This window comes from Microbacterium sp. NPDC058345 (assembly GCF_042723855.1).
Classification (GTDB): Bacteria; Actinomycetota; Actinomycetes; order Actinomycetales; family Microbacteriaceae; genus Microbacterium.
Genome location: NZ_JBHXIG010000001.1, coordinates 1,183,706 through 1,594,432, shown reverse-complemented (window position 1 = coordinate 1,594,432; position 410,727 = coordinate 1,183,706). Strand labels below are relative to the sequence as shown.

Sequence of the window (410,727 nt, the reverse complement as noted above, 5' to 3'; positions counted from 1 at the left end):
TCCGCGTTCGGCGGGGCCCCGCGGGGGGCGGCGCGCGGCCGCGGGGGGGGGCGCGTCGGGGGTGGGGGAACCCTCAAACCAGGGGGGTTGGGGGGGGGGGGGGGGGGGGGCGCGCCGGCCCCCCCACCCCTCGTCATCACTGGCCGAGGACGGCCGTGATCTCGTCGTTGTCCGCGTCGACGGAGTCGCCGTCCTTGAGCACGGCGTTGCGGATGAGCGTCAGCCACGGGCTGCCCGGGGCGTTGAACGCCTGCTGGAAGTTGCGCGCGACGGGAGTGTCGCCCTGCGAAGCCACCTCGTTGATGGTCACCAGGCGCGGGTCCTTCGCTGAGTACTCGTTGTCAGCCAGGTCCGCACGCGACACCGCGTTGTCATCCTCAGCCAGCACGCCGACCTGGGCGTCCTCCGACATCATCCAGCTCAGGAAGTTCCACGCCTGCGCAGCCTTCTTCGAGTCCTTCGAGATGCCGATGCCATCACCGCCGACGAAGGTCGAGACGCCGCCGTCCACGCCCGGGATGCCGGCGACACCGGCGTCGAACTCGAGCGACGAGAGCAGGGTCGCGGGGAAGGGCATGACGCCGACCTTGCCCTCGCTGAACGCCGCGGTCCAGGTGGGGCCGGCCTCGTCGGTCGAGCTGGGCAGCACAGCACCTGCGTCCTCAAGGCCCTTCCAGGTCTCGTAGACGGCCTTGGCCGAGTCGCTCGCGAGCAGCGCCTCGGTGCCGTCATCGTTCATGACCGGATCGCCGGATGCCCAGATGGACGGGAACCAGGTGAACACGAGGCAACCGCCGCAGTTCAAACCGGTGGCGGTGCCGTAGGTGTCGGGCTTGTTCAGCGCCTGCACCTTCTCGGCGGCCTCGGCGAACTCGTCGAGGGTGGCGGGCGCCTTCTCGGGATCCAGTCCGGCCTCGGTGAACAGCTCCTTGTTCCACATCAGCATCGAGAGGTCGAGCACGAAGGGCAGCACGTACTCCTTGCCGTCGAGGCTGCCGGCGGAGAGATGGCCCTTGTTGATCTGGTCTTTGTAGTCGAGGCCCCCGATCTGCTCGCTGATGTCGGCGAAGAGACCCTGCTCGACCCAGTTCGGGACGTAGACGATGTCGGCGGCGAACAGGTCGGGCAGGCCGCCGGAGCCGGCTGCCGCGCCCACCTTGGCGACGTAGTCGTCGTTCGGCACGACGGTCAGCTCGACCTGGTTCTCGTGCGATTCGTTGTACGCCTCGACGAGCAGCTTGGCCTGACGCTCCAGCGGGGCGCGAGTCCAGAGCGTGAGCGTCGAGCCGTCGTCGCTGCCGTCGGCCGTGATCGGCTCCGCCGGCTGGTCGTCTGCCGTCGGCGCACAGGCGGCGAGGCCGCCGGCGAGCATGCCCGCCGCGACGAGCGCGGCGGCGCCGCGCAGGAGGCGACGCTTTCCGGTGGTGTGCATGTGATGTTCTCCTCTGGCTCATCTTCGAGCGGATGCTGTGGCTTGCACCGCCGAGGGTCTCTCTCGAAAGCTACGAAAACCCTTTCGTTCATATATAGCGCGAATAGATGCGGCCGGTCAAGCATGAGTCCGATAACCTTTCAGCATCGGAGAGGAGAACGACGATGACCGATGGCACGGGCCGTGCGGTGACGCTCAGCGACGTCGCCAGCGCAGCGGGCGTGTCGATCTCGACGGCGTCCAAGGCCCTGAACGACCGAAACGACGTCGCCGCCTCGACCAAGGCCCGGGTGCTCGCCATCGCCGAGCAGATGTCCTTCACCCCGAACGTGATGGCGCGCGGTCTGCTGGCCGGGCGCACCGGCACCGTCGGACTGCTCACCAGCGATCTCGAGGGCCGGTTCATGATCCCGATCCTGATGGGAGCGGAGGACGCGTTCGGCGAGGGCAGGGTCAACGTCTTCCTCTGCGATGCGCGAGGCGATGCGATCCGCGAGCAGCATCATCTGCGCGAGCTGCTCAGCCGCCGGGTCGACGGCATCATCGTGGTGGGCAGGCAGACCGACCCGCGGCGATCGCTCGGGCAGGAGCTGCCGGTACCCGTGGTGTACGCCTACGCGCCATCGGACGACCCCCGTGACGTGTCGCTCACTCCCGACAATGTCGCCGGCGGCCGGCTCGCCGTGGAGCATCTCATCGCCTGCGGCCGCACCCGCATCGCGCACGTGAGCGGCGACCCCTCCTATGCGGCGGCCCGTGATCGGCTCGCCGGCGCGCGCGCTGCTCTGTCCGATGCTGGTCTCGCGATGGTCGGCGAGCCGATGTTCTCGGAGTGGACCGAGCACTGGGGTCGGGACGCCGGCGCGATGCTGCTGCGACAGCATCCGGACATCGACGCGATCTTCTGCGGATCCGATCAGATCGCCCGCGGCGTGCTCGACATCGCGCGCGATCTCGACCGCACCGTGCCGGACGACCTCGCGGTGATCGGGTACGACAATTGGGAGCTGCTGGCGGAGAACTCGCGACCGGGGCTGACCTCGATCGACGCCAATCTGCAGCAGCTCGGCCGCAGGGCCGCTGAGCTCGTGTTCGCCGCCATCGACGGGAAAGAGCGCGCCGCGGGCGAGCAGCGCATGCCCGTGCGCCTGGTGATCCGCGGGTCGACGATCGCCCGCCGCTGAGCGCCCAGCGTCACCTCCCCGTCATGACACCGTCGCCAGCCAGCATTGCAGAAATCACCCCGACGAAAGGCCCTCGAATCATGCGCATCGCACTCACCGGCTCGTCCGGAAAGCTCGGCACCGTCGTCGCTCGCGAGCTGCGCGCGAACGGCTGGGACGTGATCGGCATGGACGTCGTGGGCGCTCGCGCCGACGACTTCGTGCAGGTCGACCTGACCGACTACGGGCAGGTCGTCGACGCGCTCACCGCCGTGGGCGATCGGCATGCCGGCATCGACGCCGTCGTGCATCTCGGCGCGGTTCCCGCCCCGGGCATCCGCAGCGATGTCGCCACCTTCCACAACAACATGCCGGCGACGTTCAACGTCTTCTGGGCGGCCGTGCGGCTCGGCATCCGGCGCATCGTCTACGCGTTGAGCGAGACGGTGCTGGGGCTGCCGTTCGACGTGCCGCCGCCCTACATTCCCGTCGACGAGGAGTATCCGGCTCGCCCCGAATCGGTGTACTCGCTGGTGAAGACGCTCGAAGAGCAGCTGGCGCGCGAACTGGTGCGCTGGCATCCCGATGTGTCGATCACCGCCCTGCGATTCTCGAACGTGATGGTGCCGGAGGACTACGCCGAGTTCCCGTCGTTCGACGGTGACGCCGCCCTTCGCAAATGGAATCTCTGGGGCTACCTCGACGCGCGCGACGGTGCGCAGGCCGTGCAGCGGGCGCTGGAGGTCGCAGAACCCGGATTCGACCGGTTCATCATCGCTGCGGCGGACACGGTCATGTCGCGGCCCAACTCCGAGCTGATCGCCGAGGTCTTCCCCGGCGTGCCTGTGAACCGCAAGGTCGGAGACAACGAGACCCTGCTCTCCATCGACCACGCCCGCGAGGTGCTCGGGTTCGACCCACAGCACTCCTGGCGCGCTCACGTTCGGCCGTAGCGAGCCGGCAGACCCCGAGCCGTGCGTGCCGGTGGCCACGGCATCGGCGGCCGAGGTGTGCGGCAGCGAGGCGAGGTTCGCGAGCGTCAGCCGGCGGCTTCCTCCGGTCGCTCCAGCACCTCGATGGCTGCGGTGTCGGGCTCGTACTCCGCGATGTGACGCTCGTCGGGTCCGTTGTAGGCCGAGAGGGGCCGGATGAGCGCGTTCGCGGCCTGCTGCTCCATGATGTGCGCCGTCCAGCCGGTGATCCTCGCCGCGATGAACAGCGGGGTGAAGGTGAGCGTGTCGTAGCCGATGAGGTTGTACGCCGGGCCCGACGGGTAGTCGAGGTTCGGGTAGATGCCCTTGCGCGCGACGAACTCGCTCTCGAGCGTCTCGTACAGCTCGGCGACATCGGGGCGGTCGTAGTGCTCGACGAGGGTGTCGAGCGCTGCCTTCATGGTCGGCACTCGCGAGTCGCCGCGCTTGTAGACACGGTGGCCGAAGCCCATGATCTTGCGCTTCTCGGCGAGAGCCTTGTCGAGCCAGGGCACGACCTGGTCGGCCGAGTCGATCTCGTCGAAGATGTGCATCACGGCCTCATTGGCGCCGCCGTGCAGCGGGCCCTTCAGCGCTCCGATCGCGCCGACGACGGCCGAGTAGAGGTCGCTGAGCGTCGACGTGATCACCCGCGCGGTGAACGTCGAGGCGTTGAACGAGTGCTCCGCGTACAGGATCATCGATCGGTTGAAGGCGTCGACGACCACGGCATCCGGTTCCTCACCGAAGGTGAGCCAGAGGAAGTCCGCCGCATAGTCGAGATCGTCGCGCGGCTCGACGGCCTCCTGCCCGCGCCGGCGACGCTGACCGTAGGAGACGATCGCGGGCAGTGCGGCGAACAGCTTCAGGCTGCGCTCGAGGTTCTGCTCGGGCGTGCCGACGGCGTCGAGCACGTTGCCCGAACCCGCCGTCTCGATCGCGCCGATGACGCTGACGGCGGTGCGCACCTCGTCCATCGGGTGCGAGTCGAGGGGCAGCCGGTCGATGGCCTCCTTCACCTCCGGGGCGAGCGCGCGATGGGCGCGCTCGGTCGCGCGAAGCTCGGCCAGCTGCTCCGGGGTCGGCAGCTCGCCGTGCCAGAGCAGGTACGCGACGGCCTCGAAGGGCTGGGTCGCCGCCAGCTCCTGCACCGGGTAGCCGCGGTAGAGCAGGCTGTTCGTCTCGGGGTTGACCTTGCTGATCGCGGTCTCGTCGGCGACGACGCCTGCCAGGCCCTTCTTGATGTCGGTGTCAGCCATTGCTCACTCCTTCGTGATGGTGAAGTTGAAGACGCCCGAGTCGAACCGGTTGTACGACTCGTAGTCGATCAGGTCGTAGAGGTCGGCGCGGTGCTGCATCTCGCCGAGCTTCGAGGTCAGATGCCCCTCGTCATTCAGCGTATCCAGCGCACGCCCCGCCGCGCCCATGGCGATGCGCAGCAGCGAGACTGGCCAGATGACGATGTTCACCCCGACGTCGCGCAGCTGATCGACCGAGAACAGGTCGCTCTTGCCGAACTCCGTCATATTCGCCAGGATCGGCACGTCGACCGCATCCCGGATCGCCGCGAACTCGTCGAGCGAGCGCATCGCCTCGGGGAAGATCGCGTCGGCACCGGCATCCACCAGCGCCTTGGCGCGGTCCTTCGCCGCCTCGAGACCGTCGACGGCGGCGATGTCGGTGCGCGCCATGATGAGAAAGCTCTCGTCGCGGCGCGCGTCGACGGCGGCGCGGATGCGCTTCAGCGCGGTCTGCTCGTCGACCACGGCCTTGCCGTCGAGGTGACCGCAGCGCTTGGGGTTGATCTGGTCCTCGATGTGGGCGCCGGCGAGCCCGGCATCCTCGAGGGTCTGGATGGTGCGGGCGACGTTCATCGGCTCGCCGAAACCGGTGTCGGCGTCGATGATCGCCGGCAGCTCGGTCATGCGCGCGATCTGCTGGCCCCGGCCGGCCACCTCGGTGAGCGTGGTCAGGCCGATGTCGGGCAGGCCGAGGTCGGCCGAGAGCACGGCGCCCGAGATGTAGACGCCCTCGAACCCCTTCTGCTCGATGAGCCGCGCGCTCAGCGGGTTGAAGGCGCCGGGAAAGCGCAGCAGCTCGCCGGAGGCCAGGCGTTCGCGGAACAGCCGCCGCTTCTCGTGCGCCGGAGTGGAGGAGTAGAGCATCAGAACAGCCCCTTCGGAGCCTCGGACGCCGAGGCGAGCACGCCGGGCCTCGCGACGATCGACAGCTCGGCCACCTCGGCCGCCGTCAGCTCGGGCAGACGCTGCACGAGTGCCAGGAAGCGCTCGATCTCGGCCGCGTCGAGCACGGGGTCCGCGAGAATGCGGAACTTGCGGATGTACTCCTCCCGACGGAACGGGCGTGCACCCAGGGGATGGGCGTCGGCGACGGCGATCTCGTCGACGATGGTCTCGCCGTTCGCGAGCGTGATCACCACGCGTCCGCCGAACGCCTTCTCGTCGGGGTCGATCGAGTGGTAGCGGCGAGTCCACTCGGCATCCTCGGCGGTGGTGATCCTGCGCCACAGCTCGACGGTGTCGGCGCGACCGGCACGTTCCGGGGCGTACGAGTCGACGTGGTGCCAGGTGCGGTCCTGCAGGGCGACGGCGAAGATGTACGGGATCGAGTGATCGAGGGTCTCGCGCGACGCCGTCGGGTCGTACTTCTGCGGATCGTTCGCGCCCGAGCCGATCACGTTGTGCGTGTGATGGCTGGTGTGGATCACGATGCTCTCGATATTCGCCGGGTCACTCAGCTCGGGATGCTCGGTGCCCAGTCGACGCGCCAGGTCGATCAGCGCCTGCGCCTGGTACTCGGCCGAGTGCTCCTTCGTGTAGGTGTCGAGGATGGCCCGCTTGGCTTCGCCCGGCGCGGGGAGCGGCACGTCGTAGGACGCGTCCTTGCCGTCGAGCATCCAGGCGATCACGCCGTCCTCCCCCTCGTAGACGGGTGACGGCGAGGTCTGCCCGCGCATGGCCCTGTCGACGGCTTCGACCGCCATCTTGCCGGCGAAGGCGGGAGCGTGCGCCTTCCAGGTGGAGATCTCGCCCTTGCGACTCTGGCGCGTCGCGGTGGTGGTGTGCAGTGCCTGACCGACGGCCTGGTAGATGGTCTCGGCGTCGAGGCCGAGCAGCGTGCCGATGCCGGCGGCGGCCGACGGGCCGAGGTGGGCGACGTGATCGATCTTGTGCTTGTGCAGCGAGATGGCCCGCACGAGGTCGACCTGGATCTCGTAGCCGGTGGCGATGCCGCGCACGAGCGCGCGACCGTCGCACCCGGCGTGCTGTGCCACCGCGAGGATCGGCGGGATGTTGTCGCCGGGGTGCGAGTACTCCGCCGCGAGGAAGGTGTCGTGGTAGTCGAGCTCGCGCACGGCGACGCCGTTCGCCCACGCCGCCCACTCGGGACTGGTGCGTTCGGCGAGCTTCGCGCCGAACACCGTGGCTCCCGCTCCGCCCGTCGAGACGGGGTGCGAGAAGGCCTGCGCCCGCGCGGCCACGATCGGCGCGCGGGTGAGGGATGCCGCCGCGACCGACGCGTTGTCGATGATGCGATTGATGATCATCTCGACCACCTCGCTCTCGACCTCCACGGGGTCGACGGCGACCTCGGCGATCTTCCATGCCAGCTGCTCTTCGCGAGGGAGCTCCTCTTCGCTGCGGTGGACGCGGACGTGATGGGTGACGGTCATTTCGTTCCTTCCGGATGCGAGCTCTGCTGATCCAGAGACGCGAGGATGCTGGTCAGGGCGTTGTGCAGGTGCACGTGCGTGGCGTGGGCGGCGAGGTCGGCGTCGCGCGCCGCGAGGGCGCGTGCGATGAGCAGATGCTCGGATGCGGATGCCGCCAGCCGCTCCGGCTTGTCGCGCGCCATGCGGCGCACTCGCACGAGGTGCGTACGCACGGTGCGCAGGGCCGAGGTGAGGTAGTCGTTGCCGTGCGAGACGTCGAGCTGAGCGTCGAGGCGGGCGATCAACGCGTAGTAGGCGTCTCGTCCCGCCGCACGGCTCAGGTCGACGCGGCCGAAGCCGTCGGCGAGGGTGGCGAAGGCGGTCGCATCACCGCGCATCGCGGCCAGCCGGGCCGAGGTCTCCTCGAGCGCCCGGCGGATCTCGAACAGCGCCCGGATGTCGTCGGCATCGAGGGCGGCGACCACGGTGACGCGCGGCGACTGCTGCACCACCATGCCGTCGGCGGCGAGCCGCCGAAGCGCTTCGCGAAGCGGTGTCCGGCTCACGCCCAGCCGCTCCGCCTGCTCGACCTCGGCCAGCACGGCCCCCGCCGGCAGTGCCCCGGACTGGATCTCATCGAGCAGGACCGCGTAGGCGCGCTCGCTCGCACGGATCGGCTCGACGGCAAGGGTCATGTCGTCAGCGTATACACAAATGAGCAGATGCGCGAGGAACAATGCCTTCGATGCCGTCTAGGTATACATAAAACTTCTTCGCTCCTGGGCTTGCATTCCGGCTACTCAGTAGTACTATGTAGTGGTAGTCAACATCGCTGAGTACTAGTAGCCAGCAACACTGAGTAGTGGAAGGAGGTCACCATGGGAAAGCAGATGACCGAGATGCTCAAGGGCACTCTCGAGGGCATCGTGCTCGCACTGCTCGCGGGTCGAGCCGCGTACGGATACGAGATCACCACGCAGCTGCGCGATCGAGGCTTCGAAGAGATCGCCGAGGGCACGGTGTATGCGCTCCTCGTGCGGATCGAGCAGAAGGGCCTCGTCGACATCGAGAAGGTTCCCAGCGAAAAGGGACCGCCGCGCAAAGTCTTCACGCTGAACGCCAAGGGCGAGCAGGAGCTCGCCGAGTTCTGGAGGACCTGGAGCTTCCTCACGGAGCGCATCGAACAGCTCCACACCCCGAACGACACCGAACTCATCCCTGAAGGAGAGAACTGACATGGCCGCAAAGTGGATCGAAGCGCTGACCGGACCGCTCGAGCAGAAGAAGCAGTACAAGAACGCCAAGGCGCGGATCGAAGCGCTGAACGAACCGCACCGCTCCGCGGCGAACGCGATGCACCGGTATCTGCTCCATTACGGAGGCATCACCGACGGCGACACCCTGGTGCAGATGTTCGTCGATCTCGCCGACCTGTGGGAGCGGGCGGCGATCGACGGCACGCCGGTGAGCGAGATCGTCGGCGATGACCCGGTCGACTTCGCCGAGACGTTCGCGCAGTCGTACGGCGGCGCGCGCTGGATCGATAAGGAACGCACCCGCCTCATCGAGGCGATGGAGAGTGCGAAGAAGAAGGAGAACCACTCATGACCACCCCGACGATCTCGGTGCGCGGCATCGAGAAGTCCTTCAAGGATCTGCAGGTGCTGCGCGGCGTCGACTTCGACGTCGAGCGGGGCAGCATCTTCGCCCTGCTCGGCTCGAACGGCGCCGGCAAGACCACCATGGTGCGCATCCTCGCGACGCTGCTCAAGGCGGATGCCGGGACGGCATCCGTGCGCGGCTTCGACGTGGCATCCGAACCGCTCAGGGTGCGCGAGTCGATCAGCCTCACCGGCCAGTTCGCCGCCGTCGACGAGATCCTCTCGGGGCGCGAGAACCTCGTGCTCGTCGCCAAGCTGCGCCACCTGCCCGACCCCGGTCGGGTGGCCGACGATCTTCTGAAGCGGTTCCGCCTCACCGAGGCGGGCGCACGTAAGGCGGGCACCTACTCCGGTGGCATGCGCCGCCGGCTCGACATCGCGATGAGCCTCGTGGGCGACCCCGAGGTGATCTACCTCGACGAACCGACCACCGGCCTCGACCCCGAGGCGCGCATCGAGGTGTGGGACGTCGTCAAGGAGCTCGCCGGCAACGGCACGACGGTGCTGCTCACCACGCAGTACCTCGACGAGGCCGAGCAGCTCGCCGACCGCATCGCGATCCTGCATCAGGGGCGCATCATCGCGAACGGAACACTCGCCGAGCTCAAGCAGCTGCTGCCTGCCGCGAAGGTCGAGTACGTCGAGAAGCAGCCGACCCTCGAGGAGATCTTCCTCCAGCTGGTCGGACCGTCGTCCACGACGGAGAACGAGAGAAGGGATGCAGCATGAGCACGCACTTCATGGCGGACACCGCCGTACTGACCGGCCGCTCGATGCGGCACATCTTCCGCAGCGCCGACACGATCATCACCACGGCGGTCACCCCGATCGCCCTGATGCTGCTGTTCGTGTTCGTCTTCGGAGGGGCGCTGCGGCAGAGCATCGGATCCGAGAGCTACGTGAACTACCTGCTTCCCGGCATCCTGCTCATCGCGATCGCCTCCGGCATCGCGTACACGGCGTTCCGGCTGTTCACCGACATGCAGGGAGGTGTCTTCGAGCGGTTCCACTCCATGCCGATCGCACGGTCGAGCGTGCTGTGGGCGCACGTGCTCACCTCACTCGTCGCGAACGGCATCACACTCGCGATCATCTTCGCGGTCGGGTTCCTGATGGGATTCCGCACCGGCGCAGGCCCCCTCGAGTGGCTCGGCGTGATCGGGATCCTCGGGCTGTTCACGCTGGCGCTCACCTGGCTGGCCGTCATCGCGGGCCTCTCGGCGAAGACCGTCGACGGCGCGAGCGCGTTCTCGTACCCGCTGATCTTCCTGCCGTTCATCAGTTCGGCGTTCGTGCCGACCGACACCATGCCGGGGCCGGTGCGCTGGTTCGCCGAGAACCAGCCCGTCACCTCGATCGTCAACACGATTCAGGCGCTGTTCGCCGGCGAGCCGGTCGGCGGCGAGATCTGGGTGGCGCTCGCCTGGTGCGTCGGCATCCTCGTCGTCGCCTATGCCTTCGCGATGCGGGCCTACCGCCGGCGGATCGGTTGAGTGCGCGACCGCGAAGTGCGCCTCGAAGCCCCGGATGCCGACCTCGGTCGCATCCGGGGCTTCGTCGTCGGCCCGGGGATCTGCCCGGGCCGGCGGTCATTGAGCGGCGCGCGCGAACAGCCCCGGATAGTCCACGACGAGACCTTCGTCGTCGACAGTCAGGGTGCGGCGGAAGCCGGAGTCGCGGGATTCGTACAGATACTCGTACTCGCTGAGCCGGGTGTACCGCTGCGGATCGGCCACGACGTCGAGTTCCGGCACGCGGATGTACGCGGTGATGATGTCGGCACTCTCGCCGACGGCGAGGCGCAGCCGTCGGATCGGCAGGGTGTTGCTGAGCGGGGATGCCGAGATGTCGACCTCGTGTGCCTCACGCAGATCGTCGCGCCGACGTCCGGCGATCTCCCACCCGTCAGCGGTGCGGCGCACATCGAGCACGCGCTCCCCCACGCGGACCGTGATGCCCGCGAAGGTCCAGCCCTGCGTGGCGTGCAGCGTGTAGGAGCACAGGATGCCGCCGCGCCGGATCACGCTCTGCACTCGCACGCCGCTCTCGTCCGTACCGATCTCGCATGTCTCCTGAGTGCGGCTCTCGATACCGTTCCAGACGATCGTGGTCACGTCGGCTCCTCAGCGCGGCCGGCACCGGCCGCCCGCAACGCTGTCGAAGCCGGCGGCACGATGGCCGCATTCCGGTGAAACGGGACACGAACCGCGCGATTCGCGCGCAAGGTCCTGCCGAACGACACATGGAACAGGACCGCCCCGACCGTGGCCGCGAGCACACCGAGCGCGAACATGATCTGACGTTATCGAACGGCACCGGATCACACGAATGGCCATTCGAGACGGCGCTCTGTTCCGCGAAAGCTGTCGCTGGTTGCGTTCGGGCAGGTGTCTTCACGGGCCGCCGGAAACGTCCGGCGGACCGTTTCGGCGGGATCGGTTTCGGCAGGGTGTTTCGGCAGCTGCTTCACGGCGTGCCGAGCGTGATTCGAACCGAAACCGTCAAGCTGCCGTAAACGATCGATGTCGGCGGGGGCATGGACAGGGAGCTCCGTTCGGCGTCCTGCCTCTTCGTTCCTGAGCGCTACAGCGCTCGGGTCATTACGCGCACGTCGGGTCGATCCGAACGTGGACCGGTCGTGAACCCCGCACGCTCGTACGTTCGTATCGCGGCGTCATTGCCGACGTTCACTTTCAGTCGCAACTCTGACGCACCGAGCGATCTCGCCCGGTCTATCGCAAAGCCGACGAGAAGATGCGCGAGGCCCTGCCCTCTGCGCGTCGGATCGATACACACGCGACCGATGCGAGCGACCTCACCGTCGATTGTCAGATCAAAATGCCCGAGCGCCTCGTCCGATTCTTCCTCGACAAGGGTCCATCCGTATATCCAGCATCTTCCATCTCGGATAGCTGCACGGCGTCCATAGGCCAACGCAGTCGGGGCCCCGTGAATAGGTAAAGGGCGTCTGGGTCGGGGATCCAGCTGACAACCGCTTTGCAATCGGTTGCGGTACGTCGGCGCAGGCGGAACATGAACACAGCCCATGGAGCAGGCGGCTGAGCGCCGAAATCGTCTGCCGAATGGCAGTTCTGGGGAGCGTTGGCGGCGATGATCCTGACACCATACGGACGACTCACGCGAAAAACGATCGTTTCCGGGCGGGCGATCAACGGCCTTCAGCTCGATGCGCGGATCCCGGAGCTGGAAGCTGCCAGCGAGGAGCCCGGGTCACGCTGCCCTTGCGGAGTCGGAAGCGGGCATGGTGGGCTGGCTGCATGCCGTTCTTTCCGCCAGACCCCGCGATCCCTGAACCGGAAGAGACCGAATCGTCGCAGCCGCGCTGGTGGCAGGCACCCGAGGACGAGATGCCTGTCCTGTTACCCGTCTCGGAGCTCCTGGCTGTGACAGACCACGTCGCGATCGCACTCGTGGGGATCGAAGTTCACCGCGAGGGGGTCCAGCTCCGGGTGGAGCGGCGTCTCCGCCGAAAGGGGCTCCCCCTGGCGGAGTGGAATGAGTTGTGCGGCGCGTTCATGGGGCACATGTCGTACGGTGGTCTCGTCGACGTAGCCGGTCGGCTGCGATTCGGGGTCGTGCTCGCAGACGGTGAGAAGATCGTGACCGACGCATCCCCGTTCTTCGGTAGCAGCGATCCGATGATCGAACCCAAGGGGCATACCCTTAGCCGTCAGGAGCAAGGAGGCGGCGGAGGAGAGAGCACATACGCCTCCGCGGACCACCTGTGGCTATGGCCTCTGCCGCCAGCCGGGGCGATCGAGCTGGTCATGCAATGGCCGACGCTCGGCATCGATGAGACGCGCGTGAAGATCGATGCGAGCAGGGTGCCGACACTCGCCGCTCGCGCTCGACTCTACTGGCCGCGCTAAACTACGCGCAAGCGCTGAGTAACTGCGGCGTCGCTTAGCGCCTCGATTCGGCGAACGTTTGTGATGGCTCAAGTCACGCACTACGACCGGCTCGCCAGAAATGATCGTTTCTGGCGGCGCCGGGATTGACTGATGCGGGGCTCGGGATCAGGTCTGCCCGAATGGGTGAGAACTGCTCGACGCGATGCCGTTACTGATCCAGCTCCAGTACTTCGTCCAACACGCGACGAGCGAAGGCCGCTTGGCCCGGCGCGGTGTTCGTCAGCATGATGAGGCCTTTCCAGAGGGCCCATCCCGCCCCGCGCGCCCATGTTGCATCGTCGAGTTCGAGGGTGGATCGGAAAGCGCGTCGAGCTGGTCCGCGGAACTGGGTCCAATAGATCACGGTGTCGCAGGCGGGGTCGCCGACGGCGGAGCAGCCGAAGTCGATCATGGCCGAAAGCGCCCCTCGGCGGTCAACGACCAAGTTATTGATTGCGACGTCGCCGTGAACCCACACTGACGGTTCACACTCCGGAGTCGACGTTGCGCTGCGCCAGAGCGCGGCGGCGCGGTCTCGTTCCCGCACGTCGAGCAAGGAGAATCGACTTTGCACCTCGTCGTCCCAATGCGTCACAGGCGCACCGCGATAGGCGCTGTGCAACCCGGGCGCCGGGCCATCTGTAGCATCCGCTCGGCGCAACGAGGTCAGGAACAATGCGAGGTCGACAGCCGTCGCGATGTCGCCGCTCAGGTGGGCAGGGTCTGGTCGGCGACCTTCGATCCAACGGTAGATCGACCACGGTGCCGGGAAAGTCTCGCTCGGCCGTCCACAACCAACGACGCTCGGGATCGGCTGCGGCAGCTGCGGCGCGAGCCTTGGCAACCACTCCTGCTCCTTCCGAACCTGCGGAATATAGGCAGCAGCCGCTGGGAGACGAACAATCAGAGCTTCCCCGAGGCGGAACATACGGTGATCGTTCCCCGCATCCGCAATAGCCCTCACAGGTAGAGCCGCCCACTGCGGGAACTGCTCTCGCACGAGACTCTGCACCAACGCTTCGTTGATCGCGGGGCGGCTGGGAAAGGGCACACTCATCCCGCCACGCTAGTCGGAAGAGGCCCCGTGTCTTGCAACTGCGCCACTCGTCGGGCACGGGCGCCGCGGGAGTGCCGTCGATCAACCGCGGATGATCTGTTGAAGCACCTGGAACGCCACCGCGACGACGAGGGCGTTGTAGAAGAAGCTGAGGATGCTGTGCAGCATGACGATTCGTCGGACTCGGAGGTTCAGCACCTGGGCGTCGGTCGCGCTGGGCGATGAGGGTGCGGCGTGGCGGGGGCACGGACGTGCGCGCCCCCGTCACGCCGTCGGCGTTACTTCTTCGGAACGCCGAGTCGCGAAGCGACCTCTGTGGCGACTCGCTGTCCGGACAGGATCGCGCCGTTCATGGTGCCGGAGTACTGGTCGGCTGTTTCGGTGCCCGCCCAGTGGGTGAGTCCGACGGGTTCGCGCAGGAACCGTCCGAAGGCGGTCCACACACCCGGTCCGACCGCGGGGTTGGGTCCTCCGGGGGCGAAAGTGTCGGTGCCCCAGGAGAAGTCCTCGTACCCGATGATGCGTTTCGCCTCGTCTCCGTAGAGGTGCATGAGGTGGCGGATGACGCGCTGTGAACGTTCGTCGCGGTCGTACCCGTCGAATCCTCGTGCGTCGCAGAAGACCATGAGGATGCCGGGGCCGTCGGGGCCGGGGCTGACGTCGAAGGTGAGGAAGACGGTCTCATCGTCGGAGACCCCTTCGCCGGAGAGGCCTTCGCTGCGCCAGAAGGGTCTGTCGTAGGCGACGAACGCCTTGCTGAGCGCCCCGAGTCGCCAGCTTCGAGAAAGCCCGTAGTGCTGTTCGGGAAGGGGCGGCGCGAACTCGATCGCGGACCGGTGCGAGGGTGCTGCCGTCACGATGACGCGGCGCGCCTGAATGATCTCGTCGCCGGCTTCGACGGTGACGTGGTCGCCGTCGGTCGTGATCTTGCGGACGGGTGCGTTGACGATGACCCGGTGTCCGAGAGTCTCAGCGAATCGGGAGACAAGGGAGTGGACCGTTCCGAGAATCCGATCCTGCTGGTCGCCGCCTTCGACGGCGAGCATGTGCTCCAGCCCTCCCAATGTCTTGATGTAGCGCAGCGCGTTGAAGAGCGATATGTCGCTGAGTGGCGCACCCCAATGGACCGTGCTCACCATTGCGATGAACTTGCGCGTGCCTTTGAGTGCTCGCTTGGACGTGAGCCATTCGCCCAGGGACATCGCGTCGTACTCGTGCGCTTTCGGGTGCTTCCACGTGTCCGCGACGGGCAGGGTGTCGACGATCTTCTGCAGCGCGTTCATGATTCGTGCGATGTCGAGCGCGACCCAGGGGGCCAGTGCGGTCAGGCTTTCTGGTTTGCGGCGTCCGTTGAAGGAGATCACCCCTTTGCCGTCGTGGAACTGCGGGACGGTTTGTCCGTCGAATCGTTTGATGAGGGCATGCATGGCGTCGTGGTCGGGGGCGACCCAGGTGGCACCGGCGTCGACGGGGACGCCGGCGATCTCGGTGGTGCGGATGCGGCCGCCGACGCGGTCCCGCCCTTCGAGGACGACGACGTCATACCCCTGTTGGGTCAGCTGATCAGCGGCGGTGAGTCCGGCAAGGCCAGCGCCGACGATGACGACGTCAAAGGATCCGGTCAAGGTGGTGTTCACGGGTGTGCTCCGTTCTCAGCGGCTGACGGGCTGCTGTCGTTGTGCGGTCAGATGAAATCGGTGGTGGTGGCTTGGGCCACGGTCTGCTCGATGAGGTCTTCGTACGCGATCACGAAATGATCAGCGAGCAGCCTGCTACGGACGGCATGCTCCTCGAGACGCCTTGTGAGGAGAACGGGATCGTGACTCGGTGGCACCTCGATCCCGTTCATCACGAAATCCACACCGCCCACGGATGCGGCATGCGACGAGAAGGCACCGATGAGACTGCGCATACCGGCGCGGATCTCATCGCGCGCCGACGCCTCGTCCGTATCGGAGAGTCCCAGCAGAACTCCGTGGCCGGTGGGGGCGAGGCGCGGAAGGGTCTTGTCGAAAGCATGTCGGGTGCGAGTGTCCTGCTCCCACCATCGGGCCCAATCCATGCCTGCCTGGAAGGTCTCCGCGATGATCAGCATGGTCACCGGGTTGCGGGGCAGCTCGCCGAGGTGCATCTGGACGGTGACGGGAAGGCGACGCTGACGCAGCACGATCGCGAGATCGTGAAGGTCGGTGGCAGCGGAACCGGTGATGACGACGTGTCGGTTGGTCATGATGGTGGCTTTCAGAAGTCGAACTGCGCGAAGTCGCGGGCGAGGGCGCCGTCATCCATGGGGATCAGAGCACCGGTGATGCGCTGGCTGACGGGTGAGCAGAGCACGGTGATCATCGCGGCGGCGTTGGTGTCCACACCGCCGGGACCGACGAGGATGCTGTTCACGCGGGCGCCGGCGCGGGCGCGTTTGGTGATGGCCGACATCGTGCGTTGCAGCCACCGTGACGCCAGCTCCAGCTCGGATTCGTCGTTCAGTTGATACAGCAGCAGCAGCGATTGGTCTTGGGAGGGTGCGGCGCCGCCGAGGACGTCGGCGGCGGAGCGCATGACCTTCTTGGCTTCGGAGCGGAACCGCCACCACCGGACAGGGCCGCGAGCGGCGAGGCTGTTGATGACGTCGACGTGGAGCACGACCGCGGTCGCGGGACGGCCCCGAGCATGGAGGAAGTTCTTGATCCGCAGGACGGTGAACACGTTGACGTCGTCCTCGACGCTGACCCAGTGGCTGGACGTGCCGCCGTGCTGGGTGAGGTCGGTTGTGGACGTGCTGGGCGTGGTGGCGTACGTCCACGCTCCCTCGGAGGCGAGGGTGCGCAGCACCGCCCGGTCGAGCTCGTCGCCGACGCCAAGCAGCAGCACGGTCGAGTCTTCTAGGTTCAGATCCATGGAGTACTCCGCTCTCCCTCGATCGGCTGCGCCGGATTGGCTGTGGCATAACTGCGCCGGGGTACATCGGCACGGCGAACGCTGAGAGCTGATCCGAGGAGGGAGCGATCCGCGGAGAGCTTCTCGCGCAGTCCCCGTGCGGTTGCCCGCTCGAGCACTCCAGCGGTGAGCAGTTGCGCGGCTCGCACGAAGGGCCGCAGTCTGCGTCGATATCGGGTTGCGGCGCCGGCGACATCGGCGGGGGTGCGTCGGAGTTCTTCGGCGAAGATCGCACCACCCACCAAGCCCCCGTGAGCGCCGGCACCTGAGAGCGGGTCGATGCAGTGGGCGGCGTCACCGATCAGCACGATGTTGCGCGCATGCCAGTGCGGTGCTCGTATCTGCGCGAACCGGGTCGTGCGGATGCTGTCTGGGGATGCGTTCTCGACGTGTTCGATGAAGGGTGCGAACTTCGGTCCGGCCGTTCTGAGCAGTTCCGCCGCGCGGGGCAGCAGTTCGGCACCTGCGAAGCGTCCGGGTCCGAGATTGAACGAGGTGAGTACGAGGGTTTGGTCGCGGTCGGTGTAGGGGAACACCTGCGCGCCCAGCCCGCCGCCGAGGAGGATCGCGGCTTCTGTGGTCCCTGCAATCCGTCCGGGAACGTTCACCCACAGGTTGTGCCGCCCGTTCTCGTAGAGGTATGAGCGGTCGATCTCGACGGCAAGCCGTCGAACGGTGGAGTTGAGTCCGTCTGCTCCGATGATCAGGTCGAAGCTCTCTGTGCTCCCATCGGCGAAGTGCGCGTTCACGCCTTCCCGGGTGTGTTGAATGCCCGTGAGTTCTTGGCCGAAGGTGGTAGGGACGCGGCGAGCGGCGTACTGAGAGATCGCGCCGACCAGGTCTCCCCGCCGTGCCGACCGGTAGCCGCTCATCGGAATGCGGAAGAGTTCTTTCTGACCGCGGGCAACGGTGACGGTCGCGGTCGGTGTGCTGAGGTCGGTGACGATGCCCAGCGCACCGATCTGACGCATGACGCGCAGCGCGACCGTGTCGAACAGGATCTGGTAGCCGCCGGAGTGCGGTTTGTCGACCGAATCGATGATCCGCACGTCGTGTCCGTCGTGGGCGAGCATGTAGGCGACGCCGCTTCCGGCGATGCCTGCTCCGACGACGAGAATCTTCATGCTGGGCTCCTGAGGTCAGTGCTCGACGGGAGTGCGTCCCTTGTGGGACGGGATGGCGACCCACGCGATGACAGCGGCGATGACGAGCAGGATCGCGGCGATGACGGATGTCCACTGCATGCCGACGGTGAAGGCATGCTGCGCCTGCTCGATCGCGGCGAGCACCTCAGTGCGGCCCGTGTCGAGCTGGGAGACGGCGGTGGCGAGGGATTCGTTCACGGCTCCGTTGATCTCTGCATCCGCGAGAGGAGGGAGGTTCCACCGATACAGCGCGAGCTGTATGGAGCCGAGGACGGCGATGCCGAGCGCCGCGCCGAGCTCGTAGGCTGTTTCCGCGATGGAGGATGCGGCGCCGGCGCGCTCTCGCGGCGCGGCGCTGACGACCGCGTCGGTGGTGAGAGTCATCGCCAGGCCCGCACCGAATCCGACGATGGCGAAGCCGATGATGATGCCGACCAGGCCCGGCATGCCCTCCGCAAGAGCGAGCACGCCCAGGCCCACGGCGCCGAGTGCGAGGCCGACACTGATCGCACGGCCTCGGCCGAGCTTGCCGAGCATATATCCGGCGAAAGCGATCACCACGATCGAGGCGACAGTGGCTGACAGTTCGGTCAGTCCCGCCTGCAGGGGTCCGAGGCCACGGACCAGCTGCAAGTACTGGGAGAAGAAGAACAGCAGACCGACGAACGCGAAGATCGACACGGTGTTGGCCACGACCGCACCGCTGAACGCGGGTGAGCGGAACAGGAAGATGTCGATGAGCGGCTGCGCGAGAGTGCGCTGGCGGCGAAGGAACAACCAGCCGGCGACAAGGCCCAGCAGCACCGCGACCAGCACGCTCCAGTCGAAGCCCTTCGCGAACATGTGCTTGATCGCGTAGACGACCGCGACGATCGCGACGAACGACAGCACCGCGGAAAGCAGATCGATACGAGCGCCGTTCGGATCTTTCGACTCCGGGAGCAGGAAGATCCCGCCGACCAGGACGAGGATCATGATGGGTACGTTGATCAGGAACACGCTCCCCCAGTGGAAGTGCTCCAGCAGCGCGCCGCCCACGATGGGGCCGACTGCTGCACCCGCTGTCGCACCCGCAGCCCACACCGCGATCGCGCGGGTGCGCATCGCTGGATCGGCGAACAGGTTTCGCACGATGGCGAGCGTCGAGGGCATGATCGTCGCCCCGCTGATGCCGAGGATGGCGCGGGCGAGGATCAGCATCTCCGGCGTCGGCGCGAAAGCCGCAAGTACCGATGAGAGCCCGAACCCGACCGCACCGATCAACAGCAGACGCTTGCGACCGATCCGGTCCGCGAGGTTACCCATCGTCACCAGCAGACCTGCGAGCGCGAACGAGTAGATGTCACCGATCCACAACAGCTGTGTCGCCGTGGGGTTCAGGTCCGCCGTGAGCGCGGGAACGGCGAGCGCGAGCACGGTTCCGTCGATCGCGAGGAGCAGCACCGCGAGAGTGAGGATACCCAGCGCCGCCCAGCTGCGCGTCGTCACGGGAGAAGAAGTCGTTGAAGTCACAGAACACACGCTACCGGCTACTTGGCCGGTTGAAAAAGCCAGGTAGACTTTTATAAGGGTTTCGTCAGGATCGACGAGGACGGTGGATCCTCCTCGGCACGATCGAAGGCGGAGTCGCCGCCACGGAAACGGAGTTCGCATGACCAGCACTGGGCTCACGGAGCGCGCAACACGAAACGCGGAGCGCACGAGGGCTGCGGTCCTCGCCGCCGCCGCGGAGGCGATGGCTGAACGGGGCACCGGCGTCTCCCTCGACCACATCGCCAAGCGTGCCGGCGTCTCGAAGAGTGGATTGCAGCACCACTTCCCGAACCGGGAATCTCTCATCGTCGCGCTCGTCGAAGACGCGCAGCAGCAACTCCGCGAGAACGTCATGAGCCACCTCGACCTGTCCGAGAACGAACCAGGGAAGCTCCTCCGCGCCTACGTACGCGCCATGACCTCGGGCTCCGAAGCGATGATGCAGTACTTCACGGCCGCACCCACATGGGCCGGGATCTACCAGATACCCAAAGTCATCGAGATCACCAGCACCGACGCTCAATGGTGGGACGACAACCTTGCAGCCGACGGATTGGATGCGGCCCGCATCATGGTCGTCCGCCGCGCCGCCGAAGGAATCGCAGCCGCCGTCGCATACGGAGATGAAACGCCAGCCGCCGTCGAGCAGGCACGCACGACCCTCTTGCACCTCGCAAACAAAGGCGAGTTCAACGAGCTCTAGACTCCGACATCTGCCACAGTGCACGGGAAACCTCCACCGGAACCATCTCCGGCGAACGTTCAGTGGCGGCGCCTCCCCGGCAACAGCATCGATCCCCGCCAGAAACGTTCGCTTCCGGCGCGGGCGATGGCTCCGGCCCCCCACAACTGGTCCGACGCTTCTCATGAGGCTCCGTCGCCCTCGTGACACGGTCCGACAGCCTTTGTGAGACGCCGACACTTTCGTGAGATCGGACGACGATCGGCGCGAAACGAACCGCACGATGGGTCGGTTCGTGGTCGTTATGCATCCGTGATTCTGTGACGGCTTTTCGGCGCCGGATCTGGGGTTCGAATGTCGGTGGCTGCTGGTGTACTGGGGGTATGGCGGCGTTGATGGATGTCTCTGCGGAGCAGGTGGCCACGCTCGATGAGCTGGTCGATCTGGTGCAGTGCATCGAGCGCACGCTGGGCAGTTTGCAGGCGGCCCGGGATGGGGCTTTGGCGTTGGCGTCGCGGTGGGCGATGGCGGCTGCCGGGGATGTGGATGAGGTGGATCTGACGGTTCGGTCGGTGGCGGCGGAGTTGGGGGCGGTGCTGCGGGTCAGTGACCGGACGGTGCAGCGGCGGATGTCGGATGCGGAGGTCAAGGTCGACCGGTTCCCGGTGGTGTGGCAGGCGCAGGGTGCGGGGCGGATCAGTGCCGGGCATGCCCGGGTGATCGTGGATGCCGGGGATTATCTGGAGGATCCGGCGGCGCGCCAGGCGTACAGCGTGCGGGTGTTGGAGTTCGCGGAGCACGAGTCCCCGAACCGGTTGCGTCCGATCGCCGCCCGTCTGGCGGAGCAGTATCAGGCGCGGTCGTTGCAGGAGCGGCATGAGGATGCCCGGCACAAGCGCGCGGTGTGGGTGACGGATGTCCCGGACGGGATGGCCGAACTCGGCGTGCGCGGCCCGGCGGTGCTCGTGCATGGCGTGTTCGACCGGCTCACCGCCATGGCCAAGACGAACCTGGCGGGCGGTCAGCCGAACACGAACACCGACGGCACTGAGCGACCCGACGGTGCTGAGGGTGCCGGGTCAGGTGCTGCGGGTGTGTCGTTCGGGCCTGCGGCGGCACACCCGGGCGGGGGAAGCTCGGGCGCGCAGGACCTCGCCGATACGCGTCCGGTCGAGGATCCGCGGACGCTGTCGCAGATGCGTGCCGATCTGGCCCTGGACCTGCTGCTCACCGGCGCCCCGGCCGGGCACGACACCCCCGACGGGCTGCTCGCCGCGATCAGCGGGCAGGTGAGCGTGACCGTGCCGGTACTGACCCTGATGGGTGCCGAGGATGCCGGCACACCGGCACCGGAACTGGACGGGCGCTGCCCGATCGACCCCGCCACCGCCCGTCTGCTCGCCGGGGCCGCCACCGGGTGGGACCGGGTGCTCACCCACCCGATCACCGGGGGCCTGCTCGCCGTGGACCGCTACCGGCCCGGCGAATCCCTGCGACGACACCTCAGAGCCCGCGACCAACGCTGCCGGTTCGTCTGCTGCGGGATGCCCGTGCGGCGCAGCGACCTCGACCACACCCAAGACGCGGCCCTGGGCGGTGCGACCGAAGAACGAAACCTCGAAGCCCTCTGCCGACGCCACCACATCCTCAAACACCACACCCCCTGGCACGTCGAACAACTCCCCGACGGGCTGCTGGAATGGACCAGCCCCACCGGCCGGGTCTACATCGACCACCCCCCAGCCCAGAACACCGTCACCTTCACCGACACCGACCCACCCCCCGACACCGAACCACCCGACGACCCCTGGGCCAACCCACCACCCCGACACCTCACACCCTTCTGAACGCGGGCCCTGCCGTCGGAGCGAACGCGCGTGGGCCCGCGTGGCCGCGCGGCGGCATGCCCGTGCGGCAAGCCGACGAACTCCCTCGACTCACTCGCCCGCACATATGCCCGTACGCCGCCCGTTCGAAGGAGATCATCTCGAGATGCGTGCGTGCCGGTACCCGGCGACCCCGCTCCTCGCGACCCGGTACCCGGCGAGCCCGTTCACACCGTCACGGGCAGCGGGCGTGGCTCGGCCACCGGTTCGCCGAGCTTCACCAGCACGACGCCCGCGAGCACCAGCAGCCCGCCCAGCGCCTGCACAAGCCCCGGCAGCTGACCGAGCAGCAGCCAGCCGAACAGCATCGCCGCGATGACCTCGGCGAGCGCCACGAACGAGGCGAGCCGCGAACCCAGCATCCGAGTCGACGCGATGCCGAGACTGTAGGCCAACGCGGTGGCCAGCACCCCCATCGCCAGCACCGGCGCGAACCAGGGCAGGGTTCCGAACCGGAAGGCGACGTCCCCGGTGTTCCACTCGATCGGCAGGATGCCGACCACTCCGGCGATCGTCAGTCCCACCGCACCGAGCATCAGCCCGAGACCTGCGAGCGCGATCGGCGGCAGCCCCGTGTCCGCACGGGCCGACAGCACGAAGTACGACGCCGCGCCCACCATCGCGGCGAGCGCCCACAGGATGCCGCCGAGATCGACGCGGGCTCCCGTGAGCACGTCGAGCATGAGCACGAGACCCACGAAGGCGATGACGGCTCCGAGGATGCTGCGCGCCGTCGGCCGCTCACCGCGCCTGATCCACAGCCACAGCACGACGGCGACCGGCGCGGTGTACTCGATGAGGAGGGCGATGCCGACATCCATCACGGCGACAGCCTGGAAGTAGAACAGCTGGGTGGCGGTGACGGCGAGCAGGCCGTACGCGATCACCATCCCGGCGTTGCGGCGCACCGCGCCCCAGCGCCCTCGAAGCGCGATCACGGTCGGCACGAGCAGCACCAGCGCGGCGACCCAGATTCGGGCCGTCACCGCCGACCCCGGCGTCCAACCGGCATCGATCAGTCCCCGCGCCCAGGCACCCGACATCCCGAACGAGAAGGCCGCGCCGAGAGCCACGAGCAGACCCGCCCCCGCACGCGGCTTCAACGGAGTGTCATTTGCCAAACGCCTCATGAGGAATGACGCTATGCCGCCTCGCGGTAACATGTCAAGATGATCTTCACCAGTGACACCGAGGATGCGCTGCGCTCCGCCGTCGCTCTCGTGAACTCGGCCGAGGAGCCCGACACCCTCGCCACCCAGGACGACCTCGACGCCTTCCTCGCGGCGAACCCGTACTCCGGACGCATCGACCGCGACGAGGTCGAGCTGCGCGAACTGCGCGAGCTGCGGCCATCGCTGCGCACCATGCTGCTCGCCCCGCGCGACGACATGGCGCAGCATGTGAACCGCGCGCTGAACGAGGTGCACCTCGCGCCGCGCCTGACCACGCACGACGGCCTCGATTGGCACCTGCACGCCGTCACCGACGACCACCCGCTCGCCGAGCGCATCCTCGTGGAAACCGCGATGGCACTCATCGACGTGATCCGCATGGACGAGGGCAGCCGCATCGGCGTCTGCGCCGACGCGGACTGCGAGGCGATCGCCCTCGACCTGTCGCGTAACCGCTCCAAGCGCTACTGCTCCACCACCTGCGCGAACCGCAACGCCGTCGCCGCCTATCGGGCACGCCGCAGCGCCACTCGCTGACCGACCTCACGCACACCGACAGGACGACGCGCACCGCATGAACCTCCCCGCCCCCTTCGACGTCTGGTTCCCCGATGCCGCCTTCGACGGCAGTTACGGCTACACCCTCGAGACCCTGCGCGCCGTACGGCCGGTGCCGCCCTCCCCCGACTTCGCGCAACGCTGGTCGGGCTGGCGGGACGCCGCGCGAGCGATTCCGGCGGCGCCGGTCGTGCTCTCAAGCCGTGAGCACAGGGGCAGGCGCATCTCGCTGATCGAGCACGGCAGCGCCGACGGCGTGCGCCTGCGGTCATGGCTCGTCGAGCCACTCGAGACCGTCCCACGCATCGGCGTCGTGCACAGCCATGGCTACGGCGGGCGCGATCGTGTCGAGCTCCACCGCGTGCCGATGGATGCCGCCGCGATCTTCCCGGTCGCACGGGGGCTCGGCAGCCTCAACACCGGCGTCGGCGCGCCCGCCGTCAGGGACGAGCACGTCGTCGCCGGGCTGGAGGACCCCGATCGGTACGTCGTGGGGCTCTGCGCCCGTGATCTCTGGCTGGCCGCTGACGCCCTGCTGGAACTCGTGGGCGACGTGCCGCTGTACTACGTGGGTGAGAGCTTCGGCGGAGGCATCGGCGCCCTCGCCGCTCCGTGGGATGACCGCTGCATCGGAGCGACCTTCGTGGTTCCGACGTTCGGGCAGTACGACCTCCGGATGGCGGTGCCGTGCCTCGGCAGCGGCGAGAGCCAGCGCACGCGGGTTCTCGAGCATCCGGCGCTGCGCGAACCACTGCGCCTGTTCGACTCCTCGACGGCGGCACTGTTACTGCGCGTGCCGGTGCGGGTGGAGGCGGCGCTGTGGGATCAGCATGTGCCGCCGCAGGGGCAGTTCGCCGTCGCCAACGCCGTCGCCGACCTCGAGCTGTGCGTCCTTCCGGCCGGGCATGCGGAGTACCCCGGTGTCGGCAGGGTGACCGTCGATGCCCGCCGCGACGGCGTCGCGCACCTTCAGCGGCTGATCGACGGGCGCTGAAGCGCCGGTCGCCGGTCGTCGTTCAGCCGCCGACGACGCCCTCGAACAGCCCGATGCGGTTGCCGTCGGGGTCGACGATGACCGCCCACGAGCTGGTGTCGGTGATGGACTGCTTCTCCATCGCCACAGTGCCGCCCGCATCCTTCGCCGCGGCGATCGTGTCGTCGATCGAGTCGACCTCGACATACGAACGCGGCTGGGTGAAGTCCGCGTCGCGCGGCGCGAGGCCGCCGCCCGAGATGCCGTTGGGCGCCGACCACATCGGATAGCCCTCGAAGCCGGGCATCTCGGCGATGTTCCAGCCGAAGAGCCCCGAGTAGAAGGCGCTCGCCTTCGCCATGTCACTCACCGGGATGTCGATGTGCGTGATGTCGCCGTGTGCCATTCCCTTGTCCTTCCGTCGATCGACGCGGCAATTCTGCGCCTCGGTCGAGGAAAGGACAAGAGTCAGTCGGCGTCCGTCTGCCGATACCCGACGTGGTCGGGGTTGGGCGCGAGCATCCAACCGTCGCCGTCCGCGACGACGAGGTTCTTCATGCCGCCGGCGGCGGAGATCACCTCGTAGTCCTGCCCGGCATCCGCCGCGTAGCAGAACAGGGTCACGAACGGCTCGTCCCCCACGTTCACGCTGCGGTGGATCCAGTGCCCCGGCACGTTCACGGCCTTGCCCGGCGTGAGCTCGATGGCGACGGAGCGGCCGTCGAGCGTCTCCATGAGCATGACACCCCGCCCGCTCAGGCAGTGGTACAGCTCGGCCCGGTCGGCGACGGCGTGGAGGTGGCCGCGGGTGACCGCGAACTCCTCGCCGATGCGGCCGGGCAGCAGTGTGCTCGTTCCGACGATGAGTGCACCCGGCCCCTCCTGGTAGCGGTGATCGTCGACCCAGTAGATGAGCTCATCGGCGCCCCGCTCGGCGACCGACGACTGCCACGCGGCAGCGTCGCGGTACACGCCCGCCATGTCGCCGAGGAACTTCTCGTAGCGGCGGGTGCGGCCGACGATGCCGCCGTCCGGCGAAATCTCCAGCGACACGGGGGTGTCGACGGCGGATGGGATGCTCACGAATGACCTCCTGGTGACTTGTAATTACAGGTATACTCCGAATCACCTCGATCTCGAAACCGGCAGGGACGAACTGTGATCATCGCGCACGACCTCGGCACGACCGGCGACAAGGCGTCGCTGCACCATGACGACGGCCGCCTGGTGGCATCCGTCACCGTGCCCTACCCCGCGCACTTCGCCGCCGGCGGCATCGCCGAGCAGAACCCGCAGGACTGGTGGGGTGCCGTCGTCGCCGCCACCCGTGACCTGCTCGCGCGCACGGGCACTGCGGCCGCCGACGTGGCCGGCATGGTCGTCAGCGGTCAGATGATGGGCGCCGTGCTGCTGGATGCCGACGGCGAGCCCGCGCGCCCCGCGATCATCTGGGCCGACACGCGCGCCGGTGCGCAGCAGCGCGAGCTGGAGGCCGCGCTCGGCGCCGAGCACGCCTACCGGCTGCTCGGTCACCGCCTGAACCCCACCTACTCGGTCGAGAAGGTCATGTGGGTGCGCGACAACGAGCCGGACGTCTGGGCGCGGGTGCGCCGCGTCTGTGTGGCGAAGGACTTCATCGTCCTTCGGCTCACCGGGCGACTGGCCACCGATCGCTCCGACGCGTCGGGCACGAACGCCTACGACCAGCGCAACGGCACCTGGTCGGACGAGGTGCTCGCCGCCGCACGACTCGACACCGCCCTGTTCCCAGAGATCCTCGACTCCACGGCGATCGCGGGCACCCTCACCGCATCCGCCGCCGATTCCCTCGGCCTCCACACCGGAGTGCGGGTCGTGATGGGCGGCGGAGACGGCCCGATGGCCGCCGTCGGCTCGGGCGTGGTCGCCCCACAGGACGGCGCCTACGTCTGCCTCGGCACAAGCTCGTGGATCTCGTTCGCCGCCGACGCCCCGCTGCACGACGCCCAGCTGCGCACATTCACCTTCGACAACGTCGTTCCCGGCTCGTTCGTGCCCACCGCGACCATGCAGGCCGGCGGCGCCTCCGTGCAGTGGATCGCCGAAGCACTGTCGCCCGACCCTGCACGCCCGGAGACCGGTCGTCTCACCGCGGAAGCGGCCGGCGACCTCGACACCGAGGACCTCTACTTCCTCCCCTACCTGCTCGGTGAGCGCTCCCCCCTCTGGGACCCCGACGCCCGCGGCGCCTTCGTCGGCATCGGCCGGCACCACACGCGGGCGCACCTCATGCGCGCCGTGCTCGAGGGCACCGCGTTCAACCTGCTCACCTGCATCCAAGCCTTCCGCGCATCGGGCGCCGTCATCGACCGCATCGACGCCGTCGGCGGCGGAGCCCAGAGCGACGCCTACCTGTCGGTGCTCGCCGACGTGTGGGGCGTGCCCGTGCGCAGGCGCACCATCGTCGAAGAGGCCAACAGCCTCGGAGCCGCGGTGACCGCCGCCGTCGGCCTCGGCCTCGCCGACTTCTCCGCCGCCCGGGCGCTCAGCGAGGTGACCGCCGAGTTCATTCCGGATGCCGCGCGGCACGCGGTCTACGCCGAGCGTCATGCCCGCTTCGCCGACGCCTACATGGCGCTCGCGCCGTGGTTCGCGGGAAGACCCCGCTGATGGCCGTCATCCTCGTCACCAGCCGCTCCTTCTCGGACGGCGATCTCGACCTGGTCGGCCGCGCCGCCGATGCCGGCCACCGCATCATGCGCGGACCGGCGCACCACGACCTCACCGAGCTGCGCGCCCTGCTGCACGGCGCCGACGCCTGGATCGCCGGCACCGGGCCGGTCACGGCCGAGCACCTCGCCGCCGCACCGAAGCTCAAGGTCATCGCCCGTTACGGCGTCGGCACCGAGGCGGTCGATCTCGCCGCGGCCGCGGCTCGCGGCATCCCCGTCACCAACACCCCCGGAGCCAACGCCGAGGCGGTGGCCGATCATGCCCTCGGGCTCATACTCGCCGCCCTCCGGTTCATCCCCGACGGCGACCGTCGCGTGCGCCGCGGTGACTGGGCGGTGCGCCGGGGGCGCGAGCTCGGTGCGGCCACCATCGGCATCGTGGGCTTCGGTCGCATCGGTCAGGGGGTCGCGCGGCGACTGGCCGGGTTCGGGTCGCGCATCCTCGCCGCCGACCCGTTCCTGCCCGACGACGCCGTGCATGCCGCCGGTGCCGAGCCGATGGCGCTCGATGAGATGTTCCGCACCGCCGATGTCATCACGCTGCACGCCCCGGGCGGCCAGCGGCTCGCCGACGCCGCCCGGCTCAGCGGCATCCGTCACGGCAGCGTGCTCGTGAACACCGCCCGCCCCGACCTCGTCGACGAGGATGCCGTCGCGTCGGCCCTTCGTGAGGGCACCCTGTCGGCGTACGCCGCCGACACTCTCGACGGCGACACCGCGGCCGGCGCGAGCGCCCTGCTGGCGGCCGACCTCGCCGATCGCGTCATCGTGACTCCGCACCTGGGCGCGCAGACCACTCAGGCCGTCGACAACATGGGCCGCATGTCGCTCGACGACGTCATCGCCGTGCTGCGCGGCGAGCAGCCCGTCCATCTCGTGAACCGATAGGAGACCGTCGTGACTGCAACCCCGTCCACCGACTACATGGGTTTCGTCGGCGTGACGACCGGCTCGTCGTCGATCATGAAGGTGTTCCCCCTCTGGGCCGACATCCTGGGCCTGCCCACCCGCACCCTGGTCGGGCATGATCTGCCGATGAACGCCGATTCGTCGGTGTACCGTGACATGGTCACGCAGATCCGCGACGACGCGCACCACCGGGGCGCGCTGATCACCACGCACAAGATGAGCGTCTACGCCGCGGCATCCGATCTCTTCGACGACCTCGACCCGTTCGCCGTCTCCTGCGCAGAGATCTCGAGCATCTCGAAACGGCACGGCAGGCTCATCGGCCAGGCGAAGGACCCGATCACGGTCGACCTAGCGCTGAACGACTTCCTTCCCGCCGGGCATTTCGCCCGCACCGGCGCGCACGCGGTGATCCTCGGCGCCGGCGGCTCGGGCACCGCGCTCAGCTGGGCGCTCGGCGAGCGCGACGACGCACCCGCCCGTGTGATCGTCACCGCCCCGTCGCAGGACAGCCTCGACCACCTGCGCGAGGTGCACCGCCGGCACGGAACACCCGCCGACCTGATCCGGTACGTCGTCACCGAGACCGCCGAGGAGGCGGATGCCGTCGTGGCCGAGGCACCGGCCGGATCGGTCATCGCCAACGCGACGGGACTCGGCAAGGACCGGCCGGGCTCGCCGCTCAGCGATGCGGTGGTGTTCCCCGAACGCGCCTACGCGTGGGAGTTCAATTACCGCGGCTCGCTGGAGTTCCTGCACCAGGCGCTCGCCCAGCGCGACGCGCGGGCGCTGCACGTCGTCGACGGCTGGCGGTACTTCATCCACGGCTGGTCGCAGGTCATCGCCGACGTCTTCGAGATCACGCTGACCCCCGAGATCGTGGAGGATCTCGCAGCCGCTGCGGAGTCGGTGCGCTGATGCCGGCCGGACTGGTCAGGACCGTCCTCGGCGACGTCGAGGCGTCGGCGCTGGGACGCGTGGACTATCACGAGCACCTGTTCCAGATCAGCCCGCTGCTGGCGGGTGACGAACTCGACGACGAGAACGCCTCCGGGGCAGAGGCCGCCCTGCTGAAGGCGAGCGGGTTCGAATCCATGGTCGACGCCACGCCCTTCGGGCTGGGGCGCCACCCCGAGGCGGTCGCCCGCATCAGCGAGGGAACCGGACTCGCCGTCGTCGCGGCCACGGGTCGGCATCGCGAGGCGCACTACGGCGACGACCACCCGATGCAGGTGTGGGATGCCGACCGCCTCGCCACGCTGTTCACGGCCGATGTGACCACCGGGATGGCCGCGGACGACGCACAGCTCTTCGAGTCGCCCGAGGTGCCCCTCGCCCGCACGCGCGGCGGACAGACGGTGCGGGCCGGTTTGCTGAAGGCCGGCGTCGGCTACTGGAGCATCAGCCCGTTCGAGCGCATCACGCTGGAGGCGCTCGCCGTGACGCACCGCGGCACCGGGGCGCCGATCATGGTGCACCTGGAGTTCTGCACTGCCGCGCACGAGGTGCTCGATCTGCTCGCCGCTGAGGGGGTCGCCGCCGACCGCGTCGTGCTCGCGCATGCGGACCGCGATCCGGATGCGGGCTTGCACGTCTCGCTCGGCGAACGAGGCGCCTACCTCGGCTACGACGGGTTCGCCCGCCCGCGGGCGCACAGCGACGCCCGGCTGCTCGAGCTCACCGCATCCGTCGTCCAGGCCGGCGCCACTGAGCGCATCGTGCTCGGCGGCGACGTCGCGAGGCGCACCCGCTACATCGCCTACGGCGGCATGCCCGGCCTGTCGTATCTCGGCGAGAGGTACCTTCCGCGTCTGCGCTCGGTCATCGGAGACGAGGCGGTCGATCGGATGCTGATCGACAATCCGGCACGCCTGCTGACCCTGTCGCACTGATCCGCAGCATCCGCAACGTCCCCAGCACCCGCCGCATGCCCGCCTCCGCCACCCGGCGGGGCGCGGGGCCGGACAGACGAACGGGCCCCTCACCCGAAGGCGAGGGGCCCGTCGCGTCACCTCGTCGTCACTCGTAGAGGACTGCGGCGATCTTCTCGTCGTCCATGTTGGTGGCGTCGTACCAGTACGAGCCGGTGTCGTAGAACTCCTCGAGCTCTTCTCCGTTGGCCGCGGCGACAGCCGACTCCACCGTGCGGGCGCCGATGCCGATCGGGTCCTGGGTGATGGCGCCGGCCATGGTGCCGTCCTTGATGGCCTCGATCTGCGCAGCACCCGAGTCGAAGCCGATGATCGTCAGCTTGCCCTTCTCGAGGCCGAGCTCCTTGACCGCGTTCACGACGCCGATGGCCGAGCCCTCGTTGGTGCCGTAGATGCCCTTAAGGTTCGGGTACGCCGCGATCATGGTCTTGGCGATGTCGGCCGACTTCAGGTGGTCGCCGTCTCCGTACTGGATGTCGACGATCTTGATGTCGGGGTAGTCGGCCTTCATCTTCTCCACGAAGCCGTCGCGACGCTCGACACCGGTCGAGTTGATCTGCGAGTGCCCGACGATCGCGACCTCGCCCTCACCGCCGATGAGCTCGGCCATGTGCTCAGCGGCCAGCGCGCCGGCGGCGATGCTGTCGGTGGCGGCCAGGCTCAGGCCCACGTCGCCGTTGCAGGGAGCGTCGAAGTACACCACGGGGATGTCCTTCGACTTCGCCTGCTCCAGCGGAGCCACGCAGGCCTCGGGGTCGAGAGCGGCGTAGCCGATGGCGTCGGGGCTGCTGTTGATCGCGGTGGTCAGCATGTCCAGCTGCTGCGCGATCTCGGTCTCGGCCGCCGGCCCCTCGAACGTCACGCGGACGCCGAGCTCCTCGGCTTTCTGCTCGGCACCCGTCTTGACGGCCTGCCAGAACTGGTGCTGGAAGCCCTTCGAGACGAGCGCGATGTACATCTCGCCGTCGTCTGCGGGGGCGCCGCCTTCGGGTGCCTCTTCGACGACGTCACCGCCGCCGCAGCCGGCGAGGGCGAGCGCGGACACCGCGACGAGCGCAGCGAATGCGGTCTTCTTGCCAAATCGCATGGAAACTCCATTGTTCTGTGTGGTGTGCCGATCGGGTGATCGGCGGGGGGACTGGGGAAAAGGGATCAGGTCCGCTGGCGGTTGCGCAGCGAATCGAAGAACACGGCGAGCAGCACGACGATGCCGACGACGACGTTCTGCCACTCGGACTGGATCGACATGATCCGCAGGCCGTTCACGAGCACGCTCATGATCAGCGCGCCGATGACGGTGCCGATGATCGAGCCGCGCCCGCCGAGCAGCGAGGTGCCTCCGATGATGACGGCGGCGATGGCCTGCAACTCGTAGCCCATGCCGATCTGAGGCTGGGCGGAGTCGAGGCGCGAGGCGATTACGACACCGGCGATTCCGACGAACGCACCGGCGAACATGTAGACGAAGATCGTCCAGCGGCGGGTGTTCACACCCGACAGCCGGGTGGCCTCCTCGTTCGAACCGATCGCGAAGGTGTAGCGGCCGAGAAGGGTCTTCGACAACACCAGCGCCGCGATGATCGCCAGCACGATCGTGATCAGCACGGCGTTGGGGATGCCGGGGATGATCACGCCGAGCGCGATGCGCTTGAAGTCGGGCGCCGAGGTCGAGAAGTAGATCGGGCGCACGCCCGAGATCACGAGCGCGAGACCGCCGGCGATCATCATCATGGCCAGGGTGGCTATGAACGGGGGCAGGCGCAGGAAGGTGATGTTCAGGCCGTTGATGAGTCCCATCAGCACGCCCGTGACGATGCCGCCCAGCACCCCGACCCAGATCGGCAGACTCCAGTTGGTGATGAACACACCGGTCATCACCGCACACAGCGCCATGCCGGTGCCGAGCGACAGGTCGATGCCGCCGGTGATGATGACGAACGTCGTGCCGAGGGCGAGGATGGCGATCACCGCGGTCGAGAGCAGCACGGTGGTGAGGTTGCTCACCGTGAAGAACGCGGGGCTCGCGATCGAGAAGAAGATCACCAGCACGACGAGCGTCGCGAAGGCCAGCGACTGCTGCAGCTGACGCTTGAGGGTCGCGGCGAAGTCGCGCTTGTCGGTGTTCTCGGTGAATGCCTGCTGCACGACGGTGGTCGTGGAGCCGGGCTGGTTCGGCGTGCTCATTCTTCTTCCTCCCCATGGGCGGCGAGCTGCATGATCTTCTCCTGGCTGGCTTCCTCGTTGCGCAGCGTCCCGGTGATCCGGCCGTTCGCGAACACGGCGATGCGGTTCGCGACGCGCAGGATCTCGGGAAGCTCCGACGAGATGACGATGATGGATTTGCCGGATGCGGCGAGCTGCTGCATCAGGCGGTAGATCTCCTCTTTCGCTCCCACGTCGATGCCTCGGGTGGGCTCGTCGAAGATGAGGATGTCGCAGTCGCGCATCAGCCACCGGGCGATGACGACCTTCTGCTGGTTTCCACCCGACAGCAGCTTCACGATCTGGTTGACCGACGGCGTCTTCACCCGCAGCTGCTTGACGTAGTCCTTGGTCTGGCCCTTCGCCTTGCGGTCGCCCATCCAGCCGATGGCGTTCGCGTAGGAGTCCAGCGAGGCGAGCACCGTGTTGAAGGTGACGTCCTGGTCGAGCATGAGTCCGAGCAGCTTGCGGTCCTCGGACAGGTACCCGATGCCGCGCTTGACCGCATCCTCGGGCTGGCGGATGCGGGCCGCCCGGCCCGCGACGGTGATCGTGCCGGCATCCCGGCGGTCGGCGCCGATGATGGCGCGGGCGGTCTCGGTGCGGCCCGCGCCCATGAGACCGGCGAAGCCGAGGATCTCGCCCTGGTGCAGCTGGAACGAGACGTCCTTGAGCAGCGCCTTCGTCGAGAGCCCCTGCACGTCGAGCACGACCGGGTCGTCCTGATGCTCGCGGGCCGTGGGCCGGGTGCCCTCGTCGATCGCGCGGCCGACCATCATCTCGATGATCTTCGGCACGCTGATCTCGGACTTCTCGAGGGTGCCGATGTAGGTGCCGTCACGCAGCACGCTCACGCGATCGGCGAGTCTGCGCAGCTCGTCCATGCGGTGCGAGATGTAGACGACGCCGGTGCCGCGCGCCTTGAGCTGCTCGATGAGCACGAAAAGCGTCTCGACCTCGGCGTCGGTCAGCGCGGACGTCGGCTCATCCATGATGAGCACCTTGGCGTTGAACGACAGAGCCTTGGCGATCTCGACCATCTGCTGCTCGGCGACGGTGAGCTCACCCACCTTCTGGCGCGCATCGAGGTCGATGTTCAGGCGCTGCAGCAGCTCCGCGGCCTGGCGGTTCAGCGCGCGCTCCGAGAGGAACGGGCCGTTCTTCGGCTCGCGGCCGATGTAGATGTTCTGCGCGACCGTGAGGTCGGGCATCATGTTCAGCTCCTGGTGGATGATCGTGATGCCCAGCTGCTGCGCCTGCAGCGGGCTGGTCAACTCGACCGGCTCGCCCTCGAAGTGGATGGTGCCCTCGTCGCGGGTGTAGATGCCCGAGAGGATCTTCATGAGCGTCGACTTGCCTGCGCCGTTCTCGCCGACGAGAACCAGCACCTCTCCCGAGCGCACCTCGAGGTGGACGTCCTGCAGCGCCTGCACGCCGGGGAACCCCTTGCTGATTCCCTCGACTCTGAGGATGGGTTCGCTCATGCCGCACCTGCTCCCTTGGAGGCCGTTCGGATCCCCTGCACGAAATCCATTTCAAACATCGGACCAATTGTGCGCCGGTTCACCGCTCGGCGCAAGTTCCCTCTGACGCTAGCCGAGCGGCCAGGCGATGGGAAGGCCTGTAATGACATCTTGGCCACCCTGTAATAACATCTTCATCACGACGGCGTACGAGGTCCGTGCGCTCGGAAGGAGAACCATGCTCATCGGCGCGCACGCCCTGGTGTTCAGCGGCCGCTTCGACGAAGCCGGCCTGCGCCGGTCGATCGAGGGGACCAAGCGGGCGGGATTCGACCTGATCGAGATCCCCCTCATGGACGTGCAGGGCTTCGACGCGTCTCTGGCCGCGCGGATGCTGCGCGACAACGACCTCGCCGTGACCGCATCCCTCGGGCTCACCGCCGACACCGACCTCACCAGCGAGGATCCCGCCGTCGTCGCCGCGGGCGAGCGGATGCTGGAGCAGTGCCTCGACCACGTCGCCACCATGGGGGGAGACGTGCTGTGCGGAGTGCTCTACTCGGCCATGCGCAAGTACACCGCACCCACCACGGAGCGCGGCGTGGCGAACAGCCGGGCCGCCATCGCGCGCCTCGCCGAGAAGGCCGCGCAGCGCGGCATCCGGCTCTCACTCGAAGTGGTGAACCGCTACGAGTCGAACGTGTTCAACACGGGACGCGGCGCGCTCGCGTTCCTCGAGGGCGTCGAGCGCGACGATGTCTCGGTGCACCTCGACACGTACCACATGAACATCGAGGAGTCCGATCTCTTCCAGCCCGTGCACGACGTCGCGGCGGCCGGAAAGCTGGGCTATGTGCACATCGGCGAGAGCCACCGCGGCTACCTGGGTACCGGCAACGTGGACTTCGGCACCTTCTTCCGCGCGCTGCACGACGTGCGCTACGACGGACCGGTCGTGTTCGAGTCGTTCTCGTCAGCCGTGGTGAGCGCCGAGCTGAGCAACACGCTGGGCATCTGGCGCAACCTCTGGCAGGACTCCGACGACCTCGCCGCACACGCCAACCGGTTCATCCGCGACGGCCTGCACGCGGTGCGGACGATCGACCTGCACTAGCCCCGCGGCCGGCGGATCGTCAGGCCGAGGGATGCCCGACGACGCCCTTGCGCAGCAGCGCGTTGCCGTACTTGCGGGTCTCGCCGGTGCGCACCATGAGGTACGCGCCCTTGGCGACGTCGTAGTAGGCGAAGCGCTCGACGAAGCGGGTGGTCTCGAGCGTCGTGCCCGCCGCCGCCATCAGCTGGCGCTGCACATCGAGCACCTCGGCGTCCGCCGACTCCATCAGGTCCATGCCAGGGGCATCGTCGAGCGGCAGCACCGACCGGATCGCGGTGACCACCTCCGGGGTCGTGGTGCCGGGCAGGTCGACGACCCGCTCCCCCAGCGCCCAGGCCGGGAAGTGCGCATCGGCGACCACCACCGCGTCGGAGTGCCCCATCCGGTCGAGGTGCAGCAGCAGCTCCCCGGTGAGCAACGGGTTGATTCCTTCGAGCATCCGTACCCCTTCGTGAGACCCGCGCGTCAGGCGGGGATGAGTCCTTCGTCGGCGAGCTGCGCCCAGAGGTCGGCCGGAATCTTCAGTGCCGCGTACTCGGCGTTCTGCGTCAGCTGGGCGGGGCGGCTTCCGCCGACCACGACCGAGCGCACGACGTCCGACTGCAGCGGGAATTGGATCGCGGCCGCCGGGAGCGGCACATCGTGGTCCTTGCAGACCGCCGCGATGCGCAGCAGCCGATCCCACAGCTCCTCGGGCAGCTGTCCGTACTCGTAGCGTCCGTCGCGGCGCGGCTCGCTCTGCGCGAGCAGGCCGGAGTTGAAGACGGATGCCGCGACGATGCCTGTGCCGCGCTCGGCGCAGGCCGGCAGCACCTCGGCCGCCGCCGGCTGCTCGAGCAGCGTGTAGCGACCGGCGACCATGATGAGGTCGAGATCGGCTTCGCGCACCGACCGGGTGAGAGCATCCGACACCATCGACCCGACGCCGATCGCGCCGACGAGCCCCTCGTCGCGCACCGTCTCGAGGGCGGGGAACGCCTCGGCGAGTGCGAGGTCGAGGTCGTTCCGCTCGGGGTCGTGCAGATAGAGCAGGTCGATGCGCTCGATGCCCAGACGCTCCTGCGACTCCGCGATGCTGGCGCGGATGCCCGCCTCGGTGAAGTCCCACACGCGCTCGAGGTCGTCGGGCACGAAGAAGTCGTTGGCGGTGTCGAGCCCGCCGCGCTCGTGACCCGGATTCGGCCGCAGCAGCCGGCCGGCCTTGGTGGAGAGCACGAACTCGTCGCGCGGCTTGGTCTGCAGGAAGGCCCCCAGGCGCCGCTCGGAGAGCCCGAGGCCATAGTGCGGGGCGGTGTCGTAGTAGCGGATGCCGGAGTCCCACGCGGCTTCGAGCACCGCCCAGGCCTCATCGTCGCTGAGCTCGCGGAACAGGTTCCCCACGTTCGCGGCGCCGTAGCCCAGGGCCGGCAGACTCAGCCGGCCGGATGCGGTGGGCTCAGTCGATGACATGCTGACCCTTCCAGGTGTACTTCGCGATGCTTTCGGCCTTCATCTCCATGCTGGTGCCCGGCTCGGTCGGAGCGATGTACGACCCGCCCTGGATGTCGGTCGGCACCACGAAGTGCTCGTGCAGGTGGTCGACGTACTCGATCAGGCGCCCCTCGCGGGTGCCGCTGACGGCGACGAAGTCGAACATCGACAGGTGCTGCACGGCCTCGCACAGGCCGACGCCGCCGGCATGCGGGCAGACCGGAACGCCGAACTTGGCCGCGAGCAGCAGGTTCGCGATGTTCTCGTTGACGCCGGCGACGCGCACCGAGTCGATCTGCATGACCTCGATGGCGTCGGCCTGCAGCAGCTGCTTGAAGATCATGCGGTTCTGCGCGTGCTCGCCGGTGGCGACGCGGATGGGCGCGACGCCGCGCGCGATCTCGGCGTGGCCGAGGATGTCGTCGGGGCTGGTGGGCTCCTCGATCCAGGCGGGATTGAACTCGGCGAGCGCGTTCACCCACTCGATCGCCTCGGAGACCTCCCAGCGCTGGTTCGCGTCGATCGCGATCGGGAAGTCGGGCCCGCACACCTCCCGCGCCTTGCGGAAGCGGCGGATGTCGTCGTCGAGATCGGCGCCGACCTTGAGCTTGATCTGCGTGAAGCCGTCGGCCATGGCCTCGCGGGCCAGGCGCTCGAGCTTCTCGTCGGAGTAGCCCAGCCAGCCGGGACTGGTGGTGTAGCCCGGGTAGCCCGTGGCCAGCAGCTCGGCCTCGCGCTCGGCGCGGCCGGGCTCGGCTGAGCGCAGAATCTCCAGCGCGTCCTCGCGGGTGAGGGCGTTGGTGAGGTAGCGGAAGTCGACGAGGTCGACGATCTGCTCCGGCGTCATGCGGGCCAGCAGCTGCCACAGCGGAAGCCCGGCGCGCTTCGCCTTGATGTCCCACAGGGCGTTGATCACCGCGCCGATGGCCATGTGCATGACGCCCTTCTCGGGGCCGAGCCAGCGCAGCTGCGAGTCGCCGATGATGTCGCGGAAGGTGCCGCCCATGTCGTCGAGCAGCGGCTCGATCTCGCGCCCGACGAGGTGCCCGGCGAGCGCGTCGATGGCGGCGACCTGCACGTCGTTGCCGCGGCCGATCGTGAACACGAACGAGTGTCCACCGATGCCGTCCTCGGCGTCGGTGCGTACGATCACGTAGGCGGCCGAGTAGTCGGGGTCGGGGTTCATCGCATCGGAGCCGTCCAGGCTCAGGGATGTGGGAAAGCGGATGTCGCTGGTGTCCAGCGCGACGATACGGCTCACAGGGCTCCTTCGGTGCGTCGGCGATCTTGACGCAGACTCTTGGAGTGTAAACATCCGATGTCTATACTGTCAACGACGGATGCGGCGTCAGCATCCGCCTCGAAGACGTGAAGGAGAACCATGAAGTTCGCGCGACTCGGCGAGTCCGGAAGCGAGATCCCCGTCGTCATCGACGGCGACCGCACGTTCGATCTGCGCCCGGTGACATCCGATGTGGACGGCGACTTCCTCGCCGGCGACCCGGTCAACCGCACGCAGGAGGCGCTGGATGCCGGCACGCTGCCCGAGCTCCCGGATGCGGACTCGCTGCGCATCGGCTCTCCCATCGCCCGCCCCAGCGCCGTGATCTGCATCGGCCAGAACTACGCCGCGCACGCCCGCGAGTCCGGCGCCGAGCCGCCCACCGTGCCGATCCTGTTCCTGAAGACCCCGAACACGGTCGTCGGCCCGAACGACACGGTGACGATCCCCCGCGGCAGCGAGAAGACCGACTGGGAGGTCGAGCTCGGCATCGTCATCGGCCAGCGCGCGGCGTACCTCGATTCGGTCGACGAGGCCGAGGCGCACATCGCCGGCTACGTGGTCGCGAACGACGTGTCGGAGCGCGCGTTCCAGATGGACGTCTCCGGCGGGCAGTGGTCGAAGGGCAAGATCGCCTTCGGCTTCAACCCCACCGGCCCGTGGCTGGTGCCGGCCGCCGAGGTCGACGCGCAGAACCTGAACCTGCGCAGCTGGGTGAACGGCGAGCCGCGTCAGGACTCGAACACGAACGACATGATCTTCGACGTGCGCACGATCGTGCACCACCTCTCGCAGTACGTCACCCTCGAGCCGGGCGATCTGATCCTCACCGGCACACCGCAGGGCGTCGCGTTCGGCGGCAGATTCCCCTACCTGAAGCCCGGCGACGTCGTCGAGATCGAGATCGAGGGCCTCGGCCGCCAGCGCCAGCAGTTCATCGCCTGGGAGGCGCAGAAGTGACCGGCCAGGTGGAGGGCCTGGTCGCGATCGTCACCGGCGGAGCATCCGGGATCGGCGCTGCCATCGCGCACCGGCTGCACGAGGAGGGTGCGCAGATCGCCGTGCTCGACCGCGACACGTCCGGCGCGGATGAGCGCTTCGCGGCCTTCACCGCCGACGTCTCCGACCGCGCCTCCGTGGATGCCGCCGTGGCGGCGGTCGCCGAGCGCTTCGGCCGCATCGACATCGTGATCAACAACGCCGGCATCGGCGCCCAGGGAGACGTCACCGCCAACGACGACGACGAATGGGCGCGCGTGCTCTCCATCAACGTCACCGGCATCGCCCGGGTCACCTCGGCCGCGCTGCCGTGGCTGCGCAAGTCTCCGTCGGCGGCGGTGTGCAACACATCATCCATCGCGTCGACCACCGGTCTGCCGCAGCGTGCGCTGTACTCGGCATCCAAGGGCGCCGTCTCGGCCCTGACCCGTGCGATGGCCACCGACCACCTGCGCGAGGGCATCCGCGTCAACGCCGTGAACCCGGGCACCGCCGACACCCCCTGGGTCGGGCGTCTGCTCGACTCGGCGGCCGACCCCGCGGCCGAGCGCGCCGCGCTCAACGCGCGGCAGCCGCACGGTCGCCTGGTCTCGGCCGATGAGGTCGCCGGCGCCGTGCTGTACCTAGTCAGCCCAGCATCCGGGTCGACCACGGGCACGTTCATCGAGGTCGACGGCGGCATGGCCGCCCTGCGTCCCCGCCCGGAGTGAACCGGCCGCTGAGGGGTCACGAAACGTCGGGTTCCGGTGCCCGGAGCCGACGGTTCGTGACCCCTCAGGCATGCTGCCGCAGCACCGTACCCGTTCTGCGGAGCGACCAGGAAGCGGGGCCTGGAGTATTCGCGCTACCGGAACTTACGTCCAGCAGCGATCGCTATCATCGACACCTCAAGCTGGTCCGGCGAGTAGCTTTCGGCCGGGCTCATTCTCGGGACGAGCCAAGGCCGTTCGTTCGTCAAGGACGATAAGCGCGACTCCGGCTCGATTCGCGAATTCTCTTGCATCCGTCGTGAACCGCCCTGAGGTGATTACCACTGCCAGCTTTCCGGTCGCAGTAGCGACGCCGAAAATCTCGCGCACTTCTCGAGCCCCTACGTATCCACCGTCATAGTGCTTACATTGCACCGAGTGCTCGTTTGTCGTTATGTCGACGCCGCCGTCGCGGGTATAGCGCGTCCCGCGCGCCGAAGTCCATCCGAGACTGCGCAACCACTCAGCACAAAACGATTCATACTGCTCGTGTCCCAGACGATAGGCAACCGCCCGGGGCGCGGGCGGATACTCTGGCTGGGCCGCCCACCAGTCAACACCCCATTCGTCACGTCTCTTGCTCGTGTGCTTCTGCAACTCGAGCGCAAAATCAGTCTGCAACCGCATCGGCACTCCGATTGACACGGCGAGTGCCGACGCTACGTCGACCCACAGCTTCTCCTCGGCAAGCTCCGCTTGTGCCTTGATGCTCTGCCTCCAGCGCCGCTGATCAATCGCCCGCGTCTGTTTGACCAACGCTTCATAGGCGTCTTTGGATTGCCATCGATGCATCCCGATCACTACAAGTGCGACACCGAACAAGATGCCGAGCAGGAGGGGTCCGACACCTGACGACTTCGTGGGTACAAACGAAGTGACGAGACAACCCACGGCCGTCCATGCGCCGACAACCATAAGCCAAATCGAACTGCGATTTCGCTGTCGGGGAACTGGCGTGTATGTGGGTAGCGGCTGCAGTTCGCGCGAGGCCTGCAAGCACGCCTCGCGAATATATCGCGAAACGCCGTTCAGCGTCACTCGCCCATCGCACCAGGCGCCTAGCTGAGGCCGGACATTCGCGCGACTCAGATCGCCGGCGCGTCGAGCCACCCGGTTGTCTGCTGCAGGCCTCATGCCAGGGATCATAATGTTCGCGACGGACACTGCCCAGCATGGGGCTAGCGCTCTCGGCGCGGAGGTCAGCGGATGCCGTAGAAGGCGAGCGCGTTCGACCAGAACACCTGCTCGGTGTCGAGGCCGCGCTTCTGCGCCCACTCGACGACCGTGCGGAACCAGCCGTCACGGGCGCCGGCGAGATACTCTCCGCCGTCGGACGCCGTGACGTCGACGGAGGACACCGGCCAGTCGCTGCCCCACATCAGCCGGTGCTCTCCGAACGCCTCGGCCGCGGCATCGAGGAATGGCTCCACCTGCGCCGCCGTCCAGGCCCCGCCGGATTCAGCCGGCAGACCCGAGAGCTTGCAGAACACCTGCGGATGCCGCGCCAGCTCCGACAGGTCGCGCAGCCACTCCGCACTCGGCCGGAGCGGCGCCTGCGCCGTGCCGACGGCGGGCTTGCCGAGGTGGTCGAGCACGATCGGCAGGTCGGGCACCGCGGCGGCGAGCGCCGCGACGTCGGAGATCTGCTCGGCGCGCACGCAGGCGTCGAACGTCCAGCCGCGCGCGGCCACCGCGCGGGCGCCGGCGACGAAGGCCTCGCTGCGGGCGAATCCGTCCGGCTCGCCCTGCAGCAGGTGCCGAACGCCGATCACGCGTTCATGCCGGCCCAGCGCCTCGAGAGCGGCTTCGGTGCCGGCGCCACGGTCCAGCCGGGCGCCGGCGACGATCGCCACGACGCCGGTGGCGAGGGCGATCGAGTCGACCCAGCGCACCTCATCGATGGCCTGATCCTCGATCGGGTCGGCCTGCACGAAGATGGCCGCCTCCTCGTGCACGCCGGAGATCTGCTCCTCGATGAGCTCCGTCTCGGCGAAGGTCCAGTCCAGCGCCCCCTCGAGCCACGGATACGTGAGCAGATCCGGGTCCCACAGGTGCAGGTGGGCATCGAGAACGCGCATGCGCCCATCCTCACACAATCACCCCTCAGACATCCGACCACTGGCTAGGATGTCGCCATGGCAGTCACTGACGAGGCGATCGACAAGATCAAGGCGATGATCGTCTCGGGCGAACTGGGCCCCGGCGACCGGCTTCCGCCCGAGAAGGAGCTGTCGGAGCGGCTCGGGCTGTCGCGCAACTCGATGCGCGAGGCCGTCAAGGCGCTCGAGGTCATCCGGGTGCTCGACGTGCGCCGCGGCGACGGCACCTACGTCACGAGCCTCGAACCGCACCTGCTGCTCGAGGCCATCAGCTTCGTCGTCGACATGCACGACGACGACTCCCTGCTCGAGCTGTTCGCCGTGCGCCGGATGCTGGAATCGCAGGCCACCGGCCTGGCGGCGGGCAACGCCTCCGATGACGAGGCGCAGGCTCTGCTCGACGAGATCGACTCGGTCGATCCTGGCAGCGTCTCGATCGACGACCTGGTCGCCCACGACGTCCGCTTCCACCGGGAGATCGTGCGCCTCACCGGCAACGACTACCTGGCGAGCCTGATCGAGAGCCTGAGCAGCCAGACCATCCGCGCCCGGGTGTGGCGGGGGCTCACCGAGCAGGGCGCCTCCGAGCGCACGCTCTCGGAGCACCGGGCCATCGCCGAGGCGATCGCCGACCACGACTCGGCGCTGGCCACCTCGTTGGCCACGGCGCACGTCGCGGGCGTGGAGCGCTGGCTGCGCCAGGCGGCATCCGCCTGACTGCCCGCCGTGTCAGGGTCCGCGGCGCCAGTGCGCGCCGTCAGGCTCCGAGGCGCCGCATCGCGGCGTCGAACTCCGCCGCCGAGCTGTCGCTCACCTCGTGGAACAGCAGTTCGTCGAGCACATCGGGGGCGGCGGTGAAGTACGGCACGCCCGCCTCGCGCAGCGAGACGATGTCGTCCGCACTGCGCAGGCTCGCCGCGAGCACGTCGGTGGCGCTGTCCGCGCAGACCGCCTGCATGCGGGCGATCAGCGCGTCGCCGTCCATCCCCGCATCCCGCATCCGACCGAGGTACGGGGCGATGTACCGCGCGCCGATGCTCGCGCACACGAGCGCCTGTGCGACCGAGTACACGGCCGTCACCAGCACGGTGACGCCGTCGCGGACGAGGGCGGATGCCGCCGCGAAGCCCTCGGCCGTCGCCGGCACCTTCACCGCGACGCGATCGCCGAGAGCGCGGATGCCCTCGGCGTTGCGCAGGAAGGATGCCGCGTCCCCGCCCCAGGTCTGGAAGAACACCTCCTGCGCGCCTTCGCCGACCCATCTCTCGTAGAGCGCGGGGATCTCGGCGGCGCTGCGGCCGCCGCGCTCCAGGATCGTGGGATTCGTGGTGACGCCGTGCACGACCCCGGCGGCCAGCAGCCGGGAGACCCTGTCGGTGTCGGCGCTGTCCACATACAGCCGCGGGGCGGTCATCCGATCTCCTTCCGCCAACCTGTCGTTACAGGTTGGAATGCGGCTAATGTTATGACAGCATCCGTCCGCGTCCAAAGACAGCGAGACGCCGCCGAGCCGAAGACGATCGGAAGAACATGACCACCGAGCAGCCATCCCGCACCGGCGTCGTCATCGTCGGCAGCGTCACCGCCGATGTGACCACCTTCTCCGAGCGCCTGCCCGCACGGGGCGAGACGATCCTCGGCGACCAGTTCACCCTGCTGCTGGGCGGGAAGGGCGCGAACCAGGCGGTCGCGGCCGGACTCGCCGGAGCGCGCACGAGCTTCGTCGGCTGCGTGGGCGACGACCTCTTCCACGACCTGGTCGTCGACGGACTGAGCGGTGCCGGCGTCGACCTCACCCATCTGCGCACCGTGCCCGGCCCGACCGGCATCGCCCACATCCGCGTCGACGCCTCGGCGCAGAACGACATCGTGATGGTGCCGCTCGCGAACGCGCATCTCAGCGCGGAGCAGATCGACGCGGCCCTCCGCGCGCTCGCCCCCACCACCGGGGTGCTGCTGACCCAGCTCGAGACGCCGGCATCGCTCACCCTGCACATCACGGCGCGTGCCCGGGAGCACGGCATGACCGTCGTGCTCGATCCGGCTCCGGCCGCGCCGCTCGACCCCGAGGTCTGGCGCAACATCGACATCGTCACCCCGAACGAGACCGAGGCCACGATCCTCAGCGGCATCGAGGTGACGGATGCCGCCTCGGCCGAGCGCGCGGGGCGCTGGTTCCTCGACCAGGGCGTCGGCGCGGCCGTCATCACCATGGCCGAGAAGGGGTCGTGCGTCGTGACCGGCGAGGGCACCACCGTCATCGCGCCCATCCCCGTCGAGCCCGTCGACACGACAGCAGCCGGCGATGCCTACGCCGGATACCTCGGCGCGGCACTGGCGGACGGCTGGACCCTCGCCGACGCGACACGGCTGGCGAGCGCAGCCGGCGCCATCGCCGTGACGCGCCAGGGCGCGTCGCCCAGCCTGCCGCGCCGCGACGAGGTCGACGCGCTGCTCGCCGAGCAGACCGAAGCCGCCCGGATCTGACAGGAGAAGCGGATATGCGCAAGACGGCGACGACCATCAATCCCGCGCTCTCGCGGGTGATCAGCGAGACCGGCCACACCGACCTCATCGTCGTGACCGACGCCGGACTGCCCATTCCCCCCGGCGCCGAGCGCATCGACCTCGCCTACCGGCCCGGCGCCCCTGCCTTCCTCGACGTGCTCGACACGGTGCTCGCCGAGTTGGTCGTCGAGGGCGCGACAGTGTCGTCCGAAATCGCCGAGAAGAGCCTGCACGTGCTGAATGCCCTGCGCGAGCGGCTGCCCGGTATCGAGATCGAGCTCGTGCCGCACGTCGATTTCAAGAAGCGCACCCAGGCGGCGCGCGCCTTCGTCCGCTCCGGCGAATTCACGCCGTATGCGAACGTGATCCTGCACGCGGGCGTCGCATACTGAGGCTGCCGTGAACGCGATCACCACCACGGCGGAGGCCACCGGCGGCATCGACCGCGACTCGACGGCACCGATGTACGACCAGTTGCGCCAGCTGATCCTCGACGGCATCGTCCGAGACGGGCTGCAGCCCGGCGACGCGCTCCCCGGCGAGCACCGGCTGTGCGAGCAGTACGGCATCTCACGCACCGTCGTGCGCCAGGCACTGGCGCAGCTCGAGCACGAGGGCGCGGTCGAGCGCATCAAGGGCAAGGGCACCTTCGTCGCCAGGCCGCGGACGAGCGAGTCGCTGGTGCACACCCTGGTCGGCCTGTTCGACGAGGTCGAGCGCCGGGGCGGACATGTGCACAGCGAGGTGCTCAGACATGAACTGATCGAGGCGGATGCCGAGGTCGCCGCCGCACTCGAGGTCGACGAGGGCGCCCCCGTGGTCGTGCTGACGCGACTGCGGTACGTCGACGGAGAAGCGTGGTCGCTGTCGACGACCTGGATGCCGCGCGAGATCGGCGAGCCGACGCTCGGCGCCGACCTGCGCGACTCGTCGCTCTACGCTCTGCTCGCCGACCACGGTGTCGTCGCCACGCACGGGGTGCGCTCGGCCGAGGCGACCGTCGCGACGCACGAGCAGGCGGCGCAGCTGGGGCTCAGCGCCGGCTCGGCGCTGCTGCGTCTGCGCAGCGTCAGCCGCGACGAATCAGGGCAGCCGATCGAGTTCTTCGTCGCCTATCACCGGGGCGACCGCTCGCGGTTCGAGTTCCGTCTCAGCACCGACAACTCTCAGGGCTCGCTCGTCCACGTGCCCTGACCACGGCGGCGACGGCGAAGCCGGCGGAGCCGGATCGTCCGGCTACGCTCGAGGGCATGAGCGAATGGGTCAGTTCCGCCATCCGCGTGCTCGAGGCCGACGCCAATCGCTCGGCCGACACGCATCTGCACCTCTTCCCGCTGCCGGTGGAGTGGGGCATCGATCTGTACCTCAAAGACGAGTCGGTGCACCCGACCGGGTCGCTGAAGCACCGCCTGGCGCGCTCGCTCATCCTGTACGGCCTGGTGAACGGCCTGATCGACGAGAGCACCACGCTCGTCGAGTCGTCGAGCGGGTCGACCGCGGTCTCGGAGGCGTACTTCGCCCGCATGCTGGGACTGGACTTCATCACGGTCATCCCGCGCTCGACGAGCCAGGAGAAGATCGACCTCATCGAGTTCTACGGCGGCCGCTGTCATCTCATCGACGACGCGTCCGGCATCTCCGCCGAGGCGCAGCGGCTGGCCGCGGGATGCCACGGGCACTACCTCGATCAGTTCACCTACGCCGAGCGCGCCACCGACTGGCGGGGCAACAACAACATCGCCGAGAGCGTGTTCAGCCAGCTCTCGCAGGAGCGGCATCCGGTGCCGCGCTGGATCGTCGTCGGTGCGGGCACCGGCGGAACGAGCGCGACCTTCGGGCGCTACGTGCGCTACCGCCGGCACTCGACGCGGCTCGCCGTGGTCGATCCCGAGGGATCGGCCTTCCACGCCGGATGGCGGGGCGACGCCGATGCCGTCGGTCGCCCGTCGCGCATCGAGGGCATCGGCCGTCCTCGCGTCGAGCCGTCGTTCGTGCCGAGCGTGATCGACGAGATGATCCAGGTGCCGGATGCCGCATCCGTCGCCGCCATCCGGCTGCTGCGCGAACGCACGCTGCACTGGGCCGGCGGTTCGACGGGCACGAATCTGTACGGCGCCTTCGAACTGATCTCGCGGATGCGCGACGCCGGCGAGACCGGCAGCGTGGTCACGCTGATCTGCGACAGCGGCGTGCGCTACTCGCAGACGTACTACTCCGACGACTGGGTCGCCGCGCAGGGGTGGGACCTCGCACCGTTCCGCGAGCGGATGGAGCGCTTCCTCGACGGCGACGCCTGGTGACCGCCGGGGCGGCGTGTGGCTACGCTGGCTGCATGACCACGCTCATCCTCACCGTCGCGGGAGCGGACCGTCCCGGACTCGTCGCCGCCGTCGCCGAGACGATCGACGCCCACGGCGGCAACTGGGAGATCAGCCGCCTCTCCGAGCTCGCCGGCACCTTCGCCGGCGTGATCCAGATCACCGTCGCCGACGAGCGGGCCGCTGAGCTGCGCGCAGCGCTCAGCGAGCTCGACGGACTGCTGGCGATCACGGTGAGCACCGGAGCGGAGACGCCGGCCGCCGAGACGAGCCGGCAGATCGCCCTGTCGGTGCTCGGCGACGACCGCCCCGGTATCGTGCGCGAGATCTCGAGCGTGCTCAGCGCGCACGCACTCAGCATCGAGAGCATGACCACCGAGACCAGGGATGCGGCGATGGCCGGCGGCCGGCTGTTCGAATCCGCGGTGACCGCGACGGCACCCGCATCCGCCGACCTCGACGCGCTGCGCGCCGACATCGAGCGACTCACGCACGACCTGCAGGTCGACATCACGGTCGCCTGATCGCGATGACCCCGGAATCGCGCGAACGCGTCATCGCCGCTCTCACCGCCGAGCTGCCCGACGGCACCGTCGTCACGAATCCCGATTCGCTGCAGGCCTACCGCCGCGACCGGGCGGAGGAGGCGGGCGCCGGAACACCGCTCGCCGTCGTGCGCGCGGCGTCCACCGAGGAGGTGCAGACGGCCGTGCGCATCGCCGCACGGGAAGGCGTGGGCGTCGTGCCGCGGGGTGCCGGCTCTGGGCTGTCGGGCGGCAGCTCGGCGGTCGACGGCGCGATCGTCGTCTCGCTGGAGCGGATGCGGCAGATCATGATCGATCCGGCGCTGCAGATGGCGGCGGTGCAACCGGGAGCCTTCAACGCCGAGGTGAAGGCCGCGGCCGCCGAGCACGGCCTGTGGTACCCGCCCGATCCGGCATCGCAGGCGTTCTGCTCGATCGGCGGCAACATCGCCACCAACGCCGGCGGCCTGTGCTGCGTGAAGTACGGCGTGACCACCGCCTACGTGCTCGGCCTCACGGTGGTGCTCGCCGACGGGCGAGCGGTGAAGCTCGGCGGCGCTCGCCTCAAGGACGTCGCCGGCTTGTCACTGACGAAGCTGTTCGTGGGCAGCGAGGGCACGCTGGGCATCGTCACCGAGGCGATCCTGCGGCTCGTGCCGGCGCAGCGCACGCCGACGACGCTGGTGGCCCTGTTCCCCACCGTCGACGGTGCGATCCGGGCCGTCGTCGACATCAAGGCGGCGATGCGTCCCTCGATGCTGGAGTTCATGGACCAGGTCACGATCAACGCCGTCGAGGATCTCACCCGGATGGAACTCGACCGCACCGCGGCGGCGATGCTCATCGTGCAGTCCGACGAGCCGGTCGACGTCGCGGCCGCGCAGATCGAGGCGATCGAGCAGACCTGCAGTCTGCACGGCGCCACCGAGGTGTACGCGACGAGCGACCCCGAAGAGAGCGAGGCGCTCGTCGAGGCGCGCCGCCTCGCGGTCCCCGCGGTCGAGAAGCGCGGAAGGCTGCTGCTCGAGGATGCCGGGGTGCCGTTGCCGCGCCTGGGCGAGCTCATCGCGGGGATGCGCGCGATCGCCGATCGGCACAGCGTCGAGATCGCGGTCGTCGCGCACGCCGGCGACGGCAACACGCACCCGCTGATCGTCTTCGACCCCGCGGATGCCGCGCAGGAGAGCAGCGCGAACCTCGCCTTCGGGGAGGTCATGGACCTGACGATCGCGCTCGGCGGCACGATCACCGGCGAGCACGGCGTCGGCCGTCTCAAACAGCCGTGGCTGGCCGACTATCTCGGCGATGACGTGCTCGACCTGAACCTGCGCATCAAGAAGGCGCTCGATCCGCAGAACATCCTCAATCCCGGCGCCGTCTTCGGCGCGATCTGAACGCGCCTCGCGTCAGTCGGTCAGGCCGACGGCATCCGGCTGCAGCCTGCGCAACCAGTATTCGGTCTGCGCGACGTGCCCGGCCGCCGCGGCGGAGGCGGCGACGGGATCACGCGACTGCAGAGCGCGCAGGATCGCGCGGTGGCCGGCGTCGGAGAGCGCCTTGATCTCGGCTGCGCTGTCGGTGCGGAAGATGCGGTACGCCCGCGAGCGAGCGCGGAACACGGCGAGCAGACTGGCGAGAGCGGAGTTGCCGGCGATCTCGGCGATCCGCATGTGGAAGAGATGGTCGAGGCGGGAATGCTCGTCGTCGTCCTGCGACGCCTCCATCTCGGCGAGCAGAGCGTCGAGCTCGAGCAGCACGCCGTCGTCCACCCTGGCCGCCGCGAGCGACGACGCATGCGCCTCCAGGGCGCGACGCAGCTCGTACAGCTCGAGGATCGCGTCGAGCGGCAGCAGTCCGACCGTCAGCGACAGGCTGCCGATGAGGTCGGCGGCGTTCAAGTCGCCCACGTAGCTGCCGGAGCCGTGCCGCGTCTCGAGCACGCCGAGGGCCGCCAGCATCCGGATGGCCTCTCTCAGCGATCCGCGCGAGACGCCGAGCTGCTCGCACAGCTCCCCCTCGCTCGGCAGGCGATCACCGGGTCGCAGGGTGCCGTCGGCGATCAGCGATCGCAGCCCGTGCAGAGCCGTGTCGAGTGCGCTCATTGATCCTCCGTGACCCGCGATTCGCTGATCAGAGTCAACCACGATCGCGATTCGTATGACAACTACGACGGATCTGCGACGCAGAATCGCATTTCGGGCGTTTATGTGGCAAAGTTGTGCAACAAGTTACGACCCCTTGCGAGGAAGCATGACCACGGCGACGCCGTTCCCGCCGATCCGGCTGACATCCTACGAGCGCGCACGCGACGCCTGGCCGCTCGATCCGGACGTGATCCACCTGAACCACGGATCTTTCGGCGCCGTGCCCACCGCCGTCGTCGCCGTGCAGGACGAACTGCGCCGCCGCGCCGATCTCAGTCCGGTGGGATGGTTCCCGCGCATCGCCGACCACGTGCGCGAGGCCAGGGAGCGCACCGCACCGTTCGTGGGTGCCCGCCCCGAGGACAGCGCCTTCGTGCCGAACGCCTCGGCGGCCGCGACCGTCGTCTACAACGCGCTGCGCCTGGAGGCCGGAGACGAGATCCTCGTCACCGACCACGGCTACGGCGCCGTCACCATGGGCGCGCAGCGCCTCGCCCGGCGCTTCGGCGCGGCGGTGCGGGCGGTCGAGCTGCCCCTGCTGGCATCCGACGGCGAGGTGGTGCAGCGGTTCGCCGACGCACTCACCCCGCGCACCCGGCTGATCGTCGTCGACCAGATCACCTCGCCGACGGCCCGGATGCTGCCCACGCGCCGCATCGCCGACCTCGCCGCGGAGCGCGGCGTGCGCACTCTCGTGGACGGCGCCCACGCCCCCGGTCTCGTCGCCGACGCAGCCGTCCACGGCGGCGGTGACTGGTGGTTCGGCAACCTGCACAAGTGGCCGTGCGCCCCGCGCGGCTCGGCGCTGCTCGTCACCGGCGCTCCCGACCGTCAGGAGCTGTGGCCGCTGATCGACTCGTGGGGTGCACCCGAGCCGTTCCCGCACCGGTTCGACACGCAGGGCACGATCGACGCCACGACCTACATCGCCACTCCCGCGGCGATCGACTTCATCGAGTCGGAGTACGGCTGGGCCGCAGCCCGGCGCAGCATGGCGCAGATCGCGGATGCCGGTGCCGAGATCATCGCCGACGCCCTGCGCCCGTTCAGCACGCAGGACCCGCTCACACCACTCCCCTCGCCGGTGCCCTCCATGCGTCTGGTGCGCCTCCCGGACGGACTCGGCGCATCCCGCGAGGAGGCTGACGCCCTGCGCATGGACCTCTTCGACGAGCTCGGCGTCGAGACGGCCTTCACCAGCTTCCGCGGCATCGGCTACTTCCGCCTGTCGGCGCACCTGTACACCGAGGCGTCCGACTTCCACGTGTTCGCGGAGCGCTGCGTGCCGCAGATCCTGCGGCGCGCCGGCATCCGCATCCCGACGGCGACCACCCTCGCCTGATTCCCCCGAATCACCACCCAGAAGATCCACAACCCACCACAGAGAGGCACATCGTGAAGCACAAGTTCTTGACGACAGCCGCGGGGATCGGCATGGTCGCCGCCCTCGCACTCACCGGATGCTCCTCAGGGGGCGGCCAGGCAGAAGACGGCAAGGTCACCCTGCAGATGGTCGAGAGCCTGACCAATCCGGCGCGCACCGAGCTGATCCGCGGTCTGCTCGACAAGTTCGAGCAGGAGAACCCCGACATCAAGGTCAGCCTGGTCTCGCCGCCCACCGAGCAGGCGGATCAGAAGATCCAGCAGATGCTGCAGTCGGGCAAGGGCGTCGACGTGCTCGAGGTGCGCGACATCACCGTCGGCCCGTTCTCGAACAACGGCTGGCTGTACGACCTGACCGAAGACCTCAAGGCGTGGGACGGCTGGGACGCGCTCACCGAGAACGCCCAGTCGGCGTCGGTGGCCGAGGACGGCAAGAGCTACTTCCTGCCCTACGGCTTCTACGGGCTGTCGCTGTTCTACCGCACGGACCTCGTCGAGCAAGCCGGCTTCGACGGTCCGCCGCACAGCTGGAAGGACCTGCTGGAGCAGGCTTCCGAGATCCAGGACCCGGCGAAGAACACCTACGGCTATGCGTTCCGCGGCGGTCAGAACGCCAACAGCAACGTCGTCGCGGCCATCGAGGCGTACACGATCGACGACCTGAACATCGACGACGCGTTCCTGCTGAAGAACGGCGACACGATGTTCTCGGCGCCCGAGGCGCAGGAGGCCGTGGACGACTACTTCGCGCTCTTCGAGCAGGCGTCGCCCCCGTCGGCCGTGTCATGGGGTTATCCCGAGATGGTCGCCGGCTTCACCAACGGCTCGACCGCGTTCCTGCTGCAGGATCCCGAGGTCATCGCCACCGTGCAGGACTCGTCGCTGAAGGAGGACCAGTGGGACACCGCCCCGCTGCTGGTCGGCCCGAGCGGCAAGGCCGCGCAGCCGCTCGCCGTCGCGGGCTGGGGCGTCGCCGAGAACAGCGCCAACAAGGAGGCGGCGGTCAAGCTGGTGCAGTTCCTCGCCTCCGAGGAGCCGGCCACCGAGTTCGCCCAGGCGAACAGCCTGGTGCCGATCGTGACGTCCGCATCCGATGACGAGTTCTACAAGACCGGTCCGTGGACCAGCTACGTCACGATGACCGAGGACCCGGAGACCTACGTCAACGTTCGTCAGCCGCGCGGCGTCAGCTGGTGGACCGAGTGGATCCAGAAGTCCGATCAGGACGTGCAGAAGGTGCTGCTCGGCGACATGACCACGAAGGAGCTGCTCACCTCGTGGGATGAGTTCTGGACGGAGAAGTACGCCGCGGAGAAGGGCTGATCACCTTGTCGGGCCAGACACTGACTCCCGTCCGCAGGAGGGGCTCCGCCGGCACCGCCGGCGGGGCCTCCCCCTCCCGCCGCCGCGCGTTCCGCGGCCGGCACGCGCTGACGCTGCTGGCGTTCATGGTCCCGGCGATCGTGTTCGTGTGCTGGTTCACCTATGCGCCCATGCTGCAGGGCGCGCGCATGGCGTTCCACGACTGGAACCTGTGGGATCTCACCGCGACGCCGTTCGTCGGTTTCCAGAACTTCGTCACCGTGTTCCAGGACCCCGCGTTCGCCACGGTGGCCTGGAACTCGGTGCTCTGGGTGGTCGCCTCGCTGGTGCCCCAGCTGGTGATCGGGTTCCTCATCGCCCTCGCCCTGCGCAAGCGCTTCCGTTTCCGCGGCCTCTATCAGGCGCTGGTGTTCTTCCCGTGGGCCGTATCGGGCTTTCTGATCGGGATGCTGTTCCGCTGGATGTTCAACGCCGAGTTCGGCGTCGTGAACGACCTGCTCATGAAGGCCGGGCTCATCGAGGCCCCGCTGCCCTGGCTGGCCGACCCGAAGCTGGCGATGTTCGCCGTGATCACGGCGAACATCTGGTACGGCGTCACCTTCTTCGCCATCATGATCCTCGCCGCCCTGCAGTCCGTGCCCGATGACGTGCTCGAGGCCGCCAGCCTCGACGGTGCGGGCAAGGCGCGTCAGCTGTTCTCGATCATCATCCCGTACATCTCCATGACGCTGTTCCTCACGGTGCTGCTGCGGGTGATCTGGATCTTCAACTTCCCCGACATCATCTGGGCGATGACCGGCGGCGGCCCCGCCAACCAGACGCACATCGTCACCACCTGGATGATCAACTACACCCAGCAGGGCAACTACGGCATCGCGAGCGCCATCGGCCTGATCGTCGTCGCGTTCCTGTTCGTGTTCTGCGCGTTCTATCTGATGGCGATGCGGAGGGCTCAGCGATGACGACGATGACCGGTGCTTCGAGCACCCGCTCCTCCCTCACCGAGACGCGGCGCGTGACCGTGCTGGACCCGGCATCGGCCCCGCGCGGTCCGCGCAGGGTCACGGTCGGCGGCGTCGTGCGCGTCGTCGGGCTCGGGCTCTGGCTGATCATCACGCTGTTCCCGCTGTACTGGATCGCGCTGACCTCGTTCAAGTCTCCGGGAACGATCAACCGCTACCCGATCGAGTACTGGCCCAGTGAGCCGTCGCTGGAGAACTACGTCAGCCTGTTCGAGAAGAGCTCCTTCGGTGTCTTCCTCGGCAACTCGGCGCTGGTGGCGGTCACCGCGGGTGCCGTAGCGACGCTGATCGCGCTGCTCAGCGCCTACGTGCTGGCCCGCTTCGAGTTCCGCGGCAAGGGCGCGGTGCTGATCGCGTTCCTGCTCACGCAGATGATCCCCGCGTTCATCGCCCTCGGACCGCTGTATTCGATGATGAGCGACCTCGGTCTCGTCGACACCAAGCCGGGACTGATCCTGGTGTACATCGCGATCTGCATCCCGTTCTCGACGGTGATGCTGCGCGGATTCTTCGAGAACGTACCCGACGCTCTCGAAGAGGCGGCGATGATCGACGGATGCTCGCGCCTCGGCGCGCTGTTCCGCGTGCTCGTGCCGGTGATGACGCCCGGCATCATCGCGGCGTTCATCTTCAACTTCGTGAACTGCTGGAACGAGCTGTTCCTGTCGGTGGTCCTGATGAACACCGACGCCAACCGCACGGTGCCGTCGGCCCTGAACGGATTCATCTCGACGTTCAACATCGACTGGGGCTCCATGTCGGCCGCGGCCGTGCTGACCATCCTGCCGACGATGGCGATGTTCGCCCTCGCCAGCCGATGGATCGTGCAGGGTCTCACCTCGGGAGCCGTGAAGGAGTAGCCTTTCCGGCGACACCCCGCCCTACCGCCGAGACCCCCTGCTGCAGACGTCTGCAGCAGGGGGTCTCGGCGTCAGGTGGGGGTCTCAGCGCACGTCAGACCAGCCGGGCCTTCGGCGAGACGGCGTAGGTATCCTCCGGGTCGTCGTTCACCACGCCGGTGAGGGCGGTGTCGATGGCCGACATGACGTCGGCATCCAGCGTCACACCGGATGCCTTCACCGTCTCGGCGAGCTGCTCGGGGCGGGATGCTCCGACCAGGGCGGCCGCGACGTTCTCGTTCTGCAGCACCCACGCGATCGCGAGCTGCGGCATCGTGAGCCCGGCCTCGGCGGCGATGGGCTTGAGCTTCTGCACGGCCTCGAGGATGTCGTCCTTCAGCAGGCGCTCGATGAAGTGCGCGCCGGAGTGCGGGTCGGTGGCGCGCGACCCCTCGGGCACCGGCTGGCCGGGCAGGTACTTGCCGCTCAGCACGCCCTGCGCCATCGGCGACCAGACGATCTGCGAGATACCGAGCTCTTCGGAGGCGGGCACGACCTTGCCCTCGATCACGCGGTGCAGCATGGAGTACTGCGGCTGGTTCGAGATCAGCTGGAAGCCGAGCTGCGTGGCCAGCGCGTGCCCCTCACGCAGCTGCTCGGCTGTCCACTCCGAGACGCCGATGTACAGCGCCTTGCCCTGGCGCACGACATCGGCGAAGGCCTGCATCGTCTCTTCGAGCGGGGTCTCGTGGTCGTAGCGGTGCGCCTGGTACAGGTCGACGTAGTCGGTGCCGAGGCGCTCCAGCGAGCCGTTGATCGACTCCATGATGTGCTTGCGGCTGAGGCCGGTGTCGTTCGGGCCCTTGGGTCCGGTCGGGAAGTACACCTTGGTGAAGATCTCCAGCCCGGCGCGGCGCTGACCGGCCAGCGCCTTGCCGAGCACCACCTCTGCCGCCGTGTTGGCGTAGGTGTCGGCGGTGTCGAACGTGGTGATCCCGGCGTCGAGCGCGGCGTGCACGGTGGCGACGGCTGCGTCATCCTCGACCTGTGAGGCGTGCGTCACCCAGTTGCCGTAGGTGATCTCCGAGACCTTGAATCCGCTGTTGCCGAGGTAGCGATAGTTGACCATGATCCAACGCTAGCGCGCGGATGCGACGGTGGGCCCCCGACGGGCACGGGAGTGCCGCACGGTGACCACGATCACCCCGAGGAACGACAGCGTGCTCACGAGGTACAGCGGAATCGCCCAGGGCGACTGGTCGCCGCCGGAGACGTTGTACGCGTCGGCGAGGTTCATGCCCGTCCCGAACGAGGCGACGAAGTACGCCGGCGCACCGAAACCCAGCACGGTGAGGAACAGCTGCGTGGCGCCCAGCGGTGCCATCCGCGAGCCGATCGCCGCCCTCGCGACGATGACGGCGATCACGACACCGAGGCCGAGCACCACGAGAGGAAGAACGATGTTCATCCGTTCGCCGACGGCTTCCATCTCGGCGTGGATCTCGGCGAGCGAACGACCGGGCACGACGGCCATCGGGTTCAGCACGAGGATCTGCACCGCCGCCCACGCCGCATAGAGCGTGACCGCGACCACACCCGCGATCGAGATCGAGGCTGTCACACGAGCGTCCCGGTTCATGAGGTCATGCTCTCACAGCGGTGCGAGCCTCAGGCGGACGCCGTACGCGATGAACTACACCGCGACGGTCTCGCGTCGCTCGGCGCGCGTCTGGGGCTCGGCCGGCGCCGCGGCCGCGGAAGCCGGCGCAGGATCGGATGCTGCGGCATCCGGCGTCGTGACGATCGCCGCCCTGTCACGGAACCCTTCGGCCGTGACGCGGTCGAGGTCGACCTGCCTGCGGATCGCCGCAGCCTTCTCGTACAGCGACGGGTCTCCCCAACTGGTCAGCACCTTCACGATGACCGGCAGCAGTTCGATCATGAAGAACAGCGCGGCGATGAGCCAGTGCGCCCAGAAGATCGTGGGTTCCTTCTCGGCGAGCCGGTTCAGCCCGCTGATCTGACTGAGCAGGCCGATCGCGCCGGCGTTGCCCTGCGCGACCGCATCGGCGCGCGCGTTGTACGCGGCGAGCGCCTGCGCGTAGGCGTCCCGTGCCGCGGGCAGCTGGTCCTGGGCCTGCTGGCGGTTCGTCTGCTCCGAGGCGGCGGTGTTCTGCTTCGCCGTCGTCTCGGCCGCCGCGAGCTCGTCGTTCGCCGTGCGCAGCTGTGCGGCGAGTCCGTCATAGGTCTGCTGCGCCTGCGCGAGCTGCGCCTTCGCGGCATCCGAGCTGGAGCCTTCGCCGTTCACGCCGGTGCAGCCCGGCACCTCGCCGGCACCCTCACCCGTCAGCTCGCACTGGTACAGCGCCCGGGCGGAGTCGATCACCTTTTGCTGCTCGGCCATCTTCGCGGTGATGTCGTCGATCGTGCCCTGCGCGGCGGACGTCGTGGCGGAGCCAGATTCGGTGCCGGCGACGATCCCCGTGGCCGCCTGGTTCTCGAGGGTGGTGACGCGCTCGGATGCCGCATCCAGCGCCTTCTTTTCGGGCCCGCTCTCGAGCGCGTCCTGATCCTGCTGGGCCTGCACGATGTTGGTGGCGGCGACCTCACGGGCGATGTCGTTGTGGAACACCTGCAGCACGAGCGGCTCCGCGACGAGGAAGCCGATCAGCGCGGCCATCGCGACGCGCGGCAGCGCCAGACCGATCAGCTTGCCGATGCGGCGCGTCGACGTCATCGTCGAGGTGAGGAAGCGATCGAGGTTGAAGATGATCGCCGCCCAGACGAGCGCGAGCGGCACCGCCACCCAGATCGCGACCTGCACCCCGGTGGTGAGGGCGAAGAGCATGGAGATCGCCGAGATGAGCGCGGTGCCGAGGAGCACGAAGAACATCTGCACGAAGCGCGGCGTCTCGCCGGGTACGCGGTCGAGCACCTCGCCGTCGGCTCCGCCGAGGATCGCCATCGCGCGAAGGCGCGAGCCAGGGGTGCGCGGCTTCCGTTCGCGCTTCGGCCGGGGAGCGCGACGGGGCGAGGATGCCGGCACGGCGATCGCCTGCCCGCCGTCGCCGACGGACGGGTCGGAGACGTCGGACGGGTCGGAGACGTCGGTCGGGTGCGTGGTCGCGTCCGCGGCATCCGTCGCCCGCGCCAGCTCAGAGCCGGCCGGCTCGAAGCGGCGCAGGAAGTCGAGGTCGTCGTCGCTGACCGTGCCGTCGGGAACGTCGGTCTCGAACGAGAGGCGACCCTGGGAATCCATCCGGCCAGGGCGATGCGCGGAGTAGGACATCCCTCGAGGGTAGAAAAACGCGGCTGTGGGACTCCCGGATGATCCCTGCACGCGCTCTCAGCTTGCCGCGGCTCTGGACGTCCGGTCGGATGCCGCCGGACGGTCGGTCCGGTATCCGCGCCGCCCACTCACGACGCTGGAATCATGACAGACACGACACGGATCACGCCTGCGGATCGCGCGCCGATGCGCGCCCGCGCAGGGTTCACCGCCATAAGCACCGCCGTCGAGATCCTGTGGAAGCGCGCACGGATGCGGACGCGCGGGCCTCGGCGACCGCACGCCGGCCCCCGGCCGTTCGCACCGGGCTCTCTCGATCACACGGTGTCGGCCGCGGCCATGTTCCTCACCCGGCGGTGATCGCCTGCGACGGATGCTTCGCACGCCACACCGACGGCGCGAGGCCGTGATGTCGTCGGAACGCTCTGCGGAATCCCTCGTCGGAGCCGTAGCCGAGCGCGTGTGCGACCGCGCTCACGCCCTCTCCGCGCGAGAGCATGTCCCGTGCCGCGCGCATGCGCACGAGCGCCACATAGCCGGCGGGTGAGCAGTCCACCGCCGCGCGGAACCGCTCGGCGAAGCGCGACCGCGACATCGCGCTGATGCCGGCGAGCAGATCGACGGTCCACGCGCGATCCGGCTCGGCGTGAATCGCCTCGATCGCACGGGCCAGGAACGGATCCTCGCTGCGGGCGGGCCAGCCGGCCGGCGCGCAGCCCAGCGCCCACGCGCGTATCGCCGATTGCAGCAGGACCGTGGCCAGCATCCGGCCGATCGCCCGATCACCGCTGCGCACGAGGTCACCCGCCTCGGCGGTGCTGTCCAGATGCTCGACCAGGGCGGCAGCGGCCGGCTCGGCGCGATCGAAACCGCAGACCCAGGCGACCTCGGGCAGCAGGTCGCCGAGATGCACCCCTTCGCCGACGAGCCGCAGCTCGGTGATGACGATGCGCGCGCCCGCGCTCGCGCGCATCCGATGGCGTGCTGCCCCGCTGAGCAGCAGAACGCCGCCCCGCGGCAGAGCGCAGCCGTCCGGCGCGACGGTGCGCAGCTCGCCCTCTGCGACGTACGCGAGCGTGATGTCCCCGCCGCCCAGGGTCAGCGTCTCCGCCGTCGTCGTGCGCACGCCCCGCTGCGCCCGGACGCTGATCACGACGTCGTTCAGCACCGTGTCGAGGTCGGCGCCGGTGGCCCCGGTCCACGCGCAGCCGGCCGGAGGGTGGTCGTGTGCGACCGGATCCATGGCGGCAGTGCTCATACCGGATGCCAACCGTCAGGGGTCACCGGTTGTTCCCCGATCCCTCGCAGCAGGGCCGCCGCGAGCTCGGCCGGCGCGTCGAGCTGGATCAGATGTCCTGCACCCTCGATCACCGTGAGCGTCGAGTGCGGGATGGCCGCGTGCAGCCGATGGGCCCTGTCGACGGGTATCCAGGAGTCCTGCGCACCCCAGACGATGTGCACGGGTTCGTCGATGGTCCCGTAATCCGGCTCGATCTCATCGGTGAAGCGCTCGTCCGCCTGGGCGATCTGACGGTAGAACGCGCTCTGTCCTTCTTCGCCGAGCCACGGCGCGACGAGCAGGGCGAGGTCGTCCGGACGCAGGTCGTGATGGCTCGCTCCGCGGATGTACGCCTCGATCGCGCCCCGGTGCACGCTCGAGGGCAGCTGCAGGAACACGTCGGCGTGCTCCTTGACGAGAGTGAAGAACGGTGAGCCCCACGGCGAGAGCGCGACGACGTCCACGAGGGTCAGCGAGGCGTATTCGGCGCCGTGCCGCAGCCGTGCGCGCAGCGCCACCGCGCCGCCGAAGTCATGGGCGATGACGTGCGGCCGCGTGAGTCCCCACTCCCGCAGCAGCTGCGCGAAGATCTCGCCCTGCACGCCCAGATCGACGGCGTGCTCCGGGCGTTTCGACGAGGCACCGTAGCCGGGCATGTCCCACACGTGCACGGTGAACGTCGACGCGAGCGCCCGCGCGATCGGAAGCCACAGCTGCGAGGACCAGGGCGTGCCGTGCATCATCACCAGCGGCGGGCCGGATCCGAACCGGTCCCAGCGGACGTCGCGACCCCAGATCTGCAGGACGCGGTTCATCGCCGTGCCTCCTCGGGCGGCATCGGCGCTGGCCGCGCCGTGACCACCTCGTACACCAGATCCGTGGTGATCGACCCGACCTGCGCGAGCCGCGTGGTGATCCGCTGAAGATCAGGCATGTCTCGCGCGAGCACTTCGAGGTGATAGCAGGACTCGCCGGTGATCCGCAGGCATCGGATGATCTGCGGCTCGGTGTCGACGACGGCATCGACCTGGTCGAACAGGGCACCGTGGATCTTCATCCGCACCACCGCGTGCAGGGCGAACCCCAGCGGAACGGGAAGCACGTCCGCGTGATACCCCGAGACCACGCCGATCTCTTCGAGTCGCCGAAGCCGCGCACGGACGGCTGAGACGCCCAGATGCGCCTGCTGCGCGAGGTCGGTGAGGGAGATCCGCGCGTCGCGCTGCAGTTCCTGAAGGAGAACTCGATCAACGCTGTCGAGGGTGACGGTGGTCGGCATGATCCACAAGCTACCGCAGAATCTGCGGTGAAAGCCAGACTTCACCGACGAAACGCGCTTCCTCCACACGGATCACGTTCCTAGGCTCGAATCATGACGATCATCACCGAACGACGGGCCAGGCACTTCGCGTGGGTCGACGTGTTCACCGACGTCCCACTGACCGGCAACCCGCTTCCCGTGGTTCCGGATGCCGACACGCTCAGCACCCGCGAGATGCAGTCCATCGCACGCGAGTTCAACCAGTCCGAGACGACCTTCATCCTGCGCCCCGACCAGCCCGAGGCCGACTGGCGCCTGCGCTCGTTCACTCCGAGCGGGGCCGAGGTCCTGGGCGCCGGTCACAATGCGCTCGGCGCGTGGGTGTGGCTCGCGGTGTCGGGCCGTCTCGCCGACGATCGCCACTGCTTCACGCAGCAGATCGGTGACGCGCTGCTGCCGGTCTCGGTCGACCGGAGCGACCCGGGCGCGACCACCGTGACACTCGGGCAGTCCAGCCCGGTCTTCGGCGACGCGCAGAGGTGCGATCCCGTGCTCGCCGAGATCCTCGGCATCGGGGTGAAGCGAGTGGCATCCGGGCCGATGGTCGCCTCGACGGGCGTGCCGCACCTGCTCGTCGAGGTCTCAGACGAGCGCACGGTCGACGCCGCATCCCCCCACGCCGATCGACTGCGCGCGTACCTCGCTCGCGTGGGCGCCGAGGGATGCTACGTGTACACGGTGACCCCCGAACATGAGCAGCGTGACGCCTACGCGCGCTTCTTCAACCCGACCGTCGGCATCGTCGAAGACCCGGCGACGGGCACGGCGGCCGGTCCGCTGGCGGCCCTCCTCGCGCAGCGCGACAAAGGTGTCGCCGGCATCCGCAGCATCCGCATCGAACAGGGCACCCGGCTGGGGCGCCCGAGCACCCTCACACTGCACGTCGATGACGGCATCCGCCTCAGCGGCGGGGGCGTCGTCATCGCCGAAGGAGAGCTGGTCGCATGACACTCGACGCGAACGAGCTGAACCTGCTGCGATCGGCCATCGGCCTGGCCGCGAGCGCCCGAGCCGCGGGCGACCCTCCGTTCGGCTCCCTGCTCGCGGACGCCTCCGGCCGGGTCATCGCGGAGGAGCGGAACACCACCCTGAGCGACGATGACATCACCGCCCATCCCGAGCTCAAGCTCGCCCGCTGGGCGGCGAGCAATCTCCGCAGGCGGGATGCCTCTCTCGTGACCATGTTCACGAGTTGCGAGCCCTGCGGGATGTGCGCCGGGGCGATCTCGCGGTCGGGCATCGGCCGCGTCGTCTTCGCGCTGTCCGGTGCACAGCTGGCCGAGGTCAAGCCCGAGAACGCGCCGTCGCCGCTCACGCCGTGGACCGTCGACGGACCGCACCTGCACCCGGAGAGCACCGTTCCCCTGATCGGGTACTACTCCGCCGCGGAGTGAAACCCGCGCTCGCCCAGCAGCGCAGCTCCCGCGTGCGCACGGGAACGGGGTGCGCGCGGGTGCCGGTGAGTGTCAGGCTGGTGCCATGAAGACCCTGCTGCTCGCGCGCCACGCCAAGTCCGACTGGGGCATGTCCGGACTGGCCGATCACGACCGGCCGCTCAACGGCCGTGGCCGCCGTGACGCCCCGGAGATGGCCAGGCGGCTCGTGGACGAGGAGGTGGCGCTCGAGCGGATCGTCTCGAGCAGCGCGGCCAGGGCGCGGAGCACGGCGGACGAGTACGCGGCAGCATTCCGGCTCGACGTGGTCGAGGAGCCGCTGCTCTACGGCGCGACCGCCCAGACGATCCTCGCGATCGCCGCCGCGCTGCCCGACGAGTGCGGGGTCGCGATGCTCGTCGGTCACAATCCGGGAATGAGCGCATCCGTGGGCGAGCTCACCGGTGAGCAGACCCAGCTGGCCACCTGCGCGGTCGCCGAGATCGCTGTGGACGTCGGCGCCTGGGCAGAACTCGTCGAGGGGACGGGCCGACTGCTGCGGCTGCACGCCCCGGGCGACGCGCACTGAACCCTGGATCGATGCAGACGGAGCCGTCGGGCAGACGGGATCGCCGCCTCGAGAACGCCGGGTGCGGGGCGGGTGAGAGAGGCGTATGCTCAGCCGAGTGCGGCTGCCGCGACCTCGTCCTCGGTGGTCGCGACGAGCTGACCGCAGGCGCCGTCGATCTCCTTGCCGCGGGTGTCGCGCAGGGTGGTGGGGATGCCGGCGTCGTTCAGGCGTCGTACGAACTCGTTCTGCACGTCAACCTCGGATGCCGTCCAGATCGAGCCCGGCGTCGGGTTCAGCGGGATCGGATTCACATGCACCCAGCCACGCCCGCGGGCGTTCAGCTTCTCGGCCAGCAGATCGGCGCGCCACCCGTGATCGTTCATGTCCTTGATCAGGGCGTACTCGATCGACACACGGCGGCCGGTCTTCTCGAAGTACTCGCGAGCGGCATCCAGCGCCTCGTCGACCTTCCAGCGCGAGTTCACCGGGATCAGCTCATCGCGGAGCTGATCGTCGGGGGCATGCAGCGAGAGCGCGAAGGTCACCGGGATGTCCTCGTCGGCGAGCTTGCGGATCGCCGGGACCAGGCCCACCGTCGACACCGTGATGCCACGGGCGCTCATGCCCAGCCCCTCGGGCTGCGGCGCGACCATCACGCGCACGGCATCCATGACGCGCTTGTAGTTCGCGAGCGGCTCACCCATACCCATGAAGACGATGTTCGACACGCGCTCCATGGAATGGTCGTCGCGACGCTTGCCGCCCAGTTCGCCGCTCGCGATGACGCGGTTGGCGCGGACGATCTGCTCGATGATCTCGGCGGTCGACATGTTGCGGGTCAGGCCCGCCTGCCCTGTGGCGCAGAACGGGCAGTTCATGCCGCAGCCGGCCTGGCTCGACACGCACAGCGTGATGCGGCCGGGGTAGCGCATGAGCACCGACTCGACGAGGGCGCCGTCGTGCAGGCGCCAGAGGAACTTGATCGTGTCGCCGCGATCGGTCTCCAGCCGGCGCACCTCGGTGAGCAGCGGAGGCAGCATGCCGGTGACGAGCTCGTCGCGCTGCGCCGCGGGCAGATCCGTCATGTGCGCCGGGTCGGAGGTGTAATGGGTGAAGTAGTGGGTCGCGAGCTGCTTGGCGCGGAAACCGGGAAGACCGAGCTCTTTGACCTTCTCGACGCGCTCGCCGGGAGTCATGTCGGCCAGGTGCACCGGCGGCTTGCCGCGCTTCGGGCTGGCGAACTGCAGCAGGGGGCGGCCCTCGGCATCCTTCTTCTGCGTCCAGCCTTCGGTCGCAGGGCGCACCTGGGTCGTCGCACGGGGCTTCGTCGTGCGGATGCGCGAGGTCTCATCGGATGCGGGCATGACATCAAGGGTACGGGCTGGCGGGTGGGAGGCACCTGGTGATGCCGGCGCCGCTCGCGTCCTGACCCGCCGCGAAGACGGCGTCGTGGATGGGAGACGGTGGAGACATCGGCCCACCAGCTTGTAATGACAGGTCGTCGCGCGAGAGACTGAAGACGACGAACGGAGCCCCCATGACCGACCGCCTCTCCCGCGCCCGCGCTGCCGGCGTACTCGCCGTGCTGCGCGCTCCCTCGGCCGAGGCCGCCCTCGAGGCGGCGGAGGCCATCATGCGCGGCGGTGTCACCGGCATCGAGGTGACCTACTCGACGCCGGATGCCCCCGCCGTGATCCGCGAGCTGATCGCGCGCCACGGCGAGCGCGCGTACGTCGGCGCCGGCACCGTGACCACCCCAGAGCAGGCGGTCGCCGCTGCCGATGCCGGAGCCGAGTTCCTGGTCTGCCCTGGCACGCTTCCCGACCTCACCCGCGCCATGCTCGACACCGGACGGGTCGTGATGACCGGCGCGCTCACCCCCACCGAGGTGATGTCGGCCCTGTCGCTCGGCGTCGACGTCGTGAAGGTGTTTCCCGCCTCGCTCGGCGGTCCGTCGTACCTCGGCGCGCTGCGCGGCCCCTTCCCCGATGCGCCGCTCATGCCGACCGGCGGAGTGAAGCCCGAGAACCTGTCCGAGTGGTTCGCGGCCGGTGCGGTCGCTGTGGGCGCCGGAGGCGACCTGGCGAACTCCGGCTCGATCGCGGCATCCGACTGGGCCGATCTCGAGCAGCGCGCCGCGCGCTTCGCAGAGGCTCTCGCCGCCGTCCGCGGCTGACCACGCATCCGATGATCGACCTCGCGCCCTGGGCCTGGGCGCTGCTCGCCCTCGCCGCGTTCAACGCCGGCATCTCCAAGACGGCGATCCCCGGAGGCGCGACCGTCTCGGTGGTGATCCTGGCGTCGGTGCTGCCGGCGCGCACGTCGACCGCCGCGATGCTGCTGCTGTTCATCGTCGGCGACGTGTTCGCCCTGATCGCCTACCGGCGGCACGCGCACTGGCGCACACTGCTGCGGCTGGCGCCCGCCGTCGTCGCCGGACTGCTGCTGGGCTTCGCCTTCCTCGCTCTCGGAAACGACGCCGTCGTGCGGCGCACCATCGGCGTGATCCTGCTCGTGATGATCGGCATCACCCTGTGGCGGCGGCGGCGCTCTCAGCGCTCCCACGGGCCGATCGCCGCGGCGTCGTACGGCACGCTCGCCGGATTCACCACCATGGTCGCCAACGCCGGCGGGCCGGTCATGTCGATGTACTTCATCGCGACCCGCACGCCGGTGCAGGTCTTCCTCGGCACCTCCGCCTGGTTCTTCGCGATCGTGAACCTGGTGAAGGTGCCCTTCCTGGCCGGCATCGGCCTGGTCACGCCGGCCGTGCTGTGGATGGACCTGCTGCTCGCCCCCCTCGTCGTCGTCGGCGCGCTGCTCGGCATCCGGCTGGCGAAGCGGATGCCGCAGCGGCTGTTCGAGCGCATCGTGATCGTGCTGACGATCGCCGGCGCGCTGTACCTGCTGCTCTGAGCCGGCGGCCGAGGGCCGCGAACGGCTCAGTCGAGGAAGATGTCCGGGAAGAGCCGGTCGTCCGGAGTGCCGGGCACCGCGGCGTACGTCGAGAAGTCCGTCACGCCGTCGGCTTCGAGCACGTCCTCGACGATGAGCGACTGACCGGTGCAGTCGCCCGCGGGTCTGGTCAGCACCGCGTACGCGGCATCCGCGTAGATGTCGGCGGTGCGGCTCGCCGCCATCACCCGCTCACCCCCGAGCAGGTTCTGCACCGCGGCCGTCGCGATGGTGGTCCGCGGCCACAGCGTGTTCGCCGCGATGCCGGCATCCGCGAACTCGGCCGCCAGGCCCAGGGTGACCATCGTCATGCCGTACTTCGCGAGCGTGTAGCCGGTGTGCGCGCCGAGCCACTTCGGAGTGAGGTTCAGGGGTGGCGAGAGCGACAGGATGTGCGGGTTCGCCGCCTCTTTCAGCAGGGGCACCGCGGCACGGGAGAGCATGAACGTGCCGCGCACGTTGACGTCCTGCATGAGGTCGTACTTCTTGGCCGTGAGGTCGAGCGAGCGTGACAGGTCGACCACGCTGGCGTTGTTGATCACGATGTCGATGCCGCCGAACTCGCCCGCGGCTTTCAGCACCGCCTCGGTGATGTCGTCGTCATCGCGCACGTCGCCCACGATGGGAAGCGCCTGTCCGCCGGCGACGCGGATGGCTTCGGCCGCGGTGTGCACGGTGCCCTCGAGCTTCGGATGCGGGGTGTCGGTCTTCGCGAGCATCGCGATGTTCGCACCGTCAGCCGCGGCCTTCAGGGCGATCGCCAGGCCGATGCCGCGGCTGCCGCCCGACATCAGGATCGTCTTGCCTGCCAGTGACATGTCGTCTCCTTACTTCGGCGCCATGCGGATCGCGCCGTCGAGGCGGATGGTCTCGCCGTTGAGGTAGTCGTTGGCCACGATGTGCTCGACGAGGGTGGCGTACTCGTCGGGCCTGCCCAGCCGCGACGGGTAGGGCACCTGCTGCCCGAGGGAGTCCTGGGCCGCCTGCGGCAGGCCGGCCAGCATCGGGGTCTCCATGATGCCAGGGGCGATGGTGCACACCCGGATGCCGTGCCGCGCGAGCTCCCGCGCGATCGGCAGCGTCATCGCGTGCACGCCGCCCTTCGACGCCGAATAGGCGGGCTGGCCGATCTGACCGTCGAACGCCGCGACGCTGGCCGTGTTGACGATGACGCCGCGGTCACCGCTCTCCGTCGCCTCGTTCTGCGCGATGACCGCGGCGGCCTGCGAGATGACGTTGAAGGTGCCGATCAGGTTGATGCGGATGATCCGCTCGAAGGCGGCCAGGTCGGCGGGATTGCCGTCGCGGTCGAGCACCTTGGCGGGCGGAGCGATCCCCGCGCAGTTGACGACCACGCGCAGCGGGGCCATGGCCTGTGCGGCGGCGACGGCGGCGGCGACCTCGTCGGCGCTGGTCACGTCAGCGGCCGCGAAGGCTCCGCCGAGTTCCGCCGCGATCTCCTCTCCCGCCGAGGTCGGCAGGTCGATGATCGTGACCTGTGCCCCGGCCGCGGCCAGGCGCCGCGCGGTGGCGAGGCCGAGTCCGCTCGCGCCGCCGGTGACAAGGGCGCCCTGTCCGCTGATCTGCATTGATGTTCTCCTTCGAACGACTCTGCGCGCATCACATGCGACTGAGTCTCAGCATACGTGGTGCTGAGTTCCTCCTCTGGCGCTGGCTCGCTCAGGGGGAGGATGCTGTGGGCATGAAACTGCGTCGAAAGCGAGCCTACGACACCGCCTCCGCCGACGACGGTTTCCGGGTGCTCGTGGATCGGCTGTGGCCGCGCGGGGTGTCGAAGGAGCGCGCGGATATCGACCTGTGGGCGAAGGACATCGCACCGAGCGCCGATCTGCGGCGTGACTGGCACGCGGCTGCCGCCGAGGAGTGGGGCGTCTACGCGGATCGGTACCGCGAGCAGCTCAGTCATGAGAGCGCCGATGCCCTGCGTGAGCTGGCGGCGGATCCGGAGCAGCATCCTGTGGTCACGCTCGTCTACGCGGCCCATGATCCCGAGCGCAATCACGCCATCGTGCTCGAGGAGGCACTGCGACCGCTGCTCGGGTGATCGGCCGGATCCGCCGACCGGCTGATCCGGCAGGATGGTGGCATGTCGATCCCCGTGAGCCCGACGGTCGCACCCGAGCGCGTGCGGATGCTGGCCGGTGAGGCCGACGTCGTCTGCGTCTGGCAGAACGAACTGGGCGGTTTGACCTTCCGGGCGACGGCCCCGGGGATGGAGAGCCGGTACATCAAGTGGGGGCCGCTCAACGCCGAGACCTCGATGCGCGACGAGGCGGAGCGGATGCGGTGGGCGCGTCGATGGACCGCGGTGCCGCGCGTGATCGACCAGGGCGAGGATGCTCGGCATGAATGGCTCGTCACCGCCGCCATCGACGCCGAGAGCGCGGTGGCGCCGCTGTGGGTCGCCCAGCCCGAGATCGCGGTGCCCGCCATCGGCCGGGCGCTGCGGCGGCTGCACGACGCGGTGCCCGCCGAGTCGTGCCCGTGGAGCTGGAGCGTGCCCGATCGCGTCGAGAACGCGGCCCGTCGGGGCATCGTGGTGCCCGAGCACCTGCGCGACGCGCCGCCGATCGACGTCGCCGTGGTGTGCCACGGCGACGCCTGCTGCCCGAACACGCTGATCGACGACGGCGGCATCGGCGTCGCGCACGTCGACCTCGCCGCTCTCGGCGTCGCCGACCGCTGGGCCGACATCGCCGTCGCCGCGATGAGCACCGAGTGGAACTACGGGCCCGGCTGGGAGGACACCCTCATCGACGCCTACGGCGTCGCCCCGGATCGAGAACGGCTGGCCTTCTACCGCGAACTCTGGAACGCGACCTGAGGCCGTAGCCAAGGGCTCCCCTGTTGGCCGGGGCGCGATCAGGCGGGTCCGAGGATGAAGTTCCAGGTGCCGAACGCGACGGCCGCGACGATCGAGACACTCGAGATCGACGCGCCGATCACCAGCAGAACCCCCTCGCGCCGCCCGAACCGCGACTCCCGCGCCCAGGCGCGCTTCGTGGCCGCCCCGAATCCGCGCGCCTCCATGGCGGTCGACAGCTTGGCGCCGCGTCGGATCGAGAGCACCAGCAGCGCGAACGCCATGCCGAAGAACCGGCGGATGCGCCCGCGATCGGCGACTCCGCGCGCACGCCGGGCGAGCTCGAGCGCCCGCCAGTCGTCGAGGAACAGCCCCACCATGCGCAGCCCCGCCAAGGCGCCGAGCACGAAACGCGCCGGCAGGCGCAGCACCTGCGCGAGCCCGTCGGCGAGGTCGGTGGGATCGACCGTGAGGAACAGCACGACCGACGGCAGCGCGATGGCGAGCACGCGCAGTGCAGTGGCTCCGGCGAGCGCGAGCGAACCGTCGCTCACCCGCACCAGGAACCACTCCAGGTGCACGGTGCCGCTCGGCTCGCCGTACAGTGCGATCGTCACCCCGGTGAGCGGGGCGGCCAGCCACACCGGCCAGGTGCGCGCCCAGAACTCGCGCCAGCCGATGCCGGCGAACACGAAGAGCGCGCACTCCAGCACGAGGGCGACCGCCGCCGAGACCATGTCGAGGGTGAGGATCAATGGGATGGCGATGAGCGCGCTCGCGCCGAGCTTGGCGACCGGATTGATGCGCGCGATCGGGCCGGTGCGCGCGCGGGTGTCGAGCAGGGTCATGCCGGTGCCGCCAGGGTGAAGCGCTCGGCGTGCAGCGCGGCGACCACGTCGAGGTCGTGCGTGACCGTGACCAGCGCGGTGCCCTCGTCGCGCAGCGCGGCGAGCATGGCGACGAGCTCCTGCCATGTGCGGGCGTCCTGCCCGAAGGTGGGCTCGTCGAGCACGAGCACCGGCGGTCGTGTCGCGAGCGCGGCGGCCACCGTCAGACGGCGCTTTTCGCCACCCGAGAGCGTGTAGGGGTTCGCCTTCGCGAGCCTGTCGAGACGCAGCCGCTGCAGCAGCTCGTCGATACGGGCCGAGATCTCGCCTTCCGCCAGGCCGAGAGAGCGCGGTCCGATCGCCAGTTCGTCGCGCACGGTGGTGGCCAGCAGCTGGTGCTCGGGCTCCTGGAACACGGTGCCGATGCGGGTGAGCAGTTGCCGCGAACTCCAGCCGATCGGTGTCAGCCCCGCCCCGGCCCGGAGGGAATCGGATGCGGTGACCGCTCCCGCCGCCGCGGGCAGCAACCCGGCGAGAGTGAGCCCCAGGGTCGACTTGCCGGCGCCGTTCGGGCCGGTGATCGCGAGCGTCGACCCGGCACGAACGTCGACGTCGATGCCGTGGGCGACCGTGACACCACGCACGCGCGCGACGGCCAGCTCGCGGGCGCTCAGCAGCGCCTCTCCTGGAGCGGACGCCGGCGGCGGCGGAGATGCGGGCGCGAAGCCGGGAACCCAGACGCCTGCCTGTGCGAGCCGCTCGCCCTGCGCGGCCAGCACATCGTCCGGCGGACCGTCGGCGACCACGCCGCCGTCGCCGATCACGATGACGCGGTCGATCAGGGGCAGCCACACGTCGAGGCGATGCTCGACGACGATGAGGGTGGTGCGCTGCACCGCCAGCATCCGCTCGACCGCATCCCGCACATCCACCACCCCTTCGGGGTCGAGGTTCGCCGTGGGCTCGTCGAGCAGCAGCAGGCCGGGCCGCATCGCCAGGGATCCTGCGAGCGCGAGCCGCTGCTTCTGCCCGCCCGAGAGCGCCTTGGTCTGGCGATCGAGCGGCACGTCGAGTCCCACCGCCTCCAGCGCGTGGCCGACGCGGCGCCAGATCTCCTCGCGCGGGACGCCGAGGTTCTCGCAGCCGAAGGCGACGTCGTCGCCGACGCGGGCGAGGATCACCTGCGAATCCGGGTCCTGCAGCACCAGCCCCGCGCGTCCGCGCGCTGCGGCGGCGGGGATGCCGTCGATGAGCAGCTCACCCTCGGCCTCGCCCTCCTCGTCTCCGCCGAGGACGCCGGCGAGGCCGTGCAGCAGGGTCGACTTCCCGGCGCCCGAGGCGCCGAGCAGCAGCACGCGCTCACCCTGGTCGATCCGCAGCGAGACGTCGCGCAGCGCCCAGGCGAGCCGGCTGGCGTGCCGCCAGCCCCAACCGCGTGCTTCGACCGTCGCCGGCCGGATCTCGGCCACGCTCATGTCAGACGCGGGCTCGCACCTCACGGCCGGAGCCGAACCGGTCGAGAGCGCCGGTGGCGGCGAGACCACGCGCCAGCAGCCAGCCGAGCAGGCCCGCCAGCACCGCGCCGGAGATCACCGTGCAGATGAGGTAGACAACGGTGAACGCGGCGTCGCTGCCCGCGAACCACAGGATGAGGTTGTTGACGCCGCCGAACAGGGCGGCACCCGCCCCGGCGAGGATCGCGACGGGGAGCGTCCACACCCGGTAGGCGAAGATCAGGAAGATCAGCTCGGCGCCGAGGCCCTGCACGAGACCCGCCTCGATCGTGAGGAAGCCGCCCCACTGTGCCCCCGCGAGCGCCGAGACAACCGCGGCGATGACCTCGACGTAGATCGCCGCCCCGGCCTTGCGGATGATGAGCCCGCCCAGAACGCCCGCGATCAGCCAGGGGCCGTCGAGCAGACCCTGCACGCCGGGCATCAGCGGCTCGAGCAGGGCCTTCGGCCCCAGGTAGCCGACGTTCCACGCCAGGAACAGGAAGCCGCAAGCGACCCCGAGCACGCTGGCGACGACGATGTCGACGACGCGCCAGCGCCAGATCTCGGGACGCATGCGGCCCGAACGGACGGATGCGGACGTGGATGTGCTCATCTGGACTCCTCCCTGCGCCGGCATGATCCGGATCAGGTTCGACGGTCGAAGCGCGGATCGCTTCCTCTCAGCCCGGCTCGCCGGACTCCCGTGGTGTGAGATCGATCATAGCCCTCGGGCCGGTGCCGCCGCGCGTCCGAGGTCGCGGCACGACGCACGGGACGAGCGTCCCGGCGTGCTGACAGGGCAGTGCGGCGCCGAATTGGGTACCGTAGCGGAGTGACCGCCTCCCCCGACTCCGCGCGTCCGGCCACGCGCCGCGCCCTCCGTGAGCGCAACCGCGCCCGGACGGGCGCCGACGGCGATCCGGGCGCCTCGGCCGAGACGCCGACGGATGCGTCTCCGTCGGATGCCGCCACGGCGGTCCTGACGCCGGAAGCCGCCACGGCGGTCCTGACGCCGGACGCCCCCGCGGAGACGGCGATCACGGACGCGCCGGTTCCCGCGCCCCGTGCCGCGGTCGCGCCGGTTCCGGCAGCCCGTGTCGCGGATGCACCGGTTCCGGCATCTCGTGCGGCGGCTGCGCCGCTGCCGGCCGAGGCGCCGGTCACCACGCGCGACCTCGAGTCCGCCGACGACGAGATCGAGGCGCCGGTCGCCACACCTGAAGCGGAGGACGACGACGAGACGCTGCCGCGCACCGCGTTCCTTCTCCCTGTCACGGGCCCGGTCGCGACCGTCCAGCCGGTCGCGTCGGAGCCGGTGCACGAGACGGCGTTCCTCACCGGCGGGGAGCCTGCCGCTGTCGAGGACGCTCGGAAGGCCGCCGAGGTCGTCCCCGCCGCGGCACCGGAGCCCGTCCGTACCGAGTGGGCGGACGAGCGGCGTCCGCCCACCGCCCTGACCTGGATCGACGCGAACGACATCGCGGCGGCATCCACGGCCTCGGCGATCGAGAATTCACCGGCCCCCGACATCCTCGCCGGAGCGCGCCTGCGCCGGAACGGGCTGCGCCCGCGCGTGCTGGCACCGCTGGCCATCGTCACCGGACTGTGCGGTGCCTACGTGGCGGCGACCCTGTTGTGGCCGCTGCACGCCGTCGCTCCCGAGATCTCCGCGGTCCAGGTGGAGATGGCGCCCGCTCCCGCCGCCGCGGTGACCTGGCCGTCCACCGGAAGCGCCGCCGTCGGCGTGCAGGGCCTGTCGACCGTGGCCTCCACCACATCGGCCGACGAGATCGCCAGCATCTCGAAGGTCGCCTCCGTGCTGATGGTGCTCGACGAGCTGCCGCTCGAGGTGGGCGAGCAGGGGCCGTCCTTCGCGTTCGATCAGGGCGACGCCCGCGACTACTGGCAGTACCGCTGGTCGAACCAGTCGGCGCTGGATGTTCCCGTCGGAGGAAGCCTCACCGAGTACCAGATGCTGCAGGGCGTACTGCTCGGCTCGGCGAACAACTACATCGATCGACTCGCGGAAGAGCTGTGGGGCGGGCAGCAGGGCTTCGCCGAGGCGTCTCGCGCCTGGCTGAGCGACCACGGCATCGCGGGCATCACCCTGGTGAGCCCGTCGGGCTTCGACGAGCGCAACGTGGCCACGCCCGCCGCCCTCGTCGCCCTCGGCGAGCTCGCCATGAAGAACCCGGTCTTCGCCGAGATCGTCAGCACCCGGTCGGCCGAGATCCCCGGCGCCGGCACGGTGAGCAACAGCAATGCCATGCTGGCCGACACCGGCGTGACCGGCATCAAGACCGGCACGCTGTCGCACTGGAATCTGCTCACCTCGAAGCAGGTGCCGGTCGGCGACACGACGGTGGGCGTCTTCACCGCCGTGCTCGGGCAGGATGACGACGCCGCGCGCCTCGCGGTGACCAGAAGCCTGCTCGGCGAGGTCGAGAAGGCTCTCGTCGATCAGCCGGTCACGGTTCCCGCGGGCACGGTCGTCGGACGGGTCACCACCGAATGGGGCGCCGAAGCGGACGTGGTGACGAATGCCGACGCGCAGGTGGTGCTGTGGAACGGCGCCGTCGCGACGGCATCCTCGGAGTTCTCGCTCGGCGACGAGACCGCGAAGGGAGCGGAGGTCGGCACGCTGACCACGGAGGGCCCCCTCGATTCGGACGAGACGGCGGTGACGCTCGCGGGGGAGATCCCCGACCCCAGCATCTGGTGGCGCCTCACCCACCCCCTTGAGCTCTTCGGCCTCGACAACGACTGACCCGCGCCCGCCCGCTCGACGCGACGCGGGCCTCGCGCTGTCGTTCTGCGCGTGCGTCGCCCACTCCGTACCCCGGCAGACGCGAACGCCCGCCCCTCGCGCGAGAGGCGGGCGTTCGGCTTCACGGGTCAGCGGCGGCGGTCGGCCTCGGATGCGGCGGGGTCGCGCCCCTCGGCATCCGCTGCCTTGCCTGGCCCGCCGTCTGCGGACTCGGCGTCCGCGCGCTCGGCCTCGTCGGCCTCGCCGGTGAAGATCACCGGGGTGGCGCCGGTGAGCGCCTCCTCGGCGTCGAGGTCGGTCGCCGCCTGCTCGAACTGCGACTGGTACAGCCGCCAGTACGCGCCCTGCTTCGCGATGAGCGCGTCGTGGTCACCCTGCTCGACGATGTCGCCGTGCTCCATCACGAGGATGAGATCAGCGTCGCGGATCGTCGACAGGCGGTGCGCGATCACGAACGAGGTGCGTCCGCTGCGCAGCGCGGCCATGGCCTGCTGGAGCAGCAGCTCGGTGCGGGTGTCGACCGCGCTGGTCGCCTCATCGAGGATCAGGATCGAGGGCTGCGCGACGAACGCGCGGGCGATCGTGATCAGCTGCCGCTCACCGGCCGAGACGTTCGAGGCGTCCTCGTCGAGCACGGTGTCGTAGCCGTCGGGCAGCGAGTGCACGAACCGGTCGACGTAGGTGGCCGCCGCGGCGGTCGCGATCTCCTCATCGGAGGCGGACTCGTTGCCGTACCGGATGTTGTCGCGGATCGTGCCGCCGAACAGCCACGGGTCCTGCAGCACCATGCCCGTTCGACGACGCAGGTCGTCGCGCGCCATCTCCGCGATGTCCTGTCCATCGAGCAGGATGCGGCCCGAGTTCAGCTCGTAGAACCGCATGATCAGGTTGACCAGGGTGGTCTTGCCGGCACCCGTCGGCCCGACGATCGCCACCGTCTGCCCGGGCTCCACCCGGAACGACAGGTCGCGGATGAGCGGACGATCCTCGCTGTACGAGAAGGCGACGTGCTCGAACTCGATGACGCCGCGCCCGCCGTCCACCGTCGGGGCATCCTCGGCATCCGGATCCTGCTCGTCGGCGTCCAGGAAGTCGAAGACGCGCTCGGCCGAGGCCGTGCCCGACTGCACCACGGCCGCCATGCCGCCGAGCTCACTGAGCGGCTGACTGAACTGCTGCGAGTACTGGATGAACGCTTGCACGTCACCGAGACGCAGGTTGCCACCCGCGACCATCAGGCCGCCGAGCACCGCGATGCCGACGTAGGTGAGGTTCCCGATGAACATCATGGCGGGCATGATGATGCCCGACAGGAACTGCGCCTTGAAGCTCGCCTGGAACAGCTCCTCGTTCTCGACCTGGAAGCGGTCAAGTGCGTCCTGCTCGCGGCCGAACACCTTCACCAGCGCGTGACCCGAGAAGGCCTCTTCGACGCGGGCGTTCAGTCGGCCGACCTTGCGCCACTGGATTCCGAAGGCCTTCTGCGAGCGCGGACCGATGATGCCGAAGATCACGCCCATCAGCGGCAGCGAGACGAGCGCGACGAGGGCCAGCTGCCACGAGATCGAGAACATCATGATCAGCACGCCGACGACCGTCAGCACGGAGGTCAGAGCGCCCGACAGCGACTGCTGCATCGTCTGGGTGATGTTGTCGATGTCGTTGGTGACGCGGGAGATCAGCTCGCCGCGCTGCACCTTGTCGAAGTACGACAGCGGCAGACGGTTGATCTTCGCCTCGACATCCTCACGCAGACGCCACATGGTGCGCACCATGATGACGTTGATCACGTAACCCTGCAGCCAGCTGAGCACCGCCGAGACGAGATAGATCGCGAGCACGGCGACGATGATCCATCGCAGCCGCTCGAAGTCGACGCCGGCTCCGACCGAGAAGTTCTGCATGGCGCCGACCATGTTCGCGAACTCGTCCTGGCCGGCGCCGCGCAGCGCCTCGACGACCTGCTCCTTGCTGGTGCCCTCCGGGAAACCGGGGGCGCCGCCGACGCCCGTGCCCAGCACGTGGGAGATGAAGCCCTCGTAGACGATGTTCGTGGCCTCGCCGAGCACCTTGGGTGCGGCGACGGAGAGCACGACGCCGATCGCGCCGAAGATCGACACCAGCACGAACCACAGGGCCGAGGGCCTGAGCAGCCCGATCATGCGCGCGAAGCTGGGGCCGAAGTGGTCGGCCTTGCCCGGCGCCGGGCCGTCGAACATGCCGCCGCCCTCGAGGCGCGCCTTCTCGGCGAGTTCCGCCTCTTCCTTCTCGGCGTCGGTCATCTCGACCTCCGCGCCCGCCGTGCCGGCGCGCGCCGCCGCGATGCGCTCACGACGTGCGGCCTTCTTGTCGATGTTCTCCCCGCTCATGCGTCCACCCCCAGCTGCGACTCGACGATCTCCTTGTAGGTGGCGCTCGTGGCGAGCAGCTCGTCGTGCGTGCCGACGCCGACGACGGCGCCGTCTTCGAGCACCACGATGCGATCCGCGTCGGTGATCGTCGAGACGCGCTGCGCGACGACGATCTTGGTCACGTGCGGCAGCTCGCGCCACAGCGCCTGCCGCAACCGCGCGTCCGTCGTGAGGTCGAGTGCCGAGAACGAGTCGTCGAAGACGAGGATCTGCGGCTGGTGCACGATGGTCCGCGCGATCGCGAGTCGCTGACGCTGTCCGCCGGACACGTTCGTGCCGCCCTGCGCGATGCGCGAGTGCAGTCCTTCGGGCATCTCCTCGACGAAGTCGCGACCCTGCGCGATCTCGAGTGCGGCCCAGAGCTCTTCGTCCGTCGCCTGCTCACGCCCGTAGCGGAGGTTCGACGCGACGGTGCCGGTGAAGAGGAACGGACGCTGCGGCACGAGACCGATGCCCTTCCACAGCGTGTCGAGGTCGGCCTCACGCACGTCGACTCCGCCGACCCGGATGGATCCGCCGGTGACGTCGAAGAGCCGCGGGATCAGCGAGACGAGCGTCGTCTTGCCCGAACCGGTCGATCCGATGATCGCCACCGTCTCACCCGGGTCGGCGCGGAAGGTGACGTCGGAGAGAACGGGCGATTCGGCGCCCGGATATGTGAACTCGACGTTCTCGAAGGCGACGGCGCCCGGCTCGGGGAACTCGGTGGTTCCGTTGTCGGGACGGGTCATCGACGACTCCGCGTCGAGCACTTCGCCGACGCGCTCGGCCGAGACGGCGGCACGCGGGATCATCATCGCCATGAAGCTCGACATGATCACGCCCATCATGATCTGTCCGATGTACTGCATGAACGCGAAGATCGTGCCGATCTCGGCGTTGCCCGCGTTGACCTCCACGCCGCCGAACCAGATCACGGCGACGACCGTGACGTTGAGAACCAGCATGAACAGCGGGAACATCAGCACGAACAGCGAGCCGATGTTGCGGCCGAGCACCATCAGGTCGGTGTTCACCTCGCGGAAGCGCTTCTCCTCGATGCGCTCCCGGACGAAGGCGCGCACGACGCGCACTCCGGTGAGCTGCTCGCGCATGATGCGGTTGACGCTGTCGAGCTTCTTCTGGTTGGCACGGAACAGCGGAACCATGCGCCCGATGATGAGCACGGCGATGAGGAGCAGTGTGGGAACCGAGACGGCGATCAGCCAGCTGAGGCCGACGTCGGTCTGGATCGCCTTGATGATGCCGCCGATGGCGAGCAGCGGCGCGGTGACGAACATCGTCGCGCCCATCATGGCGAGCATCTGCACCTGCTGCACGTCGTTGGTGTTGCGGGTGATCAGCGAGCCGGCGCCGAACTGCGACACCTCGCGTTCGGAGAACCCGCTCACGCGGGCGAACACGTCGGCGCGGATGTCGCGTCCCGCGCTCATCGCCATGCGCGCGGCGAAGTAGGTCGCGACGATCGAGGCGACGATCTGCCCGAGCGACACCAGGAGCATGAACGCTCCACGGCTCCAGATGTAGCCGATGTCGGCCCTGGCGACGCCGTTGTTGATGATGTCTGCGTTGATCTCGGGCAGGTTCAGCGAAGCCATCACGCTGGCGAACTGCAGCACCACGATGAGCAGCAGCAGCCCCCAGTATTTCGAGAGATAACGGAAGAGGATCTTTCCCAGCACAGGCGGACTTCCTTTTTTGGGATCGGGGCCGAGATTCGACCACATGAAAGAGTGCCACGAAGATCCGACATCCGTATCCCCCTGAGGGATGACCTTCGCTGACAGCGAAACGTCTCGCGACCGGCCCCTCTTACTGGACGCGATCGAAGAATCCGCGCACATAGACTCGCAGGGGCGAAGGGAAGACATGCGCGAACGGGATGCCGCGGCGACGGCCGTGCTGATGGTCTGCGACTATTCGCTGAAGTACCTCGGCGGGGCGCAGACCGCGTTCGTGCGTCAGGCCGAGGCGCTCGCCTCGGAGGGCGTGCCCGTCGTCGTGCTCGCGCCCGACGCCGACGTGCTGAACCACGATGTCGGCGACATGGATGCCGACGGATCGGACGCCGATGCGGCGGCCGCCGCACCGCATCCGTCCACCCGCCTCATCACCGTCGCCCCGCCGCGTCGCGGAACCATCCCGGTGCTCGACCTTCCCCTGCTGGGCCGCGCCCGTGACCTCGAACCCCTCGTGGCGACCACCATCCGCCGGCACGGCGTCCGGGCGATCGTCGTGCACTCGGAGTTCGCGCTGGCGGCCGCCGCCCTCGCGGTGGGTCGGCGGCTCGGCATCCCGGTGCTGCACACCGTGCACACGTTCTTCTGGCGCGCGCCCGCGGCGCTGGCTCCGTTCGCACCGGTGGTCTCCGGCGTGCACAGCCGGCTCACCGGCATCCGCGGCGGCGACCGCTACACCGGCAGCCACCCGCTCAACAACGCCCTGCGCACCATGACCCTGCGCATCGCGCAGCGCGCCGACGTCGTGCTCTCCCCGTCGCGGCACCAGGCCGACGCACTGCGTGCGGCGGGCGCCGGACGGGTGGAGGCGTTCTCGAATGTCGCGCAGCCCCTGCGGGCGGCCGCGGCGTCGCGCGGAGGTCCGTTGCGCCTGCTGTGGGTGGCGCGGTTCGCCCCCGAGAAGCGGCTGGAGGTGGCCCTGGATGCGATGCGGCTCGTGGTCGAGCGGCTCGGAGCGGACGCGGTGCACCTCGACGTCGCCGGCGGCAGCCACCGACCGGTGCCCGGGGTGACGGTCCACGGGTCGGTGCCCGGCGAGCGGGTCGGCGAGCTGCTGGATGCCGCGGATGCCGCCCTCATCACATCGCTGGGCTTCGACAACCAGCCCATGGTGGCGCTGGAGGCGTTCGCGCACGGCCGCCCGGTCATCGTCAGCGACCCGGTGCTGGCGACCGAGTTCGGCGACGCCGCGATCGGCACCGGCACGCCGGATGCCGCGGGACTCGCGGATCTGATCGTCCGCCTCGCTGCGGATCGCGCACTGCTGGATGCTCCGCGCGAGGCCGCGCTGACCTACGCGCGCGACCGCCAGCCGAGTGCGCACGTCGCCCGCCTGCAGGAGCTCATCGCCAGCGCCCGCTCCTGACGCCCCGCCCGACGAGGGGTCACGAAACGCCGCATCCGCACCGCTGAACCCGACCAATTGCGACACCTCAGCGGCGCCTTCAATGTCGAGGAGTCACGAAACGCCGCATCCGCCCGCCTGGACCCGACCATTCCCGACCCTCAGGGACGCCCTTGATGACGAGGGGTCACGAAACGCCGCATCCGCCCGCCCGGACCCGACCATTCCCGACCCCCCAGCGACGCCCTTGATGACGAGGGGTCACGAAATGCCGCATCCGCACGCCCGAACCCGACCGTTCGCGACCCCTCAGCGAGAAGGTGGCGAGAAGGTGGCCGGGAGTTGCGGCGCGGAGCGAGTCGAGAACAGCGTCAGAACAGCGCGGGCTCCGGCACGTACGCCCGCGCCGCGGCGCCGGCGTCGTCGGCGAGGTCGCCGATGGTCGCGGGCTGCCACTTCGGCCGGCGGTCCTTGTCGACCAGCTGGGCACGGATGCCCTCCACGAGGTCGGGGTGATGCATCCCGAACCACATCACCCGGCGGTACTCCCCCTCCAGCGCCTCGCGGATGCCGCTCATCGCGCGCGCTTCGCGCACGGCATCGAGGGTCACCGCCAGTCCGGTGGGCGCCAGCTCCTCGAGCGCCGCGAGAGCGGCCGCGGCATCCGGGGCATCCGATCCACGCAGCCGGTCGGCGATCTCGCCGACCGTGGGCGCCGAGAAGGCCTCGTCGATCCATCGCCTCGCGGCCGGAAGCTGCGACGGCTCGGGGGTCTCGTCGAACAGCAGCACCAGTTCGTTGGGGGTGCCGGGATCCGCGCGGTACGCGAGGGCCTCCCGCAGGGCGTCGAGGCGGTCCGAGGGCACGAAGTGGTCGGCGAAGCCCATCTCGATGGCATCCGCGCCGTCCATGCTCGCGCCGGTGAGTCCGAAGTACTCCCCCAGCCGTCCCGGCGCGCGACCCAGCAGCCAGGTGCCGCCGACATCGGGGGTGAAGCCGATGCGCGTCTCGGGCATCGCCAGCTTCGAGCGCTCGGTCACCACGCGCACGGCCGCGTGACCGGCCAGGCCGATTCCGCCGCCCATGGTGATGCCGTCGGCGAAGGCGACGATGGGCTTCGGGTACTCGGCGATCATCGCGTTCATCGCGTACTCGGCCCGGAAGAACTCGGCGATCGCCTCGGGGTGTCCCCCGACGATCTGGTCGTACAGCGCGCGCACGTCGCCCCCGGCGCACAGCCCGCGCTCCCCCTCGCCGTCGATGAGCACCGTCTGGATGTCGGGGTGGTTCCGCCAGCGCTCCAGCGCGGCGGTGATCTGCCGGATCATGTCGAGATCGAGCGCGTTGATCGCGCGGGGGCGGTTGAGGCTGATGCGGCCCAGCGAGTACTCGGTGCGGACGAGAACGGTGGATGCTTCGGCGTCGGTCACGCTCGCCAGGCTACCTCCTTCGCGGGCGCCGCCGTCTTGGCGCTTTTCGGCAGGTGAAACAACGAAACCGGGGGATTTCCGCGAAGATGGAAGGAACTGCCCAGGGAGGAGGGGCTCGCATGCCCGCAGGACAGGTGCTCGAGTTCGCCCGAGTGACGAAGCGCTTCGGCGCCGTCACGGCGGTTTCCGACCTCTCTGTGCGCGTCGAGCCGGGGGTCGTCACCGGCTTCCTCGGTCCGAACGGCGCAGGCAAGACCACGACATTGCGGATGCTGCTGGGGCAGATCCGTCCCACGTCCGGCGTCGCCACGATCGGCGGTGTCAGCTATGCCGAGCTCCGCAATCCGCTGCGGACGATCGGCGCTGTCCTCGAAGAGGCCGCCTACCGCCCGCGCCGCACGGCGTCACGCCAGCTGATGATCGCCGCCAAGGCCAACGCCATCCCTGCGGAGCGCGTCGACGCCGTACTGCGGCTGGTGGGTCTGCAAGATGACGCCGACACCCGCATCGGCGGATTCTCGCTCGGCATGCGCCAGCGCCTCAGCGTGGCGACCGCGCTGCTGGGCGACCCCGGTGCCCTGGTGCTCGACGAGCCGGCCAACGGCCTCGATCCGGAGGGCATCCGCTGGATGCGCATGCTGATGCGTCGCCTGGCCGACGAGGGCCGCACCGTGCTCGTGTCGTCGCATGTGCTCAGCGAGATCGAGCAGGTCGCCGACAACGTCGTGGTGCTCTCGAAGGGCCGCGCGGTGTACTCCGGCAGCATCGATGATCTGGCCGACCCGACCGGCGGTGCGGTGATCGTCGACGCCGAGGATCGTGCCGCGCTGGCTGCGGCGCTGAGTGCCGCCGGGCTGTCGTTCGATGTGCTCCGTTCGGGCCTGACCGTGCGGGAGTCCGATGCCGCGTCGGTGGGTGCCGTCGCGGCGTCCGCGGGTGTCGCGCTCACCACGCTGCAGCAGCGCGGACCGAGCCTGGAAGAGGTCTTCCTCGACCTCGTCTACGGCCGACGTGCGGACAGCCCGCGGCTCGATGAGGTCGCCAACCCGGTGGCGCACGCCCCCCTGGATGCCGGCATCGCATCCACCCCCGGTGGCACCGCCCTGGTGGCGGGAAGTGCCCCTCTGGCCGGTGCGGCGGCGGCCGTCGGGGCGGGAGCGGGGCTGTTGCCGGGTGCGACGGCTGGTCAGGCGGATGCCGCCGCCGGCGCGGACTCCGACGCCGAGCAGACCGAGGCGGTCGGCGCGCGCGCCGCGGCGCGTGCGGATGCCGAAGCGGTCGGTGCGGACGCCGAGGCAGGTCCGGTCGACGATTCGGCGGGTGCAGAGGCGGATGCTGCGGAGGGCAGCGCTGACGAGACGGCCGAGGATGCCGAAGAGGATCTTCCCGGCACCGACGCTGCTCCCGAGCAGGTCGACCAGGAGGTGGCTGAGCCGGATGCGGTCAGCGATCAGAGCGCGCAGGGCCCCGACCGGGAGGACGCCGCGCCCGCCGAAAGCGCGCAGGGCGCCGAAGGCGACGAGTCCGCCGCCGAGGGGGAAGAGGCCGCCGGTCCCGCGCAGGCCGCGGAGAACGAAGAATCCGCCGAGCACGAGGACGCCTCCGGCGGAAGCGCGCCGTCCGGCGAGCACCGCGATTCCACCGCCGCGGAGCAGCAGGCCGGTGACGGGGACGACGACGACCCGTCCACCGCGATGTTCACCGTGCCCAGCGAGCTCTGGGCCCCGCGCAGCGCGCAGGAGTCCGCCACGGCATCCGACGAGCCGACCACCGATGTGCTGCCGCTGGCGACGCAGGCCGTTTCGCTTCCGCCGGTCGGCGAGCAGTCCACCTTCACGGAGCTGATCACCGGCATCCCGGCGGCGACCCCGGAGGATGCCGCATCCGACACGACCGAGCCGCCCGCGACGACGTCGGCGTTCTCGGTGTTCTCTCCGATCCTCTCCGAAGAGGAGGAGGACGACACCGACTCCACCGTGGACGACGAGGACGACCCGCGCCTGACCGCGATGCGCACGTCGCTGTCATCGGCGGCGAGCCGGTTCTTCGAAGGCCCTGCACCGGAGTACCCCTACGGAGATGCTCCAGATGACGGCCGGTCGGACTCGGACGTGCAGCCGGCGCAGGACGCACAGCACGCGCAGCCGGCGCAGGACGCGCGGCCGGCGCAGGACGCGCAGCGCGACGGTTCAGAGCCGCAGCCGGCTCAGGACGAGCAGTTCGACAGCGCCGACGACGCCACGCGCGTGATCGGCATCGTCACCGGCAGCGAAGACGCGAGCGCCGATCACAGCGACCGCGACCACGGCCCGCACGACGACGATCACGAGAACGACCGCCACGACGGCTGATCGCCGGGCCGGTCAGGCCGGGCGAGGGCGGATCACCGGCCGCTGACGCTGCTTCGGCAGCGGCACCGGCGCGGTCGACGCGATATCGGCGACGTCGGCGGGCTCATCCGTGACCTCCAGGCGCAGCGCCTGGGTGAGAGCCAGTCCGTGGCGGGTGGTGAGGATCAGCCGCTGATACTGCTCGTCGCCGTCGAGGTCGATGACGACGCTGGGCCGGCGCCTCCGGATGAGCACGAAATCCGTCGTACCGGCGCCCTTCCAGGTGCCCGCGGCCAGGATGCCGGGGATGTGCGTGCCCGGCCCTGGTACTCCGCGCAGCCAGGTCCACGCGTCGTCGGTGAGCTGAACGCGGGTGATGTGCTCGCGCGCGATGCGCACATTGTGGCGGTGGAAGGTGGATGCGCGCTCGATCGGCGACAGCACGATCTCGAGCTGCGTCTGATCCAGCAGGAGCGTCACCATTCCCCCAGTCTGCCAGCGCGCTCCCGCGAGAGGAGTGCGACTTGCTCACAACGCGACAACGATCCGTTGTCGACGGCGCACAGGTGCAGCCCCCGTCGCCGGGAGCAGGATCCCGCAGCCTCGGCTCAGGCGGTGGCGGATGCGGCAGCCGCGGCCGCCGCCGGCAGGGCCGCCTCGATCGCGGCGAGCTCCTCGTCGCCGTGCGCCGCCGTGAGGAACCAGGCCTCGAACACACTCGGCGGAAGTGCGACCCCCCGCTCGCGCATCGCGTGGAAGAACGGCGCATAGCGGAACGACTCCTGCGCCTGCGCCTGCGTGTAGTCCTTCGGCGCGTCGGGGGCGAACGCCAGACCGAACAGGTTGCCCGCGCGGGGAACGGCGTGCACGACCCCGGCATCCGTCAGCGCGGCGTCCAGCGCGTCGGCGAGACGGGATGCCGCGGCATCCACCCGCGCATACACCTGCGGTGTCGCGAGGCGCAGCGTGGCCAGGCCCGCCGCGACCGACAGCGGGTTCCCCGACAGGGTTCCCGCCTGATAGACGGGGCCGACGGGAGCGAGCAGATCCATGACCGCGGCGCTGCCGCCGAGCGCGGCCAGCGGCATGCCCCCGCCGACGACCTTGCCGAAGGTGATGATGTCGGGAACGTAGTGCTCGCCCTGCTCCTGCTGCAGCCCCCAGAAGCCGGCGGGGTGCACGCGGAAGCCGGTGAGCACCTCGTCGAGGATCATCAGCGCGCCGTGCGCGTGCGCGGTGTCGGCGATGAGCTTGTTGAAGCCGGGCTGCGGGGCGACGACGCCCATGTTGGCGGATGCCGCCTCGACGATGACGGCCGCGATGCGGTCGCCGTGCTCGGCGAACACCGCGGCGAGCGCGGCGGGGTCGTTGTAGTCGATGACCACCGTCTGTGCGGTGATGGCCGCGGGGACCCCCGCTGAGCCGGGCAGGGCCAACGTCGCGACGCCCGAGCCTGCGGCGGCGAGCAGTCCGTCGGAGTGGCCGTGGTAGTGCCCGGCGAACTTCACCAGCAGGTCACGTCCGGTCGCACCGCGGGCCAGGCGGATGGCGGTCATGGTCGCCTCGGTGCCGGTCGACACCAGGCGCAGCCGCTCGACCGGGCGCACCTCGTCGTGACGCACCCGATCCGCGATCAACTGCGCCAGCTCCACCTCGCCCTCGGTCGGGGCGCCGAAGGACAGCCCCCGCGATGCCGCATCCTGCACGGCCTGCACCACCTCGGGGTGCGCGTGCCCGAGCAGCGCCGGACCCCAGGACGCCACCAGATCGATGTATTCGGCGCCCGCCGCATCCGTCACCCGTGCGCCGCTCGCCGACGCGAGGAACCGGGGCGTGCCTCCCACCGATCCGTAGGCGCGCACCGGCGAGTTCACGCCGCCGGGGATCACCGCGCGAGCGGTGTCGAACAGGGTGTCGTTGCGGTCGGTCATCCCTCAAGCCTACGGATGCGAGCTATGTGACGGCTTCAGCGCAGGTCGCGGATGGAAAACGTCGGTCAGACGGGTCATGAACCAGCGAAAAGCATCCGCGAGCCGGGCTCACGGATGGAAAACGTCGCTGAAACCGGCCGCGAACCGGCGAAAGGCATCTGCGCGGGGGCGCCGAGTGCTGTGGTCGCTCAGCGGCCGGCGAGCCAGCGGGCGGCCTCGACCGCCCAGTACGTCAGCACGGCGTCGGCGCCGGCACGGCGGATCGACAGCAGCGACTCCAGCACGGCAGCGCGCCGGTCGATCCAGCCGTTCGCGGCGGCGGCCTCGATCATCGCGTACTCGCCCGACACCTGGTACGCCCAGACCGGCACGTCGACCGCGTCGCGCACCTCGCGCAGCACATCCAAGAACGCCATCGCGGGCTTCACCATCACGATGTCGGCGCCCTCGTTCACGTCGAACAGCGCCTCGCGTACACCCTCGCGCCGGTTGCCGGCATCCATCTGGTAGGTGCGGCGGTCGCCCCGCAGCTGCGAGTCGACCGCCTCGCGGAACGGACCGTAGAAGGCGCTGGCGTACTTCGCCGAGTAGGCCAGCAGCAGCGTGTCCTGGAACCCGGCGGCGTCGAGAGCGTCGCGGAGCGCCGCGACCTGACCGTCCATCATCCCGCTCAGCCCGAGCAGTTGCGAGCCGGCCGCGGCCTGGGCGAGCGCCATCGACCGGTAGCGGTCGAGCGTGGCGTCGTTGTCGACCGCACCGCGCGCATCGAGCACGCCGCAGTGCCCGTGGTCGGTGAACTCGTCGAGGCAGAGGTCGGTCTGCACCACCAGGGCGTCGCCCACCTCGGTCGCGATCGCCGCGGTGGCGACGTTCAGGATGCCGTCGGGATCGTCCGCCCCTGAGCCCACCGCGTCGCGTACCTCGGGCACGCCGAAGAGCATCACTCCGCCGACGCCCGCGTCTGCCGCATCCGTGGCCGCTCTGCGAAGCGAGTCGAGCGAGTGCTGCGCCACACCGGGCATTGATCCGATCGGCGCCGCCTCGGTGAGCCCCTCGCGCACGAACATCGGCAGCACCAGCTGGCGCGGCTCGAGCGACGTCTCGCGCACGAGCGCGCGGAGCGGCGCCGACTGGCGCAGCCGGCGCAGGCGGGTCTCGGGATAGCGGCTCACGGTGCGAACTCGTCGGCCGCGTGCGGAAGGGTGAACTTCGAGACCGTCTCGATCAGCGCATCCACGGTCTGCTTGTCGGCGACGACCGAGACGGGAAGTCCGGCCTTGCGCGCGTCCTTGGCGGTGCGCGGGCCGATCGCGGCGAGGAGGGTGGTGTCGGGGATGTCGGGGAACTGCTCGCGCACCTGCTGTGCCACCGAACCGCTGGTGATCAGGATCGCGTTGATGCGGCCGTTCTCGACGTCGCGGCGGATGCGCTCGGTGACGGGCACCCCGACGGTGCGGTAGGCCACCACGCTGTCGACATCATGCCCGGCCTCGGTGAGCATGACGGAGAGCACCGGCTTCGCGATCTCGCTGCGCAGCGACAGCACGCGGCGCGCATCCGACTCCAGCGCGATCATCTGCTCCGCCATCCCGGCCGCCGAGTTGTCGAGCTCTGGCACCAGGGCGACCTCGTAGCCGACCGCGTGCAGCGCCGCCGCCGTCGTCTCGCCCACCGCGGCGACCTTCGTGTGCCGAGGGATCTGCACCCGATGGGCGAAGAGCACGTCGACCGTGGTCGCGCTGGTGATCGTGAGCCAGTCGTACTCGCCGGCCTGCAGGCGCTCGAGCGCCGCGTCGAGCGCGCCCTGGTCGGTGGTCGGTGCGAAGTTGATCAGCGGCGCCACGACCGGCACGGCGCCCTGGGCTCGCAGGCTCGCGGCGACGCTGTCGCCCCAGGGGCCACCGCGCGGCACGAGCACACGCCAGCCGTCGAGCGGCTTGGCGGTTTTCGGTTCGGAAGCAGTCATCGTGGTCACTCTCGCGGGAGGAGGTCGGCCGCCCCCTGTTCGAGCAGCCGATGGGCCGCAGACATGCCGATGTCACGGATCTCGTGCATCGGGTCTGCACCATCGGCAGCATCCGCTCCGTTGCCACTGCCGTTCCGTCGAATATACCCCCGGTTCAGGGGGTGTGTGACGTCGAGGCCGATCCGTCGGTCGCCATCGGGCTGGTAGACGACGGTGCGGATGCGGATGCTGTCGCCCGTGACGACGGCGTGCGCGGCCATCGGCGCCTGGCATCCGGCCTCGAGTCCGGCGAGGATGGCGCGCTCCGCGGTGACCGCGATGCGGGTGTCCTCGTCGTCGAGCCGCCCGAGCGCGGCGAGCAGCTCCAATGGGGCGTCCGCGGTGGTCTCCACCGCGAGGGCGCCCTGCCCGGGAGCGGTGGGCCATTCGGTCAGACCCAGCTCCTCACGGCGCAGGGGGCTGTTGGAGCCGAGGCGGGAAAGTCCGGCGGCGGCGAGGATGATCGCATCCAGCTCTCCGGATGCGACGCGCTCGAGCCGGGAGTCGACATTGCCGCGGATGTCGACCACGCGTGCCTGCGGGGCTCGACGGCGCACCTGGGCAATGCGGCGGGGAGCTCCGGTACCGACGGTGCTGCCGGCGCGAAGCTCGTGCAGCGGCGTGCCGCCACGGGTGATCGCCACATCGCGGGCATCTTCGCGCTTCGGCGTCGCGGCGATGACCAGGCCGTCGGGCTGCGCGGTGGGCAGATCCTTCAGCGAGTGCACGAGGAAGTCGCACTCGCCGGCCGTGAGCGCTTCACGCAGGCGGGTGGCGAAGATGCCCTGACCGCCGATCTCCGACAGCGAGGCGCGATTCGTGTCGCCCTCGGAGGTGATGGGGACCAGATCGACCGGCCGGCCGATGACCGCCTCGAGTGCGGCGGCGACCTGGCCGGACTGGGCCTGCGCGAGTGCGCTGCGCCGGGTGCCGAGGCGGATCGGGGCGCTCATCGTCACTTCGGGCATCCCGTCACTGCAGCACGCCGGCGATCTCGTCGAAGCGCAGGCGGCGCCCGGTGTAGAAGGGCACCTCCTCCTTCACGAAGCGACGCGCCTCGGTGTAGCGCAGGTCGCGCATCAGGTCGACGAGCTCCGTCGGGTCGTCGGCCTCGAGCGGCAGCAGCCACTCGTAGTCGCCCAGCGCGAAGGCGGCGACCGTGTTGGCGATCACGCCCTTGAACGCGGCACCCTTGCGGCCGTGGTCGGCCAGCATCTGGCGACGCTCGGCTTCGTCGATGAGGTACCACTCCGGCGTGCGCACGAACGGGTACAGGCACAGCCATCCCTTGGGCTCGACCCCGCGCAGGAAACCGGGCACGTGGGCGCGGTTGAACTCGGCATCGCGGTGCACGCCCATGACGTTCCACACCGGCAGCAGGTTGCGCAGCAGTTCGGTGCGACGCAGCCGGCGCAGGGACTGCTGCAGATCCTCGGCGGAGTCGCCGTGCAGCCACACCATCAGATCGGCATCCGCCTTCAGGCCGCTGACGTCGTAGAAGCCGCGCACGGTGACGCCGGAGTCCTCGATGTGGTCGACGATCGTCTCGAGCTCGGTCGCGTCGGTCTCGGCGACCGGCGCGTCGGGATTGCGGCGCCACACGGCCCAGAGAGTGAATCCAGAAGGGTTCTCTTCGTTCAGCTCGGACATGCTTCCAGTCTGCCCCCTCGTCGCGGAGTCGGCTAATCCGGGCGGGCGCCGCCGCGGATGGCTGCGCCCGGTCCGCCGGGCGCTATCGGGAGACGGCCCTGGCGATCACCCAGACCAGTCCGCCGACCGTCGCGGCGACGCCGACGACGGCTGCCGCTGCGCCGACGGGATTGCGCCGGGCGAAGGTGCGGGCACGCAGGATGCCGCGTTCGGATGCCTTCTCGATGCGGCGCGGGAAGTTCCCCTTGATCTCGATGGCCGCCAGCGCCGCCTTCAGCTCGGCGCGAGCGGATGCCACCGGGTCGGTGATGCCACCGGGCACCGCGGTGCGCGGAATCGTCGTCGGAAGGGACTGGGGGTCAGAGTTCGTCATTGCCGGCCTCCTTGACGAGTCGGACATCGGTGGCCACGGCCTTTCCTGGGTTCTCGCGCTTGATGACCTTGCGGAACCGCAGCACGCCCAGCAGGGCGAAGATCACGATGGCGACGAGCAGGAAGCCGAACACCGCGAGCGCCGCCACCCAGGCCGGCCACCAGGACGAGAGCCCGATGATGGCGAAGGTGAGCAGCACCGGGATCGCCCAGAACAGCAGGAACAGGGCGATCACGAACCAGGCGCTGCCGATGCCCGCGTCCTTCGCGGTGCGCGACACCCAGGCCTTGGCCGCGTTGATCTCTGCGGTGATCAGGTTGCGCACCAGCTCGGGCAGGTCGCCGAGCAGTGTCAGCAGGCTGTCGTCAGCGCGGTCGCGGAATCCGCGTGCCATATCAGGAGCCGCTCTTTCCCGTCGCGTTCTGGGCGGATCCGTTCGAGCCGGGCTTCTTCTTCGCCGCGTCCGCGGTGCCCTTCGCGGCATCCGCGGTGCCCTTCGCGGCATCCGCGGTGTCCTCCGCCGCCTCCCGGACCTCTTCGACGGCGTCCTTGGTCGCGTCGATGGTGGAGTCGAGCTTCTGACCCGGGGTTCCCGAGCCGGAGACCGCCTTGACGACCTTCACCGCACCGTGGAAGACCGCACCGGGAACGGCGGCGGCCTGCGACTTCGCGAAGTCCTGCACCTTGGCGACCTGCTGCTGCACAGGGTCGAGGTTCCAGACCTTCAGCCACTGCGTCTTGATCTGCTCGTACCTCTCGCGACCTGCGCGCGTGCCGAGCACGTAGCCTGCGCCGAGTCCGACGATGAGTCCGATCTTCCCCTTCATGGGAGCCTCCTCCGGTTGGTTGCGGCGTCGTCACGCGAAGATCTGACTGGTCCCCGCGGAATGGTGTCCAGGGTAGCCGCATATGCCGGATTGGGCATCTACCCTTGCGCGCAGCCGAAACCTGGGGTAGTCGGCTCAGCGCCAGAGCAGCGCGTGACGCAACCGGTCGGCTTCCGCGACGGCATCCGGAATCACCTGCGCGAGCCCCGTTCCGGCCAGCCACGCGCCGACCGCCGCGAGCCCCGGCGTCTGCTGCACGGCCTTGCGCACGGCTTGGCGGCGCTCGGCCGCGCCGATCACCGACGTGGGCTGCGCCTGCACGAAGCGGGCGCGATGTGCGGCCACCAGTTGCGATGGCCGCAGCGCGACGCCGAGCAGAGCGGATGCTTCGGTGAGGGCGAGCCGAGCTGCGCCGTCCTCGTCGAGGCCGACCGTGGCCGCGGCCTCGCCCTGGGTGCCGAACGAGACCCGCACCACGTGCCTGCCGCCCGCCGCTTCGCGCAACCAGCCCCACTTCGCGGTGGAGTGGGTGAGGGCCTTCGCCGTGTGACTGCCGGGAACGGTGAGCACCCCGCTGCCGCGCGGCGCGGCATCCAGCTCCGGGGCGTCGAGCAGCAGCGTGACGATCTCGATCTCGGGGGCGGCGCCCGGCTCGCCGAGGCCGTCGACGAGTCCTTCGAGCAGCGCGCGGGCGGGAGGTTCCGCAGTGGCGACGATCACGCCGGTGGCCGTCAGCGGCTCTGCCGCGGCATCCGGAGCCTCGTCGTCAGCGGCATCCGGCACTTCGGTCTGCACCGTCCAGGTGGAGCCGGTGCGCTCGATGCTCGTGACCGTGACGCCGGTGCGCACCTCGACGCCGTACGCTTCGATGTCGGCGCGCAGCGCGTCGACGAGCCGGCCCATCCCGCCGGAGATGCCGAGCACCGCGGAGCCGGGCGTTGTGCCCGCCTTCTGCTTCTGATCGGTGCGCAGCGCGTCGACGGCACCGCTGAGGGAGCCGACCCGGGTGAGGGCAGCGTTGAGTCCCGGCGCGGCGACGTCGGTGTCGACCTCGTCGGGGTGGGCGGAGTAGACGCCGGCCGTCACCGGCGCCACCAGCCGATCACGCACGCGCGCTCCCATGCGCGAGCGGACGAGTTTGCCCAGGCTCCGCTCGTGGCCGATGGTCAGCGGGGGGCGAAGACGGTCGACGTAGGCGCGCCAGGCGCCGCGCCAGCCGATGATGCGCCGCACGTCGTCGGCGAACGGGTTCGCGGGGATGCCGAGGATGCCGCCGACCGGCAGCGGTGCGTCGGGAGCATCCGGGATGCCGCTCAGCCACGCGCCCCCGCCCTCGGGCCTGACGATCGCGTCGGCCAGCCCGAGCTCCTCGACCAGGGCGCGCACGGTGCCGCCGCGCGTCGCGAAGCTCTCCGCGCCCGCGTCGACGACGATGCCGTCGAGGTCGGCCGTGCGGATGCTGCCGCCCACCGCCTCGCGCGCCTCGAGCAGCGTCACCCGCATGCCGACCTTGGCGCATTCACGCGCGGCGACGAGGCCGCCGATGCCGCCGCCGATCACGACGACGTGCTGCTGTGCAGCACGGGCGGCGAGGTCGGAGGGCTCTGCGCTGGACGGAACGGCCGGGGTCATGCCCCCCATCCTTTCACCGGCGGCTGTGGTCCAACTCAGCCCGGCGAAGGCCTTCGGTCATGCGGCGCGAAACCGCCCTCATGCTCCTTTCCCGCGGGCCTGGCTCGCGAGACCGAGCGGACGCGACTCAGACCCCGTGCGCGAGCTCGACGATGCGCGTGAGCTGATCGGGGTCGGTCTCGGGGGGAACGCCGTGACCGAGGTTGAGGATGTGGCCCTTGGCGCCGCGCCCGCGCTCGATCACGTCGCGCACGTGGGCCTCGAGTACCGGCCACGGGGCCTGCAGCAGTGCAGGGTCGATGTTGCCCTGCACGGCGACGTCGTCCCCGACGATGCGGATCGCCTCGTCGAGCGGCATCCGCCAGTCGACGCCCACGGCATCCGCGACCCCGTCGAGACGCATGTCGGCCAGGAAAGGGCCGGTGCCGACGCCGAAATGGATGCTGGGCAGCCCGATCCCGTCGAGCGCCGCGCGCGAGTGCGGAGCGACGAAGGCGCGGTAGTCGTCGGGGCTGAGCGAGCCCGCCCACGAGTCGAAGAGCTGCACGACGGATGCTCCGGCATCGCGCTGGATCTCCAGGAAGCGGCGCGAGATACGCGACAGCCATCCGGCGAGGCGGTTCCACGAGTCGGGGTCAGCGTGCATCATGGCGCGGGCGCGCAGGTGCTCCTTCGACGGGCCGCCCTCTACGAGGTACGCGGCGAGCGTGAACGGGGCGCCTGCGAAGCCGATCAGCGGGGTGGCGCCGAGCTCAGCGGTCGTGATACGCACAGCCTCGGCGATCGCGGTGCCGTCGAGGTCGGCCGGGTCGATCGCGGTGACGCGGGCGACGTCCTCGGCGGTGCGCACGGGGTCAGCAAACACCGGGCCGCGGCCGGGCTCGATCTCCACCTCGACGCCGGCCAGGCGCAGCGGGATGACGATGTCGCTGAAGAACACGGCGGCATCCACCGTGTGACGGCGCACCGGCTGCAGCGTGATCTCGGCCGCGAGGTCGGGGGTGAGGCATGCATCGAGCATCCGGGTGCCGACTCGCAGCTCGCGGTACTCGGGCAGCGACCGGCCCGCCTGACGCATGAACCAGACGGGGGTGCGCTCGGTCTTCTCGCCCGCGAGCGCGCGCAGCAGATCACTCATGCCGCAATCCTCGCACCGGCTGGCTATGGATCTCCCGGCCCGCAGCTGGTAAGGCAGCCCTCAGATGACTCTCATAGTCTCGAGGCGTACCCTGGAGGGGTGCTGCTCTGCGTCACGGCGAGTCACAAGACCGCCTCCTTCGACCTGCTCGAACGCCTCAGCCGCCACCCCGAAACCGTCGCCCCGACCCTGATCGAAGCCGGTGCGCAGGGAGCAGTCGTCCTCGCCACCTGCAACCGCTTCGAAGCCTACGTCGAGGCGGACGACGCCGATGAGTTCGGTGCGGAGGCGGTCGTGGAGGCCGTCGCGCAGGCCACAGGCATCCCCTCCGAGGATCTCGAGAGCTCTCACCAGGTCGTGAACGGGCGACGCGTCGCCGAGCACCTCTTCGCCGTCGCCTCGGGCCTCGAGTCGGTCGTCTCGGGCGAGGGCGAGATCGCCGGTCAGGTTCGCAGCGCGCTCAAGGGCGCGCGCAAGCAGGGCACCACCTCCCCTGAGCTCGAGCGCCTGTTCCAGCGCGCCAGCCAGGCGCAGCGCAAGGTGAAGAACGTCACCGCGCTGCACCGCGCCGGCCGCTCACTGGTGCGACTCTCGCTCGAACTCGCCGACAGCCGCATCGCCGACTGGTCGACCGAGCGCGTGCTGCTCGTCGGAACCGGCAACTACGCCGCCGTGACCCTCGCCACGCTGCGCGAGCGCGGCGCCGTCGACATCTCGGTGTACTCCCCCTCGGGCCGCGCGGAGCTGTTCGCCAAGAAGCACGGCATCCGTCCCGTCTCGGCGGCCGACTACGCGACGGTCGCGCAGCGTTCGTCGCTGCTCATCACGTGCACCACCGCGACCGAACCGGTGCTCGGCGCGGAGCAGCTGCAGCGCCCGGAGCGCGCGGCCGTGGCCGGCTGCCCCGTGAACCACGTCTCGTCGCAGCTCGTCATCGACCTCGGGATGCCGCGCAACGTCGACCCCGCCGTCGCACAGCTCGAGGGCGTCGCGCTGCTGGATCTCGAGACCATCCGCCTGCACGCGCCGCTCGAAGAGCTGCAGGCCACGGATGCCGCTCGCACCGTCGTGCGCGAAGCGGCCGACAGCTTCCACCTCGCAGGCTCGCGGCAGAGCGTCACCCCTGCGGTGGTCGCGCTTCGCACGCACATCTTCGGACTGCTGGAGGACGAGATCGCGCGCGCACGCCGCCGCGGCGACGCCGATGGCTCGGTCGAGCAGGCGATGCGCCACCTCGCCGGCGTGCTGCTGCACACTCCGACGGTGCGCGCGCACGAGCTCGCCGCCGACGGTCGGGCCGACGAGTTCATCTCGGCCCTGTCGACGCTGTACGGTCTCACGCCGGATGCCGACGAGGCTGAGGAGCAGGCGACCGCCTGAGCCGCGGCATCCGCTCCTGAGGAGCCCTCCCGTGCGCGAGACTGGGGCGATGAGCGACCTTCTCGACGACGGCCCCTTCTTCCACGGCACGGCCGCGGCGCTGCAGCCCGGCGAGCTTCTCAGAGCCGGGTTCTCGTCCAACTACCGGCCCGAGATCACGATGAACCACATCTACTTCACCGCCCTTCGCGATGGCGCAGGTCTCGCCGCCGAGCTCGCGGCCGAGCTCGGCTCGGGCGACAGCGAGCCGCATGTCTACCTCGTCGAGCCGACCGGCGAGTTCGAGAACGACCCCAACGTCACCGACAAGAAGTTCCCCGGCAATCCGACCCGCTCGTACCGCAGCCGTCATCCGCTGCGGGTCGTCGAAGAGGCGCACGACTGGACCCGCCTGACGCCGGAGGCGCTGCAGACCTGGCGTGACACCCTGGCGGCGATGCGCGAGAACGGCCGGGGCGAGATCATCAACTAAGGGCTGCCCCGCCTGTCACCCGAACCCGAGATCGCGAACCCGCTGCGTCTGCCCCAGCTTGACCAGCATGTGATCGAGAGCATCGCCCTCTCGCCCGCATCCCGACCACGGTGCTAGATCAAAAATGCTGCTCCGCACCAGCCGGGAGGTGCGTTTCTGATCCCGCATCACCTGTTCTCCCGCCGTCGCGGTGCCAGACTGGTCAGATGGCCCTTCACGTCACCGGAGACGTTCTCTCATAGGTGAGTCCGACACCCGGAAAGGCCATGCTGCACGTATGAAAGAAACTCGATTCAAGATCAGTGCGTACGGCCTGATCAGGCGCGAGGGGCAGATCCTTCTGGTCCGTTACGTCGACCCGCAGACAGGTCGCAAGTGGTGGACGTTGCCCGGAGGAAAGCTGGAGCACGGCGAGGACCCTGTAGACGCCGTGGTGCGGGAAATACATGAGGAGACCGGCTATGACGCGTCCGTGAAGACGCTCTTGGGTGTGGGCTCTCGCGTGAACGATGTCGACTGGGGAATACCGGGTGGGGCCGAGCTGCACGCCGTCGGCGTGTACTACATCGTCGACATTGTCGGCGGCACACTCGTGAATGAGGATGACGGAAGCACCGACGAAGCCCGGTGGTTGCCTGAGGAGGATGTGGTCGACCTGGACCGCGCCGTCGTGGTCGACATTGCCCTGGACCTTGAACGCCGTCGCCCCGCTGATGGACGTCCCGTCTCCGTGGCCGTCGTCGACCGGCTCCGGCACTGAGACTGCGTGTGTCGAAAGCATCGCCCTGCTCGCCCGCATCCCGACCACAGTGCCGGATCAAAAACGCTGCTCCGCACCACCCGGGAGGTGCACTTCTGATCCCGCATCATCCTGTTCTCCCGCCGTCGCGGTGCCAGACTGGTCAGATGGCCCTTCACATCACCGGAGACACCGCCGCCGACGACCTGCTCACCCACAACCCGCTGGCCCTGCTGGTGGGGATGCTGCTCGACCAGCAGGTGCCGATGGAGACCGCATTCGCCGGCCCCCTCAAGATCGAGCAGCGCACCGGCGCCGCGGACGCCGCATCCATCGCCGGCATGGACCCCGACGCCTTCCTCGAAGCCTTCAAACAGACGCCGTCCGTGCACCGCTTCCCCGGCTCCATGGCGACCCGGGTGCAGACACTGTGCCAGACGATCGTCGACGACTGGGGCGGCGACGCCGCCGCGCTGTGGACCGACGGCGATCCTGACGGCCCTGAGGTGCTCAGAAGGCTGAAGAGCCTGCCGGGCTTCGGCGAGCAGAAGGCGAAGATCTTCCTCGCCCTGCTCGGCAAGCAGTACGGCTTCACCGGCGCCGGATGGCGCGAGGCAGCCGGCGACTACGGCCAGGAGGGCTCGTTCCGCAGCGTCGCCGACATCGTCTCGCCCGAATCGCTCACCAAGGTGCGCGAGCACAAGAAGGCGATGAAGGCCGCGGCCAAACAGGGGACGAAGTGAAGCCCACAGGGGGCAGCGTCGCCGCGTTCATCGCCGACGTCACGCCGGCGCCGCGGCGACGGGATGCCGAGACGCTGACCGCCCTGCTGCAGGAGATCTCCGGACGTGAGCCCGAGCTGTGGGGCAGCATCATCGGCTTCGGCAGCTGCCACTACCGCTACCCGACCGGCACCGAGGGCGATATGCCCGTGCTGGCTTTCGCCCCGCGCAAGGCCGCGTCGACGCTCTACCTCGACAGCACCGAGCGGCATGGCGACGCGCTCGCCCGGCTCGGTCCGCACACCGTCGGCAAGGGATGCCTCTACATCAAGGATCTCGCGAAGGTCGACCTCGACGTGCTCCGCCCCATCCTCGAGGACGTGCTCTCCTGGACTGAGGCCGGCGGCGACGGCTACGCGCAGATCACCGTCGAGGGCTGACGGGTCGGCTAGACAGAGCAGACAGAAGTTCGCCGCCGGTGTATCGCCCGGCGGATGCGGGGGCGGGAGTGCCTCCGCATCCGCCGGGATCAGCTCATCGACCGCAGGCAGGCACGGCGTACGACTCCACGAGTTCGAGCACGCCGTGCGGGCCGTCCACGCTCACCGCGAACCCGCCGTCAGCCGTAGCCGCGCCTTTGGCGTGCTGCACGACCACGCGGCTGTCGCCCTCGAGGATTCCGTGGAGCGACCGGCCGCCCAGGGACGACACGACATCGACGTCCAGGCTCGCATCATCGTGGCTGTCGATGCGCACTTTCAGCTTGACGTCGCCCCCGGCGCACGTCGCCTCTGCGGACACATCGACGTCGTACCAGGGCGCACGGTACGCGGTGGCGTGACCGGTGAGCTCCTCGGTGATGGCCGACAGGTAAGCGGAGTGATCCGCGGCGGTGAGGTTGTAGGTGACGTAGACGCCTAACCCCTCGTCGACGGTGCGCTGCGCGAGCTCGACCGCGCGGCTCTGGCTCGTCTGCGTCAGATCCACCGCCGCGGCGCCGAACTGCGCCTTGGTCATGCCCGGCACCTGCGGCGGGTTCCAGCTGCCGTAGTACGGGTTCCACGAGTAGTCGAGGTTCTCGGCCGCGCCGGTGGCCTCCCAATCGGTGAGGTCGTACGTCGGACCGATGTTGTAGAGCGTGATCAGCTTGTCGGGTCCGAGGCGATCGCGCAGTTCATCGAGCAGGTAGGCGAACGAGGTGCTGTTCGGCTGCGGGGTGCCGTTGGTGCCGTACTTCGACCACTCGTCGTCGAAGTCGATGCCGTCCAGTCCGTACGTCTCCACGGCATCCGCGAGCTGATCGGCGAACGCGCCCGCGCTCTCGCGGGAGGTGAAGTTCGCGAATCCCGCGCCCTGGTGGTTGCCGAGCACCGACAGCAGCACCTTCGTGCCGCGCTCCTGCAGCGGACGGATCTGCGTCTCGGCGTTCTGCAGCGTCTCGGTGACGCGCTCGTTGAAGTGCAGGTACGCCTCGCCGCGCTCGACGTCGTAGTTGATGTTCGCTGCGAAGATCATCGCCAGATCGAACACGGGGCGGTTCGTCCCCTCGAGCGTGTAGTCGGCGACGTTGGCGAGGTCGTGGTTGTTGACCTCCACATAGACGACGCGCTTCGGCTCGTCGCCGGTCGCGGCGTCATCGGCGGATGCGGCGGCCGGCGCCGCCAGCGCGGCCAGCGCCAGGCCGAGCGTCGCGACCGCAGCCGTTCCGCCCCTCCGGAGGCGTCGTGAGATGGACTCGTCCATGTCATTCCTTTCGTTCGTGCTTCATCGCATTTCCAGGGGACATCGAGTCAGGGCGTCGGGTCGCCCAGGTCGAAGAGTTCGAGTTGCCGCAGTGTCACGGATGCCGAACGGGCACGCACGCGCAGCATCCGCGCGGTGACGGGCACGGCGAACTGGAACGGCGTGGTGCGGTCGGCGATGAGCGGCTCACGGTGCGTCGTCGCCACGTCGCGCCACGTCTCGCCGTCATCGCTCGCCTGCCACGCGACCGCGTCGTCCGGGGCGTTGCACGCCGCGGTGATCGTGACGTCGGTCACGCGGTGCGGGCGGTCGAACATCCAGCCGGCCGATGCGGCGGACACCGCCGTATGCGTCGCGGCACCGTCGTCGAAGAGCACCGCGTGGGCCGGGTCGAGCGGACCCCCTCCGGCCGCGGTGAGGTCGGGATGCCACGCAGCGGCGGGTTCCGCTGCCGCCCACAGCGGGCTCGCGGCGGCCTCCGCCTCGTCGGCGGTGAACGCGAGGGCCAGCTCGACGTCGCCGTGCAGGGCGTCGATCGGCAGCACGGCACGATCGAGCGGCGTGCCGTTCAGTGCGGCCGACACGAGGTGGCGGGCGTGCGGATGCGGTCGGTGAGCCCGCACGCGCAGGGTGCCGCCCCCTGCGCGGCGCACGCGGATGTCGTCGAAGAGAGGCGACCCGATGCGCAGCTCGCCCGATGCGAGCTCGAGCGGGTAGAGCCCGAGGGCGGCCCACAGCCACCACATGCTCATCTCGCCGTTGTCCTCGTCACCGGGGAAGCCCTGGCCGATCATCGCTCCGGCGAAGAGCCGGCCGGCAAGACCGTGCACCAGCGCTCCGGCGCGCCACGGACGGTCGCCGTGCACGTGCATCCAGGGGATGTGGTGCGCCGGCTGATTCGACAGCGCGCACATGCCGCTACGCTGCGCTCGCGCCTCACGCTGCTCGTGGATCACGACGCCGTAGCCGCCCGCGAACGCGACGTCGGCGGTCTCGGGTTCGGCGAACAGCCGATCGAGATGCGCCCGCAGTGCCGCCGGCCCCCCGTGCAGCGCGGCGAGGCCGGCACCGTCGTGCACGGCGCTGACCGACATGCCCCAGCCGTTCGTCTCGACGTTGTCTCCACCCCACACGCGCGGGTCGAACGTGTCCGAGAACCGGCCGGCGACGTCCTTTCCGCGGAAGAAGGCCCGTGCCGGGTCGAACAGGGCGCGGTACGACAGGGCCCGGTTGCCGAAGTACCGTGCGTAGACCGTGAAGCGGGCCGCATCGTCGCCCTTTGCGGCCAGCCGTTCGGCGAAGCGGGCGATGGCGGCATCCGATATCGCGTTCTCGAGGCTCCAGCTCATCCCCTCCGGCACATCGCTCGAGACGTACCCGGCGAACCGGCCACGCGCGATGCCCTTGCGTCCCTTGCGCGGATCCGCGCTGGGCTCGCAGGCGTTGCGCCACGCCGGGTCGAATGCCGCGCGCTCGTCGAAGCGCACGCCCCACCGCTCAGCGTCCGCGAAGATCTGGTCGCTCGAGGTGCCGACCATGGAGTCCACGTAGCCCGGGGCGCTCCACCGCGCCATCCAACCGCCGCGGCGCGCCTGCTGCAGCATGCCGTCGAGCATGCGGCCGCAGCCCTCTGCGTCGAAAAGAGCCAGTGCCGGCCACACCGTGCGATACGTGTCCCAGTAGCCGTTGTTGACGAACAGCTCGCCGTCCGCGACGGGGGCGCCGGTGAACTCGTCGCCGTGCGGCGCGGCGGTGGCCATCGGGTCGGCGAACCGCAGATGCGGGTCTTCGACCGTGCCGACGTTCTCGGCCGACGTGTTCGGATAGAGGTGCAGCCGGTACAGCGCACTCGCGATCTGCGTGCGCGCCTCGTCGTCGGCGAGCGCCCGCCACGGCTGCTCCGCGGCATCCGGTTCGGGCAGTTCGACGACGCAAAGACGTCGGTTCCATTCGTCGCGCAGCGCATCGCGCAGGTCGTCGAACGCGAGCGACGCCGGCAGCTCCTGCGCCAGCGAACGACGCGCCTGTTCCACGGACAGGAACGATTGCGCGATGCGCACCTCGACGACGCCGTTCGCGCGTACGGTCTGCTCGTCCACTCGGGCCTCGCCGAGCACGATGCCGGCGAAGTACGCGCGCGGAGGGTTGCCCCAGTCGGCAGTGCCTTCCGGCGTCCAGCCGTCGAAGGCGCCGTCGCCATGGAAGGTGACGCGACCCTCGCCGTCTGGCGATCCGATCGAGAAGGCGACGGGGTCGGATGCGGCCTGCGACGCGATCCGGAAGGCGCCGCCGTGCGACGTCGCCGTCATCTCCACCTGCGCCCCCGCGTGCAACCCGCCGTCGCGCAGGCCGGCCGCGTAGACGTGCGGGCGCGCGTACTCGGTGGCGGGGACGATCCGGGGCGTCGCAGGGCCGCCGAGAACCGGTCGCACCTGCAGCACGCCGCGGTCGCCGATCCACGGGCTGGGCTGGTGCGAGAACTGAAGCGCCGCCAGCGGACGGCCGTGTTCGTCGTCGTGCACCGACCAGCGGTACGGCCATCGGGTGTTCCCGGGGTCCGTCGCCGGCGTGAGGAAGCAGAATCCGTGCGGCACGGCCGTGATGGGGATCGTGTTGCCGCGCGAGAAGCGGTCGCCGGAGTGGCTGCCGCGTCGCGTGTCGACGCGTTCGACCGGCGTGGGACGCACGGCATCCGTCGCGCCCCGGGCGAAGGCGGCATTCACACGTGTGCCGAGGACCACCTCGACGAAGCCCTCCGCCGGGTCGCCGCCGGCGAGGCTGTCGCCTCCGAGCACGATCTCGACGCTCGCTCTGCGCCCGGCCCACGGTCGGAGCGAGACCGAGTCGGCGTTCCACTGCTCCGGCATCGACCACGCCGCCTCGAACTGTGCGGCCGGGGTCATCGCGAACCCGTAACGGTCGCGCACGCGGGGCTCGGCGCTCAGCCTCGAGCCGTCGTCGAAGACCACGTCGATCGTCACGGCGAGAGCCGCATGCGGCGCGTGCACGGCCGCGGGCCCGTCGGCGTAGAACGCCCAGTGCACGACCGTCTCGGGGGTGACCGCGACGTCGTCGAGCTCGGGGATCGGCATCCGCTGCTCTCCGCCGGCCGGGTCGAACCGGAACGCGTGCACCGGCCCTCCGAGCACGCCCGCGTGCGGACGCGACGAGGGCGGGTCGGCCGGGCCGGCCGCCGGCCGCAGCTCGGCAGGGATCATCCCTTGACCGCACCCTCTTGCACGCCGTTGAAGAAGAACCGCTGCATCACCGAGAACAGCACGATGATGGGGATGAGGGCCACCATGGTGCCCGCGGCGATCATGCGCGGGTCGGGCGAGAAGTTGCCGTTCAGGTAGGCCATTCCCACGGTCAGCGTGTAGTTCGCGGGGTCCGTGAGAACCATCAGCGGCCACAGGTAGTCATCCCACGCGCCGATGAACGTGAAGATCGCCACCACGCTGGCCATGCCGCGCACGTTCGGCCACACGATGTGCCGGATGCGCTGCCACGTCGTCGCGCCGTCGACGGTCGCCGCATCGATGACGTCCTTGGGGATCATGCGGCACGCCGTGGCGATGAGCAGGGCGTTCATCGCCGAGATCGCACCGGGAAGGTAGACGCCCCACAGCGTGTTGGCCAGGCCCAGCGAGTTGATCGTGAGGAGGTTCGCGGTGATGGTCACCTCACCGGGCAGCAGCATCGTCGACAGCAGGATGCCGAGCACGACGAACTTGCCGCGGAACTTCATCAGCGCCAATGCGTAGCCGGCGAAGACCGACAGGATCACGTTCGACAGCACTTGGCCGACGGCGACGAGCAGCGAGTGCCAGGCGTAGGTGTACACCGGCACGATGTCGGTGACCTTGCTGTAGTTCTCCAGCGTCGGATCGACCGGGATGATGTTCGGCGGAAAGATGTACAGGTCGTCCAGCGGCCCCTTGAACGACGTCGACAGCTGCCAGACGAAGGGTCCGATCACCAGGAGCATCACCAAGATCATCAGCGCGTACCGCATGATCAGGCCGGCGAGCGTCGGTTTGCCGAAGTCGCCGGATCCGCTGCGGCGGAAGCTGCGCTCGCTGCGGATGCGCTGCGGCGTTTCCTCGGCGGTCGCCGGGCGCGTGTCGACGCTCATCAGCGCACCTCCGTCGTCTTCTTCTCGCGGTTCATGAACGCGATCACGATCAGCGGCAGCAGCGTCAGAAGGAACAACGCCACACTGATCGCCGCCGCGTAGCCGAGATTGCCGTTCAGGCCGGAACCGACCCGGCGGATGAGCATCACGATCGACATGTCATAACCGCCTGGCCCGCCGGTGCCGTTGGAGAGGATGTCGAGCTCGGTGAACACGCGCATCGCCGAGACGGCGATGAGCACCGAGATGAGCAGCATCGCGCCGCGCACGCTGGGGATGGTGACGCTGAGGAAACGGCGGAAGCTGCCGGCGCCGTCGAGCATGGCCGCCTCGTGCAGCTCCTTGCCGACGTTGCCGAGCGCCGCGAGGTACACGACCATGTAGTAGCCCAGGCCCTTCCAGACCGTGAGCAGGATCGCGCAGGCGAGCAGCCACCAGCGGTCGACGAGGAACGCGACGGGCTTGTCGGTCAGACCCATCCACTGCAGGGCCTCGTTGATGACGCCGCGGCTGTCGAACAGCCAGCTCCAGATCAGGGCGACCACCACGACCGAGGCGATCACCGGGAAGTAGAAGGTGGTGCGGAACACCGCGATGCCGGGCACGTTCTTCTCGACCAGAAGCGCCAGCAGCAGCGGCAGGATCGTCAGCAGCGGCACGCACACGACCACGTAGATGAGGCAGGTGATCAGGGCGTAGCCGAACTGCTCGTCCTGCAGCAGCCGCTCGTACTGGGCGAACCCGACGGGCTGCACCGCGCGCAGTGGCCGCGCATCGGTGAAACTCAGAACGACGGTGTTCAGGAACGGCCAGAGCGAGAACACCAGCACCCAGACGACGGCGGGCCCGACGAGCAGCCAGGGTGTGAACCATCGATGGGATCTCATCGTGCGCCTCCTCGCGGGTGCTGGTGTTCTCGTGCTCACTGGTCGATGCGGTTCTGGTTCGCGTAGTCGACGATCTTGTCGAGCGCGTCCTTCGGGGTCATGTCGCCCTTGATCGCGAGTGCGATCTGCTGGTTGAGGTACGTCGACATGTCACCCGTCCACTGGAACGGTGTGGCCTTGGCCTTCGGCAGCGATTCGAACATCAGAGCCATCGCGTCGGCCTGCGCCGGCTCGAGGTCGGCCTGGACGGCCGAAACGACCTCGTCGGCCCCGCCGGCCGTGCCGGGCGCGAACCCGCCGCCGGTGAGGATGGCGAACTCGACCTGGTTCTCCTCGTTCGTGAGGAACTTCGCGAAGGCGAGCGCGGCCTCCTTGTTGTCCGAGTCGTTCGAGATGTTGATGCCCTGCACGAACAGCGGCGGCGTGCCGGGGCGGGCAGTGGCGACGCTGGTGTCGGCCAGGGTCGGCGCCTTCGTGCGCAGGTCGCCGGCGAAGCCGGGCCCGCCGGTGGTGTAGGCGACCTTGCCCTGCAGGAACATCTCGGCATTGCCGGCATAGCTGCCGGTGAGCGCCTCGGCGGGCATGGCGCCGGCCGCGTAGGCGTCGGCGTACTTCTGCACGATCGCCTCGGCTTCGGCGGTGTTGAAGGCGAACGTGCCGTCGGCGTCCATGACGGGCAGTCCCGCGGCGACGAACGTGTCGAGACCGGGCATCGACGAGACGAGCTGCACCTTTCCGTCGGAGTCGGTGGCGACCTTCTCGGCGGCGTCGAGCCACTCGTCCGTCGTGCTCGGCAGGTTGTCCTCGGTGATGCCGTAGGGCTGCAGCGCGGCGAGGTTCCACCATGACGCATCGCTGCCGAGGTACCACGGCAGCCCGTACGTGCCTTCCACGCCGCTGTAGTCGCTGTAGGCGTCCCAGCCGCCGGCGTTGTACATGTCCTTGAGCGCCGGGTCGGCCTTGTCGAGGTCGAGCAGCTTGCCGGCCTGCACGAGCGGGAAGGCGATGTCCGGCGGGAGGTTGAGCACGTCGGGCAGGGTGTTCGAGTTCGCCTGGCTGAGGATCTTGTCCTGGTAGCCATCACCCGGCTGGTCGATCCAGTCGACCGTCACATCGGGGTGCTCCTCTTCGAAGGCCGCGATGAGGTCTTCGAAGTACGGCGTGAACTTCTCGTTCTTCAGCGACCAGGTCTGGAACTGGATGGTGCCGCTGAGTTCGCCGGAAGTGTCGACCGGGCCGGCGTCGCCGCCGCCTCCGGCCGTGCCGCCCGTGCAGCCGGTCAGGGCCAGGGCCGTCGCCGCGGCAACGCCGAGGGCGAGAGTCGATCGGATCTTCATGGACGTTCTCCTTCGAAGGGGTCCGGGATGCGCTTCGTGTGGAGGCCGCATCGCTAAACCGTTATAGTGACCATAGCATTACACACGGACGCACCCTCGTCCAGCACCGAATCCATCGAGCACGAACGATCCGGGTCCAGAAAGGACTGCGATGTCTGCGACCTTCTCCGCCGGCGCACCGCTGCGCTTCGGGGCGAACTACACCCCGGCGACGGACTGGATGCACTCCTGGATGTCGCTCGACCTCGACGACGTGCGACGCGACTTCGCCGGCCTGGCCGAGCTCGGCCTCGACCACGTGCGGATCTTTCCGCTGTGGCCGCTGCTGCAGCCCAACCGCACCCTGATCCGCGCCGAGGCGGTGGCCGACGTGCGCGCCGTCGTCGACGTGGGCGCCGAGTTCGGGCTGGACGTCAGCGTCGACGTCATCCAAGGTCATCTGTCGAGCTTCGACTTCATGCCGTCGTGGCTGTACACCTGGCATGACAAGAACATGTTCACCCACCCCGACGCGCTCAGCGGCCAGGTCGCCCTCGTCGAGCGCCTCGGCGAGGCCCTCGGCGAGACGAAGAACTTCCTGGGGTTCACGACGGGCAACGAGACCAACCAGTTCTCGGCATCCGTGCACCCCTCACCGTGGCCGGTGACCACCGCCGAGGCGGCGCACTGGATCACCACCCTGCTCGACGCGGCCGATGCGTCCGCGCCCGACCAGGAGCACGTGCACAGCGAGTACGACGCCGCCTGGTATCTCGACGGACACGGCTTCACACCCGCCCACGCCGCGCGGCTCGGGGCGATGACCACCGTGCACTCCTGGATCTTCAACGGCACCGCGCAGCGGTACGGAGGCCGGTCCGCGGCATCCGATCGCCACGCCGAGTACATGATCGAGGTGTCGCGCGCCTTCGCCGTGGATCCGCAGCGGCGCACCTGGCTGCAGGAGGTGGGCGCTCCGTCGAACTGCCTGACGCCGGACGAGACGCCCGGGTTCCTCGAGGCGACGGTGCGCCATGCGACGCGCACCGCGAACCTGTGGGGCGTCACGTGGTGGTGCTCGCACGACGTCAGCCGGACGCTCGCCGACTTCCCCGAACTGGAGTACTCCCTCGGGCTGATCGACCAGTCCGGCGCGGCCAAGCCGATCGGCCGGCGATTCGCCGAGATCGTCCCCGAGCTGCGCGTCCGGCGCGACGTGCCGAAGCGCGAGCTCGGCATCGTCATCGAGGTCGACGAGGATGACACCCCCGTCAGTCGCGGTGCCCTCGCGCCGGGCGGCCCGATCTTCGAGGCGTGGGTCACGGCGTGCGCGGACGGCGTGGATGCGACGTTCGTCACCTCTGCGGATGCCGCGGACCCGGCCGCCCTGGCCGCGCGCGGGATCACCGAGCTCGTGCGCCCCGACCTGTCTCAGGGCGTCGCGGTCTACTCGTCGAACAACACCGTCGTCGACTGATCGCGACCCGCCGCGATCACGCCTTCGGGCGACCCGTGCTCTCGCGCACGGTGAGCACGGGGCGCGGTCCCGTGCGGTCCGACAGGATCTCCGCGGCGTCGATCTGCTCGAGCAGGAAGGCCGCGGCCTGCTCGCCGAGCCCGAAGGTGTCTCGGGTGAGGCAGGTGATCGACGGGTGCATCAGCCCGGTCACGACGGAGTCGTCGAAGGATGCCAGCGAGAGCTCACCTGGCACCGACACGCCCATCTCCTGCGTCACGCGCAAGCCGGCGATCGCCATGGTGTCGTTGTCGAAGACGACGGCCGTCGGCCGCTCGCGGCGGCTCAGCAGCGACCGCATCACGGACGAGACCTCGATCGGCGAGTAGTCGGTGGCGATCGTCTCGCCCACCACGTCGCGATCGGCCATGGCCGTGAGCACCCCGGAGCGCAGCCGGGCGTGCTCGTACTCCGCCGGACCCGAGATGTACACCACGCGCCGGTGACCGAGGCCCGCGATGTACCCGAACATCGTCTCGGCCGCCTGCGCGTCGTCGAGCCAGATCGTGGCCGGATCGTCATCGCTGGACGGGCGGCCGCCGATCACGACGGCCGGCAGACCGAGCGAGCGCAGGACCTCGGGCCTGGGGTCGCCCTCGCGCGGGTCGAGCACGATCACGCCGTCGACCTGGTTGGCGCTGCGCCAGCGGCGGTAGGTCGCGATCTCATCGGCGATCGACTGGACGACCACCAGCTGCAGACCCATGCGATGCTCGGCCAGCGACGACTGCGCCCCCGCGATGAGGTCGGTGAAGAACGCCTCCGCACCGAGCGTGCGCGCCGGGCGGTTGACGGCGAACCCCACCACACCGGCGCGTGCGCCGACCAGCGCACGAGCCGTGGAGCTCGGACGCCACTCGTGCTCGTCGGCGATCGCGAGGATGCGCCGGCGTGTCTCCTCACTCACCCCTGGCCGCCCGTTCAGCGCGAAGGACACCGCGCCGGGCGAGACCCCCGCCTGTCGCGCGATGTCCGCGATGGTGACACGCTTGGCCCGTGACATAGACTCACCGTACTAGATCGTTTTAGCCGCCGTACCCCTCGGACGGTCGCTGACATTCTCCCACTGCGAAGGAGCACTGCCCGTGCACGAAGAGACCTCGCTCACCGTCGGCCGCGTGAACCGCGTTCTCACCGAGCGCGTCCGGCCGGCGATCCATTCCGCCCGCAGGCCGCTCGAGATCGAGGCGCACCAGCTCCCCGGCGAGCCGATCACCCCTGCCGAGGGCCTGGCGCTGGACTTCGAGCCGTTCGCCGCCGGCAGCATGTGGGGGCCCGCTTGGGGCACGACCTGGTTCCGGGTGCGCGGGGTGGTGCCCACGGAGTGGGCCGGCCGCAAGGTCGAGGCGCTCATCGACCTCGGCTTCGACGTGAACATGACCGGTTTCCAGTGCGAGGCGCTCGCGTACCGCCCCGACGGCACGCCGATCAAGAGTCTCAATCCACGCAATCAGTGGCTGCCGATCGAGGTCGATGCCGACGGTTCAGTCGAGTTCTACCTCGAGGGCGCATCGAACCCCGTGCTGCTCGACTACCACCCCTTCCTGCCCACGCAGGAGGGCGACATCCGCACCTCGTCGCCCGAGCCGCTGTACCGCGTGCGGCACATGGACCTGGCGGTGTTCGAGCCGGAGGTGTTCGAGCTGTCGCTCGACCTCGACGTCCTGGTCGAGCTGCAGGCCGAGCTGCCCGAGACCAGCCCCCGCCGCATGCGCATCCTGCAGGCACTCGACAACGCACTCGACGCGCTCGATCTGCAGCGCATCGTCGAGACCGCATCCGACGCGCGCGCCGAGCTCGCCGAGGTGCTCGCCTCGCCCGCCGACGCCAGCGCCCACCGCATCGCGGCGGTCGGTCACGCGCACATCGACTCCGCCTGGCTGTGGCCGGTGCGCGAGACGATCCGCAAGGTCGCCCGCACCACGTCGTCGATGGCGACGCTCATCGACGAGCAGCCCGAGTTCCTGTACGGCATGTCGAGCGCCCAGCAGTACGCCTGGATCAAGGAGCACCGCCCCGAGGTGTTCGCGCGGGTGAAGGATGCCGTCGCCGCCGGCCGCTTCCTGCCCCTGGGCGGAATGTGGGTCGAGTCCGACACCGTCATGCCCACCGGCGAGTCGCTGGTGCGCCAGTTCTCGCACGGCCAGCGCTTCTTCGAGCGCGAGTTCGGCATCCGCTCGAAGGGCGTGTGGCTGCCCGACAGCTTCGGCTACTCCCCCGCCCTGCCGCAGCTGATGCGCCGGGCAGGGTTCGAGTGGTTCTTCACGCAGAAGATCTCCTGGAACCAGCGCAACGTCTTCCCCCATCACAGCTTCCTGTGGGAGGGGATCGACGGCTCGCGGATGTTCACCCACTTCCCGCCGATGGACACGTACAACTCGCAGCTGAGCGGCATGGAGGTCGCGAAGGCCAGCCGCCAGTTCAAGGAGAACCGGGTTGCGACCATGTCGCTCGCCCCGGTCGGCTGGGGCGACGGCGGCGGCGGCACCACGCGCGAGATGACCGGCCGCGCGGCGCGGATGGCGGACCTCGAGGGCTCCGCGAAGGTGGAGTGGAAGCATCCCGATGACTTCTTCGCCGACGCCCGCGCCGAGCTGACCGATCCCGCCGTCTGGGTGGGCGAGCTCTACCTCGAGCTGCACCGCGGCACCCTCACCAGCCAGCACGCCACCAAGGCGCTGCACCGCTGGGCGGAGCAGGCGCTCATCGAGGCCGAGCTGTGGGCGGCGACGGCATCCGTGCGGCTGGGCGCGTCGTATCCGCACGAGGAGCTCGACCGGCTCTGGCAGCTGGTGCTGCTGCACGAGTTCCACGACATCCTTCCCGGCACGTCGATCGCGTGGGTGCATCGTGAGGCAGTCGACGTGCTCGGAGACGTGCTGTCGGATGCTCGCACGATCACGGATGCCGCGATGCAGGCGCTCGCCGGCGACGGCGACCGGGAGCTCGTCTTCACGCCGACATCGGTCGGGGGCGGAAGGGCGCTCGGGGCGAGCGAGATCGAGCGCTCCACCGCATCCTCCGGCCTTGCCGAGGAGGCCGGAGGCTTCCGTCTGGAGAACGACCTCATCTCGGTGCTGGTCTCCTCCGAAGGCCTCATCGTCTCGGCGGTCGACAAGTCCACCGGTCGCGAGGCGATCCCGGCGGGGAAGACCGCGAACCTGTTCCAGCTGCACCAGGACTTCCCGAACATGTGGGACGCGTGGGACATCGACCGCTACTACCGCAATCGCGTGGACGACCTGACCGCGGCTTCCTCGATCACCGCCTCCCTCGAGGGCGACGCCGCGACCGTCGTCGTGAAGCGGGAGTTCTCGCAGTCGGCGATCGAGCAGACGATCGTGCTGCAGCCCGGCTCGCGCACGGTGCTGCTGCGCAACAACATCGACTGGCACGAGACCGAGAAGCTGCTCAAGCTGGCGTTCCCGCTCGACGTGTTCGCCCGCGAGACGCTCGCCGAGACGCAGTTCGGCTTCCAGCGCCGGGTCACGCACGTGAACACCAGCTGGGAGGCGGCGAAGTTCGAGACCTCGATGCACCGTTTCGTGCTGGCGCAGGAGGACGACGGCTTCGGCGTCGCGCTCGTGAACGACTCGATCTACGGCTACGACACCACCCGCGATGCGGACGGCGACGACGTCACCACCACCATCCGCCTGTCGCTGCTGCGCGCTCCGCGCTTCCCCGACCCCGACACCGACCACGGACCGCACGAGATCGAGGTGGGTCTCGTCGTGGGGGCGGACGCCGCGATCGCCACGGCCGAGGGCATCAGGCTCAACGCACTACCGACCGTCGTGCGCGGGGCGAACGAGGTGGAGCCGCTCGTCTCCGTCACCGGTTCGGGCATCGTGGTGTCGAGCGTGAAGCTCGCCGACGACCACTCCGGCGACGTGATCGTCCGCGTGTACGAATCGCTCGGGCGCCGCACCCGGGGTGAGCTGTCGGTCGGATTCGAGCACTCCGGCATCCGCGAGGTCTCGCTCATCGAGGACGAGCTCGACGACGCGCGCACCGGCGGCGAGATCTCGCTCAAGCCGTTCGAAGTGCGCACGCTGCGCATCGCGCGCGGCTGACGTCGCGAGGGGTCCCGCACGAAGAACGAACACCGAGAGCAGGACGGATGCCGCGCATCCGTCCTGCTCTCGGTGACTGCGCTGTTCTCAGCCCGCCATGGTCGTGCCTCCCGAAGTGGGTCAACGGCGATCGCGTCAGCGGCTGCCGTAGCGCTCCACGATCTCGGCGGTGAGCGGCGGCCAGATGCGCTTGTGCTCGTCGCCGAAGGCGACACCCGACAGGAACGCCGCGGCGAGATCACGGGAGCGGTCGACGAACAGGAAGCTGCCCTGCCCGCCGAAGTGGCCGGCAGTCTCGGGCGGCAGGGCGTCGCTGAGCCAATGCGGGCTCTTCGCTCCCTTGAGCTCGAAGCCCAGACCCCACTGATTGTCATCGAACGAGCCGTAGCCGGGAACGACCCCGCGCAGCCCGGGTCGAGAGACCATCAGCGCGAGGTCGCGCAGGGCCGCGGGGATCAGCGTGGGCCGCAGCACCTCGCGGCCGAAGACCAGCAGATCCGCGATCGAGGCGGTGTACCCGGCGGACGGCCGCCCCGTCACGTCGATGTCGGTGAGGCCGAGGGGCAGGGTGACCTCGCGGGTCATCCAGTCGGAGAAGTCCATGCCGACGGCGTCTGCGATGTGCGCACCGAGGGTGTCGAACCCGGAGTTCGAATAGATACGGCGTGTGCCGGGAGCCGCCTGCGTCTGCTCTCCTTCGAACGGAAGTCCGCTGGTGTGATCGAGCAGGTTCAGCAGCGTGGAGCCCTCGGGTCCGGCCGGCTCGTCGAGATCGACGAGCCCGCGCTCGACGGCGATCAGCGCTCCCCAGGCCGACAGGGGCTTGCTCACCGAGGCGAGCGCGAGGGCGGCATGCGGATCGCCCTGCACCGCGAGGGTCCGCTCAGGGTCGGTGACACCGACCAGGGCGGTGTGCGGGAAGCCGTCGGTCGCGGCGAAAGTCGTCGTCTCCACCCTGCCATCGTCGCACGCCGGCCGGTCGCCCCCGCCTCGCGAGAAGTCGAAAGTGTGCGTTATCACCGCGCATAGCCGACCTTTTCGACCTTTCGACGTGCCGGGCGCGCGCGCGGGCGAGGCCCCGATTCCACCGTGGAATCGGGGCCCGGATGCTGCGAGTCAGGCGCCGCAGATCCCCGCCCGCCCCTCGCTCACCTGCACGCGACGCGATCCGGCCGCACGCCGCGCCCAGCGCCTGTCGTGCGTGACGGTGACGACCGCGCCCTGGAAGCCGTCCAGCGCGTTCTCCAGCTGCTCGACGAGCTCGGGATCGAGGTGGTTCGTCGGCTCGTCCATGAGCAGCAGGTCGCAGGGCACAGCCAACGCGATCGCCAGATCCAGACGGCGGCGCTGCCCGACCGACAGATCGGGCACGAGGCGCCCGAACTCCTCGTCACGCAGCAGACCGAACGCCGACAGCCTCGCCGCCGCGTCTTCGGGGTGCAGACCGACCGCGCGGGCGAAAACGTCGACGACCGTGCCCGTCTGCGCCGCTTCGACGTCCTGCCGCAGCCACGAGACGCGCAGATCAGGCGTGCGCTCGACGGTGCCACCCTCGGGAAGGATCTCGCCGGCGAGCAGCCGCAGGAGCGTCGTCTTGCCGGCGCCGTTCGGACCGGTCACGAGCCATCGGTCGCCCGGCTGCAGCATCCACCGATCGACTCGCAGCCTGGCACCGGAGTCGCGGCGAACCTCGTCCACTGTGATCAGCGGCTCGCCACCCGGACCCGTCGGGTCTCCCGCGTCCATGGCGAACCGCAGCGGCTCGGGCGGCGGCATGACCGGCTCCGACCGCAGCCGGGCGACCCGCTCCTTCGCCATGCGGATGCGACCCATCGCGCCGTGGTCGCGACTGCGCGCACGGAAGGCGCCATGGCCGAAGCCGTCGAGCTCGAGCTTGCGCGGGATCGCACTGAGGCGGAAGGCGTTCGCGGCGACGAGCGCCTCGTTGCGGGCGAGCTCCGCCTTCCATTCCTCGTGCCGCTCGGCCTGACGGCGCCGCTCGGTCTCGCGTGCGGTGAGGAACCCCGAGTAGCCGTCGCCGTAACGGCGCAGACCCGCATCCTGCACGTGCACGATGTCGTCGGCGAACCTCTGCAGGAATGCGCGGTCATGTGTGACGACCACCATCGCGCCCCGGTGCGAGGCCAGACGCTCCTCGAGCCACGTGAGGCCGGCATCGTCGAGGTCGTTGGTCGGCTCATCCAGCAGCAAAAGCTCCGCCATCGACGACAGAGCAACGGCGAGCGCGAGCCGGGCACGCTCCCCGCCCGACAGCTCGGCGACGCGGCGCGAGCGATCGACGTCGCCCAGACCCAGCTGCTGCAGGGCCGCATCCACACGCTGATCCACGCGGTGACCGTCGCGCGCCTCGAATCGATCGATCAGCCGTGCGAGCTCGTCGAGCAGCGCCGACTGCTCGGCGGGGTCGGCGTCCGCCAGCTGATCGGAGACCTCCTGGATGCCGGTCTCGAGGGCACGCAGGTCATCGAGAAGCATGTCGATGGCATCCTGCACTGTCGCCGCCTCGGGAAACCGCGGATCCTGCGCGGCATGTGCGATGCCACCGGGGATGCTGACCCGAGCGGCGCCGTCGACCGGCAGCACAGCGCCGGCCAGCAGATCGAGCAGGGTCGACTTGCCTGCGCCGTTGTCGCCGATGATCGCCAGGCGATCGGTGGCGCCGACCACGAGATCGATGCGGTCGAGGACCACACGGTCGGCGAAGCGGACGGTCACAGAGCGCAGCTCGCACATGCGATGCGAGCGGACGGGCGCGTTGGAGAGAGCAGAAGGGAACATGGGAACTCCTCTCCGCGACGATCGACGATCGACGCGGCGATTCACGCATCCGGAGATGCGGATCGGAACAGGGACCTCGAAGGCGTCGATCAGACGACGCGATCGCTCAGGACCCGCTGCGGAGCAACCTCGACGCAGCGTCCCGATCTAGTGAATCAGAGTACCCACGGTCGACGACCATAGCAGAGCCGCGCGCCATCCCGCACCCCTCACATGACGAAGCCCCGATTCGGACTGTCCGAATCGGGGCTCCGGATGCTGCGCATGCCGAGCTCAGGCGCCGCGCAGACGCTCCGTGAGGTACGTCTCGAGGCCGTCGAGCGACACGCGCTCCTGTGCCATCGTGTCGCGGTCGCGCACGGTCACGGCGTTGTCGTCGAGCGAGTCGAAGTCGACGGTGACGCAGAACGGCGTGCCGATCTCGTCCTGACGGCGGTAGCGACGGCCGATCGCGCCGGCGTCGTCGAAGTCGACCGTCCAGCGACCACGGAGGGTGTCGGCCACCTCGCGGGCAAGCGGCGACAGCCGCTCGTTGCGCGACAGCGGCAGCACCGCGATCTTCACCGGAGCGAGGCGCGGGTCGAGCTTGAGCACCGTGCGGGTGTCGGTGCCGCCCTTGGCGTTCGGCACCTCCTCCTCTTCGTACGCGTCGACGAGGAACGCCATCATCGAGCGGGTGAGCCCGAACGACGGCTCGATGACGTACGGGGTGTACCGCTCGCCCGACGCCTGGTCGAAGTACGTCAGGCTCTGACCCGACGCCTCGGTGTGGCTGGAGAGGTCGTAGTCCGTGCGGTTGGCGACGCCCATCAGCTCGCCCCACTCCTTGCCGGGGAAGCCGAAGCGGTACTCGAAGTCGATGGTGCCGGCCGAGTAGTGCGCGCGCTCGTCTTCCGGAACGTCGAACTGACGCATGTTCTCGGGGTTCACGCCGAGGTCGATGAACCAGTTCCAGCAGGCCTCGACCCAGTGCTCGAACCACTGCTGCGCCTCGGCGGGCGGCACGAAGAACTCGATCTCCATCTGCTCGAATTCACGCGTGCGGAAGATGAAGTTGCCCGGCGTGATCTCGTTGCGGAACGCCTTGCCGACCTGGCCGATGCCGAACGGCGGCTTCTTGCGCGACGCGGTGAGCACGTTCGAGAAGTTCACGAAGATGCCCTGCGCGGTCTCGGGGCGCATGTAGTGCAGGCCCGACTCGTCGTCGACGACGCCGAGGTAGGTCTTCACCAGGCCGGAGAAGGCCTTGGGCTCGGTGTACTGGCCCTTGTTGCCGCAGTTCGGGCAGGGCACGTCGGCCAGGCCGTTCTCGGCCTTGCGGCCCTTGCGCGCTTCGAAGTCCTCGACGAGGTTGTCGGCGCGGAAGCGCTTGTGGCAGCTCAGGCACTCCACCAGCGGGTCGGTGAACGTGGCGACGTGACCGGACGCCTCCCACACGCGCTTGGGCAGGATAATCGACGAGTCCAGGCCCACCATGTCGCCGCGGCCCCGCACGAAGGTCTGCCACCACTGCCGGCGGATGTTCTCCTTCAGCTCGGTGCCGAGGGGGCCGTAGTCCCACGCAGAACGGGATCCGCCGTAGATCTCACCCGCTTGGAACACGAACCCGCGGTGGCGGGCGAGGGCGATGACCTTGTCAAGACGGGACTGTTCGGCCACGGTGGCTCCAATGGTCGGATGCTACGGGGGATGCTCGTGACGACGGGCGTCCCAATCCTATCGTCGCCCCCGGCGCAGCATCCGCCCGCTCCGCCTCACTCGGTGAACAGGTAGCCGCGCTCGACGTCGAAGCCGCCGATGCGCAGGCCGCGTCCGAGCAGCTCCTCCATCTCAGCCCGCAGCCGCATGCGCCATTCGTGCGCGGCATCCGGGTCCGAGGCGCGCATGGCCTCGACGTCGGAGGGGATCTCGAGGGTCTCGACCACGGTGTCGGATGCCGGCGGCCGGGCGATGTCGGCCAGCGACCACTCGACGTCGAGCCGGTCGCTCTCATCGCCCGCGTCGCCGCCGCCGAAGATGCCGTACTGGTTCACGACGTACGCGGTGACCCGGGCGCCGAGGACGGTGAGGAAGAAGTGCGCGTTGCGCGCGACCAGCGGATCGAACGTCCAGGTGATGCGACCGACCTCGCGCGAGAACGCCCACTGGCGCTGGTGCTCCTTGAGTTCGCGGCCCCAGCCGCGGCCGCGGTACTCCGGCAGCAGCGCCGTGATGTGCGAGTGCATGCTGCGCCGGCCCGGCTCGCCGAAGAACGCGATCGATGCGCCGACCATGCGCTCCTCTCCGTCGCCGTCGAACAGCCCGACGACGTAGTTCCCCGACTGCTGCAGGGCGCGCAGCGTGCCGGCGTCGATGACGCGCTCCGGGCCACGGATGGAGTCGAGGAGCCCCTGGGCGTCGATGATGAGTTCAACGGTGTCGAGTTCGCGGATGGTTCGCACGGTCCCAGTCTGCCCCTCCTCGGGCTCACACGAAAACGCCGGGCGTCACTCAGGCGTACGGGAACGCCTCTCCCCCGGCAGCGGCGAGCGCCTCGGCGACGATGCGGAGGTATCGCTGCATCATCTCATCGGGCATTGCGGGCATGCACTGCTCCCAGTACGGCAGGATCGCGCCGCGGCCCTGCATCATGCCCGCCGGGCGCGCGTACGCCCACAGATGCAGATGCGCTGAGCCGTCGTTCCAGCGCGAGAAATGACACCGCGCCACGGCCGGGATGGCTTTCGCCGCCTCGGACACCCGCTGCAGCACCGGGCCGAGGCCTGCCAGCACCTCTATCGGAGCGTCTTCGAGCTTCACATGGCGCCGGGGCGAGATCGCACCGATGAAGGGAAGTCCGCTCGCTCCCTGCATCCCGCCGCTGACCCGCCACTCGTCGTCCTGCCAGATCGTGAACGGCGACGGACGGCAGTGGTGGCATTCCGAGGGTTCGAGCTCACCGCTGCGGGGCTTCTCGGGCACGAGCATCTGCTCCAGTGGCAGCAGCTCGAAGGCGGCGATGCTCGGGGCCGGCCCGCTGCCGGGCACCCTGCTCGCGTCGAGGGTCTGCCCGATCGGCGCCCAGTGGTGCCAGTCGGTGTCGGCGGGATGCTGTTCCAGATGCTGGGGCGCGTCGCTCATGCCCTCATCGAATCATGTTCCCGGCCCGATGCCCGTCGACGGCGCGATAACCTGCTTCGATGGGTGCGGACGAGGACAGGTCGAGACGACGGCTGTCCCGCACACCTCCCCGAGGGGCGATCGTCGCCGTGCTCGCCTTCGTCGGTCTCTGTTCCGCGTTCATGTTCACGCTGGTCGTGCCGCTGCAGGCCGAACTGCCCATGCTGCTCGACGCGTCGCGCGAGGACACCACCTGGGTCGTGACCATCACGCTGCTCGTCGCCGCCGTGGCCACCCCGATCTCCGGCCGCCTCGGTGACATGTACGGCAAGCGACGCGTCGTCGTCGCGCTGCTGGTCATCCTCGTCATCGGCTCGGTCATCGCGGCGGTGTCGACGTCGATCGTCGGTGTGATCATCGGGCGCGCCTTGCAGGGTGCGGTCACGGGCGTGGTTCCGCTCGGCATCGCCATCATGCGCGACGTGCTGCCACCCGCGCGACTGGGCACCGCGGTCGCCTTGATGAGCGCGACGATGGGCGTCGGCGGCGCCGTGGGGATGCCGGTGGCTGCGCTGCTCGCCGAGCACGCCGACTGGCACACGCTGTTCTGGCTCGCCGCGCTGCTCGGCGTCGTCGGCCTCGCGCTGGTGCTGCTGGTGGTTCCCGACGACGTGCTGCGCTTTCCCGGTCGCCTCGACGTCGTCGGCGCGATCGGCCTCGCGATCGGACTCACCGGCCTGCTGCTCTACGTCTCGCGCGGCGCCGAATGGGGGTGGACGGCGCCGTTCTCGCTCGCATGTCTGGTCGGCGGCGTCGCGGTGCTGCTGCTGTGGGGCTGGTATCAGTTGAGGACGAGGGATCCGCTGCTCGACCTGCGCGTGGCCGCGCGACCGGCCGTGCTGTTCACCAACATCGCGGCGATCGGCATGGGCTTCGCACTGTTCTCATCGAACGTGACTTTTCCGCAGATGCTGGAGCTGCCGAGCGAAACGGGCTCGGGCCTCGGTCTCGACATCCTCACCGCGGCGCTCATCGTCGCGACCTCGGGCGTCATGATGATGGTCATCTCGCCGCTGTCGGGCTGGCTGGAGCGCACCGTCGGGCCGCGACTGCTGTTCACCGTCGGCACCGCCGCGATCGTGCTGGCGTACGTGTTCGTGCTGATCTGGTCGACCGACGTGTGGCACTTCCTCGTCGCGAACATCCTCATCGGGATCGGCATCGGCTTCGCCTTCGCCGCGATGCCGATGATCATCATGCGCGCCGTGCCGGCGAACGAGACCGGGGCCTCGAACGGGTTGAACGCCCTGTTCCGCTCGGTCGGCACTTCCACCGCGTCCGCGGTGATGGGCGGAGTGCTCGCCGCCATGAGCATCCAGATCGACGGCGTCGCGGTGCCGACCCGCGCCGCCTTCCAGGTCTGCTTCTGGCTGGCCATCGCCGCCGGCATCATCGCCTTGGCGCTGACCTTCTTCATCCCGAAGCATCCGGCGAGCGAACAGCATCCCGCACTCCCGGGCTGAGCCCCACCGGCGTACGGTGAGACCATGTCCTCCACTGACGCCGCCCCGGACCGGCACGCCCCCGACACGCGGTTCTTCGGACAGCCCCGTGCTCTGGCGCACCTCTTCGGTGTCGAGATGTGGGAGCGGTTCAGCTTCTACGGCATGCAGGGCATCCTGCTCATCTATCTGTACTTCTCCGTCACCGAAGGCGGGCTCGGCATTCGCGAGGCCGTCGCCGGCGGCATCGTCGGCGCCTACGGCGGATCGGTGTACCTCTCCACGATCCTGGGTGCCTGGCTGGCCGACCGGCTGTTCGGGTCGGAGCGAGTGCTGTTCGTCAGCGCGATCGTCATCGTCGCCGGTCACCTGTCGCTCGCCCTGATCCCGGGTGTCGCGGGAGTGGCCGTCGGACTGATCCTCATCGCCCTCGGCTCGGGCGGTCTGAAGGCCAACGCCACCTCCGTCGTCGGCACGCTGTACGCGGCCGAAGACACCCGACGGGATGCCGGGTTCTCGCTGTTCTACCTCGGCATCAACCTCGGCGCGTTCTTCGGGCCGATCCTCACCGGCTGGCTGCAGTCGACCGCCGGCTTCCACTGGGGCTTCGGCCTGGCCGCGGTCGGCATGACCCTGGGCCTGATCCAGTACTCCTTCGGGCGCAAGCACCTGCCCGCGGCGGCGCACGAGGTGCGCAACCCGCTGCCTCGCAGCCGCTATCCGCTGTTCGCGCTCATCGGCGTCGGGGCGGTCGCACTGATCGTGGTGCTGGTGCTCGTCGGCGTCGTGCGCGCCGACAATCTGGCCGTCCTCGTCATCCTCGGCTCCCTCGTGGCGGCCATCGCGTACTTCGCCGTGATCCTCTCCAGCCGGCACATCGAGCCCGCTGAGCGCTCGCGCGTGTGGGCGTTCGTTCCTCTGTTCATCACCAGCGTGGCGTTCTGGTCGCTGTACCAGCAGCAGTTCACCGTGCTCACGGTCTACTCCGACAAGCGTCTGGATCGCATGCTGTTCGGCTGGGAGATGCCCGTGCCGTGGGTGCAGTCGATCAACCCGATCTTCATCATCGTGCTCTCCGGCGTGTTCGCCGCCGTCTGGACTCGGATGGGTGCGCGTCAGCCGTCGACCCCGGTGAAGTTCGCGCTCGGCGCGATCGTCATGGGCGCGGCGTTCCTGATGTTCCTGCCGTTCGCCGGCGGCGGCGAAGGGTCCACACCGCTGCTGGCCATCGCCGGCATCCTGCTGCTGTTCACCGTGGCCGAGCTGCTGCTCTCGCCGATCGGGCTGTCGGCCGCCACCAAACTGGCGCCGGCGCGGTTCCAGACGCAGATGGTGGCGCTGTTCTTCCTTTCGGTGGCGCTGGGCACGGCGATCTCGGGCTGGCTGGTGCGGTTCTACGATCCGACGAACGAGGTGCCGTACTTCTCGATCCTCGGCGGCATCGCGATCGTCGTCGGTGTCGGTCTGTGGTTGTCGGCGAAGCCGGTGCTGGCCCTGATGAGGGGCGTGCGCTGACTCAGGCCCGCCGATAGGTGACGTGGGTCACGAGCGACGTGGCCCGCACGGATGCGCGCTCCAGGCGCTGCGGCGGCAGGCCGTCGAAGATCCGCTCCCCCGCGCCGAGGATGCAGGGGGTGACGTGCAGGCGCAGCTCGTCGAGCAGGCCCGCGGCCAGGAACTGGTTCACCGTCGTCGCGCCGCCCGCGATCGAGATGTTCCGCTCCCCCGCGGCGACCCGTGCGCGCTCCAGCGCGGCCGCGATGCCGTCGGTGACGAAGTGGAAGGTCGTGCCGCCCTCCATCTCGATCGGCGCCTTGGCGTAGTGGGTGAGCACGAACACCGGCCCGTGGTAGGGCGGGTTCGGCCCCCACCAGCCCCGCCAGTCGCGGTCCCATTCGCCCCGCACCGGGCCGAACATGTTGCGCCCCATGATCGTCGCGCCGGAGTCGGTGATCGCGTCGACCTCGGCTCGGTTCTCGTCGTACGCGTCGAACATCCAGTTGTGCAGCCAGGTGTCGTCGATGTCGCCGAACGGCCTCTCCTCGGTCTGATTCAGACCGGTGGCGTACCCGTCGGCGGAGACGGAGATGTCGCTGTAGACGATGCCCATGCGCGGCTCCTCACTGGTCGCATCGTCCACAGGTCTACAGGTCGCCGGGTGCCGCGTCAACGGGTCAGCGTGTGGGCGTCGGGATCGTCGTCGCGGGGTGGCCTGAGCCTGTCGGGGATGGGCCAGGGAAGCGTCAGCGGCTGCGCCGCCGGTCTGCTGACGTCGCCGAAGTCGTCGACCTTGACGACGATGCGGCCGGGAACCTCGCGATCATGCGGTGTGACCTCGAGGATGCGCACCCGCACGGGACGCTCGCCCTCACCCTCCAGCATCCACGGTTCGGCGAGCCACGCGAGCCCGCGGTCCTCCAACGCGGCCTCGGCCTGCAGCCAGTCCGTCGCATCCGAAGCTCGCCGGCCGAGCACGTCGACGGCCACCCAGTGCTCCCCGTCGGCATGGATCCACCCCAGAAGCTCCCCGTCGTCACGTCGGTGCGGGGTCCAGTCCTCGGTCGGCATGCCTCGACGGTACCCGAGACGAGAGCCGATGGATCGGCGGCGCCCGCGCGGTCACACCCGAGCATCGACGCGATCCGATTCGGGTGCGGCAGGGGCGGCGGCCGTCGCCGTGCGGGCGAGCATCCGCCGGAGCACGAGGTCGACGATCCAGCCGACGAGTGCAGCGACCACCACGGCGAGCACGATCGCGAGGAGCGGCTGATCGTGCAGCCACCGGCCCGCGACGACCCCGAACAGCGAGGAGTACGCGGCCCAGGCGACGCCGGCGGCGATGGAGAGCGGCACGAAGCGACGCGGCGGGTACCCGGTGGCGCCCGCGGTCATGTTGACGGCGATGCGCCCGACCGGGATGTAGCGAGCGGTGAAGATGAGCAGAGCGCCGCGATGCTCGAGTCCGCGCCGCGCCCATTCCAGCGCCGACGCGATGCTCCGAGCGCGCATCCAGCGGAACCGTGTGGTGCCGATCGTGCGCCCCAGCAGGTAGGCGATGTTGTCGCCGGCGATGGCCCCCATCGCGGCCACGCCGATGAGCAGCGGCAGCATCGGCGCCCCCGTGGCGCTCGCGATGGTCGCGGCGCCCACGACGACCGTCTCGCTCGGCACCGGCGGGAAGAACCCGTCGATGGCGCACACCGCGAAGACCACGGCGTACACCCAGGGCGAGGCGGCCAGGTCGGTCACGAGCGCGGTCAGAGACGTGAGAAGGTCCATGTCCGTGACGCTACGGATGCCGACATCCGGCCCGCACCGCACCGAAGACAGGGGATCACCTGACTTTCGTCAGGTATGCGCGCGGACCGCCGTTTCTAGGATGGGTGGATGCTGCAGCGCGCGGGCACGGCCGGAACGGGATCGCTGCCGACCGCGCTCGGCGCCGTGCTGCTGTTCGTCGCGACGGTGATCGCCCTTCCCGTCGCACGCTGGGGCGACTCGGCTCTCGTGCTGCTTCTCGTGCCCGCCGTGGTCGCGGGATACGTCGTGGGCCGCCGGATGCGCGGTCTGCCGCCCGCCGTAATCACGATCCTCACCGCGCTCGCGCTCATGCTGCCGGTCTCCTACCTGCTGCCCGGCGGCGCTCCGCTCGGCGATTGGATGACGGGCGCGGTCATCGCGCTGCTCACCGTCGTCGTCGCGTGGTGGGTGGGCCGCTACCAGCTGCTGCGAGCGTGGCAGCGCGAGTCGGATGCCGCGGTGCTCGCCGAGCGAGCTCAGGCCGACGAGCGTGCGCGCATCGCCGACGACCTCCATGACACGATCGGTCACGAGCTCGCACTGATCGCGGTGCAGGCCGGCGCGCTGGAGCTCGGGCGAGGTCTGAGCGCGACGCAGCATCAGCAGTTCGAGGAGCTGCGCGCGGCAGCCGTGCGCGCGAGCGAGCGTCTGCGCGAAGTCGTGCAGCTGGCCGGTCAGGACGGGCCGAGCCGGCTCGGCCCTGTGGGCGGGGAGAGCATCGACGCGCTCGTGGCGGGGGCGCGCGATGCCGGCATGTCGGTCAGCATGTCGGCCGACAGGAAGGTTCTGGCGGCCGTGCATCCGCTCATCGCCGAGCTGGCGGTCCGGGTGGTGCGTGAGGGCCTCACCAACGCCGCGAAGCATGCGCCGGGCGCAGCGGTCGAGATCGAGATCGTCCGGGGCGATGCGGACGGGATCGCGAGGACGGATGCGGGCGGGATGGCCCCGGCCGACGGGGACGGGATCGTGCTGACGGTGCGGTCGGGCCGACCGGGAGCGGGTGCCGGTGAGGCGCAGGGAAGCGGTCACGGCATCCCGAGCCTGCGCCGACGTGCTGAACTGCTCGGAGCCACGATCGCCGCCCGCGCGGACGACGGGGGCTTCACGCTGAGCCTGCACGCGCCGGCCACGCCCAGGACGGACGCCGGGCCGGCGGGCGTCACCGTCGAGCTCGAGCTGCGGTCGAACGCGCGAGCCGCCCGTCGTGGCCTGTTGCAGACGGCCGCCGTCCCCGGATCGATCGTCGTCCTCGCGATCGTCGGGTTCCTTGCGGTGCAGGCGATCACCGTGGCCCAGACCGCGGTGTCATCCGAGACGTACGATCGGATCGAGGTCGGGTCGACGCGGTCGGCGCTCTCGCCGATGCTGCCTGCCGGCATCCCGCGTCCGGCCCCGATCGTCGACGAGCCCGCCGTTCCTGCCGACGCCGAGTGCGAGTACTTCGCGGCGCGCGACGGCTGGCTGCACTTCACCGATGCGACGTATCGTCTCTGCTTCCGCGACGGCGTGCTCGTGCAGAAGCTGCTGCTGGAGGCGTCATGATCCGAGTGCTGATCGCCGACGACGAGGCGATGATCCGTGCGGGCGTGCGGGCGATCCTCGAGTCCGACGCGGGAATCGAGGTCGTGCATGAGGCCGCCGACGGGCGCGAGGCGATCATCGGGGCGCAGCGCCATCGGCCCGACGTCGCCGTGCTCGACATCCGCATGCCGGTGCTCGACGGACTCAGCGCCGCCGCAGAGATCGTCGCCACGATGCCTGCGACGCAGGTGGTGATGTTGACCACGTTCGGTGAGGACGACTACGTCGAGCGGGCGCTGGGCGGCGGGGCGCTGGGATTCCTGCTCAAGGCCGCCGATCCCCGCGAGCTCATCGCCGGCGTGCGTGCCGTGGCGGACGGCGGCGCGTATCTGTCACCCGAGATCGCGCGACGTGTGATCGCCCCGTACCGCGAAGGGGCCAACGCCCGCAACGCGCAGGCTCGGGATGCCGTCGCCAGCCTCACTGATCGCGAAAGGGAGGTCCTCTCCCTGCTGAGCGCGGGTGCGTCGAACGCGGAGATCGGCGGGCGGCTGCACCTCGTGGAGGGCACCGTGAAGGGCCACGTCAGCGCGATCCTGATCAAGCTCGGCGTCCGCAACCGCGTCGAGGCGGCGGTGCTCGCTCATCGCGGCGGCCTCGTGGCTCGCTGATCAGTACTCGCCCCGCCGGGACTGTCGGTCGCGCTCGGCGCCCGCGCCTCGGCGCGCGGATGGAAAACGTCGCTGCCAACCGTCCCGAGCCTGCGTTTTCCATCCGTAGGCGGGGACCGCGGATGGAGAACGTCGCTGACACACGTCCGAAGCCAGCGTTTTCCAACCGGCCGGAAGGTCGATGGCGGGACACCTGCGGAGCGGCGGCGACCCGCTGGCGTCAGTGCGCGTACTCCATCAGCTCGACTCCGAGCACGTGGAAGGCGTCGTGCGCGCGGAGACGATGGCTGATGGAGAGGTCGTCGAAGCACACCGTCATGGCGTACGCGACACCGGCGCGGGGACCGGCCAGCACACCCGCCTCCGCCCGCACGCCGCTGCCGCGTCCGGTCTTGTTGATGAACAGCAGACCGTGCTGGTCGTGGTCGTGCGCGAACGGGTCGAGACCGGTGGATGCCGCCACGAGGCTGAGGTCGTGCCCGAGGCTCAGCCACTCCGACACCTGCGCGCTGACGGCGGCGTCGACCACGGTCGAGTTCACGAGCGCGGCGAACAAGCCGGCGAACTCACGGGTCGTGCCGACGGCGACGTGCGGGGCGTCGTCGGGCCCGCGCCTGTCGCGGAACCGATCGAGCACGGCGCTGCGCGGCATCCCGAGCGACACCATCCGCGCGCGCACTTGCTCATGCCCGATCATGTCGAGCAGCGCATTGGCGGCATTGGGGTCTCCGGCCGCCGCCGCGAGCACGGCCAGGTCGACCACCGGCAGCGCGGGAGCGCGCAGGTTGCGCCAGAGGCCGGATCCGATGACGAGGTCGGTGGCCGAGCGGTCCACGATCCGCAGCGGGTCGAGCCGGCCGGCCTCGAGTCCGGCGGCAACCTCGACGAGCAACGGCACCACGCCGAGACCGCCGATGGGCAGCGGCACGTGGTCGTCGCCGGCCAGCACCGCACGACCGGTGTCGAGGTCGGCGACGTGCACGGACACCTGCGCTCCGGAAGACGCGAGCACCTCCAGGGCGCGCACAGTCGCCCCGAACGAACGGCGACCCGCGGCCGCCCGGCGCGGCGCACGCCGGCCGCTGCGCCGTGACCGGCGCAGCGCGGCGGGCGTCCCGTCGACGGACGCGTCGAACGGGTCTGGCACGGAGGCGGAGTGCGAGCTCACGCGTCTTCCTCACGAAGAGATGGGGGAGGCGACGGGTCCGGATGCGCGATACCGCCCCGCATCCGGCCGACTCGGTTATCGTAACCCCGTCGCCCTCCCCGCACACCCCGTGCGCGGGAGGTGATCACCAGATCGTGACGCGCTCCCCTTCCGGCAGGTGCAGCGCGTCGCCCTCGGTGACGTCGAACGCGTCGTAGAACGCGTCGATGTTGCGCACGATCTGGTTGCAGCGGAACTCGTTCGGCGAGTGCGGGTCGATCGTCAGCAGACGGATCGTCTCGGCATCACGGCTCTTCTGCTGCCACACCTGTGCCCAGCTCAGCAGCAGCCGCTGCACGCCGGTGTACCCGTCGATGACCGGCGCCTCCGCTCCACCGAGCGAGAGCTCGTAGGCCTTCAGCGCGATGCCCAGACCGCCGAGGTCGCCGATGTTCTCGCCGATGGTGAGCGCGCCGTTGACGCGGTTCTCCTCGGGAAGGCCGAGCGGCACCAGCGGGTCGTACTGGCCGATGAGCGCCTTGGTGCGCTCCTCGAACGCGGCACGGTCCTCATCGGTCCACCAGTCCTGCAGACGGCCGTCGCCGTCGTAACGGCTGCCCTGGTCGTCGAAGCCGTGCCCGATCTCGTGGCCGATGACGGCGCCGATGCCGCCGTAGTTCGCCGCGGCGTCCCGCTCGGGGTCGAAGAACGGGTACTGCAGGATCGCCGCGGGGAACACGATCTCGTTCATCAGCGGGTTGTAGTAGGCGTTCACCATCTGCGGCGGCATGAACCACTCGTCGCGGTCGATCGGCTGCCCGACCTTCGAGATCTGCCGGTCGTGCTCGAAGACCGTGGCGCGGCGCGCGTTGCCGACGAGGTCGGCGGCGTCGATCTCGATCGCGTCGTAGTCGCGCCACTTCTCGGGGTGGCCGATCTTGGGCCGGAAGGTGGCGAGCTTGTCGAGCGCCTTGCGGCGGGTCTCGGCGCCCATCCACTCCAGCTTCTCGATGCTCTGCCGGTACGCCTCGATGAGGTTCGCGACGAGTTCGTCCATGGCGGCCTTCGCGGCCGGCGGGAAATGCCGCTCCACGTAGATCTTGCCGACCGCGTCGCCGAGCGAACCCTCGACCAGCGAGACGCCGCGCTTCCACCGCTCGCGGATCGAGGGGGTGCCGGTCAGCTCGGTGCCGTAGAACGAGAAGTTCTCATCGATGATCTCGTCGGTGAGGTAGCCGGCCAGACCGTGCACGACCTTGGCGGTGAGCCACGCCTTCCAGTCGTCGAGGCGGTCCTCGACGAGCAGCGCGCCCAGGCCCTCGAAGAAGCTGGGCTGGAACACCACCAGCTCATCGAACGCCGCCGGGTTCGCGACGGCGACGGCGTCACGCCACGGCGAAAGGTCACGGCCGGTCAGCTGCTGGAACTCCTCCCAGCTCTTCAGGTTGTAGGTCTTCACCGCATCGCGCGACGCCACGTTGTCCCAGTGATGGCCGGCGATCTCGTGCTCGAGGGAGAACGATCGGTCGGCGACGCCAGCGGCATCCGCGACGCCCGCCAGCGCGAGCAGCCGCTCGAGGTGCGCACGGTAGGCCGCGCGGGTGCTCTCGAAGCTCTCCTGTCGGTAGTAGCTCTCGTCCGGCAGCGACAGACCGGCCTGCACCGCGAAGGGCACGTACCGCTCCGGGTTGCCCGGGTCGGGTTCGACGAAGACGCCGATCAGGGCTGCGACGCCCTCGCGGTCGAACGCGCCGACGGTCGCGAGGAACGACGGGATGCTGTCGACGGCGTCGACCTTCGCCAGCTGCTCGTCGAGGGGCGCGGTGCCGAGTTCGGCGACGCGCGCGGTGTCCATGAAGCTGGAGAACAGGTCACCGACCTTGCGGGCCAGGGTGCCGGGCTCGGCATCCTGCGACTCCTCGATGATCGCGCGGACGTCCTTCTCCGCCTGCTCGGCGAGCAGGTGGAAGGATCCCCAGCGCGCCTTGTCGGCGGGGATCTCGGCGTCCTCGAGCCACGCACCGTTGACGTGGCGATAGAGGTCGTCCTGGGGGCGGATGTCGGAGCTGAACTCCGAGACGGCGAGGCCGGAGGGCAGAACGTCTGTCATGTCACCAGCCTATGCGGCGGTCGGGACACCGCGCCCGCTCGGCATCCGCTCAGCAGGATCCGGCGGTCGCCACCCCGGCGAGTCGATCGCGCGTCCACGCCATGGCCTCCTCGATGGCCGGCGAATCCGTCTCGACGAGCGACAGGTGATCGCGCCCGCCGTATCCGCGATAGTCGACCGTCGCTCCCTCGCCGCACAGCCGCTGCGCGTAGGCGGACTGCATGTCGTAGGCGATCAGCTGATCGTCCACACCCTGCCCGAGCAGCACGGGGACGCCGTCCGACGCCGGCGGGATGTTCTGCGTCAGCCGCTCGCCCAGCGCTCCCGTGATCGGGTCGGCCGCGAGGATGCTCGGGTCGTCGGTGAGGGCCATCACGGTGAGCACCGAGACGAGCATGTCGGGCGCGGCGAGGCAGCGCGTGGCCATCTCACGTACCGTGACGTCGGCGCCGGGGCGGATGTAGCGGCTGAACGGCACGTCGTCGTAGATCTCGCTGTACGCCGAGATCACGAACGACGCGAAGACGCTGCCGCCGGTCACCTCGGGCAGCCGCTCGACGAGACCCGCCAGGTCGCTCGCCGGCGCGAGCGCCACCGTACCCGAGAGGGGCACGTCGGGTGCGTAGTGCTCGGCGATGGCCGCCGACCACAGCGTCGCGCCGCCGCCCTGCGAGTGGCCCCAGGCCACGGTCTGATCGGTGATGCCGGCGGCGTCGAGTGCGCGCGCGGCGCGCACCGCGTCGAGTTCGGCCCTGGCGCTGCCCTCGCCGATGAGGTACGGATGCGGGCCCTCCGTGCCCAGGCCGATGTAGTCGGTGGCGACCAGCGCCCAGCCCTGCTCCAGGATGCGGTCGAGCACGAACATCGCGCCGGATCCGAACGGGTCGGTGGCCAGCGACGGTGCGCAACTGCGATCGAATCCGGTCGTGCCGTGGTGCCAGGCGATCGCCGGGTGGTCCTGCCCGTCATCCGGCGCCACGACGATGCCGCTCGCCACGGCCGGGCTGTCGTCGCCGTGCGTGGTCGTGTACAGGATGCGCCAGGCGACCGCGCCGGCGGGAACACCCCGCGTGAACGGCTCGGCGCGGATCAGCTCTCCCGGCTCACCCGGCACCGAGCGCGGCGCGGCGTAGAAGTCGTCGACGACGGGCGTTCCCTCGCGCAGGGTGATGCTCGCCACGACAGCACCGGCGGCGAGCACGACCGCGCAGACGGCCGCGATCGTCCGCATCCAGCGGCGCGCGACGGTGTCACGACGGTGTCGCCGATCGCGCGGGCGGCGGGCGCGCAGCATCCGGAGCAGTGCCGCGGCGCCGACCACGGTCAGCGACGCACCGAAGACGACGGCCACGACGAGAAGGGTGATGTCGGGCCACACGATGGCGAGGATGCCGAAGGCGATGGCGGCGGCGCCGAGCAGCACCTCGGCCACCCGCCGGTCGAGCGGATGCGCGCGGCCCAGCACGATCGCGCTGACGCCGACGGCACCGCGCACGATGAGCGTCACGCCCACGACGATGGCGACGGCGCGCACGGTGAGGTTCGGCAGCACGAGCACGACGGCGCCGGTGAGCACGAGGGCCGCCGAGAGCAGCATGCGCAGCCGGTCGCCGCCTGCGGCGGGAACCAGCAGTTCGAGAAGCCCGCCCAGCACGAGTCCGGCTCCGATGAGCAGAGCGAGCACATCGAGGGCGGTGGTGGGGCGCGCGATGAGGACGATGCCGACGAGGACGGCGGCGGACGCGAGCACGGCGACCACGCGCTTGGGCAGGCGCCGGGCGAGACGCAGGACGGCGGGTTCGCGCTCGTGCGTCTCGGAGGCGGAGAGTGGAGGGGTGGATGCCGCGGCCGGGTCGGGGTCGGGTGACGCGGGGGCGGGGGCGCGTGTCGCGGGGTCGGGTGCGGCGCTGGGGTCGGGCGCGGGTGCGGCGCTGTCAGGCGCCGGGGCGGCGGCGTCTGGATCAGCTGCGCCGGCGGCAGGCTCAGCCGTGCCGGCGGTGAGCGCGATCTTCTGCGGTTCGGAGTGCGATGCGCCGGATTCGGACTCGGATGTCACGGCGCCAGCCTATCCAGCGTGCCCGCTCGGGTCAGCGTGCGCTCCTGGAACGGTCTCGATTCGCGCCTGCGTGACGCATCGGCGGCTGCTCTCCCGCGCCTGCGTGGCTCGTCGGCTCCGGCTCTGGCTCAGCGCCGGCGCCACCGGCGCAGGCGTCGTCGCGAGGCGGCATCCGTCTCGGCCTCGGCATCCGCGGCCGCCTTGGCCTCCGCCGCCGCCCGCGCGGCGTCACGACGTTCACGCCACGCGATGATCTCGGCCTCGACGTCCCGCGTGCGGGTGACCACGGGCGGCCCACCGTGCAGCTGTCGCCGGGCGTCGATGACACGGCGGTTGAAGTCCTCGAGCACGGCTCGCACGTCGTCCTCGCGACGCAGCGCGTCGAGCTGACCGTCCAGCTCGCGATCCTCCACGCGCAGCAGCAGTGCCGGCGGCCCGAGACCCGACAGGTTCTCGTTCTCGATCTTGCGGCGGATCCACCAATCCGGATCGTGGCGGCTGCCCAGCCCTTCGATCGGCTTGCCGGCACCGGGCAGATCGTCGAAGTCGCCGCGCCGGATCGCGATCTGTATCGCCGTCTCGACGAACTGTGCCTGGTTCTCGGCGTTCAGGACCAGCGGCGGATCGCCGTCGCCTTCGGAGGGTGCATCCGCACCTGCGTCACGCCGCGCCCGATACCGGGCGGCCTCGCCCATCGCGTCCGACATCGCATCACCTCCGGCTTCTCCAGGCTACGCCGGACGCAATGTCGGAGGCCCCTCCTACGATGAAATCAGCAGTTCACACCGGACAGAGTTGAGAGAACGCTCCCGCGAGCACAGTGGAAGACACCGGCTGTTTTCATCCATCGACGGAGAACGCGTGTTCTTCAGTCACCACGCGGAGAGTGGGTTCCGGACGTGTCCGAACATCTGTCGCCCCTGCACGAGGCCGTTGCCGCGCTCGACGCGGTGTGGGCGGATGCCGGTGCCGCGTCAGAGCTCTCGCGCTTCCAACTGGTCGGAGCGAACGACGCGATCGGGAAGTTGCGCCGCCGGCTGGACGCTCTGCACGCCGAGGTCGCGGCGGCGATCGCCCACGAATCGCGCACCGAGCTGGGAGCGGACTCTCTCGCCAAGCAGCAGGGGTACCGCAACCCTGCCCAGCTGATCGCGGCTTCGACCGGATCGTCGTCGGGGGACGCGGCTCGGCTGGTGCAGGTCGGCGAGGCGACCGCGGCCCGCGCCGATCTGCTCGGCGCCCCGCTTCCCCCGAAGTACCCGGCTGTGCAGGCGGCCCTCAACAATGGTTCGCTCGGTGCTCCCGGTGCGAACATCATCATCAGGCTGCTCGAGCGCGTTCGACCCCGGGTCGGCAGAGAGCGCGTCGCAGAGGCCGAACGACAGCTTACGGAACGCGCCGTCGGACTCTCGCTCGATGAGGTGCGCCGACTCGTCGCCCGCGCCGAAGCGCAGCTCGAGCCGGAACTGCTCGAACAGCGTGAAGAGGAGCGATTCGCGCAGCGCTCGCTGACGATGTTCCAGCGCGACGGCAACCTGCACGTCTCGCTCGTGACGACGGTCGAGTCCGGCGCGCCGATCATCGCCGCCCTCGACGGCTACGTGTCGAGTCAGTTCGCCGCCCGCAAGGATGCGCCGGACGCGGATGCGGCAGACGCCGACCGGCGCACGGTCGCGATGATGCGGGCCGATGCACTGAGCGTGATCTGCTCGCACGTCACCGGATGCGACAACGATCGGGTGCCGCTGAACGGTGCCACCGTCGTCGTGCGCGTGAACCTCGACGATCTGACCGCGGGAAGCGGGCACGGCACCATCGACGGAATCGAACAGCCCGTCAGCATCAGCGCTGTGCGGCGGATGGCCGCCTCCGGCGGCGTGATCCCGTGCGTTCTCGGCTCCGACGGCGAGATTCTCGACTGGGGGCGAGAGAGGCGATTCTTCTCCCCCGCTCAGAAACTCGCCCTCGCCGAACGCGACGGCGGATGCGCGATGTGCGGCCTTCCGCCGAGTATGACCAAGGCGCACCACCTGAGATGGTGGCTGCGCGACGGCGGCACGACCGATCTCAGCAACGGCGTGCTGCTCTGCGAGACCTGTCATCACCGCATTCACGACAACGGGTGGGAGATCCGCATCGAGCCTCCACCCGGCGGACCGCCCGGCAGCGGTGGGCGCGGTGATGGCGGTCGCGGCGAGGGTCGCGGTGGCGGCGAGGACGGACGTCCTCGTGGCGGGCGCAGTGGCGGGCGTGGTGGCGGGCGTGGTGGCGGCACCGGCGTGCACACCACAGCGAAGGTGTGGTTCATTCCTCCCGCGTACGTCGATCCGGATCGCACACCACGCCTCGGCGGCAGGGCCAGATATGAGATCGCGGCGTGAGGCACGACTCTGCCCGGACCCCGACCCGGGACCTTCCGAGCACCGAGCACCGAGCGCCGGCTCCGGCCCCGAGCACCGAACACCGAACACCGAGCGCCGAGCGCCGAGCGCCGAGCGCCGAGCGCCGGGCGCCGGGCGCCGGGCGCCGGGCGCCGGGCGCCGAGCCTGCGTACCCAGCCTGCGTACCGAGCACCGGCGCCGCGCGAGCGTGCCTTCGCGTCGGCATCGATCCAGCCCATAGGCTCGAACGGTGCCCGCCGCCCGTACCCTGAACCGAGAGATCCTGCGCCTCGCCGTACCGGCGCTCGGGGCACTGGTCGCGGAGCCCGCCTTCCTCATCGTCGACGCCGCCCTCGTCGGACACCTCGGCACCGTGCCGCTCGCCGGCCTCGGCATCGCCAGCGCTGTGCTGCAGACGATCGTCGGGCTGATGATCTTCCTCGCGTACTCCACCACTCCCGCCGTCGCCCGTAGGTTCGGTGCCGGCCATCCGGGCGACGCCGTGTCGGTCGGCATCGACGGGATGTGGCTCGCGCTCGGGCTCGGCGCTGTGCTCGCCGCCTCCGGCGCGATCGCCACTCCCTGGATGGTGTCGCTGTTCGGCCCCACCGCCGACGTCGCCGCGCAGGCCGTCACCTACCTGATGATCTCGATGTGGGGCCTGCCCGCCATGCTCGTGGTCTACGCCGCCACCGGCCTGCTGCGCGGCATGCAGGACACCATGACCCCGCTCTGGATCGCTGGGCTGGGCTTCGGAGCGAACGCGCTGCTCAACTGGCTCTTCATCTACGGCCTCGGCTGGGGCATCGCCGGATCCGCGTTCGGCACGGTCACCGCCCAGTGGGGCATGGTCGCCGCGTACGTCGTCGTCATCCGCCGCCTCGCGCTGCAGCACGGCGCCTCGATGAAGGCCCAGCGCGACGGCATCCGGGGCACTGCCCGCTCGGGCGGCTGGCTCTTCCTGCGCACCGTCAGCCTGCGCATCGCCCTGCTCACCACCGTCGGCGTCGCGACCGGAATCGGTACCCGAGAGCTGGCCGGATGGCAGATCGCCTTCACCATCTTCTCCACCGCCGCGTTCGCCCTCGACGCCCTGGCCATCGCGGCCCAGGCGCTGATCGGCAAGAGCCTCGGCGAGGGCTCTCACGACCAGGTCCGCCGGGTGCTGCGCCGCACCGTCGCTTGGGGCGCCTGGTTCGGCGTCATCGTCGGCGCGCTCATCGCCGCGCTCTCGGGCGTGCTCGGCATCGTCTTCACTGGCGACGCCGACGTCGCCGCCCTCGTGCAGCCGGCGTTCCTCGTCCTCGCCATCGCCCAGCCGGTCGCCGGCATCGTTTTCGTGCTCGACGGGGTGCTGATGGGCGCGAACGACGCGAGATACCTCGCCATCGTCGGCGCGCTGAACCTGGTGCCATTCCTGCCCGCCCTCTGGATCATCTCGGCCACCGGCGTCGACGGCTCCACGGGCCTCGTCTGGCTGGCCATCGCCTTCTTCGGCATCTACCTGCTGGCCCGCCTGGGCACCCTCGGCTGGCGGGTGCGCACCGATCGCTGGATGGGCGTCACCGTCTGACGAGGAGCGCCAGGGATGGTGCGGTCGATGGTCCACGGCGACCTGAAGGCATAGAGGGCGCGCCGCAACCATGAGCTCAATGCCGACGCCGACGCCGACGCCGCCGCGAGGCAGACGCCGATGCCGATGCCGATGCCGATGCCGAGACGGTCCACGTCCGCGACCTGAGGTCCGCTGCCGACGTGCGCCTTACGGTCGCCGCACATCTGCGCTGAGCGTCGCGGCCGCCCGAACCCGAGTCGGTTTGGGCGACCGCCGCCCGCCTGGCTCACCCGTGCACGTACCCCGCGCCGTCCGCCGCCGCGGGCGCCCCTTCCGTCGCCACTGCCACGCATGGCGTAGCCCCAGGTCGCGAGCGCGAGCAGCGGTCCCCACAGCCAGAACGGCAGCATCAGCGTGATCTCGAGCACGCTGCCGACGGGGGCGGGTCCTGCGACCACCGCGACGATGAACTCGACGCCGCCGACCGTGAAGAGCACCGAGACCAGGATCGCCGGCACGACCGCCAGCGTCATGGGAACCTCACGCCCACCGAGACCGGCCATCCAGCGCGGGAACCGCGCACCCCACGGCAACACGAGCCCCAGCGTGAGCACGCCGCCCGCAAGCACGCCGGTGCCGAGCATCAGTCCGGTCAGCTGCATCATCGGCTCGGCGGCGAACATCTCGGCGCTGCCGCCGAACTGCGGCCACGGAGTGAGCCAGCTCGCCCGCGCGACCACGTACGGCACGGCGCACAGGGCGGCCGCGATGGTGATCGCGCGGCGATGGTGGCGCACCCACGCCGCGACCCGACCACGCTCGCCACGCCCATCGAGCACCACCCAGACCATCAGCGCCGCTGCGGCACCGAGGTGCGCCAGCGCCACCACCGCCTCGGGGACGATCGGCCCGAACGCCGCCAGGATGCGCGGGAGCAGAGCAGCTCCGTCCAGCTGCAGCACCGCCCATGCCACCACGCCGGTGAGGCAGGCGGCCACCACCACACCGACCAACGGCCGCCGCATCACGAGCAGCACGAGCAGCACGCCGGTGCCGCCGAGCACCGCGAGCGCGAACGCGTACCCGGCGACGGGGATCATGCCTCCCGGGGTCGTCACCGCCACGAACAGCGCGGCCAGTAGCGCACCCGCCTTCAGCGCTGCGCGACCGCCACGTGCGGGAACCGCCGGGGCATCCATCGCTGCCGCATCCCTCGACCCCGCGACCCCCGACCCGGCACCCGCCGATCCAGCGTCCGACGCCCGCGCCAGCAGGACCACGGCCATCACGCCGAGCGCTCCGCCGAGCCCGATCGCGGCCTCGGGCAGGGTGCCGGCGAGCATGCCGACCAGCCCCGGCGAAAGGTCGCCGAACGGGCCGAGCACGCCGGGCGCGAGCAGACGCAGTGCACTGACGACGGCGACAGCCACCGCCGCGAATGCCGCCACGAGGAACAGGAGAAGACGAAGACGAGTGCTCATGTCTCCATGCTGAGAGCTCGCTCCGGTCACGGCATCGCCCGAGTGAGGCATCCACTCACCCGCACGGGTGAGATCAGGCCCGCGGCCGCTGCACGCCGTTCTCGTACGCCCAGATCACCACGTGCACCCGGTCGGGCAGCCCGAGCTTGGCGAGCACCGCCTTCACGTGCGTCTTGACCGTGTTCTCGGACAGGAACAGGCGCCGGGCGATCTGCTCGTTCGATGCCCCGGCGGCGAGCAGGCGCGCCACCTGCTGCTCGCGCGAGCTGAGCAGAGCCAGCGCCGCCGCACCGTCGCCCTGCGGACGCCCGTCGCGCACGAACCCGAGCACCGCCTGCGTCGCGCTCTCGGACAGCACGGGATCGCCGGCCGCGACCGCGACGACGGCATCGGCGAGCGCCGCCGGGGCGATGTCCTTCGTCAGGAACCCGCTCGCCCCCGCCCTGATCGCGTCGTACACGTACTCGTCGAGGTCGAAGGTGGTCAGCACCAGCACCCGGGCTCCCGGCCGCATCCGCAGCACCTCGCGCGTCGCGGCGATGCCGTCGATCCCCGGCATCCGGATGTCCATCAGCACCACGTCGACCGCGTGCGCCCGCACGTGTGCGATCGCCTCGGCGCCGCCCGCCACCGCCGTCGCCGAGGCGATGCGGGCGTCACGTCCGAGGGTCAGGGCGATCGCGTCGCGGAACAGCTCCTGATCGTCGACGATCAGCACCCGGATGCTCATCGGCTCTGCTCCGCGAGGGGCAGCCGCACGGTCACGGCCCATCCGCCGCCGTCCTGCGGCCCGGCGTCGAGAGTGCCGCCCACCGAGGTCACCCGCTCGGACGCACCGACGAGGCCGGTGCCTGTTCCCAGGCCGGCATCGCCCGGGCCGGCACCGCCGTCATCGGTCACGGTGGCGAGCACCTCGGTGGCCGACCACTCCAGCACGACCGCGATGCGCACCGGATGCCGGGTGTGCCGCACCGCGTTCGTCAGCGCCTCGCGCAGCGCCCGGTGCAAAGCGAGCACGGCCGGTGCCGCGAGCGGGCGCGGGCGACCGCGCTCCGCGAAGCTCACGTCGCACACCGGACTGCGCACGGCGTCGACCAGCGCCGGGATGTCGTCGATGACGGGTGCGGGCTCTCGCGGAGCATCCGATTCGGCGCGCACCACCGCGCGCATCCCGCGCAGCGCTTCGCGGCCGGTGTCGCCCACCACGGCGAGCGCCGCCTCGGCGCGATCGGGGTCGTCACGCAGCACGGCACGGGCGACATCGGTCTGCGCGATCATCACGGTCATCGCGTGCGCGACGACATCGTGCAGGTCGCGACTGATCCGCATCCGCTCGTCCGCGACGGCCTGCCGCATCCGTTCCCCCACCCGCTGCTCGAGCTGCGCGCGACGTGCGCGCACGAGCAGCCCCACCGCCCATGCCGCGGTGACGGCGGCCGTCAGCCCGGCGAACGCCCCGAGGCGCAGCGGCACGCCGGAGGAATCCGCGACGGCCAGCTCGGGAGCGGTGAAGACGATCAGCACCGCGCCGAACACGCCGCTCCCCCACGCCGGCAGGCTGAGCGACCGCGGAGAGCGCGAAGCGACCTGACCGAGGCAGAGCAGATAGCCGATCCCCGAGGGGTACAGCGCCGCCGACACCGTGAGCGAGAACGGCAACAGAGTGAGCGCGGCCATCGTCACGGTCGCCACCGCGAATGCCGGCAGCGGATGCCGCACCGCAAGCAGCGGTACCGCCAGCAGCACGATCGACAACGCAGCCACCGCCGCCGTCTCGACCGTGCTCAGCGCCGCCCCCTCCTGGGCGAGCAACACCAAGCTGGCAGGCAGCAGCACCACGGCCACCACTACCGCGACGATCATGTCGGGCCGCAGCCACATCGCCCAGCCGCGTGGAGCGCGCGCGAGCGGAGCCTTCTGAGTCGACATCGCCCTCATGCTCTCACGCGGCCGTGCGACGCGGATCACCCTCACGGGTGAGCATGCTCAGAGATGAACGCGCTCAGGCGTACCGTCGGCACCATTCGTACATCACCACGGCCGCGGCGGCGCTCGCGTTGATGGAGCGCGTGGAGCCGTACTGGGTGATCTCGATGTGGCCGGATGCGGCGGCGAGCGCCTCCGCCGAGAGTCCCGGACCCTCCTGGCCGAACAGCAGCACGCATCGCTCGGGCAGCTCCGCCCGGTCGACCGGTACGGTCTCGCCGACGTTGTCGACCGCGATGATCGGGATGCCGGCATCCGTGGCCCAGGCGCGGAAGCTCTCGACGTCCTCGTGGTGCACGACATGCTGGTAGCGGTCGGTCACCATCGCCCCGCGCTTGTTCCAGCGCCGGCGGCCGATGATGTGCACGGTGTCGGCGAGGAACGCATTGGCGCTGCGCACGATCGAGCCGATGTTCATGTCGTGCTGCCAGTTCTCGATGGCGACGTGGAACGGATGCCGCCGGGTGTCGAGGTCGGCGACGATGGCCTCCATGCGCCAGTACCGGTACCGGTCGATGACGTTGCGGGTGTCGCCGTGCGCGAGCAGCTCGCGATCGTACTGGTCGCCGTCCGGCCACTCGCCCTGCCACGGTCCGAGCCCGTGAGTCGTGCGCTCGGGAGTGCCTTCCGCCGCCTGCTCGTCCATTCCGACCAGCGTAGCCGGGCGTTCGGCGGCATGCCGTGCGCTCGTCAACGCCCCGCGCCTCCGTGGGCGGCGATCGCGCCTCCATCACTTTTCGGCTTACCGAAAACTCGCTATGATTTCGGCATGCCGAAAGCTGTCCCGCATCCGGAAGCCCTGCTCATCCGCCCCGCCCGGCGGATGCCCTGGCGAGGGCTCTGGCTGCTCGGTCCGGCGCTCGTCGCCGGCGTCGCGTACCTCGACCCCGGCAACGTCGCCAGCAACATGACCGCCGGCGCCCGCTATGGCTACCTGCTGGTGTGGGTGGTGCTCGCCGGCAACGTCATGGCCTGGCTGATCCAGTACCTCTCCGCGAAGCTCGGCGTCGTCACCGGACAGAGCCTGCCCGAGGTGCTCGGCACGCGGATCCGCAACCGCTGGGCGCGCCGGGCGTACTGGCTTCAGGCAGAGCTCGTCGCGATGGCCACCGACATCGCCGAGGTGCTCGGCGGCGCCGTCGCCCTGTACCTGCTCTTCGACATCCCGCTGCTGCTGGGCGGCATCCTCACCGGGGCGGTCTCGATGGTGCTGCTGCTCGTGCACACCCGGCGCGGTCCGCGGCACTTCGAGTTCGTGATCATCGGTCTCATGCTGCTGATCGTGATCGGCTTCGTCGCCGGGCTCTTCGTCGCACCCCCGGATGCCGCGGGGATCGCCGGCGGCCTGCTGCCGCGCTTCGCCGACAGCGGTTCGGTGCTGCTGGCGGCATCCATCCTGGGCGCCACGATCATGCCGCACGCGATCTACGCGCACAGTGCGCTGACCCGCGACCGGTGGGGCGACCCGCGTCAGGCGAACCCCCCGAGCATCCGCACACTGCTCACCGCGACGCGCTGGGACGTCACGGTCGCGATGGTGATCGCCGGCTCCGTGAACCTCGCGATCCTGCTGCTGGCCGCCGCGAACCTTCCCGGCGTCGACGGAACCGACTCCCTGGAGGGCGCCCACGCGGCGATCAGCGCGAACCTCGGCGGCATGATCGGCACCCTGTTCGCGGTCGGCCTGCTGGCGTCGGGCCTGGCCTCCACCGCGGTCGGCGCCTATGCGGGGGCCGAGATCATGCACGGGCTGCTCACGGTGCGCATCCCGCTGCTCACTCGCCGTCTCGTGACGCTCATCCCGGCGCTCGCCATCCTCGCGGTGGGATTCGACCCCACCCTCGCACTCGTGCTCAGCCAGGTGGTGCTGTCGTTCGGCATCCCGTTCGCGCTGGTGCCGCTCGTCGTGCTCACCGCACAGCGGCGCACGCTCGGCGAGCATGTCAACCGCACCCTCACGACGGCGCTCGGCGTGCTGTTCTCGGTGCTGCTGATCGCGCTGAACGCCGTGCTGCTCTGGCTGGTGCTGACGGGGGCGTGAGCGGGCCCGCGGTAGGCTCGAGACCATGCCCTCCGCGCCCGGCACGAAGCACCGCGACGACTCCGACGCGCGTCGCGCGATGCGGCTGTGCACCTGGATCGGTCTCGGCACCGGAGCGCTGGGCGTCGCACTGCTGATCTGGCCGGTGCTGCTGCCCGCGGGCGGGCCGTGGGTGCAGCTCGCCCTCGGCGTGCTCACGCTCATCTTCGCGTTCCGCGCGCGGGCGATCGGCACCCGCGGCGTCAACGACTACGACGGGCGCCTGTCCCTGCTGGCCGCGCTGGCCGGTTTCGCCATCATGTTCTTCGCCGGGCAGGTGGCGTTCGGCGAACTCGTCCGACTGGCGGGCTGAGATGGCCTCCCCCGCCTTCGACGACTACCTCAAGACGGTGTACTCGCACACCGAATGGCAGGATGCGCCCATCACGCCCTCGCAGCTCGCAGCCGCCGTGGGCGTCGCCCCGTCGAGCGTGACCGAGATGGTCAAGAAGCTCGCCGCGGCGGGTCTCGTCTCGCACGTGCCGTACGGGGCCGTGAAACTGACGGATGCCGGGCGCGCCAGGGCACTGGCGATGCTGCGCCGGCATCGGCTGATCGAGACCTGGCTGGTGAGCGAGTTCGGTTACGCGTGGCACGAGGTGCACGATGAGGCCGAGGTGCTCGAGCACACCATCAGCGACCGCCTGCTGGAGGGCATCGACGAGCGCCTGGGGCGCCCGCGGTTCGACCCGCACGGGGACGCGATCCCCGATGCCGCGGGGCATGTGCAGCGCGAGCCGTTCGTACTGCTCGCCGACGCCGCGCCGGGACACGTCGGCCGCGTGCTGCGGGTCAGCGACCGCGACCCGGATCTGCTGCAGGCGCTCGAGGACGCCGGCGTCGCGGTGGGCGTCGAGATGACGGTGACGGATGCCGGCGTGCACCTCACCGGCGCGGAGATCACCCTGCCCGAGGCCGCTGCCGACGCCATCTGGCTCAGCGTCTGAGGCGCGATCGCGCCGGCGGCGACCCGTCACCCGCCGTGTATGCCCCGCCCATATGCTTGCCCCATGGGTGATCGCTCCGACATCGAATGCTGGCTGACCGACATGGACGGCGTGCTCGTGCACGAGAACGACGCCATCCCGGGAGCATCCGAGCTGCTGGCGGGCTGGGAGTGCGACGGCATCCCCTACCTGGTGCTGACCAACAACTCGATCTACACGGCCCGCGACCTGTCGGCCCGGCTGCGGGCGAGCGGGCTGCGCGTGCCCGAGGAGCACATCTGGACCTCGGCGCTCGCCACCGCCGACTTCCTCGCCCAGCAGGTGCCGGGCGGCTCGGCGTTCGTCATCGGCGAGGCCGGCATCCTCACCGCCCTGCACGATGCCGGCTTCGTGATGACCGAGACGAACCCCGACTTCGTGGTCGTCGGCGAGACCCGCACCTACTCCTTCGAGGCGATCAGGAGGGCGATCCGCCTGATCCAGGGCGGCGCGCGCTTCATCATCACCAATCCCGATGCCACCGGCCCCAGCATGGAGGGGCCGCTGCCCGCCACCGGAGCGGTCGCCGCCCTCATCACCAAGGCCACCGGCCGGCAGCCGTACGTGGTCGGCAAGCCGAACCCGATGATGTTCCGTTCGGCACTGAACAAGATCGGCGCGCATTCCAAAAAGACCGGCATGATCGGCGACCGGATGGACACCGACATCGTCGCGGGCATCGAGGCAGGGCTGCACACGGTGCTGGTGCTGACCGGCATCAGCGATCAGACCGAGATCCTGAAGTACCCGTTCCGCCCGGATGAGGTGGTGCAGTCGATCGCCGACCTGATTCCGCCGGCACCTGCTGAAGAGCCCGAGGACGCGGAGCGCTGATGGGTGCGCTCGACGAGGGCGAGCGGGTGATCGCGCCGGACGCCACGACCTGGCGCGCCTGGCTCGAGGCCAATCACGCCACGTCGAAGGGCGCCTGGCTGGTGCGGCCGCGCGCCGGCAACGACGACCCGTGCGTGAGCTACGAGGACTCCATCCTGCAGGCGCTGTGCTTCGGCTGGATCGACGGCCCCGTGCGCAGCTTCGACGAGCGCATCGGCGGCCTGTGGTTCGCGCCGCGACGGCCGTCGAGCGGATGGGCGGCGACGAACAAGGTGCGCGTGGCGAAGCTCGAAGCCGAGGGGCTGCTGATGCCGCCCGGGATCCGCGCCATCGAGATCGCCAAGGCGAACGGCGCATGGACGGTGCTCGACGGCCCCGAGGCCGGTATCGAGCCGGACGACCTCACCGCCGCGCTCGACGCGATCCCCGCGGCGCGCGCCGCATGGGAGGCATTCCCGCCCTCCACGCGCAAGCTGGGGCTCACGCAGATCGCGATGGCGAAACGGGCTGAGACCCGCGCCGCCCGGATCGCGAAGATCGTGGCGGATGCCGCGGAGGGGAGACGACCATGACCCAGCAGGACGTGCTGTTCATGGTGCTGATCGGGATCGGGCTGGCGAGCCTGACACTGATCGCCATCCGGTTGCTGCGCCGCCCGGACCGCGACGAGGGCGGCGAATGGTACGAGGGCCCGTGGGACGACGATGACGATCGCCCCCGCGGCCGCAGGCGCTGAGCGCTGAAGGCGGTCAGCGCAGTACGAGCGCGGCGGCGCCGATGAGCGGGCCGCCGTCGCCGAGGCCCGAACGCACCACGCGGGTGCGGCGCGAATAGGCGTGCACGGCGGATGCCGACAGCGCCTGCTGCACCAGGTCGATGTAGTCGTCGGAGACGCGGGAGAACCCGCCGCCGATCGCGACGACGTCGAGATCGACGAGCGTCGCCGCATCCGCCAGCGCCTCGCCCACCGCGCGGGCGGAGCGCTCGATGGCCCGGCGTGCGATCGCCACGCCCGCCGCGGCGTCGCGCGCGAGGTCCTCGCCGGTCGCGCCGGCCCAGCCCTGAGACTGCGCCCAGGCGGCGGATGCCGGTCCCGACGCGATCTCCTCGAGGGTCAGACCGCCCTCGCGGCGCACCTGCCCGAGATGGCCGGCGTTGCCCGATGCACCGGGCGCGTACGCGCCCTCGAGTGTGAAGCCGCCGCCGACGCCGGTCGACACGACGATGGACAGCGCGGCGCGGGCACCGCGGGTGGCGCCGAGCCACGACTCGGCGAGCGCGAGGGCGCCGCCGTCGTGCCCGAGCACCGCGGTCACGTCGCGCCCGAGCACGGCGGATGCCGCACGGCGCACCGAGTCGGCGAGGGCGAACCCGTGCGCTCGGGGCATGTTCACCGGGTCGATGGTCCCGGCGGCACGGTCGACGGGGCCGGCGCTGCCGATGCCGGCGCCGACGAGATCAGCACTCTGCGGGAGGGCGGCGAGCGCGTACGCGACGGCCTCGCCGATCGCGGCGTCGAGGGTGGCGGTATCCGCATCCCTGCCGGTCGGGCGCCGGGTGCGGCTGCCTTCGACGATCGTTCCGTCGTCGCCGACCAGCGCCGCCTCGAGCTTGGTGCCGCCGACGTCGACGGCGAGCGCGTACCGGGTCATGGATGCTCCTTGTATCGGCGTTCTTCGCAGATCTGCTTCGCAGCACATCGCGGGACCGGCGAGGACGGGCAGATCTGCGACGTCGTGCCGACGAGGTCGTGCCGGCGGAACTGTGCGGGTCTGCGGTGATGCTACTGCGGGTCGAGGCCCAGGTCGTCGAGGTCGAACGCCGCGAGCCACTGCAGCCCCTCGGCCTCGATCGCGGCCTGCGCGCCGGTCTTGCGGTCGACGATGACGGCCACCGCGACGACCTCGGCGCCCTCGCGGCGCAGCACCTCGACCGCCTTCAGGGCGGACTGACCCGTCGTGGAGGTGTCCTCCAGCACGACGACCCGCTTGCCGGCCACCTCGGCGCCCTCGATCTGCCGGCCACGACCGTGATCCTTCGGCTCCTTGCGCACGACGAACGCGTCGAGCGGACGATCCGTGGCGACCGAGGCGTGCATCACGGCGTTCGCGATCGGGTCGGCGCCGAGCGTGAGGCCGCCGACGGCGGCGGCATCCGCATCCGTGATGAGATCGAGCATGACCCGTCCGATGGCCGGTGCGGCGCGGTGATCGAGGGTGAGCTTGCGCATGTCGACGTAGTACGTCGCCTTCTTGCCGCTGGAGAGCGTGAAGTCGCCGTGGAACACCGCCTCGGCGGTGATGAGGTCGAGCAGGGCCTGGCGGTCGGCGGCGAGGTCGGTCACGGCATCCAGTGTAGGGGGGTGGTTCTGTCGCGCGCGCCCGTCTAGCGTGGCTGGCGGAGGTCTCATGTTCTCGTACGATCCCTACGCCGCCCTCGACGAACTGCGCCCGGTGGCACCGCTCGAGCTCACCAGCCCCGACTTCGCCGCCGGCGGCGCGCTGCCGCTGTTCGCGTGGGCGTCCAAGCGCGGCGGGCAGGACCGGCATCCGGCACTGGAATGGTCGCAGCCGCCGGCCGGCACGAAGAGCCTGGCCATCTCATGCTTCGACCCCGATGCGCCGACCGGCTCGGGGTTCTGGCACTGGGCGGCGTACAACCTGCCCGCCGACGTGCGCTCGCTCCCTGCCGGCGACGGCACCGCGGCGAACATGCCCGATGGCGCGACGGTGCTGCCCAACGAGGCACGCCTGGAGCGGTACATCGGCGCGGCGCCCCCGGAAGGCACCGGCGTGCACCGCTACTTCTTCGTCGTCGACGCGCTGGACGTCGACCGGCTCGAGCTCGAAGTCGGCGCCACGCCGGCGACGCTCGGTTTCAACCGGCACTTCCACACCCTGGCACGCGGCATCCTGGTGGGAACGGCGGACCCGGGCGAGCGGTGAGTGCTGTCGGCGCTCCGCCGTAGGCTGGATGCATGCGTCTGGCCACCTGGAACATCAACTCGATCCGCACGCGCGTCGCGCGCGCCGTCGATTTCGCCGTGCGCGAGGACATCGACGTGCTCGCACTCCAGGAGATCAAGTGCACGCCCGAGCAGTTCCCGTACGCCCCGTTCGAGGAGGCCGGGTATCACGTCGAGGCGCACGGGTTCAACCAGTGGAACGGCGTCGCGATCGCCAGCCGTCTGCCCATCACCGACGTGCGCACCTCCTTCGCCGGTCAGCCCGGCTTCGCGAAGGGGCATGAGGGTCCGGATGCTCCGCTCGAGGCCCGCGCCCTGGGCGTGATGGTCGACGGCGTGCGGGTGTGGAGCCTGTACGTGCCGAACGGCCGCGCCCTCGGCGACGCGCACTACGCGTACAAGCTGCACTGGCTCGACGCGCTGCGCACCGCCACCGCCGCCGAGCTGACCGCGAACCCGGGTCTTCCGCTCGCCCTGGTGGGTGATTTCAACATCATTCCGTACGACGCGGACAACGGCGATCCGGGCATCGTGCAGGGTTTCTCGACGCACGTCTCGCCGCCGGAGCGCGACGCCTTCTTCGCGCTCGAGACCGCCGGGGTCAAGGACGTGGTGCGCCCGCTGATTCCCGAGGGCTTCACGTACTGGGACTACCAGCGGCTGAAGTTCCCCCGCAACGAGGGCATCCGCATCGACTTCATCCTCGGTTCCGATGCGTTCGCCGAGGCGGTGACGGCGGCGGCGATCCACCGCAACGAGCGCAAGGGTGCCCAGCCCAGCGACCACGTGCCCGTCGTGGTGGATCTCGACTTCGGCGCGGCCGCCGAGGACGACGATCTGCCCATGATCTTCGCCTGAGATGCCCATCCGGCTGATCGCGACCGACCTCGACGGCACCTTGATCGGCGCCGACGGTCGTGTCTCGGCCCGCACCCGAGAGGCGCTGGATGCGGCGCGCGCCGCCGGGATCGCGACGATCCCGGTCACGGCGCGGCAGCCGATCGGCCTGCGCCCGATCGCCGCGCAGGCCGGTTTCGACGACTGGGCGCTGTGCGGCAACGGCGCATACGGGGTGCATCTCACCACGGGCGAGCATCTGTTCGCCGAGGAGATCCCGCCGCAGGTGCAGCGGCAGCTGGCCGAGGCGCTGCACGAGGTGCTGCCCGACCTGGTGTTCGCGAGCGTGCGCGACGCCGGCGAAGGGTTCGTCGCGCAGGAGGGCTACGCCGCTCTGGCCCAGCTGGCCGATCACAAGCGCGACCCCGAGACGATGGGCGGCGTGCCGCTCGCCGATGTGCTGGGCGCGCCGAGCCTGAAGCTCGTGATCCGGCATCCCTCGATGCCCATCCCCGAGATCTTCGAGACCCTGCAGTCGCTCGGCCTGACCGGCTTCGAGGCGACCCTGTCGGGCGCCCCGTTCGTCGAGGTGATGGCGCAGGGCGTCACCAAGGCGACCGGCGTCGCGCAGCTGTGCACGAGGCTGGGCGTCGACCGCAGCGAGGTGCTCGCCTTCGGCGATGCGCTGAACGATCTGGAGATGCTCGAGTGGGCCGGGCTCGGCGTCGCGGTCGGGAACGCGATCGACGCGGTGCGGGAGGCCGCCGACGAGGTCACGGCGTCGAACGAGGACGACGGCGTCGCGATCGTGATCGAGCGGATCCTCGCCGGCTGACGTCCCGGCGCGACTTCCGGCGTGCGAAGCTCACCCGCGGTGCTCGTCGTCTGCGGTGGCGCGGCGACGAACCGCCGTCGGAGATCTCAGCCGCGCTGCTCCTCGTGCACGGTGACGCCGCCGACGACCGTGCGGACCACCGTCGTCGCGAGCAGCTCGTCGACGGGGCGCGCGAACACATCGCGGTCGAGCACGACGAAGTCGGCGCTGCGACCCGCCTCGAGCGTGCCGTACAGATGCTCCGCGCCGCAGGCCCACGCGGCGTCGCGCGTCGCATGCTCGATGGCGTCGGCGAGGGGCAGGGCGAACGCGGGGATGTTGGCCGGCAGCGTCGGGTCGATCGCGGAGCGACGGGTGGCGGCGATGAACATGTTCCGCAGCGGCGGGTGGGGCGAGGTCGGCGAGTCCGTGCCGAAGGCGAGTCGCCCTCCGGCCTGGGTCACGTACGGCCAGGGGTACCCGCGCTCGACGCGATCGTCGCCGAGCATCGCCCGCCAGTTCTCCTGGATCGCCGGATCGCAGTGCACGGGCTGCATGGATGCGACGATGCCGAGGGCGGCGAGCCGCTCGACATCCGCCTGCTCGGCGATCTCGAGGTGCTCGATGCGGTGACGGCGCTCGCGTGGGCCGTTGGTCGCGATCGCCCTCTCGACGGCGCCGACCGCGATGCGCACCGCCTCATCGCCGATCGCGTGCATCGCCACACGGATGCCGAGGGCATCCGCCTCGGTGACGACCGGCGCCAGCTCATCGAGCGACCAGATCGGGTCGGCGCCGACGCCGGTGACGTACGGGCGGCTGACGGCGGCGGTGCAGCCGTCGATCGTGCCGTCGATCATCACCTTGATGCCGACCACGCGCAGCCGATCGCTCGCGTGCTGCTGCGCGTGCCTGGCCGCTTCGCGCACCTGCGCGAGGTTCTGCTCGACGTCTCCGGTCGGCGCGACGAACCAGTACGCCGACACGCGGGCGGTGAGCTCTCCGGCGGACTCCGCCCTGGCGAACGCGGCGAGATCGACCCCGTCGAGCGACATGTCGGTGGCCGCAGTGACCCCCGAGGCGCGATAGCCGGCGAGCGCCTCGCGCAGCGCCCGATCCCGGTTGTCGGCCGTCACGAAGCCGTCGAGCACCGGGTAGACGAGGCGGTGCATGGCGATCTCGTCGATGTAGCCGGTCGGGTCGCCCGCGGCATCCGTGTGCACGGCTCCCCCGGGCGGCGAGACCGTGTCGCTGTCGATACCCACCTCGGCGAGAGCGGCGGAGTTGAGCCAGACCGAGTGGAAGTCGAAGGCCTGCGCATAGACGGGCCGATCGGGCACCGCGGCATCCAGCATCTGCCTCGTCGGCTGCCCACCGACGACGTCGTGCCGCCATCCGTGCGCGCGGATCCGCGGCAGCTCGGGGTGCGCCGCGGCGAACGCGGCGATCGCCCGCTGGATGTCGTCGAGCGAGGACGCACCCCACAGATCGACGTGCTGCGCGGACTCGCCAGTGTTGATCACGTGCGCATGCCCGTCGACGAAGCCGGGCAGCACCGTCGCGCCGCCGAGATCGGTGACGGTCGCGTCCGTGCCGGCCAGGCGCCGTGCGGTGTCATCGTCGCCGACGTACACGAGCGTGCCGTCCTGGACCACCAGCGCGGTGGCCCAGCGGCGCGATGTCGCGGTGAACACGTTTCCGCCGAGGTAGACGTCGGTCATCGCAGTTCTCCTTCCGGCGTCCGCTCCATCCGCACGGTCTGCTCGGCCCGTTCGGTCCGCTCACCGGCGAATCGCGTCCTGCTGAGCCCGAGGTACGTCACCGCCGTGGTGAGGATGCCCAACGGCACCGACAGGTCGACGTATCCGAGCGCGACCGCGATCGGGCCGGTCCACACCTCGGTGGTGAGGCACAGCGCGGTGATCACGGCGCCGAGCAGCACCGCCGCGATGCCGGGCACGCTCCAGCCGCCGGTGTACCAGAACCGGGAGGTGCGCGTCTCGTCGAACAGCTCGACACCGTCGTACCGGTTGCGTCGCAGGAGCGCATCGACCACGAACACGGTCATGGTCGGCGCCGACACGATCACCACGAACTGCAGGATGAGGTTCACGGCTCCCAGCAGGCTGGTCGACAGCACGAGGACGATCGTGAGGGCGGTGCCGATCACGCCGACGACCACGGCTGCCGGCACGCGGCGGATCGGCAGGCCGATCGCCTGCAGCGCCATGCTGGAGGTGTACGTCGTCATGGCGTTGAGCGAGATCGTGTTGACCACGACGCCGATGACGAGCACAGGGCCGAGCCATCCGGGCAGGATGCCGATCAGCGCCTTCTCGATGCCGTCGGTCTGGATCGCGGCGCCGACCCCCGTCGCGACGAGGACGCCGATCGCCGTGAAGAGGATGTTCGGGATCGCGCCGCCGAGCGCGGTGGCCGCGGCGATGTGGCTGGGCCGGGTGCTGCGCGGCAGGTACCGGGCGAGATCGGGGCTGTTGATGTACGACAGCGGCGAGGACGCGAGGAGGGTGAACCCGATGGTCAGCGACGACCACAGGGCGACGCCGTCGAGCGGCTCGGGATTGACGTAGGAGAAGTCGGCGTGCGGCAGCGCGAACGCCGCGACGACGACGAAGATCACGACGAGCACGAGCGACACCACCCCGTAGGTCTTCAGGATGAGGCCGTGTCCGTACACGGCCACGAGGACGGTGACCGCCGAGATCACCAGCGTGACGACGATCGGCGTCCACAGCGCGTCGCCCATGCCCAGCCGGCCGACGAGGTCGGCGCCGAGAAACGACGAGCCGAGCCAGTTCAGGGCGAGGTAGACCGAGCCGATCAGCCAGCCGACGAGCGCGACGATGAGTCGGTTGCCGATGACGCCGTAGATCGCGCGGGTGATCACCGATCCCGACGTGCCTGCGGCCGGACCGCTCGCCGCGACGATCCCCGGGAAGATCCAGAGGGTCGACGACACGAGGATGACGGCGATCGCCTGCCAGATCTCCAGACCGAGGAGGATCAGAGAGGCGCCGATCGTGAAGTTCAGGATGCTGACATTGGGCGCCGCCCACACGGCGAACAGATCGCGTGCGCGGCCGTGGCGCTGCGCATCGCCGATGAGGTCGATGCCCCTCGTCTCGATCCGCGTGGCGAAATCGTCGACCACTGCATCCTGGGCCATGGGGAACTCGCTTTCGATGCCCGGCATCCTCGCCGGGGTGATTGAGTTCTGTTGGTCACGCGACCAACAGATGTTGTTGGTCGTAAAGCTAATAGCATGACGAACATGACGTCAACCCCTGCCCGGCCGCGCACGCGCAAGAGTCCCGAAGCGCGGCGCGGCGAGATCCTTCGCGCGGCGTCGGCGATCGCTCTCTCCGAGGGCCTGGAGCGCATCACGCTGAGGGCGGTGGCCGAGCGCCTGGATGTGCGACCGGGGCTGGTCACGCACTATTTTCCGGCGGCCGAGGGGCTGGTGGTCGAGGCGTTCGTCGACGCGGCATCCGCGCAGCGCGAGCGTCTGTTCCGTGACGACGGCAGTCCGCTGGAGCGGATCGCGCGGTTCGTCGCCCACGCGGATGGCACCGACGCGCTGCCTCTCGCGCGTCTGTGGCTGAACGCCCGTCACCTCAGCCGCTTCATCCCCGGCCTCGCCACCGCCCTCGAAGAACAGGAGAAGCTCGACGAGGCCCGGCTCCGTCAGGTCGTCGAAGCGGCGATCGCGGAGGGAGAGGTGCCGGCGTGCGACGCCGGCGACACCGCGATCAGGATCCTCATGGCGCTCGACGGCAAGGGCGCGTACGCCAACGACCGCGCGCCGTACACCGACGAGGTCTACCTGCACTTCGTCAGCGACTATGCGGAATGGGCTCTCGGCCTCCCGCGGGGTCGGCTCGGCGACGCCGGTCGCCGGCGCGACTCCGACTGACTACTCCCCCACCGTGCCGGTGCGCACCTCACCGGGAAGCGGCGCGTAGCGCAGCAGCAGCGTGCCGCCGTCGCCGGTCTCGGAGTGCACAAGCTTCAGGTTGGCGGGTGCCGCCCCGTCGGGGAACACCTTCTTGCCCTGCCCGAGCACGATCGGGTACACCCACAGCTGCAGCTCGTCGTACAGTCGCTCCGCGAGCAGGGTCTGCACGAGGTCGACACTGCCGATCACGTGCACGTCACGGTGCTTCTCACGCAGCGTCGCGATCTCCGAGGCGAGATCGTCACCCACGCGCGTGGACCCCTGCCATCCGAGGTCGATGCCGGCATCCCGCGAGGCGACGTATTTGGGTACCCGGTCGAAGAGCTGGCCGATCCAGCCCTCGGGTCCGGTGGTGTGCTGCGGCCAGTATCCGGCGAAGATGTCGTAGGTGCGCCGGCCGAGCAGCAACGCGTCGAGCGTCTCCATGCCCTCGGTCACGCTGCGGCCGACCGCCTCGCTCGGCAGCGGCGCCTGCCATCCGCCGAAGGGGAACCCGTCGCTCGGATCCTCCTCCGGGCCGCCCGGTGCCTGAGCGACCCCGTCGAGGGTCGTGAACAGATCGATGATGATGCGTCCGGTCATGGTGTGCTCCTTTGCAGTTCGGACGTGACGGGTGCGATGTGGAAGGCGGACGCGAAAGCATCCAGCATCCGCTCGTCGCCGCGCACCACGGCGACGATGTCGTTCTCGATGGCCTCCGCGGGTGTCACCGCGCCCGCGATGAGCAGGCGGATGCCGGGTCCGGCCACGAGGACCGCCTCCGGCTCGCCCTCCGGCATCCGGTCGCCGACGGGTGGCGCCGGGGGCGCAAGCTGCGCGACGCGCAGCTCGCCGGCGCTGATCTGCACGCGCAGTGCGACGTCGCCGACGTGCAGCTCGACGTCGAGATCCTCGGCGCGTGCGGTCTGGAAGGAGGTGCGCAGGGCCATCGTGAGCGAGTCGGGGGTGACGACGTCATCGGGCGACGGATCGCCCATCGCCTGGAAGCCCCAGCGGCCGATGGCGAGCACGATCGGCTCGAGCGCGCGTCCGTACGGCGTGAGCTCGTAGACCAGTCCGCAGTTCCGCAGCGGCACGCGCCGCACCACTCCGCCCTCCTGCAGCTCCTTCAGCCGGGTGGACAGGATGTTGGTGGGGATGCGCGGCAGCCCCTGCTTCAGATCGGTGTAGCGGCGCGGGCCGACGAGCAGATCGCGGACGATGAGCAGCGCCCACCGTTCCCCGATCAACTCGACGGCCGTCGTGACGCCGCAGTACTGGCCGTAGCTGCGTGCCGCCATGTCAGGCCGAGGCGGCGCTGTGCTCTGCCACGTGCTCCGGACCGTTCTCCACGGCTTCGGGCGTCATGAACAGGAAGCCGAGGGAGTTGCCGTCGGGGTCGTCGAGATCGCGCGAGTACATGAACCCGTAGTCCTGGGCGGGCTTCGGCTCGGCACCTCCGGCGGCCAGCCCCTTGGCGAGGATCTCGTCGACCTCCTCGCGCGAGTCGCGGCTGAGGGCGACGGAGACCTGCAGGCTCTCGTTCGGGTCGGCGATCGGCTTGTCGGTGAAGGTGCGGAAGAACTCCCGCTTCAGGACCATGAAGAAGATGTCGTCGCTCCACACGATGCAGGCGCCGTTCTCATCGGTGAAGTCCGGATTGATGTCGCAGCCGAGGGCGGTGTAGAAGGCCTTGCTGCGCTCGAGGTCGGTGGTGGGCAGGTTGACGAAGACCTTGGTCATGATGACTCCCTTGTCGATGTGCGGCCCGGCGCCCGCCGAACCGGATACGTCGATACTTGCAAAAAGCAACCAAGCTGGTCAAGAGCAAGTGAACGGCGTGGTCCCCCGCGCGGCGGATGTGCCGGCGTCCGCCCCGCTCTACGGTGGAAGGATGCTGGAAGCCCCCGCGTTCACGCGCACCCCGACCGAGCGCGAGCTGCGTCAGGATCTTCTGCTGGCCGCCGTCGTGCTGGTCGGCGGCATCATCAGCGCCGGCCTGTCGAGCATCGCCCAGGTCTACGGCGATGCGCAGGCTCCGCTGTGGACGGCGCTGCTCGTCGTGGTCGCGGTGGCGGCTCCCATCGCCGCGCGCCGCCGCCGGCCGGCAGTCGTCGCCGTCTTCATCGCCCTGGTGTTCTTCGTCAGCGTGACGTTCCGCGTGCCCGAGGTGTACGTGCTGAACATCGCGATGTTCGTGGCGCTGTACACGGTCGGTGCGTGGATGAACGATCGGCGGGCGGCCGTGCTCGTGCGCATCGGCATCATCGCCGGGATGTTGATCTGGCTCCTCATCGTGATGTACCGCGACGCGATCGCCGAGGCCGACGAAGCGAACGTGGCGGCGGGTCTGTTCTCGCCCTTCGTCGCCTTCATGATGATCCAGCTGCTGCTGAACGTGCTCTACTTCGGCGGCGCCTACTACTTCGGCGAACGCTCGTGGATCGCCGCACGCGAGCGCGAGGTGCTCGCCGGGCGCACCCGGGAGCTCGAAGCCGAACGCGCGGTCACAGCGGCGCAGGCGGTCGCGCTCGACCGGGTGCGCATCGCCCGCGAACTGCACGACGTCGTCGCGCACCACGTGTCGGTGATGGGTGTGCAGGCCGGCGCCGCGCGGCTGGTCGTCGACACCGCTCCGGAGCAGGCGAAGCGGATGCTGGCCGGCATCGAGGAGTCGTCGCGCGCGGCGATCGGCGACTTCCGCCAGCTGCTCGAGACGCTGCGCTCCCCCGGGGACGGAGGGACCGAGGAGCCGGCATCCGCCTATCGCCTGGACGACATCCGTGAGCTCGCGCGGTCGTCGACGGATGCCGGGCTGCCCACCGCGCTCACAGTGGTCGGAGAGCCGGTGCCGGTGCCGGACGTGGTCGCGGTGAACCTCTACCGCATCGCCCAGGAGGCCCTGACCAACGCGCGCAGGCACGCCGGAGCCGGCGCGACGGCCGATGTGCGGCTGCGGTACGACGCCGGTGCGGTCGAGCTGGAGGTGGTGAACACCGGCCGCAGCGTGGGTACGCTGCGGCCAGGCCTCGGCCAGCTCGGCATGCGCGAGCGCGCCCTCGCCTCGGGTGGCACCATCGAGCTGCTGCCCCGCGCCCAGGGCGGATTCCGGGTGCGGGCCACCGTGCCGCTGAAGGCGGCGACCGAGAAGGCGGGACGATGATCCGGGTGCTGCTCGTGGACGACCATGCGATGCTGCGCGCTGGCTTCCGCACGATCCTGGACACGCAGCCCGACATCGAGGTGATCGCCGAGGCGGCGACCGGCGCCGAGGGTGTCGAGCTGGCCGTCCGGCTGCAGCCGGACGTGATCACGATGGACGTGCAGATGCCCGACATGGACGGCATCGAGGCGACCCGCCGGATCGTCGCCGAGCCCGCTGTCGCGGCGCCGATCGCGATCGTGACCACCTTCGACCGCGACGACTACCTCTTCCAGGCGCTGGAGGCCGGCGCCAGCGGCTTCCTGCTCAAGAACGCCGGTCCCGAGGAGCTCATCTCCGCCGTGCGCGCGCTCGCCTCGGGCGAGGGCATCCTCGCCCCGGAGGTGACGCGACGCGTGCTCGCGCGGTTCACGGCATCCGCTGCTCCCGTCGCGGATTCCGTCGGATCGGCACCCGGGAAGGCGGCCGGGCGTGCTCCCGCAGCGGGCGGGGTTCTCATCGAGCCGCTCACCGAGCGGGAACAGGATGTGCTGACGCTCATGGCGGATGCTCGCAGCAACGCCGAGATCGCCTCGGCGCTGTTCATCGGTGAGGCGACCGTGAAGACGCACGTGTCACGGATCCTGCAGAAACTCGGTGCCCGCGACCGGGTGCAGGCCGTCGTCTTCGCCCACCGGCACGGTCTGAGCTGAATGTCGGCGGCAGGGATCATACTGAGGCCGTCACGACAGAGGAAGTTCCGATGAGCACGCTGCCTGTCCCGATCGATCCGGCCGACCTGTTCCGCAGCCCCGCCTTCGCGCAGGGGATGATCGCCCCGGCCGGGCGCACGCTGTACGTGGGCGGCCAGAACGGCGTGGATGCGACGGGCAGCCTGCTCGAGGGGCTTCGCGCCCAGACCGAGCAGGCGCTGCGCAACGTGCTGACGGTGCTGGCCGCGGCCGGCACGGATGCCGATCACGTCGCCAAGCTGACCATCCACCTCGATCCGTCGGTCGATCCCACCGAGGCGTATGCGGCCACCGGAACCGTCTGGGGTGCCCGCCGCGCCGCCGTCACCGTGCTCGCGGTCGCTCCCGCCAAGCCGGGCGCGCTCGTCGAGGTGGAGGCGATCGCCGCCGTTCCGGACTCGCCGGCTGCCACGGCGCAGGGAGTCTGAGTCACAGACGAGGAATGCCCCGGGCCGTGGGCCGCGGGGCATTCGGAGGGCGCTCGCTCAGCGAAGCGCGAGGACGCTCGGGTCAGGCGCTGAGCAGCTCGGCGGAGTGCTGCACGCGGGCGATGAGTCCGTGGAACGCCTCGAGGTACGCCGTGAGGAACGCCGCCGTGCTCTCATCGGTCACCTCGCCGTCGTCGGTGATCAGTCCGGGCGTGACCTGGATGAAGCCCTCGGGCTGACCCATGGTGATGGCGTTGAAATGACCGAGGATGGCGCGCAGGTGCTGCTGCGCGGCTGCCGTGGCGACGCCGCCGATGGATGCGCCGATGACGGCGGTCGGCTTGCCGCTGAACGACATCTGACCGTACGGCCGGGTCGACCAGTCGAGCGCGTTCTTGAGCACGCCGGGGATCGACCGGCTGTACTCGGGAGTGACGATGATCACGCCGTCGACGTCGGCGATGGCGCGCTTGTAGTCGAGCGCCACCTGCGGGAACGCGCCGTCGTAGTCGGGCGAGTAGAACGGCAGGTCCTTGATCGGGATCTCGACGAGCTCGACGCCCTCCGGAGCGAGCCTCTGCAGCGCGGTCGCGAGGCGACGGTTGATCGAGTTGCTCGAGATGCTGCCGACGATGTAGCCGATGGTGCGGGTCACGGTAATCCTTCTGGTCGTGCTCGACGGAACGGAACCGTCGAGCGTGTGCGCTTCCGACATCCCCAACATATATGCGCATGCATTTTATTCCGCTGAATGAAAGACCTGCTCCCCCTCACGGCGGAGCCGTCCCGGTCCGCCCTGCGGTGGATGCCCTGCCCGGCACGTGCTCCCTAGCCTGGAGACATGCGACGTACCGAGCGAAGGAGTGAGTCGACGTGACCACCGGGCAACTGCATCTCGAAGGCCTGACCAAGAGCTACGGCTCCCGCACCGTGCTCGACGACGTCGGCTTCGACGTCTCCCCTGGCCGGCTGACCGGCTTCGTCGGCGGCAACGGCGCGGGCAAGACGACGACGATGCGCATCATCCTCGGCGTGCTCGCCGCCGATGCGGGCTCCGTCACGCTGAACGGCACGCCCCTCGGCCCCGCCGATCGTCGTCGCTTCGGGTACATGCCCGAGGAACGGGGGCTGTACCCGAAGATGAAGGTGCTCGAGCAGGTCGTGTACCTCGCGAGGCTGCACGGGTTCGACAAGGCGGATGCGACGGCCAGGGCGACGGCTCTGCTCGAGGAGCTCGGGCTCGGCGAACGGTTGAACGACACGATCGAGTCCCTGTCGCTGGGCAACCAGCAGCGCGCGCAGATCGCCGCGGCGCTCGTGCACGACCCCGAGGTGCTCATCCTCGACGAGCCCTTCTCGGGCTTGGATCCGCTGGCGGTCGACGTGGTCGCCGACGTGCTGCAGGCACGCGCCGCTCAGGGCGCATCGATCCTGTTCTCGTCCCACCAGCTCGACGTGGTCGAGCGGCTCTGCGACGACCTGATCATCATCGCCGGCGGTACCATCCGGGCCGCCGGCTCCCGTGACCAGCTGCGCGCGCAGCACTCAACGCTGCGGTACGAACTCGATTCCACCGGAGACGCCGGCTGGCTGCGCGCCGAGGCCGGCGTGGACGTCGTCGACTTCGAAGGCGGCACGGCCCTGTTCGACGTCGACGGCCCCGAGACCGCGCAGCGGGTGCTGCGCGAGGCCGTCGGCCGCGGCGCGGTGAACGGCTTCACACAGCAGCATCCGTCTCTCGCCCAGATCTTCAAGGAGGTCATCCGATGACCGCTGACACCAACCCCCAGCCGACGTCCGCGGCTCAGGCCGTCTGGCTCGTCGCCGAGCGCGAGATCAGCTCGAAGCTGCGCAGCAAGGCCTTCATGATCTCCACCGGCATCCTGCTGCTGATCGCGCTGGCCGGTGTGCTGATCGGCGGGTTCGCGAGCACGTCGCCGAGCAGCGACGCGATCGCCGCCACGCCGCAGACCGCCTCGGTCGTCGAAGCGCTGCCGAACGTCGAGGTCACCGAGGTGGCGGATCGTGCGGCGGCCGAGCGGCTGGTGCTCGATGACGAGGTGAAGGCCGCGGTGGTCGCCGCCGACGACGACCCGCTGGGCTTCGTCATCCTCGCGAAGGAGGATGCGCCCACGAGCCTGGTCATGGGCCTGTCGCAGACCCCGCAGGTCGAGATCCTGCAGCCGGCGGAGACCAACCCGTTCGTGCGATATCTGGTGGCCATCGGCTTCGGAGTCGTCTTCCTGATGGCCGCCTCCACCTTCGGCGGCACGATCGCGCAGAGCGTCGTGGAGGAGAAGCAGACCCGCGTGGTCGAGCTGCTCATCTCGGCGATCCCGACGAGGGCGCTCCTCGCCGGCAAGGTGATCGGCAACACCGTGCTCGCCATGGCGCAGATCGTGCTGCTCGCGGCGATCGCCGTCGTCGGCCTGATCGTCACCGGTCAGAACGCGCTGCTCGCCGGGATCGGGGCGCCGGTGCTGTGGTTCGGTGTGTTCTTCCTGTTCGGGTTCATCCTGCTGGCGGCGCTCTACGCGGCCGCGGCGGCGATGGTCTCGCGCCAGGAGGACATCGGCGCGACCACCATGCCGCTGATGATGCTCGTGATGGCCCCGTACTTCCTGGTCATCTTCTTCAACGACAACCCGCTGGTGCTGACGATCATGTCGTACGTGCCGTTCTCGGCCCCCGTGGCGATGCCGGTGCGGCTGTTCGTCGGCGAGGCGCAGTGGTGGGAGCCGGTGCTGTCGCTGGTGATCCTGCTGGTCACGTGCGTCGGGGCGATCCTGGTGGGCGCGAAGATCTACCAGAACTCGCTACTGCGCATGGGCGCCAGGGTGAAGCTCGGCGAGGCGCTGCGCGGCTGAGACCACGCACGCAGAGCAGGGCGCCCCGCTCCGGCCTCGCCGGGGTGGGGCGCCCTCGTCTGTCAGAGCTCGACCGGCGGCCCCGGCTCGGTCTCCGCGACCTCCGGGTGCCGCGCGAGGTTCACGATGGCGGCGACCAGGCCACCCCAAACCGTGACGGCCGCGACGATCAGCATGATGATGGCGGTGGGAGTCATGCTCGTCCTCCGTTCGACGTGCGATCCGGCGTCATGTAGCCCGGCACGGTGCTGACCGCGCCGGTCTCGGCATCCGGCTGATAGGCCTCCTCGACGAGGAACTCGTCGTAGTCGGGGTCCTCCTTGGCGTGCGAGCGTCTGCTCCACGGCAGCAGCGCCAGCAGCACCGCGAGCACCACCAGGGCGATCACCATTCCCCAGCCGAAGATCCACAGGAACCAGACGGGGTAACCCTCATACGGTGTGCTGATCTTGGCGCGGAGTTCACTCACGAAAAGATAGCCGAGCACCACGGGGGCGAGTGCCCCGACGAGCAGCATCCAGAACCAGCCGACGCGCAGGCTGGAGCGCCGGTTGAGGTGCTCGCGCAGCACCGGCAGCCGGTGCAGGAACCATGCCACGACGATCACCGCCACGAGAGCGACCGCCATGATGCCGAACGCGTTGACGAAGGCATCCGTCGTGTCGAGCACGGCCAGTGCGGTGGTCGTCGAGAACAGCGCGATCGAGATGAGCGCGACCGGGATCGCGACGACCAGCGTGGTGCGCACCCGCCCCCAGCCGAGCTTGTCCTGCAGAGCGGCGACGACCACTTCGAGCACGGAGATGAGCGACGTGATGCCGGCGAACACCAGCGCACCGAAGAACAGCACGCCGATGATCGAGCCGCCGGTGGCCTGCGAGACGATGGTCGGGAACGCGACGAACGCGAGGCCGATGCCGGATGCCGCCACGCCCGAGACGTCGGTCGCCTGCGCCTGCGCCATGAAGCCGAGCGCGGCGAACACGCCGATGCCGGCGAGGATCTCGAAGCCGGAGTTGGCGAATGCGACGACCAGGCCTGAACCGGTGAGGTCGGTGCGCCGCTTGAGGTACGAGGCGTAGGTGACCATGATCCCGAACGCCACCGATAGCGAGAAGAAGATGTGCCCGTAGGCCGACGCCCACACGGCGGGGTCGGCGAGCGCCTCCCAGTTCGGCGTGAAGAAGGCGTTCAGCCCGTCCATCGCCCCGGGCAGGAACAGCGACTGCACCACCAGCACGGCGAACATCACCGTCAGCAGCGGCATGAGGATCAGGTTCGCCCGTCCGATGCCGCGCTTCACGCCCAGCGCCATGATCAGAATGACCACGAGCCACACGCCGATGAGCGGGATGCCGACCTGCGGCACGAACTGCGTGGACACGCCGCCCTTGCCGACGTCGCCCATCTGCAGGAACTCGGTGAAGAAGAACGACTGCTCCTCGCCCTCACCCCAGACGAGCTGAGCGGAGAACCAGGTGTACATCGCCGCCCACGCGATGATCACCGCGTAGTAGGTGGCGATGACCACGCAGATCAGCACCTGCCACCACCCGAGCGGCTCGGCCACCCGATGCATGCGCCGGAAGGCGAGCGGTGCCGAGCCGCGGAAGCGGTGCCCGATCGCGTAGTCCATGAACAGCAGCGGGATTCCCGCGGTCAGCAGCGCGCACAGGTAGGGGATGAGGAACGCCCCGCCTCCGCCCTCATAGGCGACGTAGGGGAAGCGCCAGATGTTGCCGAGCCCGACGGCCGAGCCGATCGCGGAGAGGATGAACACATTGCGGGAGCCGAATGCCTCGCGCCGGGGAGCGTTGGTAGTCGCGGTCGCCATGCTGGCGAGCGTACCGGATGGGCGCGCGGTTGAGGGGTCGTCCCGCGGTCACCGCCGTGCGCGGATGCGGCGGATCACCGCGGTCGCAGCTCGGAGCGGGTCAGCGCGTCGGCGGCCCTGACCAGGGCGAGGTGCGAGAATGCCTGCGGCGTGTTGCCGACCTGACGCTCGGCGACCGGGTCGTACTCCTCCGACAGCATTCCGACGTCGTTGGTCAGCCCGCACAGCCGGCCCATCAGCTCACGTGCGTCGTCCAGCCGTCCGGTGGCCGCGTACTGCTCGACCAGCCAGAACGAGCAGGCGAGGAACGGGCTCTCGCCGCCCGGGAGGCCGTCGACGCCGGTGCCCGTGCGGTACCGGTGCAGGAGCCCGTCGTGCATGAGGGTCTGCTCCATGCGCTCGACGGTGGCCAGCATCCGCGGGTCATCGGGGGTGCAGAAGCCGACCTCCGCGAGCAGCAGCAGCGAGGCGTCCACCTCGTCGGTGCCGTAGTACTGCGTGAAGTGCCCGTTGCGCACACCCTCGCGGTCGATCTCGTCGCGCATCCGGTCACGGAGGCCGCGCCAGGTGTCGGCGGGGCCCTCGAGGCCGAAGTCCTCCACGGCACGGACGCCCCGGTCGAACGCGGCCCAGATCATCGCCCGGGAGTGGGTGAACATGTGCGGTTCCCCGCGGATCTCCCACAGACCGTGATCGGGCCGCTCGATCTGCTCGGCGGCGAAACGAAGCAGCGCGCGCTCGAGCGGCCAGGCGAACTCCGATTCGGCCAGGCCGGAGGTGCGGGCGGCCGACAGCGTCACCAGCACCTCGCCGACCACGTCGGCCTGGTACTGCGCCGCCGCACCGTTGCCGACCCGCACCGGCGCCGAGGACTCATACCCCGGCAGGTCGTCGACCACCCACTCGGTGAGGTTGCGCTCCCCCGCGAGTCCGTACATGATCTGCAGGTCGGCCGGGTCGCCGGCGACCGCGCGCAGCAGCCATTCCCGCCATCGCTCCGCCACCCCGAGGAAGCCGTGGTCGAGCAGCGCCTCGAGGGTGAGCGCGGCGTCGCGCAACCAGACGTAGCGATAATCCCAATTGCGCTCGCCCCCGATCTCCTCGGGCAGCGCCATGGTCGCCGCCGCGGCGATGCCGCCCGTCTCGTGGTTGGTCAGGGCACGCAGCATCAGCAGCGACCTCACCACCTTCTCGTGGTGCGGACCGCTGTGCTCGACGCGGTCGGCCCAGCTCTGCCACCAGTCCTTCGTGCGCGGGAGCACCTCGTCGACGTCGAGCGGGTCCGGTACCGCATGGTGCGAGGGGAACCAGGTCAGGTGCAGATCACGGGTCTCGCCGGTGGCGACCGTGACCTCGCCGATGTGCTGATGGTCGGCGGCCTGCACCGGCGCGCCACGCACGGCGATCGCGTCGGGTCCTGCCATCGCCACCAGCCGGGGATGCTCGGGGGTTCCCGTCTGGCGCACCCACGGCATCGCCCGGGAGTAGTCGAAGCGGATGCTGAGGTGCTGCCGCAGCGTCATGGACCCCTCGACGCCGATCACGCGCCTGATCAGGTCGGTGCGCCGGATCATGACCCCTGGGTCGGGATCCATCGGCATGAAGTCGTGCACCTCCGCGACGGCGTCGGCCGTCTGCCACCTCGTGATCAGCACGAACGTGTCGCGATCGTAGTGACGGGTGCACGTGGCATCGGGGTCGTTGGGGCGCAGCTGCCACCGACCATGGCTGTCATCGCCGAGCAGGGCCGCGAAGGTGCTCGCCGAGTCGAGCCGCGGCAGACAGAGCCAGTCGATGCTCCCCTCGCGCGACACCAGCGCGGCGGTGCGGCAGTTGCTGAGAAGGGCGTAGTCCTCGATCCTCGATGCCATCCTCCGGAGTCTTCCAGTCGCGCCGACAGGGCGCCAGGCCCCTTGCATTCCGCTGTGACACGACTATCGTCTGCCCCATGCCGACCACCACACTGTTCATCCTCGGCGCCACCGGCGATCTCACGTCACGGCTGCTGCTCCCCTCGCTCGCCGCGCTGCTCGGCAAGAATGCGGACAAACGCGTCACCCTGCGCGGCGCCGGCACCGAGGCGTGGGATGACGAGCGCTGGCAGATGACGGTCTCCACGGCGTTCCGGGGTGCGCCTGAAGCGCTGAAGCAGGTCGAGGTCGCCGATTACGTGCAGGCCGACGTGACGGATGCCGCCGCCGTGGGGTCGCTCGTCGATGCTCTTGCGCCGCACACCGTGCTGTACTTCGCGCTGCCGCCGGCCGTGACGCGTGCGGCGATCGATGCGATGGCAGGGATGACGCTGCCCGCGGACACCATGCTCGCCATGGAGAAGCCGTTCGGCGAGGACGAGGCGAGCGCCAGGGAGCTCAATCTCAAGCTCACCTCGCTGGTGCCCGAGGAGCAGATCTTCCGGGTCGATCACTTCCTCGGCCGGTCGACCCTGCTGAACCTGCTGGGCGTGCGTATGGCGAACCGCATCTGGGAGCCGGTCTGGTCGGCCGAGCATGTCGACCAGGTGCTGATCCGCTTCGACGAGAGCGTCGCGCTCGAGAACCGCGCCCGCTACTACGACCATGCCGGGGCGATGATCGACATGATCCAGAGCCACCTGCTGCAGGTGATGGCGCTCGTCGCGATGGATCCGCCCGCGACGCTCGGTCAGCGCGACCTGCGCGACGCGAAGGCCGCGGTGCTGCGCGCCACGCGAGTGCGCGACGACGACGCGGCGCGCTGGTCCAGGCGCGCCCGCTACACGGCCGGCCGCATCGGCGAGCGCGCGCTGCCGTCGTATGCCGACGAGGACGGGGTGGATGTCGCGAGGCAGACCGAGACCCTCGCCGAGGTGACGTTCGAGATCGCCAGCGATCGCTGGGCGGGCGTGCCCTTCGTGCTGCGCTCGGGAAAGGCGCTGACCAGGAAGTGGTCGGAGATCGTCGTCACCTTCAAACCGGTGCGGCACGTGCCGCCCGGGCTCGACGGCACCCCCGCCGACGGCGGCAGGCTCACCTTCTCGCTCGGCCCCGACGAGATGCACCTGCGTCTGCACGTCACAGGGGGCGACGACCCGTTCGCCCTGCGTGACGAAGACCTGGTCGCCGATCTCGGCGAGGGCCAGCAGCGCTCCTACGAGGAGGTGCTCGACGAGCTGCTCGACGGCGAGGTGGCGCTGTCGGTGCGCGCCGACGAGGCCGAGGAGTGCTGGCGCATCATCCAGCCCGTGCGTGACGCCTGGGCACAAGGTGACGTGCCGATCGAGGAGTACGCCGCGGGGTCGACCGGGCCAGAGTCCTGGGAGACCTCGGTGCCCTCGGATCGCTGACGCCGCCGAGGGGTCAACGAACGCCGCATCCGAGGGCACGGACCCGACGTTCTCCGACCCCTCAGCGGGGCACGGCCACCCACGGGCGGCGCCCTTCATTCCGGCGGGGGCGTTGACGCTGTACAACGTGTTCTACCCGGGAACGCCACGATAGGCGTCGGTTCCGATGAGGGCTTCACCCTCTGCCCCGAAGGCATGCCTCCGCTGAGGGGTCAGGAAACGCCGCATCCGAGCGCCCGGATGCGGCGTTCTGCGACCCCTCAGCGAAGGCACGCGACGGTGCCGAGGCGGAGACGCCGTCAGCTCTGGCTGGTGAGCACCAATTCCGAGCCGTCGGCGGCCACGTCAGCACGCACGGTGTCGCCGTCGCGCACGCCGCCGGAGAGCAGCGCCGTCGCGAGGCGGTTCTGCACCTCGGTCTGGATGAGCCGGCGCAGCGGGCGGGCGCCGAACACGGGGTCGTAGCCGCGTTCGGCCAGCCACGAACGGGCGTCCGGGGTGACGGCGAGCGTGAGACGCCGGTCGTGCAGCCGCCGCTGCAGCTGGTCGACCGCAAGCTCGACGATCTGCGCCAGGTCGTCCTCCGACAGCGCCGAGAACATCACGATGTCGTCGAGGCGGTTCAGGAACTCCGGGCGGAACGACTGCCGCACCAGCGCCATGACCGCATCCCGCTTGTCGTCGGGCGCCATGACCGGGTCGATGAGGATGGGCGAGCCGATGTTCGAGGTGAGGATCAGGATGACGTTCGAGAAGTCGACCGTGCGCCCCTGACCGTCGGTGAGCCGCCCGTCGTCGAGCACCTGCAGCAGCACGTCGAACACCTCGGGGTGCGCCTTCTCGACCTCGTCGAGCAGCACGACGCTGTAGGGACGTCGGCGCACGGCCTCGGTGAGCTGGCCGCCCTGCTCGTAGCCGACGTACCCGGGAGGGGCGCCGACCAGGCGCGAGACGGAGTGCTTCTCGCCGTACTCGCTCATGTCGATCCTGACCATGGCGTGCTCGTCGTCGAAGAGGAACTCCGCGAGCGCCTTGGCCAGCTCGGTCTTGCCGACGCCGGTGGGGCCGAGGAACAGGAACGATCCGGTCGGGCGCCCGGGGTCGCTGATGCCGGCGCGGGAGCGCCGGACGGCATCCGACACCGCCTTCACGGCCTCCTTCTGCCCGATCAGCCGCTTGCCGAGTTCGCTCTCGAGGTGCAGCAGCTTCTCACTCTCGCCCTGCAGGAGCCGGCCGACGGGGATGCCGGTCCACGCGGCGATCACCGCGGCGATGTCCTCATCGGTCACCTGCTCGTTGACCATGCGCCCCTCGGACGCTGCCGCAGCCTCGGCCTGTTCCGCCTCTGCGATCTCGGTCTGCAGCCGCTTGATCGTCTCGTACTCGAGCTTCGACGCCTTGGTGTAATCGGCTTCGCGCATGGCGAGATCGCGCTGGGTGACGGCGTCATCGAGCCGCTTCTTCAGATCACCGACGCGGTTGAGGCCCTGGCGTTCGCGTGCCCAGCGCTCCTCGAGTCCGGCGAGCTCGCGCTCCATCTCGGCGAGCTGTTCGCGCAGGACGCCGAGGCGCTCCTTGGACGCGGCATCCTTCTCCTTCTTGAGCGCGAGCTCTTCGAGCTTCATGCGGTCGACCTGGCGCTTGAGCTGGTCGATCTCGACCGGAGAGGAGTCGATCTCCATCTTCAGCCGCGACATGGCCTCATCGATGAGGTCGATGGCCTTGTCGGGCAGCTGTCGACTGGGCAGGTACCGGTTCGACAGGGCCGCGGACGCGACCAGCGCGCTGTCGGAGATGGTGACCCCGTGGTGCGCCTCGTAGCGGCCCTTCAGCCCGCGCAGGATCGCGATGGTGTCCTCGACCGACGGCTCGCCCACGTACACCTGCTGGAAACGGCGCTCCAGTGCCGCATCCTTCTCGATGAACTCGCGGTACTCGTTGAGCGTGGTCGCGCCGATCATGCGCAGCTCGCCGCGGGCGAGCATCGGCTTGAGCATGTTGGATGCCGCGACCGAACCCTCTCCGCCGCCGGCGCCCATCAGCACGTGCAGCTCGTCGATGAAGGTGATGACCTTGCCCTCGGACTCGGTGATCTCCTTCAGCACGCTCTTCAGGCGTTCCTCGAACTGACCGCGGTACATGGCACCGGCGACCAGGGCCGAGATGTCGAGGGTGATCAGCTCCTTGTCCTTGAGCGACTCGGCGACGTCCCCCGCGACGATGCGCTGCGCGAGGCCCTCGACCACGGCCGTCTTGCCGACGCCGGGTTCCCCGATGAGCACCGGGTTGTTCTTGGTGCGGCGGGTGAGCACCTGGCTCACGCGCCGGATCTCGCTGTCACGGCCGATCACCGGATCGAGCTTGCCCTGGCGGGCGCGGTCGGTGAGGTTGATGCCGAACTGTTCGAGAGCGCTCTGCTGTTCTTCCTGCTGTGCGGGGTTGGTCATCCGATTCCTCCTGAGGAGACTCCTTCAAAGTTGAGTGGCTTCGACTCAAGTTTAGCAGTGCGTGTCGGTTTCGAGTAGCCGGGAGACGGCCGATCAGCCGCGTTCCGCGATCACCGCATCCCAGATGGCGTCGGCGACCTCGCGCTTCGCGCCGGATGCCGACGCGATCACCGCTCCGCCCGTGCCGATCACCTGCACGGCGTTCTCGCCGGCCTCAAAGCCGCGCTGCCAGCCGACCTCGTTCACGACCAGCAGATCGACGCCCTTGCGCTCGCGCTTGCGGCGGGCGCGCTCGAGCAGCTCGGCCTCGTCGCGGGGCGTCTCGGCGGCGAAGGCGACGATCGTCTGCCCCGGCCGTCGGGATGCCGCGAGGCCGGCGACGACGTCGTCGTTCTCGACGAGCGGGATGCTCTGCAGGCGTTCTGACTCCTTGGTCAGCTTGCTGTCCGCCACCTCGGCGGGCCGGTAGTCGGCGACGGCGGCCGCCATCATCACCACGTCGGCCTCCTCCGCGGCATCCCGCATCGCCTCTCCGAGTTCGGCCGCCGTGCCGGCGTGCACGATGCGGATCGACGGATGCCGCACGGCATCCGTCAGCACCTCCGCCTCGATGTGCGCGGCGACGAGCGTGACGTCCGCGCCGCGTTCGGCGGCGGCGACGGCGAGCGCGGTGCCCTGGCGTCCGCTGGAGCGGTTGCCGAGGAAGCGCACCGGGTCGAGCGGCTCCCTGGTACCGCCGGCCGAGACGGCCACGCGCACACCGACCAGGTCTCGAGGGCGCAGCAGTCCGAGGGCGGCGGTGAGGATCTGCTCGGGCTCGAGCATCCGGCCCGGGCCCGCGTCGCCGCCGGTGAGCTCGCCGTCGGCGGGGCCGAGGATGGCCACCCCTCGCGCGCGGAGGGTCTCGATGTTGGCGCTGGTCGCCGGATGCCGCCACATCTCGGTGTGCATGGCCGGGGCGATCGCGACCGGGGCGGTGGTGGCGAGCAGCGTCGTGCCGAGCAGGTCGTCGGCGAGACCCGCCGCCATCTTGGCGATCGTGTTCGCCGTCGCCGGCGCGACGATCACGAGATCGGCGGCCTGGCCGAGCGCGACGTGCCGCACCTTCGCGACGTCGTCGTGCACGCTGGTGGTGACCGGGTTCCGGCTGATCGACTCCCAGGTGGGCAGTCCGACGAACCGGAGCGCGTCTTCGGTGGGCACAACCGTCACCTCATGGCCCGCCTTGATGAGCAGGCGCACCAGGTGCACCGTCTTGTACGCGGCGATGCCGCCCGTGACTCCGACGACGATGTTCACGCTTCGATTCTGCCTCAGGCCCGCGATGCACGGGTCTTCGCGGATTCCGGTCGTCGCCTCCTCTCACCCGAGGCACCCCCTCGAGACCGGAGCCCGTGGACGTCGCCCGACCCTAGACTGGGCGCGTGTGCACGGTCGTGATCGATGTCGCAGCGCAGGGAGCGCGGCTGCTCGCCGTGCGTGATGAGGATCCTCAGCGCGCCTGGGACGATCTCGGCGAGTGGTGGCCCGACCGGTACCCGGGGGTCGTCGGCATCCGCGATCGCCGCGCGGGCGGCGCCTGGCTCGCCCTCGACCCGGCCCGCGGTCGGCTCGCCGTGCTGCTCAACCGGGCCGATGTGCTCGACCTGCCCGAGCAGCACGTGCTCTCTCGCGGCTCGCTGGCCCTCGAATCCGTCGCCGGCCGCGCACCGGACGGCGGACCTCTACCGATGCACGGCTTCAACCTGCTCGAGGTCACCCTGCAGGGGTCGCGCGTGCTGTCGTGGGACGGCACCGCGCTGCGCGAGACCGCGGTGCCCGACGGCGTGCACATGATCGCGCACGACGACCTCGACGACCCGCGCACCGCGCGGATCGAGACGTGGTTGCCGCGGTTCGCCGGCATCGAGCGCGAACTCGCGGCGCGCGAGGGCGCGAGCGGGGGCGAGGGGGATGCCGACTGGGCCGACCGCTGGGTCGCCCTGCTCGCCGAGAGCGCGGCCCTGTCCGCCGACGACGATCGGGCCATCATCCGCGACAACACCGCGCACGGATACCCCACGCTGTCGCTGCTGTACTGCACCGCCGAGGTCACGGCCGGACGGACCGCGGCCCGTTCGCACGCGCTGCCGACGCCGGGCGCCTGGAGCTGACCGGCCGGCCGCCCACCCGAGAGTCAGGCCGGAAGCGGCATCCGTTCGTCCCGCAGCATCCACTCGCCCTGCGACACCGCCTCATCGACGGCGCACGCGAACCGCGCGCGATAGGCGGTCGGCGTGGTGCCGAGCACGCGGGTGAAATTCTGCCGCAGCACGGCCGCCGACCCGAACCCGCACTCCACCGCGATGCGCTCGAGCCCGTAGTCCGTGCGCTCCAGCATCCGCTGCGCCTGGATCACCCGCTGCCGGGTCAGCCACGACGCCGGGGTCGCGCCGAACTCGGACTTGAACCGCCGCGCGAACGTGCGCGACGACATGTGGGCGCGGCCGGCGAGCAGATCGACCGACAGGTCGTCGCGGATGTTCTGCACCGCCCAGTCGGCGACCGCGGCCAGCGAGCCGCTCGCCTCGACGGGGATGGGCCGGTCGATGTACTGCGCCTGCCCGCCGTCGCGCTGCGGCGGCACCACCATGCGTTTCGCGATGCGATTGGCCATCTCGGCCCCGAGTTCGATGCGCAGCAGATGCAGGCAGGCGTCGATGCCCGCGGCGGTGCCCGCGCTGGTGATGATGCGTCCGTCCTGCACGAAGAGCACGTCGGGGTCGACCTGGATCCGGGGGTACATCGCGGCCAGCGTGTGGGCGTACATCCAGTGCGTGGTCGCGCGGCGCCCGTCCAGCACCCCGGCCGCGCCGAGCACGAACGAACCGCTGCAGACGCTCATCACCCAGGCGTCGCGCGCGACCGCCGCGCGGGCGAGATCGATCAGACGCGGATCGACGCTCGACCAGTACTGACGCGGCATCGGGCAGAACACCACCAGGTCGGCCTCGTAGGCGAACGACAGATCATGCTCGACATGGATCGAGAAGCCGATCTTCGAGCGCACGAGGCCCGGATCCGGCGTCACGATGCGGAAGTCGAAGTTCGGCACACCGTCGTCGCTGCGATCGAGGCCGAACGCCTCGCACGCGACCCCGAACTCGAACGGCGCGAAGCCGTGGTCTACGACGCAGGCGACGGTCTTCATCGATCCTCCCGGTGGCAGAAAACATGCGAACACCGTCCGATCTGCCACTCGTGACGGTTCTGACGCGATCGTAGCATTTCTGCCATGTTCATCGCCATCCTCATCGCGGCCCTCGTTCTCTGGGCCCTCATCGCCACCCTGATCGAGCTGCGAAGCGACGGCTTCCGCGCGACGCCGACCGACTGGTCCCGCCTCGACGGAGTCGATCCACTGCACCGCGCCGAGTCCCGCAGCAGCTACCGCTGATCGAGCATGCGAGTAGGCTCACCGGCATGAGCGACTCGCCGCCGGCCTCCGGGCCGCAGCCCGACAGCCCGCATCCGCCGTACGCACAGCCACAGGATCCGTCTCGCCCGATGGCGTATCCGCCCGCCGGCGACCGGACACAGCCCGCAACCGGCGCAGGGGCATCGTCGGGGGGAACGCTGGGCAGGACCGCTTTCGTCATCGCCGCCGTGGCGGTCGCGCTCGGTCTTCTCTTCACGACGATCACCCCGCTGATCCTCACGAACGTCCGCACCCCTGCGGTGTACGAGTTCCTCGCGCTCCTCCGGGCCGTCATCGGGCTGGCGCTCGGCACCGCCGCGCTCATCCTGGGCATCGTGGCAGCACGACGCCGCTCTCAGCCGGTGCTCGCCGGCATCGCGATCGGGGTCGGCGCGGTCGAGATCCTCGCCACCGTGACCGCGCTCGCCTCGAGCTTCCTGTACACCGTGCTGTACTGACCGCCCCTGGCCGACGCGGTCCGGCGCGCGCGGTGCAGGCTCCGCCCGGCCGGACGAGGCGCCGCCCGCTCAGCGGGGCAGGGGTTCGTTCCGGTACAGCGCCTCGAAGGTGTCGAGCGTGCGGTTGATGTCGTGCACCGCGACACCGTCGAGCGAGGCGCGCTGCATCCGCTCGTATTCCTCGGGCGCCGCGGTCAGCACGCGGGTGAGCTTGTCGGCGAGGTCGTCGACGTTCCCCGGCTCGAACAGGTAGCCGTTCTCGCCGTCGTGCACGAGGTGCGGAAGGGCGACGGCGTTCGCGCCGACGACGGGCAGGGCCGACGCCATCGCCTCCATGGTGACGATCGACTGCAGCTCGGCGATCGACGCGATCGCGAACACGGATGCCCGGGAGTAGAGCTCGCGCAGCTGCTCGTCGGAGACGCGGCCGTGGAAGGTCACGCGATCCGTCAGGCCGAGCTGCGCCGCGAGCGCCTCCAGGGCCTTGCGCTGGTCACCCCCGCCGGCGATGTCGAAGTGCGCGTCCAGCGCCGGGTGGAGTTTGGTCATCGCGCGCAGCACGACGTCGACGTGCTTCTCGCCGGTGAGGCGCCCCACGAACAGGATGCGGTTGCGCTCGCGGGGGCCCACGACGGGCGTGTAGTTGGTGCGGTCGATGCCGCACGAGATCGGCACGACGCCGGAGATGTCGATGGTGCGCTCGAGGAAGTCGGCCGCCTTGCGGGTGGGCGTCGTCACGGCGCGGGCCATGCCGAAGGTGCGCTTGGCGTCCTCCCACGCGAACTTGAGGACGGGCTTGTTGATGAAGTCCGGCATCGCCGTATGGTCGAGGATGTTCTCGGCCATCACGTGGTTGGTCGCCACGACCGGGATGCCGCGCTGATGCGCGATGCGGGCGAGCCCGCGACCGATCACGATGTGGGACTGGATGTGCACGATGTCGGGTCGCACCCGGTCGAGCACCTTGCGCGCATAGTGCTTCGAACGCCAGGGCCAGATGAACCGCAGCCAGTCATGCGGCAGCCAGCGCACCGCGGGCAGGCGGTGCAAGGTCATCGGCTCTCCCTCGATGACCTCGGTGTGTGGCGCGGAGCGCCGGTAGGCGGTGTTCGGCGCCACGACGTGCACCTCGTGTCCGCGCTGGACGAGACCGGCGGCGAGGCGCTCGGCGAATCGGGCGGCGCCGTTGATGTCGGGGGCGAACGTGTCGCAGCCGATCAGGATCTTCAGAGGGCGACGGTCAGGGGTCGCTGAGCCCTGCGGGGCGCGATGATCGTCAGAAGATGTCACGGAGGGTGCTGCCTATTCTGTAGCGCTCGGGAAGGGCTTCGTGGGCCGATCGGGCGCTGGCAACTCTACCCGAGGCCCTGATGACGACGCGGAAGCCGGGCCGTCGTTCCCAGCGCGCGCCTGACGGCATCGCCTAACGTGGGGCCATGCGCCTGATCTCCTCCGCCGACCCGGCCCTGTGGATCCCCGTGACCGGCTCGCTCGGCTTCCGTGGTCGCCGACACCGCAAGGCCGCGATCCGGATGCTGCTCGCGCAGGCCGGCGCGGGGATGGGCCGCGAGACACTGCCTGGTGCGCGCTTCGGCAGCTGGCTGGCCAGCCAGGCCATCCCGTTCGCGATGCGCAGGGCCGACGGCCGGGTGCTGGCGTGGACGTGGAGGGCGGAGCCCGACCTCGTCGTCGCGATGGCGACCGTGCAGCAGCTCACCCCGCAGCTGCGCACCGCGAGAGCGATGATGCCCATGGAATACGACGACACCGAGAGCTTTCCGACTCCGCTCGGCGTCGGCGAGAAGCTGCTCATGCCGATGCCGCCGGCCGCTTCGTCCCCGCCCTCGGCCACGTACACCTGGGACACCGGAACCCACCTCGTCACGCTCAACGTGGTGTGCAGCGATCGTGAGCGTTTCGGCACCCTCGAAAGCGCGCTCGACGACCTCGCGCGCAGCATCCGCATCGCCGACGACCTCACCGGCGACGAGCGCGACGTGCTGCGCCTGCCGCCGGCCTGAACCGAGGCCTGCAGGCCCGACTTGACCCTCACGCGACGTGAGGCTCCACGATGCCGGTATGAACGATTACTTCCCTGCCTTCGAGATGGGGCCGGTCTCCGAACGCGGCATGCGCGCGGTCGCCCCCGAGATCTTCCGCGGCATCTACGCCATGCCCGCCTTCGTGACGATCCCCACGGCCGACCTGGAGGCGTCGGTCGATTTCTGGGTACGCGGCCTCGGTTTCGTCGAGCTCTTCCGCAACCCCGGCAACGTCGTGCACCTGCGCCGCTGGATCTTCCAGGATGTGCTGCTGGTGCCCACCGCACCGGATGCTGCGCCCGCCGACGTTCCCGCCATGGCCGTGAGCTTCTCCTCCGTGCTCAGCGAACTCGATCACCTCGCCGAATCGTGCGCGGCGCTGCTGCCGGGAAGCGTGTCCGGGCCTCGCGACACACCCTGGCTCACCCGCGATGTCGAGGTGATCACTCCTGAGCGGACGCGCGTGGTCTGCACGGCGCCGAGGGAGTTCGACCAGGACAGTCCGGAGGCCCAGAGCCTGCTGGCGGCGGGAATCCTCGCCCCGGATGCGGAGTGAGGGATGACAATGGTCTCCATGGTTGAAGACCGCGTGGACTCCGGATGCACCGTGGGGCGCGCGGCCGAGATCGTCGGGGTGACGGTGCGCACGCTGCACCACTGGGACGAGATCGGCCTGGCCACGCCGTCACAGCGCACCCCGGCCGGCTACCGCTCGTACACGCCGGACGACGTTCATCGCCTGCATCGCATCGTCGCATACCGCGAGTCGGGCCTGAGCCTGGATGCCGTGCGCGAGGTGCTCGACGACGCGACGGCTGAGATCGGCGAGACGCTGCGCGTGCAACGTTCCCAGCTCGCCGAGCGCATCCGTGATCTGCAGCGCCTGGATCAGCGCCTGGAGCGGCTGGGTGAGGCGCATGAGCGCGGCATCCTGCTCAGCGACGAGGAGCAGACCGAGACGTTCGGGAGCGACTGGGATCCCGCGCGGTCGAGCGAGGCGCGCATGCAGTGGGGCGGATCGCTGCAGTGGGCGCAGTTCGCGGAGCGGTCGGCGACGCGCAGCCGTGACGAGTGGCGCGCACTGGCCGACGCGATGTCCGCCCTGCAGGTAGCGCTCGGCGACGCGCTTGATCGTGGCGTGCAGCCGGGCAGCGCTGAGGCGAACGAGCTGGCCGAGCGACATCGCGGGATCTTCTCGAACTTCTTTCCGCTCAGCCGCGAGATGCAGGTCTGCCTCGGTCGCATGTTCGAGTCCGATCCGGGTTTCTCCGCTCACTACGACGGCATCCGGGCCGGCCTCGCGTCGTGGTTTCGGCGGATCGTCGACGAATCGGCTCGGGCGCACGGCATCGATCCGGATGCCGCCGTCTGGCGGTGAGAAGGGCGGCATCCGTACCTTCCGCTGAGTGTCAGCTCCTCGCGTACTCGGCGAGCACGACGCCCGAATCGAACGGGGTGATGTCGGTCACGCGCCACCGCTCGGGCGAGTAGCCGGTGCCGCCGAACAGCGGGATGCCGTCGCCGAACAGCACGGGATTGCGCTTGAGGGCGAGGCGGTCGATCTCGCCCCGCAGAGCGGCGGCGAGCGACCCGCCGCCGCAGAGCCAGATGCCCTTGCCGGGCTCGCGCTTCAGCTCTCGCACCACTTCGACGGGGTCGCGGTCGGTGAACTCGACACCGTCCGATCCTGCCGGTGGCTCGTGGTCGCGGGTGAACACGATCTGCCGCAGGTGGGCGTAGGGGCTCGGCAGGTCGGGCAGGCCGACCGCGTAGGTGTTCCATCCCATCAGGACGGTGTCGAACGGGCCGCCGTCGGTCGACAGCCCGGCGGCCTCGGCGAGCGCGGTGGGTGCCGTGCCGGTGTACGTCGACCAGATCGCCGCAGCGTGATCGCCCTCGACGAGGAACCGGTCGAACTCATCGTGCGGGCCGGCGATGTACCCGTCGATGCTGACGGCGACGTAGTAGGTGAGTTCTCGCATCATTCCTCCAATAACTACAACTGACGTGGTTCAGATGACTGAACTACAACATATGAAGTGGTTGGGATAGTGTCAAGTCATGGCGAAGAACGACGCGCGACGGAACGCGCTGGCCGACGCGGGGATCGCCGTGCTCGCCCGCGAAGGCTCCCGGGGACTCACGCATCGAGCCGTCGACGCCGAGGCCGGCGTGCCGACGGGCACGACGTCGAACTACTTCCGCAGCCGCGAGAAGCTCATCGCCGGTCTCTTCGAGCGGATCGGCGCCAGACTCGCGCCGACGCCGGATGAGCTCGCCGCGAGAGCATCCGAACCGCCGACCCGCGAACTCTTCGCCGATTACATCCGCGACATCGTGCGCCGGCTGACGACCCATCGCGAGGTCACCCTCGCGCTGTACGAACTGCGCCTCGAGTCGGCGCGCCGCCCGGAACTGGCCGCGTCACTGGGCGACTGGCAGCGCGCCGGCCTCGACGGCGACATCGCCTTCAATCAGGCGGCCGGACTCCCGGGCGGGCGTCAGGAGATCGCGCTCTTCCACTACGCGATCGAGGGTCTCGTCTTCGACCGGCTCACCTCGCCCATCGATCCCGACACCCCCACCGACGACATCGTCGACGCACTGGTCGCCGGCCTGCTCCCCTGAGCATCCGGCATCCGGACCCTCTCGGCCGGCACCCTCACTTCACGGCGAGACCCCGCCCTGCTGTCAGCTGCAGGACGGGGTCTCGGCGAGAGGACGGGGTCTCGGCGTCAGATCTTCACATCGCCGATCAGGTTCACCGTGATGCCCATGCCGTCGAACATCGCCGCCTTGGCGAGGAGCGCCTTGTCGGCGGTCTCGGCGTCGGGTGCGTAGACCAGCTGCGCGTGGTTCGCCTTGTGGCGGGCCATGAACTGGTCACGGGTCTGTCCATGCAGCACGACGTGCGCGATCGGCCATTCCGGGTTGGTCGCGTCCTTGCGGCGCTGGGTCTCCTCGGCGGGCAGCTCGACCACCGACGCGCGGAAGATGTCGGCCTGCAGGATGCCGTCGGCGATGAAGACGCGGCTGAGCACGACCTCGCCCGGCTTGGAGACGCCGTTGATGGTCGCCCCTCCGGCGGGGAAGAACACGTGCCCCTGGCGCCATCCCTCGGCCTTGTCCCAGCCGCCGAGATGGGATGCCGGCACCGAGCCCGAGATCTCGTAGACCCAGACGAACTCGCCGTCGTGATCCTCACCCCAGCGCACGTCGTGCAGGGTGTTGTCGGGCACGAGGCCCATCGCGCGCCACACGCGATCCGTGACGAGCGCGTCGACGGCGACCCCCTCGTCGGCCTCGTTGAAGTGCGGGAACGCGCGCCCCTCGTGCAGCACGCGCGAGCCGTCGCGGCTCGTCACCGGCGGGCGCTCGGTGGAGTTCAGGATGCCCTCGGCCAGGTCGGATGCCGGCACGAGGTCCTTTAGCCCCTGCTGGTACTGGATGCCGACGGCGTCGAGTCCGAAGTCGTCGGCGATGCGCAGTGCGGCGATGTACATCTTCAGCTGCCACTGCACCTGGTCGCGGGTGAGCTCGGTGGCGGCATCCTCGCCGTACCGGAAGGTCATACCGTGCTCGATCAGCCAGTCGTAGGCGGCGTCGGCCTCGGCCTCGGTCACCTCGAGCATCTCGGCATAGAGGGCCGACTGCGACAGGCGCTCCTTGTAGATGCCGGTGCGGTTGAGCAACTCGTCGTCGAAGATCGCGTTGTACATGCCCATGCAGCCCTCGTCGAACACGCCGATGATGGCCTTTTCGGCGAGCAGCTGGGCGGCCAGCGCCTGGCCGAGTTCCTTCTCGGGGCTGTCGGGCAGGGTCGGCAGCGGGCGCACGTGCGAGGCGTCGTGGCTGATCGCGCCGGTCTCGGTCCACTCGCGGATGCCGTTCTTGAACCAGTCGTCGGTGAAGTCGACCGACCAGGTGGTGGCGTAGGCCTTGCCCATCTTGGTGAGCCCGGCGTTCAGGCCGAGGAGGCCGACGAGGCCGGGCCAGTCACCGGCGAAGTTCGCGACCGTGAGGATCGGCCCCTGGTGGGTGCGCAGCCCCGCGAGCACATGGTGCGAGTACTGCCAGTTGGCGATCGCGACGACCAGGGGCGCGTCGACCGGGATCTTCGTGAACACCTCCATGCCCATGCGCTGGCTGGAGATGAAGCCGTGGCCCGTGGCCGGATCAACGCCGAAGGGGCGGATCACGCTCCAGCCCAGGCCCTCGAGCACGCCGGTGACCCCGGCCTCGAGCTCGACCTGGGTGGGCCAGCCGGCGACGTTCGCCGACTCGCGGAGGTCACCGGAAGTGATCAGGTAGGCGGTCTTCGGTGCGGCCTGCGGCCGCTCGACGGGGGCGGGGAGGGTGTAGCTCATGATTTCTCCGATGGGTGGGTGGGTTGTCAGGCGTCGCGCTGCTGCGCGGCGAGTTCGTGGACGAGGTCTCTCGTGCCCGCGTACAGGCGCACGTACCTGTCGAACAGGCGGTCATAGGTCTCGCGCAGGCCCGGGTCGGGCTCGATGGTCTCGGCGATGGGGTTCCAGTCGGTGATGGCCGGTTCCGCCCCGGCGTCGGCGACGGCGGATGCGGCGAGGAAGGCGGCGCCGTAGCTCGCACCGATCGTCGTCGCGGGCACCTCCTGCACGAGGCCGGTGACATCAGAGACCACCTGCAGCCACAGCCGCCCCTGCGTGCCGCCGCCCACAGCCACGATCCGCCGGATGTCGGCGCCCGCCGCGCGCATGGTCTCGACGTTGTGCCGCACGCCGAGCGCCGTCGCCTCGAGCGCCGCGCGGTAGAGGTCGCCGCGGCCGTGCTGCAGGGTGAGACCGGCGATGACGCCGCGCGCATCCGGGTCCTGGATGGGCGTGCGCTCGCCGGCGAAGTACGGCAGCATGAGCAGGCCGCGTGCCCCGGGCCCGGACTCGGCGGCCTCGGCGAGCAGCCGCGGATAATCGGCCGCGGTCAGTTCTTTGAGCCATGCGGTGAGCGCTCCGGAGGTCGACAGGCCGCCTGCGAGGTTGCGCGTGCCGGGGAACGCGCCGGCGGTGGTCCACATCGACGGAGTCCGCAAGGTCGCGGCCCCGGTGGCGACGAGGAACATCGTGGTCCCGTACATCAGCATGAGATCGCCGACCTCGTGCGCGCCGACGCTGACCGCCTCGGTCCACGCATCGATCGTGCCGGCGATGACGGGGGTGCCGGCCGTGATGCCGGTGAGGGCGGCGGCCTCCTCCGTGACCGTCCCCGTGACGTCCCCCGCCCAGGTGAGCGGCGGCTGCTCGAGACGGCTCGCGTAGCGCTCCCACCACGGCTCGTGCCAGCGTTCGTTCTCGATGTCGTACAGCGGCGACACCTGGCTCGCGGACTGGTGATCGAGCACGTAGGCGCCGGTGAGCCTGCGAGCCAGCCAGGAGGCCGGCATGAAGAGACGCTGCGCACGCGACCACGCCTCGGGTTCCTCGTCGGCGACCCACGCGATCTTGGCGCCGCCCGCCTGCGAGGTGAGCGTCGACCCGCCGACCCGGGTGATCTCGTCCTCGCCCAGCTCGGTGGTCATCCGGGCGATCTGCGCGGTGGAGCGGGTGTCGACGCCGTAGAGGATCGCCGGCCGCACGGGCTCGTCGTCCTCGTCGGCGAGCAGGATGCACGGGCCCATGCCGCTGACGCCGACGCCCACGACCTCGGCATCCGGCTGCGCTGCGCGCAGCTCACGGGCGATGTCGATGAACTCGTCCCACCAGATGCGCCCGTCCATCTCGACCCATCCGGTGCGCGGCCGGCTGACCTCGTGCATGCGGCTCACCGAGGCGAGGATCGCGCCATCGGCGTCGACGAGCACGCCCTTGCTGCTCGATGTGCCGACATCCACGCCGAGAGTGCAGCGCACGGCGTCCTCCTTGATCGCGGGTTACCCGTACACCATACGCGAAATCGATTTCAGAGCGCAAAGATGCACAAAAGAGGAGGGCGGATGCCGCAGCGCCTGCTCGCTGCGGCATCCGCCCATCACGCTCAGCCACGACGACGCGCCAGGATCCCTCCCCGCAGCAGCGCTCCACCCAGGAGGAGCAGGTACAGACCGGCGACGACTCCTCCGCCCATCTGAGAGAGGAACAGCAGCGGCACCTGCACGAACGGTAGCGGCAGCACCAGCCACAGGCGCACCCGCCGGGTGCGCACCAGGGAGACGGTGAGCGCGATCGACCCGATCAGCCAGAGTGCGTTCGCGGCCATGGCGACCACCGGGAAGAACTCCAGATCGATGCCGTTGATGGCGCTGGTCACGGTGCCGACGGTCAGCAGCGTCGTGCCGGCGGCGGCGACGTGCGCTCCCCAGCGGAAGCGTGAGTACCGCGTGAGCCCCTCGAACAGCAGAGCGAGCGCCCAGAGGCTGAGGGTGAACATCACGAGGATGCCGCGGGTGCGGGGGTCGATCGCGGGATCCTCGTCCTGCGGGAAGACGACCTGCAGGACGCCGATGACGACCGACAGGACGCCGGCAGCTGCCGCAGCGCAGCCGGCCAGCCGGTCGGTGACGAGGCCGGTTCGCTGCGGCGGCGCGGCGACGGGGGTGATCGTGGACATGAAGAGCCTTTCTCGAAAGCGACGTGCCGCCACCGGGCTCGGCGACGACGATCCGACGCTACGGTCGGCCGAGTCCGCCGCACATCGCACCGGAGTCGCCGATCGGACAGACCGCGGTCGGCAGTGAATGGCGACTTTGGTCGCTGTTCCGCCGGACAGCTCGCGCTCTAGCATCGGACTGTGACCACCACCACCGCCCGCACCCTCTGGCGCTGGACCACGCCGCTCGATCTCGCGATCGCGAGCGGCATCGGCGTGTGGGCGATCCTCGAGGCGCTGCTCGTGCCCTCGGCCGCGCCGTTGCGGCAGCTCGCGTTCGGCCTGGCTATCTCCGCACCGCTCGTCGTGCGGCGCAGGTTCCCGGTCGCGGTGATGCTCACGTTCGCGGCGGCGCTCATCGCGCACGCCGCGGTCGCCGGCGCGGACGCCACCTTCAACCCCTTCCCCAGCCTGCTCGTGGCGACCTTCACCGTCGCCGAGCGCATCCGCCCGCTCTGGCTCGCCGCGCTGCTCGGCCTCGTGCCGATCGCGACGATGCTCACCGCGCACCTGCTGGGCTACTTCGGATCGCCGGGTATCGAGAATGCCGGCGTCGTGTTCCTCGTGTTCTTCGTCGCGGGCACGTGGGCCGCGGGCAGAGTCGTGCGAGCCCGTTCGCTGTCGCTGCAGCGCGTGGCCGCTGGTGCCGACGTGCAGGCGACCGAGGCTGCGGCATCCGAGCGGCGTCGCATCGCGCGCGAGCTGCACGACATCGTGGCGCACTCCCTGTCGATCGTCACGCTGCAGGCGGCGGCCGCCGAGCAGTTCCTCGACCGCGATCCGGCCAGGGCGCGCACCCACCTGGAGCTCACGCGGAACACGGCGCAGAGCGCGCTGGATGAGATGCGTCACCTGCTCGAGGTCTTGCGCGAGAGCGACGCGTCCTACGCGCCCCAACCCGGACTGTCGGCGCTGCCGGCGCTGATCGCGGACACCGAGGCCGCCGGGCATCGATGCGAACTCGAGATCGACAGCACGAACGTCTCCGACGGCTGTGCGCTGGCTGCCTACCGAATCGTTCAGGAGGCGCTCACGAACGTGCGCAAGCACGCACCCGGCGCGGACGTGCGCGTCGCTGTGCACCAGGGGGACGGCGCGCTGACCGTCCAGGTCGACAACGGTCCCGCCACAGGCACGCCCCCATCGATCGAGGGCGGCGGATTCGGTGTCCCCGGCATGACGGAGCGGGCGCGGGTGTACGGGGGCACTCTCGCTGCCGGTCCGACACCGACGGGGTGGAGCGTGCACGCATCGTTGCCGACGGCGGTGTCGCGGTGACCGGCCCCCGCGTGCTCGTGGCCGACGACCACGCGCTGGTCCGCTCCGGCATCGTGGCGCTGCTCGACGCCGCCGACCTCGAGGTCGTGGGCGAGGCGACCACCGGCAGAGAGGCGGTGGACGCCGCCGCACGGCTGCACCCCGATATCGTGCTCATGGACATCCGGATGCCGGACATGGACGGCATCGAGGCGACAGCGAAGGTGACCGGACAGGCGGACCCGCCGCGCGTGCTGGTGCTGACGACCTTCGATCTCGACGAGTACGTCTACCGCGCACTCGCGGCCGGAGCCTCGGGATTCCTCCTGAAGGACGCGCGTCCCGACCGCCTGGTGGATGCCGTGCGCACGGTCGCGGCCGGAGAGGCGCTCCTGGCGCCGGGACTCACCCGGCGCCTCATCGAACGCTATCTCTCGCTGCCGCCGACCCCTGCACCCAGGTCGGATCTCACGCCGCGCGAGCAGGAGATCTGGATGCTCATCGCCACGGGGCTGTCCAATGCGGAGATCGGAGGACGGCTCTTCCTCAGCGAGGCGACCGTCAAGGCGCACATCACGCGCCTGCTGGCCAAGCTCGGGTTGCGCGATCGCGTGCAGGCGGTCGTCGCCGCATACGAGTCAGGGCTGATCCGGCCAGGGCAGGCCTGACGTCATCCAGCGGGGTCAGCGGCGCCGCGCGGTGTGGTGCGATCGAACGCCGCGCGGCGCAGTGCGATGAGCGCGGTCAGCCCGAGCCCGCACGGCACGAGCAGCAGCCAGCCGAAGACGGGTGCGAGCCCGATCGTGCCCGAGGTGTCCGTCGTCGCCAGCGCCGCACCCGCGACCAGCAGGCCGATGGCACCCAGCGAGAGCCCCAGCCAGAACGCCAGGCGTCGGTGTCGACCGGAGAGCAGGATCGTCGCGCCCCATCCCAGGGCGCCGAGCACTCCGACGATGACGAGGATCCCGACGTACATCACGGCCGCGCGATCGATCTCGGCGGAGGAGTACCCCGGGTACCCTGCCTGCACCTGCGCGGCGATCAGCCGAGTGGACACCGGATCGATGAGAGCGAAGAGGGTGATCGAGGCGGTCGCCACGGCGCCGGCGGTGAGGAGGCGTCGCGCGGTCTTAGGTTCTGACAGTGACTTGCTCATAGACAGTCACTATACAAACACGCTGTTGGCATTTCAACCGTTGAGAAAGTGACTGTCTCAAACTGCTAGCGTGACGTCGTGGCCGGATTGCGGGAGAAGTGGCGCCGAAGCGCGATGCAGACGATCCAGGAGCGCGCGCTCGACCTGTTCGAGGAGCGCGGCTTCCACGCCGTGACGATCGAAGCCGTCGCCGCCAGCGCAGAAGTGTCGCCGTCATCTGTCTATCGATACTTCGGCACCAAGGAGGGCATCCTCGTTTCGGACGAGTTCGATGAGATGTCGGCGGACGAGGTGGCCGAGACCCTCGACGCGGCAGACCCGATCGCGAGCCTGCTGCGTCTGGTGCAGCGATATGAAGCCGACCCGTCGGACCTGTCGGGGCCGCGGGAATCGGAGAACGCGCGGCTTCCGCTGGCATGGCGGCGAGTTCCGTTCTTCTTTGCGGTGCCGTCGGTCCGCGCCGCGCTTCTCGCGGCGGCCGATGCGGCGAGCGAGCGCCTCGCGCCGCTCCTCGCGAAGAACGACGCGTTCTCCCCAGTGCAGGCGCGCGTGCTGGCCAGTGCGCTCACGTTCGCTTACATCGCCGCGCTCGAGCAGTGGTACGACGGCGGCCGCAACCGCCCTATCGCGGACTACGTCGAGGAGGGACTCCGCCCGTTGCGGGCGGTGTGGCCTCAGAGGTGACGCGCGGCTGCCTCCGCCTCAGAGCGTGCGGCTCGCGGACTGCAGTTCGTTGCGCAGCACCACGGTGCGCGCAGGCTGGTCGTCTCCCCGGATGCGGTCCAGCAGCATCCGCGCCGCGGTGACGCCCATGTGTCTGGCGGGCAGGCGCACGATGGTGACGGCGCTCGGCGACAGCGTGGTGAACGGCAGACCGCCGATCACCGCGACGCCGATGCGCGGCGGCGTCAATCCGTGCTCGGTGAGCACCTGGATCGCGCCCACGCCGATGAGGTTGTTTCCGGCGACGACCGCGTCCGGCGGCTCGGGCAGGGCGAGGAGCTCCTCCATCGCCTTCCGTCCGCCGTCGACCCGGAACGACGAGAAACGCAGCAGTTCGAGGGGCGCCGCGAGACCGGCCGCACGATGGGCGGCTCGCCAGCCCTCGGCGCGCTCGGACGATGTCTCGATGTGCTCGGGCCCGCCGATGTACGCGACGCGGTGACCGGTCTGGAGCAGATGTTCGGTCGCCAGGCGCCCGGCGTCGCGGTTCGCCATCATCACGCCGTCGATGTCGTATCCGGTGCCGCGGTCGACCGCGACGACCGGCCGTCCGGTCGCGATGATCTCGTCGAGGCTCGTGTGGTCGGAGGCGGGGGCGAGGATCACGCCCGACATGTGCTCGGCGATCGCGATTCGCAGGTAGGTGGACTCCTTGTTGATCTGCGCGTCGGAGTTGCACAGCACCACCGAGTACCCGGCCTCGCTCGCGACGTCCTCCACACCGCGGGCCATCTCGGTGAAGTACGGGTTCTCGATGTCGGGGATGACGAGGGCGATCACCTCGGACGTGCGCGTGCGCAGCGTGCGCGCCGTCCGGTTCGGCGTGAAGCTCAGCTCGGTGGCCGCCTTGCGCACGGCATCGACCTTCGCGGGAGAGACCCTCGTGCCGTTGAAGACCCGCGAGACGGTCGCCGGTGAGACACCGGCGCGCTGCGCGACGTCGTAGATCGTGGCCACGTGTTCCCCCTGCGACTGACTCCAGCACACCCTATCGAAGTGAAACCGATTCCACCCGGGCCACGGAATGCGACCGAAGCGGGGCGCTCATCCGCAGTCCGCCGCGAAGCTCGACTCAGGCGTGCGCCCCGGAGGCCGACTCAGGCGTGCGCCGCGATGACCTCCGCGACGCGTGCCCTGGCGGCGGCATCCGGCTCATCGAGGGCCATCCGGCAGTGCGCGTCGGTGACGCCGAGAACCCGGTAGCCCTCCTTCATGCGCGCCATGTCGCCGCCGATGGTCGCAACGACCTCGTCGACGGCGGCCTGCGCGGCGGCGATCGCGGTCGCCTCGCCCGATCGGCCGGCGTCCGCGAGGGCGCGGAACGGCTTGGGCGTCACGGAGGACACGCCCGACACGACGCCCTGCGCACCGACGCCGACGGCGGCGATGAGGTCGCGGTCCGCCCCGGTGTACAGCTCGAAGTCGGCCGGCACCGCAGCTCGGTAGGCGGCGAGCTCGTCGAGCGTCAGCTCGCTGACCTTCGCACCGACGACGTTCGGCAGCTGCGCGAGCCGCACGAGCAGCTCCGGCGAGACGGGGTTGCCGCTGCGGGCCGGGTAGATGTACACGTACAGGCGGCCGTCGCCGACCGCATCCGACACCTGACGGAAGTAGTCGACGACGGCGTCGTCGGACGAGCGCAGGTAGTACGGGGTGAGCGCGGCGAACTCCGTGGCACCGAGGCCGCGGGCGATGTCGACCAGCCGCACGGCCTCGAAGGCGCTCGGCTGCCCGACGTGCACGATCACGCGCATCCGGTCGGCGAGCTCGTCGAGGGCGGCGCCGACCAGGCCGGTGAACTCGGCCACGTCCACCGCCGGGAACTCCCCGGTCGTACCGAGCACGAAGGCGCCCTCGTTGCCGGACTCGCCGACGTAGCGGAAGATGGCCCGCGACCCCTCGAGATCGAGCGAACCGTCGCGGTGGAACGCGGTCGGGATCGCGGTGAGGATGTCGTAACGGGTCACTTCTTGTTCTCCTTGTTCTGGCGGCGCGTACGGCGCTCGCCCTTCTTGTCGATGTTCCGCACGGTCGAGGTGAGCAGCTCGGGGTTCGCGGCCAGCTCGTCTCGGGCGTGGGTGATCTGCTGCACGCTCTCGGTGTCGAGCACGGAGTCCTCGAACGCGGCGCGCGTTTCGCGCGGCTTGCGTGCAGCGCGGATCGCCGGCATGACGACCGAGAGCACCGCTAGCACGATGAGCAGGATGGCGATCGGGCTGACCACCTCGAAGAACGGGCGCGTGGGCAGGATCGCCAGCGTGCGGGCGAGGTTCTCCTCGGCGAGCGGGCCGAGCAGCAGTCCGAGCACGACGGGGCCGGCGGGCACCTGCATGCGCTTCATGAGCACGCCGATCACGCCGAACACGAGCATCGTGATCACGGTCGACAGGCTGTTCGAGGTCGCGTAGGTGCCGATGATGCAGAAGAGCAGGATGCCGCTCCACAGGTACGGCTGCGGCACGTCGAGCAGCTTCACCATGCCGCGCATGCGCACCAGGCTCAGCGCCAGGGAGAGCAGCGTCGCGATCAGCATGATGCCCGCGATCGAGACCACCAGGTCGGGGCGGTTCGAGAACAGCGTCGGACCGGGGGTGATGCCCCAGATGATCATCGAGCCGATCATGACCGCCATCACCGAGTCGCCGGGGATGCCGAGGGCCATGGTGGTGGTCAGCGAACCGCCGAGGGTGGCGCTGGACGCGCTGTCGGACGCGGCCACCCCCTCGATCGAGCCCTTTCCGAACATCTCCGGGTGCTTCGACGCCTTGCGCGCACGCTCCCAGCCGATGAGACCGGCGATGTCGCCGCCCGCGGCGGGGATGAGACCGACGCCGAGGCCGACCGCACCGCCGACCGCCGTGGCACGACCGCTCTGTCGGAGCTCGGCACGATTCGGCAGCCAGCGACCGAGGCTCGAGATGGGGCGCACCTTCGACCGGCGGTAGGTGAGCAGCTGATCGAACAGCTCGGCGATGCCGAACAGGCCGATGATGACGGCGATGAAGTTCACGCCCTCGACGAGCTCGAGCACGCCGAAGGTGAAGCGCTGGTCGGCGGTGGCGGCATAGGTGCCGACGGTGCCGAGCATCAGGCCGAACAGGCCGGCGAGGATGCCCTTGAGCATCGACTTCGACGAGATGCCGATCATGATCGCGATGCCGAACACGACGAGGGCGAACAGTTCGGGCGATTTGAAGTAGTCGCGGGCGAAGCTCGCGATCGGCACGGCGGCGACCGAGAACAGCACGAGCGAGGCGAGGATGCCGACCGCCGAGACGATGGCCGAGATCGTCAGTGCGAGACCGGCCCTGCCCTGCTTGGCCATCGGATAGCCGTCGAGTGTGGTCGCGATGGACGCGGGCGTGCCGGGGGTGTTGATGAGGATCGACGGCACCCGGTCGCCGAAGTTCGCAGCGACGTAGATGGTGAGCAGCACCGCCAGCCCCTGGACGGGCTCGAGCGTCAGGGTGAAGCCGGCGGCGAGCGCGACGGCCATGGTGGCGGTGATGCCGGGGAAGGCACCGACCATGAAGCCGAGCACCAGCCCGATGCCCATGTAGAGCAGCATCGAGACGTCCAGCAGGGAGTTCACTCCCTCGATGAAGGGGTTCACAGCGGGATCCTCAGGAGCATGCCGAACACCACGTAGACGAACGCGGTGAGAGCGGCGGAGTAGATGATGAGGCTCAGCCAGCGCCGGTGCCCGTAGACGAGCATGAGGGATGCCATGAGCAGCCCCGCGACCACGGGGAAGAGCTCGATCCGGTACCCGAAGAGGATGACGGATCCGAGCGACCACAGGGCGATGAACGCGAGGGAGATGGCGAGCGTGAGACCGACGCGCCGGATGCCGCCCGGCTGGATCCGCTCGATGTCGTTGCGCTCCGGCGCGGGGCGGGTGATCGCGATGACCAGCAGCACGACGGCGACCGCGACCGCCGCCACGCCGATGACCATGGGCCAGAAGCGGGCGTCGATCTGGCCGGCCGCCGCCTCGCGGCGCAGCGGGATCTGCGTGGCCAGCGCCACGTATCCCGATGCGAACGCGAGGGCGACGGCGGCGAACGCGATCTCCAGGGGGCGGGAGTGCGCCGCCCCCTGGTGCTCGTCGTGCGTGGCCGCGCTCATCAGCCCAGCAGGTCCTGGAACAGGGTGAACTGCTCGCCGACGTACTCGGTCCAGTCCGCGGAGTCGCGGTAGACCACGAGGTTTCCGGCATCCGCCTGGAACTTCTGGTACGACTCCGAGTCCACGGCCTCCTTGACGGCCGATTCGAGAGTCTCCTTCACGTTGTCCGGCAGGCCTGCGGGCGCGTAGATGCCACCCCAGCCGCCGAACTCGACCGACTGCCCGATGGCCTCCTCGACCGTGGGTACGTCCTCAGCATCCGGGTGACGCTCATCGTGCATGACGGCGAGGATCTTGACGGCATCGCCCTGGGCGAGCGCCTCGCCGAGGCCCGACACGGCGGCGACCGTCTCACCGGATGCCGCGGCGCCGACGGCGGTCGCACCGCCGTCGTACGGCACCGGCGTGAAGTCGGCGCCCGCGGCGTCGCCGAGACCGATCGTCGCGGCCTCCCAGATGGAGCCCGCGCCGGAGTTCGCCACGGTGACCGCGCCGGACTTCGCCTGCGCGATGAGGTCCTCGAGCGACTCGATGCCGCTGTCCGCCCCGACGGTGATCACGCCGGGGGCGAGCATGATCTGGCCGAGCAGATCGAAGTCCTCGGGCAGCACCTTCGCACCCTGCGTGGTGTTGAGCATCGCGATCTCGACCGGGGCGAACCCGATCACGTAGCCGTCGGCCTTCTGCGAACCCACGTACTCCATCGCGAGCGCCCCGGCGGCGCCCGGCATGTTCTCGGGGATGACGCTGACGTCGAGGATCTTCTCGAGCTCGGTGGCGAGTGCGCGCGACGACAGGTCGGAGCCACCGCCCGGGTTCGCCTGGATGATCAGGCGGATGTCCTTCTCGGGGTAGCTGGACTCGGCGCCACCCTCTTCGACCTTGGTGCAGCCGGCCAGGACGAGCGCGGTTGCGGCGACGGCGGCGATTGCTGCGGCCGCTCGGGACATGCGGATGCGGGGCATCTTTGCTCCTCGGTGCTGGTCGACCGGATTGTCGACGTTCGCGAGCGTATCAGTGTCGACTGTTAACAGTCAACACGCACAGGGAGATCGCGCCGCTCGCGCCGGTTCAGGAGCCCTGCGTGGTCAGCTCGCTCAGCATGCGATCCCGCGCCCCGTCGAGGTGTGCGCTGAGCACCTCGGCCGCCTCGGCACCGTCACCGCTGCGCATCACGTTCATCAGTGCGACGTGATCGGCGGCGGAGTCGTGCAGGTCGTCGTCGTGGTTGATGGTGACGTCGAGCAGCGCGGTGAAGGTGGGAAGGTACTGGCGCCACGCGCCTTCCAGGCGCGGATGATCCGCCAGGGCGTAGATCTGGGAGTGGAAGTCGAGGTCGGCGACGACGAACGCCGCATGATCGCCGGCGTCCGCCGCCGCCGTCATGCGCCGCACCGCGTCGTCCATCACGGCCCAGCGGGCGTCATCGCGGACGCGGATCGCGCGCGACAGCGCCAGCTGCTCCAGCGCTCCCCGCAGGCTGTAGAGCTGATCGACGTCGTCGCGGGTGAGACCGACCACGAAGACACCGCGGGGGCGCTGGATGCGCACGAGCTTCTCGAAGCTGAGTTGCGTGAGCGCGTCGCGCACGGGACCGCGGCTGACCGCGAACTCCTCGGCGAGTGCCTCCTCGGTGATCCGCTCGCCCGGGGCGACGTCTCCGCGCACGATGCGCTGACGCAGGACGTTCGCGATCTGTGCGCCGAGCGACTCCCCGCGCTGCACTGTGTCGGTCATGGCTCTCCCCTGTTGACTGTTGACAGAGTACAGGGTGCCGGTCGCGATCGTGTCGCGCCGCCGTCGTCAGTCCGAGTCGCGGTTCTCCGGCGTCTCCGGCGTGGCAGGCTGATCGTCCGCTCCGCGCTCGTCGGATGCCATGCGCGGCTGCCACAGCACGATCTCGGTCGATCGGCGGATGCGGCGCCCGGAGGGGACGGTGACGATGGACCCCGTCACCCCGGCGGCGAAGACGCGAACGCCGGGGCGGTTCTCGCGTTCGGCGCGCAGCGCCCCTTCGAGCTCCGAGACCTGGCGACGCAGCATCCGCACCTCGTCCTCCAGGTCGAGCAGGCGCGCGATCGCCGGCAGGCTCATCCCCTCGCTCGACAGCTGAGCGACTTCGCGGAGCTGCTCGATGTCGCGCATCGAGTAGCGTCGCGAGCCGCCGCGGGTGCGGCCGGGCACCACCAGGCCGATGCGGTCGTACTGCCGCAGCGTCTGGGGGTGCATGCCGGCCAGCTCCGCGGCGACCGCGATCGCGAAGAGAGGGGAATCGGCGTCCATGATCAGTCCTGGTGGCCCATCAGCCGCGCGCCTTGGCCATCATCTCGGCCCGCGGGTTCTCCTTGGGCTCGAGTGCGTGGAAGCGCTCGAGCGCCTCGCGTGCCGCGTCGTCGAGGTGCGCGGGCACCGCGACCTGCAGCTCGGCGAGCAGGTCGCCGGTGCCCTTCGCGGTCTTGATCCCGCGCCCCTTGACGCGCAGCACGCGCCCCGACGGCGTGCCCGGCGCGACGCGCAGCTTGACCGTGTCGCCGCCCAGGGTCGGCACCTCGATCGTGGCGCCGAGGGTGGCCTCGGTGAACGTGACCGGCACGGTGAGGCGCAGGTTCAGGCCCTCGCGGGAGAAGACCGGATGCGGCCTGACCGCGACCTGCACGACGATGTCGCCGGGCTCGCCGCCGTCGGGCGAGGGGCGACCCCGCCCGCGCAGACGGATCTTCTGCCCGTCGGCGACACCGGCGGGCACCTTGATCTTGAACGGCTTGCCGTCCTCGGCCTGCAGGGTGATCGTCTCGCCCTGCGCCGCGGTGGTGAAATCGAGCGTGGTGCGGGCGGTGACGTCGGCGCCCTTCTGCGGGCCGCCGAAGCCGCGGTACCCGCCGCTCGGCTGCCCGAAGCGGCCGGACCCGAAGGAGCCGCCGCCCTGGCTGAACATCGAGAAGATGTCGTCGAAGTCGGCCTGGCGTCCGCCCTGCCCGAACCGGCTGAACACGTCCTCGAAGCCGCCCGCCCCGCCGGAGCCGGGTGCGGTGAAGCGAGCCCCCGATCCCATGGCGCGGATCTCGTCGTACTCGCTCCGCTGCTCGGGGTCGCTGAGCACGCTGTACGCCTCGCTGATCTCCTTGAACCTCGCCTCGGCCGCGGCGTCCCCCTGATTGGAGTCGGGATGGTACTTGCGGGCGAGCTTGCGGTAGGTCTTCTTCAGATCCGCATCGGAGACGTCCTTCGAGACGCCGAGCGTCTTGTAGAAGTCCTTGTCGAACCAGTCCTGGCTAGCCATCGATCACCTACTCCGCAGGGACAGCGACGACGACCTTCGCGGGGCGCAGCTCGACGTCACCCAGGCGGTAGCCGACCTCGACCACTTCGAGGATGGTCGACGACGTCGCGCCGGGGGTGGGCTGCTGGAAGATCGCCTCGTGGTGCTGCGGGTCGAACTCCTCGCCCTTCTCGCCGTACGCGGTCACGCCGAGACGCTCCACCACCGTGCGCACCTTGCCGGCGATCACGGCGAACGGCGAGCCGTCCACCAGATCGCCGTGCTGCTGCGCGCGGTCGAGGTCGTCGAGCACGGGAAGCAGCCCCTTGGCCGCCTCGCCCTTGGCGCGCGCGATCTCGATGTGCCGCTGCTCCTCGGTGCGCCGGCGGTAGTTGGCGTACTCGGCCTGCAGGCGCTTGAGGTCGTGCAGCAGCGCGCTCTCGGCATCCGCGATGCCGCTGTCGGGCGCGTCGCCCGAGGCGGCCTCCTCAGTCTGCATCGCGTTGAGGATGTCGTCGACCGTGAGGTCGTCGTCCGACCCCTCGGCGGCCGCGGCCTCCGTGGAGTCCGGGTTCTCCGGAACGCCCTGGTTCTGCGACTCGGGGCCGGACGCCTGCGCGTCCGACCCCTCGCCCGGAACCTCGGCGCTGTTGTCGTCGAAGTTCTTGTCCGTCATGGTTACTTCTTCTCGTCCTCGTCGTCCACGACCTCGGCGTCGATGACGTCCTCCTCGGAGGATGCGTCACCGGCCGGGGTCTCGCCTTCGGCGGAGGCGCCGGCGGCGGCATCCGCCTGACCCTGAGCGTAGATCGCCTCGCCGAGCTTGGTCTGCGACTGCGACAGCTTGTCGAAGGCGGTCTTCACCGCCTCGTCGTCGTCGCCGGCCAGAGCGGTCTTGAGCGCGTCGACGTCGCCCTTGACCTCGGACTTGACGTCCTCGGGGAGCTTGTCGTCGTTCTCGTTGATCAGCTTCTCGATCGAGTACGCGAGCGTCTCGGCCTGGTTGCGGACCTCGGCAGCCTCGCGGCGCTTCTTGTCCTCGGCGGCGTGCTCCTCGGCCTCGCGCACCATGCGGTCGATGTCGTCCTTCGACAGCGACGAGCCGCCGGTGATGGTCATCGACTGCTCCTTGCCGGTGCCCTTGTCCTTGGCGGACACGTGCACGATGCCGTTCGCGTCGATGTCGAAGGTGACCTCGATCTGGGGGATGCCGCGCGGTGCCGGCGCGATGCCGGTGAGCTCGAACGTGCCCAGCGGCTTGTTGTCGCGGGTGAACTCGCGCTCGCCCTGGAAGACCTGGATCGCGACCGACGGCTGGTTGTCGTCGGCGGTGGTGAAGGTCTCGCTGCGCTTGGTCGGGATGGCGGTGTTGCGCTCGATGAGCTTGGTCATCATGCCGCCCTTGGTCTCGATGCCGAGGCTCAGCGGGGTGACGTCGATGAGCAGCACGTCCTTGCGCTCACCCTTGAGGACACCGGCCTGCAGGGCGGCGCCGACGGCGACGACCTCGTCCGGGTTGACACCCTTGTTGGCCTCCTTGCCGGTCTCGCGCTTGACGAGCTCGGCGACGGCGGGCATGCGGGTCGATCCACCGACGAGCACGACGTGGTCGATGTCGGCGACCTTGATGTTCGCCTCGCGGATGACGTCCTCGAACGGCTTCTTGGTGCGGTCGAGCAGGTCCTTGGTGAGGTCCTCGAACTTGGCGCGGGTGAGCGTCTCGGAGAGCGACACCGGGCCCGACTCGGTCAGCGACAGGTAGGGGAGGTTGACGCTGGTGCTGGTCGAGGAGGAGAGCTCCTTCTTGGCCTGCTCCGCCGCCTCCTTCAGGCGCTGCAGGGCGATCTTGTCACCCGAGACGTCGACGCCGGTGGTCTCCTTGAACTGCTTGATCAGGAAGTCCACGACGCGCTGGTCCCAGTCGTCACCGCCGAGGCGGTTGTCACCCGCAGTGGCGCGCACCTGGATGGTGGAGAAGTCGTCGTCCTTGCCCACCTCGAGCAGCGAGACGTCGAAGGTTCCGCCACCGAGGTCGAAGACGAGGATGAGCTCGTCCTCCTTGCCCTTGTCGAGGCCGTAGGCCAGGGCGGCGGCGGTGGGCTCGTTGATGATGCGCAGCACGTTGAGGCCCGAGATCTCGCCGGCCTCCTTGGTTGCCTGGCGCTCGGCGTCGTTGAAGTACGCCGGCACGGTGATGACCGCGTCGGTGACGGTGTCACCCAGGTACGACTCCGCGTCGCGCTTGAGCTTCTGCAGGATGCGGGCCGAGATCTCCTGCGGCGTCCACTTCTTGCCGTCGACGTCGAACGACCAGTCGGTGCCCATGTGGCGCTTGACCGACGAGATGGTGCGGTCGACGTTGGTGACGGCCTGGCGCTTCGCGGTCTCGCCGACGAGCACCTCGCCGTCCTTGGTGAACGCGACCACCGACGGGGTGGTGCGGAAGCCCTCGGCGTTGGCGATGACCTTGGGCTCGCCGCCCTCCAGGACGCTGACGACGGAGTTCGTCGTACCGAGGTCGATACCGACAGCACGTGCCATGTGATTCTCCTTGCTGGTTTCGTGGGAAGTCAGGGGCGACGCAGGAAAGCTGAGCCGCGATGACTCAAGACTACGCCTCCGCGTCGATACTGTCAAACAAAGTTGAGTCCTGTTGACTCAGGTTTGGATACGCTGTCCGGGCGCCTGCGCCGCCTACGCTGGCAGCATGCCCCGCCCCGCACTGCTCGCCGTGTCGCACGGCACGGCCGACGTCGCCGGCGCCCGCGCGATCGCGGCTCTCGTCGAGCGGGTGGCCGAGGCGCTGCCCGACGTCACGGTGCGCGCGGCGTTCGTCGACGTGCAGCAGCCGGATGCGGCGAGCGCCCTCGCCGACATCGACGGCCCGGTGGTGATCGTGCCGCTGCTGCTGTCGAGCGGCTTCCATGTGCATCACGACCTGCACGGGATCGCCGCCGCCCGCGCGGACGCCGTGGTGGCCGATCCGATGGGACCGGACGCGCGGCTCGCCGACGTCCTGGCGAGCCGCCTCCGCGGCCTCGACCGGGACGGCGCTCCGGTCGTCCTCGCGGTGGCCGGCTCGCGCGACGAGCGCTCGCTGACGGATGCCGAGGGCATGGCGTCCCTGCTCGGCGAGCGCCTCGGCCGCCCGGTCGAGCTCGCGTACCTCGCGGCCAGGCAGCCCGATCTGCCGACTGCGCTCGGGACGACACCGGATGCCGTCGTGGCGACCTATCTGCTCGCGCGAGGGTACTTCTTCGATCTCGCCGAACGGCTGAGCGGGGAGCATCCGCTCACCCCTCCCCTGCTCGACGACCTGCTCGCCGCCGACGGCATCCCGTCGCCACTGGTCGAGCTGCTCCTCGCGCGCTACACCGCGGCCGCAGCACGCCTGCGCTGACGTCGGACGGCGGCGGCCCGCTCGGCTGCACGGACGCCGGACCGGCGGCGCGCGGACGCCCGATGCACACGAGCTCGGATCCGGCCAGCCCCTGAGCGTCATATTTCGCGTCACGTGACGCTCTGTTTCGCCCGTTGACCTTGCGTGTCACGAGGGGTTCTTGAACGGCGTCCAGGTCCGTACGTTGATGGCCAGCCATTCACAGGGAGGGCTCGATGACCATCGAACAGCCGACGACCATCCGGGGCGCTCGGACACGCACCGGGCGCACGCCGACCAAGCCGCACGGCCAGTGGCTCGTCGACGGACGCGAACCGCTGAACGCGAACGAGGAGTTCAAACTGGCGGACGACGGTCTCAACGTGCGCGAGCGCATCGAGACGATCTACGCGCAGGGCGGCTTCGCCTCGATCGATCCGACCGACCTGCACGGACGCTTCCGGTGGTGGGGGCTGTACACGCAGCGCCGCCCGGGCATCGACGGCGGGCGCACCGCACAGCTCGAGCCGCACGAACTCGAGGACGAGTACTTCATGCTGCGCGTGCGCATCGACGGCGGTCAGCTCACCACGCACCAGCTGCGCGTGATCGGCCAGATCTCCACCGAGTTCGCGCGCGACACCGCCGACCTCACCGACCGGCAGAACGTGCAGCTGCACTGGGTGCGCGTCGAGGACGTGCCCGAGATCTGGCGCCGGCTCGAAGAGGTGGGACTGAGCACCACCGAGGCCTGCGGCGACGTGCCGCGCGTGATCCTCGGTTCGCCGGTGGCGGGCATCGCGGCCGACGAACTGCTGGACCCGACCCCGCAGATCCAGCAGATCGCGGAGCGGTTCATCGGCGATCCGACGCTGGCGAACCTGCCGCGCAAGTACAAGACCGCGATCACCGGGCACCCCAGTCAGGACGTGGTGCACGAGATCAACGACTGCGCGTTCGTCGCGGTCGAGCATCCGGAGCTCGGCATCGGCTACGACCTCTGGGTCGGCGGCGCGCTCTCGGTGGTGCCACGCCTGGGCGAGCGCCTCGGCACCTTCGTCGCCCCGGAGCGGGTGGCCGAGGTGTGGCACGGGGTCACGCAGATCTTCCGTGACTACGGCTACCGGCGCCTGCGCAACAAGGCGCGGCTGAAGTTCCTGCTCGCCGACTGGGGCGTCGCCCGGTTCCGGGAGGTGCTCGAGACGGAGTACCTCGACAGCCCGCTGCCCGACGGGCCCGCCGCGCCCAAGCCGACCACGCTGGGCGATCACGTCGGTGTGCACGAGCAGAAGGACGGCCGGTTCTACGTCGGCGCCGCACCGCTGGTCGGCCGCGTCTCCGGCAGCACGCTCACCGCCCTCGCCGATCTCGCCGAGGCGCACGGCTCGCAGCGCCTTCGCACGACGCCGTACCAGAAGATCATCGTGCTCGACATCCCGGAGGCGGACGTCGAGGGCCTCGTCTCCGGCCTCGATGCGATAGGGCTGTCGGCCCGGCCGAGCCTGTTCCGCCGCGGCACCATCGCCTGCACCGGCATCGAGTTCTGCAAGCTCGCGATCGTCGAGACCAAGGCGAACGCCGCAGCGGCGATCACGCAGCTCGAAGAGCGGCTCGGCGCGCTCGAGCCCGAGATCGGCCGCCCGATCACCCTGCACGTGAACGGATGCCCCAACTCCTGCGCCCGCATCCAGACAGCCGACATCGGGCTGAAGGGCCAGCTCGTCCAGATCGACGGCGAACAGGTGCCCGGGTACCAGGTGCACCTCGGCGGCGGTCTGGCCGGCGTTGATCGCGAGGAGGCCGGCCTGGGTCGCACGGTGCGCGGCCTCAAGGTGCCCGCCGACGGCATCGCCGACTACGCCGAGCGGGTCATCAGGCGCTACCTCGCCGACCGGGAGGACGGCGAGACCTTCGCGCAGTGGGCGCATCGAGCCGACGAGGAGGCCCTGCAGTGAGCACGCACATCGACTCCCGTCCCGCGCGCCGCTCCGCCGCTGAGCTGCGCACCCTCGCGGAGCGCGGCGCGGCAGAGCTGCGCAGCGGACAGCCCGACGAGGCGACGCCCGCCGAGGTGGTCGCCTGGGTGGCGGCCAACTTCGCCGTCTCGCAGGCGGCCGTCGCATGCTCGATGGCGGATGCCGCCGTGCCGCACCTGGTGTCCGCGGGTCTTCCCGGCGTGGACGTGCTGTTCCTCGACACCGGCTACCACTTCGCCGAGACGACGTTCACGCGCAACGAGGTGGCCGACCGGCTCGACGTGCGCATCGTCGACGTGAGACCAGCGCAGACCGTGCGCGAGCAGGATGCCGAGTTCGGCACCGACCTGTTCGCCCGCGACCCCGGTCTGTGCTGCGCGCGCCGTAAGGTCGAGCCCCTGCAGCGGACGCTGGGCGGATACGAGGTGTGGTTCACCGGCGTCCGCCGCGACGAGAGCCCGACCCGCGCCGGCACCCCCCTGATCGCCTGGGACGAGCGCAACGGTCTCGTGAAGGTCAGCCCCGTCGCGGCATGGAGCTCCGACGACCTCATCGACTACGCCGGCACCCATGACGTGCCGGTGAACCCCCTCGTCGCGAACGGCTACCCGTCCATCGGCTGCGCGCCGTGCACACAGCCGGTCGCCCCCGGCGATGACCCCCGATCCGGCCGCTGGGCGGGACTTGCGAAGACAGAATGCGGGCTGCACGTATGACCACTGACACCCTCTCCGACCAGGCGGTCGCGCCGATCGCGCTGAGCACCCTCGACCTGCTCGAGGCCGAGGCGATCCACATCATCCGCGAGGTGGTCGCCGAGTTCGAGCGCCCGGTGCTGCTGTTCTCGGGCGGCAAGGACTCGGTGCTCGTGCTGCACCTGGCCGCCAAAGCGTTCGCTCCCGGTCGTGTGCCGTTCCCGCTGCTACACGTCGACACCGGCCACAACTTCCCCGAGGTGATCGCCTTCCGTAACGAGACCGTCGCGCGGCTCGGCATCGATTTCGAGGTGGCGAGCGTGCAGTCGTACATCGACGACGGCCGCCTGGTCGAGCGGCCCGACGGCACCCGCAACCCGCTGCAGACTCAGCCCCTGCTCGATGCGATCGCCGCCGGTCGCCACGACGCGGTCTTCGGCGGGGCACGGCGCGACGAGGACAAGGCCCGCGCCAAGGAGCGCATCCTCTCGCTGCGCGACGAGTTCGGCCAGTGGGACCCGCGCAACCAGCGACCGGAGCTGTGGAGCCTGTACAACGGCCGCCACCTGCCGGGGCAGCATGTGCGGGCGTTCCCGATCTCGAACTGGACCGAGTTGGACGTGTGGCGCTACATCGAGCGCGAGGGCATCGCCCTGCCGCCGCTGTACTACGCGCACGAGCGCGAGGTGTTCCACCGTGACGGCATGTGGTGGGCGGTGGGCGAGTTCTCGCAGCCTCATCCCGGCGAGGAGGTGGTGCGCCGCGCGGTGCGCTACCGCACGGTCGGCGACATGAGCTGCACCGGCGCCGTGGAGTCGGATGCCGCCGACACGGCATCCGTGGTCGCCGAGGTCGCCCGCTCGACGCTCACCGAGCGGGGTGCCACCAGGGCGGACGACCGCATCAGCGAGGCCGCCATGGAGGACCGCAAGAAGGACGGATACTTCTGATGAGCATCACCGCACCGACAGCCACCACGCTGTTCCGCTTCGCCACGGCCGGTTCCGTCGACGACGGCAAGTCGACGCTGGTGGGCCGCCTGCTGCACGACGCCAAGGCGATCCTCGCCGACCAGCTCGACCAGGTCACCGCGACCTCGCGCGCCCGTGGCTTCGCGCACGGCGCCTTCGACTTCGCGCTGCTCACCGACGGCCTGCGAGCCGAGCGGGAGCAGGGCATCACGATCGACGTCGCCTACCGTTACTTCGCCACCGACCGGCGCAGCTTCATCCTCGCCGACTGCCCCGGCCATGAGCAGTACACCCGCAACATGGTCACCGGCGCCGCGACGGCCGACGCGGTGATCGTGCTGGTCGACGCCCGCAAGGGCGTGGTGGAGCAGACTCGGCGGCACCTGGCCGTCGCGTCGCTGCTGCGCGTGGAGCACGTGCTCGTCGCGGTGAACAAGATCGATCTGATCGGCTTCGACGAGCAGCGCTTCGTCGAGATCGAGCTGGAGGCGCTGCGGGTGGCCGACGAGCTGGGCATCCACGCCGTGCGCGTGCTGCCGGTGTCGGCGCTCGAGGGCGACAACATCGTGGAGCGCTCGGAGCGCACCCCCTGGTACTCCGGTGAGACGCTGTTCGAGCTGCTCGAGACCCTGCCCGTGCGCGCCGACGCCGACGAACCGCTGCGCCTGCCCGTGCAGCTGGTGCTGCGACCGCAGGGCGGCCTGGCGCCCGAGATCCCGGCGGACGAGGCTGAACGGCTGCGCGACTTCCGCGGCTTCGCGGGCCGCATCGCGGCGGGCCAGGTGTCGGTCGGCGACCGGGTGCAGGTGCTGCCCGGAGGCCGCACGACCGAGGTGACCGGTGTGCACGTCGCGGGAGCGGATGCCGGGCGCGCCGGGGCACGCCAGTCGGTGACCGTCACTCTGGCGGATGAGGTGGATGCCGCGCGCGGCGCCCTGATCGTCGCAGACGGATCGGCACCTCAGCTTCGGCGAGAGGCCGTGGTCGAGCTGTTCCAGCTCGACCCGCGGGCCACCGTGCCCGGCGCGCGCGTGCTCATCAAGCACGGCACGGCCACCGTGCAGGCCGTGGTCGCCGAGCTGCTCTCCCGACGCGACCTGGAGACCCTCGGGCACACCGACCTCACCGCCGCCGATGCGCCCTCGCTCGCCGAGAACGAGATCGGCCGAGTGCGACTGCGCCTCGCCGCCGACCTGCCGCTCGAGCCCTACGCGAGCAGCCGCGAGGGCGGTTCGCTGCTGCTCATCCATCCGGCGGATGGCGCCACCCTCGCCGCCGCCACCGTCATCGACTGAACCGGCATCCCGGCCGCATCCGGCACACCGAACACACACGACCGACAACCGCACGACCGACGCTGAAGGAGGCGAAACCGTGAAGATCACCCGCAGGAACCCGACATTCACCGCACTGGGGGCCGTCGTCATGGGGCTCACCGCATCGGCGCTCGCGGGCTGCGCCCCCTCGTCGGCACAGGCAGGCGCCGAAGAGGTCACCGAGCTGCGCCTCGGCTACTTCGCCAACGTCACGCACGCGCCGGCGCTGGTCGGCTTGACGGAAGGGCTGTTCGAGGACTCCCTGGGCGACCTGGAACTGCAGACCGAGGCGTTCAACGCCGGCCCGGCCGCCATCGAGGCCCTGTCGGCCGGGGCCATCGACGCGACGTACATCGGCCCGAACCCGGCGATCAACACGTTCATCCAGTCCGGCGGGGCGTCGGCGCGGATCATCGCCGGGGCGACGTCGGGAGGCGCGGCTCTCGTGGTGCGCGACGGCATCGACACCGCCGGCGATCTCGCCGGAGCGCACATCGCGAGCCCTCAGCTCGGCAACACCCAGGATGTGGCGCTGCGCAGCTGGCTGGCCGGCGAGGGATTCGAGACGTCGACAACCGGAGGCGGCGACGTGACGGTCACTCCGACCGAGAACGCGCAGATCCTGGCGCTCTTCCAGAAGGGACAGCTCGACGGCGCGTGGGTCCCCGAGCCCTGGGCATCGCGCCTGGTGCTCGAGGCCGACGCGCACGTGCTGGTCGACGAGGCCGAGCTGTGGCCGGACGGAGACTTCCCGACCACCGTGCTGCTCGTGCGCACCGACTTCGCCGAGGCGCATCCGGAGGTCGTCGAGCGCCTGCTCGAGGGGCATGTCGCCGCGGTCGCCTGGCTCGACGAGCACGCGGCGGAGTCTCCCGAGGTCATCAACGACGCCCTCGAGGATTCCACGGGCAAGCGACTCGCCGACGACGTGCTCGCCCGCGCCCTCGAGAACGTGGGCTTCTCGGTCGATCCGCACGCCGCCGCCTTCGAGACCCTCGTCGAGAACGGCGTGCGGGCAGGCACGCAGAAGGAGGGCTCCATCGACGGCCTGTTCGACCTGCGCGCGCTGAACGGGCTGCTCCGCGACGACGGCGCCGAGCCCATCTCGGCGGCGGAACTCGGAGAGCAGTGATGTCGCCGCTTCAGGAGACCACCCGCCCGCAGCTCAGCGACGCCAGGCTGACGCCGAGTTTCGACGGGGTCAGCCCGCTGCCCGGCACACGCCCTCGGGTCGCGCCCGCGGTCCGCATCTCGCAGGTGACCAAGCGCTTCGGTGCCGGGCCGGTGGTGCTCGACGACGTGTCGCTCGACATCGCCCCGGGTGAGTTCGTGTGCCTGCTCGGAGCATCCGGATGCGGCAAGTCGACGCTGCTGAACCTCATCGCCGGCCTCGAGCCGATCACGTCCGGCGCCATCGAGACGCCGGCCGGCGGCTCGGCCGTGATGTTTCAGGAGGCCGCGCTGATGCCGTGGCTGACCGCGCGGCGCAACGTGGAGCTCGCCCTGCGGCTGCGGGGCGTGCCTCGCGGCGATCGCCGAGCGGAGGCGGAGCGACTGCTCGGCACGGTGAATCTCGCCGAGGCCGCCGATCGCCGCCCGCACGAGCTCTCCGGTGGCATGCGACAGCGCGTCGCCCTGGCCCGCGCCCTCGCGCAGGACCGCTCGGTGCTGCTGATGGACGAGCCGTTCGCGGCGCTCGACGCGATCACCCGCGACCTGCTGCACGAGGAGCTGGAGCGGGTGTGGCGGGCGACGGGCCGCACGATCGTCTTCGTCACCCACAACGTGCGTGAGGCCGCCAGGCTCGGGCAGCGGGTGATCCTGCTGTCGAGCCGGCCGGGTCGCGTCGCGGGCGAGTGGCGCGTGGCGAACACCGCCGGCCGGCGGATCGAGTCGCCCGAGGTCGCTGCGCTCGCCACCGAGATCACCGCCGAGCTGCGGAAGGAGATCAGCAGAAATGCCTCATGACACCGTCTTCGACGCCGCACCGGCCGCGGCGGTCACCAGCGCCGATGAGCTGCACACCCTCGCGACCGGTCTCGATCGCCTGCAGGCGCAGCAGGACCAGCGTCACTCGCACCTGCGCGAGGGGTTCGTCAAGGCGCTCCCGCCGGTGGTGCTTCTGGCGGTGCTGCTCGTCGCCTGGCAGCTCTCCGTGGTGATCGCGCAGCCGCGCCCCGACATCGCTCCCGGACCTCTTCAGGTCGCCGGCGCCTTCGGCGACGCGTGGGAATCGCGCCGCCTGCAGGAGGCGGTGCTCACCAGCCTCGAGCGCGGGGTGATCGGGTTCCTCATCGCCATCGTGGTCGGCACACCCCTCGGGCTGCTGCTGGCGGAGTGGAAGCCGCTGCGCCGCGCCGCAGGTCCGCTCATCTCCGGCCTGCAGGTGCTGCCCTCGGTGGCCTGGGTGCCGGCCGCGATCATCTGGTTCGGCCTTTCGGACGCCACGGTGTACTTCGTGGTGCTGATGGGCGCGATCCCCTCGATCGTCAACGGCCTGCTGTCGGGGATCGACCAGGTGCCGCCGCAACTGCGTCGCGTCGGCACCGTGCTCGGCGCGAGCAGGTGGCAGCTCGCCACCTCGATGGTGCTGCCGGCCGCCCTGCCCGGGTACGTCGCCGGCCTCAAGCAGGGCTGGGCGTTCTCGTGGCGCTCGCTGATGGCCGCCGAGATCATCGCCGTCGGCGGGTCGATCGGCTTCGGTCTCGGCTCGATGCTGCAGCAGTCCCGCGAGCTCGCCGACCTCGCCGGGGTGCTCGGCACGATCCTGCTGATCCTCGCGATCGGCATCCTCATCGAGCTGCTGCTGTTCGGTCCGCTCGAGCGCCGGATGCTGCGCAGCCGCGGACTCGTCCTGGGAGGTGCACGGTGACCGGCCTCGTGACGCTCGTCGGGGCGGGCCCTGGCGATGCCGGGCTGCTCACCCTGCGCGGCCTGCGCGCCCTCGAGCAGGCCGACGTCATCGTCGCCGACCGTCTCGGCGCGCGCACGGTGCTCGAGCAGCTCGAGGCAGAGGGCATCGTGCTGGGTGCCGAGGTGATCGACGTGGGCAAGCTGCCGGGTCACCACCGCGTACCGCAGGACGCGATCAACGCGCTGCTCGTCGAGCTCGCTCACGCCGGGCGCCGTGTGGTGCGTCTCAAGGGCGGCGATCCGTTCGTGTTCGGCCGTGGTCGCGAGGAGCAGCTGTTCTGCGAAGCGGCCGGCATCCGCGTCGAGGTCGTCCCCGGGGTGACCAGCGCCGTGTCCGTGCCCGCGGTCGCCGGCATCCCGCTGACCCACCGCGGCGTCTCGACGTCGTTCACGGTGATCAGCGCCCACGACCAGATCGACGCGCTCCCCGGCGGGGCCGATCACACCGTCGTGCTGCTGATGGGCGTCGGCACGCTCGCCCACTCCGCGCACACGCTGGCGACCGGACCACGCGGCGCGGACTGCCCCGTCGCGATCGTCGAAGACGGGTACGGCCCCGGCGAGCGCGTCACCATCGGCACGCTGGACACGATCGCCCCGCTCGCCGCGACGCGGCAGGTGCGCTCCCCGGCAGTGATCGTTGTGGGCGACGTCGTGCGGCTCAGCCCGCACGCGGCGGGGATGCTGCCTGCATCCGCCGGCGCCGAAACCGTCATGCCGGAACGCGCCGTCGCATCCGTCCTCCCCGAATCTGCCGCGGTCGCCGGCGATGAGCCTCGATCACGACTCGCGGCCGCGCTCGACGCGGGACTCGCCGTCGACACCGGCCTGATCCGCGCGATCGACTCCACGTTGGCGCCGGTCGCCGACCGGCCCTCGGCTCGCGGCGTCCGCGCATCCCTCTCCGCACTGCTCTCCCGAAAGGCATCCACCTCATGACCCTTCCCTCGCTGCGCGTCGCGATCGTCGGCGCCGGACCCGCGGGCATCTATGCCGGGAACCTGCTGTCGAACGCCGTCGCCGACCGCGGCGGCCGGGTCGAGATCGACCTGTTCGAGTCGCTGCCCGCCCCGTACGGGCTGATCCGCTACGGCGTCGCACCCGACCATCCCCGCATCAAGGGCATCGTCAACTCGCTGCACGAGATGCTCAACGCCTTCCCGCATTCGGATGCCGATCGCCGCACGATCCGGTTCATCGGCAACGTCGAGGTGGGCCGCGACATCGCGCTGGAAGAGCTGCGCGAGCGGTACCACGCGGTGATCTTGGCGACCGGCGCGATCCGCGACGCCGCGCTCGGCATTCCCGGCGTGGAGCTTGCCGGCTCATACGGCGCCGCCGACTTCGTCGCCTGGTTCGACGGTCATCCCGATGTCGCGCGCACCTGGCCGCTCGACGCCCGTGAGGTCGCGGTGATCGGCAACGGCAACGTCGCGCTCGACGTCGCCCGGGTGCTGGCGAAGCACGCGGTCGATCTGCGCACCACGGAGGTGCCGGACAACGTGCTCGCGGGGCTCGAGTCCTCGGCCGTCACCGACGTGCATGTGTTCGGCCGCCGCGGCCCGGCCGACATCAAGTTCACGCCGATCGAGCTGCGTGAACTGGGCGAGGTGCCCGGCGTCGACATCGTGCTGCACGACGAGGACTTCGACGGCGTCGATCCGGCGACGGCGGCGAACAATCAGCTCAAGATCATGCTGCGCACACTGAACGGCTGGCGCGATCGACCCGCGACCGGCGCATCACGCCGCCTGCACCTGCACTTCTGGCACGCGCCAGAGGCGATCGAGGGAGACGGCAGAGTCGAGAGCATCCGCTTCTCGCGCACGGCGGTCGACGCCGACGGTGCCCTCGTGTCGACGGGCGAGGTGCGCGAGTACCGCGTGCAGGCGGTGTATCGGGCGGTCGGCTACTACGGCACGCGCGTCAGCGGGGCGCCGTTCGATGAGAGTCGGGGCGTCGTGCCCAATGACGAGGGACGGGTGCACGGCGAGGCGGGGCTCTACGCGACCGGCTGGATCAAGCGCGGCCCGGTCGGCCTGATCGGTCACACCAAGTCGGATGCGCTCGAGACGATCGGTCACCTCGTTGCGGATGCCGAGGCGGGCGTGCTCGCCGAGCCGGTGGTCGCCGGCGACGTGCTCGAACTGCTCGACGAGCGCGAGACGGCGTACACGACGTGGGACGGCTGGCTGGCGCTGGATGCTCACGAGCGCGCCCTCGGGGCGGGGCACCGGCACGTCCGCGAGCGCGTGAAGGTCGTGCCCCGCGACGAGCAGGTGGCGATTTCGAGGCCGGGGGTGCTGGCCCCGTGACCTATGTGATCGCATTGCCGTGCGTGGATGTGAAGGATCGCGCGTGCATCGACGAGTGCCCCGTCGACTGCATCTACGAGGGCGAACGGTCGCTGTACATCCACCCCGACGAGTGCGTGGACTGCGGGGCCTGCGAGCCGGTCTGCCCCGTCGAGGCGATCTATTACGAGGATGACCTGCCCGAGGAATGGGTCGACTATTACAAGGCCAACGTGGAATTCTTCGACGAGGTCGGCTCGCCCGGCGGCGCCGCCAAGACCGGGGCGTCCGACTTCGACCATCCCCTCGTCGCCGCGCTGCCCCCGCAGGGAGCGGGACATGACTGACTACGACGTGCTCATCGTCGGCGGCGGCCCGGCCGGGCTCTCCGCCGCGCTCAACCTCGGCCGCTCCCTGGCGCGGGTGCTGGTCGTCGATGCCGACCGGCCGCGGAACGCGGCGACGCTGAACTCGCACGGATTCCTCACCCGCGACGGCGTGCCGCCGTTCGAACTGCGACGGATCGCCCGCGAGGAGCTCGCGGCGTATCCGAACGTCGAGATCCGCTCCCGCGTGCGGGTGACCGGGTTGGCGGCGACGCACAGTGGCGTGACCGCGACGGATGCCGAGCTGACGGCGACGGATGCCGGCTCAGCGGCGTCGGATGCTGGATTGACCGCGACGAATGCTGGATCGACGGCGACGCGTGCCGGCTTGACGACGACGACGCAGGCAGGGTTGCCCGCCGGTTTCCGAGCGGAGGTGGGGCGACGCGAGCCGACGGAGACGGTGTCGGCGCGCACCGTGCTGCTCGCGACGGGCCTGCACGAGACGCTGCCCGACGTGCCCGACCTGCGCGGCTTCTACGGGATGAGCCTGTTCAGCTGCGCTTCGTGCGACGCATGGGAACTGCGTGGGCGCGAGCTGGCACTGATCGGCGAGACGGCCGATCTGGCGGATCGCGCACGGCTGATCGCACACTGGACCTCACGGCTGACGGTGTTCACGCATGGCTCCGACGCGGTGACCACCGCCGAGGAGGCGGAACTCGTCGCCGCAGGGGTGGGCGTGGTGCGCGAGCCGATCGAACGGCTCCTGGGCGATCGGGGTCGCATCGAGGCGGTGCGTGTCGCCGGCGGAGAAACGCACACCGTGGACGGCGGCTTCGTGCGGCCGGAGTGGGACGCCGAGCTGTCGTTCCTCGCCGGCCTCGCCCCGGATCGGGATGCCGCGGGGCACGTGCTCACCGACCGCTCAGGCCGCACGAGCGTGCCGGGGCTGTACGCGGCGGGTGATGTCGCGGCTCCCGGACCGCAGCAGCTCATCGTGGCGGCCGGCGCGGGCGCGCGGGTTGCCGCCGTGATCATGCATGATGCGATCGGCGTGGTCACGGCGCACTGATCGCTGCCCGTTCGGATGGTGCGCGACTCAGCGTCCGCCGGGAGGGCCGACGATGAGCAGGATGCTGAAGATCACCGCGACCGCGGCGAGGATCAGCAGGGCGAGCACCCAGGGCCGGTGCAGGAACCAGCGCATGGTGCGGTCGTACCAAATGCGGTCGCGCGGGTCGTCGGTCTCGGTGAGGCGCCACTGTCCGGCCAGCCGTCCGCTGCGGTGCAGCCAGATCTCGGCCGGGATGGTGGCGTAGGGCACGATCGCGCTGGCGATCGTGAGGGCCGCGACGCCGGCGTGCCAGCGCTGGTGGAACGCGAGCAGCACCGCCGTCGCTCCGTAGGCGAGGAACACGAAGCCGTGAACGCCTCCGGCGATCGTGACCAGCACGGCCGGCTGGCCGACGGCGCGGGCGATGAGGGCGCTGATCAGCAGAGTCCAGGTGATCGCCTCGGCGATCGCGAGCACGCGGAACAGTCGGGCGGGGCTGCGGAACACGGGTCTCCTCGAGTCGATCTGATCCCACGCTAGGTGAGGCAGGCTATGCGAACGCCGCGTCCCCGCGTGATCTCGGCATGCGAGCCGGAGGAAGGACGAACCGCGGTCGGTTCCCGCTCGTCGTTGCACCCGGTCGATCGCCTGTGTTCCTCACCTGCCGAAACGAGCACTGTCGACACGACGTACGGCCGCACGCATCGCGCGCTCGGCACGTGGTCGACATCCGTCAGCGATGTTCCCGCGAGCGCTCCGAGCGCGCCGGACGTCGGCCGGCAGCGCACAGCGCATACCCGGTCAGAAGGGTGTGAGGTGTCTGGGTGGGCTGGCCCAGGGGTCGTCGGGTGGTTCGGCGTCGGGGGGTGGGTCGGTGTCGGTGAAGGTGACGGTGTTCTGGGCTGGGGGGTGGTCGATGTAGACCCGGCCGGTGGGGCTGGTCCATTCCAGCAGCCCGTCGGGGAGTTGTTCCACGTGCCAGGGGGTGTGGTGTTTGAGGACGTGGTGGCGTCGGCAGAGGGCTTCGAGGTTTCCTTCTTCGGTCGCACCGCCCAGGGCCGCGTCTTGGGTGTGGTCGAGGTCGCTGCGTCGCACGGGCATCCCGCAGCAGACGAACCGGCAGCGTTGGTCGCGGGCTCTGAGGTGTCGTCGCAGGGATTCGCCGGGCCGGTAGCGGTCCACGGCGAGCAGGCCCCCGGTGATCGGGTGGGTGAGCACCCGGTCCCACCCGGTGGCGGCCCCGGCGAGCAGGCGGGCGGTGGCGGGGTCGATCGGGCAGCGCCCGTCCAGTTCCGGTGCCGGTGTGCCGGCATCCTCGGCACCCATCAGGGTCAGTACCGGCACGGTCACGCTCACCTGCCCGCTGATCGCGGCGAGCAGCCCGTCGGGGGTGTCGTGCCCGGCCGGGGCGCCGGTGAGCAGCAGGTCCAGGGCCAGATCGGCACGCATCTGCGACAGCGTCCGCGGATCCTCGACCGGACGCGTATCGGCGAGGTCCTGCGCGCCCGAGCTTCCCCCGCCCGGGTGTGCCGCCGCAGGCCCGAACGACACACCCGCAGCACCTGACCCGGCACCCTCAGCACCGTCGAGTCGCTCAGCGCCGTTGGCGTCGGTGTCGGTGTCGGGCTGACCGCCCGTCAGGTTGGTTTTGGCCATGGCGGTGAGCCGGTCGAACACGCCGTGCACGAGCACCGCCGGGCCGCGCACGCCGAGTTCGGCCATCCCGTCCGGGACATCCGTCACCCACACGGCCCGCTTGTGCCGGGCATCCTCATGCCGCTCCTGCAACGACCGCGCCTGATACTGCTCCGCCAACCGGGCGGCGATCGCACGCAACCGGTTCGGGGACTCGTGCTCCGCGAACTCCAACACCCGCACGCTGTAGGCCTCCCGTGCCGTCGGGTCCTCCAGATAATCCCCGGCATCCACGATCACCCGGGCATGCCCGGCACTGATCCGCCCCGCACCCTGCGCCTGCCACACCACCGGGAACCGGTCGACCTTGACCTCCGCATCCGACATCCGCCGCTGCACCGTCCGGTCACTGACCCGCAGCACCGCCCCCAACTCCGCCGCCACCGACCGAAACGTCAGATCCACCTCATCCACATCCCCGGCAGCTTCCATCGCCCACCGCGACGCCAACGCCAGCACACCATCGAGCCCGGCCTGCATGCTCGTGATCGAACACTGCACGCTCTGCGCCAGATCGACCAGCTCATCGAGCGTGGCCACCTGCTCCGCAGAGACATCCATCAACGCCGCCATACCCCCAGTACACCCGCAGCCACCGACATTCGAAGCCCAGATCCGAGGCACAAAACCACCCCCGGATCACGAACGCATAACGAACCCCCAGCCCTCGGTTTCCCGTTCCGATGTGCTGCCGGCCGGTCCGGTGCTCCAGCCCTCAGCCCGGTGGAGTCCCGAAGCGCTCCCACGCGGCGCGAAGTGCGCGGGCGTCGGCACGGAGCATCTCGATAGGGCGGAAGTCGGGTCCATCGGAGATGTCGACGTTGCGTGTCGGGTCGTGCTCGGAATGCTGGGGGAACACGTGGCAATGGAGATGAGGCATCCGATGTCCCATCACCAGATAGTCGATCTTCCGCGGCTCGAATGTGGCTGCGATCGCGCTTCCCGCCCGTTGCACATCGGACCAGAAGGCCAGAAGTTGCTCTGGTGAGAGGTCTGCGAGGTCGGTGACGTGATCGCGGAGGATCACCAGCGAATACCCGCGGTGCGCTTGGTTGCGCGCGATGCGTGTGTGAGCCGCCGGCGTGGAGCCGATGAGGACACTGTGCTCGTTCTCTTCGAGGTGCATATCGTTGCACATGCCGCAGGAGTCAGCGTCGGTCATCGCTGACCATTCGTCGGCGGTCCACCACATCGCCTCAGGCTATCGAGAGCGTCGCGCACGACTGGCTCAGACGGGGGGGTGAGCAAACGCCCGCCGTCTGACACTCTTCAGGCGCCCGTGACAGATCTCCCGGGCTCGACGGACTGGTACTGCCCTCAGTTAGCGAGGCGAGCGTCAACCAGGATGCGTGCCCCTCAGGGCTGTGTGTCCGATCCCGGGAGGGGCAAAGACTTCCGGGTGTCGAGCGCGTTCCACTCCGCTGGCAGCGCTGAGGGAGGCCACTCGGGATCAGGAATCCACTGTGACCAGTCAGCGTCAAAAGGGAAGGCGCGCGCCAGCGCAGTCTTGGTGACGTTTTCCCCCGCACGCTTGATGAGCGAAAGCATGGCCTCGGGCCAGTGGCCCTTACGCGAGTAGAAGGCGAGTTCATCCTCGTCCTTATATCGGACAGACCATGCGCCGTCTGCATCCGTGGCCGTCCCAGTCCTCGGGTAGCACCAGCCTGCCGTTCGGCCCACTACCTGCGCCAGCTCGTCGCCGCACTGCCGATCCGACTGGACTCGCGACGACGGCAATGTGGTCGTCGTCGACAAGAACCCGTCCCCCAACAGCGAAGCCGACGGCCTCGCCGCGGCCGGCAAACGTGCGCACGCTGCGGAGCGCGATGGCGTCACCCGTTCTGAAGGGTTCGACCCTCGTGTCGATGGGTGCGCCGCGATGCATCCATAGATAGTGCCATGAGGCATCAGGTGCGAAGCCACGGGCCGCCGTCTTCTCGATGATGTCCGGCTCACGATGCGGCAGGAACCACCCGCGCAGACGGTCACGAACCCGTAACGCCCGCGGCGCGGACGTCGCGCGCCCCGCATCCGTCGCCATAAGCTCGACCACGCACCGGGACGAGCCCGGAAGGCACGTGCGGAAGGAGCATCCGATGAACACCGTCTTCGTCGCGCCCGCCGCCGACCACCTTCCCCTCGAGGCCTCCCGCTCCTGATCCGCGTGTGGCCTCCCTTCCGGAGCCACATTGTGAACACGCAGAACCCCGCGTCCTTCGACGCATCCCCCTTCGACATCTCCCTCACGTTCGCCGACACCGTTCTCGGCGACAACCAGCGCTGGTCCACCTGGCCGGCGATCACGCCGTCCGAACGAGGACCCCTTCCCTGGCCCGACTGGGTGGTGACCAGCGCCGACGCCGTCGACACCGAACTGGGCGTCCTGAAGACCGGCAAGGAGGCTGACGTCTTCCTCATCGAACGGGCCGTTCCCGGCGACCCGGCGCAGCGCACCCTGCTGGCCGCGAAGCGGTACCGCGATGAGACGCACCGCACCTTCCACCGATCGACGGCGTACACCGAGGGGCGGCGCACACAGAACACCCGCGACGCGCGCGCCCTGGCCAGAAAGTCCGCCCACGGCCGGGCGGTCGCCGCGGCGCAGTGGTCGTTCGCCGAGTTCGCAGCGCTGAGCCGCATGCACGAACGGGGGGCGCCCGTTCCCTACCCGGTGCAGGTGAACGGCACCGAGGTGCTCATGGAGTTCATCGGCGAGGGCAAGGAGGCCGCACCCCGGCTCGCACAGGTGAAGGCGGATGCCGCGCAGCTGGCCGACCTGTTCGATCAGGTCGCCGACATCATGCGCATCTTCGCCGCGGCGGGTTTCGCGCACGGCGATCTCTCGGCATACAACCTGCTCGTGCACGACGGCAGGGTGCGGGTGATCGACCTGCCGCAGATCGTCGACACCGTGTCGAACCCGCAGGGCCTCGATCTGCTGCACCGCGACTGCGTCAACATCTGTGACTGGTTCGCGCGACGACGCCTGGAACGCGACCCCGAGGAACTGTTCAGCGAGCTGCTCGCGGCGTCGTTCGCCTGACACGGTCAGCAGGCGTTCGACGCGAGCGCCGTGTCAGACCCCGCTCACCGCCACGTCGAGCAGCGCGGTCAGCGGCGGCGGCATCCGCTCGAGCGGAACCACGTCGATCACGTCGGCGGCGAAACGCGCCTTGCGGCCCGCAGCGGTGCCGGCGAAGCGGTGCAGCTGCTGCGACAGCGAGCGCTCGCGCTGCGCGGGCTGCCCCTGGAAGACCCGGAACCGCGCGAGCTCGCCGCGCGCGGCGAGCGTCTGCAGCACGAGCTCGGCGCCGGCCGCGCGGATCACCTCATCCTCCAGGTCCCGCTGGCATCCGAAGAACCCGACGGCACCCGGATCGTCGGCGGCGGCGGCCAGCATCCCCACGTCCTTCAGCACTCCGGTGACGTACCGTCCCTCTGCGGCGTCGTAGAGCCCGAGCACGCGCGCGTCCGGATCGTCGCCGCGAAGGCCGGTCAGCGCGCGACGCAGGTTGGTGACGCCATCGAGGTCGACCAGCGTCAGCGCCTCCAGCGACGCTCCGCGACGACTCGCGAGCGCGCGGAACGCCAGGCTGTCGCTTCTCCCCTCGAACAGCACGACCGTTCGCCGTGCTCCGCTGCCGCTCGACATGGCACGACCCTAACGCGCGGCGCGTCGTCACCACCCGTTCACCCCGCGCCGCCAGACTTCGAGAATGAGCGAAGAGCGTGCCCTGCCGCATCCGCAGCCCACCACACCGGCTGTCGACGACGTCCGCAAGCCCGGCGTCCTCGCCTGGGCGCTGTGGGACTGGGGATCGGCGGCGTTCAACGCGGTCGTCACGACCTTCGTGTTCAGCACATTCCTCGCCAGCACCTATTTCGTCGACGACGCCGTGCTCGACGCGGCGGGCGGCGACGCCAAGGATCCCGCCGTCGTCGCGGCACTCGCGAACAACGCCAGCATCATCGGCGTCGCGCTCATGATCGCCGGCATTCTCATCGCCGCGCTGGCGCCCGTTCTCGGCCAGCGATCCGACGGCACGGGCCGCCGCAAGCTGTGGCTGGGCATCAACACCTTCGTCGTCGTGCTGGCGATGGCCGCGATGGTGTTCGTCGACGGCGCGCCGGCCTACCTGATCCTCGGTGCCACGCTGCTGGCGGTCGGCAACGTGTTCTTCGAGTTCGCCGGCGTGAACTACAACGCGATGCTCGTGCAGGTGTCGACCAAGCAGGACATGGGGCGTGTCTCCGGCTTCGGCTGGGGAATGGGGTACGTCGGCGGCATCGTGCTGCTGGTGATCCTGCTCGTCGGCTTCATCGGCCTGGCGTCGAGCCCCGGCCCCCTCGGCATCACCACCGACGGCGGTCTGCACATCCGCCTCGCCGTGCTCGCGTCGGCGGTGTGGTTCGGCGTCTTCGCGATCCCCGTGCTGCTGCGCGTTCCCGAGATCCCGGCCGACGCACGCCAGGTGCGGGTGGGCTTCTTCCGGTCATACGCCGTGCTGTGGGGCACCATCACGAAGCTGTGGCGCGGCAATCGGCAGGTGCTGCTGTTCCTGCTCGCGAGCGCCGTGTTCCGAGACGGTCTCGCCGGCGTCTTCACCTTCGGCGCCATCATCGCCGCCCAGGTCTTCGGCTTCTCCTCCACGGAGGTGCTGTACTTCGCCGTCGCCGCGAACGTCGTCGCCGGCGTCTCGACGATCATCGCCGGCCGGCTCGACGACCGATTCGGTGCCAAGAACGTCATCCTCGCCTCACTGATCGGGCTCGTCGTCGCGGGCACCATCGTGCTGTTCATCGGCACGGCGGCCATCGGGTTCTGGATCCTCGGTCTGATCCTCTGCATGTTCGTCGGGCCGGTGCAGGCGGCGAGCCGATCGTTCCTCGCCCGCATCACGCCGGCCGGTCGCGAGGGCGAGATCTTCGGCCTCTACGCGACGACGGGGCGCGCGGTGTCGTTCCTCGCGCCCGGCCTGTTCGCCCTGTTCGTCGGGATCTCGGGCGACACCCGCCTCGGCATCCTCGGCATCGTGCTCGTGCTGCTCGCCGGGCTGCTGCTGATGCTGCCCGTCAAGGCGAAGCAGGCGGTGATCTGACGCCGGCTCCGATCATCGGCCACCGCGAGGCACGATCGAGGATTCCGGCCGAGCAGCGCGCTACCGTTCGAGCAGCGTGAGCGCCGCCTCGTCCGCACCGGCGGCGAGCAGCCGCTGCCGCATGCCCCGCGCCGCGATCTCGTAGGGTCGGTCGCTTCCGTAGAGCAGGGAGCGGGCGTTGGCCTGTTCGTAGAGGGCGGGCAGCTCGAAGGCGAGCAGCTCGATGCCCGCGGGATCGAGCTGCATCTCCCCCGCCTCGGTCGCGTACCTCACCTGAGCCTCGACATAGCCGTACCAGTCGGCCATCGCGGTGCGCACGGCGTCGCGCACCGGCCCGGGCTTGGAGTCGACGTCGGCGCTGACGGCGGCGAAGAAGCATCCGCCCGAGAAGACGCGCGTGCGGGAGTACTCGATGAGATGGTGCATGAGCGCCACCAGCCGCGGCAGCCCCCGCGCCTGGTCGCGCGCGGGCTCGACGACGACGGCCATGAACACGGTACGACCCGCCTCGACCGTGGCCAGCTGCAGGCCCGCCTTGTTCTGGAAGAGTCCGGCGATGCTGCTCTTGCTGTGCCCCGACACGTCGGCCAGCCGGCCGATGCTGAGGCCGTCGAGCCCCTCGACCGAGACGAGGTCGGTGGCGTACGTGAGCACCGATCGCCGCGAGGCGTCGCCGCGCGCGCGGCGGCCGTCGACGACGGCTTCCCGCACGCCGCCGCCTTGCAGGCGTTGATCCGACATGGCCCTAGTCTACGAACGATCGTTCCGATAGTCTATGAACGATCGTTCGTGTTGATAGGAGTAGCGCATGTCCACTGCGCAGAGAATCGCCGCCTCCGGCATCCGCATCCTCTCGGCGATGTCGCCTGCGTCGGCCGGACGACTCGCCACTTCCCTGTTCTTCTCGACGCGCCCCCGCATGCGGGTGCGCGATGACGACAGGCACACGCACGACAGCGCGCTCCGCGAAACCGTCGACGTGCGTGGTCGCCGGATCGTCACGTACCGCTGGGGCGCCGGCACCCGCGCGGCGCTGCTGATGCACGGCTGGAGCGGTCGCGCCTCGCAATTCGCCACCCTCGTCCGCGACCTCGTCGCCGAGGGGTATCGCGTGTACGCCTTCGACGCCCCGGCGCACGGCGCATCGGCCGGCTTCCGCACGGATGTGCGGGATTGGATCGCCGCCGCCCAGCGGATCTCGGACACCGACGGTCCGCTCGATCTCGTGGTCGGTCACTCGTTCGGGGCCTTCGCCGCACTGGCCGCGGTGCGCGGCGGGCTGCGCGCCGACCGCATCGTCTCGATCGCGGGCGCGGGCAGGGTGGACGCGTTCTTCGACGAGTTCGCGCGGACGCTGCGGATGTCCACGCGCACGCGCACGGCGTTCGAGGCGTCGTTCCACCGGCGTCTCGGCATGAGCCGCGCCGAGACCGATGCGCAGTTCGACTCCCTCATCGAGCCGCTGCCGCCGGGCACGGAACTGCTCGTCATCCACGACGCGGACGACCGCGCGCTCGCCGCACGGAACGCGGCGGACCTGCATGCCGCCCACGCCGAGCGCTCGCGCCTGCTGCTGACGCACGGACTCGGCCACAACCGGCCGCTCGGGTCGGATGCGGTGCTCGACGCCGTGCTCGCCTTCGCCGACGACGGCGTGACGGGGCTGGATGTCGCGAGAATCGGCAGCGGCGACGGCGATCGCGAAGGCACGCAGCGGCGCGCGACGTGATGCGCTCCCGGCATCTCGGATGCCGGCAAGCGATAGCGGGTCGGCTCCGCCGCATCCGCCGCGCCGGAGGAGTAGCCTTCCGGCGTGACCGTCATCATCGCGTTCCTCGCCAACGTCCTCGTCGCGACGGCCAAGACCATCGCCGCCATCGTGACCTCCTCGGCGTCGATGGTGGCCGAGGCGGCGCACTCGTGGGCGGATGCCGGCAACGAGATCTTCTTGATCATCGCCGACCGGCGCAGCGGCCGCGCCAAGGACGTGCGGCATCCGCTCGGCTACGGCCGGAGCGCGTTCGTGTGGTCGCTCATCGCGGCGTTCGGCATCTTCACCGCGGGGTCGATCGTGTCGATCATGCACGGCATCCAGGAGCTGGCGGAGCGGAATCCGGTCGAGAGCCCGACTGTGGCCTACATCGTGCTCGGCGTCTCGTTCGTGCTCGAGGGCGTCTCGTTCACGCAGGCACTGGTGCGCTCGCGTCGGCTCGCGCAGAAGCACGGCACCTCGACGTGGGACTACGTGATCGATACGAGCGACACGACGCTGCGCGCGGTGTTCTTCGAGGATGCTGCGGCGCTCATCGGTCTGGCCCTGGCGGCCGGAGCGATCGCGCTGCACCAGATCACGGGCGACGCGATCTGGGACGCGGTCGGCTCGATCCTGGTCGGCGTGCTGCTGGGCATCGTGGCCGTCATCCTCATCGCGCGGAACATGGCGTTCCTGGTCGGCACCAGCGTGACGCCCGAACTGCGCGCGCGGGCGGGACGCGCGCTGCTGTCGTCGGCGGAGATCGAGCGGGTGACGTATCTGCACATCGAGTACGTCGGTCCGAACCGGCTGTTCCTCGTCGCCGAAGTGGATCTCTCCGGCGACGCGCGCGAGCACGACGTGGCCCGGCGGCTGCGCGACATCGAACGGCGCATCGAATCGCACGCGACGATCGAGACGGCAGTGCTGTCGCTGTCGGTCAAGGATGAGACGTCGCTGAAGTTCGGCCCCGCCTGAGGACACCCTCGCTCAGGCGTCCCAGTGGTCGGCGAGCTTCGTCAGCAGACGCGCGAGTTCGGCGCTCTCCTCGTCGGTGAACGCCGCGAGCGCGCGGCCGAGCGCCTGGCGCCGTTCGCCGCGCACGCCGCGGAACAGGCGCGCGCCCTCGTCGGTGAGCGCGATGCGAGTGCGCCGGGCGTCGTCGGGGTCGGCCTCGCGCTGCACCCACCCGCGGTCGACGCCCTGTTGCACCAGCCGTGACGCCCGCGGCTGATCGACGCCGATCGCCTCGGCGAGGCCGCTCACGCTGAGCGGGCCGGATGCCGCGGCGAGCGCCTCGACCATGCGGATCACCGCAGGCGCGCCGTGACGCGCGCCGGCGTCCATCCAGGGGGCGCGCGCCCCGCCGTGAGGTCCGTGCGGGCCATGGCCGTGCGGATGCTGTCGCGGATGCGGTCCCCGCCTTCCGCGCAGGCGCGACAGGGCGGCGGCGATGGCATCGGCGTGATCGGCGGGCTCGGTGGACACGAGTCGACTTTACATGTGAATTGACATGGACATTGTTTGCATGTCAGACTGCATATACATGCAACATGACAAGTAAGGAATCCCATGAACACCGATGAGAACATCACTCCCGACTCCCGACCGTTCGGCTTTTGGATCACCGCGGTCGACCGCCTGCTGCGTGCCGAGTTCGCCACGGTCTTCGACGACGAGGCGGTCACGCGCCGCGACTGGCGGATGCTGAACCTGATCGACGGCACCGTGGCATCCGACCGTCCCCTGCGCGCACCGAAGCTTCGCCGGCTCATCGCGCTCGGCTGGATCGAGCGCACGCGCGACGGCTGGACGCTCACCGAAGCGGGGCGCCTGGCGAAGCAGCGCCTCGGCGTCTCCGTGCAGGAGATCCGCGACCGCGTCGCCGGCGCCGTGTCGCCGGATGAATTCACGACCATGACCGCGGCGCTCGAGAAGATCGCGCGGGAGCTCGGCTGGGAGGAGGGGCGCAAGCTCCCTCGCCGCGGACGCCGCCACGGCGAGCATGGCCGTCACGGCGGGCATGGCCGGCGCGAGCGTCACCACGGCTTCCGGCACGGATTCGGACGCGAAGGCCGACACGAGAGCCGGCACGGATTCGAACACGAGTACCGGCACGAGGGTGGGCACGGCTCCCGTCACGACCGTGAGCACGACGGCCGGCACGACCGTGAGCACGGACACCGGGGCTTCCGCGGCCACGGTGCACCCGCGCCGCACATCCACATCCATACGCACGGCTGAACGCGCAGGCTCGGCATGACGACCCCTCCCTGGATCACCCCGGTGTCTTCGGAGGGGTCGACATCGTCAGCATGTGGAATAGCCCGGCGCGCGAGACGGTTTGCCGATCACATGAGCCTTCTCGCGTCGACGCCGACCGTCGTCCCCACCGGCGGCGAGGCGCGCCTGGAGCGGCTGCTCGGGGAGATCTCGGTCAGCATCCGGTCGCAGCGTCGCGTCCTGCCGGCCGCCGACGACACGATCACCCTCGCCGCCGAGGGCATCTCCCTGGTGTACGTGCTCACCGGCGCGGCCACCCTGCCCGCCGGCCGTGGACTGCCGGAGTCGCTGTCCTCCGGCGACGCCCTGCTCTCCTCGGGACGGCACGCCCTCACGCTCCGCCTGCCGGCCGGCGCGGGCGCACTGGTCTCGCACCTGCAACTCGACGACAGCGCCGCGCACCTCGCCGACCTGCTTCCCGACACCGCCTGGATCCGTCACTTCGACGAGCTCGAGCCGGCAGCCGCTGCGCTCGCCCATCACATGGGCATCGACGATCAGACGACGCGTGAGCGTGACGGCGATCTCGTGATCTGCCGCATGATGGCCACCACGCTGCTGCAGTCCGTGATCCGCGCATGGAGCACGGTCGGCTGCGCGCCCGAGGGCTGGCCGTCGCGCACCGACGACCCGTTCCTCGATCGCGTGATCGAGGCCGTGCGAGACGACCCGGGGCGCGAATGGACGGTCGATCAGATGGCGGCGGTGAGCGCGCTGTCGCGCACGATCTTCGCCGAGCGATTCCGCCGAGCATTCGGCCGCTCGCCCGCGCAGTACGTCACCGAGGTTCGGATGCTCACCGCCCGCGCCCTGCTCGTCGACGGGCGCGCGGTCAGCGAGGTGTCGCGCGAGCTGGGCTACGGCTCCGATGAGGGCTTCAGCCGCGCCTTCCGCCGGCACACCGGCATGACGCCGTCGGCGTGGCGCGCGGGTCGCGCTCTCACGCCCGCCTGAAGAAGCTCCTTCCACCGCTCAGCGGGCGCTCCGGTTGGAGAGACCGAACAGCGCCGCGCCGACCAGCAGCATCGCGGCCCCTGCGGCGTAGGCCAGCTCGATGCCGAGAGCGTCGACGAGCATCCCGCCCACTCCTGCGGCGAGCATGATCGCGCCCTGGAACCCGACCACGACCAGACCGCCGCCCGCCTCGAGCCGATCCGGCATCCGGTGCCCGACCCAGGTGTTCACGATCAGCAGCCACGAGGCGAAGAAGAAGCCCCAGACGAACGCGACGACTCCGACGATCCACAGCGACGCCGAACCGGCGATGAGGAGCATCACGGACGCGCCGATCACGAGCGGTGTCACCACGGCGAGGGTGCGGTAGGTGCGGTCGATGCGGGCGCCGATCACGAGGTTGCCGATGAATCCACCGACGCCGAACACCGCGAGCAGCACGATGATGGTGCCCTCGTCGATCCCGCCGCCGTCGAGCTGCACTCTCTCGAGGGCGAGACGGATGTAGGTGTATGCCAGGGCGTGCCCGAAGATCACGAGCACGTGCCCGATCATGCCGATACCGATGCCGGGCAGTCGCAGCGTGTCGATCAGCACGGGGATGCGGGCGGCGTTCTGGGCCGGCACCGACGGGAGCAGGACGCGGAGTGCGACGGCGAGCGCCGCGGTGGCCATGGCGGCGATGCCGAAGACGCCGCGCCAGTCGAGCAGCTGGCTGAGCATCACTCCGACCGGAACGCCGGCGACGGTCGCCAGCGAGGTGCCCGCCGACGTGAACATGACCGCACGTCCCAGTCGCTCGGGGCCGGCGATGCGGGCCGCGACGGTGATCGACATGGTCCAGAAGCCGGACAGGGCGGCGCCCAGCAGCACGCGGGCGAGCAGCATGAGCGGCAGGCTCGGCGCGACGGCGACGACCACGTTCGACACGGCGGCGAGCGCCGCCATCCACACCAGCAGGGTGCGCCGGTCGAGGCGGGGCAGCGCCAGCCCGATCGTCGGGGCGACGAGCAGTCCGGCGAGCGCCGTGACGGTGACGAGCTGCCCGGCCTGACCGGGGGTGACCCGCAGTTCGGCGGCGATCTCGGTGAGCACTCCGTTCGGCAGGAACTCGGCGCTGACGAGCAGGAAGCTCATCGCCATCATGGCGAGCAGGGCGCCGTACGGCAGACGGCGAGTGGTCGCGACGGCGACGGGGACGGGCGCGGTGACGGTCATGATCTCAGCCTGACCGGATGGCGGGTGCGGCGCCCGACGATGCGTCCGCCGCATCCGACCGATCGTCCGGAGCCTCGGTCAGCGGACGAGCGGCGCTCCGATCGAGAGTGCGCCGGCGGTTGCGGACGAGGCCGAGGGGAACGGCGAGACGTCGCCGGCGAGCAGCAGGCCGATGGCCACCACCGCTCCGATGAGGAGGGCGATGAGGACGGCGAAGATCGCGATGGTCCAGCCGCGGTAGTTGCCGGGCGTGGCACCCGCCGCCGGCGGCACCACCGCCGGGTCGGGCGGGGGCGCCGTCGCGGCGGACGACGAGTCGGCGATCGTGCGACGCTCCGCCCGGGTGACCGGGGCGGGAACCTCCGCATCGGAGACGGCGGGACCGTCGCCGCCGGCACGCGGCTGCGCCGGCACGGGAAGTGCCGGCGCGAGACCCTCCGGGGCCGGCGGGATCGCGGCCGGAGGGATCACGGGCTCGGCGAGCGCGGCGGCCGAGATCGCCGGGTCGGGGATCTCGGGCTCGGGGATGTCGAGGTCCGCGATGGCCGCCTCGGCATCGGAGAGCCCGACGGTGTCGGGCTCTCCGGCGGGCGGTGCGGCGTCGGACACGTCGGCGTCGGCGGCATCCGGCGCGATGGCAGCCGTCGCGGTGGCGCCTGGTCCGACGGCATCCGTTCCGATGCCTTCGGCTGGATCGACGTCGGGCGCCGCGGACCCCGCCGCCGCATCCGGTTCGGCCGCATCCCGCGGCGAGCCGTGCTGGTCCTCGTTCGGGTCCGCGTCGCTCATGTCAGCCTCCGATCGACCCCGCATCGGTGACGCCCACGTCGGTGCGGTGAAAGTTGTGGAAGGAGCGGGATGCCGTCGGGCCTCGCTGCCCCTGATAGCGGTTGCCGTACGGACCGGAGCCGTACGGGTTCTCGGCGGGCGAGGTGAGCCGGAAGAAGCACAGCTGCCCGATCTTCATGCCCGGCCACAGCTTGATCGGCAGGGTCGCGACGTTCGCGAGTTCCAGAGTGACATGCCCGGTGAAGCCGGGATCGATGAAGCCCGCGGTGGAGTGCGTGATGAGGCCGAGGCGGCCCAGCGACGACTTGCCTTCGAGCCGTGCCGCGACGTCGTCGGCGAGGGTGACCTGCTCGAAGGTCGCACCGAGCGCGAACTCCCCGGGGTGCAGGATGAACGGCTCATCCGGGGCGACCTCGATCAGCCGGGTCAGCTCGGGCTGATCCTCCGACGGATCGATGAACGGGTACTTGTGGTTGTCGAACAGCCGGAAGTAGCGATCCAGGCGCACATCGACGCTGGACGGCTGCACCATCTCGGGCTCGTGGGGGCTCAGCCCGATGCGCCCTGATGCCAGTTCCGCCCTGATGTCGCGATCGCTGAGAAGCACGTGTTCAGCGTAACGGGTGGCGTTGCGCGGCGGGGCTGGTTGCGTTGACGGCGGCCCCGCGAGCGAGGGAGCCGGACTCACGGCGCGGGCGGATCGTCGGGATCGACGAGGCCCAGCCGATGGGCGAGGATCACGACGTGGATGCGGTCCCGCGCGTCGAGCTTCGCGAGCACCCGGCCGACGTGTGTCTTGACCGTCGACTCACTGAGGAACAGCCGCTCGGCGATCTCGCCGTTCGTCAGTCCGTGCCCGATCGCGAGGAAGACGTCGCGCTCGCGTTCTGTGAGCCGCGCGATCGGATCGGCGGGGGATGCCGCAGGAGCATCCGTTGTCTCTGCGGCGGACAGCTGCGGTGTGACCCGGTCGAGCAGGGCGCGGGTGATCCGCGGTGCCAGCACCGCGTCCCCGCGATGCAGGGCCCGCACCGCGGCGGTCAGCTCGTGTCGCTCGGCATCCTTCAGCAGGAAGCCACCGGCCCCCGCCCGGATCGCGGCGAACGCGTACTCGTCGAGGTCGAACGTGGTGAGCACCAGCACTCTGGTCTCGGGATGACGTCGCACGATCTCCGCGGTCGCGGCGATGCCGTCGACGCCGGGCATCCGCACGTCCATGAGCACGACATCCGGGCGCAACGCGGCGACCTGCGCGATCGCCGCAGCGCCGTCGCCCGCCTCGCCGACGACGAGCAGGTCGGGCTCCGCCTCGAGAACCATGCGGAACCCGACGCGGATGAGCGCCTGATCGTCGACGAGGAGCACGCGGATCGGATCGGTCATGACGGCGCTCCGTCCGTCGTGGCGGCGTGGGGCAGCTCGGCGCGCAGCATCCACTCCCCGTTCCCGGCCGGCGCCGAGACCACCGACCCGCCGAGCAGCGCCGCACGCTCCGCCAGACCGCGGAGGCCGAACCCGCCCTCCGATGCCGGTCGGACCGCGGCGTCGTTCACGATCTCGATCACGAGCGGGTCGGCGTCGTGATCGATGCGCACGTCGATCCTGGTGGCACCGGATGCGTGGCGCATTGCGTTCGTGACGCCCTCCTGCACGATGCGACCGATCGCGAATCGCAGCGCGGGCGGCACGGCCGGATCGCCGCGCACGGCGAGCGACACGGCGAACCCCGCACGTTGCGCCGCGGCGACCGTCTCGGCCGGGCTCACGGGCTCCAAGGGCGCCAGTGGAGCATCCGCGTCGCCGTCGCGCAGCACGCCGAGCATCGAGCGCATCTCGGTGAGGGCGCTGCGGGCGGTCGCCGCGGCGGCGGTCGACGCGGCCCGGGCGCGATCGACGTCCGCCGTCGCCGCGGCGCCCTCGGAGAGCGCGACGACGACGGTCAGCGAGTGCGACACGATGTCGTGCATCTCGCGGGCGATGCGCTCGCGCTCGGCGGCCGCCGCGAGCTGCGCATGCTGGTCACGTTCCACCAGCAGTTGGCGGGAACGGTCGATCACGGCATCCAGGTACCGCTTGCGATTGCCGACGTTGATGCCGATCAGCCCGCCGATCAGCCCCATCACCAGTTCGCCGATGACCGCGTTGATCGCGATCGTGAACGGGATGACACCGGCCGTCGACAGCGTGAACGAGAGCAGCGCGAGCGACGACAGCCCGATGGCGAGACCGATCCAGCAGGCGCGCGACGAGCGGTAGACGGCGAGCGAGTATGCCGTGACGAGCACCAGCGGTCCGCCGACGGGTACTGCCTCGAGCAGGTGGGCGGCCGAGACGACCCACGCGGCGGCGAAGGCCGCGACCGGCCAGCGACGCCGGCGCAGGAGCAGAACGCAGGCGACGAGAACGGTGAGCGGCCCCGCCACGGCGGCGAGCACCCCGGGAGTGCGGACGTTCGCCGCCGGAACCAGCGAGGACAGCAGGCAGAACAGGGCGATGAGCACATCGGCGAGCAGCGGATGCCTCGCCCAGAAACGGCGGATCACGCCGGGCGGACGCGGCAGCCGCAGCTCCTCGTCCTCAGGGACGGAGGCGCTGCGGCTGCGCGAGGTCGGCACGGTCACGACTCTACGACGTACGGCGGTCGGCGAAGCGGCCGACAAGGCTGCCGTCAGGCATCCCTCCCCCGCAGCACCGCCCACGCGGCGAGCATCCCCGCGGCGACCCACCCGCCGAGGGTCAGGAAGGCGATCGGCTCCTCGAGACCCCAGTCGCTCTGCGGCACGATGGCGTTCTGCGCGGCGGATGCGGGCAGGTAGTCGCCCAGCGCGCGGATCCAGTCCCAAGACGGACCCGCCATGCCGAACATGCTGAGCACGATCGGCAGCACGAAGAGCAGTCCGACGGTGGCGGCGATGGCGCCGGCGCCCGAGCGCAGCAGGAACCCGAACGCGACGCCGATGAGGGCGAACACGGCCATCGCGAGCGAGGCGACCAGGATCGGCTGGATGGAGCCGCTGACGTCGGACCAGTCGATCGCGGCGCTCTTCGACTCGAGGATCGGCGACACGACGGCCGCCGCGATGCCGAAGATCACCAGCGACGTGGCGAAGAGGAACAGCGCGAGCACGGCGGCCTTCGCCGCGAGCACCAGACCGCGGGTCGGCGTGGCGGAGAGGGTGGAGCGGATCATGCCGGTGGAGTACTCGCCGGTGACCGAGATCGCACCGAGGATGCCGGCGAGCAGCATCGTGAACTGGATCGGCGAGACGATCATCTGGACGCCGGGCATCCCGCTGTCGCCGATGGCCAGCGCCATCAGCAGCGCGATCCCCACCGTGAGCACGGCGACGATGGCGATCGACCACCACGTCGAGCGCAGGGAGGCGAGCTTGATCCACTCGCTGCGCAGCTGACGGACGAACGAGACCCTGAAGCGGGCGGCGGGCTGATGGGTGGCGCGAGCCTGGATGGTCGTCATGCGTGCGCCTCCTCGAGCGCGGCGCCGTCCTGCGGGACGGCGCGGGTGCGGTATTCGACGGACTCGCCCGTGAGGGCGAGATAGGCGTCTTCCAGCGATCCGCTGGTGGGAGTGAGTTCGTGCAGCGGGATGCCGCGCTCCGCGGCGAGATCGCCGATGCGGGAGGCCGGCAGACCGGAGATGTCGAGCGTGTCGGGGCTCGTGGCGACGATCTCGACGTCACGGCCGGCGAGCACGTCGGCGAGTTCGACGGATCGGGGGCTGCGCACGTGCACGCGGGCGGTGGTCCAGGAGCGCACGAGGTCGGGCAGCGCGGCATCCGCCAGAACCTTGCCGCGACCGAGCACGATGACGTGGTCGGCGGTCTGCGCCATCTCGCTCATCAGGTGGCTGGAGAGCAGCACCGTGCGACCCTCGGATGCCGCGTGGCGCACGAACTGGCGCACCCAGCGCACTCCCTCGGGATCGAGGCCGTTCACCGGCTCGTCGAGGATGAGCGTGTGCGGGTCGCCCAGGAGGGCGGCCGCGATGCCGAGGCGCTGGCCCATGCCGAGCGAGAACTTTCCCGCGCGCTTGCGGGCGACGGAGCCGATGCCGGTGATGTCGATCACCTCGTCGACGCGGGAGGAGGGGATGCCGTGCGTCGCGGCCATCGCCCGCAGATGATTGCGCGCGGAGCGGCCGGTGTGCACCGCCTTCGCGTCGAGCAGCACGCCCACCTCGGTGAGCGGCGCCGTGAGGTTCCGGTAGTCCGCGCCGTTGACGGTCACGCGGCCGGTGCTCGGCCGGTCGAGACCGACGATCATGCGCATGGTTGTCGACTTGCCCGCGCCGTTCGGCCCGAGGAAGCCGGTGACGCTTCCGGGGCGCACCGTGAACGACACGTCGTCGACGGCGGCCTTGTCTCCGTATCTCTTGCCGAGACCTTCTGCTGTGATCATGTGAACGACGGTATTCGCGCAGGCGTGCCCGCCGCGTCCGTCTGCAGGATGAACCTGTCCGCCGACCATGTGGCACCGTGGTGCCATGCCGGCGTGCGGCTGCGGCCGGGTTTGTTATGCTGGCCAGGCGCCGTGAGGCGTTCGGGGCTGTAGTTCAATGGCAGAACTTCTGCTTCCCAAGCAGACAGCGCGGGTTCGATTCCCGTCAGCCCCTCCGATGTGCCCGATGCTTCCGGGCATCCCCTCCCCGCGGGTCACCGTGTGCCCGAGATCCTCTCGGAGAGCGCTCGCGCCGCACGCACCGCGATCGCCACACTCATGAGCGTGGGGTTCATCGTGTTGGCCGTCGGGATGAGACCGTTGCCACCGACGATGAGGTTCTCGAAGCCCCACACCCGCGAGTACGGATCGGCGACCGAGGTCTCGGAGTCGACGCCCGCTCGCATGGTTCCCATGTAATGCAGGCTCGATCCGTTCGGCAGGAGCCGCGGTTCGGCGACGAAGGATCCCAGCGCCGCGCCCGCGCGCTTCAGACGCTCGGTCGCGGCGGCGATCTCGCTCTCCTCGACCTCCGTCAGCGCGTACTCGATCGTCATGTTCGGCAGCCCGCGGTAGTCGAGTTCGTCCTCGGAGAACGACACGCCGTCATCGACGCGCGGATGCTTCCGCACGCCGTAGCCCATGTTCACGTATCCCCAGCGGTTGCCGGCGAGAGGGTGCGCGGGGTCGAGCGGAAACGGCGGGTTCTCGGCGTACATGACCTGCAGCGAGAAGGGGTGATCGGGTTCGGAGAACGGAATGCGGTTGACGGCCGCCACCGGGTCGGCCGGGTTCAGCGCGCGACGCTCCAGCTCGACCTCGAGCTCGGCGTCGGTGACGAGCGCACCCATGCGGTCGGGGTCCAGCGCCACGGTCGAGATCACGACGTGGTGCTCGGTGAGGTAGCGTCCGAGCGCGGCGGGCCGGATGCCGGAGGCCCAGAGAAGCTGCGGGGAGCGGAAGGCATCGGCGGCGACCACCACGGCGTCCGCGGCGATCGTCGAGAGCGTCCGCGTACGCAGATCCTCGACCTCCAGCCCCGTGACGCGTCCCTCGGCGTGCGTGATGCGGCGCACCAGGCTGAGGTCGCGCAGTTCGAATCGCGAGGCGAGCTCGCTCGCCTCATCGAGAAGCGGGCCGAGGACGGTGTCCGCACCGGCCCAGAGCATGGACCCGTCCGGCTGGGGATCGCCCGCGACGGGCAGGGTGCTCACGCCGTACCCGTCGGGAAGCTCCGCGCCGAACTCGCCTTCGAGAAGCGACCGGATGGCCGCACCCACCGGGGAGGCGGCGAACGCCGCGCTCTGGTGATGCAGCAGTCCTTCGGCCGTCGAGATGAGCTGCTCCCATTCGGCTTCGTCCACGAAGGGGAGCTTCTCGCTGAACGCAGGCCGTGGGATCGCGCATGTCCAATGCGCTCCCTGTCCCCCGACGTTCGTCGCGGCCGCGGCCGCAGGGAACGTCGGAGCATGCGCCGAGCCCTCCCCGCCGAAGTCCAGCAGGTGAGTGCCCTGGCGGGCGGTGAACATGCCCTCGACGACCGCGCCGGCGGGGATGCCGAGCGACTCGCGGAACGCGCCGGCCTGCGGGCCCTGCGACATCTCGCGCGCGCGGGCCTTCTCGTCGGCGTCGGCGATGTTGCGTACGCTCGAGCCGGCGGGTGTCGTCACCTGAGGTCCTGCCTCGAGCATGAGCACCCTCGCTGTGGCCGAGGTCTCCAGGATCGTCCGGGCGAACGCCGCGCCGATCGGGCCGCTGCCGACGATCGCGATGAGGGGTGAGTCGTTCATGGTTCTCTCCTTCGAGACGGTTCAGGCGGTCGCGGGGACCGGCGCGATCGCGGGTTCGGTGGGGTTCTCGTCGGACAGACGGCCTGCGGGAAGGAACGCCGCCACAACGACACCCAGAGCGTAGACGGCCGCCAACGCCGCGAACACGGGCGCATACACGTCGTGGTAGATCTCGGCGACGGCGTCCTGCAGCGCCTCTGTCGCGGTGTGCACGGCCTGCGGGGTGAGCGTCGCAGCGTCCAGCGCCGACGGCAAGAGCGCGGCGACGCCGAAGCCGACGATGCCGCCGATGATCGCCGTTCCGAGCGTGGAGCCGATCTGACGGACCAGATTCGTCGTGGCGGTCACGGCGCCGAGGGATTCACGGGGCGCGGCGCTCTGCACGACGGCGAAGATCAGGTTCATGAACGCACCGGTTCCCACGCCGACGACCGACATCACCGCGGCCGGCGCCCACAACGGCAGTCCGAGAGGAAGGAGCGCCATGCCGAGCATGCCGAGGGCACCGAGGATCGTGCCGAGGATCGGGTACAGGCGGTAGCGACCGCTGCGGCTGACGAGGAAGCCGGTCACCAGGTTGCCGATCAGCATCCCCAGCACCGTCGCGATCGGCACGACGCCCGACACGGTGGCGCTTGTGCGATACGCCATCTGGAAGTACGTCGGCAGATACGAGGTCATCGCGAACAGCCCGGCGCCGATGATGGCGCTGAGCGCGAGACACGAGGCGATCGTGCGGTCGCGGAAGAGCGGGAGCGGAAGGATCGGCGCGGCCGCGCGGCGCTCGATGAGGACGAACGCCAGGAGCCCGATCGCGGCGATCACCAGGCACACCAGAGCCTGCGGGCGGATGGGACCCTCGCCGAACCAGGTCACGGCGAGCACGAGCGCGACGAGAGAGAGTGTGAAGATCATCGCGCCGGGAATGTCGAAACGTGGATGCGCTCCGCCCGGCAGAGCAGGCACGGCGATGAGCGCAACGACCAGGGCGACGATGCCGACCGGGACGTTCACCCAGAAGACCCATGACCAGCTCAGATAGTCGGTGATGAGGCCGCCGAGCAGCGGACCGACGACGATCGCGACGGGAAACGCCGATCCGATGATCGCCATGAAGCGCGGTCGCTCGCGCGGGCTCGTGACACGGGCGACGATCGTCTGGGACATGAGCTGCAGTCCGGCCGAGCTCATTCCCTGGGCGATTCGCGACGCGACGAGCGATTCCATGCTCGGGGCGAAGCCGCAGACCGCGGACGCGAGGATGAACAGCACGAGCGAGGCGACGAACACCCGGCGTGGACCCAGCACGTCGCCGAGCTTGCCGAGCACGGGAAGCATCACCGTGGCCGCGAGCGTGTACCCGACCATGATCCAGCTCATGTGCTCGAGCGCACCGAGCTGACCGCCGATCGTGGCGATCGACGTCGAGACGACGGTATGGTCGAGGGCTCCGAGAAAGGAGACGACGAGGAGAGATCCGACCAGGAGGCGGAGGCGGAGCGGAGAGAGAGTCATGACGGGGGCACCCGTACGACCGGGTGATCGACGCGACCTGGTGTGCCGCTGCGGCGTCCGTGCCGAGCGAACGGACTCACTGAGCCCCGACGTCGACTCGATCATATCGCTACTTCTGTCTGTTTTCAACTGAAGTGTCGATCGGTCCTGTCACGGAGGCGGGGACGCACGCGAGCCCGAGGGATTCGCGGTGCCGCTACGCGGTCACCGACGGTGTTCTCGATCTCTCCGACCCCTTCGATCCACATCCGCACGACGTCACCCGGCTCGAGAGGCGGAGGCGCTGCATCCGCGAGCCGCCCCCACAGCTCACCCAGGCACCCGCCGTTCCCGACCGTGCCCGATCCGAGCACATCGCCGGGCACCACGACGGAGTTGCGTGAGGCGTACGCGACGAGCTCGGAGAACGGCCAGCCCATGTTCGAGACGAGGTCCTCGCCGATCAGCTCGCCGTTGATGTGCAGCTCGGCGCGGATGGCGAGGAATCCCTCGTCATCCAGGTGCGGATCGAGCTCGTCAGCCGTGACGATCCAGGGGCCCAGCGTGAGGGCGAAATCCTTCCCCTTCGCGGGACCGAGCCGCACCTTCATCTCCCGCGACTGGAGGTCCCTGGCCGACCAGTCGTTCATGACCGTGTAGCCGAAGATGTGCGCGGCCGCGGCGGCAGGGTCGAGGTTCTCGCCGAGAGACCCGGGGACGGACCCGATCACGGCTGCGAGCTCGAGCTCGACGTCTAGACGGCGGGTCTCCGGCACGTCGATGCGCACGCCCGTGCCCCGCACCGTGTGCGGGTTCGTGAAATAGAACGTCGGCGCCTCGTACCACTCCGGCACGACCTCGCTCTTGCCGTCGACCGAGGCGCTCACGCCTTCCACATGCTCCTCGAAGGCGACGAAGTCGCGCACGGATGCCGGCACGATCGGCGCGAGCAGGCGCACACTCGTCAGCGGCACGCCGCGACCCGACTCGAACTCCGCCTGGCGGTTCAGCGCCTGCGCGAGGCCACCCGACAGCAGGGCCGCGACGGTCACGCCCTCGGGGAAGGCCACGGCCGTGTCACCGACGACGACCCCCTCGACGACCGAATCGTCCGTCGACCAGCGCGCGATCCTCACGCCCGCACCCGGGTGTCGAGCAGCTGTTCGGCGTTCCCGCCGGCGATGCGGTCGACGATCTCCTTCGGCAGCGACGCCGAGCCGAGGAACGCGACCGGGTCATCCAGTCCCATGTCGAAGGGGTAATCGGTCCCGAGAAGCACCCGCGATCCGCCGACGGTCTCGACGAGGCGCCGCAACGCGACCGGATCGTGCACGACGGTGTCGAACCACAGCCGTCGCAGGTAGGTCGAGGGCGCGTGCTCGCATCCCCGCGCCTCCGGCCTGGCCTTCCACGCGTGGTCGGATCGCCCGATCGACAGCGGCAGGTAGCCGCCGCCGTGCGCCACGACGATGCGCAGGCCGGGATGCCGATCGAGCACACCGGAGAAGATCAGGTGCGACAGCGCGACGGCGTTCTCGGTCGGCTGGCCGACGGTGTTCGACAGGTAGAAACGGTCGAGACGCTCGTCGAGCGAGCAGCCGAACGGGTGCAGGAACACGACGCAGCCGAGCTCGGCCGCTCGCGCCCAGAAGGGCTCGAGTCGGGAATCGGACAACTCGACGTCGCCGGCGAACGACGAGATCTCGACGCCTGCGAGCCCGCGCCCGAGCACGGCGTCATCGAGGTACTCCACGATGCGCTCCGGATGCTGCAGCGGTACCAGGCCGAGCCCGACCAGACGATCGGGGGCTTCGGCCACATGCTCGGCGATGAGACGGTTCGCCTCGCCGGCCGCCCACACGGCGATGCCCTCGGGCGCCCAGGGGTAGAAGTGGTTCGGCGAGGCGCTGACCCACTGGCGGTGAACACCCTGCTCGTCCATGTCGGCGAGTCGGGCACGCACGTCGGTGAGCTTCTGGATGCGAGCTCCGATCATGCCGCCGTTGACTTTCAGGCTCTCGGCGCCGTTGCGGCGAAGCTCGAGCGCCGCCGCCTCGGCCACGAGCTCGGGGGCGCGCTGCTCGACTCCCGCCTGCAACGACGGGAGCAGGACGTGCGCGTGGACGTCGACGATCACGTTCAGCCCGCCGCTCATGCCGGCTGCGCCGTGAGTTGAGCGACCCGGAACATGAGGCCGCCGGCGTCAGCATCCCGCACGCCGTCGAGCTGCCACTGGCCGAGCTGCACGGACGCTTCGACGACGGCCGAAGCGCGCGGCAGGCGGCGCGCATGGAACTCGGACCACAGCGACTCGTCGATGACGTCGCGGTGCACCAGGAGCTCCGTCAGCACGATCGCATCCTCCAGACCCTGGGCCGCGCCCTGCGCGATGGTCGGAGGACAGCTGTGCGCGGCGTCGCCGATGATGACGACCCGTCCGCGGTTCCACGGCTCCTCGACGAGGTGCCGCGTGAACCAGGTGTAATTGGCGCTCGCACCCGCCTCGATGTCGGCGCGGATCGCGTTCCACGGTCCGTCGTAGGCGCGGGACTGCTCGAGCATGATGCGGCGCGACTCGTCGGCGTCGACTCCGAAGCGATCCTGCGCCTTCTCGACGAGGAACGCGTACATCGTGTCATCGCCGGTCGGCGTGTACCCGGCGATGTACATCGGTCCCCCGTAGTACAGCTCGCTGCGCTCAACGTCGGGCGGCAACGAGACGAACGAGCGCCAGATGCCCATGCCGGTCGGCTCGGGCGTGACGTCGATGCCGATCAGCCCGCGCACAGCCGAGTTGAGGCCGTCCGCCCCGATGACGAGGTCGAAGGACCCCGCCGAGCCGCTCACGAGCAGCAGCTCGACCTCGTCGCCGGTCTGCTCGACGCCGGTGACGACCGAATCGAAGGTCACGCGGGCGCCGGCCCGCTGCGCCGCTGTCAGCAGGATCCGCGCGAGGTCTGGGCGGGACATGCCCATCGTCGACGGGTAATCCGGCCCCCCGGTTTTGAGGTCGGGCAGCGAGGCCACGACCGGGGCGCCGGGACCGGGCGCTCGGAGATTCAGACCTTCGAAGGCCTTGCCTGCGGCGGCGACCTCCTCCCACACGCCGAGCTGATCGAAGGCGCGCAGGGCGTTGCCCTGAAGGGTGATGCCGGAGCCGAGAGCGCTGAGCTCGGGCTTCGCCTCGAAGACCTCGACCGCGACTCCCGCGCGGGCGAGCTGGATGGCGGCGGCGAGCCCGGACACTCCTGCGCCGACGATGGCGACGCGCTGCACTGCAGTCATGTTCAGAACCTCTCTGTTCCGTGTTGTTGTCTGTGTGGCCGGCTCAGAGCACGGCGACGGGGTTGATGGGCGAGCCGACGGCTCCGGTGATGGGAAGCGGCGGAGCCGAGAGGAAGAACTCCCAGCTTCTTCGCTCGAGGCACGCCTCCGCCAGCTCGTCGAGGTTCCACATCTCGCCGATGGTGAGCCCCATGTTCGGGATCACGACCTGGTGGAGTGGCTGGAAGGCGGGTGCATCGAACTCGTTCGGTCGCACCTCGAAGCCCCAGGTGTCGGTCGCTATCGCGGCGATCTCGGAGCGATGGAGCCACCCGGCGGTCGTCAGCGAGAGTCCCGGCGCGGCGCCTCCCGCATAGTCGCCCCAGCCTTCCCGTCGGGTCCGCGCGTACTGTCCCGTCCGGATCAGCACGATGTCACCGCGGCCGACGCGGCTGCTCTCGCCCTGCGCGGCGATGCACGCCTCGATGTCGGCGGCGGTGATGGCGTAGCCGTCCGCGAGCTCCCCCGACCCGGGTTCCAGGTGTCGTCCGAGGTCGAGGAGCACACCTCGACCGACGATGACGCCGGCCGCGTGCTCGATCCCCGTCACCAGATCGCCGTCGCTGGTGACGACGTCGCCCGCACGGCGGCCGTTCCATGCTCGTCCGTGGTCGAAGATGTGGCCGAGGCCGTCCCACTGGGTCGAGCACTGCAGCGGCATCGCGATGACGTCGTCCGCGCCTCCGAGGCCGTGCGGGAAACCCTGGCTGCCGCGCTCCGCATCCGTGCCCGTGTCGGTCATCGTGTGCACGGGGTTCGTGCGACGCCGCCAGCCCTTCTGCGGGCCGTCGGTGTCGAAGCGCTGGGCGAGCGAGACGACCCGTCCGGACTCGACGAGCGACGCCGCGCGCGCTCGAGCGGCGTCGTCGATGAAGTTGAGAGTGCCGAGGACGTCGTCCTCGCCCCAACGCCCCCAGTTGCGGTACGCGGTCGCACGGGAGGTGATCTCCGCGGCGGGGTCGTCGCGGTCGAGCGCTGTCGGGTCCTCGTCGCGGATGCTCATGCGGAGGCCTCCGCGACGCACCGCACGACCTGCGCGCCGAGTCCGGTGATCGTCCCGCGCATCTCGTCGCCGTCCTGCAGGAATCGCTTCCAGTGCTGCCCGTTGCCGGCGGGGCTTCCGGTGAGAAGGAGGTCACCGGGGAGGAGTGGCATCGTCTGGCTCGCGGCCGAGATCAGCGCGGGGACGTCGAAGAGCAGATCACTCGAGGAGGAGTCCTGCTTGATCTCGCCGTTGAGCGCGAGCGTCACCCGCACGTCGGACGGGTCGATGAGGCCGGACGGCACGAGGAACGGCCCTGTCGGCAGGAACCCCGGGGCGTTCTTCGAGCGGTACCAATCGGTGCCGATCTCCTTCATGTCCTTACGGAACACGAGGTCTCGGGTCGTGATGTCGTTGACGATCGTGTAGCCGGCGACGTGGTCGAGCGCATCCTCACGGGAGACGCGGAAGGCCTCGCGTCCGATCACGACGGCGAGCTCCAGCTCCCAGTCATGGACCTCGCTGTACGCGGGAAGCGCGAGCGGAACGTCATCGCCGACCACGCACGCGGGCAGGCCGATGAAGAAGTACGGTTCGCCGTTCGCGGCACGCTCGTCCATCATCTCCGCCGCGAAGGCGCGGGCCTCCTCGGGGGTGCGCTCGGTGTTCTGGGTGAGTCCTGCGGCGACGAGCTCGATCACATGCTGCCGGTAGTTGGCCCCGGTCTGCAGCACCTGTCGTGGCTCGACCGGCGCGCAGAGCGTCACCTCGTCGAGCGGCCGCCACGGTCCGTCTGCGTCGACGAGCGCGGCGAGACGCTCCCACCCGGCGGAGGCGTCAGCCAGGAACGCGTTCAGATCGTCGGCGCCGAGTTCGGCATGACCGACGGGGCGGATACGGCGTCCCGCGACCAGTCCCAGGCTCACCCGGTCTCCGTCGCGGAAGCGCGCGAGGGCGAAGCGGTTGTCGAGTTCTCTCTCGGAAGTCATCGTGATTCCTTGATCGTGCGGAGTGGTGCGAGGGATGCCGATGCCGGGGATGCCGACCGCCCCTCACCGGTCGGCATCCCGCGTCTCACCCCTGGCCGTGCTTGGCGTACGGGTTGAACAGGGCTTCCTTGATCTCGTCGGGCACGCCTTCCTCCGTCGCGGACGGCCCATCCGCGGGTGGGAAGGACTCGGTCATCGACATCGGCATCGCACCGTTGCGGTAGAAGTTGTTCGATCCGAGCGAGGGCTTCCAGGTGTTGGCCTCCCAGTCCGGCACGTAGTTGCGGTAGCCACCGGTGTTGAGCTCGATCCGCAGCGTCGACGGCTCGCGGTAATACAGGAAGGTCTGCTCGCCGATGCCGTGGATGTTGGGACCGTACTCGATCGGAATGCCGTTCTCCATCAGGGTGTCGGCGGCGATGAGCAGCTCTTCACGGGTGTCGACCCAGAAGGCGTAGTGGTTCACCCGGCCGGCGCGCGTGGACCCGTCGAGCACCACGCCGAGGTCGTGCGACTTCTCGTTGGTGGTGAGCACGGAGAACACCGAGATGGGTGCTTCGTCGAGCACTGTGCGGGCCATGAACCGGAAGCCGAGCACGTCGACGTACCACTTCACGAAGGCGTCCACGTCGGCGGTCGCGACGGTGACATGGTCGAGCTGTCGCGGGGCACCGGCGACCTTGCTGCGCTTCTCGGGGCGATCCGGGTAGATGGACGCGGCCTCGGTCGTCGACTGGTGGCGCTCGACGTCCCAGTGCAGAGTCATGTCGTGACCGAACGGTCCGGTGAAGCGGTACGCGCGGCCGATCTTGAACCCGTCGATCCACTCGCCCTGGATGCCGGCCGCCTCGATGCGCTTCGCGGCCTCCTCGAGCGCCTCGGCGCTCGAGGTCCGCCATGCCATGGTCTCGAGCGCGGGCTCCTCCCCCGGGACCACCACGACCGAAAACGCGTAGTAGTCGCCCCAGCAGCGCAGATACACCCGATCGTCTTCGCGGGCCACCTCGGTGAGGCCGACCTGGGTCTTGTAGAACTCCACTGAGGCCTCGACGTCGGGCGACGTGATCGCCACGTACGAGAGGTGGGAGAGCAGCTTGATCATCATCGATCCTTTCGATACCGGCCGTGTCATCCGGCCGGTATCCACTATCGCCAGGCGAGACGCATCAGGGAATCCGTGGTTGCCGATCCGTGTCATCAGCTTCAGTTATGAGTCGAAGGAAATGATCGGCGACGCGGGAATCGCGGCGAAGCCTCACCAGGTCCGTGGCGTGCACTCCCGATCGACGGACCTCGACCGCACGGCGGAGGGTGACCCGCGCCGCATCCTCCCAGCGCTCCGGCAGCACGAGTTCACCGTCCTCGTCGGCGATGCGCACGCGCACCGACCGACGCTCGTCGTCGACGCGGATCTCGACGCGAGACGGTCCGATCGCGGCGATCCTGAGCGCCGCAGCCGACGCCTCCCGACGGCGCAGCTGGAGCGTCACGACGGCGTCTCCCGCACGGGCGTCGGCGATCCCCCCGAATCGCGTCGCGGCTCCCGCCCCGGGCCGCAGCTCGGCGCCCGCGAGCGCCCCGGCCCACGCCGCCGCATCCGTCATGACGGCGTGCAGCTGCGCGGTCGGGGCGGTGACCTCGATCTCGATCCGCGGGAACCACTCCCGCCGAGCCACGACATCCTGCTCCACATCAGGTCGGAACCAGAGCCGCTCGAGGATCACGGATGCCCCGAGCGGAGGGTCGAGACCTGCTGATCCGTCGGGCGTGAGGATCGCGAGCTGGTCCGCCCGGCATTCCGCCGCCCGTGACCCGACCACGATGTCCGCGTCGTGCATGCTCGGCGCGGTCACCGCCGACTCGGTCAGCTCGGCCAGGGCGATCCGGTACCTCGCATCGTCGGTGAACACACGCACGGCCGTCATGACGCCCCGCTCTCTCGGATCCACTGCGCCGAGGCATCGGCGATGGCGACGGCGTAATGGCCGTCGGCCCTGATCTCGTCGTACTCGCGGGGTTCCTCACCGGAGAGCAGGGATGCCAACCCGCGCCACTCGGCGACGTAGCCGTCGGTCCGCTCCCGAGGGTGCTCGGTGCGAGCGCCGTTGATGCCGCGCACCATGACTCCGGCGCTTCCTGCATGCACGAACGCTGGCGGGAAGGAGATCTCCACCTCGTCCACCTCGGTGAGCAGGCGCAAGGTCCACGCGGCATCCGCCCCGCTGGGAAGCATGACGGCCGTAAGGGAGATCGGGATGCCGTCGGCGATCAGCCCGATCGCGTAGCCGATGGGCGCGACGGGCCGCGCGTACACGACGCGCTCGAATTGCGGTGCGAGGTCACGGATGAGGGGGAGGTCGTGCACCGCGAGTCCCAGCACCAGGCTGCGGACCACCGCGGCCGCGAACCCGGGGTCGCTCCAGTCAGGCGCGGGCCGCGAGGCGTTCGACGACGCGGTGGCCGCCTCGCTCACGACGGCGTGGTAGCGGTCGTTGGGGGGAAGCGCGAGACTCGCCGTCATCGACTCGATGCGCCCGCCGTGTGCCAGCAGGTGCTTCTTCGCTCGCGTCCACGCCGGGTCGTAGACGTGGTTGGTCCCGACGACGAGAGCCGCTCCTCGAGCACTGCATTCGTCGATCACGGCATCGACCTCCTCGTGCGTGAGCCCGATCGGCTTCTCGCAGAGGATCGCACGCTTGCCCGCGCGCAGGGCGGCGAGGATCTGTTCCGCGTGGTGTTCCGGTGGACTGCAGATCACGACGACCTCGACGTCGGGATCCCCCAAGAGCGCGTCGATGCCGGCCGACGAGCGGGCGCCGACCGACTCGGCGAGCCGATCGGCCCTGCCGCTTCCCGCGTCGGCGACGTGCACGACCGCGAAAGCACCCCCTATGCGCGCGAGCGTCGGAGCGTGCAGCGCCCAGGCACCCGGCCCGGCCCCGATGATCCCCACTCCGTACGGCTTACCCGCCATGCGCCGATCTCCTCGCAAAGGGCTACACTGGCCACTTAAGCCGAAAGCCTACATAAGATGCGCCGATCTCGACACTACGCACATCAGACAGGCCCGGAGTCTTCTTCATGTCAGGATGTGCCATGGCCAGCGAATCCACCCTCCGCTTCTCCGCCCAGACGGACGAGGTCACAAGTCTGCTTCGGATCGTCAACATGGTGCGCACGGGCGAGGCGACGACCAGGCCTGAGATCGGGCGCATCACCGGGCTCGGGCGCGGCGTCGTGACCCAGCGCATCGATCAGGCGATCGAGATGGGCTACCTGGCCGACAGCGAACTGGCCCCCTCGACCGGCGGTCGCTCGGCTCGCACGTTGCGCTTCCGCAGCGAGCAGGGGCTCGTCGTCGTCTGCGCGCTGGGAGCGCTGCACATCCGCGTGGGCATCGCCGATCTCGACGGCGCGCTCATCGCGCATGCGCACGAGGCGTGGGACATCGCCAGCGGTCCCGACAAGACGCTCGCCCGCGCCATGGAACTGGCCGACGGCCTGCTCGTCGAGCAGGGCGAGGCGCCGGTGTGGGCCGTCACCGTCGGCCTGCCGGGCCCTGTGGACTTCGCGACCGGACGGCCCGTGGCCCCGCCGATCATGCCGGGATGGAACGGCTTCGACGTGCGCGGCACGGTCGAGGAGCATTTCGATGCCCCCGCGTGGGTCGACAATGACGTGAACCTTCTCGTCTTCGGCGAGCGGGCGCGACGCCATGCCACCGAGGACGACCTGATCTACTGCAAGATCGGCTCGGGGATAGGGTCGGGACTTCTCTCGCAGGGCCGCGTGCACCGGGGAGCGAACGGCGCTGCGGGAGACATCGGGCACGTTCGCGTGAACGGCTCGAAGGAGCCGTGCCGCTGCGGCAAGGTGGGCTGCCTCGAGGCGGTGGCGGGAGGATGGGCGCTGGTGCGAGACGCCCGTCAGGCGATCGAAGCGGAGAACGCGACGGGGCAGCTGGCGGATGCGGTGCGAGGGGGCGCACCACTCACTCCCGAGGCCATCGCCAGAGCGGCGGAGAACGGCGACAGCCTCGCGATCGGCCTCGTGCAGAGTTCGGCGCGCGTGGTCGGCGAGGCGGCCGCGACACTGGTCAACGTCTTCAATCCGAAGGTCTTCATCATCGGCGGCGCGGCGGCCGCGGCCGGCGAGCTCTTCCTCGCCGAGGTCCGCCAGCGCGTGTACGAACTGTCCCTCCCCCTCGCCACGCGCGACCTCCAGATCGTGCCGTCCGTCAATGACGCGCAGGAGCCGCTCCGCGGAGGAGCGGCACTGGCGATAGAGACCCTTTTCGTGACCACGTTCCCGCGGTGGTTCTCGGGAGGTCGTCCCACGGTGCAGGTCACCGCCTCCGTCTGAGGTCCCCGGCTTCTTCCGGAATTCTGCATAAGTGTGTAGCTTATGTTCTGAAGCCCCACGAAGGAGTGACATGAGCCTCGCCATCCTGCGCGATGACGCACTGACCACGGAGACCGATGCCTCGGCCCTCCGTCTGTCCCTTCCCTGGATCCGCTCGCTTCCGCTCGCCTGTCTGCGAGATGTCGCTGTGTCGATCGACGGCTCTCCCGTCGAGGGCATCCGTGTCCGTCTCGCCGACCGGGACCTCGATCCGCGCGCGCTCGCAGACGTCGAGGCGTGGTGGCACGTGCAGGACCGCGTCGCGCTGACCGGCATCCCCCACCTGAGCCCCGGGGAGCATCACGTCGACGTGTCGTTCTCGCTGCTGATCCCGTACCTGCCCGGAGGACACGACGCGCCCCTCACACTGCCGTTCCGTGAGGATCGGCGCTGCGTGCTCGACGCTGTGGTCCCGCGCGCCGACGTGGCACGCGACGTCATCTGAACCGATTGCAACGCCCGATCGAAAGCGAGTGCTCACCATGCCCCTGCCCGAAGACTGGACGCTCACGGCGAGTGCGTTCAACTGGACCCCCGATGTCATCCGCGCTGAACGGACCGCCGAGGACATCGCCGTCTCCGTCGTCGCCGACGGCATCGCGTCGGCCATCGAGGTCGAGGCCGGGCAGGTGTGGCGGGGCTTCCCCTCGCCCACGACCGCCGAGGCGTCGGCGCTTCGCGAGCGTCTCGCCGCAGCGGGTGGCCGAGTGAGCATCGTCGGCGGCAGCATCGACGACTGGACGAGCGACGGCCGACGACGCACGGACCAGGAACGGTATGACTTCCTCGTGCCGCAGCTGCACGCCGCCCACCACGCCGGCGCCATCGGCGTGCGGCTGCCGATCGGCCAGTCCGGGCCTCGGCTGCTGGCGCGCCTCCTTCCGCTGCTGCACGACCTCGACCTCGTGCTGTTCGAAGAGGCGCAGGGCCAACAGGACCCACGCAGCGACGGGTATCGCGACGCGTTCGAGACCATCGCGGCGCTCGACGACCCGCACGTCCGGCTGCTCATCGACATCAGCATGCTGATGCCCTCACTGCCCGACAGCTATCTCGAGGTGCTGCGACGCGGCGGTGTCGACGGGGCGCTGCTCGCCCGACTGCGCACCGCCTGGCGGGATCCCGAGACGCACGACGCCGTCATCGACGCGCTGCGCAGCGGCAGTGTGCCTCCGGCGGTGCACACCATGTTCATGAACCTCGTCGTGCGGTTCGGCCGATCGGAGGCGTCGGACCTGCGCGATGTCCTCCCGTGGACCGCGGGCGTGCACCTGAAGTTCTGGGATCTCGACGACACCGACGGCCGGATCACACGCCCCATCGCCGAACTCGGCCGGGAACTGCGGGTCGCAGGATTCGCCGGCACGCTGTGCAGCGAGTGGGGTGGTCACGAATGGATCGAGGACGCGACTGCCGTGGACGCCACGCGACGCCACCTCGATCTCGCCCGCTCGGCACTGGTCGCGGCCTGAGCGCGGCGGCTCTGCTCGGAGCGACCGCGGAGGGCGGAGAGGAGCTTCTCGCCCCTCTCAGCCCTCCTGGTTGTAGTACGGCCAGGGCAGGAACCGACGCTCGCCGCGACGGTCGGGGCCCGTGAGGGAGATCTCGCCGTTCGCCGCCCACTCCACCCCGCGGGGGAACATGCGGATGAACTCGATGCGCCGGAACGTGTCGATGTCATGCCCCACCGTGATGGTGAAGCTGCGGCCCGCACCGTACTCGTTGATCCACGCCACGGGCTGGTGGGTGTTCACCCCCTGCATCCCGCTGAGCCCCTCTTCGGGGATGGCGACGGGGTAGTGCGTCATCGGCCACACCGGAGCGTTCTCGTACGACTCCAGGTCGTCGAACACCGTGAGCAGCACCTGCGCACCCTCGTACATCTCGACGCCCATGAGGATGTCGTCGCCCGTGACAGTCCACGAGGCGCTGATGCCTTCGGTGATCTCGTGGCGCGGTTCCGTCGTATGCAGGAGCGCTTCACCCCACGGGCGCGGACGAAGTCCCGTCCCAACGCTGAGCTTGGCTCCGCGCATGACGTTGTACTCCTCGGGGTAGCCCCAGTCGTCCTCCTGCACCGAGGAGCCGTGGAACCAGACGATGCCCTTTCCGTCGTCGTGCACGAACTTCAGCAGCGCGGCATCCGTCTCGGCTCCGAAGCCGACGGCCTTGTCGAAGAAGCCGTCCCTGCCCTCGAAGACGACGATCACGACGTCGTACTTGTCGATGATGTCCGACCCGAGACCGCGGGGGTCCTCGATCACGCGCACGCGGAAGCGCCCGGTGTCCTCGAGGAGTGCGGTGAGCCACTCGTTGTGCTTGCGGAAGCTGCGGAACTCGTTGTCGTGCTCCCTGGTCATGTGCCCCGAGAGGATGAGGGCGTTCAGAACGTCGGCCATGTCAATGCGATCCTTCGGCGTGAGTGGAGAATGCCGAGTCGAACGCGGCGTGCGGCGGAGTGATCTCGGCGAGCCTGCGGACGAACGCGAGCGCCTCGGGCCCTCCGACGAGTCGGTCCATGCCCGCGTCCTCCCACTCGACGCTCGTCGGCCCGTTGTAGCCGATGGCGTTCAGCGCGCGGAAGATCGGTTCCCAAGGGACCGCACCATGGCCGGTGGACACGAACGTCCACCCGCGACGTGGATTCGCCCACGGCAGATGCGAGCCCAGCACCCCGTTGCGCCCGTCGAGGTAGGTGACGGACTCCTTCACGTGAACGTGGAAGATGTGCTCGGCGAAATCGAGCACGAAGGCGACGGGGTCCAGTTGCTGCCACACGAAGTGCGACGGATCGAAGTTGAAGCCGAAGCTCTTCCGGTGCCCGATGGCCTCGAGCGCCGCCTTCGCAGTCCAGTAGTCGTAAGCGATCTCCGAGGGATGGACCTCCAGCGCGAAGCGCACGCCCACGTCCTCGAACACGTCGAGGATGGGGTTCCAGCGGTCGGCGAAGTCCTGGTATCCGGCGGCGATGAACGCATCGGATGCCGGCGGGAACATCGCCACGGCTTTCCAGATCGACGAGCCGGTGAAGCCCGTCACGGTCTTCACGCCGAGCTTCGCCGCGAATCGTGCGGTGTCCTTCAGATCCTCCGCAGCCCTCCGCCGCACACCTTCGGGGTCGCCGTCGCCCCAGACGCGGTCCGAGAGGATGTCGCGATGGCGCTCGTCGATCGGGTCGTCGCAGACCGCCTGCCCCGTCAGGTGGTTGGAGATCGTCCAGACCTGGAGGCCGTTGCGGTCGAGGATGTCCTTGCGGCTCTGCACGTACGCCTCGTCATCCCAGCGGGAGACATCGATGTGATCTCCCCACGATGCGATCTCGAGTCCGTCATAGCCCCATTCCCCGGCGAGGCGCGCCACCTCCTCGAAAGGCAGGTCGGCCCACTGGCCGGTGAAGAGGGTGATCGGTCTGGACATCGTCGTCTCCTTCTGGGTGGCTGCGCCTGTGTGAGAGATGGTCGGAACGCCGCGGGGCGGGGATCAGTGCACGCCGACCCAGCGGCTCTCCGCCGCGGCACTTCGTTCGACGGCGTCGAGTACGCGCTGCACCCGCACGCCCTCCTCGAAGGAGGGGTGCGGGTCCTCACCTGCCGCGATCGCCTCGATGAAGTCCTTCGCCTGGTGGACGAAGCCGTGCTCGTAGCCGAGCATGTGTCCGGCCGGCCACCATGCGGCGACGTAGGGGTGCTCCGCCTCGGTCACGAGGATACGGGTGAACCCCTGCAGCGCCGGGTCGACCGTGCGGTCGTAGAAGTGCAGCACGTTGAGGTCTTCGAGGTCGAAGCGGAGTGCGCCGCGATCGCCGGAGACCTCGATGGTCAACGCGTTCTTGCGACCTGTGGCGAAACGGCTGGCCTCGAACGAGACGAGTGCGCCGCTGTCCAGTCGTCCCGTGAAGATCGCCAGATCATCGACCGTGACGTCTCCGTAGCCCTCCCCCGCTGTGCCGCTGAGTCCGGAACCCGCACCCTGCACGGGTCGTCGCTTCACGATCGTCTCGACGGTGCCGGATACGCGCTCGACGTCGGAGCCGGTCACGAACTGCGTCATGTCGATGATGTGCGCGCCGATGTCGCCCAGCGCTCCGGAACCGGCGTGCTCCTTCTGCAGGCGCCATGCGAGGGGCATCTCCGGATCGACGAGCCAGTCCTGGCGGTACGTCGCCCGGATCTGCTGCACCGTACCGACCTTGCCGGCGGCGAGCAGATCCCGCAGCAGCGTCACGGCGGGGACCCGTCGATAGGTGAAACCGACCATCGAGCGGATGCCGCGCTCCCGCGCCTCCGTCGCCGCCGCCGCCATCGCCTCGGCTTCTGCGACCGTGTTGGCCATCGGCTTCTCGACGATGACGTGCTTGCCCGCCCGCAGCGCCGCGATCGCGATCTCCGCGTGGGAGTCGCCGGGGGTGACGATGTCGACGATGTCGATGTCATCGCGCTCGATGACCTCGCGCCAGTCGGTGGCGGTCTCCTGCCATCCCCACTGCGCCGCGGCATCCGCGACCGCCGAGGCGTTGCGCCCGACGAGGACGGCCATCTCCACAGCATCCGGCAGAGCGAACACGGCCGGGGCCTGCCGCCAGCCGACGGAGTGCGCGGCTCCCATGAAGCCGTAGCCGATCATGGCGACGCGCAGGGCGCCACCCTGACGTCGGGGGCTCACGCGAGCACCAGGGTGCGCTCGACCGGCACACGGTTGGTGACGTAGCGCCCGGGGCCGCCGTCGACGCCCGGCATGATCTGCATGTACAGCAGGCGCATGGTGAGCACGACCTCGACCGTGATCTCCGCACCCGCCTCGGGAACCTCGTCGAGCTCGACGAGCACGTCCGGCCGATCGGCGAGGAACCACAGCGTCTCGGACTGCTCGGGCAGCTCCTCGACGTGGTACTCGCGGCCTCCGAGGGCGAACCGGATGCGGTCGCGACCGACGTCCACGCCGTTCACGCGCACCTCGACATCGTCGACGGCCGACAGCCAGAGGCTCCGATACCAGGGGATCTGCACGGAGACCGAGATCCCGGATGCCGTGCGGCGCACGTCCGAGTCGGCGAACAGGGAGTTGTGGGTGGCCATGACGGCGCTCCTTCTGGTCTTACTTGAACGTGTCTTCGAAGGTGTCGTGCGGCACCGGTGGCACCGGTTCGAGCACCTGACGCGTCGTCGGGCTGTAAGGGTGGTACTCCGTCGGTACCGGCTCATCGGATTTCGGCATGAAGACGGGTCGGCCGTCGTCTCCGAAGTACATGAGGTCGAGATCGAATGCGTGCTGGTTCTTCTCGCCGAAGCTGATCCAGTTCTCCTCGAACGGCGCGCGCGTGAGCTCGTAGCAGCGGAACTTCCAGATCTTCCACTCGCCGTCCTGACGCAGGAAGTCGATCGCGTACTTGCACCAGACCCAGTGCGCCCAGACCCTCTTGCCGAGCACCTCCCCCGGTGAGTACATGTACTCGGGGCTCTCCTTCGCGACCTCGGGGTCGGTCAGGCCCGACTCGCTGCCGGCCATCAGCCACACGCCCTTCGCGGTCTGTCCGTCTGCGGCGACCTCGATGACCGGTGTGGTCGTGTAGTGGAGGATCAGCTTGCCCTCGGGAGTCGGACGCCCCTGGTGGTAGCGGATCACGCTGTCGTAGTCGGTGTACTGACCGGCGTTCGTATAGCGCGCGCGGATGCCCGGTGTCCCGCGCTTCACCCACAGCGGGATGATCTGCTCATCCTGGAACGCGTTGTGCAGGTACATGTAACGGTTGAAGAGGTTCTCGATCGCTCCTCGATCCTCGGCGCGCTGCGCGAGGCGCAGTGCGACCCCGACCTGCTCGCGCAGGTCGGCGATCTCGGACTGGAGCGACTCGACGGTGGGTTCGACGACGACGTCGGTCATGCTGCTCTCCTTCTGGTGGGTGATGCTCTCCGTGGTGGCGATCAGACCCGTGCGGATGCCGGCGCGTCGGCGACGGCATCCTCGATCGCTGCGCGCATGAGCGCGTGCTGCTTCTTCACGAGGTCGATCGGGTCGGACTCACCCAGGTCGCTGAACGCGTGCCCCTCCCACTCGCTGGAGAGGAACCCCTGATAGCCGCCCTTCACGAACTGCCGAACGATGCGCGGGATGTCCATCGCGGGCTCTTCGCCGTCGGCACCGATGTCGTAGAACTTCGCGTGCACATGGAAGATCTGCGGCATGATGTCCAGCCACTCCTCCGCGGGGACGAGCCCGTGCATGTTGAAGGCGAGCCGGGTGAACGGTCCGAAACGCAGCGGGTCCACGCCCTCGCCGGACAGGTAGTCCTCGAACTTCTGGTTGCGGACATGCATCGGCGTGGGCTCGTGCCAGATCTCGTCCATGACGGGGAAGTGCTTCTCGTCCATCCCCATCTGACCGAGTGTGCGCAGCAGCGTCGGCGACAGGCTGTGCATGGTCGACGAGAAGTCGGCCGTGAAGCCGAGGCGGTCGCTGCCGAGCTCTTCGTAGAGCTCGCGGATGCCGATCACCTTGGGGTCGTTCGGACCCTGCGGCGCGTGGATCTCGTAGCCGAGGTGCTGGTCGTACTTCTCGGCGAGCGGCAGCAGACTGCGCAGCAGCTCTCTGCCCGCCGAGCGGATGACGATCGTGCGGAAGCCGAGCGTGTTCGCCGTCTTGAGCTGCCGCGCAAGGAAATCGTGCTCCTCGTCCGGCGTCATGTCCCGGTCCTTGCGCCGCCCCATGTCGAGATTGGTGCCGACAGCGCTCGGCTCGAGACCGTACCTCTCCAGCGAGTCGAACCAGAGCTTCACGAACTCGTCGTCCACGTCGGGATATGTGCGCAGCAACTGCGCGATGTTGAACTCCACACCCGGGCCGATGCCGTTCTCCGCGACGGCGGCGATGAGCGTCTCGGGGGTGTAGTGACCGGCCGCGAACTCGCTGGTCAGCGAGTACAGCGTGGTTCCCAGGCGGATGCCGGTGCCGGCGATGCCGTTCTCCTCAGTCATGTCCTGTCCTCTCAGCTGCGGGCGAGTGCCTGATGGCCGGCGTGGTGGGTGGCGAGCACGGAACGCGCCTCGGCGGCGTCCGTGATCATGCGCGATCCGGAGTCCTCGGCGGCCGAGCGCTGGACGGCCTGCTCGCCGGCGATGATGTCGAACGGACTCTGCCAGTGGTTCCAGTGCCAGCCCTCGTACTCGCTCGAGATCGCCCCCGAATATCCGCTCTCGACCAGCAGTCGGATGAGGTCGCGCACCGGGACGGACGGCTCTTCGCCGTTCTCGTCGATGCCGAAGAACTTGCCGTGCACGTGACGGACCCAGGGCATGATCTCGAGCCAGTCGTCGACACGGGCCGGGCCGAAGAGACCTGTGCCGTTGATGGCGAAGTCGATGCCGAGCTCGGGACGGCCGTGCTGTGCGGCGAGGCCGATGAACCGGCCGAAGCGCTGGCCGTGCTCGGCCTGGTCTGCCGGCGGACCTTGCTCGTAGAACTCGTCCCACAGCGAGACGACGGCCGCGCGCAGTTCGTCGCTGGCACCCCTGCGGCGGTACGCCTCGAGCAGCGACGGCGCGAAGCCGGACACGGTCGCACCCCAGTCCATCGTGAATCCGAGAAGCGGCGAGCCGATCTTCTCGTAGCGGTCCCGGAGCGCGAGGATGCGCGGGTGCGACGCGTACTGGTCGGCATGCACCTCGAGCGCGAGCGTGACGCCGAACTTCTCGGCCACGGGCACGAGCTGCTCCATCGAGTCCGGCGTGATCGAGATCTGCACGCGGGCGACGGGGAATCCGAGTCTCGCCGTCGCCTCGATCTGGCGGCTCATGTACTCGATCAGCTCCTCCTGCGTGAGCAGGCGGTCGCGGCGGAGCCCGATGTCCGCGTTCACGGCGATCGACGTCGGAACGAGGTCGACCTCCTGCAGCAGGTCGCGGAACGAGCCGACGAAGCGGTCGTCGAGGTCGGGGAACCCGCGGAAGCTCGAGAACCCGATGATCTCGATACCGGGGCCGTATCCGTCGGCGGCGACCTTGCGGACCAGGCCCTCGAGGTCGTATTCGCGCCCGTGGAACGCGCGGGTGAAGCTGTAGAGGGTCACTCCCTGGATCGGTGTTCCCCGCTGCCCGGTCATGCCGCCACCGCCTTCATGGTCTTGACGTCGTGCTCCTCGATGTGGAGCACCTCGCTGTCGCTGATGACGATGTACGGGATGTACAGGGTCAGATCCACCCCGACTTCGTGGTCCGTGTCGGCGTCGATCGGGAGCTCTCCTGACAGCACGGCCGAGTCGGCGGGGAACCACCAGCTCTCGACGTTGGCGGCGAGCTCGTCGAACGTGAACGTCGTGCCGTTCATCTCCCAGCGCAGCGACTCGGTCGGCACGGGCGTGCCGTCGATGGTCAGGCCCGCCTGACCGATGCACGATGCCGGCAGCGCGCGGTACCACGGCACCCGCACTTCGACGGCGACACGCCTGCCGTCCGTCGTGAGCGTTCCCTGCTCGATGATGCGGTCGGGAATCACCGGGACCTCCTCGTCGTGAGAGCATCCGCTCTCTTCTTTCTTATTCCTGCAGTTTAATGTCTGATTCAGACATAAGCAATGGGTCGGGATTTCCGTCTCCGGGATCACAGAGATTCCGCAATCCTCCGCGCGCCGCGAACCGCGAGGGCGACGGAGGTGAGTGTCGGATTGCACGCCGTCGAGGTCGGGATCACGCCATTCCCCGCGACGTACAGCCCTTGCGTCCCCCACACCTCGCTCCAGGGATCGCAAACGCTCTCGCCGTCGTCGGTCACACCCATCCGCGTGGTGCCCTGATAGTGCAGGGAGGCCCCGAGAGGAAGCGTGAACGGGTGCTCGCCGAGCGGCTCGCCGACAGCGGCCGCCAGACGGACGATCTCCGCGCGCGCCTGTTCGAGCACCTCATGGTCGCGGGTGGTGAGGGTGTAGCGGATCCGCGGCGCGGGCAGTCCGTAGCCGTCGAGATGCTCGTCCGAGAACTCGATGCGATCCTCCCGCCGAAGGTCCTTGGCGCAGAACAGTCCGAGACCGACGATCGACCCGGGGACGACCGGATCGTCCTCGGCGAGAGGGATCGGCGACGCATCCAGCTGCATGACCTGCCCGTGGAAGGGTTTGGCGTCGGTGTAAGGGATCCACGTCACGCCGCTCGTGGCGCTGATGCCCGCGGCCGGGGGTGCTCCGTCTCCGGGCTCCGCCGCGGCGTCGAGGATGCGCGTCGCGTAGACGACCTGGGTCTGGTCGTTGAGGTATCTCCCCAGAGCATCCGGACGGATGCCGGACGCCCAGAGCAGCTGCGGCGTCCGCAGCGCATCCGCTCCGACGACCACGACGCGGGCGCGGACCTCGTGCTCCTCACCTGACCTTCGGTCGCTCACCCGTACTCCCGTCGTGCGCCCCTCCTCGACGATCACCGCGGTGACGAGGGACTCGTCGAACAGCGTGAAGTTCGCGTTGGAGCGGGTCTCGGCGCCGAACACGACGTCCGATCCCGACCAGACGAGTGCGCCGTCGGCGCGACGGTGCACGGCGAGCGGCATCCTCTGCACGCGCGCATGAGGCTCTCGTCCGGCGTCCGCCGTCGCGGCGAGGCGCTCGCGCACCAGGTCGCTGAACGGGGCGCCCTCGAAGGCATCGGTGGTGACGCCGAGGAGTCGATCGGCCTCGCCGAGCAGTTCGTCCAGGTCGTCGACGAAGTCGATGCGCTCCGACTCGTTCGGACGGGGGCAGGCGCCGGTCCAGTGCGCCGACATCCCACCGACGTTGCTCGACATCGCGGCGACGGGGAGGCCGTCCTCACCGTCGGCGGCGAAGCCGTCTTCGAGCAGGAACGTGCCGGGACGGCCCCGTCGCTCACCGCTTTTGACCGCTCCGGGAGAATCCACCGTGGCGGCCGAGCCGCCCCGCGGACCCTCGGATCGACGCTGGGCGTCGGCGCGACGGGTGGGATCGGCGATGTTCCGCACGTGCGCGCCAGGCGGGTCCGTGACCGTCGGTCCGACCTCGAACAGAGCGATGCGGGCGTCGGGGGCCCTCTCCGAGAGCACGCGCGCGTAGGCAGCACCGGCTGGGCCGCTGCCGACGATGATGACGTCGACCTCGGCCGGATACGAGCGGTTCATGCGCTCGCCGCCACCTCGACGATGTGCCGGACGGAGGCAGCGCTCTCGGTCGTGGGGTAGTACTCGAGGCCGATCGGTCCGTCGTAACCCGACGCCCGCAGCCACCCGAGCCTCTCGACCCAGTCGATCGATCCCGTCCCCGGCTCTGCGCGCCCCGGCGCATCCGCGAGCTGGGCGTAGCGGATCAGATCGCCTCCCTCGGCGAGCACCTCCTGCATGTCCTCACCCTCGACCGCGGAGTGATAGATGTCGTAGAGCACGCCGAAGAACGGCGAGGCGACGCCCTTCGCGACGTAGACCGCCTCGCTCGTCCGGTCCAGCAGTGACCCGGGGTGGTCGACACGGACGTTCACCGGCTCGAGCACCAGGGTGATGCCCGATCCCTCGATCTGCGCGATCGCCTTCTGATAGATCTCGATGAGCTTGTCGAGCTGCACCTGGCGCTTCCATCCGCCGAATCCGGTGCCGCTCCCGACGACCATGCGCGGTGTACCGAGCTCGGTCGCGATCTCCACGCCCTCGTCGAGCTTCCGGAAGAACTCCGAATGGTCCCACGGCGGGATCATGAACTGCGTGCGCGGCTCGGCGAGCTGCGCTTCGAGTCGGGTTCCCGTCTCCTCCAGCGCCGCCTTGAGCGCCGGGATGTCCTTCGGGGAGCTCGGCGCATCGACACCGGTGGGTCCCCACATCTCGACGGAGGTGAAGCCCGCGGCCGCCGCAGCGCGCACGCGGTCGTGATAGTCGCCCGCCTCGGTGAAGAGAAGCTCGATGTTGGGTGCCAGCTGGTACATGATTTCCTTCTGCTCAGAACATGGGGTGGTCGTGGACGGATGCGGCGGGCACGGGTTGCAGGACATCCCAGTGCTCGACGATGACGCCGTCCTCGAAGCGATAGATGTCGGCGACGGCGGCATCGGGCGCGCCCGGTCGCGAGGCCTTCACGTGCACCATCGCGAGGTCGCCGTCGACGATCGTGCGCTGGATCTCGAAGCGCGCTTCGGGTGAACCGTCGAACTTCGGTGTCAGCATCTCGATCGCCGCCGCTGGCCCGTCGGAGACGTTCGGATTGTGCTGTCGGTAGTCGTCGGAGACGAGCAGGGCGAACGCATCCGCCACTCGCTTCTCGGTGTAGAACAGCCGGCAGAACTCCTCGAACGCGGCGCGATTGTCGTTCGGCATCCGCTCAGCCCTTCAGACCGCCGGCGAAGCCCTGGATGAAGCGCTTCTGGGCGAACAGGTAGAACGCGAGGATCGGGATCATCGAGACGATGACGATCGCGAAGATCTGGTTCCACTGCGAGACCAGCGAGCCGATGTAGTAGTACATGGCGACGGGGAGCGTCTGAACGGTCGAGCCGCCGAGGAAGATCAGCGACGTGAAGAAGTCGTTCCAGACGATCAGCCCCACGAAGATCGCCACCGTGCCCGTTGCCGGCCCGACGAGGGGGAACACGATCCTGAAGAAGACCTGCGTGCGGCTCGCCCCGTCGATCGTCGCGGCCTCTTCGTACTCCGTTCCGATGCCGCGGAAGAAGTTGGAGTACAGGAAGATCGACAACGGCAGCATCATGCCGGTGTAGAGGATGATCATTCCCCAGACGGAGCCCGTGAGACCGAGGCTGCGAGCGCCGATGTACAGCGGCACCGTACCCAGCTGCGTGGGCAGGACGATGGCGATGAGGAAGAGTGAGAACGCCGCTTTGCCCCATCGCGTGGTGCTGCGGGCGATCACGTACCCGGTCAGCGCCCCCAGGATGACGAGGCACAGGATGCTGCCCGCCGTGATGAGCACCGAGTTGAGGAGGCCCATCAGGACGTTCGAGTTGCCCGTCGCGGTGAGCACGTTGACGAAGTTGTCGAACGTGGGCGCGCTGGGCGGGGCGAGCGGCGACGTGCTGAAGACCTCGGCGTCGGGCTTGAGCGCGATGATGATGAGGAAGTAGAACGGCGCGAGGAAGACCAGGGCCGCGACCCAGAGCAGGATCTCGCGAACGAGGGTGAGCTTGGTGTAGCGGAACATGTCAGTCCTCCGGGGCCTGCGTGATGCGCTGCTGGATCGCAGCGAAGAAGAGGATGATCAGGGTGAGCATCAGCGCGAGGGCGGCGCCGTAGCCGAAGTTGCCGAGCGAGAACGCCTCCTTGTACACCTGAGTGGCCAGCGTCTCGGTCGCGCCGGCGGGTCCGCCGCCCGTGAGTGCGATGATCTGGTCGAAGATGCGTAGCCCCTGGACGATCCCGAGGGTCGTCGCGATGGCGATCGCAGGCCGGATCGAGGGAACGGTGATGTGCAGGAAGCGCTGCCAGAGGTTCGCGCCGTCGATGGCACCGGCCTCTTCGATCTCTACGGGCACGGAGGCGAGCCCAGCCATGTAGATGACCATCGCGAAGCCGGTGGTCTGCCACACCACGACGAGCAGGATCGACCAGATGGCGAAGATCGGATCCGCGAGCCATGGCCGCACCCAGCTTTCGAGACCGACGGCCTTGAGAGCGAGGTTGATCGGACCGTTGAACTCGAAGATGAACTTCCAGATGTAGGCGGTCGCCAGCGGACTGAGCACCACGGGCATGAAGAACAGCACACGGAGGGCGTAGCGGGTCTTGATGATCCGGTTCAGACCGAGAGCGAGCGCGAGGCCCGCGATGTTCGAGAGGATCACGGACAGGAACGCCAGGAAGAGGGTGTTGCCGAGGGCGAGCAGTTTGGTGGGATCCGTCAGGATCCGCGCGAAGTTGTCGAGGCCGAGGAATTCGAACGCGCCGAGGCCCGTCCAGTCGGTGAAGGCGAAGAATCCGCCGATGCCGGTCGCCACGTAGTGGATGCCGATGACGAGCAGGACGCCCGGCAGCGCCCACCACCAGTGACCGAACTTCAGAAGGCCGGGCCGCCGTTGTACTCCGCCGGGCCGCTTCGGCGATCGCCGCGGCACGACGACCGCTTCCGTCTCGGAAGAATGCATCGTTGCAGTCATTTCACCCTCTCGATGGTGAAGCGGTGGCCGCCGCGGACGGCGGCCACCGCGAATCGTGTGTTACTGCTCCCAGGCCGCGTCGAGCGATTCGAGCACGGAGTCCACCGTGGACTGACCCGTCAGGACGCCCTGCACGCCCTTGGCGAGAGCCTCGTAGACGGCTGCGGTCGGCCACGACTGGTTCGGCAGCGCGGTGAACTCACCGTTCTTGAGCAGATCCTCGACGGGTGCGTACACCGTGTCGGACAGATCGACATCCGCGATGCCGGTGATCGGCAGACCACCCGAGACCTCGGCGAACAGGCCGGCCTGTTCGGGCTCGGACACCCACTCGAGGAACTCCTGCGCCGCCTCCTTCTTGTCGGAGGCCTCCGTGATCGACAGCGAGTACGTCGGGCTCGCGACGCCGAACGCCTGATCGCCCGACTCCGCGGGCGGGAAGGCGTGTGCCACGAAGTCCTGGTCGGGGGCGGCCTGGAGCAGCTCCGTCGCCGAGGCGAGCGGACCGAAGAAGCCGAGGCCGGCACCGCTCGTGATGCCGTTGGTGAGCACGTCGAATCCGCCACCGACGGCGCCATCCTGGATGCATCCGGCATCGTTCAGGTCGATGATCGCCTGGAAGGTGTCCTTCCACCCGTCGCTCTCCGTGAAGGTGGTGTCGCCGGCGATGCGATCGGCGTTCCAGTCGGGGTTCTCGGCGTAGACGCGCGTCGCCGCGATGTTCATCGCCAGCATGCCCGCGTTCGGCGCCGCAGCTCCGGCCACGAGCAGCGCCGTCTTGCCCTGGTCGCGCATGTCGGTGCAGAGGTCGATGAACTCGTCCCATTCCTCCGGGAAGCCATCGACGCCCGCACCGTCGGCCGTCGTCTGGTTGTAGATGAGACCGGTGTACTGCAGCACGAGTGGCTGACCGTAGGTCTTGCCGTCCACGACGAACAGGGACTCCCCGCCCTCCGGGATGAGCTCCGTGGCCGAGTCGCCGAGCGGCTCGAGGAAACCCGCCTCCGCGAGCGGGATGATGCTGCGCGTCTGACCGCTGCCGGCCTCCGACTGGATGACGTCCGAGGCGTTCCCGGCCTGCAGCTGCGTGCGGAGGGTGTCGCCGTATGTGTCGTTGGGCACCGGGTTGAGCGTGATGGTGACGTCCGGGTTGGCGTCTTCATAGGCCTTCGCGAGAGCTTCGAACGGGCTCTCGAGGTTGTTCGACGTGGCGTAGGTGAGGGAGAACTCGACGGAGTCGCCGGTGCCGCCGCCGCCCTCCGTGGCGCCGCCTCCCGAGCAACCGGCCAGTGCGAGGGCGCCGATGGCGGGGATCGCGATCAGCGCTGCTGTCCGCCGCCGAACAAGATGACCCTGCTGTGTCATGATCAGCCTTTCTGACTTCATCGTCGGCGTCTCATCTCTTGAGCCGCCTGCTGTGTGATTCAGTATGAACGCGATAAGCCGAAAAGGCACATAAGTCTTCTCGATGTGAGGCATAAGCGGAAGCGCACGTGCCCATTCGCCTCCCCGCCGGAGGCATAAATTGCGGCGATAACGTTATCGTGGTGCATCGGTCCCGTTGATACACTCGGCGGAGGACCGCTCCCGCTCTCGGCCCGGAGGATCACACTGTGGTGACCGATCACGCCCAGCTCTCTCGACTCGACCTGAACCTGCTCGTCTCCCTCGACGCGCTGCTCACGGAACGCAGCGTGACCCGTGCGGCCGAGCGCCTGCACCTGAGCCAGCCCGCGTTGAGCGCATCCCTGTCGAAACTGCGCGTCCATTTCGGAGACCAGATCCTCGCGCGCCGCGGCAACAGCTACGAGTTGACCCCGCTGGCGGTCAGGCTCGCCGAGCACACGTCCACAGCGCTCGAATCCGCGCGGCGCGTCTTCGAGACGCAGGCCTCGTGGTCGCCGTCGGAGTCGACGAGGGAGTTCTCGATCTACGGTTCGGACTACGGCTTCGTCACGATCGGACGCGCGGTCTCGGCGCTCGCCGCCCAACGCGCCCCGGGAGTGCGTTTCCGCTTCATGCTGCACAATCCGACGATCGTCGACGATGCGCTCACGCGGCTTCGCTCGGTGGACGGCATGGTGATCCCGCACGGACATGTCACGGACATGCCTTACGCCGACCTGTGGCGCGACGACTGGGTCGCGATCGTCGACGAGAAGCACTTCGGGTCTGACGACGAGCTGACCATGCAGCGCATCTCCGAGGCGCCCTGGGCACTGACGTTCCAGTCCCGCACCGCGTTCACGTCCGCCGCCCGACAGATCCAGCAGCTCGGCGTCGAACCGCGCATCGCGGTGGTCGTCGAGAGTTTCCTCTCACTGCCCCATTTCATCGTTGACACGGACCGCATCGGGCTGATCCAGTCCGCGGTGATCCCGACCGTCTCCGCCGTGCCCGGCATCCGCGTCGTTCCGCTGCCCTTCGCCGCCACGCCGATCGTGAACGCCCTGTGGTGGCATCCGGTGCACGGACGCGATCCCGAGCACGCCTGGATGCGCGAGCTCTTCGCCGAGGCGGCACGCTCGCTCGACGGCTCCTCCTGAGCCGCCGAGCGCACGACGGATCAGCCCGTCGCGAAGGCGCCGCGCATGCTCGCGCGGATGAGATCGTGCTGGCGACGCACGAGCATCAGCGGATCGACCTCGCCGAGCTCGGCGAAGGCGTGGCCCTCCCACTCGCTCGACCAGAAACCGCGGTAGCCGCCCTCGACGAAGACGCGCACAAGTTCCGGGTAGTCGATCGCCGGCTCTTGGCCGTTCTCGTCGATGTCGTAGAACTTGGCGTGGACATGGGTGATCTGCGGCATGATGTCCGCCCACTCACGTGGGTCGACGTGCCCGTGCATGTTGAAGGCGAGGTGTGCGAACGAACCGAGACGTCCCGGATCGAAGTCCCGTCCGCGCAGGTAGCCGATGAACTCCTCCTGCCTCTCGCGCATGCTGGCGTCGGTCGCCCAGATACGCTGCAGCGTGTCGAGCGCCTCATCGTCGAGCCCGGCCCGCTGCACGCCCCGCAGCAGGGTCGGCGACATCGCGCGCATGGTCGAGGAGAAGTCCGCGACGAACCCGAGCAGCGGCGAATCGAGCTCCTCGTAGGTCTCACGGACCTTGAGAATCGGCTCCGCGTTGGGCCCGAGCGGGGCATGGATCTCGTACGCCAGCTGCAGCTCGAGCGACTCCGCAACCGGCAGCAATCGACGCAGCAGCTCCGGCTTGGCGCTCTGGATGCGCACGAGTGGGAAGCCGAGCTTCCTCGCGCCCTGGAACATCAGCTCGCTGAACTCGAACTCCTCATCGGGAGTCATGTCGCGGTCGCGACGGCGCCCCATGTCGAGGTTCGCCCCGAACGAACTCGCGACGAACCCGTGCCGGTCGAACGCGTCGCGCCAGGTGCGCAGGAAGTCGTCGGAGACGATCGGGTACGTCGGGAGAACCTGCGAGGCGACGATCTCGATCCCGGGCCCGATGCCGAGATCCGCCACGCGGTCGAGCAGTCCGTCGAAGTCGAACCAGCCCGCGCGGAACTCCGCGCTCGCCGAGTAGAGAGTCAGCCCGAGCTTGAACGGGTCCTCCTCGGTGGCGGGTGGCGGCGGTGCGTCCGCCGACACGAGGGCCGGCGCAGCATCCGGACCAGCCTTGACCTCCAGCTCGAGCGACTGGCGCACGACGTTCGGGACGTACATCCCCGGCCCGCCGTCCTCCCCCGGCGCGATCTGCATGTAGGGCAGGCGCAGGTCGCCGGCGATGTCGACGCGGTGCGTCTCGCCGAGGGCGACGGGGTTCTCGAGCGGCACCACCAGCACGGGGTGCTCCTGCAGATACCACAGGGTCTCGCTCTGCTCGGGAAGCTCCGTGATGCGATAGCTCCTGCCCCCGAGCTCGAAGCGGAGGTCGTCCGCGGGCGCCTCGACGCCGTCGACCGTCACGCCGAGCGTTCCGACCGACGACAGCCAGAGGCTGCGGTACCAGGGCAGGGTGAGGACCAGGGCGGCGCCCTCGGGGTGCACCCGGAGGCTGTCGCGCTGAATGAGTCCGTTGGGCATGATGCTCTCCGTGTGTGTCGGGTGGTGTCTGTCGGGTGTCAGTCGGGGTCGGTGTCCGTGTCGTCGCGGCGTCAGTCGAGGTCCGCGACGATGCGACGCATCAGCGCGTGCTGGCGGCGGATCTGCTCGATCGAGCGCCAGGGCTCCCTGACTCCCTCGTATTCGCTGGAGAGGTAGCCGGAGTACCCGGCATCTTTGAGCGAGCGCAGCACCGGCGCCCACGGGATCTGCTGGTCCTCGAGGTTCTCGTCGATGTCGTGGAACTTGGCCTGGATGAACACGACGTACTTCGCGATGTCCGCGATGTCGGCAGGGTCGACCGCGATGCCGTCCATGAACGCGGGGCGGCGACCCGGCAGCTCGCCCGGGTTCAGCGGGATCGGCCGGTCCTGGAAGATACCGGTGTCGAGCAGGATCCCGAAGTGCTTCGTGCCGGTGCGCTCGATGAGGTCGATGTAGCCGTCGACGACTTCGTGCCTGATCAGGGTCGGCGAGTGGATCTCGGGGGCGATCACGACGTCGAGCTCGGCGGCGAGCTCGAGAGATCGTTCCACGGACTCCGTCCATGCCGGGTGCGGGACGAGGTCGCCCGTCACGACGCCGATCTTCGGCCGGACGAAGCGGAACCCCAGCTGCTTGGCCAGGCGGAGATCGCGCTGCAGGATTGCGGCGCCCTCGGCCCCGGTCAGGTCCCGTGCGTTCGGACCGCTCGAGTGCAGGCGGGTGTCGATCCATGAGCCGTAGTTCGTGGGCTCCAGAGCGTAGGCGTCGAGCAGTTCGAACCAGCGGTTCAGCCAGGCGGTCGACGGGTCGGGGTAACCGGCGATGTGTGCCTCGCCGAGGATCTCGATGCCGGTCGCGCCGACATCCGCCACGTGCGCGAACGCGGTCTCGAGGTCCATCACCGTGCCGAAGTCGGTCATGTAGCTGTACAGCGACACCCCGTACCGGAACGGGCCGCCGTCCCGCTCGGACGTCAGCGTGATGTGCCTGGTCTCGCGGTACGTCGATGGCTGATGCTCGACGGGGATGTACGACATGCGCAGCCGCAGCTCGATCGACACCTCGTGGATGCCGTCGGGCAGACCGCCGGCGAGCGGCACGGTCACGACCGCGGCCTCTTCGAGCGGCCAACGCACGCCGTCGCCGTCCCAGAGTTGCTGCAGGGTGTAGGTCGTTCCGCCGAGCGTCCACAGCGGCACCTCGGCGGGGACGTCCACGATGTCCCCCACGCGGACGGCGACGCCGTCGATGAGCGACGCGGCCATGCCGCGATACGACGGCATCCGCAGCCGGATCTGAAATCCGGTGATCGCTCCTGCGTCATCTCGGACGTTGCGAAAGCCGGTGGCCTGGAGGATGTCTCGTTCGAGAAGCATGGTCGGTGGCTCTCCCTTGTGATCGCGCCTCATCGCGGATGTGATCACACTATCCGCTTATGTGACGTTTATGCATAAGTAATAGCGATTCGCGCATAAGCGAGACGGAAGGGCTTCCTGCGTGCGCCTCGCCCACCTAACAAGTTCGCGCATCGCGGCCGTCGGCCGCTCTGAGATCATTGCCCCATGGCGAACTCCCCGAGCGGCGACTCGATGACGGATCGCCTCGTGCGCGTGCTCGAGACGTTCACGCCCACGCGCACCGTCCAGACCACCGCCGACATCGGCCGACGCGCCGACCTGCCGCGTTCTTCGGCGCATCGAATCGTCTCGGAGCTCGTCGTGAGCGGCCTCCTCGAACGCGACGAGACGAACGGCGTGCGTATCGGGATGAGGCTGTGGGAGCTGGCCACCCGCTCGTCCGACGCTCTCCGGCTGCGACAGGCGGCGCTCCCGCTCATGGAGCGCGTGCAGACCCGCATCCGCGAGCACACTCAGCTCGCGATCCTCGAGCAGGACGAAGCGCTGTTCCTGGAACGCCTCAGTGCACCCCGCTCCGGGGCGAACGTCACCCGCATCGCGGGGCGGCTGCCACTGCATGCGTCGTCGTCCGGATTACTGCTGCTCGCGTACGCGGATGCCGACACGAGAGGTCGCGTGCTGGCGCGACCGCTGCAGCGGCTGACGCCGGACACGATCGTCGAGCCCGACGCCCTGCGACGCAAGCTCGACGAGATCCGCATCCTCGGACACGTCGTCGCGCCGGGATACATCGAGGACGTTTCCACCGGAGTGGCGGTGCCCATCAGGGCGGGCGGGCCGCGGGTGGTCGCCGCGCTGTCGGTGGTGCTTCCCCGCGAGAACGACACGGAACCGGCACTCCGCGAGCTGCTGTCAGCAGCGCGCGACATCGAGCGTTCGCTGCGTCCGCACTCGTAGGCCAACTTCCGTCCCGATCAACGGGACGGAATCCCTCTCCCCTCCCGATGCGATCGATACTGATCGAGGCCATCAGGGCCGCACGGACGACGTCAGAGGAGACGACATGCCCGCCCCCACCCGCACTCGGGTCGCCATCATCGGCGCAGGACCCGCAGGTCTGCTTCTCTCGCATCTGCTCGCGGATGCCGGGATCGAATCGATCGTGATCGATTCCCGCACCCGCGAGGAGATCGAGTCGACCATCCGCGCCGGGATTCTCGAGCAGGGCACGGTCGAGCTCCTCGAGCAGACGGGCGCGTCCACGAGGGCCCGTGCCGAGGGACACCGCCACGAGGGTATCGAGCTCCGCTTCGCCGGCGAGGGGCACCGGATCGATTTCGCGGGTCTGATCGGACGGGCAGTCTGGCTCTACCCGCAGCACGAGGCGCTCAAGGATCTGATCGCCGCCCGCTTGGCCGATGGCCAGGATCTGCGGTTCGGGGTCACGGCGAAGTCGATCGAGGACGCCGACGCCGAACGTCCTCGTGTCGTCGCGGTGGATGCCGAGGGTGGCCGTTTCGAGATCGAGGCCGACTTCGTCGTCGGCGCCGACGGATCGCGCAGCATCGCGCGCGCGACCGTCACCGGCTCGCGATCCGGCGGCTACTTCCGCGAGTATCCGTTCGCCTGGTTCGGCATCCTGTGCGAGGCTCCGCCCAGCGCCGCCGAGCTCATCTACTCGAACTCTCCCGACGGGTTCGCCCTCATCAGTCAGCGCAGCGAGACCGTGCAGCGGATGTACTTCCAGTGCGACCCGGACGCCGACGCCGCCGCCTACTCCGAAGAAGAGCTGTGGGGCGAGCTGCAGAAGCGCGTGCCCGGGACCACCCTCAGGGAGGGCCCGATCTTCCAGCGCGACATCCTGCGCTTCCGGAGCTTCGTGGCACATCGACTGCGCAACGGCCGGGTCGCGCTGATCGGCGACGCCGCCCATACCGTACCGCCGACCGGGGCGAAGGGGATGAACCTGGCCGTCGCAGACGTCGTCATCCTCGCGAAAGCGCTGGGCGCTCTGCTGACCGAGAACGACACACGGCTCATCGAGGCGTTCCCGGAGACGGCGCTGCAGCGGATCTGGAAGGCCCAGCAGTTCTCCTGGTGGATGACGAGCCTGCTGCACGTCGCTCCGGACGCGACCGACTTCGACCGATTGCGCCAGCTCGGAGAGCTGCGTACCGTTGTCGAATCCGAGGCCGGCAGGACCTATCTTGCCGAGGCCTACACGGGGTGGCCGCTCGCGGAACTCTGATCTCCTCCATGACGGCGTCCCGCTCCCCCGGCGGCGCCGTCATCGCGGCGGGATCAGGATCCCGACCCCGCCGGGCGGAAGCTGTGCGCCTCGACGATCGATGACGCGGGCGCCGACACGAACCAGTCGAGCACGGAGCGGGCGGCCATCGCGTGCGATGAGCGGGCGGACACGGCTCCCGCGAAGACGGTGTCGATCGTAGCGTCGCCCGGTAGCACGCCGAGCAGGCGGATGCCCGTCTGCCCCACCAGTTCGCTGAGCTGCTGGAATCCCAGGTCGACCTCGCCCTGAGCCACGAGCGAGGCGACGGGCACTCCCGGACGGGCCTGCACGAGCTTCGGCCGGATGGCGTCGGCGAGACCCCAGGCCTCGATCATCCGCACCAGCGCGGTGCCGCTCGGCCCGGTGGAGTAGCCGATGCGCGTCGCCGCTTGCAGAGCGGCGCGCATGGCGGCGGCATCCGGGAACGCAGGAGCAGCGGGCCGCACGGCGACGGAGTCCTCGCTCGCCCCGACCGCGACAGCCACCTGCGAGATCACGAGCTCGGTGACTGTGCTCTGGTCGAGGTGTCCGCCGGCGGCGAGCGCAGCCAGCGCGTCGGCGGCGAGGAAGACCAGGTCACACGGCTCACCGGCGGCCACGCGCCGGGCGGCATCCACCCCGCCCATCGACTCCATCCGCACGCGGGGCAGCCCGCTCACGGACGCCGCCTCGGCGAGATCGGTGAGCAGGTGGCGGGTCGCCATCGACGAGATGCCCTTCACGCGGCCTCGAAGCTCTCGGTGTCGACGTCCGCGGCGGGCCCGGGCGCATAGCGCGGCCCCGAGACGGTCTCGGTGCTGATGAGCGCGGCCGCTCGCACCAGCACGTCCGGCGCGATCTGCAGATCCAGCGCAGCCAGGTCCTCGTGCAGGTGCGCGGGGTTCGTCGTCCCGGGGATCGGGATGACGTGCTCGCCTCGCGACAGCACCCAGCCGATCGCGAGCTGAGCGGGGGTGCATCCCGCCTCCTCTGCGAGCGCATGCCACGCGGGGAGCAGGGCGGCGTTCGCCCGCCAGTGCTCCGGCTGGAACCGCGGCATCGACCGTCGGATGTCGTTCGGAGCGAGCTGCGCGGGGTCATCGACCCCGCGGCTCAGGAAGCCCCGGGCGACCGGCGAGAAGGCGACGAACGCCACGCCCCACTCCCTCGTCGCGTCGAGCATCCCGAGCTCGGGATTCCGGCTCCACAGCGAGTATTCGTTCTGCACCGCGGCGATGGGCGCGACCTGCTGCGCCTCGCGGAGGCGGGCCACGGACACCTCCGACAGACCGATCCCACCGATCTTGCCTGCGCGCACGAGCTCGTCCAGCGCCCCCACGCTCTCGCCGATCGCCACGCGCCGATCCCAGCGGTGCAGGTAGTAGAGGTCGATGCGATCGACTCCGAGGCGGCGCAGGGACGCGTCGACCTGCGCGCGCAGCGTCCCGGGACGCCCGTCGATCGTGCGCACTCCGTCGACCAGCGCCATCCCGCCCTTGCTGGCGAGCACGACCTCGTCGCGCCGGCCCGCGATGGCTCTGCCCACGAGCTCCTCGTTACGGCCTCCGCCGTACAGGGTCGCGGTGTCCAGCATCCCCACCCCCGCGTCAAGCGCGGCGCGCAGCAGCGCGACGCCCTCCCCCTCCGACGGCGGAACACCGTATGCGTGGCTCAGCGACATGCAGCCGAGGCCCATCCGCGGGAGCGTCACGCGAGCTGCTCCTCCAGTGTGCCCAGTACGCGATAGCAATCGATCACCTGACGCAACGACGCGTTCGGCTCACGACCCTCGCGGATGGCCGAGACGAACTCCCGGTCCTGCAACTCGATGCCGTTGAGGCTGACAGCCACCTGCGACACGTCGATCTGCTTCTCCTTGCCGTCGTAGAGGTCGTCGTAACGGGCGATGTAGGTCGCCGTGTCTCCGATGTACCGGAAGAACGTGCCGAACGGGCCGTCGTTGTTGAACGACAGTGACAGGGTGCAGATCGCGCCGGTCTCGCTCTTGAGCTGGATCGACATGTCCATCGCGATGCCCAGCTCGGGGTGGATCGGCCCCTGCATCGCGTGGGCCTCGACGATTCGCCCTGCCTGGTACGCGAACAGGTCGACGGTATGCGCGGCGTGGTGCCACAGCAGGTGATCGGTCCATGAGCGCGGCTCGCCCTTGGCATTGGTGTTGGTCCGGCGGAAGAAGTACGTCTGCACGTCCATCTGCTGCACGGCGAACTCACCAGCGGTGATGCGCTCGTGTACCAGCTGGTGGGAGGGATTGAACCGGCGCGTGTGACCGACCATCGCGACGCGGCCCGATGCCTCGGCCGCCGCGAGGGTGGCCTCGGCGTCGGACCGCGAGTCGGCGAGCGGAATCTCCACCTGCACATGCTTTCCCGCCGCGAGCACCGCCTGGGTCTGCGCGGCGTGCAGGCCGGTCGGTGTTGCGAGGATCACCGCGTCCACGTCGTCGCGCTCGAGGACCGCGTCGAGTCCGACGACCGCGTTCGGCACTCCGTAGGTCGCGGCGACGGCGTCGGCCTTCTCCTGCGAGGTCGCGCTGACGACCGTCACGTCGGCGTCCCCGATGTTCGCGAGGCCGTCCAGGTGTTTCATGCCGAAGGCGCCATTGGCACCGACGACCGCGATCCGCGTCTTGTCGGTCATTCGTTCCTCTTCTGTCAGGGCTCAGGCGGTGACGACGGCGCGATCGCCGGTCTCGTCGGGGACATTCTCCGCCGTTGCCGCTTCCGCGTGCTCCGGAACAGTGACGGGATTCGAGATCACGAGGTGACCCACGGCCGTGTTCGACGCGGGCACGTGATAGAACCGGTGGTTCACCTCGGGCGCTCCGCCGCCGAACTGATCATCCATCGCGCCGCGCGCGATGAGCCAGTCCACGAGTTCGATCCCTTCGGACCCTGCCTCGTCGACGTACTCCATGTGCGGCCACTCGGTCAGGCCGAGCGGGTCGGCGATCAGGTGGTCGAGGAAGGCGTTGTCCCATTCCTCGTTGATGAGACCGGCGCGCGGACCCTGGAGCTGGTGGCTCATGCCGCCGGTGCCCCAGATCTGCACATCGAGCTCCGGTCCGTCCCACTTGTCGAGCGCACGACGCAGTGCGCGGCCGAGCTCGTAGCAGCGACGCCCCGAGGGCACCGGGTACTGCACGACGTTCACGGCGAGGGGGATGACCCGGACGGGCCATTCCTCGACATCGCCGTACACGAGCGAGAGGGGCACCGTAAGACCGTGGTCGACGACCATCTCGTTCACCAGGGTCAGATCGAAGTCGTCCTGGATGACGGACTGCGCGATGTGCGCCGCGAGTTCGGGATATCCCTTCACGTCCGGCACGGGTCGAGGACCGTAACCCTCGTCGGCGACGGGGTAGTCGGGGCCAGTGCCGAGCACGAAGGTCGGAATGATCGACGAGTCGAAGGCGGTGGCGTGGTCGTTGTACACGAGGATCACGACGTCGGGCGTGTTCTCCTTCGCCCATCTCCTGGTCCATTCGTAGCCCGCGAACACCTTCTTCCAGTACGGTTCCTCGGTCTTGCCGAGATCCATCGCCGCGCCGATGGCGGGAACGTGCGAGGTGAACAGCGCCGAGGTGAATGTCGCGGGGGCATCGGTACGGATCGTTTCGGCCTTCTCACCGGACGGAGGCGTCCAGCCGTCGAGATCCTTCAGGCGATTGCCCTCCGGACGACGCCCTCCACCGATCATCATGTCCCGATAGGCGGCCTCGGACATCCCGGTCATCGAGCCCGCCATCTGCTGGAAGCTCATGCCGTGCGTGGCGCCGATCTTGCTGAGGAAGTAGATGTTGCCGCCCTCGGCGATCATGGTGTTCAGGTCCATGTCCAGCACGGCCTGGCGCTGCACCGGGTTCAGCGGCCACTCGTCGAGGTACGCGCCCTGGTCGGCCAGGAACCGCTCGCGGTTCTCCGGCTTCATCAGCGACATCGAGAACTGGTTGAGGTGGTATCCCTTGCGGGCCTGCTCGGCGTCGAAGATGGTGGTGCCGGGGACGTCCTTGTACGGCTTGTCGAGTGCCATGGTCATTCTCCTTCTGGCCAGTACAGCCGCCGCGGATTCTCGACGAGCAGCCTCCGCTGCAGGTCGGGCGTGGTGGCGATCTGAGGGATGTAGTCGACCAGCAGCCCGTCGTCGGGCATGTGGTCCCTGAGGTTGGGGTGGGGCCAGTCGGTGCCCCACAGCACACGGTCGGGGAACTCCTCGACCACGCGACGGGCGAAGGGCACGACATCGAGATACGCGTGCCGTTCGCCGTGCAGAGCGCGCGGGCCCTGGGCGCTGAGCCGCTCGGGGCACGACACCTTCGCCCACACGCGCGGGTTCTCGCGCAGAAAGCGCAGGAAGAGCGCGAACTCCGGCCCGTCGGGATCCTTCGATACATCGGGTCGGCCCATGTGGTCGACCACGATGTCGGTCGGGATGCCGGAGAAGAAGTCGTACAGGTCGGGAAGGTCTTCGGCCTCGAAGTAGATCACGACGTGCCATCCGAGGGGCGCAATCTTCGCCACGATCTCATCGAGCGAGTCCGTCGGCACTCGATCCACGAGGCGCTTCACGAAGTTGAAGCGCACGCCGCGCACGCCGGCCTCGTGCAGCTCGGCGAGCTCGGCCTCGGTCACGTCGCGGCGGACGGTCGCGACGCCGCGAGCCCGCCCTCCGCTGCGGCGCAGCGCGTCGACCATGGCACTGTTGTCCGCGCCGTGACAGGTCGCCTGCACGATCACGTTGCGGTCGAATCCGAGGTGGTCGCGCAGAGCGAACAACTGCTCGGCCGAGGCGTCGCATGGCGTGTATTTCCGCTCGGGCGCGTACGGAAATTCCCCGCCAGGGCCGAAGACGTGGCAGTGGGCATCGACCGCTCCCTCGGGAAGGCGGAAGGTGGGAGCGCTGGGACCGTCGTACCAGTCCAGCCACCCGGCGGACTTCTCGAAGCCCCCGCTCGTGTCTCCGTGCGCCACGTCAGTCCTCCCGATACTCGAGGCCGGCCGCCGCGAGCTTGTCGCGCATGCCGTAGATGTCCAATCCGAGCACGCCCGCGCGGAACTTCTCGCGCTTGGCCTCCTCGTTGTCCTCCCTGGCCCGGCTCGCGTCCGCGACCGCACCGACGAGTTCGCGCGGTACGACCACCACACCGTCGACGTCGGCGACGACGACGTCGCCGGGATTGACGAGCGCGTTCGCCACGACCACCGGGATGTTCACGGAGCCGAGGGTCGCCTTGACCGTGCCCTTGGCGTTGATCGCGCGCGAGAAGACGGGGAAATCCATACGCTCGAGGTCGGCCACGTCGCGCACGCCGCCGTCGATCACCAGGCCCCTGCATCCGCGGGCGGTGAGCGAGGTCGCGAGGAGCTCACCGAAGAAGCCGTCCTCACTCTCGGTCGTGCACCCGGCGACGAGCACGTCGCCCGGCTGCACCTGCTCGGCGGCCACGTGGAACATCCAGTTGTCACCGGGCTGCAGCAGCACGGTGACCGCGACACCGCACAGCTCGGCACCGCGGTATGCGGGACGGATGTATGGCCGAAGCAGACCGACGCGGCCCATCGCCTCGTGGATCGTGGCGACACCGAACTGCGACAGACGCTCGACGTCGGCGGGATCGGGCCGGTCGATGCGGGTGCGGACGATGCCGAGATCGTTCAGACGCATGTGTTCTCCTCCCTCAGAGCCCGCGCGCGGTCAGCGCCCGGTCGAGGCGCGGGTAGACGCGGCGCGCGTTGCCCTCGAACACGGCCTGCCGCTGATCGTCGGTCAGGTTGGGCGTTGCGTCGAGGTAGCGCTTGGTGTCGTCGAAATGGTGTCCGGTTCGCGGGTCGACATCGCGCACGGCACCGATCATCTCGCTCGCGAACAGGATGTTCTCGGTCGGCACCACCGAGGTCAGCAGGTCGATGCCCGGCTGGTGGTAGACGCACGTGTCGAAGAAAACGTTGCCCAGCAGATGCTCCTCGAGCTCCGGCTTGCCCAGCGCCATCGCAAGCCCGCGGAAGCGACCCCAGTGGTAGGGGACCGCTCCCCCTCCGTGCGGGATGACGAACGTGAGATCGGGGAAGTCCCGGAACAGGTCGCCCTTGAGCAGCTGCATGAAGGCGGTCGTGTCGGCGCCGAGGTAGTGGTCGCCGGTCGTGTGGAAGACCGGCTTGCAGGACGTGCTGACGTGGATCATCGCCGGCAGCTCGTATTCGACGAGCTTCTCGTAGATCGGGTACCAGGAGCGGTCGGTGAGCGCGGGTGCGGTCCACAGTCCCCCGGAGGGATCCGGGTTGAGGTTGACCGTCACGACGCCGAGTTCTTCGACGGCTCGGGTGAGCTCGGCGACACTGGTCGCCGGGTCGACACCGGGCGACTGCGGGAGCATGGCCCCGGGGAGGAACCGGTCGGGGAAGAGCGCGCTGACCCGGGCGCAGAGGTCGTTGCAGATCCGCGCCCAGGTCTCGCTCACGCCGAGATCGCCGATGTGGTGCGCCATGAAGGACGCGCGGGGACTGAAGACCGTGAGGTCGATGTCCCGGTCGTTCATCAGTCGCAGCTGGTTCGCTTCGATGGTCGCGCGGATGTCGTCGTCACTGATGTGCAGGTCCGCGGGATCGGGGGCACCGCCGCGGCCGTCGGCGAAGGCGATCTGGATGTCACGCCACGCTCCCAGCTCTGCCGGGGCCGTGGTGTAATGCCCGTGGATGTCGATGATCACCGTGTCGTCCTTGTCACTCAGGTCGGTCGGTTCCACGCTAGGTCGCCGCCCCGATGCAGTCCAATAGATGTGTAGGCGGTCGACCATAGATATGATCTATGCGTGGCGGTTGCCGACCTTAACCAGATCCGGACGTTCGTGACGCTCTACGAACTGCGGAGCGTGACCGCTGCGGCCGAGCGCCTGCACGTCACGCAGCCGACCGTCAGCTACACCCTGCGTCGGCTGCGGGATCGATTCGACGACGATCTGTTCCGACGCGAGGGCCATGACATGGTGCCTACGCCGCGGGCGACTCAGCTGTACGCGCCGCTGCACGAGGCGCTCGCTCAGATCGATGCGACCGTGAGCGACCCCGATGAGTTCGAGCCGTCCGGATTCTCGGGGGAACTGACCCTCGGTCTCACCTCGATCGGCGAGCAGACCTTCCTCCCGCCCATCATGGCCGCTCTCGCGCGCGAGGGTGCGACGCCTCATCTTCAGGTGGCGCGTCTGAACTCGGATCAGGTCGAGGACGGCCTGGCGCGCGGGAGCATCGACATCGCCATCACCGTCGCGCTCGTCGGGACCCCGCGGTTGTGGCGTTCGCGGGTGAGGGCCGTCGAGTATGTTGCTCTCTCGTCGGGCTCACATCCACTGCCGCCCACGTCGGCCGACATGTTCGCGGGGCGGCGATTCGTGCGGGTGTCCGGGCGCGGCGGACACGTCTATCCCGTGCAGGCGCTCACCGAGCACGGGATGCTGGCGCAGGTGGCGCTCACGGTCGAGGAGTACGCGACGGTTCCCGCGGTTCTGGAAGCGACCGACCTCGTCGTTCTGCTGCCGCGCCATGTCGCGGAGGTGTTCTGCCGGTGGTTTCCGCGGTTGCGCATCGCCGACCTTCCCTGGCCGGCGCAGAGCACCCCGGTGTCGTTGTACACGCGCCGGGAGGCGAATCTCTCCCCGGCTCAGCGCTGGTTCCGATCGCTCGTGCTCGAGTCGCTGTCGACGGACGACCAGCCGGTCTGAGCGCCGGGGCGCTACGCTCGGCGGCTCCGGTTCCAGCTCGCCTTCGCGGGCGCGAGCGGGCTGCGTACGTGGATCGACCACGAAGAGTGGGGGTGGATGGAGAGGATCGCCCGTTCGAACCACGCGCGCGCCTCCGCGGACAGGGCCGAGAGCACGGCGTCCTTGTCGATATCGTCCTCAGGGCGCGGCCGGAGCGCCTTCCATACGAGCTGCACCTCGGGGGCACCCGTGGGAATGCCGTCCACGTCGTGAACGGCACGCTCCCAGGACAGCTGCAGGCGCGGGTCGCGCTTGTAGACCCATGCCCGGTCGACCCCGTCCTCGACGTTGACCTGCAGCACCCACGCACCCGAGGCGTCGTCGCGGACGAGGACGGGGTGCAGATCCGCGTCCTCCGGCACATCAGCGACCGCGACGACGTCGTCGCCGGCGTCCGCCCAGGCGCTGTACCCCGGCGGCAGCGAGTCGATCAGGGCGCGCATGCTCGGCCGCAGCACGCTCACGTCAACGTTCGAGCGCGGCCGGATCGGGTGGCCGAGCCATCGATCGAGCGCCACGCCGCCGGAGAGCCACCAGCGGACTCCAGCGGGGGCCAGGAGCCGCGCGACCTCGTCCGCGGCGAGAGGCTGCCAGCGGGGATCGGAGTGCGCGGTGGTTTCACTCATGCGTCGAGGCTATGGCACCGGCGCGCTCGACGGCGCGCGACCCGGGCCCGCGAATCCGCGAACGACTATCCGCGCGGCGGGTTGAGGGGCAGCCACTGCTCGAGTGTGGTCTCGAAGATCTGAGCGCCTTCGACGGGGATGAGGGTGCGCTCTTCGATCTGCGCGCCGTAGTAGGGGGCGCTGTCATCGCGGACCACCATGCGGGGATCGCCGCGGAACTCGAGGGCCCGACGGGCGAACTCATCCATGCCGAACGCCTCAGGACCGGCGATCTCGACGTCACCCTGCGCCTCGGAGACCGCCGCGCGCGCCACCGCGGTGGCGACGTCTTCCGCCGCGATCGGCTGGATCAGCGCGCCCGGGAGTGTGACCGTGTCGCCCTCGGTCGAGATGTCGGCGATGCTGCCCACGAACTCGAAGAACTGCGTCGCGTGCACCAGGGTGTAGTCGATGCCCGAGCCGCGGATGAGCTCCTCCTGCGCGGCCTTCGCCGCGAAGTAGGCGATGTTCTGCGGGCGGTCGGTGCCGACGATGGTGAGCGCGACGTGCTTCGTCACGCCCGCGGCGGTCTCGGCGGCGAGCAGGTTGCGGGTCGAGGTGGTGAAGAACTCCATCACGTCGTCCGGGGCGAACGAAGGGGAGTTCGACACGTCCACCACGGTGTCCGGGTCCACCAGCACCTCCGCGAGACCCTCCCCCGTCAGCGTGTTCACACCGGTGTTGGGCGAGGCGGCGACGGCCTCGTGGCCGTGCTCGGTCAACTTCGCGACGACCTTCGAGCCGATGAGGCCGGTGCCTCCGATGACGACGATCTTTGCCATGTTCATGCCTTTCCGTGAGCGACGCCGGATGCGGCGTCTGACATCTCTGACCGCGAGGCGCTCGCCGGTGTGACAGCCGACTCGTCAGCACACCAGCGGAACCCGCGTACAGCGAGATGCTGGAGGCTGCACGCCCCGGGCCGCCGGACCCGACCATGCCGAAACGCGTGTGACCGTGCATCGGGGTGTCACGGATCGAGACGGCAGCCGGTCTTCCCTTCGATGCAGGTGTTCGCGCGGTCGTGCGAGTCCGACGACGGCAGCGCGAGGGGTGGAAGCACTTGTCGGAACGAGGTGAAGCGGTGGAGAGTGTGGATGTGGATGTGACCGGCGCGGCTGCGGGGTCCGGCGAGGCCCTGGATGCCGCCGTGGCGGTCTTCGCGGCGCAGCGGCGGCGCCTGTTCGGCATCGCCTATCGGATGCTCGGCACCGTCGCCGACGCGGAGGACATCGTGCAGGAGACCTGGATCCGGTGGCAGAACACCGATCGGAGCCAGGTGCAGGAGCCCGCCGCGTTCCTCACCACGATCACCACCCGCCTGTCGATCAACGTCCTGCAGTCGTCGCGCGCCAAGCGCGAGACGTACATCGGCCCCTGGCTTCCCGAGCCGGTCAACACCGACGACGATCCGGCCCTCGGCGCTGAGCGCGCCGAGGCGCTGCACGTCGCGATCCTGCTGACGCTCGAGAAGCTGACGCCGACCGAACGGGCGGCGTACATCCTCCGCGAGGCGTTCGACTATCCCTACCCCCGTATCGCCGAGGTCATCTCCTCGAGTGTCGTGAACGCCCGCCAGCTCGTCAGTCGCGCGCGTGCGCACCTCGCGTCTGCACGTCAGTCGGCCGTCGAGCCGACGCACCATCGGCGGCTTCTCGAAGCCTTCCTCGCCGCGGCGCGGCAGGGCGATGCTCAGCAGCTCGAGACGCTCTTCGCGGACGACGTCGTCAGCTACACCGATGGCAACGGCGTCAAGCTCGCCGCGCGCATCCCCGTGAACGGCCGCGGCCGAGTGGCGAAGTTCGTTGCCGCGTTCGCGCACCACTTCTGGACGGGCAAGACGATCGGCTGGGTCGAGGTGAACGGCCAGCCGGCGGCGACGCTCATCGAGGATGGCGACGTGACCACGGTCCTGACCCTGACGACATCCGAAGACGGCATCCAGCAGCTGCTGTGGATGATGAACCCGCAGAAGCTCGGACACGTGATCCCGGCCCGCGCATGATCCGCAGGCACCAGCCGGCATCGCTGCGCCGGAGGCGCCTCGGTGCCGTCGATCCGGGCGTCGTCGAGCGCCTCGCCGTCGCGCTGGCAGCCGGCGACCGCGACGAGATCCGCGCGGTGCTGCATCCGCAGGTCGTGCTGACCATCGACAGCGGTGGCCTCGTCCCCGGGGCGTCGACGCCCCTGCGGGGCGCGGCCGCGGCATCCGAGGCGCTGCTCGCGCTGACGACTCCCGACACGTCGGCGACGATGGCCTCGATCAACAGCGTCCGCGGGTTCCTTCTCGTTCGCGAAGACGTCGTCGTGGCCGCCGTCACCGCCGAGGTGCGGACCCGGCTGCTCGCGACGCTCTGGGTGGTGTGCAACCCCGAGAAGCTGCGGCACTGGAACAGATGACGCGGTGCGCGGCCGCCGCCTCAGCCGTCGGCGCCGGGTGCAGGACAGGCGCGGTAGACGTATCCCGCGTCCTCCGGCATCCGCAGGTCGTGGTCGCGTAGGATCATCGTCGGCCGCGACGGATCCGCACACGCCTGGGCGAACCCGTCTGCGCCGAGCTCGTCGACGTACTCGATGTCGAGTACCACCGTGTAGACGTCGGCGTAGGCGCCGCACTCGTCGTACCGTTGGCACGACTCGGTGATGGCGAAGTCGTAGCCGATCTCCGCCAGGCGCGAGGCGTGCTCGGCCGTGTTCTTCTGCGCGATGGCCAGACCCGCCTCGTGCGCGAGCCGGGCGTACTCCGCGGCGAGCGCCATGTTGTCCTCGCGCGTCAGCCTGCCCTCCGAGCGGGTGTAGGAGTCGAGATTGTCGATCTCGACGGCAGCGTACCCGGCGTCGCGGCATCCGGCGATCCATGGCCCGACCATCGCGACGAGCGCGTCGCGCTTCGCTGGCGTCGACGTGTCGAAGAGGAACTCGTCAGGCCACCCCGGGTCGGCGAGCGGCTTCCCGTCCACGTGCACGATGAGCTCCGGGTGCTCCGCTGCCGTGTCCGCCGACGCGTCGGGCTGCGTCTGGAAGCCGTTCACGTAGCAGATGTCGTACCCCGCGCCGGCGGGTTCCTGCAGGCGATCGCGCGCCACCACGGTGACGCCGGCGGGCGGCGGGTACGCGCCGCCCAGCTGGTAGTCGAAGCCCGCGCCCGGAGCGGGCAGCGTCACCTCGGCCGCATCCGGCACAGTGTCCTCGGCGGGGGCGGGACCCCCGCATCCGGCGAGCGCACAGACGACCGCGGCGGATGCCGCGATCAGCAGCATCCGCCCGGTTTCGCGCACTGCGCCCATCACGCTCCCTCCGCCGGTGCAGAGTGCACTCTATCCCGGCGGAGGAAGCGCGGCGATCAGGCCCGGCGCTTGCGGGCGACCATGACAGCCGTCACGATCGCCGCGACGACGATCAGCCCGCCGACGCCCCACAGCACCGGCGCGAGCGCCGAGTCGCCGTCCTCGGACGCGGAGGCCGGGGTCTGCTCTGCCGTGGGCTGGTCGCTCGGCTCATCGGACGCCTCGTCCGCCGGCTCGGCGGACGCCTCGGCATCCTCCGCGGCGAGCGAGAACGCGTACTCTCCGTCTGTCGGGTGGCCGTCGCTGGAGACGACCTTCCAGGTGACGGTGTAGTCGCCGTTCGGCATGCCCTCGTCGAGCGGCACGGTCACGGTGTCGGCCTGCACCACCGGCTCACCGGCGACCCAGTCCTGACCGGTCGAGTCCACGACGGTCATGGCGGTGCCGCTGTTGTCCTCCAGCGACAGCAGGTTGTTCGAGAAGGTCAGCACGACCTGCTCGGGTGCGACGGTGAGCTGCTCATCGGCAGCGGGCGTGCTCTGCACGAGCTCGTCGTGCGCGGCGGCGGGTGCGGCGACGGCGAGCACGGCGGCGGCGGCCACGGCGGCCCCCGCGAGGACGGTACGGATGCGGAACATGGGAAAACCTCTCATCGGATGCCGCGAAGCGGCAGATCTGTTCGACGGCGCGCGCCGGAATGGCACGCCCGGATGCCGCAGGGATGCGGCGCTGATCAGACGAGACGGAGAGGAGGGCCGCGCCGTCGCAGGGCGGACAGCAGCGGGTCGCGGCGCCGCGGCGCGAGGACGACGGCCCAGCGCGTGGAACCCTGACGCGGGACGAGCGCGGGTGCGGGCAGGCGCACAGTGCGTCGCAGCCACGCGCGCACGGCGGATGCCGCGGTCAGCAGCGCCTGCAGCAGACGCTCGCCGCGATGCAGGGCGACGATCGTCACCACGGCGGCGCAGGCGTGCGCGCCCCACATCCCGGCGTCCCCGGCCAGCGGGATCGCGGCACCGTCGAAGGAGAGCACCATGGCGCCGTGATCATGCGGGGTGAAGCCGCCTTTCGGCGTGATGCTGCCCAGCACGAACAGGGCGTGGAACAGCAGCTGCGAGGCCACCACCGACAGGCTCAGCCGCAGCACGGAGAGTCGTCGGCCCGACAGCAGCGTGCAGATCATCAACGACAGCAGCCATGGCACCAGCACGCCCAGGGGTCCTGGCATCGTCCCCGACACCCACACGTGCGACGCGAGCGCGACGAAGGTCGCGATCGAGGCCGCGGTCGCCCCGCGGACGAGCGGGATTCTGCGTGAGGGACGCACCGCACCATCCTTTCACGGTTCGTCGGGCCCCGCCGGTCCGTCGGGTCTCGTCCCGCCCGACGGATGCGGATCAGGGCACCGGGTGCGGCTCGGGCTGCCGTCGCCCCACCCACACGGCGCCGGCGCTGGCGAGCACCACCAGCGCGATGCCGAAGATCTCCAGCGGCGACAGGCGCTGGCCGAGCAGCGCGAAGCCGGTCACCCCGGCGAGCGCGGGCCCGAGACTCATCAGGATGCCGAACACGGCCGGCGGCAGCCGGCGCAGCGCGATCAGCTCCAGCGCGTACGGCACGGTCGAGCTCAACAGCGCCACTGCCGCGCCCAGCGCGAGCAGATCGGCACGCAGCAGGGCGGGCCCTGCATCCACGAGGCCGAACGGGAGCGACAGCACGGCGCCGACGACCATCGCGAAGGCGAGTCCGTCGAGCTTCGGGAAGTCACGGCCGACCCTCGCCGAGGCGAGGATATACCCCGCCCAGCCGGCCGCGGCGGCGAGGGCGAACAGCACGCCGGGAAGCGTCAACCGGTCCCAGCCGCCACCGCCGAGGGCCACGATGCCCAGCATCGCGAGCACAGCCCACAGCCACGCGGAGCGCGCTTTCGAGGTGATCACCGCGAGGGCGAGCGGACCGAGCACCTCGATCGTCACGGCGACGCCGAGCGGCAGCTCGGACAGGGCCAGGTAGAACATCGCGTTCATCAGCGCGAGCACCGTGCCGAACATCAGCGCAGCGCGCCACGCGCCGGGTGTGCGGCCGCGCAGCGACGGCCTGGCCACCGACAGCAGGATCAGCGCCGAGACCACCAGGCGCAGCATCACCATGCCGAGCGGGCCCACCTCGGGAAACAGCAGCACGGCGAGCGATGATCCGACCTGCTGACACAGCAGGCCGGCGCCGATCAGGCCGATGGCGATCGCGCCGCCTCCGAGAGGGCGGTGCGCCGGCGGGAAGGCCGGCGTCCGCGTCACTGCGCCGGCGGAGCGGTGCAGATCGCGTTGTCGGCGATCGTCTGGGCGTACTGCTCGGCGGTGAACGGCAGGCCGAACTCGGGGGCCGTCTGGCCCTCCGCGGCCGGCGCCTTCGAGGCGATCGCGGCCAGCTGCCACGCCAGGTACGCAGCCGTGCCGCCCCCGGTCGAGGAGTTGTTCAGCGTCACTGCGACGGTGAACCCGGTGGCCGGATCGGAATAGGCGGCGGTGATGTATCCCGGGGTCCAGCCGTGCTGCCCGATCATCGAGCCGACCAGGAATCCGCCGCCGGTGGCCTGATACCAGGTGGGCGCCTTCGACGATGCCGGAAGAGGTGCCGAGAAGCGGGCGGGCTCGGCATCCTTCTCGCGCAGCGCCTGACGCGCCTCGGCCTGCACGTAGCGACCGAGGTCCTCGATGGTCGACACCGCGCCCGAATCGGTGAACCCGGTGCTCGAGGACATCTCGGTGATGTCCACCGGCGCGGCGCAGTCGTAACCGCCCTCGACCGCGGGCAGGTACCGGCCCTTGAGCGCCGGCGCGGGCGCGGGGGGCGCGGCCTTCGGTCGCGGCAGCGACGTCGAGGCGAGTTCGAGCGGCTCCGTCACGTACCTCTCGATCAGCTGCGACGCGCTCATGCCCGACGCGCGCTCCAGGGCGAGGCCGAGCATCAGGTATCCCGCATCCGAATCACGGAACGCGGTGTGCGCGGGCCCGCGCTGCCGGCCCAGACCGAAGCTGGCCAGCTGCAGGGGCGACCAGTCGCGCGCGGGGGTGTTCAGCCAGTAGCCCTTCACCGACGCCTCGGACGAGCCGATGCCGCTCGTGCCGTTGCACAGGTCGAGCAGCGTGATGTCGGGCAGGTCGGCGACACCCGAGACGTACTTCGGCACAGGGGCGTCGAGTTTCACCTTGCCGTCGTCAGCGAGGCCGTACAGCACGTCGCAGGTCATCAGACGGGTCACATCGCCGATACGGAACGACATGTCGGCGGTGACCTTGGTGTCGTCTCCGGCGCCCTGCGTCCCCAGCCCGGTGACCCAGGTGCCGCTCCACGGCACCCACACGCCCACGATCGCCCCGGAGGCGCCCGTCGCGGTCATGGCGTTCTCGACCGCCGTCTGCAGCTGCGCGGTGACGTCCTCGGGCAGTGCGGCGTCGACCTGCTCAGGAGGCGTGTAGCTGAACTGCTCGGCCTGCCCCGAGCATCCGGTGAGGGTGAGGGCGAGCGCGGCGACGGCGCCGACGACTGCGCGCGCACGGCGCGACGAACGAAGCTGCATGGATCGACTCTCCCGGGGATGGATGCTCCGAGTCTAGAACGCGGAGGCTGGGAGCCTGCCACCCGCGCCGCTCAGCCCGTGACCGCCTCGGCCCGCCGCGCCTCCCACGCCTCCCGCATGAAACGCCGCACGTCCTCGTCGACCCGGATGTCACGCGGGCGCAGCGGACGCGAGAGGTACAGCCCGTCGAGCGAGGTGAGTCGGCTCAGCGCCACGTACGTCTGGCCCGGGGCGAACGCGCCGGATCCGAGGTCGATGATCGCCCGGTCGTAGGTCTTGCCCTGCGACTTGTGGATGGTCACCGCCCACGCGAGCCGCAGCGGGAACTGCGTGAACTCCGCCACCACCTCGCGGGAGAGCGTCTTCGTGCCCGGGTTGTACGCGTAACGGAACCGCTCCCAGACGGCGGGTTCGACATCGAACTCCTCGCCGTCGACGTCGACGCGCACCGTGCCGCCGAGGATGCGGGTGACGGTGCCGATCGAGCCGTTCACCCAGCGCGGCGGCTCGCCCTGCAGGCCGGTGTCGTTGCGGAGGAACATCACCTGGGCGCCGACCTTCAGCTTCAGCTCGGAATCGGCGGGATAGTTCGCCTCGCCGCGGCCGAAGTCGCCCGACACCTCGGCACGGGCGGTCTGCTCGCGACCCGGCAGCGCCTCCAGGTGCCGCCGGTTGATGGTGTTCACGATGTCGTTGCGGGTCGCGAGGGTGATGATCGGCACCTCGCCGGGCTCGGGTTCCGGCGGCGTGCGCGCACCCTGCGTGTTCAGCGCTTCCGCGATGTCGGCCGTGACCCGGCCGTAGCGCACCGCGTTCAGCATGGACTTGAACCCGTCGTCGGACTGCCGGTGGATGCGCACCAGCTCGCGCACGTGCAGCTTCGCACCGTGCGCGCCGAGGTCGAGCATCCCCCCGTCCGACGCCGCGCCGCCGGTCCAGACCTTGGCGTCGAAGAACCAGAACGAGCGGTAATGATCCTGGATGTAGCGCAGCTCATCGCCGCGCGGCGGCACAGGGGCGAGCTGGTACGGGTCGCCGAACATGACCACCTGCACGCCGCCGAACGGCTCGGCCCGGCGGCCGCGCGCCTGGCGTAGCGACCGGTCGATGGCGTCCATCAGATCGGCGTTCACCATCGAGATCTCATCGATCACCAGGGTCTCGATGGCGTTCAGGATGCGCCGGGTGGCATCCGACTGATCGATTTCGCTCTCGGCGATGAGCCCGATGGGCAGCCGGAACAGCGAGTGGATCGTCTGCCCCTCCACGTTCAGGGCCGCGACGCCGGTGGGAGCGCAGATCGCGATCTGCTTCTTGGTGTTCCACGCGAAGTGCTGCAGCAGCGTCGACTTGCCTGTCCCGGCGCGGCCGGTGATGAAGACGTGCTCGTCGGTGTCCTCGATCAGACGGAACAGCGCGCGCTGTTCATCGGAGAGGGGCGGCGCGGACACGCACCCCATGTTAAGGCTGTTCGGCGCCGTCCCAGGAGCGCATCTCTAGACTTGCGCCATGATGCACGCTCGGAGGGGGTCCCGGCGGCGCGCCCGCCTGAGCACGGACCTCACGATCCTGGGGATCGTCGGCGTGCTGCTCATCGCGGCGCTCGCCGCCGGCGGCGTGTCTCTGTACCAGCAGTATTACAGCCCGTCCGCCTTCGTGCAGCGCTATCTCGATCTGCTCTCGTCCGGCCGTGCCGCCGACGCGCTGCTGCTGCCGGGGGTGTCGGTCGATCTCGCGCTGCTCGAAGACTCCGGCATCGACAGGACGGCATCCGAGGCGCTGCTGCGCCCGGCGGCGCTCGCCCCGCTCACCGACGCGCACATCACCTCCGAGAAGGCCGCGGACGGCGCCTACGCCGTCAGCATCGAATACCGGGCGGCGGGCGTGCGGGGAATGACCACGTTCCAGGTCGTGCAGGACGGCTGGGCCGGCATCACCCCCGACTGGCGGTTCGCACGCAGCCCGCTCGCCGAGATCGAGCTCACCGTGCGCGGGTCCGATCAGTTCACCGTGAACGGCTTCGCCATCGACCGCCGGCAGGTCTCGGCGGCCGGAGCGGATGCCACGCCGCTCGACCCGCTGCACCTGATGGTGCTCACTCCCGGCATGTACTCGGTGACCGTCGACACGGCCATCGCGGCGTCGCCCGGCGTCAGCGTGCTCGCCGACACCCCGCTGGCGCGCACCCCTGTCGATGTGCAGGCGATGCCCACCGAGCAGTTCACCGAGGTGGTGCAGCAGAGGGTCGAGGAGTTCCTCCTCGGATGCGCCACGCAGGAGGTGCTCCAGCCCACGTCGTGCCCGTTCGGCCTCGAGGTGCAGAACCGCCTCGTCGACGGCTCGGTGCCGAAGTGGTCGATCGCCGAGCAGCCGAAGGTGACCGTCGTTCCCGACGGGTCGAACTGGGCGATCCCGCCGACGGATGCCGTGGCGCACATCGAGGTCGAGATTATGTCGCTGTTCGACGGCTCGGTGCAGACCGTCTCGGAGGACGTGCCGTTCCAGGTCGACGGCACGATCGCGATCATGCCCGACGGGTCGGCATCCATCCGCGTCGGCTCGCCCTCGTCCGACGAGTAGACCTCCGTCGCGCACTCGGCGTTGTCGCTCAGTGCGCTTCGCGCTGCGCGATCCTCCTGTCGCGCTCGGCGATCTCCGCGAGACGCGCGTTGTACTCCTCCAGTTCCGCGTCGCCCGTGCGGTCGGCGTGCCTGTCACGGCGACGCTGCAGCCTGGCATCCGATCGCGACCACTGCATCGCGACCGTGATCGCGAGGATCAGGGTCGGGATCTCGCCCACCGACCAGGCGATGCCGCCGCCGATGTACTGATCCTCGAGCGGCGTCGGCCCCCACGTGCGCCCCATCGATCCGAACCATTCCGCGACGATCAGGCCCTCCTGCATCATGATCGCCATGCCGAAGAAGGCGTGCATGGCCATCACCGCGATGAGAGTGATCAGTCGGCCCGCGTGCGGCAGACGGTACGGCACCGGATCGACGCCGATCAGGCTCATCACGAACAGGTAGCCCGAGAGAAGGAAGTGGAGGATCATCCACTCGTGGCCGAGATGGTCGTACATCGCCCAGCGCACCAGGTCGGTGAAGTAGAAGGCCCACAGCGACACGACGAAGATCGCCGCTGCGACGAAAGGATGCGTCACCACACGGGAGAAGGGCGAGTGCACCGCCCACATGATCCACTCGCGTCCGCCGCGCGTGCCGTCTTCGCGCTTGTGCACCGCTCGCAGTGCCAGGGTGATCGGGGCGCCGCTGACCAGCAGCAGGGGGATCGCCATGCTGAGCACCATGTGCCCGAGCATGTGCACGCTGAACAGGTACTCCTGGTACCTGTTCAGCGGACCGCAGGTGACCCAGAGCAGCAAAGCCATGCCGAGCATCCAGAACACCGTGCGCTGGATCGGCCAGCGATCGCCGCGCCGGTGCAGGCGCAGCACGCCGGCGATGTAGAACACGACGCCGAAGCCCACCGCCACCAGCCAGAGCACGTCGATGTCGATGGAAGTGAACCAGCGGTCCAGGCTGAGCTCGGGCGGCAGCACCTCACGGGTGAGCCGCTGCGCCGGCGTCTGCACGGCCGGGGGCTCCTCGCCGACCGGCGGAGGCGTGCGGGCCAGCGCGGCCGCCGCACCGGACGCCAGGCCCATCAGCAGCAGCTCACCGAGGATGAGACGGAAGAACGACCGCTTCTGCCGCTCACCGCTGAGGTGCGGGATGAGACGGCGCCGGTACCAGGCCCCGAACAGTCCGAGGCCGGCGAGCAGCGCCGCCTTGGCGATGACGATCACGCCGTAGGGGCTGAGCAGCTCCGACCAGTCACCGAGGGCGACGACGGTGCGCGCCACACCCGAGACCGCCACCACCACGAATGCCGCCAGGGCGAGCGACGAGTAGCGCGCGACCAGCAGAGGCAGATCGATCCGCTCGGCGGCATCCCTCGGCGCGCGATCGCGCATCGCACCCGGCCGCAGCAGCACGAGCAGCATCACGCCGCCCAGCCAGACAGCCGCGCCGATCGTGTGCAGCAGGATCGCGTTGACGGCGACGGTGTGACCCGCCAGATCGCCGGAGTGCCCCTGGGTGGCCATCGGGAGGAAGGTGGCTGCGGCGAGCACCGCCGTGAGCATGGTCCCGGTCCAGCTGCGCCAGCCGAACACCAGCAGCGTGACGACGGCCCCCATCACCGTCGTGATGAGCCACGCCTGGCCGAGAGGCAACTCGAGCAGGAATCTGCCGAACTGCTCGCCGAACGAGCGGTCGGCTGACAGCTTCGGGTTGAACGCGGCCATGAAGGTGAGGAACGCCGTGACACCCGAGGCGAGGGTGAAGACGGCGGCACCGACGGATGCGGTGTCGAGCGCGATGTCGAAGGACCTCTGCCCGCTGCGCAGACCGAACAGCGCGAGCACCAGTGAACCGAGCATCGCCGCGGCGGCGAGGTTCGCGATGAGCTTCACCACCGGCAGACCCCACATCACGATGGGCCCCGGATCGAGCAGCCTCGGCGGCACGGCGCCGCCGCCGACGAGCAGCGCCGCGATCACTGCCACGGTCGCCCCGGCGAGCAGCGTCGCGAGGCCCGCGAGACGGTAGGGGTTCACCGTTCCAGCCTAGGCGCGAAGCCTGTGTGCGGACGCCGGGGACGACGAAGGCCGCCCCGGGAGGGACGGCCTTCGTGCGGGGATGCGGTCTTACTTGACGGCAGCCTTCAGCTTGGAGCCGGCGGTCACCTTGACGCGCTTGCCGGCCGGGATCTTGATCTCGGCGCCGGTCTGCGGGTTGCGGCCGGTGCGGGCGGCGGTGTCGACCTGCTCGAACGAGATCCAGCCAGGGATCGAGACCTTGCTGCCCTTGGCGACGGCGTCCGAGACGGAGCCGAAGAGCGAGTCGAGAACGCGCGAGACCGTGGCCTGGCTCTCGCCGGTGGCGGAAGCGATGCTCGCGACGAGCTCGGTCTTGGTGATGGACTTGTCAGCCATGTCATCCTCCAGCGACGATGGTCCGCCGCATCATGTTGGTTTCGGAGGCGAACCTCCGTCGGTCGATCGACCGCCTTGACAGTATCAACCGAGGAAGCGAAATCCGCGTCATTTCGCGGGTTTCGAGCACATTTCTCGGCGTGTCAGGCCACTTCAGTCACACCAGTCACAGATTTGGGGGCGGGACGGCGCTGCGCGCCACGGCCGTGCAGGAGATCAACGCGCGTGAAGGAGTGGAGACCGCACTCTCCTCCTTCGTTCACGTTGATCTCCTGCATACCGGGTCAGCGGTGTGCACGGTGCAGCCCCTGAGCGATCGCCTCCATGATCACCGCCTGCACCTCGGACCAGCGATCCATGATCTGCCCGTAGCTGAATCGCAGCACGTGATACCCCTGCAGCGTCAACTGCGCATCATGCGCGATGTCGCCGGTGCGCTGCGCCCCGGTGTGCGTTGCACCGTCGATCTGGATCACCAGCCGGTCGCCGATGAGCAGGTCGACGCGGTGAACATGCACCCACGCCTGCGGAAGCATGGGCACTCGCAACCAGCTCAGCCGGTGGATGATGATCGTCTCGAGACCTGAGTCGGCGAACGGCCGCGCCTGCTCGAGTACTGCCGCTGCGGCCGGAGGCAGGGGCAGCCGGAACATGGCCTGACGGTCGATCAGACCCTTGTTCAGCGCCGACTCCCATATCACCAGGGCGGTCTCGAACGACTGGCACTGGGCGACGAGCGCCAGCGCGTTGACGAGGTGATCGACTGCGGCGTCGGCCGAACGCGGCAGCACCGGTTTCGACCAATGCACGGTGACGTCGTCCGGCACCGTCACACGTGCGGCGTGCGGAGCGGCAGCCACGTGGAACGCGCTCTTCTGCGGCATCCACAGTCCTGCGCGTTCCGCTGCCGTCACGCAACTCAGCACCACCCCGCGCTTGACCGCGCCGACCGCGGCGGCGTCGGCATCCGGCGTGGCAACCCAGCCGGGACGGATGCCGACGATCCGGGCCGCTGCCTTCGCTCGGCGCAGGGCGTAGTCGCTCACGCCGGCCCGGCGGAGCGAGCGGACGCGCGCGATGCCGCCGCACCGCCGCAGTTCGATGACGGGATCCACGCCCACAGCATCCGGCATCCGGCATCGGGCAGGCCTCGCGATCCGTCCTTCTGTGGAGAGCTCCGAACGCGAACGTCATTGTGGAAAGAACTCGCGTGAAGGAGATCAACGCGTATGCAGGAGGGATGCTGCCAAAACCTCCTGCAACCGCGTCGATCTCCTACGCGCGCGTCGCGGCCCCGCGCCCAGACATGCAGAAAGGGCGGGGATCCGAAGATCCCCGCCCTTGAGAACTGCTTACCAGCTCGACTTGGTCACGCCGGGCAGCTCACCGCGGTGCGCCATGTCACGGAAGCGGACACGCGAGATGCCGAACTTCGTGAGCACACCACGGGGGCGGCCGTCGATGACGTCGCGCGAGCGCACGCGCACCGGCGATGCGTTGCGCGGCAGCTTCTGCAGGCCGATGCGAGCGGCCTCGCGCTGCTCGTCGGTCGAGGTCGGGCTCACGAGAGCCTTCTTCAGCTCGGCGCGACGCTCGGCGTACCGGTCGACGATCACCTTGCGCTGCTCATTGCGAGCGATCTTGCTCTTCTTAGCCATGGATCAACGCTCCTCGCGGAATTCGACGTGCTTGCGGACGACCGGGTCGTACTTCTTCAGCACGATGCGGTCGGGGGTGTTACGACGGTTCTTCTTGGTCACGTAGGTGTAACCGGTGCCCGCCGTCGAGCGCAGCTTGATGATAGGACGGACGTCCTGAGCCTTCTTCGCCATTAGAGCTTCACACCCTTCGCAAGGAGGTCCTTGACCACGTTCTCGATGCCACGGACGTCGATCACCTTGATGCCCTTGGCGGACACGTTCAGGGTGACCTTACGACCGAGCGACGGCACGTAGTAGGTCTTCTTCTGCACGTTCGGGTCGAAGCGGCGCTTCGTCCGGCGGTGCGAGTGCGAGATGTTGTGACCGAAGCCGGGAACAGCACCGGTCACCTGGCACACTGCTGCCATGTTGTGACTCCTTCAATACCGTGAGGCCGGACGGCCCCACCCAAGATCCCTTGTCGGCCCCTTCCACTCACATCCGACCGGGCCGCGCAGGACCGGTGAGAATGAGGGGGAGGGACGAACTGCGCGCAGGAGAGCGCGCAGACAAAGAGTCAGTCTAGCATGCGCCGGGTCACTTCTCCGACCCGGCCACCATGCCCTTGATGAAGTAGCGCTGCAGCACGAGGTAGACGATGAGCACGGGCAGCACCGAGATGAGGGATGCCGCCGCCGCGGCGCCGAGGTCGCTGGACGAGGTCGCGAAGAAGCTGCTGATCGACGGGGCGATGGTGCGCATCTCGGGGCTGCGCATGAGGTAGACGCTCAGGGCGTATTCGTTCCAGACGTTGACGCCCGTGAGGATCACGACCGTCGCGGTCACCGGCCGGAGCATCGGCACGACCACCCGGAACAGCACCTGCACGGCGTTGGCCCCGTCGACCGACGCCGCCTCCTCGATCGAGACGGGCAGCCCGCGCATGAACGAGGTGTACAGGAAGATCGCGAGCGGCAGCTGAGTCGCCGTCATCACCAGGATGGTGCCCCAGTACGTGTTGACGCCGTTGAGCTGCACCATCTGGGCGTACAGCGGCACCAGCACCGACAACGGCGGAATCATGATCAACCCGACGATCACCGCGAACACGAGCTTGTTCAGGCGGGTGGGGCGCCGCGCCAGCGGGTAGGCCGCGAGCGCACCCAGCACGCACACGAGCACCGTGCTGCACACCGTCACCAGGGCGCTGTTGCCGATCGCGCGAAGGATGTGGCCCTGCTCGATGGCGGTGGCGAAGTTCTGCCAGTACACGTCGGCCAACGGCGGCAGCCACTGCGACGACAGGTCGCTGCGCGCCTTCAACGACGAGGTGAGGGTGATGTAGAACGGCAGCAGCTGCAGCAGCACGGCCAGCAGCACCCCCACGCCGATGGCGAGCCGCGCCGGCCATGGCGAGCGAGCGGGTGCCGGCGGCATCTCCCCCCGCCGCGCCGTCGTCGGTTCCCTCACCGCGCTCACAGCTGTTCCAGCCTGCGGCGGTTGAGCATCGTGTTCAGCAGCAGCGTGAACACCGCGATGATGAGGAACAGCACCACGCCCATCGCCGAGGCGTAGCCCGCGCGCTGGCTGTCGAAGTACATCTTCGCGATCAGCGTCGACACCGAGTTGGTCGCGTAGCCAGGACCGCCTCCGGTGAGCACCTGGATGACGTCGAAGAGCTTCAGACCGCCGATCAGGTTCAGCACGATGCTGGTGGCGAAGGCCGGCTGCAGCATCGGCACCGTGATGTTGCGGAACGACTGCCAGGAGTTCGCCCCGTCGAGCCGGGCCGCTTCGTAGTACATCGTCGGGATCGACTGCAGTCCGGCGAGGTAGATCACCATCGAGATCCCGACGAACTGCAGCGAGTTCACGGCCACGATGATCGCGACGGCAGCACCGGCGTCGCTCAGCCAGGCGGTGCGCTCACCGCCGAGCGCGATCACGAGATCGTTCAGTCCGCCGGAGTTGTACGAGAAGAACAGGTAGTACATCGTGCCCATCACGATGGGTGAGACGAGCACGGGCAGGTAGATGATCGCGCGGGCCAGTCCCCGCCCGCGCACCGCCCTGTCGAGCGCGAGGGCGAGCGCGAGACCGACCACCTGCTGCACCAGGGTGGAGCCGAAGCCGTAGACCAAGGTGTTCCGCAGCGCAGTGCCGAAGTTGGGATCGTCGAACAGGCGCAGATAGTTCTCGACACCCGAGAACCCCCGGTCGGCGCTGTATCCGTTCCAGTCGGTCAGCGACAGCAGGATGCCGTTCAGCAGCGGCCACAGGGTGAAGACGCCGAGCAGGATGAGGGCGGGGAGGTACAGCAGGTCGAGCCGCCGCCCGGCGAAGCGGGGGACGTGCCCCCCCTGTCCCCCGCTTCGGCTGGGTCACCGCGGTGTCGTTCTCGACGACGGTGGCGGTGGTCATCCTCGCAGCGAGTCGTAGCTCGACGTCATCTGCGATACGGCGTCGGCGGGGCTCATCTGCCCGGTGATCACGCCGTCGGTGGTGGCGACCATCGTGTCCCAGATGCCGTTCGGCAGGTACACCCGGTCGAAGTACGGCTGCAGTGGCAGATCACCGGGCGCGACGAACTCGTCGTAGCTCGCCTGCAGGATGCCCAGATCGCTCTCCGCGTTCGTCAGACCGGGGATGCCGCCCACGGCACCCGCGAGTTGCGACAGGTTCTCGGGCTGGGCGAGGAAGTCGAGGTAGTCGAGCGCCTGCTCCTTGTTCGGCGAGTCCTTCGCGACGCCGTACGCCCGGCCCTCGCCGCCGACGAGAAAGGGCTCGCCGTCCTCGGACGGGATCGGCATGTATCCGAGGTCGGCGTCGGGGTTGAAGCCGAGCGCGGTGGCGACGAGGTAGTTCTGCACGAAGACGAACGCCGTGGTGCCCTCGGCCAGCGCCCGCCCCAGATCGTCGGTGGTGGCCGACGAGTAGTCGGGGTTGAAGTGGCCCGCCTGCTGCCAGTCGGAGACGTGCTCGAGGATGCGGGTGTAGCCCGCCTCGTCGAAGGTGCCGTCCAGGAAGCCCTCGAACGACTCCTCGCTGAAATCGCCGGAGCCGATGAAGTCGACGATGTTGCCGGCGAACCAGCTGTCCTTGCCCGAGGACGAGATCGGTGTCACGCCGGCGTCCTTCAGCGACGTCAGCGCCGCCTCGAAGGCGGTCCAGTCGGTGAGGGATGCCGGATCGATGCCGGCGTCGGCCAGCACCGTGCGGTTGTAGACGATGCCGGCGACGTCGGTGTCGATCGGCAGCGCGAAGAACTGGCCGTCGTCGTTCTTCATGGCCGGCGCGAGCGCCTCGTTGAAATCCTTCGCCCACGGCCGCTCGTCCAGCGGCTCGAGGAACTCGCTGTAGCGCAGCAGCGACCAGCCGTGCGTGGCCCAGATGTCAGGCAGGTCGCCCGACGACAGACGCACCTTGATGTCGGCCTCGTACGTGTCGGTCGAGGGCACCAGGTCGATCGTCACGCCGGGGTTGTCGTCCTGGTAGGCGTCGGTGATCTCCTGCAGCACCTTCAGCGACGGGTCCGAGGCGCCGAAGTTGGTCTGCATCTCGATCTCGACGTCGCCGCCGTCTCCGCCGGCATCCCCGCTGCATCCGGTGAGGGCCAGTGCGGCCGCGGCGACCGCCGCGACACCGATCATCGTGCGCTTCATGTTCCGTCCCTCGCTGTTCTTCGACGACATCGTGCAGAAAAAGGTGAGGCGAGAAGCCGCCGTTCGTGATAGGTTACCCGCGTAGATCACTGGGGATCAAGGGGTCCCGGAACCCCACTGAGGGGCAGGGTTCCGGGGCCTCCCTCCTGTGACACCCGTAGAGAGGCGAGGAATACTGCCAGATGGCGTTCAGCATGGGGATCGTCGGGGCGGGGCAGTTCGCCGGACAGTTCGCCACCCTCTTCCACCACCATCCCGGTGTGTCCGCGGTGCACGTGACCGACGTGCTCGCGTCCCGCGCCGACGCCCTGGTGGGCGCCGCCGGCCTGGCCGGCGCGTTCCGCTCCTTCGACGAGATGCTCGCGTCGCCGACGGTGGATGCCGTCGCGATCTTCACCCAGCGCTGGACGCACGGTCCGCTGGTGGTGAAGGCGCTGCGCGCCGGCAAGCACGTCTACTCGGCCGTGCCGATGGCGATCAGCGTCGACGAGATCGCCGCGATCATCGATGCCGTGCGCGAGACCGGGCTCACGTACATGATGGGCGAGACGAGCTACTACAACCCGGCGACGGTGTTCGCCAGGCAGAAGCTCGCGGAGGGTGCCTTCGGCCGGCTGTTCTACGGCGAGGGCGACTACGTCCACGACATGGACCTCGGGTTCTACGAGGCGTACCAGTACTCCGGCGGTGAAGGCTGGAAGGCGACGGCGAGCTACCCACCGCTGCTGTACCCGACGCACTCGATCGGCGGGGTGCTGGGTGCCTGGCCCACGTACGCCACCGCGGTGTCGGCGATCGGTGTCACCGACACCCGCGGCGACGGGGTCTTCGACCGCTCGGTGAGTCAGTTCGACAATGACTTCTCCAACGCGACCGCCCTTTTCGAGCTCGCGGCGGGCGGGTCGATGCGCGTCAACGAGTTCCGGCGCGTGGGCTACCCCTCGCACCTTCGCGAGTCGCGCTTCCGGTGGTTCGGCACCGACGGCTCCTTCGAGCAGCTGGCGCGCACCACGGTGTGGCAGAACCGCGAGGGCGTCGAGGACATCTCGCACCTGATCGACACCCATGCGTCGGCGGCCGCCGACGATCCCGCACTGGCCCACGTCGCCCCGGCGCTGCGCGATGCGTTCATCTCCGGTTACGCCGCGATCCACGAGTCCGAGCGGGCCCGCATCCCGATCGAGCTGCAGACCTTGCACAACGGGCATGAAGGCAGTCACCATTTCCTCGTGGACGATTTCGTTCGCGCCGTCGGCGACGGCGCGCTGCCCCCGGTGAACGCCTGGCAGGCGGCACGCTTCACGCTGCCCGGCGTGATCGCCCACGATTCCGCCCGCCGGGGCGGCGAGCGCCTCACGATTCCCGACCTGGGGTACCCGGATGCCGGATGAGCGCCGTCCGCGGTCGGTGACCCGCGCCGATGTCGCGCGCTACGCAGGGGTCAGCACGGCCGTCGTCAGCTACGTGCTCAACGACGGACCGAAACCCGTCGCGCCGTTGACCCGCGAGCGCGTGCTGGATGCGGTGCGGGTGCTGGGGTACCGGCCGAACGCCGTCGCCCGGGCGCTGTCGAAGGGGTCGGCCGACATGCTGGGGTTGCTGGTCAACGACAACCGCAACCCGTTCTTCGCCGAGCTCTGCCACGCACTCGATCAGGCCAGCGCCGAGACCGGGCGTTCGCTGCTCATCGTCAACTCCGACCGCACCCAGGTGACCACGTCGGAGCAGATCCGCGATCTGGTGTCGCGGCAGATCGGCGGGCTGATCATCGCCGACGTGCTGACCGCCCGGGAGCAGGCGCTCGTCGAAGCGCTCGGCATCCCGGCGGTCGTGATCGGTCCGTTCGGCGAGATCGACGGCCTGCAGAGCATCGGCGTCGGCTTCAGCGCGGGGGCGCGCGAGGCCACCGCGCACCTGGTCGGTCACGGCTACCGCGACATCGCCTTCGTCGGCAGCGCCGCACGATACGACGACCGGGAACGGGGGTGGCGGTCAGCGCTCGACGAGGCGCGCCTGCCTCTCGGCACGCAGCTGCACGTGCCGTTCAGCTATCAGGGCGGCCATGACGCGGGAATGCAGCTCGCCGACGCCGAGCGGCGGCCGCGGGCGGTCTTCGCGGCCTCCGATCAGATCGCCATCGGACTGCTGGCGGCGTTCGGTCGGCGTGGCATCCGGGTGCCGGACGAGATCGCCATCGCCTCCTTCGACGGCACACTGACCGCGGACTTCGTGTGGCCGCGCCTGACGACATCCGTGCAGCCGCTCGACGAGATGGCGGTGGCCGCCGTGCGGGCGGTGACGGACCCGGGCCCCGAGCGACGTCATCGCGAGCTCTCCACCACGCTGCGCGTCCGTGAATCGTGCGGGTGCACCCCCGGCTGAGCTGTCTTCTCCCGTGCGGCCGCGGTCAGTCCGTCAGGTCGAGCGCCGCGGCGGCGGCGCCCCTCCCCCACCGGAACGGCGAGACGGTCGGGTCGGCGGGGATCCAGAACCGCCACGGGTACGCGTGCGTGCCCGCCCGCCCCGCCACGCCGACGCGCGGTCCGCTCTCGATCTCGGCAAGCGGCTCTCCCAGCCGCAGTCGTGCCACGGCGCCATGCAGGGGCTCACCCGTGATCGCGTCGACGCCGTCGTGCCGCGGATGACGCAGACCGATCACCTGCCCGAGCCGGCCGGGGCCGCGTGCAAGATCACGACCCGAGCGACCCGAGCGTGCGACGGCCGCATCCGTGCCGTCGAGCACCTCTCCGGCACGCAGCAGCACACCGCCTGCCGTGCCCGCCGGACCGCACACGACGTTCACGCAGGAGTGGATGCCGTGACTGAGATAGACGTACAGGTGCCCCGGCTCGCCCCACATGGTGGCGTTGCGGGCGGTCGGGCCCATCCGGGCGTGCGATCCGGGATCGGGAACCTCGCCGGTGCCGCGGCCGTGGTACGCCTCCACCTCGGTGATGCGCAGCGTCACCGCGGCGCCGTCGACCACGGTGCTCAGCTCACCGCCGAGCAGCCGCGGGGCGACCTCGAGCGGCAGACCGGCGAGGTCTGAGCGTTCCGCGGGGCGCAGCATCCGGGACATTCGTCTCTACGGCCTGGGCGCCAGCCGGCACCACGAGATGTCGAAGCCGCTCAGCGTGGGCAGCTCGGTCTCGCCGGCCAGATCGACCAGGCGGGTGTGCAGGGTCGACGGCAGCGGCAGCAGCATGTCGTCGTAATCGTTGTTCGGCAGGTCGGGCGCGACCACCACGGCGGCGTACTGCCCGCTCGGCGAGCCGCAGACCTGCAAGATGGCGTCGGTGCCGCTGACCTCGCTGATCACCTCGGCCGTGCCGTCGTCGGCGACCTCGACGACCGCCTGCCCCGTCGGCATGCCCGATGCGTCGCGCTGCACGATGTGTCGCAGGGTCCCGCCGGGAACAGGCTCGATGGAGGTCGCGTCGCCGTAGTCGGGTTCGGATGCCGGCAGCTCGCCCTCCTCGCCGGTGGTGAGGTCGAGGGTCACGATCCGCGCGTCGGCGCACTCGATGATCGCGGTGTAGGTGCCACGGCTCACGCCGAGGATGCTGGCGGCGAGCCCCATGGATTGCACCCCGGCATCCGTCGACGGGTCCTCCACGCCCAGCGAGCCGTCGAAGTCGATGAACAGCAGTGATGAGGAGTCCGGCACGAATCGCCAGTCCGCCACGCTGGCGTCGGCACCATCGACCTGCACGATGCGCGGATCCTGGGCACCGCTCAGCGGCTGGGTGACGAGCACGCTGGCGCGACCGGAATCCTCACTGAGCTCTCGGTCGGAGTAGCTGTAGCCGACCAGGCCGCCCCGGTCGGACACCTGCACCGACGACACGTAGCCCTGACCGGGCAGCGTCAGCTCGCGCTGCTGCGAGCCGTCGCGGCGCATCACGAGCAGCCGGGAGCCGTCATCCTCCTCCACGGCGACGACGAGCAGACCGGCCGTGACCCGGTAGTCGGAGATGCGCGGATGCTGGAACACCACGGTCGCCTTCTCGCCGGTGAGGTCGGTGGTGAAGATCTTGTCATCGCCGTCGACGTCGCGCTGCAGCAGCAGGATGCGCGAGGACGGCGTGGTGAACGAGGTGGTGAGATTCGACGACGGGCCCCCGCCCGACGACGTCACGCCGGCGACGGAGACGGTGTACTGCGTCGCGTCGCGCAGCGGAACGGTGAAGCGGATGCCGACGCTGCGGCCGGCGGCATCGACGGTGAACGGCACGGCCGGCTCGACGGTGATCTGCTCGGCGTCGATGGTGCCGAGTCGCTGGTTCGCGGTGAGGATGAGCCGGCTGCCGGACGTCTCGATCGCCTGCGCCGCGTCGACCTGGATCTGACTGAGTCGCGGCCCCTGGGTCACGCTGATCACGCCCAGCACGCCGACCACCAGCACGAGCACGCCGAGCACGGCGAGAAGGGCGCGGGACGAACGGCCGAGGCCGCGCTTCGGCGGGTGGGCCGGCTCCGCACGGTCGTCCGACACGCCAGGTGCTGGCTGCTCGAAGCGAATCGGCTCGGCATCCCGCGTCTCGGCATCCGGCGTCTCGGCCGCCGGAGCGGGCGCGGCGTCGGTGTCGGTGTCGGTGTCGGGAGCGGCAGGAGCGGATGCGGCGGCGTCGGTGTCGGGAGCGGCAGAAGCGGATGCGGCGGTCGCCGGAGCGGGCGCGGCAGCAGCGTCAGTGCCGGTGTCGGCGGGAGCGGATGCGGCGGAGTCGGCGGCGGTCTGCTCGGCAGCACGCAGCGCGCGGAGCTCGGCTCGGGTGAGCGGGGCGCCGGATCCGTCAGTACTCATACGGATCCTTCGGCTCGGCGATCCTGTTCACCTCGGACGGCTCGATGCGCAGCGTGCCGTCGGCATCCGCGCGCACGGTGCCGGTCACCTCGATCCACTGGCCGGTGTCGTACGTGCCCTCGTCCGCCGCGGCGAGCGGAAGGGATGCGGGCTGCGCATCGATCACGCAGTGCGTGATCACCATGCGGGTGAGGTTCAGCCCGCCGGCATCCGACGGGGTCACAAAGCCGGTGAGCGTGACGGACGCTCCGTCGTAGGCCTCGGGTCGGCTGGCGGTGGCGAACGCGCTGGCCCATTCGCCCACACCGAACGTGGTGGTGTCGGCGACGCCCAGCGTGACGTCGTCGGCTCCGGCGAACAGCGTGGTGGTCTCGCCGGCCCGCGACATCGCGAGCTCGGCCGACAGCGACGCCGGCGGCAGCACCAGCCCGGCGATCACCACGCCCGAGGCGACCAGTCCGCCGGCGACGGTGGCGACGGTTCCGGCCGTGCGGCGGCGGGGTGCGGCGGCATCCGCCTCGGCAGTGCCGTGATCGTGATCGTGGTCCTGCTCTGCTCCGAGCGGCAGGGTGCACGACCAGACCGCGGCGATGACGGTCAGCGCGGCGGCCGCGCAGGCGAACCACACCGTCTCCGGGCTGACGTACAGCGTGAGCCGGCCGGTCAGGCCGAGGCCGAGCGTGACGACGGCCACCACCGTCGCAAGGCCCACCCCGAGCCACCGGGTGAGCAGAGCTCGACGCCGCAGCATCCGCTCCGCGTGGGGATCATCCAAAGACGTTCACCCCCAGACCGATGGCGCACGAGGCGAGCACGACCACGCCGACGACGCCGGCGAGCACGCGAGCGGTGAAGGTCGTGCGCAGCAGCGCGATCATCTTCACGTCGACGAGCGGGCCGACGAGCAGGAACGCGATGATCGCGCCCGACGAGAACGTCGAGGCGAACGACAGGGCGAAGAACGCGTCGACGTTCGAGCAGATCGCGACGGTCATGGCGAGCGCCACCATGGCCACGATCGACAGCACGGGGTTCGAGCCGACCGCCAGCAGCACGTCGCGCGGCACCAGCACCTGCACGGCTCCGGCGAGCGCCGAGCCGATCACGAGGGCGGGCATCACCGCGCGCAGCTCGATGAGGAACTGCGTGAGGCTGCGCCGCACCGGCGTGCCGGGCTCATGCGCGACATGCGCGCAGGTCGCGACGAAGCGCTCGGTGAGCATCTCCTGCTGGTCGGCGCGGCGGCTGTGGATCCAGCCGATGAGGTTGGCGATCAGGTAGCCGCCCACGAGACGGGCGACGAGGATGCCGCCGTCCCAGCCGAACGCCGCATGCGTGGTCAGGATGACGATGGGGTTCACGATCGGCGCGGCGATGAGGAAGGTCATCGCCTCGGCCGGTGCGAGACCGCGCATCATCAGGCCGCGCGCGAACGGCACGTTGCCGCACTCGCACACCGGGATGAACATGCCCAGCAGCGACAGCACGGCACGGCGCGCCCCGGCGTTGCGGGGCAGCCAGCGCTGCACCGCATCGGAGGGCAGCCACACCTGCACGACGATCGACAGCACGACGCCGAGGATCACCCACGGCAGCGCCTCGATGAGCACGCTCAGCGAGAGGGTCAGGCCGTCCTGCGCGCGGGTGGGCAGCGGAGCCGCGAAGAGGGCGGGCGCGAACCGGTCGATGAGCACGAGCACCGCGACGATACCCGCGCCGATCGCGAGGGTTGCAGCCACGGGCGGCCGGCGGGCGGGCAGCCGACGGGCAGCGGTGTCCGTGCGGGGCATGCGCTGCTGCGGAGGGGCAGACGTCACGCCGCGTCTCCGGTGGTTCCGCCGTCCGCGGGAGCGGCGTCGAGACGATTGGCGCAGGTGGCGCACAGGCCGAAGATGTCGACGACGTGCTCGGCGTCGCGGAAGCCGTGCAGGGCGGCCGTGCGCTTGGCCCACTGCTCGACGTCTTTCGCCTCGATCTCGACGGTCAGTCCGCATGACCGGCAGATGAGGTGGTGGTGGTGCCCCTGCGTGGTGCACGCCCGGTACAGCGCCTCGCCCTCGGGGCTCTGCAGCGAGTCCGCCTCGCCGGATGCCGCGAGCCCGGCGAGCGCGCGATAGACCGTGGCGAGGCCGATGCCCGTGTTCGCCAGCCGCAGCTCGGCGTGCAGTGTCTGCGCGCTCACGAAGCCGCGCGCATCCGCGAGCGCATCGCGCACGCGTTCGCGCTGCCAGGTGTTCCGCTGAGCCATGCTCCGAGTCTAGGCCGCGCGCCTGTGTCCGGGCCGGACGGTCGCGGGGCGCGAGGCCCGGCCGTCGCCGAAAAGCGGCGACGCAGGCAGGAGCATCCGGCGGGCGGCCGGATGCTCAGGCGCGGGCGTCGTCCTCGGCGAACTCGGCGTCCTCGACGTCGGCGTCGACGGCTCCGTCAGCGTCCTCGTCGAGGATGTCCTCGAGTTCGTCGTCGACATCGGATGCTGCCGGGCCCGACGCGCCGGCGGCCGGCCCGGTCAGCACGCCCTCCGGCCGGATGAGCTCGCGCACCTCGGACATGAAGCTGTTCAGCTGCTGCTGCTGCCAGCGCAGCTGACGGGTGCGGTCCTCGGCATCGCGCAGTGCGCCGGTGGCGTGGGCGGTGACGGTCTCGACGATCTTCTGCGCCTTGGCACGGGCGCGGTCGAGGGTCTCGCCGGCCTTGACCTTGGCGTCGGCCTCGATCGCCTGCGCCTGCGAGCGCATCAGCCGCTCGTAGTCCTCGGCCTTGGCCGAGATGCGTTGCGCGTGCTCGAGCGACGCGGCGACCTGCTCGTTGGCGTCGCTGGTGATGCGCTCGGCGTGGGCGACGGCCTGGTTGTGCAGCACCAGGAACTCCTGCTGCGCGTCGTCCTGCCGGCGGGTGAGGGTCTCCTCGAACTCCAGCACGCGGGCGTTCATCTCGCGCACGTCGCGCTCGGCGGCGGCACGCTGGTCGGTGGTCTCACGGGTGACCATGGCGCGCAGCGCCGCGGCGCCCTTCTCGGCCTTGGTGCGCAGCGTCGCGGCCTCGCGCTCGGCCTGCACGACCTTCTCGGCGGCATGCGCCGCCTCCCGCTCGAGACGCGCCTCGTGCGCGGTGTACTCGGTGTCGATCTTCAGGCGCACCTGCGCGGCGTCGTGCTCGGCCTGCTCGCGGATGCGTGCGACATCCGCCTCCAGCTCGGCGCGCTTGGCCTCGGCCTCCTCGCGCGCGGCCTCCAGCAGCCGCTCGGCCTGCGTCGCGGCGTTGTGGATCAGCACACTGGCCTGCTCTTCGGCAACGCGCAGCACCGCCTCGAACTGCTGCCGGCTCTGCGGCTCATCGGCGTCAGCAGGAGCCTCGCTCAGCTCGGTGGCGAGCGTCGCCACCTGCGCGGCGGCATCCTCTGCCTGCGCGCGCACCGCCGCGAGTTCGTCCTCGAGGCGCGCGACCCGCTCCTCGCTCTCGGCACGCAGCTCCTGCAGCTCGGCCTCGCTCTGCTCGCGGGCCTCGTCGACCTCCGCGCGGCGACGGGCGTCGGCCTGCTCGAGGTCGGCGGTGATCCGCTTCAGCTGGTCGCGCAGAGTGGCGACGGCGGCGTCGACCTCGCCCTTGTCGTACCCGCGGAACGCCTGCGTGAAGGAGGCGTGCTCCTTGCCAGGCGTCGTCGTCAGCAGCTGGTCGAAGAAATCGCCGTTCTGCGTGTTGTCGGACTCGTGCGTCTCGCTCACCGGCCGTCACCTTTCTGAAGAATTCGTGCCCCGGGATACATGATGTCATCTCCGGTCACGCGCGGCGGACGCGCTGGCGACCCCGCTGCACCATCCAGCATCCGCCGTAGATGAGGAAGGAGATGGTGGTGATGTACGGGCTCACCGGCAGGGTGCCGGCCAGGGCCAGCAGGATGCCGCCCACCGCCGAGACGAAGCCGAACAGCGTCGCCAGCAGGGGTACTGCGACGGGACCGGCGCTGACGCGCATCGCGGCGGCCGCCGGCGTGACCAACAGGGCCATGACAAGGAGCGCGCCGATGATGTGCACGCTCACCGCGACGATCAGCCCGAGCAGCACCATGAACACCAGGCTCACGGTGCGGGTGGGCACGCCGCGGGCGGCGGCCGATTCGGGGTCGAGCGAGTCGAAGCGCAGCGGGTTCCACATCAGCAGCAGCCCCGCGAGCACGACGATGCTGATGCCGATCAGCCAGCCCAGGTCGGGGCTGGAGACCGAGACGATTTGACCGGTGAGCAGGCCGAAGCGGTTGGCGCTTCGACCCTCGTAGAGCGAGAGGAAGAGGATGCCGAGGCCGAGGCCGAACGGCATCAGCACTCCGACGATCGAGTTGCGATCGCGCGCTTTGGCGCCGAGCACGCCGATCAGGATCGCGGCGACCAGCGCGCCGCCGATGGAGCCGGCCACGACGCTGCCGCCGAACAGCAGCGCCGCCGCGGCGCCGGCGAAGGACAGCTCGCTCACGCCGTGCACCGCGAACGCCAGATCACGCTGCATCACGAACACGCCGATGAGCCCGCCCACGAGGCCGAGGACGGCTCCGGCGATGAGCGAGTTCGACAGCAGCGCGAGCAGGGCCCCGTAGTCCTGGAAAGAGAAGACGTCACTCCAGTCGACGAGCGGGCTCATGCGTGCGCTCCGGATGCGGCGTCATCGTCGTGCTCGTGGTGCGGCTCGGCATCCGGCACCCCCACGACGACCAGGCGGTCGCCGGCGCGGAGTACGAACACCGGGGTGCCGTAGAGGTCGGTCAGCACGCGGCTCTGCAGCACCTCATCGGGCGTGCCGAGCACGAACCGCCCGCCGGCGATGTACAGGATGCGATCGACGCGGTCGAGGATCGGGTTGATGTCATGCGTGACGAAGAGCACCGCGGCGCCGCGGTCGCGCCGCTCGCGGTCGATGATGTCGGTCACGCCGCGCTGGTTCGCGAGGTCGAGGTTCGACAGCGGCTCGTCGCACAGCAGCAGCATGGGCGCATCGGCGAGGGCCTGGCCGACGCGCAGGCGCTGCTGCTCGCCACCGGAAAGCATGCCGACGCGACGGTCTGCGTAGTGCGTCGCGCCGACGCCGGCGAGCAGCGCGTCGACCCTCGCCCTGTCTCCGCGGCGCGGGATCGGCAGGCCGAAACGCGTGCCCTGCACGCCGAGGGCGACGAGGTCGCGGGCGCGCATGCTCGTGTCGGGCGGCAGCGGGCGTTGCTGCGGAATGTATCCGATGCGCGGGTCGCCGCGGCGTGCCGGCTCTCCGCCGACGCGGATGCTGCCGCTGGACAGCATCTGCAGGCCGAGGATGGCCCGCAGCAGGGTGGTCTTGCCGGATCCGGACGGTCCGAGCACGGCGATGAACTCCCCCGGGTGGACTTCGAGGTCGAGCCCGGCCCACAGCTCGCGGTCGCCGCGGCGCAGCGCCGCACCCTGGATGCGGAGGACCGGCTCAGCGCTGATCGGCTCGGCGCCCTCGCTCACTTCTCGAGCGCGTCGGCGAGGCTCTGGATCGCGTCGTGCATCCACTCAGCGTACGACTGATCGGCCTCGAGCAGCTCCGAGAAGGTCACGACCGGGATGCCGGCCGTCTCGGCGGCGTCCTCCACCTTGTCGGTCTCGGCTCCGCCGGTCTGCGCATTGGTGAGCAGCGCGTCGACGCCGCCGTCCTCGATGAGCTGCAGCGCGGCGAGCAGCGTGGCGGGGGCGACGTCGTTGCCCTCTTCGACCGCCGAGGCGAAGCCCTCCGGTGTGGCGTCGTCGAGTCCGGCAGCGGCGGCGAGGTAGCCGGGCAGCGGCTCGGTCATGAACACCGGGGTGCCCTCGAGGGCGGTGTGCAACTCGTCGAGCTCGGCCTCGATGCCCTCGAGCTCGGCGATCAGGTTCTCGGCGTTGGCCGTGTAGTCGTCCTTGCCCTCGGGGTCGGCCTCGCCGAGATCCGCGGCGATCTGCTCCACCACGTGGATGATGGTGTGCGGGTCGAACCAGACGTGCTCGTTGAAGCCCTCGATGTGGTCGTGATCGGCGTGGTCGTGCTCTTCCTCGGCGTGGGCCTCGTCCACGTGTGCCTCGTCTTCGGCGTGGTCGTGCTCGCCCTCCGCGTGCTCCTCGGCGTGGTCGTGTCCGTCCTCGCCGCCGGGGAAGTCGTGCGAGAACTCGGCGGCCGTGATGACGACCGCATCCGACCCATCGCGCAGCTCTTCGACGAAGCCGTCGTAGCCTCCGCCGTTCTCGATCACCAGGTCGGCCTGCTGTACCGCGAGGCGATCGCGGGCGGTCGCCTCGTACGAGTGCGGGTCCTTCTCGGCGGAGTCGATCAGGCTCGTGACCTCGACCCGGTCGCCGCCCACCTCTGCCGCGAGCGCCCCGTACACGTTCGTCGAGGCGACGACGCGCAGTGTGCCGTCATCCGCGGCGCCGGGTGCGGAAGAGCATCCGGTGAGCACGAGGACGGATGCGGCGGCGAGCGAGAGAGCGGCGTGAAACTTCTGCATGCCGTCCAACCTAATGCATATGAGAATCATTCTCAACAGCACGACCCGCTCGTCGATGAATCCCCGCACCACCCGCGGCGACGTGCGGGTCGACCCCTCAGTCGCGGGGTGCGATCCAGGCGGTGGATTCGCCGGGCAGGATGCCGCCGGCGACCGGCCGACTGGCGAGCACGACGTGCTCGGCATCCGCTTCGAGATCGAAGGACTCGGTGCCGAAGTTCGCCACGACCTGCCATCCGTTCGGGCGAGCGAAGCGCAGCACGTCGACGCGGTCGGTCTTCAGCCACTCGAGGCTCTCGTCGGTCTGCAGCCGGTGCCGCAGGCGCAGCGCATCCCGGTACAGCGATAGCGTCGACGACGGGTCACCGGCGAGCACATCCACCGCATGCTGCGCGAACCACGCCGGCTGCGGCAGGTGCGCGCCGTCGGACCCGAAGCCGAAGGAGGAGCCGTCCGCCGTCCACGGCAGCGGCACGCGGCACCCGTCGCGTCCGAGGCCGTCGAACTCGGCACCACGGAAGAAGGCCGGATCCTGACGCTGTGCCGGCGTGATGGCGGCCACCTCGTGCAGGCCCAGCTCCTCCCCCTGATAGACGTAGGTGCTGCCGGGCAGGCCGAGCAGCAGCAGCGTCGCCGCGCGTGCCCGGCGCAGACCGCGCTCGCGATCCAGCTGTTCCTCCGGCCCGCCGGCGGCGACCCACTCCGTGCCCTGCTTGACGTGCCGGCCGTTCAGCGGCGGCAGCCCGTATCGGGTGGCGTGTCGGGTGACGTCGTGGTTCGAGAGCACCCACGTGGTCGACGAGCCGCTGAGCGTGGCCTGGGCGAGGTTGTCGGCGATGATGCGGCGGAACTCCACGGCATCGAAGTCGGCGACCAGCAGGTCGAAGTTGAACGCCTGCCCGAGCCCCTCCGCCGACGCGTACTTCGCTCGGCGCTCGGGAGTGCTCACCCACGCCTCAGCGACGGCGGTCCGCGGCGGATCGTACGAATCGAACACCTGGCGCCATTCGGCGTAGATCTCGTGCACGTCGTCGCGGTCGATCAGCGGGTGCGAGCCGCGGGGCCGCCGAACACCGACACCCAGTCCGTCGGCGGCTCCGCACCGTCGGGGCCGTTGCCCTCACGGAAGATGTACCGGTCGCGGGCCTCCGATCCGCGCCCGGCGGCCAGCGCCTCCTGGAACCACTCGTGCCGATTCGAGGTGTGGTTGGGCACGATGTCGACGATGACGCGGATGCCGCGTGCGTGCAGCGCCTCGACCATCGCATCGAAGTCGTCGAGGGTGCCCAGTCGCGGATCGACATCCCGGTAGTCATCGACGTCGTACCCGCCGTCGGCGAGCGCCGAGGGATAGAACGGGCTCAGCCACACCGCGTCGACGCCGAGGTCGGCGAGATAGTCGACGCGGGACAGGATGCCGGGAAGGTCGCCGATCCCGTCGCCGTTGGCGTCGGCGAAGCTGCGCGGGTAGATCTGGTAGACCACCGCCTGACGCCACCAGGCGGCCTCGTCGGTGTGCTTCTGGTCGGGAACCGTGTCGGTCATGCGGGATCCTCTCCTTCGCTCGACGTCGCCCGTACGCTACGTGCGCGGCGGCGGCCGCGCCAGCCCCCTTGACGCGTCCGGCCCGGGCACGCGACGAGTCGGCGTGATCAGACAAGCGCAGGTCAGTCGACCAGCAGTGCGGGCTCCTCGAGCACGGATGCCACATCGGCGATGAACCGGCTCATGCCGTCGCCGTCGATCACGCGGTGATCGAACGAGCCGGCCACCGTGGTCACCCAGCGCGGACGCACCTCGCCGTCGACCACCCACGGCTTCTGGCTGATCGTGCCCATCGCCACGATGCCGGCCTCGCCGGGGTTGATGATCGGGGTGCCGGCATCCATCCCGAACACGCCGATGTTCGTGATCGTGATCGTGCCGCCCTGCTGATCGGCCGGGCTCGTCTTGCCCTCCCGAGCGGTGAGCGTCAGCCGGTTCAGGGCGCGGGCCAGGTCGCGCATGCCGAGATCCTGCGCGTCCTTGATGTTCGGCACGAGCAGGCCACGCGGCGTCGCGGCCGCGATACCCAGGTTCACGTAGTGCCGCACCGAGATCTCGGCGCCGTCGTCGGTGTCGATCCACGCGGCGTTCACCATGGGCGTGCGGCGCACGGCCCAGATGACCGCCCTCGCCATGATGAGCAGCGGCGACACCTTGATGTCGGCGAAGTCGGGCGACGCCTTGAGCCGCTTGACGAGCTCCATCGTGCGGGTGGCGTCGACTTCCTTCCACACCGTCACGTGCGGTGCGGTGTACGCGCTCTGCACCATGGCGTTCGCGCTCGCCTTGCGTACGCCCTTGACCGGGATGGCCTCCGAGCGCGCCGGGTCGCTGCCGGGCTGCAGGCCGCGGGCGAGGCCGACAGCCGGCAGCTGCGGTGCGGGCACCGTCTCCTCGCGCACATCGCCCCATTCGGGTGTGGAGATGTTGCGGAAGACGCTCGCCTGTGAGGCGAGCTGCACGACGTCGTCGCGGGTCACCTCACCGTCGGCGCCGGTGGGCGTGACGGCGGTCAGATCGACGCCGAGGTCGCGGGCGAGCTTGCGGATCGGGGGCTTGGCGATCACGCCGACCGAGGAGCGCACCGGGTGCTCGACCGCACGCTTGCGGCGCGAGGTCGCTCCTCCGCCGCTGCCGTAGCCGACCAGCACCGAGCCGCCGCCCTCGTCGGCGGCGGGTGCGGCCGGCTGCGGCTTCGCGGCCGGTGCGGGGGCATCCGTGACGAAGGTGATGATCGGCGCGCCCACCTCGACCGTGGCGCCCTCGTCGACGAGCAGCTCGCCGACGGTACCCGCATGCGGGGAGGGCAGCTCCACGAGCGACTTCGCCGTCTCGATCTCGCAGATCACGTCGTTGATCGCCACGGCGTCGCCCGGAGCGACCTTCCAGGTGACGACCTCGGCTTCGGTGAGGCCTTCGCCGACGTCCGGCAGGGTGAAGGTCCTGGTGCCCTTTGCAGCATCTGAGCTCATGACGGAATCCGATCAGTAGGCGAGGGAGCGGTCGACGGCCTCCAGGATGCGATCGGCATCCGGAAGGTACGTGCCTTCGAGCTTGGCGGGCGGGAACGGGGTGTCGAAGCCCGAGACGCGCAGCACGGGGGCCTCCATTGCATAGAACGCGCGCTCCATGACGGTCGCCGCGATCTCGCTGCCCAGACTGTTGAAGCCCGGAGCCTCCTGCGCGTAGACCATCCGCCCGGTGGACCGCACCGAGTCGAGGATGGGCCCGTAGTCCACGGGCGACAGGGAGCGCACGTCGACGACCTCGCAGCTGGTGCCCTCGGCCTCGGCGAGCGCGGCCGCCTGCAGCAGGGTCGTCACCATCGCGCCGTGGCCGACGAGGGTGACGTCGCTGCCGCGGCGGACGACGCGAGAGGCGTGCAGCGGGAGGGCGGATGCCGACAGGTCGACCTCGCCCTTCGGCCAATACCGGCTCTTCGGCTCCAGGAAGATCACCGGATCGTTCGACGCGATGGCCTCCTGGATCATCCAGTAGGCGTCGTTCGGCGTCGACGGTGACACCACCCGCAGCCCCGGGGTGTGCGTGAAGTACGCCTCCGGGCTCTCCTGGTGGTGCTCCACGGCCCCGATATGGCCGCCGTAGGGGATGCGGATCACGATCGGCATCGACAGTGCGCCCTCGTGCCGGTTGGTCATCTTCGCCAGCTGCGATGTGATCTGGTCGAACGCGGGGAAGACGAACCCGTCGAACTGGATCTCGCACACCGGCCGGAAACCCGCCATGGCCAGGCCGATCGCGGTGCCGACGATGCCGGACTCGGCGAGCGGGGTGTCGAGCACGCGGCGGTCGCCGAAGTCGCGCTTGAGGTGCTCGGTCACCCGGAACACTCCCCCGAGCGCTCCGATGTCCTCACCCATGAGCAGCACGCGCGGGTCGTCCTCCAGCGCCTTCCGCAGCCCGGCGTTCAGCGCCTTGGAGAACGGCATCGTCTCGATGGTCATCGGCCCGCCTCCTGCTCGAACGACGCCTCGTAGGCGTCGAGCCACTGCCGCTGCTCGTCGATGAGCGGATGCGGGTCGCTGTACACGTCCCGGAAGATCGTCTCCCGGCTGGGCGAAGGCAGCTCGACGGTGCGTGCGCGCAGGTCCTCGGCCGCATCCGCCGCCTCAGCATCCACACCCGCGAAGAAGGACTCCGTCGCGCCCTTGCCGAGCAGGAAGGCGCGCATGCGCGCGATCGGATCGCGGCGCGCCCACATCTCCTCCTCGTCGGAGCCGCGATACTTCGTGGGATCGTCACTCGTCGTGTGCGCACCCATGCGATAGGTGACCGCCTCGATCGCGCGGGGGCCGAGCCCGGCGCGCGCCTCGTCGAGCAGCATCCGCGACACCGCGTAACTGGCGAGCACATCGTTGCCGTCGACCCGTTGGCTCGGGATGCCGTATCCGGCACTGCGGCTGACCAGCGGCACCCGGGACTGGGTCTCGACGGGTACGGAGATCGCCCAGTGGTTGTTCTGCAGGAAGAACAGCACCGGGGCGTCGTAGCTGGCGGCGAACACCATGGCCTCGTGCACGTCGCCCTGGCTGGACGCGCCGTCGCCGTAGTAGACGACGACGGCCTCGTCACGCTCGGGATCGCCGCTGCCGGTCTTGCCGTCGAAGGCGAGCCCCATCCCGAAGCCGGCGGCGTGCAGGGTCTGCGAGCCGAGCACCAGCGTGTAGATGCGGGTGTTGCCGTTCTTCGGGTCGGTCGGATCCCAGCCGCCGTGCGAGGTGCCGCGCATGACACGGATGATGTCGAGCGGATCGACGCCCCGGATGCGGGTCACGGCGTGCTCCCGGTACGACGGGAAGATCGTGTCCTGCCGGCGCGCAGCGTGCGCCGAGCCCACCTGCGCGGCCTCCTGACCGCGGCTCGGCGGCCACAGGGCGAGCTGGCCCTGTCGCTGCAGGTTGGTGGCCTGGGTGTCGATGGCGCGAATGATCACCATGTCGCGGTAGAACTGCTCGAGCTCGGCGTCGGAGAGAGCGTCGATCAGCGGCAGATACCGCTGCGCGGCATCCGACGGGGCGAAGCTTCCGTCCGCTTCCAGGACGCGGACGAGGGGGATGTCGGTCGAGGTCACGGTCCCACGCTACCCACGCCCGCATGCCCGGTCACGTATAACTAGGACGCCCTTGCAAGTGCCCGGATCGCGGAAGAAGTCCCGGTCAGCGGCCGTGCGAGCGGGCCAGCCGCTCCAGCGCCGCCTCGATCGCGTGTCGCGGAGCGGCGAGGTTCATCCGCTCGAAGCCCGCTCCCTCCGGCCCGAACATGGCGCCCTCGTCGAAGAACACCAGCGCCTCCTGCTCGTGGATGCGCTGCAGCTCCTCGGCCGGCAGCCCGAGCGCGCGGAAGTCCATCCACTGCAGATACGTGCCTTCGAGGTCGTGCACGACGACCTCCGGCATCCGTTCGGCGAGGAAGTCCCGCACCACCAGGTGGTTGCCGTGCACCAGGTCGATGAGACCCGCGAGCCATCCGCCGGCATTGGCGTAGGCGAGCCGGCAGGCTTCGAAGCCGAGGGCGTTGAGGGTGAAGAAGCCGGTGCGCGCCTGCTCGGTGCTGTAGCGCTCGCGCAGCGCGTCATCGGTGATGACGATGTTGCTGGTCGACATGCCCGCCAGGTTGAAGGTCTTGCTCGGCGCCGTGCAGACGATCGTGCGGGCCGCGGCATCCGCTCCGAGGGTCGAGAAGACGGTGTGCGCATGGCCGGGCATGACGAGGTCGAAGTGGATCTCGTCGCTGATCACCGTCAGGTCGTTCTCGCGGGCGATGCGCCACACCTGCTCGAGCTCTTCGCGCTCCCACACCCGCCCGGTCGGGTTGTGCGGGCTGCAGAACAGCAGCGCCGTGGTGCGCGGATCGGCCGCCTTCTCGGCGAGGTCGTCGAGGTCGAGCCGCCAGCGGCCGTCGCGCTGCACCAGCGGGTTGCGCACGACGACGCGGTCGTTGTTCTCGATCGCCCCGAAGAACGGGTAGTAGGCGGGCGTCTGCACGATGACGCCGTCGCCGGGTGCGGTCACAGCCCTGATCGCCGTGTAGAACGCGGGCACGACCCCGGGCGCGAGGCGGATGTGGTCGCGGTCGACGTTCCAGCCGTGCCGGTTGCGGAACCAGCCGGTCACGGCGTCCCAGTAGGCGTCGGTGGCCATGGTGTAGCCGAGCACGGCGCTCTGCAGGTGCTCGCGCAGCCCCTCGATGATCTCGGGTGCGAGCTTCAGGTCGAGGTCGGCGACCGAGAAGGGCGCGATGCCGGCCGGCACGTCGGGGTTCGACCGCCGCATGGAGTCCCATTTGGCCGCGCCCGTGCCGGTGCGGTCGATCACGGTCTCGAAGTCGTAGTACATGCCGTCTCTCTCAGCTCGTCCGTCTCAGCTCGTCCGTGTCAGCGCAGCGCCGCGGCGACCCGCAGCACCCGCGCGATCGACTCCTCTTCGCCGACCGAGATCCGGATGCCGTCGCCCGAGAAGGGCCGCACCATCAGGTCGGCGGCGTCGAAGGCGGCCGCGGCGGCATCCGTCTGCTCGCCCGTGGGCAGCCACACGAAGTTCGCCTGCGTCTCAGGCACATCCCAGCCCTGCGCGCGCAGGCCCTCGGCCAGGCGCGTGCGGCGCTCGACGATCACGGCGACCCGCTCACGCAGTTCGTCCTCGGCGTCGAGGCTGGCGATGGCCGCGCGCTCGGCGGCGCTGGTGACCGAGAGCGGGATGCCGGTGGTGCGCGCCGCGTCGAGGACGCGAGGGTGTCCGATCGCGTAGCCGATGCGAAGGCCGGCCAGTCCGAACGCCTTCGAGAACGTGCGCAGCACCACGACGTTCGGATGCTTCTCGAAGAGCCGCTCCGTCAGCCCGTCGACCGCGTCGGGGTCGGTCACGAACTCGGCATACGCCTCGTCGAGGATGATCAGCACATCCTGCGGGATCCGCGCGACGAACGCCGCGAAGTCGGCGCTCGTCACGATCGGGCCGGTCGGGTTGTTCGGCGTGCAGACGATCACGACGCGCGTGCGCTCGGTGACGGCATCCGCCATCGCGTCGAGGTCGTGCCGGGCACCGGGGCCGAGCGGCACCTGCACACCGGTGGCGCCCGCGACCAGGGGAAGCCCGGGATAAGCCTCGAAGGAGCGCCAGGCGTAGACCACCTCATCGCCGACGGAGGCCGTGCCGAGCACGAGCTGGTAGAGGATCGACACGCTGCCGGCGGCGACGTGCACCGCGTCGGCGGCGATGCCGTGCTTCTCGCCGAGCCGTGCCCGCAGCGCGCCCGCGGTGGCATCCGGATAGCGGTTGATCGGAGCCGTCCGGGTCAGCGCTTCGAGAACCGACGGCAGCGGCTCGAACGGGTTCTCGTTGCTCGACAGCTTGAACGCGTTCGCGCCGGCCTGCTTGCCCTGACGGTACGGCGGCAGGGCGGCGATCTCGGGACGGATGCGGGGCAGGATCGGCTCGGTCACGATGCCGAGTCTAAAGGCGAGCGGAACGCCCCGGCGAGCGAGCGATCTGTCGCCCCCGAGCCTGCGCGTGCCAGACTGACGGCATCATGCGATTCATCATCCGTGTCGTCGTCAACGCCTTCGCCCTGTGGGTGGTCTCGCTGATCACCGTGCTGCAGGTGGACATCACTCCGTTCGCACCGGGAGACACTCTTCAGCTGGTGCTCACGCTGCTCGCCGTCGGCGCGATCTTCGCGCTGGTGAACACGATCATCGGCACGGTGGTGAAGATCGTCGCGTTCCCGCTGTACATCCTCACCTTCGGGCTGATCGGCTTCGTGATCAACGGGTTCCTGCTGTGGCTGACCGCCTGGATCACCAGCGGGTTCGGCTGGGGGCTGACCGTCGGCCACTTCTGGTGGGGTGTGCTGGCCGCTCTCGTCATCTCGGTGATCAACGGCCTGTTCGGCTTCATCCTGCGGCCGCAGAAGAAGAAGCGCTCCTGAGATCCGCTGGTGGCGCGAACCGCTGATCGTCAGGGCCGGGTCGCCTCGAACTCCATGACCTCCACGCTCTCGGCTTCGGCGAGTTCGGCGTAGAACCCCTCGCGCAGGGCGGTCACGCGCGGATCACCGGAACCGTCGACCATGCCGGCGGTCTCGGTGTAGACGTCGAAGTCGTGCTCGTTCCAGAACAGGAACCGGTCGACGTCCCGCGTCGCCGCGAAGCTCTCGGCCGACCCCGAGCCGCCCATGGATCCGCCGCCCGTGAGGTTGGCCACGGGATCACCGGCGTGCTCGATCTGCACGTGCGTCTGCTCCGGAGTGAGCCACGGGATGACGGGGTTCCCCGCGGTGATCAGGGTGGTCGTCGTGTACGGGCTGTCCATCGCTGTGAACGATGCGATGGCAGCGCCCTGCGAGTACCCCACGAAGTCGACCTGATCGCCGGGTCGTGCGCCTGCCTCTTCGAGCGCCTGCAACGTCGCCTGCTGCGAGGCCGCGGCGTGGCGGTCCATGTACAGGTCCCAGTTGGACCCCATGTCCCAGGGGTCGTCCGTGCCTGGCAGTGATTCGCGGGTACCGTCGAGGTACGCCACGAACCGGCTCGTGCCGTCGTTCATGGTGTACTTCTCCACCGCGATCTGCCCCGCCTTCCCGTACGGGATCCGCTCGAACGACTGCTTCAGACCGGTCGGCGCCGCCGCCGCACCCGCGGCCACCAGCTGCACCTCGACGGGCGGCGGCGGGCCGGTCAGCCGGGCGCCCGCGGGCAGCACCGCGCGGTCGAGCCGGTTCGCCGTGTCGACCCCGGTGCGCAGGAGCGTCTCGACCGGCCGCGGCCCGAGGAATGCGCCCGCCAGCGCCCCGGCGAAGATGCCGAAGGGCGGCGCGGCGAGCGACAGCGTGCTGGAGGCGAACGCGGTGAGGAACGGCCCGAACAGGTCCAGCGGCTGATCGCCGGTGCCCGCGTAGCGCTGCTTCATCCAGTCGGCTTCGAGCCACTTCACGCGGTTCTCGATGTCGGGATCCGCCTGCACCAGCTGATCGATCCTCGTCTGCAGCACCTCCGCCGCCGCGTGATCGTCGATGCCGAGCATCTCCTGCTGCGCACGCAGCTCGACCAGCTCGAAGGTGTCGGCCATCACCTCGCATCCGTGGGTGATGTTCTCGACGACGGGTCGCAGCGCGGAGAGCCGCGCCGCGCACGCCGCGATGCCGGGCGCCCCGGCCCGCTGCTCGAGATGCGGCGCCTGCCCGAGCGCGTGCGCTGCGCGGTGCAGCAGGTCGGTCGCATCCGAGAGCGCGGCACCGACCCCACGAAAGCGGCGACCGATGTCCCGCACCATCTCCGAGTCGACGGCGATCGCACCGCCGGAGGTGATGGTCAGGTCGTCGCTCATGTGCCGATTCCCGCCTGCACCTGCGACCGGGCATTTCGCGCCGCCGCGAGCTCACCCATCACCGATCCGTGCAGCTGCTCGATGCCCTGCCGCATCGTGCGGGCACTCGTTCCCCTGTTGTGCCAGGCGGACTGGGCCGCGAGCTCTCGGCAGGCGGCCTGTGCGCCGGCGAGCACGTCGGCGGCATCATCGAGCAGGCGGAGCGCCGCGAAGGCCCACCAGATCTCATCACTCGCCGGCGCCTCGGCGATCGCTATCGAGTACATGCGACCAGACTGCGCGCCGCACCGCATCCGCCCCGGCCGGTTCCCCGGTCGCTGTGGACGCGATGAGGACTCTTCCGGATTGGGGAGAGAAGTGCAGAATGGAGCAGTGACCCGCACGGATCCCTTCCGCGTCATCTTCGTCTGCACGGGCAACATCTGCCGGTCGCCCATGGCCGAAGTGGTGCTGCGCACGCTCGCCGACGAGCGCGGCCTGGGATCGCACGTCCTCTCGCGCAGCGCCGGGACCGGCGACTGGCATCTCGGCGAGCGCGCCGACGCCCGCACGCTCGAGGCGCTCAGTCGCCGCGGCTACGACGGGTCGTCGCATCGCGCCCGGCCGTTCAACGCGGCGTCCTTCGCCGAGAACGACCTGATCGTCGCGCTCGACCGCACGCACGAGCGCATCCTGCGGGCGTGGGCGCGCACCGAGGACGACGAGGGGAAGGTCACGCTGCTGCGCGCCTACGATCCGTCCGCGTCCAGCATGGACGTGCCCGACCCCTACTACGCGGGGGCCGCGATGTTCGATTCGGTGCTCGGTATGATTGAGACCGCGACCCGCGGCCTGTTCCGACAGCTGGAGCCTGCCGTGCGCGCCCCCCGTACGACGCCCCGCGCGATGCGAGGGCCCGATCAGGAGGATCTCCCCTGACTTCTCTGCCCTCGCTCCCGCCCCAGCCGCTCAGCCCGCTCGACGGCCGCTACCGCGCCGCCGTCACCGGACTGGCCGACTTCCTCTCCGAGGCGGGCCTGAACCGCGCCCGCGTCGAGGTGGAGGTCGAGTGGCTGATCGCGCTCACCGACCGGTCGTTGTTCGGCACGTCGCCGCTGCCGGATGCCGACAAGGAGCGGCTGCGCGCGCTGTATCGGGAGTTCGGGCAGGCGGAGATCGACTGGCTCGCCGAGAAGGAGGCGGTCACCCGCCACGACGTCAAGGCCATAGAGTACCTCGTGCGCGACCGGCTGTCGACGCTGGGGCTGGACGCGATCGCCGAGCTCACTCACTTCGCGTGCACCAGCGAGGACATCAACTCCGCCTCCTACGCGCTCACCGTCAAGCGGGCGGTCGAAGGCGTGTGGCTGCCGGCCCTGGACGCCGTGATCGCCAAGCTGCGCGAGCTCGCGGCAGAGCACGCGGACGCTGCGATGCTGTCGCGCACCCACGGCCAGCCGGCGACCCCGTCGACCATGGGCAAGGAGCTCGCCGTCTTCGCGTGGCGCCTGGAGCGTGTGCGCGGACGCATCGCGGCATCCGAGTACCTGGCCAAGTTCTCGGGCGCGACCGGCACCTGGTCGGCGCACCTGTCGGCCGACCCCGACGCCGACTGGCCGACCATCGCCCGCGAGTACATCGAGGGCCTGGGCATCGACTTCAACGCGCTCACCACGCAGATCGAGTCGCACGACTGGCAGGTCGAGCTGTACGACCACGTGCGTCATGCCGGCGGCGTCCTGCACAACCTGGCGACGGACATCTGGACGTACATCTCGCTGGGCTACTTCGCGCAGATCCCGGTCGCCGGGGCGACGGGTTCGTCGACCATGCCGCACAAGATCAACCCGATCCGGTTCGAGAACGCCGAGGCGAACCTCGAGATCTCCGGCGCGCTGCTGAACTCGCTGTCGCAGACCCTCGTCACCTCGCGTCTGCAGCGCGACCTGACCGACTCGACCACGCAGCGCAACATCGGCGTCGCGTTCGGGCACTCGCTGCTCGCGCTCGACAACCTGCGCCGCGGCCTGAACGAGATCTCGCTGTCGCGCGACGTGCTGCTGGACGACCTCGATCACAACTGGGAGGTGCTGGCCGAGGCGATTCAGACCGTGATCCGCGCAGAGGTCGTCGCCGGCCGCTCCCGCATCACCGACCCGTACGCGCTGCTCAAGGAGCTGACCCGCGGTCACCGCGTGGGTGCGACGGAGCTCGCGGAGTTCGTCGAGGGACTCGAGATCGGGGATGCCGCCAAGCAGCGTCTGCTCGCGCTGACCCCGGCGACGTACACGGGTATCGCCGAGCGCCTGGCGCGCTGAGCGCGGCTCGCCGCACGCCGCACCGCTCGCTCGCCGGGTCAGCTCGCCGAATCAGATCGCCGAGTGAACTGCTTGCCCTCGAGTGCACCACGTGCCGACGTCGGCAAGCAGTTCACTCGACAGCATCCGGTTCACTCGACGGCATCCGGCTCACTCGTCGGCATCCGGTTCACTCGTCGGCGGATGCGCGCGCTTCCGTCACGGGAGCGGGGGTGTCGCGCGGCATGAACAGCGACGCGAGCAGGGTGAGCGCGGCGGTGACAGCCGCGCCGACGAAGACCCACGTCGACGCGGCGACGACGGTGCCCGGGTTCTGCGGACCCGCGCCCTGCGCGATCACCGCGTTCGAGATCGCGCCGAAGATCGCCACGCCCACGGCGCTGCCGGCCGAGCGGGCGAATGCGTTCATGCCGGTGACCGCTCCCCGCTCACCCCAGCCGACCGACGCCTGAGCCGAGATCAGGGTCGGCGCCGCGCTCCATCCCAGACCGAAGCCGAGCACGAACGCGATCCCGGCGAGGGTGAACGGGTTCGGCCACGGACCGGTGACCGCCAGCGCGGCGGCGGCGATCGTCGCGATGGACAGGCCGATCAGCGCCGTGCGGCGGAACCCGATGCGCAGGTAGAGGCGCCCCACGTTGGCGGCGGCGATCGGCCAGCCGAGCGTGAGCGCGGCGACGGCAAGGCCGGAGAGCAGCGGCGCGATGCCGAGCGACCCTTCGAGGTAGGTCGGCGCGAAGCTGGTCACGCCGATCATCAGTGCGCCGATGCCGAACGACACCGTGGTCGTGGTGACGATCAGCCGGCGCGAGAAGAGGCGGAAGTCGATGATCGGCTCGGCGGCGCGGCGTTCCACGAACGCGAAGCCGACGAGCGCCAGTGCGCCCGCTCCGAAGCACAGCAGGCTCGGCAGCGAGATCCACTCCCACGCGCTGCCACCCTCGAGCAGCCCCAGGATGACGCCGGTGAGGCCGATGGTGAGCAGCACGGCGCCGGCGACGTCGATGCGGTGCCGGTGGGTCTGCTTCTGCTCGTGATAGTGCTTCAGCAGCATCCACGCGGCGAGCGCGCAGAGCGGGATGTTCACGAAGAAGATCCAGCGCCAGGCGTCGAGCTGGGCGAAGACGCCGCCGAGTGCGGGGCCGACCACCGACGACACGGCCCACACGCTCGCGATATAGCCCTGCACCTTGGCGCGCTCGGCGACGGTGTAGATGTCGCCCACGATCGTCATCGACATGGGTGCGACCGCGCCGGCACCCAGGCCCTGCACGATGCGGAACACGATCAGCCACATCATGCTGCCGGCGAATCCGCACAGCACCGACCCGAGCAGGAACAACCCGATCCCCAGCATGATGATCGGCTTGCGACCGAGCGTGTCGGCGAAGCGCGAGTAGATCGGCACGCTCACCGCCTGGGCGAGCAGGTAGACCGAGAACAGCCAGGGGAACTCCTGATAGCCGCCGAGATCGCGCACGATGCTGGGCACCGCGGTGGCGAGGATCGTGGCGTCGATCGCGATGAGCCCGGTGGCCAGCATGAGGGCTCCGAGCACCGGGCCGCGCTCGGAGCGCAGGCCGACGGAGGCGCGGTCGACGGAAACGGTCACCCCAGGGACAAGCGACGGGATCGGAGCCGTATTCCCGACGGCATCCGATCCGGGGTCGTCGGCGGATGGAGCGCGCCCGTCCCGGGTGGGACCTTGTGCATCCGCGGTCGGCGAGCGGATGCTGGGAAGATGCGGATGCTGCGGGTCGTCGGTGCCCTCGCCCTGGTCGGGGTGCTCGTCGGCTGCGCGGCCTCAGGTCCGGAGCCCGCCCCGCCCAGGAAGGCGACGCCGGGCGAGACGACGGCGAATGCCGAACCGGTCACGCTGGCTTCCGGACTCGAGGCACCGTGGTCGGTCCTCCGGCTGGAGGACGGCGGCGCGCTCCTCTCACAGCGTGACGACGGCCGCGTGATCGAGCTGACCACGGCGGGCGAGCAGCGCGAAGCGGGCACCATTCCCGGGGTGGTCTCCGGTGGAGAGTCGGGTCTGCACGGACTGGCGCTGCTCGAGCAGAGTGGCACACGCTGGCTCTACGCCTATCACGGCGCCGCGGACGACAACCGGGTGGTGCGGATGCCGCTCACCGGCGAGTCCGGCTCCCTGGGTCTCGACCTCGACCGCCTCGACGTCGTGCTCGACGGCATCCCGCGGGCGTCGAACCACAACGGCGGGCGTCTCGCCTTCGGCGCCGACGAGATGCTGTACGTGGCGACGGGCGACGCGGGCGACGGCGAGCGCGCCCAGGATCGCGATGACCTCGGCGGCAAGATCCTGAGGGTGACGCCCGAGGGCGACCCGGCCCCCGGCAACCCGTTCGGAACGCGGGTCTACAGCCTGGGCCACCGCAACGTGCAGGGACTCGCATGGGACAGCGACGGAGCGCTGTGGGCGAGCGAGTTCGGGCAGAACACCTGGGACGAACTGAACCGCATCGAGCCGGGCGGGAACTACGGCTGGCCCGACCACGAAGGCATGGCGGAGGCCGAGGACGCGATCGATCCCGTCGCGGTGTGGGCGCCGGCCGACGCGAGTCCCAGCGGCATCGCGATCATCGACGACATCGCGTACGTCGCGGGGCTGCGCGGCGAGCGCCTCTGGCTGATCGACACGACCGCACCTGAACCGCACGCCGTGTTCAGCGGCGAGTTCGGCCGCTTGCGCGATGTGCTCGCCGGCCCGGACGGATCCCTGTGGGTGCTCACGAACAACACCGACGGCCGCGGTTCCCCCCGCGAGGGCGATGACCGGCTCGTGCAGCTGACCCTGCCGGAGGGCTGATCCGCGAGGTCGTCAGATACCGGACTGCTGCTCGGGGGCGTCCTTGTCGCCGGCACGCGACTGCTGGCGCTCATCCTCTGCACGCTTCTCGGTGCTCGGCGCGGCGGAGTCCTCCGGGTCGAACAGCACAGGCCGGTCGACGCGCTTCGTCACGTCAGCGGGGTCGACGGCGAGCATGAGCATCGCAAGCCCGAGCAGAGTGACGATGAACGACGCGCCGCCGATGACGAGGCCGAGCCCGATCGGGGTGAGGCCCTCGTAGGTGCCCTTGGCGATGGCGAGATTGACGCGGGAGGTGAAGGCGCCGGTCGACACGAGTGTGACCACGGTGGCGAAGATGCCGGCGGCCAGGGCGATGCCCACGAGGTGCAGCGGGCGCAGGATCTCCCGGCGGGTGGGCTTCCGGTCGGTCATGCGTGTCCTCCATGGTCGGCCAGGCGGTCGGCCTCGGCATCCGTGGCGGCGTCGTGCGCCGTCGTCTTGGCACCGGGGGTGAGTCCGGCGATGCCGAGGAAGACGGCGACGACGGCCGCATAGGCGCCGAACAGTCCCACCCCGAGGATGATGCCGGTGAGCGAGAAGGTGCCCGCTCCTTCGATCGAGTACTCCTGCACGAATCCGGCCGGAACGATCAGCAGGGCCGCGGCGAGCACCAGCCCGAGGATCCCGACAGTGACGGCGTCACGGGCGCCGTCACTGCCGCGCAGGCGGATGCCGGCGAGCAGCTCGATGAGCCCGGTGAGGGCGGCCCAGGTGATGAGCACCACGAAGAAGAGCACGTCGGAGCGCCACGCCGGGACGCTGCTCGCCATGCCCGCCACGACCGTGACCGCCGCCAGCAGGACGGCGGGCCAGCGGCGGCCGCTGGGGTACACGAGGGCGGCTGCGACCGCGAGGAGGAGCGAGGTCACGATGCCGAATCCGCCGAACACGGCAAGGCCGAGGGCGGCGGAGTGGTCGGGCGAGAACGTGATCATGACGGCGGCCACAGCGGCGAGCGCGGCACGGCTCAGCTGCACGTGGCGCGCCGTGAACGGGCGGGATGGGGCGGGCATGACAATCCTCGGATCGGTGACCCTCCCAGTCTACGCCGGGGTTCCTCTGCGGCATCCCGGCGGGCAGCACCGCCGTGCCCTCCGCCGGTTCTGCTCTGAGCGGAACCAGTGGAGCCGCGCGACCGCGGGTGCCTACCGTGAACCCATGGCCGAGATCGTCCCGTTCCCCTCCACCCGCACTCCGCGGCAACCTGAACCGCTGTGGCGTGAGCTGCTGGGCGCCGAGCTGCGCCGTCGCCGTCACGAGCGCGGCGACACACTGACCGAGACCGCGGATGCCGCCGGCGTCTCGCCGCAGTATCTGTCGGAGATGGAGCGCGGGCTCAAGGAGCCGTCCAGCGAGATGATCGCGGCGGTCGCCGGCGCGCTCGAGAGCAGCCTTCTCGAGCTCGCCGGCGCCGTCGCCGACGGGCTGCGCCCGGCCGCGCCGCAGCGCTCGGCGGGTCAGGGCAGCGTCGCTCTCGCGGCCTGACCTCTCTTAGCGCGGCCCGAGCACCTGGTCGATCAGGCCGTACTCGACGGCCGCCTGCGCGGTGAACACCCGGTCGCGGTCGGTGTCGGCGCGCAGCGCCTCGACGGTGCGACCGGTGTGATGCGCCAGCACCTGTTCCATCTCCGATCTCACCCGCACCACCTCGTCGGCGGCGAGGATGAGATCGGGCACGGCGCCGCGGGTCTGCGCCGCCGGCTGGTGCAGCACGATGCGCGCATGCGGGAGGGCGGAGCGCGTGCCAGGGGCGCCGGCGGCCACGAGCAGCGCGCCGACGCCGATGGCCTGACCGACGCAGGTGGTGGTGACGCGCGGACGGATGTGTTGCATGGTGTCGTAGATCGCCAGCGCCGCGCTGGGATCGCCGCCCGCGCAGTTGATCGAGAACTGCACGTCGCTGTCGGGGCTGTCGGCGTCGAGATGCAGCAGCTGCGCGATGATCGCGTTGGCGACGCCCGCGTCGACCTCGGTGCCGAGGTAGACGATCCGCTCCGCCAGCAGGTGCGAGTACACGTCCATGATGCGGTCGCCGCGCGGATTCTGCGCCACGACGTTCGGGATGGTGTAGCCGCTCATCGGGATGCCTCCTTCTGCTCGTCGGTCGTCGCGGCGTCTCCGCCGAGGCCGATCCGCGACCGGCGCCGCGGCAGGACGTCGGCGAGTGACGTGACCACGCCGTCGATGAAGCCGTAGTCGAGCGCCTCCTGGGCGGTGTACCAGTGGTCGTGCAGCGAGTCCTCGAACACCCGCTCGCGCGGCTGCCCGGTGTCATCGGAGATGAGCCCGATCACGGTGTCGCGCATGTGCCGCAGGTCATCGGCCTGCACCTCGATCTCGACGGCCGACCCGCCGATGCCGGCCGAGCCCTGATGCAGCAGGATGCGGGAGTGCGCCAGTGCGCGGCGCTTGCCCTTCGTTCCGGCCGAGAGCAGGAACTGCCCGGCACTGCACGCCAGCCCGAGCGCGACGGTGGCGACGTCGTTCGGGATGGTGCGCATGATGTCGCGGATGCCGAGCATCGCCGGCACCGATCCGCCGGGCGAGTGGATCCACAGCGCGATGTCTGCGGCGGGATCCTCGGCGGCGAGGCTGAGCAGCTGAGTCATGAGCAGGGTGCCGTTGTCGTCGTCGAGCGCTCCGTCCAGCACGAGCACGCGCTCGTGGAACAGCGCTCTGCGCGCCTCCGGGCCGAACTGCGGGATGGGCTTGTCTTCGGTCATGTGCCCAGCCTGCGCGCGGGGCGGACCCGCTGTCGCGAGTATCCGCCTGCGGCGGATCCGCCGTGAGCGGAGCATCCTTCCCGCAAACCTTGTCTTGCAATACTTGTGACACAAGGTTACCGTGATCACATGACCGAGAGCGCCGAGCGCATCGCCACCAACCTGCGCAAGGGGGTGCTGGAGTACTGCGTGCTCGGCTTGCTCGCCGACAGCGAGCGGTACGGCCTCGAGCTGGCGAGCGACCTGCAGGCGCGCGGGCTCATCGCCAGCGAAGGCAGCGTCTACCCGCTGCTCGCTCGGATGCGCGACGGCGGCCTGGTCGACACGCGCACGGAGGCGGTCGGCGGTGGCCGGCCCCGCCGCTATTACACGATCACGACCTCCGGGCGCGAGCAGCTGACGACCTTCGCGGAGGTCTGGCGCACGCTCGGTGCCGAGGTCGACGTCATCCTCAGGGGGAGCAATGACAGCTGAAGACGCCTACCTGCGTTCTGTGGAGCGGATGCTGCGCGGCATCGGGCCCGAGCACCGCATCGCCGTGCTCGACGACCTGCGCGCACACTTCGCGGATGCCGAAGAGGCGGGACGTCCGGTCGACGACACCATCGCGAGCCTGGGCACGCCGAACGAGATCGCCGAGCGCGCGCACGAGGAGTTCGGTGCGGATCGGGCAGCTGCCGAAGGTCGTGCTGAACGAGCGTGGCGGATGCTGCAGGGTGCCGCCGCCGTGAGCGCCCTCGTGATCGGTGTCGTCGTGGCGTTCATCATGCCGACGCATACGATCGCGACGTCCGAGGGTGGGGCCTCCGTGCTGCAGCACCTGACGATCCTCCAGAACGACGGCGTGTGGGTCGCCCTCCTCATCCTGGTTCCTGCCGTCGTCGCAGCCGTGCCTCTCGTTGTCGCGCGAGCGGCGCGCCTCGCGGTCGCCGCCATCGGCGGCACGCTGCTGACCCTGCTCACCGTCATCGCGGCATTCACCACCGTCGGAATGTTCTTCCTGCCCGTCGTGCTGCTGTCCTGGACCGCTCTGATCGCATGGGCTCGCCTGCGCGGGCCGGGTTTCGGAAGGGGCTGGCGCATCGCGGGAGGCGTGCTCGCCGCGACGCCGGTGCTCTTGTCGGGCGGTCTGCTCGGCGGTCCGTTCGGATTCGAGTTCGGCCCGCCACGCCGCTACGCGGACTACAGCGAGGGCGGCGGTCCCGACTTCGGCGTCGAGGCTGCGGGATGGGCCCTCGTCGCCGTCATCATCGCCCTCGCGGTGCTGATCGCCATCGGCTTCCGCTGGGCGGGGTGGGCACTCGCCGCTCTCGCTCTCGTGGTACTGGTCACAGGCCTGGTCGCGGGCTCCATGCTGGCGCTTCTGTTCGTCTGGTTGGGCGGCTGGTGGCTCACCATCGGCCTTGCGCACGCCGTCACGGCCGTGAAACGCCCGTGATTCGGTCGGACGGCTGACAGTGAGCGCGCCCGACTGAGCGATCATCGGAGGGTCGCAAGGCATCCGTCCCCAGCGACCGACATCCGTTCCGGACGCGGGAGAATCAGACGTGCCCACACGTCTTCGCTGGATGCGGCTGCGCCCGCAGGAGCTCGCCCTCATCGCCATCACGGCGGTGTGGGGCGGCACGTTCCTCGTCGTGCACTGGGCGATGGAGCACTCCGGGCCGTGGTTCTTCGTCGGCATCCGCTTCCTGCTCGCCGGGCTGATCAGCGTCGTCCTCTTCTGGCGATCGCTGCGCGGCATCCGGTGGATCGACATCGGCGCGGGGGCGTCGATCGGTCTGATGATCCATCTCGGCTACGGCCTGCAGACGCTCGGGCTGCAGACCATCGAGTCGAGCACTTCGGCGTTCATCACGGCCCTGTACGTGCCCATGGTGCCGTTCGCGCAGTGGCTGTTCTTCCGCCGCAGGCCTCCCGCCCTCGCCTTCCTCGGCGCGGGTCTCGCGTTCGCCGGCCTGGTGCTGATCGCCGGCCCCGCCGCGCTGACGTTCTCGCTCGGCACAGGCGAGGTGGTCACCCTCGTCAGCACGCTGCCCATCGTCGGTGAGATCATCCTGATCAGCGCGTTCGCCAACCGCATCGACCTCGGCAGGATCACCGTGGTGCAGCTGCTCACCGCCGGCATCCTCAGCTTCGCCACGATGCCCGTGGTGGGCGAGGCGATACCCGACTTCTCGTGGGTGTGGCTGATCGCCGGCGTCGCCCTCGGGGCCAGCAGCTGCCTGATCCAGCTCACGATGAACTGGGCTCAGAGATCCGTCTCGGCCACGCGCGCCACCATCATCTACGCCGGCGAGCCGGTGTGGGCTGCGATCGTGGGGCGGATCGCCGGCGAGCGTCTCCCGTTCGCGGCGCTGATCGGCGGGGCGCTCGTGGTGCTCGGCATCCTGGCCAGCGAGCTGCGGATCGTGCGGAGGAAGCAGCCCGCTGCCGAGACCGGCGAACCGCTGTCCGCGTGAGACGCGGGGCGTCATCACGCGAGAGGATGGAAACCTCCACTCGAGCGAAGGAGCCCCCGATGAGCCGGTCAGCCACGCCCGCCACCACCGCGATCCGCGAGATGCGCGATCTCCTGTTCGCGCACGCCACCGACTACGACGGCGCCCGCGCGGGGTTCACCTGGCCGCGCGTCGACGAGTTCAACTTCGCCCTGGAGTGGTTCGACGTCGTCGCCGGCGAGAAGCCCGACCGCCCGGCCGTGCAGATCGTCTCGGCGGATCTGTCCGTGCGCACCTGGTCGTACGGCGAGCTGTCGGCGCGTTCCGATCAGGTGGCGAACTGGCTGCGTTCGCAGGGCATCGCTCGTGGCGACCACGTGATCGTGATGCTGAACAACACCATCGAGCTTTGGGAGATCATGCTGGCGATCACGAAGATCGGCGCGATCGCGATCCCCACCTCGACGCTGCTCTCGGCATCCGATCTCGCCTACCGCATCGAGCACGGCCGCGCCCGAGCCATCGTGACTCTCGGCGCGCTCACCGAGCGGGTGGCGGATGCCGCGGGCGCGCTCGTCCGCATCGCCGTGGGCGATGCGGAGCACGGCTGGCACGACTTCGCCGCATCCGCCGACGCCCCGCGCACTTTCGAACCCGACGGCCCGACCCCCGCGCACGACACCGCGCTGCTGTACTTCACCTCGGGCACCACCAGCCGGCCCAAGCTCGTGCAGCACACCCACGTGTCGTATCCGGTCGGGCATCTGTCGACCATGTGGTGGCTGGGTGTGCGCCCCGACGACGTGCACTTGAACATCTCCTCCCCCGGCTGGGCGAAGCACGCCTGGTCGAGCTTCTACTCGCCGTTCCTGGCCGAGGCGACCGTGTTCGTCTACAACTACGACCGCTTCGACGCGAACACCCTCATGCAAGTGATGGACACCCACCACGTCTCCACCTTCTGCGCACCCCCGACGGTATGGCGGATGCTGATCCAGGCCGACCTCTCCCGGCTCACCCACCCGCCGCGCGAGCTGGTCGGCGCCGGCGAGCCGCTGAACCCCGAGGTGATCACCCGGGTGCGGGAGGCGTGGGGCGGCACGATCCGCGACGGCTTCGGTCAGACCGAGATGACGGCGTGCGTCGGCAACTCCCCCGGTCAGCTCGTGAAGGACGGCTCGATGGGGCGGCCGCTGCCCGGATACCCGGTGGTGCTGCTCGATCCTGTCACGGGCGAGCCGGTCGACGGCGAGGGCGAGATCGCGCTGGATCTGGCGCAGGTGCCGGTCGGCCTGATGGCCGGCTACTTCGAGGATCCCGAGAAGACCGCGGAGTCGCGGGCCGGCGGCTATCACCACACCGGCGACATCGCCACCCGTGACGCCGACGGATACCTCACCTACATCGGCCGCGCCGACGACGTCTTCAAGGCGTCGGACTACAAGATCTCGCCCTTCGAGCTCGAGTCGGTGCTGCTCGAGCACGACCTCGTCGTCGAGGCGGCGGTCGTGCCGAGCCCGGACCCCACCCGGCTGGCGGTCCCGAAGGCGTACGTGTGCCTGCGCGCGGATGCGGCGGCATCCGATGAGGCCGAGACGGACGCCGCACGGCAGGTGTTCGCGTTCGCCCGCGATCGGCTCTCCTCGCACCTGTGGGTGCGCATCATCGAGTTCGTTCCCGATCTACCGAAGACCATCTCGGGCAAGATCCGGCGGGTGGAGCTGCGGGCGCGAGAGGCGCAGCGGGTCGCATCCGGCGATGATGCGCGGCAGCACTTCGATCGCGACCACCGGTAGAGCCTCGCCGAGCCCCCTCGGTCGCCGGCGCCCCCGCCGGTTCGCGCATGCGAGCGGGGGTGTGAACAGCCAGGAGGGCGTCGGGGTGACAGCTCGCGCGCGTCAGGAGGCGATGGGCAGGGCCTCGGTGCGCGGGGCGGGGTTCTGCCGCGCCGGAGCCGAGCGCGGGGCGGACTCGACGGACCGCGCGACCGCGGTCGGCTGAGCGACCGGAGTCGACGGCGCCGCCGTCGGCTGCGCGACCGCCGTCACCGGCGCGTCGGCCACTCGGCGCGCGGCGCCGGCACGGACCAGCGGCCGCCCCACCCCGCCGATCACGAGCGCGCCGGCGAGCGCGACCAGCGCGACGATCACCGGCGTCCACAGGTTCGCGAACGACGCCGACACGCTCAGCATCGCCCCGACGATCCAGACGCCGATCGCGCCGCCTGCGAGCCCGGCCGCTCCGCGCAGGAGCGCGAAGACGGTGGCGAGCGCGCAGGCGATCGCGATGACCGCTCCGGCGATTCCGATCGGTACGAAGACCGACATCAATGCATTCGTCACTGTCAGAGACGACATGGCACGACCCCCCGTGTCATTGGCGCGCCTGCGGCGCGCCTGAGACCAGGTTACGCGGGTCTGCCGGGTTTTTTGTCCGCCTGCAGAACGATCCGGCATCATCCTGGCGGATGATGTGCGAACGGACGGTGACGCGGAGGAGTCAGCCCCTGGTCCTGCTTGGCCCACGAGGCAGTCGCAGCCCGGAGAGTCGCGGTACGACGACGGGAACGGGTGCGGTGTAGACCGTGTCGACGACCATCGAGCCGTCGGTCGGGCCGATCACCGGAATGGGGGTCGTCAGCGTCGCCTCGACCGGTGCGACGGGGATCTTCGCCAGCTCGCGGTGCGCTTGCACGTAGGCGGGGATCAGCAGAGCGACCGCGCCCAGCCAGGCCAGCGGGTTGCTGAGGGCCACGCCGCCGAACCCCATCACCGCACCGAGCACGACCGCCGCGGCGACGCGCATCACCAGCTCGATCACACCGGTGACGGTGGGCACCAGCACTCGTCCCAGCCCCTGCAGCACGCCGCGCAGTACGAACAGCACGCCGAGCATCACGTAGGTGGCGCCGTTGATGATCAGCATGAGATGGGCGAGTTCGACCACCTCGTCGGCGCCGTCGCCGACGAACAGGCGCACCGCCGGCACACCACAGGTCACCATGATGACGCCGAGCGCGAGAGAGGCCACCACGGCCATCCAGATCGCCTGCTTGGTGCCGCGCCGAATGCGGTCGGGGCGCCGGGCTCCGAAGTTCTGCGCGGCGTACATCGACGCCGCCAGCCCGAGCGAGGCGAGGAAGGCGCTGGCGAGGCTGTCGACGCGGGACGCCGCGGTGTAGGCGGCCACGGCCTGGGCGCCGAGAGTGTTCAAGGCGACCTGCACGATGAGCGCCCCGATCGCGATGATCGACGCCTGGAAGCCCATCGGCAGCCCGAGGCGCAGGTGCTCGGCGACATCGGCCCGGCTCACCCTCCAGTCGGCGCGATGCACGTGCAGCACCGGCACACGCCGCCAGACGTACAGCAGGCAGAGCAGCACCGAGACGGCTTGGGCGGCGACCGTCGCCCAAGCGGCACCCGCGACGCCCCAGCCCAGCGGGCCGACCATGACGATGACGAGCCCGACGTTGAGCCCGCACGAGATCGTCAGGAACACCAGCGGCGTGGTCGAGTCGCCGATCGCGCGGATGATGGCGGCCAGATAGTTGAAGAACATGATCGTGCTGCCGCCGATGAAGGTGACCTGCGTGAAGGCCGTCGCCTCGGCCATCAGCTCGGGCGGCGTCTGCAGCAGGGCCAGGAACGGCGCCGCGATCACGGGGCCCACGATGGTCAGGATCAGGCTCGTCGCCGCGGTGAGCAGCGTGCCGGTCGCCACCGAGCGCCCGACCGCGCGCGCGTCACCCGCGCCGAAGGCCTGAGCGGTGGGGATCGCGAATCCGCTGGAGAGGCCCCACGCGAACCCGATCACCAGGAAGATGAGGCTGCCGGTCGCGCCGACCGCGGCGAGGGAGTTCACTCCGAGCTGCCGGCCGACGACGATCGCGTCGACGAACTGGTACAGCTGCTGCACGACGTTGCCGATGAGCAGCGGCAGCGAGAACGCGAGGATGACGCGCCAGGGGCGTCCGGTGATGAGAGTCGTTGCCATGAGGGTGCGAAGAGAAGAGGGGTGCGCGGATGCCGTCGTGCGGCGAGCAGACGAATGGCACCGCGATCGGTCACGGCGCCATTCGCGCCAGTCTATCGAATCGATTCGGGCCCCATCCCCGCACGACGGCATCCCGCCCGATCGGTCACGGCAGGTCCTCCACCTCGATCGCGTCGTCGCCGTGCCGGCCGCCGTCGGAGGCGCCTTGAGCGGGCTCGTCTTCCTCGTCCTGCTCGTCGGTGACGACCCCGGTCGGCTCGGCGTCGATCACCCGGTGATTCGTTCCCGCTTCCTCGGCCATCTTCCGGCCGGCCTCGATCGCCTCCTCCTTCGTGGCATAGCCCTGGGACAGCTCCTCCTCGCCGTGCACGCGGTTCACCCACTGGCCGCGCTTGGACATCGTGACGACGTCGCCGTGCTGCTTTTGCGTCATGGTCTTCCTCCTTCGATCGCCGTGGAACATGCCAGGGTAGACGCGCCGACGCCCACGAGTGAGGGGCTTGCATCCGACGACTCGAGGGCGGTACTCCGGATCCATGACCCGATTGAGGCGCAGCGACCCGAACGGACCGGGCCTGAGCAGGGTCCGCCGAGGGCGGGGTTTCGAGTACCGCATGCCGGACGGCAGCCGCATCGACGACACCGCGGTGCTCGCACGCCTGCGGGCGCTGGCCGTGCCGCCGGCCTGGACGGACGTCTGGTTGAGCCCGTACGAGAACGGCCACGTGCTCGCGACCGGCATCGATGCCGCCGGTCGGCGGCAGTACCTGTATCACCCGGCCTGGCACGAGCGGATGGCGCAGGAGAAGTTCGACCGGATGCTGCAGCTCGCCGACGTCATGCCCGCGGTACGCGGCGGCGTGACCCGCGATCTGCGCACCGACGGATTCGGGCGGCAGCGGGTGCTCGCCGGGGCCTTCCGGATGCTGGACTCCGCCCTGCTGCGGGTGGGCTCGGAGCAGTACGCCAAGGCGCACGGCAGCATCGGGCTGGTCACCCTGCGCGGTGCGCACGCGCGCGTCCGCGCCGAGCGCGTCGTCGAACTGCGCTTTCCCGGCAAGAGCGGACAGCCGTGGGAGTCGGACATCGACGACGCCGAGCTCGCGACGCTCATCGCCGGACTCAAGCGGCGCGGAGGGCGGACGCTGCTGCTGAGCTGGCAGGACGCCAGCGCGTGGCGCGCGCTGCATCCGGGCGACATCAACGACGACGTGCGCACTCGCACCGGCGGGGACTTCACGGCGAAGGACTTCCGCACTCTGCACGGCACGATCACGGCGGCCGTGGCCCTGGCTGAGATCGGCCCCCGCGAATCCGCGACCGCGCGCTCCCGCGCGGCCGCGCAGGCGGTGCGTGTCGCGGCGACCGCCCTCGGCAACACGCCGGCGGTCGCGCGGGCCAGTTACATCGACCCTCGCGTGTTCGACCTGTACGACGAAGGGGTGACGGTCGATCCGCTGCGCCGGGTCGAGGGGCAGCTGCTCGAGCTGCTCGGCTGAGGGGCCTACCATCCGGCATCCGGATGTCAACCCGCTGTCGCACCCGGCAGCACCCGCCCTAGCGTCGCCCAGGTACCCCGCTGAAGGAGGAGACATGAGCGACGCACAGCGTGGCAACACCACGCACGGACCGAATCTCGACGACCAGCTCAAGCACGAGTCCCAGGGAATGGTGCAGGGGCATGGCGCGCCGCACGCCGAGCCGTTCCGCGAGACCGAGCCGCTGCCGGACGACACCGACGCGCCGGAGGTGCAGGAGGCGTTCGCGCGCGAAGACCCCGACCTCGACGACGGCGCGACCGGGGAGGGCGACGATGAGCTCCGCTGACCTGCGCGGCGTCGATCTGCACGAGGTGCTCGCGGAGCCCGGCGCGTGGACGTCGGTGTACACCGACGGGCCGCAGGGCGAACCCCCCGGATCGGTCGAGAGCAGGATGCGATCGCTGAAGGACCGGCTCGGCGAAGCCGGGGTGCCCGACGACGATGTGGAGGCCGTGCTCGCCGCCCTTCCGGACGACATCGGCCTGCCGGCGCCGTCGACGCGCTGGCTGCTGGTGCGCGACGGCAACGTGGTCGCCGACGAGGGGTTCGCCGCCGCTCGCCGCGGACCGGAGCGTGTGACGCACGGGGCGTTTCCGGAGATCGCGCCGCTGCTGCGCCATCGCGGGTCGGAGCGGCGCATCCTCGTGGTCGAGACCGGTCGCGACGGCGCCGACCTGACCTTCGAGCGTCTGGGACGTGCCACCCCCGAGCAGGTGCAGCACGTCGAGGGCGATGGTCACCCGATCACGAAGGTCAGCCCCGGTGGCTGGTCGCAGGCGCGCTTCCAGCGCAGCGTCGAGGAGGTGTGGCAGCACACCCAGTCGGATGTGGCGGATGCCGTCGACCGGATCGTGCGCGAGCGTCGCCCGGAGCACGTGTTCGTGACCGGCGACGCGCAGGCACGCGGCCTGCTGCTCGAGAACATCGAGGGCGGCACCCTGGATCTCGTCGTCGAGGTCGACGCGGACACCCGCGCCGACGGCGCCGACGACGCCGCCCTGCTGCAGGCGATCGACGAGACCGTCTCGGCCGCTCATGACGACGTCATCGCCGCCACGCGCGATCGCGCCGCCGAGCAGGACGCCCGCAACGGCGCATCCGGCCTCACCGCCGTGGTCGGCGCACTGCAGCAGGCCCAGGTCGACACGCTGCTGCTCGATGAGCGGATGCTGGACGACGAGGAGACGCTGCTGGCCCTGCCGGCCGCGCCGTGGGTAGCGCTGAACGCCGAGGACACGTTCGAGGCGGGGCCGGGCACGCCGTTGCCCGCCGCCGAAGCGCTCGTCCGGGCCGCCGTGCTCACCGACGCGGACGTGCTGTTCATCGAGGACGAGCCCGCCGAGGGCGAGCCGCGATCCTCGAGTGACACCGTGCCGCCGCTGGCGGTGCTGCGCTGGCCGGAGGCGTCCCTCACCGGCGATGCCCCGCCGCAGAACGCAGATCGATCCGATGAGACGGCGGGCTGAAGGAGGTCACCATGAGCAGCACACCACGAGTCGAGCCGCCGGAAGAGCCGACCGGCCAGTCCGAGCACCCGAGCCAGGCGGAGGGCGAGGACACCGAGCGCGAAGACCGGCACCCCGACCCGCAGCGTCGTCGTCCCTCGCAGAGCGAGGGAGAGGATGACGGCCGCTCCGAGGGGTAGGCGGGTGCGCCGTCGCCGCGGCAGATCGCGACGCGGTCGGCTTCAGCATCCGCTGACCCGGCGTCTCACCGCCGCGGCGCTGGCGAGCTACACCGTCAACACCGCTTACGGCGCCGCCGTCGCGGCGGGCGCGCTAGGCACCCGGCGGATCCGGTGGCTGCACCACGCGCTGTTCGTCGTCACGTCGACGTTGACGGCGCTGGCGCTGCTGGCCGCCGCGATCGAACGGCGCCGCGCGGGGTTCGCGCTGCTGCCGGCCGCTGCGCAACTGATCGCGCTGCCGGCGACCGCCGGCGGTACCCGAAGACATGCCACGACGGCGCTCCGCGCCGCGCCGTGGTTCCTGATCGCGGCCGTGATGGCCCGGAGATGAGTGCGATGGACTTTCTCGATGTGGTGCGCCGCCGCAAGACGACGAACGGCCCTTTCCTGCCCGACCGGGTGAGCGAGGAGCATCAGCGGCTGCTCATGGAGGTCGCCGGCCGTGCGCCGTCACAGCTGAACAGCCAGCCGTGGCGGTTCGTGATCATCGAGGAGCGCGAGACGATCGAGACGATCGCCCGGATCAGCGGCGAGAGCATGACCGAGGCCATGTCGAACGGCACGTTCTTCGAGAGGTACAAGCCGTACTTCCGCTTCAGCAAGCGCGAGATGGAGGAGCGGCGCGACGGGATGCTGTTCGACCGGCTCCCCGCGCCGCTGCGGCCGTTCACCGGGCAGGTGTTCACGTCTCGAGGGCAGAAGCTGATGAACACCCTGCGGATCCCGCAGACGCTCGGTGAGGAGAACCGCAAGCTCGTGGCGGGCTCGCCACTGCTGCTGGGTGTCATGCTCGACCGCTCGGAGTACCGGCCCGGTGAGCTCTCGGCGTTCTACTCGGTGTTCAGCATGGGCGCCGCCATGGAGAACGTCTGGCTGACGACGGTGGAGCTGGGCATGGGCATCCAGTTCATCTCGTTCCCCATGGAGGTGCCGGGCCGCTGGGCCGAGATCGAGCGGCTGCTGGCGGTGCCGCCGGAACTCGAGCTGATGGCGGTGTACCGGCTCGGCTACGTGCCGGCCGAACAGCGCCGCCCCCCGATCGACTGGACCAGCAGCGAGCGCAAGCGCCCGTCGCAGTACGTGTTCCGGGGAACGTGCGCGACCCCGCAGCAGGGCTGGGACGATCCGGCGGCGCCTGCGGCTTCCGGCTGAGCCGGTCGAAAGCGGATCGCACCACCCCATTGACAGGGCCATCAAACCGATTTACTGTCATCTCCATCAAACCGGTTCGATCCCGCGTTCGCGGGGTACGAAGCCGCAGGGAGGTGGCATGGGTCGCACGACCATCGCCGACGTCGCTCGAGAAGCAGGTGTCACCAAGGCCACGGTGTCGCACGCGCTGAGCGGCAATCGTCCGATCTCGCCGGAGACCAGGGCGAAGGTGCTCGCCGCGGCCGAACGCCTCAACTGGGTGCCGAGCCAGAGCGCGCGCTCCCTCGCCACGCGTCGCGCGAACGCGATCGGCGTGGTGCTCGCCCGCGACCCGGAGGTGATCGCGAACGACTCGTTCTTCCCGGCGTTCATCGCCGGCGTCGAATCGGTGCTCGCGGAAGCCGAGACCGCGCTTCTGCTGCAGGTCGTGCCGGATCGGGATGCCGAGGAGCGCGCCTACCGCTCGATGTCGCACGGGCGGGCCGACGGAGCGATCCTGCTCGACCTGCGCATCGACGACTGGCGCGTACCCGTGCTCGAGGAACTCGGCATGCCCACGGTGCTGGTCGGAGCGTACGACCGGGCCCACGGCTTCTCCTGCGTTCGCACCGACGATGGAGCGCCGATGCGTGAGCTCATCGAGCACCTGCGCGCGCAGGGGCACTCGCGCATCGCGCACGTCAGCGGCCCGATGGACTACGTGCACTCCAAGGCGCGCGCCGACGCGTACGTCGAGGCGGTCGGCGACGCAGCGCTCCTGCGGGAGGGCGACTTCACCGCCGGCAGCGGACGAGAGTGCACGGCCGAGCTGCTCGCCCTCGCCGAGCGGCCGACGGCGATCCTCTACTCCAACGACACCATGGCGATCGCCGGGCTCTCGCTCGCTCGCTCACAGGGCCTCGTCGTGCCCACCGACCTGGCGGTCGCCGGGTTCGACGACGACCATCTCTCCGCGCATCTCTCGCCCTCGCTGACCAGTGTCTCGTCTGACCCGGCGGCACGCGGCCGCGCTGCGGCGCGCCTGCTGCGCGACGGCATCCTCGGCGCCGAACCGCGCACCGAGCTCATCGACTGCAACATCGTGCACTTTCGTGAAAGCACCTCGGGACCGGCATCCGCGGGCCCTGACGTTTCGAGGAGGACACCATGAAGAAGAAGATCCGTGCCGCTGCGTTCCTCGGAGCCGCCGCGCTCCTGGTCACCGGATGCTCATCCGGCGGCGGTGGGGGCGGCGGGGATGCCGCGGGTTCAGGCACCGGGGGCATCGACATCTGGCTCTCCAACAACGAGCAGGAACTCGCCTGGGGCACGTCCGTCGTCGACGCCTGGAACGCCGAGCATCCCGACGAGCAGGTGAAGGCGCAGGAGATCCCGGCGGCCTCGTCGTCCGAGGAGGCGATCACGGCGGCCATCACCGCCGGCACCGCACCGTGCCTCGTGTTCAACATCGCCCCGGCCGCGGTGTCGGGCTGGGTCAGGCAGGGCGGCCTCGTCGACCTGAGTTCGCTGGAGGGCGCCGACGACTACATCGCCGACCGCGGCGGTGATGTCGAGTCCTACCAGACCGACGGCGCGTTCTACCAGCTGCCGTGGAAGTCGAACCCCGTGATGGTGATGTACAACAGGGAACTGTTCACGAAGGCCGGCCTGAACGCCGACGACCCGCAGATGAACACCTACGACGCGTTCATGGACGGTGCGCGCGCGCTCGTCGACTCCGGCGTGCAGAGCGCGATCTGGCCCTCCCCCACGAGCGAGTTCTTCCAGCCGTGGTTCGACTTCTACCCGTTCTACCTCGCCGAGACGGACGGCACGATGCTCGTGGAGGACGGCAAGGCCACCTTCGACTCTGACGCCGGAAAGACCGTGGCCGACTTCTGGGCCACGATGTACGAAGAAGGACTGGCGCCGCAGGAGAAGTCGACCGACGACGCGATGTCGGCCGGCACCACCGCCATGCAGCTGGCCGGCCCGTGGGCGATCCCCTCGTACGCGGAGACGGTGGACGTCGGGTTCATGCCCGTGCCCACGTCGGACGGCCGTGAGAATCCGAAGACGTTCGCCGACTCGAAGAGCGTGTCGATGTTCACCTCGTGCGAGAACCAGGGCACCGCATGGGAGTTCCTAAAGTTCGCGACCAGCGAGGAGAGTGACGGCGTGCTGCTGGAGAAGACCGGCCAGATGCCGATGCGGACGGGGCTCAAGGACGCCTACCCCGACTACTTCTCGGCGAACCCGAACTATGTCGCCTTCGCCGACCAGGCCGAGAATACGGCCGATGTGCCCAGCATCCCGAACTCCGTCGAAGCGTGGCAGGCGTTCCGTGACGAGTACTCCGCCTCGGTGATCTTCGGAAAGGAGTCCACGGCGGACTTCCTGAAGAACGCGGCGGAGAAGATCGACGGCCTCGTCTCGGAGTGATGTCGTGACCGACTCGCGGCGGCTGCGCACCCGCATCCTGGGTGCGCAGCCCCTGGGCGGGCTCTTCGCGCTGCCGTACCTCGTGTTCGTGCTGGCGATCTTCGCCTATCCGCTCGGCTTCGCCGTCTACATCGCGTTCCACGACTACTTCTTCACCGCTCCCGGCGTCGAGCCCGATCGCCCGTTCGTGGGATTCGACAACTTCGCTCAGGTGCTCACCGACCCTCGTGTGTTCGACGCCTTCCGCAACACGCTGGTCTTCCTCGTCATCAATGTGCCGCTCACCGTCGTGCTCGCCCTGCTGCTGGCAGCCGCACTGAACAGCGGCATCCGCTGGGTGGCGGCCTACCGCGTCGCGTTCTACGTGCCCTACCTCACCGCGAGCGTCTCGCTGGTGGGGGTGTGGATGCTGATGTTCTCGAGTCACGGGCTCATCAACTCGCTGCTCGGGCCGCTCGCGCCGGATCCGTCATGGCTGGTGAACAGCACGCTGGCGATGCCGATGATCGCGCTGTACGTCACCTGGAAGCAGCTCGGCTTCTACATCCTGCTCTACCTCGCCGCTCTGCAGAACGTGCCGCGCGAGCTGTACGAGTCGGCGGAGACCGACGGCGCCGGTGGCTTCGCGCGGTTCATGAACGTCACCGTCCCCGGTGTGCGTAACGCGACCACGCTGGTGCTGATCCTGTCGATCATCACCGGAGCGAACCTCTTCACCGAGCCGTATCTGCTCACCAGCGGCGGCGGCCCCGACGGCGCATCGGTCACCCCGGTGCTGCTCATCTATCAGCAGGGCATCCAGCAGCAGAACCCCGACACGGCGGCCGCGATCGGCATGCTGCTCGTGATCCTCGTCGGTGCGCTGTCACTGCTCGCGAACCGTGCCACCCAGGAGAGATGATGCGCACCCGTCGACGACTGCCCCGCGTGCTGAGCATCGTGCTGCTCACGATCGCCGCACTGATGTTCGCCTTCCCCTTCTACTTCATGATCGTGGGCGCCTTCCAGGAGAGCCCCACGAACGCTCCGGACGAGCTGCTGCCGACGAGTGGATGGACGCTGCAGAACTTCGCGAACATCGATGCGCGCATCGACCTCGCCGGCTCGCTGCTGAACTCGCTGGTCTTCACCGCAGGGGTGTTGCTCGGCACGATCGTGTTCGGGCTCTTGGCGGGGTACGCGCTCGCCCGCCTCGACTTCCGCGGGCGGGGCGTGCTGTGGGTGCTGATGCTGCTCGTGCAGATGGTGCCGTTCCAGTTGCTGATGATCCCGCTGTACGTGCAGATCACGCGCAACTACGGACTGGGCGATTCGTATCTCGGCATGATCCTGCCCTTCGCGATCAACACCACGGCGGTGTTCATCTTCACCCAGTTCTTCAAGTCCCTGCCCGCCGAGATCTTCGAGGCCGCGCGCATCGACGGCGCCGGTGAGCTGCGCCTGCTCACGTCCGTGGCCGTTCCCCTGATCCGCCCTGTTCTCGTGACGGTGGTGCTGATCACCTTCATCGGGCCGTGGAACGAGTTCCTCTGGCCGTTCCTCATCACCAAGGATGCGTCGCTGCAGCCGCTCGCCGTCTCCCTGGCGAACTACATCTCGACCGTCGCGCAGTCGACGGCCAACCCCAACGGCGCGATCCTCGCCGGTGCGACAGCCCTGGCCCTGCCGGTCGTCGTGCTGTTCTGCGTCTTCCAGCGCTTCTTCACCGCGACCGACCTCGGCGCGGCCGTCAAGGGCTGAGCCCGACCGTCGCCGGCATCCGCTTCCTTCCCCGCCGAAACAGAAAGGCCTGCCATGTTCACCGGAGCATCCTTCCCCCTCGGACCCTTCACGCCGTATGAGGGCAACCCGATCCTCCGACCGCGGGGCGACAGCTGGGAGTCGGCGAACCTCTACAACCCCGCCGCACTCGTCGACGGCGACGAGGTGCTGCTGCTGTACCGCGCGCACGCCGACGACATCGTGTCGCACATCGGCCTCGCCCGCTCCCGCGACGGCGTGACGTTCACCCGGGAGGATGCGCCGATCCTCTCGCCCGCGGCGGACTACGAGCGCTACGGCTGCGAGGATCCGCGGATCGCGCTCATCGACGGCACGTACTACCTGACGTACACGGGGTGGGACCGGCACAGCGCCCAGCTCTGCCTCGCCACGTCCACCGACCTGCGCGACTGGACCAGGCACGGGCCGATCTTCGACGACTTCGACACCTTCATGACGATGGATCCGCGCGGGTTCAACTGGTCCAAGGCCGGCGTCATCGTGCCCCGGAAGATGCAGGGGAAATGGTGGATGTACTTCGGCGAGGGCGCGATCTACTGGGCCACCAGCGACGACCTCATCCACTGGACTCCTGGGACGCCCGACACCGAACCGATGTACTCGCCCACCCCCGGCACCTGGGATGAGGCGCTCGTCGAGATCGGCACCTCGCCGGTGCTCGCGGACAACGGCCTGCTCGTGCTGCTCACCAACGGCGCCACTCGCACGGTCCACGACGACGGCACGGTCGACGTCGACTACCGCTGCGGACAGATCGCGATCGATCCCGACGAGCCGACGAAGGTCATCGCGCGGATGCAGGAACCGTGGCTGCGCCCGCAGACCTTCGAGGACCTGAACGGGCTGGTGTCGAACGTGACGTTCGTCGAGGGGCTGGTGAAGTTCCAGGGAAGATGGCTGGCCTACTACGGGCAGTCCGACACGACGCTCGCCGTCGCGATCCACGACCCGGCTCAGCCGTGGGGGCGGTCGCTGCGTGAGGGGTGAGAGGTCGGGCGCAGGGGCATGATGGAGGGGTGGCCGACTCCCTCGCAGACCTGACCCGCATGCCGCACCCCCAGCTCGTCGAAGTGGGCGACGGGGTGGCACTCGCGACGTACTCGTGGGGCGACCCCGATGCACCGGTGGTCGTGCTGGTGCACGGGTTCGCATCGAGCACGCGCGACAACTGGGTGCTCACCGGATGGGTGCGGATGCTGGAGCGCGAGGGCTACCGCATCCTCGGCATCGACCAGCGCGGGCACGGCGCCAGCCAGAAGCCGCACGAACCGTCCGGCTACGCCGTGCGCAACCTCGCCGGCGACATCGAGACGGTGCTCGACACGTTCCTCATCGACTCGGCGTTCTACGTCGGATACTCGCTCGGCGCGCGCGTGGGCTGGCAGGTCGCCCAGGACCTCGGCGACCGCGTTCCTCGCGCCGTGCTCGGGGGCGTGCCGGACGGCATCCCTCTCGAGCGCCTCGACCTCGACCAGGTGCGTCGATACGCCGATCACGGCACCCCCGTGACCGACCAGGTCACGCAGAACTACATCGCGCTCGTCGAGCGCGTGCCGGGCAACGACCTGCACGCGCTGCTCGCGCTCGCGCAGGGGATGCGGGAGTCGCGGTCGATCGACCCCGACCCCGACCACGCCCCCGGGCAGCCCGTGCTGTTCGCGACCGGGTCGCAGGACGCGGTGATCGGGGGCTCGCGTCGGCTCTCGGATGCGGCGGCGCAGGGCACGTTCTTCGAGATCCCCGGCCGTCACCACTTCAATGCACCCGGGTCGAAGGCCTTCCGGCAGGCCGCGCTGGAGTTCCTGCGCGGGACGTAGCCGCCCGTCAGGCACCTGGCGGCCCGTCGAGCACCGTCGGGATGTACTCCAGCAGCTGCGTGCGGTGGTCGAAGGTGCGCTCCTCGACCAGTTCGAGCCGCACGTCGGGATAGCCGTCGAAGATGCGGTCCTGACCCGTCGCCCCGGTGATCACGGGGAACACCACCACGCGGTACCGGTCGGCGAGGCCCGCCTCGAGCAGCGAGCGGCAGAGGCTGACGCTGCCGAGGGTGCGCAGCGGCCGATCCGACGTCTCTTTCAGCCCGCGCACGAATTCGACGGCGTCACTGCGCACGAGCGTCGAATTGGCCCAGTGCAGCGGCTCTTCGAGGCTCGAGGAGAAGACGTACTTCTGCACGTCGTTCAGCGATTCCACGCCCTCGGTCTCGTCGGCGGCGAAGCGCGACATCAGGCGGTACGTGGTCGCCCCCATCAACAGCGGCGAATCCTTGGCGGGATCGCTCGCCAGCCACTCGAGGTACTCGGGACTCTCCATGCCCCACCAGCCCGGCCACCCCTCGGCCGCGCCATAGCCGTCGAGCGACATGATGAAGTCGATCGTCAGGGTCTGCATCCGATGCTCCTTCGCACTGCGCGAACCGCCGGGCCGGGCTGTCGAACCGCGACGCGCGGCAGAGCCTACGCCGCGGACGCCGTCCGCGTAACCCCGATCTCGCACCGGCCCGTCGAGCGGAGGCACGGCGGCCGCGACTAACCTGGGCTCGAGGAGGGCGATGTTCGACGGTCCGCTTGCCGCATCCGCCTATGAGGTGCTCGGCGTCGCACCGACCATCGGCGACGAGGAGCTGAGACGCGCCTATCGGCTTCGGCTGCGGCAGACGCACCCCGACACCGGTGGGGACGCCGCGATGTTCGTCCGCGTGCAACGCGCATGGGAGCACGTCGGCACTCCGCAGGATCGCGCCGCGTACGACCGCGGTCGGCAGGACGTGGCGTGGGCCGCGCATGCCGCGTCCGTGGCCTCGACCGGAAGCCGACCGCGCGCGACGTCGTACGGTCGTGCCGGCGCCTGGCGACGCGAGCGGTTCCTGGAGATGATGGCCGGGCATCTCGGGCAGGCTGTTCCCGAGGCGCAGGCCTATGACCCCGCCGTGGTGCGATCGGCTCCCTGGGCGGCGCGTCGCATGCTGGCCGACGCTCTCGCGGAGGAGAGCACCGCCGCCGCCATCGCGGAGCTCGGCATCGGATTCACCGCCTGGCACGACATCGCCTGCGGGCCCGACGGCACCGAGAAGCTCGATCATGTGGTGCTCGCCCCCACAGGACTGTACGGATTGATGTCGGAGGACTTCGGCGACGATGTCCGCTTCCGCCAGGGTGAGGCGATCGGCGAGGCCGTGCGCGGGGAGACGCCGGTTGCCGACCTGCTGTCGCGGATGCGATGGGTGGCCAGAGTCGCGCGCGTGCGCTTCGGCGGGGCCATCCTGATCCTCCCTGATGACGACCTCGACCACCCCGCCACCTCGCTCGGCTCGGTACGCGGCCTGCCGGTCGTCGCGGTGCGTCGCAGCGCGCTGCGCACGGTGCTGCGCAGAGGTGTGCCCGGTGCGCGGCCGTTGGGCATGACCGAGGCGTTCGACGTGCGCACGCGGCTGAAGCAAGCGGTCCGGGTGCTGACGCCCTGACCGTGCGGTAGCGTGCGGGGATGGATCTCGGACAGTACCGTGGCGGTGTGGACGCACCCGACCCGCTGCCCGACCATCCCGCCCCCGACAGCCCGCGGGGCAAGCTCGTGCTGCTGCGGCACGGTGAGACGGACTGGTCGAGGACGGGCCGGCACACCGGTCGCACCGACATCCCGCTGACCGCGCACGGTGAAGACCTCGCGCGCGCCGCGGGTGAGCTGGTGCGCGACTACGATTTCGGTCTGGTGCTGAGCTCGCCCCTGCAGCGCGCCCACCGAACGGCGGAGCTGGCCGGGCTGGAACCCGAGATCGACCCGCTGCTGGTGGAGTGGGACTACGGCGGCTACGAGGGGCGCAGCACGAAGGACATCCGGGCAGAGCTCGGCTACGACTGGACCGCGTTCACGCACGGGGTGATCCGTGGCGACACCCCCGGTGAGACGGTCGAGGAGGTCGCCGCCCGCGCCTCGCGGGTGCTCACGCGGGTGCTGCCGGCGATGGCCGAGGGCGACGTGGCGCTGATCGCCCACGGACACTACCTGCGCATCCTCACCGCCGTGTTCCTGCGGCAGGCGCCACGCTTCGGGGCTGCCATCTCGCTCGACGCGGGCTCGGTGTCGGTGCTCGGCTTCCACCGCGAGCAGCCGTCGATCCTCGCCTGGAACCACGGACCGCGGCTGCCGCAGGAGCCCGCAGAGTCCTGACGGCAGGCGGGTGCTCGTCCCGGGCGGCGTCGAGTTCGGTGCACCGCCGAAGCGGGGAGAGGCGCGCTACCCGCGGCGAGCCGTCGGAGCGCCCTGCTGTTGACGCGCGCGCTTTGAACGCCGCTGCGCCCAGGTACACCCGCAACCCTGCAAGTGCAAGGGTCATGGCCGATGTGCGCGGCGGGGTTATGCAGTACGGACCGATCCGATCGATCGGTCCGTGAGAAGGAGCGCAGATGTCGGATAACTACGAGACGAGCAGCCCGAGCGGCTCCGACGTGCAAACGCCGGGTTCGTCGGGGAAGGTGGAGGCCGCGAAGCAGGAGGCGGCCGACCTGAAGGATGTTGCCGCAACGGAGGCGAAGGACGTTCTCGGCACCGCGAAGGACGAGGCGGCCACCGTCGTCGGGGAAGTGAAATCGCAAGCGAAGGAGCTGTACGCGCAGACGCAGCGAGAGCTGAAAGAACAGGCCAATACGCAACAGCAGCGGGTTGCCGGTGGGCTCCGGTCCGTGAGTGACGAGCTCGGGTCGATGGCGAGCAGCTCCGAGAGCGGAGGAATCGCCGGCGAACTCGTACAGCAGGTCTCGGGGCGCTTGTCGTCGGCTGCGACCTGGCTCGGCGAGCGCGACCCGTCGTCGGTGCTGACCGAGGTCAAGCGCTTCGCCCGCCGTAAGCCGGGCACGTTCATCCTCGGTGCGGCGATCGTCGGGGTGGTCGCCGGTCGGCTCACCCGGGCGCTCGCCTCGAACGCATCGGACGAGAAGGATGCCGCCACAGCATCCGCTTCTGGGCGTGCGCAGGGCGGCGGAGCCACCTCTGACCCGGTCGGCGCCGGCACGGCGACCGGCGTTCCCATGGGAACGCCTCTCGGCGCGCAGACCCCGCCGACCAGGCCGGGCAGTGTGGGAGGGGATGGTTATGACCGACCCGACGCCCTCTGAATCGAAGGCCGCCTCCACCTCGCTCGGAGATCTGCTCGGCGAGGTGTCCCGTGACATCTCCGCCCTGATGCGCCAGGAGGTGCAGCTGGCCAAGGCAGAGCTGAAGGACTCGGCGGCGAAGTCTGCGAAGGGCGCGGGGCTGATGGGCGCCGCCGGATACGGCGCGCTGATGGCGGTGTTCTTCCTGTCGCTGGCGCTGTGGTGGGCGTTGGGCACCGTGATGGGCGGCGGCTGGTCCGGCGTCGTCGTCGCGGTCATCTGGGCGGTCATCGCCTTCATCCTGTTCCTGGTCGGCCGCGGCCAGTTCATCCAGGTGAAGGGCGCTCCGCAGACGGCGGAGACCCTGAAAGAAATTCCGGAAACGTTGAAGAGAAATGAGGAGAACCGATGAGCGATTCACCCGATGAGATCCGGGCCGGTATCGAGCGAACCCGTGAGGACCTCGGCGCGGACGTCGACGCCCTGGCCGACAAGGTGTCGCCGTCGAAGATCGTGGACCGTCAGATGGGCAAGGTCCGTGGCGCGTTCCGAGGCGTTCGCGAGCGTGTGATGGGCGCGGCCGATGACGCCGGCTCCACTCTGTCGGACGCCGGGTCCCACGTCGAGGACATGAAGGACCGGGCGGTGGCGAAAGCGGAGGGCAACCCGCTGGCGGTCGGTCTCATGGCCTTCGGCGCCGGCCTTCTGCTGGCGTCGTTGATGCCGGCATCGTCCAAGGAGAAGGACCTCGCGGCGACCGTGAAGGATCAGGCGCAGCCCGTGATGGACGAAGTCGCCGACGCGGCGAAGGAGATGGGTGAGCACCTGAAGGAGCCCGCGCAGGCTTCGGCCGCATCCGTGAAGCAGACGGCACAGGATGCCGTGCAAACGGTCACGGAAGAAGCGCAGGACGCTGCGGGTGACGTCAAGGACCAGGCGCAGCACGCGCGCGAGAACGTCGCGGACAGCTGAGCCCGGCGGCCGGGGCCGACCTCTTCATCGGAGGTCCGGCCTCGGCCGCTCATCGCGGTCGGTTCGATTGGCTGCGACGCGCCGCTCCCCACCGCATCCGGGTCACCACCACGCCCAGCAGGCACAGCGCGCCGCCGAGGAACATCACGAGTGTCGGCACCTCACCGAGGATCAGCCACGACATGACGATGGCGATCGCCGGCACGACGTATGTCGTCGCCGATGTCTGCCCAGCCGAGGTGCGCTGCAGCACATACGCCCACGTGGTGAAGGCGACGGCCGTGGGAAAGACACCGAGGTACACCACCCAGAGCACCGCGTCCAGCGGGGCGGTTTGCAGGTCGCCGATCAGGCGCCCGGTCCAGGGCAGCAGCGCGACCGTGCCGGCGACAGCGCCGAGCCAGGTGAGCGTCGTCGCATCGACTCCCGAGGTGAGCAGACGCTTCTGCAGCAGCGTGCAGCCCGCGTACATCACGGCGGCGAGCAGTGCCAGAGACAGGCCGGTGATGTCGAGGCCCTCGCCCGTCGATGAGCTCATCCCGATCAGGACGACGCCGAGAAAGGCGATCGGCGCCCCGATGAGCAGAGGCCGCGGGAAGCCCTCACCGAGGAACAGTCCGCTGAAGACGACGACCATGAGCGGTGCGAGGTTGACGACCATCGCCGCCGTGCCGGCGTCGAGCGAGCGCTCGGCGCTGTTCAGCGCGACGTTGTAGACGCAGAACCAGCCGATGCCCCAGGCGACGATGAGCAGCCAGTGCCGCCTCTCCGGCAGGCGGAAGCCATGACGCAGCACGATGAGCCCGAGGGCCAGCGCGCCGACCGCCATGCGCAGCAGCGCGAGTGCACCGGGGTCGAAGTGCGGTCCGGCCCCGCGGATGCCGATGAAGGCGGATGCCCACAGGACGACCGTGATCGCCGCTGCGGCGAGCGTCAGCGGCGCGTTCGTTCTCGGTGCAGGGCCGTTCGGCGCGGCTGGGCGGGCGGTGACTTCCGGCATCGTCCGATCTTTGCAGTGGGCACCGACATCGCTCGAGCCTCCATCGCGACAGACATCGCACGTTATCTGCCAAACGCGCGGACGGCGAACTGCCACGGTCAACGGTGATCACGTGCCTTGCGGACGGAGGCAGACGCTTGGTAGCGTCCTCGACGAACCGTGCAACGACACCGAGGAGGTGAGACCCGTGAACGAATCGACATGGGTGCTCCTCGAAGGAGTCTCGGTCGGGCGATAGGTCGTCCGGGAGCGCCGCGAATCAGCAGCACTTCGAAAGGCACGACCATGCATTTCACCTCAGAAACGCGCATCGACGACATCCTCGTGGAACGCGAGTTCACTTTCGACGGCATCTCGGGCGTTCTCTGGACACCCGCTTCCGCGTCGCATCCGTCACCGCTCATCCTGATGGGCCAGCCCGGCGGATTCAGCATGCGGAGGATGCTGCCCCGACTCCGAGCGCGCGCTCGAAGCTCCGCGGAACAGGGCCTCGCAGCCGTCGCGATCGAGCAACCAGGGGCTGGTGATCGGCCGCCCGTGCCGGGCGCAGCACAGGCGCGCGCAGACCTGCGCCGTGCCATCGAGGCCGGCGAACAGCCTGCAGAAGAGGTCATCGACCGCGTCATCCTTCCTCTCGTCGAGAGGGCGGTCCCCGAGTGGCAGCGCGCACTCGACGAGCTGCTGACCCTTCCGGAGATCGGTGACCGGGCGGCGTTCTCGGGCGGAGTGATCTCGATCGGCATCCGCCTGGCCGCGATCGATCCGCGCATCGTCGCGGCCGGCCTCTTCGCCGGCAGTTACGTGCCGCGCACGATCCTCGACGAGGCACGTCGTGTGACCATCCCCGTCCACGTCCTGCTGCAATGGGACGACGAGGGCAACGATCGTCAGCGGGCGCTGGAGCTCTTCGACGCCCTCGGTTCGACCGAGAAGGCCCTCCACGCCAACATGGGCGGCCACACGGGCGTCCCCCCGCACGCGGGGGAGGATGCGGGCCGGTTCTTCGTCCGGCACCTGTGGGATTCGAGGCGCTGAGCACACCATGAGCGCGCGTCGGGCCACCGCTGAGCGGAAGGACGCGCGACCCGAATCAGTGGAAGTCGCCGCCGGGCGCCATGTCCATGAAGCGCGAGTAGTGCCCCTGGAAGGCGACGGTGATCGTCGCCGTCGGGCCGTTACGGTGCTTGGCGACGATGAGGTCGGCCTCGCCAGGGCGCACATCCTTGTCGTACACCGAGTCGCGGTGCAGCAGGATCACCATGTCGGCGTCCTGCTCGATCGAGCCCGATTCGCGCAGGTCGCTGATGGCGGGCTTCTTGTCCTGCCGCTGCTCGGGACCACGGTTCAACTGGCTCAGCGCGATCACCGGCACCTGCAGCTCTTTGGCGAGCAGCTTCAGCGCACGCGAGAACTCCGAGACCTCCTGCTGGCGCGACTCGACACGCTTGCCGCTGGTCATCAGCTGCAGGTAGTCGATGATGACCATCTTCAGACCCGCGCGCTGCTTCAGGCGACGGCACTTCGCGCGGATCTCGACGAGCGTCATGTTGGGGCTGTCGTCGATGTACAGCGGGGCGTCGTTGATCCGCCCGCGCGTGGAGGCGACCGTCGTCCAGTCGCGCGGGTCGAGCGTGCCCTTGCGCATGTTCTGCAGGGGGATCGCACCCTCGGCGCTGAGCAGGCGCATCGCGATCTCGCTTTTGCCCATCTCGAGCGAGAAGAAGATCGAGGGCTCGTCGTGACCGATGGATGCCGCTCGGGCGAAATCCAGAGCCAGCGTCGAGTTGTGGGTGGGGATCATCGACCCGCCCGCGAGATACAGGTGATGGTCGTTGTCGACCTCGACGCAGCGAACCGGGACGCTGGTTACCGGGCGGACCGCCTTCACGTATCGGCGTCCGATGCGCACGTTGCTCGCCGGACGCTCCTGTGCGTGAAGGAGGCGCTTGCGCTCGAGCCGGAAGACATCCTCGGTCGCCGAGAAGTTGAGGATGTAGCAGGTCGACGACCCCTCGAACCGGCCGGCCACCCGCTTGGTCGTGCGTCCGCATCGGTACCCGAGGCTGACGATCAGCTCGTACACGGTGTCTGCCAGCCGCTTGTTCGTCACGGCGAACTGGCAGGAGCCGACACCCTTGACGACAGTGCCGTCGGTGTCCATGAGGCCGGCGAGGAGACTGCGCCGCTGCGCCTCCGACGCCCGGAGGTACTGGGCCGGCACATGCTTGTCGCCGAGTACGCCGAGTTTGCGGAGCAGCGCGGTGAAGGAGCCATGATCCTGGTAACAGCGCGCGCAGCGCTGAGCCTCGCCGGAGTACCTTTCTCCGCATTCAGGACACGAGAGCCGTTCTGGATGCGCGCCCTTGTTCTTCGGTCCGCATACGCGTCCGCACGTGCGGACGTGCGGGTGACGAGCGGTGAACTCCGTGCCGCACACCTCGCAGTTGCGCACGAGCAGCGTCCGCGTGGGCACCTTCAGCGCGTACAACATGTTGCCGCGCGCCTCGGCTCGCACGCCCTCCCGCGCGATCAGCGCGGGGATCTCTCCGGTCTCGCTCGTCAGCCGAGCACCGGCGCTGTGGCCGTCGCCGAGCCACGCGCCGAGCGCGTACGGCGGGATCGGCAGGTCGGCCTCGTCCGCGTGCAGCGGGGCGGCATTGCGGATCGAGTGGTTGGCGCGCTCCTCCCCACCCACCGTGAGCGTCGCGCGCATCTGCTCGGTCGTGACGATCTCGGCCTTTCCTCTGGCGCCGCGTCGTGCCGACCTGGTCTCGGTCAGCCACTGATGCTGCGCATCGGCGACGATCGTGGATCCGTCTGAGAACTCCACCTCAAAGCAAGGGCGGCCCGTCATCACCTCGGTCGCCGCCACGACGCGGGTAGGGCGCCCGTCTGCGCCGTAGAGCTCGTCGCCGACCTGCACCTCACCCATGGTCGTCCACCCGGTCGGTGTGGGTAGGGGCGTGTTGAGTGCGAGCGCCTTTCCCATCGCGGGCCGGGCGGCGACGACGATCATCTGCCCGCCGTGCAGACCGTTGGTCAGCTCGTCGAGTTCGCGGAAGCCGGTCGGGATGCCGGTCATCGTGCCGTCGCGCCCGTTGGCCGCCTCGATCTCCTCGACGGCGGCATCCACGGCGATCGTGAGCGGAACGTAGTCCTCGGCGGTCTCGGAGCCGGTCACCGAGTAGATCTCGGCCTGCGCGTTGTTGACGATGTCGGTGGCGTCGCCCTCGCCCGCATAGCCCAGTTGCACGATGCGGGTGCCGGCGTCGACCAGGCGGCGCAGGATCGCGCGCTCCGACACGATCCCGGCGTAGTATCCGGCGTTCGCCGCGGTCGGCACGATCGACGTCAGGGTGTGCAGGTAGTCGGCGCCGCCGGCGCGCCCGAGCTCGCCGGTCTTGATCAGCTCGTCGGTGACCGCGACGACGTCGGTCGGCTCTCCGTGCGAGTACAGCGAGAGGATGGCCTCGAAGATCAGCTCATGCTTGGGGACGTAGAAGTCGGCGCCCTTGAGGGTCTCGATCACATCGGCGACCGCGTCCTTCGACAGCAGCATCCCGCCCAGCGCGCTCTGCTCGGCGAGCAGGTCGTGCGGAGGGGTTCGCTCAGGCCCCCTGGATCCGCCCAGACGCTCGTCGGAGATCTCTGCGATCGACACCGTGCTCCTCCCGCGACGCGGCCCTGACTCGGGGGGCCGCCCGCCCCTGTGACCGGATCGTGTTCCGGCCCTGCCCACAGCGAACCACGGGTGTCCGACATCCGGTCTCGACCACGCTATGAGCGGGGTTATCCCCATGCAATACCCCCTGTGGATAACTGTGTGGAGAGTGTGCGGACAACTCCGGAGTGTCTGTGCAGAACGCCTGTGGACAACTCGGTGGAGAGACCGGATTGGTCGCTCGGATTTGTAGCACCAACAGGTTTTCCTCTCGTTCACGAACTGTGGATGAAAACCCACTTCAAGGCAAGATTGAAGGTTTCCTGCGCGCGGCCGGGGTGTGCAGAACCTGGGGAAAGTCAAGCCGTCGTGTCGCCCGGGCGTTGCGGCTCACGAGGAAGTCTCCGACCTCTGGACAGCCGGCGCGTTCGCACGGTACTGTCGCACGGTCGCATGTCGTCCGACGCATCGGATGCCGGCGATCGGGGAGGGATTTCGTGCGCTTCGCAGCCACAGATCGCCGCAGCGTCGCGGCGCTGCTCTGGTGTGGTTTCGGCCTGCTCGTCTGGGCCGTCCTCAGCGTGCTCTTCGGCGGCTCTGCCGCGCACGCCGATGGAGATCACGGTCGCACGGACCCTGCTGCCGCATCCGTCACCGCGGTGACACGGGGAGCGGAATCCCGTGCCGCCTCCACCGCACGTCCTGCCGCGGCGTCGACGACGTCATACGCGCGCGCGGTCGACGCTGCCGCCCGTGCGACCACCCACGCCGGATCCCGGATCCATCACGTCGTCTCGCATGTGCTGGCGATGCGCCCCGCGGCGTCGGATCGCCCCGGCAGTGTCGGGCAGGATCTGGTGCGGCGCGTCCTCACGGCGGCCGAGCACGATCGCCCGCACATGACCGCTGCGGGGACGCCCGTCACGACCATGGCTCCGAGACGGCGCCCGCCGTCTCGCGTGCTCAACCCGGCTCTGCCGCCCCGACGGCCGCGTCCACGGCGCGGCGTTCCCTGCCCGCGTCACCGCCTGTCGTGACCGCCACACGAATCGGGCACGAACCCGACCAGCACGTCACCGAGGATCCGCTCACCCGCGAGCCGGGCAGCGCGACAGCGCCGCACCCGGCCTCGCCCGCCTCCGCATCCCCTCCCGCGCCCGCAACATCATCCAGTGCCGCACACCTGCCCGACGGGGATCAGCCCGCTCTTCACCGTGTCGTCGTCCTCGCGCCTCAGGCTGACGATGATGCGCTGCCGACAGCGCCTTCCGGCGGCGCAGACATCGCCCCTGACTGATCCCGCCGCCTCTGCACGGCATGACGACCTCCGCCGGGCGCCGCTCAGCCTTCACGTCAAGGCCGGCGCCGTCGGCGGGTCGGATGCCGCCGTTGCGCCCCGTGACGACCCCAGTACGTCCCGCGCCACGCGGCATCCCGCGGCGTCGTAGAGACCCCCTCCTCCACGGCGCCGCCCCCTCGAGCGGTTCCCGGCGCCCCCTTCGCCGGCCGCTCCGGCAGGTGCCTCGCTCCCCTCGCGAGGCACCTGCCCCTTTCAGCGGCGTCAGATTCCGCGCGGCATCCACCCGACGGCCTCGGTGTCGAACTCGTCCCGGGAAAGTCGTGGCACGCGAAGCGTCAACGCCACGACAGAGACGACGAAACCCCCGGGTCCGTGGATCCGGGGGTTTCGTGGCGCGAGAGTTACTTCGCGGCGATCACCTGGAGGGTGATCACGGCGGTGACGTCGTCGTGCAGACGGACGGTCGCCTCGTGCTCGCCGATCGACTTGATCGGGGCGGCGAAGTGCACCTTGCGCTTGTCGATCGAGCCCAGGCCCTCGGCCGCGACGGCGTCGGCCACGTCGGCCGTCTTCACCGAGCCGAACAGGCGGCCCTCGGCGCCGGCCTTGACGGCCAGACGCACCTTGGTGCCCTCGAGCTTGTTCTTCAGAGCCGTGGCCTCGTCGAGATCGTGGATCGCGCGAGCCTTGCGGGCGGCCTGGATCGACTCGACCTGCTTGGCGCCACCGCGGGTCCATGCGACCGCGAAGCCCTGGGGGATGAGGTAGTTGCGGGCGTACCCGTTCTTGACCTCGATGACGTCACCGGCGCTTCCGAGCCCGGCGACCTCGTTCGTGAGAATCAGCTTTGCCATTGTCGGTACCCCTTAGCGGCCAGCGCCGGCGTAAGGCAGGAGAGCCATCTCGCGAGCGTTCTTGATCGCCTTGGCGATCAGACGCTGCTCCTGCACCGAGACACCGGTGATACGACGGGCGCGGATCTTGCCGCGCTCCGAGATGAACTTGCGAAGCGTGGCGACGTCCTTGTAGTCAATGACGCCGACCCGGATCGACTTCGCGGGAGCGGTGGGCTTGCCACCCTTCCGCGGCTTGCGGCGGTCGCCGCTCGACTTTCCAGCCATGAGTTTTCCTTAAGAGATGAGGTCGGATGCTGACGGCATCCGGAATTCCTAGAACGGGGTGTCGTCGCCGAAGCTGCCTGGAGCGCTCCAGGCGTCGGCGCTCGTCGAACCGGGCGTCGACCACGGCTCGTCCGAGACCTGCTGCTGCTGCGGGCGCGACTGCCCACCGCCGCTCGATGCGGCCCGCGTGACCTGTGCCGTCGCATAACGCAGCGACGGACCGATCTCGTCAACCTCCAGCTCGATCGCCGTGCGGTTGTTGCCTTCGCGGTCCTGGTAGGAGCGCTGACGCAGACGGCCCTGCGCGATGACGCGCATGCCCTTCGTCAGCGAGCCCGCCACGTGCTCGGCGAACTCGCGCCACACCGACGCGCGGAGGAACAGCGCTTCGCCGTCCTTCCACTCGTTGGCCTGGCGGTCGAACGTGCGCGGCGTCGAGGCGATGGTGAAGTTCGCCACCGGCAGGCCGTTCTGCGTGTAGCGCAGTTCGGGGTCTGCGGTGAGGTTGCCCACCACGGTGATGACGGTTTCGCCGGCCATGAGCCTTAGGCCTTCGTGACCTTGGGCTTGCGGGCGGCCTTCTCAGCAGCGCGCTGGGCCTCGGCGGCGACCATGGCCTGTGCCTCTTCGGCACGCAGGACCTTGGTGCGGAACACGAGCTCGCTCAGCTTCAGCTGGCGGTCGAGCTCCTGAGTGGCCTCGCTCGTCGCGGTGAAGTTGACGACGGCGTAGATGCCCTCGTTCTTCTTGTTGATCTCATAGGCGAAACGGCGCTTGCCCCACACGTCGACCTTGTCGATCGAGCCACCATCGTTAGTGATGACCTTCAGGAACTTGTCGAGGTTGGGGGCAACCTGGCGCTCGTCCAGCTCGGGGGTCAGAATGACCATGAGCTCGTACTGGTGCGTCACTTACCCACCTCCTTCGGACTAGAACGGCTCCCGGGACTTTCCCGGAAGCAGGAGGGTGTGTGCACGTCGTCCGCCCGAGCGGATGCCGAAGGGCAGACAACCTGAACAGTCTAGCGGACATCCGGGCGTGTCGTCGACGCGGTCACTTCCGGCCCGATGCACCCGCGAGTCGGCGCCCGACGGGCTCCGCAAGCGGGCTCGGGGCGAGCGTGAAGTCCTCGGTGACGGCGGCGGTCCCATCCCGGCGGCGCCGGCGCTTGAGCGCGACGATCGCCGCCACGACTGGTGCGCCGAGGACGTACGCGACCCGGCCGGCGATGGAGCGGTCCTCGGCGCCGAGCACGCTCTTGCGGTGCCAGGCCGCATGCAGGGCGCCGCCACGCGGACGCGGCACGGTGCGCGCCGACAGCATGCCGCGGCGACGCAAGGCGACGAGTCTGCGCGTCTGCTCCCACCAGGTCGATTCGCGATGATCGTGGAAGTAGTTCGTCGCCGCCCAGCGGGGCTCGGGGTGCCGGAAGCGGCGTGCCACGACGTCGTCGGCGCCGCCGAGCAGTCCACTGCCGTCGAAGACCCGGTTCAGCAGGTCCGGTCGCACCCCGAACTCGTCGAGGGCGATCACCGGCACCCCGGCGGCCAGCGCCTCGACCGCGGCCGTCGAGCTGACGGTCACGAGCCCCTCCGCGGTCGCCAGAGCCTCGGACATCGGGGCGAACGAGAACACGAGGTTCTCGGGCGCATGATCGAGCAGCTCGGAATAGCCGTCGCGCTCCTGATGCGCCTCCACCTCACCCGGACGTGAGCGCAGCTTCACCACCACGCGCCGCGAAGGGTCGGCGACCGCCGCCAATCGGAGGATCTCGGCGATGCGGCGTCGCTCCTCACGATCACCGGGAACCAGCGCCTGAGCGGCGAACACGAGATCGGTGCCTCCGGAGCGCTTCGCACCATCGACGGCGAACGGCAGGGTGGCGAGGGCGACCGGCACCGTCACGCCCAGTGCGCGGGCGAGACGGGAGTACGCCGCCACCTCGCGCCGCGAGTGCACCACCATCAGGTCGGCGTGACGGCGATACTCCAGGGCGCCGCGCAGCGCCGGCACCGACATCCCGGGGAGTCCCGTCACGACGACCGGGCGCTGCGCGAGCCTGTAGACCTCTCGTGAGAGCAGCCGCACGAACGGCGCGCGGCCCGCCAGCACCACCACGTCGGGGCGGTCGCGCGCCAGCCAGTCAGCCACACCCGCGAACGCGACGCGGGTCACCGAACGCGGATTCTGCGCGAACCGTGTTCCGGCCAGCGCGGCATCCTTCTGCGCGTCGCTGACCGTCAGCGGCGTGCGCACGAGCAGCAGGTGCTGGCTGACCGCGTCGAGCCTGTCCACCAGGTGCGCCGCCCATTTCACGAAGGAGTCGGCATCGCCCACGATGACAACCCGCAGACGCCGCGGGCGGCTCCCGGGGTACGTCATGCTGGCACCCGACGCAGCTTGGCCATCGGCGCGAGTTCCCCGGGATAGACGCGCTTCACGCCGTCGCCCAGCGCCTCTTCGATCACCCGGATGTCGCGTACCAGGCGCTCCAGTCCGCCCGGCTCGAGCGAGGCGGCGTGATCGGAGCCCCACATGGCCCTGTCGAGGGTGATGTGCCGCTCGACCGCCACCGCGCCGAGTGCGACGGCGGCGAGCGAGATCTGCAGGCCGCGCTCATGGCCGGAGTAGCCGACCGGGACGCCGGCGTAGCGGTCACGCAGCACCGGGATCATCTTGAGGTTCGCCTCGCCCGCCTCCATCGGATACGTGGAGGTGGCGTGCAGCAGGACGGTGCGGTCGGTGCCGAGCGTGTCGAGGGCCCGATCGATCTGCTCGACGGTCGACATCCCGGTCGACAGGATGACGGGCTTGCCGGTCTCGCGCAGGGCCTGCAGCAGCTCGGTGTCGGTGAGGCTCGCGGAGGCGACCTTGTGCGCGACGACGTTCAGGTCTTCGAGGAACTCGACACTCGGCACGTCCCACGGCGAGGCGAACCAGTGCAGGCCGGCCATGGTGGCGTGGTCGCCGATCTCGACGTACTGATCCCGGTCGAATTCGACGCGACGACGGTACTCGAGGTAGGTCATGGTGCCCCAGGGCGTCTCGCGGGGCACGTCGCGCATGTGCTCGGGGGTGGCGATCTCGGGGGTGCGCTTCTGGAACTTCACGGCATCGGCGCCGGCTGCGCGGGCGACGTCGATGAGCTGCTTGGCGATCTCGACGTCACCGTTGTGGTTCAGGCCGATCTCGGCGATGACATAGGTCGGGCGGCCCCCGCCGACGACCCGGTCTCCGATGCTGACGGTCATGGTGACGCTCCGTTCTCAGGGGTGCTGCTCTGGTTATCCGGCTGGTCTTCCCGGTCTACGCGCGCGAGGTGAACCCGCGGGGTCGATCGGATGACGCCTCGCCGAAGCTCGGCGGAACGCATCGGCGGTCTCGGGCGTCAGCGCGGCAGCATCCGCTCGATGACCTCGCGCACGGCCCCTTCGCCGCCACGGCGGGCCAGCACCACGCGGGCCGCCGCCTTCACCGCCGGATGCGCGTTCGCGACGGCGATCGGCCACCCGACGAGGTCGAGGGCGCCGAGGTCGTTCACGTCGTTGCCGACATAGGCGATGTCGGCGAGCGGGATGCCGTTCTCACTCGCCCATGCGGCGAGCGCCGCCGCCTTGTCGTCGATGCCGTGCAGCACCGGCACCCGCAGCTTCTCGGCGCGGCGGGCGACCACCGGGTTCTGCTCGGTCGACAGGACGAGCATCGGGATTCCCGCTCGGCGCAGTCGCGAGACGCCCATGCCGTCCTCCCTGCTCACGCGCACCGATTCCCGGCCTTCGCTGTCGACCGTGGCGGTGTCGTCGGTGTGCACACCGTCGAAGTCGGTCACCAGCGCCGCGGCGGCGATGCGGCCCTCCTCGGCGGCGAACAGCGGTGCGATCGCACCCGCGAGGCACAGCTGGTGCTCGTCATCGATCTCGATCGCCGACGACTCGGGCACCTCGACGATGCCGACCAGCCCGAAGAACCGGTGCTGGAAGCGCCGGAACCCCGCAGCCGAGAACGCGTAGAACGCGCCGGTCTCGAGATAGTGGGGTTCGCGCTCCTGCCTCCGCGGGCGCCGCGCAGCGTCGTGGTTGAGCGCGTCGGCCCGCCCCTCGCCATCCCGGCACCAGAGGAAGCCGTATGTCTCGTGTGCCGAGAAGACGCTGTCGAAGCGGCCTTCCGCGATGTGCGCCACGGCTTCCGCGATGCCGGCGCTCGGCAGGAACGGCGAGGTGGCCTGCACGAACACGACGACGCCCACCTCGACGCCGTCGGCCTCGAGGGCATCGAGCGCGTGCAGCAGTGCGCTCTCGGATGAGGCGGTGTCACCGGCGATCTCGGCGGGGCGTGCGACCACCCTGGCACCGGCGGCCTCGGCGACCGAGGCGATCGCCGCATCGTCGGTGCTCACCACCACGAGGTCCACCCCGGATGCCGCCGACGCCGCGCGCACGGCCCGCTCGATGAGCGGCACTCCCCCCACCCGGCGCAGGTTCTTTCCCGGCACGCCCTTCGATCCACCCCGCGCGGGGATGATCGCGACGTTCAGTTCGCGCTCGGTCATCGTCCTGTCGCCGCCTTCCACACTCGACGCGCCCGCCGCCGCGCACCCGCGGCCGTGAGGCGCAGTTCTTCCAGGCGACCCACTCCCCCGGCGGGTTCGATCATGCGCTGCAGCGGCGTCGCAGCCGGGGCGCCGGGCAGATCGAGAGCGCGCAGCCGAGCGGCCGGCACGTAGCGCTCCCGTTCGTGTGCGCTCAGCGTGCCGAGCAGCTCGACGGCGCGAGGCCGCAGCTGCCCCACGATCTCGGGCTGCATGGCGTAGCCGACGGTGTCGATGAGCTGCTGCATCCGACCGGGCTTCTGCCATTCGTCGCGGGTCATGGCGTCGACGATCGTGGCGGGGATCCGATTGCTGTTCTCGTACGGGGTCAGTCGCGCCAGCACATCCGCGGTGCCGACCGCGTGGATGCGCGTGCCGAACAGCGTGTGCGCGGTGGGCAGCGCCGTCGAGAAGCCCGCGACCATGTCGCTCGCCCCGAGCCGGCGGGCGACGTGCTCGGCGGGCTGGTCGCCGGTGTAGGTCGCGAAGGTCACGCCCCTTCGCGTCGCCATGGCGCCGAGCGCTTCCGTGAGCCCAGGCGGCGCCGACGGATGAGGCTTGAAGACCACCCGCTCGACACCGGCATCCGCGGCGCGATCGATCATCGCGGCCTGCATCTCGTGCTCCTCCTGCGCGGTGACCAGACCGAGCGATGCGAGGTACTGGCCGATCACGACGGCGGTGCGGAGGCCGTCTTCGCCCAGCCGGTCGAGCCCGGCGTCGGGCACGGCATCGCCGACCTCGCCGAGCACGGTGCCGAACGCCGTCGCCGGCACCGCGACTCGCTTCGCCCCCGTCTCGACGAAGACGAGAGGCTCGGCGCCGGGCACGACATCGGGGTACACCACGCGCGTGACCCGTTCGGTGAGCTGCCGCGGCAGGCGGCTGCGGATCGGCGAGTAGGTCATCAGGCCGTCGCCCATCACCCCGAGCCGGGCTCCGCGGAACACCTGCATCAGCGTGCGCGCGGGTGCCACCTGCGGCGACTGCACGAACAGTTCGATGTCGGCGTCGCCCAAACCCCACGCCCGGCGGAGGAGCCGCTCGATCATCGGGAGATCCTGCTCATCGGGCTCCCACGTGGTGGGGTGCTTCGGATCGATGAGGGGGTTCAGCGGCTCGGCCTCGTCGAAGCGGTCGCGCAGCGTCGCATAGCGGGCGGCGGACCCGAGGTCGATCGCGGTCTCGGGCACCACGGCGGTGTTCATCGGCACGAGGATGCGCCGGTCGGCCTCACCGAGCAGCCCGGTGTCCAGAGCGGCCGCGGCGGTCATCAGCCCGTAGCCGCTGTGCAGGGCGAAGAGCTGGATCATGCGCGGTCCGCCGCTCTCAGCACCCTGGCCAGCACTCGCCGCCGGGGTCCGCCGATCCGGGTGATCGCTGCGGCCGCCTGGTCCCGCGGCAGCCGGGCGAGCAGTGAGCGGATTCCGGCGCGCAGCTCGCGACGCACGGCGGGGCGCATGCGGCGAGCGCGGACGAGGTGGTGAGAACTCAAGGCCAGCACCGTGAACACGGCCTTCGGCAGCATCCGTTCGGCCTGGGGGTCGGCCTCGACGAGGTCGAGCACCTCGCCCAGCGCGCGGGTGAAGTGCAGCTGCCGGCGGTCGAGCGTCTTCGACAGCGAATCGTTGAGTCCCCGGCGGTAGAGGATGTGCGGCGCGTCGACCACCGCGAAGGATGCCGCCTTCAGGTGCAGGCGCCAGATCCACGGCCGGTCCTCAGCGGTGAACAGCCCGTCACGGAACCCGGCGAGGCCCGCGTCGAGCACCCGACGGTGCAGCAGGCCGGCCCAGGCGTAGGGGTAGTCGACCATGCTGCGATCATCGGCGGGCAGGATCGCGTCCCGCGGGGCGGCGGCCACGCCGCGGCGCGTGAACGGCGCCCGTATCAGCCGGCGCTCCGCGCCCTTCACCGTGACATGGTCGGTGCGCACGAAGTCGCAGCCCAGCTCGCGCAGCGCCCCGGCCAGCACCGGCAGCCGGCCCGGCTGCATCCAGTCGTCTCCGTCCAGGAAGCAGAACGCGTCGCCCTCGACGTGCGCCAATCCCTGATTACGGGCCGTGGCGAGCCCTCGCGGCCGCGGATTGACGATCACCTCGGCGTTGTCGAAGCGCTCCGCGTACCGGCGCATGATCTCGCCGGTGTCATCGGCCGAGCCGTCGTCGATCGCGACCAGCTTGAGAGAAGTGTCGTCATCGAACTGCCGGGTGAGGGTTTCCAGCGTCGTGCCGATGAACCGGCCGGCGTCCTTCGCCGGCACGATCACGGTCACGAGCGGGGCGGTCACCGCGTCATCGTGCCGTGCCTTGGTGACGGGGCGGCGACGCCGGGATGAACAGCGGGTGGCGCGGTCGGGCCCGATCCGCGCTGCCCAGAGATCACGGTGCGGCGCCGGTAGCGTAGGTGCATGGAGTGGATCGCCGACTCGTCCGCGGGATCGTGGCTGCGGGAGCGGCTGGATGAGAAGCACGAGACGATGCACGGTGTCGTGCCCCGGGGATTCCGTGCGTACGCGCGCGTGTTCCATCCGGCATCCGTCCGGTCACTGCCCGGTCGGGCCATGCCGAGCTGGGACGAGCTCGATCGGATGCCGGATTCCGACCGCGACGCCCTGTTCGGGCAGTACGTCGACGAGCCGGCCACCTGGGCCGAGGCCGCCGCGGCGTACGGCACCGTGCTGCATCCGCAGGCGCAGTGGGGCCGAATCGTGCGGACCCCCGCCGGGGATGACTGGCGCAGCCGTATCGCGCCGGACGGGCGACAGTTCGATGCACCTGGCGAGGGCGAGATGGAGCCCGCGCTGCTCGCGGCGATCGCGCGCCACCTCGTCGGTCACACTTCGACGCCGGATGCCGGGTTCGCCGCGGTGTGGGAAGGCTGGGGAGGGCTGATCGGCCACCTCGGCCGCACCGCGACCCCTGCGCTCATGAGCGATGACCCGGCGCACCTCGAGATGCTGCAGCGCAGCATCCACGATCCGTTCAACGATGCCTTCCGAAAGCCGAGGTGGCTGCCCGGGATCCTCTCGGACGAGGTTTCGAACGGCCCGCGTCTGGAGCTTCCCGACCGCGAGTACGTGTTGTTCTCGGCGGCGCCATCGGCATTCGCTGATCCCCATTGGATCCTCGACGCCCCGTGGCGCAACGTCGAGTCCGAACGACAGGGCTTCCCGCCTTCGGCACAGCATCCGAGCATTCTGTGGCCGGCCGACCGAGCCTGGGTGCTCGTCAGTGAGATCGACTTCGACTCCACGGTGATCGCGGGCTCGCCAGCGCTCGTCGCCGCGATCTGCGCGGACCCAGACATCGAAGCGCTCCCGTTGCCCGAGAACGCACGTCTGACGTGGGACGCCGACGAGGTGAACAGATGACCGACGCGACACAGACCCACCGCTACCCGTTCGACGCACGCCCCTTGACGGATGCGGTGGACCCGCGTGCGGTGTCGGAGTTCTGGCGCCGCCTCAAGGCCGCCCACCCGACGCCGGTCGGCAGTGTGATCGTCTTGGTCATCATGGGCGTGATCGGACTCGTCGTCTTCGTGCCCGTGCTCGGCAGCGCCGTCTTCGGAATCATCCTGAGCGCCTCGGGAGACGGTGCGGGACCCTTCGGCGCGGTCTTCGGTCTGCCGCTGATCCTGATCATGATCGGCGCGGCCGTCGGCATCCCGCTGGCGGTGGTCGCCTGGCGCCGAAAGCGGGTCGGCACCTACCGGATCGCGCGCTTCGCCGCGGCCAACGGCATGACGTACGAGCATCGAGTGAACGCGCCGCCGCTGCCCGGCATGATCTTCCAGAACGGCTCAGGTCGCATGTCCACCGCGCTCGTGCGCGGCGCGCACCCGCGGTTCGTGGAGTTCGCGAACTACCAGTACACGACCGGATCGGGCAAGAACCGCACTACCCATCACTGGGGCTACGTGGCCGTGCGCCTCGACGTTCCGCTGCCGAACATCGTGCTCGACGCTCTCGGCAACAACGGACTCGGCAGCAACCTGCCCGCATCGTTCTCGCGCGACCAGCGGCTGTCGCTGGAGGGCGACTTCGACCGCTACTTCACGCTGTACTGCCCGCGCGGGTACGAGGCCGACGCGCTCTACCTGTTCACGCCCGACATCATGGCGCGCTTCATCGACCATGCCGCACAGCTGGACGTCGAGATCGTCGACGACTGGATGTTCCTCTACATGCAGCGTCCCGCCTCGACGACCGACGCCGCGACCTGGGCGTGGCTGTTCGGCACGGTGGGGGCCCTGATGACGAAGTTCGATCAGTGGGCCCGGTGGCGCGACGACCGGCTGCGCGCCGCGCAGGCCGACGCCGCGGCGGCGCACCCGCCGACCCCGGCAGCCGTGCCGGCGGGGGCGGTCGGCGGGACCGGCTCCACGGCTTCCGCCCCCGCCGCACTGCCCTTCGCACCGCCGGCCGGGATGCTCGCTCCCCCGCCCGGGGTGGCACCGCAGGGCCGACGACTGAAGAAGAGCGTCTCCTGGGTGACGATCGTCGTGTTCGTGCTGATCTTCGCGTTCGCCGTCGTGCCGCAGTTCTTCGCGGGGCTTCTCAGTCTCTTCCTGCGGTAAGTCTGTTCCCGCACGAGCCCCCTCGGTGGTCAGCAGCTTCTGCGCTGGATCGTCCCCCTTTGTTGAGCCACGCCCTGCGTTGCGCTGCTCCCTGTGGTGCGCCGCACGCCGGCTCACCGGCGCCTGTGGTGATCCGCGCTGCGCGCATCGCAGGTGACCGACGGCGCCAGGGCAGAGCAATGCCCTCCCGTCGGGTGGACGGGAGGGCATCGCTCGGGCGCTGGTCAGCGGATCAGATCAGCTCACGGCGGCGGCGGCCGGTCGTGGCCAGCAGTGCGCCACCGCCCAGCAGGGCGAGAGCCGCGAGGATCATCGACCAGTTGGCCTCCGCACCCGTCGTCGCCAGCGGCGGCGGCGGCGTGATCTCATGCGTGGTGCACAGCGGGCTGTCCGGGACGCACACCGGGTCGGCGCCGGTGACGGCGACGACGTTGCCGAGCATGTGGTCTCCCTGCTCGTCGTACGCCTTCGGCGCCACGATGTAGCGCACCGTCACGACCTCACCGGTGGCCACCGCTCCGGTGATCCGGATGGTGTCTCCCTCGAGCACCGCGTCGACGCTCGGGTCCGACGGAATCGGACCCAGCAGCAGGACGGCGTCATCCAGCACACCGGCCAGGTGGTCGGTGTAGTCCACCGCGACAGCCTCTGCACCCGCGTTGGTTCCGACGTTGCGGAACGTGAGCGTGTACTCGACGTTCTGGTCGTGGTCGATCGCCGTGCCGGATGCCGGGTCGGCCGACTTCGACACGACCACGTCGGAGACGTAGTTGATCGTGCAGTCGGGACGCTCGCCGTCGACGGGAGCGCACTCGGCCGGCGGCTCCTCGCCGGTGCCGACCAGGAAGTTGCCCAGCTGGTCGTCGCCGCGCTCTCCGTCGGCGTTCACGGTGACCGTGTACGTGACGGTGACCTCCTGGCCGGCGGCCAGGGTGCCGGTGACGCTGAAGCGTCCGTCCACGATCTCGGACACGGTCAGGGCGGCGTCGGAGGCGGCCGGTGCGGCCGTGACCGTCGCGTCGTCCAGGACCATCGTGAGCACGTCGTCACGGGCGACGTCCACGTCGGCCTCACCGGTGTTGGTGAAGTGCAGCGTGTACGTCATCTCGTTGCCGGGGCGCACGGTGGTGCCGGATGCCGGGTCGACCGTCTTCCAATCGTCGAGCTCGCCCAGCGGGTGGGTGGTGCTCGGCGGCACGAACGGGTCGCAGTCGGTGTCGCCGTCGGCGCACTCGTACGGGGGCACGTCCGTGGTGAGGACGTTGCCGGCGATGTTGTCGCCGCGGTCGCCGTCGGGACGGATCGTGGCCCGGTAGGTCACCGTCACCGTCTCGCCGACCGCCAGCTCACCGGTCACCCGCAGCGTGCCTGCATCGGTGTCGAGCTCGAGGCCGATGTCGTCGCGGTCTGCCACCGGATCGCTCGTGATCTCGGCGTCGTCGAGAACGCCGGACAGGTCGTCCGTGGAGTCCAGGGGACCCGCCGCCTGGCCGTCGTTCGTCCAGCTCAGGGTGTACGTCACGACGTCACCGGCCTGCAGAGCCGCACCGGACGCCGGGTCGGACGTCTTGGTGGGAGTGACGCTCGGCAGCAGGATCTCCACCTCGGCGGGGGGAGCGCACAGCACACCGGGCGCGCAGACGGGGCTGGCGACGTTCACCAGGTCGTTGTCACCGAGGTTGGTGACGGTGACGCTGTAAGTGATCTCCATCGACTCGCCGACGGCGAGTGCGCCGGACCAGGTCAGCATCGGCGAGGCGAAGTCGGGCCTCGGAGCCACGGACCCGTCCGATGCCACCGCGGTCGCATCGCCGTTGTAGGCGGCGTCGTCGAGGACGTCGGTCAGGTCATCCGACACGCTCGCCGGCTGCCCGGTGGTGTAGGCGGCATCACCGTCGTTCGTCACCGTCACCGTGTAGGTGATGGTGTCGCCGGTCTGCACTTCCTCCACCGAATCCGCCGTCTTCGTCACCGAGAAGTGCCGGATCGGGTTCTCCGTCTCCTCGCATCCTCCCGGCGGGCAGCTGCCGTCACCGTTGCTGAGCACGTTGCCCAGCGTGTGGTCGGCCTGCTCGTCGTAGGCGTTCACCGTCACGGTGTAGCTGACGGTGCGCACCTCGCCGACCGGCACCTCGCCGGTCACCGTGAGCCGGTTGCCGTCGACCTGGGCCTCGAGACCGTCGTCCACGATGGGTCGGTCGGTCATCAGGGCGTCGTCCAGCACACCGGTGAGGTCGTCGAGGGCATCGACGGTCGCCGGTGCCTGCCCGACGTTCTCGAAGGAGAGGGTGTAGGTGACGACCTGACCGGCCTCGACGGCGGTTCCATCGGCCGGGTCGACGCTCTTGGTCATCTCCAGGGCCGCAGCCGGAACCCGCGCGAAGTCGCAGGCCTCGTCGGGATCGAGGGCGTCGTCGGCGGGCACGCACGCGGTGTTCAGCAGCACGTGGTCGCCGTCCTCCGCATCCGCGTCATAGATGACCGTGTAGACGATCTCGATCTCGTCACCGGCGCCGAGCGGACCGCTCCAGGTCAGCTCCTCGGCATCCGCGTCGACGTCGGCGCCCGACGTGGGCGAGAGGATCTCGCCGAACGAGCCGTCGTCGAGAACCTCCGAGAGGTCGTCCGTCACGCGCGCCGGCGCGTCGGCGGTGAAGGCGCCGGGGCCGTCGTTGCGCACCGTGACCGTGTAGGTGACGGTCTCGCCGTCGGCCGGCAGGTCGGTGCGGTCAGCGACCTTCTCGACCGTCAGCTTCGGCAGCTCGCCCTCGGTGAAAGCGCAGGCCTCACCGGTGACCGGGTCGGTGCCCTCCTCCGTCTGCGGGTCGCAGGTCGGGATGTCGGTAGGCGGGTCGCCGGGGGTCGGCGGCACGTTCGGCTCCCAGGCGACGTTGCGCACCGTGCCGTCGCCGCCGCCGCTCAGGGTGACCGAGTACTCGATGGTCACCGTGTCGCCCGCGGCGAGCTCTCCGGACCACGACAGGAACGTGTCCGGCACGAAGCCCACCGGGCCTGCATCCGCACCGTCGATCGCCGCACTCGCGTCTCGGTTGTACTCGGCGTCGTCGAGCACACCGGCCAGGTCGTCGAACACGATGGCGGGGTCCGCCTCGGTGTAGTCGGCCGTGCCGGTGTTCTCGGCGGTGAGCGTGTAGGTGATCGTGTCACCAGGACGCGATTCCTCGCTGAAGTCCGACGTCTTCGTGATCGCCAGCTCGCGGTCGATCACCTCGACGGCGTAGTCCTCGACCTCACCGGCAGCTGCGGCGCCGGTGGGCAGCGGGGCTGCCACCGCACCGGGGAGCAGCCGGAAGCGGGCGAAGCTGTCCTTCAGCGTGGTTCCCGCGGGGAAGGTCAGCTCGTAGTCGGCGGTCCCGCTGTCGGCGGGCACCTCCACGGTCACGAGCTCGGCCGCATCGAAGACGCCGTTGCCGTCCAGATCGATCCAGCCGGCCAGCGTGGCGGCGGAGTCGGTCGTGTTGGTCGCGCTCACCGTCACGGTCGTCTCGTCGCCCTGGGTGACGACGATCTCGTCCGCGACGCCGTCCTCATCGGCGATGCCGCGCTCGTCGTCGGCGTCCGCGGTCGGCGAGGCGACACCCTCGTCCTCGATGTCGACAGTCGCTCCGAGCATCAGCGGCGCGGTGCCCGTCGCGTCCACGAAGCCGAGAACCTGGTGGCGAGGACCGTCGTTCGCGATCGTCGTGCCGTAGGTGTCGGGCGCGTCGCCGAAGTCCTCACACGGCTGACCGAAGTTGTCGAACGCCGTGCGGTCCGCACCCGTGCGTCCTTCGATCGAGAAGGTGAAGCGGTCGACGTTCTCGAGCGCCGCGCGGAAGTCATCCTCCGACGGTGCCGCGCCGTACGGGCCCGAGTTGTTGTTGAACTGGGTGTGCCACTGCGCAGCCTCCAGCGGCACGATCACGCGCGTCCACTGCGTGGAGTCGACGATCTGGTCGCGGAAGTTGTACCAGTAGTGCGCTCCGTTCGCGCCCACGATGCCGACGTACACGTCGTAGGACACGCCCGTGTCGTTGCGGTAGTCGAACTGGACGCTCTGCCCGATCGCGGTCGAGTAGTCCGTCGCGTAGCCGTTGGCCACCAGCGGCGGCGTCCAGAGCTCGGTCCAGTTGCCGTCGAGGTCGTCCTCGATGATCGCGCCGCCGGGGTTGCCGGCGTCAGCGCTCCACTCGACGGGACGCGGCTGCATGACGACCGACGTGCCGCGCGCGGTCGTCGCGGCGCGCCAGCCGGCGTTGTTCTCGTCGAAGGTCGTCAGAGCCGAGCAGCTGAGGAAGATCGGCGCTCCCTGCACGAAGGTCGTCGCATAATCCTCGACCTCACCGCCGGCGACGGCCCCGGTCGGGAGCGGCGTGGCGACCTCGCCCGGGAACAGGCGGAACCGGGCGAAGCTGTCGCCTGCCGCGGTCGGTGCCGCGAAGGTCAGCTCGTACTCGGCGCTGCCGCTGTCGGCGGGCACCGCGACGCTCGCCAGCTCGCCGGCCTCGAAGGTGCCATCGCCGTTCAGATCGATCCAGCCGGCCAGCGTCGCGGGCTCAGCGGTGGTGTTGGTCGCGTTGACGGTCACCGTGGTCTGCTCGCCGGCGGTCACCTCGATGTCGGCGGTGACGCCGTCCTCGTCGGCCAGACGGTTGTCATCGTCGCCGAGCGCATCGTCCGACGGCTGACCGTCGGCGTCGAAGTCGATCAGCTCACCCAGCGTGAGACCCGGAACGATCTCGTGCTGCGCACCGTCGCTGTCGAGCAGAGTGCCGTACGTGTCGGGAGCGTCGCCGAAGTCGGAGCACGCGGCTTCGATCGCGAGGTCCCCGTCGCCGTCGAACCCGAAGCCGGAGCTGCTGAAGCCCTGCCAGCGCACCTCGAAGGCGTCGACGCCCTCCAGCGTCACCTGGAAGCGGCTCGCCATGTCTCCGCTGTTATTGCCGTTGCCTTCGAAGATGAGGCTTCCGCCATCCTGGCGCACGTCGACGCGGCTGCCTTCCGCGATGGCGTAGTCCGCGACGTCCGCCGCGCTGAAGGTGGCGCGCTCCTGCGTCACGGTCGGCGGTCCGTCCAGATCATTCACCGTGAACACGGCGTTGACGTCGATCGGTGTCGTCGTGCCCGCTTCGTAGAAGTGGTACTCGAGCGTGGCGTCCGAGCTGACGTTCCACATGACGTCGTCGGAGCCGATGATCGCGCCGTCACCCGTGCCGATCCCGTTCGGCGGGTTGTTGGCCGTGAACATCCGACCGCTGACGGTCGTGATGACGAGATCGACGGCGACGCCCTCCACGACGGTGACGTTCTCGAAACGAGCACTGCTGCCGGGGCCGCCGGTGCCGGTGACGTCCACCGGGTCGGTGAAGGTGAACGCCGAGTAGGTGACGTCGGAGGCCGTGCACACCGCCGGCTGAATGGCGCGCTCGATGATAGCCCGGTAGTCCTCGACCTCGCCGTCCGGCGCAGGGCCGGTGGGCAGCGCGATGGACGCAGCATCCGTCGAGTAGCGCACGCGCACCTGGGCGAAGATGCCGCCGGGGTTGGTCGCATTTTCGAAGGAGACCTCGTTCGTGCCGGCCGTCACGGCCTGCGCGTTCGCGACGCGCTCGTCGTCGGTGAACGATCCGTCCGCGTTCCAGTCGACCCAGACCGAGACGAATCCGTCTGCGGACGCGCTGACTTCGAGGGTGTTCTCGATCGGCTGGCGCGACACGGCGTCGAGGCCGGTGCGCAGCGTCGGCGTCTCATAGCCGAGGGCCGGGTTGAACACCACGCCGTCCTCGTCTGCGGCGCCGTCCTCGTCGTCACCGAGCGCGGCCGCGCTGGGCTGACCGTTGTCCTCGGGGTCGACGCTCTCGCCGAGCATGACCGGGGCGGTCTCGGCGTCTTCGTCGTATCCGAGGATGCCGTGGCGCGCGCCGTCGCCGTTCAGCGTGGTGCCGTACGTCGCCGGCGCGTCACCGAAGTCGAGCAGGATCGACGATGCCGCGCAGCGGGCGCCGTCGTTCGCGTTCGATGCCGGGCCCTGGGCGAACACCTCTGCGCTCACGTCGTCGATGTCGACGCGGTAGATCGTGCCCGTCGGGTTGTTCGACGCGTAGAGGTAGCCGTTGGCGTCCGCGTACACGGCGCCGAAGGTCCAGGTGCCCGCGCCGAGGCCCAGCGAGCCGACGACGGTGCGCACGCCGGTGCCGCGATCGAAACGGACGAGCACGGCCTGTCCGTCTGCCGCCTGCCCGACCGAGTAGAGGTAGTCTCCGGCTCCGGGCACGTGGGCCCAGTCGGCTCCGGCGTTGGTCAGACCCGCCGGCAAGGCGCTCGGCCCGCTGTCGACGACGGTCATGTACGTCGACGAGCCCGGCTCGAGGTCGATCTGGTTCCAGGTGGTGCCGTTGAGCACCCAGTACTGGCCGTCGGCGTCGACATCCCCGACCACGGAACCGGCGACCGCACCGGCGGGAGCGCCGAGCGACACCACGGTGCCGTCTGCGGCGACGCGCACGATCGTCGGCGTTCCTGACAGGTCCCACCCGTAGATGTAGTCGTCGAGCACGTTGTAGCCGACGGCGTTGATCGAGCGGCCCGCGATGGTGTTCGCCGTGTCGTACGCGCCGGTGACCATGTTCACGTTCTGCACGAGCGTGGGACCGGTGGGGTACTGGAAGAGCATTCCGCCGGCGCCGGAGGTGCAGACGAACGCGGGCGGCACGACGAACTCGACGGTCGAGTCACCGGGGAGGTCGATGCCGGTCTCGCCGGTGATGTTGTCTGCGCCATTCGTGTATGCGGCGGCGGTCTCCGAGGTGACCGGGACGGTGATGGTGCAGGACTCGCTGCCGGCGGCGAGCGCGCCGTTCGCGACCGTGACCGAGTCCGAGCCGGCGGCGGCGGTGACGTCGGCGACGCAGGTGCCGCCGACGGTGGACGGCGAGGCGACCGTGAGGCCGTCAGGCAGCTCGTCAGTGAAGCCCCAGCCGTTCTTCGCGGCCAGCTCGCTCGTGTTCGTCACCGTGAGAGTGAGGGTGGACGTACCGCCGACCGGCACGCTCGCCGGCGCGAAGCTCTTGTCGAGCTGGGGGGTGACGTCGAGGATGCGGATGTTGTCGAACGCGGCGTCGTTGCCGATGCCACTGCCGTTCGCGTTGGTCATGCGGATTCCCAGGGAGGAGCCGTCGAAGAGCACGGAGCCGTTGGAGGCGTAGGTGCCGACGCTGATCGCCGCTGCCCCGATGGGCCCGACGCCCGGTGCGGGAACGGTCTGGCCGGAGGAGCAGGCGTTGATCTGGCCGCCCACCGGCGTCGCGGTGCCGGTCTCGCTCAGGAACGAGAACTGGTACGCCGGTGCCGAGACCCTACAGTTCTTCGCGGCGGCGTCGACACTGAAGGTGAGGAAGCGGCCCGAGGCACTGGCGAGCGGAATCGGGTTCACCGTCTCGAACTCGGACTGGTTCACGCCGGGATCGCCCTCGGTGTACGCGGAGACGGCGTCGTTCGTCTCTGCCGCATCGCCGGCGTGCACGCCGAGCGCGTACGTCAACTGGCGCAGATTCGCGGAGCTACCTGCCGACCCGCAGTTGCCGAGTTCGGTGTGAGGGATGCCGAAGTTGACGATGACGCCGTTGCAGTTGGTCAGCCACCCTGCGGCGGCGGTGTACGTGTAGCCGTCGACGCTCTCATAGTCGTCGAGGACCACCGGGTCCGTGCCGGGCGTGTTCTCGAAGTCCTCCTCGAAGACGACCGAAGGATCGCTGGGCTCGCCGGGGTTCCCAGGGGCGTTCGCGAGAGCTGCGAGGTCGGCGGCGCTCTTCGCGCTCTGGCGGGCCGGCGGGGCGTCGGCAGGCTGCGTCACCGCCCCCGGAGCCGATGCGGCCGCCGCGGGTGCGGCCGTGGCGATGCTCGCGCTCGCGACGAGCAGCGCGGTCACGAATCCCGAGGCCACGCGGCGCCGTAGGGTGACGCCTCCCTGGTCGAGACGTCGCGATGAGCGTCCTTCCGTGGTCCGAGCACTCTTCAGCCTGGCCATCTGCCCCCCTCAGGTACAGCACGAAGGCGCTCGAAAACCGATTCCTTCGAGCGCGTCACCTCCTATGCCTAGTGGTTTCATCGGGAGCGATTGTGAGAACGCTGAGAATTCACCCCGTTTTTCACCCCTCCGCCACAGCCCCACGATCCGCCCGGCGTGTGCTTGACTGACCTGGGGACGCTCCGGCGCATGAGGGGCTGGGATCGCCGGGAAGATCAGCGACACACGCGAGTACAGTGACCCATCACACCGATCGACCAGGCCTGGCGAGGCGGCTCGCGCCGGCGCACCGCGCCACCCCGGGAGCCGCGGTGGCGGGGCCCCGCCCGACGCCGTCCGGACTGCCGCGCGTCTCTGCTCAGCTGCTCCGCCGGGAGCGGCTGATCGCCCGGCTGAATACGCACCCCAGCCCGCCGCTGACGATCGTGCAGGCGGGATCAGGGTTCGGCAAGACCTCACTCCTGGCCGACTGGGCCCGGAGCCTGTCGGCGCCGACGGTCTGGATCACCGCCGACGCGTCGGTGCGCGACTCGGTCTCGTTCTGGCAGGAAGCGCTTCACGGGCTGGATCGCGCGGACCTGCGATCGGGAACGGCACTGCAGGATGTCGAGATGCGCGCAGACGTCGCAGACACGCTCGCCGCATCGCTGCGGCGTGGCTTCGCATCGTTCGCCACGCCGGTGACGCTCATCGTCGACGGCTTCGAACGTCTCGTGGGCACGGATCTCGAGTATGAGCTCATCGACCTCCTGACGCGCACCGACAGCCTGCGCCTGGTCGTCGCGAGCCAGGTGCCATCCGAGCTGAGCAGCGTGACGACGGCCGCACGGCTCGACACGGTCACCATCGATGCGGCCGCGCTGCGCTTCACCGGCGAGGAAGTCCGGTCTCTGGCCGCGCGCCTCGGCGTCGACGCCGCGCCACGCGACCTGGAGCGGCTCGGTGAGGAGCTCGACGGCTGGCCGTTCGGCATCCGCGCGGTGCTGGAGAGGCGACGGCGCGACGAATCGTCAACCCTCGATGACGCACAGCACGCGATCTTCGGCGTGCCGTCCGGCCCGCCCGACCGGTTGGATTCTAGCTTCACCCACCGGCACCTGCTGGCATCGCTCGACGGGCTGGAGGGCATCGACCTGCTCGCTCCGACCTCGGTGCTGGACTCCTTCACCATGCAGCAGGCGGCGGCCGTCGGCGCAGACCTCGACGCGCATCCGATCCTGGCGGAACTCGAGTCGCGGGGGCTCGGCACCTGGCATCCTGATGCCGACCTGGACGAGTACCGCCTGCATCCGGTGCTGCGTCGGGCGCTGCGAGAGCGACTCGACCGAGATCCCGCACAGACGAGGGCGGCCTTCATGCGACTCGCCGAGTGGCACGTGGCCCGCGAGGAGTTCGCGCCCGCCTTCGAGGCGGCCGTTCGCGCCGGCGAATGGGTGCTGGCGACCCGGTGCGTGCGCTCCGATCTGTTCGAGGTTCTCGTCCGCCTCAGACTGCACCCCGACCTGCTCGACGCCGTGCCGCGCCCCGTGCTCCGTCAGGAGCCGCTGCTGATGCTCGTGCACGGTATCGCCCACTACGGGAACGGTAATCAGGCCAAGGCGGTGCGTACGCTGCTCGCCGCGGTCGCCGCCTGCGAGAAGCAGCGCATCATCTCCCGTGATGCGCCTTCGTCCGATCAGGTGTGGATTCAGGGCATCCTCACGATCGCCTTGCGGCTGGCCGGGCGATACGAAGTCGTGCCGGGTGCCCTGCGCCGCTTCACACGCATGCTGGATGCGGCCGACGACCCCGAGGGTCAGCTCGATGCGGCGATGCTGCTGTTCCGCACCCAGTCCGTCATCACCCTCAGCTTCATCGATGAGCTCGACGCCGCGGAGCAGCTGGCCGTCGACACGGTGCACGAGGGCCATGCGATGTCGACGCTGCAGCAGGCGAACCTGCACGGCCTCACCGCGCTCACCCACGCCCGCCGCGGAGACATGCGTCGCGCTCGCACGGCCCTGGACACGATGGAGCGCCTGGGCACACCGAAGCAGTTCGAAGGGAGCTTCTTCGCCGTGAGCTCGCACATCGCCGCCGCCTGGGTGGCGATCGAGCACTTCGACACTCAGGGCGCGGCACAACGGCTCGCGCGCTCGGATCGACACTGGCCCACGATGGAGTACTGGCCCTTCGTGCTCGAGGCACGCACGCACATCGACTGGCAGCGTCATGGCGCGCAGTCCGCCCTGCTCACGCTGCGCGAGGGCCGCGCTTCGAAACGCTTCAAGGCCCCCATCGGCAACGCCATGGCGATGCTGCTGACCGCCCTCGAGGTGGAGCTGCTCCTGGCTGCCGGCCTCGGCGCCGAAGCGGTCTCGATGATGACCCCGAATCGGCTTCGGCGCTCGGCACGGCTGGCGGTGCCGAAGAGCAGATCCCTGCTGCTCGCCGGCAGCTGGGATCAAGCCGCCGGACTGGCGGATCGCCACGCCCTGAGTGGGTCCCAGCCATGGCACAACAGGATCGACCTGCTGCTGATCGCGGCATCCGCGAACCTCCGCGCCGGCGACCGTGAGACCGCCCAGCAGCGCTTCGACCAGGCATTCGGCATGGCTGAGCGCCTATCGCTTCGCACTCCCTTCGCCTCGATGCCCCGCAAGGATCTGCTCACGCTCGGGCACGCGCACCCCGACCTGCTCGCGCTGATCTCCACCCAGCCCGCGCGGTACCCCGAGCCGGGCAGGGCCGTCGCGCTGTCGAGGCGGGAGCAGCTCGCGCTCGCCGAGCTGGCCAGCGACCGGACACTCCCCGAGATCGCGCAGCGACTCTCGGTGTCGCCGAACACGCTCAAGTCGCAGCTGCGCTCGGTGTATCGCAAACTCGATGTCGGGGGTCGCCAGGAGGCGGTGCAGGTCGCCCGGCGGTCGGGTCTGCTGCTCATGTCAGCCGATGCACGACGCGAGGGCGACTGACCGCGCCTCCTTCGCGCGGCGGATCCGCTGACGCACGCTCAGCTTCGAGCGGCCCACCATTCGCGCAGGCGCTGCTCTGCGGCATCCGGACCGATCACGCCCTCGTCTAGACGCAGGTCGAGCAGGAACCGATATGCCTCGCCCACCTCGCGGCCGGGGCTGATGCCCAGGATCTGCTGGATCTGATTCCCGTCGAGCTCGGGGCGGATGCTGTCGAGCTCCTCCTGCTCGCGCAGCTCAACGATGCGGCGCTCGATGTCGTCGTACGCACCCGCCAGGCGCGCTGCCTTGCGCTTGTTGCGGGTCGTCACGTCGGCGCGCACGAGGATGTGCAGCCGCTCGAGCACATCGCCGGCGTCGCGCACATACCGACGGACGGCACTGTCGGTCCAGGTGCCTTCGGCGTAGCCGAAGAAGCGCAGGTGCAGCTCGATGAGCCGGGCGACGGCATCCGTCGTCTCTCCGTCGAACCGCAGCGCCTGCATGCGCTTGCGCGCCATGCGCGAACCGACCACGTCATGGTGATGGAAGGTGACCCCTCCCCCTGGCTCGAGCTTGCGGGTGCGCGGCTTGCCGATGTCGTGCAGCAGCGCCGCGAGGCGCAGCGGCACGTCGGGCGCCGCACCGGGCGTGCGCTGCTTCTCGAGGTCGATCGCCTGACGCACGACGGTGAGCGAGTGCTCGTAGACGTCCTTGTGGTGGTGATGCTCGTCGACCTCGAGGCGCAGCGCGCTGACCTCGGGCAGGAACTCCTCGATCAGTCCGCTGTCGACCAGCACCCGCAGGCCGCGCACCGGATCGTCGGTCTGCAGGAGCCGCACGAGCTCTCCCTGCACGCGTTCGGGACTGACGATGCTGAGCGTCTCGCGAAGCCGCTCGATCGCCGCGAACGTCGCGGCATCGACGTCGAAGTCGAGCTGTGCGCTGAAGCGTGCGGCACGCAGCATGCGCAGCGGGTCGTCGCCGAAGCTGACCGCCGGGTCGATGGGCGTGCGCAGGGTGCCCGCGATGAGATCCTCCACGCCGCCGGTCGGGTCGATCAACTGTGGACCCGGCGCCGATGTCGACTGCGGGGCGGGTGCCGCCACGCGCAGCGCCATGGCGTTCACGGTGAAGTCGCGGCGCAGCAGGTCGCCGTCGATGCTGTCGCCGAACTCGACCACCGGCTTGCGGGTGACGCCGTCGTAGCTGTCGGCGCGGTAGGTGGTGATCTCGACCTGTTCGCCGCGCACCCGCGCGCCGATCGTGCCGAAGGCGCGGCCGATGTCCCAGTGCGCACTGGCGATCGGCTTCACGATCGCCAGGATCTCGTCGGGCTGCGCGTTCGTGGTGAAGTCGAGGTCGTGCGTCTCGCGGCCGAGCAGCGCGTCGCGCACCGGGCCGCCCACCACGGCGAGCTCGAAACCGGCGTCGGTGAAGGCTGTCGCGAGGGCGGCCACGACCGGATCCGCGGCGAGCGCGCCGAGTCGGGTGAGGCCCTCGGCCATGTTGAGCATGGGTTCCAGGTTACCGGGGCGGCCGATAGGCCACGGCGCCGCGCCCGTCCCCCTGTCGGTCTCAGTCTGAAGGACGAGCGCACGTCTGAAGGACGACGGCGCGCTCAGCATCCTTCAGAATCGCCATCGTCCTTCAGAGTCGTGCACGGGCGCAGCCCGATCGGGCGCCCGGCGGAACCGGGGTCAGCCGGCCGCGAAGCGCAGCACCCCGGTGACCAGCAGCGCGAGCACGGTCGTCCAGCCGATGATCGCGACGGCCTGCCACACCAGAACGCGCACCTTGCCGACGCCCACGGCGACGAGCATCGTGGCGGTGAACATCGTCGGCAGCAGCAGCGGGCCGAGCAGGCTCACGCCGGGCACGCCGTAGCGCTCGAACGCGCGCTGGAACTTCTCGAGACGAGCGGCTTTCCGCGAGCCGTCGTGGTGCTCGGCGACGCCGGAGTCCGGCAGAACCGTGCCGTCGGCGGCCACGAGCGCCTTCGCACGTCGGCGGTTGACGATCGCCGTGCGAGCGCTCGAGCTGAGCAGCACGAGGATCGCGACGCAGAGGAAGTTGCCCACGATGCCGGCGATCGCGGCGATCAGGGGGTGGATGCCGCCGATGATGCCGATCGTGGCGGCACCCTCGCCCTCGATGAACGGCACGGCGCCGGCGAGCGCCACGATGAGCGGCTGCACCAGCTCGGGCACCTGGGCGACGAGGTTCTGGAAGGTCTCGATGAGAGTCATGGGTTTCTGCTCCGTGTCTTCGGCGGATCGTTTCGGCGGGACCTCGTCCCGGCATGACTCCAGTACATCGGGTCGCGGATCGCCGCTGAAGTGTCGTTCCGTCACCGTCCTGCATGCGATTCGCATACCCGGTGGGTGACAGTTGTCACGCCCGTAGGCTGACCGTATGAGCACGATCAGCAGGGGCATCTCGGCCACGTGGTGGTACACGTTCAGTGGCGTGATGTTCTTCCAGCTGATGGTGGTCTTCGTCTGGACGACCGTGCTGTTCAGCACACTCCAGAACTCCGCGATCGGCGCTGTCGTGGGCATCGGCGGGCTGATCTGGTGCGGATCCGCGGTGCCGCTGCTGCTGCGGTATCGCCATCGCGATGATGCCGCTGGTCTCGCCTCCGGGCTTCGCGCAGCGCTGCTGCCGCTGATCATCGCCGTCGCTTACGGCGCGGCGTGCGGCATCCTCTCGGGATTGTGGGTCGCCGCCGTCGTGCCGGTCGTGCAGTCGCTGATGCTGCTGAACTGGCCTGCCGGCGTGCGCGTGCGGCTGGTGATCGCGGTCAGCGTCGTGCTCGTCGCGCTGTGGTTCATCGACATGCGCACTGCCGATGTGCTCGCCCAGCCGGCGCTCATGCGCTCCTGGTGGGTGTACGGGGTCTTCTCGATCATGCTGCCGGCGATGACCGTGCTGTCGCTGTGGTGGTGGGACGTGGTCGTCACGATCGACCGCGCCCGCGTCGCCGAGGCGCGATTGAGCGCGACCCAGGAGCGCCTGCGCGTCGCGACCGACGTGCACGATCTGCAGGGTCACCATCTGCAGGTGATAGCACTGCAGCTCGAACTCGCCGAGCGGCTGCTCGACAGGGGTCAGGCGGATGCCGCCCTCGAGCAGCTGCACTTGGCGAGAAGCAGCGTCACCGAGGCCAGACAGGGCACCAGGGATCTCGCGATGGGATTCCGCGGCGTGCCGCTGCCGGATGAGCTCGCCAACGCGGTCGATCTGCTGCGGGCGGCCGGAACCACGGCCGAGGCCACCGTCGATCCCGGTGCCGCGGCCGCGGGAGCATCCGTGCTCGGACCGGTCATCCGCGAGACGACCACCAACGTGCTCAAGCACGGCGGCGGCAAGTGGGCGCGGCTGTCACTCGCCCGCGACGGGAAGACCTGGCGATACGAGATCGCCAACGATGCGGCATCCGACGAGGAGGCGCGCAGTGACGGGGCCGGCCTCGACGGCATCCGCAGACGGGCATCCGAAGCGGGCGGCGCCGTGGAGGTGCGCCGCGGGCGGGGCGAGTTCGCCGTGATCGTGACGGTTCCCGCCGTGGGCACGGAGGAGGCCCGATGATCCGGGTCGTGATCGCCGACGACGAGGTGATGATCCGCTCCGCGCTCGCGGCGCTGCTGCGGCTCGAGGACGACATCGACGTGATCGGCGAGTGCGCGGACGGCACGCAGGCCGTCGCGCTGGCCGAGAAGCTGCAGCCCGATGTCTGCCTGCTCGACCTCGAGATGCCGGGACTCGACGGGGTGCAGGTCGCCGAGCGTCTGCGCCGCAGCACCGCGACGCGGTGCGTGGTGGTGACGCGTCACGCGCGGCCCGGCGTGCTGCGGCGCGCCCTGGCATCGGGCGTCGCCGGATTCCTGCCGAAGTCGCGCAGCGCCGACGAGGTGGCCGAGGTGATCCGCCGCGTGGCCGCCGGTGCCCGGTATGTCGATCCGGAGGTGGCCGCCGACGCACTCAGCGATCAGCGCAGTCCGCTCAGCGATCGTGAGCTCGACGTGCTGCGTGCGGGCAGACGCGGCGAAACGACGGGCCAGATCGCCGCCACCCTGTCGCTGGCTCCCGGGACCGTGCGCAACCACATCTCGGCCGTGCTGTCGAAGCTGCACGTCGCGACGCGTCAGCAGGCGGTGCTCATGGCCGAGGAGCAGGGCTGGATCTGACGCCGATGCTCCCGGCCGGCGGCCTTCTGCGGCTCTATGCGGGAACGCCGCCTGGCGCTGTGAGCATCCCGCGCAGCAGCAGGCCGGGAGCAGATGAGGTGAGCCGCGCGGACTCGGCGGTGTCGACGCTCCGCTCCGGCGCCGACACCCCGCCGTGCCGACGTCGGTTGTCGGCGGACTCGGCGGTGGCGGAGGGGGTCGGCTCCGCCATGGCGCGCAGCGCCCATTCGTCCAGGCCCCGCAGCATCCCGAACGCGGCCGCGGCGAGCGCGGCGACGGGGACGTCGTCACGCACGGCACCGGATGCTGCGCCGACCCGCAGCACCTCGCCGACCCACAGGCGCACCGACTCGAGCAGCGCGCTGCGCGCATCGGCGGCGCCGGTCGCGGGCAGGTAGAAGATCCGCCCCAGCAACTCGAGCGACCGATCCTCCGCCGTGAGCGCAGCGAGCTCGCCCAGCACCCGATCGACGAGGGGCCAGAAGGCGTCGTGCTGGAACTCCCCGGGTGAGGGCGGCGTCCAGCGCGCCCGCACATCGGCGATCAGCGTGTCGACGACGGCATCGAGCAGCTCGGCCTTCGATCCGACGGCGTGATAGAACGAGCTCTTGCTGATGCCCGCCGCGCGGATGATGCGATTCAGGGAGGCGCTTTCGTACCCCGCGGTGGCGAACTCGGCGATGGTCGCATCGATGAGGGCATCGCGGTGCGGTCCGGTGAGCTCGGTCATGGTCCGAGTCTACTGGACCATCCGGTCCAGGCGGCGTATAGTCGGTCGTGGACCAGGTGGTCCAGAGGAGGACAGATGCTCACCGCCACCCCGCTCGCAGAACAGCTCGACGCTCAACGCGATGACCGGTTGCGCGTGCTCGTCGTCGGCGCCGGCATCGCCGGCATCACGATCGCGCAGCTGCTCCGCCGCGACGGCCTGCATCCGGTGCTCGTCGACCGGATGCCGGACATGGAGCACCCCGGATACATGCTCGCCCTGATGCCCACCGTCGATCAGGCGTTCATCGACCTCGGCGCGCAGGAGGCGTATCGTGCCGCCGGCACGCCCCTCGAGCGCTACCGCTTCCGCTCGCACCGCGGCCGACCGCTGCGCACCGACGCCCTGGGCGAGCTGCTCAGCGTCTACGGCGACTACAACGGCATCTCGCGCGGTGAGCTCATCGAGGTGCTCACCGCCGACGGGTGCCCGGTCACGTATGCGACGACGGTGGACCGCGCCGATCAGGCCGGGGTGCGGTTCGTGGATCGCGAGGGGGCGCCGATGCGCGAGGCCTCGTTCGACCTGGTGATCGGCGCCGACGGCATCCGCTCGCGCATGCGCGGCGTACTCGGCGCGGGCGACGCCGAGATCGTCGAGACCGGGTGGTCGGGCTGGGTGGCGTGGGCGGACGATCCGGGCGATCCGACACTCGGCGAGGAGCTCTGGGGCGACGGGTTCTTCCTCGGCGTCTATCCCGTGCGAGGCCGGCTGGGCGTGTTCCTCGGAGGGCCGGACGCCGACCTCACGGCGGGGCCGGAGGCGTTCGCGGCATCCGTTCGTCGCCGCATCGATGAGCTCGGTCCTCGCCTGGCGGCGTCGCTCGACGCCGTTGCCGCCGATCCCGACCCGTACCTGTGGCGACTCGACGATGCGCGCATGGCGCGCTGGGTGCTGCCGCACGGCGTGCTGCTCGGTGACGCGGCCGCGGGTTTCCTGCCGACCGCCGGGGTCGGCGCGGGCATGGCGATCGAGTCGGCATGGATGCTCGGGCGCATGCTCGCGCACGCCGATCGCGACTCGCTCGCGACCGTGCTGGCGGCGTGGGAGCGCGTCGAGCGCCCGCGGGTCGAGTCCGCTCAGTCGAACTCCCGGATGCTGGCGACCATGATGTTCCGCCGCGGCACGCTGATCGCCTGGGTCCGAGAGACGGTCATGCGGATGCTGAGCGTGCGCGCCGCTCTCAAGCCGATCATCACGCTCGTCGCCGAGCGACCCGACCCGGACGCCGTCGCGCAGGAGGCGCTGCGAGCGGCCGGCGTTGTTCACCGGAAGGATGCCGACACGTCATCGGCCGGTCATCCCGTCTCGTTTGAGTGATGGAGCGCGTGCGCCCGGGCACGCACTCCATCCCTGAACGAAGGATCGACATGCATTCACGACCCGCTGCACGGCACCGCAGACCGGTGACCGCCGCTGCGCTCGTCACTCTGCTCGGCGGCATCCTCATCGCCCCGGCCGCCGCTTCCGCGGCATCCGCCCCCGAGGTCCCGGCCGAGCCGCTGATCACCACCGACACCACCTGGCGCTATCTCGACGACAACACCGACCCGGCCCGTGGCGATGCCGATCTGCGGGTCTGGACCGCCGACGGGTACGACGACAGCGACTGGAAGAGCGCGCAGGGCTCGTTCGGCGCGAAGCGGGGCGAGCTCGCCAAGGTCGGTCCGCACCTGCCGCACACGCTCCTGAACCACTACATCGGCGACACGAGCACGACCGTGCCCACCTACTTCTTCCGCACGGAGTTCTCGCTCGATGAGGGCGTGGCCGATCAGGTCGCCGCCCTCGCCGGCAGCGTCACCTACGACGACGCGCTGGTGGTCTGGATCAACGGCACGAAGGTCGCGAGCTACGTCGACGGCCGCATCACCGAGACGACGAACCTCGAGTACGCCGGCGACAGCAACGGCGACCCGCTCACCAGCAGCTTCACCGCCAAGGGCGACGTGCTGCACGACGGTGCCAACACCGTCGCCGTCGCGCTCTACCAGGACCGCTCGTCGAGCTCCGACATCTACTTCGACATGAGCGAGCTGACGCTGGTTTCCGCGAACGCCGAGCCCGTCGACGCACCCCCGTCGCGCGTCATCCTGACCCCGACGGCGACGCCGGAGACCTCGCAGTCGTTCTCGTGGCTTGCCGGCGACGCCTCGCACACCTCAGGTCAGGTGCAGATCGCGCCGGCGTCCGGCGGGGAAGCGCGCATCGTCGACGCCTACTCCGCCGGCCTGGTGAACGGCACCCTCAACCAGCACTTCTCGGCCACGGTCGACGGACTCAGCCCGGCCACCGCGTACCGCTACCGGGTGGGCCTCGAGGGCAGCTGGAGCGAATGGCACGAGTTCCGCACGGCCGACCCGGACGCGACGGACTTCCAGTTCGTGTACTACGGCGACGCGCAGATCGGCCTCGACAGCACGTGGCCCTCGGTCGTGAAGCAGGCACAGGCGAACGCGCCCCGGTCGATCGGATCCGTGCACGCGGGCGACCTGATCAACACCGGTTCGAACGAGACGGAGTGGATCAACTGGTTCACGGGCATGAAGGACTCGGCGGCGACCACCAACGTGATGGCCGCCCCCGGCAACCACGAGTACTCGGGCGACAAGATGCTCACCGCCTGGAAGGCGAACTTCGAGTACCCGCACAACAACCCTGCCGTCGGCACCGTCGGCGAGCTGGCGAACCTCGCGCAGGGCGACTCCGACGTGGCGCGCCAGTACGCGGCGTATTTCGCGCACTGGAGCGAGTTCGCCAAGGAGACGGCGTACTACACCGACTACCAGAACGTGCGCTTCATCACCCTGAACGCGACGCGTGACACCACCTTCCTGACCCCTGGCGAGCTGCCCTCGTGCACGGATGACGCGTGCCCGCAGAACGACGTCGCGCGGCTGTGGACGCGCTTCCAGGCCGCCTGGCTCGATCACATCCTCGGCGACAGCCCGTCGAAGTGGAACGTCGTCACCTTCCACCAGCCGGTGTACTCCACGTCGGCCGGCCGCGACGAGCCGATCCTTCGTGACGAGTGGGTGCCGGTCTTCGAGAAGCACGACATCGACCTGGTGATGATGGGCCACGACCACACCTATGCCCGCGGCTACAAGAACACCAGCGCGACCGGCACCCCCGGCCTGACCACCGGACCGGTCTACATGGTGTCGAACTCGGGCGCGAAGCATTACAGCCTCGAGAGCGACGAGAAGAACGTGTGGACGAACAACGGCGCGACGCAGGTGCTGCGGGGCGAGAAGGTCACGACCTACCAGGTGATCGACGTCTCCAAGGACCAGCTGGTGTACCGCTCGTACCTCGCCGAGAAGGTCGCCGGCGCCACCACCGACAAGAACGTCGGCGACGTGTACGACCAGTTCACCGTCACGAAGTACGACGACGGCGAGAAGTGGGTGACCGAGGTGGGCATCACCCCGCCGCCGCCGCGGGTCACGGCATCCGTCTCGCTGGACACCTCCTCTGTCGTGGCCGGTGACACCGTCGAGCTGACCGGCAGCGGGTTCGACGCCGGCGAGGAGCTCGTGTTCGAGCTGCGGTCCGAGCCGGTCCAGGTCGGCACGGCGACCGCCGGCGCCGACGGCGCCTTCACGGCGTCCGTCACCGTTCCGGCATCGACGGGTGCCGGCGTGCACACTCTCGCCGTCATCCGCGCGAATGGCGAAGAGGTCACCGCCACGCTGACCGTCGCGGCGGCCGAGGTGCCCGGCGACCCGGAGGAACCGGGAACGGATGCCCCCGGTGAGGCGGACCCGGATGCCGGGTCGGATGCTCCGGCCGAGGGCGACCTCGCCACGACGGGCGCGGAGAGCCTGCCCTACGCGATCACCGCGGCCGTGCTGATGCTGCTCGGCGCCGCGCTGTTCGTCGCTCGGCGCCGCGCACCGTCTGCCTGACACAGCCCGATGGAAGAGGGCGCCATCCGCGTGCGGGTGGCGCCCTCTTCGCGGATAGGCTCATCCGATGGACAACGCCCCCACTGTCGAAGAGTTCTGGCGGGAATGCCGCGCCGCCGTCCCGGGCCTGCCCGACGAGGCACCCGAGGCGTGGGCCTTCGGTGCGACACCCGCGCACGCGGACGGTCTGCTCGACCTGGTTCTCGCCGGCACCAAGACGGCGACGGCATCGTCGCTGTGGGACTACGAGCACACCGGCGAGGCCGTTCCCGAGGTCGGCGGGCTGAACATCATCCTCGACGGACGCGGCGTTCCCCGCGCACTCCTCGAGACCACCGCCATCGAGATCGTCCCCTTCGATGAGGTCTCCGAGTCGCACGCCTTCGCAGAGGGCGAAGGAGACCGCTCGCTCACGTACTGGCGTGAGGTGCACGAGCGGTACTGGCGCGAGCACTCCGAGAACCCGAGAGGGTTCGAGCCCCGCATGCCGGTCGTCTGCGAGCAGCTGCGGCTCCTGCACCGCGGCGAGCGCGCGTCCTAGACGGGGTCGCCCTCGACGGATCCCTCGGTGTTCGGCTTCCACCCCAGTGCCGGTGCGACGTGCTCGGCGAACGCCTGCAGCACGTGCAGGTTGTATTCGGGGCCGAGCTGGTTGGGGATCGTCAGCATGAGGGTGTCGGCGGCCATCACGGCCTCGTCGGCCTTCAGCTGCTCGATCAGCACATCGGGCTCGGCGGCGTAGGTCTTGCCGAACGTCGACCGGTAGCCGTCGATGATGCCGATCTGATCGTTCGCCTCCTCGGACCGCAGGCCGAAGTAGGCGCGGTCCCTGTCCGACACGAGCGGGAAGACGCTGCGGCTCACCGAGACACGCGGCGACCCGGTGTGGCCGGCTTCCCGGTACGCCGAGCGGAACAGATCGATCTGCTCCCGCTGCAGCTCGTGGAACGGCTGACCGGTGGCCTCGGTGACCAGGGTCGAGCTCATCATGTTCAGCCCCATGCGTCCCGTGGCCTCGGCGGTCGCGCGGGAACCCGAACCCCACCAGATGTGATCGCGCAGCGTGGGTGAATGCGGCTCGACCCCCAGATAGCGGCCCTCGCCGACCATGCGTGGATCACCAGGGGCCAGGCGCTCGCCCTCGATCGCGCGCAGGAAGAGGTCGAACTTCTCGCGCGCCATGACGCTGCCCCGCTCGGTGTCTTCGCTGTCATGGAAGCCGAAGGTCTCGTAGCCGCGCAGCGCCGTCTCGGGTGACCCGCGGCTCACGCCCAGCGCGATGCGGCCGTCGGCGATGAGGTCGAGCGCGGCCGCCTCCTCGGCGAACTGGAACGGATTCTCGTAGCGCATGTCGATCACGCCGGTGCCCACCTCGATGCGCTTCGTGCGGGCCGCCATCGCCGCCAGCAGCGGCATGGGCGAGGCGGCCTGCCTGGCCCAGTGATGCACCCGCACGTAGGCGCCGTTCACGCCGATCTCGTCGGCACCCTCCGCCAGCTCGATCGTCTGACGCAGCATGTCGCCCGCGGTGCGCGTGACCGAACCAGGCACATCCGCGTAGTGACCGAAGGAGAGGAATCCGAAAGCCTTCATGTCGTATGCGAACGCATGGATGCAGTGGGCTATTCCTGCGCCGGCAGCAGCAGACCGTCGAGCAGGAGCGCGCGGATGCGGGTCTCGAGGTCCGCCCACAGCTCGGCGAGCGGAACATCGAACAAGTCGGCCAGCGCGGCGACGATCTGCGACACCGTGAGCTCGCCGTCGCACGCTCCGACGAAACCGGCGAGCGCCGGATCGACGCCGACCGTGCGAGCGAAACCGCCGCCCTGCCGCAGCTCGATCACGCTCGGGTCGTCGTCGCCCGGCATGAAGTGCCGCGCCTCGGTGACGTCGGGCGCGACGGTCAGCCTCGCCGGGATGCCGTCGGCGACCAGGTCGTGCGCCGCGAGCCCGGCGCCGAGCGCCCGGCCCAGGTTCGACACCGGCTGCGAGACGATCTCGAAGCGGCGCAGCCGCGCCTCGGCTCCCGGCGAGCGGCGCAGCAGGATGTACCCGAACCCGACCGCCTCCACCGCCCGCTCGGCGAAGTCGTCGAGCCAGGCGGTCAGCATCCGCCGGAACGGCGCATCTCGCGGCAGCGTTCCCCCGTCGCGGATCCACAGCTCGGCGTACCCGAGGGGTGTGAGCTCCTCGCGCTGGATGACCCACGCGTCCAGGTCGTCGCGCACCCACCCGCGCACACGGTCGAGGCCGGCGACGCCGGCGCGCGACTCCCAGTTGCCCAGCAGCTGCGCAATCCCTCCGTCGGTGAGGTGCATAGGCGCGGTGCGCACGAACTGCTCGACCAGCGCGTCGCCCACCAGGCCGCCGTCGCGGTACTCGTACGCGGTCACGCCCGACACGCGCGGGGTGATCACGAACGGCGGGTTCGACACGATCAGGTCGAACGCCTCCCCTGCGACGGGCTCGAACAGGCTACCCAGGCGGAACTCGATGTTGCGCACGCCGTTCAGCTGCGCGTTGAGCTCGGCGAACGCGAGGGCGCGGCCCGAGATGTCGGTGGCGATCACGCGGCGGGCGTGCCTGGCCACCAGCAGCGCCTGAATCCCGCATCCGGTGCCGAGGTCGAGGGCACGCTCCACCGGCGTCGGGATCACCAGCTCCGCGAGCGTACGGGACGCTCCGCCGACGCCGAGCACGTGGTCGGCGGGCAGAGCGGCACCGAGGGCGATCTCGTCGAGGTCGCTGGCGACCCACCACTCCCCGACGCCGTCGGCATCCACGAACGACTGCGGCCGGATCAGCGCCGCGGGCACCACCCGCGCCCCATCGACATCGGCCAGGCCCAGGGCGATCAGACCGTCGACGCCGACACGCGGAACAGCGCGCTCCACGGCGGGCAGCGGCTGCGGCATCCCGAGCACGAACAGCCGGCCGAGGGTGGGCAGCGGGTCGTCCCTCGACGCCAGCGCACGCAGGATCGGCTCACGCAGGCCCCGGGGCAGGGCGTCGTCCGCCTCCTCCCCCCACAGTCGCCGCAGCGGATCGGAGCGGAAGTCCGCAGCATCCAGGTCGGCGGCGAGGGCGTGCGCGAGCGGCAGGTCGGGGCGGGGCTGAGGTCGGTCCGGCACGGCGGTCACTCTACGCGCCTTCAGGGTTCCCCACGCGTGGCCGCCTAGAATCAGGGGCGTCGGCACGACCGCGATCCCGGTCAGTCCGGCACGACTTATGACTGCGTCCCGCCCCCGCATCGGCTCCCGTCCGCGTGCGCACCGGCTGCTGAGCCGGCTCGCCGCGGCGCTCGTCGTCGGCTGCGTGACCATCGGCGGTGTGCTCACCGCGGGTGCAGGTCCGGTGTACGCGGCGGCCGACGAGGCGCCCGAGGCCGACGGCGCCGTCACGCTCGGGCTCTCCACCGGCTCGGGCACCTCGATCACGCCCGGCAGCTCGCTGCTGAGCTCGATCACGCTCGACAACGGCACGGATGCGGAGCTGAGCGCCGGCACCGTGACGATCGAGCTGAACAGCACCCGGCTTCCCGACAGCGACAGCCTGGAGGCGTGGCTCGACAGCGGCACGGCCGCGGGCGACTTCCGCTCCGTCGCGAGTGAGGCCACGCCCACCGTCGAAGGCGGATCGAGCGCGACCGCCGAGGTGATCGTGGATGCCGCGGAGCTGGGCGCACTCGCCCCCGGCGTCTATCCGATGCGTGCGACGTTGAGCGGTGCCGCCGTCGGCGACGGCACCGACGACGCACGCGCCGACGAGACCACGGCGACGACCGTGCTGGTCGTCGCGCCCGCCGGCGAGCGGCGCACCGGGGTGATCGTGCCGATCACCGCCACCCCAGAAGACGGGTCGCTGCTCACCGCCGACGAGCTCACCACCCTCACGGCGCCCGAGGGCGGCCTCACCGGACAGCTGGATGCGATCACCGGCACCACGGCCATCCTCGCCGTCGATCCCGCGATCCCCGCCGCCATCCGGATGCTGGGCACCCGCGCACCCGCCGGTGCCGTGGCGTGGCTGGAGCGCCTGGAGTCGCTGCCGAACGACATGTTCGCGCTGCAGTTCGCGGATGCCGATGCCGCGACGCAGGCGCATGCGGATCAGTCCGATCTTCTCGCCCCTCAGGAGCTCGCGCCGCTGCTGCAGCCGGCCGACTTCCCTCCCCCTGTGACGCCGGAGACCGCCACCCCGACACCGACCGCCTCTGGCGAGCCCGAGCCCGCCCTGCCGGACAACGCCGCGCTCACCATGATCAGCGGCGCGCAGCCCGGCATCCTGTGGCCGCGCGGCGATCTCACCGATGACGACATCGCCCGCTTCGGTGCCGAGCTCGGCGACGACGCCACGACGATCGTGCCGTCCACATCGGTGAACCGTGCCGGCGTCACCCATGGAACGGTCGACGGCCACGATCTGCTCGTCATCGACGCCGCCGCATCCGCCCGCCTCTCCGCCGCCGTCGACGCCGCCGACGCCGGCACCCGCCAGCGGGAACTGGCCGCGGTCGCCGGTCATCTCTTTTATGCCGGCCAGCGCTCCTCGCCGGTGCTGATCGGGCTCCAGCGCTCCGAGACGCGCTCGCCGGTCGCGCTGCGCGAATCGCTGACCGCGTTCGCCTCACCCGACGTGCGGCTGCGCTCGGTGCTCACCGGGCCCGCCGAAGCCGTATCGCTCACCGGCACGCCGGACGCTGCCCGCGCCGTCGCCTTCGAGACCATGCTGCAGGGCGAGCAGCGCATGACGACGTTCTCGGCGATCCTCGAGGAGCCGGCCGTGCTGCTGGTACCCGAGCGCATCCGCATCCTGCGCGCGATCGGCGTCGGTCTCGACGACGACGAGTTCGCCGCGGCCCGCACCCAGCGCGCGGAGCGGGTGTCGAGCACGCTGAGCTCCGTCAGCATCCAGCAGCCGCAGCCGGTGCAGCTGTTCACCTCGGCCGCGCCCCTGCCAGTCTGGGTGCGCAACGAGCTGCCGTGGCCGGTGACCGTGTCGCTGGGCAGCAGTCCGTCCGATCCTCGGCTCGACATCCAGCCCACCACAGAGGTGACCGCGCTCGCGGCGAGCACCACCCGCGTCAACGTGCCGATCGAAGCGCGCGTGGCCAGCGGCGACGTGCGCGTCGAGTTCCGGCTCACCGGCCCGAACGGAGCGACGATCGGACAGCCGGCGATCGCCGACGTCACCCTGCGGGCCGACTGGGAGAACATCGGGCTGGTGATCCTCGGCGGGATCATCGTCGTGCTTTTCGTGCTGGGCCTGGTGCGCACCGTGATGCGCAAGCGCCGAGCCGGTACTCCTTCGTGAGGGAATGTCACGCAGTTACGATGGGTTGTAGCAGTCGAGGCTGGTTCACCGCGCTCCCGCGGCGCGCCCGCCGACAGAGGAGAGCATATGCGTCAGGTCATCATCATCGGCTCCGGCCCGGCCGGATTCAGCGCCGCCATCTACGCGGCGCGCGCCAACCTGGAACCGCTCATGATCGCGAGCTCCGTCGAGGTCGGTGGCGAGCTGACCAAGACCACGGATGTCGAGAACTTCCCCGGGTTCCCCGAGGGCATCCAGGGCCCTGACCTCATGGTGAAGATGCAGGAGCAGGCCGAGAGGTTCGGCACCGAGGTCGTCTACGACGATGTCGTCGAGCTCGACGTCGCAGGACCCGTCAAGAAGGTCACGCTGGGCAGTGGCGCCGTGCACGAAGCGCACACCGTCATCTACGCGACCGGATCGGCGTACCGCAAGCTCGGCATCGAGGGCGAGGAGCGTCTCTCCGGACACGGTGTCTCGTGGTGCGCGACCTGCGACGGCTTCTTCTTCCGCGAGAAGACCATCGCCGTCGTCGGCGGCGGCGACTCGGCCATGGAAGAGGCGACCTTCCTCACCCGCTTCGCGTCGAAGGTGTACGTCATCCACCGCAAGGACACCCTGCGCGCCTCGAAGATCATGCAGGAGCGCGCGTTCGCGAACGAGAAGATCGAGTTCCTCTGGAACACCGAGGTCGACGAGATCCTCGGCGAGTTCGAGACCACGGGCGTGCGGCTGCGCTCGACCGTCGACGGCTCCACTCGGGAGCTGGAGCTGAACGGCGTGTTCGTCGCGATCGGCAACGACCCGCGCACGCACCTCGTGCACGAGAAGCTCGAGCTGACCCCCGAGGGGACGATCTGGGTCGACGGACGCTCCTCGCGCACCTCGGTGCCGGGCATCTTCGCCGCCGGAGACGTGATCGACCCCACCTACCGTCAGGCCGCCACCGCCGCAGGGTCGGGTGTCGTCGCCGCGCTGGACGTGGAGCACTTCCTCGCGGATCTCGAGGACGCCTCGGTCGAGGTGGCCGCCGCCGAGGCCGCCGAGGTCATCGTCGGCTGAGATCGGGAACACTTTCCCCGCATCCGCTGTTTCACCAGGTGACACCGAACAAGGAGAATTCATGACTGCCAAGGCAACCACTCAGGCCACCTGGGAGCAGGACGTGCTGCAGGCCGACGGCCCCGTGCTGGTCGACTTCTGGGCCGCGTGGTGCGGTCCTTGTCGCATGGTCGCGCCGGTGCTCGATGAGATCCAGGCCGAGCACCCCGAGAAGATCACCATCCTCAAGCTCAACGTCGACGAGAACCCCGAGCTGGCGATGAAGTACCAGATCACCTCGATCCCCGCCATGAAGGTGTTCCAGGGCGGCGAGGTCAAGACCACCATCATCGGCGCCAAGCCGAAGTTCGCCCTCGAGAAGGACCTCGCGCCGTTCATCGGCTGAATTCCGCTCCGACGCTCGAAGCCCGTCACCTCGCCGAGGTGGCGGGCTTCGTCGTTCCGGATGCCGGAGGAGCCTGCTGTTCCGAAGAAGACCGCGGCTCAGGAGGCGTCGGCGATCGTGGGGTCCCAGCGGCGATGACGCTGCTCGCCCAGCAGACCCCAGACCGCTTCGGTCAGCTCCGGATAGTCCAGGGCGATCTGGCGCAGCACCCGGTAATGCCGGGCGGCGTTGGGACGGACGCTGTCGTTCGCGGCGATGTTGTCGGCGCGCAGCAGGAAGACCACGAGCTCGTCGACGCTCGGCAGGTCCTCCATGAAGTCCCACGGATCCTCGCCCGCGCGGAGGCGCTCCTGGATCAAGACGGCGAGTTCGTCCGACGCCTCGGCACGGAGCACTTCCAGGCTGGCACGACGCGGCACGGACTCGGTCATCCGTCAAGCCTACGCGCGGTCGATGAGAAGTGGGCCGCCTCAGCGCGAGGAGAGGGCAGCCACGGAGGCGCGCTCGATGAAGCGCGTCTCGAGCGTGTGCAGCCTCGCCGGACCCCCGTCGCCGTCGATCGCGGCGAAGAGCACCTCGGCGGCGCGACTGCCCAGCGCCCGCATCGGCTGCTCGATCATGGTCAGCGGCGGCTCCATGACGGCCGCCCACGAGCTGTCGTCGAAGCCGATCAGCGACACGTCGGCGGCGACGCGCAGCCCGGCATCGCGCAGTGCGCGCAGCGATCCGGTCATCGCATCGGTCTCGGTGCAGAACAGCGCCGTCGGCGGATCCGGCAGCGCCAGCATCCGCGTCACCTCGGCGAGGGCGTGCTCCTCTGTCTTCGGGCCCACCATCACGAGGTCGGCGTCGAAGACGATCCCCTCGTCGTCGAGCGCGTCCAGGTAGCCCTGCAGGCGCTCCCCGTCGGTCCACAGGTTGCGCGCCGCGAGGTCGACCATCTCCCGACGCCGGCGCGGGCGTTCCTCGACCGGCGGTCCCCACACGAAACCGATGCGGCGATGCCCTGCCGCGATCAGCCGCTCCACGGCGTCGCGGGCGGCGGCGCGGTTGTCGATCACGACGGCGTCCAACTCGACCCCCGGCACGGCGCGATCGACGAGCACCACCGGGATCCCGTGAGCGCGCGCCTGTTCGATGTGCCCGGCCGACGCTGCATCCAGCGCCGCCGACGACACGATGATCCCGTCGACGCGCTTGTCGATGAGCACGTCGATCGCCGCCACCTCCTCGGCGAGCTCTTCGTACGTGCTGATCACCAGCGTGTCGAAGCCGCGGGCCCGGGCGGCATCGGAGACACCGCGGACGACACCGCCGAAGAACGGGTTGGCGATGTCCGCGACGATCACGCCGATGGTGTGGCTCACGCCCGTGGACATGCTGCGCGCGAGGGCGTTCGCGCGGTAGCCGATGCGCTCCGCCGCGGCGAGCACTCGCTCCCTGACCTCAGGGCTGACGTAGCCGTACCCACCGAGCGTGCGTGCGGCCGTGGACCGACCCACGCCCGCCTCCGCCGCGACCTCGGAGATGGTGGGCGGAGCGGAGCGCTCGGATGTCATCGCCCTCGCCCCTTTCCACGTGCTCACCACATGTTAGCCGGGACGGGATCATCGCTCGGCCGGCCCCGCTCGAACGCGCCCTCCACGAAGCACTGGTCATGCGCGGCATCCGCGCCGGCCTCGAGGGCGCTGTGCAGATCATCGCCGGTCGGGATGCTGCCGCGCCGCCAGCCCCTGCCATGCAGGGCGACGAGGAAGCCGGCGAGGAACGCGTCGCCGCATCCCATCGTGTCGATCAGGTCGACGTCGTCGGGGATGCGGCGGGCCGGTGCGCTGCGACGCACGCGGCCGTCGGTGATCAGCGCGCCGTCCGTGCCGCGGGTGCCGAGGGCGAGTCCGGCGCCGCGGACGACGACTTCCTCCAGCAGCGCGAACGCCGCGTCCTCGTCGAGTTCGGCGCACGACAGAAGCACCAGGTCGGCGAACGGCGCGATGCGATCCAGATAGGCCGGCTCGCGGAACTCGGCCTCACTCGACAGATCGAACGTCACGAGCGCGTGGTGCCGGCGCAATCGCGGCAGCTGCGATTCGGTGCGCGAGTACACGCTGGAGTGCACGAGGTCGAATCCGGCGGCGTACTCCTCGCGCCCCTCATCGAGGTCGATGGGCTCGCGGACGGTGATCCCGCCTCCGTTCCAGCCCAGGAACACCCGCTCGCCGTCGTCGACCCGCAGGGAGGAGACCCCCGACTCCCCCCTGCGGATCAGGCTGCGGGGCGTCGGCACCCCGGCATCCTCGATCGACGAACGCAGGAACACCCCTCGCTCGTCATCCCCGAACACCCCGAGGTACTCGGCGTGCGCGCCGAGGCGGTGCGCGTACACGGCGACGTTGACGGCGTTCCCTCCGGGGTACTCCACCGCGCGATCCACGAAGCGGTCCACGATGTTGTCGCCGAATCCGAGCACTCGCATCATGACCTCCGCTCAGTACGCCATGACGCGGTAGTAGCGGCGCAGGTCGAGCGAGTGACCCCGCACGCGCTCGAGGTGCTTGCTGACGCGCCCCATGACGGTGTCGAGCACGATGGGCGCGATGAGCGCGCGGTTCTCGGCGCTGAACCCCTCGAGCGCGTAATCGCGGGTGTCGAAGACGGTCACGTCGTTCGTGATCCGCTGCGCGAACGCCTCGGCACGGTCGGTGAGCGGACGCGTGCGGTCCTCGCCCTGGAACACGATGACCGCCGTGTCCTCCTCGAGCAGCTCGAGAGACCCGTGGAAGAACTCGGCGCTGTGCACGCGGGTCGTCCGCAGCCACTGCATCTCCTCGAGGATGCACATCGAGTACAGGTAGGTGAACGCCCACAGCGGACCGCCGCCGATCAGGAAGTAGTAGTCCGTGTCGCGGTGCGCCTCGGCGAACGCCTCTGCGGCCGGCTCGGCCTGGCGCGCCACCTCGACGAGCGCATCGGGCAGGTTCACCAGCTCGTCGGCGAGCGACGCGTAGCCGTCGAACTCGCCGCGTCGCTCGAGCAGCCGGCCCACGAGCAGCAGCATCTGCATGTCGAACGGCCAGGTCTTCGGCTCGGAGATCAGCGCGTGGTCGACGCCGAGGGCGATCGGCGATTCGGGGTATCCGGTGAACGCGATGGTGGTCGCGCCGGTCTCACGCACGTACTCGACGGCGCGGATGACGTCTTCGGTCGTGCCGCTGACCGAGGTGAACACCGCGGCCGTGCGCTCGCCGAGCTGTGCGTCGCCGGCGACGACCAGCTCGGCGGCGATCGCGGCGCGGATCGGCATCTGCGACCGCTCGCGCGCGAGCAGCTCGTACGGCCACATCTGTGCGTATGTGCCGCCTGCGCCGATGAGCAGCACGTTGTCGATGCCCTTGGCGAGCAGGTCATCGACCAGCTGCTCGATCTGCGGGCGAAGGGCGACGGCACTGGCCGTCTGGGTTCGGAAGGCGGTCTCGTCGAAACCGAGCATCATTGATCCTTTCGTCGGGTCCGGAATCCAATGTGGTACCGGTACCAGGTCGGGATCATGCTGACACAGCCGACGACATTCGTCAACGCATCCCAATGAACACGGGCAGAGACGGACGTCGCGAGAAAAGTTTCGGCATTCACCTGGTACCGGTACCAGGTTTTCGGCTACACTCGCGATCCAAGGCATGCACCGAATTTCCAACGGCGGATCGGTGGCCGCGACCCGCGCGGCAGGCGGACCGCCCCCTCAGAGAGGCAGATCATGCGCACAACACGCACCATCGCGCTCGCCGCGACCGCAGCGGCGACCGCCGTCGTCCTCGCCGGATGCGGCGGCACGACACCGCAGCCGGCGGCCGACGTCACCGACGAGCCGGTCTTCGAAGGCACGCTCTCGATCCTCACCAAGTTCGCCGGCGAGCCGCTCGAGCCGTACTTCGAGGATCTCGCGGCCGCGTACGAGGCCGAGCATCCCGACGTGGACGTCGAGCTCATCCAGGAGACCGACCAGTCCATCAAGGACAAGACCAAGACGCTCACCGCCTCACAGGCCCTGCCGGACATCTACTTCACGTGGACCGGGGACTGGGCGGAGAACTTCGTCAACGGCGGTCTCGCCGCCGATCTCAGCGAAGTGATCGCGCCCGGCACCGAATGGGGCGATCGCTTCGGCGAGGCGTCCCTCTCGGCGTTCCAGTACGACGGCAAGTACTACGGCATCCCGCTCTACAACAACGGCAAGTTCATGGGCTACAGCACGTCGGCCTTCGCCGAGGCGGGTGTCGAGGTTCCGACGTCCTTCGAAGAGCTCATCGAGGCGTGCGGGCCGCTGCGTGACGCCGGCTACGAGCCGATCGCCTTCGGCAACAAGGACGGCTGGCCTGCGCTGCACTACCTGCAGCAGCTGTTCGCGTACAACGTGCCCACGGAGGTGCTCCAGGCGGACTTCGACCCTGAGACGGCGGAATGGACGCACGAGGGATACGTCCGCGCTCTGGAGCAGTTCCAGACCCTCGTCGACGAGTGCACCGACACCGGCAAGGGCACCAACGGCGTGCTCTACACCACCGCCCAGGAGGCACTCGCCGGCGGTCGTGCGGCGATGTACTACCAGGAGATCCTCGAGTTCGACACGGTCACGGCTGAGGGAACCGCCCTCTCCACCGACGACTTCGGCATCTTCCCGCTTCCCGTCCCCGAGGGCGCCGAGGGCGACCCCGCGGCGATCGAGGGCTCACCCGAGGGGTACCTGATCAATGCGAAGTCGCCACGAGCGGCTCTCGCCGTCGATTTCATGAAGTTCGTCACCGAGCCGGCGAATGCCAAGACGCTGTCATCGCCGCCGTTCGGCCAGCCCAGCGCCGTGATCGACGCGGTCACCGAGGAGACCTCCAGCGCGGCGGTGTTCGACGGCATCACGCAGGTGAACGAGGCGTCGGAGCTCGTGGTCTGGCTCGACACCGTGACCGTGCCCGAGGTCGCCGACGCGTGGCTTGCCGGCGGCGAGGCCCTCATCAGCGGCAGCGCCACCCCGGAAGAGGTGCTCGAGAGTGTTCGCGCAGCGAACGACAGCGCCCAGTGACGTGCGGTCGGGGGCCGGCTTCCGTCGGCCCCCGACCGTCACCGAGGTGATCGTCACGGCAGACAAGCCCCGGCGGAATCGCGGCCGGATGCCGCGCGGCACGGCCGGCCGAGGTCGGCTGACGCGCGTCGCCGGCCTCGCCTGGGTGCTTCCGGCCCTCGTGGTCCTCGGCGTCTTCGTCTATCTGCCCCTGGTGCAGAACCTGGCGTTCTCCACCCAGGAGTGGGACATCTATTCCGGCATGTCCGAGTTCGTCGGCCTGGCGAACTACGAGAAGCTCGTCGGCGACCCGGTGTTCTGGACCTCGCTGGGCAACAACGTGCTGTACGCCCTGCTGTCGATCGCGTTCCAGGTGGCGGGAGCGCTCGTGCTCGCCGCCATGATCGAGAGCCTGCGCAGCATCCGCTGGCGCAAGGTGCTGCGGGCGATCTACTTCGTGCCGTCCGCCATCTCGCTCACTGTCGCCGGCCTGCTGTTCTACTTCATCTACGAGCCGAGGCTCGGCATGCTCAACCACCTGCTCGACGGCGTCGGGCTCGGCGCCCTCGCCCAGCCGTGGCTCGGACAGGAGTCGACCGCGATGGTCGCCATCATCGCGATGAGCCAGTGGCAGGGGTTCGGCTACTCCACACTGTTGTTCGCCGTGGCCATCCAGCGCATCCCGTCGGAACTGTACGAGGCGTCCGCGCTCGACGGCATCGGCCCGATCCGTCGGTTCTTCCACGTCACGGTGCCCCTGGTGCGCGAGATGACCGGCCTGATGGTGATCGTCACGATCTCGGGAGCGTTCCAGGTGTTCAACGAGGTCATGGTCATGACCAGCGGCGGCCCGAACAACTCCACGCAGGTGCTGGCCACGTGGCTCTACCGCAGCGGGTTCGTACGCAACGACTTCGGGTACGCCGCCGCCATCGCCACCGTCATCTTCATCGTGACGCTGATCATCGCGATGGCCCAGCTCTGGTACACGCGCCGCAGAAGGGTGGAGTTCTGATGACCCGCACCGGTTTCCTCGGCGCGATCGGCCGCCTGTTCGCCTGGTCGTTCCTGCTCGCTCTCGTCGTCGTGGTGGCGTATCCGCTGCTGTGGATGGTGCTGAACGGCTTCAAGACCAACACCGAGCTGTTCGGCAATCCCTTCGCGCTGCCGCTGCAGCTCGACTGGGGCAACTACGCGGCCGCCTGGAATCGCGGCGTCAGCGACTACCTGACCGCGAGCATCCTCGTCACCGTCACCTCCACCATCGCCACGGTCTTCATCAGCGCGTGGGCCGCGTACGGCCTCACCCGCGTGCGGATGCCGTTCGGCAGGCTCGCGTCGGGGCTCATCCTCGGCGGGCTCATGCTCGCGCCGGCCGTCGCCCTCGTCCCCCTGGTGCGCATGTTCCAGGCGATGGGCCTCTACAACACCTTCTGGGCCCTGCTCATCCTCTACACGGCCTTCCGCATCCCGTTCACGACGTTCCTGATCCGGGCGTACATGATCGATCTGCCGCGCGAGGTCGACGAGGCGGCCGAGGTCGACGGCGCGAGCCGCTGGACGACGTTCTGGCGCATCACGCTGCCGATGTGCAAGCCGATCATCATCTCGACGATCATCCTGCACGTGCTCTTCGCCTGGAACGAGTACCTGTTCGCGATGGTCTTCACGAGCGGCACCGAGGTGCAGACCCTGCCGGTGGGTCTCACCAGCCTGATGAGCAAGCACGGCACCGACTACCCTGTCGTGTTCGCGGGCATGGTCGTCGCAGCGCTGCCCGTGATCGTGCTGTTCTTCGCCAGCCAGCGCTACTTCATCAAGGGCCTGTCCGAGGGGATCGGCAAGTGAGCGGCGCCGCGCCGCTGATCGACCGGGTGACCGGGTCGAACTTCTCGTACCAGCACCTTCCGCTGCAGAGGTTCCTCGACGATGCCGCGGCGCTCGGGCGCACGCACTTGGAGCTGTGGGGCGTCGCCCCTCACGCGCACGTGCCCTGGCTCAGCGATGACGACGCGCGCGGCATCCGTGACGCCGCGGCCGCGCGGGGCATGCGGGTGGCGTGCTTCACACCGGAGCAGGTCGCGTATCCGGTCAACATCGCCTCCGCCGACGCCCGTATGCGGGCGGAGAGCATCGGGATGTTCCTCCGTGCCGCCGAGATCGCTGTGGAACTCGACGCGGGGATGCTGTTCCTCACGTCCGGCCGGGGTCGCGAGGACGAGCCTCGGTCGGACGCCTGGACCCGCGCCGTCGATGCGCTCGGTGAGATCTGCGAGCGGGCCGCGGAGCTCGGGCTGGAGTGCGTCCTCGAACCGCTGCAGCGGGTGGAGTCGAACCTGGTGAACACGGCCGAGGATGCCGCACGGATGCTGAGCGATGTCGCGGCATCCCACCTGAGCGTGGCGCTCGACACCGTCGCCGCCGCCGTCGCGGACGACACCGTGGACGACTACTTCGCGCTGCTCGGCGACCGCGTGCGCCACGTGCATCTGATCGACGGCGCTCCCGCCGGTCATCTCGCCTGGGGAGACGGAGAACTGCCGCTGGATGCGATCGTGGCCGCGCTGGACCGCAACGGCTATGCGGGTCTCGCCACCGTGGAGCTCTTCGGCGACGGCGGTTACGCGTTCGATCCGCGGCCCGCACTGGAGCGGTCCCTCGCCGCGATCGCCGGCGTCTAGCTGCGGGTGGCTCGCCTGCGGCGTTCGACGATCGCGTCGTCGGTCATCGACTCGAGCTCTCTGCCCTTGGTCTCGGCCACTCTGAAGTACACGAAGAAGAACGACAGCAGTGCGAAGAACGCGTAGAACCCGTACGCGAACGTGAGCCCGATCTCTGCGAATGCGGGGAACGTCGTGGAGATGAAGAAGTTCGCCACCCACTGGGCGGCGGCCGCGACGGCAAGCGCGCCGGCGCGGATCGAATTGGGGAACATCTCCCCCAGCAGAACCCAGACCAGCGGCCCCCAGGTCGCGCCGAAGAAGACGACGAAGGCGTTCGCGCAGACGAGGGCGACGGTGGACCACGGCGCCGCCAGGACGACCTCTCCCGCCGCATCCATCGTTCCGAACGAGAACGCCACGGCCATCAGCGCCAGCGTGACCGTCATGCCCACGGAGCCGACCAGCAGCATCACACGACGACCGACCCTGTCGACGAGCAGGATCGCGACGATGGTGACGACGATGTTCGTCACCGACGTGATCACGGTGATCGTGAGGGCGTCGGACTCGTCGAATCCCACCGAGCGCCACAGCGTCGTCGAGTAGTAGAAGATCACGTTGATGCCGACGAACTGCTGGAACACGCTCAGCAGGATGCCCACCCAGACGATCGGTTTCAGGCCCAGCCGGCTGCCGCGCAGATCGCTGAGCGATTCCTTGCGCTCGATGTTGAGCGTGCCGGTGATCTCACGGATCTTGCCGTCGACGTCGATCTCACCGGTGACACCGGTGAGCACCTCCGCGGCCTGCTCCATTTTTCCGCGGGCCACCAGGTAGCGCGGCGACTCGGGCAGGCGCAGCGACATGATGCCGTAGACCAGCGCCGGGATCGCCTCGGCGATGAACATCCATCGCCATGCGTCCAGCCCCCACAGAGGCTCCGCCGCGCCGCCGGCGACGTTCGCCAGCATGGCATCCGAGAGCAGCGCGACGAAGATGCCGGTCACGATCGCCAGCTGCTGCAGGGAGCCGAGCCGGCCGCGCACTCGCGCCGGCGAGACCTCGGCGATGTACGCGGGAGCGATGACGGATGCCGCACCCACTCCGAATCCCCCGACGATGCGCCAGACGATGAGGTCGATAACCCCGAACGCGAGACCGGAGCCGATCGCCGAGACGAGGAAGAGCACGGCTGCCGCGATCATCGTGGGCACGCGTCCGTACCGATTGGCGACAGGACCCGCGAACCATGCGCCGACCGCGCATCCGATCAGCGCGGACGACACCGCGAAACCCTTCAGCCCGACCCCGAGATCGAAGGCGCCCGCGAGCGCATCGACCGCGCCGTTGATCACCGCGGTGTCGAAGCCGAAGAGGAAGCCGCCGAGTGCCGCGGCGATGCTCACCCCGATGACGCGCCCTCGGATCGAGATCGCCTTGGCTGATCTGTTCATCAGGTGCACCCCCCGCTCGGTTGCCCGGAGCCTAGCGGACGGGGCGGATGACGCGGAAGGGCGTTTCAGCGCGCGCCGTATTCCTCCTCGCCGAGGTCCGTGAGGATGCGGTTGAGGTCCTGGATCGACGCGAATTCGATCTTGACCTGGCCTTTCCGTGCGCCAAGGGTGATCTGGACGCGGGTGTTGAGGCGGTCGCCCAGCTTGCTCGCCACCTCATCGAGGTAGGCCCGGCGTGCACCCGGCTGAGGTCGGGCTGTCCTTCCGGGGCCCGCCGGAACGGCCTTCGCCGCCTGCTCGGTCGCGCGCACCGACATGTCCTCGTTCACGACCTTGTCGGCCAGGCGCTGCATCTGCTCCGGGTCATCGACCGAGAGGATCGCGCGGGCATGGCCCGCCGACAGGACGCCGGCGGCGACGCGCTGCTGCACGGGCACGGGCAGGCGCAGCAGGCGGATCGTGTTGCTGATCTGCGGACGTGACCGACCGATGCGCGTCGCGAGCTCCTCCTGCGTGATGCCGAAGTCCTCGAGCAGCTGCTGGTAGGCGGACGCCTCCTCCAGAGGATTCAGCTGCGAACGGTGCAGGTTCTCGAGAAGCGCGTCACGCAGAAGATCCTCATCGGCCGTCTCGCGAAGGATCGCCGGAATCGACCCGAGGCCGGCCTCACGGGCGGCACGCGTGCGGCGCTCCCCCATGATGAGCTCGAAGTCGCCGTCGGCGTTCCTGCGCACCACGACCGGCTGCAGCACACCGAACTCACGCACGCTGTGCACGAGCTCGGCGAGATGATCCTCATCGAAGTGCGTGCGCGGCTGGCGCGGGTTGGGGACGATCTGCTTCGGGTCGACCTGGATCAGCCGGATGCCGGGGATCTCCGTAAGATCGGCGTCGGACACGGCATCGCGGTCGAGCGTGGCAGCGGGCTCCGGCGCCGCATCCTGCTTCACCTTGGATGCGCCGGGGAAGAAGACGTCCACCGGACGCTCGGCCTGATCGGCGGTCGGGATGAGCGCGCCGATACCCCGGCCGAGTCCCGTACGTTTGGCCATCATTTCTCCTTGTTCTGCGGGGACGCCTGCCCCCGCTGGGCGATCTCGACTGCTGCTTCGCGGTAGGCGATGGCGCCGGCCGACGTGCCGTCATAGGCGATCACGGTCTGTCCGAAGCTGGGCGCCTCTGACACCCGGACAGAGCGCGGGATCACCGTCTCGAGCACCTGCTCCGGGAAGTGGTTGCGCACCTCGTCGGCGACCTGCTGCGCCAGGCGCGTCCTCGCGTCATACATGGTCAGCAGGATGGTCGAGAGGTGAAGCTCGGGGTTCAGATGCTTCTGGATCATCTGGATGTTGCCCAGCAGCTGGCTCAGTCCCTCGAGCGCGTAGTACTCGCACTGGATGGGGATGAGCACCTCCGACGCCGCGGTGAACGCGTTGATGGTGAGCAGGCCGAGCGACGGCGGGCAGTCGATGATGACCACATCGACCGGGTGCTCGTCGAGATAGCTCTCGAGCGCGCGGCGCAGGCGGAACTCCCGGGCGACCTGGGAGACGAGTTCGATCTCGGCACCCGCCAGGTGGATGGTGCTGGGCGCGCACAGCAGGTTGGGCGATTCCGGAGTCGGCTGCACGATGTCGGCGAAGGCGGAGTCGCCGATGAGTACGTCGTAGATGCTGTCGGTGTCGGCCGTATGAGCGACACCGAGCGCGGTGGACGCGTTCCCCTGCGGATCGAGGTCGACGACGAGCACTTTCGCACCGAGCTGCGCCAGGGCCGAAGCGAGGTTCACCGCCGTCGTCGTCTTGCCGACGCCGCCCTTCTGGTTCGAGACCGTGATAACGCGTGTGTCTCCGGTGAACTGGATATCCACGCCTTCCAGAGCTCTGCGTCGAGACGACAGGTCGGCGAGCTCGCGTGCGAGCGGCGTATCCATCCCGAAATCGTTGTTCGGCGATGCCTTGTCGGATAGTTTCACGTGAAACATCGACTCCTTCCGGGACCGCCTTCCACTCTAATCGCCGCACCGGACATGACGAACTCGCGCGATCGGTGGTTCGATGAGTTCGCGGCGTTTCACGTGAAACATACGGCGATGTCGACGCCGGGCTACGGGACGTCCCTTCGTTCGCAGAGCGGGTGCCCCTCCCGCTGCGCAGGTCCCTCCCCGATGCTCACTCACGGGAACCCCTCCGCCCTCCCTGGCACCTGACGGCGGACGGTCAGGCGTCAATCGATACCGCTACCGGGGACTTCCGCAGCCACGGCCGGCGCCGGGCTGCGGGACGTTCCCTTCGTTCGCAAAGCGGGTACCCCTCCCGCTGCGCGGGTCCCTCCCCGATGCTCACTCACGGGAACGTCCCTTCACCCGCCATCGGATTCCGCGGCCGACCGGTCAGGCATCATCGGTGTCGCTACCGCGGACCCCTTCAGCGGTCGTTCGACGCCGGGCTACGGGACGTTCCCTTCGTTCGCAGAGCGGGTACCCCTCCCGCTGCGCGGGTCCCTCCCCGATGCTCACTCACGGGAACGTCCCTTCGCCCTCCCTGGGCTCGCACCGAGTGGTCGAATCCCAGCGAGGTGCCGCACAACAATCACGGCTTACGTTTCACGTGAAACATCGGTCGATATGCGCCGGGTAGATCCGTCGTTGAAACAGCGATGTGCTCCTGCGCTAGAGCCTGTGGAGCACCACAGCCGGCAGCACAGCAACGACTCTCTGGTACGGCAACATTGTGACTCTGATCACCTGCGCGTCGCTTCGTGACCGTTTCACGTGAAACAACCCCGGCCGCGTCGCCGCATGACCCATCGGATTCGCACGGGTACTCGCGCGCGATGCAAAGCTGCCTGATAGCGCGGATGCTTTCCGCGCTCGGGCGTCATGCCCGCCGTCTGAATGAGCAACTCCCCGTGGACCGACGAGCACGCTGATGTTGCCCCTCTGAGGGCCATACTGCTGAACTCCAGCGAACGATCCGCAGTGACGCCGGTGTGCCCCCCACCCACCCGATGCACCCGCCCGTCCGCCATCCAGGAAGGGCAGCGAAGCGTTCCCGTGGGTGAGCATCGGGGAGGGACCCGCGCAGCGGGAGGGGTACCCGCTCTGCGAACGAAGGGAACGCTTCGCTGCCCGGGCCCAGAACCGAAAGACCCGGTCGCGCACGCAGGCACGATGTTTCACGTGAAAGGTGAGGGTCCCTTGTTGGTGTCCCGGAGTCCATTACTGCGACATCACAAGGTCGTGAGAACAGAGATGTGTGCAGCAACAACTGCACACTGATCCCGTCGTTCCACTGCCGTCACGCTTTTGCCATCCAGGAAGGGCAGAGAAGCGTTCCCGTGAGTGAGCATCGGGGAGGGACCCGCGCAGCAGGAGGGGCACCCGCTCTGCGAACGAAGGGAACGTTTCGCTGCCCGGCTCAGAACCCAGAAGAAGACACGGCTCCGAGCACAGACCCTCGACGTTTCACGTGAAACGTCAGGCGCGCACTCGAGCGCGGACGACGCGGGTGGTCTCGGTCAGCACGCCCTCCCCCAGCACGTCGATGGTGACGTCGGTCACCTTGTGCTTCTTCAGCACCTTCGCCGCGGCGTCGATCTCGGCCGGGACGTTGTGACCCTTCAGGAGGACCAGTTCGCCCCTGTCCTTCACGAGCGGTGCCGTGATGGGCACCAGGGTGCGCATTGCACTGACGGCACGCGCCGTGACGATGTCGAACTCCAGGCCGACATCCTCAGCGCGAGCCCGCATCACCCGCACGTTGTCGAGCTCCAGTGCCTCCACCTGCTCGTTCAGCCAGGCGACCCGGCGCTCCATGGGTTCGATCAGCGTCCACTGCACGTCGGGACGGGCGATTGCGAGCACCAGTCCGGGCAGACCGGCCCCAGACCCCACGTCGGCGACCGATCCGGAGAACAGTGGGGCGGCGATCGCGGAGTTGAGGATGTGTCGGGTCCACAACCGCGGCAGCTCCAGCGGACCGATGAGGCCGCGCAGCTCCCCTTCGGCGGCGAGGGCCGCGGTGAACCGGCGCGCGAGTGCGACACGTTCGCCGAACAGCTCGGCGGCGACGGCCGGCTCCGGCTCGACGAGCGGATTGTCGGTCATGAGATCTCCCGGTGGCTCGTCTTCATCTCGAGCGGTGCCGCATGAACGGACGGCCGAGTCCGACACCGGACGGCCACCGTTTCACGTGAAACATCAGCCTCGAGAGATCACGGTGTGACGATCCGCGCCGTCACCGTAGGACTCCGACGTCAGCCCACGCTCCGACACGATGTCGTGCACCAGCTTGCGCTCGTAGCTCGACATCGACGGCAGCGACGCCTGGGTCGCACCGTCGTCGAGCTTGGCGACGGCGGCATCCACCAGCGCTTCGAGCTGGCGCCGACGGGTGTCGCGCGATCCGCCGACATCGAGGATCATCCGCGAGAAGGAACCGGTCTTGCTCTGCACCGCCAGGCGGGTCAGCTCCTGCAGGGCCTGGACGGTGTCCGGCGATGACAGCAGCGCCAGTCCGTTCCCCTCGGCCTCGACCGAGACGTACGCACGCCCCTGCCGGACGTCCAGGGTGAGGTCGCCGTCGATGTCGACGATGTCGAGCAGCTCCTCCAGGAAGTCCGCCGCCACGTCGCCCTCGTGCTCGAGCTGCTCCACCGTCGACTCGGATGATGCCCTCAGGTCCTGCGCCGTCATGAGTTCGACCCCTTCTTCTTCGCACGCTTCTTGCCGATCGGCTGCTCGCGCTTCGGCGCCTCGGCCTTCGCGCGCTCGGCCTCCTCGAGCTTGCGCCGCTGCTCTTCCTCGTACACCGAGAGGGGAACCACCTTGCCCTCGGCGTTGATCGCCTTGCCCTTGCGTGCCAGCCGCTCCTCACGAGCCTTGGCCGCCTCCGAGCCCGGCGTCGGCATCTCGCGGATGACGAGGAACTGCTGCCCCATGGTCCAGAGGTTCGAGATGAACCAGTAGATGACGACACCGAGCGGGAAGAACACACCCGAGAAGATGAAGCCCAGCGGGAGCACGTAGAGCATGATCTTCTGCATCTGGTACGCCTGACCGGTCTTGGCCTCGGGCGACAGATTCTTCGAGATGATCTGCAGCTGCGTGATGAACTGCGACGCGATCATCAGCACGACGAGCACGACGAGGATGGTGATGGCCAGGCCGTTCTGGTTCGCCCAGGCGACGCTGAGCGTCTCGTGCAGTGAGACGCTGCCGAACAGCTTGGCGTCGTAGAACTCCTGCGTCAGCTCGTTGCTGAGCAGGCCCACACCGCTGAACGCGGGATTGTCGCGGATCTTCTGCACGTCGACGAGAACGCTGTACAGCGAGAAGAAGATCGGCATCTGGACCAGCAGCGGAAGGCAGCTCGACATCGGGGTCGTGCCGTGCCGCTTGTACAGCGCCATCGTCTCGCGGCTCATGGCCTCACGAGAGAGCTGATCGCGCTTACCCTTGTACTTCTCCTGGACTTTTCGCAGTTCAGGAGCGATTTCCATCATCTTCCGCTGGCTCTTGATCTGCTTCACGAACAGCGGGAAGACCGCCGCGCGCACCACGATCACCAGACCTACGATGGACAGCACCCAGGTCAGACCGGCGGCCGCCGGCATCCCGATCAGCGTGAACAGCGAGTGCCACGCGACGAGGATGAGCTCCACGACCCACTTCAGCGGCCACAGGATGGTGGCGAACAGATCGAACCCGCCGCCGGATCCCGGCGCGGGTGTGGAGGTGCTTGCGAGCAGAAGGTCAAGACCCACTGTTCAGTCCTTTCGAGCAGGTACGACGAACCCGCGGGGGGTCAGTTCGTATCGGAAGTGAGCGTGCGGACGGACGTCATCGACGCCACCCTTGCTCCACGGATTGCATCGCAGGATGCGCCAGGCCGAGAGCACCGCTCCCCGCACGGCGCCATGCTGCTGAACCGCCCCTACAGCGTACGCGGAACAGGATGGGTAATACCGACAGACGTCTCCGTACAGCGGTGAGATCACCGCACGGTAGGCCGTGAGGAGTGCCAGTACGAGATTGCGGGGCAGAGCCGGGATGCTGCGCAGGACATCGGAGCCACGGAAGCGGGCGGTGCCGAACGCGTACGACGGCAGCGCGCTCATGAGCGCACCGGGCCCGCAGCCAGACGGTTCAGACAGCGTGCGACATCCGCACGCAGCTCGGCGAACCCGGCGGTGGCGGATGCAGGAAGGGCACGGATGACGACATCCGTGCCCTCAGGGATCGTGTCGCGGAACTCGGCGCACACCGCTTTCAGACGACGGCGCACGGTGTTGCGCACGACGGCCGATCCCACCTGCTTGCTGATGATGAACCCGAATCTCGGTGCTCTCGGCTCCGAGCCGGGCAGCAGCGACGTCACCAGGCGCGGCCCGCCGCACCGCGTGCCCCGACGGACCACCTGGCGATAGTCGACGCCACGGGTCAGTCGATTCTGCCGGGCGAGCACGGCGGGTCCCGGCGAGGGCTTACGCCGAGAGCTCGGTGCGGCCCTTCGCGCGGCGGGCCGAGAGGATGGCGCGGCCGGCGCGGGTGCGCATACGGGCGCGGAAGCCGTGCTTCTTGGCGCGACGACGGTTGTTGGGCTGGAAGGTGCGCTTGCTCATGGAATCACTCCGGGGATGGTGTCACCGGGGGTTGTTCGTCCGGAGACAGAGGGTACTGCCAAAAGGCATAAGTCAACCGACTAAGGGTACGACCTGCTCCGGCGCAGGGCAAATCGGCCGCCGAGTGCCGCTGTGCACCCGTCGAGTTGCGCACACCCATTATCCACAACGGTGGAGTTCACGTCGCACACCGACACACCCGCGTGTTTCCGGGGGCGGCTTGCTGTGGACAGCCGCGCTGACTACCGTTGCACACGACGTTATCCACAGGGGGAGATCACGCCGGACGGCGGCTTTTCCACAACCTCCCGAGATCACCCGGAGCACCATGACCTCTGCAGCCCAGCCCGACGTGCCGATCTGGTCCCAGGTGCAGGAGCGTCTCGCGGCCGATGCACGGGTGACGCCGCAGCTGCACGGCTTCCTCAGCCTCGTCGTGCCGGCCGGCGTGATGGGCGGGGTGCTGTACCTCGACGTTCCCAACGACCTCACCGCGGGGCAGATCAACAAGCGTCTGCGCATCCCGATCATGGAAGCGCTGTCGTCGATCGGCGACGAGGTCAGCTCCTACCGCACCGTCGTCAACCACGAGCTCGCCGACCAGCCCGGTCCGCCGATCACCGTTCCCGAGTTCGCCACCCAGGAGCCGGCGCGCATCGAATCGCCGATCGAGCAGCAGCAGCCGACGCCCCTGCGACACGAATCCCGGCTGAACCCGAAGTACACCTTCGACAACTTCGTCATCGGGCAGTCCAACCGCTTCGCACACGCAGCCGCGGTGGCCGTGGCCGAAGCACCGGCCAAGGCGTACAACCCGCTGTTCATCTACGGCGACTCCGGCCTGGGCAAGACGCACCTGCTGCACGCGATCGGCGACTACGCGCAGTCGCTCTACGCGGGGGTGAAGGTGAGGTACGTGTCGAGCGAGGAGTTCACCAACGACTTCATCAACTCGATCGCGAACAACAGAGGCGCCGCCTTCCAGAGCCGCTATCGCGAAGTCGACATCCTGCTCATCGACGACATCCAGTTCCTGCAGGGTCGCGCCGAGACCCAGGAGGCGTTCTTCCACACCTTCAACCAGCTGCACGATCACAACAAGCAGGTCGTGATCACCAGTGACGTCGCGCCCAAGCTGCTCACCGGCTTCGAGGACCGCATGCGCAGCCGGTTCGAATGGGGTCTCATCACCGATGTGCAGGCGCCCGACCTCGAGACGCGCATCGCGATCCTGCGCAAGAAGGCCCAGAGCGAATCGCTGCACATCCCCGACGAGGTGCTCGAGTACATCGCCACCGTGGTCTCGTCCAACATCCGCGAGCTGGAAGGCGCCCTCATCCGGGTCTCGGCCTTCGCGAGCCTGAACCGCTCGTCGCTCGACATCTCGCTGGCACAGACCGTCCTGAGGGACATCGTCGACACCGCCGAGGACAACATCATCTCGCCGACCGACATCATCACGGCGACGGCGGCGTACTTCAAGCTCACGGTCGACGACCTCTACGGCTCGAGCCGATCGCAGCAGATCGCCACAGCGCGACAGATCGCCATGTATCTGTGCCGCGAGCGCACCAGCCTGTCGCTGCCGAAGATCGGGCAGCTGTTCGGCAACCGCGACCACACCACCGTGATGTACGCGTACAAGAAGATCAGCGAGCTCATGAAGGAACGTCGCTCGATCTACAACCAGGTCACCGAGATCACCACGCAGATCGGCCGCCGCTGAGTCGTCGCGCGACGACGGCGCCGCCGGTTCGGGTCTGCACGGTGAGCGTTCGACCGTCAGGGCGTGTCCACGAGGGACTTTCCGCAGGGTCTGTGGATAACTTGTGGAATCAGGTCGCCCACAACCGCTTCGGACCCCTCGACCTGTGGATAACCGGTCGGCACCGCTCTTGCGACAGAACCCCGGAAACCCGCGGATTCCTCAGGACGTCCACATCTCACACAGCTGTAGTTTCCTACTCGCGACTGATATCCACCGAGTTATCCACAGTATCCACAGCTGTTAACACCGTTAAGAGATTCATCTTCATCAAGGGTTCTCCGATGACCGGAGGGATGTGGAGGGATCGCCGCAGACGCACGGATCCGGGGTGGTGAGCGGCCTGTCGTGTACGGCTAGCATGGGATGGCCTGTAGCGGGTCGAGTGCGCTGCAGCGACCGACAACGAGGGAGCGCCCGTGAGGTTCCAGGTCAATCGCGATGTGTTCAGCGAAGCTGTGTCCTTCGTCGTCAAGCTGCTGCCGCAGCGCAACCCTCAGCCGATCCTGGCGGGTGTGCTCATCGAGGCATCCACGGAAGGCCTCACTCTCTCGGCATTCGACTACGAGGCATCCGCCCGGACCACGATCGAGGCGACGGTCGACGACCCGGGCACGATCCTCGTGCACGGCCGTCTGCTCTCGGACATCGCCAGCCGCCTCCCCAACGCTCCGATCGAGATCGCCGTCGAAGAGGACGGCGGTATCGCGGTCACCTGCGGTTCCGCGCGCTTCACACTCGCGGCGATGCCCGTCGAGGAGTACCCGTCCATCCCCGAAGTCACCGGTTCGACGGGTGTCGTCCCTGCCGAGGACTTCGGCACGGCGATCGCGCAGGTGGCCTTCGCGGCATCCCGCGACGACGTGACTCCCGTGCTCACAGGCGTGCAGCTCGAGGTGTCGGGCACGGATCTCAGCATGGTGGCGACCGACCGCTACCGCGTCTCGCTGCGGGATGTGCCGTGGGACGGCGAGGGTGCCGAGCAGACCGCTCTGGTGCCGGCCCGCACCCTCACCGAGGTGGGCAAGACCTTCGCCCACGCGGGCAACATCGAGGTGGCGTTCTCCGGCGCCGGCGATCGCGAGATCATCGCGTTCACCGCGGGCAACAAGACCGTGACGTCGCTGCTGATCAAGGGCAACTTCCCGCCGGTGCGCCGACTGTTCCCCGAGCAGACCGATCACTACGCGGTGGTGAACACCGCCGACCTGATCGAGGCCGTGCGGCGTGTCGCCCTGGTGCTCGACCGGTCGGCGCCGCTGCGTTTCACGTTCAGCAACGACAGCGTCACCATGGACGCCTCCGGCAGCGAGCAGGCGCGGGCATCGGAGTCGGTCGACGCGCACCTGAACGGCGGCGACGAGGTGACGCTGGGACTCAATCCCCAGTACCTGCTCGAGGCGCTCGGCGCCGTCAAGAGCGAGTTCACCCGCGTCACGTTCACGTCGAGCGACAACGCCAACAAGCTCAGTCCGGTGCTCATCACCAGTCAGACGTCGGTCGATCAGGCCGGCCTCGACTCGTTCAAGTACCTGCTGCAGCCCAACCTGCTTCTGCGCTGACCTTCGCTCTCCCCCACCGCATCCGGTCGTCCCGCAGGGGCCACCGCGCAGCCCGGCGTTGTCAGACCCGAAAGGTAGGCTGATGCGGTGATCGTGGAGCACCTGAACCTGGTCGACTTCCGCAATTACGCGACCGCGGATCTGACACTCCACCGCGGCCCGAACGTCCTGGTGGGCAGCAACGGCCAGGGTAAGACCAACCTCGCCGAGGCGATCGTCTTCCTCGCGACGCTCGGCTCGCACCGGGTCTCGTCCGACGCACCGATGGTGCGAGACGGGCAGGAGTTCGCGGTCGTCCGCGCGCGTCTCGCTCACGGCACACGCACGGTGCTGACAGAGGTGCAGCTCAACCGGCAGGGATCCAACCGGGCCCGCATCAACGGCTCGCCGGCGAAGACCAACGAGCTTCCCCGCTACGCGCACGTCGTGCTGTTCGCCCCGGAGGACCTGCAGATCGTGCGTGGCGATCCGTCGTCGCGCCGCCGGTTCGCCGACCAGCTGCTCATCCAGCGCACACCGCGGCTCGCCGCCGTCATGGCGGACTACGACCGGGTGCTCCGTCAGCGCACCGCGCTGCTGAAATCGGCGCGCGCCCGCGGCGTCCGCGGTGAGGGGCTGTCGACCCTGGACGTCTGGGACGACAAGCTGGTCGCCCTCGGTGCCGAGATCATCCATGCCCGCATCCGGCTGGCCGCCGACCTGCACGGACCGCTGATCGACGCCTATGCCGCGATCGCGGGAGCCGACCACCGTCCGCAGCTCGACTGGGCGCTCTCGGTGCGCGGCGGCGACCCCGAGGAAGGAGAGGCGGAAGCCGACGACGCGCGCGGCGAGATCGCCGACCTCTTCCGTGCCGCCCTGCATCACAAGCGCGCGAAGGAGATCGAGCGGGGTCTCACGCTCGTCGGTCCGCACCGCGACGATCTGATCCTGCGGGTGCGGGATCTGCCCGTGAAGGGCTATGCCTCCCACGGTGAATCGTGGTCGATGGCACTCGCGCTGCGACTGGCGTCGGCAGAGCTGCTGCGCGCCGAATCGCCGGCCGGCGACCCGGTGCTGATCCTCGACGACGTCTTCGCGGAGCTCGACGCCGATCGCCGGCAGCGGCTGGCCTCTCTGACGTCCGGATACGAGCAGGTGATCGTCACGGCGGCCGTGGAGAGCGACATCCCCGAGGCGCTGCACCGTCACGTGGTGCGCATCGCCGCGGGTACGATCAGCGACGAGCGGGAGGATCCGGATGCCGGAGACGATCGCTCCCCCAACGGAACCGAGGATGCCGATGACCGACCCGCAGCCTCCTGAGACCGTCGCCACCTATCTGCGGCTGCGCGGGCTCAAGCCCAGCTCGAAGAACTGGAAGCGCAAGCGCCGGCTGATCGCCGACGACGACAACGCGCCGTTCACGAAGGGTCGCGATCCTGGCACGTTGGGCGACGTGCTGGCGAAACTCACCAAGGACTCCGGCTGGGAGAAGACCCTGGCCGCCGAGGACCTCGTGCGTCAATGGGCGGAACTGGCCGGCGCCGACACCGCCAAGCACTCCGAGCCGGTGTCGCTGCAGCGCGGGGTGCTCACCGTGAAGTGCGACTCCACCGCCTGGGCGAAGAACCTGCAGTTCATGCGCGCGGTGATCATGACCCAGATCGGCGAGCGCTATCCGGATGCGGGCGTGGAGAACATCCGGTTCATCGGACCGGACGTCCCGTCGTGGAAGTGGGGTCCGAGAGTCGTCCCGGGACGCGGTCCACGGGACACCTACGGGTAGGGCACCATGCACGACCCCTCAAGCGCTCAGATCGGCACACACGGCGTTTGAGCGCCACATCGGGTCGCCGAACCCGCTAGAATGGAGGTGAACTTTCGATGTGGAGAACCATTTCTGATGACGCCTGAATCCCCTGCTGACGACCACGACGCTTCGATGAGCTCGGAGAACCCAGGGGGGATGGAGCCGCAGACCTCGAACCGGGTCGAAGGCGAGTACGGCGCCGATTCGATCCAGATCCTCGAGGGACTCGAGGCCGTGCGCAAGCGGCCCGGAATGTACATCGGCTCGACGGGTCCGCGTGGATTGCACCACCTGGTGTACGAGATCGTCGACAACTCGGTCGATGAGGCGCTCGCCGGCCACGCCGACAGCATCGATGTCACGATCCTCGAGGACGGCGGCGTGCGCGTGGTGGACAACGGCCGCGGCATCCCGGTCGACCCGCATTCCTCCGACCCGACGAAGTCGACGGTCGAGGTCGTCCTCACGATCCTGCACGCGGGCGGCAAGTTCGGCGGCGGTGCGTACGCGGTCTCGGGCGGTCTGCACGGCGTCGGCTCCTCCGTCGTGAACGCGCTCTCCACGCGCTTCGACGTCGAGGTGAAGCAGAAGGGTCACGTCTGGCGGCACAGCTTCGCCGACGGCGGTGTGCCGCAGCAGTCCCTGGAGAAGGGCGAGGCGACCTCTGAGACCGGAACCAGCATCACCTTCTGGCCGGACGCCGAGATCTTCACCGAGAGCGTCGAGTTCGACTACGACACGCTGCGCACCCGGTTCCAGCAGATGGCGTTCCTGAACAAGGGACTGCGCATCGCCCTGCGCGACGAGCGTCCCGCGTTCGCCCTCGAGATCGAGGAGGAGGGCACGGTCATCACGAAGCAGCCCTCCGACGTGTTCCTCTACGAGCGCGGCCTGGTCGACTACGTCGAGTACCTCAACCGCGTGCGGCATGCCGAGGTCGTGAACGAAGAGGTCATCGCCTTCGAATCGGAGGACACCCAGCGCAAGATCTCGCTCGAGGTCGCGATGCAGTGGACCACCTCGTACACCGAGAACGTGTTCACCTACGCGAACACGATCAACACGCACGAGGGCGGCACGCACGAAGAGGGCTTCCGTGCGGCGCTGACCAGCCTGGTGAACCGCTACGCGCGGGCGAACAACCTGCTCAAGGAGAAGGACGACAACCTCTCCGGCGACGATGTGCGCGAGGGTCTCACCGCGGTGATCTCGATCAAGCTCGGCGAGCCGCAGTTCGAGGGCCAGACGAAGACCAAGCTCGGCAACACCGAGGCGAAGGCGTTCACGCAGAAGATCGTGAACGACCAGCTCGGCGCCTGGTTCGACCGCAACCCGACGCAGGCGAAGAACGTGATCCGCAAGGCCATCGACGCGGCCACGGCCCGCATCGCGGCCCGCAAGGCCCGCGAGACCGCCCGCCGCAAGAGCGTGTTCGAGTCGGCGGCGATGCCCGACAAGCTCAAGGACTGCACGAGCAAGGACCCGTCGATCAGCGAGATCTTCCTCGTCGAGGGTGACTCCGCCGGCGGCTCGGCCGTGCAGGGTCGCGACCCGCACACCCAGGCGATCCTGGCGCTGCGCGGCAAGATTCTGAACGTCGAGCGCGCCCGGCTCGACAAGGCGCTGGGCAACAAAGAGGTCCAGGCGATGATCCAGGCCTTCGGCACGGGCATCGGCGAGGACTTCGACATCGAGAAGGCCCGCTACCACAAGATCGTGCTGATGGCGGATGCCGATGTCGACGGTCAGCACATCACGACCCTGCTGCTGACCCTGCTGTTCCGCTACATGCGCGGCCTCATCGAGGCGGGTTTCGTCTACCTGGCGATGCCGCCGCTGTACCGGCTGAAGTGGACGAACTCGCCGCACGAGTACGTGTACTCCGATGCCGAGAGGGACGCGCTTCTCGAGCATGGACTGGCGAACGGCAAGCGCATCCCGAAGGATGCCGGCATCCAGCGCTACAAGGGTCTCGGCGAGATGAACGCCAAGGAGCTGTGGGAGACCACGATGGACCACACCACGCGGACGCTCCGCCAGGTCACCATCGACGACGCCGCGGCGGCCGATGAGATCTTCAGCGTGCTGATGGGCGAGGACGTCGAGTCGCGTCGCACGTTCATCCAGCGCAACGCCAAGGACGTCCGCTTCCTCGACATCTGATACCCACACACACACCACCGCTGCACCGCGGTGATGACGACAGCTACATAGGGCGAAGGGATGCCGCGTGAGCGAGCATCGGGGTGGCGCGCCAGCGCCGGGGCCCCCGCTCTGCGAGCGAAGCGGCATCCCGCAGCCCGGCCCCACCAGCATCCCGGCCCAAGACGCATCCGGAACAGAGAAGACACATGACTGACGAAGAACGCCCCGACATCACCGAGGGTCACGAGCACGGCCGCATCGACCAGGTCGACCTGCAGGCCGAGATGCAGCGGTCGTACCTCGACTACGCCATGGCCGTCATCGTCGGCCGCGCGCTGCCCGACGTGCGCGACGGGCTCAAGCCCGTGCACCGCCGGGTGATGTACGGCATGTACGACGGCGGCTTCCGCCCCGACAAGTCGTTCTCGAAGTGCGCCCGTGTCGTCGGCGAGGTCATGGGTCAGTACCACCCGCACGGCGACACCGCCATCTACGACGCGCTCGTGCGCCTCGTGCAGCCCTGGTCGATGCGCTACCCGCTCGCTCTCGGTCAGGGCAACTTCGGCTCGCCCGGCAACATGGGTGCCGCGGCCCCGCGGTACACCGAGACGAAGATGGCTCCGCTCGCGCTCGAGATGGTGCGCGACATCGAAGAGAACACCGTCGACTTCTCCGACAACTACGACGGTCAGACCCAGGAGCCGAACGTGCTCCCGGCACGCTTCCCGAACCTGCTCGTCAACGGATCGGTCGGCATCGCGGTCGGCATGGCCACCAACATCCCGCCGCACAACCTGCGCGAGGTGGCGGATGCCGCGCTGTGGGCACTCGACAACCCGGGCCTTCCCCGCGACGAACTGCTCGACGGGCTCATCCAGCGCATCCCCGGACCGGACTTCCCGACCGGTGCGCAGATCCTCGGCACCAAGGGCATCCACGAGGCGTACCGCACCGGTCGCGGCTCCATCACGATGCGCGCCGTGGTCGAGGTGGAGGAGATCCAGGGCCGCACCTGCCTGGTCATCACCGAGCTGCCGTATCAGGTGAACCCCGACAACCTGGCGGTCAAGATCGGCGAGCTGGCCCGCGACGGCAAGATCACCGGGATCGCCGACATCCGTGACGAGTCGTCCGACCGCACCGGTCAGCGTCTCGTCGTTGTGCTCAAGCGCGACGCGGTGGCGAAGGTCGTGCTGAACAACCTGTACAAGCACACCCAGCTGCAGGAGAACTTCGGCGCCAACATGCTGGCGATCGTCGACGGCGTGCCCCGCACGCTGGCTCTGGACGGCTTCATCGCGAACTGGCTGGAGCACCAGCTCGACGTGATCGTGCGGCGCACGAAGTTCCGGCTCGCCAAGGCCGAGGCGCGCATGCACATCCTGCAGGGCTACCTGAAGGCGCTGGACGCGCTCGACGAGGTCATCGCGCTGATCCGCCGCTCCCCCACCGTCGAGGAGGCGCGGGAGGGCCTGAAGTCGCTGCTCGACATCGACGACGACCAGGCACAGGCGATCCTCGACATGCAGCTGCGCCGCCTGGCCGCGCTGGAGCGACAGAAGATCATCGACGAGGCGACCGATCTCGAGGTCCGCATCGCCGACTACCGGGAGATCATCTCCACCGAGTCGCGCCAGCGCGACATCGTGCGCACGGAGCTCACGGAGATCGTCGACCGCTACGGCGACGAGCGGCGTACGCACATCCTGCACGGCTTCGACGGCGACATGTCGATGGAGGACCTCATCCCCGAAGAGGAGATGGTGGTCACGGTCACGCGCGAGGGGTACATCAAGCGCACCCGCAGCGACAACTACCGTTCGCAGCACCGCGGCGGCAAGGGCGTCAAGGGCGCGCAGCTGCGGGCCGACGACCTGGTCGAGCACTTCTTCGTCACCACGACGCACCACTGGCTGCTCTTCTTCACCGACAAGGGCCGGGTGTACCGCACCAAGACGTACGAGGTGCCCGAGGCGGGTCGCGACGCCAAGGGCCAGCACGTGGCGAACCTGCTGGCGCTGCAGCCCGATGAGAAGATCGCGCAGATCCTCGACATCCGCGACTACGGCATCGCGGAGTACCTCGTGCTCGCCACTCGCGGCGGGCTGGTGAAGAAGACGCGCCTGACGGAGTACGACACCAACCGCCAGGGCGGCGTGATCGCGATCCGCCTGCGCGAGGAGGACGAGCTCGTGGGCGCCCTGCTGGTGAACAGGGAGGACGACATCCTGCTGATCAGCCGGCGCGGCATGTCGGTGCGCTTCCAGGCGACCGATGAGGCGCTGCGTCCGATGGGCCGAGCCACGGCCGGTGTCACCGGCATGAAGTTCAAGGGCGACGACAGCCTGCTGTCGGCATCCGTCGCAGCCCCCGGCCACTTCGTGTTCGTCGTCACCGACGGCGGCTACGCGAAGCGCACCGCGGTCGAGGAGTACCGCCTGCAGAACCGCGGTGGAACGGGTATCAAGGTCGCCAAGCTGAACGACGATCGCGGCGTTCTCGCGGGCGGTCTGATCGTCGCTGCGGACGACGAGGTCTTGGTGGTTCTCTCCAGCGGCAAGGTGGTACGCTCTGCCGTGGCCGAGGTGCCCGCCAAGGGCCGCGACACCATGGGAGTCGTGTTCGCCCGCACCAAGGATGATGACCGCATTCTCGCGATCGCGCGCAACAGCGAGCGAGGTCTCGCAGAAGACGACGAGGCGGAGACCGGCACCGCAGAGGCCGCGACCCCCGAAGCCTGACACCCCCGAAGAGAGCAAGAGGCATGAGCACAGTAGCCGACAAGCTGGCAAAGAAGTCCACGCGCAAGACCGGCGGCAAGCAGGTGCGCCTGCGTCTGGTCTACGTCGACTTCTGGTCGGCCGTGAAGCTCTCGTTCCTGGGAGCGGTGGCGCTGGCGATCGTGACCATGGTCTCGTTCTTCCTCATCTTCATGGTGCTGCAGGCGACGCAGGTGCTCGCGCAGGCGAGTGACTTCCTCGACACCATCACCGACGGCGCGATCAACCTGCAGAGCCTGATCGGGCTGCCGCAGGTGATGGCGTTCGGCGCGGTCGTGTCGATCCTTAACCTCATCGTGTTCACCGTGTTGGGAGCCGTCGTCGCGGGGATCTACAACCTGGCGGTGAAGGTGACCGGCGGGCTGCTCGTCGGTTTCATGTCGAACTGACTCGTTCTGGGGCGGGCGCGGGGATGTTCCCTTCGTTCGCAGAGTGGGGCCTCCGCTTCGCGGCCCCTCCCAATGCTCACTCACGGGAACATCCCCGCGCCCTCTCTGACGGGGTGGGAGCACGACGCTGCGCGCGTGCGGGGAGAGAAGTGGGAAGGGCGGGATGCCATCGGCATCCCGCCCTTCGCTGTACCGGTGGTGGCGGCAGGCGAGGTGCGGGCGTAGCATAAGGAACGGAGCGTTTCTTATGGAGGACGTCATGAGTAGCATCGCGAGTGGTCTCGCCGTCGTCGGGCTCGAGGAGCTGGGCAAGGGCGATCTGGACGTCGCGGGCGGGAAGGCGGCGAACCTCGGAGAGCTGATCCGGGCCGGGCTTCCGGTGCCGGACGGCTTCGCGGTCACCACCGACGCGTACGCCGCGGCCGCCGAGGCGGTCGGGTTGGCGGAGCGGGTGGACGTCGGCGAGCCGGCGGAGCTGCGGCGGATGCTCGAAGGGGCGCCGATCTCCGATGAACTGCGCAAAGCCGTCGTGGCGGCATACCGCGCGCTCGGTGACGATGTGCCCGTGGCCGTGCGATCCAGCGCCACCGCGGAGGATCTGCCCGGCGCCGCCTTCGCCGGACAGCAGGACACCTACCTGAACGTCGTCGGCGCGGATGCCCTCCTCGACGCGATCCGCCGGTGCTGGGCGTCGCTGTGGACCGACCGTGCGGTCTCGTATCGGCGGGAGCGCCACGTCGACCCGGCCGGCGTGCGCATCGCCGTGGTCGTCCAGGTGCTCGTGGACTCCGACATCGCCGGCGTGATGTTCACGGCGGATCCGGTCAGCGGAGCACGCGACCGCGTGCTGGTCGACGCCGCCGCCGGACTCGGCGAGGCCGTGGTCTCGGGGATGGTCACGCCGGAGCATTATGTGCTCAGTACCGAGGGCGTCCTGCAGGAGTGGACGCCCGGCCGGGCCGACGTGGCGATCCGCACGACCGCCGGCGGCGGGGTGCGGCACGACACTCCAGCGACCACGAGCGGCCGGCTGCTCACCGCCGGGCAGCTGCGCACCCTCGCCGAGCATGCCCGCGCCGCCGTGGCGCACTTCGGCCGGCCGCAGGACATGGAGTGGGCGATCGCCGACGGCGAGGTGTTCATCCTGCAGGCGAGGCCGATGACGGCGCTCCCGCCCGAGCCGATGAGCCTCAACCGACGGCAGCGCGTGCAGAGCATGATCTTCAGCGAGTATCTGCCGGTGCGGCCGTACCCGATGGACGTCACGACCTGGCTCGGCCGCGGTCCCGCCGAGATGATGCGCCAGATCACGGAGTACTACGGTCTGCGCGGCGCGTTCGTCGACTACCTGCGCGAGGAGGACGGCGTCGTCACCCGCTTCGTGCCGCCGAACCCGCACCCCGGGCCCGGCATCCTGCGCACCCCGATCACCCTGGTGCGCAAGGCGAAGCGGTTCCACCCGGAGCGCTGGCAGGACGACCCGCGACTGGCGCAGCTGCTCGCCCGCGCCGACGAACTCGACGCTCTGCCCTTGCGCGAGCTCGGCTGGCGGGCACTGCTGCAGGTGCCGGAGCGAGCGCTGCGTGTGATCGACCTGAGCCGCGACCTGCGCATCGACTATCTGCCCGGTGCTGCTCTCGCGATCATCCGTCTCGTCGTCGTCCTCACTCTGCTCGGCCGTCGCCGGCTGCTCACCGAGCTCACCGGCGGGGCACCGACACGCACGGCGGCCTCCGAGCGCGCGCTCGCCGCACTCGCCGCGACCGCACGAGACGACGCGCCGTTGCGTGCCCTGTTCGCCGCGAAGCAGCCCGCCGGCGTCGTCGCAGAGCTCGAGAACGGCCGATTCCCGCAGTTCGCGGCGGCGCTGGAACGCTTTCGCCGCGAGTTCGGCCGGAAGGAGACCACCTCGCCGCTGCTGGTGAGTCCGCCCACCCTGGCCGAATCGCCCGACGTGATCGTCGGCATGGTGGGAGCGTTCATCGACGACCCGCCGCAGAGCGACCGGCGCTCCCGCTCCGAAGACGCCCTCGCCGAACTGCTCGCACACCCGCTGCTGAGACCGCGTCGACTGCGCGACGCCGTCGAACGCTGGGTGCGCGCGGCGCAGGCCGGTGTCGGATACCGCGAGGACAGTCACTTCTACTTCACGGCATCCCTGCCGGCGCTGCGCCGCGCACTGCTCGAGATCGGCCGGCGCCTGCATGACGCAGGCGTCCTCGACGAGGCGTTCGACGTCTTCCACCTGCGCTGGGAGGAGGTCGCGGCGGTCGCCGACGTCGACACGATGTCAGCGGATGCCGTCGCGCGACAGCGCGCCCTGGTCACCGCGCGCGCCGCTCGACGGGCCGAACTGGCCGGCATCCCGCTCGTCGACCTGCGCGACGTGGTCCGCCGCGAGCCGGACGACGACGCGCTGGTCACCGGGGCGCCTGCGGGCGGCGGGACGGCCACCGGCACGGTGCGGGTCATCCGCGATGCGAGCGACTTCCACCGGCTGCAGGAGGGCGACGTCCTGGTCTGCCCGTACACGAACCCGGCGTGGACGCCGTTGTTCCTGCGGGCGGTCGCCGTCGTCGTCGACACCGGGTCGATCGCGTCGCACGCCGCGATCGTCGCCCGCGAGTACGGACTGCCCGCGATCATGGGCACGGGCGACGGCACCATGACGCTCGTCGACGGCGACAGGGTGACGGTCGACGGGACCGCCGGCCGGGTGACCCGTGCCTGACGGGGCGGCGGCGCCGCGCTCGCGCCGCCGTGGGCAGGCGCTGATCACGGCGATCCATGCGGCGGTGCTGGCCGAGCTCGACGAGAGCGGCTACGCCGGCATGACCATGGAGCGCGTCGCCGAGCGGGCCGGCGCGGGCAAGGCTTCGCTGTACCGCCGATGGAACTCACGGGCCGAACTCGTGCGCGACACCGCGTACCACCTGATGAGTGACACGGAAGGAGCGCCCGACACCGGCAGCCTTCGCGGAGACCTGCGGGAACTCCTGCGGCGGACGGTGACGCTGCTGACCGGTCCGCTCGGCGGAGCGCTTCGCGCCGTGCTCTCCGAGGCGCTGGCCGACCGCACCCGGGCCGGGGAGATCTCCTCGCTGTCGCTGGGGATGGGACGGCGGATGATGGCCGACGTCGTGGCCCGCGCCGTCTCGCGCGGGGAGATCGACGCCCGAGCGATCACGAACGCGCGCCTCGATGTCGGCCAGGCGCTGCTGCGCGATCGCTTCCTGTTCCGCGAGGTGACCGAGAGCGACGTCGATGAGATCGTCGACACCGTGCTGGTGCCGCTGCTCGGCGCCCCGGTCGGGGCACCCGCACACCCGCGCTGAGCAAAGAAGGTAGGGAAAACCCGAACCCGGCTGTCCGGCTGCCCCCGTGTCGGCCGCCGTCGGCCCGCCGTAGCGTGGAGCCATGACCACGAATCCGACTCCCCCGCCCCCGCCGGGCGCCATGCCGAGCCCGTCGTCGGACGCCGGCGCGACCGCGGCACCCACCGCCGCAACCGCGGCATACCCCGCGGCACCTACCGCCGCGACGGCGGCCACCGCGCCGGCTTCCGGGATCACGCCTCCCCCGGCGCCGCCTGCCCCGGCCCCGCCTGCCGTCGGAGCACCCGCGGTGCCGACAGCCGGGGCGGATGCCCGCAAGCACCCGTTGCGGATCGTGCTCACCATCCTCGAGCTCGCGGCGCTCGGTGCGCTGGGCGCCGCCGTGTTCGGCATCCTCACCGCGCTGCTGGGCGTCGGGCTCGGACTGCTGTTCGTGTTCGGCGTCGGCCTGTTCGTGCTGCTCGGCCTGGTGTACGCCCTGTTCGGCGTCGCCTGGTTCGAGGTGCGCCGCGTCGGCGGCCTGTACGGCGAGGACCTCGCGGATCTTCGCTGGCGCCCGCGCAAACCGGGCTTCGGCGGCTGGATCGCCGGTGTCGCGCGGCAGGCGGTCGACGGGCGCATGTGGCGGGTCCTGGTGAACTTCATCCTGGCGTGCATCGCCGGAGCGCTCGTGCTGCGCCTGTTCTGGGGCATGGTCTGGTCGGCCGTCTTCGCGTTCGCTCCCCTGACCGGTGAAGGCGAGGTCGACGGTCCGTTCGGCAACATCGTCCCCGTCGGCTGGGCACCCGTGCTCGGACTGCTCGGCATCCTCGCCGCCGCCGCCGGCATCGTCGGCCTGGCACTGTTGCACCGTCTGCTGAGCCGCACCCTCGTGGTGCCCAGCCGTGAGGCCGAGCTGAGCGCACAGGTGCGCACCACCTCGGCGCAGCGCGCCGGCGCCGTGCGCGCCGCCGACCTCGAGCGGACCCGCATCGAACGCGACCTGCACGACGGGGTCCAGCCCCGGCTGGTCTCCGTCGGCATGACCCTCGGACTCGCGCAGCAGAAGATCGACACCGACCCCGGCGCCGCGAAGGCCCTGATCGGCGAGGCGCACACGTCGACGAAGGCGGCGATCACCGAACTGCGTCAGCTCGCCCGTGGCATCCACACCTCTGTGCTCGACGACCGCGGATTGGATGCCGCCCTCTCGGCACTCGCCGGGCGGTCGCACATCCCCGTGCACCTCGACGTGCGCATCGAGCCCGCGACGACGGGCGCCGGCGCCGGGTGCCGGGATGCCGAGGCGGCGGTGTACTTCGCCATCGCGGAGTCGCTGACCAATGCCGCCAAGCACTCCCGGGCCAGCGAATGCCGGGTCGTCGTGCGCACTCGCGACGGCGCGTTGTGGGCACGGGTCGAGGACAACGGCATGGGCGGTGCGCAGGTGCAGCCCGGCGGCGGCCTCGACGGCATCACCAACCGCGTGCTGGCGGCCGGCGGCACCGTCCGCCTCGACAGCCCCGCCGGCGGGCCGACCAGCCTGGAGGTGTCGGTGCCATGCGCATCCTGATCTGCGAGGATTCAGTGCTGCTGCGCGAGGGCCTGGTCCGCCTGCTCGAGGACGCCGGGCACGAGGTGGTCGCGGCTCTGCCCGACACGAACGGCCTGACGGATGCCGTCGCGAGTGCGACACCCGCGCTGTGCATCCTCGATGTGCGCCTGCCGCCGACCTTCACCGATGAGGGCATCCGCGCCGCGCTCGGCCTGCGAGCGTCGCATCCGGCCCTGCCGCTGCTTGTGCTTTCGCAGTACGTCGAAGAGCGCTACGCCAGCGACCTGATCGCGGCGCAGGGTGGTGCGCTCGGCTACCTGCTGAAGGACCGGGTGGCCGATGTCGCCGAGTTCGTCGAATCGGTCGAGCGCATCGCCTCCGGCGCCACGGTGCTCGATCCCGAGGTGGTGGCGCAGCTGCTCACACGGCGCAACCGGGACGAGCGGATGATGCGCCTCACCGAGCGCGAACGCACGGTGCTCGCGCTGATCGCCGAGGGCAAGTCGAACAGCTCGATCGCCGCCCTGCTGTTCCTCAGCGAGGCCAGCGTGGAGAAGCACATCACGGCGATCTTCCAGAAGCTCGGGCTGGAGCCCGAGGACGGCAACCGGCGGGTGCTCGCGGCACTCGCTCACATCGAGAACTCCGGGTCCCCGGATGCGGCACGAGACAATCAGGGAGGCGTGCGATGAACGGCACGGCGAAGAAGAGCATCACGGCGACCACGGTGGCCGTCGCAGCGGTCGGCGGGATCGTGCTGCTCGGCACGGGTGCCGCGGCGGCGAGCACCGGGTTCTCCGCGATCGGACCGCAGTCCGACGTCACCCGGATCGACGGCACCGGGATCACCGGAGTCGATATGGACGTGCGCGGCGCGGAGGTGACCGTCGAGTTCCACGACGGCGACGAGGTCGAATTGCAGATCGAGGGTGGGTCGCTTCGCGGATGGTCGCTGGACCGCGATGAGGATGAGCTCGAGGTGCGCGGTCCGGACCGCGGCTTCAACTGGTGGAGCCCCGACTGGTTGCGCCTCGAGGAGCAGCGGGTGACCCTGCTCCTGCCGCGATCGACGGCGGGACTGGACGCCGATCTCAGCCTCGATGCCGGCTCGCTGCGCGTCGACGGAGAGTTCGGCGAGCTCAGCGTGGACATGAGCGCCGGTGCGCTCTCGCTCGACGGCGTGGCCCGCTCGCTGGACGCCGAGCTCAACGCCGGGCGCGCCGACATCAACCTGTCGGGTGTCGATGAGGCGTCGTACCAGGTCTCGGCAGGCCGGGTGGTGTCGGAGCTGACCGGCAGCGCACCCGACTCGGTGGAGATCGACGTGTCGGCGGGCCAGCTCACCCTCACCCTGCCGGATGCCGAGTACGACGTGCGCCGCAACGTCTCGGCGGGCTCGCTGAACAGCGACCTCTCCGAACAGGGCGGCAGCCGGAACACGGTCCGGGCGACGGTGTCGGCCGGCACGGTGAACCTGCACGAAGGATGACGATCCGAGGGCGGGTTCCCGCCGCGAGGGGGCCCGCCGTCGGAGGGGTCGGGACGACGATCCCGACCCTGCGCTCGATTCGCTTTTCACCCATCGCATCGGGTAAAGTCTTGGAGGTTGACGGGGCTATAGCTCAGGCGGTTAGAGCGCTTCACTGATAATGAAGAGGTCCCAGGTTCAAGTCCTGGTAGCCCCACTCCGTTCGCGGAATCCCGCGGTGTTCGCGCCGTAAGGGGCCTTAGCTCAGTTGGTAGAGCGCTTGCTTTGCAAGCAAGATGTCAGGAGTTCGAATCTCCTAGGCTCCACCAGATCAGAAGGGCCCGGGTGCATACCCGGGCCTTCTTCCGTTCACCGAGACCGGACGGCCGCGGCCAGCTGGTCGAGCACCGCGGTCGTCGTTCCCCACGACATGCAGGAGTCCGTGACGCTCTGGCCTCGGGTCAGCCCCGCCGGTCCGCGCGTGACGTCGAGCTTCTGCGCCCCTGCGACGAGGTTGCTCTCCAGCATCACTCCCGCGATCGCCGACCCCTTCGCGGCGATCTGCGCGGCCAGCTCGGCGGCGACCTCGGCCTGGCGAACATGGTCCTTGCCGCTGTTCGCGTGACTGGCATCGACGACCACGCGCTCGGTCAGGCCCGCCGCCGCGAGCCGCTCCGAGGCGCGTCGCACATGCTCGGCGCCGTAGTTCGGGCCGTCCGCTCCGCCGCGCAGGATGACCGATGTGTCGGGATTGCCGGTCGTGGTCACCAGGCTGGCGCGTCCGTCCGCGTCGATCCCCAGGAAAGCCTGCGGTGCCGAAGCGGCCGCCGCCGCGTCCAGCGCCACCTGCATCCCTCCGTCGGTGCCGTTCTTGAAGCCGATCGGCATCGACAGCCCGCTCGCCAGCTGCCGGTGGATCTGACTCTCGGTCGTGCGGGCGCCGATCGCTCCCCACGAGACCAGGTCAGCGGTGTACTGCGGACTGATCGGCTCGAGGAACTCGGTGCCGCACGGCATCCCGAGCGCCGTCACATCACGCAGGAAGGACCGTGCCAGGCGCAGGCCTGCGCCGATGTCGTGACTGCCGTCCAGATGCGGGTCGTTGATGAGACCCTTCCAGCCGACGGTCGTCCTGGGCTTCTCGAAGTAGGCGCGCATCACGATGAGCAGCTCGTCGCGGTGACGTTCGGCGGCATGCACCAGGCGACCCGCGTACTCCAGCCCGGCATCCGGATCGTGGATCGAGCAGGGGCCCGTGATGACGAGCAGACGGTGATCCTCGCCGCGCATGATCGCACGCACCTCGTCGCGTGTTCGGGCCACGAGCCGCATGCCCTCGCCGCCGAGCGGAAGCTCGCGGATGATCTCGGCGGGCGAGGGGATGCTGGTGAAGGCCGCGACATGGAGGTCGGCGGTCGCCTCGGTGGTGGAGATGTGCATGGGTCCTGTCCTCGGTAGGGGCGGGACCCCGGTGCAGAGCCCGCCGAAACGGCGAAGGGCAGAGCGGATGCTCTGCCCTGTCGGCTCTGAAGGTGTCGGTGCGCGCTACATCGGCGCCGGCCCCTCCAGAGCCGACTCGAAATACGCATACCAACGGGTCATGAACATGACCATAGCGCACACTCGCCGCGTGTCCGCGCCCCCATGACCTTCATGTTGCGCGATCCGCCGTATTCTTAGGACAGGAGAGGGCCGGCCGGTCGATTCATCCGGAGGTGCGCGTGGCTGACGTCATCCGGGTGGATTCACGCGACGCCGCGGACGTCGAACAGATCTGGCGACAGTACGTGCCGTCTGCGAGGCTGGAGCGGATCGATCCGCAGCGCTTCGCGTTCCACTGGCTCTCGGTGCGACTCAGCGGCATGACGATGGTCAGGTACACCCTCACCGCCAGGGTGCACGCGGCGGTGCAGCCCGAGGATCAGCTCTTCGCCTGCCGCGTCGCCACGACCGACGGATGGGTGCGCAGCGGACGATCCGACCTCGACGTCCCCTTGCCGTGGGCCACGGACAGCACCCAGGTCGAAGCGCATTGGGCGGTGACGGCCGACGTCTCGGCCTTCATCTTCGATCGTGCCCACGCCCAGGAGCTGGCCCGCACGATCACCGGCGACGAGCTGCTGACGCTTCGCCTCACCGGTGTCTCTCCACGCACCGCGACAGCGGGCCGGCACTGGAATCGGTCGTTCGAATACCTGCTCAATGCGGTCGGACACGTCGACGACGACCAGCTGCTCGAGGCGAGCCTCATGCGTCACGCTCTGGTCACGACTCTGAGCACGTTCCATTCGACCTTCCTCGACGCCGCGGCGAAGGATCCGCACACTGCCGGGGCGTCCACCATGCGTCGGGCGGTCACGTACATCGACGAGCACGCCCACCTGGCGATCACCGTCGACGACGTGGCCAGGGCCGTGCACATGTCGAGTCGCGGCCTGCAGTACGCCTTCCGCCGCGGACTCGACACCACGCCTGCGGCGTACCTGCGCCGCGTGCGGCTCGACGGCGCCCACCGCGACCTGCAGAACTCCAAGCCCGATGTCACCGTCGGCGAGATCGCGCGGCGGTGGGGGTTCGGCAACACCTCGCGCTTCGGCGATCTGTATCGGCAGACCTACGGCCGCAGCCCGCGTGAGACCCTCGAACGGGACTGATTCCTCGGCTCAGGCCAGAATTCGTGCATCCCGCGCACAGTGTGTGCGCCCTTTGTATCGCTGCGAGTCAACCGCACCGTGCGGCGGGCCGACATGGCCTACGGTCTAGCTATATGGGATACCTCTTCTACGGCGATGCCACGGAGCCGATCACGATCGACGATCGCACGCTCGCCCACCTCAAGGTCGTGATCGCGACCAAGCTGCGCCGCAACGAGAGCTTCACGCTGTCGTGGCGGCACCCCGAAGGAGAGGCATCCGGACGCTCGACCCTGTGGCTGCACCCGTCGATCCCCCTGCGGTTCGTGTTCGATGAACCGGTGGCACCCACGCTCAGTCAGAAGTGGCTCGCGGAGCTCTCCACCTCGGCCAACACCAGCGGCGGCATCCTTCTCACCGAAGAGCACATCGAGCCGAGCGAAGAAGGCCAAGAGGACGACACTCCGCCCGACGGCATCCGCGCGGCCTGAGCGCCCCCGGGCCGACGAGACGACGAGAGGCGGCGGCTCAGCCGACGGCACGGAGCGCGTGGTCGGTCACGTTCAACCGTTCGCATCCGTCGGCGGTGACGACGACGATGTCCTCGATGCGGGCACCCCACTCCCCTGCGAAGTAGATGCCGGGTTCGATGCTGAACGCCATCCCCTCCCGCAGCGGCAGGTCGTTCCCCGGTGCGATGTACGGTTCCTCATGCACCGAGACGCCGATCCCGTGACCGGTGCGATGCAGGAAGGCCTCGCCGAGGCCGGCATCCGACAGCACTCGCCGGGCCGCAGCGTCCACCTGCGCGGCCGTGACCCCGGGACGCACCGCGTCGACGGCCGCCTGCTGTGCCCGCACGAGCACGGCGATCCGCTCCGCTGACTCCTCCGCCGCGGATCCCACGACGTAGGTGCGCGTGCTGTCCGAGTTGTAGCCGCTCGGCACCGCCCCGCCGATGTCGACCACCACGACGTCGCCCGGCGCGATTCTGCGATCCGACACCTCGTGGTGGGGGTCGGCGCCGTTCGGACCCGATCCCACGATGACGAACTCGACGGTCTCGTGGCCCTCGGCGACGATCGCCTCGGCGATGTCGGCGGCCACCTCACGCTCGGTGCGGCCGGCGCGCAGCCACTCGCGCATCCGCCGGTGCACGGCATCGATCGCCGCACCCGCCCGCCGCAGCTCGGCGATCTCGGCGGCATCCTTCACCATGCGTCCCTCGCGCAGCACCGGCGTCGCGAGCTCCAGGTTCACTCCGACGCGCTCGGCGATCGGGATGAGGTGCAGCGCAGGAAGCGCGTCCGACACGGCGACTCTCGGACGTCCGGCCGGCAGCGTCTCGATCACGAGCGCGTACGGATCGTCGCCGTCGACCCAGTCGGCGACGCGCACTCCGAGGGCGCCGGCGGCGGTGTCGCGCACCTTGGCCAGTTCCATCCGCGGTACCACGACCGTGGTCTGCACGCCCGGACCGAGCACGAGCGCCGTGAGCCGCTCGATCGTGTCGCCCTGCACACCCAGCAGGTATCGCAGGTCGGCGCCAGGACCGACGATCACGGCGTCGAGACCCGCCTCGCCGGCCATTCGGACGGCCCGCTCGAGTCGGGCGGCGTACACGGATGCGGGGAACGGCGTGGCGGTCACGCGCACAACGCTACTGCGCGCCGCCGAGCGCTGTAACCCCGCATCCGTGCACCGCAGCAGGGCGGTTCAGGATGCCGCGCGCCGCACCAGGTCGGCGAAGAACGCGCGCTCCTTTTCACCCAGCTTCGTCACGGCGAAGGAGGTCGGCCACACATCGCCGTCATCGAGGTTCGCGTTGGTCTCGAACCCGAACGTGGCGTAGCGCACCTTGAACTTCGACGCCGGCTGGAAGAAGCACAGCACCTTGCCGTCCTTCCCCCACGCCGGCATGCCGTAGTACGTCCGCGGCACGAGGTGCGGGGCGTTCTCGCCGACCAGCTCGTGCAGCGCCTCGGCGATCTCCTTGTCGGATCCGCTCAGCTCGGCGATCTTGGCGAGCACCTCGGCCTCACCTTCGCGCCGCACCTGCTCGGGATCCTTCTTCGCGCGGGAGCGGGCCGTGCGCTTCTCGCTCGCGGCCGCCTTCATCGCCTCGCGCTCCTCCGCGGTGAAGTTCGCGGTCTCTCCTGTCTTCGCCATGGTGGCCTCCTTCGTGTCTGAGGATCACACTACGGACACGCTCGCCGACGGCGCTTCTCGATTCCTGACCCGATTCCAGCCGGAGCGCACGCATTACTGTGGACGCATGGATCTGCGCGTCGCCGCCTATGCGGTCGTCACCGATGACGACGACCGGGTGCTGCTGGCGCGGTGGACCGAGGGCAGACGGATCGCCTGGACCATGCCCGGCGGCGGATTGGAAGCCGGTGAGGACCCGGAGCGGGCGGTGCGGCGCGAACTCCGCGAAGAGACCGGATTCCGGATCGAGACGACCGAGCTGCTCGGCATCCACTCCCGGGTGATCCCCGGTTCGCAGCGCGTGCACAAGGCCGGCGTTCCGCTGCACACCCTGCGCATCGTGTACCGCGCCCGGATCACCGGCGGTGCGCTGCGCTTCGAGAAGGACGGCTCCACCGACATGGCGGGCTGGTTCACCCTGAGCGAGGTCGCCAAGCTGCAGCGGGTCAAGCTCGTCGACACCGCGCTGCGGATGGCCGGCATCCTCTGAGGCCCGGGATGGGTCAGTCCCGCGGCTTCTCGGGCTCGGAGATGTCGGCCACCACGGCGCCGTAGGCGTGGATCAGGTCGTCGGCGTCGACGAACAGGCTGTAGCCGTGCGTGCCGGCGCCCATCGCGACGCGCCGGCCGACGATCGACTCGTCGGCGTACACCGGCCAGTCGGTGGTGCTGCCGATCGGCACGATCGTGCCGCGCTCATATCCGGTGGCGGCCAGTGCCAGCTCGGCTTCGGGCAGGCGCAGCCTGTTCACGCCGACCAGCGCACGCAGCTTCGGCCAGGAGATCGAGCGGCCGCCGGGCACCAGTGCGAACAGGTAAGAGTCATCGGAGCGCTTCACGACCAGCGTCTTGACGATGTCCGAGGGCTCGAGGCCGAGCAGCGCCGCAGCCTCGTGCAGGCTTCGCGCAGCGGGGCGCTCGCGGATCTCGATCTCGAGACCGCGAGCGGATGCCGCTGCGCGCACCCGCTCGTGCGGGTCGCTCATGTTCAGGCGTTCGGAGCGGACAGCGGGTCGTCGGCCACCCAGAGCTCGTCATCGGCGCGCAGCGCCTGCCATGCGGCGACGACGACGCCGATCGCCGCGGCGGCGCCGAGCACGATGGCGACGACGGAGCCGAAGCCCATGCTCTTCTTCTTCGGTGCGGCCTTGTGCACCAAGCCGTGACGCTTCGCGTTGGCGACGTCCCATGCCGAGAGTGCGGTGCCGACGACGCCGCCCACGATGGGGACGACCTTGTCGTCGACGACGTGCTTGCCGATCTTCAGGCCGCGGTCAACGGTCGGGGCGACGCGGCGGCTGTACGCGTCCTGCACCACGGGAACCACCTGCTCGCGGTTGAAATGGCCCAGCTGGCGGCCTGCTTCGCGCGCGATGTCGGCGGCGTGGCCGACGATCACCTGCTGCGCCTCCCACAGCTGTCCCGCGTCGTTCTGAAGCTTGCGCAGTTCCTTCTTGCGCTTGCGGCTGAGGTTCACGTTGCTCTCCCGTCGGTCGGAGTCCGTTCGTGATCATCTTGCCAGACCAGGCTGGATGGCAGCAGAGACCTGGCGCGACCTTTCGTTGTGTGCGAACATACGCGTCCCCCGGCGGACCGCTCTGCGAGAATGGCAGCATGCCTCACGCTTCTCACGTCGCAACCCTGCACACCAACCACGGTGACATCGTCATCAACCTGTTCGGCGACCACGCCCCGAACACCGTCGCGAACTTCGTCGGCCTCGCCGACGGCTCGAAGGAGTGGACCGACCCGGCCACCGGCAAGCCGGGAGAGGGCCCGCTCTACAAGGACGTCATCTTCCACCGCATCATCCCGAACTTCATGATCCAGGGCGGCGACCCGCTCGGACAGGGCGTCGGCGGCCCCGGCTACAACTTCGATGACGAGATCAACATGGAGCTCAACTTCAACGAGCCCTACATCCTCGCGATGGCGAACGCCGGCCTGCGCCGCAACGCCATCACCGGCAAGGCCGAGGGCACGAACGGGTCGCAGTTCTTCATCACCACCGACCCCACCCCGTGGCTGCAGGGCAAGCACACCATCTTCGGCGAGGTCGCCGACGACGCATCCAAGGCGGTCGTCGACGCCATCTCCGCCGTGCCGACCGCCGCGGGCGACCGCCCCGTCGAGCCGGTCGTGCTGCAGTCGGTCGACATCGTCGCCGCCTGAACGACCCACTCCCCTGACCGGCGCCCCGAGAGGCGCCCGAGAGAGCACGAGCCGATCCGGATGACGACACCTGAGTTCACGAGCAATCGCGACAACTTCTGCTACCGCCATCCGGATCGGCAGAGCTTCGTGCTCTGCCAGCGCTGCATGCGCACGATCTGCCCCGAGTGCCAGACCCAGGGCCCCGTCGGAGTGATCTGCCCCGAGTGCCTGAAGGCGCAGCGCAAGGCCGAGACATCCGGGCAGCGTCGCGCCCGACGCTCCTGGGGTGGCGGCCCCGTGGCCATCGCTCGCAGTGGCCGCCCCGTCGTCACCCTCGGCATCATCCTCATCACGTCGATCATCAGCCTGCTGCAGATGGTGCCGACCATCGGGCCGGCGATCGAGGGCTCCCTGCTGTTCGCACCGCTCTACGTATACGCCGGTGTGCCCGGTCTCCCCTTCGAACCCTGGCGGCTGCTGACGACGGCACTCGTGCACGGCGGATTCATCCATCTCGCTCTGAACATGCTCGCTCTGTGGATGCTCGGTCAGAGCCTCGAGCCCATCATCGGTCGGGGTCGCTACCTCGCGATGTACGCGATCAGCGCGCTCGGCGGTTCGGTCGCGGTCGCCCTGATCGCCGACCCCCGCACGGCGACGGTCGGCGCGTCCGGCGCGGTCTTCGGCCTGATGGCGGCATTGCTCATCATCGGCAGGCACATCGGGGCGAACGTCACCGGCATCCTCGTCGTGCTCGGCATCAACTTCGTGCTCAGTTTCACCCTGCGTGGCATCGCCTGGGAGGCGCACCTCGGCGGCGCGGTCGTCGGCGCGATCGTGGCCTTCGTCTACACTCGCACGCGCAAGCGTGAGCAGCGGTCGCTTCAGACCGTGCTGCTGATTGCGGTGAGCGTCGTATTGATCGTCGTCGCCCTCTTCGTTCCTCCGCTGATCCATTTGTCCTGATCGAATGTTGTTAACAGGGCTTTCCACCCCTGTGAATAACACCGGTGTAATTCTCCCCACCCTGTGGATAACACTGGGGAGAACCGTCCCGCGAGATGCCGACTGCAGCCCCCGGCGCTCCGCAGGAGCCGCCCCAGAAGCGGGCGGAGGGATGCTCCCGAAGCGAGCATCGGGGAGGGACCCGCGCAGCGGGAGGGGCACCCGCTCTGCGAGCGGCGGGAGCCTCCCGCAGTCCGCGCCCCGATACCCAGCCCCGACGCACCCGACACAGAAGAAGGCCCCTCGCCGAAGCGAGAGGCCTTCAGAAGCAGATGCCGGCGTTCAGCGCCAGCGCGTGGTCATGAGAAAGCCGATCAGGGCGATGCCCAGTCCGATCGCCAGGTTCCAGGCGTCGATGCCGGGGATCGGGTACTGCGAGCCCGAGATGTAGTAGACCAGGATCCACGCCAGGCCGAGCAGCATGAAGCCGACCATGACGGGCTTGAACCACACGGCGTTGGGGGCGGCGTCATCGACGCCCTCCGGGCGGTCGACGGGCTCTTCGGGTACGCGAGATCGTGCCATGAGGTTCAGTGTAGCCGGGGACAATAGACTTCCCCTCATGCACGCCGACACGTCGATCCGACGCGCCCCGCGAACGTCGAGACCGCGCCCGCGGGCGACCGTCAGCAGCGTGCTCGGGGAGCTGCTGCTCACCGCCGGCGTGCTCGTGCTGCTGTTCGTCTCGTGGCAGATGTGGATCGGCGACATCATCATCGGGGCGCAGAACAACGAGAAGGGCGCCGAGCTGTCCGAGCAGTGGGCCGAGGCACCCGCGCCGGAGCCGCCGCCCGTCGCCGCCACCGAGCAGGACGGCGACGTGGTCTACGAGCCGCCCGTGCTCGAGCATCCCGACGACGCCGAGATCTTCGCGAACATGCTCATCCCCCGTTTCGGCGCCGACTACAACGTGAACATCGCCGGAGGCACCAGCCGATCCCGCACGCTCG

General features: G+C 69.6%; 398 protein-coding genes, 3 tRNA genes, 1 pseudogene and 1 riboswitch (1 of these 403 running past the window's edge). Of the genes and pseudogenes, 172 read left to right on the top strand and 230 right to left on the bottom strand.

Translation table 11 applies throughout. From position 1 onward, the window contains the following. Nucleotides 1-136 precede the first annotated feature (136 nt). Nucleotides 137-1,432, bottom strand: a complete 1,296-nt coding sequence (locus ACFWH5_RS07535; RefSeq protein ID WP_378833479.1) for an extracellular solute-binding protein — start codon at nt 1,430-1,432, stop codon at nt 137-139. A 164-nt stretch (nt 1,433-1,596) separates the two neighbouring features. Here ACFWH5_RS07535 and ACFWH5_RS07530 point away from each other — a divergent pair, with 164 nt between their 5' ends. Beyond that, the gene (locus ACFWH5_RS07530; protein ID WP_378833477.1) at nt 1,597-2,616 is read left to right on the top strand and encodes a LacI family DNA-binding transcriptional regulator; all 1,020 of its coding nucleotides are present in this window, start codon (nt 1,597-1,599) and stop codon (nt 2,614-2,616) included. A gap of 80 nt (nt 2,617-2,696) precedes the next feature. Further along, nucleotides 2,697-3,548 carry an NAD-dependent epimerase/dehydratase family protein gene (locus tag ACFWH5_RS07525; protein ID WP_378833475.1) on the top strand — a complete coding sequence of 284 codons (852 nt, stop codon included), beginning with the start codon at nt 2,697-2,699 and terminating at the stop codon, nt 3,546-3,548. An 86-nt stretch (nt 3,549-3,634) separates the two neighbouring features. Here the strand turns inward: ACFWH5_RS07525 and ACFWH5_RS07520 are convergent, their stop codons facing one another. Genes ACFWH5_RS07520 through ACFWH5_RS07505 form a run of 4 tightly spaced genes read right to left on the bottom strand, consistent with a single transcriptional unit; the run spans nt 3,635 to nt 7,934 of the window. Next, a complete protein-coding gene (locus tag ACFWH5_RS07520) occupies nt 3,635-4,825 on the bottom strand; it encodes a bifunctional 2-methylcitrate synthase/citrate synthase (protein ID WP_378833472.1) in 1,191 nt (396 codons plus the stop codon). Between the two features lie 3 nt (nt 4,826-4,828). Beyond that, nucleotides 4,829-5,731 (bottom strand): methylisocitrate lyase, encoded by a 903-nt coding sequence (gene prpB / locus ACFWH5_RS07515; protein WP_378833470.1) that lies wholly within the window; start codon nt 5,729-5,731, stop codon nt 4,829-4,831. Further along, complete coding sequence (locus tag ACFWH5_RS07510) at nt 5,731-7,260, bottom strand: MmgE/PrpD family protein (protein ID WP_378833468.1); 1,530 nt, start codon at nt 7,258-7,260, stop codon at nt 5,731-5,733. Before ACFWH5_RS07510 ends, prpB begins: the two co-directional genes overlap by 1 nt. After that, nucleotides 7,257-7,934, bottom strand: coding sequence for a GntR family transcriptional regulator (locus tag ACFWH5_RS07505; RefSeq protein ID WP_378833465.1), 678 nt, complete (start codon nt 7,932-7,934; stop codon nt 7,257-7,259). Before ACFWH5_RS07505 ends, ACFWH5_RS07510 begins: the two co-directional genes overlap by 4 nt. Before the next feature lie 183 nt (nt 7,935-8,117). Between ACFWH5_RS07505 and ACFWH5_RS07500 the strand changes: the two genes are divergently transcribed. Genes ACFWH5_RS07500 through ACFWH5_RS07485 form a run of 4 tightly spaced genes read left to right on the top strand, consistent with a single transcriptional unit; the run spans nt 8,118 to nt 10,393 of the window. After that, on the top strand, nt 8,118-8,474 hold the full coding sequence (locus tag ACFWH5_RS07500) for a PadR family transcriptional regulator (protein WP_378833464.1): 357 nt from the start codon (nt 8,118-8,120) through the stop codon (nt 8,472-8,474). Nucleotide 8,475: 1 nt separating this feature from the next. Further along, nucleotides 8,476-8,847, top strand: coding sequence for a DUF1048 domain-containing protein (locus tag ACFWH5_RS07495; protein WP_378833462.1), 372 nt, complete (start codon nt 8,476-8,478; stop codon nt 8,845-8,847). Then, complete coding sequence (locus ACFWH5_RS07490) at nt 8,844-9,629, top strand: ABC transporter ATP-binding protein (RefSeq protein WP_378833459.1); 786 nt, start codon at nt 8,844-8,846, stop codon at nt 9,627-9,629. Before ACFWH5_RS07495 ends, ACFWH5_RS07490 begins: the two co-directional genes overlap by 4 nt. Next, nucleotides 9,626-10,393 carry an ABC transporter permease gene (locus tag ACFWH5_RS07485; RefSeq protein WP_378833457.1) on the top strand — a complete coding sequence of 256 codons (768 nt, stop codon included), beginning with the start codon at nt 9,626-9,628 and terminating at the stop codon, nt 10,391-10,393. The genes ACFWH5_RS07490 and ACFWH5_RS07485 overlap by 4 nt, the downstream gene beginning before the upstream one ends. A 96-nt stretch (nt 10,394-10,489) precedes the next feature. Here ACFWH5_RS07485 and ACFWH5_RS07480 read toward each other — a convergent pair whose 3' ends face one another. The 3 genes from ACFWH5_RS07480 to ACFWH5_RS07470 form a co-directional block, all read right to left on the bottom strand. Further along, entirely contained in the window at nt 10,490-11,014 is a 525-nt protein-coding gene (locus ACFWH5_RS07480; RefSeq protein ID WP_378833454.1) for a putative glycolipid-binding domain-containing protein, read from the bottom strand. Next, a complete protein-coding gene (locus tag ACFWH5_RS07475; RefSeq protein ID WP_378833452.1) occupies nt 11,011-11,193 on the bottom strand; it encodes a hypothetical protein in 183 nt (60 codons plus the stop codon). Before ACFWH5_RS07475 ends, ACFWH5_RS07480 begins: the two co-directional genes overlap by 4 nt. Nucleotides 11,194-11,483: 290 nt before the next feature. Continuing rightward, complete coding sequence (locus ACFWH5_RS07470) at nt 11,484-11,948, bottom strand: GNAT family N-acetyltransferase (protein WP_378833450.1); 465 nt, start codon at nt 11,946-11,948, stop codon at nt 11,484-11,486. Nucleotides 11,949-12,178: 230 nt separating this feature from the next. On the opposite strand from ACFWH5_RS07470, the gene ACFWH5_RS07465 reads away from it, so the two are divergent. Next, a complete protein-coding gene (locus ACFWH5_RS07465) occupies nt 12,179-12,790 on the top strand; it encodes a hypothetical protein (RefSeq protein ID WP_378833448.1) in 612 nt (203 codons plus the stop codon). Between the two features lie 190 nt (nt 12,791-12,980). Here ACFWH5_RS07465 and ACFWH5_RS07460 read toward each other — a convergent pair whose 3' ends face one another. The 6 genes from ACFWH5_RS07460 to ACFWH5_RS07435 all read right to left on the bottom strand — a co-directional run bounded on the left by ACFWH5_RS07460 (nt 12,981) and on the right by ACFWH5_RS07435 (nt 19,462). Then, nucleotides 12,981-13,868 carry an aminoglycoside phosphotransferase family protein gene (locus tag ACFWH5_RS07460; protein ID WP_378833446.1) on the bottom strand — a complete coding sequence of 296 codons (888 nt, stop codon included), beginning with the start codon at nt 13,866-13,868 and terminating at the stop codon, nt 12,981-12,983. A gap of 278 nt (nt 13,869-14,146) precedes the next feature. Beyond that, nucleotides 14,147-15,505, bottom strand: coding sequence for a flavin monoamine oxidase family protein (locus tag ACFWH5_RS07455; protein ID WP_378833444.1), 1,359 nt, complete (start codon nt 15,503-15,505; stop codon nt 14,147-14,149). A gap of 47 nt (nt 15,506-15,552) precedes the next feature. Continuing rightward, nucleotides 15,553-16,098, bottom strand: coding sequence for a hypothetical protein (locus tag ACFWH5_RS07450; protein WP_378833441.1), 546 nt, complete (start codon nt 16,096-16,098; stop codon nt 15,553-15,555). 11 nt (nt 16,099-16,109) lie between these two features. Next, nucleotides 16,110-16,766 (bottom strand): hypothetical protein, encoded by a 657-nt coding sequence (locus ACFWH5_RS07445; RefSeq protein ID WP_378833438.1) that lies wholly within the window; start codon nt 16,764-16,766, stop codon nt 16,110-16,112. Then, a complete protein-coding gene (locus ACFWH5_RS07440; RefSeq protein ID WP_378833436.1) occupies nt 16,757-17,929 on the bottom strand; it encodes an FAD-dependent oxidoreductase in 1,173 nt (390 codons plus the stop codon). Before ACFWH5_RS07440 ends, ACFWH5_RS07445 begins: the two co-directional genes overlap by 10 nt. Before the next feature lie 15 nt (nt 17,930-17,944). Further along, nucleotides 17,945-19,462 carry an MFS transporter gene (locus tag ACFWH5_RS07435; RefSeq protein WP_378833433.1) on the bottom strand — a complete coding sequence of 506 codons (1,518 nt, stop codon included), beginning with the start codon at nt 19,460-19,462 and terminating at the stop codon, nt 17,945-17,947. 139 nt (nt 19,463-19,601) lie between these two features. Between ACFWH5_RS07435 and ACFWH5_RS07430 the strand changes: the two genes are divergently transcribed. Then, complete coding sequence (locus ACFWH5_RS07430; protein WP_378833430.1) at nt 19,602-20,186, top strand: TetR/AcrR family transcriptional regulator; 585 nt, start codon at nt 19,602-19,604, stop codon at nt 20,184-20,186. 374 nt (nt 20,187-20,560) lie between these two features. Further along, nucleotides 20,561-22,012, top strand: a complete 1,452-nt coding sequence (locus tag ACFWH5_RS07425; RefSeq protein WP_378833428.1) for a DUF222 domain-containing protein — start codon at nt 20,561-20,563, stop codon at nt 22,010-22,012. A 206-nt stretch (nt 22,013-22,218) separates the two neighbouring features. Here ACFWH5_RS07425 and ACFWH5_RS07420 read toward each other — a convergent pair whose 3' ends face one another. Further along, complete coding sequence (locus ACFWH5_RS07420; protein ID WP_378833425.1) at nt 22,219-23,181, bottom strand: DMT family transporter; 963 nt, start codon at nt 23,179-23,181, stop codon at nt 22,219-22,221. A 39-nt stretch (nt 23,182-23,220) separates the two neighbouring features. On the opposite strand from ACFWH5_RS07420, the gene ACFWH5_RS07415 reads away from it, so the two are divergent. Together ACFWH5_RS07415 and ACFWH5_RS07410 are read left to right on the top strand one after the other, a co-directional pair. Beyond that, nucleotides 23,221-23,760, top strand: coding sequence for a CGNR zinc finger domain-containing protein (locus ACFWH5_RS07415; protein WP_378833423.1), 540 nt, complete (start codon nt 23,221-23,223; stop codon nt 23,758-23,760). 37 nt (nt 23,761-23,797) lie between these two features. Further along, complete coding sequence (locus ACFWH5_RS07410; RefSeq protein ID WP_378833420.1) at nt 23,798-24,775, top strand: acetylxylan esterase; 978 nt, start codon at nt 23,798-23,800, stop codon at nt 24,773-24,775. A 22-nt stretch (nt 24,776-24,797) separates the two neighbouring features. On the opposite strand, the gene ACFWH5_RS07405 is transcribed toward ACFWH5_RS07410, so the two are convergent. Beyond that, on the bottom strand, nt 24,798-25,160 hold the full coding sequence (locus ACFWH5_RS07405; RefSeq protein ID WP_378833418.1) for a VOC family protein: 363 nt from the start codon (nt 25,158-25,160) through the stop codon (nt 24,798-24,800). Between the two features lie 62 nt (nt 25,161-25,222). Beyond that, complete coding sequence (locus ACFWH5_RS07400) at nt 25,223-25,837, bottom strand: glucose-6-phosphate isomerase family protein (protein ID WP_378833417.1); 615 nt, start codon at nt 25,835-25,837, stop codon at nt 25,223-25,225. 75 nt (nt 25,838-25,912) lie between these two features. Between ACFWH5_RS07400 and xylB the strand changes: the two genes are divergently transcribed. From xylB to ACFWH5_RS07380, 4 genes are read left to right on the top strand one after another with little or no spacing between them, the layout of a single operon-like run. Beyond that, a complete protein-coding gene (gene xylB, locus ACFWH5_RS07395) occupies nt 25,913-27,403 on the top strand; it encodes a xylulokinase (protein ID WP_378833414.1) in 1,491 nt (496 codons plus the stop codon). Further along, complete coding sequence (locus ACFWH5_RS07390; RefSeq protein ID WP_378833411.1) at nt 27,403-28,353, top strand: NAD(P)-dependent oxidoreductase; 951 nt, start codon at nt 27,403-27,405, stop codon at nt 28,351-28,353. The genes xylB and ACFWH5_RS07390 overlap by 1 nt, the downstream gene beginning before the upstream one ends. Nucleotides 28,354-28,362: 9 nt before the next feature. After that, nucleotides 28,363-29,292 carry a shikimate dehydrogenase gene (locus ACFWH5_RS07385; RefSeq protein WP_378833410.1) on the top strand — a complete coding sequence of 310 codons (930 nt, stop codon included), beginning with the start codon at nt 28,363-28,365 and terminating at the stop codon, nt 29,290-29,292. Then, nucleotides 29,292-30,266: a phosphotriesterase gene (locus ACFWH5_RS07380; protein ID WP_378833408.1), complete on the top strand. Its 975-nt coding sequence runs from the start codon at nt 29,292-29,294 to the stop codon at nt 30,264-30,266. The genes ACFWH5_RS07385 and ACFWH5_RS07380 overlap by 1 nt, the downstream gene beginning before the upstream one ends. Before the next feature lie 127 nt (nt 30,267-30,393). On the opposite strand, the gene ACFWH5_RS07375 is transcribed toward ACFWH5_RS07380, so the two are convergent. The 3 genes from ACFWH5_RS07375 to ACFWH5_RS07365 form a co-directional block, all read right to left on the bottom strand. Beyond that, nucleotides 30,394-31,392, bottom strand: a complete 999-nt coding sequence (locus tag ACFWH5_RS07375) for an ABC transporter substrate-binding protein (protein WP_378833406.1) — start codon at nt 31,390-31,392, stop codon at nt 30,394-30,396. Nucleotides 31,393-31,457: 65 nt separating this feature from the next. Then, nucleotides 31,458-32,489, bottom strand: a complete 1,032-nt coding sequence (locus ACFWH5_RS07370; RefSeq protein WP_378833404.1) for an ABC transporter permease — start codon at nt 32,487-32,489, stop codon at nt 31,458-31,460. After that, nucleotides 32,486-33,991, bottom strand: a complete 1,506-nt coding sequence (locus ACFWH5_RS07365; RefSeq protein WP_378833402.1) for a sugar ABC transporter ATP-binding protein — start codon at nt 33,989-33,991, stop codon at nt 32,486-32,488. The genes ACFWH5_RS07370 and ACFWH5_RS07365 overlap by 4 nt, the downstream gene beginning before the upstream one ends. A 217-nt stretch (nt 33,992-34,208) precedes the next feature. On the opposite strand from ACFWH5_RS07365, the gene ACFWH5_RS07360 reads away from it, so the two are divergent. Further along, nucleotides 34,209-35,084, top strand: coding sequence for a sugar phosphate isomerase/epimerase family protein (locus ACFWH5_RS07360; protein WP_378833399.1), 876 nt, complete (start codon nt 34,209-34,211; stop codon nt 35,082-35,084). A 19-nt stretch (nt 35,085-35,103) separates the two neighbouring features. Here ACFWH5_RS07360 and ACFWH5_RS07355 read toward each other — a convergent pair whose 3' ends face one another. The 3 genes from ACFWH5_RS07355 to ACFWH5_RS07345 are packed head-to-tail and all read right to left on the bottom strand — an operon-like array spanning nt 35,104 to nt 37,815. Beyond that, complete coding sequence (locus tag ACFWH5_RS07355) at nt 35,104-35,523, bottom strand: RbsD/FucU family protein (protein WP_378833397.1); 420 nt, start codon at nt 35,521-35,523, stop codon at nt 35,104-35,106. A gap of 26 nt (nt 35,524-35,549) precedes the next feature. Then, a complete protein-coding gene (locus tag ACFWH5_RS07350; RefSeq protein ID WP_378833396.1) occupies nt 35,550-36,533 on the bottom strand; it encodes an aldo/keto reductase in 984 nt (327 codons plus the stop codon). Then, nucleotides 36,520-37,815 (bottom strand): L-fuconate dehydratase, encoded by a 1,296-nt coding sequence (locus ACFWH5_RS07345; RefSeq protein ID WP_378833394.1) that lies wholly within the window; start codon nt 37,813-37,815, stop codon nt 36,520-36,522. Before ACFWH5_RS07345 ends, ACFWH5_RS07350 begins: the two co-directional genes overlap by 14 nt. 120 nt (nt 37,816-37,935) lie before the next feature. Between ACFWH5_RS07345 and ACFWH5_RS07340 the strand changes: the two genes are divergently transcribed. Continuing rightward, entirely contained in the window at nt 37,936-38,796 is an 861-nt protein-coding gene (locus ACFWH5_RS07340) for a fumarylacetoacetate hydrolase family protein (RefSeq protein ID WP_378833391.1), read from the top strand. Next, complete coding sequence (locus ACFWH5_RS07335; RefSeq protein ID WP_378833389.1) at nt 38,793-39,545, top strand: SDR family NAD(P)-dependent oxidoreductase; 753 nt, start codon at nt 38,793-38,795, stop codon at nt 39,543-39,545. The genes ACFWH5_RS07340 and ACFWH5_RS07335 overlap by 4 nt, the downstream gene beginning before the upstream one ends. A gap of 177 nt (nt 39,546-39,722) precedes the next feature. Here the strand turns inward: ACFWH5_RS07335 and ACFWH5_RS07330 are convergent, their stop codons facing one another. Further along, nucleotides 39,723-40,499 (bottom strand): restriction endonuclease, encoded by a 777-nt coding sequence (locus ACFWH5_RS07330; protein WP_378833387.1) that lies wholly within the window; start codon nt 40,497-40,499, stop codon nt 39,723-39,725. 284 nt (nt 40,500-40,783) lie between these two features. Beyond that, a complete protein-coding gene (locus ACFWH5_RS07325; RefSeq protein WP_378833385.1) occupies nt 40,784-41,662 on the bottom strand; it encodes an amidohydrolase family protein in 879 nt (292 codons plus the stop codon). Nucleotides 41,663-41,719: 57 nt separating this feature from the next. Between ACFWH5_RS07325 and ACFWH5_RS07320 the strand changes: the two genes are divergently transcribed. Then, complete coding sequence (locus ACFWH5_RS07320) at nt 41,720-42,400, top strand: FadR/GntR family transcriptional regulator (protein WP_378833382.1); 681 nt, start codon at nt 41,720-41,722, stop codon at nt 42,398-42,400. Nucleotides 42,401-42,440: 40 nt separating this feature from the next. Here ACFWH5_RS07320 and ACFWH5_RS07315 read toward each other — a convergent pair whose 3' ends face one another. Beyond that, on the bottom strand, nt 42,441-43,097 hold the full coding sequence (locus ACFWH5_RS07315; protein WP_378833380.1) for a transaldolase family protein: 657 nt from the start codon (nt 43,095-43,097) through the stop codon (nt 42,441-42,443). 116 nt (nt 43,098-43,213) lie between these two features. Between ACFWH5_RS07315 and ACFWH5_RS07310 the strand changes: the two genes are divergently transcribed. From ACFWH5_RS07310 to ACFWH5_RS07285, 6 genes are read left to right on the top strand one after another with little or no spacing between them, the layout of a single operon-like run. Continuing rightward, a complete protein-coding gene (locus ACFWH5_RS07310; protein ID WP_378833378.1) occupies nt 43,214-44,170 on the top strand; it encodes a ribokinase in 957 nt (318 codons plus the stop codon). Between the two features lie 14 nt (nt 44,171-44,184). Next, entirely contained in the window at nt 44,185-44,583 is a 399-nt protein-coding gene (gene rbsD / locus ACFWH5_RS07305; RefSeq protein ID WP_378833375.1) for a D-ribose pyranase, read from the top strand. 7 nt (nt 44,584-44,590) lie between these two features. After that, a complete protein-coding gene (locus ACFWH5_RS07300) occupies nt 44,591-45,385 on the top strand; it encodes a GntR family transcriptional regulator (RefSeq protein ID WP_378833373.1) in 795 nt (264 codons plus the stop codon). A gap of 56 nt (nt 45,386-45,441) precedes the next feature. Then, nucleotides 45,442-46,491, top strand: a complete 1,050-nt coding sequence (locus ACFWH5_RS07295; protein ID WP_378833371.1) for a PLP-dependent cysteine synthase family protein — start codon at nt 45,442-45,444, stop codon at nt 46,489-46,491. A gap of 32 nt (nt 46,492-46,523) precedes the next feature. Next, nucleotides 46,524-47,033, top strand: coding sequence for a glycine cleavage system protein R (locus ACFWH5_RS07290; protein ID WP_378833369.1), 510 nt, complete (start codon nt 46,524-46,526; stop codon nt 47,031-47,033). A 5-nt stretch (nt 47,034-47,038) separates the two neighbouring features. After that, nucleotides 47,039-48,427: an FAD-binding oxidoreductase gene (locus ACFWH5_RS07285; RefSeq protein ID WP_378833367.1), complete on the top strand. Its 1,389-nt coding sequence runs from the start codon at nt 47,039-47,041 to the stop codon at nt 48,425-48,427. 12 nt (nt 48,428-48,439) lie between these two features. Here ACFWH5_RS07285 and ACFWH5_RS07280 read toward each other — a convergent pair whose 3' ends face one another. Then, nucleotides 48,440-49,135 (bottom strand): FadR/GntR family transcriptional regulator, encoded by a 696-nt coding sequence (locus tag ACFWH5_RS07280; protein WP_378833365.1) that lies wholly within the window; start codon nt 49,133-49,135, stop codon nt 48,440-48,442. A gap of 148 nt (nt 49,136-49,283) precedes the next feature. On the opposite strand from ACFWH5_RS07280, the gene ACFWH5_RS07275 reads away from it, so the two are divergent. The 4 genes from ACFWH5_RS07275 to ACFWH5_RS07260 are packed head-to-tail and all read left to right on the top strand — an operon-like array spanning nt 49,284 to nt 53,765. Next, nucleotides 49,284-50,519, top strand: a complete 1,236-nt coding sequence (locus ACFWH5_RS07275) for an aminotransferase class V-fold PLP-dependent enzyme (RefSeq protein WP_378833363.1) — start codon at nt 49,284-49,286, stop codon at nt 50,517-50,519. A 53-nt stretch (nt 50,520-50,572) separates the two neighbouring features. After that, nucleotides 50,573-51,883 carry an ABC transporter substrate-binding protein gene (locus ACFWH5_RS07270; protein ID WP_378833361.1) on the top strand — a complete coding sequence of 437 codons (1,311 nt, stop codon included), beginning with the start codon at nt 50,573-50,575 and terminating at the stop codon, nt 51,881-51,883. A 5-nt stretch (nt 51,884-51,888) separates the two neighbouring features. Next, complete coding sequence (locus ACFWH5_RS07265; RefSeq protein WP_378833359.1) at nt 51,889-52,845, top strand: carbohydrate ABC transporter permease; 957 nt, start codon at nt 51,889-51,891, stop codon at nt 52,843-52,845. Next, nucleotides 52,842-53,765, top strand: a complete 924-nt coding sequence (locus ACFWH5_RS07260; RefSeq protein ID WP_378833357.1) for a carbohydrate ABC transporter permease — start codon at nt 52,842-52,844, stop codon at nt 53,763-53,765. The genes ACFWH5_RS07265 and ACFWH5_RS07260 overlap by 4 nt, the downstream gene beginning before the upstream one ends. A gap of 94 nt (nt 53,766-53,859) precedes the next feature. Here the strand turns inward: ACFWH5_RS07260 and ACFWH5_RS07255 are convergent, their stop codons facing one another. The 6 genes from ACFWH5_RS07255 to ACFWH5_RS07230 all read right to left on the bottom strand — a co-directional run bounded on the left by ACFWH5_RS07255 (nt 53,860) and on the right by ACFWH5_RS07230 (nt 59,591). Continuing rightward, nucleotides 53,860-54,873, bottom strand: coding sequence for an aldo/keto reductase family protein (locus ACFWH5_RS07255; RefSeq protein ID WP_378833354.1), 1,014 nt, complete (start codon nt 54,871-54,873; stop codon nt 53,860-53,862). 9 nt (nt 54,874-54,882) lie between these two features. Next, the gene (locus ACFWH5_RS07250; RefSeq protein WP_378833352.1) at nt 54,883-55,383 is read right to left on the bottom strand and encodes a hypothetical protein; all 501 of its coding nucleotides are present in this window, start codon (nt 55,381-55,383) and stop codon (nt 54,883-54,885) included. A 54-nt stretch (nt 55,384-55,437) separates the two neighbouring features. After that, entirely contained in the window at nt 55,438-57,033 is a 1,596-nt protein-coding gene (locus ACFWH5_RS07245) for a DUF4407 domain-containing protein (protein WP_378833350.1), read from the bottom strand. 346 nt (nt 57,034-57,379) lie between these two features. Continuing rightward, nucleotides 57,380-58,291: a helix-turn-helix domain-containing protein gene (locus ACFWH5_RS07240; protein WP_378833348.1), complete on the bottom strand. Its 912-nt coding sequence runs from the start codon at nt 58,289-58,291 to the stop codon at nt 57,380-57,382. Further along, nucleotides 58,288-59,127, bottom strand: a complete 840-nt coding sequence (locus ACFWH5_RS07235; protein ID WP_378833346.1) for an alpha/beta fold hydrolase — start codon at nt 59,125-59,127, stop codon at nt 58,288-58,290. The genes ACFWH5_RS07240 and ACFWH5_RS07235 overlap by 4 nt, the downstream gene beginning before the upstream one ends. Further along, the gene (locus ACFWH5_RS07230) at nt 59,124-59,591 is read right to left on the bottom strand and encodes an Lrp/AsnC family transcriptional regulator (RefSeq protein ID WP_378833343.1); all 468 of its coding nucleotides are present in this window, start codon (nt 59,589-59,591) and stop codon (nt 59,124-59,126) included. The genes ACFWH5_RS07235 and ACFWH5_RS07230 overlap by 4 nt, the downstream gene beginning before the upstream one ends. 93 nt (nt 59,592-59,684) lie before the next feature. Between ACFWH5_RS07230 and ACFWH5_RS07225 the strand changes: the two genes are divergently transcribed. From ACFWH5_RS07225 to ACFWH5_RS07215, 3 genes are all read left to right on the top strand, one after another. Beyond that, entirely contained in the window at nt 59,685-60,581 is an 897-nt protein-coding gene (locus tag ACFWH5_RS07225; RefSeq protein ID WP_378833341.1) for a PhzF family phenazine biosynthesis protein, read from the top strand. Next, nucleotides 60,578-61,027 (top strand): nucleoside deaminase, encoded by a 450-nt coding sequence (locus ACFWH5_RS07220; RefSeq protein WP_378833340.1) that lies wholly within the window; start codon nt 60,578-60,580, stop codon nt 61,025-61,027. Before ACFWH5_RS07225 ends, ACFWH5_RS07220 begins: the two co-directional genes overlap by 4 nt. A gap of 85 nt (nt 61,028-61,112) precedes the next feature. Beyond that, on the top strand, nt 61,113-61,595 hold the full coding sequence (locus ACFWH5_RS07215) for a SixA phosphatase family protein (protein ID WP_378833338.1): 483 nt from the start codon (nt 61,113-61,115) through the stop codon (nt 61,593-61,595). 89 nt (nt 61,596-61,684) lie between these two features. On the opposite strand, the gene rlmN is transcribed toward ACFWH5_RS07215, so the two are convergent. Beyond that, nucleotides 61,685-62,941, bottom strand: a complete 1,257-nt coding sequence (gene rlmN / locus ACFWH5_RS07210) for a 23S rRNA (adenine(2503)-C(2))-methyltransferase RlmN (RefSeq protein ID WP_378833336.1) — start codon at nt 62,939-62,941, stop codon at nt 61,685-61,687. 173 nt (nt 62,942-63,114) lie between these two features. Here rlmN and ACFWH5_RS07205 point away from each other — a divergent pair, with 173 nt between their 5' ends. Continuing rightward, on the top strand, nt 63,115-63,753 hold the full coding sequence (locus ACFWH5_RS07205) for a bifunctional 4-hydroxy-2-oxoglutarate aldolase/2-dehydro-3-deoxy-phosphogluconate aldolase (protein WP_378833334.1): 639 nt from the start codon (nt 63,115-63,117) through the stop codon (nt 63,751-63,753). 11 nt (nt 63,754-63,764) lie between these two features. Then, nucleotides 63,765-64,493, top strand: a complete 729-nt coding sequence (locus ACFWH5_RS07200; protein WP_378833332.1) for a sulfite exporter TauE/SafE family protein — start codon at nt 63,765-63,767, stop codon at nt 64,491-64,493. A 26-nt stretch (nt 64,494-64,519) separates the two neighbouring features. Here the strand turns inward: ACFWH5_RS07200 and ACFWH5_RS07195 are convergent, their stop codons facing one another. Both ACFWH5_RS07195 and ACFWH5_RS07190 read right to left on the bottom strand, forming a co-directional pair. Next, nucleotides 64,520-65,350, bottom strand: a complete 831-nt coding sequence (locus ACFWH5_RS07195) for an SDR family oxidoreductase (RefSeq protein ID WP_378833330.1) — start codon at nt 65,348-65,350, stop codon at nt 64,520-64,522. 9 nt (nt 65,351-65,359) lie between these two features. After that, nucleotides 65,360-66,121, bottom strand: coding sequence for an SDR family NAD(P)-dependent oxidoreductase (locus ACFWH5_RS07190; RefSeq protein WP_378833329.1), 762 nt, complete (start codon nt 66,119-66,121; stop codon nt 65,360-65,362). A gap of 113 nt (nt 66,122-66,234) precedes the next feature. Between ACFWH5_RS07190 and ACFWH5_RS07185 the strand changes: the two genes are divergently transcribed. Together ACFWH5_RS07185 and ACFWH5_RS07180 are read left to right on the top strand one after the other, a co-directional pair. After that, nucleotides 66,235-66,597 carry a DUF488 domain-containing protein gene (locus tag ACFWH5_RS07185; RefSeq protein WP_378833326.1) on the top strand — a complete coding sequence of 121 codons (363 nt, stop codon included), beginning with the start codon at nt 66,235-66,237 and terminating at the stop codon, nt 66,595-66,597. 42 nt (nt 66,598-66,639) lie between these two features. Continuing rightward, nucleotides 66,640-67,377, top strand: coding sequence for a phosphotransferase (locus ACFWH5_RS07180; protein WP_378833323.1), 738 nt, complete (start codon nt 66,640-66,642; stop codon nt 67,375-67,377). A gap of 38 nt (nt 67,378-67,415) precedes the next feature. Here the strand turns inward: ACFWH5_RS07180 and ACFWH5_RS07175 are convergent, their stop codons facing one another. The 3 genes from ACFWH5_RS07175 to ACFWH5_RS07165 form a co-directional block, all read right to left on the bottom strand. Beyond that, complete coding sequence (locus tag ACFWH5_RS07175; RefSeq protein WP_378833321.1) at nt 67,416-68,204, bottom strand: energy-coupling factor transporter transmembrane component T family protein; 789 nt, start codon at nt 68,202-68,204, stop codon at nt 67,416-67,418. Then, nucleotides 68,201-69,658 carry an ABC transporter ATP-binding protein gene (locus tag ACFWH5_RS07170; RefSeq protein WP_378833320.1) on the bottom strand — a complete coding sequence of 486 codons (1,458 nt, stop codon included), beginning with the start codon at nt 69,656-69,658 and terminating at the stop codon, nt 68,201-68,203. The genes ACFWH5_RS07175 and ACFWH5_RS07170 overlap by 4 nt, the downstream gene beginning before the upstream one ends. 1 nt (nt 69,659) lies before the next feature. Continuing rightward, nucleotides 69,660-70,292, bottom strand: a complete 633-nt coding sequence (locus ACFWH5_RS07165; protein WP_378833317.1) for an ECF transporter S component — start codon at nt 70,290-70,292, stop codon at nt 69,660-69,662. Next, nucleotides 70,285-70,394: riboswitch (TPP riboswitch) on the bottom strand. Its footprint overlaps the gene before it by 8 nt. Before the next feature lie 117 nt (nt 70,395-70,511). Here ACFWH5_RS07165 and ACFWH5_RS07160 point away from each other — a divergent pair. Beyond that, entirely contained in the window at nt 70,512-72,446 is a 1,935-nt protein-coding gene (locus tag ACFWH5_RS07160) for a D-alanyl-D-alanine carboxypeptidase (protein WP_378833315.1), read from the top strand. 128 nt (nt 72,447-72,574) lie between these two features. Here the strand turns inward: ACFWH5_RS07160 and ACFWH5_RS07155 are convergent, their stop codons facing one another. Further along, nucleotides 72,575-74,815 (bottom strand): ABC transporter ATP-binding protein, encoded by a 2,241-nt coding sequence (locus ACFWH5_RS07155; RefSeq protein ID WP_378833313.1) that lies wholly within the window; start codon nt 74,813-74,815, stop codon nt 72,575-72,577. Beyond that, a complete protein-coding gene (locus ACFWH5_RS07150; protein ID WP_378833310.1) occupies nt 74,812-76,539 on the bottom strand; it encodes an ABC transporter ATP-binding protein in 1,728 nt (575 codons plus the stop codon). The genes ACFWH5_RS07155 and ACFWH5_RS07150 overlap by 4 nt, the downstream gene beginning before the upstream one ends. Nucleotides 76,540-76,726: 187 nt before the next feature. On the opposite strand from ACFWH5_RS07150, the gene ACFWH5_RS07145 reads away from it, so the two are divergent. Continuing rightward, complete coding sequence (locus tag ACFWH5_RS07145) at nt 76,727-77,962, top strand: glycosyltransferase family 4 protein (RefSeq protein WP_378833309.1); 1,236 nt, start codon at nt 76,727-76,729, stop codon at nt 77,960-77,962. Between the two features lie 350 nt (nt 77,963-78,312). Here the strand turns inward: ACFWH5_RS07145 and ACFWH5_RS07140 are convergent, their stop codons facing one another. Beyond that, the gene (locus ACFWH5_RS07140) at nt 78,313-79,371 is read right to left on the bottom strand and encodes an enoyl-CoA hydratase/isomerase family protein (RefSeq protein WP_378833306.1); all 1,059 of its coding nucleotides are present in this window, start codon (nt 79,369-79,371) and stop codon (nt 78,313-78,315) included. Nucleotides 79,372-79,490: 119 nt separating this feature from the next. Between ACFWH5_RS07140 and ACFWH5_RS07135 the strand changes: the two genes are divergently transcribed. Further along, nucleotides 79,491-81,722: an ATP-binding cassette domain-containing protein gene (locus tag ACFWH5_RS07135; RefSeq protein ID WP_378833303.1), complete on the top strand. Its 2,232-nt coding sequence runs from the start codon at nt 79,491-79,493 to the stop codon at nt 81,720-81,722. Between the two features lie 12 nt (nt 81,723-81,734). On the opposite strand, the gene ACFWH5_RS07130 is transcribed toward ACFWH5_RS07135, so the two are convergent. The 11 genes from ACFWH5_RS07130 to hemE form a co-directional block, all read right to left on the bottom strand. Further along, complete coding sequence (locus tag ACFWH5_RS07130; protein WP_378833302.1) at nt 81,735-82,184, bottom strand: hypothetical protein; 450 nt, start codon at nt 82,182-82,184, stop codon at nt 81,735-81,737. Between the two features lie 125 nt (nt 82,185-82,309). Beyond that, nucleotides 82,310-83,632 carry a glutamate-1-semialdehyde 2,1-aminomutase gene (locus ACFWH5_RS07125; RefSeq protein WP_378833300.1) on the bottom strand — a complete coding sequence of 441 codons (1,323 nt, stop codon included), beginning with the start codon at nt 83,630-83,632 and terminating at the stop codon, nt 82,310-82,312. A gap of 188 nt (nt 83,633-83,820) precedes the next feature. Continuing rightward, nucleotides 83,821-84,804 (bottom strand): porphobilinogen synthase, encoded by a 984-nt coding sequence (hemB, locus tag ACFWH5_RS07120; RefSeq protein ID WP_378833297.1) that lies wholly within the window; start codon nt 84,802-84,804, stop codon nt 83,821-83,823. Next, entirely contained in the window at nt 84,801-85,598 is a 798-nt protein-coding gene (locus ACFWH5_RS07115) for a uroporphyrinogen-III synthase (RefSeq protein WP_378833295.1), read from the bottom strand. Before ACFWH5_RS07115 ends, hemB begins: the two co-directional genes overlap by 4 nt. Nucleotides 85,599-85,603: 5 nt before the next feature. Then, nucleotides 85,604-86,590, bottom strand: a complete 987-nt coding sequence (gene hemC, locus ACFWH5_RS07110) for a hydroxymethylbilane synthase (protein WP_378833566.1) — start codon at nt 86,588-86,590, stop codon at nt 85,604-85,606. A gap of 19 nt (nt 86,591-86,609) precedes the next feature. Continuing rightward, complete coding sequence (gene hemQ / locus ACFWH5_RS07105; RefSeq protein WP_378833292.1) at nt 86,610-87,287, bottom strand: hydrogen peroxide-dependent heme synthase; 678 nt, start codon at nt 87,285-87,287, stop codon at nt 86,610-86,612. Nucleotides 87,288-87,369: 82 nt separating this feature from the next. Next, a complete protein-coding gene (locus tag ACFWH5_RS07100; RefSeq protein WP_378833290.1) occupies nt 87,370-87,660 on the bottom strand; it encodes a hypothetical protein in 291 nt (96 codons plus the stop codon). Then, nucleotides 87,647-88,054 carry a phage holin family protein gene (locus ACFWH5_RS07095; RefSeq protein WP_378833287.1) on the bottom strand — a complete coding sequence of 136 codons (408 nt, stop codon included), beginning with the start codon at nt 88,052-88,054 and terminating at the stop codon, nt 87,647-87,649. Before ACFWH5_RS07095 ends, ACFWH5_RS07100 begins: the two co-directional genes overlap by 14 nt. A gap of 1 nt (nt 88,055) precedes the next feature. Continuing rightward, on the bottom strand, nt 88,056-88,487 hold the full coding sequence (locus ACFWH5_RS07090) for a hypothetical protein (protein WP_378833285.1): 432 nt from the start codon (nt 88,485-88,487) through the stop codon (nt 88,056-88,058). A 135-nt stretch (nt 88,488-88,622) separates the two neighbouring features. After that, entirely contained in the window at nt 88,623-90,119 is a 1,497-nt protein-coding gene (locus ACFWH5_RS07085; RefSeq protein ID WP_378833283.1) for a protoporphyrinogen/coproporphyrinogen oxidase, read from the bottom strand. A 127-nt stretch (nt 90,120-90,246) separates the two neighbouring features. Beyond that, a complete protein-coding gene (gene hemE, locus ACFWH5_RS07080) occupies nt 90,247-91,257 on the bottom strand; it encodes a uroporphyrinogen decarboxylase (protein ID WP_378833281.1) in 1,011 nt (336 codons plus the stop codon). Nucleotides 91,258-91,356: 99 nt separating this feature from the next. Here hemE and ACFWH5_RS07075 point away from each other — a divergent pair, with 99 nt between their 5' ends. From ACFWH5_RS07075 to ACFWH5_RS07055, 5 genes are all read left to right on the top strand, one after another. Then, nucleotides 91,357-92,637, top strand: a complete 1,281-nt coding sequence (locus tag ACFWH5_RS07075) for a glutamyl-tRNA reductase (RefSeq protein ID WP_378833279.1) — start codon at nt 91,357-91,359, stop codon at nt 92,635-92,637. 49 nt (nt 92,638-92,686) lie between these two features. Continuing rightward, entirely contained in the window at nt 92,687-93,109 is a 423-nt protein-coding gene (arr, locus tag ACFWH5_RS07070) for an NAD(+)--rifampin ADP-ribosyltransferase (protein ID WP_378833276.1), read from the top strand. A 277-nt stretch (nt 93,110-93,386) separates the two neighbouring features. Continuing rightward, nucleotides 93,387-93,869, top strand: coding sequence for an NUDIX domain-containing protein (locus ACFWH5_RS07065; RefSeq protein WP_378833275.1), 483 nt, complete (start codon nt 93,387-93,389; stop codon nt 93,867-93,869). A 146-nt stretch (nt 93,870-94,015) separates the two neighbouring features. Beyond that, nucleotides 94,016-94,591, top strand: coding sequence for an HhH-GPD-type base excision DNA repair protein (locus tag ACFWH5_RS07060; protein WP_378833273.1), 576 nt, complete (start codon nt 94,016-94,018; stop codon nt 94,589-94,591). After that, complete coding sequence (locus ACFWH5_RS07055) at nt 94,588-95,010, top strand: DUF1801 domain-containing protein (protein ID WP_378833271.1); 423 nt, start codon at nt 94,588-94,590, stop codon at nt 95,008-95,010. Before ACFWH5_RS07060 ends, ACFWH5_RS07055 begins: the two co-directional genes overlap by 4 nt. 94 nt (nt 95,011-95,104) lie before the next feature. Here ACFWH5_RS07055 and ACFWH5_RS07050 read toward each other — a convergent pair whose 3' ends face one another. The 5 genes from ACFWH5_RS07050 to ACFWH5_RS07030 are packed head-to-tail and all read right to left on the bottom strand — an operon-like array spanning nt 95,105 to nt 102,672. Continuing rightward, nucleotides 95,105-96,313: an endo-beta-N-acetylglucosaminidase H gene (locus tag ACFWH5_RS07050; RefSeq protein ID WP_378833269.1), complete on the bottom strand. Its 1,209-nt coding sequence runs from the start codon at nt 96,311-96,313 to the stop codon at nt 95,105-95,107. A gap of 47 nt (nt 96,314-96,360) precedes the next feature. Beyond that, nucleotides 96,361-99,531: a glycoside hydrolase domain-containing protein gene (locus tag ACFWH5_RS07045; protein WP_378833267.1), complete on the bottom strand. Its 3,171-nt coding sequence runs from the start codon at nt 99,529-99,531 to the stop codon at nt 96,361-96,363. Continuing rightward, the gene (locus tag ACFWH5_RS07040) at nt 99,528-100,448 is read right to left on the bottom strand and encodes a carbohydrate ABC transporter permease (RefSeq protein WP_378833265.1); all 921 of its coding nucleotides are present in this window, start codon (nt 100,446-100,448) and stop codon (nt 99,528-99,530) included. Before ACFWH5_RS07040 ends, ACFWH5_RS07045 begins: the two co-directional genes overlap by 4 nt. Then, nucleotides 100,448-101,335 carry a carbohydrate ABC transporter permease gene (locus tag ACFWH5_RS07035; protein ID WP_378833263.1) on the bottom strand — a complete coding sequence of 296 codons (888 nt, stop codon included), beginning with the start codon at nt 101,333-101,335 and terminating at the stop codon, nt 100,448-100,450. The genes ACFWH5_RS07040 and ACFWH5_RS07035 overlap by 1 nt, the downstream gene beginning before the upstream one ends. Nucleotides 101,336-101,370: 35 nt before the next feature. Next, nucleotides 101,371-102,672 carry an ABC transporter substrate-binding protein gene (locus tag ACFWH5_RS07030; RefSeq protein WP_378833261.1) on the bottom strand — a complete coding sequence of 434 codons (1,302 nt, stop codon included), beginning with the start codon at nt 102,670-102,672 and terminating at the stop codon, nt 101,371-101,373. Nucleotides 102,673-102,823: 151 nt separating this feature from the next. On the opposite strand from ACFWH5_RS07030, the gene ACFWH5_RS07025 reads away from it, so the two are divergent. Next, nucleotides 102,824-104,128 (top strand): glycosyl hydrolase, encoded by a 1,305-nt coding sequence (locus ACFWH5_RS07025; protein ID WP_378833259.1) that lies wholly within the window; start codon nt 102,824-102,826, stop codon nt 104,126-104,128. A 16-nt stretch (nt 104,129-104,144) separates the two neighbouring features. Here the strand turns inward: ACFWH5_RS07025 and ACFWH5_RS07020 are convergent, their stop codons facing one another. Next, nucleotides 104,145-105,170, bottom strand: a complete 1,026-nt coding sequence (locus ACFWH5_RS07020; RefSeq protein ID WP_378833257.1) for a LacI family DNA-binding transcriptional regulator — start codon at nt 105,168-105,170, stop codon at nt 104,145-104,147. A gap of 82 nt (nt 105,171-105,252) precedes the next feature. Between ACFWH5_RS07020 and ACFWH5_RS07015 the strand changes: the two genes are divergently transcribed. Further along, nucleotides 105,253-108,243: an alpha-mannosidase gene (locus ACFWH5_RS07015; protein ID WP_378833255.1), complete on the top strand. Its 2,991-nt coding sequence runs from the start codon at nt 105,253-105,255 to the stop codon at nt 108,241-108,243. 135 nt (nt 108,244-108,378) lie between these two features. Here ACFWH5_RS07015 and ACFWH5_RS07010 read toward each other — a convergent pair whose 3' ends face one another. From ACFWH5_RS07010 to ACFWH5_RS06990, 5 genes are all read right to left on the bottom strand, one after another. After that, nucleotides 108,379-109,197: a serine hydrolase domain-containing protein gene (locus ACFWH5_RS07010; protein ID WP_378833253.1), complete on the bottom strand. Its 819-nt coding sequence runs from the start codon at nt 109,195-109,197 to the stop codon at nt 108,379-108,381. Between the two features lie 162 nt (nt 109,198-109,359). Next, a complete protein-coding gene (locus ACFWH5_RS07005) occupies nt 109,360-110,997 on the bottom strand; it encodes an ABC-F family ATP-binding cassette domain-containing protein (protein ID WP_378833564.1) in 1,638 nt (545 codons plus the stop codon). Between the two features lie 318 nt (nt 110,998-111,315). Further along, entirely contained in the window at nt 111,316-112,701 is a 1,386-nt protein-coding gene (locus ACFWH5_RS07000; protein ID WP_378833251.1) for a glycine--tRNA ligase, read from the bottom strand. Nucleotides 112,702-112,796: 95 nt separating this feature from the next. Continuing rightward, a complete protein-coding gene (locus ACFWH5_RS06995) occupies nt 112,797-113,483 on the bottom strand; it encodes a GNAT family N-acetyltransferase (RefSeq protein ID WP_378833249.1) in 687 nt (228 codons plus the stop codon). Between the two features lie 49 nt (nt 113,484-113,532). Further along, on the bottom strand, nt 113,533-114,162 hold the full coding sequence (locus tag ACFWH5_RS06990) for a hypothetical protein (RefSeq protein WP_378833247.1): 630 nt from the start codon (nt 114,160-114,162) through the stop codon (nt 113,533-113,535). A 59-nt stretch (nt 114,163-114,221) separates the two neighbouring features. Here ACFWH5_RS06990 and ACFWH5_RS06985 point away from each other — a divergent pair, with 59 nt between their 5' ends. Further along, the gene (locus ACFWH5_RS06985; protein ID WP_378833245.1) at nt 114,222-115,664 is read left to right on the top strand and encodes an MFS transporter; all 1,443 of its coding nucleotides are present in this window, start codon (nt 114,222-114,224) and stop codon (nt 115,662-115,664) included. Between the two features lie 24 nt (nt 115,665-115,688). Then, nucleotides 115,689-117,158: a peptide MFS transporter gene (locus tag ACFWH5_RS06980; protein ID WP_378833242.1), complete on the top strand. Its 1,470-nt coding sequence runs from the start codon at nt 115,689-115,691 to the stop codon at nt 117,156-117,158. Nucleotide 117,159: 1 nt separating this feature from the next. Here ACFWH5_RS06980 and ACFWH5_RS06975 read toward each other — a convergent pair whose 3' ends face one another. From ACFWH5_RS06975 to ACFWH5_RS06965, 3 genes are read right to left on the bottom strand one after another with little or no spacing between them, the layout of a single operon-like run. Next, the gene (locus ACFWH5_RS06975) at nt 117,160-117,753 is read right to left on the bottom strand and encodes a dihydrofolate reductase family protein (RefSeq protein WP_378833240.1); all 594 of its coding nucleotides are present in this window, start codon (nt 117,751-117,753) and stop codon (nt 117,160-117,162) included. A gap of 56 nt (nt 117,754-117,809) precedes the next feature. Then, nucleotides 117,810-118,211, bottom strand: coding sequence for a hypothetical protein (locus ACFWH5_RS06970; RefSeq protein WP_378833239.1), 402 nt, complete (start codon nt 118,209-118,211; stop codon nt 117,810-117,812). Nucleotides 118,212-118,262: 51 nt separating this feature from the next. After that, nucleotides 118,263-118,922: a DedA family protein gene (locus tag ACFWH5_RS06965; protein WP_378833237.1), complete on the bottom strand. Its 660-nt coding sequence runs from the start codon at nt 118,920-118,922 to the stop codon at nt 118,263-118,265. A gap of 108 nt (nt 118,923-119,030) precedes the next feature. Here ACFWH5_RS06965 and ACFWH5_RS06960 point away from each other — a divergent pair, with 108 nt between their 5' ends. Together ACFWH5_RS06960 and ACFWH5_RS06955 are read left to right on the top strand one after the other, a co-directional pair. After that, on the top strand, nt 119,031-120,485 hold the full coding sequence (locus ACFWH5_RS06960; RefSeq protein ID WP_378833234.1) for a sensor histidine kinase: 1,455 nt from the start codon (nt 119,031-119,033) through the stop codon (nt 120,483-120,485). Further along, nucleotides 120,482-121,135, top strand: coding sequence for a response regulator (locus tag ACFWH5_RS06955; protein ID WP_378833232.1), 654 nt, complete (start codon nt 120,482-120,484; stop codon nt 121,133-121,135). Before ACFWH5_RS06960 ends, ACFWH5_RS06955 begins: the two co-directional genes overlap by 4 nt. 220 nt (nt 121,136-121,355) lie before the next feature. Here ACFWH5_RS06955 and ACFWH5_RS06950 read toward each other — a convergent pair whose 3' ends face one another. The 4 genes from ACFWH5_RS06950 to ACFWH5_RS06935 all read right to left on the bottom strand — a co-directional run bounded on the left by ACFWH5_RS06950 (nt 121,356) and on the right by ACFWH5_RS06935 (nt 127,155). Then, nucleotides 121,356-122,303, bottom strand: a complete 948-nt coding sequence (locus ACFWH5_RS06950) for a serine hydrolase (protein WP_378833230.1) — start codon at nt 122,301-122,303, stop codon at nt 121,356-121,358. A gap of 124 nt (nt 122,304-122,427) precedes the next feature. Beyond that, nucleotides 122,428-124,392: a M13 family metallopeptidase gene (locus ACFWH5_RS06945; protein ID WP_378833229.1), complete on the bottom strand. Its 1,965-nt coding sequence runs from the start codon at nt 124,390-124,392 to the stop codon at nt 122,428-122,430. A gap of 49 nt (nt 124,393-124,441) precedes the next feature. After that, nucleotides 124,442-126,448 carry a lipase family protein gene (locus ACFWH5_RS06940; RefSeq protein ID WP_378833228.1) on the bottom strand — a complete coding sequence of 669 codons (2,007 nt, stop codon included), beginning with the start codon at nt 126,446-126,448 and terminating at the stop codon, nt 124,442-124,444. Between the two features lie 128 nt (nt 126,449-126,576). Beyond that, complete coding sequence (locus ACFWH5_RS06935) at nt 126,577-127,155, bottom strand: DUF1992 domain-containing protein (protein ID WP_378833226.1); 579 nt, start codon at nt 127,153-127,155, stop codon at nt 126,577-126,579. Nucleotides 127,156-127,347: 192 nt separating this feature from the next. On the opposite strand from ACFWH5_RS06935, the gene ACFWH5_RS06930 reads away from it, so the two are divergent. After that, a complete protein-coding gene (locus ACFWH5_RS06930) occupies nt 127,348-128,829 on the top strand; it encodes a DUF222 domain-containing protein (RefSeq protein ID WP_378833225.1) in 1,482 nt (493 codons plus the stop codon). Nucleotides 128,830-129,079: 250 nt separating this feature from the next. Then, on the top strand, nt 129,080-130,402 hold the full coding sequence (locus ACFWH5_RS06925) for an MATE family efflux transporter (RefSeq protein WP_378833222.1): 1,323 nt from the start codon (nt 129,080-129,082) through the stop codon (nt 130,400-130,402). Here ACFWH5_RS06925 and ACFWH5_RS06920 read toward each other — a convergent pair. The 4 genes from ACFWH5_RS06920 to ACFWH5_RS06905 form a co-directional block, all read right to left on the bottom strand. After that, the gene (locus ACFWH5_RS06920; RefSeq protein WP_378833220.1) at nt 130,330-131,865 is read right to left on the bottom strand and encodes a hypothetical protein; all 1,536 of its coding nucleotides are present in this window, start codon (nt 131,863-131,865) and stop codon (nt 130,330-130,332) included. The genes ACFWH5_RS06925 and ACFWH5_RS06920 overlap by 73 nt on opposite strands. Nucleotides 131,866-131,938: 73 nt before the next feature. Continuing rightward, entirely contained in the window at nt 131,939-132,595 is a 657-nt protein-coding gene (locus ACFWH5_RS06915; protein ID WP_378833218.1) for a response regulator, read from the bottom strand. Continuing rightward, nucleotides 132,592-133,794, bottom strand: a complete 1,203-nt coding sequence (locus ACFWH5_RS06910) for a sensor histidine kinase (RefSeq protein WP_378833216.1) — start codon at nt 133,792-133,794, stop codon at nt 132,592-132,594. The genes ACFWH5_RS06915 and ACFWH5_RS06910 overlap by 4 nt, the downstream gene beginning before the upstream one ends. 73 nt (nt 133,795-133,867) lie before the next feature. Beyond that, nucleotides 133,868-134,497, bottom strand: a complete 630-nt coding sequence (locus ACFWH5_RS06905; protein ID WP_378833214.1) for a TrmH family RNA methyltransferase — start codon at nt 134,495-134,497, stop codon at nt 133,868-133,870. A gap of 177 nt (nt 134,498-134,674) precedes the next feature. On the opposite strand from ACFWH5_RS06905, the gene ACFWH5_RS06900 reads away from it, so the two are divergent. From ACFWH5_RS06900 to ACFWH5_RS06875, 6 genes are all read left to right on the top strand, one after another. Then, entirely contained in the window at nt 134,675-135,892 is a 1,218-nt protein-coding gene (locus tag ACFWH5_RS06900) for an Nramp family divalent metal transporter (RefSeq protein WP_378833562.1), read from the top strand. A 25-nt stretch (nt 135,893-135,917) separates the two neighbouring features. After that, nucleotides 135,918-136,244, top strand: coding sequence for a hypothetical protein (locus ACFWH5_RS06895; RefSeq protein WP_378833212.1), 327 nt, complete (start codon nt 135,918-135,920; stop codon nt 136,242-136,244). Nucleotide 136,245: 1 nt separating this feature from the next. Further along, the gene (locus tag ACFWH5_RS06890) at nt 136,246-136,878 is read left to right on the top strand and encodes a metal-dependent transcriptional regulator (protein WP_378833209.1); all 633 of its coding nucleotides are present in this window, start codon (nt 136,246-136,248) and stop codon (nt 136,876-136,878) included. Nucleotides 136,879-136,941: 63 nt separating this feature from the next. Continuing rightward, nucleotides 136,942-137,751, top strand: a complete 810-nt coding sequence (locus ACFWH5_RS06885; protein WP_378833207.1) for an HAD-IIA family hydrolase — start codon at nt 136,942-136,944, stop codon at nt 137,749-137,751. Beyond that, on the top strand, nt 137,751-138,323 hold the full coding sequence (locus tag ACFWH5_RS06880) for a YdeI family protein (RefSeq protein WP_378833206.1): 573 nt from the start codon (nt 137,751-137,753) through the stop codon (nt 138,321-138,323). The genes ACFWH5_RS06885 and ACFWH5_RS06880 overlap by 1 nt, the downstream gene beginning before the upstream one ends. Beyond that, nucleotides 138,320-138,487 carry a hypothetical protein gene (locus ACFWH5_RS06875; protein ID WP_378833203.1) on the top strand — a complete coding sequence of 56 codons (168 nt, stop codon included), beginning with the start codon at nt 138,320-138,322 and terminating at the stop codon, nt 138,485-138,487. The genes ACFWH5_RS06880 and ACFWH5_RS06875 overlap by 4 nt, the downstream gene beginning before the upstream one ends. 13 nt (nt 138,488-138,500) lie before the next feature. Here the strand turns inward: ACFWH5_RS06875 and ACFWH5_RS06870 are convergent, their stop codons facing one another. Beyond that, nucleotides 138,501-139,403 (bottom strand): ROK family protein, encoded by a 903-nt coding sequence (locus tag ACFWH5_RS06870; protein WP_378833201.1) that lies wholly within the window; start codon nt 139,401-139,403, stop codon nt 138,501-138,503. A 131-nt stretch (nt 139,404-139,534) separates the two neighbouring features. Continuing rightward, a complete protein-coding gene (pyrE, locus tag ACFWH5_RS06865; RefSeq protein WP_378833199.1) occupies nt 139,535-140,095 on the bottom strand; it encodes an orotate phosphoribosyltransferase in 561 nt (186 codons plus the stop codon). A gap of 64 nt (nt 140,096-140,159) precedes the next feature. Here pyrE and ACFWH5_RS06860 point away from each other — a divergent pair, with 64 nt between their 5' ends. Genes ACFWH5_RS06860 through ACFWH5_RS06850 form a run of 3 tightly spaced genes read left to right on the top strand, consistent with a single transcriptional unit; the run spans nt 140,160 to nt 142,388 of the window. Further along, nucleotides 140,160-140,696 (top strand): YbhB/YbcL family Raf kinase inhibitor-like protein, encoded by a 537-nt coding sequence (locus ACFWH5_RS06860; RefSeq protein ID WP_378833196.1) that lies wholly within the window; start codon nt 140,160-140,162, stop codon nt 140,694-140,696. Between the two features lie 32 nt (nt 140,697-140,728). Beyond that, nucleotides 140,729-141,574 carry an exodeoxyribonuclease III gene (locus ACFWH5_RS06855; RefSeq protein ID WP_378833194.1) on the top strand — a complete coding sequence of 282 codons (846 nt, stop codon included), beginning with the start codon at nt 140,729-140,731 and terminating at the stop codon, nt 141,572-141,574. Nucleotide 141,575: 1 nt separating this feature from the next. Next, a complete protein-coding gene (locus ACFWH5_RS06850) occupies nt 141,576-142,388 on the top strand; it encodes a Cof-type HAD-IIB family hydrolase (RefSeq protein WP_378833192.1) in 813 nt (270 codons plus the stop codon). 86 nt (nt 142,389-142,474) lie between these two features. Here ACFWH5_RS06850 and ACFWH5_RS06845 read toward each other — a convergent pair whose 3' ends face one another. After that, nucleotides 142,475-144,088, bottom strand: coding sequence for an amidohydrolase (locus ACFWH5_RS06845; protein ID WP_378833189.1), 1,614 nt, complete (start codon nt 144,086-144,088; stop codon nt 142,475-142,477). Then, a complete protein-coding gene (locus tag ACFWH5_RS06840; protein WP_378833187.1) occupies nt 144,085-145,554 on the bottom strand; it encodes a purine-cytosine permease family protein in 1,470 nt (489 codons plus the stop codon). Before ACFWH5_RS06840 ends, ACFWH5_RS06845 begins: the two co-directional genes overlap by 4 nt. 105 nt (nt 145,555-145,659) lie before the next feature. Here ACFWH5_RS06840 and ACFWH5_RS06835 point away from each other — a divergent pair, with 105 nt between their 5' ends. Then, nucleotides 145,660-146,301, top strand: a complete 642-nt coding sequence (locus ACFWH5_RS06835) for a TetR family transcriptional regulator (protein WP_378833185.1) — start codon at nt 145,660-145,662, stop codon at nt 146,299-146,301. Here the strand turns inward: ACFWH5_RS06835 and ACFWH5_RS06830 are convergent, their stop codons facing one another. From ACFWH5_RS06830 to ACFWH5_RS06820, 3 genes are read right to left on the bottom strand one after another with little or no spacing between them, the layout of a single operon-like run. Then, complete coding sequence (locus tag ACFWH5_RS06830; RefSeq protein WP_378833182.1) at nt 146,302-146,925, bottom strand: dihydrofolate reductase family protein; 624 nt, start codon at nt 146,923-146,925, stop codon at nt 146,302-146,304. Further along, the gene (locus tag ACFWH5_RS06825) at nt 146,922-147,623 is read right to left on the bottom strand and encodes a winged helix-turn-helix transcriptional regulator (protein WP_378833180.1); all 702 of its coding nucleotides are present in this window, start codon (nt 147,621-147,623) and stop codon (nt 146,922-146,924) included. The genes ACFWH5_RS06830 and ACFWH5_RS06825 overlap by 4 nt, the downstream gene beginning before the upstream one ends. A gap of 1 nt (nt 147,624) precedes the next feature. Next, on the bottom strand, nt 147,625-148,065 hold the full coding sequence (locus tag ACFWH5_RS06820) for a VOC family protein (RefSeq protein WP_378833177.1): 441 nt from the start codon (nt 148,063-148,065) through the stop codon (nt 147,625-147,627). A 151-nt stretch (nt 148,066-148,216) separates the two neighbouring features. Here ACFWH5_RS06820 and ACFWH5_RS06815 point away from each other — a divergent pair, with 151 nt between their 5' ends. Genes ACFWH5_RS06815 through ACFWH5_RS06805 form a run of 3 tightly spaced genes read left to right on the top strand, consistent with a single transcriptional unit; the run spans nt 148,217 to nt 150,644 of the window. Then, nucleotides 148,217-149,485: a sensor histidine kinase gene (locus tag ACFWH5_RS06815; protein ID WP_378833175.1), complete on the top strand. Its 1,269-nt coding sequence runs from the start codon at nt 148,217-148,219 to the stop codon at nt 149,483-149,485. Continuing rightward, entirely contained in the window at nt 149,482-150,177 is a 696-nt protein-coding gene (locus ACFWH5_RS06810) for a response regulator (protein ID WP_378833172.1), read from the top strand. Before ACFWH5_RS06815 ends, ACFWH5_RS06810 begins: the two co-directional genes overlap by 4 nt. Before the next feature lie 50 nt (nt 150,178-150,227). Next, on the top strand, nt 150,228-150,644 hold the full coding sequence (locus ACFWH5_RS06805; protein WP_378833170.1) for a RidA family protein: 417 nt from the start codon (nt 150,228-150,230) through the stop codon (nt 150,642-150,644). An 82-nt stretch (nt 150,645-150,726) separates the two neighbouring features. Here ACFWH5_RS06805 and ACFWH5_RS06800 read toward each other — a convergent pair whose 3' ends face one another. Continuing rightward, on the bottom strand, nt 150,727-151,305 hold the full coding sequence (locus ACFWH5_RS06800; protein ID WP_378833560.1) for an NADPH-dependent FMN reductase: 579 nt from the start codon (nt 151,303-151,305) through the stop codon (nt 150,727-150,729). Nucleotides 151,306-151,517: 212 nt separating this feature from the next. On the opposite strand from ACFWH5_RS06800, the gene ACFWH5_RS06795 reads away from it, so the two are divergent. Together ACFWH5_RS06795 and ACFWH5_RS06790 are read left to right on the top strand one after the other, a co-directional pair. Beyond that, nucleotides 151,518-152,414, top strand: a complete 897-nt coding sequence (locus ACFWH5_RS06795; RefSeq protein ID WP_378833168.1) for an ABC transporter ATP-binding protein — start codon at nt 151,518-151,520, stop codon at nt 152,412-152,414. Further along, nucleotides 152,411-153,511: an ABC transporter permease gene (locus tag ACFWH5_RS06790; protein ID WP_378833167.1), complete on the top strand. Its 1,101-nt coding sequence runs from the start codon at nt 152,411-152,413 to the stop codon at nt 153,509-153,511. Before ACFWH5_RS06795 ends, ACFWH5_RS06790 begins: the two co-directional genes overlap by 4 nt. Before the next feature lie 62 nt (nt 153,512-153,573). On the opposite strand, the gene ACFWH5_RS06785 is transcribed toward ACFWH5_RS06790, so the two are convergent. From ACFWH5_RS06785 to ACFWH5_RS06775, 3 genes are all read right to left on the bottom strand, one after another. Further along, nucleotides 153,574-153,708, bottom strand: coding sequence for a methionine/alanine import family NSS transporter small subunit (locus tag ACFWH5_RS06785; protein ID WP_378833165.1), 135 nt, complete (start codon nt 153,706-153,708; stop codon nt 153,574-153,576). Then, nucleotides 153,705-155,345, bottom strand: a complete 1,641-nt coding sequence (locus tag ACFWH5_RS06780) for a sodium-dependent transporter (protein ID WP_378833162.1) — start codon at nt 155,343-155,345, stop codon at nt 153,705-153,707. The genes ACFWH5_RS06785 and ACFWH5_RS06780 overlap by 4 nt, the downstream gene beginning before the upstream one ends. 74 nt (nt 155,346-155,419) lie before the next feature. Further along, nucleotides 155,420-157,216 carry a glycoside hydrolase family 15 protein gene (locus ACFWH5_RS06775; RefSeq protein ID WP_378833160.1) on the bottom strand — a complete coding sequence of 599 codons (1,797 nt, stop codon included), beginning with the start codon at nt 157,214-157,216 and terminating at the stop codon, nt 155,420-155,422. A 77-nt stretch (nt 157,217-157,293) separates the two neighbouring features. Here ACFWH5_RS06775 and ACFWH5_RS06770 point away from each other — a divergent pair, with 77 nt between their 5' ends. Beyond that, nucleotides 157,294-158,667, top strand: coding sequence for a glucose-6-phosphate dehydrogenase (locus tag ACFWH5_RS06770; protein WP_378833158.1), 1,374 nt, complete (start codon nt 157,294-157,296; stop codon nt 158,665-158,667). Between the two features lie 299 nt (nt 158,668-158,966). Here the strand turns inward: ACFWH5_RS06770 and ACFWH5_RS06765 are convergent, their stop codons facing one another. Further along, the gene (locus ACFWH5_RS06765) at nt 158,967-161,114 is read right to left on the bottom strand and encodes an ATP-dependent Clp protease ATP-binding subunit (RefSeq protein ID WP_378833156.1); all 2,148 of its coding nucleotides are present in this window, start codon (nt 161,112-161,114) and stop codon (nt 158,967-158,969) included. Between the two features lie 93 nt (nt 161,115-161,207). Beyond that, nucleotides 161,208-162,413 carry a bifunctional phosphopantothenoylcysteine decarboxylase/phosphopantothenate--cysteine ligase CoaBC gene (gene coaBC / locus ACFWH5_RS06760; RefSeq protein WP_378833153.1) on the bottom strand — a complete coding sequence of 402 codons (1,206 nt, stop codon included), beginning with the start codon at nt 162,411-162,413 and terminating at the stop codon, nt 161,208-161,210. Nucleotides 162,414-162,538: 125 nt separating this feature from the next. Here coaBC and ACFWH5_RS06755 point away from each other — a divergent pair, with 125 nt between their 5' ends. Next, entirely contained in the window at nt 162,539-163,267 is a 729-nt protein-coding gene (locus ACFWH5_RS06755; protein WP_378833151.1) for an NRDE family protein, read from the top strand. Between the two features lie 23 nt (nt 163,268-163,290). Here the strand turns inward: ACFWH5_RS06755 and ACFWH5_RS06750 are convergent, their stop codons facing one another. After that, nucleotides 163,291-164,304, bottom strand: coding sequence for a GlxA family transcriptional regulator (locus tag ACFWH5_RS06750; RefSeq protein WP_378833148.1), 1,014 nt, complete (start codon nt 164,302-164,304; stop codon nt 163,291-163,293). Between the two features lie 84 nt (nt 164,305-164,388). On the opposite strand from ACFWH5_RS06750, the gene ACFWH5_RS06745 reads away from it, so the two are divergent. Both ACFWH5_RS06745 and ACFWH5_RS06740 read left to right on the top strand, forming a co-directional pair. Further along, a complete protein-coding gene (locus tag ACFWH5_RS06745) occupies nt 164,389-164,550 on the top strand; it encodes a hypothetical protein (RefSeq protein ID WP_378833146.1) in 162 nt (53 codons plus the stop codon). A gap of 26 nt (nt 164,551-164,576) precedes the next feature. Further along, nucleotides 164,577-165,029, top strand: a complete 453-nt coding sequence (locus ACFWH5_RS06740; RefSeq protein ID WP_378833143.1) for a hypothetical protein — start codon at nt 164,577-164,579, stop codon at nt 165,027-165,029. Nucleotides 165,030-165,098: 69 nt separating this feature from the next. On the opposite strand, the gene ACFWH5_RS06735 is transcribed toward ACFWH5_RS06740, so the two are convergent. After that, nucleotides 165,099-166,319 (bottom strand): glycosyltransferase, encoded by a 1,221-nt coding sequence (locus ACFWH5_RS06735; protein WP_378833141.1) that lies wholly within the window; start codon nt 166,317-166,319, stop codon nt 165,099-165,101. A 146-nt stretch (nt 166,320-166,465) separates the two neighbouring features. Here ACFWH5_RS06735 and ACFWH5_RS06730 point away from each other — a divergent pair, with 146 nt between their 5' ends. The 3 genes from ACFWH5_RS06730 to ACFWH5_RS06720 are packed head-to-tail and all read left to right on the top strand — an operon-like array spanning nt 166,466 to nt 168,449. Beyond that, nucleotides 166,466-167,050, top strand: a complete 585-nt coding sequence (locus tag ACFWH5_RS06730; protein WP_378833139.1) for a hypothetical protein — start codon at nt 166,466-166,468, stop codon at nt 167,048-167,050. Between the two features lie 58 nt (nt 167,051-167,108). Next, nucleotides 167,109-167,627 (top strand): VOC family protein, encoded by a 519-nt coding sequence (locus tag ACFWH5_RS06725; RefSeq protein WP_378833137.1) that lies wholly within the window; start codon nt 167,109-167,111, stop codon nt 167,625-167,627. An 18-nt stretch (nt 167,628-167,645) separates the two neighbouring features. Continuing rightward, nucleotides 167,646-168,449 (top strand): MerR family transcriptional regulator, encoded by an 804-nt coding sequence (locus ACFWH5_RS06720; protein WP_378833136.1) that lies wholly within the window; start codon nt 167,646-167,648, stop codon nt 168,447-168,449. Nucleotides 168,450-168,480: 31 nt separating this feature from the next. On the opposite strand, the gene ACFWH5_RS06715 is transcribed toward ACFWH5_RS06720, so the two are convergent. Next, on the bottom strand, nt 168,481-169,053 hold the full coding sequence (locus ACFWH5_RS06715) for a dihydrofolate reductase family protein (protein WP_378833133.1): 573 nt from the start codon (nt 169,051-169,053) through the stop codon (nt 168,481-168,483). A gap of 79 nt (nt 169,054-169,132) precedes the next feature. On the opposite strand from ACFWH5_RS06715, the gene ACFWH5_RS06710 reads away from it, so the two are divergent. Beyond that, nucleotides 169,133-169,699, top strand: coding sequence for a TetR/AcrR family transcriptional regulator (locus ACFWH5_RS06710; RefSeq protein ID WP_378833131.1), 567 nt, complete (start codon nt 169,133-169,135; stop codon nt 169,697-169,699). Between the two features lie 107 nt (nt 169,700-169,806). On the opposite strand, the gene ACFWH5_RS06705 is transcribed toward ACFWH5_RS06710, so the two are convergent. From ACFWH5_RS06705 to ACFWH5_RS06695, 3 genes are all read right to left on the bottom strand, one after another. Then, on the bottom strand, nt 169,807-171,438 hold the full coding sequence (locus tag ACFWH5_RS06705; RefSeq protein ID WP_378833129.1) for a fucose isomerase: 1,632 nt from the start codon (nt 171,436-171,438) through the stop codon (nt 169,807-169,809). A 26-nt stretch (nt 171,439-171,464) separates the two neighbouring features. Then, nucleotides 171,465-172,952, bottom strand: a complete 1,488-nt coding sequence (locus ACFWH5_RS06700) for an FGGY-family carbohydrate kinase (RefSeq protein ID WP_378833126.1) — start codon at nt 172,950-172,952, stop codon at nt 171,465-171,467. Nucleotides 172,953-173,077: 125 nt separating this feature from the next. Continuing rightward, nucleotides 173,078-173,650 carry a hypothetical protein gene (locus tag ACFWH5_RS06695; RefSeq protein WP_378833125.1) on the bottom strand — a complete coding sequence of 191 codons (573 nt, stop codon included), beginning with the start codon at nt 173,648-173,650 and terminating at the stop codon, nt 173,078-173,080. 180 nt (nt 173,651-173,830) lie between these two features. Between ACFWH5_RS06695 and ACFWH5_RS06690 the strand changes: the two genes are divergently transcribed. Together ACFWH5_RS06690 and ACFWH5_RS06685 are read left to right on the top strand one after the other, a co-directional pair. Next, the gene (locus tag ACFWH5_RS06690; RefSeq protein ID WP_378833123.1) at nt 173,831-174,967 is read left to right on the top strand and encodes a sensor histidine kinase; all 1,137 of its coding nucleotides are present in this window, start codon (nt 173,831-173,833) and stop codon (nt 174,965-174,967) included. Then, nucleotides 174,964-175,614, top strand: a complete 651-nt coding sequence (locus ACFWH5_RS06685) for a response regulator (RefSeq protein WP_378833121.1) — start codon at nt 174,964-174,966, stop codon at nt 175,612-175,614. The genes ACFWH5_RS06690 and ACFWH5_RS06685 overlap by 4 nt, the downstream gene beginning before the upstream one ends. A gap of 2 nt (nt 175,615-175,616) precedes the next feature. Here the strand turns inward: ACFWH5_RS06685 and ACFWH5_RS06680 are convergent, their stop codons facing one another. Beyond that, nucleotides 175,617-176,102 carry a hypothetical protein gene (locus tag ACFWH5_RS06680; RefSeq protein WP_378833119.1) on the bottom strand — a complete coding sequence of 162 codons (486 nt, stop codon included), beginning with the start codon at nt 176,100-176,102 and terminating at the stop codon, nt 175,617-175,619. Nucleotides 176,103-176,180: 78 nt separating this feature from the next. On the opposite strand from ACFWH5_RS06680, the gene ACFWH5_RS06675 reads away from it, so the two are divergent. Further along, nucleotides 176,181-176,786, top strand: coding sequence for a TetR/AcrR family transcriptional regulator (locus ACFWH5_RS06675; protein ID WP_378833117.1), 606 nt, complete (start codon nt 176,181-176,183; stop codon nt 176,784-176,786). A gap of 18 nt (nt 176,787-176,804) precedes the next feature. Here the strand turns inward: ACFWH5_RS06675 and ACFWH5_RS06670 are convergent, their stop codons facing one another. The 10 genes from ACFWH5_RS06670 to dnaK all read right to left on the bottom strand — a co-directional run bounded on the left by ACFWH5_RS06670 (nt 176,805) and on the right by dnaK (nt 186,753). Further along, the gene (locus tag ACFWH5_RS06670; RefSeq protein WP_378833115.1) at nt 176,805-177,782 is read right to left on the bottom strand and encodes a LacI family DNA-binding transcriptional regulator; all 978 of its coding nucleotides are present in this window, start codon (nt 177,780-177,782) and stop codon (nt 176,805-176,807) included. Between the two features lie 140 nt (nt 177,783-177,922). Continuing rightward, complete coding sequence (locus ACFWH5_RS06665; protein ID WP_378833112.1) at nt 177,923-178,792, bottom strand: dihydrodipicolinate synthase family protein; 870 nt, start codon at nt 178,790-178,792, stop codon at nt 177,923-177,925. Further along, complete coding sequence (locus ACFWH5_RS06660) at nt 178,789-180,438, bottom strand: tripartite tricarboxylate transporter permease (protein ID WP_378833110.1); 1,650 nt, start codon at nt 180,436-180,438, stop codon at nt 178,789-178,791. Before ACFWH5_RS06660 ends, ACFWH5_RS06665 begins: the two co-directional genes overlap by 4 nt. Beyond that, nucleotides 180,435-180,953, bottom strand: a complete 519-nt coding sequence (locus ACFWH5_RS06655) for a tripartite tricarboxylate transporter TctB family protein (RefSeq protein WP_378833109.1) — start codon at nt 180,951-180,953, stop codon at nt 180,435-180,437. Before ACFWH5_RS06655 ends, ACFWH5_RS06660 begins: the two co-directional genes overlap by 4 nt. Beyond that, nucleotides 180,953-181,918, bottom strand: coding sequence for a tripartite tricarboxylate transporter substrate binding protein (locus ACFWH5_RS06650; protein WP_378833107.1), 966 nt, complete (start codon nt 181,916-181,918; stop codon nt 180,953-180,955). The genes ACFWH5_RS06655 and ACFWH5_RS06650 overlap by 1 nt, the downstream gene beginning before the upstream one ends. A gap of 106 nt (nt 181,919-182,024) precedes the next feature. Continuing rightward, nucleotides 182,025-182,690, bottom strand: coding sequence for a GntR family transcriptional regulator (locus tag ACFWH5_RS06645; protein WP_378833105.1), 666 nt, complete (start codon nt 182,688-182,690; stop codon nt 182,025-182,027). Nucleotides 182,691-182,756: 66 nt separating this feature from the next. Next, nucleotides 182,757-183,236 (bottom strand): heat shock protein transcriptional repressor HspR, encoded by a 480-nt coding sequence (locus tag ACFWH5_RS06640; RefSeq protein WP_378833103.1) that lies wholly within the window; start codon nt 183,234-183,236, stop codon nt 182,757-182,759. A 19-nt stretch (nt 183,237-183,255) separates the two neighbouring features. Then, nucleotides 183,256-184,233 (bottom strand): DnaJ C-terminal domain-containing protein, encoded by a 978-nt coding sequence (locus ACFWH5_RS06635; RefSeq protein WP_378833100.1) that lies wholly within the window; start codon nt 184,231-184,233, stop codon nt 183,256-183,258. Nucleotides 184,234-184,240: 7 nt separating this feature from the next. Beyond that, complete coding sequence (locus ACFWH5_RS06630) at nt 184,241-184,888, bottom strand: nucleotide exchange factor GrpE (protein WP_378833098.1); 648 nt, start codon at nt 184,886-184,888, stop codon at nt 184,241-184,243. 2 nt (nt 184,889-184,890) lie between these two features. After that, on the bottom strand, nt 184,891-186,753 hold the full coding sequence (dnaK, locus tag ACFWH5_RS06625) for a molecular chaperone DnaK (RefSeq protein WP_378833096.1): 1,863 nt from the start codon (nt 186,751-186,753) through the stop codon (nt 184,891-184,893). A gap of 166 nt (nt 186,754-186,919) precedes the next feature. On the opposite strand from dnaK, the gene ACFWH5_RS06620 reads away from it, so the two are divergent. The 12 genes from ACFWH5_RS06620 to ACFWH5_RS06565 all read left to right on the top strand — a co-directional run bounded on the left by ACFWH5_RS06620 (nt 186,920) and on the right by ACFWH5_RS06565 (nt 199,157). Beyond that, nucleotides 186,920-187,612, top strand: a complete 693-nt coding sequence (locus ACFWH5_RS06620; RefSeq protein WP_378833094.1) for a sirohydrochlorin chelatase — start codon at nt 186,920-186,922, stop codon at nt 187,610-187,612. A 215-nt stretch (nt 187,613-187,827) separates the two neighbouring features. Further along, a complete protein-coding gene (locus ACFWH5_RS06615) occupies nt 187,828-189,546 on the top strand; it encodes a nitrite/sulfite reductase (protein WP_378833091.1) in 1,719 nt (572 codons plus the stop codon). Then, nucleotides 189,543-190,283, top strand: a complete 741-nt coding sequence (locus tag ACFWH5_RS06610) for a phosphoadenylyl-sulfate reductase (protein WP_378833089.1) — start codon at nt 189,543-189,545, stop codon at nt 190,281-190,283. The genes ACFWH5_RS06615 and ACFWH5_RS06610 overlap by 4 nt, the downstream gene beginning before the upstream one ends. Continuing rightward, complete coding sequence (gene cysD, locus ACFWH5_RS06605) at nt 190,280-191,212, top strand: sulfate adenylyltransferase subunit CysD (RefSeq protein ID WP_378833086.1); 933 nt, start codon at nt 190,280-190,282, stop codon at nt 191,210-191,212. Before ACFWH5_RS06610 ends, cysD begins: the two co-directional genes overlap by 4 nt. Beyond that, the gene (locus tag ACFWH5_RS06600) at nt 191,212-192,528 is read left to right on the top strand and encodes a sulfate adenylyltransferase subunit 1 (RefSeq protein WP_378833084.1); all 1,317 of its coding nucleotides are present in this window, start codon (nt 191,212-191,214) and stop codon (nt 192,526-192,528) included. Before cysD ends, ACFWH5_RS06600 begins: the two co-directional genes overlap by 1 nt. A 79-nt stretch (nt 192,529-192,607) precedes the next feature. Then, entirely contained in the window at nt 192,608-193,681 is a 1,074-nt protein-coding gene (locus ACFWH5_RS06595; RefSeq protein ID WP_378833081.1) for an ABC transporter substrate-binding protein, read from the top strand. Beyond that, the gene (locus tag ACFWH5_RS06590; RefSeq protein WP_378833079.1) at nt 193,681-194,517 is read left to right on the top strand and encodes an ABC transporter ATP-binding protein; all 837 of its coding nucleotides are present in this window, start codon (nt 193,681-193,683) and stop codon (nt 194,515-194,517) included. The genes ACFWH5_RS06595 and ACFWH5_RS06590 overlap by 1 nt, the downstream gene beginning before the upstream one ends. Continuing rightward, the gene (locus tag ACFWH5_RS06585) at nt 194,507-195,421 is read left to right on the top strand and encodes an ABC transporter permease (protein ID WP_378833077.1); all 915 of its coding nucleotides are present in this window, start codon (nt 194,507-194,509) and stop codon (nt 195,419-195,421) included. Before ACFWH5_RS06590 ends, ACFWH5_RS06585 begins: the two co-directional genes overlap by 11 nt. Continuing rightward, on the top strand, nt 195,418-196,401 hold the full coding sequence (gene cobA, locus ACFWH5_RS06580; protein ID WP_378833075.1) for a uroporphyrinogen-III C-methyltransferase: 984 nt from the start codon (nt 195,418-195,420) through the stop codon (nt 196,399-196,401). Before ACFWH5_RS06585 ends, cobA begins: the two co-directional genes overlap by 4 nt. Beyond that, nucleotides 196,398-197,777, top strand: coding sequence for an FAD-dependent oxidoreductase (locus tag ACFWH5_RS06575; RefSeq protein WP_378833073.1), 1,380 nt, complete (start codon nt 196,398-196,400; stop codon nt 197,775-197,777). Before cobA ends, ACFWH5_RS06575 begins: the two co-directional genes overlap by 4 nt. Then, entirely contained in the window at nt 197,774-198,103 is a 330-nt protein-coding gene (gene fdxA, locus ACFWH5_RS06570; protein WP_378833071.1) for a ferredoxin, read from the top strand. Before ACFWH5_RS06575 ends, fdxA begins: the two co-directional genes overlap by 4 nt. Further along, complete coding sequence (locus tag ACFWH5_RS06565) at nt 198,096-199,157, top strand: NAD(P)/FAD-dependent oxidoreductase (protein ID WP_378833069.1); 1,062 nt, start codon at nt 198,096-198,098, stop codon at nt 199,155-199,157. Before fdxA ends, ACFWH5_RS06565 begins: the two co-directional genes overlap by 8 nt. A gap of 27 nt (nt 199,158-199,184) precedes the next feature. Here ACFWH5_RS06565 and ACFWH5_RS06560 read toward each other — a convergent pair whose 3' ends face one another. The 3 genes from ACFWH5_RS06560 to ACFWH5_RS06550 all read right to left on the bottom strand — a co-directional run bounded on the left by ACFWH5_RS06560 (nt 199,185) and on the right by ACFWH5_RS06550 (nt 202,026). Further along, on the bottom strand, nt 199,185-199,646 hold the full coding sequence (locus ACFWH5_RS06560; RefSeq protein ID WP_378833066.1) for a DUF3817 domain-containing protein: 462 nt from the start codon (nt 199,644-199,646) through the stop codon (nt 199,185-199,187). Nucleotides 199,647-199,940: 294 nt separating this feature from the next. Further along, the gene (locus ACFWH5_RS06555) at nt 199,941-201,395 is read right to left on the bottom strand and encodes a DUF222 domain-containing protein (RefSeq protein ID WP_378833064.1); all 1,455 of its coding nucleotides are present in this window, start codon (nt 201,393-201,395) and stop codon (nt 199,941-199,943) included. Between the two features lie 154 nt (nt 201,396-201,549). Then, nucleotides 201,550-202,026, bottom strand: a complete 477-nt coding sequence (locus ACFWH5_RS06550; RefSeq protein WP_378833062.1) for an HIT family protein — start codon at nt 202,024-202,026, stop codon at nt 201,550-201,552. 999 nt (nt 202,027-203,025) lie between these two features. On the opposite strand from ACFWH5_RS06550, the gene ACFWH5_RS06545 reads away from it, so the two are divergent. Then, nucleotides 203,026-203,877: a serine protein kinase RIO gene (locus tag ACFWH5_RS06545; RefSeq protein ID WP_378833059.1), complete on the top strand. Its 852-nt coding sequence runs from the start codon at nt 203,026-203,028 to the stop codon at nt 203,875-203,877. A 33-nt stretch (nt 203,878-203,910) separates the two neighbouring features. Here the strand turns inward: ACFWH5_RS06545 and ACFWH5_RS06540 are convergent, their stop codons facing one another. Next, nucleotides 203,911-204,486 (bottom strand): ATP-dependent endonuclease, encoded by a 576-nt coding sequence (locus tag ACFWH5_RS06540; RefSeq protein WP_378833057.1) that lies wholly within the window; start codon nt 204,484-204,486, stop codon nt 203,911-203,913. A 64-nt stretch (nt 204,487-204,550) separates the two neighbouring features. Between ACFWH5_RS06540 and ACFWH5_RS06535 the strand changes: the two genes are divergently transcribed. Continuing rightward, nucleotides 204,551-205,933, top strand: a complete 1,383-nt coding sequence (locus ACFWH5_RS06535) for an MFS transporter (protein ID WP_378833054.1) — start codon at nt 204,551-204,553, stop codon at nt 205,931-205,933. Nucleotides 205,934-205,993: 60 nt separating this feature from the next. Here the strand turns inward: ACFWH5_RS06535 and ACFWH5_RS06530 are convergent, their stop codons facing one another. Continuing rightward, nucleotides 205,994-206,674, bottom strand: a complete 681-nt coding sequence (locus tag ACFWH5_RS06530; protein WP_378833052.1) for a TetR family transcriptional regulator C-terminal domain-containing protein — start codon at nt 206,672-206,674, stop codon at nt 205,994-205,996. Nucleotides 206,675-206,741: 67 nt separating this feature from the next. On the opposite strand from ACFWH5_RS06530, the gene ACFWH5_RS06525 reads away from it, so the two are divergent. Together ACFWH5_RS06525 and ACFWH5_RS06520 are read left to right on the top strand one after the other, a co-directional pair. Then, entirely contained in the window at nt 206,742-207,662 is a 921-nt protein-coding gene (locus tag ACFWH5_RS06525; RefSeq protein WP_378833049.1) for an alpha/beta hydrolase, read from the top strand. Nucleotides 207,663-207,746: 84 nt separating this feature from the next. Further along, nucleotides 207,747-208,664: a cation diffusion facilitator family transporter gene (locus ACFWH5_RS06520; protein WP_378833046.1), complete on the top strand. Its 918-nt coding sequence runs from the start codon at nt 207,747-207,749 to the stop codon at nt 208,662-208,664. Nucleotides 208,665-208,676: 12 nt separating this feature from the next. Here the strand turns inward: ACFWH5_RS06520 and ACFWH5_RS06515 are convergent, their stop codons facing one another. Further along, the gene (locus ACFWH5_RS06515; RefSeq protein WP_378833044.1) at nt 208,677-209,174 is read right to left on the bottom strand and encodes a MarR family winged helix-turn-helix transcriptional regulator; all 498 of its coding nucleotides are present in this window, start codon (nt 209,172-209,174) and stop codon (nt 208,677-208,679) included. 84 nt (nt 209,175-209,258) lie between these two features. Here ACFWH5_RS06515 and ACFWH5_RS06510 point away from each other — a divergent pair, with 84 nt between their 5' ends. Further along, nucleotides 209,259-209,930: a MarR family winged helix-turn-helix transcriptional regulator gene (locus tag ACFWH5_RS06510; RefSeq protein ID WP_378833043.1), complete on the top strand. Its 672-nt coding sequence runs from the start codon at nt 209,259-209,261 to the stop codon at nt 209,928-209,930. Nucleotides 209,931-210,041: 111 nt separating this feature from the next. After that, complete coding sequence (locus tag ACFWH5_RS06505) at nt 210,042-210,923, top strand: helix-turn-helix transcriptional regulator (RefSeq protein WP_378833041.1); 882 nt, start codon at nt 210,042-210,044, stop codon at nt 210,921-210,923. Between the two features lie 18 nt (nt 210,924-210,941). Here the strand turns inward: ACFWH5_RS06505 and ACFWH5_RS06500 are convergent, their stop codons facing one another. From ACFWH5_RS06500 to ACFWH5_RS06470, 7 genes are all read right to left on the bottom strand, one after another. Next, nucleotides 210,942-212,141 carry an MFS transporter gene (locus ACFWH5_RS06500; RefSeq protein WP_378833038.1) on the bottom strand — a complete coding sequence of 400 codons (1,200 nt, stop codon included), beginning with the start codon at nt 212,139-212,141 and terminating at the stop codon, nt 210,942-210,944. 78 nt (nt 212,142-212,219) lie between these two features. Further along, a complete protein-coding gene (locus ACFWH5_RS06495) occupies nt 212,220-212,930 on the bottom strand; it encodes a hypothetical protein (protein ID WP_378833037.1) in 711 nt (236 codons plus the stop codon). Nucleotide 212,931: 1 nt separating this feature from the next. Then, nucleotides 212,932-213,537, bottom strand: coding sequence for a dCTP deaminase (gene dcd / locus ACFWH5_RS06490; protein ID WP_378833035.1), 606 nt, complete (start codon nt 213,535-213,537; stop codon nt 212,932-212,934). 77 nt (nt 213,538-213,614) lie between these two features. Continuing rightward, on the bottom strand, nt 213,615-214,313 hold the full coding sequence (locus tag ACFWH5_RS06485) for a response regulator (protein WP_378833033.1): 699 nt from the start codon (nt 214,311-214,313) through the stop codon (nt 213,615-213,617). Next, the gene (locus ACFWH5_RS06480; protein ID WP_378833031.1) at nt 214,310-215,545 is read right to left on the bottom strand and encodes a sensor histidine kinase; all 1,236 of its coding nucleotides are present in this window, start codon (nt 215,543-215,545) and stop codon (nt 214,310-214,312) included. Before ACFWH5_RS06480 ends, ACFWH5_RS06485 begins: the two co-directional genes overlap by 4 nt. A gap of 53 nt (nt 215,546-215,598) precedes the next feature. Beyond that, on the bottom strand, nt 215,599-216,408 hold the full coding sequence (locus tag ACFWH5_RS06475) for an ABC transporter permease (RefSeq protein ID WP_378833028.1): 810 nt from the start codon (nt 216,406-216,408) through the stop codon (nt 215,599-215,601). Next, a complete protein-coding gene (locus ACFWH5_RS06470) occupies nt 216,405-217,349 on the bottom strand; it encodes an ABC transporter ATP-binding protein (RefSeq protein ID WP_378833026.1) in 945 nt (314 codons plus the stop codon). The genes ACFWH5_RS06475 and ACFWH5_RS06470 overlap by 4 nt, the downstream gene beginning before the upstream one ends. Nucleotides 217,350-217,492: 143 nt before the next feature. Here ACFWH5_RS06470 and ACFWH5_RS06465 point away from each other — a divergent pair. After that, nucleotides 217,493-217,563: transfer RNA gene (locus ACFWH5_RS06465), tRNA-Gly, on the top strand. A gap of 40 nt (nt 217,564-217,603) precedes the next feature. Here ACFWH5_RS06465 and ACFWH5_RS06460 read toward each other — a convergent pair. The 10 genes from ACFWH5_RS06460 to ACFWH5_RS06415 all read right to left on the bottom strand — a co-directional run bounded on the left by ACFWH5_RS06460 (nt 217,604) and on the right by ACFWH5_RS06415 (nt 228,941). Then, nucleotides 217,604-219,178 carry a GMC oxidoreductase gene (locus ACFWH5_RS06460; RefSeq protein WP_378833024.1) on the bottom strand — a complete coding sequence of 525 codons (1,575 nt, stop codon included), beginning with the start codon at nt 219,176-219,178 and terminating at the stop codon, nt 217,604-217,606. Nucleotides 219,179-219,199: 21 nt separating this feature from the next. Continuing rightward, the gene (locus ACFWH5_RS06455; RefSeq protein WP_378833022.1) at nt 219,200-220,693 is read right to left on the bottom strand and encodes an MFS transporter; all 1,494 of its coding nucleotides are present in this window, start codon (nt 220,691-220,693) and stop codon (nt 219,200-219,202) included. Between the two features lie 125 nt (nt 220,694-220,818). Next, the gene (locus ACFWH5_RS06450; protein ID WP_378833019.1) at nt 220,819-221,808 is read right to left on the bottom strand and encodes a fumarylacetoacetate hydrolase family protein; all 990 of its coding nucleotides are present in this window, start codon (nt 221,806-221,808) and stop codon (nt 220,819-220,821) included. Next, entirely contained in the window at nt 221,805-222,827 is a 1,023-nt protein-coding gene (locus tag ACFWH5_RS06445; RefSeq protein ID WP_378833016.1) for an amidohydrolase family protein, read from the bottom strand. The genes ACFWH5_RS06450 and ACFWH5_RS06445 overlap by 4 nt, the downstream gene beginning before the upstream one ends. Continuing rightward, nucleotides 222,824-223,957 carry an FAD-dependent monooxygenase gene (locus ACFWH5_RS06440; protein WP_378833014.1) on the bottom strand — a complete coding sequence of 378 codons (1,134 nt, stop codon included), beginning with the start codon at nt 223,955-223,957 and terminating at the stop codon, nt 222,824-222,826. The genes ACFWH5_RS06445 and ACFWH5_RS06440 overlap by 4 nt, the downstream gene beginning before the upstream one ends. A gap of 43 nt (nt 223,958-224,000) precedes the next feature. Further along, nucleotides 224,001-224,999 (bottom strand): cyclase family protein, encoded by a 999-nt coding sequence (locus tag ACFWH5_RS06435; protein ID WP_378833012.1) that lies wholly within the window; start codon nt 224,997-224,999, stop codon nt 224,001-224,003. Further along, nucleotides 224,996-225,967, bottom strand: a complete 972-nt coding sequence (locus ACFWH5_RS06430; protein WP_378833010.1) for a fumarylacetoacetate hydrolase family protein — start codon at nt 225,965-225,967, stop codon at nt 224,996-224,998. The genes ACFWH5_RS06435 and ACFWH5_RS06430 overlap by 4 nt, the downstream gene beginning before the upstream one ends. 85 nt (nt 225,968-226,052) lie before the next feature. Next, the gene (locus tag ACFWH5_RS06425) at nt 226,053-227,069 is read right to left on the bottom strand and encodes a VOC family protein (RefSeq protein WP_378833009.1); all 1,017 of its coding nucleotides are present in this window, start codon (nt 227,067-227,069) and stop codon (nt 226,053-226,055) included. Between the two features lie 64 nt (nt 227,070-227,133). Continuing rightward, nucleotides 227,134-227,892: a hypothetical protein gene (locus tag ACFWH5_RS06420; RefSeq protein WP_378833008.1), complete on the bottom strand. Its 759-nt coding sequence runs from the start codon at nt 227,890-227,892 to the stop codon at nt 227,134-227,136. After that, nucleotides 227,889-228,941 carry a Gfo/Idh/MocA family protein gene (locus ACFWH5_RS06415; RefSeq protein ID WP_378833006.1) on the bottom strand — a complete coding sequence of 351 codons (1,053 nt, stop codon included), beginning with the start codon at nt 228,939-228,941 and terminating at the stop codon, nt 227,889-227,891. Before ACFWH5_RS06415 ends, ACFWH5_RS06420 begins: the two co-directional genes overlap by 4 nt. A 122-nt stretch (nt 228,942-229,063) precedes the next feature. Between ACFWH5_RS06415 and ACFWH5_RS06410 the strand changes: the two genes are divergently transcribed. The 3 genes from ACFWH5_RS06410 (at nt 229,064) to ACFWH5_RS06400 (ending at nt 231,840) form a co-directional block, all read left to right on the top strand. Then, nucleotides 229,064-230,329: an ROK family protein gene (locus ACFWH5_RS06410; RefSeq protein WP_378833004.1), complete on the top strand. Its 1,266-nt coding sequence runs from the start codon at nt 229,064-229,066 to the stop codon at nt 230,327-230,329. Nucleotides 230,330-230,399: 70 nt separating this feature from the next. Beyond that, nucleotides 230,400-230,813 carry a hypothetical protein gene (locus ACFWH5_RS06405; RefSeq protein WP_378833002.1) on the top strand — a complete coding sequence of 138 codons (414 nt, stop codon included), beginning with the start codon at nt 230,400-230,402 and terminating at the stop codon, nt 230,811-230,813. A gap of 37 nt (nt 230,814-230,850) precedes the next feature. After that, on the top strand, nt 230,851-231,840 hold the full coding sequence (locus ACFWH5_RS06400) for a restriction endonuclease subunit R (protein WP_378833000.1): 990 nt from the start codon (nt 230,851-230,853) through the stop codon (nt 231,838-231,840). Between the two features lie 57 nt (nt 231,841-231,897). Here ACFWH5_RS06400 and ACFWH5_RS06395 read toward each other — a convergent pair whose 3' ends face one another. From ACFWH5_RS06395 to ACFWH5_RS06330, 14 genes are all read right to left on the bottom strand, one after another. Continuing rightward, the gene (locus ACFWH5_RS06395; RefSeq protein WP_378832998.1) at nt 231,898-232,767 is read right to left on the bottom strand and encodes a ThuA domain-containing protein; all 870 of its coding nucleotides are present in this window, start codon (nt 232,765-232,767) and stop codon (nt 231,898-231,900) included. Nucleotide 232,768: 1 nt separating this feature from the next. Next, complete coding sequence (locus ACFWH5_RS06390) at nt 232,769-233,785, bottom strand: sugar phosphate isomerase/epimerase family protein (protein WP_378832996.1); 1,017 nt, start codon at nt 233,783-233,785, stop codon at nt 232,769-232,771. Nucleotides 233,786-233,848: 63 nt separating this feature from the next. After that, complete coding sequence (locus ACFWH5_RS06385) at nt 233,849-234,991, bottom strand: Gfo/Idh/MocA family protein (RefSeq protein WP_378833557.1); 1,143 nt, start codon at nt 234,989-234,991, stop codon at nt 233,849-233,851. Between the two features lie 35 nt (nt 234,992-235,026). Beyond that, nucleotides 235,027-235,443 (bottom strand): DUF6379 domain-containing protein, encoded by a 417-nt coding sequence (locus tag ACFWH5_RS06380; RefSeq protein WP_378832994.1) that lies wholly within the window; start codon nt 235,441-235,443, stop codon nt 235,027-235,029. 19 nt (nt 235,444-235,462) lie between these two features. Next, on the bottom strand, nt 235,463-236,248 hold the full coding sequence (locus tag ACFWH5_RS06375; protein WP_378832992.1) for a nuclear transport factor 2 family protein: 786 nt from the start codon (nt 236,246-236,248) through the stop codon (nt 235,463-235,465). 41 nt (nt 236,249-236,289) lie between these two features. Further along, nucleotides 236,290-237,339, bottom strand: a complete 1,050-nt coding sequence (locus tag ACFWH5_RS06370; RefSeq protein ID WP_378832990.1) for a sugar phosphate isomerase/epimerase family protein — start codon at nt 237,337-237,339, stop codon at nt 236,290-236,292. An 11-nt stretch (nt 237,340-237,350) separates the two neighbouring features. Then, nucleotides 237,351-238,463, bottom strand: a complete 1,113-nt coding sequence (locus ACFWH5_RS06365) for a sugar phosphate isomerase/epimerase family protein (protein WP_378832989.1) — start codon at nt 238,461-238,463, stop codon at nt 237,351-237,353. Beyond that, nucleotides 238,460-238,855 (bottom strand): DUF6379 domain-containing protein, encoded by a 396-nt coding sequence (locus ACFWH5_RS06360; protein WP_378832987.1) that lies wholly within the window; start codon nt 238,853-238,855, stop codon nt 238,460-238,462. Before ACFWH5_RS06360 ends, ACFWH5_RS06365 begins: the two co-directional genes overlap by 4 nt. Before the next feature lie 104 nt (nt 238,856-238,959). Further along, nucleotides 238,960-240,477: a GMC oxidoreductase gene (locus ACFWH5_RS06355; RefSeq protein ID WP_378832985.1), complete on the bottom strand. Its 1,518-nt coding sequence runs from the start codon at nt 240,475-240,477 to the stop codon at nt 238,960-238,962. Beyond that, nucleotides 240,474-241,268 carry a TIM barrel protein gene (locus ACFWH5_RS06350; RefSeq protein ID WP_378832983.1) on the bottom strand — a complete coding sequence of 265 codons (795 nt, stop codon included), beginning with the start codon at nt 241,266-241,268 and terminating at the stop codon, nt 240,474-240,476. The genes ACFWH5_RS06355 and ACFWH5_RS06350 overlap by 4 nt, the downstream gene beginning before the upstream one ends. A 13-nt stretch (nt 241,269-241,281) precedes the next feature. Further along, nucleotides 241,282-241,656, bottom strand: coding sequence for a nuclear transport factor 2 family protein (locus ACFWH5_RS06345; protein WP_378832981.1), 375 nt, complete (start codon nt 241,654-241,656; stop codon nt 241,282-241,284). Nucleotides 241,657-241,660: 4 nt separating this feature from the next. Next, the gene (locus ACFWH5_RS06340) at nt 241,661-242,497 is read right to left on the bottom strand and encodes a carbohydrate ABC transporter permease (RefSeq protein ID WP_378832978.1); all 837 of its coding nucleotides are present in this window, start codon (nt 242,495-242,497) and stop codon (nt 241,661-241,663) included. A gap of 1 nt (nt 242,498) precedes the next feature. Beyond that, the gene (locus ACFWH5_RS06335) at nt 242,499-243,449 is read right to left on the bottom strand and encodes a carbohydrate ABC transporter permease (protein ID WP_378832977.1); all 951 of its coding nucleotides are present in this window, start codon (nt 243,447-243,449) and stop codon (nt 242,499-242,501) included. A 60-nt stretch (nt 243,450-243,509) separates the two neighbouring features. Further along, nucleotides 243,510-244,814, bottom strand: coding sequence for an ABC transporter substrate-binding protein (locus tag ACFWH5_RS06330; protein WP_378832974.1), 1,305 nt, complete (start codon nt 244,812-244,814; stop codon nt 243,510-243,512). A 251-nt stretch (nt 244,815-245,065) separates the two neighbouring features. On the opposite strand from ACFWH5_RS06330, the gene ACFWH5_RS06325 reads away from it, so the two are divergent. Next, nucleotides 245,066-245,995 carry a LysR family transcriptional regulator gene (locus tag ACFWH5_RS06325; protein ID WP_378832972.1) on the top strand — a complete coding sequence of 310 codons (930 nt, stop codon included), beginning with the start codon at nt 245,066-245,068 and terminating at the stop codon, nt 245,993-245,995. Between the two features lie 20 nt (nt 245,996-246,015). Here ACFWH5_RS06325 and ACFWH5_RS06320 read toward each other — a convergent pair whose 3' ends face one another. Together ACFWH5_RS06320 and ACFWH5_RS06315 are read right to left on the bottom strand one after the other, a co-directional pair. Beyond that, a complete protein-coding gene (locus tag ACFWH5_RS06320) occupies nt 246,016-247,494 on the bottom strand; it encodes a DUF6379 domain-containing protein (protein ID WP_378832970.1) in 1,479 nt (492 codons plus the stop codon). A gap of 71 nt (nt 247,495-247,565) precedes the next feature. Beyond that, nucleotides 247,566-248,873: a DUF6379 domain-containing protein gene (locus tag ACFWH5_RS06315; RefSeq protein WP_378832967.1), complete on the bottom strand. Its 1,308-nt coding sequence runs from the start codon at nt 248,871-248,873 to the stop codon at nt 247,566-247,568. Between the two features lie 186 nt (nt 248,874-249,059). Here ACFWH5_RS06315 and ACFWH5_RS06310 point away from each other — a divergent pair, with 186 nt between their 5' ends. After that, on the top strand, nt 249,060-249,812 hold the full coding sequence (locus tag ACFWH5_RS06310; protein WP_378832965.1) for an IclR family transcriptional regulator: 753 nt from the start codon (nt 249,060-249,062) through the stop codon (nt 249,810-249,812). 106 nt (nt 249,813-249,918) lie between these two features. Next, nucleotides 249,919-251,103 (top strand): 4-hydroxybenzoate 3-monooxygenase, encoded by a 1,185-nt coding sequence (locus tag ACFWH5_RS06305; RefSeq protein ID WP_378832964.1) that lies wholly within the window; start codon nt 249,919-249,921, stop codon nt 251,101-251,103. 53 nt (nt 251,104-251,156) lie between these two features. On the opposite strand, the gene ACFWH5_RS06300 is transcribed toward ACFWH5_RS06305, so the two are convergent. From ACFWH5_RS06300 to ACFWH5_RS06270, 7 genes are read right to left on the bottom strand one after another with little or no spacing between them, the layout of a single operon-like run. Beyond that, entirely contained in the window at nt 251,157-251,867 is a 711-nt protein-coding gene (locus ACFWH5_RS06300) for a substrate-binding domain-containing protein (protein ID WP_378832962.1), read from the bottom strand. Then, nucleotides 251,864-252,835: an aldo/keto reductase gene (locus ACFWH5_RS06295; protein ID WP_378832960.1), complete on the bottom strand. Its 972-nt coding sequence runs from the start codon at nt 252,833-252,835 to the stop codon at nt 251,864-251,866. The genes ACFWH5_RS06300 and ACFWH5_RS06295 overlap by 4 nt, the downstream gene beginning before the upstream one ends. Then, nucleotides 252,832-253,785: a Gfo/Idh/MocA family oxidoreductase gene (locus ACFWH5_RS06290; protein ID WP_378832958.1), complete on the bottom strand. Its 954-nt coding sequence runs from the start codon at nt 253,783-253,785 to the stop codon at nt 252,832-252,834. The genes ACFWH5_RS06295 and ACFWH5_RS06290 overlap by 4 nt, the downstream gene beginning before the upstream one ends. Before the next feature lie 21 nt (nt 253,786-253,806). Further along, nucleotides 253,807-255,180 carry a protocatechuate 4,5-dioxygenase subunit alpha/beta gene (locus ACFWH5_RS06285; RefSeq protein ID WP_378832956.1) on the bottom strand — a complete coding sequence of 458 codons (1,374 nt, stop codon included), beginning with the start codon at nt 255,178-255,180 and terminating at the stop codon, nt 253,807-253,809. Between the two features lie 2 nt (nt 255,181-255,182). Beyond that, nucleotides 255,183-256,118, bottom strand: coding sequence for an amidohydrolase family protein (locus tag ACFWH5_RS06280; protein ID WP_378832954.1), 936 nt, complete (start codon nt 256,116-256,118; stop codon nt 255,183-255,185). Nucleotide 256,119: 1 nt separating this feature from the next. After that, nucleotides 256,120-256,812 carry a 4-carboxy-4-hydroxy-2-oxoadipate aldolase/oxaloacetate decarboxylase gene (gene ligK, locus ACFWH5_RS06275; RefSeq protein WP_378832952.1) on the bottom strand — a complete coding sequence of 231 codons (693 nt, stop codon included), beginning with the start codon at nt 256,810-256,812 and terminating at the stop codon, nt 256,120-256,122. 13 nt (nt 256,813-256,825) lie between these two features. Then, the gene (locus ACFWH5_RS06270) at nt 256,826-257,854 is read right to left on the bottom strand and encodes an amidohydrolase family protein (RefSeq protein WP_378833554.1); all 1,029 of its coding nucleotides are present in this window, start codon (nt 257,852-257,854) and stop codon (nt 256,826-256,828) included. Nucleotides 257,855-257,956: 102 nt separating this feature from the next. Here ACFWH5_RS06270 and ACFWH5_RS06265 point away from each other — a divergent pair, with 102 nt between their 5' ends. Beyond that, nucleotides 257,957-258,862, top strand: a complete 906-nt coding sequence (locus ACFWH5_RS06265) for a LysR family transcriptional regulator (protein WP_378832950.1) — start codon at nt 257,957-257,959, stop codon at nt 258,860-258,862. Nucleotides 258,863-258,873: 11 nt separating this feature from the next. On the opposite strand, the gene ACFWH5_RS06260 is transcribed toward ACFWH5_RS06265, so the two are convergent. Both ACFWH5_RS06260 and ACFWH5_RS06255 read right to left on the bottom strand, forming a co-directional pair. After that, the gene (locus ACFWH5_RS06260; RefSeq protein WP_378832949.1) at nt 258,874-259,527 is read right to left on the bottom strand and encodes a nucleotidyltransferase domain-containing protein; all 654 of its coding nucleotides are present in this window, start codon (nt 259,525-259,527) and stop codon (nt 258,874-258,876) included. A gap of 65 nt (nt 259,528-259,592) precedes the next feature. After that, nucleotides 259,593-260,348: an SDR family oxidoreductase gene (locus tag ACFWH5_RS06255; RefSeq protein ID WP_378832947.1), complete on the bottom strand. Its 756-nt coding sequence runs from the start codon at nt 260,346-260,348 to the stop codon at nt 259,593-259,595. Nucleotides 260,349-260,665: 317 nt separating this feature from the next. On the opposite strand from ACFWH5_RS06255, the gene ACFWH5_RS06250 reads away from it, so the two are divergent. Both ACFWH5_RS06250 and ACFWH5_RS06245 read left to right on the top strand, forming a co-directional pair. Continuing rightward, nucleotides 260,666-261,571 carry an RNA polymerase sigma-70 factor gene (locus tag ACFWH5_RS06250; RefSeq protein WP_378832944.1) on the top strand — a complete coding sequence of 302 codons (906 nt, stop codon included), beginning with the start codon at nt 260,666-260,668 and terminating at the stop codon, nt 261,569-261,571. Continuing rightward, nucleotides 261,568-261,966: a hypothetical protein gene (locus ACFWH5_RS06245; protein WP_378832943.1), complete on the top strand. Its 399-nt coding sequence runs from the start codon at nt 261,568-261,570 to the stop codon at nt 261,964-261,966. Before ACFWH5_RS06250 ends, ACFWH5_RS06245 begins: the two co-directional genes overlap by 4 nt. Nucleotides 261,967-261,986: 20 nt before the next feature. Here ACFWH5_RS06245 and ACFWH5_RS06240 read toward each other — a convergent pair whose 3' ends face one another. The 6 genes from ACFWH5_RS06240 to ACFWH5_RS06215 form a co-directional block, all read right to left on the bottom strand. Further along, nucleotides 261,987-262,853 carry an endo alpha-1,4 polygalactosaminidase gene (locus ACFWH5_RS06240; protein WP_378832941.1) on the bottom strand — a complete coding sequence of 289 codons (867 nt, stop codon included), beginning with the start codon at nt 262,851-262,853 and terminating at the stop codon, nt 261,987-261,989. A gap of 56 nt (nt 262,854-262,909) precedes the next feature. After that, nucleotides 262,910-263,491: a copper resistance protein CopC gene (locus tag ACFWH5_RS06235; protein ID WP_378832939.1), complete on the bottom strand. Its 582-nt coding sequence runs from the start codon at nt 263,489-263,491 to the stop codon at nt 262,910-262,912. 95 nt (nt 263,492-263,586) lie between these two features. Beyond that, the gene (locus tag ACFWH5_RS06230) at nt 263,587-264,180 is read right to left on the bottom strand and encodes a hypothetical protein (RefSeq protein ID WP_378832937.1); all 594 of its coding nucleotides are present in this window, start codon (nt 264,178-264,180) and stop codon (nt 263,587-263,589) included. Between the two features lie 70 nt (nt 264,181-264,250). Then, nucleotides 264,251-265,150 (bottom strand): DMT family transporter, encoded by a 900-nt coding sequence (locus tag ACFWH5_RS06225; RefSeq protein ID WP_378832936.1) that lies wholly within the window; start codon nt 265,148-265,150, stop codon nt 264,251-264,253. Beyond that, a complete protein-coding gene (locus tag ACFWH5_RS06220) occupies nt 265,147-266,433 on the bottom strand; it encodes a serine hydrolase domain-containing protein (RefSeq protein WP_378832935.1) in 1,287 nt (428 codons plus the stop codon). The genes ACFWH5_RS06225 and ACFWH5_RS06220 overlap by 4 nt, the downstream gene beginning before the upstream one ends. Nucleotides 266,434-266,504: 71 nt before the next feature. Then, nucleotides 266,505-267,884, bottom strand: coding sequence for an ATP-dependent RecD-like DNA helicase (locus ACFWH5_RS06215; RefSeq protein ID WP_378832933.1), 1,380 nt, complete (start codon nt 267,882-267,884; stop codon nt 266,505-266,507). Between the two features lie 58 nt (nt 267,885-267,942). Between ACFWH5_RS06215 and ACFWH5_RS06210 the strand changes: the two genes are divergently transcribed. Then, the gene (locus ACFWH5_RS06210; RefSeq protein ID WP_378832932.1) at nt 267,943-269,013 is read left to right on the top strand and encodes a hypothetical protein; all 1,071 of its coding nucleotides are present in this window, start codon (nt 267,943-267,945) and stop codon (nt 269,011-269,013) included. Nucleotides 269,014-269,041: 28 nt separating this feature from the next. Here ACFWH5_RS06210 and ACFWH5_RS06205 read toward each other — a convergent pair whose 3' ends face one another. The 9 genes from ACFWH5_RS06205 to ACFWH5_RS06165 all read right to left on the bottom strand — a co-directional run bounded on the left by ACFWH5_RS06205 (nt 269,042) and on the right by ACFWH5_RS06165 (nt 276,734). Further along, nucleotides 269,042-271,054, bottom strand: a complete 2,013-nt coding sequence (locus tag ACFWH5_RS06205) for a cytochrome c oxidase assembly protein (RefSeq protein WP_378832929.1) — start codon at nt 271,052-271,054, stop codon at nt 269,042-269,044. 90 nt (nt 271,055-271,144) lie between these two features. Next, the gene (locus tag ACFWH5_RS06200) at nt 271,145-271,432 is read right to left on the bottom strand and encodes an HU family DNA-binding protein (protein WP_378832927.1); all 288 of its coding nucleotides are present in this window, start codon (nt 271,430-271,432) and stop codon (nt 271,145-271,147) included. 284 nt (nt 271,433-271,716) lie between these two features. After that, a complete protein-coding gene (locus ACFWH5_RS06195; RefSeq protein WP_378832925.1) occupies nt 271,717-272,547 on the bottom strand; it encodes an endonuclease domain-containing protein in 831 nt (276 codons plus the stop codon). A 237-nt stretch (nt 272,548-272,784) separates the two neighbouring features. Next, nucleotides 272,785-273,090, bottom strand: a complete 306-nt coding sequence (gene rpsN, locus ACFWH5_RS06190) for a 30S ribosomal protein S14 (protein WP_378832923.1) — start codon at nt 273,088-273,090, stop codon at nt 272,785-272,787. A gap of 3 nt (nt 273,091-273,093) precedes the next feature. Then, nucleotides 273,094-273,264 (bottom strand): 50S ribosomal protein L33, encoded by a 171-nt coding sequence (gene rpmG / locus ACFWH5_RS06185; protein ID WP_298041383.1) that lies wholly within the window; start codon nt 273,262-273,264, stop codon nt 273,094-273,096. After that, a complete protein-coding gene (gene rpmB / locus ACFWH5_RS06180; protein ID WP_309066081.1) occupies nt 273,264-273,500 on the bottom strand; it encodes a 50S ribosomal protein L28 in 237 nt (78 codons plus the stop codon). Before rpmB ends, rpmG begins: the two co-directional genes overlap by 1 nt. A 169-nt stretch (nt 273,501-273,669) precedes the next feature. Continuing rightward, nucleotides 273,670-274,509 carry a carbohydrate ABC transporter permease gene (locus ACFWH5_RS06175; RefSeq protein WP_378832920.1) on the bottom strand — a complete coding sequence of 280 codons (840 nt, stop codon included), beginning with the start codon at nt 274,507-274,509 and terminating at the stop codon, nt 273,670-273,672. A gap of 38 nt (nt 274,510-274,547) precedes the next feature. Beyond that, a complete protein-coding gene (locus ACFWH5_RS06170) occupies nt 274,548-275,213 on the bottom strand; it encodes a carbohydrate ABC transporter permease (RefSeq protein WP_378832918.1) in 666 nt (221 codons plus the stop codon). Nucleotides 275,214-275,489: 276 nt separating this feature from the next. Further along, nucleotides 275,490-276,734 carry an ABC transporter substrate-binding protein gene (locus tag ACFWH5_RS06165; protein ID WP_378832916.1) on the bottom strand — a complete coding sequence of 415 codons (1,245 nt, stop codon included), beginning with the start codon at nt 276,732-276,734 and terminating at the stop codon, nt 275,490-275,492. A 182-nt stretch (nt 276,735-276,916) separates the two neighbouring features. On the opposite strand from ACFWH5_RS06165, the gene ACFWH5_RS06160 reads away from it, so the two are divergent. Next, nucleotides 276,917-278,125 (top strand): Gfo/Idh/MocA family protein, encoded by a 1,209-nt coding sequence (locus ACFWH5_RS06160; RefSeq protein WP_378832914.1) that lies wholly within the window; start codon nt 276,917-276,919, stop codon nt 278,123-278,125. Further along, nucleotides 278,115-279,116 carry a LacI family DNA-binding transcriptional regulator gene (locus ACFWH5_RS06155; protein ID WP_378832911.1) on the top strand — a complete coding sequence of 334 codons (1,002 nt, stop codon included), beginning with the start codon at nt 278,115-278,117 and terminating at the stop codon, nt 279,114-279,116. The genes ACFWH5_RS06160 and ACFWH5_RS06155 overlap by 11 nt, the downstream gene beginning before the upstream one ends. Before the next feature lie 25 nt (nt 279,117-279,141). On the opposite strand, the gene ACFWH5_RS06150 is transcribed toward ACFWH5_RS06155, so the two are convergent. From ACFWH5_RS06150 to ACFWH5_RS06080, 15 genes and pseudogenes are all read right to left on the bottom strand, one after another. Continuing rightward, nucleotides 279,142-279,804 (bottom strand): DNA-3-methyladenine glycosylase, encoded by a 663-nt coding sequence (locus ACFWH5_RS06150; protein ID WP_378832909.1) that lies wholly within the window; start codon nt 279,802-279,804, stop codon nt 279,142-279,144. A gap of 15 nt (nt 279,805-279,819) precedes the next feature. Next, entirely contained in the window at nt 279,820-281,538 is a 1,719-nt protein-coding gene (locus ACFWH5_RS06145; RefSeq protein ID WP_378832907.1) for a hypothetical protein, read from the bottom strand. After that, nucleotides 281,528-282,313, bottom strand: a complete 786-nt coding sequence (locus ACFWH5_RS06140) for a TIGR03943 family putative permease subunit (RefSeq protein ID WP_378832905.1) — start codon at nt 282,311-282,313, stop codon at nt 281,528-281,530. The genes ACFWH5_RS06145 and ACFWH5_RS06140 overlap by 11 nt, the downstream gene beginning before the upstream one ends. Then, on the bottom strand, nt 282,306-283,328 hold the full coding sequence (locus ACFWH5_RS06135) for a permease (protein ID WP_378832902.1): 1,023 nt from the start codon (nt 283,326-283,328) through the stop codon (nt 282,306-282,308). The genes ACFWH5_RS06140 and ACFWH5_RS06135 overlap by 8 nt, the downstream gene beginning before the upstream one ends. Nucleotides 283,329-283,351: 23 nt before the next feature. Continuing rightward, nucleotides 283,352-283,786 (bottom strand): Fur family transcriptional regulator, encoded by a 435-nt coding sequence (locus ACFWH5_RS06130; protein ID WP_378832900.1) that lies wholly within the window; start codon nt 283,784-283,786, stop codon nt 283,352-283,354. 115 nt (nt 283,787-283,901) lie between these two features. Then, nucleotides 283,902-285,260: a DivIVA domain-containing protein gene (locus tag ACFWH5_RS06125; RefSeq protein WP_378832898.1), complete on the bottom strand. Its 1,359-nt coding sequence runs from the start codon at nt 285,258-285,260 to the stop codon at nt 283,902-283,904. Nucleotides 285,261-285,315: 55 nt separating this feature from the next. After that, nucleotides 285,316-286,170, bottom strand: coding sequence for a metal ABC transporter permease (locus ACFWH5_RS06120; protein WP_378832896.1), 855 nt, complete (start codon nt 286,168-286,170; stop codon nt 285,316-285,318). Continuing rightward, nucleotides 286,167-287,009, bottom strand: coding sequence for a metal ABC transporter ATP-binding protein (locus ACFWH5_RS06115; RefSeq protein WP_378832893.1), 843 nt, complete (start codon nt 287,007-287,009; stop codon nt 286,167-286,169). The genes ACFWH5_RS06120 and ACFWH5_RS06115 overlap by 4 nt, the downstream gene beginning before the upstream one ends. Further along, nucleotides 287,006-288,019 (bottom strand): metal ABC transporter solute-binding protein, Zn/Mn family, encoded by a 1,014-nt coding sequence (locus ACFWH5_RS06110; protein WP_378832891.1) that lies wholly within the window; start codon nt 288,017-288,019, stop codon nt 287,006-287,008. Before ACFWH5_RS06110 ends, ACFWH5_RS06115 begins: the two co-directional genes overlap by 4 nt. A 97-nt stretch (nt 288,020-288,116) precedes the next feature. Next, a pseudogene (locus ACFWH5_RS06105) lies at nt 288,117-289,564 on the bottom strand (alpha-amylase family glycosyl hydrolase). 122 nt (nt 289,565-289,686) lie between these two features. Then, a complete protein-coding gene (locus ACFWH5_RS06100; RefSeq protein WP_378832889.1) occupies nt 289,687-291,036 on the bottom strand; it encodes a dihydrolipoamide acetyltransferase family protein in 1,350 nt (449 codons plus the stop codon). 12 nt (nt 291,037-291,048) lie between these two features. Next, the gene (locus ACFWH5_RS06095) at nt 291,049-292,029 is read right to left on the bottom strand and encodes an alpha-ketoacid dehydrogenase subunit beta (protein WP_378832887.1); all 981 of its coding nucleotides are present in this window, start codon (nt 292,027-292,029) and stop codon (nt 291,049-291,051) included. After that, entirely contained in the window at nt 292,026-293,156 is a 1,131-nt protein-coding gene (locus ACFWH5_RS06090; RefSeq protein WP_378832885.1) for a thiamine pyrophosphate-dependent enzyme, read from the bottom strand. The genes ACFWH5_RS06095 and ACFWH5_RS06090 overlap by 4 nt, the downstream gene beginning before the upstream one ends. An 85-nt stretch (nt 293,157-293,241) precedes the next feature. Then, nucleotides 293,242-294,420, bottom strand: a complete 1,179-nt coding sequence (locus ACFWH5_RS06085; protein ID WP_378832883.1) for a MalY/PatB family protein — start codon at nt 294,418-294,420, stop codon at nt 293,242-293,244. A 38-nt stretch (nt 294,421-294,458) separates the two neighbouring features. Beyond that, nucleotides 294,459-295,526, bottom strand: a complete 1,068-nt coding sequence (locus tag ACFWH5_RS06080) for a histidinol-phosphate transaminase (RefSeq protein WP_378832881.1) — start codon at nt 295,524-295,526, stop codon at nt 294,459-294,461. A gap of 86 nt (nt 295,527-295,612) precedes the next feature. On the opposite strand from ACFWH5_RS06080, the gene ACFWH5_RS06075 reads away from it, so the two are divergent. Next, nucleotides 295,613-296,011, top strand: coding sequence for a phage holin family protein (locus ACFWH5_RS06075; RefSeq protein ID WP_378832878.1), 399 nt, complete (start codon nt 295,613-295,615; stop codon nt 296,009-296,011). 29 nt (nt 296,012-296,040) lie between these two features. Here ACFWH5_RS06075 and ACFWH5_RS06070 read toward each other — a convergent pair whose 3' ends face one another. Continuing rightward, the gene (locus ACFWH5_RS06070) at nt 296,041-297,408 is read right to left on the bottom strand and encodes a hypothetical protein (RefSeq protein WP_378832876.1); all 1,368 of its coding nucleotides are present in this window, start codon (nt 297,406-297,408) and stop codon (nt 296,041-296,043) included. Then, a complete protein-coding gene (locus tag ACFWH5_RS06065; RefSeq protein ID WP_378832875.1) occupies nt 297,405-297,674 on the bottom strand; it encodes a hypothetical protein in 270 nt (89 codons plus the stop codon). The genes ACFWH5_RS06070 and ACFWH5_RS06065 overlap by 4 nt, the downstream gene beginning before the upstream one ends. Before the next feature lie 169 nt (nt 297,675-297,843). Here ACFWH5_RS06065 and ACFWH5_RS06060 point away from each other — a divergent pair, with 169 nt between their 5' ends. Together ACFWH5_RS06060 and purB are read left to right on the top strand one after the other, a co-directional pair. Then, the gene (locus ACFWH5_RS06060; protein WP_378833551.1) at nt 297,844-298,326 is read left to right on the top strand and encodes a low molecular weight protein-tyrosine-phosphatase; all 483 of its coding nucleotides are present in this window, start codon (nt 297,844-297,846) and stop codon (nt 298,324-298,326) included. Nucleotides 298,327-298,331: 5 nt separating this feature from the next. After that, entirely contained in the window at nt 298,332-299,705 is a 1,374-nt protein-coding gene (gene purB / locus ACFWH5_RS06055; RefSeq protein WP_378833549.1) for an adenylosuccinate lyase, read from the top strand. A gap of 169 nt (nt 299,706-299,874) precedes the next feature. Here purB and ACFWH5_RS06050 read toward each other — a convergent pair whose 3' ends face one another. Beyond that, complete coding sequence (locus tag ACFWH5_RS06050; RefSeq protein WP_378832872.1) at nt 299,875-301,317, bottom strand: MFS transporter; 1,443 nt, start codon at nt 301,315-301,317, stop codon at nt 299,875-299,877. Nucleotides 301,318-301,452: 135 nt separating this feature from the next. Between ACFWH5_RS06050 and ACFWH5_RS06045 the strand changes: the two genes are divergently transcribed. Beyond that, nucleotides 301,453-302,535: a PQQ-dependent sugar dehydrogenase gene (locus ACFWH5_RS06045; protein WP_378832870.1), complete on the top strand. Its 1,083-nt coding sequence runs from the start codon at nt 301,453-301,455 to the stop codon at nt 302,533-302,535. 12 nt (nt 302,536-302,547) lie between these two features. Here the strand turns inward: ACFWH5_RS06045 and ACFWH5_RS06040 are convergent, their stop codons facing one another. Together ACFWH5_RS06040 and ACFWH5_RS06035 are read right to left on the bottom strand one after the other, a co-directional pair. After that, nucleotides 302,548-302,949, bottom strand: coding sequence for a hypothetical protein (locus ACFWH5_RS06040; RefSeq protein WP_378832867.1), 402 nt, complete (start codon nt 302,947-302,949; stop codon nt 302,548-302,550). Further along, entirely contained in the window at nt 302,946-303,590 is a 645-nt protein-coding gene (locus tag ACFWH5_RS06035; protein WP_378832865.1) for an acyl-CoA synthetase, read from the bottom strand. Before ACFWH5_RS06035 ends, ACFWH5_RS06040 begins: the two co-directional genes overlap by 4 nt. Nucleotides 303,591-303,735: 145 nt before the next feature. Here ACFWH5_RS06035 and ACFWH5_RS06030 point away from each other — a divergent pair, with 145 nt between their 5' ends. Next, complete coding sequence (locus ACFWH5_RS06030) at nt 303,736-304,062, top strand: helix-turn-helix domain-containing protein (protein ID WP_378832864.1); 327 nt, start codon at nt 303,736-303,738, stop codon at nt 304,060-304,062. A gap of 6 nt (nt 304,063-304,068) precedes the next feature. Here the strand turns inward: ACFWH5_RS06030 and ACFWH5_RS06025 are convergent, their stop codons facing one another. Both ACFWH5_RS06025 and ACFWH5_RS06020 read right to left on the bottom strand, forming a co-directional pair. After that, nucleotides 304,069-304,656 carry a ClpP family protease gene (locus ACFWH5_RS06025; protein WP_378832862.1) on the bottom strand — a complete coding sequence of 196 codons (588 nt, stop codon included), beginning with the start codon at nt 304,654-304,656 and terminating at the stop codon, nt 304,069-304,071. Continuing rightward, entirely contained in the window at nt 304,653-305,300 is a 648-nt protein-coding gene (locus ACFWH5_RS06020) for a ClpP family protease (protein WP_378832861.1), read from the bottom strand. Before ACFWH5_RS06020 ends, ACFWH5_RS06025 begins: the two co-directional genes overlap by 4 nt. 129 nt (nt 305,301-305,429) lie before the next feature. On the opposite strand from ACFWH5_RS06020, the gene ACFWH5_RS06015 reads away from it, so the two are divergent. From ACFWH5_RS06015 to ACFWH5_RS06000, 4 genes are all read left to right on the top strand, one after another. Further along, nucleotides 305,430-305,774, top strand: a complete 345-nt coding sequence (locus tag ACFWH5_RS06015; RefSeq protein WP_378832859.1) for a PadR family transcriptional regulator — start codon at nt 305,430-305,432, stop codon at nt 305,772-305,774. Next, complete coding sequence (locus tag ACFWH5_RS06010) at nt 305,764-306,738, top strand: HAAS signaling domain-containing protein (protein WP_378832857.1); 975 nt, start codon at nt 305,764-305,766, stop codon at nt 306,736-306,738. The genes ACFWH5_RS06015 and ACFWH5_RS06010 overlap by 11 nt, the downstream gene beginning before the upstream one ends. A 109-nt stretch (nt 306,739-306,847) precedes the next feature. After that, nucleotides 306,848-307,762: a DMT family transporter gene (locus ACFWH5_RS06005; protein WP_378832854.1), complete on the top strand. Its 915-nt coding sequence runs from the start codon at nt 306,848-306,850 to the stop codon at nt 307,760-307,762. 59 nt (nt 307,763-307,821) lie between these two features. After that, nucleotides 307,822-309,537 carry an AMP-binding protein gene (locus ACFWH5_RS06000; protein WP_378832853.1) on the top strand — a complete coding sequence of 572 codons (1,716 nt, stop codon included), beginning with the start codon at nt 307,822-307,824 and terminating at the stop codon, nt 309,535-309,537. Between the two features lie 102 nt (nt 309,538-309,639). Here the strand turns inward: ACFWH5_RS06000 and ACFWH5_RS05995 are convergent, their stop codons facing one another. From ACFWH5_RS05995 to ACFWH5_RS05985, 3 genes are all read right to left on the bottom strand, one after another. Further along, nucleotides 309,640-310,068 (bottom strand): hypothetical protein, encoded by a 429-nt coding sequence (locus ACFWH5_RS05995; protein ID WP_378832851.1) that lies wholly within the window; start codon nt 310,066-310,068, stop codon nt 309,640-309,642. Nucleotides 310,069-310,240: 172 nt separating this feature from the next. Further along, the gene (locus ACFWH5_RS05990) at nt 310,241-311,734 is read right to left on the bottom strand and encodes an MATE family efflux transporter (RefSeq protein ID WP_378832849.1); all 1,494 of its coding nucleotides are present in this window, start codon (nt 311,732-311,734) and stop codon (nt 310,241-310,243) included. A gap of 145 nt (nt 311,735-311,879) precedes the next feature. Continuing rightward, nucleotides 311,880-312,167, bottom strand: a complete 288-nt coding sequence (locus ACFWH5_RS05985) for a DUF2188 domain-containing protein (RefSeq protein ID WP_378832847.1) — start codon at nt 312,165-312,167, stop codon at nt 311,880-311,882. 103 nt (nt 312,168-312,270) lie between these two features. Between ACFWH5_RS05985 and ACFWH5_RS05980 the strand changes: the two genes are divergently transcribed. From ACFWH5_RS05980 to ACFWH5_RS05925, 12 genes are all read left to right on the top strand, one after another. After that, a complete protein-coding gene (locus ACFWH5_RS05980; RefSeq protein WP_378832845.1) occupies nt 312,271-313,233 on the top strand; it encodes a DNA topoisomerase IB in 963 nt (320 codons plus the stop codon). Between the two features lie 94 nt (nt 313,234-313,327). Continuing rightward, complete coding sequence (locus ACFWH5_RS05975) at nt 313,328-313,561, top strand: hypothetical protein (RefSeq protein ID WP_378832843.1); 234 nt, start codon at nt 313,328-313,330, stop codon at nt 313,559-313,561. After that, nucleotides 313,548-314,741, top strand: a complete 1,194-nt coding sequence (locus tag ACFWH5_RS05970) for a Vms1/Ankzf1 family peptidyl-tRNA hydrolase (protein ID WP_378832840.1) — start codon at nt 313,548-313,550, stop codon at nt 314,739-314,741. Before ACFWH5_RS05975 ends, ACFWH5_RS05970 begins: the two co-directional genes overlap by 14 nt. Before the next feature lie 11 nt (nt 314,742-314,752). Continuing rightward, complete coding sequence (locus ACFWH5_RS05965; RefSeq protein ID WP_378832838.1) at nt 314,753-314,920, top strand: hypothetical protein; 168 nt, start codon at nt 314,753-314,755, stop codon at nt 314,918-314,920. Between the two features lie 4 nt (nt 314,921-314,924). Further along, complete coding sequence (locus ACFWH5_RS05960) at nt 314,925-315,293, top strand: hypothetical protein (protein WP_378832835.1); 369 nt, start codon at nt 314,925-314,927, stop codon at nt 315,291-315,293. A gap of 5 nt (nt 315,294-315,298) precedes the next feature. Beyond that, complete coding sequence (locus ACFWH5_RS05955) at nt 315,299-316,114, top strand: nitroreductase family protein (protein WP_378832833.1); 816 nt, start codon at nt 315,299-315,301, stop codon at nt 316,112-316,114. Nucleotides 316,115-316,232: 118 nt separating this feature from the next. Further along, nucleotides 316,233-317,264, top strand: coding sequence for a LacI family DNA-binding transcriptional regulator (locus ACFWH5_RS05950; RefSeq protein ID WP_378832830.1), 1,032 nt, complete (start codon nt 316,233-316,235; stop codon nt 317,262-317,264). Next, a complete protein-coding gene (locus ACFWH5_RS05945) occupies nt 317,261-318,535 on the top strand; it encodes an extracellular solute-binding protein (RefSeq protein WP_378832828.1) in 1,275 nt (424 codons plus the stop codon). Before ACFWH5_RS05950 ends, ACFWH5_RS05945 begins: the two co-directional genes overlap by 4 nt. 4 nt (nt 318,536-318,539) lie before the next feature. Continuing rightward, nucleotides 318,540-319,436: a carbohydrate ABC transporter permease gene (locus ACFWH5_RS05940; protein WP_378832826.1), complete on the top strand. Its 897-nt coding sequence runs from the start codon at nt 318,540-318,542 to the stop codon at nt 319,434-319,436. Then, a complete protein-coding gene (locus ACFWH5_RS05935; RefSeq protein ID WP_378832824.1) occupies nt 319,433-320,275 on the top strand; it encodes a carbohydrate ABC transporter permease in 843 nt (280 codons plus the stop codon). Before ACFWH5_RS05940 ends, ACFWH5_RS05935 begins: the two co-directional genes overlap by 4 nt. A 54-nt stretch (nt 320,276-320,329) precedes the next feature. Further along, nucleotides 320,330-321,304 (top strand): glycoside hydrolase family 130 protein, encoded by a 975-nt coding sequence (locus tag ACFWH5_RS05930; RefSeq protein ID WP_378832822.1) that lies wholly within the window; start codon nt 320,330-320,332, stop codon nt 321,302-321,304. A gap of 59 nt (nt 321,305-321,363) precedes the next feature. Continuing rightward, nucleotides 321,364-322,134: an alpha/beta fold hydrolase gene (locus ACFWH5_RS05925; protein ID WP_378833547.1), complete on the top strand. Its 771-nt coding sequence runs from the start codon at nt 321,364-321,366 to the stop codon at nt 322,132-322,134. 7 nt (nt 322,135-322,141) lie between these two features. On the opposite strand, the gene ACFWH5_RS05920 is transcribed toward ACFWH5_RS05925, so the two are convergent. After that, the gene (locus ACFWH5_RS05920; RefSeq protein WP_378832820.1) at nt 322,142-322,708 is read right to left on the bottom strand and encodes a dihydrofolate reductase family protein; all 567 of its coding nucleotides are present in this window, start codon (nt 322,706-322,708) and stop codon (nt 322,142-322,144) included. Nucleotides 322,709-322,868: 160 nt separating this feature from the next. Here ACFWH5_RS05920 and ACFWH5_RS05915 point away from each other — a divergent pair, with 160 nt between their 5' ends. The 5 genes from ACFWH5_RS05915 to ACFWH5_RS05895 all read left to right on the top strand — a co-directional run bounded on the left by ACFWH5_RS05915 (nt 322,869) and on the right by ACFWH5_RS05895 (nt 326,379). Then, entirely contained in the window at nt 322,869-323,780 is a 912-nt protein-coding gene (locus ACFWH5_RS05915) for a J domain-containing protein (protein ID WP_378832819.1), read from the top strand. 20 nt (nt 323,781-323,800) lie between these two features. Next, the gene (locus ACFWH5_RS05910) at nt 323,801-324,484 is read left to right on the top strand and encodes a histidine phosphatase family protein (RefSeq protein ID WP_378832817.1); all 684 of its coding nucleotides are present in this window, start codon (nt 323,801-323,803) and stop codon (nt 324,482-324,484) included. 236 nt (nt 324,485-324,720) lie between these two features. Next, nucleotides 324,721-325,428: a hypothetical protein gene (locus ACFWH5_RS05905; protein WP_378832815.1), complete on the top strand. Its 708-nt coding sequence runs from the start codon at nt 324,721-324,723 to the stop codon at nt 325,426-325,428. Beyond that, nucleotides 325,406-325,819, top strand: a complete 414-nt coding sequence (locus ACFWH5_RS05900) for a phage holin family protein (RefSeq protein WP_378832813.1) — start codon at nt 325,406-325,408, stop codon at nt 325,817-325,819. The genes ACFWH5_RS05905 and ACFWH5_RS05900 overlap by 23 nt, the downstream gene beginning before the upstream one ends. Further along, nucleotides 325,816-326,379 (top strand): DUF3618 domain-containing protein, encoded by a 564-nt coding sequence (locus ACFWH5_RS05895; protein WP_378832810.1) that lies wholly within the window; start codon nt 325,816-325,818, stop codon nt 326,377-326,379. Before ACFWH5_RS05900 ends, ACFWH5_RS05895 begins: the two co-directional genes overlap by 4 nt. Nucleotides 326,380-326,428: 49 nt before the next feature. On the opposite strand, the gene ACFWH5_RS05890 is transcribed toward ACFWH5_RS05895, so the two are convergent. Next, the gene (locus tag ACFWH5_RS05890) at nt 326,429-327,379 is read right to left on the bottom strand and encodes a DMT family transporter (RefSeq protein WP_378832808.1); all 951 of its coding nucleotides are present in this window, start codon (nt 327,377-327,379) and stop codon (nt 326,429-326,431) included. A 285-nt stretch (nt 327,380-327,664) separates the two neighbouring features. Between ACFWH5_RS05890 and ACFWH5_RS05885 the strand changes: the two genes are divergently transcribed. After that, nucleotides 327,665-328,414, top strand: a complete 750-nt coding sequence (locus ACFWH5_RS05885; RefSeq protein WP_378832806.1) for an alpha/beta hydrolase — start codon at nt 327,665-327,667, stop codon at nt 328,412-328,414. A gap of 55 nt (nt 328,415-328,469) precedes the next feature. Here ACFWH5_RS05885 and dnaB read toward each other — a convergent pair whose 3' ends face one another. Further along, on the bottom strand, nt 328,470-330,938 hold the full coding sequence (gene dnaB, locus ACFWH5_RS05880; protein WP_378833544.1) for a replicative DNA helicase: 2,469 nt from the start codon (nt 330,936-330,938) through the stop codon (nt 328,470-328,472). A 599-nt stretch (nt 330,939-331,537) separates the two neighbouring features. Here dnaB and ACFWH5_RS05875 point away from each other — a divergent pair. After that, entirely contained in the window at nt 331,538-332,077 is a 540-nt protein-coding gene (locus tag ACFWH5_RS05875) for a hypothetical protein (protein WP_378832804.1), read from the top strand. Between the two features lie 664 nt (nt 332,078-332,741). Here the strand turns inward: ACFWH5_RS05875 and rplI are convergent. The 9 genes from rplI to ACFWH5_RS05830 all read right to left on the bottom strand — a co-directional run bounded on the left by rplI (nt 332,742) and on the right by ACFWH5_RS05830 (nt 340,336). Continuing rightward, the gene (gene rplI / locus ACFWH5_RS05870; protein ID WP_378832802.1) at nt 332,742-333,194 is read right to left on the bottom strand and encodes a 50S ribosomal protein L9; all 453 of its coding nucleotides are present in this window, start codon (nt 333,192-333,194) and stop codon (nt 332,742-332,744) included. 12 nt (nt 333,195-333,206) lie between these two features. Next, nucleotides 333,207-333,461: a 30S ribosomal protein S18 gene (gene rpsR / locus ACFWH5_RS05865; RefSeq protein WP_071641238.1), complete on the bottom strand. Its 255-nt coding sequence runs from the start codon at nt 333,459-333,461 to the stop codon at nt 333,207-333,209. 48 nt (nt 333,462-333,509) lie between these two features. Beyond that, nucleotides 333,510-334,001 carry a single-stranded DNA-binding protein gene (locus ACFWH5_RS05860; RefSeq protein WP_378832801.1) on the bottom strand — a complete coding sequence of 164 codons (492 nt, stop codon included), beginning with the start codon at nt 333,999-334,001 and terminating at the stop codon, nt 333,510-333,512. A gap of 5 nt (nt 334,002-334,006) precedes the next feature. Continuing rightward, on the bottom strand, nt 334,007-334,372 hold the full coding sequence (gene rpsF, locus ACFWH5_RS05855) for a 30S ribosomal protein S6 (protein WP_378832799.1): 366 nt from the start codon (nt 334,370-334,372) through the stop codon (nt 334,007-334,009). A 142-nt stretch (nt 334,373-334,514) separates the two neighbouring features. Continuing rightward, nucleotides 334,515-335,843 (bottom strand): DUF6716 putative glycosyltransferase, encoded by a 1,329-nt coding sequence (locus ACFWH5_RS05850; RefSeq protein ID WP_378832796.1) that lies wholly within the window; start codon nt 335,841-335,843, stop codon nt 334,515-334,517. Then, a complete protein-coding gene (locus ACFWH5_RS05845) occupies nt 335,840-336,712 on the bottom strand; it encodes an N-acetylneuraminate synthase family protein (RefSeq protein WP_378832794.1) in 873 nt (290 codons plus the stop codon). Before ACFWH5_RS05845 ends, ACFWH5_RS05850 begins: the two co-directional genes overlap by 4 nt. A gap of 137 nt (nt 336,713-336,849) precedes the next feature. Next, the gene (locus ACFWH5_RS05840) at nt 336,850-338,010 is read right to left on the bottom strand and encodes a cytidylyltransferase domain-containing protein (RefSeq protein WP_378832792.1); all 1,161 of its coding nucleotides are present in this window, start codon (nt 338,008-338,010) and stop codon (nt 336,850-336,852) included. Then, nucleotides 338,007-339,362 (bottom strand): polysialyltransferase family glycosyltransferase, encoded by a 1,356-nt coding sequence (locus ACFWH5_RS05835; RefSeq protein ID WP_378832790.1) that lies wholly within the window; start codon nt 339,360-339,362, stop codon nt 338,007-338,009. The genes ACFWH5_RS05840 and ACFWH5_RS05835 overlap by 4 nt, the downstream gene beginning before the upstream one ends. Beyond that, complete coding sequence (locus tag ACFWH5_RS05830; RefSeq protein ID WP_378832788.1) at nt 339,359-340,336, bottom strand: glycosyltransferase family 2 protein; 978 nt, start codon at nt 340,334-340,336, stop codon at nt 339,359-339,361. Before ACFWH5_RS05830 ends, ACFWH5_RS05835 begins: the two co-directional genes overlap by 4 nt. Nucleotides 340,337-340,456: 120 nt before the next feature. Here ACFWH5_RS05830 and ACFWH5_RS05825 point away from each other — a divergent pair, with 120 nt between their 5' ends. Together ACFWH5_RS05825 and ACFWH5_RS05820 are read left to right on the top strand one after the other, a co-directional pair. Continuing rightward, on the top strand, nt 340,457-341,419 hold the full coding sequence (locus ACFWH5_RS05825; protein WP_378832786.1) for a hypothetical protein: 963 nt from the start codon (nt 340,457-340,459) through the stop codon (nt 341,417-341,419). Next, the gene (locus ACFWH5_RS05820; protein WP_378832784.1) at nt 341,416-342,627 is read left to right on the top strand and encodes a hypothetical protein; all 1,212 of its coding nucleotides are present in this window, start codon (nt 341,416-341,418) and stop codon (nt 342,625-342,627) included. Before ACFWH5_RS05825 ends, ACFWH5_RS05820 begins: the two co-directional genes overlap by 4 nt. Before the next feature lie 232 nt (nt 342,628-342,859). On the opposite strand, the gene ACFWH5_RS05815 is transcribed toward ACFWH5_RS05820, so the two are convergent. Continuing rightward, nucleotides 342,860-350,569 carry a GEVED domain-containing protein gene (locus ACFWH5_RS05815; RefSeq protein WP_378832783.1) on the bottom strand — a complete coding sequence of 2,570 codons (7,710 nt, stop codon included), beginning with the start codon at nt 350,567-350,569 and terminating at the stop codon, nt 342,860-342,862. 320 nt (nt 350,570-350,889) lie between these two features. Between ACFWH5_RS05815 and ACFWH5_RS05810 the strand changes: the two genes are divergently transcribed. Continuing rightward, nucleotides 350,890-353,607 carry a LuxR C-terminal-related transcriptional regulator gene (locus tag ACFWH5_RS05810; RefSeq protein ID WP_378832780.1) on the top strand — a complete coding sequence of 906 codons (2,718 nt, stop codon included), beginning with the start codon at nt 350,890-350,892 and terminating at the stop codon, nt 353,605-353,607. A 38-nt stretch (nt 353,608-353,645) separates the two neighbouring features. Here the strand turns inward: ACFWH5_RS05810 and ACFWH5_RS05805 are convergent, their stop codons facing one another. Further along, nucleotides 353,646-355,103 carry a CCA tRNA nucleotidyltransferase gene (locus ACFWH5_RS05805; RefSeq protein ID WP_378832778.1) on the bottom strand — a complete coding sequence of 486 codons (1,458 nt, stop codon included), beginning with the start codon at nt 355,101-355,103 and terminating at the stop codon, nt 353,646-353,648. A 183-nt stretch (nt 355,104-355,286) separates the two neighbouring features. Then, complete coding sequence (locus ACFWH5_RS05800) at nt 355,287-355,835, bottom strand: small multidrug efflux protein (RefSeq protein WP_378832776.1); 549 nt, start codon at nt 355,833-355,835, stop codon at nt 355,287-355,289. 166 nt (nt 355,836-356,001) lie between these two features. On the opposite strand from ACFWH5_RS05800, the gene ACFWH5_RS05795 reads away from it, so the two are divergent. Further along, on the top strand, nt 356,002-357,177 hold the full coding sequence (locus ACFWH5_RS05795; RefSeq protein WP_378832773.1) for a sensor histidine kinase: 1,176 nt from the start codon (nt 356,002-356,004) through the stop codon (nt 357,175-357,177). Then, entirely contained in the window at nt 357,174-357,776 is a 603-nt protein-coding gene (locus ACFWH5_RS05790) for a DNA-binding response regulator (protein WP_378832771.1), read from the top strand. The genes ACFWH5_RS05795 and ACFWH5_RS05790 overlap by 4 nt, the downstream gene beginning before the upstream one ends. A 34-nt stretch (nt 357,777-357,810) precedes the next feature. Here the strand turns inward: ACFWH5_RS05790 and ACFWH5_RS05785 are convergent, their stop codons facing one another. After that, entirely contained in the window at nt 357,811-358,506 is a 696-nt protein-coding gene (locus ACFWH5_RS05785) for a TetR/AcrR family transcriptional regulator (RefSeq protein WP_378832769.1), read from the bottom strand. 75 nt (nt 358,507-358,581) lie between these two features. Between ACFWH5_RS05785 and ACFWH5_RS05780 the strand changes: the two genes are divergently transcribed. The 3 genes from ACFWH5_RS05780 to ACFWH5_RS05770 all read left to right on the top strand — a co-directional run bounded on the left by ACFWH5_RS05780 (nt 358,582) and on the right by ACFWH5_RS05770 (nt 362,997). Continuing rightward, complete coding sequence (locus tag ACFWH5_RS05780) at nt 358,582-359,865, top strand: FAD-dependent oxidoreductase (RefSeq protein WP_378832766.1); 1,284 nt, start codon at nt 358,582-358,584, stop codon at nt 359,863-359,865. Nucleotides 359,866-359,915: 50 nt separating this feature from the next. After that, a complete protein-coding gene (locus ACFWH5_RS05775) occupies nt 359,916-362,456 on the top strand; it encodes a fibronectin type III domain-containing protein (RefSeq protein WP_378832764.1) in 2,541 nt (846 codons plus the stop codon). 67 nt (nt 362,457-362,523) lie between these two features. Further along, entirely contained in the window at nt 362,524-362,997 is a 474-nt protein-coding gene (locus ACFWH5_RS05770) for an ASCH domain-containing protein (RefSeq protein ID WP_378832762.1), read from the top strand. Here ACFWH5_RS05770 and ACFWH5_RS05765 read toward each other — a convergent pair. After that, nucleotides 362,994-364,049 carry an LLM class flavin-dependent oxidoreductase gene (locus ACFWH5_RS05765; RefSeq protein WP_378832761.1) on the bottom strand — a complete coding sequence of 352 codons (1,056 nt, stop codon included), beginning with the start codon at nt 364,047-364,049 and terminating at the stop codon, nt 362,994-362,996. The two genes, ACFWH5_RS05770 and ACFWH5_RS05765, sit on opposite strands and share 4 nt — an antisense overlap. 29 nt (nt 364,050-364,078) lie before the next feature. Then, the gene (locus tag ACFWH5_RS05760; protein ID WP_378832758.1) at nt 364,079-365,596 is read right to left on the bottom strand and encodes a methyltransferase; all 1,518 of its coding nucleotides are present in this window, start codon (nt 365,594-365,596) and stop codon (nt 364,079-364,081) included. Nucleotides 365,597-365,684: 88 nt separating this feature from the next. Between ACFWH5_RS05760 and ACFWH5_RS05755 the strand changes: the two genes are divergently transcribed. The 3 genes from ACFWH5_RS05755 (at nt 365,685) to trxA (ending at nt 369,216) form a co-directional block, all read left to right on the top strand. Then, complete coding sequence (locus ACFWH5_RS05755; RefSeq protein WP_378832756.1) at nt 365,685-367,769, top strand: DUF6049 family protein; 2,085 nt, start codon at nt 365,685-365,687, stop codon at nt 367,767-367,769. 87 nt (nt 367,770-367,856) lie between these two features. Further along, a complete protein-coding gene (trxB, locus tag ACFWH5_RS05750; RefSeq protein ID WP_378832754.1) occupies nt 367,857-368,831 on the top strand; it encodes a thioredoxin-disulfide reductase in 975 nt (324 codons plus the stop codon). A gap of 61 nt (nt 368,832-368,892) precedes the next feature. Next, nucleotides 368,893-369,216, top strand: a complete 324-nt coding sequence (trxA, locus tag ACFWH5_RS05745) for a thioredoxin (protein WP_378832751.1) — start codon at nt 368,893-368,895, stop codon at nt 369,214-369,216. Nucleotides 369,217-369,314: 98 nt separating this feature from the next. On the opposite strand, the gene ACFWH5_RS05740 is transcribed toward trxA, so the two are convergent. The 4 genes from ACFWH5_RS05740 to ACFWH5_RS05725 are packed head-to-tail and all read right to left on the bottom strand — an operon-like array spanning nt 369,315 to nt 372,703. Then, nucleotides 369,315-369,647, bottom strand: a complete 333-nt coding sequence (locus ACFWH5_RS05740; RefSeq protein ID WP_378832749.1) for a tryptophan synthase subunit alpha — start codon at nt 369,645-369,647, stop codon at nt 369,315-369,317. 39 nt (nt 369,648-369,686) lie between these two features. Next, complete coding sequence (locus ACFWH5_RS05735) at nt 369,687-370,775, bottom strand: LacI family DNA-binding transcriptional regulator (RefSeq protein ID WP_378832747.1); 1,089 nt, start codon at nt 370,773-370,775, stop codon at nt 369,687-369,689. Nucleotides 370,776-370,798: 23 nt separating this feature from the next. Further along, complete coding sequence (locus ACFWH5_RS05730; protein WP_378832744.1) at nt 370,799-371,692, bottom strand: PfkB family carbohydrate kinase; 894 nt, start codon at nt 371,690-371,692, stop codon at nt 370,799-370,801. Nucleotides 371,693-371,701: 9 nt separating this feature from the next. After that, nucleotides 371,702-372,703 carry an SIS domain-containing protein gene (locus tag ACFWH5_RS05725; protein ID WP_378832742.1) on the bottom strand — a complete coding sequence of 334 codons (1,002 nt, stop codon included), beginning with the start codon at nt 372,701-372,703 and terminating at the stop codon, nt 371,702-371,704. A 264-nt stretch (nt 372,704-372,967) separates the two neighbouring features. Between ACFWH5_RS05725 and ACFWH5_RS05720 the strand changes: the two genes are divergently transcribed. The 4 genes from ACFWH5_RS05720 to ACFWH5_RS05705 are packed head-to-tail and all read left to right on the top strand — an operon-like array spanning nt 372,968 to nt 376,947. Further along, nucleotides 372,968-374,287 (top strand): ABC transporter substrate-binding protein, encoded by a 1,320-nt coding sequence (locus ACFWH5_RS05720; RefSeq protein ID WP_378832739.1) that lies wholly within the window; start codon nt 372,968-372,970, stop codon nt 374,285-374,287. Between the two features lie 46 nt (nt 374,288-374,333). Continuing rightward, nucleotides 374,334-375,281, top strand: a complete 948-nt coding sequence (locus ACFWH5_RS05715) for a carbohydrate ABC transporter permease (RefSeq protein ID WP_378832737.1) — start codon at nt 374,334-374,336, stop codon at nt 375,279-375,281. Next, nucleotides 375,281-376,114, top strand: coding sequence for a carbohydrate ABC transporter permease (locus ACFWH5_RS05710; protein ID WP_378832735.1), 834 nt, complete (start codon nt 375,281-375,283; stop codon nt 376,112-376,114). Before ACFWH5_RS05715 ends, ACFWH5_RS05710 begins: the two co-directional genes overlap by 1 nt. Further along, entirely contained in the window at nt 376,111-376,947 is an 837-nt protein-coding gene (locus ACFWH5_RS05705; RefSeq protein ID WP_378832733.1) for a TIM barrel protein, read from the top strand. Before ACFWH5_RS05710 ends, ACFWH5_RS05705 begins: the two co-directional genes overlap by 4 nt. Here ACFWH5_RS05705 and ACFWH5_RS05700 read toward each other — a convergent pair. From ACFWH5_RS05700 to rpmH, 9 genes are all read right to left on the bottom strand, one after another. Beyond that, entirely contained in the window at nt 376,944-378,383 is a 1,440-nt protein-coding gene (locus tag ACFWH5_RS05700; RefSeq protein WP_378832731.1) for a sugar porter family MFS transporter, read from the bottom strand. The two genes, ACFWH5_RS05705 and ACFWH5_RS05700, sit on opposite strands and share 4 nt — an antisense overlap. Before the next feature lie 65 nt (nt 378,384-378,448). Continuing rightward, nucleotides 378,449-379,435 (bottom strand): ParB/RepB/Spo0J family partition protein, encoded by a 987-nt coding sequence (locus tag ACFWH5_RS05695; protein ID WP_378832729.1) that lies wholly within the window; start codon nt 379,433-379,435, stop codon nt 378,449-378,451. Next, nucleotides 379,435-380,316, bottom strand: a complete 882-nt coding sequence (locus ACFWH5_RS05690; protein ID WP_378832727.1) for a ParA family protein — start codon at nt 380,314-380,316, stop codon at nt 379,435-379,437. Before ACFWH5_RS05690 ends, ACFWH5_RS05695 begins: the two co-directional genes overlap by 1 nt. A 1,545-nt stretch (nt 380,317-381,861) precedes the next feature. Next, the gene (gene rsmG, locus ACFWH5_RS05685; RefSeq protein WP_378832724.1) at nt 381,862-382,491 is read right to left on the bottom strand and encodes a 16S rRNA (guanine(527)-N(7))-methyltransferase RsmG; all 630 of its coding nucleotides are present in this window, start codon (nt 382,489-382,491) and stop codon (nt 381,862-381,864) included. Nucleotides 382,492-382,584: 93 nt separating this feature from the next. Then, nucleotides 382,585-383,079 carry a protein jag gene (locus ACFWH5_RS05680; RefSeq protein ID WP_378832723.1) on the bottom strand — a complete coding sequence of 165 codons (495 nt, stop codon included), beginning with the start codon at nt 383,077-383,079 and terminating at the stop codon, nt 382,585-382,587. After that, a complete protein-coding gene (gene yidC / locus ACFWH5_RS05675) occupies nt 383,076-384,149 on the bottom strand; it encodes a membrane protein insertase YidC (protein WP_378832721.1) in 1,074 nt (357 codons plus the stop codon). The genes ACFWH5_RS05680 and yidC overlap by 4 nt, the downstream gene beginning before the upstream one ends. Before the next feature lie 3 nt (nt 384,150-384,152). Beyond that, nucleotides 384,153-384,503, bottom strand: a complete 351-nt coding sequence (gene yidD / locus ACFWH5_RS05670) for a membrane protein insertion efficiency factor YidD (RefSeq protein WP_378832719.1) — start codon at nt 384,501-384,503, stop codon at nt 384,153-384,155. Beyond that, complete coding sequence (gene rnpA / locus ACFWH5_RS05665) at nt 384,500-384,850, bottom strand: ribonuclease P protein component (protein WP_378832717.1); 351 nt, start codon at nt 384,848-384,850, stop codon at nt 384,500-384,502. Before rnpA ends, yidD begins: the two co-directional genes overlap by 4 nt. A 19-nt stretch (nt 384,851-384,869) precedes the next feature. Further along, the gene (gene rpmH, locus ACFWH5_RS05660; RefSeq protein ID WP_022879826.1) at nt 384,870-385,007 is read right to left on the bottom strand and encodes a 50S ribosomal protein L34; all 138 of its coding nucleotides are present in this window, start codon (nt 385,005-385,007) and stop codon (nt 384,870-384,872) included. A gap of 328 nt (nt 385,008-385,335) precedes the next feature. On the opposite strand from rpmH, the gene dnaA reads away from it, so the two are divergent. The 14 genes from dnaA to ACFWH5_RS05590 all read left to right on the top strand — a co-directional run bounded on the left by dnaA (nt 385,336) and on the right by ACFWH5_RS05590 (nt 402,106). Next, the gene (dnaA, locus tag ACFWH5_RS05655) at nt 385,336-386,733 is read left to right on the top strand and encodes a chromosomal replication initiator protein DnaA (RefSeq protein ID WP_378832714.1); all 1,398 of its coding nucleotides are present in this window, start codon (nt 385,336-385,338) and stop codon (nt 386,731-386,733) included. 458 nt (nt 386,734-387,191) lie between these two features. Next, entirely contained in the window at nt 387,192-388,334 is a 1,143-nt protein-coding gene (gene dnaN, locus ACFWH5_RS05650; RefSeq protein WP_378832712.1) for a DNA polymerase III subunit beta, read from the top strand. A gap of 87 nt (nt 388,335-388,421) precedes the next feature. Next, nucleotides 388,422-389,639, top strand: a complete 1,218-nt coding sequence (recF, locus tag ACFWH5_RS05645) for a DNA replication/repair protein RecF (RefSeq protein WP_378832710.1) — start codon at nt 388,422-388,424, stop codon at nt 389,637-389,639. Continuing rightward, nucleotides 389,611-390,102 carry a DUF721 domain-containing protein gene (locus ACFWH5_RS05640; RefSeq protein ID WP_378832707.1) on the top strand — a complete coding sequence of 164 codons (492 nt, stop codon included), beginning with the start codon at nt 389,611-389,613 and terminating at the stop codon, nt 390,100-390,102. Before recF ends, ACFWH5_RS05640 begins: the two co-directional genes overlap by 29 nt. Before the next feature lie 156 nt (nt 390,103-390,258). After that, nucleotides 390,259-392,289 (top strand): DNA topoisomerase (ATP-hydrolyzing) subunit B, encoded by a 2,031-nt coding sequence (gene gyrB, locus ACFWH5_RS05635; protein WP_378832705.1) that lies wholly within the window; start codon nt 390,259-390,261, stop codon nt 392,287-392,289. A gap of 188 nt (nt 392,290-392,477) precedes the next feature. After that, the gene (gyrA, locus tag ACFWH5_RS05630) at nt 392,478-395,012 is read left to right on the top strand and encodes a DNA gyrase subunit A (RefSeq protein ID WP_378832703.1); all 2,535 of its coding nucleotides are present in this window, start codon (nt 392,478-392,480) and stop codon (nt 395,010-395,012) included. 23 nt (nt 395,013-395,035) lie between these two features. Then, a complete protein-coding gene (locus ACFWH5_RS05625) occupies nt 395,036-395,440 on the top strand; it encodes a DUF3566 domain-containing protein (RefSeq protein WP_378832701.1) in 405 nt (134 codons plus the stop codon). A gap of 259 nt (nt 395,441-395,699) precedes the next feature. Next, nucleotides 395,700-398,171, top strand: a complete 2,472-nt coding sequence (locus tag ACFWH5_RS05620; RefSeq protein WP_378832699.1) for a PEP/pyruvate-binding domain-containing protein — start codon at nt 395,700-395,702, stop codon at nt 398,169-398,171. Then, a complete protein-coding gene (locus tag ACFWH5_RS05615; protein ID WP_378832697.1) occupies nt 398,164-398,775 on the top strand; it encodes a TetR/AcrR family transcriptional regulator in 612 nt (203 codons plus the stop codon). Before ACFWH5_RS05620 ends, ACFWH5_RS05615 begins: the two co-directional genes overlap by 8 nt. A gap of 82 nt (nt 398,776-398,857) precedes the next feature. Continuing rightward, nucleotides 398,858-400,327, top strand: a complete 1,470-nt coding sequence (locus ACFWH5_RS05610; protein ID WP_378832695.1) for a histidine kinase — start codon at nt 398,858-398,860, stop codon at nt 400,325-400,327. Continuing rightward, nucleotides 400,315-401,001, top strand: a complete 687-nt coding sequence (locus ACFWH5_RS05605; RefSeq protein WP_378832693.1) for a LuxR C-terminal-related transcriptional regulator — start codon at nt 400,315-400,317, stop codon at nt 400,999-401,001. The genes ACFWH5_RS05610 and ACFWH5_RS05605 overlap by 13 nt, the downstream gene beginning before the upstream one ends. Continuing rightward, a complete protein-coding gene (locus ACFWH5_RS05600) occupies nt 400,998-401,798 on the top strand; it encodes a hypothetical protein (RefSeq protein WP_378832691.1) in 801 nt (266 codons plus the stop codon). The genes ACFWH5_RS05605 and ACFWH5_RS05600 overlap by 4 nt, the downstream gene beginning before the upstream one ends. A 122-nt stretch (nt 401,799-401,920) precedes the next feature. Further along, nucleotides 401,921-401,994: transfer RNA gene (locus ACFWH5_RS05595), tRNA-Ile, on the top strand. Between the two features lie 36 nt (nt 401,995-402,030). Next, nucleotides 402,031-402,106 (top strand) — tRNA-Ala (locus ACFWH5_RS05590). 40 nt (nt 402,107-402,146) lie between these two features. On the opposite strand, the gene ACFWH5_RS05585 is transcribed toward ACFWH5_RS05590, so the two are convergent. Further along, nucleotides 402,147-403,217, bottom strand: a complete 1,071-nt coding sequence (locus ACFWH5_RS05585) for a 3-deoxy-7-phosphoheptulonate synthase (protein ID WP_378832689.1) — start codon at nt 403,215-403,217, stop codon at nt 402,147-402,149. 281 nt (nt 403,218-403,498) lie between these two features. Here ACFWH5_RS05585 and ACFWH5_RS05580 point away from each other — a divergent pair, with 281 nt between their 5' ends. Both ACFWH5_RS05580 and ACFWH5_RS05575 read left to right on the top strand, forming a co-directional pair. Beyond that, nucleotides 403,499-404,431, top strand: a complete 933-nt coding sequence (locus ACFWH5_RS05580) for a helix-turn-helix transcriptional regulator (RefSeq protein WP_378832687.1) — start codon at nt 403,499-403,501, stop codon at nt 404,429-404,431. 113 nt (nt 404,432-404,544) lie between these two features. Next, on the top strand, nt 404,545-404,901 hold the full coding sequence (locus ACFWH5_RS05575; protein ID WP_378832685.1) for a hypothetical protein: 357 nt from the start codon (nt 404,545-404,547) through the stop codon (nt 404,899-404,901). Nucleotides 404,902-404,938: 37 nt separating this feature from the next. Here the strand turns inward: ACFWH5_RS05575 and ACFWH5_RS05570 are convergent, their stop codons facing one another. Next, nucleotides 404,939-406,060, bottom strand: coding sequence for a M24 family metallopeptidase (locus tag ACFWH5_RS05570; protein ID WP_378832683.1), 1,122 nt, complete (start codon nt 406,058-406,060; stop codon nt 404,939-404,941). Between the two features lie 66 nt (nt 406,061-406,126). After that, on the bottom strand, nt 406,127-406,579 hold the full coding sequence (locus tag ACFWH5_RS05565; protein WP_378832680.1) for an iron chaperone: 453 nt from the start codon (nt 406,577-406,579) through the stop codon (nt 406,127-406,129). A gap of 106 nt (nt 406,580-406,685) precedes the next feature. On the opposite strand from ACFWH5_RS05565, the gene ACFWH5_RS05560 reads away from it, so the two are divergent. After that, nucleotides 406,686-407,108 (top strand): NUDIX hydrolase, encoded by a 423-nt coding sequence (locus ACFWH5_RS05560; RefSeq protein ID WP_378832678.1) that lies wholly within the window; start codon nt 406,686-406,688, stop codon nt 407,106-407,108. A gap of 13 nt (nt 407,109-407,121) precedes the next feature. On the opposite strand, the gene ACFWH5_RS05555 is transcribed toward ACFWH5_RS05560, so the two are convergent. Then, nucleotides 407,122-407,604 carry an aminoacyl-tRNA deacylase gene (locus tag ACFWH5_RS05555; protein ID WP_378832676.1) on the bottom strand — a complete coding sequence of 161 codons (483 nt, stop codon included), beginning with the start codon at nt 407,602-407,604 and terminating at the stop codon, nt 407,122-407,124. 2 nt (nt 407,605-407,606) lie between these two features. Then, nucleotides 407,607-408,095, bottom strand: coding sequence for a DNA helicase (locus ACFWH5_RS05550; RefSeq protein ID WP_378832674.1), 489 nt, complete (start codon nt 408,093-408,095; stop codon nt 407,607-407,609). Nucleotides 408,096-408,232: 137 nt separating this feature from the next. Between ACFWH5_RS05550 and ACFWH5_RS05545 the strand changes: the two genes are divergently transcribed. After that, nucleotides 408,233-408,790 (top strand): peptidylprolyl isomerase, encoded by a 558-nt coding sequence (locus ACFWH5_RS05545; RefSeq protein WP_378832672.1) that lies wholly within the window; start codon nt 408,233-408,235, stop codon nt 408,788-408,790. Nucleotides 408,791-408,850: 60 nt separating this feature from the next. Beyond that, a complete protein-coding gene (locus ACFWH5_RS05540) occupies nt 408,851-409,738 on the top strand; it encodes a rhomboid family intramembrane serine protease (protein ID WP_378832670.1) in 888 nt (295 codons plus the stop codon). 321 nt (nt 409,739-410,059) lie between these two features. On the opposite strand, the gene ACFWH5_RS05535 is transcribed toward ACFWH5_RS05540, so the two are convergent. Further along, a complete protein-coding gene (locus tag ACFWH5_RS05535; protein WP_378832668.1) occupies nt 410,060-410,302 on the bottom strand; it encodes a cell division protein CrgA in 243 nt (80 codons plus the stop codon). A gap of 37 nt (nt 410,303-410,339) precedes the next feature. Here ACFWH5_RS05535 and ACFWH5_RS05530 point away from each other — a divergent pair, with 37 nt between their 5' ends. Continuing rightward, a protein-coding gene (locus ACFWH5_RS05530) for a class E sortase (RefSeq protein ID WP_378832665.1) crosses the window boundary here: on the top strand, nt 410,340-410,727 show its beginning. The gene runs 401 nt beyond the window's last position; only the first 388 of its 789 coding nucleotides appear in the window; its start codon is at nt 410,340-410,342; the stop codon falls past the right edge of the window.

Coding starts and splice junctions, on each gene's coding strand:
- ACFWH5_RS07535 (WP_378833479.1), bottom strand. CDS start 1,432: ATGCACACCACCGGAAAGCGTCGCCTCCTGCGCGGCGCCGCCGCGCTC.
- ACFWH5_RS07530 (WP_378833477.1), top strand. CDS start 1,597: ATGACCGATGGCACGGGCCGTGCGGTGACGCTCAGCGACGTCGCCAGC.
- ACFWH5_RS07525 (WP_378833475.1), top strand. CDS start 2,697: ATGCGCATCGCACTCACCGGCTCGTCCGGAAAGCTCGGCACCGTCGTC.
- ACFWH5_RS07520 (WP_378833472.1), bottom strand. CDS start 4,825: ATGGCTGACACCGACATCAAGAAGGGCCTGGCAGGCGTCGTCGCCGAC.
- prpB (WP_378833470.1), bottom strand. CDS start 5,731: ATGCTCTACTCCTCCACTCCGGCGCACGAGAAGCGGCGGCTGTTCCGC.
- ACFWH5_RS07510 (WP_378833468.1), bottom strand. CDS start 7,260: ATGACCGTCACCCATCACGTCCGCGTCCACCGCAGCGAAGAGGAGCTC.
- ACFWH5_RS07505 (WP_378833465.1), bottom strand. CDS start 7,934: ATGACCCTTGCCGTCGAGCCGATCCGTGCGAGCGAGCGCGCCTACGCG.
- ACFWH5_RS07500 (WP_378833464.1), top strand. CDS start 8,118: ATGGGAAAGCAGATGACCGAGATGCTCAAGGGCACTCTCGAGGGCATC.
- ACFWH5_RS07495 (WP_378833462.1), top strand. CDS start 8,476: ATGGCCGCAAAGTGGATCGAAGCGCTGACCGGACCGCTCGAGCAGAAG.
- ACFWH5_RS07490 (WP_378833459.1), top strand. CDS start 8,844: ATGACCACCCCGACGATCTCGGTGCGCGGCATCGAGAAGTCCTTCAAG.
- ACFWH5_RS07485 (WP_378833457.1), top strand. CDS start 9,626: ATGAGCACGCACTTCATGGCGGACACCGCCGTACTGACCGGCCGCTCG.
- ACFWH5_RS07475 (WP_378833452.1), bottom strand. CDS start 11,193: ATGTTCGCGCTCGGTGTGCTCGCGGCCACGGTCGGGGCGGTCCTGTTC.
- ACFWH5_RS07470 (WP_378833450.1), bottom strand. CDS start 11,948: ATGGGCTGTGTTCATGTTCCGCCTGCGCCGACGTACCGCAACCGATTG.
- ACFWH5_RS07465 (WP_378833448.1), top strand. CDS start 12,179: ATGCCGTTCTTTCCGCCAGACCCCGCGATCCCTGAACCGGAAGAGACC.
- ACFWH5_RS07460 (WP_378833446.1), bottom strand. CDS start 13,868: ATGAGTGTGCCCTTTCCCAGCCGCCCCGCGATCAACGAAGCGTTGGTG.
- ACFWH5_RS07450 (WP_378833441.1), bottom strand. CDS start 16,098: ATGACCAACCGACACGTCGTCATCACCGGTTCCGCTGCCACCGACCTT.
- ACFWH5_RS07445 (WP_378833438.1), bottom strand. CDS start 16,766: ATGGATCTGAACCTAGAAGACTCGACCGTGCTGCTGCTTGGCGTCGGC.
- ACFWH5_RS07440 (WP_378833436.1), bottom strand. CDS start 17,929: ATGAAGATTCTCGTCGTCGGAGCAGGCATCGCCGGAAGCGGCGTCGCC.
- ACFWH5_RS07430 (WP_378833430.1), top strand. CDS start 19,602: ATGACCAGCACTGGGCTCACGGAGCGCGCAACACGAAACGCGGAGCGC.
- ACFWH5_RS07425 (WP_378833428.1), top strand. CDS start 20,561: ATGGATGTCTCTGCGGAGCAGGTGGCCACGCTCGATGAGCTGGTCGAT.
- ACFWH5_RS07420 (WP_378833425.1), bottom strand. CDS start 23,181: ATGAGGCGTTTGGCAAATGACACTCCGTTGAAGCCGCGTGCGGGGGCG.
- ACFWH5_RS07415 (WP_378833423.1), top strand. CDS start 23,221: ATGATCTTCACCAGTGACACCGAGGATGCGCTGCGCTCCGCCGTCGCT.
- ACFWH5_RS07410 (WP_378833420.1), top strand. CDS start 23,798: ATGAACCTCCCCGCCCCCTTCGACGTCTGGTTCCCCGATGCCGCCTTC.
- ACFWH5_RS07405 (WP_378833418.1), bottom strand. CDS start 25,160: ATGGCACACGGCGACATCACGCACATCGACATCCCGGTGAGTGACATG.
- ACFWH5_RS07390 (WP_378833411.1), top strand. CDS start 27,403: ATGGCCGTCATCCTCGTCACCAGCCGCTCCTTCTCGGACGGCGATCTC.
- ACFWH5_RS07380 (WP_378833408.1), top strand. CDS start 29,292: ATGCCGGCCGGACTGGTCAGGACCGTCCTCGGCGACGTCGAGGCGTCG.
- ACFWH5_RS07375 (WP_378833406.1), bottom strand. CDS start 31,392: ATGCGATTTGGCAAGAAGACCGCATTCGCTGCGCTCGTCGCGGTGTCC.
- ACFWH5_RS07370 (WP_378833404.1), bottom strand. CDS start 32,489: ATGAGCACGCCGAACCAGCCCGGCTCCACGACCACCGTCGTGCAGCAG.
- ACFWH5_RS07365 (WP_378833402.1), bottom strand. CDS start 33,991: ATGAGCGAACCCATCCTCAGAGTCGAGGGAATCAGCAAGGGGTTCCCC.
- ACFWH5_RS07360 (WP_378833399.1), top strand. CDS start 34,209: ATGCTCATCGGCGCGCACGCCCTGGTGTTCAGCGGCCGCTTCGACGAA.
- ACFWH5_RS07355 (WP_378833397.1), bottom strand. CDS start 35,523: ATGCTCGAAGGAATCAACCCGTTGCTCACCGGGGAGCTGCTGCTGCAC.
- ACFWH5_RS07350 (WP_378833396.1), bottom strand. CDS start 36,533: ATGTCATCGACTGAGCCCACCGCATCCGGCCGGCTGAGTCTGCCGGCC.
- ACFWH5_RS07340 (WP_378833391.1), top strand. CDS start 37,936: ATGAAGTTCGCGCGACTCGGCGAGTCCGGAAGCGAGATCCCCGTCGTC.
- ACFWH5_RS07330 (WP_378833387.1), bottom strand. CDS start 40,499: ATGGTTGTCGGCGCATGGACGGCCGTGGGTTGTCTCGTCACTTCGTTT.
- ACFWH5_RS07325 (WP_378833385.1), bottom strand. CDS start 41,662: ATGCGCGTTCTCGATGCCCACCTGCACCTGTGGGACCCGGATCTGCTC.
- ACFWH5_RS07320 (WP_378833382.1), top strand. CDS start 41,720: ATGGCAGTCACTGACGAGGCGATCGACAAGATCAAGGCGATGATCGTC.
- ACFWH5_RS07315 (WP_378833380.1), bottom strand. CDS start 43,097: ATGACCGCCCCGCGGCTGTATGTGGACAGCGCCGACACCGACAGGGTC.
- ACFWH5_RS07310 (WP_378833378.1), top strand. CDS start 43,214: ATGACCACCGAGCAGCCATCCCGCACCGGCGTCGTCATCGTCGGCAGC.
- rbsD (WP_378833375.1), top strand. CDS start 44,185: ATGCGCAAGACGGCGACGACCATCAATCCCGCGCTCTCGCGGGTGATC.
- ACFWH5_RS07295 (WP_378833371.1), top strand. CDS start 45,442: ATGAGCGAATGGGTCAGTTCCGCCATCCGCGTGCTCGAGGCCGACGCC.
- ACFWH5_RS07290 (WP_378833369.1), top strand. CDS start 46,524: ATGACCACGCTCATCCTCACCGTCGCGGGAGCGGACCGTCCCGGACTC.
- ACFWH5_RS07285 (WP_378833367.1), top strand. CDS start 47,039: ATGACCCCGGAATCGCGCGAACGCGTCATCGCCGCTCTCACCGCCGAG.
- ACFWH5_RS07280 (WP_378833365.1), bottom strand. CDS start 49,135: ATGAGCGCACTCGACACGGCTCTGCACGGGCTGCGATCGCTGATCGCC.
- ACFWH5_RS07275 (WP_378833363.1), top strand. CDS start 49,284: ATGACCACGGCGACGCCGTTCCCGCCGATCCGGCTGACATCCTACGAG.
- ACFWH5_RS07260 (WP_378833357.1), top strand. CDS start 52,842: ATGACGACGATGACCGGTGCTTCGAGCACCCGCTCCTCCCTCACCGAG.
- ACFWH5_RS07255 (WP_378833354.1), bottom strand. CDS start 54,873: ATGGTCAACTATCGCTACCTCGGCAACAGCGGATTCAAGGTCTCGGAG.
- ACFWH5_RS07250 (WP_378833352.1), bottom strand. CDS start 55,383: ATGAACCGGGACGCTCGTGTGACAGCCTCGATCTCGATCGCGGGTGTG.
- ACFWH5_RS07245 (WP_378833350.1), bottom strand. CDS start 57,033: ATGTCCTACTCCGCGCATCGCCCTGGCCGGATGGATTCCCAGGGTCGC.
- ACFWH5_RS07240 (WP_378833348.1), bottom strand. CDS start 58,291: ATGAGCACTGCCGCCATGGATCCGGTCGCACACGACCACCCTCCGGCC.
- ACFWH5_RS07235 (WP_378833346.1), bottom strand. CDS start 59,127: ATGAACCGCGTCCTGCAGATCTGGGGTCGCGACGTCCGCTGGGACCGG.
- ACFWH5_RS07230 (WP_378833343.1), bottom strand. CDS start 59,591: ATGCCGACCACCGTCACCCTCGACAGCGTTGATCGAGTTCTCCTTCAG.
- ACFWH5_RS07225 (WP_378833341.1), top strand. CDS start 59,685: ATGACGATCATCACCGAACGACGGGCCAGGCACTTCGCGTGGGTCGAC.
- ACFWH5_RS07220 (WP_378833340.1), top strand. CDS start 60,578: ATGACACTCGACGCGAACGAGCTGAACCTGCTGCGATCGGCCATCGGC.
- ACFWH5_RS07215 (WP_378833338.1), top strand. CDS start 61,113: ATGAAGACCCTGCTGCTCGCGCGCCACGCCAAGTCCGACTGGGGCATG.
- rlmN (WP_378833336.1), bottom strand. CDS start 62,941: ATGCCCGCATCCGATGAGACCTCGCGCATCCGCACGACGAAGCCCCGT.
- ACFWH5_RS07205 (WP_378833334.1), top strand. CDS start 63,115: ATGACCGACCGCCTCTCCCGCGCCCGCGCTGCCGGCGTACTCGCCGTG.
- ACFWH5_RS07200 (WP_378833332.1), top strand. CDS start 63,765: ATGATCGACCTCGCGCCCTGGGCCTGGGCGCTGCTCGCCCTCGCCGCG.
- ACFWH5_RS07195 (WP_378833330.1), bottom strand. CDS start 65,350: ATGTCACTGGCAGGCAAGACGATCCTGATGTCGGGCGGCAGCCGCGGC.
- ACFWH5_RS07190 (WP_378833329.1), bottom strand. CDS start 66,121: ATGCAGATCAGCGGACAGGGCGCCCTTGTCACCGGCGGCGCGAGCGGA.
- ACFWH5_RS07185 (WP_378833326.1), top strand. CDS start 66,235: ATGAAACTGCGTCGAAAGCGAGCCTACGACACCGCCTCCGCCGACGAC.
- ACFWH5_RS07180 (WP_378833323.1), top strand. CDS start 66,640: ATGTCGATCCCCGTGAGCCCGACGGTCGCACCCGAGCGCGTGCGGATG.
- ACFWH5_RS07175 (WP_378833321.1), bottom strand. CDS start 68,204: ATGACCCTGCTCGACACCCGCGCGCGCACCGGCCCGATCGCGCGCATC.
- ACFWH5_RS07170 (WP_378833320.1), bottom strand. CDS start 69,658: ATGAGCGTGGCCGAGATCCGGCCGGCGACGGTCGAAGCACGCGGTTGG.
- ACFWH5_RS07165 (WP_378833317.1), bottom strand. CDS start 70,292: ATGAGCACATCCACGTCCGCATCCGTCCGTTCGGGCCGCATGCGTCCC.
- ACFWH5_RS07155 (WP_378833313.1), bottom strand. CDS start 74,815: ATGAGCGGGGAGAACATCGACAAGAAGGCCGCACGTCGTGAGCGCATC.
- ACFWH5_RS07145 (WP_378833309.1), top strand. CDS start 76,727: ATGCGCGAACGGGATGCCGCGGCGACGGCCGTGCTGATGGTCTGCGAC.
- ACFWH5_RS07135 (WP_378833303.1), top strand. CDS start 79,491: ATGCCCGCAGGACAGGTGCTCGAGTTCGCCCGAGTGACGAAGCGCTTC.
- ACFWH5_RS07130 (WP_378833302.1), bottom strand. CDS start 82,184: ATGGTGACGCTCCTGCTGGATCAGACGCAGCTCGAGATCGTGCTGTCG.
- ACFWH5_RS07125 (WP_378833300.1), bottom strand. CDS start 83,632: ATGACCGACCGCAACGACACCCTGTTCGACACCGCTCGCGCGGTGATC.
- ACFWH5_RS07115 (WP_378833295.1), bottom strand. CDS start 85,598: ATGACTGCTTCCGAACCGAAAACCGCCAAGCCGCTCGACGGCTGGCGT.
- hemC (WP_378833566.1), bottom strand. CDS start 86,590: ATGAGCGCCCCGATCCGCCTCGGCACCCGGCGCAGCGCACTCGCGCAG.
- hemQ (WP_378833292.1), bottom strand. CDS start 87,287: ATGTCCGAGCTGAACGAAGAGAACCCTTCTGGATTCACTCTCTGGGCC.
- ACFWH5_RS07100 (WP_378833290.1), bottom strand. CDS start 87,660: ATGACGAACTCTGACCCCCAGTCCCTTCCGACGACGATTCCGCGCACC.
- ACFWH5_RS07095 (WP_378833287.1), bottom strand. CDS start 88,054: ATGGCACGCGGATTCCGCGACCGCGCTGACGACAGCCTGCTGACACTG.
- ACFWH5_RS07090 (WP_378833285.1), bottom strand. CDS start 88,487: ATGAAGGGGAAGATCGGACTCATCGTCGGACTCGGCGCAGGCTACGTG.
- ACFWH5_RS07085 (WP_378833283.1), bottom strand. CDS start 90,119: ATGACCCCGGCCGTTCCGTCCAGCGCAGAGCCCTCCGACCTCGCCGCC.
- hemE (WP_378833281.1), bottom strand. CDS start 91,257: ATGAGTGATCTGCTGCGCGCGCTCGCGGGCGAGAAGACCGAGCGCACC.
- arr (WP_378833276.1), top strand. CDS start 92,687: ATGAGCGACCTTCTCGACGACGGCCCCTTCTTCCACGGCACGGCCGCG.
- ACFWH5_RS07065 (WP_378833275.1), top strand. CDS start 93,387: ATGAAAGAAACTCGATTCAAGATCAGTGCGTACGGCCTGATCAGGCGC.
- ACFWH5_RS07060 (WP_378833273.1), top strand. CDS start 94,016: ATGGCCCTTCACATCACCGGAGACACCGCCGCCGACGACCTGCTCACC.
- ACFWH5_RS07050 (WP_378833269.1), bottom strand. CDS start 96,313: ATGGACGAGTCCATCTCACGACGCCTCCGGAGGGGCGGAACGGCTGCG.
- ACFWH5_RS07045 (WP_378833267.1), bottom strand. CDS start 99,531: ATGATCCCTGCCGAGCTGCGGCCGGCGGCCGGCCCGGCCGACCCGCCC.
- ACFWH5_RS07040 (WP_378833265.1), bottom strand. CDS start 100,448: ATGAGCGTCGACACGCGCCCGGCGACCGCCGAGGAAACGCCGCAGCGC.
- ACFWH5_RS07035 (WP_378833263.1), bottom strand. CDS start 101,335: ATGAGATCCCATCGATGGTTCACACCCTGGCTGCTCGTCGGGCCCGCC.
- ACFWH5_RS07030 (WP_378833261.1), bottom strand. CDS start 102,672: ATGAAGATCCGATCGACTCTCGCCCTCGGCGTTGCCGCGGCGACGGCC.
- ACFWH5_RS07025 (WP_378833259.1), top strand. CDS start 102,824: ATGTCTGCGACCTTCTCCGCCGGCGCACCGCTGCGCTTCGGGGCGAAC.
- ACFWH5_RS07020 (WP_378833257.1), bottom strand. CDS start 105,170: ATGTCACGGGCCAAGCGTGTCACCATCGCGGACATCGCGCGACAGGCG.
- ACFWH5_RS07005 (WP_378833564.1), bottom strand. CDS start 110,997: ATGTGCGAGCTGCGCTCTGTGACCGTCCGCTTCGCCGACCGTGTGGTC.
- ACFWH5_RS06990 (WP_378833247.1), bottom strand. CDS start 114,162: ATGAGCGACGCGCCCCAGCATCTGGAACAGCATCCCGCCGACACCGAC.
- ACFWH5_RS06985 (WP_378833245.1), top strand. CDS start 114,222: ATGGGTGCGGACGAGGACAGGTCGAGACGACGGCTGTCCCGCACACCT.
- ACFWH5_RS06980 (WP_378833242.1), top strand. CDS start 115,689: ATGTCCTCCACTGACGCCGCCCCGGACCGGCACGCCCCCGACACGCGG.
- ACFWH5_RS06975 (WP_378833240.1), bottom strand. CDS start 117,753: ATGGGCATCGTCTACAGCGACATCTCCGTCTCCGCCGACGGGTACGCC.
- ACFWH5_RS06970 (WP_378833239.1), bottom strand. CDS start 118,211: ATGCCGACCGAGGACTGGACCCCGCACCGACGTGACGACGGGGAGCTT.
- ACFWH5_RS06965 (WP_378833237.1), bottom strand. CDS start 118,922: ATGGACCTTCTCACGTCTCTGACCGCGCTCGTGACCGACCTGGCCGCC.
- ACFWH5_RS06960 (WP_378833234.1), top strand. CDS start 119,031: ATGCTGCAGCGCGCGGGCACGGCCGGAACGGGATCGCTGCCGACCGCG.
- ACFWH5_RS06955 (WP_378833232.1), top strand. CDS start 120,482: ATGATCCGAGTGCTGATCGCCGACGACGAGGCGATGATCCGTGCGGGC.
- ACFWH5_RS06945 (WP_378833229.1), bottom strand. CDS start 124,392: ATGACAGACGTTCTGCCCTCCGGCCTCGCCGTCTCGGAGTTCAGCTCC.
- ACFWH5_RS06935 (WP_378833226.1), bottom strand. CDS start 127,155: ATGTCGGACGCGATGGGCGAGGCCGCCCGGTATCGGGCGCGGCGTGAC.
- ACFWH5_RS06920 (WP_378833220.1), bottom strand. CDS start 131,865: ATGAGCACTCGTCTTCGTCTTCTCCTGTTCCTCGTGGCGGCATTCGCG.
- ACFWH5_RS06915 (WP_378833218.1), bottom strand. CDS start 132,595: ATGAGCATCCGGGTGCTGATCGTCGACGATCAGGAGCTGTTCCGCGAC.
- ACFWH5_RS06910 (WP_378833216.1), bottom strand. CDS start 133,794: ATGTCGACTCAGAAGGCTCCGCTCGCGCGCGCTCCACGCGGCTGGGCG.
- ACFWH5_RS06905 (WP_378833214.1), bottom strand. CDS start 134,497: ATGGACGAGCAGGCGGCGGAAGGCACTCCCGAGCGCACGACTCACGGG.
- ACFWH5_RS06900 (WP_378833562.1), top strand. CDS start 134,675: ATGCCCTGGCGAGGGCTCTGGCTGCTCGGTCCGGCGCTCGTCGCCGGC.
- ACFWH5_RS06895 (WP_378833212.1), top strand. CDS start 135,918: ATGCCCTCCGCGCCCGGCACGAAGCACCGCGACGACTCCGACGCGCGT.
- ACFWH5_RS06890 (WP_378833209.1), top strand. CDS start 136,246: ATGGCCTCCCCCGCCTTCGACGACTACCTCAAGACGGTGTACTCGCAC.
- ACFWH5_RS06885 (WP_378833207.1), top strand. CDS start 136,942: ATGGGTGATCGCTCCGACATCGAATGCTGGCTGACCGACATGGACGGC.
- ACFWH5_RS06880 (WP_378833206.1), top strand. CDS start 137,751: ATGGGTGCGCTCGACGAGGGCGAGCGGGTGATCGCGCCGGACGCCACG.
- ACFWH5_RS06875 (WP_378833203.1), top strand. CDS start 138,320: ATGACCCAGCAGGACGTGCTGTTCATGGTGCTGATCGGGATCGGGCTG.
- ACFWH5_RS06870 (WP_378833201.1), bottom strand. CDS start 139,403: ATGACCCGGTACGCGCTCGCCGTCGACGTCGGCGGCACCAAGCTCGAG.
- ACFWH5_RS06860 (WP_378833196.1), top strand. CDS start 140,160: ATGTTCTCGTACGATCCCTACGCCGCCCTCGACGAACTGCGCCCGGTG.
- ACFWH5_RS06855 (WP_378833194.1), top strand. CDS start 140,729: ATGCGTCTGGCCACCTGGAACATCAACTCGATCCGCACGCGCGTCGCG.
- ACFWH5_RS06850 (WP_378833192.1), top strand. CDS start 141,576: ATGCCCATCCGGCTGATCGCGACCGACCTCGACGGCACCTTGATCGGC.
- ACFWH5_RS06845 (WP_378833189.1), bottom strand. CDS start 144,088: ATGACCGACGTCTACCTCGGCGGAAACGTGTTCACCGCGACATCGCGC.
- ACFWH5_RS06840 (WP_378833187.1), bottom strand. CDS start 145,554: ATGGCCCAGGATGCAGTGGTCGACGATTTCGCCACGCGGATCGAGACG.
- ACFWH5_RS06835 (WP_378833185.1), top strand. CDS start 145,660: ATGACGTCAACCCCTGCCCGGCCGCGCACGCGCAAGAGTCCCGAAGCG.
- ACFWH5_RS06830 (WP_378833182.1), bottom strand. CDS start 146,925: ATGACCGGACGCATCATCATCGATCTGTTCACGACCCTCGACGGGGTC.
- ACFWH5_RS06825 (WP_378833180.1), bottom strand. CDS start 147,623: ATGGCGGCACGCAGCTACGGCCAGTACTGCGGCGTCACGACGGCCGTC.
- ACFWH5_RS06820 (WP_378833177.1), bottom strand. CDS start 148,065: ATGACCAAGGTCTTCGTCAACCTGCCCACCACCGACCTCGAGCGCAGC.
- ACFWH5_RS06815 (WP_378833175.1), top strand. CDS start 148,217: ATGCTGGAAGCCCCCGCGTTCACGCGCACCCCGACCGAGCGCGAGCTG.
- ACFWH5_RS06810 (WP_378833172.1), top strand. CDS start 149,482: ATGATCCGGGTGCTGCTCGTGGACGACCATGCGATGCTGCGCGCTGGC.
- ACFWH5_RS06805 (WP_378833170.1), top strand. CDS start 150,228: ATGAGCACGCTGCCTGTCCCGATCGATCCGGCCGACCTGTTCCGCAGC.
- ACFWH5_RS06790 (WP_378833167.1), top strand. CDS start 152,411: ATGACCGCTGACACCAACCCCCAGCCGACGTCCGCGGCTCAGGCCGTC.
- ACFWH5_RS06785 (WP_378833165.1), bottom strand. CDS start 153,708: ATGACTCCCACCGCCATCATCATGCTGATCGTCGCGGCCGTCACGGTT.
- ACFWH5_RS06780 (WP_378833162.1), bottom strand. CDS start 155,345: ATGGCGACCGCGACTACCAACGCTCCCCGGCGCGAGGCATTCGGCTCC.
- ACFWH5_RS06775 (WP_378833160.1), bottom strand. CDS start 157,216: ATGGCATCGAGGATCGAGGACTACGCCCTTCTCAGCAACTGCCGCACC.
- ACFWH5_RS06770 (WP_378833158.1), top strand. CDS start 157,294: ATGCCGACCACCACACTGTTCATCCTCGGCGCCACCGGCGATCTCACG.
- ACFWH5_RS06765 (WP_378833156.1), bottom strand. CDS start 161,114: ATGACCAACCCCGCACAGCAGGAAGAACAGCAGAGCGCTCTCGAACAG.
- ACFWH5_RS06750 (WP_378833148.1), bottom strand. CDS start 164,304: ATGAAGACCGTCGCCTGCGTCGTAGACCACGGCTTCGCGCCGTTCGAG.
- ACFWH5_RS06745 (WP_378833146.1), top strand. CDS start 164,389: ATGTTCATCGCCATCCTCATCGCGGCCCTCGTTCTCTGGGCCCTCATC.
- ACFWH5_RS06740 (WP_378833143.1), top strand. CDS start 164,577: ATGAGCGACTCGCCGCCGGCCTCCGGGCCGCAGCCCGACAGCCCGCAT.
- ACFWH5_RS06730 (WP_378833139.1), top strand. CDS start 166,466: ATGCGCCTGATCTCCTCCGCCGACCCGGCCCTGTGGATCCCCGTGACC.
- ACFWH5_RS06725 (WP_378833137.1), top strand. CDS start 167,109: ATGAACGATTACTTCCCTGCCTTCGAGATGGGGCCGGTCTCCGAACGC.
- ACFWH5_RS06720 (WP_378833136.1), top strand. CDS start 167,646: ATGGTTGAAGACCGCGTGGACTCCGGATGCACCGTGGGGCGCGCGGCC.
- ACFWH5_RS06715 (WP_378833133.1), bottom strand. CDS start 169,053: ATGCGAGAACTCACCTACTACGTCGCCGTCAGCATCGACGGGTACATC.
- ACFWH5_RS06710 (WP_378833131.1), top strand. CDS start 169,133: ATGGCGAAGAACGACGCGCGACGGAACGCGCTGGCCGACGCGGGGATC.
- ACFWH5_RS06705 (WP_378833129.1), bottom strand. CDS start 171,438: ATGAGCTACACCCTCCCCGCCCCCGTCGAGCGGCCGCAGGCCGCACCG.
- ACFWH5_RS06695 (WP_378833125.1), bottom strand. CDS start 173,650: ATGTCCACGATCACCCCCGTCGCCGCGCCGCCGCAGCGAACCGGCCTC.
- ACFWH5_RS06680 (WP_378833119.1), bottom strand. CDS start 176,102: ATGAGCAAGTCACTGTCAGAACCTAAGACCGCGCGACGCCTCCTCACC.
- ACFWH5_RS06655 (WP_378833109.1), bottom strand. CDS start 180,953: ATGAGCGCGGCCACGCACGACGAGCACCAGGGGGCGGCGCACTCCCGC.
- ACFWH5_RS06650 (WP_378833107.1), bottom strand. CDS start 181,918: ATGCCCCGCATCCGCATGTCCCGAGCGGCCGCAGCAATCGCCGCCGTC.
- ACFWH5_RS06645 (WP_378833105.1), bottom strand. CDS start 182,690: ATGACCGACACAGTGCAGCGCGGGGAGTCGCTCGGCGCACAGATCGCG.
- ACFWH5_RS06640 (WP_378833103.1), bottom strand. CDS start 183,236: ATGGACGCCGATTCCCCTCTCTTCGCGATCGCGGTCGCCGCGGAGCTG.
- ACFWH5_RS06635 (WP_378833100.1), bottom strand. CDS start 184,233: ATGGCTAGCCAGGACTGGTTCGACAAGGACTTCTACAAGACGCTCGGC.
- ACFWH5_RS06630 (WP_378833098.1), bottom strand. CDS start 184,888: ATGACGGACAAGAACTTCGACGACAACAGCGCCGAGGTTCCGGGCGAG.
- dnaK (WP_378833096.1), bottom strand. CDS start 186,753: ATGGCACGTGCTGTCGGTATCGACCTCGGTACGACGAACTCCGTCGTC.
- ACFWH5_RS06620 (WP_378833094.1), top strand. CDS start 186,920: ATGCCCCGCCCCGCACTGCTCGCCGTGTCGCACGGCACGGCCGACGTC.
- ACFWH5_RS06615 (WP_378833091.1), top strand. CDS start 187,828: ATGACCATCGAACAGCCGACGACCATCCGGGGCGCTCGGACACGCACC.
- cysD (WP_378833086.1), top strand. CDS start 190,280: ATGACCACTGACACCCTCTCCGACCAGGCGGTCGCGCCGATCGCGCTG.
- ACFWH5_RS06600 (WP_378833084.1), top strand. CDS start 191,212: ATGAGCATCACCGCACCGACAGCCACCACGCTGTTCCGCTTCGCCACG.
- ACFWH5_RS06590 (WP_378833079.1), top strand. CDS start 193,681: ATGTCGCCGCTTCAGGAGACCACCCGCCCGCAGCTCAGCGACGCCAGG.
- ACFWH5_RS06585 (WP_378833077.1), top strand. CDS start 194,507: ATGCCTCATGACACCGTCTTCGACGCCGCACCGGCCGCGGCGGTCACC.
- ACFWH5_RS06575 (WP_378833073.1), top strand. CDS start 196,398: ATGACCCTTCCCTCGCTGCGCGTCGCGATCGTCGGCGCCGGACCCGCG.
- ACFWH5_RS06565 (WP_378833069.1), top strand. CDS start 198,096: ATGACTGACTACGACGTGCTCATCGTCGGCGGCGGCCCGGCCGGGCTC.
- ACFWH5_RS06555 (WP_378833064.1), bottom strand. CDS start 201,395: ATGGATGTCTCTGCGGAGCAGGTGGCCACGCTCGATGAGCTGGTCGAT.
- ACFWH5_RS06550 (WP_378833062.1), bottom strand. CDS start 202,026: ATGTGGTGGACCGCCGACGAATGGTCAGCGATGACCGACGCTGACTCC.
- ACFWH5_RS06540 (WP_378833057.1), bottom strand. CDS start 204,486: ATGTCGAGCGGCAGCGGAGCACGGCGAACGGTCGTGCTGTTCGAGGGG.
- ACFWH5_RS06535 (WP_378833054.1), top strand. CDS start 204,551: ATGAGCGAAGAGCGTGCCCTGCCGCATCCGCAGCCCACCACACCGGCT.
- ACFWH5_RS06530 (WP_378833052.1), bottom strand. CDS start 206,674: ATGTCGGATCAACGCCTGCAAGGCGGCGGCGTGCGGGAAGCCGTCGTC.
- ACFWH5_RS06525 (WP_378833049.1), top strand. CDS start 206,742: ATGTCCACTGCGCAGAGAATCGCCGCCTCCGGCATCCGCATCCTCTCG.
- ACFWH5_RS06510 (WP_378833043.1), top strand. CDS start 209,259: ATGAACACCGATGAGAACATCACTCCCGACTCCCGACCGTTCGGCTTT.
- ACFWH5_RS06505 (WP_378833041.1), top strand. CDS start 210,042: ATGAGCCTTCTCGCGTCGACGCCGACCGTCGTCCCCACCGGCGGCGAG.
- ACFWH5_RS06500 (WP_378833038.1), bottom strand. CDS start 212,141: ATGACCGTCACCGCGCCCGTCCCCGTCGCCGTCGCGACCACTCGCCGT.
- ACFWH5_RS06495 (WP_378833037.1), bottom strand. CDS start 212,930: ATGAGCGACGCGGACCCGAACGAGGACCAGCACGGCTCGCCGCGGGAT.
- ACFWH5_RS06485 (WP_378833033.1), bottom strand. CDS start 214,313: ATGACCGATCCGATCCGCGTGCTCCTCGTCGACGATCAGGCGCTCATC.
- ACFWH5_RS06475 (WP_378833028.1), bottom strand. CDS start 216,408: ATGACGACCATCCAGGCTCGCGCCACCCATCAGCCCGCCGCCCGCTTC.
- ACFWH5_RS06470 (WP_378833026.1), bottom strand. CDS start 217,349: ATGATCACAGCAGAAGGTCTCGGCAAGAGATACGGAGACAAGGCCGCC.
- ACFWH5_RS06460 (WP_378833024.1), bottom strand. CDS start 219,178: ATGAACGACTCACCCCTCATCGCGATCGTCGGCAGCGGCCCGATCGGC.
- ACFWH5_RS06455 (WP_378833022.1), bottom strand. CDS start 220,693: ATGACTCTCTCTCCGCTCCGCCTCCGCCTCCTGGTCGGATCTCTCCTC.
- ACFWH5_RS06445 (WP_378833016.1), bottom strand. CDS start 222,827: ATGAGCGGCGGGCTGAACGTGATCGTCGACGTCCACGCGCACGTCCTG.
- ACFWH5_RS06440 (WP_378833014.1), bottom strand. CDS start 223,957: ATGACTGCAGTGCAGCGCGTCGCCATCGTCGGCGCAGGAGTGTCCGGG.
- ACFWH5_RS06435 (WP_378833012.1), bottom strand. CDS start 224,999: ATGAGCATCCGCGACGAGGACCCGACAGCGCTCGACCGCGACGACCCC.
- ACFWH5_RS06430 (WP_378833010.1), bottom strand. CDS start 225,967: ATGACTTCCGAGAGAGAACTCGACAACCGCTTCGCCCTCGCGCGCTTC.
- ACFWH5_RS06425 (WP_378833009.1), bottom strand. CDS start 227,069: ATGATCAAGCTGCTCTCCCACCTCTCGTACGTGGCGATCACGTCGCCC.
- ACFWH5_RS06420 (WP_378833008.1), bottom strand. CDS start 227,892: ATGACGGCCGTGCGTGTGTTCACCGACGATGCGAGGTACCGGATCGCC.
- ACFWH5_RS06415 (WP_378833006.1), bottom strand. CDS start 228,941: ATGGCGGGTAAGCCGTACGGAGTGGGGATCATCGGGGCCGGGCCGGGT.
- ACFWH5_RS06410 (WP_378833004.1), top strand. CDS start 229,064: ATGGCCAGCGAATCCACCCTCCGCTTCTCCGCCCAGACGGACGAGGTC.
- ACFWH5_RS06405 (WP_378833002.1), top strand. CDS start 230,400: ATGAGCCTCGCCATCCTGCGCGATGACGCACTGACCACGGAGACCGAT.
- ACFWH5_RS06400 (WP_378833000.1), top strand. CDS start 230,851: ATGCCCCTGCCCGAAGACTGGACGCTCACGGCGAGTGCGTTCAACTGG.
- ACFWH5_RS06395 (WP_378832998.1), bottom strand. CDS start 232,767: ATGGCCGACGTTCTGAACGCCCTCATCCTCTCGGGGCACATGACCAGG.
- ACFWH5_RS06390 (WP_378832996.1), bottom strand. CDS start 233,785: ATGTCCAGACCGATCACCCTCTTCACCGGCCAGTGGGCCGACCTGCCT.
- ACFWH5_RS06385 (WP_378833557.1), bottom strand. CDS start 234,991: ATGATCGGCTACGGCTTCATGGGAGCCGCGCACTCCGTCGGCTGGCGG.
- ACFWH5_RS06380 (WP_378832994.1), bottom strand. CDS start 235,443: ATGGCCACCCACAACTCCCTGTTCGCCGACTCGGACGTGCGCCGCACG.
- ACFWH5_RS06375 (WP_378832992.1), bottom strand. CDS start 236,248: ATGACCGACGTCGTCGTCGAACCCACCGTCGAGTCGCTCCAGTCCGAG.
- ACFWH5_RS06370 (WP_378832990.1), bottom strand. CDS start 237,339: ATGACTGAGGAGAACGGCATCGCCGGCACCGGCATCCGCCTGGGAACC.
- ACFWH5_RS06365 (WP_378832989.1), bottom strand. CDS start 238,463: ATGACCGGGCAGCGGGGAACACCGATCCAGGGAGTGACCCTCTACAGC.
- ACFWH5_RS06355 (WP_378832985.1), bottom strand. CDS start 240,477: ATGAACCGCTCGTATCCGGCCGAGGTCGACGTCATCATCGTCGGCAGC.
- ACFWH5_RS06350 (WP_378832983.1), bottom strand. CDS start 241,268: ATGTACCAGCTGGCACCCAACATCGAGCTTCTCTTCACCGAGGCGGGC.
- ACFWH5_RS06345 (WP_378832981.1), bottom strand. CDS start 241,656: ATGCCGAACGACAATCGCGCCGCGTTCGAGGAGTTCTGCCGGCTGTTC.
- ACFWH5_RS06340 (WP_378832978.1), bottom strand. CDS start 242,497: ATGTTCCGCTACACCAAGCTCACCCTCGTTCGCGAGATCCTGCTCTGG.
- ACFWH5_RS06335 (WP_378832977.1), bottom strand. CDS start 243,449: ATGACTGCAACGATGCATTCTTCCGAGACGGAAGCGGTCGTCGTGCCG.
- ACFWH5_RS06330 (WP_378832974.1), bottom strand. CDS start 244,814: ATGACACAGCAGGGTCATCTTGTTCGGCGGCGGACAGCAGCGCTGATC.
- ACFWH5_RS06320 (WP_378832970.1), bottom strand. CDS start 247,494: ATGCCCAACGGACTCATTCAGCGCGACAGCCTCCGGGTGCACCCCGAG.
- ACFWH5_RS06315 (WP_378832967.1), bottom strand. CDS start 248,873: ATGCTTCTCGAACGAGACATCCTCCAGGCCACCGGCTTTCGCAACGTC.
- ACFWH5_RS06310 (WP_378832965.1), top strand. CDS start 249,060: ATGGCGAACTCCCCGAGCGGCGACTCGATGACGGATCGCCTCGTGCGC.
- ACFWH5_RS06305 (WP_378832964.1), top strand. CDS start 249,919: ATGCCCGCCCCCACCCGCACTCGGGTCGCCATCATCGGCGCAGGACCC.
- ACFWH5_RS06290 (WP_378832958.1), bottom strand. CDS start 253,785: ATGACCGACAAGACGCGGATCGCGGTCGTCGGTGCCAATGGCGCCTTC.
- ACFWH5_RS06285 (WP_378832956.1), bottom strand. CDS start 255,180: ATGGCACTCGACAAGCCGTACAAGGACGTCCCCGGCACCACCATCTTC.
- ligK (WP_378832952.1), bottom strand. CDS start 256,812: ATGCGTCTGAACGATCTCGGCATCGTCCGCACCCGCATCGACCGGCCC.
- ACFWH5_RS06260 (WP_378832949.1), bottom strand. CDS start 259,527: ATGAGTGAAACCACCGCGCACTCCGATCCCCGCTGGCAGCCTCTCGCC.
- ACFWH5_RS06255 (WP_378832947.1), bottom strand. CDS start 260,348: ATGGCAAAGATCGTCGTCATCGGAGGCACCGGCCTCATCGGCTCGAAG.
- ACFWH5_RS06245 (WP_378832943.1), top strand. CDS start 261,568: ATGATCCGCAGGCACCAGCCGGCATCGCTGCGCCGGAGGCGCCTCGGT.
- ACFWH5_RS06240 (WP_378832941.1), bottom strand. CDS start 262,853: ATGGGCGCAGTGCGCGAAACCGGGCGGATGCTGCTGATCGCGGCATCC.
- ACFWH5_RS06235 (WP_378832939.1), bottom strand. CDS start 263,491: ATGTTCCGCATCCGTACCGTCCTCGCGGGGGCCGCCGTGGCCGCCGCC.
- ACFWH5_RS06220 (WP_378832935.1), bottom strand. CDS start 266,433: ATGCAGCTTCGTTCGTCGCGCCGTGCGCGCGCAGTCGTCGGCGCCGTC.
- ACFWH5_RS06210 (WP_378832932.1), top strand. CDS start 267,943: ATGATGCACGCTCGGAGGGGGTCCCGGCGGCGCGCCCGCCTGAGCACG.
- ACFWH5_RS06200 (WP_378832927.1), bottom strand. CDS start 271,432: ATGGCTGACAAGTCCATCACCAAGACCGAGCTCGTCGCGAGCATCGCT.
- rpsN (WP_378832923.1), bottom strand. CDS start 273,090: ATGGCTAAGAAGAGCAAGATCGCTCGCAATGAGCAGCGCAAGGTGATC.
- rpmG (WP_298041383.1), bottom strand. CDS start 273,264: ATGGCGAAGAAGGCTCAGGACGTCCGTCCTATCATCAAGCTGCGCTCG.
- rpmB (WP_309066081.1), bottom strand. CDS start 273,500: ATGGCAGCAGTGTGCCAGGTGACCGGTGCTGTTCCCGGCTTCGGTCAC.
- ACFWH5_RS06175 (WP_378832920.1), bottom strand. CDS start 274,509: ATGCCGCCGGCACCCGCTCGCTCGCCATGGCCGGCGCGGCTCGCCATC.
- ACFWH5_RS06165 (WP_378832916.1), bottom strand. CDS start 276,734: ATGAAGCGCACGATGATCGGTGTCGCGGCGGTCGCCGCGGCCGCACTG.
- ACFWH5_RS06160 (WP_378832914.1), top strand. CDS start 276,917: ATGGCGTTCAGCATGGGGATCGTCGGGGCGGGGCAGTTCGCCGGACAG.
- ACFWH5_RS06155 (WP_378832911.1), top strand. CDS start 278,115: ATGCCGGATGAGCGCCGTCCGCGGTCGGTGACCCGCGCCGATGTCGCG.
- ACFWH5_RS06150 (WP_378832909.1), bottom strand. CDS start 279,804: ATGCTGCGCCCCGCGGAACGCTCAGACCTCGCCGGTCTGCCGCTCGAG.
- ACFWH5_RS06145 (WP_378832907.1), bottom strand. CDS start 281,538: ATGAGTACTGACGGATCCGGCGCCCCGCTCACCCGAGCCGAGCTCCGC.
- ACFWH5_RS06135 (WP_378832902.1), bottom strand. CDS start 283,328: ATGCCCCGCACGGACACCGCTGCCCGTCGGCTGCCCGCCCGCCGGCCG.
- ACFWH5_RS06130 (WP_378832900.1), bottom strand. CDS start 283,786: ATGGCTCAGCGGAACACCTGGCAGCGCGAACGCGTGCGCGATGCGCTC.
- ACFWH5_RS06120 (WP_378832896.1), bottom strand. CDS start 286,170: ATGAGCCCGCTCGTCGACTGGAGTGACGTCTTCTCTTTCCAGGACTAC.
- ACFWH5_RS06110 (WP_378832891.1), bottom strand. CDS start 288,019: ATGCAGAAGTTTCACGCCGCTCTCTCGCTCGCCGCCGCATCCGTCCTC.
- ACFWH5_RS06100 (WP_378832889.1), bottom strand. CDS start 291,036: ATGAGCTCAGATGCTGCAAAGGGCACCAGGACCTTCACCCTGCCGGAC.
- ACFWH5_RS06095 (WP_378832887.1), bottom strand. CDS start 292,029: ATGACCATCGAGACGATGCCGTTCTCCAAGGCGCTGAACGCCGGGCTG.
- ACFWH5_RS06085 (WP_378832883.1), bottom strand. CDS start 294,420: ATGTACTACGACTTCGAGACCGTGATCGACCGCACCGGCACGGGCGCG.
- ACFWH5_RS06075 (WP_378832878.1), top strand. CDS start 295,613: ATGCGATTCATCATCCGTGTCGTCGTCAACGCCTTCGCCCTGTGGGTG.
- ACFWH5_RS06070 (WP_378832876.1), bottom strand. CDS start 297,408: ATGAGCGACGACCTGACCATCACCTCCGGCGGTGCGATCGCCGTCGAC.
- ACFWH5_RS06065 (WP_378832875.1), bottom strand. CDS start 297,674: ATGTACTCGATAGCGATCGCCGAGGCGCCGGCGAGTGATGAGATCTGG.
- ACFWH5_RS06060 (WP_378833551.1), top strand. CDS start 297,844: ATGGCCGAAGTGGTGCTGCGCACGCTCGCCGACGAGCGCGGCCTGGGA.
- ACFWH5_RS06045 (WP_378832870.1), top strand. CDS start 301,453: ATGCTGCGGGTCGTCGGTGCCCTCGCCCTGGTCGGGGTGCTCGTCGGC.
- ACFWH5_RS06040 (WP_378832867.1), bottom strand. CDS start 302,949: ATGACCGACCGGAAGCCCACCCGCCGGGAGATCCTGCGCCCGCTGCAC.
- ACFWH5_RS06035 (WP_378832865.1), bottom strand. CDS start 303,590: ATGCCCGCCCCATCCCGCCCGTTCACGGCGCGCCACGTGCAGCTGAGC.
- ACFWH5_RS06030 (WP_378832864.1), top strand. CDS start 303,736: ATGGCCGAGATCGTCCCGTTCCCCTCCACCCGCACTCCGCGGCAACCT.
- ACFWH5_RS06025 (WP_378832862.1), bottom strand. CDS start 304,656: ATGAGCGGCTACACCATCCCGAACGTCGTGGCGCAGAATCCGCGCGGC.
- ACFWH5_RS06020 (WP_378832861.1), bottom strand. CDS start 305,300: ATGACCGAAGACAAGCCCATCCCGCAGTTCGGCCCGGAGGCGCGCAGA.
- ACFWH5_RS06015 (WP_378832859.1), top strand. CDS start 305,430: ATGACCGAGAGCGCCGAGCGCATCGCCACCAACCTGCGCAAGGGGGTG.
- ACFWH5_RS06010 (WP_378832857.1), top strand. CDS start 305,764: ATGACAGCTGAAGACGCCTACCTGCGTTCTGTGGAGCGGATGCTGCGC.
- ACFWH5_RS06000 (WP_378832853.1), top strand. CDS start 307,822: ATGAGCCGGTCAGCCACGCCCGCCACCACCGCGATCCGCGAGATGCGC.
- ACFWH5_RS05995 (WP_378832851.1), bottom strand. CDS start 310,068: ATGTCGGTCTTCGTACCGATCGGAATCGCCGGAGCGGTCATCGCGATC.
- ACFWH5_RS05990 (WP_378832849.1), bottom strand. CDS start 311,734: ATGGCAACGACTCTCATCACCGGACGCCCCTGGCGCGTCATCCTCGCG.
- ACFWH5_RS05985 (WP_378832847.1), bottom strand. CDS start 312,167: ATGACGCAAAAGCAGCACGGCGACGTCGTCACGATGTCCAAGCGCGGC.
- ACFWH5_RS05980 (WP_378832845.1), top strand. CDS start 312,271: ATGACCCGATTGAGGCGCAGCGACCCGAACGGACCGGGCCTGAGCAGG.
- ACFWH5_RS05975 (WP_378832843.1), top strand. CDS start 313,328: ATGAGCGACGCACAGCGTGGCAACACCACGCACGGACCGAATCTCGAC.
- ACFWH5_RS05970 (WP_378832840.1), top strand. CDS start 313,548: ATGAGCTCCGCTGACCTGCGCGGCGTCGATCTGCACGAGGTGCTCGCG.
- ACFWH5_RS05965 (WP_378832838.1), top strand. CDS start 314,753: ATGAGCAGCACACCACGAGTCGAGCCGCCGGAAGAGCCGACCGGCCAG.
- ACFWH5_RS05955 (WP_378832833.1), top strand. CDS start 315,299: ATGGACTTTCTCGATGTGGTGCGCCGCCGCAAGACGACGAACGGCCCT.
- ACFWH5_RS05950 (WP_378832830.1), top strand. CDS start 316,233: ATGGGTCGCACGACCATCGCCGACGTCGCTCGAGAAGCAGGTGTCACC.
- ACFWH5_RS05945 (WP_378832828.1), top strand. CDS start 317,261: ATGAAGAAGAAGATCCGTGCCGCTGCGTTCCTCGGAGCCGCCGCGCTC.
- ACFWH5_RS05935 (WP_378832824.1), top strand. CDS start 319,433: ATGATGCGCACCCGTCGACGACTGCCCCGCGTGCTGAGCATCGTGCTG.
- ACFWH5_RS05930 (WP_378832822.1), top strand. CDS start 320,330: ATGTTCACCGGAGCATCCTTCCCCCTCGGACCCTTCACGCCGTATGAG.
- ACFWH5_RS05925 (WP_378833547.1), top strand. CDS start 321,364: ATGCCGCACCCCCAGCTCGTCGAAGTGGGCGACGGGGTGGCACTCGCG.
- ACFWH5_RS05920 (WP_378832820.1), bottom strand. CDS start 322,708: ATGCAGACCCTGACGATCGACTTCATCATGTCGCTCGACGGCTATGGC.
- ACFWH5_RS05915 (WP_378832819.1), top strand. CDS start 322,869: ATGTTCGACGGTCCGCTTGCCGCATCCGCCTATGAGGTGCTCGGCGTC.
- ACFWH5_RS05910 (WP_378832817.1), top strand. CDS start 323,801: ATGGATCTCGGACAGTACCGTGGCGGTGTGGACGCACCCGACCCGCTG.
- ACFWH5_RS05905 (WP_378832815.1), top strand. CDS start 324,721: ATGTCGGATAACTACGAGACGAGCAGCCCGAGCGGCTCCGACGTGCAA.
- ACFWH5_RS05900 (WP_378832813.1), top strand. CDS start 325,406: ATGACCGACCCGACGCCCTCTGAATCGAAGGCCGCCTCCACCTCGCTC.
- ACFWH5_RS05895 (WP_378832810.1), top strand. CDS start 325,816: ATGAGCGATTCACCCGATGAGATCCGGGCCGGTATCGAGCGAACCCGT.
- ACFWH5_RS05890 (WP_378832808.1), bottom strand. CDS start 327,379: ATGCCGGAAGTCACCGCCCGCCCAGCCGCGCCGAACGGCCCTGCACCG.
- ACFWH5_RS05885 (WP_378832806.1), top strand. CDS start 327,665: ATGCATTTCACCTCAGAAACGCGCATCGACGACATCCTCGTGGAACGC.
- dnaB (WP_378833544.1), bottom strand. CDS start 330,938: ATGCTGCTGTCGAAGGACGCGGTCGCCGATGTGATCGAGACCCTCAAG.
- rplI (WP_378832802.1), bottom strand. CDS start 333,194: ATGGCAAAGCTGATTCTCACGAACGAGGTCGCCGGGCTCGGAAGCGCC.
- rpsR (WP_071641238.1), bottom strand. CDS start 333,461: ATGGCTGGAAAGTCGAGCGGCGACCGCCGCAAGCCGCGGAAGGGTGGC.
- ACFWH5_RS05860 (WP_378832801.1), bottom strand. CDS start 334,001: ATGGCCGGCGAAACCGTCATCACCGTGGTGGGCAACCTCACCGCAGAC.
- ACFWH5_RS05850 (WP_378832796.1), bottom strand. CDS start 335,843: ATGACGTACCCCGGGAGCCGCCCGCGGCGTCTGCGGGTTGTCATCGTG.
- ACFWH5_RS05845 (WP_378832794.1), bottom strand. CDS start 336,712: ATGACCGTCAGCATCGGAGACCGGGTCGTCGGCGGGGGCCGCCCGACC.
- ACFWH5_RS05840 (WP_378832792.1), bottom strand. CDS start 338,010: ATGACCGAGCGCGAACTGAACGTCGCGATCATCCCCGCGCGGGGTGGA.
- ACFWH5_RS05835 (WP_378832790.1), bottom strand. CDS start 339,362: ATGATCCAGCTCTTCGCCCTGCACAGCGGCTACGGGCTGATGACCGCC.
- ACFWH5_RS05825 (WP_378832786.1), top strand. CDS start 340,457: ATGGAGTGGATCGCCGACTCGTCCGCGGGATCGTGGCTGCGGGAGCGG.
- ACFWH5_RS05820 (WP_378832784.1), top strand. CDS start 341,416: ATGACCGACGCGACACAGACCCACCGCTACCCGTTCGACGCACGCCCC.
- ACFWH5_RS05805 (WP_378832778.1), bottom strand. CDS start 355,103: ATGCTCAACATGGCCGAGGGCCTCACCCGACTCGGCGCGCTCGCCGCG.
- ACFWH5_RS05800 (WP_378832776.1), bottom strand. CDS start 355,835: ATGACTCTCATCGAGACCTTCCAGAACCTCGTCGCCCAGGTGCCCGAG.
- ACFWH5_RS05795 (WP_378832773.1), top strand. CDS start 356,002: ATGAGCACGATCAGCAGGGGCATCTCGGCCACGTGGTGGTACACGTTC.
- ACFWH5_RS05790 (WP_378832771.1), top strand. CDS start 357,174: ATGATCCGGGTCGTGATCGCCGACGACGAGGTGATGATCCGCTCCGCG.
- ACFWH5_RS05785 (WP_378832769.1), bottom strand. CDS start 358,506: ATGACCGAGCTCACCGGACCGCACCGCGATGCCCTCATCGATGCGACC.
- ACFWH5_RS05780 (WP_378832766.1), top strand. CDS start 358,582: ATGCTCACCGCCACCCCGCTCGCAGAACAGCTCGACGCTCAACGCGAT.
- ACFWH5_RS05775 (WP_378832764.1), top strand. CDS start 359,916: ATGCATTCACGACCCGCTGCACGGCACCGCAGACCGGTGACCGCCGCT.
- ACFWH5_RS05770 (WP_378832762.1), top strand. CDS start 362,524: ATGGACAACGCCCCCACTGTCGAAGAGTTCTGGCGGGAATGCCGCGCC.
- ACFWH5_RS05765 (WP_378832761.1), bottom strand. CDS start 364,049: ATGAAGGCTTTCGGATTCCTCTCCTTCGGTCACTACGCGGATGTGCCT.
- ACFWH5_RS05755 (WP_378832756.1), top strand. CDS start 365,685: ATGACTGCGTCCCGCCCCCGCATCGGCTCCCGTCCGCGTGCGCACCGG.
- trxB (WP_378832754.1), top strand. CDS start 367,857: ATGCGTCAGGTCATCATCATCGGCTCCGGCCCGGCCGGATTCAGCGCC.
- trxA (WP_378832751.1), top strand. CDS start 368,893: ATGACTGCCAAGGCAACCACTCAGGCCACCTGGGAGCAGGACGTGCTG.
- ACFWH5_RS05740 (WP_378832749.1), bottom strand. CDS start 369,647: ATGACCGAGTCCGTGCCGCGTCGTGCCAGCCTGGAAGTGCTCCGTGCC.
- ACFWH5_RS05735 (WP_378832747.1), bottom strand. CDS start 370,775: ATGACATCCGAGCGCTCCGCTCCGCCCACCATCTCCGAGGTCGCGGCG.
- ACFWH5_RS05730 (WP_378832744.1), bottom strand. CDS start 371,692: ATGATGCGAGTGCTCGGATTCGGCGACAACATCGTGGACCGCTTCGTG.
- ACFWH5_RS05725 (WP_378832742.1), bottom strand. CDS start 372,703: ATGCTCGGTTTCGACGAGACCGCCTTCCGAACCCAGACGGCCAGTGCC.
- ACFWH5_RS05720 (WP_378832739.1), top strand. CDS start 372,968: ATGCGCACAACACGCACCATCGCGCTCGCCGCGACCGCAGCGGCGACC.
- ACFWH5_RS05710 (WP_378832735.1), top strand. CDS start 375,281: ATGACCCGCACCGGTTTCCTCGGCGCGATCGGCCGCCTGTTCGCCTGG.
- ACFWH5_RS05700 (WP_378832731.1), bottom strand. CDS start 378,383: ATGAACAGATCAGCCAAGGCGATCTCGATCCGAGGGCGCGTCATCGGG.
- ACFWH5_RS05695 (WP_378832729.1), bottom strand. CDS start 379,435: ATGGCCAAACGTACGGGACTCGGCCGGGGTATCGGCGCGCTCATCCCG.
- ACFWH5_RS05690 (WP_378832727.1), bottom strand. CDS start 380,316: ATGGATACGCCGCTCGCACGCGAGCTCGCCGACCTGTCGTCTCGACGC.
- rsmG (WP_378832724.1), bottom strand. CDS start 382,491: ATGACCGACAATCCGCTCGTCGAGCCGGAGCCGGCCGTCGCCGCCGAG.
- ACFWH5_RS05680 (WP_378832723.1), bottom strand. CDS start 383,079: ATGACGGCGCAGGACCTGAGGGCATCATCCGAGTCGACGGTGGAGCAG.
- yidD (WP_378832719.1), bottom strand. CDS start 384,503: ATGAGCGCGCTGCCGTCGTACGCGTTCGGCACCGCCCGCTTCCGTGGC.
- rpmH (WP_022879826.1), bottom strand. CDS start 385,007: ATGAGCAAGCGCACCTTCCAGCCCAACAACCGTCGTCGCGCCAAGAAG.
- dnaA (WP_378832714.1), top strand. CDS start 385,336: ATGACCTCTGCAGCCCAGCCCGACGTGCCGATCTGGTCCCAGGTGCAG.
- ACFWH5_RS05640 (WP_378832707.1), top strand. CDS start 389,611: ATGCCGATGACCGACCCGCAGCCTCCTGAGACCGTCGCCACCTATCTG.
- gyrB (WP_378832705.1), top strand. CDS start 390,259: ATGAGCTCGGAGAACCCAGGGGGGATGGAGCCGCAGACCTCGAACCGG.
- gyrA (WP_378832703.1), top strand. CDS start 392,478: ATGACTGACGAAGAACGCCCCGACATCACCGAGGGTCACGAGCACGGC.
- ACFWH5_RS05625 (WP_378832701.1), top strand. CDS start 395,036: ATGAGCACAGTAGCCGACAAGCTGGCAAAGAAGTCCACGCGCAAGACC.
- ACFWH5_RS05620 (WP_378832699.1), top strand. CDS start 395,700: ATGAGTAGCATCGCGAGTGGTCTCGCCGTCGTCGGGCTCGAGGAGCTG.
- ACFWH5_RS05610 (WP_378832695.1), top strand. CDS start 398,858: ATGACCACGAATCCGACTCCCCCGCCCCCGCCGGGCGCCATGCCGAGC.
- ACFWH5_RS05605 (WP_378832693.1), top strand. CDS start 400,315: ATGCGCATCCTGATCTGCGAGGATTCAGTGCTGCTGCGCGAGGGCCTG.
- ACFWH5_RS05600 (WP_378832691.1), top strand. CDS start 400,998: ATGAACGGCACGGCGAAGAAGAGCATCACGGCGACCACGGTGGCCGTC.
- ACFWH5_RS05585 (WP_378832689.1), bottom strand. CDS start 403,217: ATGCACATCTCCACCACCGAGGCGACCGCCGACCTCCATGTCGCGGCC.
- ACFWH5_RS05575 (WP_378832685.1), top strand. CDS start 404,545: ATGGGATACCTCTTCTACGGCGATGCCACGGAGCCGATCACGATCGAC.
- ACFWH5_RS05565 (WP_378832680.1), bottom strand. CDS start 406,579: ATGGCGAAGACAGGAGAGACCGCGAACTTCACCGCGGAGGAGCGCGAG.
- ACFWH5_RS05560 (WP_378832678.1), top strand. CDS start 406,686: ATGGATCTGCGCGTCGCCGCCTATGCGGTCGTCACCGATGACGACGAC.
- ACFWH5_RS05555 (WP_378832676.1), bottom strand. CDS start 407,604: ATGAGCGACCCGCACGAGCGGGTGCGCGCAGCGGCATCCGCTCGCGGT.
- ACFWH5_RS05545 (WP_378832672.1), top strand. CDS start 408,233: ATGCCTCACGCTTCTCACGTCGCAACCCTGCACACCAACCACGGTGAC.
- ACFWH5_RS05540 (WP_378832670.1), top strand. CDS start 408,851: ATGACGACACCTGAGTTCACGAGCAATCGCGACAACTTCTGCTACCGC.
- ACFWH5_RS05535 (WP_378832668.1), bottom strand. CDS start 410,302: ATGGCACGATCTCGCGTACCCGAAGAGCCCGTCGACCGCCCGGAGGGC.